This window comes from Micromonospora sp. WMMD1274 (genome assembly GCF_049179035.1).
GTDB lineage: Bacteria > Actinomycetota > Actinomycetes > Mycobacteriales > Micromonosporaceae > Micromonospora > Micromonospora tulbaghiae.
On sequence record NZ_JBMHMG010000001.1, the window covers coordinates 6,534,994 to 6,986,031 of the forward strand.

The following is a 451,038-nucleotide window of genomic DNA, read 5'->3' on the forward strand; positions in this document are numbered from 1 at the left end:
CGCCACCGCCGCGGCGGTGGCCACCACCGCCGTCGCCGTGCCCGCCCAGGCCGGCGCCAAGCAGCCGGGTACGCGGTCGCTGGCGGCAGTGCTCACCGCCGACAAGAGCGGCTTCGACCGCAACTCGCGGGACTTCGACGTCCTCACGAAGGCGGTCCTGACGGTGTTGCAGGCCAAGCCGGACTCGCCGGTGAAGGTGCTCACCGACGGCACCGTCGCGCTGACCGCGTTCGTGCCGAACGACTACGCGTTCCGCGAGCTGGTGCGGGACATCACCGCCGCGAGGAAGCTGCCCGGCGAGAAGGCCGCGTTCGACGCGGTCGCCGGCCTGGGCGTGGACACCGTGGAGGATGTCCTGCTCTACCACGTCGTGCCCGGCGCGACGATCGACCGGAAGGCGGCGCTGAAGGCCGACGGCGCGGACCTGACCACCGCGCTCGGCGCCACCGTCGAGGTGGACGTGAAGCGCTGCTGGTACGGCCGCGAGGTGCGCCTCGTCGACGCCGACACCAGCGACCGCAACGCCAAGGTGGTTCGGTACGACATCAACAAGGGCAACAAGCAGATCGCCCACGCGGTGGACCGGGTGCTGCGCCCGATCGACCTGCCCTGACCCACCCCCGCCACGGCGCCCGGCACCCCCTGCCGGGCGCCGTCGGCGTGCGCCGGACATTCGCCGCCTGACCTGCCTCTGGTGGGCGGCGCGAGCCGTGCCGTACGGTGCTCGCCGTGACCGCGCACGATCATGTCCCGCCCGGCCCCGTCGCCGTGCTCGCCAACCCGACCGCGGGCCGGGGGCGGCACCGCGGACTGCTGCCCGGGATCCTGGAGCGCCTCGCCGCGGCGGGCCGCCCGGTCGAGCTGCTGCGCGCGCGTACCCCCTCCGAGGCGGAGGCGGCGTGCCACGCCGCGGTCACCGGCGGCGCCGGGGCGCTCGTGGCGGTGGGCGGCGACGGCACGATGCACCGCGCGTTGCAGGCGGTCGCCGGCACCGACGTGCCGTTCGGGCCGGTCCCGGCGGGCACCGGTAACGACTTCGCGGTGGACACCGGCTTCCCGGCCGACCCGACGGCCGCCGTCGAGGTGATCACCGCGGCGCTCGCCGCCGGCCGCGCCCGGCCGGTGGACCTGGCGCGGCTGTCCCGGCCCGGCGAGGCCGACCGCTGGTTCGGCGCGGTGCTCGCGGCCGGTTTCGACGCGATCGTCAACGAACGCGCCAACCGGATGCGCTGGCCGCGCGGCCCCCGCCGGTACGACCTGGCGATAGTGGTGGAGCTGGCCCGGCTGCGGCCACGCCGCTACCGGCTGGTCCTCGACGGGGTGGCGCAGGAGGTGGACGCGGTGCTGGTCGCGGTCGGCAACACGGCCAGCTACGGCGGCGGCATGCGGATCTGCCCGGACGCCGACCCGCACGACGGCCTGCTGGACGTGGTGGTCGGCGGGCGCTTCGACAGGCGCACGCTGATGCGGGTCAAGCCGCAGATCTACCGGGGCACCCACGTCACGCACCCGCTGGCGCGCGTCTACCGGGCGCGGACGGTGGAGCTGGCCGCCGAGGGCATCACCACGTACGCCGACGGGGAACGCTCCCTCGACCTGCCGGTGACCGTCACCGCCGTGCCGGCGGCGCTGCGGCTGCTGCGCTGACCCCCGCCAGGTCCGCCTGAGACAGCTCGCCGGGAACGGCCGGCGGCGAAGGCGGAGGCGCGGCAGGAGGCGGCGCGGCGGCGCGGACCGCACCGGCGCTCGCGGCCACCACGAGCGCGATGGCGAGCACCTCGACCGGGCGCAACGCCTGGCCGAGCACCAGCCAGCCGGCCACCGCGGCGATCGCCGGGCCGAGACTCATCATCACCGCGAACGTCGCGGTCGGCAGCCGCCGCAGCGCGGCCAGTTCCAGGCTGTACGGCAGCACCGAGGCGAGCAGCGCCAGCCCGGTACCGAGCCCCAGCACCACCGGGTCGGCGAGGCGACCGCCGCCGTCGGCCAGCCCGAACGGCAGGGTGAGCAGCGCCGCGACGGTCAGGGCGAGGGCCAGCCCGTCTGCGCCGGGGAACCGCGCGCCGATCCGCGCCGAGCAGACGATGTACGCGGCCCACATGGCGCCCGCCGTCAGCGCCAGCGCGGCGCCGGCCGGGTCGAGCCGGTCGAACCCGCCCTGCCCGAGCAGGACCACCCCGGCCAGCGCCAGCGCAGCCCAGCACCAGGCAGCCACCCGGCGCGCGGCGATCACCGACAGCGCCAGTGGGCCGAGCACTTCCAGGGTGACGGCCGGGCCGAGCGGGATCCGCTCGATCGCCTGGTAGAAGATCGAGTTCATGCCGGCCAGGGCCAGCCCGAACGCCAGCACCGCCGCCCAGTCGCGGTGCCCGTACCCGCGTACCCGCGGCCGGCAGAACACGAGCATCAGCAGCGCGCCGATGGTCAGCCGCAGCGTCACCGCCCCGGCCACCCCGGTACGCGGGAACAGCAGCGCGGCCAGCGCGGAGCCGAACTGCACCGACAGCGCCCCGCCGAGCACCAGCGCGACCCCGCCGAGCCGTCCCGGCGCACGCGGCGGCAAGGGGTGGGCACCGGTCATGCCCCTGACGGTAGCCGGTGCGCCGCGACGGGTTCGCGCCGCTGGGGGGTGTGCGCTCAGGCGGCCCCGGCCAGGTCGAGCACCGCGCCGAGCCCGTTGGGGCGGCCGGCGTCGGCGCAGGGCAGCACCAGCACCCCGCACCCGGCCGCGACCGCGCCCGCGTCGGCCGGCGTGTCGCCCACCATGAGCGTGCGCTCCGGGTCGACGCCGAGCATCCCGCAGGCCCGCAGGAAGATGCCCGGGTCCGGCTTGCAGCGCCCCACCTCGTACGACAGGGCGTACGCGTCGACGAGCGCGTCGAGGTCCCAGGCGGCGAACAGCGGCCGCAGGTCGAAGCCGATGTTGCTGACCACCGCCACCTTCACCCCGGCGGAGCGCAGCGCTCCCAGCACGGGGGCGGTGTCCGGGTACGGCACCCAGCCCTCGGGCACCAGCACCCGCTCGTAGAGCGCGTCGGCGAACCCGTCGATGCCGGTGTCCACGGTCTCGGCCAGCCCGGTGTACGCGCCCCGGTGCGCGTGCGGGTAGAGATCGCGGTCGGCCCACAGCTCGGCCAGCCGGGGCGGCACCCGCGCCGGCAGCGGGCCGCCGGCACGCCCGGCGGTGAGCAGCCGGTCGGCCAGCGAGGTGGCCCGGATCCGGTCCAGCTCGACGCCGCAGGCGGACGCGGCGGCGAGCACCCAGGCCAGCGGCTCCTCCACCTGGGCGAGGGTGCCGTGGAAGTCGAAGAGCACCGCCTCCACCGGCCGGCGGGACGGGCCCGGGCGGACGGCGTCGTCGGCGCCGCTCGAGACGTGGGGCAGTTCGGTACGGTCCGGCACGTCGTGCACCCTACCGACCGCTCCGACCGTCCTGCCGGATGGCCTTGACCGGTACTCCTCGGCGGCACCGATTAATCTTGGATCCATGTCGAGCCCCGCCGAGCGGTACGCCGCGGCGCGCCGCCGGGCCGCGCAGGCCTCCGCCTTCCCGGCCCTGGACGAATTCTCGCTGGATCTCGGGTTCGATCTCGACGACTTCCAGCGCGAGGCGTGCGAGGCGCTGGAGCGGGGCAGCGGCGTGCTGGTCTGCGCTCCCACCGGCGCCGGCAAGACCGTGGTGGGTGAGTTCGCGGTGCACCTCGCGCTGCGCGGCCGGCCCGGCGGCGACGCGCCCGCCACCCGGCGCAAGTGCTTCTACACCACGCCGATCAAGGCGCTGTCCAACCAGAAGTACCACGACCTGGTGGACCGCTACGGCGCCGAGCACGTCGGCCTGCTCACCGGCGACAACGCGATCAACGGCGACGCGCCGGTGGTGGTGATGACCACCGAGGTGCTGCGCAACATGCTCTACGCCGGCTCGGCGACGCTGGAGGGCCTGGCGTACGTGGTGATGGACGAGGTCCACTACCTGGCCGACCGGTTCCGCGGCGGGGTCTGGGAAGAGGTGATCATCCACCTGCCCGAGTCGGTCACGCTCGTGTCGCTGTCGGCCACCGTCTCCAACGCCGAGGAGTTCGCCGACTGGCTGGTCACCGTGCGCGGCGAGACCGCGGTGGTGGTCTCCGAGCACCGGCCGGTGCCGCTGTGGCAGCACATGCTCGTCGGCAAGCGGATGTTCGACCTGTTCCACGACGCCGACGCGGCCCGCAAGCACGACGTGCACCCCGAGCTGCTGCGCTACACCCGGGACACGATGCGCCGGCTGGAGCTGGGCGAGGGCCGCAGCGCCGGTCCCGGCGGCGGGCGGCGCGGCCCCCGCTGGCGCGGCCCGATGCGCCCGGACATCGTCGACCGGCTCGACCGGGAGGGACTGCTCCCGGCGATCCTGTTCATCTTCAGCCGGGCCGGCTGCGACGCCGCCGTGCAGCAGTGCCTCGCCGCCGGGCTGCGCCTCACCTCCCCGGAGGAACGCGCCGAGATCCGCCGGGTGGTGGAGTCCCGGGTCACCGCCATCCCCGGCGAGGACCTGTCGGTGCTCGGCTACTGGGAGTGGCTCGACGGCCTGGAGCGCGGCCTGGCCGCCCACCACGCCGGCATGCTCCCGGCGTTCAAGGAGGTGGTAGAGGAGCTGTTCGTCCGCGGACTGGTCAAGGCCGTCTTCGCCACCGAGACGCTCGCGCTGGGCATCAACATGCCGGCCCGCTGCGTGGTGCTGGAACGCCTCGTCAAGTTCAACGGCGAGGCCCACGTCGACCTCACCCCCGGCGAGTACACCCAGCTCACCGGCCGGGCCGGCCGCAGGGGCATCGACGTGGAGGGCCACGCGGTGGTCGTCTGGTCGCCGGAGACCGACCCCCGGCACGTCGCCGGGCTCGCCTCCACCCGCACCTACCCGCTGCGTTCCAGCTTCCGGCCCTCGTACAACATGGCCGTCAACCTGGTCGGCAGCGTCGGCGCGGCGCCGGCCCGGGAACTGCTGGAGTCCTCGTTCGCGCAGTTCCAGGCCGACCGGTCGGTGGTGGGTCTGGCCCGTCAGGTGCAGCGCAACACCGAGACCATCGACGCGTACGGCGCGGAGGCCGCCTGCCACCACGGCGACTTCGACGAGTACTTCGCGCTGCGGGTGGCCATCGCCGACCGGGAACGCGCCATCGCCCGGCAGGGGCAGACCCAGCGCAAGGCGGCGGCCGTCGCCTCGCTGGAGCGGCTGCGGGTCGGTGACGTGATCCGGGTGCCGTCCGGTCGGCGGGCCGGACTGGCGGTGGTGCTGGACCCGGCCACCGGCGGGTTCGGCGAGCCCCGGCCGCTGGTCCTCACCCAGGACCGCTGGGCCGGACGCGTCACCCCCGGCGACTTCACCACCCCGGCCGAGGTGCTCACCCGCATCCGGGTGCCGAAGCACTTCAACCACCGATCGCCCGCGGCCCGGCGGGATCTGGCCGCCGCGGTCAGTGGCACCGGCCTGGACCGGCACGGCGGCCGGCGGGGCGGCCGGTCCCGTCAGGCGGCGGGGGAGGACCACCGGCTCAGCCAGCTCCGCGTCGAGCTGCGCGCCCACCCGTGTCACGCCTGCCCGGACCGGGAGGAGCACGCCCGCTGGGCGGAGCGGCGGCGCCGGCTGGAACGCGACACCGAGGAGCTGCGTGAGCGGGTGTCCGGGCGGACCGGCTCGCTGGCCCGTACCTTCGATCGGATCGTGGCGTTGCTGACGGCGCGCGGCTACCTGGCCGCCGACGGCGAGGTCACCGACGCCGGGCGGATGCTGGCCCGGATCTGGACCGAGGCGGACCTGCTGGTGGCCGAGTGCCTGCGCCGCCGGGTGTGGGACGGCCTGTCCCCGGCCGAGCTGGCCGCCGCCGTGTCGGTGGTGGTCTTCGAGGCCCGGCGGGACGTCGACGAGCGGGCGTCGCTGCCGCGCGGCGCGGTGGCCGACGCGGTCGACGAGACGCTCAAGCTGTGGGGCGACATCGAGACGGACGAGGCGGCGCGCGGCCTGGCCGTGACCCGGGAGCCCGATCTCGGCTTCGCCTGGCCGATCTACCGGTGGGCGCGCGGCGAGGCGCTGGCGAAGGTGCTGGCCAGCGGCCACCAGATCGACGGGGAGATGCCGGCCGGCGACTTCGTCCGCTGGGCGCGCCAGGTCGTCGACCTGCTCGGGCAGGTCGCCGACTCGGGCGGCGCCTCGGCCGAGCTGCGTTCCACCGCCCGGCAGGCCATCGCGGCGGTCAACCGTGGTGTGCTGGCCTACCACGCCTCCGCCTGACGGTCACTTTCGGTCAGCGATTACCGGAAATCGACGCACCTCTGCGTCACGGCGGCACCACCCCGCGAATTGGCGGGGGGTCGATGCATGCCCTGGTCAGGGCCTATCCCATCATTGCCCGGGGCGCCGTGGGTCGCGCTGAGCCGAGGATGAGGGAAGGGCGTCGTGGGCGAGATCAATCACTTCGAGTACGGGTGGATCACGCCCGCGCTCAGCTACGCGTTGTCGGTGCTCGGCTCGGCGCTCGGCCTGGTCTGCGCCGGGCGGATCCGGACCGCCACCAGCGCCGGCCAGCGGGCCTGGTGGGGCCTGCTCGCCGCGTGGGCGCTCGGCGGCACCGCCATCTGGGCCATGCACTTCATGGCGATGCTCGGGTTCGCCGTCGGCGGCACCCGGATCCGCTACGACGTGCCGCTGACGGCCGCCAGCACGGCGATCGCGGTGGCGGCGGTCGGCATCGGGCTGGCGATCGTGGGCACCGGCCGGCTCGCCGCGCCCCGGCTGATCGCCGGCGGGTTCTTCACCGGCGCCGGGGTGGCGGCCATGCACTACACCGGCATGGCCGCCATGCGCCTGGACGGCTCGCTCGGCTACGACCCGCTGCGGGTGACGCTGTCCGTGGTCATCGCGATCGTGGCCGCCACGGTGGCGCTCTGGCTGGCGATGACCGTCCGCCGGGGGATCGCCATCGCCGCGTCGGCGCTGGTCATGGGCATCGCGGTCAACGGCATGCACTTCACCGGCATGAGCGCGCTGTCGGTGCACCTGCACGAGAGCCGCGGCCCGGCCTCCGGCACCGAGGTGAGCGGGCTGCTGGTGCCGATCGTGCTGGCGGTGGTCTTCGGCGTGGTCGGGCTCGTCTACGCGCTGCTCGCCGCGCCGTCCGACGACGACCGGGCCGGGGCCGCGTACGTCAGCGCGCGGCTCGACGAGGGGCCGCAGACGGTGGCCGCCGAACCCGCGCCGGACCCGGTCGGCCTGCGGGCCCGGTCGACGCTGGCGCAGCCCGGCGCGCAGTTCCCGTCCCGGCGGAGCACCGACCGCCCATCGTGATCAACTGATCACGATCGGTCGCCGGCCAGTGCGTCGACGAGACGGCGGCACGAGCCGGCCAGGTTCCAGCGCTGCGCCAGCTCCAGCAGCCGGTCCGGGTCGGCGGGGGACGTGGGCAGTGCCGGGTCCAGCTCGGGCAGCGGCACGTCGGTGGCGACCCGGACCACCTTCGGCGCCACGGCCAGGTAGTCCCGGGCGGCGTCGAGCTTCGCCCGCAGCCCGGGCGCGAAACCGGAGCGGGGGTCGTCGAGCGCGGCCAGGATGCCGTCCAGCCCGCCGTAGCGGTCGATCAGCCGGGCGGCGGTCTTCTCGCCCACCCCGGCCACGCCGGGCAGCCCGTCGCTGGGGTCGCCGCGCAGCGCCGCGAAGTCGGCGTACCGGTCGGCGGGCACACCGTAGCGGGTGCGGACCGCCGCGTCGTCGCAGTCGTCCAGCTTGGCCACGCCCCGGCCGACGTAGAGCAGGCGTACCGGGTGGGCGTCGTCGACGAGCTGGAACAGGTCGCGGTCGCCGGAGACCACCTCGACCGGGCCCGGCTGGGTCACCGAGAGCGTGCCGAGCACGTCGTCGGCCTCGTAGCCGTCGGCGCCCACGGCCGGGATGCCGAGCGCGTCCAGCACCTCCAGGATCATCGGCACCTGCGGGGACAGCGTGTCCGGCACGACCTCGCCGCCCTCGGGCGCGACCCGGTGCGCCTTGTACGACGGCAGCAGCTCCACCCGCCACGCCGGCCGCCAGTCGTGGTCGAGCGCGCAGATCATCCGGTCGGGCCGGCGGGTGCGCACGAGCTGGGCGAGCATGTCGAGGAAGCCGCGGACGGCGTTGACCGGCTGGCCGTCGCCGGTCTTCGCGGCCGACTCGGGAATGCCGAAGTAGGCGCGGAAGTAGAGGCTGGGGGAGTCGATCAGGAGGATCGGCTGTCGTTGTGCCACGCGGACAAGCCTTCCACAGCCCTGTGACGACATGGGGGAGGCGACCGCCGGGCCGGAAACCCGGGCGCGCGCGGGGCGCGGCATGAGCAGACTGGCGGGGTGAGCTTCGTACCCGGCCTGACCCTGGCCCGCCGGTTCCACGACGAGGTGGTGGGTCCGCTGCTGGCGCGGCGGCTGCCCGGCCTGCCGTACTCCGCCGGTCTGCTCGACGGCGGCTCCGAGCTGCTCGGCCTCGACACGCCCCGCTCCACCGACCACGACTGGGGTCCGCGTACCCAGCTCTTCGTGGCGGCCGCGCACGACGTCGCGCCGGTCCGGGCGGCGCTGGACGCGGAGCTGCCGGCGCGGTTCCTCGGCTGGCCCACCCGCTACTCAGGCGGGCCGGAGGCGCGCCTCGGCACAGTCCGCGCCGACGGCGACCGGCACGGCGTGACGGTGGACGAACTCGGCGGATGGCTGCGGGAGCGGCTCGGCGCCGACCCGCGCACCGGACTGACGGCGGCGGACTGGCTGGCGACGCCGACGCAGCGGCTGGCCGAGCTGACCGGGGGAGCGGTGTTCCACGACGGGCTCGACGGCGCGCTCACCGACGTCCGCGCCCGGCTGGCCTGGTATCCGGACGACGTGTGGCGGTACGTGCTCGCCTCCGGGTGGCAGCGGGTCGCGCAGGCCGAGCACCTGGCCGGCCGGTGCGCCGAGGTCGGCGACGACCTGGGCAGCCGGGTCGTGGTCGCCGGACTGGCCCGGGACCTGATGCGCCTCGGCCTGCTGCTGCACCGGCGCTGGCCCCCGTACGCGAAATGGCTCGGCACGGTGTTCGCGACGCTGCCGGACGCGGCGCCGGTGGTGGACGGGCTCGCCGCCGCGCTCGGCCCGGGCGACTGGGCGGCCCGGGAGCCCGGCCTGGTCCGGGCGCTGGAGACGGTCGCCGGCTGGACCAACGACGCCGCGCCGGCGCCGCCGGTGGACCCGGCCGCCCGGCCGTTCCACGACCGGCCGTTCCTGGTGCTGCACGCCTGCCGGTTCGTCGAGACGCTGCGCGCCGCGATCACCGACCCGCAGCTGCGCGACCGGCCGCCGGTCGGCGCGGTGGACCAGTACGTGGACAGCGTGGACGTGCTGACCCACGCGGACCGTGCCCGCCGGGTGGCCGCGGCGGTTGTCGGCCCGCCGGCCGGGGCCTAGACTCCGATTCGAGTCGCATCGATCCGCGACTGTCTATCTCGTCTCCGAGGGTCCGGGCCGCCCGTCGCAGGCGCCTCGCCGGCGAGAACGCCGCGCCACGCGGCGTTCCCACCATCCGAGGAGAACGCATGCTGTCCAGAAGGAGCAGACTCCGGCTGCTCGGTGCGGCGCTGGCCGCGGCCGGGCTCGCCGTCGGGGCGGCGCTCGCCGTCCCCGGGCCGGCCTCGGCCGCCGCGCTGACCGAGGTGACGAACTTCGGCACCAACCCGAGCAACCTGCGGATGTACCTGTACGTCCCGGACACCGTCGCGGCCCGTCCCGGCCTGCTCGTGGTGAACCACTACTGCACCGGCAGCGGCCCGGCCATGTACTCCGGCACCCAGTTCGCGGCGCTCGCCGACCGGTACGGCTACATCGTGGTCTACCCGTCGGTGACGCGCAGCAGCAAGTGCTTCGACGTCTCCTCGCCCCAGGCGCTGCGCCGCGACGGCGGCAGCGACCCGGTGGGCATCAAGTCGATGGTGGACTACGTGCGGCAGCGCTACCCGGTGGACTCGCAGCGGATCTTCACCACCGGCACCTCGTCCGGCGCGATGATGACGAACGTGCTGCTCGGCGACTACCCGGACGTGTTCCGCGCCGGTGCCGCCTTCGCCGGTGTGCCGTTCGGCTGCTTCGCCACCACCAACGGCTCCGAGTGGAACAGCGAGTGCGCCAACGGCCAGGTGCTGAAGACCCCGCAGCAGTGGGGTGACCTGGTGCGCAACGCCTACCCCGGCTACACCGGCCCGCGCCCGCGGATGCAGATCTGGCACGGCACCAACGACGAGACGCTGCGCTACCCGAACTTCGGCGAGCAGATCGACCAGTGGACGAACGTGAACGGGCTGAGCCAGACGCCGGCGTACACGGACAGCCCGCAGGCCGGCTACACGCGTACCCGCTACGGCGGCACCGGCGGCACCGCGACCGTCGAGGCGATCAGCATGCAGGGCGTCACGCACAACCTGCCGGTGGACGCGGCGCAGGCCATCCGCTTCTTCGGCCTGGACTCCACCACGCCGCCGCCCACCACGCCTCCGCCGACCACGCCGCCGCCCACCACGCCTCCGCCGACCACGCCCCCGCCCACCACGGCACCGCCCACGACGCCGCCGCCGACCACGCCGCCGCCGTCGGGCGCCTGCCGGGTCGGGTACGTGGTGAACGCCTGGAACAACGGCCTGACCGCCGCCGTGACGATCACCAACACGTCCACCACGGCGATCAACGGGTGGAACCTCGCGTTCACACTGCCGGGCGGTCAGACGATCACCGGAGGCTGGAACGCCACGTACAGCCCGTCCAGCGGCGCGGTGACCGCCCGCAACGTGTCCTACAACGCGTCGATCCCGCCGGGCGGCTCGGTGGACATCGGCTTCCAGGCCACCCACACCGGCAACACCGGCAGGCCCGCCTCGTTCACGCTCAACGGGAGCACCTGCACGGCCGCCTGAGCGGGGCCGCAGCGGCATCCCGGCCGCGCCCGTCCCGACCGGGGCGGGCGCGGCCGGGCATGACCGCACCGGCGGCGGGTACCCGTGCCGGACGGACACCGGCGGGAACCGAAGGAGCGGATATGAAGGTCCGAAGCTCCCTGCGCGCGCTCAAGCGCAAGGCCGGCTCGATCGTGGTCCGGCGCCGGGGAAAGCTGTTCGTGCTCAACAAGGCCGACCGGCGGCAGAAGGCCCGGCAGGGCTGAGCCCGATGGCCGACATCCTGATCACCGGGGCCGGCAGCGGGCTCGGCCGGGGCACCGCGCTCGGGCTGGCCCGCGAGGGCCACCACGTGATCGCCGCCGCGCAGGTCTGGCCCCAGGTCCGCGAACTGCGCGCCGAGGCCGAGCGGGCGGGCGTAGCGCTGGACGCGATCAAGCTGGACGTCACCGACCCGGCCGACCGGGCCGCCGCGGCCCGGCACCGGGTGGACATCCTGGTGCTCAACGCGGGCGTGCAGGAGGCCGGCGCTCTGGTGGAGATCCCGATGGACCGGGTCCGCCGGTCGTTCGAGGTGAACGTGTTCGGCCACCTGCACCTGGCGCAGGACCTCGTGCCGCCGATGCTGGCCCGGGGCGCGGGAAAGGTGGTCTGGGTGTCCTCCGCGGTGGGCGTGCGGACCCGGCCCTTCATCGGCGTCTACGCCGCCACCAAACACGCGATCGAGGCGCTGGCCTGGGCCATGAAGGGCGAGCTGGAACCACGCGGGGTACGCGTCGCCGTGATCAACCCCGGCCCGTACCGGACCGGCTACAACGACACCGGCGTGGAGACCATGTCCCAGTGGTGGGACGAGTCCGCCGCCCTGCTGCCGCGGCCCGACTTCGGCGACTACCTCGGCCACCAGCGCGATCCGCAGGAGATGATCGACGAGATGGTCCGGGTGGTGCCGGCCGGGGAGCACCCGTACCGCACCGCGTACCCGCCGTCGCTGCGCGACCAGCTCAGGGAGTTCGAGTCGCAGGTGTGGGACGCGACGTCGTGACGGCGGCGGCCGGTACGGCGTCCACCTCGGAGCGCCCCGCCAGGCGGGCGACGGCGGAGGCGGCCAGCGGGCGGTAGATCCGCACCGAGTCGGCGAGCGCGGAGAAGTGCGAACCCGAGTTGTCGCCGTGGTAGTGGGTGGCGATGTCCACCTGCTCGACCGGCACCCCGGCGCGGACCAGTCGCAGCAGCACCGCCATCTCGTACTCGAAGCGGTCACCCGGCACGGTGGTGAGCCAGCCGAGCAGGGCGGCCGGGTAGGCGCGCAGCCCGGTCTGGGTGTCGCGCACGTCGAGGCCGGTCGTCAGCCGGAACGCCACCCGGGTCGCCGCGTTGCCGAACCGGCTGCGCGCCGGGACCTCACCGTCGAAGCGGCGTACGCCGAGCGTCGGCGCCCCGGTGACGCGCATCCGTTCCGCCACGCGGCACACGTCGGTCACGCCGTGCTGGCCGTCGGCGTCCACACACACCACGTCGCGTCCGGGACGGTGCGCCGAGGCGTACCGGAAGCCGGTGCGCAGCACCACGCCCTTGCCCCGGTTGACCCGGCGGCGCAGCACCGTCGCCCCCTCGGCGCGGGCCGCGCCCAGCACCCCGGCGGCGGCCGGGCCGCTGCCGTCGTCGACGACGAGCACGTCCGCGCCGGGCAGCGCCGCCCGCAGGTCGCCGACCAGCGGCGGAAGCCGGTCACCGGGCCGGTACACCGGCACGAGCACGATCACGGAACCTCCCGGGTGGACTCGCCCGCCGGCACGGCCCGCCGGGTCGATCGAGGACCGTCGTACCCCGCGCCCGCTCCGGCGAATCACCGCCGGGGCGTGAGGCGTCCGATCCGGTCGGCGGCGCGGGTCAGCGCGCGCTCGCGGCGCAGCGACGCCTCCGGGGTACGCACGCCGAGGAAGCCGATCCGGCTGAACGCGCGGGCGGCCCGCTCCCGCCGGACGGGCACCGGGTCGGGCGCGGTCACCGGCACGTCGGCCAGCGCCCGGCCGGACAGCCCGAGCACGCGCGCGGCGAGCAGCCGGACGCGGGGCAGGTGCCACGGGTGGGAGACCAGCCCGAGTGGCCGCTGGGCGGTGAACTCCGCCGCGCCGAGCAGCCCGTCCTGGACGGTGTGCGCCAGGTTCTGCACGGTCGTGCGGGAGCGGGTCTCGGCGGCCGAGCGGGCGTACGCGTCGAGCCCGGCGTCGCGCGCCAGCGCCCGCATCAGCTCCGCCTCCCGGTATCCGGCGGGCGGGGCGGGCGCGCCGGCCGGGCCGTGCGGCCAGCCGCCGGTGAACACCACCCGGGCGTCCGGCGCGCGGCGGAACGCCTCGGCGTGCGCGCGGACGTAGGCCACCGCGGCCTCGGTGCGCGCGACGCTCTCCGCGGTGAGCCGGTAGCCGTCGTCGCCGGCCACCACCCCGCGCCCGAAGACCAGCAGCACTGTGGCGGGAGGCGTCATCCCTTCACGGTACGGGCCGGATCACTCGTCGTCCGGCGGCCAGGGCGGCGTGCCGACGCCGGTGATGCGGACGCCGCCCCACGGGTCCACCTCGGCCAGCCGTGCCCGGGCGACCCGTTCGCCGATCCGGACCTCCACGTCCCGGCGGCCGGAGCGCAGCAGCCGCACCAGGCGCGGTTCCGGCTCGACCCGCCCGGCCCAGTGGTAGCGGCCGTCGACCGGCTCGAACCGTCCGCCCGCGTGCAGCCGTACCGGGGTGCCGGCGATCTCGGCCGTGCCCTGCCAGGTCACCTGTCGATCCGTTCGTGCGCGCGGGTCAGCTCCGGTGGCAGGTCGGCGCCCCGGCGGACCCCCTCGATGCCGCTCCACAGCAGCGTGGTCAGGTATTCGGTGAGCGCGGCCCGGTGGATCGGCTGCCCGTGCGTGGTCCACCAGTCGCCGACCGCCTGCACGAACCCGACCAGCCCGTACGCCCACGGCTCGGCCGGGCCGGCGTCGAGGCCGAGCGCGCGCAGCCGGTCGCCGATGACCCGGGCCAGCCCGGTCGCGACCTGCCGGCTGGTGCCGGTGACCACCTGCTGGATGCCGGGATGCCCGGACTCGTGCACGAGGAACCGGTAGAGCGACGGCTCGTACTCCACCACGCTCAGGTACGCGTCGATCGTCGCCTCGACCAGCGCCCGCTCCTCGCGTACCTGCTCCACCGCGGGCGCGATGGCGGCCACCACGCGCGCCGCGACCACCTCGCTGACCGCCAGCCAGAGCTGCGCCTTGTCGGCGAAGTAGCGGTAGAGCACCGGCTTGCTGACCCCGGCGGTGGCGGCGACCTGGTCCATGTCGACGCTCGGGCCGTGTCGCAGCAGCGCCTGCACGGCGGCCGCGATCAGTTCCTGCCGCCGCTGTTCGCGGTGGTCGGCCCAGCGGTCGCGCCGTCCGCCGGAACGGGGTGCGGCCGGCCCCGGTGGAGCGTCGGGGCCATTGACATCGGTGGTGGTCCGTCGCATGCTACCACTCGTAACAGTTACTCGAAGTTACGTCAATATGGAGGGGTCATGGAGCGGACGACGGCCGGATTCCCGCGCGAGGCGGTCGCCGATCGCCTGCTCTCCGCCTCGGTACGCACCAGCTACGACCCGATGGTCGACATCGACTGGTCGGCACCACCGGTGCCCGGCGCGTACTGGCTGCCGCCGACGCGCAGCAGCCTCTACGGCACGCCGCTGTGGGACGCCATGACCGAGGACCAGCGGGTCGAGCTGACCAAGCACGAGGTCGCCAGCGCTGCCAGCGCCGGGATCTGGTTCGAGACGATCCTCATGCAGATGCTGATCCGGCAGTACTACGACGCGGACCCGACCAGCCGGCACGCCCAGTACGCGCTCACCGAGGTCGCCGACGAGTGCCGGCACTCCATCATGTTCGGCCGGCTCATCGAGGCCGCGGGCGCGCCGGTCTACCGCGCCGAGCCGTTCGACCACCTGCTCGGGCGCTGGCTCAAGTCCACGGCGACCGGCCCGCAGATGTACGCGGCCATTCTGATCGCCGAGGAGATCCTCGACTCGTTCCAGCGCGAGATCATGGCCGACGAGTCGTTGCAGCCGCTGATCCGGATGGTGTCGCGCATCCACGTGGTGGAGGAGGCCCGGCACGTGCGTTTCGCCCGCGACGAGCTGACCCGGCAGGTGGAGGCGGCCGGGCCGGTGGCGCTGGCGTACGCGCGGCTGGTGATCGGCCGGGCCGCGTACTCGATCACGCGGCGCCTGGTGCACCCGCGGGCGTACGCGGCGGTCGGGATCGACCCGGCGGCCGGCCGGGCCGCGGCGCGGGCCAACCCGCACTGGCGGGCCACGCTGCGCTGGTCCGCGCAGCGGATCGCCGACCACCTGACCGAACTGGGCCTGGTCGCCGGGCCGGGCCGGGTGCTGTGGCGCCGGGCCGGGCTGGTGGAGGGCTGACCGGCGGCGACCCGAAGGGGAAAGGATCGCCGCCGGCCGCCCGGTCAGGAGGTGGGGAAGTTGTCAGCGGTGCGGATGCGCTCGCGCATGTACGCGCCGGACTCGGTGAGCACCGACGTCCCGCCGAACGAGCCGGACGCGCAGGTGCCCGGCCGCAGTGCCGCCGAGCCCTCGGGGGCGTCGGAGAGCGTCCAGTTCGCGTAGCTGATCTTCAACCGGTCGAGCAGGTCGAGCCAGGCGTTGCTGCTGGCGGTGTCGACAGCGCCGTCACCGGTGTACGTGACGGTGCCGAACTCGGTGACGAAAAGCGGGAGCCGGCTCGCCGCCCGCTGCACCTCGTTGCGGTAGTTGTCCTTGTGCGACGCGGCGTAGAAGTGGAACGTGTACATGATGTTCTGCGCCCGCACCGGGTTGTTCACGATCTCGTCGGAGTTGCCGCCCTCGGACACGCCGAGCGAGGACCAGCCCCGGGTGCCGACGATGACCACCGCGTCCGGGTCGTTGGCCCGGATCACCGGGATGACCTGCTCGGCGTAGTCACGGATGGTCGACCAGCTCACCCCGTTGGGCTCGTTGGTGACCTCGTAGATCACGTTCTTCTTCGCGGCGTTGCGCGCCGACACGTTGGCGAAGAACGTCTTGGCCCGGTCCAGGTTGTACATCGGGTCACCGGGCGTCAGCGTGTGGAAGTCGATGAGGGCGTACATGCCCCGGGCCTCGGCCTTGTCCACGAGCGTGTTCACCTGGTTGGTGAAGCCGGCCGGGTTGGTCTCGTAGCCCTGCTCCTGCACGTACATGGAGATGCGCAGCAGGTCGGACTGCCACTCGTTCGCGAGCACGTCCAGCGAGGCGTCGGTGTAGCAGTTGGCGAACCACTGCAACCCGTGCGTGCTCATGCCGCGTAGCTGGATCGGCCGCCCGTACTGGTTGCAGAGGTTGACGCCGCACACCTGGAGCTGGCCGTTGATCGCGACCGGCGTGGTGCCGGTCGGCGGCGGCGTGGTGGGCGGGGGAGTGGTCGGCGGTGGCGGGGTGCTCGGCGGGGGCGTGCTGGGCGGCGGTGTACTCGTGCCGCCGGTGCAGACGGTGCCGTTGAGCGAGAACGACGTCGGGTTCGGGTTCGACCCGGTCCACGAGCCGTTGAAGCCGACAGTGGTGCTCGCGCCGGTGCCGAGCGTGCCGTTGTAGTCGAGGCTGCGGGCGGTGACCGCCGAGCCGCTCTGCTGCCAGGTGGCCGACCAGCCCTGCACCACGCGCTGGCCGCCGTCGGGGAAGGTGAAGCCCAGCGTCCAGTTGCTCACCGGGTCGCCGAGGTTGCGCACCGCCACGTTCGCGGTGAAGCCGCCGGGCCAGGAGTTGGTGGTGTAGGTGACGGCGCAGCCGGTCGCCGCCATCGCGTCGGGCGAGGGCAGGACGGCCACCGCCGCCAGGGCGAGCGCGCCGACCGCGCCGCCGGCGAGCAGGTGCCGCCGGGACGGGCGGGGAATCGAGAACATGCGGGAAGGTCCCATCGTCTGGATGGTGATCGGACGGTGCCCGTCGTGAACCTGCCCGGAAAGCCCGACGCGGCGGCCTTAGGGAGCGCTCCCACGGCCGAGCGTAGAGGTGGTTGCCGATGCGTGCAACCGCCGCCGGTCAGCGGCCGCCGCGGCGCCCGCCGTAGAGCCGCAACGCGTTGCAGACGTCGTACACACCCGGCACGTCCCATGCCAGCTCGGCGGCGACCAGGCGCGTCTGCGGGTCGGCCACCAGGCCGGCGAGGATGACCACCCGGTTCTGCACGGTCACGGTGATCTGCTGCCGGCGGGTGGTCCAGTCGGCGCTGAGCCGCTGGGCGACGAGCGACGCGAGGCGGGTGTCCGCGTCGTCGGGCTCCGGCCCGCCGCCGGTGAACGGGAACTCGGGGTACGGCCAGGGCATCACCACGGGGAGGGCTCCTTCTGTTCGGTCAGGACCGGTCGCCGGGACGCGGGGCCCGGCGCCGGGACGCGGCCGTCGACGACTGTGAAGACGCCGTCGAGCCGCATGGTGTGCAGCACGGTGAGCACGAACCGCGAGGGGGACAGCAGGCCCAGCCGCCGGCCGTCGCGTCGGGCGTCCTGGTGCGCGCGCACCAGCAGGCTGAGCCCGGCGGAGTCGATCACCTCCAGGCCGGACAGGTCGACCAGCTCCATGTCGTCGCGCCGGAAGCGCTCGTCGAGGGCGCGGCGGACCGCCGTGGCCGGGTCGACGTCGTGGGCGGCCGGTGTGCCGCCCACCTGCTCCAGGTCCTCGGTGCCCAGGCCGTCGTCGGCGATGGCCGCCCGGGCGCTGCACCGGGGGCAGTGGTGCGGTCCGGACGCGAACGGCGAGCCGACCCAGTCGTGCTCGAACACGAGCGTCCACACCACCTCGGCGTCGGGCAGCGTGGCGCCCGCGCCGGTGACGCTGTCACCGCAGCCGTCGCAGATGAGCATCATCAGGTGATCCGCGGGTACGACAGTCACACCTCCTCCTTCCGCCGGCCGCCCGTGCCGGGAGGGGTCTGCCCCTGGGCCTCCGGCCGGCCCGCGGCGACCACCGCCAGCACGACCGCCACGGCGGCGAAGCCGGTCTGCACCATCAGCGGCAGCACTGGCGATCCGTCGGTGCGGTGGTCCACCAGCCCGACCACGATCGCGCCGAGCAGCGCGGCCGCGACGCCGAGCGCGAGTGTCAGCCACACCGGGACGGCCTTGCGCCCCGGCAGGACGAGGCGTCCCAGCCCGCCCACGGCCAGACCAACCACGAGCGCTCCGACGAGCGTGCTGCCGGTCACCACTCCTCCTCAGCGTGATGCGGACGCGACCCGGGCCCGGCCGCGCGCGGCCGGACGGGGCGTGTCGACGACGGGTACGGCACCGAGCCCGGAGTTCTCCAGGATGCGCCGGATCCGCGGATGCGGACTGCTCAGCGTGAGCAGACCGCCCTGGCGCGCCAGCCGGCGGTGCACGTCCAGCAGCAGCGCGACGGCGGCGGCGTCCACATGGCGGCACCCGGCGAGGTCGATCGTCAGCTCGCGGGGCCGGAGCGCGAGTATGCGGTCCATCACGTGGGCGACCTCGGGCAGCCCGGCGAGGTCCAGCTCGTCGGTGATGTCCACGCGCACGTGCGGCACCGCGGACTCCGGCGGGGACGGCAGGCTGGCAGGCATCGGGTCGCTTCCGTGACGGGATCGGGTCAGACCCCACTCTGCGCAGGGATCTTGGAGGTCACCGGACGGTTGTATGACGGTTCGATGACAAAAACCACGAACGGCCCACGCGATTGGGCGACCCGTGCCGCGCCGGTCATGATGCCCATATGACGGCCGTACTGGTGATCGAGGACGACGACCGCATCCGGCTCGCGCTGCAGCTCGCCCTGGAGGAGGAGGGCTACGAGGCGTACGGCGCCCCGACCGCGGAGGACGGTCTGCGCCGGCAGCGGGAGAAGCCGGCCGACTACGTGCTCGTCGACCTGATGCTGCCCGGCATGAACGGGTTCGACTGCATCCGCCAACTGCGCCGCGACGACGACGTGCCGGTCGTGGTGATCAGCGCCCGCGACGACACCCACGACATCGTCGCCGCGCTGGAGGCGGGCGCCGACGACTACGTGGTGAAGCCGGTCGCGATCAAGGAGCTGTCCGCCCGGCTGCGGGCGCTGCGCCGGCGCGTACGCACGGTGTCCGGGCCGGTGCCCGCCCAGTTCTTCGGCGACCTGGAGATCAGCGCGGAGGCCGGCGAGGTGCGGCGCTCGGGACAGCCGGTGCCGGTCACCCGCACCGAGTTCCGGCTGCTGTGCGAGCTGGCCGAGCACGCCGGCCGGGTGCTGTCGCGCCAGCAGCTGCTCAGCCGGGTCTGGGGTTACGAGACCGGCGACGAGCGGCTCGTCGACGTGCACGTGGGCCGGCTGCGGCAGAAGATCGAACCCGACCCGGCCAACCCGCGCCACCTGGTCACGCTGCGCGGCCTCGGCTACAAACTCCAGCGATGACCCGTCCCGGCCTGCGCGCCCGGGTCACCGCGGCGTTCGCCGTGGGGGCGTTGCTGCTGTCCGCGCTGATGGCCCTGTTCTCGTACGACCTGACCCGGCGCTCGCTGCTCGACGAGCGGGAGCGCACCGCGGTCCGGGCCGCCTACTACGACGCCGCCGTGGTCCGTTCCGGCCTGGACACCGGCACCCCGGACGTGGTGGCCGTGCTGCGCTCGCTCGACACCGGCAGCGCCCGCCGCCCGCTGCTGCACCTGCCCGACGGCTGGTACGCCCGTACCGCCGACGTGGGCGCCAGCTCCGTGCCGGTGGAGCTGCAGCGGATGGTGGCCGACGGCAAGCCCGCGGTGCAGCGCATCCGGCTCGACGGGCAGCCCGCGCTGCTGGTGGGCGTGCCGCTGCCCGGCGCGCTCGGCTACTACGAGCTGACCTCGCTGCGGGAGGTCGAGGAGACGTTCCAGGTGGTGGGCCTGGCGCTGATCGCGGTGGCGATCATGGTCGCCGGTGCGGGCGCGGCGCTCGGCTGGTACGCCACCCGGCACAGCCTGCGGCCGCTCACCGCGGTCGCCGACGCGGCGGAACGGATCGCGTCCGGCGACTTCGCCACCCGGCTCGACCCGACCACCGATCCCGACCTGACCCGCCTGTCCAGCTCGTTCAACGAGATGGTCGACAAGCTGGTGCACCGCATCGAGCGGGACCGGCGCTTCGCCGCCGACGTGAGCCACGAGCTGCGTTCGCCGTTGCAGACCCTGGCCGCCGCCGCGAGCGTGCTCAACCGCCGCCGGGAGCACCAGGACGAGCGCACCGCCACCGCGGCGGGCCTGGTCGCCGACGAGGTGACCCGGTTCCAGCGTCTGGTCGACGACCTCATCCAGCTGGCCCGCACCGAGCAGCCGGCACACCGCGAGACGGTCGACGTGGTGGAGCTGACCCGGGCCACCTGCCGGGAACGGTCGCTGCCGGAGAGCCTGGTGACAGTCGACGGCGACGCCCCGCGCCTGTGGTGGGTCGACCGGCGCCGGTTCGCCCAGACGCTGCTGAACCTGCTGGAGAACGCCGAGCGGTACGGCGGCGGGCCGGTCGCGATCCGCCTCGGCGGGCGCGACGGCGTGGGCGTGCTGGAGGTCGACGACGACGGTCCGGGCGTGCCGCCCGGCGACCGCGAGATCATCTTCGACCGGTTCGTCAGGGGCCGGGCGGCGCACGACCGGGCCGGCACCGACGGCACCGGCCTCGGGCTCGCGCTGGTGGCGCAGCACGCCGCCGCGCACGGCGGTACGGCCGCGGTGCTGGACCGCGTGCCCGGCGCCCGCTTCCGGGTCGAGCTGCCCGGAGCGCTGCGATGAGCCGCCGGCGGCTCCTGCCCGGCCTGCTGGCGGCCGTGCTGCTGGCCGGCTGCGGGGTGCCGGTGGACGACGAGCCCCGCGTGGTGCAGACGCCGCCCGGCGCGTTCCCGACCCCTGCAGTCTCGTCGACCGCCGACGGGGACGGGCGGGTGGACGAGCCGTTCTGCTTCGTCCGCGACGACGGGCTGGTCGTGGTCAAGCGCCGGGTGGACGGGCTGCCCGGGGTGGACTCGCACCTCCAGCACCTGCTGGCCGGGCCGGACGGCGGCGAGCGCCGTCAGGGGCTGGCCACGGCGCTGCCGGGCACGGTGGCGGTGGCCGGGGCGACGCTGACCGGCACGCTGGCCACCGTCGACGTGCGCCAGGCCGGGGAGGAGACCGGCCGCAACGACGAGGTGCTGGCCTTCGGGCAGATCGTGTGCAGCCTCACTCAGCGGCCCGACGTCTACAGCGTGGCGTTCCGCCGGGACGGGCAGCCGCTGGAGGTGCCACGCGCGGACGGAAGCCTCTCCGCGCTGCCGCTCACCGCCGCCGACTACCGGCCGCTGTTACCTCGCTGACACCCTTCCTCGCCGCTCTGTCCGGATATGAGCCTAAATCTCCATCGTCCGTTCGGTTGATTTGGCGGTGACCTTTGGTCTAGTGTGGCTGGCACGACCGGTGTGGGAGGCCACCCGTTCTCCGAGGACAGGAAGGGCAGCATGACCACGATGACCATGGCATCGACCGCGACCGAGGTGCAGCGCGCGCCGCAGACCGGTGAGGAGAGCCGCGCCAGTGAGCTGATCGCGGCGCTCGCCGCGCTGCCCGCCGACCACCCCCAGCGGCCCGCCCTGCGCAACCAGGTCATCGAGGCGTGGCTGCCGCTGGCGAACCACCTGGCCGCCCGCTACAGCGGACGCGGCGAGCCGGCCGGCGACCTGGCCCAGACCGCGGCGCTCGGCCTGATCAAGGCCGTCGACCGGTTCGACGCCTCGCGCGGCGTCGACTTCGCCGGCTTCGCCATCCCGACCATCCTCGGCGAGATCAAGCGGCACTTCCGCGACCGCACCTGGAACATCCGGGTTCCGCGTCGCCTCCAGGAGCTGCGGCTGCGCATCTCCGAGGCCAACAGCACGCTGACCCAGACGCTCAACCGGGCCCCGACCGTCGCCGACATCGCCGCCCACCTCGACGTCACCGAGGAAGAGGTGCTGGAGGGCCTGGAGGGCGCCCGCGCGTACAACGCGGTCTCGCTGTCCACCCCGATCGGCGACGGCGACAGCGCCACCGAGCTGGGCGACACGCTCGGCACCGAGGACAACGAGTACGAGCTGGCCGACCTGCGCGCCTCGCTCGGCCCGGCGCTCGCCACGCTCGACGAGCGGGAGCAGAAGATCCTCACGCTGCGCTTCTACGGCAACCTGACCCAGAGCGAGATCGCCGCCCGGGTCGGTGTCTCCCAGATGCACGTGTCCCGGCTGCTCGCCCGCGCCCTGACCAAGCTGCGCGGCCAGCTCACCGAGGCCTGAGCCACCCGTACCGCGACCCCCGCCGGCCCGGCCGGCGGGGGTCGCGTCGTGTCACCAGCGCGAGGGCGGAGGCGGCGGCACCACGGGCGGCCGGTCGTCGCAGGTGATGGTGTTCGGCAGCAGCCACGACGCCAGCCAGCCGCCGTCGTTGCCGCCGAGGTCGGTCAGGCCGAACTCCGACCCGGCCGGGGTGAAGTGGAACGATCCGCAGTTGTTCACGCCGACCGCGCCCACGTTGCGGGCGTCGACGTTCGCGAAGCTCGCCCCGCCCGCCGTACGCGCGCTGACCACCGACGTCCCGGTGCCGTCGACCCGGATGTCGCGGAAGCGGACGTTGTCGATGCGGACGCTGTCCTTCACGGGCCAGTCGCTGACCAGCATGATCGCGTTGTAGGTGCTGTCCAGGTACGCGTCACCGCGCACCTCGATGTCCGCCGCGTCGATGCTGCGGTCCAGCGCGTAGAACCAGATCGCGCCGAGGCCGATGTTCCAGTTCAGGTCGTACGTGCCGGCCCGGACCGTGGTGTTGCCGGTGATCCGCAGCCGGCCGGTGAACGGCTCGGCCCCGAACCGGGAGCCCACCTGGATCGCGCTGCCCTCGCGTACCGGGTCGGCGATGAGGTTGTGCGCCACGGTGAGGTCGGCGCCGCCGTACAGCGCGATGCCGTTGGCGAGCACCGGCGACTGCACGGTGTTGTACGCGAACGTGTTCGACGCGTTCGCCGTGCCCTCCGACCACATGGCCAGCGCGTCGTCGCCGCTGTTGCGGACCACCAAGTTCGTCACCGACGAGTGCGTGACGCCGGTGTGGAAGTTCAGCCCGTCGGCGATCTGGTCCGCGATCACCGTGTTCGTGACCCGCAGGCCGGTCATCGGCCCGTCGAACCACATGCCCACCTTGGTGTGGTGCAGGTAGAGGCCGTCGATCGTGCTGCGGTTGAGCGCCCCGCCGACGGCGTTGACCTGGTCGGTGTCGATCCGCTCCCGTACGTCGCCCTCGATCGCGAAGCCGGACAGGTGCACGTCGCTGCTGCCGCCGTCGGCGGCGTCGCGGCCGTAGAAGCCGACGCCGGTGTGGCGGGCGCCGTCGGGTGCCGGCGTCTCCAGCGCCACCTCGCGTCCCCGCACGACCGTGTACCAGCTGCCGGCCCCGGCGATCGTCACGTCGTCGACCACGACGTGCCGGTTGACCTGGTAGGTACCAGGCGGCAGGTAGAGCGGGCGGTCCACCCGGCGGGCGTACGCGATCGCGCGGTCGAACGCGTCGGCGGACTCCCGCCGGCCGGTCGGATCGGCGCCGAAGGACAGCGCGTTCACCGCGCGGGGGACCGTCCGGGGCGGTGCGACGAGGTGTGCGTCCACCAGGTCGATCACCGTCCACGCGGCGGCGGTGCCGCGCGGCGCGGTCAGCCGGACCACCTCACCGGCCCGGTGGGTACGGCCGAGCAGCATCCGCTGCTCGTCGTAGAAGTGGTGTGGCCGGAACGGCTTGGCGATCACCGGCGCGGGTGTGGTGGCGGCCGGGACGCAGGAGCACTCGGTGATCCACCAGTCCGGGTGCAGCAGGTCGGCGCCGGGGTCGTTGGTGAACGGGTACTGGTTGTAGAGCCAGGCGTACTGCGAGGTCAGCGTCATGATGCGCGCGGGCGCGTGCCCGACTGAGACCCGCAGCGGCGCGGTGATCCCGCCGCCGCCGGGCGCGTCCGGGATGCTGTAGCGCACGGTGAGCGCGTTCGTGGGCCGGGGGAGCGTCAGTTCGACGTACTGGCCGGGCAGCAGGCGCACCGCCCGGCGGCCGGACGCCTCACCGGCCAGTGTGTACGCCGACCGGTCCGGTCCGATCACGGTGCCGGTGGTGCGGCCGTGTTCCGCCTCCTGCTCGACGTAGTCCACAGTCGCACCGCGACCGGCGACGAGCGCGGGGTCGAGCCCGGCGCGGGTCACCACGGGGGCCGGTCCGCGCGGCGGGCCCGCCGCGGCGGCACCGGGTGGTGCGAGCAGGGCGGCGGCGACGACCAGCGCCGCGAGGATCCTCGGCACGCTCCGCGACATCGGAGCACCCACTTTCTCGGGGAGGGGTGGCCTCGGCGGCGCAGGCCATCGACAAGGTTCCTCATGTTATTCCGGCGTCCTGTTGCCTTTCAAGCATCAATCTGCTCGCATCTTTCGGACCGATTGCTCGCCCGGACGGCAAGACCTGACCGCTCCGGCTGTTCATTTCTTGCAAGAATCCGACGTACGATTGCCGCCGTGACGAAGCGCCTGACCGAGGTGGCCCGCAAGGCGGGTGTCAGCGAGGCCACAGTGAGCCGCGTGCTCAACGGCCGCGGCGGCGTGTCCGAGGCGACCCGGACCGCCGTGCTGACCGCCCTCGACGTGCTCGGCTACGAGCGCCCGACGAAGCTGCGCGGCGAGCGCGCCCGCCTGGTCGGCCTGGTGCTGCCGGAGTTGCAGAACCCGATCTTCCCGGCGCTGGCCGAGGTGGTCACCGGCTCGCTCGCGCAGCGCGGCTTCACCCCGGCGCTGTGCGCCCGCACCATCGGCGGCGTGCCGGAGTCCGGGTACGTGGAGATGCTGCTCGACCACCAGGTCAGCGGCGTCATCTTCGCCGGTGGCTCGTACGCCCTGGCCGACGCCTCGCACGAGCACTACCGGCGCCTGACCGACCGGGGCCTGCCGGTGGTGCTGGTGAACGCCGGTGTCGAGGAACTGGGCTTCCCGCGGGTGTCCACCGACGACGCGGTCGCCGTCGAGCAGGCGTACGGGCACCTGCGCTCCCTCGGCCACGAGCGGATCGGTATGGTGCTCGGCCCGGCCGACCACGTGCCCTCGCGCCGCAAGCTCGACGCCATGGTCCGGGCCGCCGGCTGGGGCGAGGACCGGTCCCTGGTGGAGCGGTCCAGCTTCTCCATGGAGGGCGCGCGGGTCGCCGCCACGAAACTGATCGAGCGCGGCGCCACCGGGATCGTCTGCGCCAGCGACGTGCTGGCGCTGGGCACCATCCGGGCCGCCCGCCGCCTGGGCTGCGCGGTACCGGCCGACGTGTCGGTGGTCGGGTTCGACGACTCGGCGTTCATGACCTGCACCGATCCGCCGCTGACCACCGTGCGGCAGCCGATCGAGACGATGGGCCAGGCCGCCGTGGACCTGCTGGTGACCCAGATCGACGGCGCCGGCGTACTGCACGACGAACTGCTGTTCGAGCCCGAGCTGGTGGTGCGCGGCTCCACCGCTCCCGCCCCTCGGCGCTGACCCGACCCTCTCCTGCCTCGCCCCGCGTCCATCCAGGACCCGGGGCCGGCCGTCGTTCCCCGAGGTGACACCGACTCCGCGATCTGCGTGACCAAGTCGTGTTCTTGCGTTCTTGAGTCGGCATCTTGCTGTCGATGGTTCACGTCGTTACAGTGACTCCACTCACACCTGACCCGGGGCGCGGTTTCCGGAGGCAGGGCGCGCGCCGGTTGCCGTTCCACCACCGAGGCAGCCGCGCGGTCACCGCACATCAGTGAAGGCCATGGATACACCCGTTCCCGAAGGGATGGACAGATGTCCGTACCGCAGTATCGGAAGGTCGCGGCGCTCGCGCTCGCGGCCGGCCTCGGGCTCAGCCTTGCGGCGTGCTCCACCAAGAGCGACGACAGCAGCGACGCCGGCGGCAAGGTCACCATCACGGTCGACTGCCAGCCGGTCGGCGCGCAGAAGGAACTGCTGAAGAACTGGAACGACGACGTCGCCGAGTTCCAGCGGCAGAACCCGGACATCGTCGTCAAGAGCGTCAGCGTCGGCGAGCAGTGCAACAACCCGCCGGACTTCACCGCCCGCCTGGCCGGCGGCACCGTCACCGACGTGTTCTACGGGTACATGACCGACCTCCAGCAGGTGCTGGACTCCGGCCAGGCGATGGACATCGGCCAGTACGCCACGAAGGACACCATCCCCACCTGGGACAGCGTCGACCCGGCGCTCAAGGACGTCTTCACCGACGGCGGCAAGCTCTACGCCGTACCGGTGAAGAACTACTCGATGGGCCTGATCTACAACAAGGCGCTGTTCCAGCGGGCCGGGCTCGACGTGAACAACCCGCCGAAGACCTGGCCCGAGGTGCGCGCCGCGGCCAAGAAGATCTCCGCGCTGGGCGACGGCATCGCCGGGTACGCCGAGTACAGCGCCGGCAACACCGGCGGCTGGCACTTCACCTCGCTGCTCTACTCCCAGGGCGGCCAGGTGCTCAGCGCCGACGGCAAGAAGGCCGACTTCAACAACGCGATGGGCAAGCAGGTCCTGCAGAACCTCAAGGACATGCGGTACGGCGACAACAGCATGGGCAGCCGGCAGCTGCTCCAGTGGGGTGACCTGCTCACCAACGCCGGCGCCGGCAAGGTCGGCATGTTCATCGGCGCGCCGGACGCGACCCAGGCGATCGTCAGCCAGTTCCAGGGCAAGTACCAGGACTGGGCGATGGGCCCGCTGCCCGGCCAGGACGGCCCGGCCAAGGCGACGCTCGGCGGCGGCGAGGGCTACTTCTTCAAGAAGGGCCTGAGCCCCGAGCAGGTCAAGGCCGGCCTGAAGTGGCTCGCCTACCAGAAGTTGACCCCGGGTAAGGGCCAGTTCGACTACGTGCGCGCCAAGCCGCAGAACTACCCGGTCGGCCTGCCCCAGCCGCTGCTGTTCGCGAACGGCAGCGACGCGCAGAAGCAGGAACTGGAGCTGCGCAAGGCCAACGCCAACGTGGACACCACCAACTTCGCGGTCTTCGAGGCCAACCCGGTGCCGATCAAGGGCGAGCCGCGCAACGCCCAGGCCATCTACGCGGTGCTCGACGCCGCGATGTCCGGGGTGCTGACCAACCCGAACGCGAACATCGACGCGCTGCTCAAGACCGCCGAGGACAAGGTCAACCAGCTGCTGGCCGCGCAGAGCTGACCCGACCGGAGGTGGGGCCGGCGCACCGGTCCCACCTCCCCGAGCACCGCAGGAGTCGCCTTGGCGCTCACCACCGCCCCCGGCGCCACCCGCCGTACCGGTCCCGTCGCGCCGCCGCCGTCGCGTACCGCCGGACGCCGCGCCGGTCTCGGCCGCAAGGTCCGGGACAACCTCACCGGGCACACCTTCCTCATCGGCGCGGTCGCGTGCTTCGCCGTCTTCTCCTGGTACCCGATGGTCCGCGGCGTCGTGATGAGCTTCCAGCGCACCCGCCGGGGCGAGACCACCTGGGTGGGCTGGGACAACTACAGCCGGATCATCGCCGATCCGAGCTTCTGGACCGCCTGGAAGAACACGTTCGTCTTCACCGGCCTGGCGCTGGTGCTCGGCTACCTGGTGCCGTTCTTCGTGGCGATCCTGCTCAACGAGCTGCGCCACGCCAAGGGCTACCTGCGGGTGCTGGTCTACCTGCCGGTGATGCTGCCGCCGGCGTCCGCGCTGTTCCTGTTCAAGTTCTACGCGTACGACCCGAGCGAGGCGGGACTGTTCAACGCGATCCTCACCGCGCTGGGACTGCCCACGTCGGAGTGGATGCAGTCGCCCACGATGACGATGCCGGCCATGGTGATCGCGTCGACCTGGATGAACATGGGCGGCGCGGTGCTGATCTACCTGGCCGCGTTGCAGAACATCCCCGGCGAGCTGTATGAGGCCGCCGAGATCGACGGCGCCGGGCTGTGGCGGCGCATCCTGCACGTCACGGTGCCGCAGACCCGGCTGATCCTGGCGCTGCTGGCGATGCTCCAGATCGTCGCCACCATGCAGCTGTTCATCGAGCCGCTGATCCTCGCCAACGGCGCCGGTACGCAGGACTCGGCGACCTCCGTGGCGTACCTGATCTACCAGCACGGGTTCTTCCAGAACGACCTCAACGGCGCCGCCGCGCTCGGCGTGATCATGCTGGTGGTGCTGGCCGGGTTCTCCGCCGTCTACCTGCGACTGACCGCGAGACAGGACTAGGACATGGCCGCCGACCTCACCACCCGCACCCTCGTCTCCCACGCCCAGCTGCGGCGCGGTCGTGGCCGCGTCCTCTACTGGATCGTGCTGTCCGTGGTCGTGGCCGGGTTCACGCTGGTGTTCCTCGGCCCGCTGTACTGGATGGTCACCGGCGCGCTGAAGTCCGGCCAGGAGATCGCCCAGACACCACCGACGCTGTTCCCGCAGGACCCGCAGCCGGGCAACTACGTCGACGCCTGGACCAACCTCGACCTGGCGAAACTGCTGTTCAACACGTTCTACTACGCCACCGGGGCGGTGCTGTTCCAGCTCGTCCTCGACACCGCCGCCGCGTACGCGCTGTCGAAGCTGCGCCCGGTGCTGGGCAAGCTGATCCTCGGCATGATGCTGGCGACGCTGATGATCCCGGCGATGGTGCTGATCGTCCCGCAGTACGTGACGGTGATCGACCTGCCGATCGTGCACGTCAACCTGCTCGACTCGCCGTTCGCGATCTGGCTGCCGCTGGTGGCGAACGCGTTCAACATCTTCCTGCTGAAACGGTTCTTCGACTCCATCCCGGAGGACCTGATGGCCGCCGCCGTGATGGACGGCGCCTCCCCGCTGCGCACGCTCTGGTCCATCGTCCTGCCGATGTCGCGTCCGATCCTCGGCGTGGTGGCGATCTTCGCGGTGACGGCGGTCTGGAAGGACTTCCTCTGGCCGAAGCTGGTCATGCCGTCACCGGAGACGCGGACCGTCAGCGTCGGCATCTACGCCTTCGCCGGCGGCACGCCGATGAACGTGGTCATCGCCGCGTCGGTGATCGCCGCGATCCCCACAGTCGTGCTGTTCCTGATCTTCCAGCGCAACATCATGTCCGGCCTGACCACCGGCGGCCTCAAGGGCTGACCCCGCGCCACCGCCCGCATCCGGGCCGCGAGCCCGCCGCAGCAGAACCGACCCGCAGAAAGCAGGTGCCCGTGTCCATGGCCGACAACAGCTCGTGGTGGCGCTCCGCGGTGATCTACCAGGTCTACCCGCGCAGCTTCGCCGACGGCGACGGGGACGGGATCGGCGACGTCGCCGGCATCCGGTCCCGCCTGGATCACCTCGCCGCGCTCGGCGTCGACGCGATCTGGTTCAGCCCCTGGTACCCGTCGCCGATGGCCGACGCCGGCTACGACGTGTCCGACTACCGCGACATCGACCCGGTCTTCGGCACGCTCGCCGAGGTGGAGGCGCTGATCGCCGAGGCGCACGCGCTCGGCATCCGCAGCATCGTCGACGTGGTGCCCAACCACTGCTCCGACGCGCACCCGTGGTTCCGGGCCGCGCTCGCCGGCGGGCCGGCCGCGCCCGAGCGGGAGCTGTTCTGGTTCCGCGCCGGGCGGGGACCGGGGGGTGACCTGCCGCCCACCGACTGGACCGGCGAGTTCGGCGGACCGACCTGGACCCGCACCACCGACCCGGACGGCACGCCCGGCGACTGGTACCTGCACCTGTTCGCCCCGCAGCAGCCCGACTTCAACTGGGACCACCCCCGGGTCCGCGCCGAGTTCGAGGACATCCTGCGCTTCTGGTTCGAGCGGGGCGTGGACGGCATCCGCATCGACTCGGCCGGTCTGCTCGTCAAGGACGGCACGCTGCCCGAGGTCCACCCCGACCGGCCGCACCCGTTCCGCGACCAGGACGGCGTGCACGACGTCTACCGCGCGTGGCGGCGCATCGCCGACTCGTACCCGGGCGGACGCGCGCTGGTCGGCGAGGTGTGGCTGCCCGACCGGCAGCGGTTCGCGAACTACCTGCGCCCGGACGAGCTGCACACCGCGTTCAACTTCGACTTCCTCGGCTGCGCCTGGGACGCCACAGCGCTGCGGGAGAGCATCGACGGCACGCTCGCCGCCCACGCCCCGGTCGGCGCACCGGCCACCTGGGTGCTGTCCAACCACGACGTCACCCGCCACGTCACCCGGTACGGCCGCGCCGACACCCGGTTCAGCTTCGCCGCCAAGCGCGAGGGCATCCCCACCGACCTGGAACTGGGCACCCGCCGGGCCCGCGCCGCCGCGCTGCTGTCGCTCGCGCTGCCCGGCGCCGCCTACGTCTACCAGGGCGAGGAGCTGGGCCTCTGGGAGGTCGAGGACATCCCGTACGAGCTGCGGCAGGACCCGATGTGGGAGCGGTCCGGGCGGGTCGACCCGGGCCGCGACGGCTGCCGGGTGCCGCTGCCCTGGCAGGGCGACACCCCGCCGTTCGGGTTCAGCCCCGACGGCGCGACCGCCGTGCCGTGGCTGCCGCAACCGGCCGACTGGAAGGACCGCACGGTCCGCGCCCAGGCCGGCGATCCGCACTCGATGCTGGAGCTGTACCGGGCCGCGCTCACGCTGCGCCGCGCCGAACCCGCGCTCGGCGACGGCACGCTCACCTGGCTGCCCGCACCGCACGGCGTGCTCGCGTTCGCCCGCGAACCCGGGTTCACCTGCCTGGTCAACCTCGGCGGCGCAGCCGTGCCGCTGCCCGCGCACGACCGGCTGCTGCTCGCCAGCGGCCCACTCGACGACGACCGGCTGCCACCGGACACCGCGGTCTGGCTGCGTACCCGGTCGGCCTGACCGCGGCGCAGGCGGCCCGTCCCGGCCGCCGCCACGCCGCCACCTGGGGAGGAGGAAGGAGAGGCAACGCCGCACGGGGGATCTGGCCACCGACGAAAGGGAGCACACCCCGCATGGCCGAGCACCGCACCGCGCACCGCCACCGCAGCACCGGCGTGGCCGCCCTCGCCGCCGCCGCGCTCGCCGCCTCGACACTCGTCGTCGTGGCGCTCACCACGACCGCCACCCCGGCGCACGCCGCCGGACTGTCCCCGTTCGACATCACCGGACGCGGCGCCACAGTGCCGTTCCGGGAGCAGGAGGCCGAACAGGCCGCCCACACCGGCACGAGGATCGGCCCCGACCGGCGCTACGGCACGCTGCCGTCCGAGGCGTCCGGCCGGGAGGCGGTCACGCTCGACGCCGTCGGCGAGTACGTCGAGTTCACGCTCACCGCCCCGGCGAACGCGGTCACGTTCCGGTACAGCCTGCCGGACAACGCCGCCGGCACCGGCCGCGACGCCACCATCGACCTGCGCGCCAACGGCACGCTGGTCAAGGCCGTGCCGGTCACCTCCCGGTACGGCTGGTACTACGGCGGCTACCCGTTCAACAACAACCCGGGCGACACCAACCCGCACCACTTCTACGACGAGACCCGCACCATGTTCGGCACCACCTACCCGTCCGGCACGAAGATCCGCCTCCAGGTCTCCTCGACCGCCCAGTCGCCCACGTTCACCATCGACCTGGCCGACTTCGAGCTGGTCGGGGCGCAGATCACCAAGCCGTCCGGCGTACTGGACGTGGTGACCGACTTCGGTGCCGACCCGACCGGCGCCACCGACTCGACGGCGAAGTTCCAGGCCGCCGTGGACGCCGGAAAGGCGCAGGGCCGGGCGGTGTGGATCCCGGCCGGCACGTTCACGCTCTGGGACCACGTGGTGGTCGACGGCGTGACGCTGCGCGGCGCCGGCCCCTGGTACTCGGTGCTCGGCGGCCGGCACCCCACCGACCGCAAGCGCGCCGCCGGCATCTACGGCAAGTACGTGCCGGGCGGCGGCTACTCCGGCGAGATCCGCCCGCACGAGGCCGGCGGACCCAGCCGCAACGTCACGCTGCGGGACTTCGCCGTCATCGGCGACATCCGGGAACGCGTCGACGAGGACCAGGTCAACGCCATCGGCGGCGCGATGACGAACTCGGTGGTGGACAACCTGTGGTTGCAGCACACCAAGGTCGGCGCCTGGATGGACGGTCCGATGGACAACTTCACCATCCGCAACAGCCGCATCCTCGACCAGACCGCCGACGGGGTGAACTTCCACTGGGGCGTCACCAACTCCACTGTGACCAACACGTTCGTCCGCAACACCGGTGACGACGCGCTGGCCATGTGGGCGCAGAGCGTGCCCAACGTCGGCAACTCCTTCACCCGCAACACCATCGGCGTGACGATCCTGGCCAACCACCTGGTCACGTACGGCGGGCGTGACATCACCATCGCCGACAACGTCACCGCCGACTCGGTCACCAACGGCGGCGGCATCCACGTGGCGAACCGCTATCCGGGCGTCACCGGGCCGACAGCGGTGGCCGGGACCATCACGGTGGCCCGCAACACGCTGATCCGCAACGGCAACTCCGACTACAACTGGCAGTTCGGCGTGGGCGCGATCTGGTTCTCCGCACTGAACGAACCGATCCAGGGCGCCACGATCGCCGTCACCGACACCGACATCCTGGACAGCTCGTACGCGGCGCTGCACTGGATCGAGGGCCAGACCAGCGGCATCTCGTTCGACAACGTGCGCATCGACGGCGCGGGCACGTACGCGCTCCAGGTGCAGGCGCCCAGCCAGGTCCGGTTCACAAACGTCCGGGCCACCGGCATCGCCCAGTCCAACCCGATCCACAACTGCGTCGGCAGCGGTTTCCAGATCACCCAGGGCACCGGCAACTCGGGCTGGTACACGCCCACCCCGTACTGCGGGCCGTGGCCGCAGCCGCAGTGGGGCAACGGCCCGTCCAGCCCGCCGCCCACCAGCCCGGCGCCGACCACGGCAGCGCCGACGACGGCAGCGCCGACCACCGCGCCGCCGACCACGCCGCCGCCGGCCGGCGGGAACCTGGCCCTGGGCCGGCCGGCCACAGCCACCAGCACCACCCAGACGTACGCCGCCGGCAACGCCGTCGACGGCAACCCGGCCAGCTACTGGGAGAGCGCCAACAACGCGTTCCCGCAGTCGCTCACCGTCGACCTCGGCGCGTCCCGCACCGTCGACCGGGTGGTGCTCAAGCTCCCGCCCGGCTGGGAACGGCGTACCCAGACGCTGTCCGTGCTCGGCTCCACCGACGGCTCCTCGTACACCACGCTGACCGCGTCGGCGGGCCGCGTCTTCGACCCGGTCGCAGGCAACAGCGTGTCGATCGCGCTGCCGTCCGGCGACCGGCGGTTCGTCCGGGTCACGGTCACCGGCAACACCGGCTGGCCGGCGGGCCAGCTCGCCGAACTGGAGGTGTACGGCGGCGGCGCCACCACGCCGACCACGCCGCCGCCCGCCACGACCCCGCCGCCCACCACCGCGCCGCCGGCCGGCAACCTCGCGGCGGGCCGTCCGGTTGCCGAGACCAGCCACGCCGACGTGTACGGCGCCGCCAACACCGTCGACGGCAACGCGAACACCTACTGGGAGAGCGCCAACAACGCCTTCCCCCAGTCGGTGACAGTCGACCTGGGCAGCGCCCGGCCGGTCGCCCGGGTGGTGCTGAAGCTGCCCCCCTCGGCAGCCTGGCAGACCCGCACCCAGACCGTGTCCGTGCTCGGCTCCACCGACGGCTCGTCGTTCTCGACGCTCAAGGCGGCGGCGGGCTACACGTTCGACCCGGCGGGCGGCAACAGCGTGTCGATCGCGCTGCCCGCCGGTGACCGCCGCTTCGTACGGCTGACCTTCACCGGCAACACCGGCTGGCCGGCCGGCCAGCTGTCCGAGTTCGAGGTGTACGCCTCCTGACCCGGCGCGGCGGGGGCCGCCCCGGTCCCCGCCGCGCCACCGCACCCCCACCCCCGAACGCCTCTCCACCTCCCCCGGGAAGAAGGTGTCCGTCCACCATGTCCAGACTCCGTACCGGAATCGTCGCGGTGCTCGCCGCGGTCGGCCTGGTCGTCACCGCGGCCCCGGCCCCACCGGCCCTCGCCGCCGGTGGCCCGAACCTCGCCGCCGGGCGCACCGCCACCGCCAGCAGCGTCAACGGCCCCTACGTCGCGGCCAACCTGACCGACGGCAACCAGGGCAGCTACTGGGAGAGCAGCGGCGCGCTGCCCCAGTGGGCGCAGGTCGACCTCGGCACCAGCCGCGCCGTGGACCAGGTCGTGCTGAAGCTCCCGGCCGCCTGGGAGTCGCGCAACCAGACGCTGTCCGTGCAGGCAAGCGCCGACGGCAGCGGCTTCACCACTGTCGTCGCGTCCGCCGCCCGGACGTTCAGCCCGGCCGCCGCCAACACCGTGACGCTCGGCTTCACCGCCACGAACGCCCGCTACCTGCGGGTCGTGATCACCGCGAACACCGGCTGGACCGCCGCCCAGCTCGCCGAGCTGGAGGTGTACGGCGCGGCCACCTCCTCGACCAACCTGGCGCTCGGCCGGACCATGACCGAGAGCGGCCACGCCGACGTGTACGGCGCCGCGAACGCCAACGACGGCAACGCGGCCACCTACTGGGAGAGCCCGAACAACGCGTTCCCGCAGTGGGTCCAGGCCGACCTGGGCTCCGCCACCAGCGTCAACCGGCTCGTGCTGCGGCTGCCGTCCGGCTGGGGCGCCCGCACCCAGACGCTGACCGTGCAGGGCAGCACGAACGGCTCCACGTTCGGCACGCTCGTCGCCTCCGCGTCGTACGCGTTCGACCCGGGCGGCGGCAACACGGTGACTGTCACGGTGCCCACCGCGTCCACCCGCTACCTGCGGCTGCTGTTCACCGCGAACAGCGCCTGGCCCGCCGGGCAGCTCGCCGAGCTGGAGATCTACGGCCCGGTCACCGGCGACACCCAGGCGCCGAGCGCGCCGGGCAACCTCGCGTTCACCGAGCCCGCCACCGACCAGGTGCGGCTGACCTGGACCGCGTCGACCGACAACGTGGGCGTCACCGGCTACGACGTGTACGCCAACGGTGTGCTGCGCACCAGCGTCGGCGGCACCACGCTCACGTACACCGACACCCAGCCGGCCGGGACCACCGTCTCCTACTACGTGCGGGCCCGCGACGCGGCCGGGAACGTGTCGGCGAACAGCAACACGGTCACCCGGACCGGCAACACCGGCGACACCGTCGCGCCCACCGCGCCCGGCAACCTGGCCTACACCCAGCCGGGGAGCGGGCAGATCCGGCTGACCTGGACCGCGTCGACCGACAACGTGGGCGTCACCGGCTACGAGGTGTACGCCAACGGCACGCTGCGCACCACAGTGAGCGGGTCCACGCTCACGTACACCGACAGCCAGCCGGACAGCGCCACCGTCTCGTACCACGTCCGGGCCCGCGACGCCGCCGGGAACGTGTCCGCGAACAGCAACACGGTCACCCGCACCGGCAGCACGTCCGGTGGCACCAACCTGGCGGTCGGCAAGCCCGCCACCGCGTCGTCGATGGTGCACGTGTTCGCCGCCGCCAACGCCGTCGACAACGACGTCTCCACGTACTGGGAGGGCGCGCCCGGCGCGTACCCGAGCACGTTGACGGTCGCGCTCGGCGCCAACGCGAGCATCAGCGCGGTCGTGGTGAAGCTCAACCCGGATCCGGCGTGGGGCGCGCGCACCCAGACGTTCCAGGTGCTCGGCCGGGAACAGTCCGCGTCCGGGTTCACCAGCCTGGCCGGCTCCGCCACGTACTCCTTCAACCCGAACAGCGCCAACACGGTGACCGTCCCGGTCTCCGCGACCGCCGCCGACGTGCGGCTCCAGTTCACCGCGAACTCCGGCTCCTCCAACGGGCAGGTCGCCGAACTCCAGGTCATCGGCGTCCCGGCGCCGAACCCGGACCTCACCGTCACCGCCGTCACCGCGTCGCCGTCCGCGCCGGTGGAGACCGACGCGATCACGCTGTCCGCCACCGTGCGCAACGCCGGCACCGCGGCCTCCGCCGCCACCGCCGTCACCCTCTACCTGGGTACGACGAAGGTCGGCACCGCCGCCGTCGGCGCGCTCGCCGCAGGCGCGTCGAGCACCGTCTCGGCCAACATCGGCGTACGCGACGCCGGCAGCTACCAGCTCACCGCGAAGGTCGACGAGTCGAACGCGGTGATCGAGCAGAACGAGGCGAACAACTCCTACACCAGCCCGACCGCGCTGACCGTCAGCCCGGTCGCCAGCTCCGACCTGGTCGCCTCCGCCGTCACCTGGTCACCCGGCACGCCGAGTGCCGGCGCCACCGTCTCCTTCGCGGTGACGCTGCGCAACCAGGGCACCATCGCGTCGGCCAGCGGCGCGCACGGCATCACGCTGACGGTGCGCGACCAGTCCGGCGCGGTGGTGCGCACGCTCACCGGCTCGTACAGCGGCACGATCGCCGCCGGGGCCACGGCCGGCCCGGTGTCGCTGGGCACCTGGACCGCCGCCAACGGCCGGTACACGGTGCGGGTGGTGCTCGCCGACGACGCCAACGAGCTGCCGGTGAAGCGGCAGAACAACACCAGCGACCGGTCGCTGTTCGTCGGCCGCGGCGCGAACCTGCCGTACGACGCCTACGAGGCCGAGGACGGCACGACCGGCGGCGGCGCGCAGGTGATCGGCCCGAACCGCACCATCGGGGACCTCGCCGGGGAGGCGTCCGGCCGCCGCGCGGTCACGCTCAACACCACCGGCGCGTACGTCGAGTGGACCACCCGATCGGCGGCCAACGCCCTGGTGGCCCGCTACTCCATCCCGGACGCGCCGGGCGGCGGCGGGATCGACTCGACGATCAACGTCTACGTCAACGGTGTGCTGCACAAGCCGATGAGCCTCACCTCCAAGCACATCTGGCTCTACGGCGCCGAGGCCGGGCCGAGCGACTCGCCGAGCGCCGGCGCGCCCCGGCACCTGTACGACGAGGCGAACGTGCTGCTCGACACCACGGTCCCGGCTGGTAGCCGGATCCGGCTCCAGAAGGACCCGGCGAACACCACCACGTACGCGATCGACTTCGTCGACACCGAACTGGTGTCGCCGCGCGCCAACCCCGACCCGGCCCGCTACAGGGTGCCGACCGGGTTCAGCCACGCCGACGTGCAGAACGCGCTCGACGCGGTACGGATGGACACCACCGGCACCCTGGTCGGCGTCTACCTGCCCGCCGGCACGTACGAGACGGCGCAGAAGTTCCAGGTGTACGGCAAGGCGGTGAAGGTCGTCGGCGCCGGCATGTGGTACACCCGCTTCCAGACGCCGCGCAACCAGCAGAACACCGACGCCGGTTTCCGGGTCGAGTCCTCGGCCAGCGGCTCCACGTTCGCCCACCTGGCGTTCTTCGGCAACTACACCAACCGGATCGACGGTCCCGGCAAGGTGTGGGGCGAACTGAAGGACGTGGACGACCTGACGCTGGACAGCGTCTGGGTGGAGCACACCGTCTGCGCGTACTGGGGGGTGAGCGTGGACGGGCTGACCATCCGGGACAGCCGGTTCCGCAACACCTTCGCCGACGCGGTGAACATGACCAACGGCAGTACGAACAACCTGGTCACCAACTCGGAGGGCCGCTCCAACGGCGACGACGCGTTCGCGCTGTTCTCCGCCACCGACCAGGGCGGCTCCGGCGGCAACCACGGCAACGTGTTCGAGAACCTGACCGCGACGCTGACCTGGCGGGCGGCCGGGCTCGCGGTGTACGGCGGCTACGACAACGTGTTCCGTAACCTCTACATCGCCGACCAGCTCACGTACTCGGGCATCACGATCAGCTCGCTGGACTTCGGCTACCCGTTCGTCGGGTTCGGCGCCAGCCCGCCCACCCGGTTCGAGAACATCTCGCTGATCCGCTCCGGCGGGCACTTCTGGGGCGCGCAGACGTTCCCGGCGATGTGGTTGTTCTCGGCGTCGAGGGAGTTCCGGGGCATCCGGGTGACCGACGTGGACATCGTCGATCCAACGTACTCGGGGATCATGTTCCAGACCAAGTACAACGGCAGCCAGCCGGAGAACCCGATCACCGACACGGTGCTGACGAACGTGTCGATCTCCGGTGCCAGGCGCAGCGGTGACGCGTTCGACGCGAAGTCCGGCTTCGGCATCTGGGTCAACGAGATGCCCGAGGCCGGTCAGGGCCCCGCGGTCGGCGCGGCGACGTTCACCAACCTCCGCCTGACCGACAACGCCCAGGACATCAAGAACACCACAACAACCTTCACCATCACCCGCAACTGACCCCCGCCCCCGCCCTCGCCCCCGCCCTCGCCCCGCCGCTCCGCTCCGCCCGCGATCTTGCACTTTCCGCCCCCGTGGTGCCGGATTACTCCCGCTATGCGGGGCACCAAACTGCAAGATCGCGGGCGTGGGGCGGGGTGGGCGGGGGTGTGGCGGAGGGGGGCGTCGATCTTGGAGTTGTGGCACCGTCGATAGTGGGGCGAAGCCGACATCCTGGGCGCCGCAAGTCCAAGATCGATGGCGGTGTCCGTCGCCGCGGTCAGTGGGGGAGGGTGGTGGACAGGCGGCGGATCGCCTCGTCCATCTGCTCGGGTGGGGCGGCGGCGTAAGTGAGGCGCAGGTGCGGGGCGGGGGGTTCGGCGGCGTACCAGGGGCGGCCGGGGAAGACGGTCACCCCCGCTGCCGCGGCCGCAGTGGTCACAGCTACGTCGTCCGTGTCGTCGGGCAGCCGTACCCACAGGTGCAGGCCACCGCGCGGGACGGCGCGCGGGGCCAGCGACGGCAGGTGCCGGTCCAGCGCGGCGAGCAGCGCCTCCCGGCGGGCCCGCAACTGTACGCGCAGCGTGCGGCGGTGCCGGTCCCAGGCCGGCGCGGTGAGGAACTCCACGGCGGCCTGTTGCAGCGGCCCGGCGACGAAGAGGTCGTCGAGCAGGCGGGCGGCGCGTAGCCGCGCCCCGGCCGGTCCGCGCGCGCCGATCGCGGCGATCCGCAGACCGGGCGCTGTGGACTTGGTCAGCGAGCGCAGGTAGACCACATGCCCGTCCGGGTCGTCGGCGGCCAGCGGAGGCGGGGCCTCGCCGTCGATGGTGAGGTCGCGGGCGTAGTCGTCCTCGACCAGGAACGCCCCGGCCTCGCGGACCGCGTCGGCGACCTGGGCGCGCCGGGCGGGGGAGAGCGTCGCGCCGTGCGGGTTGGCGTACAGCGGCTGGCAGTAGAACAGGCGGGCGCCGGTGCGGGCGAACGCGGCGGCGAGCTGGTCGGGGCTTACCCCGTCGGTGTCGGCGGGGACGGGCACCACCCGCAGCCCGGCGGCGCGCGCGGCGGCGAGCGCGCCCAGGTAGGTGGGGGACTCGACCAGCACCGTGTCGCCGGGTGTGGTGAGCGCCCGCAGCGTCGAGGAGAGGGCCGCCTGGCCGCCCGGGCAGATCACCATGTCCTCGGCGCGCAGGCCGCCGCCTGCCTCGCGGGCGAACCAGGCGCGCAGGTCGAGGCGCCCCTCGATCGGGCCGCGCTGCCAGGCGGCGGGCTGCCGGGCCGCGCGGGCGAGCGCCGCACCGAGCGCGGTAGCCGGCTGGAGGTCCGGGTCCAGATAGCCGCCGGTCAGCGGGATCGCGCCCGACGGCGGTAACGCCAGCAGCGACTGCATCTCCTCCTCACCGCCCCGCCGCGAGCCCAGTGCGACGGTCTGCCACGACAGGTCCGCCCGCGGCGGGTCGGCGCGCCGGGTGGCCACGTACGCGCCGCGACCCGGCCGGGTCTCCACCAGCCCGTCCGCGACGAGCCGCCGGGTCGCCTCGGCGACTGTCACGGGGGAGACGTGATGGTGGGCGGTCAGCTCCCGTACCGACGGCAGCCGCGTGCCGGGAGTGGCGTCAGCGGCCAGCGCACCCAGATGCCGGACCACACGGTCGATAGCGCTACCATCGTTCATGACGGCACAGAGTAGCGCTACTGCGCGCACGACGGTAACGGTGAGACCGGGCGCCGGGATCGCCCTCGGCGCGCTGGGTGTGCTGGCCTTCAGCATGTCGCTGCCGGCCACCCGCGTCGCGGTGCACACACTCGACCCGTGGTTCGTCGCGTTCGGACGGGCGGTCGGCGCGGCGCTGCTCGCGTGGGGCTACCTGCGGCTGACCGGCGCGCCGCGCCCCACCCGGGACCAGTGGCGACGGCTGTCGATCGTCGCGCTCGGCGTCGTGGTCGGCTTCCCGCTGTTCACCTCGCTGGCGCTCACCACGCAGACGTCCGCGCACGGCGCGGTGGTCGTCACGGTGCTGCCCGCCATGACCGCCGTGTTCGCGGTGTTGCGGGCCGGCGAACGGCCGCCGCCGCTGTTCTGGATCGCCAGCGCCGCCGGTCTGGCGCTGGTGCTCGCCTTCCTCGCCGCCGGCGGCTCGATACGCGGCGCGCTGTCCGCGGCCGACGTGTTCCTGCTCGCCGCCGTGGTGCTCTGCGGCCTCGGGTACGCCGAGGGCGGCAGACTGGCCCGCGAACTCGGCGGTGCCCGCACGATCTGCTGGGCGTTGCTGCTGTCGCTCCCGGTCACCGTGCCGGTCACGGCGGTGGCCGCTCTCGTCCACCCTCCGCAGGGCGGCGTCGCCAACTGGGCCGGGTTCGGCTACCTCACAGTGGTGTCGATGTTCCTCGGCTTCTTCGCCTGGTACGCCGGGCTGGCCCGGGGCGGCATCGCCAAGGTCGGCCAGATCCAGCTCGTCCAGCCGGTGCTCACGCTGATCTGGTCGGCAGTGCTGCTCGGTGAGGCGGTCACGCCCGGCGCGCTGGTGGTGGCGGGCGCGGTGCTCGCCTGCGTCGTGCTCATCCAGCGCACCCGGGGCGGCGCCACACCGGCGCGCGCCCCGGGCGGGCCGTCCTCAGCGGACCGGCCCGCCCCGGGCGGGGCGTCCTCAGCAGGGCGCGATGGTGCCGGTCACGCCGGAGACGTACGCGTGGCTGATGAAGTGTCCTGACGCGAGGCGGTTCCACTGGGTGGTGGTGCGGTACGGGCCGCTCACCGACTGGCCGACGACCGAGCACTCGATCGGCACGTTGGCGTAGGTGGCCGCCAGGCCGACGACGGGGTTGCTCGTGCCGGGGCCGGAGCGGATGTTGAGCGGGCCGCTGCCGATCCGGCCCCGGGTGCCGGTGCCGGTCCAGAGATAGGCGACGTCGACCCAGGCGTTGTCGGTCAGCAGCAGACCGTCCCAGAACGTGCCGTCGGCGAGGTCGATGCCGGCCGGGCTGCCCACCGTGCGCCCGAACTGGTCCCGGCCGCCGTTGTAGCCGCTCTGGTACGCGGCCTGCGCCTCGGGCCGGCCCTGCGGCAGGTCCTTCCACATCTCCCGGGTGCTGCTGGGGTTCCAGTAGTCGTCCCTGGTGTTCCACGGTCCGATGTCCCAGACCGGCGCGTACTCGCAGCGGCTGCGGGTGGTGGTGCAGACCCGGACGGTGTAGTCGCCGGTGTTCTTCGGCGCGAGGCCGCGGGCCGACGGCAGCGCGACGAAGTGGTCCCGCGAGACGATCACGTGCCCGTTGGCGGTGGTGCCGCCGACCAGGCCCTCCCGGGTGGCGTACACCCGGTAGGTGAGGCCCGGGGTGGCGGCCGTGACGGCGGCGACCGAGTCGGCGACGAGCCGGACCCCGCGCACGGTGGGCGCGGCGGACGGCCGTTCGGCGGTGAGCGCCACCCGGATCTGCACGCGGGTGACGGGCTGGTCGAAGACGGCCTCGCCGGACACGGACCGCCACTCGGTCCACGCGCCCGACCGCCAGCCGCGCGCCGCCACCTCGACGGCGCCGCCCCGGCCGGTTGTCGCGGCGATCTCGGCCCGGACCCGGTTGGCCGGCACGGCGAGCGGGTGGGGTGCGGTGACGAGCATGCCCTCGGCCGCCTGCCGGCGCTGGGCGGCCGGTCGGCTAGCCGCGCCGGCGAGGCGCAGTCCGGCGCCGGACCAGCGGACGTTGACGTCGTCGGAGTCGACGACCGTGAGGTCGGCGTTCCACGTGTTGCCGGTGACAGCCGGTTCCGCCAGGGGTGCGGCGGGCGCCGGCGAGACGGCCAGGACGGCGGCGATCGCGCCGGCGACCACCGCCACCGGGCGGCTCGTACGGGGGTGGGGCATGGGCGCTCCTCGTGAGGGCATGAGGTAGACGAACTTCGATCTCTGGGTGACGTGCAGGCAACCATCGATCACGCACCCCGTCAAGACGCCGCCCCGCGCGCCCGGACGCCCCGAACAGTGCAAAAAACCTGCAAACGCCAGCTCTTGCCTTCCTGGAAAGCGCTTTCATACGATTGCGTTACATCGATGTTTCATGTGCGATCCGGGCATCGCAGATGAACGACATTCGCCGGCGACGCGCCTGATCGCGTCGCGGCTCCTCATTATTCCCATTCGGTGACTGCCGCTGCTCGGCGGCAATTCCCGCATGCTCGAAAAAGGAATGAGGCGACATGAGAAGACCAGTCGCGCTGCGACTCCACGCGGCACTGGCCACGGCGGTCGTGGGAATCGCCGTCGCCGTGGTGCTGCCGTCCCCGCAGGCGTCGGCGGCGGCCGGCAGCGCCACCGGCTACGCCACCCAGAACGGCGGCACCACCGGCGGCGCGGGCGGGCAGACCGTACGCGCCACCACCGGCACCGCCATCCACGCCGCGCTGTGCGGCCGGGCCAGCAGCAGCACCCCGATCATCATCGAGGTGACCGGGACCATCAACCACGGCAACACCAGCAAGGTCTCCGGATCGAGCTGCAACACCGCCGACGGCGTGATCGAGCTGAAGCAGATCAGCAACGTCACCATCATCGGCGTGGGCAGCGGCGCCGTCTTCGACCAGCTCGGCATCCACATCCGCGACTCCCGCAACATCATCATCCGCAACGTGACGGTGCGGAACGTCAAGAAGTCCGGCTCGCCCACCTCCAACGGCGGCGACGCGATCGGCATGGAGAGCAGCGTCCGCAACGTGTGGGTCGACCACGTCACGCTGGAGGCGTCCGGCGGGGAGTCCGAGGGCTACGACGGCCTGTTCGACATGAAGGACGACACCCAGTACGTGACGCTGTCGTACAGCATCCTGCGCAACTCCGGCCGCGGCGGCCTCATCGGGTCCAGCGAGAGCGACCGCGGCAACGGCTACATCACGTTCGAGCACAACCTGTACGAGAACATCGACTCCCGTACGCCGCTGCTGCGCGGCGGCATCGCCCACATGTTCAACAACCACTACAACGGGCTGCACGAGTCGGGCATCAACTCCCGGGCCGGCGCGCGGGCCAAGGTGGACAACAACTACTTCCGCAACTCCAAGGACGTGCTCGGCACGTTCTACACCAGCGAGCGCGGCACCTGGCAGGTCAGCGGCAACATCTTCGACAACGTGACCTGGTCCTCGCCCGGCAGCGACAACTACCCGGCGGGTCCGAACGTGACCTCGACGACCACCGTGAGCGTCCCGTACTCGTACCGGCTCGACGCGGCGAGCTGCGTGCCGGACATCGTGCGGCAGACCGCGGGCGCCAACACCGGCCTGCGGGTGTCCGACGGCAACTGCACGCCGCAGTCCCCGGCGCCGACCACGCCGGGGCCGACCACGCCCGCACCCACCACGCCGCCGCCCGGGACGACCACCCCGCCGCCGTCCGGCGGGACCAACCTGAGCCTCGTCTCCGGCGCCGGCGCGGACGGGTCCAGCAAGGCCGACGGCACCAGCTACGGCAACGTGCGCGACGGCAACCTGAGCACGTACTGGTCGCCGTCCGGGTCGACCGGCACCGTCTCGATCAAGTGGGGCTCGGCCACCACCGTGTCCCGCGTGGTCATCCGCGAGCCGTCGGGCACCTCGGGTTCGATCGGGTCGTGGCAGCTCGTCAACAACGACACCGGCGCGGTGCTCGCCTCCGGCAGCGGGGCCGGCCAGATCACGTTCGGCGCGACCTCGCTGAAGAAGATCAACTTCAAGATCAACAGCTCCGGCGGTACGCCGAGAGTCGGCGAGTTCGAGACGTACGCCAGTTAGCAGTCACACACGAGCGGGGGCGGCCGATCCGGCCGCCCCCGCCCTCGTGCGTGTCCCCGGTCAGAGGGTGAGCACGACCGTGGAGATGCTCCGCGCGCCGACGTTCACAGTCACCTGGTTGCCGTTCACGCCCACCGGCTGGCTCGCCGCGCTGGCGTTCTGCGACGTGGCCACGTACTCCGCCCGGCTGACGTTCTGCGGCGCCTGGATGACCGCGTTGTTCACCGCGCTGGTCGACCGGTTGAGGATCACCAGCGTGACCTTCCCGTCGCCGGAGTAGGCGGTCACCTCCAGCGGCGACGCCTTCGAGCTCTTGGTCAGGGCGACCCGCTGGTAGCCGGGCCGCACGTACTTCGCGTACTGCGAGAACGCGTACCCCCGCTTGAGCGGCGCGCCCGCCACGGTGCCGTACGCGGACTCGCCGTCACCGATGAACGAGTAGTAGCGCTTGCCGTACCACCAGACGTACGCGCTCCAGTTCGACTCCATCGACTTGTGCACGGTGCGCATGATGTCGTCGAGCGTCTCGTTCCAGACCGTGGCGTTGGCCGGGTTGCCCCAGATGTTGGAGCCGCTGCCGTCGGCCTCGTGCAGGTTCCACTCGGTCATCCACACCGGCTTGTTGTACTGCTGCGCCAGCGTGTACGGCTTCAGCCGGCCGGACGCCTCGGTGCCGTACAGGTGACCGCCGATGTAGCCGATGTTGTTGCGGGCCGCCGCGTCGTTGAGCGTCGGGTCGGTGTAGCCGTAGTTCAGGTTCACCGCCTCGGCGACCATCAGCTTGGTGTTCTGCACCTTGGCACCCTGCTCCCGCACGAAGGTCTGCAGCTCGGTGCCGCTCCAGTCCATCGAGTCGTAGTCCGGGTGCCAGTCCGGCTCGTTCTGCACGGACGTGACGTCGATCGTCACGCCCTGGTTGCGCATGTACTGGACGTAGCTGTTGAGGTGGCCGGCGTAGTCGTCGTAGTAGTCGGTGCGCAGCTTGCCGCCGTTGATCCGGCTGTTGTTCGTCTTCCAGGCCGCCGGGGCGGTCCACGGCGACGCCATGATCTTCACGTTCGACCCGTACGACTTCGCCGTGCGCAGCGCGCTGACCTGGGTGCCCCACTCGCCGGACACCGGCGAGATGCCGGTACGCACGATGGACAGGCCGAGCTGGTTGGGGCCGAGCCCGACGAGCGTCTGCGTCTCCGCCGTCGACCACGCGCCGCCCCAGATCGACACCGCGGCGCCGAACCCGTCGATGGTCTGGTAGCGGCTGGCGGTGTTGACGGTGATGTCCGCCGCCCCGGTGGGCGGCGGGCTGCTGGGTGAGGTGGTCGGCGAACTCGTCGGCGACGTGGACGGCGACGTGGTCGGCGACGACGTCGGCGTCGTGCCGCCGGTGCAGGTCACCCCGTTGAGCGCGAAGCTGGTCGGTGCGGGGTTGCTGCTGGTCCAGGCACCGTTGAAGCCGAACGACGTGGTGCCGTTGGTGGGGATGGACCCGTTGTAGTCGACGTTGCGGGCGCTGACCGCCGCCCCGCTCTGCGTCACCGTGGCGTTCCACGCCTGGGTGACCGTCTGGCCGGCGGCGTAGGACCAGGTGAGCGTCCAGCCGTTGACCGGGTCACCGAGGTTGGTGACTGTGACGTTCGCGCCGAAGCCGCCCTGCCACTGCGACGACACGGCGTAGGTGACCGCGCAGCCGGCGGCCGCCGCCCCGGCCGGCAGCGCCGCGGCCATCGCCGTCGACGCCAGCAGGACGGCACCGGCCGACAACACCGCGGTACGGGTCGTCTGGTGTCTTCTCATCGGACCTCTCTCTCCTCGGTCGGCCGGATCAGCGCTGGAGGGTCAGGAGACCCGGTCGGTAGGGCAGGAGGCCGTAGTCGCCGCCGGAGTTGGGGGAGCGGCCCTGGTAGAGCAGTTGGAGGTTGCAGGGGTCGACGGTGAAGGTCTGGTCCGCTGTGGTGCGGATCAGTTCGCCGTGGCTGATGTCGTTGGTCCAGGTCGCGCCGCTGTTGACCTTGCCCGCGAACGGGTTGCTCTCGGTGGCGGCCTGCGGGGTCCACGAGCCGCCCAGGCTGGTGGCGGTGAACGAGCGGAAGTAGCGGCCCTGCGAGCCGATGGCCTCGACGATCATCAGGTAGCGGGTCTGGCCCTGCAGCTTGTAGACCTGCACGGCTTCGAACAGGTTGTTCGTCGAGTCCGACATGATGGTCGTGTAGTTGGAGCCGAAGCTGCCGGGGAAGTTGCTCAGCGGCATGCTGGAGCGGTAGATCTTGCCGTTGTCACCGGCGAAGAACAGGTACATGTTCTGGTCGTCGGCGATCAGCGTCTGATCGATCGGGCCGGTACCGGAACCGGAGATGCTGCCGGTGAACAGCGGCTGCGCCGACGACCACCCGTTCGGGTTCGTCGGATTCGTCGAGGTCCGGTACGAGAACGCGGTCGGTCCCCACTGGTAGGCCAGCACCCAGATGTTGCGCGGCGCGAAGTAGAACAACGTCGGCGCCACAGTCCCCGACGACATCGCGTTCTGCGACGCCGAAGCCATCTGCGACCAGTTCGAGAACAACCCGAAGTTCATCGACCCCCACGACGACCCGGTGTCGTGCGTGGTCGCGTACACCAGGTGCTGCCCGTTGTAGGGCACCACTGTGAAGTCCTTCAGCGACACCCAGCCCGAGCGCGGCTGCGCCAACGCGCCCGTCGACGACCACCGGTACGTCGACGGCAGGCTGCACGTGTTGCCCGGCGGTGGCGTCGTGGGCGGTGCGGTGGTCGGCGGCGCCGTGGTGGGTGGCGCGGTGGTGGGTGCGCCGGTCGGGCCGCTGGTCGGCGTGGTGGTGCCGCCGGTGCAGGTCACCCCGTTGAGCGCGAAGCTGGTCGGCACCGGGTTGCTGCTGGTCCAGGAGCCGTTGAAGCCGAACGACGTGGTGCCGTTCGTCGGGATCGACCCGTTGTAGTCGACGTTGCGCGCGGTGACCGCCGCTCCGCTCTGGGTCAGGCTCGTGTTCCACGACTGGGTCACCGTCTGCCCGGCGCCGAACGACCACGTCAGCGTCCAGCTCGACACCGGGTCGCCGAGGTTCGTGACGGTGACGTTGGCGCCGAAGCCGCCCTGCCACTGCGACGAGATCGCGTAGTTGACCGAGCAGCCCGCGGCGGCGGCCCCGGCGGGCAGCGCCACGGCGACCGACGCCGACGCGAGCAGCGCGGCACCGGCCGACGCCAATATGGCATTGACTGGCCTGGATCTGGACATGGATTGACCTCCTGCGGGGGCGGCGGCTCTGGCATTGGCGGTGGCGATTGTGTTGTGAGCGTTAACAGCCGCGTCAGGGATGTTACGGGAGCGCTCCCACGCACTCAACAACCCATTTCCGCACCCACCGCACCAGCCCTCACTGACCGCGCCCATCCCGCGCCCACCCCGCCCACCCGCGCGCCAGGGCACGCCCGTACCCGTTGATCATGAAGTTGACCGCACTCAATGCGGACAAATCCGCGGCCTAACTTCATGATCAACGGGGTGAAGCGGGGTCGGGGTGAGGCCGAGGGTGGGAAGAGTGGGGGTCAGGCGGGGGTGCAGGGGGTGTTCTCTGTGGTGCAGGCCGTGGGGGCGTTGTGTGAGGGGTCGGGGTCGCGGACGTCGAAGCGGATGGTGGCGGACTCGCCGCCCGGCAAGGCGCTCCCGGTGAACGTGACCACCGGGCCGTCCTGTGTGGCCTCGGCTCCGCTCACGCTGCCCACTGTGGCGCCGTCGTGCAGCGTCACCGTGACCGTCCAGGTCGGACGCGGTGCCGGGCCGGGATTGCGCAGCACCACCTCGCCCCGGTAGCCGAAGACCCGGTCGGTGACCGTCTCGTACGTGGCGCTCAGCGGCGCCACCACCACGGTCGAGGGCGTCGGGCTCGGCGTACGGCTGGGGGTGGGTGACGGCGTCGGCGAGGGCGACGCGCTGCGGCGGCTGGCACTGGGTGTGGGCCGCGCGGTCGTGGGCCGGACGGAGGGCGCGGCGCTGGACGGCATGACCAGCGACGTCGTGGGCGCCGGCGCGGCCGGTGCGGGCGGCTCTCCGGCGGTGGCCCACACCGTCGCCCCGGCCGCGGCGGCGATCAGCGTCACCGCCCCGGCCGCCAGCAGCACGCGGCGCCGCCCGGGCCGGCGCTGGTCGTCGCCGAGCAGCCGGACCACTGGTAGTTCGGCAGTCAGTCCTCCCTCGGCGCGGCGCAGGTCGACGTTCTGGAACGCCAGCCAGTCGAGGATCGCCGGCAGCCGTCCGGTCACGGCCTGCTCGTGCTGCTCGGCGCGGGCGTCGGCGTCCCAGTCGCCCTCCTCGAGCACCTCGCGCACGGACAGCCGGGTGCCGTGGGCGGTGGGGGTCAGGTCGCAGGCGAGGCGGGTGGCCCGGCCGGCCTCCCGGCAGCGGACGACCAGCCGGTCCGGCGCGCGCAGTTCGACGGTCTCCACCTCGGTGTCGCCGTCGTAGCCGGGGAGCGCGGCGGTGGCGAGGATCCACCGGTCGGACCCGGGCGCGCTGTCGGCGAACCACTTGGCCAGCAGCGCGCGTTCCGTGAGCGCCCGCCAGATCCGGGCGGGCGGGTGGAACAGGTCGACCTCGGTGACGATCTCGATCACGCGGAGACTCTAGGGCCTGTGTCAAGGCCGGTGTGGGGCACCGTCGCCGTCGTCGTGCCAGCGGGTCCGCCAGGCGGCCTCGCTCTCCTCGGCGCTGGCCTTCTCCTCGTGCATCAGCCGGCGCAACGCGACCCGGGAATCGGCGAAGATCACCAGCTCGGCCGCCACCAGGGCCACGCAGATCGCGGTGAGCAGTCCCAGCGCGCCGAGCGCCGGCAGGTGCCGGCCGACCGGCAGCGCCGCGGCGAGCAGGGCCAGGGCCCCGACCCGGGTCCAGGACAGCGTCCCCAGCGCGCGCCACTGGAACGCCATGTTGGCGGCGAGATAGACGAGCACGCCACCGAAGAGCAGTGGCACCGCCGGCCCGTGGCCGCGCTCCATCGCGCCGCCCGCCGGGTCGGTGACGATCCGGACCAGTTCCTCGGCACCGATCGCGAACAGGATCACCCCGGCGATCATCGGCAGGTAGAGGTAGGCGTACGCGTCGCGGGCCAGCGTCACCCGCGCGTGCCCCTGGGCGGCGTGCAGCGCGATCCGGGCGGCCGGGCCGATCATGTCGAAGTGCGCCCACCAGAGCGCCGCGGTGAACAGGATGCCGAAGATCGCCGCCGGGATCGCCGGCCACGTCACGGCCTGGCCGAGCAGGTTGCCGCCGACGCCGACGGAGATGACCGACTCGCCGAGCGCGATGATCAGGATGAGGTCGTACCGTTCGGTCCAGTGCTCGGCCGAGGTGATCTTCCAGCCGTCGGTGCCGGCCAGCAGGCCGCTGCTGTACTGGATGGCCACCACCGCGATCCACAGCCCGTCGCGCAGCCACGGGCCGACGTCCGGCGGTACGCGCGGCGGCAGCAGCGCCGCCACCAGCAGCAGGGTGGCGGTGACCAGCGCCTCGGGCAGGAACAGCCGCAGCTTGCGCCGGGCCGGCGGGTCGTCGCCGGTGGCGTACCAGTACAGCGCGGTGTGCACGACGCGGATCACCACGTAGCTGATCGTGACCAGGATCGGCCCGGCGCTGCCCTTGTCCAGGTCGCCGAACGTCTGCGGCAGCGCGAGCGCGAACGTGAACAGCGCGATCATGCCGACCACCATGAGGATCGGCACGAAGCCCTCGCCGAGGCGAAGCCGGGCGGCGACCGCGCTGTGCACCACCCAGCACCACCAGAGCACGGCGAGCACCAGCAGCGCGTGCAGCAGTTCCCGGGGGGTCACGTTCGCGGCGGTGGCGCGCGTGATGATGAAGAAGGACACCACGAAGACGAGGTCGAAGAAGATCTCGAACCGGTCGACCCGGGTGGCGGGGGCGACGCCGGTCGCCGGCCCGAGCCCCTTGCGCCACCGGTCGCCACCCACCGGGCGAGTGTGTCAGCCCAGGTCAGGCGGGGTGTCGCTTTCGCCGGCCATTTCACCGGTCCGACGGGGGAGCGGTGAGCCGGTGCCGGCTCAGCCCGCCGAAGGGGCGGCCAGGGCGAGCACGTCGCGCAGCACGTGGCGCAGCGACCGCCCCGGGTGCTCCAGCCACTCGTGCGCCGCGATCCGCAGGGACGCGAGGAACGTCGCGGCGACGATCCGGGCCCGCAGCGCCGCGTCGGGTCCGGTCAACCGGCGGGCCAGCTCCGCGGCCATCTCCCGCTCCAGGGCCGCGTACGCGCCGACCTGGTGGGCGGCCAGGCTCGGGTGGCCGTGCAGCCGGCGGCGCCGGTTGAGCCACGGCTCGGCCGGGTCGTCGTAGCCCTCCTCGGCCTGGACCAGGGCGGCCCGGGTCAGTGCCGCCCACGGCGACAACTCGGCCGGTTGTTCCGCGACGAGCGTGAGGAGCCGGCGCAGCCGCACCGTGTCGCCGTGGAAGAGGGCCTCCTCCTTGCCGCCGAAGTAGTTGGAGAACGTCCGCCGGGAGACGTTCGCGGCGTCGGCGATCGCCTCGACGGTGATCCGGTCGGGGCCGTGCTCGGCGGCGAGGGACAGGGCCGCCTCGTGCAGCGCCAGGCGGGTGGCCGCCTTCTTCCGCTCCCGCAGCCCGGTGCACTCGTCCATGTCAGCCAGCGTAGGTGACCCATTTCTCAATGGGCAAACTTGCCGACCGGGCAAGGTTTAGTGTTGATTGCTTGAGGCAACGAAGCGGCCACCCCCGTATCGACACACCTGGAGGACGCGCGCATGAGCGCACCCACCGTGACGGCTGAGGCCGCCCCCATGAGCAAGCGGAAGACGCTGGAGGCGCTCAGCGGTCTGCTGCTGGTGCTCTTCGTGGCCATGCTGAGCAGCACCGTGGTCTCGACGGCCCTGCCGAAGATCATCGGAGCGCTCAACGGCTCGCAGACGCAGTACACCTGGGTGGTCACCGCCACCCTGCTCACCGCCACCGCGACCACCCCGATCTGGGGCAAGCTGGCCGACCTGTTCAACAAGAAGCTGCTGATCCAGATCGCCATCGTGGTGTTCCTGGTCGGGTCCGTCGCGGCCGGCTTCGCGCAGAGCGCCGGGCAGCTCATCGCCGCCCGCGCGTTCCAGGGCATCGGCGTCGGCGGCCTGCAGGCGCTGGTCCAGGTCGCCATCGCGGCCATGATCCCGCCGCGTGAGCGGGGTCGCTACAACGGTTACCTGGGCGGCGTCATGGCGCTGGCCACCGTCGGCGGCCCGCTGCTGGGCGGCCTCATCGTCGACACCTCCTGGCTCGGCTGGCGCTGGTGCTTCTTCGTCGGCGTACCGGTCGCGGCCGTCGCGCTGTTCCTGCTCCAGATCACCCTGAACCTGCCCACCGTGCGCCGGGAGAACGTCAAGATCGACTACCTGGGCGCAACACTCATCGCCGCCGGCGTCAGCGTGCTGCTGATCTGGATCTCGTTCGTCGACGACTCGTTCGCCTGGGTCTCGTGGCAGACCGGCGCCATGGTCGGCGGCTCGGTGCTGCTGCTCGCGCTCGCCGTCTGGGTGGAGGCACGGGCCGCCGAGCCGGTGGTGCCGCTGCACATCGTCCGCGAGCGCACCACCGCCCTGGCGATCCTGGGCAGCCTCGCGGTCGGCATGGCGATGTTCGGCGGCGCGGTCTTCCTCGGCCAGTACTTCCAGATCGGCCGCGGCTACAGCCCGACCGAGGCCGGCCTGCTCACCATCCCGATGATGGCCGGCGTGCTGATCTCCTCGATCGTGGCCGGCCGGATGATCACCGCCACCGGGAAGATCAAGCCGTACATCGTGTTCGGGTCGGTCGTGCTGGTCATCGGGTTCGCCATGCTCGGCACCATCGACCACGAGACCTCGCTGGTCTTCGTCGGTCTCGCGATGTTCATCGTCGGCGTCGGCGTCGGCATGACCATGCAGAACCTGGTGCTCGCCGTGCAGAACACGGTCGCGCTCAAGGACATCGGCGCGGCCAGCGCCAGCGTCGCGTTCTTCCGCTCGCTCGGCGGCACCATCGGCGTGTCGGTGCTCGGCGCGGTGCTGGCCCGCCGGGTCACCGACCGGATCACACACGACCTCGCCGCGGCCGGCATCCCCACCTCCGGCGGAGGCGGCGGCAGCACGCTCAACCTCGACGCGCTGCCCGAGCCGGTCCGGCAGATCGTGCGGGCCGCGTACGGGGACGCAACGGGGCACATCTTCCTGATCTCGGCCGCCATCGCGGTGGTGGGTATCGTTGCGGCGCTGCTGCTGCGCCCGGTCACCCTGCGTTCCAGCCTCGACCTGCCGGACACCGGCCGTTCGGTGGCGGTGGGGGCGGACGCCGTCGACGGCGCGCCCGCCTTCGACGAGGTGAGCGTGGACTCGGCCGGCCGGGAGGAACGCGCCCGCCGCTGAGCCCGTACTCCCAGGGCCGTCGCCGACCCCGGCGGCGGCCCTGGTCCATGCGGGGACGAACCGAAGGAGGAGCCGTGGACGCCACGCGGACCGCGCCCGCCCGCCTCGCCACATGGCAGCGGGCCGCGCGCGAGCTGGCGCTCGTCGCCGTGCTCTTCCTGGCCTACAAGGCGGGCCGGCAGGTGGTCGCCGGGCACGCCGACGTGGCACTGGCCAACGGCGAGTGGGTCTGGCGGCTGGAGCGGCTGCTGCGCCTGCCCGACGAGACGCTCGTGCAGGGGCCGCTGCTGTCGCACGAACTGCTGGTGCGGCTGGCCAACTCCTACTACGCCTACGTGCACTTCCCGGCCACCGTGCTCTGCCTGGTCTGGCTCTGGCTGCGCCGCCCGGCCCACTACGTGCGGCTGCGGCGGGCCCTGGCGGCGCTCACAGCGGTGGCGCTCGTGCTGCACGTGTGCGTCCCGCTCGCGCCGCCGCGGCTGACCGAGCTCACCGGGATGGTCGACACCGGCACCCGGTTCGGCCCGAGCGTCTACGGGCCGCCCGACACCGACCAGCTCAGCAACCAGTACGCGGCCATGCCGTCGCTGCACGTGGGCTGGGCGCTGGCGATCGCGCTGGCCCTGATGGCGGTCACCGCCGGACGGCTGCGCCGGCTCTGGCTGCTCCATCCACTGGTGACCGCGCTCGTGGTGGTGGTCACCGGCAACCACTACTGGCTCGACGGCGTCGTCGCGGTGGCGCTGCTCGTGGCGATCCTGGCCGTGCTGCCGCGGCCCGTGCCGGACCCGCCCGTGCCGGTCTCGCCGGCCGGACCGGTGCGCCCGCACGTGGTGCCGGCGCCGCGCCGGGCCGGCCACCGCCGGAACCCGAAGGTCCCGGCGGCGGCCGACGTGCGGCTGCGGCCACCCGGCCGGGGCTGACCGCCGCTCAGCGCAGCGTGCAGACAGTGCCGTTGAGGCGGAACGCGCCCGGCGGCACGTTCGGCCCGCTGTACGCGCCGACGAAGCCCACTGTCGTGCTCCCGCCGCCGGCGGCGAGCCGCCGGTTGTCGTCGGTGGGTGTCACCCGCACGTCGCGGCCCTGCTGGTTCCAGGTGGCGCTCCACCCGCTGCTCACCTGCTGCCAGGCCGTCGGCCAGGTCCAGGTGAGCGTCCAGCCGTCGACGGCCTTCGCGCCCGTGTTGATCACCTCGACGTTCGCCACGTACCCGTTGCCCCAGTCGTTGTCGGCGTCGAACCGCACCGCGCAGGAACTCTCGGCCGGGCTGCCGGTGGCGAACGTCAACGGGGGGGACGACCACGAGACCCGCCCGGCGGTGTCCCGGGCGAGCACGTTGACCGTGTAGCGGGCGCCCGGTTCGAGGTTGCCGACTGTGAGCGACGTGCCGGCGGTCTCGCCGAGCTGCTCGCTCACCGCGCCGTGCTGGCGGTGCACCTCGTACTTGGCGATCGGCGCGGCACCGGGCGTGGCCGCCGGCCAGGAGATGGTCGCCGCGCGGTCGGTCACCGCGCTCGCCGCCGGCCGGCCGGGGGCGCCGGGCCGCCCGGCCGAGCTGCCGGCCGGTCGCAGCACGAGCGTGGTCAGCGAGTACGGCGGCAGCGTCCGCGCGGTCGCGTCGCCCGAGCGGGCGGTGCTGATCCCGGTCGCGCCGTTGGCGAACGTGTGCACTGTCGGCGCCTCGTCGGCCGGGGTGAACCCGGCGTAGTCGAGCGCCACCGGGTGGGCGGTGTCCGGGTCCTTGTTGAGCAGCAGGACCGCGACGCTGCCGTCCGGCCGGCGGACCGCGTGCGCGGCGACCAGCGGCTCGTCCGTCCCGGCGCGGACGAGCTGGTCACCGGGGCGGGCGAACAGGTTCATCATGGACAACGCGTGGTACGGCGCGAACGGGGTGTTGAACGCCGGCTGGCACACCTCGCCGTCGCTGGTGCAGTTGCCGCTGGACAGCAGCCCGAAGTCGCCGTAGTCGGTCTGCCCGGCCACCTCGGAGACGGTGCCGATGCCGTTGTGCACGTTCCACCACTGCACCGTGAACACGCCCTGCTCCAGCAGGCCGCTGTAGGCGTCGGCGAGGAACAGCGCGCCCGGTGCCGTGGTACGGCCGGCGTCCACGTTCAGCTCGGTGAAGCTGATCCCGATCCGGTCCGCGCCGGGGCCGGCGTACCGGGCGATCTGCTGGCGCAGCAGCCAGGCCGCGTCCGGCAGGTGGTTGGTGCGGGCCAGCGAGTCGGCCGCGCTGCCGCCCGGGTACCAGTGCACGTCCACGAAGTCGATCTTCGGACCGGCGAGGGAGAGCACCGTCTGGTTCCACGGTCCCGGGTCGGAGCCGGCGGTGATGCCGTCCGGCCAGTTGCCGGGCATGGTGAGCACCGCGCCGACCTTGATGCTCGGGTCGACCGCCTTCATCGCGTCGGCGTACTCGATCACCAGCCGCGCGTACTGGCTCGCGCTCTTGTCCGGGTGGTCGTCGGCCTCCCAGGCCGAGCCGTAGTGGCCGTTGCCGTAGTTCTCGTTGCCGACGGTCCACCACTTCGCGCCGTAGCCCTTGGTGACGTTGGCGTAGCGGACCCAGGCCGCCGCCTCGGCGGGCGTGCCGGTGCCGTAGTTCGCGATGATCATCGGCTCGGCGCCGACGCGGCGGGCGCCGGCCATGAACGTGTCGAAGTCGGTGTTCGGCGCGACGTAGCCGCCGGGCGCGGTGTGCGTCTCCCAGTGGTAGATGTCGGCGTACGAGCCGCCGGGGTAGCGCAGCATCTTCACGCCCGCGGTCTTGAGCAGGTCGGACGTCTCGGCGCTGCCGAGCTGCGCGTCCCAGATGGCGTGGTTGACGCCGAGCGCGGTGGCCGGGACGGTGGCCAGCCCGGCTCTGGTGTTCACGGTGACGGTGACCGGGTCCGTGGGGTCGGCGGCGGCGACCGGCCCGCCGGCGGTGCCGAGCGCGGTGGCGAGCAGCAGCAGGCCGGCCGCGAACGCAATGGGTCTTCTCATCCGGGGATGTCCTTCGGAGGGAGTGGGACGACGGGAGATGCCCGGTTCTGCGTCGTCCTCCCGGCGCCCTGACGGCGACGGGATGCCCACGAACGACGATCGGCTCCGCGCGGCGAGCCATCGATCAGGATCATACGCCCGGAGCTGGGCGTGCAGGGCTTAATTTATAGACAGGAGTCTTTACTGTTAAGAATGTTTAATTTATGTTCGTGACACCTTCCGATCCCCCCGAAGGAGTTGCCACCATGCGCCGAAGAATCACCCTCCCGCTGCTCACCGCCGGTGCGGTCACCGGCACGCTGGCGCTCGCCGCACCCGCGCAGGCCCACGGCTACGTCTCCTCGCCGCCCAGCCGCCAGGCGCTCTGCGCGCAGAACCGGGTGCCCGACTGCGGGCAGATCAAGTACGAGCCGCAGAGCGTCGAAGGCCCCAAGGGCCTGCGGAGCTGCCACGCCGGCATCGCCCAGTTCGCGGTGCTCAACGACGACAGCCGCAACTGGCCGGCCACCTCGGTCGGCAGCACCGTCACGTTCACCTGGGTCAACACCGCCCGGCACGCCACCGCCAACTGGGAGTACTGGATCGGCGGCACCCGGGTCGCGGTCGTCGACGGCGGCGGCCGCCAGCCCGGCGCGACCGTGTCGCACACCGTCAACCTCGGCGGCTTCTCCGGCCGGCAGAAGCTGCTCGCCATCTGGAACATCTCCGACACCGCCAACGCGTTCTACTCCTGCGTCGACCTCCAGATCGGCGGCGGAGGCGGCAACCCGACCCCGTCGCCCACCCCGACGGCTGCGCCCACCCCGACCGCGGCACCCACCACCCCCGCGCCCTCGCCCACGCCGACCCGGACCAGCACCCCGGCGCCGGGCGGCACCTGGACCGCCGGGCGGGCGTACCAGGTCGGTGACACGGTCACCTACGACGACCGCAGCTACCGCTGCCGCCAGGCGCACACCGCGATCGCCGGCTGGGAGCCGCCGAACGTACCGGCGCTGTGGCAGCAGATCTGAGCCGGCGTACCCGCGCGGCGGAGCCGGCCGGTCCCCGGCTCCGCCGCGCGTCCGCCGCCGCCCGGCCGGTCGCGGTGGTGCTCGCCCTGGTGCTGGCCCTGACCGGGTGCGGCGGGCCGCCGGCCGCCGATCCGCCCCCGCCGGTCCCGTCCGCCACGGCCGCGGTCCCGTCCGGCGCGGACGCCACGACCAGCGGTATCGACGCGCTGTTCCTGGCCATGATGGTGGCGCACACCGAGCAGACGCTGGAGATCGTCGCGCTCGGCCTCGACCGCGCCACCGACCCGCGGATCCGTACGCTGATCGCCGCCGTCCGGGCCACCGAGACCGACGAACTGGCCACCATGCGCGGATGGCTGCGCGACGCCGGCCCGTCGGCCGCCGCCGCGGCCGCCCGGCACGACCATTCCGGGCACAGCGACGCCGCCGCCGGACTGGCCCGGCTGCGGGCCGCCGCGCCCGCCGACGCCGACCGGGTGCTGCTCGACGTGCTCAGCCGGCACCAGCGCACCGCGGCCGACCTGGCCCGCGCCCAGGTCGCCGCCGGAACGAGCGAGCGGGTACGCGACCTCGCCCGCCGCATCGACCGTTCGCGTACCGCCGAGATCGACCTGATGGCCGGCCTGGGCTGAGCGGCCGGCCCCGCGAGGCGGCGGTGTGGGGCATGACCTTCGTCACGGTCGCGCCCACCGGCCACGCCCCGACAAGGCTGGCGAATCGGCGCGCACCAGCCCTTTCCGCGAGCCGCCGGACCGCTTGCGAGCCGGGTGCGGGGCCCGCTGCCGTGCCGCCGCGGCTCTCCCGTCGGCAAAACCGGCCGCGTCTCGTCCCAGGTCATGGCTACGCTGTCGCCCGGACGCCGCCCCGCCGCGCGTTCCGCCCGCGCTCCGCAGACGGCGCGCGGCGCCGCCACCGCCTCCCAGTGCCGTACCGGATCCAGGAGACCGTCAGTGACCCAGCAACCCGTAGCGACGTCGACGAAACTCGACGCCGCCGTACTCAAGGTGGCCGGCGTCGTCGTGCTCGGTGCGATCATGTCGATCCTCGACGTGACAGTCGTCAGCGTGGCGCTGCCGACGTTCCAGAGCGAGTTCGACGCCACGTACGCCCGCGTCGCGTGGACCATGACCGGTTACACGCTCGCGCTCGCCACGGTCATTCCGCTCAGCGGCTGGGCCGCCGACCGGTTCGGCACGAAACGCCTCTACATGGTGGCGTTGGCGCTGTTCACCATCGGCTCCGGGCTGTGCGCCACGGCCGACTCGATCGGCGAGCTGATCGCCTGGCGGGTCATCCAGGGCCTCGGCGGCGGCATGCTCATGCCGCTCGGCATGACGATCATGACCCGGGCCGCCGGCCCGCACCGCATCGGCCGCCTGATGGCCGTGCTCGGCATCCCGATGCTGCTCGGCCCGATCACCGGCCCGATCCTCGGCGGCTGGCTGATCGACGTCGCGAGCTGGCACTGGATCTTCCTGATCAACCTGCCGATCGGCGTGGTCGCCCTGGTCTACGCCCAGCTGGCGCTGCCCAAGGACAACGCCGAGCCGTCCGAGTCGTTCGACTTCCTCGGCATGCTCATGCTCTCGCCGGGTCTCGCGCTGTTCCTCTACGGCATCTCCACGCTGCCGGAGACCGGCACCGTCGCCGACACCAAGGTGTGGCTGCCGATGCTCGTCGGCGGCGCGCTCGTGGTCGCCTTCGTGCTCTACTCGTTCCGGCCCCGGCACCCGCTGCTGGACCTGCGGCTGTTCCGCAACCGCAACCTGACCATCGCCACCGTGACCATGTTCGTGTTCATCATCGCGTTCATGGGCGCGGGCCTGCTGTTCCCGAGCTACTTCCTCCAGGTGCGCGGCGAGACGACGCTGACCGCGGGCCTGCTGATCGCGCCGCAGGGCATCGGCGCGATGCTGACCATGCCGATCGCCGGCATGCTCGCCGACCGCGTGCCGGTCGGCCGGACGGTGCCGTTCGCGCTGGTGCTCATCGCGGCCGGGTTCTTCACCTTCACCCAGCTCGGCACCGACACGTCGTACTGGCTGCTCTGCGGCTCGCTGTTCGTGATGGGCCTCGGCATGGGCGGCACGATGATGCCGATCATGACCTCGGCGCTGAAGACGCTCAGCGCGGCGGAGGTGGCGCGCGGGTCCACGCTCGTCAACATCCTCCAGCAGATCGGCGGTTCGGTGGGCGCCGCGGTCATGTCGGTCATCCTCACCAGCGAGCTGAACGGCTCGCGGCCGATCCCCGGCGTCACCGACCCGGCCACCGGCGCGCCGCTGACCGAGGCCCAGCTCGCCATCGCCTCGCAGCAGCAGCCCGAGCTGATCCAGCAGTTCCCGGTGCCGCCGTCGCTGATCGAGCGCGGGCTCGACTTCGCGGCGAACTCCTTCTCCACCACGTTCTGGGTGGCCTTCGGTCTGGTGCTGCTGACCTTCATCCCCGCGGCGTTCCTGCCCCGCCGCCGGGAACCGTCGCACCTGCTCGACGGCGACGCGGGCGACGACAAGCGGCAGGTGCCGGTCCCGGTCCACTGACCGCCGCCGTGACCCGGGGCCGGACGCGTGTGCGTCCGGCCCCGGCTTCTCGATCCGCCACCCCGGCGACGGCCTGCGCCTAGGATCGGAGACGGAACCGGAGGAAGGCGGGCCAGCGTGAGCGCAGACGACGCGCAGCGGTCGGCGCGACGGCGGAACCGGCTGCTGCTGGCGGGCCTGCTCGCCGTCGTCGGGCTGATCCTGCTGCTGCTCGGTCTCACCGTCGCCACCGGCACCGTCGCCGGCGTCGAGGTGGTGCTGGCGCTGTTGCTGCTGGTGGCCAGCTACGCGATCCAGCGCGTGGCCCGCCGCGAGACCGTCTACCGCGACGAGCGGCGCTGACCGGCCCGGCGCCCCGGCCGGGCTAGGCTGCCGGTGTGGATCACGAAGACCGGATTGCGCTGTTCCTCGACTACGAGAACCTGGCCCTGGGCGTACGCGACCATCACGGCGGCCGGCCGTTCGACTTCCGGCCGATCGCCGACGCGCTCGCCGAGCGGGGACGCGTGGTGGTGCGCCGGGCGTACGCGGACTGGTCGTACTTCGACGAGGACCGGCGGATGCTCACCCGCTCACACGTCGAGCTGATCGAGATACCGCAGCGGATGGGCGCCTCGCGCAAGAACGCGGCCGACATCAAGATGGCGGTGGACGCGGTCGAGCTGGCGTTCGAGCGCGGCTACATCTCCACGTTCGTGATCTGCACCGGGGACAGCGACTTCACCCCGCTGGTGCACAAGCTGCGCGAACTCAACAAGCGGGTGATCGGCGTCGGGGTGGAGAAGTCCACCTCCGCGCTGCTGCCGCCGGCCTGCGACGAGTTCCTCTACTACGACCGCCTCGAAGGCGTCGACGTACCGCCACCGGCCGTCCGCCGGGCGCGCCCGGCCCGTCCCTCACCGGTGGAGCCGGCGCCCGAGCCGGCGGTGGAGACCGCGGCCGAGGAGGAGTCCGCGCGGGACGTCGACACGCTCGCCGTGCAGCTCGTGCAGACAGTCGCCGGCATGCAGGGCAGCTCCAGCGGCGACGTGACCGCCTCCGCGCTCAAGCGCGCGCTGCTGCGCAAGGACCCCACGTTCAGCGAGTCCGACTACGGCTTCCGTACCTTCGGGGAACTGCTGCGCCACCTCGCGGCGCACAACGTGGTCGAGTTGGCCGCCGGGCCCGCCAAGGGCGACCCGGAGGTGTCGCTTCCCGAGCAGGGCGACCGGGAGGTCGCGTTCGGGCTGCTCCGCTCCGTGGTGGTGGACCTCGCCGCGGACGGCGGCGCGGTGGCGTTGTCCGGCCTGAAGGACCAGCTCCGGCGCGCCCGACCCGACTTCAGCGAGAAGAAGCTCGGCTACCGCAGCTTCCTCCAGTTCTGCAAGGCCGCCGCGACCGGCGGCGCGGTGGAGCTGCGCTGGAGCCCCGAAGACGGCGACTACCTCCTGACCCCCCACACCCCCTGACACGCCGCCCCGCCCCTCGCCCCACCCCTAGCCCTCGCGATCTTGCACTTTCGGACCGCCGAAAGCGGGATGAATGCCTCACCGTCAGGGCCGAAAGTGCAAGATCGACGGTGGGTGTGCGGGGTGGCGGAGGGCGTGCCGAGGGCGGCATCGCGGGCAGTCAGGGGAGGTTGGTGTCTGCCTGGGCTGCCGCGCCGCGTCGGACGGCCAGGCCGAGCCGCAGGCCCACCAGGTCCAAGAGGGTCTGCGGCTCGGACGACGCGGTCGGGCTCGGCTCGCCCGTGGGACCGGGCTCTCCGGTCGTGTCCGGGTCGCCCGTCGGGCTCACGGTCGGCGCCGGGGTCACCGGATCGGCGGGTGGCGCGGACGGCTCGACAGGTGCCGACGGGCGGTCGCCGGGGTGCGCCGGCGGCGACCCGGCGACAGGTGGTGCGGTGGTGAGGACTCGGCCGCCCGACAGGGTGACCGGATCCGGGTGACGCTCCGGCCGCGGCGCGGACCGGGTAGGCCGGGGGATCGGGGGCGACGACGGGCCGGCCGGAGTCGCCGCGTACGGGGCCGGAGGAGGGGGAGCCGTGGCGGGTGCGGTCGCGGGGTGGGTCGCCGGTCCGCGCGCCGGATCGGTCTGCCCGGCGGTGGCCGTCCAGGTGCCGGCCGAGGTGACGCCCAGCAGGACGGCCACCGCCGCGACGCCCGCCGCTGCCAGCCGCTGGGGGAGTGCCCGCTCGGCCGGGGCGTCCCACGGGCCGAGCGGCCGGGGTGGGCGGGGCCGGGCGGCCCGGTGGGCGGACCGCAGCGCCTCGACGTCCTCGACGACCGCCTGCCGCGTGCCGGTGGCGTCGGCGTGGGCCAGGGCGAGGTAGAAGCGGGCGTTCGCCGCGCCCGGGGCCGGCGCACGCAGGCCCGCCGGTGTGCCGCCGTCGGCGTCGTGCAGCAGGGTGACCGGACGGTCCGGGTGATGTCCGAGGCCGCGTAGATCCCGCAGTAGCCAGTCCCGCCGGGCGTCGTGCCCGGCGAAGGCCACCCGCCGGTCGGTCACCACTGCGGCGCCGCTGTCGACCACGCGCAGTCCCGCCGGCAGCGGACCGTCGGCCGGGTGGAGACAGCCGGCGAGCGTGCGGCCCGGCGCCGGTAGCCCGGGCAGGTGCCGGGCCGTGGCCTCGACCAGGTCGACGGTGGGCAGGATGCGGTAGACGACCTCGCCGTCGTCCAGCGGCACCGGGAGCGCGGTGCCGGGCAGCGCACAGCCACGGAAGCCCGCCGCCTCCATCGACAGCCGGTCCAGGTGTTCGGCGCGGCGCCGCCAGATCCGGGCCGCGGCCTCGTACGCCTGGCGCCGGCGCTCGTTCTCGCGCCGTGCCCAGGCCAGCCGCCGCTGCGGATGAGCGCCGATCGCATCGGGTCGCCTCGCCGTCACACCTGGTACAACGCTCTCCGGAAAGCGCGGATACGTGAGCGCGGCTATCGTCCGGTTTGGCGGTGGTATGCCCGCGATTAGACTTCGGGCATGCCGCGGATCGTCCAGTTGCTGGCCTCGCCCGTGCACCGGTACGTGGGCCGCCCGGCGGACGGACCCGCCCCCGCGCCACCGGGCGAACTGGTCGACCGGGTGGAGCTACGAGCCGGGCTCGGCATCGTCGGTGACCGCTACTTCGGCCGCCCCGCGCACCGGCAGGCGAGCGTCACGCTGATCGCGCGGGAGTCGCTGCCGCCCGGCGCGGACCTCACCCAGCTGCGGCGCAACGTGCTGACCGAGGGCATCCCGGTGGACGAGCTGGTCGGCCGCGTACTCACGCTCGACTCCGGCGACGGCCCGGTCCGGCTGCGCGTGCACCGGGCCGCGCCGCCCTGCGCCTGGCTCGACGTGGTGGTCGCCCCCGGCACCTGGAAGACGATGCGCCGACGCGGCGGCGTCCGGTGCGCCCCGCTCACCGACGGCGTCCTGCGGGTCGGGCCGGTCACCGTGTCCGTAGACGATTGACCCGGTTCGGGAACTTTCCCCACCCGAGGGCCGACCAACCGGGGGCGACCGGCACTCCGGCGCCGGCAGGAGGGACGCCAGGAATGAACCGAGCGGGGCGCGCATCCGTACCGTCCGGCATGAGCAAGCCGGACCGGCGGGCCGGCCGCGGATGAGCCCGGACGCCGACGACGAGCAGGTGACCGGGTGGGCGCGCCGCGCCGCCCGGGGAGACCAGCTGGCCGCGGCCGCGTTCGTCCGGGCCCTCCAGGCACCGGTGTGGCGGTTCCTCGCCCACCTCGCCGGGCCCGCCGAGGCCGACGACCTCGCCCAGGAGACGTTCCTGCGCGCGCTGCGCAGCCTGCCCGGCTTCGCGGGCCGGTCGTCCGCGCGTACCTGGATCTTCACCATCGCCCGCCGGGTCGCGGTGGACCACGTGCGCGCGGCGACCGCCCGGCCCCGGGTGGCCGCGCTGCCGGACTGGCAGGCCGCCGCCGAGGCGGCCGGCGCGGTGACCGGCGGCGGGGACGACGGCGTCGTGCTGCGCGGCCTCATCGCCACGCTGGCACCGGACCGGCGGGAGGCGTTCGTGGCCACCCAGGTGCTCGGCCTGTCCTACGCCGAGGCGGCCGAGGTGTGCGGCTGCCCGGTGGGCACCATCCGCTCCCGCGTGGCCCGCGCCCGGGAGGACCTGGTCGCCGCCTGGTCCGGCGACGCCCGCGACCGCCGGGCCCGCTGAGACCGCGACCACCGGGACCACGGCGAGGCGCAGGTCCGCGGGGGACCGTCAGGCGGCCCGCCGGTCGCGGGCCTGTGCGGGGTACGGGCCGGGCGGCACCAGCCGCAGCGACGGCGCGGCCGGTTCCTCGGTCCGCAGCGCCCACCGGGATCCCTCCGACCGGCGCTGACCGGGCGGGGTGTCGCCGGGACGCCGGCCGAGGCGGGACAGCACCAGCATCACGGCCCAGCCGACCAGCAGGAAGCCGTGGCTGACCAGCCGGGTCATCGCCACCTGCCCGGTGATCAGGTCGTTCACCGACAGCAGGACGAGCGTGGCGACGAACGCGCTGAGCATCGGCAGCAGGCCGGACGGGGCGGACCGGCGCGCCGCCACGTAGAGGAACCCGGCGCCGACCGCCACGTTCCAGGCCGCCGACTCGTGCCACAGGTGCTGGCCGGAGGCGTGCGCGTGCGTGACGACCGCCTCCCGGCCGATCTGGGCCAGGCCGAGTACGAGCTGCACCGCGCCGAGCAGGCCGAGCGCCCCGCGCAGCCCGAGCGTGATCCGGTGGCGGCGGCTGGGCCGGGGCGGGGGAGCGGCCGCCAGGACCGCGTCGACCAGGTCGGGCACCCGCGGGGCGAGCTGCGTACGGGCCCGCCGGGTCACCGACGCGGCCGAGTCGAACCAGCCGCGGCAGCCGGCGCAGCCGGTCAGGTGCGCCTCGGCCGCCTCGATCTCCGACTCGGACGCCTCACCGTCCAGCTGTGCCGACAGGATCTCCCGCCACTGCTCACACACCATGTAGGGATAGTCGTCGGGACACCTCGCCTGGTTCCCGGCGGGGTGCGGGTCACGTCCGCGCGGCCGGTGACCGTTCCGCCCACGCGTGCAGCGCGTCCCGGTCGCCGGCGGAGTCGAGGTTCAGCGCCGCCTCGATGAGCGCCAGATGGGTGAACGCCTGCGGGAAGTTGCCCAGGGCGGTGCCGTCGGGCGCGCGTTCCTCCGGGTGCAGGCCGAGCGGCCCGGCCCGGCCGGCGAGCCGGTCGAAGATCTCCCGCGCCTCGCCGTGCCGGCCGGCCAGCACCAGCGCGGAGACCAGCTCGAAGGAGCAGAGCAGGAACGCGCCCTCGGTGCCGGGCAGCCCGTCGTCGACCCGGTAGCGCCGGATCAGGTCGGGCGCGACGGCGAGGTCGGCGCGGATCCGTTCGACGGTGGCGACCATCCGCGGGTCGTCGCCGGGCAGGAACCCGACGAGCGGCATCCGCAGCAGCGACGCGTCCGGCTCGGTGTCGCCGTACGCCGTGACGAAGCTGCCGGCGCGCTCGTCGTAGCCGCGGTCGAGCACCTCGGCGTGCAGCGCGTCACGTTCCCGGCGCCACCGGTCCACCGGGGCGGTCCGGTCACCGAGCAGCCCGGCGAGGCGGATGCCCCGGTCCAGGCAGACCCAGGTCATCACCTTCGAGTTGACGTAGTGCCGGCACGGGCCGCGGATCTCCCACACCCCGTGGTCCGGTTCCCGCCAGCGCTCCGCCATGGTCTCGACGTGACGCCGCAGCAGCGCCCACTGCGGGCCGGTCAGCTCACCGGTGAGCAGCTGGTAGGCCAGCGCCGCGTCGAGGATGTGCCCGTACGTGTCGAACTGGATCTGGTGGGCCGCCTCGTTGCCGACCCGCACCGGCGCCGAGCCGGCGTAGCCGGACAGGTGCGGCAGCTCGCGCTCCTCGGTGGGGTGGCCGTGGATGCCGACGAGCGGGGCGAGCGGATGCTGCCGGGCGCAGACGCCGAGCAGGAAACGCAGGTAGCGGCGGCCCTCCTCGGCGTGGCCCAGGCGGAACAGCGCGAGCAGCAGCAGCGCCGCGTCCCGGTGCCAGGTGAAGCGGTAGTCCCAGTTGCGTACCCCGCCGATCTCCTCGGGCAGCGACGTGGTCGGGGCGGCCAGCAGGGCGCCGGTCTCGTCGTAGGACAGGCCGCGCAGCACCAGCGCGCTGTGCCGGACCGCGCCGGCCGCGAAGCCGCTGTAGTCGCCGCGCGCCGACCACGCCCGCCAGGTGCCGGCGGTCCGCTCGGTCAGCTCGCCGGTGTCGGCGAGCGCGGGCACCGGGTCGGCGTACCCGAGCAGCAGCGTGGCGTCCTGCCCGGCGCGCAACTCCGCCTCGGCGACGAGCGTGCCGCCCTCGACGCTGACCGGCAGGTCGGTGTACAGCCGCAGCGGCGTGCCGTCGGCGTGCCAGCCGGTACCGGCGCGCCGCCAGCGCACCGGACGTGCCCCGTACCCGGGGCGGGGCGTCAGCTCGGCGCGGACCCGCAGCAGGCCGTCGGTGACCCGCAGCCGGCGCACCAGCACCCGCTCGGCGTGGATCGGCCGGTCGGCGGCACCGGGCCGGACCGCGAGCAGGTCCTCGCCGGCCGCCGTGCCGGACGGGCCGGCCCAGTCGTTCTCCAGCACCAGCGTGTCCGGCCGGTAGCGGCGCCGCGGCGCCGGGCAGCCGGCGACGGTGAGCGTGAACCGGCCGCCCGCGTCCCGGTCGAGCAGCCGGGCCGCGACCGCGTCGCCCGCCGCGTCCGGTACGCAGAACCACTCGACCGCCCCGTCCGGCGCGACGAGCGCCGTGGTGTGCGTGTCGGACAGGAACGCGTACGCGTCGATCGGCGGGAACGCCGGCGGCGACTCGGGCACGGCGGTGACTACCCGGGGCGGGCACGGGTAAGCGGCCCGGGGAGGGCCGCTGTGACACGCGAGTTCGTGAACTGGTCCGGCAGCCTCCGCTTCACGCCGGCGGAGCGGGCCGAGCCCGCCGACGAGGCGGAGGTGTGCGCGCTGGTACGCCGTGCCCGGGAGAGCGGCACCACCGTCCGGCCGGTCGGCTCCGGGCACTCGTCCAGCCCGCTGGTGCGTACCGACGGGATCCTGCTGAGCCTGGACCGGCTGTCCGGCGTGATCTCCGACGACGGGCGCCTCGCGACCGCGTGGGCCGGCACCAAGCTCAGGGCGCTCGGCGAAGGGCTCTACGACGCCGGGCTGGCCATGGACAACCTGGGTGACGTCGACTACCAGTCGATCGCCGGGGCGACCGCCACCGGCACCCACGGCACCGGCATCGGCTTCGGGAACCTGAGCACGCAGGTCACCGGCGTACGCCTGGTCACCGGCACCGGCGACGTGCTGGACGTGGACGCGCGCCGCAACCCGGACCTGCTGCCCGCCGTCCGTCTCTCCCTCGGCGCGCTGGGCGTGGTCACCCGGATCACGCTCGACGTGCAGCCGACCTATCAGCTGCACCGCCGCTCCTGGTGCGCGCACCTGGACTGGACCCTCGACCACCTCGCCGAGCTGCAGCACACCAACCGCAACATGGACTTCTACTGGTACCCGCGCAGCGATCGCACGCAGATCCGGGTGATCAACCGCATCGACACGGACGCCGCGCCGGAGCGGGCGGAGGTCCGGTTGCCGGACGGCGAGCCCCGGCAGAGCCAGGTCGGGCCGACCCACCGCACCATTCCCCGGGACCGGGAGCTGCGCTTCGAGGAGATCGAGTACATGCTGCCGTCGGAGGCGTTCCCGGCCTGCTTCGCCGAGGTGCGCCGCCGGGTGCGCGACCGGCACCGCCGGGTGGCCGCCTGGCGGGTCCTCGTGCGCACCATAGCCGCCGACGACATCTGGCTCAGCAACGCCTACGGCCGCCCCACCACCACGATCGCCTGCCTGCAGAACACCTCGCTGCCGTACGAGGAGTACTTCCGGGACGTGGAGGCGGTGTTCCGGCACTACGGCGGACGCCCGCACTGGGGCAAGAAGCACTGGCTCGGCGCACGGGACCTGCGTCCCCTCTTTCCCCGCTGGGACGACTTCCAGGCGGTGCGCCGCCGGCTCGACCCGGACGGGGTGTTCCTCACCCCGGACCTGGCCCGCCTGCTGGAGGAGCAGTGAACGGGCCGGTCGGCGCCCGGATCTGGGTGGTGCCCGGCGGGCACGTGCCGTTCCCCGCGCACGGCCCGGAACCGGCGTTCACCGCCTTCGACCAGCTCTGCGTGCTCAACGCCGGCGACGAGGACGCCGAGCTGGAGCTGGACTTCTACTACCAGGACGCCGAACCGGCCGGACCGTACCGGATACGGGTCGGTGCCCGACGCATCCGGCACGTACGGGTGAACGACCTGATCGACCCGGAGGCGGTGCGGCTGGACCGCCCGTACGGCTGCGTGCTGCGCTCCCCGGTCCCGGTGGTGGTGCAGTTCCTGCGCCAGGACACCCGGCTGCCCGGGGTGGTGGCGCTGACCGGCACGATGGCGTACCCCGGGTGAGGTTCGAGCGGGCGACCGCGGGTACCCGGGCGCATGCGGGATGCCGTCGACCGGGTACGCGACGCCGGGCGGTCGAGCCGCCGGAGGCTGCGCACGTACTTCCTCGTGGCGGTCCAGGCCGGCCTGGCCGCCGCGCTGGCCTGGACGGTGGCCCGCGAGGTGCTCGGCAACCCAGACCCGACGTTCGCGCCCGCCGCGGCGGTGAGCGTCATCGCCGCCTCGCTCGGCAACCGCACCCGGCGGACCGTGGAGCTGGTGGTCGGGGTGGTCCTCGGCATCGTCGTCGGCGACCTGCTGGTGCGTCTCTTCGGCACCGGCCCGTGGCAGACCGGCGTGATCGTGTTCCTGGCGGTCTCCGCGGCGGTGCTGGTCCGCGGCACCGGCGCGCTCGTCACCCAGGCCGGCGGTACGGCGGTCCTGGTCGCCACGCTGACCCCGGTGTCGCCCGACCTGGAGCTGCCTCGGACCGTCAACGCGCTCGTCGGCGGCGTCGTCGGCCTGCTCGTGGTGCTGGTGATCGCGCCGCTGAACCCGCTGCGCGCGGTCCGCCGCGTCGCCGACCCGGCGCTCGACACGTTCGCCCGCCAGATGACCGCGTCGGCGGAGGCGCTGGCCCACGCCGACGTACGCGCCGCCGACGAGGTGCTGGAGCGGATGCGCGCCGCCGAGACGGAACTGGACCGCATCGACGAGATGGTCGGCGCCGCCGCCGAGGTGGTCCGGTTCTCGCCGGTGCGCTGGCGGCGACGGCGGGCCCTGGCCGCGTACCGGCGCGGGGCCGAGCACCTGGACCGGGCGTTCCGCAACAGCCGGGGCATGGTCCGCCGGATCGGCACCGCGTTGCGGGACCGGGAGCCGGTGCCGCCGGAGCTGCCCGCCGCGCTGGAACACTTCAGCGAGGCGATCCGGCTGCTGCACCGGGCGTTCCTGGCCGCCGACGAGCCGGTCGCCGCCCGGGAACGGGTGCTGCGCGCGGTCCGCGCCGCGGGCGAGGCGTGCCGGCAGGACATCGGCTTCTCCGGCACCATCGTGGTGTCGCAGCTGCGGACCGTCGCCAACGACCTGCTGCGCGCCACGGGCGTACCCGCGGACGAGGCCCGCCGCCAGGTCCGCCGCGCGGCGGCGGCCCGCTGAACGGGCCGCTCACACCTCGGTCAGGCGGGACTTCTGCACCTTGCCCATCGCGTTGCGGGGCAGCGCGCCGACCAGCCGCACCTGCCGGGGGCGCTTGTGCGCGGACAGGTGCCGCGCCACGAAGTCGATCAGCTCCGCCTCGGCCACGCCGTCGCCGACCACGTACGCGGTCACCTGCTGCCCCAGGTCGGGGTGGGGCGTGCCGACCACCGCCGCCTCCCGCACCCCCGGGTGGGCCAGCAGCGCGTCCTCCACCTCGCCGGCCCCGATCCGGTACCCGCCGCTCTTGATCAGGTCGGTGGCGGCCCGGCCGACGATCCGGTGTGCGCCGTCCGGGCCGACAGTCGCGACGTCGCCGGTGCGGAACCAGCCGTCCGCCGTGCGGGTGGCCGCGTCGGCGTCCGGCCGGTTCAGGTAGCCGTCGAACAACGTGCCGCCGCGTACCTGGAGCTCACCCATCGCCTCGGCGGGCAGCGGGCCGCCGTGCTCGTCCACCACCCGCGTCAGCACGCCGGGCAGCGGCACGCCCACCGTGCCGGGCCGCCGGGGACCGTCCGCGCGGGCGCTCACCGTCACGAGCGTCTCGGTCATCCCGTACCGCTCCAGCGGCCGGTGCCCGGTCAGCCCGGCCAGCGCCGCGAAGACCGGCTCCGGCAGTGCGGCGCTGCCGGACACCAGCAGCCGGGCGCCGCGCAGCGCCCGCGCCGCCGCCGGTCGCGCCGCGATCCGCGACCAGATCGTGGGTACGCCGAAGTACATCGAGGCGCCCGCCGCCGCGTACCGCTCGGGGTGGGGCCGGCCGACGTGGCGCAGCCGGCTGCCGACGCGCAGCGGGCCGAGCACGCCGAGCACCAGTCCGTGTACGTGGAACAGCGGCAGGCCGTGTGCCAGCACGTCGTCCGGGGTCCACGCCCACGCGTCGGCGAGCCCGTCCAGGCAGGCGGCGATCGCGCGGCGGGACAGCACGGCGCCCTTCGGCGCGCCGGTGGTGCCGGAGGTGTAGAGGATCAGCGCGGTGGCCGCCGGGTCGGGCTCGGGGTGCCGGGTGTCCGAGCGCCGGGCCAGGTCCAGCGGCACGACCGGCGGCGAGCCGGCGTCGGCGTCCGGTGCGCCCGGCCCCGCCAGCAGCAGTTCCGCGCCGGAGTCGCGCAGGATGTGGTCGCGTTCCATCGGGCCGGCGTCCGGCGGCACCGGCACCACCGCCGCGCCTGCCAGCAGCCCGCCGACCACGCCGACCACCGTCTCCAGGCTCGCCGTCGCGGGCACCGCCACCCGGGCCGCGCCCCGCAGGTCGTCGGCGACGGCGGTGGCCGCCCGGCGCAGCTCCACCCAGGACAGCGACCGGTCTCCCACGCGCACCGCGCCCGGGCGGTCGTCGGCGGCCTCGGCGAGCCGGCTCAGCAGCGACACGGGCACCCCTCTCACCGGTACGTCCGCCCGGCGTGTCGGCGGACCCACCGTGACCGTAGCCGGGGCGGACACCCCGGCCCGGCGCGCCGTCAGGAATGTGTCATCGTGGTCGGCGGCGAGGGAGGGATGGGCATGTCGGGTCCGTTGCGCGGGGTGCTGGTCGCCGACTTCTCCCGCATCCTGGCCGGGCCGTACGCCACGATGCTGCTGGCCGACCTGGGCGCGGACGTGGTCAAGGTGGAGGCGCCCGGTGGCGACGACACCCGCGGCTGGCGGCCCCCGGTGCGCGACGACGTCTCCACCTACTACCTCGCGGTCAACCGCAACAAGCGTTCACTGGTGCTCGACCTGACCGACCCCGGCGACCGGACGCTGGCGCACCGGCTGGCCGACCGGGCCGACGTGCTGATCCAGAACTTCCGCCCGGGCGCGCTGCGCCGCTTCGGCCTCGACCACGACACGGTCACCGCCCGCAACGCCCGCCTGGTGTACGCCTCGATCAGCGGCTTCGGCGCCGCCGGGGGCGCCGACCTGCCCGGGTACGACCTCATGGTGCAGGCCGCGGCCGGGCTGATGAGCCTCACCGGGGACGCGGACGGCCCGCCCTACAAGGCCGGGGTGGCCGTGTTCGACGTGATCGCCGGGCTGCACGCGGCGGTCGGGATCCTGGCCGCGCTGCGGCACCGCGAGGAGACCGGGCGCGGGCAGCACGTCACAGTGGACCTGCTGTCCTCGGCGCTGTCCGGGCTGGTCAACCACACCGGCGCGCACGTCGCGGGGGGAGCTGCACCGCACCGGATGGGCAACGCCCATCCGAGCATCGTGCCGTACGAGCCGCTGCCCACCGCCGACGGCGAGCTGGTGGTGATCGCCGGGAACGACGGCCAGTTCCGTACCCTCTGCCGGGTGCTCGGCGTGCCGGAGCTGGCCGGCGACGCGCGGTTCCGCCGCAACGCCGACCGCACCGCGCACCGAGACGAACTGCGCCCGCTGCTGGTGGCGGCGCTGTCCCGGCGCGGCAGCGCGGAGTGGTTCGCCGAGCTGCGCGCCGCGGGCGTGCCGTGCAGCCCGATCAACTCGGTCGCCGAGGGGGTCGCGCTGGCGCAGGGGCTCGGCCTGGATCCGGTGGTGACGGCCGGCGGGGTGCCGGGCATCCGGAACCCCATCGGCCTGTCCGGCACCCCACCCCGGTACGAGCTGCCGCCGCCGGACCTGGACGAGCACGGTGCGGAGCTGCGCGCCTGGCTCGCCGCCGAATGAGCTCGGGCCGGCAACCCGTCAGAGCGTCTCGACCAGGCGGAAGCGTTCCAGCACGGCCGGGGTGTCGTCGTCCACCGTGAAACCGGGGTCGCCAAGCCAGCCGCGGTAGTCCTCGCCGTGCCAGAACCGCTCGTGGCCGGCCCGCCAGGCGGCGACCGTGTCGAACCCCTCGCCCTCGTCGCGCGCGTGGTCGAGATCGACGTCGCCGAGGCGGGCGACGCGGACCTCGACCAGCTCGATCACCGCCACCGGCCGGCCGTCGGAGTCGATCACCGCCGAGCGGGTGCCGACTGCGGGCAGCGGCTCGCCGTCGATCTCGTAGTCCTGGACCAGCCCGGTGGTGGTGGTCTTTCTCCCGTCGAGCACCGCGGCGACGAGCTGGTCGCGCAGCGGGCCCGGGAAGGCGAACTCGAACGTGGGCAGCTCGGCATCCATGCGCGGCAGCGTAGCGGTCAGCGGCGGCGCAGCGCCGGGTCGAGCAGCGCGGGCGGGGTGTCGTTCTTCTCCTGCGGGGCCAGGTCGACGCCGGGGGCGACGATCGCGTCGACGGCGTCCAGGACGTCGGCGGTGAGGACGGTGTCCGCGGCGGCGAGCTGGCTGTGCAGGTGCTCCGGCGTGCGCGGTCCGATGATCGCGCCGGTCACGGCGGGGTGCGCGGTGACGAAGCCGAGGGCGAGCTGGATCAGCGTGAGGCCCGCCTCGTCTGCGACCGTGGCCAGCCGTTCCACCGCATCGAGCCGGGCCCGGTTGGCCGGGACGGCGGGGTCGAAGCGCTGCGGCATGAACGTGGACCGGTGGGTGGTGATCTCGCGGCCGGCTCGGATCGCGCCGGAGAGCCAGCCCGAGGCCAGCGGGCTCCAGACCAGGACGCCGAGCCCGTACCGCTGCGTCACCGGCAGGACGTGCGCCTCGACGCCGCGTTGCAGGATCGAGTAGCTGGGCTGCTCGGTGACGTACCGGCCGAGGTGGTGCTCGCGGGCTGCCCACTGCGCCTCGACCAGGCGGTGGGCCGGGTAGGTGGAGGTGCCGAAGTAGCGGATCTTGCCGGCTTGCCGCAGGTCGGTCAGCGCGGACAACGTCTCCTCGTCGCTGGTGGCCGGATCCCAGCGGTGGATCTGGTAGAGGTCCACGTGGTCGACGCCGAGCCGGCGCAGGCTGTCCTCCAGCGCGGTGACCAGCCGCCGCCGGGAGCCGCCGCGGTGGTTGCGGTCCTCGCCCATGGGCAGGGCGGCCTTCGTCGCCAGCACCACGTCGTCGCGGCGGCCGGCGATCGCCCGGCCGACCATCTCCTCGGAGATGCCGTTGCCGTAGACGTCGGCGGTGTCGATCAGGTTGATCCCGGCGTCCAGGGCGGTGCCGACGAGCGCGGTGGCCTCGTCCTGGGTGGTACGCCCGATCGGGCCGAGGTTCATGGCGCCGAGCGCGAGCGTGCTGACCTGTACGCCGGTGCGGCCAAGGGTGCGGTACTGCATGGGTTCCCTCCGGTGGCCGCGCCGGGCGCGGCCTGACTCGGTGATCTCGCGTCCCGCCTGGCATCATGGCCATGCGGAACATTGCTCCGGTAACGATACGGAGCGTTGTTCCGTTTAACAAGCTCATGCCGGGAGAGGACGCCGAACGTGACCGACACCACCGGGCCGGGCCGCCGCCGGGCCGACGCGCAGCGCAACCAGCGCTCGCTGCTCGACGCCGCCGCCGCGGTCTTCGTCGCCTCCGGCGTCGAGGCGCCGGTACGTGACATCGCCGCCGCGGCAGGCGTCGGCGTCGGCACGGTCTACCGGCATTTCCCGACCCGGGCCGACCTCGTCGTAGCGGTCTACCGGCACCAGGTCGAGGCGTGCGCCGAAGCCGGGCCGGTCTGCCTGGCGCAGGCACCCACCCCGTACGCGGCGCTGACCCGGTGGATCGACCAGTTCGTCGATCTGCTGGTCACCAAGCACGGCCTCGCCGCGGCGCTGCGCGCGGACAGCGGGCAGTTCGACGCGCTGCACGGCTACTTCGTCGACCGGCTGGTGCCGGTCTGCGCCCGGCTGCTGGACGCCGCGGCCGAAGCCGGCGAGATCCGCGGGGACACCGACGCGTACCAACTTCTGCGCGGCGTCGGCAACCTGTGCATCGGCGCGGACAGCGATCCCCGCTACGACGCGCGCCGGCTGGTCGGCCTCCTGCTCGCCGGGCTGCGGCACCGGGACTGACGGCCGGGTCAGCCGACGGGCGGCAGCCGCCCGTCGAGCCAGTCGAGGAGCACCCGCTCGTACTGCGGGCTGACCCTGTCCAGGTCCTCGGCCCCGCCGAGCGTGGGGGCGTGGTCGCAGCCGGCCAGCCGGGCCACCGTCAGCTCGGCGTCGCGGGCGCTCCGCCGCCACACTGCGAGGCTCTCCTCGATCGGGATCCACGCGTCCGTCTCGCCGTGACAGAGCAGCACCGGGCCGGTCAGCCGCGCCAGGACCGGCGCCGGGTCGTAGTCCATGTCGGTCCAGGTGCCGGGCGTGGCGGGCAGCTCCTCGGGCAGGAACGCCAGCGGGAACCACTGGCGCCGCGCCGCCACGTCGATCGCCGCCTGCGCCACCGGGCGGGCCACGTCGCCGCGCAGGTAGTCCTCGACGAGCGCGCGCAACCGAGTCAGTTCAGCCACGTCGGCCGGGCCGTACCCGTTGCGGCGCAACTGCTCGGCGGTGCCGTAGCGCATCTGCCTCGCGGGGCTCACGCCGCTGCACCCCACCAGGACCAGGAAGTCGACCGGGCACCGGGTGGCGGTCAGCGCCGCCGCCCACGCGCCTTGGCTGAAGCCCCAGAGCCCGACCGGGACCGCCCCGACGTGCCGGCGCAGCTCGGTCACCGCGGCCGACGCGTCCGCGGCCTGGTCGGCCAGTGGCACGTCGTGCCCGTCCACGCGCGGACGGCGGTCGTAGCGCAGCACCGCGATCCCGGCCGCAGGTAGCAGCCGGGCCAGGTGCGCGTAGAGGAAGTACGAGCGCTGCCCCGCGTGCGAGCCGTGCAGCACCACCATGCCGCCGCGTACCGGCCCGGCCGGCAGGTCGACGACCGCCGGCAGTCCCGCCGCGCCGACCGTCGTCTCCATGCCGGGCAGTGAACCACGAGCCGTCCGCCCCCGGTGGTCCCGGCCGCCGTCCGGGACACCCGCGTGCGTACGCTGACCAGGTACGTCGCCGCGACCGTGGAGAACCGCCATGACCAGCCCCGCACCCCGTGCCGTCCGGGTCGCCCGCCCCGAGGACGTGGCCGCCCTCGTCGACCTGATCGAGTCGGCGTACCGGGGCGAGCGCAGCCGCCAGGGCTGGACCCACGAGGCGGACCTGCTGGCCGGGCAGCGCACCGACCCGGAGATGGTGGCCGCGGCGGTCACCGGCCCGGGCGGCGTGGTGCTGGTCGCCGAGCAGGACGGCGCCCTGGTGGCCTGCTGCCAGCTCGAACGCCGCGACGACCACGTCTACTTCGGCATGTTCGCGGTGGCCCCCGGCCGGCAGGGCGGCGGCCTGGGCCGGGAACTGCTGGCCGAGGCCGAGCGCTACGCGGCCGAGCAGTGGCACGCCGGCGAGATGCGGATGACGGTGATCGTCCAGCGCGACGACCTGATCGCCTGGTACGAGCGGCGCGGCTACGTGCGCACCGGCGAACTGAGCCCGTTCCCGTACGGCGACGAGCGGTTCGGCGTGCCGCTGCGGCCGGACCTGGCGTTCGAGACGCTGCGCAAGAAGCTCGGCTGACTCAGCCGGGCCGGTCGACGAGCGCGACCAGCTTCTTCGGGGCCAGCACGCAGTAGCTCTCGGTGAGCAGCTCGGCGACCTCGGTCCAGTCCGTGTCCGCGTCCAGCCGCAGCCCGACCACGTCGGCGGCCCAGTCCGGCTTGAAGAAGTGCGGCCCGGCCGCGAGCAGCCCGGCGATCTCGTCACCGGGGGAGCGGAACGTCATCACGCAGACCGGCTCGTCGGTCGCCGCGGCCCGCGCGTACGCCGCCTGGTGGCCCGGGTCGACGGTGAGCACGTGGGCGAACGTCCGGCCGCGGACGCGCCATCGCACGCCCACCCAGGCCGCTTCCTCGTAGGTCTCCGGCAGGCCGAGGCAGACCGGCCGCAGGCGGGCGAGGTGCTCGGGTGGGACGTCTCCGGGGCCGGTCATGCGCGCAGGCTAGCCGCAGCCTCCGACAATCCGGCCGCACCGGCGTGGCGGCCCGCCGCCGCGCGTCGGGGAGGGAAATGTCGTAGCCGGGGAGTACGACAGCGATGAGTTTCGGTGAGCCGCACGGTCATTGCGGGGAGAACCCCTCGGACGAGAGGACGAGACATGAGCGGCGTACGAGTACTTGTCGGCACGCGCAAGGGCGCGTTCATCCTGACCTCGGACGGCAGGCGCGACGACTGGACCGTCGACGGGCCGCACTTCGGCGGCTGGGAAATCTACCACCTGACGGGGTCACCCGTCGAACCGGACCGGCTGTACGCGTCCCAGTCCGGCGGCTGGTTCGGGCAGCTGATCCAGCGCTCGGACGACGGCGGCCGGACCTGGGCGACTGTCGGCAACGACTTCGCCTACAGCGGCGAGGTGGGGCAGCACCTCTGGTACGACGGCACCCCACGGCCGTGGGAGTTCAAGCGGATCTGGCACCTGGAGCCGTCCCGCCACGACCCCGACACCGTGTACGCGGGCGGCGAGGACGCCGCCCTCTACCTGTCCACCGACGGCGGTCAGAAGTGGTCCGAGCTGACCGCGCTGCGGCAGCACCCGACCGGCCCGTCCTGGCAGCCCGGCGCGGGCGGGATGTGCCTGCACACGATCATCCTCGACGCGGCCGACCGGGACCGGATCTACGTCGCGATCTCGGCGGCCGGCGCGTTCCGCAGCGACGACGGCGGCGCGAGCTGGCTGCCGATCAACAAGGGTCTGCGTTCCGGCGAGATCCCCGACACCGACTCCGAGGTCGGGCACTGCGTGCACCGTCTCGCCCAGCACCCGTCCCGGCCGGACACGCTGTTCATGCAGAAGCACTGGGACGTCATGCGCACCGACGACGCGGGCGCCAACTGGCGGGAGGTCAGCGGCGACCTGCCGACGGACTTCGGCTTCCCGATTGCGGTGCACGCGCACGAGCCGGAGACGGTCTACGTGGTGCCGATCACCAGCGACTCGCTGCACTACCCGCCGGAGGGCAAGCTGCGCGTCTACCGCAGCCGTACCGGCGGTGAGCACTGGGAACCGCTGACCGAGGGGCTGCCGCAGTCGCACTGTTACGTCAACGTGCTGCGCGGCGCGATGGCCGTCGACACGCTCGACCCGTGCGGCATCTACTTCGGCACCACCGGCGGTCAGGTCTACCACTCGGCCGACGGCGGCGACACGTGGGCGCCGATCGTGCGGGACCTGCCGGGCGTGCTCTCGGTCGAGGTCCAGGTGCTGCCGTGATCCGGGTGGTGCTGCCGGCGCACCTGAAGAACCTGGCGCACGTCACCGGCGAGGTACGCGTCGAGGTGGCCGGGCCGCCCACCCAGCGGGAGGTGCTCGACGCGCTGGAGGCCGCGTACCCGATGCTGCTCGGCACGATCCGTGACCGGCACAGCGGGAAGCGCCGGCCGTTCGTCCGCTTCTACGCCTGCGAGCTGGACCTCTCCAACGAGTCCCCGGACGACCCGCTGCCGGAGGAGGTGGTCGCCGGCAAGGAGCCGTTCATCGTGCTCGGCGCGATGGCGGGCGGTTGAGCGCCACGGCCGGCCGTTGAGCGGCACCACCGGCGGTTGAGCGGCACGACCGGGAACCGCGCTCGCCGGCGCCACGTCTGACCGGCATGACCCGTCACGGATACCGGACGCTCGGATGCACGCTGACCGTCACGCTGGCTCTCGCCGGCTGCACCGCGTCACCGCCGGCCGCCGACCCGCCACCCACCGGGCGGGTCGCACCGGCCGGCGGGCTGCGGCTGGTGGCGTTCGACGGCTGCGACGAGGCGCTGCGGCAGCTCCGCACGGCAGCGAAGGCGGCGGTCGGCCCGTGGGGATTCGGCGCGGACGACCTCCGGCAGTTCAGCGCGGAACGGGCGACGGCGCTCGGCGGCGTCGCCAAGGACGCGAGCGGGGCGTCCGCGGCGGGCTACTCCGGCACCAACGTGCACGAGGCCGGCGTGGACGAACCGGACCTGGTCAAGACCGACGGGAAGCGGATCGTCACGGTCACCCGGGGCGTGCTGTCAGTGGTCGACCCGGCGAGCCGTCGCGTGACCGGCCGGCTGGCGCTCGATCCCGACGCCGAGCGGTTCTCCGGCGGCGAGGCGAGCCTGCTGCTGCACGGCGACCGGGCGCTCGTGCTGCTGCGCGCCGGCCGGACCGTCAAGGGCCCCGTACCGGGCAGGCAGACGCGCCCGGGCACGACCCCGCAGGCCCGGCTGGTCCTGCTGGACCTCGCCGGACCGCCGCGCGTGGTCGGGGAGTACCGGATCGACGGCCTCCTGGTCGACGCCCGGCAGTCCGGCGCGACCGCCCGCGTGGTGATCCGGTCCGCGCCACGGCTCGACTTCCCCTACCGGTCCGATCGCAAGACGGACGCCCAGCGGATCGCCGCCAACCGCGCGGTCATCGACAAGGCCACGCTCGACGACTGGCTGCCCCGCTACGAGATCCGCGACGACGTGCGGACCGTCGGCACCGGACGGGTCGGCTGCGACCGGGTCAGCCGGCCGGCGGGCTTCTCCGGCGCGTCGATGGTGACGGTGCTCAGCTTCGACCTGGGCGCGTCCGCGCTCGGCGCCGGTGACCCGGTCACCGTGGCCGCCGACGGCGACACCGTCTACAGCAACGGCGCACGCCTCTACGTCGCCAACGACCAGCGCTGGCGGACGTGGCGTGGCGGGCCGTCCGCGGCACGCGACACCAACACCGAGATCTACCAGTTCGACACCGCGGCGGGCACACCCCGCTTCGTCGCCGCCGGGTCCGTGCCCGGCTGGCTGATCGACCAGTACGCGCTGTCCGAGTGGGACGGTCACCTGCGTGTGGCGACCACGACGGGTGACACCTGGGGCCGGCGGACCACCTCGCAGTCCGGCGTCTACGTGCTGCGCACCGACGGCGCCACGCTGACGCGGGTCGGCGCGGTCACCGGTCTGGGCAAGGGCGAGCGGATCTTCGCGGTGCGGTTCGTCGGCGGCACCGGATACGTGGTCACGTTCCGGCAGACCGACCCGCTGTACGGAGTGGACCTGCGTGACCCGGCCACGCCCCGGGTCACCGGCGAGTTGAAGATCAACGGGTATTCGTCGTACCTGCACCCGGCCGGCGACGGCCGCCTGATCGGGGTCGGGCAGGACGCGACCGACCGGGGCCGGGTGACGGGCACGCAGGTGTCGCTGTTCGACGTGGCCGACCCGGCCCGGCCGGCGCGGCTCGCCCAGCACCACGTCGCGGGCGGCTGGTCCGAGGCGGAGAACGACCCGCACGCGTTCCTGTACTGGGCGCCGGAGCGCCTGGTGGTGATCCCGGTGCAGCGTCCGGGCGTGGTCACCGACCGCGCCGACGGCGTCAAGGGCACCCCGTCCGGCGGTGTGCTGGCGCTGCGCGTCGGCGACAAGGGCTTCACCGTGGCCGGTGCGGTCGACCACCCCGGAGTCCTGGCCGACGACGGCAGGGAGTGGACCCCGATCCGCCGCTCGCTGATGGTCGACGGCGTGCTCTGGACGGTCTCCGACGCCGGCCTCAAGGCGACCGCCCTGTCCGGCATGACCACCCTGGCCTGGGTGCCGCTGACCTGACGCCGACGACCGGACCTCGCCGCGCCACGAGCGCGCGACGAGGTCCGGCACGTCACTGTTCCAGCGCCGCCTCGGCGGCCGCGACCTGCGGGCCGACCCGCAGCGCGTACGCGACGACGCCGCCGAGGAGGAACGTCGCGGCGGTGACCGCGGCGATCCGGTTGCCCGGTTCCTGCGCCATCCACAGCGCGACCTGCCGCCATTCCGGCCCACCCGGTGCGGCCAGGAACGCCCCCAGCGCGGCCCAGGCGGTCGGCACGTGCCAGGCGGCCCGCGCGCCGGCGAGCGCGGCTCCGAGCCCGACCAGCCCGATCAGCCCGGCCGTGTTGCGGGCCAGCGCGGCCGGCGGCCCGAAGTCCGCGCCGAGAACACGGGCGGCGGCCAGCATCCCGACCACCGCCGCGCCGTACGCGAGCAGGTGCCCGGCCCGGCGCGGCGGCCAGGACCACGCGGCGGTCCGCTCCAGCGCCGGGTCGGTGCCGGCGAGCGTCGGCCCGAGCGGCGCCACCGCCAGCGCGGTGGTGAGCACGGCGAGGCCGGCGGGCACCTCGGGGCGGTCGGTGAAGCCGGACCAGGCGGCGGCCATCACGGCGACCGCGACAGCGGATCCGGCCAGGGCGGCGGGTAGCCGGCGGGACCGCACGTACAGCGGCAGCCAGCGGCTCATGGCGCGGCCCGTCCGGTGAGCGCCCGCATCAGGTCCGGCTCGCACCGCGCGGCCGCGTCCCGCAGCGCGGTGACCCGCCGCATCTGCTCCGGCTCGGGCAGCGCGCGCAGTTGCCGCACCCCGGCCCGGATCTCCTCCTGCTGCTCGTCGGCGTACCGGTATCCGGTCCAGGAGTCCCACAGCCGTACGGTCTCGGTGTCCAGCAGCCAGGCCGCGACGATCGCCGGGGCGATGTCGTCGCCGCTGCGGCCGCAGCCGGACCACATGGTGCCGCCGCCCAGGGCGATGCGCTCGGCCACGTCCGCGGCCCGGCCGGTGTCCGGGTCGACCTCCAGGAGGAACTGGACGGTGCCGGGTGCGGGCTTGGGCCGGTGCCACTGCTCGCTGTCGTTGCTGCCGATGGTGTCCAGCCGCAACTCCGCCGCGCGGGTCGGTGCGTCCGGCAGCTTCGCCAGCGCGCGCAGCCCCCGGCGGGCCTCGGTGGTGACCTCGGGCAGCAGGTGCGCGTTGACGGCGGTGACGCACACCTGCGGCGTGCCGTCGGCGCAGACGTAGCGGCGCGCTCCCGGGTCGAGCTGCCAGATCCCGGCCGGGCCGGGCACGCCGATCAGCACGAGACCCGCCACGCCGCCGGCCAGGCCCGCGAGCGCGCCGGCCCGGGTCAGCCACGACCCGCCCGCCGCCAGGAGCAGGCCGGCGAGCACCAGCCCGGCCCCCAGCGCCAGCCGGCTCAGCAGCAGCCGGTCCGACAGCGTCTCCCAGGGCGTGTCCGGCGGCCAGTTGATCATGAGGGACACGTTCGACACCTTGCTGTCCGCACCCGCGAGCATGGACGTGCCCTCCTGCGCGACCAGCGCGGCGGCGGCCAGCAGCGGGGGCAGCAGCGGTGAGGACCACAGGCGCCCGACGGCCGTGCCGCACCAGGCCGCGCCGACGAGCACCAGCACGTCGACCAGGGGCCCGGCGAGCCCGCGTACGCCGACGTAGGCACCGCCGGTGGCGACCAGCGCCGCACCGCCGGCGAGCACGAGCAGGTGCGCGGCCGCGACGGCGACGCCGAGCGCGGTCATCGCCGGCAGCGTGCGCTGCCAGCGGGGCCGGCCGGTGCTGTTCATCAGCTCGTCGGCGCGGGTGCGCCGGTCCCGGCGGCCGAGCACCGCGCCGCCGGCCAGCGCCAGGGGCATCAGGAGGAACATGGCCGAGGAGTGCACGTAGCCCAGCCGCAGCCACTGTCCCTGCCAGAAGCTGTACATGCTGGCGACGCCGAGGATCCCGATGACGAGGAGCAGCACCGCCACGGCGGGCGCGTTCGAGCGGCGCAGTTCGATACGGACCTGTCGGATCATCACGCGCCCCGGTGCTGCTGGAGGAGGTACGAGTAGCCGCGCTCGGCGGCGCTGTCGCCGACGCCGCCGGTCTCGCCGTGGCGGACCAGGTCGGCGGGCAGGCCCTGGAACACGCGGGCGCCGTCGTCCATCAGGATGACGTCGGAGCAGGCCGCCACCACGTCCTCCACCAGGTGGGTCGAGACCAGCACGCAGGCGTCCGCGCCGAGTTCGCGGATCAGCTCGCGGAACTCGACCCGCTGCTCCGGGTCCAGGCCGACGGTCGGTTCGTCGAGCAGCAGCAGCTCCGGTTCGTTCACGATCGCCTGGGCGATGCCGGCCCGGCGCAGCATGCCGCCGGACAGCGACTTGAGCTTGGCGTCGGCCCGGTCGGTGAGGCGTACCCGGTCGATTGCCCGCTGGGCGGCGCCCGGCACCGCGGAGGCGGGCATCTCCCGCAGCCAGGCCACGTACTCGACGTACTCCCGGACCGTGAACCGGGGGTAGTAGCCGAACTGCTGCGGCAGGTAGCCGAGGCGGCGGCGCACCGGCCGCAGCTCACGGGACGCGGTGGCGTCCGCGCCGAGCAGCCGCAGCACGCCGGCGTGCGGCTTGACCACAGTGGCGAGCGCGCGCATCAGCGTGCTCTTGCCGGCGCCGTTCGGGCCGAGCAGCCCGTGCACGCCGGCACCGAGCGTCAGGCCCAGGTTGTCGACGGCCAGGTGCCGCCCGGCCTTCACCGACAGCCCCACCGCCTCGATCCGCCAGGCGTGCCGGGTCGGCGCCACCTCGTCGGCGCTCACTGCGCGTACCAATGTCTTCTCCTTCTTCGGGCAGGGTCGGTCGCGGCGCCGGACGGGCGCCGTGTCGTGGTGGTGCGGGTTTCCGGTCAGTGCCAGGCGGCGGGCCGCCGCAGGTGTTCGGCGCGCAGCGTGGTCAGGAGGGTGAGCACGGCGGCGGCCGCCGCCCAGGCGGGCATGGTGGCGGGCCGGAGCAGGGCCTCGGTCGCCGCGGCGGCGCGGGCCGCGTCGGCGTCGCCGGTGAACGACACGGCCGCGACCACGGTGAGCCAGCCACCGCCGAGGACGGCGGCGGCCAGCGGCACGCCGACGCGGCTGCCGAGCAGCAGCGTCGCGGCGGTGAACGTCAGGCAGGGCAGCAGCCACAGCGCGGGGTTGCGGCCGACCGCCAGCCCGGCCACCGCGAGCACCGGCGCGACCAGGAGCAGAACCGCGAGGGTACGGCGAAGCAGCAGTTCCAGCCCGGCGCGGGCGGTGCCGGCGACCACCTCCCAGTTCGGGTTGGCGCGTCGCGACCAGGCCACCGCGAGGCCGGCCAGCGGTGCCACCGGCGCCAGCAGCAGCACCGCCGAGGGCTGCTCCGGGTAGTTGCGGTCCAGCAGCACCGCGGCGAGGATCGCCGTGCACGTCATGGCCGCCCACGCCAGCAGCGACCAGTCGGTCCAGCGCAGCCACCACCGCCGCAGCGGGCGCCGGCGCACCGGCCGTGGCCCGGTGCGGGCCTGTTCCAGGATCGTCTCCCGGGCGTCGCCGAGCAGGGCGCGCAGTGGCGGGCCGGCCAGCTCGCCGAGCCGGTCGCGGCACTCGGCGCAACCCTCCAGGTGCACCTCGATCGTCCAGGTGGCGGCGTCGTCGGGGCTGCCCGCCGCGTACGCGGCCAATGCCGGCGGGGGAACGTGAGCGGTCATGCCAGTGCCTCCCGTAGCGCGTTGCGGGCACGCCGCGCCCGGCTCTTCACGGTGCCCTCGGGCACCCCCAGCAGGACGGAGGTCTCCCGGACGGTCAGCCCGTCCAGGACCATGGCGGCGAGCACCGCCCGCAGTTCCGGTGCGAGGGCGTCCAGCGCGGCGCCCACCTCGGAGCCGAACGACCCGGCGAGCGCTTCGTCCTCGGCGGCCGGCGCGCTGCGGACCGGAAGCACGTCGGTCGGCACCTCCTGCACCCGGGCGCGGCGGCGCAGCGCGTCGACCAGGCGCCGGGCCGCGATGGTCCAGATCCAGCCGGCGGCCGAGCCACCGGGCGCGTCCGCGCCGCCTGCGGGACGGAGCCCGCTGAACGAGCCGGCGGCCCGCCACACAGTCAGGTACGTGTCCTGGAGGACCTCGGCGACGATGCCGTCGTCCGCGCACCGCCGCCGCAGCCGGATCGCGAGCCACGGCGACGTACGCCGGTACAGCTCGTCGAACGCGTCCAGGTCGGCGCGCGCGACCCGCCGCAGCAGCCGCTCCTCGTCCTGTCGACTTCCTCCCACGCTCAGTTGGTCGTTCACGGCACCTCCGACGGATCACGGCGCGGCGTGACCTGGGTCACACCGCGCCGTGATGGGCCGTCAGTCATTCCGCTGCGGCGAACGGTCCCTTCGGGCCGAACGCCAGCGCGGCGAACCGCTCGCCGATGCGGCGGTCGGCGGCCGGGTCGGGGTGCAGCTCGTCGGGCAGCGGCAGTTCGGCGTAGTCGGCCTCGCCGTACAGCTCCAGCCCGTCGAGGTAGTGCAGGTTCGGGTCCGCGCCGGACCGGGACGCCACGATCCGGGCCAGCTCGGCGCGGATGACGCGCAGCGTGAGCCGGCCGGCGGCCACCTCGGCCGGGTCGCCGGTGGCCCGGAACCGGACCTTCCCGTCGACGAACTCGACCGCGCCCGGGCCGGGCGTGTCCTCCTGGATCGGGCACAGGACCGACGACACGACCAGCAGCGGCGTGTGCGGATGTCCCTCCCGGATGGTGTCCAGGAAGCCGTGCACGGCGGGGCCGAACGCGCGCAGCCGCATCAGGTCGCTGTTCACCAGGTTGATGCCGATCTTGACGCTGATCAGGTCGGCCGGGGTGTCGCGCATCGCGCGGGCGGTGAACGGGTCGAGCAGCGCGCTGCCGCTGAACCCCAGGTTGACCAGCTCCACGCCGGCGAGCGTGGCGGCCACGGCCGGCCAGGTGCCGGTGGGGCTCTCCGCGTCCGAGCCGTGGCTGATCGAGCTGCCGTGGTGCAGCCACACCCGGCGGCCACCCGTGTCGGCCGGCTCGACCGGCGCGTCCGTGCGCAGCGCCACCAGCTCGGTGATCTCCCGGTGCGGCAGCCAGATCACCACCTCCTTGTCAGTGGCGGGCAGGTCGGTGAAGCGCACCGTGCCGACCGGACCCGGCTCGACGCCGGACGTGCCGGCGGCCAGGTCGATGGTGAGCACCTTGCCGCCGTCGGCGGTGGCCTGACCGGCGAGACGGCCGTCGACGACCAGGTCGTAGCGGCCGTCGGGACGCGGCCCGGTGCCCCGGTAGACCATCTTCGTGGGCAGCACGTCCAGCTCCACGACTGTGGCGCGGGTACGGAACACCAGCCGTACGCCCGACGGCATCGCTTCGGCCATCGTCAGCTGCGGGTCGGTGTTCTGTGCCCGGGCCCACGCGGGCAGCCGGTGCGGCAACACCCCGTCCGCTGTCTGTTCCAGGTCGAGCGCGCCGCGCAGCAGGCCGGTGGTGATCGGGGTGGTGATGTGCGGGGATGGCATGATCCCGATCCTGCCCCCGGATCCCGGGGAGCGGCCACCTGATTTATCCGACAGACCGGACTCGTCACGCTGGGTCAGTCGGTGAGCACCCGCTCCACGTAGCGGGCGATCATGGTGGCGAGGACCCGGTCCGGGTCGGTGGCCCACACCTCGGCGTTGAAGATCTCCACCTCGATGTCACCGGTGTACCCGGCGGCCTCCACCGCGTGGCGCAGCGGCGGGAAGTCGATGTGCCCGTCGCCCATCATGCCGCGGCCCAGCAGCACGTCGGCCGGCAGCGGGGTGAGGAAGTCGCAGACCTGGAAGCTCGCGATCCGTGCCCCGGCGCGGGCGATCTGCCGCCACACGTCCGGATCCCACCAGACGTGGAACGTGTCCACCACGACGCCGACCTGCTCGGCCGGGAACGCCTCGGCCAGGTCGAGCGCCTGCCCGAGCGTGGACAGCACCGCCCGGTCGGCGCAGTACATGGGGTGCAGCGGCTCCAGCGCGAGGCGTACCCCCCGCTCGCGGGCGTACGGCGCAAGCTCGGCCAGCGCGTCGGCGACCCGCTGCCGGGCACCCGCCAGGTCGCGGGAGCCGGGTGGCAGGCCGCCGACGACCAGCACCAGGCAGGCGGCGTCCAGCGCGGCGGCCTCGTCGATCGCGCGCCGGTTGTCGGCGAGCGCCTCGACCCGGCCGGCGTCGTCGGCGGCGGTGAGGAACCCGCCCCGGCACAGCGACGACACCCGCAGCCCGGCATTCGCGACGAGCCGCGCGGCGGCCGGTACGCCGATCTCGGCCACCGGCTCGCGCCACAGCCCGATCGCCGGGATGCCGGCGCGTACGCAGCCGTCGACCGCCTCGGCCACCGACCAGCGCTGCGTGGTGCGCTGGTTGAGCGACAGCCGCGCCAGCCGGGCATCGGCGGTCATCCGGGCACGCCCGCGACGTCCAGGTACGCGCGCATCCGCCGCGCCGCCAGCTCCGGGTCGTGCAGCAGCCCGGCGGCGTCGGCCAGCCGGAACGCCTCGACCAGGTGCGGGACGCCGCGCCCGCCGTGCAGGCCGCCGACCATCGTGAAGCCCGGTTGCCGTCCGTTCAGCCAGGACAGGAACGCGATGCCGGTCTTGTAGTACGGCGTGGGCGGGGCGAACAGGTGCCGGGACAGCGGCACCGTCGGGTCGAGGATCGCCCGGAACCCGGCCGGATCGTCCGCGTCGAGCCGTCCCAGCGCGGCCGACGCGGCCGGGGCGATGGCCGCGAACGCTCCGAGCAGCGCGTGGCTGAACCGCTTACCGTCGCCCTCGATCAGCGCCGGGTAGTGGTAGTCGTCGCCGGTGTAGACCTTCACCGCGGGCGGTAGCAGCTCCCGCAGCCGCACCTCCCGGCCGGCGTCCAGCAGCGACACCTTCACCCCGTCGACCAGGTCGGCGTGGGCGTGCACCAGCGCGGCGAACGTGGCGGTGGCCTCGTCCAGGTCGGTCGAGCCCCAGTAGCCGGACAGTGCCGGGTCGAACATGTCGCCGAGCCAGTGCAGCACCACCGGCGTACCGGCCTCCCGCAGCACCCGTTCGTAGACGCGCAGGTAGTCCTCCGGGCCGGTGGCGAGCGCGGCGAGGTGCCGGCTGGCCATCAGGACCGGCGTGGCACCGCACTCCTGGACGACGGCGACCTGCTCGGCGTACGCGGCGACGACCTCGTCGAGCGTGCCGGGCACGCCGGTGAGCTGGTCGGTGCCCGCCCCGGCGACGATCCGCCCGCCGCACGCGGCGGCCTCGGCGGCGCTGCGCCGGATCAGCTCGCGGGTGGCCGACCAGTCCAGCCCCATCCCGCGCTGCGCGGTGTCCATCGCCTCGGCCACACCGAGGCCCCACGACCACAGGTCACGCCGCACCGCGAGCGTCGCGTCCCAGTCCAGCCCCGCCGGGCGGCCGGGGGAGTTGTCGGCGTACGGGTCGGCGACGACGTGCGCGGCCGCGTACGCGATCCGGGTTGCCGGTGGCCCGGACGGCCGTCGCCACGCGGGGGGTTCCCGCAACGTCAGCCGCTCGGTGCCGCCGCCCGGTGCGGGAAGCGTGATGTGCGTGCTCACCGGGGGATCTCCTCGATCGTCACCCGCCGCCCCTCGCGGGCCGAGCGCAGCCCGGCCTCGGCCAGTTGCACGCCGCGCGCACCGGCGAGGAAGTCCCACGGGAACGGCTCGTCGTCGACGACGTGGCGCAGGAAGGCCTCCCACTGCACCTTGAACGCGTTGTCGTGCTCGCCGTTGTCCGGCACTGTCTGCCACTGCGCGCGGAACGCCTCGGTGACCGGCAGGTCGGGGTTCCACACCGGCATCGGGGTGGCGCCCCGGGGCTGGATACGGCAGTCGCGCAGCCCGGCCACGGCGCTGCCGTGCGTGCCGTCGACCTGGAACTCGACCAGTTCGTCCCGGTGCACGCGGACCGCCCAGGATGAGTTGACCTGCGCGACGATGCCACCGGCCAGCTCGAAGATGCCGTACGCGGCGTCGTCGGCGGTGGCCCGGTAGCGGGTGCCGGTCTCGTCGACGCGCTCGGGGATGTGCGTGGCGGTGACAGCGGTGACGGCGGTGACCGGGGCGATGATCTGCTCCAGCACGTAGTGCCAGTGCGGGAACATGTCCAGCGTGATGCCGCCACCGTCCTCGGCGCGGTAGTTCCAGCTCGGGCGCTGCGCGGCCTGCCAGTCGCCCTCGAACACCCAGTAGCCGAACTCGCCGCGCACGGACAGGATCCGGCCGAAGAAGCCGCCGTCCACGAGTCGCTTGAGTTTGCGCAGGCCGGGCAGGAACAGCTTGTCCTGCACGACGCCGTTGCGGACGCCCTTGGCGGCGGCGAGCCGGGCCAGCTCCAGCGAGGCGAGGAACCCCTCGGCGAGCGGCTTCTCGGTGTAGACGTGCTTGCCGGCCTCGATCGCCGCCCGGATCGCCTTCTCCCGCTGGGTGGTCGCCTGCGCGTCGAAGTAGATCTGGTGGGCGTCGTCGGCGAGGGCCGCGTCCAGGTCGGTCGTGTACGCCGACAGCCCGTGCCGCCCGGCGATCTCGGCGAGCCGGTTCTCGTCGCGGCCCACGAGTGTCAGCTCGGGCCAGATCCGGCTGCCGTCGCGGGCCGGCACGCCGCCCTGTTCGCGGATGGCGAGCAGGGACCGGACGAGGTGCTGCCGGTAGCCCATCCGGCCGGTGACGCCGTTGAGGATGATGCCGACGGACGTGCGCTCCACTGTGCCTCCCGGCGGTGAATGCGCTTTCAGTAAGCGCTTTCAGGGTGCTACCGTAGCCACGCCGGAACACCGGGTCAAGACGTTCCGCAGGGAGACGCATCGATGTCGCACGTGACGCTGGAAGACGTGGCCAGGGCGGCCGACGTCTCACTGGCCACCGCCTCCCGGGCCCTCAACGGCAGGCGCGTCACCCCGCACCTGCACGACCGCGTCCTGGCCGCCGCCGCACGGCTCGCGTACACCCCGAACGCCCACGCCCGCGCGCTCGCCGGTGCGTCCCGCCGCAGCGTCGGCGTCGTCTGCCACGACGTCACCGACCCCTACTTCGCCGCCGTCGCCGGCGGCGTCATGCGCGTCGCCGCCGACAACGACCTGCTGGTCATGCTGGCCAGCACGTTCCGCGACCCGGAACGCGAGATCGCGTACGTGTCGATGCTGCGCGCCGAACGCGCCCCGGCGATCCTGCTCATCGGCTCCGGCTTCGAGGACCCCCGCTGGGAGCGGGCCATGGCCGCCGAGCTGGCGCCCTACCTCGACGGCGGTGGCCGGGTCGCGGTGGTCAGCCGGCACCGCACCCTGAAGGTCGACAGCGTCCTGCCGGAGAACCGGGCCGGCGCCGCCGAGCTGGCCCGCGCGCTGCTCGGCCTGGGGCACCGCCGCTTCGCGGTGCTCTCCGGCCCGCCCGAGCTGACCACAGTCGCCGACCGGCTCGCCGGGTTCCGCGACGAGCTGACCGCCGCCGGTGTCACGCTCGACCCGGGTGCCGTGGCCGAGGCGGCGTTCACCCGCGACGGCGGCTACCGGGCGATGACCGAGCTGCTCGACCGCGGCCTCGACGCCACCTGCGTCTTCGCGTGCACCGACGTGATGGCCGTCGGCGCGTACGCGGCGTTGCGCGACCGCGGGCTGTCGGTGCCCGGCGACGTCTCGATCGCCGGTTTCGACGACATCCCTGTCGTGCGTGACCTCACCCCGCCGCTGACCACAGTGGCGCTGCCGCTGCACCGGCTCGGCGAGGAGGCGATGAAGCTGGCCCTGACCGAGAACGCCGGTCGCCGCCGCCGGATCGTGCGCCTGCCCGGCGAGGTCGTGATGCGGGCCAGCACCGCCCCGGTCGCCTGATCCCGGCCGGTAGGGTGCCGTCATGATCGAGGACGCCCCGTGCCGCTGACGAACCCCTGGCTGACCGGTCCGACGCCGACGAGGAAGCTGGACCGGGACCGCCTGGAGGAGCGCATCCTCAACCTGCTGTCGTCGCAGAACATGTGCGTGCTCGCCACCGTCGGGCCGGACGGGCCGCTCGCTACGCCGGTGCGCTACTACCCACTCGACTTCACGCTGATGTTCACCGCCGCGCCGCGCTCGCCGAAGATGCGCAACATCGCCGCCGACCCGCGGGTGTCGGTCGGCGTCTTCGCGCCGCTGGTCGGGCTCGCCAGCAGCCGCGGCGCCCAGGTGTTCGGCACCGCCCGGGTGCTCGGCCCCGAGCACCCCGACCGGGCCCGCCACTGGGCCGCGTTCCGCTGGGAGAACGAACACGCCGAGCGGGGCCGGTCGCTGTCCGAGCCACCCGACGACCCGCTCGTGGTGATCGAGGCCGACCGGATCGTCTACACCGAACACTGGCTGCGCCGCGAGGGCTACGCCCCACGCCAGCACTGGCGTCGCTGACGCCGCTCGCCGTCCTTGCGGTGGTGTCGCGGCGGGCGTCGCCCGCGGCCCGCCACCTACGGCCGAGGCGCGCTACGGGCCGGCGGGGGAGCGGGTGGCGCGCAGCAGATTGCCGGCCAGGCGCAGGTCCGCGCCGCCCACCCGGGCGAGCACGTCGATCCGTTCGACAGCGACGTGCGTCCAGTCCGGCTCGGGGAAGGCCGCGCGCAGGGCGTCGGAGTCCACGCCCCAGCCGTCGCCCGCGTCCGGCGACACCGCCAGCACGAACACCGCACCGCCGGGCGCGGTCAGCCGTGGCAGCAGCGCCAGGTAGTCGCCTACGGCAGCGCCCCGCCGGTCCAGCGAGTGCAGCAGACCGGAGTCGAACACCGAGTCGTACGGCACCGGCGGCACCGGGATCGCCGTCGCGTCGCACACCTCGAAGCGCACCGGCAGGCCCGCCGCCGACGCCTTGGCCCGGGCCTGGTCGATCGCCGCCGGTGAGATGTCGACACCCGTCACGTCGTGTCCGCGGCGGGCCAGCGCGAGCGCCAGCTCACCGGTGCCGCAGCCGACGTCGAGCACGCGCGGGCCGCGTACCCCGGTGTCGAGGACCGCGGCGAGCGCCGGCTGCGGGCTGCCGATCTCCCACGGCGGGCGGTCGGTGGCCCGGTAGAGGCGGTCGTAGTGGACGTCGTCCGGCTCGTCGGTCATCGCGTACCCCCTCGGTCGGCGCGGCCACCCCCGAGCGTGTCACGTCCGGCGGCGGTCCGTGCCCTGCCGGGGTCAGAACCGCAGGCGGCGCAGGTAGCGGTAGCCGACGGCGGCGGTCTGCTGCGGCGTCACATCCGGGGTGTCGTTCTCCACGATGTACTCCATGACCTGGTGCCCCCGGAAGATTCGCGCGAAGTCGATCATCCCGGTGCCCAGGTCGGCCATGTCGCCGGTGGCCGGGGCGCGGTCCTTGACGTGGTACTGCAACACCCGCTGCGGCACCGAGCGGATCACGTCGAGCGTGAAGCCCTCCGGGTCGTCGACGCCCTCACCGGAGTTGATGCCGCCGGTGACCGCCCAGTAGATGTCGATCTCCAGGTGCACCAGGCGCGGGTCGAGTTCCTCGGTCAGCACGTCCCACGGCCGCCGGCCGTTGCCGAAGTCGATGGTGAACTCGTGCGCGTGGTTGTGGTAGCCGTACCGCAGGCCGGCCTTGCGCGCCGCGGCGGCCTCGACGTTCATCTGCTCCGCCCAGCGCTTCCAGTCGTCCTCGCGGTCGGAGTTCAGGTACGGCACCACCATGAACCGCTGGCCCAGCGTCCGGGCGTTCGCGATCTTCTCCTCCAGCGCGGCCGCGTCAGCGGCGATGCCGTCGTGGCTGGAACTGGCCTTGATGCCGATGCCGTCCAGGAACCGGCGCAGCTCCCGCGCGGTACGGCCGAAGTAGCCGAGTGCCAGCTCGACCCGCGGGTAGCCGATCCGGGCCAGGTGCGCCAGCGTCGCGTCGTAGCCGGGAGAGCCGTTCAGCGCGTCGCGGACGGTCCAGAGCTGGAGGCTGATCAGCTCCTTCGGCACCGGGCGCCGGCCGTGATGGTGCCCGCCGCCCGCCTGGGCCGCAGTCGCGCCGAGCCCGGTGGCGAGCCCGATCCCGGCGAGCGCGGCCAGGGAGCCGCGCAGCAGGTCGCGCCGGTCCAGCGACTGCCGCAGCGCGGCGTGTCCGTCGAATCCGTAGCACATGGTCGCACTCCTTCGTCGCCTGTGACCGACGCTACAAAAGGCATGTCGATATGTCTATGGCTTTCGGTGCTGTGAATAGAACTTTCGATTGGAGTGGCGGAAAGTCGGTGCTACGCGTTGTCGGTGCCGCGTGGCAGGCTCGGGACGTGGCCGCATACGACGTCGCTCTCGTCCTGCTCGTCGACCCGACCGGCGCGATCCTCATGCAGCACCGCGACGGCAACGCGCCGGTGTCGCCGTACCAGTGGAGCCTGCCCGGCGGCAGCATCGAGCCCGGCGAGACACCGGAGCAGGCCGCCCGCCGCGAGCTACGCGAGGAGACCGGCCTGACCGCCGGGGAACTGCACCTGCTGTGGAGCGGCCCCCGCCCGCACGAGGAGGGCTTCGCGCACGCCGTCACCGTGTACGTCTTTCGTGGCGCCACCGACGCCCGGCAGGAGGACGTGGTGCTCGGCGAAGGGCAGGCCATGGTCTTCGTGCCACGCGACGAGGTGCTCGACCGGGATCTGGCGGTGAGCGCCGCGAAGGTGCTGCCGCTGCACCTCGCGGAAACCGCCTAGCGCCCGGTCAACGCCCCGGCCAGCACACCGGCGAACCGGGGGAGCAGCTCGTCGTCGGGCAGGTGATCCGGGTTGATCTCGGTGACGGACAGCCCGGCGAACCGCGGGCTCGCCACCAGCTCCGCCAGCGTCGCCGCCGCCTCGCCGAGACTGAGCCCGAACGGCTCCGGCACGTCCGCCAGCGGCGCGTCCACGAAACTCAGCACGTCCACGTCGAAGTGCACCACGAACCGTTCGGCCGCGCCCTCGGCCACCGACCGGGCCCGGCGCGCCGCCGCCCGTGCGTCGGCGTGCACCTCGTCGGCCGGCACGTACGCCAGCCCCAGCTCCGCCACCAGCTCACGCTCGTGGTCACCGCGGGGCAGCGAGTCCCCGTACACCACCACGCGCTCCGGCGACAGCAGCGGCACATCCGGCCCGACACCCGCCACCTCGGGCAGCGTCCCCGGCAGGCCGAGCATGTGCGCCAACCCCATGGCGTCCAGGTTGCCGTTCGCGCGGGTCTCCGGCGTGTAGAGATCCGGCCCGCCGTCCACGTACACCAGCGCCGGTGACAATCCGGCCCGCGCGCAACCGGCGACCAGGCCGACAGTGACTGTGCAGTCGCCGCCGAGCACCAGCGGCGCGCGGCCCCGGCCCAGCGCCGCCGCGACCCGGTCGGCCACCGCCGAGGCGACGGCGGCCACCGCGCCCGCGTTCTGACCCCTCGGGTACGCCGGATCCGGCCGCCACCGGAAGCCCGGCACGTCACCGGCGTCCTCGACGTCGGCGCCCAGCAGGTCGAGCAGGCCAGCGGCGCGCAGGGCGGCGGGCGCGCGCTCGATGCCCGGGGTGTGGGCGCCGGCGCTCGACGGCGCCCCGACGACCATCCACTGACGATGATCCATCGCCCCACCCTAACTGCCGGCGGGTTTAACGCAGCACGAGCAGGTCCAGGGCATCGACGACCGGGCCGTCGTGGGTCCTTGCTGCCTCGCGTAGCCGCTGGACGCCGGCGGCGTACTCCGCGTCGGTGATGAGCTGAAGCGGCGTGTGCGCCTCCCGGCGCAGGCCGGCCGCCGCCTCCCGCAGCGACGGCGCGGTGACCTGCGGAACCTGCTCGACCGCCGCGGTGGCGAAACCGGCGGCGGCGAAGGCGTCCTCGACGTCGGCGATGCCCGGGTACGTGTCCAGCACGCGAACGGCCTCGGGGAAGTAGTCGAACAGCGTGATCGCCTCGGGCCGTCCGGCGAACGCGGACCGGATCAGCACCGGGGCGCCCGGTCGCAGCACACGGCGCAGCTCGCGCGCCGCGACGGCCAGGTCGGGCACGTGGTGAATGACCGTGGACAGCCACGCGCCGTCGACGCTGCCGCTCGCGAGTGGGATACGTTCGGCGTCACCAGCGATCAGCGGGGCGAACGCGCACCGGGCGCGCATCGCCGCCGACGGCTCGACGGCAACCACCTCGACGCCGGGGAACCAGTCGGTGAACGCGCGTGCCCAGCTGCCGGTCCCGGCGCCCAGGTCGAGCAGTCGCATGCCGGGATGCGGAGCGAGGTGGCGGGTGACGGCGGCCCGCCAGGCCGTGAGACCGTCGTCGGTGAGGTGCCGGGTCGCGGCGAACGCCTCGGCGTCGGCGTCGTGGTACGCGATGCGGGCCATACCCGACAGCCAACTCCCCGGCTGGCCGCCGAGGCAAGCACTGTGACGCGTTACCTGCTGGACCTCGGAGAGGGGTAGAGAGTGCGGTATCGGATCCACTTCGACGCCGAGCTACCTGCGGACGCCCTGCGCGCGTTCCTGTTGTTGGAGTACGGCGTCGTGCCGGAACGGACTACCCGAGCGTGCGTGCCCACCCCGTTGACCCGCAGCTCGACGGCGATCAGAAGGATCCATCAGCTGAGCATCTCCATGACCGTGGCCTCGATCTCTGCAGTGGCCGAATGGCCTGCGAGTGCGACTCGGATGCGTCGACGCAGGGTCACGAAGCTTCGCCCCTCCTCAAGGTCGAGTCCAGCCACGAACTGACACTGGTCCTGGCCGAGCTCGGAGAGGCGTCGGTGCGTCCGGTCTGCGTCGTCGTACCGGGGGATGGGTAGTTTCCACACGTGTTTGTCGATATGACGTTCGTCCTTGCTGTATGACATCAGCGGACGGGCGAGCGTGGTAAGAGCCGGGCTGTTCAGGATCGCGCTGAGATAGTGACCTTCCGCCCGGCTGTCGATCGTGCAGTAGTAGAGAGCATGCTCGATGATCGCGGCCTGGTCGTCGACGATGGCGGCGGCAACGTGCATCCCGGAGGCGGAGTAGGCCAACCGGAGAGGCGGCGCGGGAAGCTGCGCAGTCAGCTTGCGTCGGAAGTTGAGTTGCTCACCCAGAGTTAGACGGGCGCTGCTGCGATGCGCCTCCCAGGTGGCTTCCGCCTTCCGCCACCATTCGGCCAGACCGAAGTAGTAGTCGAGTCGAGAGCCGGACCCGGTCATCAGGATGGAACCGTCGAGCGGAAGCACCGCCTTCTTCGCGGGCAGGATCCGGTACGGCAGCAGCGTCTCGCCGAGCAGCACAGGGCGGATGAACTCGCTCTCCACGACGCCTTCGAGAGCGGGCAGATCCTTCCACGGAGGATTCTCCATGTTGCTGCGGGCCGAGCGAACGGCGTGGCGGCCGACGCCGAGGCCGAGCCGCCCGCCGGAATCTGCCTCGACGAAAAAGAGGATCTTGGGAAAGATGGTCGCACCGTTGTGCACGTGTGCCTTGTACGGTGACTCGGCGAGGTACGCCCCACTCAGGGGGACAAGTTCCCGGTTGATAGACGGCGCCGCCTGTTTCCATCTCCTGGCATCGGCGCCGAGGCGTCCCGTCCATCGCTCGGTGACCGAGGGAAGGCGGCGAGGGCTGCCCGTGGCCGCCTTATTGCCGAAGACGACACTGGCGCCCCGGGGAAATGGATGGGGACGCAGGCGGCGCAGGTCCCAGGAGCCGGTGAAGGCAACGTCTGTCGGCTCGATTTCGTCCGTGTACCGCCCGCTGCGGAAGGCCTCAAAGTGCTCGCGGTCGAGCACGGCGTTGGGCAGGACGAAGGCGAACGCGCCACCGTCGCGGAGATACTGCTGGATGGTTCTGACGACAAAAAGGGTGGAGAGGTCCTGCTGCGTCGCGAACTGACTACCACGCCACAGCCCGCGATCACTGCAGAGCTTCTTGAACATTGCCTGCATACCGGTAGGCATGTGACGGTACGAGAGCCACGGCGGGTTGCCGATGAGAACGTCCACCCGGTTGTCGTCCATCGCAAACCAGACGGGCCGGGCCAGGTTGCGCAGGTAGTAGCTCCAGATGTGGTCGCGGCCCTCGTCGTGCAGTCGGCACATCGCCTCGAAGGTGCCGCGAATCATCGGCTGGTCGTCAGCCCTGATCTGCAGGTGGTGGAAGAACGCCGCCAGCGACGGCGGGTTGTCCGGGTCTCGCGGTTTAGCCGCGATGCCGGCGAGTCCGGAGACGATCTGGTCAAAGCGGCTCGGCTCATCGAGCAGGGTCTTGGGGAAGCGGAGCCACTCCTCGACCGCGCTGGCGTTGTAGCCGGCACTGATTCGTACGTGCTGCTCCGTGAAGAGGTCACGGCGCTCCCGCCACTGCATGCTGTCGCCGAGATAGACCGGGATGGTGATGGCGCCTCGCTGGTCGGTCAGCCGCTGGTGGCCGATGGCGAGCAGGTAGGTCACGCGCGCGAGCGCCACGGCGACCGGGTGCAGGTCGACGCCGACCACGTGATGGGTGAGTTGCGTCAGCGCGGCATCGAGCGGAACGTCCGCCATCTCGGCAGCGGCGAGATACCGGCGGACCGCGTGGAAGAGAAAGGTACCGGAGCCGCAGGCGGGATCCAGCACACGTTGCCGCAGCGGATCGGTGACGACGGTATCGACGATGTGCTCGGCGAGCCAGTCGGGGGTGTAGTACTCACCCATCCGCTTGCGCGTCTCCGGGCCGATCATCGACTCGTAGAGCACCTTGAGGATGTCGTGGTCTGCCCGCAGCCAGTCGAACCGGGCCAGTCGCCGGGTGAGCCCCTGGATGAACTCGCGACCACCGGGCACCTCCGTGGTCCAGCCGAAGAAATCGTGCTCGACCACGCCTAGGATGCGGGCCTGGTCGAACCGTTGCCCGGTGATGAGGTCCTGCGGCTGCAACTCCAGGGCGTCGATGCCGACGACCAGGTGCGCGATGATGTAGGCGCTGTTCATCAGCAGGGTGTGCTCGACGAACAGGTCCGGATCGTCAACGAACTGGGTGCCCAGGGCGCTGTCGAGTAGCTCCGCCCACAGCTTCCGCTTCAGCTCCACGGTCGGCAGCCGTTCATGCTCGGCGTAGAGCGCGGCGAGCGTGGCACGATCCAGCTTGTGGGAGGTGCTCTGCGCGCCGAGGCGGCGAGCCACCTCGCCGGGAGCCGGCCGGACCCGCTGGCTCGTCGCCAACACACCTTCCAGCCAGTAGAAGAGAGCCAGACCGTCGGGGCGGGTGGCAGCGACCGTATGGGTGTCGACGAGAGTCAGCTCGTCGCCGGTCAGGTGATACGCCCGCCAGGTGGCGCCGTCGGTGAGGATGCCGACGTACCTCTGGCCACTCTCCATGCACCGCGACCACACGTAGCCAGCGAGCTGGCGCTCAGCATCCCGGAGTGGGCGACCGGTCTGGAGCCCTCGCTTAACCTCGATGATGGTGTAGCCGACCTCGATGTCGATGCGCCGGCCACCGCCGGCCGGGGCCTCGAGGTCGATGTCATCGAGGTGGCAGCCAGAGAGCCCGAAATCGCCAGCCAGCAGCAGCTGGCGGATGTCGGACTGCAGGGTCGCCTCGCTGCGGGCGGCACGCCGGTCGGCGATCCGCGCCAGCAAGGGCTGAAGTGACGGAGGGAAGCCGTCGGGCGCGCGTACCTGCGGCCGGAGTGCCGAGTGGCGGCTTTGGCTTACATCTGGCATACCGTCCGAGCGGGCCATACGCCAGTGTGGATATTGTGACTCGCTGAAGCCAAGCGATTACGAATGACTGTCGGATTAAGGACAGCGCGCATCAAGGCCTCTACAGAACCCGTGGCGGTTCAACCCGTTGAGGACGGGCCGTGTTGCGCGGGGTCGCGCGCGATATGACGCGCGGACACCGATCATCGTCGATCGAGGGTCAGCGTCGCGAGCGTGCGCCACGTAGGGTGGGCTTCGGACGTCTCCCGGTAATCGGAGTGCATCTTGAGCCTCAAGTACTACCTCTACCTGTCGCACCTCAAGATCGGGCTCCTGGCGGCGCAGGTCGCCTCCTCCGCGCAGCACGAGACCGAGCTCGCCGTGGACCTGAAGGTCGTCCGCTACAGCCGCAAGGCGGTGCTGCCCGAGCGCCACGACCTCGACAAGCTGGAGAAGGTGATCCGGCATCTGCAGGACGCCGACCAGATCGGCGCCGCGTACGAGGAACGCCCCTACGTCCAGGCCTGCCTGGAGATGCGCTGGCAGGTCTTCCCGACCGCCGGCATCGTGGTCTTCGCGGGGAGGCTCGACGACCAGGTCGTCGTCCTCGGCGGCTCGGCGTCGCACGTGGTCGGTGGCGGTGACGCCGAACCGGTCGGATCGGTCCCGCCGTACCTGTTCCGCAAGCTCCAGGAACTGCGCGCCGACCCGGGCGAGTTCGACGACGAGCGCTTCCACGAGTCGCTGGCGCAGATCGGCGCCGCGCTGCCGGGGCCGGCGCAACGGGTCGAGTTCGTCGCCAAGCGGCTGGCCGAGAAGCCGGGCCCGAACGGCACGCTGCTGGGCAGCCCGATCTACGTGGCGCTCGTCGACTAGGGCCGCGACGTGGACGCGGGGCAGGTCATCCGGTGGCAGCCGGGGGAGACCGTCCTCGACACGTTCCGCATCGAGGAGGTCGTCGAGACCGGCGGCACGGGGTTCGTCTACCGCGCCCATCACCTCGCCTGGGGCGTCGACCTGGCGGTGAAGACGCCGCGCCCCGACCTGGCCTCGGCGCCCGGGATCCTCGACCTGCTCGCGCAGGAGGCGCAGGCCTGGACCGATCTCGACCCGCACCCGAACGTGGTCGGCTGCAACTATGTGCAGCGCGTCGGGGCGTACCCGGTGGTCTTCGCCGAATGGGTCGCGGGCGGCGACCTGACCGCGGCGGTGCGGGACGGGCGGTGCCGCGATCTACCGCGGGCCCTGGACGTCGGGATCCAGATGCTGCGCGGCATCGGCCACGCGCACGCGGCAGGTCTGGTGCATCAGGACATCAAGCCCTCCAACGTCATGTACGACGGTGAGACCGCACGGGTGACCGACTTCGGAACGGCCAAGGCGAAAGCGTCCGTGTCGCACAGCGCAGCGGGTGGCGTCGAGACCTCGTACGCGACGCTCGGCGGATTCACCCCGCAGTACTGCTCCCCGGAACAGGTCGACCCGGACGGAAGGATCGGCCGGACCAGCGACATGTGGTCCTGGGCGCTGACCGTGATCGAGCTGCTGCACGGGCGCCGGCTCTGGAAGTGGGGACACGACGGTGCGGATGCGCTGGCGTCGCTACGCGGCGATCTCCCGCGACCGCTGCGCGACCTCCTGTCCGGATGCCTGGCGCGCGACCCCCGGTCGAGGATCGGCGACACCGCCGAGGCGGAGGCCGTCCTGCTGAGCGTCTACGCGGACTGCACATCGGGTCCCTACCCGCACCCCGACCGGGTGCCGCCGTCTCTCAAGGCCGACGGCCTGTCCAACAAGGCGCTGTCCCTGTGGGACCTCGGCGACCAACGCCGGGCCATCGAGATGTTCGAGCGGGCCAAGGCGATCGACCCGCACAACGTCCGCGCGGTCTACAACCACGGGCTCCTCAGATGGGCCGACGGCGTGGTCACCGACGAGACCCTCCTGTCGGAACTGCGCGCCACGGGCGACTCCTGGGAGGCGGACTACCTGGCCGCGATGGTGCACATGGAACGCGGTGACGGCGTCCTCGCGGCCCGGCACCTGGCTGAGGCGGACCGCAAGCATCCGGGTTCGCCGGAGATCGCGGCCGCGCGGGAGCGCTGTGCCCGACTGGAGCCGAGGGGCACGCTCGAGGTGTTCGGGCAGCTGTCCGGCCAGGTCGTCGCGATGGCCTGCGATCACGACGCGACGCACGTGGTGGTGGCCGAGAAATCAGGGCGGGTGCGGGTCTGGGACGCCTTCGCGGGCCGGGTGGTCGCGGAACTCGCCGCCTCCGGCCCGGCTCCCGTCGACGTCGCGATCGACCACGCCGGAGCGCGGATCCTCGTCTGCTACCAGGATTCCCGCGTCGAGCGATGGCGGCTCGCCGACGGCACGGCCCACCTCGAAGGCCGGCTGGACGGAGGAACAGCCGTGGCGCTCAGCCCCGAGGGTGGCTTCACGGCTGTGGGTACGGCCGACGGCCGCGTCCTCGTCTTCCGCACCGGCGCGTGGGAGCCGGTCGCCGGCATCCGGCCCCACGACGGCACAGTCACCCGGGTGATCCTCGGCCCGGACGCCGAGGTGTGCGTCTCCGCCTCGCTGGGCCGCCCCGGCTCCGCTGTCGACCACCGGGTGGAGCAGTGGTGGCCCCTGCGGGACACGAGGATGCGGGGCCTGCACATACCCGCCGACGAGATGGACGGCGACGGCCAGAAGGTCGCCCTGGCACCGGACGGGTCGACCGTCCTGAGGATCGGCTACCAGTCCCTGACAGTGGTGGACATGCGGGTCTGGGACGAACCGCGACGGTGGGAGATCCCCTGGCTGACCGGATACCGCATGCTCGGCGTCTCCGGCCGGGCCGGTTGGGCGCTGCTCGACCCCGGGACCGGCGACCTTCAAGTCCTCGAACTCGCCATCCGCCGATGCGTCCGCACCTTCCCGAAGGACTGGGCGCGGGGTTCACGTCGCGACGCGACAGCGTTCAGCGGGGACTGCGGCTACGCCGTCATCGCCGAGTCGCACGGCTACAGCGGCCAGACCTCGCTCTCCCGCCTTCCCATGCCGCTCAGTGGGCACCTCGCTCCCTGGTCGTACGCGCCGCCCCGCCCGGTCGGTGCCCTCGCGCGCGACGAGCGGGCGTTCGACCAGGTCATGGAACGCGTCGAGGCGATGATCGCGGCCGGAGAGGATCGGCGCGCGGCAGACGCGATCCGCGAGGCGCGTGCCGTTCCCGGCCACGAACGTCACCCGCGGCTACGCCGGGCCTCCGGGGCCCTGGGCCGGAACCTGCGGCGCACCGGGCTGACCGGCATCTGGCTGGAGCAGGAGCTGTCCGATGTCATGCTCGCCCGTGGCACCTTCGACGTCGGCGCCTCCGGCCGGTTGTTCGCCTTCCCGGCCAACGTCGACGAGGTCGAGATCTTCGACCTGGAGACGCTGGAGAAGGCAGGCGGGGTCACCGAGCGGCGGAACCCCGCCACCAGCCTGTCCTTCGCCAGGGGCGGCCGGGACGTGATCATCGGCTACTCGGACGGATCGGTGGCCTGCCACGACACCCGGACGTTCCAGCCCCGGTTCAAGGTGGCCGGCGCCCTGCCTCGCGACGACGGGAACACCACGCTCGACATCTCGGGCGACCTGCTGGCGGTCGGCTTCGGCCATGGATTGGCGACGGTGTGGTCGCTGGAGGCGGCCGCCTGCGTCGCGACGGTCCGCACCGGACCCGGCACGATCGTCGGCGTCACGGCCGACGAGGCGTCCCGCTCGATCGCCGTGCAGCTGCGAACCCACGACGCGGCCGCCGTGGAGGTCCGGTCGATGAACACCGGAAAGCCGGTGAAGACCTTTGCGGACGTCGACCCGCACACGGAGATCCGGTTCGCCTCCGGGATGCTGCTGCTGGCCGAGATGACCCGCCTGACCGCGTGGCGACCGGGTGACAGGCGCCCGTCGTACCGGCTCGACCGGGTCAAGCACAGCTCGTCGGCGGCGTTGGCCTTCACGGACTCCCGTCGGCTCGCCGTCATCGCCGGGCTGACCGGCTTCGTCGTGTGGGACGCCGCGAGCGGAGAGCTGGTGTTCGACGGGAGGGCTCTCGACGGCCCGGCCGGAAGCCTCTCCGGGGTCGAGGAGGTGGTGGTGTCGCCCGACGGGAGGTTCGCGGTGGCCGGAGACCCGGGAGAGCAGACCGTCGACGTGTGGGATCTGCGCGCCGGACGCCGGATCCGCTCCCTGCACGGTCACCACGTCCGGGTCAACGCGATACGCGCCGACGACGCGTTCGGCACCGTCGTCACCGGCGACCACCAGGGCAATGTCCGCATCTGGGGCCTCGATTGGGACTACGGAGAGTGATCCGATGACCGGACGCCGTCAGCACGAGGAACTGCGAGCCGCGTTCCTGGCCAACCGGGAGCGCGTCAGAACCTGGCTCGACGCCTGGGAGATCCCCGAAGTGGTGTGGACCGACGAGTTCAACGAGATCCCTCTGCCCTGGGTCGTGCGGGAGCAGGAAAGGCAGAGCTGGCTCAAGCGCCACGCACCCTTCCTCGACGCGTACGACTGGTTGTTCGTCGGACGGCCGCTGACCCCGGGGGTCCGCGAGGTGCGGGCACTGTGGCACTTCGGGCCGGCACACCGGTTCGCGGAACTCGATCTGACGATCACCAGCGTCTGTGACCCCGAGTACCTGGCCGAGAAGCTGACCCTCGCGGTTCACCACGCCGGCTTGAAGGGCTGGCGTGACGCAGACGCGCAGCCGCTCTATCAATGGCTCGTCGAGGGTGTGCACACCATGCCCCTCGACAACGGTGTGCGAGGCAGCAAACGTTCGGGGTTCGTCCTGTTGCGTTTCACCCGCTTTCCGACCTCCGACGGGGACGTGATCGTGCGTCTGACCGCAGCGGAGACCGACCGCGCCCTGGACGGCTCACCCCTCGACGACGACGGGGTGTCGGTTCCTGGCGCCTAGACCAGCGGCACTGTGCGGCATGGCCGTGATCGGCAACTGGGCTGGGCCGACCGCGTCCGCGCCCGGCGAGTCAGGTGACCAGGCCGGTGCGGTACGCGTACACCACCGCCTGCACCCGGTCCCGCAGGTCCAGCTTCGTGAGGATCCGCGACACGTACGTCTTCACCGTCTCCTGGCTGATCACCAGCCGCGCCGCGATCTCACTGTTCGACAGCCCGTCGGCGATCAGCCGCAGCACCTCCAGCTCACGCGGCGTCAGCCCGACGTCCGCAGGCGTCCCCTCGGCCGGGCGGATGCGCGCCGCGTACCGGCCGACGAGCTGCCGCGTCACCTCGGGCGCGAGCAGCGCGGCGCCGGAGGCGACGGTGCGGATGCCGTGCAGCAGCTGCGCCGGTGGGGCGTCCTTGAGCAGGAACCCGCTCGCGCCGGCGCGCAGCGCCTCGTAGACGTACTCGTCGAGGTTGAACGTCGTCACCACCAGCACCTTGACCGGGTGGGCGACGCCGGCGCCGGCCAGCAGGCGGGTCGCCTCGATGCCGTCGAGCACCGGCATGCGGACGTCCATCACCACCACGTCGGGCCGCAGGCGACCGGCGAGGTCGACAGCGGCGCGGCCGTCGCCGCACTCACCCACCGCCTCCATGTCCGGCTGCGCGCCGATGATGGTGGCGAATCCGGTACGGATGAGGGCCTGGTCGTCGCAGACGAGCACCCGGATCGGCGCGGTCACGACGCGCTCCCGGTGGGGATGCGCGCCCGCACGACGAAGCCGTCGCCCGCCCGGCGCCCGGCGTCGAACTCGCCGCCGAGCACCGTGACACGCTCGCGCAGCCCGGCCAGGCCGCGCCCGCTGCCGCCCGGACCCGCGGCGCGCGTGCCGGGACCGTCCGTGCTGATCTCCACAGTGATCTCCCTGTCGCCATGGTGTACGTGGACGGCGGTGGGGCGGCCGTGGGCGTACTTGAGCGCGTTCGTCAGCGCCTCCTGCACCACCCGGTACGCGGCCATCTCCGCGCCGCCGGTCACCTCCGCCGGGCTGCCCTCCTGCGTGAACTCCACCGGCTGCCCGGCCCGGCGGGTCTGCTCCACCAGGGCGTGCAGGTCGCCCACCGACGGGGCGCGTGCCTCCGTACCGTGGTCGGGGTTGAGCACGTCGAGCAGCACCCGCAGGTCGCCGATGGCGCGGCGGCCGGTGTCGGTGACGGCGGTCAGGGCGGCGTCGAGGCGGTCGGGCGCGGCGGTCAGGTAGCGGGCCGCCTCGGCCTGCACCACCATCGCCGTCACGTGGTGGGTCACCACGTCGTGCAGCTCGCCGGCGATGCGGGCGCGTTCGGCGGCGCGGGCGGTCTCGGCCACGTGCCGGCGGCGCTCGGCCTCGGCGGCGCGGTTCTGCCGCAGCCACGACCCGGTGCTCCAGGCGAGCGCCAGCAGCAGGTAGAACGTGGTGAAGCCGACCACCCCTTCGGTCGACCCCTGGCGGTCGAGGGCGACGGCCAGTCCGACGTACGCGAGGGAGCCGGCGAGCACCGTGGTACGGCGGCCCCGGTCCAGGTGGGCGCCCGCGCTCAGCAGCGCGACGGCGAGCGCGGCGCCCGCGAAGGTGTGGTACGCGCGCACCTGGTCGATGGCGAAGCCGAGTGACACGAGGGCGAGGGACAGCGCCGGACGGCTGCGGCGCAGCGCCAGCGGAAGGCACTCCAGCGCGATCACCACCACTGTGAGCGCGTCGAACGGCCGCGCGGGCAGGTCGCCGAGCTGCGTACCGATGCCACGCAGCGGTGGGGTCACGGCCGCGAGCGCGATCACCAGGGCGAGCGGGAGATCCCGGACCGTGACGGGCCAGTGCCGCCACGAGTCCGGGAGCATCCGTCGGGTGATCATCAGGAGACCGTAACGCTCTCCGCAGGGGCCTCGACCGCACGGCGGCGGCGCCGCACGATGTGGCCGCGGCGGTGGGCCAGCCGGGCAGGCTGCCGGCATGGCGACGGGTTTCGGCGGTGAGGTGGCGACCTACTACGCGCGGCATCGGCGCGGCTATCCGCCCGAGGTGCTCGACGCGCTGGCGGCAGCCTTCCGTCTCGGCGGCGACGACACGGTGGTCGACCTCGGCTGCGGCACCGGTCAGTTGAGCCTCCCGCTCGCCGATCGGGTGGCCGCGGTCATCGGCGTGGATCCGGAACCGGACATGCTGGCGATCGCCCGGCGTGCCGCCCTCGACCAGGGAATCGGCAACGCCACGTGGGTGCTCGGCAGCGACAGGGATGTGCCCGCGTTGTCCCGGCTGCTCGGCGAGCGGACGGTCGGTGCGCTGACCGTCGCCGTCGCCATTCACTTCATGGACCGCGACGCCCTGTTCGCGGCGGCCCGGTCGTTGCTGCGCCCCGGCGGTGGCATCGCCGTCGTCACCAACGGCGAACCCCTGTGGACGCAGGACACCGAGTGGTCGCGCGCGCTGCGCGAATGCCTGGAGCGGATGCTCGGCCACCCCGTCACGGCGAGATGCCAGACCGACGAGGACGGGCGCCGGCGCAGCCGCGAGGCGCTCGTGCGTGCCGGTTATCGGTACGAGGAGACGTCGGTGCGGTACGACGCGCCGCTCACGGTCGACGACATGGTCGGCGGCGTCTTCTCCGCCATGTCCGCCGAAAAGCTGCCGACTGACCAGCAACGCGAACGCTTCTCCGCCGAGCTTCGGGATGCGCTCGGCGGGAGGACCGAGGTGACCGAGACGGTGCGGGTCTGGTCGCAGTGTGGCGTGCGCGACGAAGGCTAGCTAACTCGCGAAGAGCATGCGTTGCGGGAAGTCGCCCCCGGCGCGCCAGGCGTTGACGATTTTCGCGGTGATCGCGCTGGCAGCGGCATTGAAGTCGCCGTCCTCGACTCGCGCCCGCAAGGTCTGCGGGTCGATGACGAGGATGCGGTCGAACCGGTCCTCGAACCCGAACTCGTAACGCACCTCGTCCGCCGGGGCCTCGACCCGGCGGGCGGCGACCATCATGCCCATGTCGCTCATTCTCCAAGTCTCGAATAGTCCTCGTACGTGGGGCCCGGGATCGAGTCTTCCCAATTCGCGATCCGGTTCGCAGCGAGATGAGCTTCCCGGTAGTCGGCGTGCGGGTTGTCAACGTAGTACCGCGACTCCGCCAACTCGTGCTCCAGGAGCTTCAAATCCTCCGGCAACGGATCACCGCGCCGCAGACGTAGCCATGCCTCGGCCATCGGCGCACTCGGGTCGTACCGTTGGCGAACGATCCCACCGGCATAGTCGTCCATCGGGTGCTCCTCGAAGAAGATGTGTCGACGGATCTGCTCGACCTCTGCAGGTGAGAAGCCCCGGGATCCGTCGAGGCGAGGGGCATCAGTGAGATTGCGTGCGACGGCTTCGGCATCCTCGTGTCGGCGGATCGCCTCATAGGCGTCCTTGGCCCAGTTCTCCTGCCGGTCGTAGTCGGACAGATTCCGCGGCCGGCTGGTATGGCCACCATGGATTCCGTCGACAGGTACGTGCGGACTCCCGGGGGTGGAACGGGTTAGCCGGCTCAGCGCCTCGCGGAGCTTGCCGATCAGGTCGCCGAGCCGGCGCATCTCCGGCATCAACCGCCGCAGACTCGCCAGCAGCCCCCGCAGCAACCGCCCGATCCGCGCCGCCCACGACGCCACGGTCGTCGTCACCTGCTCGACCACCAGCGGCGTCGCCAGCCCGGCCGTGGCGACCAGTTCGGCCGCGTACACGATCAGGCGGGACACGCAGGCGGCGATGGCGTCGCGGACCAGCAGCCGCACGGCCGCGACCAGGCCGGCGGCGCCCTCGGTGATCGCGGCCATCGCCTCGGCGCCCTGCGCCAGCCCGGTGACGGCCTGCTGCTGCTCGGCCGCCCAGCGGCGGTAGCCGGTGGCGGCGGCGCCGGTCCAGCCGGCGACCTCGGTACGCACGGCGTGCGACAGCTCGGCGGCGTCCTCGCGCAGCGACGCGGCGACGTTGCGCCAGGTCTGCGCGTGCGCGGTGATCTCGGCGGGGTCGCCGGCGAACCAGTCGAGGGCCTCGCTGAGCGGCTCGACGTGCTCGATGAGCCAGGCGATGCCGTACTGGAGGAGGAGCCCGGCGGGGTCGGACACGAGCGCGAGCGCGTCGAGGCCGGCGCTGACGACGCCGAGGCTGCCGTCGATCCAACTGCCGGTGCGGACGCCCTGAGCGATGAGTTCGATGTCCTCGCAGATCCATACGCCGGCCCAGGGACTCGGTCCGGAGTCCGCCGCGGCGGCGACCAGCGGGTTCGTGGTCACCGCCGCTGCCGTACCCGGTCGAGCAGGTCGGCGGCGTGCGCGTCGGACGCGCGGTAGCGCTCGGCGCTCGACCGCAGCCTCCCGGCGGTGTCCCGGACCGAGGCGGCGGCGGTGCCGATGCCGTCGGTCAGGGTCCGTTGGAGGCCGTCGAGCAGGACCGGCATGATCGCGCAGAGCTGCCCGTACGCGTCGGCGCTGAGCCGGACGTGCTGCCCGGCCTGCCGCGCGGTGTCGATGCTGTCGGCGCAGCGGCCGAGGTGGGCGGCGTGTGCGGTCAGGTCGTCCGGGTCGACCCGGAGGCCGTCACCGGCCGGCATCCGGCGTGCCCGGGTCGGGGTCGAGACGCCGCTGGTGGTTGTCGACGATGGCCCGCGCGGCCGGGTCGTCCGCGCCGAGGGCGTCGGTGGTCGCATCGGTGAGCCGCCGCAGCAGGTCGGCCCGGGCGTCCCGGGTGACCGTCAGGATCTGCCGGGCGGTGTGTGCGGCGGAGTGCTGCCGGACGCGCTCGTCCAGGCGCAGATCCGCCAGCAGCCCGTTCGCGTCGAGGGTGACATCGATCAACCCGTCGGCGGTGCGGGCGGTGCCGGTGAGCGCCTGTGTGCGGGCGGACAGGTCGCGGGCGCGTTCCGCCCGTTCGGCCAGCGACGACTCCCATTCGTCGAGCCGTCGTGCCGCCGCGTCCAGCGCGGCCTCGTCCGCCCACATGACGACCCTCCCCAGAGGACTGCGGTCACCGGCACGGTAGCAACCCGTCGCGCTGCGTGTGGGCCCCGTGACGTCACCGCGACAAGCGCGCTCCCCTGTGGAGGGACGTCCCGGCGAGCCGGGCGTTGCTAGGGTCTGGTTTGACCGTGACGGGGAGGCAACGGGATGACACAGGACGCCACGGCCGACGACTACGCGGCGCGCGTCTCCGGCTATCGCGAGGAGCTGGCGGCCCTGCGCGCCGGCGGGCCTGCCGCCGGCGTCACCGCCGAGGCGCACGGCCGCGCCGCCGACGGCCAGGTCGAGGTGACGGCGGAGGACGGGCGGCTGCGCTCGGTGGAGCTGGCGGCGCCGTTGATGCGGCTGTCCGAGGACGAGCTGGGCCGCCTGGTCGAGCAGGCGGTGAACGGCGCGCTGACCGCGTCGCGCAGCAGCCTGGCGAGCAGCGAACCCGCGCCCGACCTGCCCGCGCTGGCCGGAAGCCTCGGGGCCGTCCTCGCCGAGAGCGAGTCGGCGATGCGCCGTCTCCACGGCGCGATCGCCGAGGCCGTCGCCAAGGCCGGTCCGGCGACCGGGCTCGGCGGGGATCTCCCGGCGAACGGGCCGGCGGACCTCCTGCACCAGGTCATGGGCGTGCTGGGCGCGGCGACCGGCGCGACGGCCGACGACGGCGGGGCCGAGCGGTGGAGCGGGTCCGATGACGCCGGGACCGTCCGCGCGGAGGTCGACGGCACGGCCCGGCTGACCCGGCTGGAGGTCACCCGCCCGCCCCGCCGGCTGTCCTCGGCGGAGCTCGGCGAGTCGGTGGTGGTCGCGGTCAACCGCGCGCTGGAGCAGATCCCTCAGGCGGCGGCGCCGCAGGGGCTCGGCTCGGCCGCGCTCGACGCGCGGCTGCGCGAGCTGCAGGAGGCCAGCGTCCGCCAGATGTCCGCGCTCACCGGCGCGCTGACCGGCGTGATGCAGACCATCCGGGAACCGGGACGATGACCGACGGAGGGGAGCGCTGATGGCCCGCGAGATCGAGATCGATCCCGAGTCGATCATCGGTGCGGGTGACGACATCGTCGCCTCGGCGCAGCGTATGCGTACCGCACTGTCCGCGTTCGACGCCGAGCTGGCGGCCTTCGGCACGCCGTGGGGCAACGACGACCTCGGCTCGCTCATCGGGATGGTGTACGAGACGATCCGCGACCTGGCGCTGGAGAGCTACGACGCGAACCTCGTCGAGATCGAGGACATCGGCAAGCTGAGCCGGGTGATGGGCCTCAACTACCAGGAGACCGAACGCATGATCACCGAGAGCCTCGGCCGCTTCCGTGAGGTGCTCGGCTGACATGGGAATGACCCTGCCCGGAGAACTGGTGTCCCTGCTCGGCATGCTCGGCTACACCTGGCCGGAGGCGGACGAGACGAAGCTGCTGGAGATGGGCCAGGCGTGGCTCGCCTTCCCGGACCGGCTCCGTGCTCCGGTGGCCGACGCCGACCGGTCGGCGCAGCAGATGTGGACCCAGAACCGCGACGACGCCATCGAACGTTTCCAGACGAGCTGGCAGGCGGCCGACTCGGCGAAGACCAACCTGGACGACGGGGCCTCCGCGGCGGCGCTCATCGGGACCGGGCTCATGGTGTGCGCCGGGATCGTCCTGGCGTTGAAGATCAACGTGATTGTGCAGCTGACGCTCCTGGCCATCCAGATCGCACAGGCGGTCGCCACGGCGGTGGTCACCTTCGGTGCCTCACTGCTGGAGATCCCGATCTTCAAGCTCATCACCGGTGTCCTCATCGACCAGTTGCTGAACATGGCGACCGAAGCGGTGCTCGGTGGGTAGGCGGGGAAAGGCCGGTCTCTTCACGCCGGTGGAGAAGTGGCTCCGGGCCCGGATGCGGCACCGCCGCTACGCGCACATCTTCCGCGGTCACGTGAACACCAACGCCAATCCGCCCCGGGGTACCGGCTTCCACCACCGGTTCATGGGGGAGAACCCGCCGGGTGCCCGGGTCCGCGTCGACGCGGACGGCCGCGAGATGATCCTCGAACGGCACGCCGACGGCACGTACCGCGCCCGCGTCGACGTGCAGGACGACGGCGGCGTCTGGCGTCAGAAGCGCGGTTCGAGCACCTTCTTCCCGGACAACTGGACGCCGCAGCGGGTCGACGAGACGATCGAGGGCGCGTTCCGGTCCGGCGGCCCGCACCCGGACGACCCGAACAAGTGGCAGGGGAGGGCCAACGGGCTGCTCGTCGAGGGCTTCTACAATCCTGGTGGCACGACGTGGTACTCGGCTTGGCCGGTGGGGGGACGCTAGCTGTGGGTGACATCCAGTTCGGGCGCAATCAGAACGGCGCGCCCACCATGACCAGCGGCGACGCGCGTTTCCGCCCGTTCGCCTCCCAGCTCGTCAGCGACATCCAGACCTACGCCCCGGACTGCCTCGAGCTGCTGCAGTGCATCGACGACGTGATGTCCGGGCGCTCGGACTACGAGGAGTACGAGGGCAACTCCGCGGTGGTGCGCTGCACGCCGACCGGCGTCAACGTGGACAGCCTCGGACCGGTGCCGTCGGGGGCGTCGTACACGGTCGACGAGGCCCGCACGGTGATCCTCGCGTACTTCGACTTCCTCGCGCCTACGCCTGCGGAGAAGAAGCGCCACCTCGCCACCTGGGAGCGCGAGCACGGCGGCCCGTTCCCCGGGCGGCACCTGCTGCGTCTGCCCGGCTGACGCCGCTCAGCGGGCCAGCCGGGCGATCGCCGCCACCGACCGGTCCACGTCGGCCTCCGTCGTGGTCGCGTTCGACACCGAGATCCGCATCAGCCGCCGGCCCCGCCACGTCGTCCCGCCCGCCCAGCACGTCCCGTCGGCCTGCACGGCGGCCACCACCCGGTCGGTGCGCGCGTCGTCGCCGAACCCGACGAGCACCTGGTTGAGCACGACGTCGTTCGCCACCTCGAACCCGGCGGCGGTCAGCCCGTCGGCGAACCGCCGGGCCAGCGCGCAACACCGCTCGACAAGGGCGGCGACGCCGTCGCGGCCCAGCTCCCGCAGACCGGCCCAGACCGCGAACCCACGGGCGCGGCGGGAGGACTCCGCGGTCAGGTCCGCGCCCGCGGGCACCCCGCCGGAACCCACGAGGTACGCGGCCGTGTACGACATGGCCGCCGCGTGCACGTCGGGCCGGGCGCAGAACGCGAACGCGGTGTCGTACGGCACGTTCAGCCACTTGTGGCCGTCGCAGGCCCACGAGTCGGCCGCCTCCAGCCCGTCCACCAGGTGCAGGGTGGCCGGACTGGCGGCCGCCCACAGCCCGAACGCGCCGTCCACGTGCGCCCAGCCGCCGTACCGGTGGACCAGGTCGCAGGCGCGGCGCAGGTCGTCGCACGCGCCGGTGTTCACGTTGCCCGCCTGCAGGCAGACGATCGTCGGTCCGGGACCGGCGTCGCGCAGCGCCGCCGCCAGCGCGTGCGGGTCGATGGCGCCCTGCGGGCCGGTCGGCACCGGGCGCAGCGCGTCGGTGCCGAGGCCGAGCAGCCGCAGCGACCTGTCGATGGTGGCGTGCCGTTCGGCGCCGGCGAACACGCGGACCGCCGGTGCGCCGTGCAGCCCGCGTCGTTCCACGTCCCAGCCGGCGGCGGCGAGCACCTGGTGGCGGGCGGCGGCGAGTCCGGCGGTGTTCGCGGCCTGCCCGCCGGTGACGAACCCGGCCGACGCGGTCGCCGGGATGCCGAGCAGCTCCTTGAGCCAGGTGCCGGCGGCCGTCTCGGCGGCCACCGCGGCGGGGGAGGTGACGGCGTTGAACGCGTTCTGGTCCCACCCGGCGGCCAGCATGTCGGCGGCGGTGGCGGCCGGCGAGGCGCCGCCGATGACGAAGCCGAAGTAGCGCGGCCCGGCGGTGGCCACGAGTCCCGGTTCGGCGGCGGCCACCAGCTCCGCGAGCACCTGTTCGGGCGGGGTGGGCGCGTCCGGCAGCGGGCCGGCGAACGCCCGGGTCAGCGCGGCCTGGTCCACGGGTACGCCGACCGGCCGGTCCGGCAGTGACAGCCGGTAGCCGGCCGCGTGGTCGGCGGCGCGCCGGAACAGGTGCCTCAGCTCGTCCATCGCCGCACCCTAGCCGAGGACACGTTCCTTGCGAGCCGCCCTCATGAACCGTCCTGGCCGTCGGACACGCCGAGTGCGGCGTCGAGGCGGTCCAGGTGCGCGGCGACCGGCCCGGCGGTGAGCAGGCCGCTGCCGGCCCCGGTCAGCTCCGCCGCCGCCGGGGCGAGCGCGTCCCGCGCCTGGAGCATCGCGTTCCGATCACCCAGCGCTACGGCGGCGCGGCCGGTCAGGCACCACAGCGCCTCCAGCAGCAGGTCACGCGGTGGCGCCGGGGTGCGGCGCAACGCCGTGGCGGCCTCCTTCCGGCGGCCGTCGGCGAGCAGGAGCAGCGGGCGGGCCCAGGGCGCGTACGGGCCCCAGTCGGTGTCGTCGGGGAAGGCGGCGGGCAGGTCGTGCCACACCCGCAGGCAGAGCAGGGCCAGCGGCAGCAGCCCGCGTTCCACACCCGGCATTCCGCAGCCGGCCAGCGCGGTCGCCCACGACCGGTACGCGGCCTCCGCCTGCGGATACGCGGCGCCGGTGGCGGCGGTCCGCATGGCCCGGTAGCCGCCGGTGAACACGCCGACGAGCGGGCTCTCGTGCCGGGCGGCGAGCCGGTCCGCCGCGTCGGCGTGCGCGTCGGCGGCGGTGAAGTCGGCGAGCGCGCCGCGCGCCTGCACCCGGATCAGGTGCCCGAGGATCTCGGCTGTGGCCAGGCCGTGCCGGGCGGCGAGCGCGACCAGTTCGGCGCCGATCGCGTCCCGCTCGGCGGCCAGCCCGGCCCGGTGGAACGTCTGCATGTACACGCCGTTGAGCGCCTGCGCCAGCAGCGCCGGGTCGGCCACCCGGCGGGCGATCGCCTCCGCCTCCCGCGCCGCCTGCGCCGGTCCGGGCGACGCCGTACCGCGGGACTCGATGGCGACGGTGGCCAGCAGCCGGGCGCGGGTCGCCTCGGGCGCGTCCGGGCCCAGCCCGGCCAGCGCCCGCTGCGCCGCCGCGACCACCCGGGCGGCCTGCGCCGGGTCGTCCGAGCGGGTCCAGATCGCCGGTACGTCGTATCCGCCGATCACCCGCGCGGTGAACTCCGGGTCGCCCAGGTGCTCGGCCGCGGTGATGGCCGCCTCACGCTGGTCCCGGGCGGCCTCCAGTCCGCCCGGCCCGGTGACGGCGAGGCTGCGCAGCATTCCGACCGTCGACTCCAGCCGGGCCCGCGCGCCGGGCACCACACTGCGCTCGTACGCGGCGGCGGTCTCCGCCCAGACCCGCGCCGGACCGGTCGGTTCGGGTTCGGCCTGGCGCAGCAGGTCGGTCTCCAGCCGCCGCAGCCGCGGTCCCGGGTCGAGGCCGAGCTGGTCGCGCAGCAGTTCCCGGGCCCGGCGCAGCACGGCGAGCGCGTCGGCCTGCCGTCCGGCCCGGTAGAGCGCCGACGCCAGCAGCGCCCACCCCTCTTCCCGCCACGGGTACGCCGCGACGTGGGCGTCGAGATCGGGTACGGCGTCGGCGGCCCGGTCCAGCGCCAGCAGCGCTTCGGCCCGGCGCTCCACGGCGGTGAGCCGGATCTGGTCGAGCCGGGACCGTTCGGCGTGTGCCCACGGCTGGTCGAAGTCGGCGTACGCGGGTCCGCGCCACCAGCTCAGCGCCTCGTCGAGCCGGTCGAGCGCGGCCCGGGGCGGCGTGTCGGCCGCTGCGGTGACGGTGTCCTCGAACCGCCAGGCGTCGACGGTGTCCGGTTCGGCGCGCAGCGCGTACCCCGGTCCGTCGGTGACCAGCAGCCGGGCCGGCTCGCGTGGCGGACGGTGCGGTTCCAGGCGGCGGCGCAGCGCCGCGACGAACGTGCGGACGGCGCCCACCGCGCCGGCCGGCGGGTCGTCCCACAGGTCGTCGACGATCTGCCCGACCGGCACGGTCCGGCCCCGGGCGGCGACCAGCCGCGCCAGCACGGCCCGGTGCCGGGGCCCCTTGAGGTCGACCGGCGCACCGGCGTCGTCCCAGGCCGTCACCGGACCCAGCACACCGAAACCGACAGGCACCGACCCTCCTCGACCAGGGGTCACCGTATCGCGCTCATCGGTTGCTCATCCGGCGCCGCCACGCTGGACCGGTACGACGAGACGAAAGAGGGATCGAGATGAGCACCGCCATCGCGGGATTCGACTACCAGCGCGTTCCGGTCGCCGAGGGCGTGACGCTGAACGTGGCAGTGGGTGGCTCGGGCAGCCCGGTCGTGCTGCTGCACGGCTTCCCGCAGACCCACCTGATGTGGCGGCACGTCGCCGCCGACCTGGCCGGCGAGCACACGGTGATCTGCCCGGACCTGCGCGGCTACGGCGCCAGCGACAAGCCGGCCGCCGCCACCGAGGACACGTACAGCAAGCGGACCATGGCCGCCGACGTGGTGGCGGTGGCCCGCGCGCTCGGCCACGAGCGGTTCGCGCTCGCCGGGCACGACCGGGGCGCCCTGGTCGCGGTCCGGGCCGGTCTGGACCACCCGGACACCGTCACCCACCTGGCGTCGCTGGACGTGCTGCCCACCCTCGACATGTGGGACGTGCTGCACGGCGTGTCCGCGTCGGTGGCGTTCCACCTCTACCTGATGGCCCAGCCGCCCGGCCTGCCCGAGAGGATGATCGCGGGCAGCGCCGACGCGTTCTTCGGGCACTTCCTCGACGCCTGGGCCGGTGACCCGGCGGCCATGCCGGCCGAGGTGCGTGCCGAGTACCTGCGGGCCTCCCGGGAGGCGGTCGACTCGATCGTCGCGGACTACCGGGCGTCGGCCGGGATCGACGTGGCGCACGACCGGGCGGACCGGGACGCCGGGCGACGGCTGGCCATGCCGGTCACCGTCATCCAGCAGGACTGGGGCGCAGCGCTCGGCTACGACGCGGCGGCGGTGTGGCGGGCGTGGGCCCCGGACCTGGAGCACCGCACCACCACGGCCGGGCACTTCATGGCCGAGGAGGCGCCGGGCGAGATCGCCGAGGCGCTGCGTGCGCTGCTGAAGCGCTAGGTACGGCGGTCCGGGCGCGCGTGGCGCCCGGACCGTCCGCCCCCGTCCGCTCAGCCGGCCCGTCTCCGGACGTGCCACAGGCCGAACGCCGCCAGCAGACCGGCCGCGCCGAGGTGCAGCGCCAGCTCGATCCACTGGAACGCCCAGAACCGGCGGTTCGGCTGGTAGGCCAGGTCCACGTGCAGGTCGAGCTTGCCGAGGCAGACCGCCGTGTCGCCGAACGTGCCGCTGGCGCCGGTGCGCGGCGGGTCACGGAAACAGGTGCCGAACGCCTCGTCGGAGAGCTGCCGCCCGTCGGCGGTCCGCAGCGGGCTGATGTCGGTGACCCACGCGCCCGGCACGTCCAGCCCGCCGACGACCGGCGAGCCGGTGATGCTGCCCAGGTTGCAGGCCCGGTTGACCGCCTCCGCGGTCATCGGCACGGTGACCCGCTCCGGCGGCAGGTAGTGCGGGCGCAGCAGGTTCGGCACCGCGAGCTGCACCACGACCACGGCCAGGAACACTACTGCCATGGCCGGCAGGGTGCGGCGCAGCACCAGCCCGGCCACCACGCCGAGGACGAGGCCGAACACGGCGTACCCGACCGGCGCGATGCCGCGCGCGCCGAACAGCACGGTGCTGAACCGGTCGCCGGCGACCCGGTCGACGGGCGCGGCCGCCCAGGTCAGCAGCGCGCCGAGCACACCGGCGACGAGCGCGGCGGCCACCGACAGCACCGCCAGCTTGACCGCCAGCCAGCGGCGGCGCGGCACGCTCTGGTTCCACACCAGCCGGTGCGTGCCCTGCTCCAGTTCCCGGGCCACCAGCGGCGCGCCCCAGAACGCGCCGATCAGCGCGGGTACCAGCGCGAACCCGCCGGCGAGGAACAGCATCGTCTGCGCGTACCGGTCGGGCAGCCGGGCCGGATCGGGCACGGCCCGGATGTCCGCGCCGAGACGCAGCAGGTAGGCGCCGGCCAGCATCAGTGCGACGACGCCGACGAGCGCCGGAAGGCGGAACTGCCGCAGCGTCATCCGGATCATCGGGTCACCGCCGGGCGGGCGGCGGCCCGGGACAGGTACGCCAGGACCAGCTCCTCCAGCGTGACCGGCGTGCCGTCGCGTACCGCCGGGCCCCGGACCACGGCGCGGCCGGGCTCGGCCCAGACCACCTCGGCCCCGGCGGGCGCGGCGGCGGTCTTGCGGTGCGTGGCGAGCAGGTCCGGGACCGGGCCGGCCACCTGAACCCGGGCGGCGCAGAGCACGACCAGGTGGTCGCAGACCTGCGCCACGTCGCCGAGCAGGTGCGAGGAGAGCACCGCCCCGGCGCCGAGTTCCCGCACGAAGCCGGCCAGCCCGTGCATGAACTCGCGGCGCGCGAGGGGGTCCAGCGCGGCGGCCGGCTCGTCGAGGATCAGCAGTTCGGGGCGCTTCGCGGCGGCCAGCGCGAGGGCCAGTTGCGCGCGCTGGCCGCCGGAGAGCCGGCCCGCCTTCTGCGCCGGGTCGAGGCCGACCTCGTCGACGCGCCGCCGGGCCAGCGCCGCGTCCCAGGACGGGTTCAGCCAGGCGCCCATCCGCAGGTGCTCGGCCACGGTGAGGGAGGCGTACACCGGCGTGTCCTGGGCGACGAAGCCGACTCGGGCCAGGTGCGCGGCGTCGGCGGCCGGCGGCGAGCCGAGCACCGTCAGCGAACCCGAGGTGGGCGCGATCAGCCCGCAGGCCAGTTGCAGCAGCGTGGACTTTCCGGCGCCGTTGGGGCCGACCAGGCCGACCACGTGCCCGCGCGGAACGCTCAGGTCGCAGTCGGCAAGCGCGGTGCGGCGGCCGTACCGTTTGGTCAGCCGCTCGGCGTGCAGGGCGAGTGGTGGATGCATGCGGCTCATCCTGGGCACGCCGGGACCGGCGGGCATCGGTCCGGAGCAGGGTCCGGCGCGCGGCGGCCCCTACTTTCGGCCGGTCCGCTGCGGCCCGCGATCTCCTAGCGTGCTGGGCATGGCTACCGAACGGCTCACCCGGGTGGCGGCGACGGCGGGGCTCGCCGTGGTGCTGCTCGCCGCGATCGGCGTCCAGGCGGTCGCGATCGCCGCGAGCTGGGGACTGCGGTACTGGTTCGCCGGCGGCACGGCCGCCGTCGTGGTCGGCGCGCTCGCTCTGGTACGCCACCGGCAGCGCGTCGTCACGGCCGTCGCCGGACTCGTCGTCGCCGGGTCGGCAGTCGCCGCGGCCCGGCTGTTCGACCTGCCCACCGAGCCGGGGCCCGCGCTGGCGCTGGCGTCGGCCGTCCTGGTCGGATCGGCGGTACGCGCGCTGCCGCCGCCGCCCGCCGGGCTGATCGCCGCCGGTGGGCTCGTGGTGGCGGCCGGGGCGTGGCCGGCCGCCCGGCCGGGGGCGGGCGGGTCCGGGGTGGTGGCGCTCAACGCCCTGTGCTGGCTCGGCGGGGTCGCCGCCGGGCTCACGTTGCGGCTGCTCGACGAGCGGGCGAAGGTCACCGCCGAGCGGGTACGCCGCGACGAGCGGCTGGAGCTGGCCCGGGAACTGCACGACGTGGTGGCCCACCACGTCACCGGCATGGTGGTGCAGGCGCAGGCCGCCCACCTGGTCGGGCGCCGGGATCCGGCGCGCGCCACGGAGTCGCTGGCCGGCATCGAGGCGGCCGGCGGCGAGGCGATGCGGGCCATGCGCCGCCTGGTCGGGCTGCTGCGGGACACCGCTGACGCACCCCCGGCCTCGGCCGGCACGGAGCAGATCGAGGAACTGGTCGAGCGGTTCCGCCGGCAGGGCCCGCCGGTGCGGCTGCGGCTGCCGGAACAGACGGCCTGGCCGCCGGAGGTCACCAGCACCGTGCACCGGATCGTCCGGGAGGCGCTGACGAACGTGGCGCGCCACGCGCCGCACGCCGCCCAGGTCACTGTGGACGTGGCGCGGGAGCCGGACGCCGTGGTGGTCGAGGTGACCGACGACGCGTCCGGCGCGCCCGCCGGGTCCCGGGACGGATACGGCCTGATCGGCCTGCGTGAGCGGGTCGAGGCCCTCGGCGGCTCGCTGCGCGCCGGTCCCCGCCCGGACGGCGCCGGGTGGTCGGTGCGGGCGGTAGTGCCGAACGGGAGGGCGTGATGACGATCCGGGTGCTGCTCGCCGACGACCAGGCGATGGTCCGCGGCGGGCTGCGGCTGATCCTGGAGGACCAGCCGGACATCTCGGTGGTGGCCGAGGCGGCCGACGGCGTCGACGCGGTCGCCCAGGCCCGCCGGCTGCGCCCCGACGTCTGCCTGGTGGACATCCGGATGCCGCGGCTCGACGGTCTCCAGGTGACCCGGGCGCTCGCCGGGCCCGGGGTGGCCGACCCGCTGCGCGTCGTCGTGGTCACCACGTTCGACCTGGACGAGTACGTCTACGGCGCGCTGCGCGGGGGAGCGGCCGGGTTCCTGCTCAAGGACGCCGGACCGGCGCTGCTGGTGGAGGCGGTGCGGGCGGCGTACCAGGGCGACGCGCTCGTGTCCCCGTCGGTGACGGTCCGGCTGCTGCGTCACCTGACCCCGCCTGCGCCGCCGCGTGACGAGCACCGCCCGGCGCTGTCGGAGCGGGAGGTCGAGGTGGTACGCGAGATCGCCCGGGGCCGGACGAACCTGGAGATCGGCGCGGAGCTGTTCATCTCGCTGAGCACCGTCAAGAGCCACGTCTCCGCGGTGCAGACGAAGCTCGGCCTGCGCAACCGTACCGAGATCGCGGTCTGGGCGTGGGAGCACCGCATCGTCGACTGAAATCATTGGCGGACGCCCTACCGTACGTTGTACGTTAGTGCCCTCGTCGACGGAGGGGGCACAGACGTGGAACACGCGATCCTCGCGGAGGGCCTGCGCAAGCGGTACGGGGACACGGTCGCGCTGGACGGATTCGACCTGCGGGTGCCACCCGGCACCGTGTGCGGGCTGCTCGGCCCGAACGGCGCCGGCAAGACCACAGCCGTCCGCATCCTGGCCACGCTGCTGCGCTTCGACGCCGGGCGGGCCGAGGTCGCCGGCTTCGACGTGGCGGACCAGGCCGACCGGGTACGCCACCGCATCGGCCTGGTCGGGCAGCACCCGGCCGTGGACGAGGCACTGAGCGGGCGGGAGAACCTGGTCATCTTCGGCCGCCTGTTCCACCTGGACCGGGCCGGGGCGAGACGGCGCGCCGACGAACTGCTCGACCGGTTCGGGCTCGCCGACGCCGGCGGGCGGCCGGTACGCATGTACTCCGGTGGCATGCGCCGCCGGCTCGACCTGGCCGCCGGCATGATCCTCGCGCCGTCGGTGCTGTTCCTCGACGAGCCGACCACCGCGCTCGACCCGCGCGGGCGCAACGAGGTGTGGGAGGCGGTACGCGACCTGGTACGCGCCGGCACCACGGTGCTGCTCACCACGCAGTACCTGGACGAGGCCGACCAACTCGCCGACCGCGTCTGCGTGCTCGACGCCGGCCGGGTGATCGCCGAGGGCACCCCGGACGCACTGAAGTCCCGCCTCGGCGGCGACCGGATCGAACTGGTCGTCCGCGACGTCGCCGACCTCGCCACCGCCGCCGGACGGCTGCGCGCGGTCGCCCACGCCGAACCGGCGGTCGACCCGGACCGGCGGGCGGTCAGCGCCCAGGTCGGCGACCGGGCCGGCGCGCTGACCGAGGTGCTGCGCGCACTCGACGCCGACGGCGTCGGCGTGGCCGACGTGGCGCTGCGGCGACCCACACTGGACGAGGTGTTCCTCCAGCTCACCGGCGCGCCGTCCGCCGCCCGTACCGGCGTGGAGGTGACCGCGTGACCGCGACGGTGACCCCGGCCCGGCGCCCGTCCCTGGCCGGTGACGGCCTGACGCTCACCGGGCGCGCGCTGGCGCACTGGCGGCGCGAGCCCGGCCCGCTGATCGGCTCGCTGGGCTTCGACATCCTGATGGTGCTGATGTTCGCGTACCTGTTCGGCGGCGCGCTCCAGGTGCCCGGCGGCGGCAGCTACCGCGAGTTCCTGATGCCGGGCATGTTCGCCATGACCATGGTCTTCGGCATCAGCATGACCACCATGGCGGTCTCGGCGGACCTGGACCGCGGCGTCACCGACCGGCTGCGGTCCATGCCGGTGTCCCGGTTGGCCCCGCTGCTCGGCCGCGCGGCCGCCGACCTGATGTTCGCGGTGGTGACGCTCGCGGTCATGCTGGGTGTCGGCCTGGCGGTCGGGTGGCGGGCGCGCGGCGACCTCGGCGACACGCTCGGCGCGCTCGGGCTGATCCTGCTGCTGCGGTTCGCGCTGGTCTGGGTGGGCATCTTCCTCGGCCTGACCGTGAAGGGGCAGAGCGCGGTCACCGCCGTGCAGACGCTGGAGTTCCCGCTCGGCTTCCTGTCCAGCGCGTTCGTGGCGCCGTCCACCATGCCCGCATGGCTGGGCGCGGTCGCCGAGTGGAACCCGCTGTCCGCGACCGTCGGGGCCACCCGGGAGCTGTTCGGCAACCCCGGCTGGGGCGGCGACTCGTGGGTGGCCGCACACCACCCGCTGCTGGCGGTGCTGTGGCCGCTGGTGCTCGTCGCGGTGTTCCTGCCGCTGTCGCTGCGCCGCTACCGGGCGCTGAGCCGCTGAGCCGGACCCCGGGGGGCGGCAGCGTGCCGCCCCCCGGGGCGCCGGTCACGGCCCGGTGAGCACGACCAGCTCGCCGGTGGCCCGGGTCATCGCGACGTACCGGTCCACGGCCCCGGCGATCCCGTCGCCGAACGACTCCGGGTCGACCAGCACCACCAGGTCGAACTCCAGCCCCTTGGCGAGCACCGGGCTCAGCGACCGGACCCGGTCCGAGGCCGGGAACGCCGGATCGCCGATGACGCACGCGACGCCCTCGGCGTGGGCGGCGAGCCAGCCGTCCACCACCGCGCGCAGCTCGGCGCGGTCGCCGTACCGCACGGGGGCGCCGTCGCGGATGGACGTGGGCACGTTGGCGTCCGGGAGGACGGCCCGGATCACCGGCTCGGCCGCCGCCATCACCTGCGCCGGGGTGCGGTAGTTGACGGTCAGCGTCGCCACCTCGACCCGGTCGAACCCGGCCCGCGCCAGCCGCTCCGGCCACGACTCGGTGAACCCGTGCCGCGCCTGCGCCCGGTCACCGACCACCGTGAAACTGCGCGACGGACAGCGCGCCAGCAGCATCTGCCACTGCGCGTCGGTCAGCTCCTGCGCCTCGTCCACCACGACGTGCGCGAACGGCCCCGCCAGCAGGTCCGGATCCGCCGCGCTCAACGCGCTGGAGTCGACCAGGCTGGTCCGCATGTCCTCGCCGTACAGCATGGTCATCAGACCCTCGCCGTCGTCGTAGGCGTGCGACGCGATCAGCGCGTCGACCACCGTGTCCATCTCGACGCGCTGCGCGGCCAGCACCGCCTCGTCGCGGCGCCGCCGCAGCGACGCCTCCGGGTCACCGACCCGCCGCCGGGCCGCGTCCAGCCACGGCAGGTCCGCCACCGTCCACGCCCGGGCGTCGGCCCGCCGCAGCGTACGGATCTCCTCGACGCTCAGCCAGGGTGCGCACCGGCGCAGGTAGGCCGGCACCGACCACAGGTCGGCGACCACGTCGAGCGGGTCGAGCAGCGGCCACGCCCGGCCGAACGCGGTGGCCAGTTCGCGGTCGCGTCCCAGGGCCCGGCGCACCGCCTCCTCCGGCTCGTCGCCGCGGTACTTCTCCACCAGGATCGTGAGCAGTTCCTCCCACACGTCGTCACGGGCCTCGTTGTGCGGGACGCCCGGCCCGGCCGCCTCGAACGCCGTCCTCCAGTCGTCGGCGGTCAGCCCCAGCTCGGCGTCCCCGACACCGACAGTCGTCCCGGTCGTGGGTGGCTCCTCGTAGAAGCGGACCGCGGCGTCGACCGCCCGCACCGGGTCCGCGGACGCCTTCAGCCGGGCCACCTCCGGGTCGGTCTCCGGCGCCGCCGCCGCGCCCTCCGGCACCAGGTCGGCCAGGGTGCAGATCTGCACGTCCTCCTCGCCCAGGCTGGGCAGCACGTCGGAGACGTAGTTCAGGTACGGCTGGTGCGGCCCGACCACCAGCACCCCGCCCCGGCGCTCGCCCAGCCGCGGGTCGGCGTGCAGCAGGTACGCGGTGCGGTGCAGCGCCACCACCGTCTTGCCGGTGCCGGGACCGCCGTCGACCACCAGCGCGCCCCGGGAACCGGCCCGGATGATCGCGTCCTGGTCGGCCTGGATGGTGCCGAGCACGTCGCGCATCCGCGCCGACCGGGTCGCGCCCAGGCTGGCGATGAACGCCGACTGGTCGTCCAGCGCGGCGTGCCCGGCCAGACCGTCGGCGGTGAACACCTCGTCCCAGTAGTCGGTGATCCGGCCTCCGCTCCACCGGTACCGGCGGCGGCTGACCAGGCCCATCGGGTCGGCGTGGGTCGCGCCGAAGAACGGCTCGGCGGCGGGGGAGCGCCAGTCCAGCAGCAGCCGGCCGCCCGCACCGTCGGTCAGGCCGAGCCGGCCCACGTACACCGGGGCCGCGCCGTCCGCGCCGACCATCCGGCCCAGGCACAGGTCCAGGCCGTAACGGCGCAGCGTACGCAGGCGCGCGCTCAGCCGCCGGACCTCCTGGTCCCGGTCGACCGCCTGCCGGCCCCGGCCGCCCGCGGCCCGGCGCGTCGCGTCGAGCCGGTCGGTCAGGTCGGCGATCGAGCGGCGCAGACTGTCCGCGATGGCGGCGAAGTGCCGCTCGTCGGCGGCGATCAGGTCCGGGTCGGCCTTCGCCGACAGACGCTCAGGAAGATCGAAAACGCTTGTGGTGGGCAGATTCAACTCGTCTCCGATCACGGGCACGGCCGAGCCTCCGCTCTTCGCGGCTTTTCGAATGCCTCGGCAATGGGTTACGGCCGGCAATTGTGCGCCGTCACCCGGGTCTTGCGGCAAGACCGGGGGTGCGCTATATGTTGGTAGTGGCGGGAGAACCCGCCATTCTTTTTGCGCGGACAATTCTCGGGCTCCCCATTTCCGGCGTCCCGCCGGCGGCCGGTGCCCGGCGCGGCCGGTAGGATGACGGCACCATGTCGAAGGAGCGCCGGCGCAAGGCCGATCCCGCCCGCAGCCTGGCCCTTCTCTGGCGTACCCGGGAGCCGGCCAGCCGCGGCGCCGGTCCCGGCCTCAGCGTCGACCGGATCGTGCGCACCGCGATCGAGATCGCCGACGCCGAGGGCATCGACGCGCTCACCATGCGCCGGGTCAGCGAGGCGCTCGGCGTCGGCACCATGTCCGTCTACACGTACGTGCCGGGCAAGGCGGAACTGCTCGACGTCATGGTGGACACCGTCCTCGGTGACCTGCCGCGCCCGGCCGACGTGCCGGGCGGCTGGCGCGGCCGGCTGGAGCGCATCGCCCGGGACAACCTCGCGCTCTACCGGGCCCACCCGTGGCTGCTGCGCGCCGAGACGACCCGGCCGGTGCTCGGCCCGAACGTGCTCGCCAAGTACGACTACGAACTGCACGCGGTCGCAGACATCGGGCTCGACGACGTGGAGATGGACGCCGTTCTCACGCTCCTGCTGGGGCACGCCAAGAACGCGGCCCGGGGCGCGCTGGACGTGGCCGAGCTGGAACGTGAGACCGGGATGACCGACGACCAGTGGTGGCAGACGCACGGCCCCTGGCTGGAGAAGTTCATGACCGCCGGCAGTTTTCCGCTCGCCGCGCGGGTCGGCACCGCCGCCGGGATGGCGCACGGCGGGGCGTACGGACCGGACCACGCCTTCGAGTTCGGTCTCCAGCGGGTGCTCGACGGCATCTCGGTGGTGGTGGCCGCCCGCGCCGCCGACGAGCCGGAGCCCGGGAAGACCTTGTAATCCTACTAGTTAAGTAGGAAACTCTCACTGGGTCGATGATCCCCCGTCACCCGTCGCCTCCGGCTGCCCTCCGTCGCCCGCGCGTACCCGTAGGAGCCCCTCATGAGCAACGCGCCCACGCCACCCGAACCGCCCACCGCACGCACGTCCCGGCTCGCCTTCAGCGAGGACTGGGCCGCCACCGTCCTCGGCCTCGCGCTGCTGCTCCTGGTGCTGGCCGGTGCGATCCCCGCCGGGCTGGTGCCGTGATGGCCGCCGCCCCGGAACCCGCCGTCCGCAGCACCGCCGCCGGGCCGCCCGCGGCCTCCACCGCGGATGCCCCGGCCGCCGCGACCCCGGTGGACCGACCCGCCGGTACGCCCGCGGTCGCGCCACCCCGGGCCGACCTGCGCACCGGCGCGTTCTGGGCCTGGACCGGCCTGGGCCTGCTGGTGGTGCTGGGTCTCGCCGCGCTCACCCGGTACCTCGAACAGAACGTGCCGGTCTGGGCCGAGGGCAGCGCCATCGAGGACGTGGCCGGCGCGGTCGAGTACCCGGTCTACGCGATCCTGCTCGGCCTGCTCGGCAACCTGGTCGTCACGGTGACCGGGCTGCGGGACCGGATCTCCGCCGCGTTCCGTACCGAGTTCTTCATCAAGACCGGTCTGGTGCTGCTCGGCGCCTCGATCAACCTCGCCGTCATCGCGAGCGCCGCCGGGCCCGCCATCGCCCAGGCGCTGCTGCTGATCAGCGGCGTGTTCCTGTTCACCTGGTGGCTGGCCGGGCGGTTCGGCCTGGACGAGAAGCTGCGGGCACTGCTCGCCTCGGCGGTGTCGATCTGCGGAGTCAGCGCCGCCATCGCCGCCGCCGGTGCGGTACGGGCACGCCGCGAACAGCTCGCGTACACGGCCAGCCTGGTCATCGCGTTCGCGCTGCCGTCGATCTTCCTGCTGCCTTGGCTGGCCGACGTGCTCGGCCTCTCCGACGCGGTCGCCGGCGCGTGGATCGGCGGCAACATCGACACCACCGCCGCCGTCACCGCGGCCGGCGCGCTCGCCGGTGAGGACGCGCTCCAGATCGCCAGCATCGTCAAGGTCACCCAGAACGCGCTGATGGGCGTGGTCGCGGTGGCGCTCACCGCGTACTTCGCGCTGCGGGTGGAGCGCCGCCCGGACGCGCCGCGCCCCGGGCTGGGCGAGCTGTGGCGCCGGTTCCCGAAGTTCGTCCTCGGGTTCGTCGCCGCCTCGGTGATCGCCACCTGGTACCTCGACGCGGCCGGGTCGGACGGCAAGGCCACCATGGCGATCGTCACCGACCTGCGGGTCTGGTTCCTCATCCTGGCCTTCGTCAGCATCGGCCTGGAGGTCCGCGTGTCGTCGCTGCGCGAGGCCGGCTGGCGGCCGGTGACCGTGTTCGGCGCCGCCACCGTGTTCAACCTGGTGCTGGCCCTCGGACTGGCGTCGGTGCTGTTCCACGGCTTCACGGTCTGACCGCCGTCCGTCCCCGTACACCTTGGAGGAACGCCGTGCCCGAGCCCGCCGACACCCCGGTCGACGCCGACGCCGACGCGCTGCGGACGCTGCTGCGCCACCAGGCCAGCACAGTCACGGTGGTCACCGCCGCCGGACCGCCCGCGGCCGGGTTCACCGCCACCTCGTTCACCGCTGTGTCGCTGCGACCGCCGATCGTCTCGTTCTGCCTGGACCTGGGCTCGTCGAGCTGGCCGGTGGTGTCCCGGGCGCGGCACGTCGGTGTGCACCTGCTCGGGCACGGCCAGCACGAGGTGGCCCGGAGGTTCGCCACCAGCGGGATCGACCGGTTCGCCGAGCCGACCCGGTGGCGGCCCGGCCCGGAAGGGGTGCCGGTCCTCGACGACACGCTGGCCTGGCTGCTGTGCCGGGTGGTGGACCGGGTCGTCGTCGGGGACCACACCGTCGTGCTGGCCGAACCGGAACTGCTGCGGCACGCCGACGTCGGTTCGCCCCTGCTCTACCACCGGGGGCGGTACGCCGGGCTCGCCGACACGACCGACCCCGGCGACCGCCGCTCCGCGGCCTGAGCGCCCGGGGGCCGGGCGTCGCTATCGTGGCCGCGTGATCACCTGCGTCGTGCACTACACGATCGACCCCGCGCAGATCGAGGCGTTCGAGCGCTTCGCCCGCGCCTGGATGCGGCTGGTGGCACGGCACGGCGGCGTGCACCACGGCTACTTCCTGCCCGCCGAGGGCGCCAGCGACCGGGCCGAGGCGCTGTTCAGCTTCGAGAGCCTGGCGGCGTACGAGCAGTACCGTGCCCGGTTCGGGGTGGACCCGGAGTTCGTCGCCGCCGACCGGATCCGCGACGAGTCGGGCTGCGTCCTGCGGTACGAGCGCACGTTCATGCGTCCGCTCCTGCCCACCGACTGACACCCCGCCCGGCCCGGCTATCGAGGCGGGCCCGGGGGCTCCGCCGCTGCGGCGTAGCGGCGGGCCAGGCGGGCGAACGCCTCGCGCAGCTCCGGCGGCCCGACCACCTCGATGTCGGCGTCGTAGCGGCCGAGCACGGCGGCCAGCCCGGGCCACGACCAGGCGCCGAGCACCAGCCGGCAGCGGTCCGGGCCCAGTTCCTCGACGATCCCGTCGCGGGTCCACCCGGACACCACGCGGGCGGGCAGGTCGAGGATCACCTCGCCCCGGCAGGGCCAGTCACCCGGCCCGGTGGCGCCCTTGAACCGGCCGGCGACGTACGCGGCCACGTCCCCGCCGGGCAGCTCACGGGGCGTGAACCGGGGGCCGGTGGGCGTACGCGGGCTGATCCGGTCGACCCGGAACGTGCGCCAGTCGTCGCGGTCGAGGTCCCAGGCGACGAGGTACCAGCGCCCGCCCCAGGTGACCAGGTGGTGCGGCTGCACCCGACGTGGCGGCCGGTCCGGGTCCGGTGGTGCGGTGGACACCGGCTCGTAGTCGAAGCGCAGCTCCTCGCGGGCGTGCACGGCGGCGCTCAACGTCATCAGCAGCGCCGGTTCCACCCGGTGCCGGGCGGGCGTACCGGCGCGTTGCACGTCGACGACCCGCAGCGCGTCCACCCGGTGCCGCAGCCGCGCCGGCATCACCTGCCGCACCGTGGTCAGCGCCCGGGCGGCCGCCTCCTCGATGCCCGTCACGCCGCCGGCGGCGGTCTGCAACGCCACGGTGAGCGCGACCGCCTGCTCGTCGTCGAAGAGCAGCGGCGGCAGCGCGGAACCGGCGCCCAGCCGGTAGCCGCCGTCCGGCCCCTTGGCGCTCTCGATCGGATAGCCCAGCTCGCGCAGCCGGTCGACGTCGCGGCGCACGGTACGAGGGCTGACCCGCAGCCGTTCGGCGAGCAGCGACCCCGGCCAGTCCCGGCGCGCCTGCAACAGGGACAGCAGCGAGAGCAGTCGGGCGGAAGTCTTCGGCACGACACGCATTCTGCCGCGAGAAGAGGACACTTCCTGACCGCTACGCCTGCGAGGGTTGACCCGTACCCGATCAGGACCGGAAGGAACCGATGACGATGACCGGCACCACCACGACCCCCACCACCCTGGACGCCGAGCGGACCGACCTGCTGGCCGAGCTGACCGAGGCCCGGAACACGCTGATCAACACGGTGCGCGGCCTCACCGACGAGCAGGCCGGGCTGAAGCCGACCGCCAGCGCGCTGTGCCTGGGCGGCCTGATCAAGCACGTCGCGTCCACCGAGGAGGCGTGGCTGCGGTTCGTGGTCGACGGCCCGGCGGCGATGTCCTTCGCCATGCCCGAGGGCGTCACCTGGGAGGACTTCATGTCCGGCCGGGCCCGCGAGCTGCCGCAGTGGGCGATCGACCGGGGACGGGACTTCCAGATGCTGCCCGAGGACACGCTGCCGGCGATCCTGGACCGGTACGCCCGCATCGCCGCGCGTACCGAGGAGATCGTCGCCGGCGTCGAGGACCTGTCGGCGACCTGGCCGGTGCCCGACGCGCCGTGGAACGAGCCAGGTTCGGTCCGCAGCGTCCGGCGGGTGCTGATCCACGTCATCGCCGAGACCACGCAGCACGCCGGGCACGCGGACATCCTGCGCGAGAGCATCGACGGCCAGACCACCACCTGAGCCGGCCGGAGAACGAAGCCGTGACGGTGCTCGACCGGCGCGCGCTCAACCGGGCGACGCTCGCCCGGCAACTGCTGCTCGACCGCGCCGCCCTGCCGGTGGCCGGCGCGGTCGAGCACCTGTGCGGGTTGCAGGCCCAGGAGCCCCAGGAGCCGTACGTCGGGCTCTGGTCGCGGCTGCGGGCCTTCGACCCGGCGGTCCTGTCGGACCTGCTGGTGCGCCGCCGCCTGGTGCGTACCCACCTGATGCGCCGCACCGTGCACCTGCTCGCGGCGGACGACGTGCTGGCCTGGCGGTCCCGGCACGACGCGATGCTGCGCCAGCGGGTGCTGGGTGTCTACCGCGGCGAGTTCGACGGGGTCGACCTCGACGAACTCGCCGCGGCGGCCCGGGACGTCCTGGCCGACGGCGAGCCCCGCACCACCGCCGAGATCGTGGGGGCGCTCGCCGCGCGCTGGCCGGCGACCGACCGGCGGGCGCTCGGCGAGATCGTGCTCGCGCTGGTGCCGACGGTGCAGGCGCCGCCGCGCGGGCTGTGGCGCACCACCGCCGGTGTCCGTACCGTCGCTCTGGCCCGGTGGCTGGGCCGCGACGCCGACCCGCCCGGCTCCGGCGGCGACGACCCGGCCGGGCGGGCGCTGGTGCGGCGCTACCTGGCCGCGTTCGGGCCGGCCGCGTCGGCGGACCTGCGCGCCTGGTGCGGCCTCGCCGGGCTGCCCGCGGCGGTCGCCGCGGTCCGCGACGAGCTGGTGGCCTTCCGGGACGCGCGCGGCCGGACGCTGCTCGACCTGCCGGGCGCGCCGCGGCCCGAGCCGGACACCCCCGCGCCGGTACGGTTCCTGCCCGCCTTCGACAACGCCGTGCTCGGCTACCACGACCGCAGCCGGATCATCGACGACGCCCACCGCAACCTCTCCGTCGCCGGGGCCCGGTTCGTGCTCGTCGACGGCCGGGTCGCCGCCACCTGGACGGTCGACGCGGGCGTCGTGGTGATCACGCCGCTGCGCGCGTTCACCCGCGCCGAGCGCGCGGCCGCCGCCGAGGAGGGCGCCGCGCTGGCGTCGTTCCTGTCCGAGGGCGACAACCAGGGGGTACGCGTCGCCGCGCGCTGAGCCGCCGGGTAAGGCGCGCGGCGACGCCACCGGTGAGGCGTGCGTCAGGCGCGTACCGCGCGGCCCATCCGGGTGACCGCCTCGGTGAGCACGGCGGGGGAGGTGGCGAAGTTGAGCCGCACGAACCCGGCGCCGCCGGCGCCGAAGACGTGCCCGGAGCTGAGCGCCACCCGCGCCCGGTCGAGGAACATCCGCGCCGGACCGGCCAGGTCGCTCGCCACCCCCGGCCCGTCGCCCGCCTCGGTGGGCACGCCGAGGCGCCGGCAGTCCAGCCAGGCCAGGTACGTGCCCTCGGGCGGCCGCCACGACACAGTCGGCAGGTGTTCGGCCAGCAGCGACCCGAGCAGCGCCCGGTTCGCGTCCAGGCCGTCGAGCAGCCGGTCCAGCCACGGCCCACCGGCCCGGAACGCGGCGGTGTGCGCGAGCACTCCGAGGTGGCTGGGCCCGTGGCTGACCTCCTCCGGCATCCGGGCCAGGTCGTCCGCCGCGTCCGGCCCGGCGACCGCCAGCGCCGCCTTGAGCCCGGCCAGGTTCCACGCCTTCGACGCCGACACCAGCGCGAACGCGTTCTCGGCACCCGGCACCGTCAGGTACGGGGTGAACCGCACGCCGGGCAGCGCCAGCGGTGAGTGGATCTCGTCGGCGACCACCCGTACGCCGTGCCGGGCGGCCAGCTCGGCGACCGTGGCCAGCTCGTCGGGCCGGTGCACCACACCGGTCGGGTTGTGCGGGTTGCAGAGCAGGAACGCCGGCCGGTCGCCGATCGCGCGGGCCCGCCGGAACGCCTCCTCCAGCGCGGCCGGGTCGAGCCGCTGGTCCGCGCCGAGCGGCGCCTCGAGAACCTGCCGCCCGGCGCTTGTGACGAACGCGTAGAACGGCGGGTAGACCGGGGGAGTGACCACCACCGCGTCACCGGGGCCGGTGACCAGGCGCAGCACCTCGACCGTACCCATCATCACGTCCGGCACCAGCGTGGCCCGGCCGACCGGGAAGTCGGCCCAGCCCCACCGCTGGGCGGCGAACCCGCCGACCGCCTCGGCGTACGCGGTGCCGTACGAGTAGCCGGTGTCGCCCAGCTCGACCGCCCGGCGCAGCGCCTCGGCCACCGGCGGCGCCAGCGGCACGTCCTGCTCGGCGACCCACAGCGGCAGCACGTCCGGCGGGTACAGCCGCCACTTCACGCTGGTGCGCTGCCGGAGCTGGTCGAGCGTGAGCTGGGTGAGCGGGTTGCCGTCCTCGGCGGAAACGACCATGCGACCCACCCTAGGTTCCTCCTACGATCGCCCGATGACCCACCCGGCGTACCCGGTGCGCACGTCCCGGCTGCTGCTGCGCCCGGTCACCGTCGACGACCTCGACGACGTGCACGCCTGGCAGCGCCGCCCGGACGTGGTCCGCTGGATGGCGGGCGCCGCGCCGCGTACCCGGGCGGAGTCCCTGGCGTCGGTGACCGCGATGGCCGGCGAGGACGCGCTGCGCGCGGAGGGCGACTGCCTGACGCTCGCCGTGGTGCGCGACGGGCGGGTGATCGGTGCGGTCGAGCTGGTCTGGCGCAGCGCGGCGGACCGCACCGCCGAGCTGGGGTACGTCTTCCACCCCGACCACGGCGGCCGCGGGCTGGCCACGGAGGCGGCCGGCGCGCTGCTGGACTGGGGGTTCGCCGAGTTCGGGCTGCACCGGGTGGTGGCCCGCTGCCACGCGGACAACGAGCCGTCGGCGCGCCTGATGGCCCGGCTCGGGATGCGGCGGGAGGCGCGGCACGTGCGCAGCTACCGGTTCCGGGGCGGCTGGGCCGACCAGCTCGTCCACGCGATCCTGGCCGACGAGTGGCGTCGCCGCTGAGCCGCCGGATCAGGAGACGGCGACCGGGTCGCCGACCCGGATCTCGCCGGTGCTCAGCGGGACCAGGCGGACGCCGAACCAGGTCTTGCCGTCGTGACGCCGGTGCCGGGCCAGCGTGCGGATCGGCTCCTTCCCGCCGGCGAGGGTCTCCGGGTCGATGAGCGTCACCGAGCAGCGGTCGCAGCGTTCGGACACCCGGAAGTCCACGGCGCCGATGCGCACCCGCGTCCAGCCGTCCTCGGCGAACGGTTCGACCGGCCCGTCCAGCACCACAGTCGGCCGGAACCGGGCCATCGCCAGCGGCTCCGGCGCGGGCTCGCCGCGTTCCAGCGCGCCCTCGACGATCCAGTCCCGCAGCCGCCGCAGCGACGGCAGTGTGGCCACCAGCAGCGGTCCGGCGTCGGACAGGTTCAGCGGATCACCGGGGCCGCCGCCGTGCTCGGCCGACATCGGCCGGCGGCGCGGGTCGTCCAACCAGGCCAGCCGTACGGGCCGGCCCAGCCGCGCGGAGAGCCAGTCGTGGGCCTCGTCGGCGGCGAGCCGGACCGTGTCCAGCCGGGACACGTCGGTGGCGACCGGCGGCCCGTCCACCGGTTCGGCGACTGTCAGCGACGACCCGTCGCGGGCGGTGAGCGTGATCGACCCGGAGCCGGGGGCGGCGGTCAGGCCGAGCAGCGCGGGCAGGGCGGTCGAGCCCAGTTTGCCGCCGTCGGGGCGCAGCACCACCCAGCGGCGGTCGTGACGCAACCCCCACGGCTCGACGTCGGCCCGGTCGACGTCGACGCCGCCGAGGGACTTGACCGGGTACAGGTGCACCGAGGCGAGTCGCGTCACCACGCCCTCAGCCGATCTTCGGGGTGGCGCGGTCGATGATCGCTGCGAGGTCCAGCCCGCCCGGCAGCGTCCCGTACGCCTGACCGTGGTCGCCGTCGAGCCGGGAGGCGCAGAACGCGTCGGCGACCGCCGGGTGGCCGTGGCGCACCAGCAGCGCGCCCTGGAGCACCAGCGCCAGCCGCTCCACCACCCGCCGGGCGCGCAGCTCCAGGTCGGTGTGGTCGGCGAGTTCGTCGCGCACCCGGCGCACCGCGGCGTCCAGCCGGGCGTCCGCGCCGGCCGCGGCGGCCACCTCCGCCTCGTACGCGGCGAGCACCTGCGGTTCCCGGGTGAGCGCGCGCAGCACGTCCAGCGCGGCGACGTTGCCGGAGCCCTCCCAGATCGAGTTCAGCGGCGACTCGCGGAACAGCCGCGGCATGCCGGACTCCTCCACGTAGCCGTTGCCGCCCAGGCACTCCAGCGCCTCGGCGGCGTGCCCCGGCCACCGCTTGCACACCCAGTACTTGCCGACGGCGAGGGCGAGGCGCTTGAACGCGGTCTCGCCGTCGTCGCCGCGCGCCGACCGGTCGGTCGCCCCGGCCAGCCGCATCATCAGCACTGTGGCGGCCTCGGACTCGACGGCCAGGTCGGCCAGCACGTTGCGCATCAGCGGCTGGTCGGCGAGGTAGTCGCCGAACACCCGCCGGTGGGTGGCGTGGTGCACGGCGGTGGTGACACCGTGGCGCATCCCGGCCGCGGCGCCGATCACGCAGTCGAGCCGGGTCAGGTTGACCATGTCGATGATGGTGCGCACGCCCCGGCCCTCGTCGCCGACGCGCCACGCCACCGCGTGCTCGTACTCGACCTCGGCGGAGGCGTTGGAGCGGTTGCCGAGCTTGTCCTTGAGCCGCATCAGCCGCATCGGGTTGCGGCCGCCGTCGGGCAGCACCCGGGGGACCAGGAAGCAGGTGAGGCCGCCGGGCGCCTGCGCGAGGGTGAGGAACAGGTCGCACATGGGCGCCGAGGTGAACCACTTGTGCCCGACGAGGCGGTAGCTGCCGTCCGGCTCGGGCCGGGCCGTGGTGGTGTTGGCGCGGACGTCCGAGCCGCCCTGCTTCTCGGTCATCGACATGCCGGCGAGCAGGCCGCGCTTGGTCTGCGGCGGGCGCAGCCCGAAGTCGTACTCGCGGGTGGTGAGCAGCGGCTCGTAGCGGGCGGCCAGGTCCGGGCTGTGCCGCAGCGCGGGCACCGCCGCGTACGTCATCGAGATCGGGCAGCCGTGCCCGGCGTCGGGCCGCCACAGGTAGAAGCCGGCCGCGCGGGCCACGTGCGCGCCCGGCCGGTCGTCGGCCCACGGCGCGGCGTGCAGGCCGTGCCCGACGGCGGTCCGCATCAGCTCGTGCCAGGACGGGTGGAACTCCACCTCGTCGATCCGGTGGCCGTACCGGTCGTGGGTGCGCAGCACCGGCGGGTGCTCGTTGGCGAGCCGCCCGTGTTCGGCGGCCTCCTCACCACCGGCGAGCCGGCCCAGCTCGTGCAGCCCGGACAGCGCCCAGCCGGCGCCCTCGCGGGCCACGCCGTCGCGCAGGGCCGGGTCGTCGGCGGTGTCGTGGCCGACCATCGGGGGTACCTGGTTGACGACATCGTGCGTGGTCACGGCGGCAACTCCCAGGGCGGTGGCGGATCAGGTCGGGCCCGGATTGAACCACCGTTCACTCCGCACCGGCAAGCGGCGGCCGACCAGTCACTTTGGCGGCATTCGTTGACATCATCCCGCTCGGGGAGAAGACTCGCCGAAACTTTCTTTTGTCCGGGAAGTGGCTAGGGGGGCCTGTGTCCAGGAACAAGATCGGTGTGCTCGGCGCCGCGCTCGCACTGACCGTCGGCGTCCTGTCCGGATGCACCGGAGGCGAGGCGGTCGACGTCGGCGGCGGGGGGAACGCCGGCGGCGCCGGGGGAGTCCTCAACGCCGCGATCGGCGGCGAGCCGGACCAGCTCGACCCGCACAAGACCTCCGCGTACTACAGCTTCCAGGTGCTGGAGAACGTCTACGACACGCTCGTCGAGCCGGACGCCGACCTGAAGATGGTGCCGTCGCTGGCGACGAAGTGGACCACCAGCGCCGACCAGCTCACCTGGACGTTCACGCTGCGCGAGGGCGTGAAGTTCTCCGACGGGTCGCCGCTGACCTCCGAGGACGTCGTCTACTCCTTCGAGCGGATCATCAAGGAGAAGCTGAACAACGCGTACAAGTTCGCCACCGTCAAGTCGGTCACCGGGCCCGACCCGGCCACGGTGGTGGTGACGCTCAGCGCGCCCACGCCGAACCTGCTGGCGAACCTCGGCGGGTTCAAGGGCGTGGCGATCGTGGAGAAGTCCAACGTCGAGTCCGGCAAGGTGAAGACCGCACCGGTCGGCAGCGGCCCGTTCAAGGTGGCCGGCTACACCTCCGGCGACAGCGTGAAGCTGGTGCGCAACGACTCCTACTGGGGCGAGAAGCCGAAGCTGGACGGCGTCACGTTCACCTTCGTCAAGGACCCGACTGTGGCGTTGCAGAACCTGCGCAGCGGCCAGGTCCAGTGGACCGACAACCTGCCGCCCCAGCAGGTCGGCTCGCTCAAGGACGACGGCGACATCACGGTGAAGTCGGCGCCGTCGACCGACTACTGGTACGTGGCGCTCAACGAGGCCCGCAAGCCGTTCGACAACCCCGAGGTGCGGCGCGCGATCGGGTACGCGCTGGACCGCGAGGCGATCACCAAGGCGGCGAAGTTCGGGCTGGCCACCGTCAACCAGACCGCCATCCCGAAGGCGAGCGCGTTCTACTACGACTACGCGCCCTACAGCCACGACCCGGGCAAGGCGAAGCAGATGCTCGGCCAGGCCGGCGTGAGCAACCTGACCATGGACCTGATGGTCACCAGCGAGTACCCGGAGACGGTCACCGCCGCGCAGGTCATCGCCGCGCAGCTCAAGGCCGTCGGCATCACCGTCAAGATCCGTACGCTGGACTTCGCCCAATGGCTCGACGAGCAGGCGAAGGGCAACTTCGACGGGTTCATGCTCGGCTGGCTCGGCAACATCGACCCGGACGAGTTCTACTACGCCCAGCACCACAGCGGCGGCACGTTCAACTTCCACAAGTACAAGAACCCGGCGGTCGACAAGCTGCTGGACGACGCCCGCACCCAGACCGACCAGGGCGCCCGCAAGCAGGCGTACGAGCAGGCGGCGAAGCAGATCGTCGACGACGCCAGCTACCTCTACCTCTACAACCCGGACGTGGTGCAGGGCTGGTCGAAGAAGGTCTCCGGCTACGACGTGCGCACCGACCGGGCGATCCGGTTCCGGTCGGTCGCCCTGGCCAAGTGATGGCCCGCTTCGTCCTGCGGCGGGTCCTCCAGTCGGCGGTCGTGCTGGTCGGTGTGACCCTTGTGGTGTTCCTGCTGCTGCAACTGGTGCCGGGCGACCCGGTCCGGGTGGCGCTCGGCACCCGGTTCGACCCGCAGACGTACGAGGCGCTGCGGGAGCGCGCCGGCCTCGACCAGCCGCTGCCGGTGCAGTACGTCAGCTATCTCGGGCACGCGCTCACCGGTGACCTGGGGGTCAGCTTCCGCACCGGCCAGCCGGTGAGCGCGATCGTGCTGGAGCGGCTGCCGGCCACGCTGTCACTGGCCGTCACCGCCGTGGTGTTCGCGTTGCTCGTCGCGTTCCCGCTGGGCATCGTCGCGGCGGTACGCAGCGGCTCCGCGGTCGACCACGCGGCCCGCGTGTTCAGCCAGTTCGGCGTCTCCGTACCGGACTTCTGGATGGGCATCATGGGCATCCTGCTGTTCGCCGGGGTGCTCGGCTGGCTGCCCCCCTCGGGTTACGTGGCGCTCACCGACGACCCGGGTCGGTGGGCCACCCACGTGGCGCTGCCGGCGGTCACCGTCGGCCTGGTCACCGCCTCGATCCTCACCCGGTTCATCCGCTCCTCCGTGCTGGAGGTGCTCTCCGCCGACTACGTGCGCACCGCCGAGGCGAAGGGTCTGCGCAACCGGGTGGTGATCCTGCGGCACGTGCTGCGCAACGCGCTCATCCCGGTCGTCACCGTGGTCGCGGTGCAGCTCGCCAGCCTGCTCGGCGGCGTCATCGTGATCGAGGTGCTGTTCGCCTGGCCCGGCATCGGCCGGCTCACCTTCGACGCCGTGCAGGCCCGCGACTACCCCGTCCTGCAGGGCGCGGTGCTGCTCGTCGCGGCACTGTTCCTGCTGGTCAACCTGCTGGTGGACATCCTCTACGCCCGCCTCGACCCGAGGATCACGGTCAAGTGAGCGCCACGACCGAGAACACCGGACGCCGCGTCCTGGACGCGCTGCGCCGCGACCCGCTCGCCGTCGGCGGCACGATCGTGCTCGTGCTGCTGGTCGTGGTGGGCGTGGCCGGCCCGTGGCTGGCACCGGCCGGCGTCAACGACGTCGACGTGGACCAGATGCTGCGCCCACCCAGCGGCGCGCACCCGTTCGGCACCGACGAGCTGGGCCGCGACGTGCTCAGCCGGGTGCTCGTCGCCGCCCGCGTCTCGCTTCAGGTCGGTGCCGTCAGCGTCGGCATCGCGCTGGTTGCGGGCGTGACGCTCGGGCTGTTCGCCGGCTACTACCGGGGCTGGCTGGACAGCGTGCTCATGCGCTGCATGGACGTGCTGTTCGCGTTCCCGGTGCTGCTGCTGGCGGTGGCCATCGTGGCGGTGCTCGGCCCCGGCCTGCTCACCGCCATGGTCGCCATCGGTGTGGTCTACACGCCCATCTTCGCCCGGATCACCCGCGCCGGCGTGCTGTCCGTACGGGAGCAGGTGTTCGTCCGGGCCGCCGTCTCCATCGGCGCGTCCGACCTGCGCATCATGCGCCGGCACGTGCTGCCGAACATCGCCGCGCCGCTGATCGTGCAGACGTCGCTGTCGCTGGCGTTCGCGATCCTCTCCGAGGCCGCGCTGTCCTTCCTCGGCCTGGGCATCCAGCCGCCCGCGCCGGCCTGGGGGCGGATGCTGTTCGACGGGCGCGGCTTCGTCACCGACGCGTGGTGGCTGGGCGTGTTCCCCGGCGCGGCGATCTTCCTCACCGTGCTGGCGTTCAACCTGGTCGGCGACGCGCTGCGGGACGTGCTGGACCCGCGGCAGCTCACCCTGGGCGAGGCCCGCAGGAGCACCCCATGAGCCATTCGACAGTGCTGTCGGTGGACGACCTCACCGTCACCGTCGGCACCCGTCGCGGTCCGGTCCGCGCCGTCGCCGGGGTGTCCTGGCAGGTACGGCCGGGGGAGACGTTCGCCCTGGTCGGCGAGTCCGGCAGCGGCAAGAGCATGACCCTGCTCGCCGCCACCGGCCTCGCCCCACGCGCCGCCACCGTCACCGGCCGGGTCCGGCTGCTCGACACCGAGCTGACCGCGCTGCCCGACGACCGCCGCCGCAAGGTACGCGGCCGGCACGTCGGGTTCGTGTTCCAGGACCCGATGACCTCGCTCAACCCGGTGCTTCCGGTGGGCCGGCAGGTCACCGAGGCCGCCGAGGAACACCTCGGGCTGACCCGCCGCGCCGCCCGCGACCGGGCGGTGGAGCTGCTGGACCTGGTGGGCATCCCGTCGGCGGCACGGCGCGTCGACGCGTACCCGCACCAGTTCTCCGGCGGCATGCGCCAGCGCGTCGCCATCGCCATGGCGCTCGCCTGCGAGCCGGACCTGCTGATCGCCGACGAGCCGACCACCGCGCTCGACGTCACCACCCAGGCGCAGATCATCGAACTGGTCGCCGACCTCCAGGCGCGGCTGGGCACCGCCGTCGTCTGGGTCACCCACGACCTGGGCGTGGTGGCCGGCATCGCGGACACCGTCGCGGTCATGTACGGGGGCCGCATCGTCGAGCAGGGCCCGGTCGACGCGGTGTTCGACACGCCCACGCACCCGTACACCCGGGCGCTGCTGGCGGCCCGGCCGGACCCGTCCCGGCGCGGCGAGGACCTGGTGGCCATCCCCGGGTCGCCGCCGAGCCCGCTGGACCTGCCCCCGGGCTGCGCGTTCTGGCCACGCTGCCCGGTGCGCGCCGATCCCCGCTGCGAGCACGAACTGCCCCCGCTGACGCCGGTCGGCGACGGGCACACGGTCCGCACCTTCTACCGTGGAGAGGCCGGATGAGCGCCGACACCCCGGACGTGGTCGCCGAGCTGGATGACCTGAAGGTGCACTTCCCGACCCCGGCCGGAACGGTCCGCGCGGTCGACGGCGTCAGTCTCGCCGTACGCCGGGGTGAGACGCTCGGGCTGGTCGGCGAGTCGGGCAGCGGCAAGTCCACAGCCGGCCTGGCGCTGTTGCGGCTGGTCGACCCGACCGCCGGGCGGGTCCGGGTGGCGGGCGAGGACGTGACCCGCTGGTCGCGCCGCCGCCTGCGGGCGACGCGGCGCCACGTCGCGATGGTGTTCCAGGACCCGCAGGCGTCGCTGGATCCACGCCGGACGGTCGGTGACAGCATCGCCGAGCCGCTGATCGTGCACCGGCTCGCCGCGTCCGCCGCCGCCCGGCGGGCCCGGGTCGCGGAGCTGCTGGACCTGGTCGGCCTGCGCGCCGACACGGCGGGCCGCTACCCGCACGAGCTGTCCGGCGGCCAGCGCCAGCGTGTCGGCGTGGCCCGGGCCCTGGCCGGGGAGCCGGACCTGATCGTCCTGGACGAGCCGATCGCCTCGCTCGACCTGAGCGTGCAGGCGCAGATCATGAACCTGCTCCGGCACCTGCAACGCGACCTTCGGCTGACCTACCTGTTCATCGCGCACGACCTGGCCGCCGTCGAGCACATGAGCGACCGGATCGCGGTGATGTACCTGGGCCGCATCGTCGAGACCGGCCCACCCGAGCGGATCTACCGGCACCCGGCGCACCCCTACACGGCCGCGCTGCTGTCGGCGGTGCCGGTGGCCGATCCGCGCGTCGAACGGGAGCGCCGCCGGATCGTGCTCACCGGCGACATCCCCAGCCCGGTGGACCCGCCGAGCGGCTGCCGCTTCCGTACCCGATGCCCCCAGGCCCGACCCGCGTGCGCCGAGACCGATCCGGCGCTCGCCGAGGTCGGCCCCGGCCACCACGCGGCGTGCCTGTTCCCGCTCGACGGCGAGCGCGACGGCGGCCCGGGGGAGGAGGGCGCGACGACGCGCGCCGACACCGCCGGCGCGGCGTAGGCTCACCGCCGATGACGTTCACCACCCGGCCCACGCTGCGCGGCACGTTCGGCATGGTCTCGTCCACGCACTGGCTGGCCAGCCAGTCCGCGATGGGCGTGCTGGAACGCGGCGGCAACGCCTTCGACGCCGCTGTCGCCGCCGGGTTCGTGCTGCACGTCGTGGAACCGCACCTCAACGGCCCGGCCGGCGAGGTGCCCGCGATCCTCGCCACCGCGACCGACCCCACCCCGCGCGTGCTCTGCGGTCAGGGACCGGCCCCGGCCGCCGCCACCGTGGCGCACTTCCGCTCGCTCGGCCTGGACCTCGTGCCCGGCGCCGGCCCGCTCGCCGCCGTGGTGCCGGGCGCTGTCGACGCCTGGCTCCTGCTGCTGCGCGACCACGGCACCCGCACGCTCGCCGAGGTGCTGGAACCGGCCATCGGCTACGCCGCCGCCGGCCACCCGCTCGTCGGCGCCGCCGGGCAGACCGTGGCGCGGGTCCGGTCGCTGTTCACCGACCACTGGCCGACCTCCGCGCGCCTCTGGCTCCGCGACGGCCGCCCGCCCACGCCGGGGGAGATGGTCACCAACCCGGCGTACGCGGACACGCTGCGCCGCCTCGTCGACGCCGGACGGGCCGCCGGTACGGACCGCCAGGCGCAGATCGAGGCGGCCCGGCGCGCCTGGCGGGAGGGGTTCGTCGCCGAGGCGATCGACGCGTTCAGCCGGCTGCCGTTGCGCGACTCCAGCGGCCGCGCCCACGCCGGGCTGGTCACCGGCGACGACCTGGCCCGCTGGTCGGCCACCTGGGAGGAACCGGTCACGCTGGACTGGCACGGGCACACGATCGCCAAGACCGGCTTCTGGGGCCAGGGCCCGGTGCTGCTGCAGACGCTCTCGATCCTGGACGCGCTCGACGACCCGGCCGTCTACGACCCGTCCCGCCTGGACGGCATCCACGCGCAGGCCGAGGCGCTGAAGCTCGCGTTCGCCGACAGGGAGGCGTGGTACGGCGACACCGACGTGCCGGGCCCCGCGCTGCTGTCGGCCGGCTACGCCCGTTCGCGGGCCGCGCTGGTCGGTGACCGCGCCGACACGTCGCTGCGCCCCGGCAGCCCGGCGGGCGAGTCACCCCGGCTGCCGTCGCACCTGCGCGACCACGCCGCCGGGCGGGCCGTCCCGCAGGACCCGAGCACCGGCGAACCCACGGTACGCGCCGACGGAGTGACCCGCGGCGACACCTGCCACGTCGACGTGGTGGACCGGTGGGGCAACATCATCTCCGCCACGCCCAGCGGTGGCTGGCTGCAGAGTTCGCCCACCATCCCGGAGCTGGGCTTCCCGCTCGGCAGCCGGTTGCAGATGTGCTGGCTGGAGGAAGGGCTCGCCTCGACGCTGCGGCCGGGCCGGCGCCCGCGTACCACGCTCAGCCCGACGCTGGTGCTGCGCGACGGCGAGCCGGTGATGGCGTGCGGCACGCCGGGCGGCGACCAGCAGGACCAGTGGCAGCTGCTGTTCCTGCTGCGGCACCTGGCCGGCGGGCAGGAGTTGCAGGAGGCGATCGACGCCCCCACCTGGCACACGACGAGCTTCCCGGCCTCGTTCTACCCGCGCGAGGTCGAGCCCGGCGTGCTGGTGCTGGAGGACCGGATCGACGGGGACGTGCTGGCGGGCCTGCGCGCAAGGGGCCACACCGTACGCCTGTCCGACCCGTGGAGCCTGGGCCGCATGTGCGCCGTGACCCGCGACCCGCGTACCGGAGTCCTGTCCGCCGCGGCGAACCCTCGAGGCGCCCAGGGCTACGCCACAGGCCGCTGACCCGCCCCCACCACGTCCCCCGCCGCGCTGATCTTGCACTTGCCGCCCGGGTATTTCCGGCATAACGGGCGCGGGCCGGGCCGAGAGTGCAAGATCGACGCGGAGGGTCGGCAGGGTCAGTCGTTGATCCGGGTTATGTTGCGGATCTTGTTGGCGGCGTCCAGGGCCGCCACCTTGTACGCCTCGGCCAGGGTCGGGTAGTTGAAGACCGCGTCCAGCAGGTAGTCGACCGTGCCGCCGCAGCCCATCACCGCCTGCCCGATGTGGACGATCTCGGTGGCGCCGGTGCCGAACACGTGCACCCCGAGCAGCCGGCCGTCCTCGGGCGAGACGAGCAGTTTCAGCATCCCGTACGAGTCGCCGACGATCTGCCCCCGGGCCAACTCCCGGTAGCGGGCGATGCCCACCTCGAACGGGACGGACGCCTCGGTCAGCTCCTCCTCGGTCTTCCCGACGAAACTGATCTCCGGAATGGTGTAGATGCCGATGGGTTGCAGGTCCGACATGCCGCGCGCCGGTTCGCCGCAGGCGTGCTGGGCGGCCAGGCGGCCCTGTTCCATCGAGGTGGACGCCAGCGCGGGGAAGCCGATCACGTCGCCGACGGCGTAGATGTTGTCGACGGCGGTGCGGTAGTCGGCGTCGACGGTGATCCGGCCCCGGTGGTCGGCGGTGAGCCCGGCCGCCTCCAGCGCGAGGTCGTCGGTCTGCCCCTGGCGGCCGGCGGAGTACATCACCGTGTCCGCGACGATCTTCTTGCCGCTGCGCAGGATGCAGAGCGCGGCGCTGCGGTGCTTCTCCACGGCGGCCACCTCCTCGCCGAAGCGGAAGGTCACCGACAGGTCCCGCAGGTGGTACTTCAGCGATTCGACGATCTCCTCGTCGCAGAAGTCGAGCATCCGGGGGCGGCGCTCGACCACTGTCACCTTGGTGCCGAGCGCGGCGAACAGGGACGCGTACTCCATGCCGATCACCCCGGCGCCGACCACGACCATGCTGCCCGGGACGGCCTGGAGGTTGATCACGCCGTCGGAGTCGACGATGGTCCGGTCGTCGAAGTCGACGCTGTCCGGGCGGGCCGGGCGGGTGCCGGCGGCGACGACCGCCTTGTCGAAGCTGACCCGGGTCTCCCGGCCGGAGCCGGCGTCCACCCAGACGGAGTGGGCGTCGGCGAACCGGCCGGTGCCGGTGATCAGCGAGACCTTGTTGCGGGCCAGTTGGTTGCGGATGACGTCGGTCTGCCGGGTGATCACGTGCTGGGTGCGGGCGGCCAGGTCGGCGACGGTGATGTCCTCCTTGACCCGGTAGCTGCTGCCGTAGAGGTCGCGCTGGCTCAGGCCGGTCAGGTAGAGCACCGCCTCGCGCAGCGTCTTGGAGGGCACGGTCCCGGTGTTGATGCACACGCCGCCGAGCATGTCGCGGCGGTCCACTATCGCGACGCGGCGGCCCAGCTTGGCCGCGGCGATGGCCGCCTTCTGTCCACTCGGTCCGGAGCCCAGCACCAGCAGGTCGTAGTCATACACGAGCGCCAGCCTGGCAGGGTCTCGCAACCGGTGCCAGCCGAGACGCCCCCACGAAAGCTGATCACTGCCGTAGGGTGCGCTGATGCGCCGCCCCGTAACCCTGATCATGCTCCTCGGACCGCTGCTCGTCGCCGGGTGCACCACGACCCCCGCCGCCCCGGCCGCGACCCCCTCCGCCTCCACCCCGCCGAGCCCGACCGCGCCCGCCGTCGACTACGCCGCCTGGCAGGCGGGGCGGTCGACGCCGGTGGCCGACCCGGTCTATCCGGCCCGGGGCACCGACGCGCTGGACGTTCTGCACTACGACCTCGCGCTGGAGTGGGCGCCGTCGACCACCACCCTCACCGGCACCGCCACGCTGCGGATCCGGCCGGTGAAGGACGCGCCGAACCTGGTCCTCGACTTCATGCCCTACCAGGTCGACAGCGTCACACTGGACGGCGCGACGGTTCCCGGCGCGGTGGCGAAGGAGAAGCTGACCGTGTCCGCCCCAGTGGTGGCGGACGAGCCGGTCACCCTGGTGGTCACCTACCACGGCCGGCCGAAGACGACCCCGATGCCGTCGCACCGCAAGGACACCGAGGCCCTGGGCCTCACCGTCACCAAGGAGGGCGGCCTCTGGACCATGCAGGAGCCGTTCGGGGCGTTCACCTGGTACCCGGCGAACGACCAGCCGTCGGACGAGGCGCTCTACGACATCCGGGTGACGGTGCCGGCGGGCTGGTCCGCGATCGCCGGCGGCACGCCCGCCGGTCAGTCCGGCAACACGTTCAGCTACCGCAGCACCGACCCGGTCGCGACGTACCTGACCACGCTCGCGGTGGGGAAGTACCAGAAGCTGACCGCGGCGGGGCCGCGCGGCGTGCCGCTGACCTACTGGTACCGCAAGGGCACCGACGACAAGCTGCTGCCGTACCTGAAGAAGTCCCCGCAGTACCTGACCTGGCTGGAGAAGAAGTTCGGCCCGTACCCGTTCCCCTCCGGCGGCGTCGTGGTGGTGGACTCGGCGTCGGGCATGGAGACCCAGCAGATGATCACGATGGGCCGGAAGATCGAGAACACCGCGGCCCGCCGGGACCGCTGGGGCAGCGACCTGATGCACGAGTACGCCCACCAGTGGTTCGGCAACTCGGTCACGCCCACCACCTGGCGGGACCTGTGGCTGAACGAGGGCTGGGCGACGTACATCCAGGACCTGTACACCAAGGAGACGCAGAAGCTCAGCGAGGCCAGCCTGGACCGGTACCTGCGCGAGGGTGACGCCGTCCTGCGCAAGAAGCTGGGCCCGCCCGGCCGGCCCGACCCGAAGCGGTTCGCCGAGGGCAACGTCTACCTGTGCCCGGCGGCGATGCTGCGCGAGATCCACCGGACGGTCGGCGACAAGGCGTTCTTCGCGCTGGCCCGCGCCTGGGTCCAGGAGCAGCGCAACACGCCGCAGGACCGGGCCTCGTTCATCGCCTTCGTCAACAAGCAGACCGGCCGGGACTTCACCGTGCTGATCAACGCCTGGCTGGACTCGCCGACCACGCCGAAGAAGATCACCCCGAAGAAGATCGGCTGATCCGGCGCGGGGCCCCGCCCGTCCGGCGGGGCCCCGCGGCGCGTCTCAGCGGCCCTGGAGCGAGCGGACGTTGTCGGCGAACGTCCAGCCCTTCGACCCGTCCCAGTTGACCGACCAGGTCATCAGGCCCTTCAGGCGTCCCTGGTAGGTGTTCCAGGCCTGGGCCACCAGTGCCGGGCTCATGTAGCCGCCGCCGGCGCCGACCTGCGCGGGCAGCCCGGGGACCTGCCGGTCGAGCGGTACGCGGACGGTGGTGCCCTGCACGACCAGGCCGGCGTCGAGGCAGTTGGTCTGCGCGACGAAACCGGCCACCGTGCCGGCCGGGTACGAGTCACCGGCGCAGCCGTACATCGAGCCGTTGTAGTACTGCATGTTCAGCCACCACAGCCGCCCGTTGTCGGCGTACTTCTTGACGATCGGCAGGTACGCGCCCCAGATCGAGCCGTAGGTGACGCTGCCGCCGGTGACGTACGCGGTCTCCGGCGCCATGGTGAGCCCGAAGCCGGCCGGCATCTGGGCCAGCACCCCGTCGATGATCCGGATCAGGTTGGCCTGCGAGGGGGAGAGCTGGTTGATGTTCCCGCTGCCGGTCAGGCCGGTCTCGATGTCGATGTCGATGCCGTCGAAGTTGTGCCGCTTGAGGATCGGCACCACTGTGGCGACGAACCGGTCGGCGACCGCGCTGGAGCTGAGGTCGATCCCGGCGGTGGCGCCGCCGATGGACAGCAGCACTGTGAGCCCGGCGGCCTTGGCCTGGCACACCTGCGCGGGGGTGGGCACCTTGACGCCGGCGTCCATGCCGTCCTCCCAGAGCACTGTCCCGTCGGCGCGGATGACCGGGAACGCGGCGGTCACCACGTTGTAGCCGTGCCCGGTGATCCGGGAGTCGGTGATCGGGATCCAGCCGAGTCCGGGGTGCACGCCGTTCGCGGCTCCGTCCCAGTTCTCCCAGTAGCCCTGGAGCACCTTCCCGGCCGGCCGGGACCGCAGCGCGCAGGTGTCCCCGCCCGGCGTGGTCGGGCTGGACGACACGGTGGGCGTGGGGGTAGGCGTCCGCGTGGGGGAAGCCGTCGGGGAGGGGGAGGCGGACGGCGTGGGGGACGGCGGCCGGGTGGTGGGGCTCGGCGACGGCGTGCCGCCGGTGCAGGCGCCGAGGTCGGTCCAGAGCGCCGGTACGGCGGCCGGGGTCCAGCCCGCGCCGGCCGGCGGGGTGTGCGTGACGAGCGCCTGGTAGAGCCGGCCGCCGTAGGTCGCCCGGCTGCCGGCGGTCCAGGTGACGCCCTCGGCCCAGGCCGGCGCGTCGCAGGCGACGAGCGTGCCGACGGCGCCGGTCGGCGTGGCGGCGGTGGCGGGCAGGGCGGCGGCGGTGGCGGCGAGCAGCGCGACGCCACCGAGCAGAGCGGTCATCCCACGTCCGAGTCGCATGACATACCTCCTCATCGATGCGCCGGAGGTTATCAGTTAACTTTGTTAAGTGTAAATGCGGCGTACCCTGTCACCACCCCGCTCAGGGCGTGAAGCAGGAACGAAAGCCGCCCGCGGGCGGCCGGGAAGGACGGCGGCGGACGTGGACGCCAGACGCACCACGGTGCGCGACATGCGCCGGGCCAACCGCTCGGTCCTGCTGACCCGGATCTGGCTGGACGGCCCGCTCAGCCGGCACGAACTGGGCCAGTCCACCGCGCTGAGCCTGGCCAGCGTCAGCAACCTGGTCGGCGAGATGATCAACGAGGGCCTGGTCGAGGAGGCCGGTTCGGTCGAGTCCGACGGCGGCCGTCCCCGCGTGCTGCTGCGCGTCGCGCCCGGCTACGGCTACCTGGTCGGTGCCGACGTGGGCGAGACCCGCGTCCAGGTGGAGTTGTTCGACCTGAGCATGACCGCGCTGGCCAAGGCGGAGTACCCGATCGCCGCGGCCGATCCCGACCCCGAGCGGGTCGCCGCTCACCTGCGGCACGGCCTCGCCGCCGTCACCGAGCAGGCGGGCGTCGATCCGGCCGCGGTGCTCGGCTTCGGCGTCGCCGTCGCCGGCACCGTCGAGCGCACCGCCGACGCCGTGGTGCACGCCCAGACGCTCGGCTGGGACGGCGTCCCGCTCGGCGCGATGCTGCGCGCCGGCACCGACGTGCCGGTGCACGTGGACAACGGCGCGAAGACGCTCGGCCAGGCCGAGATGTGGTTCGGCGCCGGCCGCGGCGTCCGGCACGCGGTGGTCGCCCTGGTCGGCTCCGGCGTCGGCGCGAGCGTGGTCGCCGACGGCGTCGGCTACCGCGGCGCGCACAGCAGCGCCGGGGAGTGGGGCCACACCACCATCGTGTACGGGGGCCGCCGCTGCCGCTGCGGCAACCTCGGTTGTCTGGAGGCGTACGTGGGAGCGGAGGCGGTGCTGGACCGGTTCCGGCAGGCCAACCGGGGCCGCCCGGCGCCGGGCGCGGACGAGGAGACCGCCTTCGGTGAGCTGCTGCGCTCCACCGGCCGCACCGCCGCGAAGGTGATCGACGAGACGGTCGGCTACCTGGGCGCCGGGGTGGCCAACCTGGTGAACCTGTTCAACCCGGAGCGGGTGGTGCTCGGCGGCTGGGCCGGGCTGGCCCTGGGCGAACGGCACCTGCCCGCGATCCGCGAGGCGACCGCGCGGCACGCGCTGCGCCAGCCGTACGCGCAGACCTCGATCGAGCTGTGCCGGCTCGGACCGGACGCGGTCGCGATGGGCGCGGCCACCCTGCCGATGACCCGGCTGCTGCGCGACGGCGGCGTGCCCCGCGACCCGGCCGCCCGCCCGGGCCCGGCGTGGGGGCCGGGCCGCCGTCACTGACCGGCCCGGCCCCCACGCCGGCGTCAGCGCTGCCCGCGGACCCGCCGCACGGTGTCCCGGTACCACAGCGCGCTGCGCTTGGGGGTGCGGCGCTGCGTGTCGTAGTCCACCCGGACGATGCCGAACCGCTTGTCGTAGCCGTAGGCCCACTCGAAGTTGTCCAGCAGCGACCAGGCGAAGTAGCCGCGCACGTCCGCCCCGGCGGCCCGGGCGCGGGCCACCGCCCGCAGGTGCTCGGTGAGGAAGCCGACCCGGTCGTCGTCGTTCACGAACCCGTCGGCGTCCGGCTCGTCGTCGAACGCGGCGCCGTTCTCGGTGATCACCATGGGCGTGCCCGGGTAGTCGCGGTGCAGCCGCACCAGCAGGTCGGTGAAGGACTCCGGCACGATCTCCCAGTCCATCGCGGTACGCGGCAGGTCACGGCGGACCACCCGGCGCACCGGCTTGCCGTCGTCGTCGCGGTCGCGGCCCTGATCGTCCACCCCGGAGTGCAGCTGCCCGAAGTAGTAGTTGACCCCGAGCACGTCGATCGGGGTGGCGATGACCTCCAGGTCACCGTCCTGCACGGGGATCCGCACCCCCTCGGCGGCCAGGTCGGCCACCACGTCCTGCGGGTACTCCCCGCGCAGCACCGGGTCGAGGTAGAGCCGGTTGGCCAGCCCGTCGGCGGCCCGCGCCGCGTCCCGGTCCGCCGCGCTGCCGGTCTCCGGGTCCGCGGTGGACAGGTTCAGCGTCAGGCCCAGCTCGATCGGGGACCGGGCCGCCTCCCGCAGCCGCCGGGTCGCCAGCCCGTGCCCGAGCAGCAGGTGGTGCGCCGCGGCGATGCCGTCGCCCAGGTTCCGCCGGCCCGGGGCGTGGTCGCCGTAGGCGTATCCGAGCATCGCCGAGCACCACGGCTCGTTGAGCGTGGTCCAGGTGCGGACCCGGTCGCCGAGCGCGGCGAAGACCAGCTCCGCGTAGTCGGCGAACCGGTACGCGGTGTCCCGGTTCGGCCAGCCGCCCGCGTCCTCCAGCTCCTGCGGCAGATCCCAGTGGTAGAGCGTCACCCACGGCTCGACACCCCGGCCGAGCAGCTCGTCCACCAGCCGGTCGTAGAACGCCAGCCCGGCCACGTTCGCCGGACCGCGCCCGCCCGGCTGCACCCGCGGCCAGGCCACCGAGAACCGGTACGTGTCCAGTCCCAGGTCCGCGATGAGCGCGACGTCCTGCGGCATCCGGTGGTAGTGGTCGCACGCCACGTCGCCGTGGTCACCGTTGGCGACCGCACCCGGCACCCGGCAGAACGTGTCCCAGATCGACGGTGTGCGGCCGTCCTCGGCCACCGCGCCCTCGATCTGGTACGACGACGTCGCCACCCCCCACCGGAAGGTCGGCGGCAGCGTGTCGATCGGGTCCGGACCGGTGACTGACGACGGGCGGGTGAGGTCGGTGTCCATGGTTCTCCTCGCGGGTAGCGGGTGGTGGTGTCGGGCGGGTCAGCGGGACAGCGGCGCGACGGCCGGGTGCAGATGGCACGCGACGGCCCGCGTCGGATCGTCGACGCGTGGCGGTCCCAGCGCCGGCACCTGCTCGTCGCAGGGCTCGAACGCCTTCGGGCAGCGGGGGTGGAACGCGCAGCCGGACGGCATGGCGCGCAGGTCCGGCGGGGAGCCGGGGATGCCGGTCAGCTCGCGGCGGGGACCGTGCAGCGCCGGGAACGAGTGCAGCAACCCCTCGGTGTACGGGTGCAGCGGCTCGGCGTACAGCCGGGCGGCGGGCGCCTCCTCGACGATCCGGCCGCCGTACATGATCGCGATCCGGTCGGAGAACTCGACCAGCAGCGACAGGTCGTGCGTGATGAACAGCACCGCGAAGCCGAGGCGTTCGCGCAGCTCGGCGAGCTGGCCGAGGATCTGCCGCTGCATCACCACGTCCAGCGCGGTGGTCGGCTCGTCCATGATGACCACCTGCGGTTCCAGCGCCAGCGCCATCGCGATCATGACCCGTTGCCGCATGCCGCCGGAGAGCTGGTGCGGGTAGCTGTCCAGCCGGTCGGCGGAGATGCCGACCAGGCGCAGCAGCTCCTTCGCCCGGGCCAGCCGGCTCGCCGCCGTGCTCTTCGGCTCGTGGGCCCGGATCACGTCGAGCAGTTGGGTGGAGACCTTGTGCACCGGGTTGAGCGAGTTCATCGCGCCCTGGAACACGATCGACGTCTCCGCCCACCGGAACTCGCGCAGCTTCGCCGGGCTGAGCGTGAGCACGTCGACCGGTGGGCCGTCGGCCGGGTGGTAGATCACCTGGCCGCCGCTGACCACGCCGGGCGGGGGCAGCAGCCGGGTCAGCCCGTACGCCAGGGTGGACTTGCCGCTGCCGCTCTCCCCGGCCAGGCCGAGCACCTCGCCGCGGTGCAGCGTCAGGTCGACGTCGCGGACCGCGCGGACCGCGTCCGCGCCGACGCCGTAGTCGACGCACAGCCCGCGGATCTCCAGCACCTGGTCGCTCATGAGGTCGCGTCCTCTCGGATGGGGTCCGCCGGCCGCTGCATGGGGACCGGCGCCGGGTTCGGCGCGAGTACCGGGGTGAACCCGACGCGCATCGCGACGGTGCGACCGTCGGCGGTACGGATCCGGGTCCGGCCGCCGGTGCGCAGCCGGGGACTGACGAACTCGTCGATGCCGAAGTTGATCAACGCCAGCGCGGTGCCGAGCAGCGCGATGGCCAGCCCGGCCGGGACGAACCACCACCAGGCGCCCTGCGCCAGCGCCTGCTGCCCCTGCGCCCAGAACAGGATCGTGCCCCAGTTCCACGACGACACCGACGAGACGCCGATGAACGCCAGCGTGATCTCCGACATCACCGCGAAGATGACGGTGCCGACGAAGCCGGAGGCGATGATCGCGGTCAGGTTGGGCAGGATCTCGAACCCGATGATCCGCCAGGTCCGTTCGCCGGTGGCCCGTGCCGCCTCGACGTAGTCGCGGCGGCGCAGCGACAGCGTCTGGGCGCGCAGCACCCGGGCGCCCCACGCCCACGAGGTGAGGCCGATGATGAGCGCCACGAGCATGTCGCTGGCCTGCTCGACCAGGGACGTGACGATGATGATCAGCGGCAGCGCCGGGATCACCAGGAACACGTTCGACACCGCCGACAGGCCCTCGTCGGCCGCGCCGCCCAGGTAGCCGGCGGTCACGCCGATCAGGATGGACAGGATCGTGGCGAGCACGCCGGCGATCAGGCCCACCACCATCACGCTGCGCGCGCCGACCAGGATCTGGCTGAAGATGTCCTGCCCGAGGTGGGTGGTGCCGAACCAGTGCCGGGCCGAGGGCGCCTGGAGCACGTCGGCGCTGCGCGCGTCCGGGTCGTACGGCGCGATCCACGGCCCGATCACCGCGAGGAGCACGTACACCCCGAGGACGGCGAGGCCGGTCGCGGCCTTGGCGTTGGCGACGAAGCGGAACCGGCGGCGGCGGGCCCGGGCCGACGGCTGCGCCATCGCCCCCTGGCCGGGGATGACCTGCTCGATGCTGGACGGGGAGAGTGTCATCGCTCAGCTCTTTCGGGTCCGCGGGTCGAGGAGCAGGTACGCCACGTCGGCGAGCAGGTTCGCCACCAGCACCGAGATCGTGATGATCAGGAAGATGCCCTGCATCAGCGGGTAGTCCTTCGCGCCGACGGCCTGGAAGAGCTGGAACCCCAGACCCGGGTACGAGAAGACGATCTCCACGAGCAGCGTGCCGCCGACGATGAAGCCCAGCGACAGCGCGAACCCGGACACGTTGGGCAGCAGCGCGTTGCGGGCGGCGTAGCTGAGGGCCACCCGGCGCTCGGACAGCCCCTTGGCGTGCGCCACGGTGATGTAGTCCTCGCTGGCGACGGTGACCATCATGTTGCGCATGCTGAGGATCCAGCCGCTCATCGACGACACCAGGATGGTGGCGGCGGGCAGGATGCTGTGCTGGAGCGCGCTCGGGATGAAGTACGCGTCGAACGCCGGCACCAGGCCCGGCTCGTAGCCGCCGGAGGACGGGAAGAAGCTGCCCGGCCCGGCGAACAGCGCGATCGCGACCAGGCCCAGCCAGAAGTACGGGATCGAGGAGAGGAACGTGGTGGCCGGCAGCAGCCCGTCGATCCACGAGCCGCGCCGCCAGCCCGCGCCCACGCCGAGCGCGGTGCCGAGCAGGAAGCTGACGATCGTGGTGACGCCGACCAGGCCGACCGTCCACGGCAGGCTGCTCCCGATCACCTCCGAAACCGGGGCGGGGAAGAACGTGAACGACAGCCCCAGGTCGCCGCGCAGGAGCTGCCCCCAGTAGGCGACGTACTGCTCCCACAGCGAGCGGTCGGAGTCCAGCCCGAACAGCACCCGCAGCGACGCGACCGCGTCGGCGCTGATCCGGCCCTGGTTGCGGGAGATCAGCGACTGCACCGGATCGCCCGGCACCATCCGCGGGATGAAGAAGTTGAGCGTGATCGCCGCCCAGGCGGTGAACAGGTAGAAGGCCACCCGTTGCAGCAGGAACCTCATCGGGCCGCCTCCGTCCCGGCCGGCTCTGTCTTCTGCGCCTGCTCCACCTGCTCTGCCTGCTCCGCCTTCTGCTCGGCCTTCTGCTCGGCGACGGTGTCCGCGTCGTACAGCCAGCACGCCGCCCAGTGCCCGGGCGCGTCGTCGACCGGGATCGGCGGCGGCAGGTCGGTGGCGCAACGCGGCATCGCCGCCGGGCAGCGCGGGTGGAACCGGCAGCCGGCCGGCGGGCGGATCAGGCTGGGCGGCTCGCCGTGGCCCCGCTCGCCCGCCGCCGCGCCGTCGCCGCCCGCGCCGGTGATCCGCTCCGGGTCCGGCGCCGATTCGATCAACAACCGGGTGTACGGGTGAGCCGGGCGCTGGGTGACGGTCTCGCTGTCGCCGCCCTCGACCATCCGCCCGGCGTACATGACGATCGTCTCGTCGGCGAAGTAGCGGGCCGAGGCGATGTCGTGGGTGATGTAGAGGATCGCCAGGTCGAGCCGGTCCTTGAGGTCCTGGAGCAGGTTGAGCACGCCGAGGCGGATCGACACGTCGAGCATGGACACCGGCTCGTCGGCGAGCAGCACCTCGGGGTCGGCGCCGAGTGCCCGCGCGATCGCCACCCGCTGGCGCTGCCCGCCGGACAACTCGTGCGGGAACGCGTCGAGGTAGCGCTCCGGCGGGGTGAGCGCGACCCGGGTCAGCAGGTCGGCCAGCGCCCTGTCCAGCCCGTCCGGCCCGGTCCCGGCGTTGCCGTGGATGCGCAGCGACCGGGTCAGGTGGTAGCGGACCGTGTGCACCGGGTTCAGCGAGGCGAACGGGTCCTGGAGGATCAGCTGCACCCGGCGCACGTACGCCCGGAACCGGCGCCCGCCGCGTACCCGGGTCGATCGGCCGTGCAGCCGGATGTCGCCGGCGGTGCGCGGGTAGAGCTGGGCCAGCAGCCGGGCCACAGTGGACTTGCCCGAGCCGGACTCGCCGACCAGCGCTGTCACCCGGCCGCGGCGCAACGCGATCGATACGTCGTCGACGGCGTGCACCACCGCCGGGGTGCGGGAGAGGAGGTCACGCAGCCGCCGGCGGACGGGGAAGTGCTTGGTCAGGCCGACGGCCTCCAGCACCACCTCGTCGGCCGGCGCCGGTGCGCTCTCGGTCAACGTCATGCCGAATTCCTGTCTGGGGTTGCCGGTAGCGAGGGACGGGCGCCGCCGGCCCGGCCGGGCGATCGTGGCCGGGCCGGCGGCGCCGGGTCAGCCGTTGGCCGGCTTGAGGTGCAGCACCACGTCCACCGCGTTGGGCTGGGTGGGCTGGAGCGCGCCGTACGGGTTCGAGTCGTCCGGCCAGCCGGTCCAGTTCTTCGTGCTGTACGCGCCGCCGATGTTGTCCGCGCCCACCGGGATCATCGGCATCTGCTCGACGAAGATCTTCTGCAGGGTGCCCAGGGCGGTGGTGCGGGTGGCGTCGTCGGTGGCGTTGGCGTACGACACCAGCGCGTCGGTCGCCTCCTTGCTCTGGAACCGGCCGAAGTTACCGGCGGGCGAGGCGGTGCCGACCGGCTTGAGCACCCGGCCGTCCATGATGGTCCGGTAGATGTCGTACGGCGTGGCGCCGCTCTCGGTCCACCGGAACGTGGCCTCGAAGTTGCCCTGCTCGACGTTGCGGAACCAGGCGTCCTGGTTGGCCTTGTCGACGGTGGCCGCGATGCCGATCTTCGCCAGGTTGCCCTTCACGATCTCCAGGCTGGTCTGGTAGTCGGACCAGCCGGCCGGGTCGGTGAGCCGGATCGTGACCGGCTTGCCGGTGCGGTCCTTCAGCGTGTTGCCGTCGAGCTTGTAGCCGGCGCCGGTGAGCAGCGCCTTGGCGCCCTCGACGTCGACCTTGTGCTCCTGGCCCTTGTACTCGGGCGCGATGAACGAGTCACCGGCCGGGCTGGGCAGGCCGGTCACGCTCTTGACCTCGGGGTGGAAGTAGCCGGCCTCGGCGGTGGTGAAGATGTCCGCCCGGTCGATGACCATGTTCATCGCCTTGCGCAACGTCGGGTCGTCGAACGGCTTCTTCGTGGTGTTCAGGTAGAGGCCGTGGATGCCCAGCACCGGCGGTGCCCACATCTTGTGGTTCTTCTGGTCCTTGGCCACGAAAACGGTCTGGTAGTTCGGGATGAAGACGAAACTCCACTCCGACTCGCCGTTGGCCAGCGCGGTGGTCTGCGCGCTGTTGTCGGTGTACGAGGTGTACCGCAGCTCCTTGACCTTCGGCGCGTCCTGCCAGTAGCCGCTGTCGCGTACCGCGAGCGTCATGCTCGCAGGGGTGAACGACTTCAGCGTGTACGGGCCGCTGCCGACCGGCTGCTTCACCGGGTCGCTCGCCGGGTCGGCGATCTTCTCCCACAGGTGCTTGGGCACGATCGGCACCCGCCACAGCACCTTCTGCTGGTTGACGAACTGCGGGCTGGCCATCGAGATGGTGACCTCGTTGCCGCTCGCGGTCGCGTCCGTGTACGGCACGCCCTGGTCGTTGAGGGCCGGGAACTTCTTCACCAGGTTGTAGGTGAACGCGACGTCCTCGGCGGTGACCTTCTGCCCGTCGGACCAGGTGGCGTTCTCCCGGATCGTCACCTTGACCGTCTTGTAGTCCGACGACCACTCGGCCTTGGTGGCCAGCCACGGCTTGAACGGCTCGGCCGGCTTGACCGGGTTCCACATCATCAGCGGCTCGTAGATCTGCCACCGGTAGCCGAGCGACGCGGCGGCCGAGGTGGTGAGGAACGGGTTGTTGTTCTCCGCCTGCGGACCGTTGGGCATGCCGACGTTCAGCACTGTCGCGGCCTGGCCGCTCTTCTTGTTCGCGTTCGGGCTGTCGCCGCAGGCGGCGGCGCCGGTGACCATCGCGCCGGCCAGCGCGAGGGCGAGGACTTGCCGTCTTCTCATGGAGGTCTCCCTCGGTGGTCCCGCATTCCTCGGGCGGGATGTGGTGGATGGAGGGTGTGCGGTGGTGCCACCGGCGGGCGGGCCCGCCGGCGTGGTCGCCGGGTGCGGCGGGGTGGGTCAGGTGACGCGGGCGCCCGTCGGCTCCCGCGCGACTGTCGAGTCCGGTGCGGTCGGGTCGTCCGCGTTCGTCGGGTCGCCCGCGCCCGTCGAGTCGCGGGCGGTGAAGCCGGTCGGGATGACGGTCGGGGTGTCCGGCAGCGGGGTGCCGGTGAGGTGGCCGATGAGCAGGCGGGCCGCTGCCGTACCCATCTCCCGCAGGGGCTGGCGAACGGAGCTCAGCGGCGGGTGGGTGTGCCCGGCCAGCGGGAGGTCGTCGAAGCCGACCACCGCCACGTCCTGCGGGACGCGCCGCCCGGCGTCGCGCAGCGCCTGCAACGCCCCGGCGGCCGACAGGTCGTTGTGGGCGAAGACGGCGTCGAACGGTACGCCGTCGGCGAGCAGCCGCCGCACCGCCGCGCGCCCGCACTCGAAGGTGAAGTCGCCCTCCACCACCCGGTCCGGCTCGATCGGTACGCCCGCGTCGGCGTAGGCGCCGGCGAACCCGGCGAGCCGCTCCCGGGTGCAGCCGAACTGACGCAGGCCGGTGATGACGAGCGGCCGCCGCCGGCCGAGCGCCAGCAGGTGCGTGGCGGCGGCCCGCGCGCCCTCCTCGTTCGTGGTCCGCACCGACGGGAAGCCGGGCTGGTGGCCCCGGTCGTCGATGAGGATGACCGGCAGGCCGCGCCGGTGCAGCTCGGTGATGTAGTCCAGGGTCCCCTCGGGTTCGACCACGAGCAGGCCGTCGAACGACTTGGCCGAGACCTGGGAGGCGAACCGGCGCATCGACTCGTCGCCGTGGGTGCAGGTGAACAGCAACATGCCGTAGCCGGCCGCCTCGACCACGTCGGCCGCGCCCTGCAGGACCTCGCCCATCCAGGGCCAGGTCAGCGCCGGGACCAGCATCCCGACCACCCGGGTACGCCCCCGGGCCAGCCCGACCGCGCGGGCGCTCGGCACGTACCCGAGGTCGCTGATCACGGCGCGGACCCGGTCGGCGGTGCGCACGTGCACCTCGCCCTTGCCGTTGAGCACCCGGGAGACCGTCGTCTTGCTCACCCCGGCGCGGGTGGCGACGTCGGCGATGGTGATCGGCACGTGACGCTCCCGGGTCGCAGGGATGAGCGGGGTGTTTCGGAACCGGTTGCGGAAGCGGTTCCGTGGCAGTCAACCCAAGCGGCGCGGCTCACGTCAATCACAGACGGATAACGATGCACTCCTAAGTTCGAGCTTTGAAAAAAGTGCCCGGGCTGCGACTCCGCCGATCACGGCGATGAGCAGGGTCGATGGCTTCCGGTCCGGCCCGCATCTCTCCGAAGTGGAGGTTCAGGGGCGGGCGTACACGTCGCCGGAGTTGGCCTCGTCCGGCAGCGCGCCCAGGTACGCGGCCACCTCGGCGGCCGGGCGCCAGCCGGGCAGCGCGAACTCCATCTCGTCGCCGAGCGCCACCGTGAACCGGGTGAAGCCGAGCGCGGTGAGCCGGTCCAGGCAGCGGGCCGCCGCCACCCGGGCGATGGTGGTGAACTCGAACGACAACGCCGGGACCGGGCGGCTCAGCCCGGCCAGCACGGCGTCCTCGAAGCCCTCCACGTCGATCTTCACGAACGCCGGCACGCCGTACGCGGCCACGAGCGTGTCCAGCGTGGTGCCCGGCACCTCGATCTGCGCGTCCCAGGTCTCGCCCGCCCAGCCGGGTGCGCCGTCGGCGGCGCGGACGAACCCGGGGGAGGCGGTGGAGACCGTCGGGTTGGCCGAGTTGACGTGCAGTCGCACCGGCCCGGCGGTACGTCCGCACGCCGCCTCCACCACAGTCACCGCGTCGTCGCCCGCGTACATCTCGCGCAGCACCCGGGCGCACAGCGGCTGCGGCTCGACCGCCACCACAGTCGCGCCGAGCCGGCGGAAGCTGCCCAGCCGGTCGCCCACGTGCGCGCCGACGTCGAAGACCAGGTCACCGGCGCGGACCAGAGGGGCGTAGAACGCGTCGAGGGCGGCGGCCCGCGCCGGGTCGCCGTGGTAGAAGTCCAACGACCGGCGCAGGCCGGACATCGCCGGGTCCGCCTTGAGCGTCTCGATCACTCCGTCCCGCACGCCTCCGACGCTAGCCAGCGCCGCGTTGGCGTGAGCCGCATTCGCATCCTTCCCGTGGACTCAAGTAATCACCCCATCCTCCTAGGACGCCGTAGGGGTGGGGGAACCGCGCGAGATCTTGGTACGAAACGGCCCTCATAGGGGCCACTTCCTACCAAGATCTGCATGCCGTCTCGCGTCACAGGACACCGATCCCGGTTGCCGAGATCGTTCGAGTCGTCTTCGGCCGCGAACGTCAAGTCGCCGCGCAACCGTGGTGGGAGTGGAACGCCATGGGTGTCAAACAGGGCCGGAGACACCCATGGCGTTCCAGTGGCCGGGTGGGATCCCCGTGGCGGGGAGAGGTGGACGGCCGGGGCAGAGGGGATCGGCGGGCCGACAGTCGGTCCGTCAGCCGTGCCGATGCTGGCGGTCAGCCGGGGCGGCGAGGTGGGTGGCCCGCCGGTGCGGTTACGGCGTTTCGACGACCTCCTGGCCGAGCGGCCACAGCGCCGCCGGGACCAGCTTGAAGTTGGCCACCCCGAACGGGATGCCGATGATCGTCACGCAGAGCGCGATCCCGGCGAGGATGTGCGACAGGGCCAGCCACCAGCCGGCCAGCACCAGCCAGAGCACGTTCGCCAGTCCGGAGGGGAGCCCGGCGCCCGGCTTCGACACGAGGGTGCGGCCGAACGGCCACAGCGAGTACGAGGCGAGCCGCAGCGAGGCGACGCCGAAGGGGATGGTGACGACGAGGACGAAGCAGATCAGGGCGGCGATGCCGTAGCCGAGGGCCAGGACGAAGCCGCCGCCGAAGACGAGCCACAAGAGGTTCAGCAGAAAGCGGATCACCACCCCATGGTCGCTCGCGCGGGCAAACCCGCCAACGCCGCCCGTGCGCGGACAGCGACGGCACCGCCGAGACGACGCCGCCCGGTCCGCCAGCGCTGACGCCACTGGGGAGACACGCACCGTTCAGCAGCGCCCGCTACGTCGCGGACCGCCGCCGCTCCGCTCCGGCAGCGCCACCACCACGTAGACCGACGCCGCTCAGTCCGCCAGCAGCACCGCCGCCGCGTGCGCCGTCGCCGGATGGGTGGCGACCAGCACCGACGCCGGCCCGCCCGGTGGAGTGCCGTCGTCGCCGTCCGGCTGCCACTCGCCGGCGCAGCCGAGCAGCGCGGCCACCGCGTCGACCGTCTCCGGGTGGGCCACCAGCAGACCGTGTACCGGACCCGTCGCCGCGGCCGGTGCGGGTGCGCTGGACGGGGCGGGCCGGGCGGCCCACGGTGGTGTCCAGGAGTCAAGTGCCGGCAGCGTGGCGGGGAACGTGCGTTCCGCCTCGCGGACCAGCAGCGGCACCAGCTCCGGGCCGTGCTCGCGCAGCGTGGTGATCAGCGTCGGCAGCCAGGGCAGCAGCACCGGGTCGGGCAGTCCGGCGAACGCGGCGGACATGGTCTCGACCACGAACGGCGCGAGCCCGGGCACCGGTTCGAGCGCGTGCACGAAGCCGGACAGGTACTGCGGGAACGCGGGCACCACGAGCGGGTTGGCGAGCATCTCGGCGCACTGTTCGCGCAGCCGCGCCAGCGGCAGCAGGCCGAGCTGGTGGCGGGCGGCCCAGAGCAGCGCCAGCTTGGCGGGCGCCTCCGGGTGGGCCTGCCCGACCGCCAGTTCGAGCTGGGAACGGTCGCAGCCCAGCGACAGCGCGAGGCTCTCCATGCTGAACAGGAAGCCGAGCATCGCGCCGACCTGCCGGACGCCGGTGGCCTCGTCGACGAACGCGGTGGGCAGCAGCGTGCAGTAGTGGGCGTACCCGGTGGTGACGAACGCCCGGCACCAGGCGGGCAGCGCCGGTGCGGTGGTGCGGTGGTGGGCGAGCAGCCGGCGGATGCGGCGCAGCACCTCCGGCGCGTCGTCCACAGTGCGTTCGGCGGCGAGCAGCTCCACCGCCCGCGCGCCGAGTTCGTCGACCAGTCGAGGGCTGTCCAGCAGCCGGATGGCGTCCTCCACGGCGGCGAGCGCGCGGGCGGCGGTGGCGTCGGGGCCGCGTACCGCCCGGCGCAGCCGTTGCTCCAGCACCTGCTCGACCGTGACGCCCTCGTATCCGAGCTCGATGAGCGCGCGCTGGTTGCGGCCGAGCGCGAGATCCCAGCTCTCCTGCTCGGAGCGGTGACCGAGGCGGCGCTCACCCATGATCGGGCGGACCGCGTCGGCGGGCAGCAGGTGCCGCAGCATCCACAGCAGGTCGGAGCAGGGCGCCAGCGCCGGGTCGGCGCGCAGGTCGAGCAGCGCCCGCTGGACGGTGCGCCGTTCCAGGTCGAGGCCGAGCGGGCGGAGCCGGCCGAGGACGTCGCGGGCCAGCGGCGGCAGTGAGTCGTAGCCGACCTGGCCGACGCGGTCGCCGCCGAGCAGGATCTCGCAGAGCCGGCGGACGTCGCGCCGGCCGGGTACCACGTCCTTCTCGATGCAGGTGACGGCGGCGTCGGCGAAGTCGTACGGCGTGGGCCGGGCGCGGTTGCGCAGGTTCGCCAGCAGGATCGACGTCTCGAACACGGCGATCGCGTCGGCGGTGCTGGCGAGGTAGCCGTTGCGGCGGGCCAGCCGGACGATGTCGACGCACCAGCCGCGCAGCTCGGCCTCGTCCAGTTCGTCGAGGACGGGCGGGGCGGCGAGGAACCCGCTGAGCCGGTCGGTGGCCGGGCCCGCCGGGACCGGTGCGGCGGCGCGGGAGCGGCGGCCCTTCTTCTCGGTACGCTGCCCGGCCAGCCGGTACGGAGTGAGCCGGGTGCGGCTGACCGCCGCCGTCCAGTTGGCGGCGGCGATGGACACGGTGCCCGGGGCCAGGCCGAACTGCGCCTCGATGGCCGAGTGGCTGGACGGGATGAGGCCGTAGCGCCAGCGGGTGCCGGTGCGCGGGCTGATCGGGAAGTCCGGGGCGGTGGAGTCGAGGCCGAACTGTTCGACCCGGCTGGCGGCGTGGAAGGCGCCGCAGACGTAGAGGCAGTCGGCCGGGTCGGCGCCGCTTTCGGCGAGGTGCTGCCGGATCCGGGTCCACATGTACCGTTCGCGGTCCTCGTCGCGTTCGTCGCGGGCGGACCGGGACGGGCGCAGCCGCCGGAACAGGCTGCCGATCAGCACCATGACCTGCCGGTAGGTGTCGTGGTCGGCGTCGGCGAGCGGCCGTTCGACGTACTGGTCCCACCATTCCGACCAGTGGCGCACCTTGCCGTGGTGCAGCAGGTGGGCCTCCAGCTCGGCGAACCGGGGGCGCAGGTCGCCGATCTCCACGCCGACCGCGTCGCCGTGCAGTCCCGCGTCCTCGTCCGAGGACGGAGAGTCGGAGCCCCGCTCCGGGCCGGTGTCGTCGCGGTGCGTCCATTGGAAGACGTGGTCGGTGGAGCGGTCCACGAGCACCAGCTCCACGCCGGGGGTGTCCAGGGCGTACGCGATCGCCTGGTATTCGGCGGACGCCTCGGTGACCGGCGCGACAACGCTCAGTGGGCTCCACTCGGCGGGGAAGCCGTCGAGTTCGGTGGCGAACGCCTGCACCGCGACCGGCAGGCGGCAGTTGCGCAGCTCGTCGAGCAGTGGTCGCAGGTCCTCGCACAGCTCCAGGTAGATCACCTTGGGTGGCCGGGCGCGCAGCCGCCGCGCCATGGCCAGCGCCGAGGCGGGGGAGTGGTGGCAGACCGGGAAGATCTCCAGCCGTTCGCGGAGCGCCCGGTCGACGTCGTCGACCATCCCGGCGAGGATGCCGGCGAGCGCGTCCGGGGAGCCGGCGAACGCGGCGGCTGCTTCGGTGAGCTGCTCGCGCAGCGGCCCGAACAGTCCGGTGGGTGCGGGCGCGGTCATGACAGCGACGCGATCGCCTGGCGGCCGCCGTCGAGGAAGCCCTCCCAGTCGCCACCGTCGGCCTTGGCGCGGGGTTCGACCACGCCGTGCAGGTACTTGTTGAGGATGGCCAGGTCCTCCGGGGCGCGGCGGGCCAGTGAGCCCATCAGCGAACCGGCGAGCGTCTGGGCGCGCAGGGTGCGGTCGCCGAAGAACTGGCTGTGCAGGATCGCGTCCTCCAGCACGCCGATCTGCTCGGCGGTGGACAGCGCCGACTCCAGCTTCTCGTCGTCGCTGGTGGCGGCGGACGCGGCGGCGCGCAGGTCGGCGAAGCTCTGGAGCAGGATGTCGAGCAGGGTGGGCGGCACGTCGAGTTCGATGCGGTGCCGGCGTAGGAGTTCCTCGGTGCGGAAGCGGACGATCTCGGCTTCGCTGCGCTTGTTGGTGACCACCGGGATGCGGACGAAGTTGAACCGCCGCTTCAGCGCGGAGGAGAGGTCGTTGACGCCCCGGTCGCGGCTGTTGGCGGTGGCGATGATCGAGAAGCCGGGCTTGGCGAAGACGATGTTGTCGTGGTCCAGCTCGGGGATGGAGACGTACTTCTCGGACAGGATCGAGATGAGCGCGTCCTGGACGTCGCTGGTGGAGCGGGTCAGTTCCTCGAACCGGCCGATCACGCCCTGCTCCATCGCGGTCATGATGGGGGAGGGGATCATCGAGTCGCGGGACTGGCCGCGGGCGATGACCATGGAGACGTTCCACGAGTACTTGATGTGGTCCTCGGTGGTGCCGGCGGTGCCCTGCACGACGAGCGTGGAGTTGCGGCAGATCGCGGCGGCGAGCAGCTCGGCGAGCCAGCTCTTGCCGGTGCCCGGGTCGCCGATGAGCAGCAGGCCGCGGTCGGAGGCGAGGGTGACGATGCTGCGTTCGACGAAGCTGCGGTCGCCGAACCACTTCTGCGGGATCTCCCGGTCGAGGCCGTCGGCGCGTTCGGAGCCGAGCACGAACAGGCGGACCATGCGGGGGCTCAGCCGCCAGGAGAACGGCTTCGGCCCGGTGTCGACCGATTCCAGGTAGGCCAGCTCGTCGGCGTACTTGACCTCGGCCGGGGCGCGGAGCATGTCGGACATCAGGGGTGCTCTCCTAGGTGAGGAAGTTCTTCAGCTCGACGACGAGCTTGCGGATGTGGCCGGAGATGACGGGGGTGCCGAGGTCGGAGAAGCGTTGCCGGAACCAGGGGTTGACGCTCTGGTTGCCGGAGCTGTTGACCGAGCCGACGGGGATGAACTTCACCCCGGAGCGGTGTACGGCCTCGATGCCGTCGAACAGCGGCTGGGATCTGTCGAACTCGTAGAAGTCGGAGATCCAGACCATGACCGTGTTGCGCGGCTCGACGATCTTGGGGCGGGCCAGGGCCATGGCGACCGGGCCGTCGTTGCCGCCGCCGAGGTTGGTGCGCAGCAGCACCTCGAACGGGTCGTGCACCCACGGGGTGAGGTCCAGCGCCCGGGTGTCGTACGCGATCAGGTGTACGTCCACCTTGGGCAGGCCGGCGAAGATCGAGGCGAGGATGGTGCAGTTGACCATCGAGTCGACCATCGAGCCGGACTGGTCGACCACCACGATCAGCCGCGACGGTGTGGTCCGCCGGGCGGTCTGCCGGTAGTAGAGCCGGTCGACGTAGAGGCGCTCGTCGTCCGGGCTCCAGTTGGTGAGGTTCTGCCAGATGGTGCGGTTCAGGTCGAGGTTGCGGTAGACCCGCTTCGGCGGGATCGACCTGTCGACGGCGCCGACCGTGGCCTGCGCGACCTGGGTGCGCAGCACCTCGGCGACCTGGTCGACGTAGCGGCGGATCAGCGACTTGGCGTTTGCGAGCGCCACTCCGGACAGGTTGGACTTGTCCCGCAGGAGCTGCTCGATCAGCGACATGCTCGGGGTCAGCCGGGCGGCCAGCGCCGGGTCGGCGAGCACCTCGCGCAACCGCATCCGGGCGACGAGGTCGCCTTCCAGCCCGGCGAGCGTGGCGCCCAGGCCGGTGCCCTCGCGGCGCAGCTCACCGGCCTGCGCGCCGCACGCCTGCTCGAACCAGCCGGCGTCGGCCTGCCAGCGGGCGAGCTGCCCGGCGCTGACCTCGCCGCCGCCGGTGGCGAAGACGTTGAGCAGCAGCTTGGACGCCAGCGCCGCGCGGCGTACCTCGGTCTCGGCCGGCTGGAACGGCCCGGCGGCGGCGGTGTCGTCGCCGGGGGTGAGCAGGCCGCGCAGCTCGCCGGCCAGCGCCGGGAAGCGCTGGACGACGGTGTCGACGGAGACGGCCGGGTCGAGCAGCGCGGCGGGCAGGCCGAGGTCGTCGACGACGGCGACGCTCGCCGACTCCAGCCCGGGTTGCTCGTCGGGGCTGAACAGGCGGGCGAGCAGCCGCCAGTAGAGCACCTGGCGGCGGTTGGCGTGGGTCCGGTCGTCGGTCATCGGCGCAGCAACCGTCCCGCTCGTTCGCGCAGCACGGCCACGGCGTCGCCCGCCTTGGCCTCGGCCTTCGCCGTCTTCGGGTCGGTGACGCCGCACGCCCAGTCGCCGTTGTGCGCCTCGACGGTCTGCTTCCTGACGGTGGCCCGGACCGCGAGGGGTTGCAGCAGCCAGCGGCCGTCGTCCCAGCGGAGCAGGCCCAGGCAGGCGGTCGAGGCGGCGACGAGCGCCGGGGTGAGCGGACCGGCGGCGGGCAGCCGGCCGGTGGCCAGGCGCAGGGGCCGGCCGTCGAGGTCGAGCGCCGGGGCACCGTCGTCGTCGCGGACGGTGTAGCCCTCGACCAGGACCGGTTCGGCGATCGCGGCGGGGTGGCGCAGCAGCGGCGCTGTCGCCGCGGCGGTGGCGCCGGCGAGCAGCACCCGGGCGGTGGCGAACGGGTCGGCCGGCTCGCCGAGCGTGGCCCGCTCCTCGGCCCAGCGCAGGTCCGCGCCGTGGGCGGTCAGGTCGGTGACGGTGACCGCCCGCCGTTGGGCCAGGGCGGTGAGCAGGATCGGGTACGCCTCCAGCAGCCGCCAGCCGGCCGGGCCGACGATGGTGGCGACCTTCGCCGCGACCACTGTGACCCGGACCAGCCGGGCGGTGCCGCCGCCGGCCGGTTCGAGCAGCGCGTGCACCTGTGCCTGGAACGCGGTGTCGTGCTCGTGCACGTCGACGCCGAGAGGTAGCAGCCGTCCGGAGACCGGCTCGCCGGGCGCGGTCTCGCCGTGCGCGCCGTGGCTGAGCAGGACGGCGCGGGTCCACAGGTCGGCCCACCGGCGGGCGGGCACCTGCGGCAGGGCCGCCACCGGCAGCGCGGCGCGCAGTTCGGCGGCGAGGCCGTCGAGCAGCACCGCGAGGCGGCGCAGTGCCGGTTCGGCGAGCGCGGCTTCGACCGGCGCGGCGGCGCCGGAGAGCAGCTCGTGGTCGGCGCCGCGCCAGCCGGCGAGCGCCAGCTCGTGCAGCCAGGCTCGTGCGCCGGCCAGGGCGGGGAGGGACGCGGCCGGGGCGGCGGGCGTGGCGGCCCACGGGGCGCGGGACCGGCCGAGCGCCGTGTCGAGGCGGTCGAGCAGGGCGTCGTGTGCGGCGCCGAGCAGCGCGGAGCGGGCCCCGGCGAGGGCGGCCAGGTGGTCCTCGGTGAGCGCGCCGGTGCGTACCGCGCCGGCCGCCTCGGTGACGCGGGCGGCCAGCGGGGTGCCGCCGACCGCGCCGGCCAGTGCGGCCCAGGCGGCGGCGCCCGGCTCGTCGAGGCGGGCCAGGCCGGCGGTGAGCGTGTCGTCGGCGCCGTCGACGACGGCGAGCGTCTCGGCCAGCGCGGGGATCGCCCCGTCGTGGAGCTGCGTGAGCTGCGCGGCGAGCATCAGCTCACCCCCGCGGTGGCCGGGAACCAGTGCAGCTCGGGCACCGCTGCCGTGTCGGCCGGGACCTCGAGGTAGGCCAGGTGGCGCAGGAAGCGACTGAACACCACGGCGGCCGGGCCCGGCTCGTGCCGCGCGTCGGTGCGAGCCAGCAGGGCGGTGCCGCCGGCGACGCCGTCGCCCACGTCGACGCGCAGGTAACGGGCGACCTGCTCGACGCCGTACTGGAGGACCGCCTCGTCGGCGAGCGCGTGCAGGTGCTTGCAGAGCATGCTGCCGCGCAGGCCGCCGCAGGGCCGGTTGTTGTTCGTGCTGCAGTTGACCGCGTGCGTGCCGGCGGTCACCGAGGAGACGTAGACCCGCTCCACGTCGGAGCCGCTGGACACCACCCCCTGCAACCGCCCGTCGGCCAGCTCCACGAAGGGCACCTTGGCCAGCTTGCGGGCCCGCGCGGGCGGCGCCACCCGCAGCACGCTGCGCCGTCGCCACGAGGCGTCCGTCGCCTCCGTCATCTTCCCGACCTCCCCGCCGGCCGCGCGCCGCCGGGCACGCCGGAACGCCGTCGCCGGCCGTGATCCGTGCCGCTGTGACGACAAGGATCATGGACCACGGGTACGACAGGACCGCCGTCGCGGGCGGCGCCGGGAATACCGCGCTGCCCGGCGGGTAGAGGAGGGCGTGGTCGAGCCCGAGCCGTCGTGCCCGTGGCGCCCGGGCGGGCGGGTGGTGCCGTGACCCCCGCGGCTCCGGCGGCGCGCCGCGAGGTCCGGGAGGCGTACGAGCGGCTGCGCCGGTACTTCATCGTGGCTCTCCAGGCCGGTCTGGCCGCCGGTCTGGCCTGGTACGTGGCCAGCACGCTGCTCGACAATCCGCAGCCGCTGTTCGCGCCGGCGGCGGCGGTGGGCACCATCGCCGCGGCGATCGGCAACCGGATCCGGCGGACCGCCGAACTGCTGGGCGGCGTGATCCTCGGAGTGCTGGTCGGCGACCTGCTCATCAAGCTGATCGGTGCGGGTCCGGTGCAGACCGGCCTGGTGGTCGCGCTGGCGATCTCGCTGGCGGTGGTGATCCGGGGCAGCGGCGCCGTGATGGTGCAGGCCGGCAGCACCGCGGTCCTGCTGGGCACGGTGGAGCCCAACGCGCCGGACCTGGCCGTGCCGCGTACGGCGAACGCACTGGTGGGTGGCGGGGTGGCGGTGGTGGTGGCGTTGCTGGTGCTGCCGCTGAATCCGGTCCGGGTGGTGCACCGCGCGGCCGGGCCCACGCTGGACCTGTTCGCCAAGGAGCTGACGGCGACGGCGAACGCGCTCGCCGTCCGGGACGCCGGGGAGGCCGAGGCGGCGCTGGGCCGGCTGGAGGCGGCCGAGGTCGAGCGGGAGCAGACCACCGAGATCGTCGCGGCGGCCCGGGAGGTGACGTCGCTGTCGCCGTGGCGGTGGCGGCGCCGGGCCCAGTTGCGCCGCTACGAGAACGCCGCAGCCCATCTGGAGCTGGCGTACACGAACAGCCGCAACATGGTCCGCCGGGTGGTGGCGTTGCTGGAGGCCGGGGAGCCGGTTCCGCCGGCCCTGCCGGCCGCGGTGGAGGCGTTCGGGCAGTCGCTGCGGCTGCTGCACCGTGACTTCCTGGCCGGGCGGACGCCGGACATCGCCCGTACCCGGGCGCGGGACGCCGCGCGGGAGGCCGGCCGGGCGCGTGCCGCCGGTCTCGGTTTCTCCGGCACGATCGTGGTCTCGCAGCTGTTCATCGTGGTCGGCGAGTTGCTGCGGGCGTCCGGCATGACCAAGATCGAGGCGGACCGGATGGCCGGCGTCTCCGAGCATCGACCGGACTCCCGCCCAGACCCAAACGACCGTTAAGCTTCGGCTGTGGGAATCGAGGAACTGTACCCCGCCGGGCGACTGATCGCGGCCCAGCGCGCCACCGCCGCGGCGGGCCTGGACGCGCTGCTGCTCACCCCGGGTTCCGACCTGCGCTACCTGACCGGCTACGACGCCCGCGAGGGGGAGCGGCTGACCTGCCTGGTCCTGCCCGCCGAGGGCGAGCCGACGCTGATCGTGCCGGTGCTGGAACGGCCGGACGCCGAGGCCGCGCCCGGCACCGGGTACCGGATCGTCGACCACGCCGACGGCACCGACCCGTGGCCTCTGGTGCGCGCGGCGCTCCCCGGCCCGGTCCGCGCCGTCGGGCTGGCCGACCGGATGTGGGCGCAGCAGGTCCTCGCGCTGCGCGACGCGCTGCCCGGCGCGGCCCAGCGGCTTTCCTCCGACGTGCTGCGGGAGATGCGGATCCGCAAGTCGCCGGCCGAGGTGGCGGCGCTGGCCGAGGCGGGCGCCGCGATCGACGCGGTGCACCTGCGGATGGGGGAGTGGCTGCGTCCCGGCCGTACCGAGCGGGAGGTCGCGGCCGACCTCGCCGCCGCGATCCGGGCCGCCGGGCACGCCGCTGTCGACTTCGTCATCGTCGCCGCCGGCCCGAACGGCGCGAGCCCGCACCACGGCACTTCGGACCGCCCGATTGGCGTGGGCGAGCCGGTGGTGGTCGACATCGGCGGCACCATGCCGTCGGGCTACCGGTCCGACTGCACCCGCACGTACGTCGCCGGCGGTCCCGCCCCGGCGGAGTTCGTGGACTACTACGCGGTGCTGTGGGAGGCGCAGCGCGCCGCCGTGGCCGCCGTCGCGCCGGGCGTGACCGCCGAGGCCCTCGACGCGGTCGCCCGCGACGTCATCGGCGCCGCCGGATTCGGCGACGCCTTCCTGCACCGCACCGGTCACGGCATCGGCCTCGACGGCCACGAGGAGCCGTACGTGGTGACGGGCAACCCCCGGCCGCTTCAGGCCGGCATGGCTTTCTCGGTCGAACCCGGGATCTACCTCGCCGGGCGGCACGGCGCCCGGATCGAGGACATCGTCGTCTGCACGACGGACGGCGGGCAACGGCTCAACACCACCCCCACGGAGCTCATCGCGCTATGAACGTCGACCGGATCCTGCCCACCGACGAGGCCCACGACCTGCTGGACCTCGCCACCGAACTCGCCGACCGGGAGCTGGCCCCGGCCGCCGCCGGTTTCGAGGCCCGCGCCGAGTTCCCCCGGGAGGTGCTGCGCACCCTGGGCCGGGCCGGCCTGCTCGGCCTGCCGTACCCGGAGGAGCACGGCGGGGCCGCCCAGCCGTACGAGGTGTACCTCCAGGTGCTGGAGATCCTCGCCAGCCGGTGGCTCGCCGTGGCCGAGGCGGTCAGCGTGCACACGCTGTCCTGCTACCCGGTGGCCCAGTTCGGCACCGACGAGCAGCGCAAACTCCTGCCGGACATGATCGGCGGGGAGCTGCTCGGGGCGTACTGCCTCTCCGAGCCGCAGGGTGGCTCGGACGCGGCGGCCCTGACCACGCGGGCGGTGCGCGACGGCGACGCGTACGTCGTCACCGGCACCAAGGCGTGGATCACGCACGCCCGGGTGGCCGACTTCTACAACATCTTCTGCCGCACCGGCGGTCCCGGCCCGAAGGGCATCTCCTGCCTGCTGGCCGACCGGTCCACGCCGGGCATCCACCCGCAGGCCGCCGAGCGCACCATGGGCCTGCACGCCTCGCCGATCGCGCAGATCGCCTTCGACGACGCCCGGGTGCCGGCGGACCGGCTGATCGGCGGCGAGGGCGCCGGGTTCACCATCGCGATGTCCGCGCTGGACTCCGGCCGCCTGGGCATCGCCGCGTGCGCTGTGGGCCTGGCCCAGGGCGCGCTGGACTACGCGGTCGGCTACGCCCGGGAGCGCCGCCAGTTCGGCCGGGCGATCATCGACTTCCAGGGGCTCGGGTTCAACCTGGCCGACGCCGCCACGCAGATCTCGGCCGCGCGGGCGCTCACGCTCGCCGCCGCGCGGCTGCGCGACGCCGGACGCCCGTACTCGATCGAGGCGGCCAAGGCGAAGCTGTTCGCCACGGACGTGGCGATGCGGGTGACCACCGACGCGGTGCAGGTGCTCGGCGGCGCCGGGTACGTCGCCGACCACCCGGTCGAGCGGTACATGCGCGAGGCCAAGGTGCTCCAGATCGTCGAGGGCACCAACCAGATCCAGCGGCTGGTCATCTCCCGCGCGCTGGCGAAGGGCTAGCCTGTCGCGGTGACCTTCCCCCGGATCACCGTGGACCCCGACGTCATGGGGGGTGCGCCCTGCGTACGGCAGTCGCGCATCCCCGTGGCCACCCTGCTGGCCATGATGGCCGAGGGCATGTCCGTCACGGACATCCTCACCGACCTGCCGTTCCTGGACGAGGAGGACATGGCGGAGGTGCTGAACTTCGCCGCGGACGCGGTGCGCGACCGGACGGCGCGCTGAGCGTCACCGCGGCGGGCCGGGTGCGGCGTGGGAGCGCTTTTCCGGCTAGGGTGCAGCGCGTGGAGGAGATCGACCGTGCCATCGTCGCCGCGCTGACCGGGGACGGTCGGCTGTCGTACACGGATCTGGCCGAGCGGGTGGGTCTGTCGGTGTCGGCCGTGCACCAGCGGGTCCGCCGGCTGGAGCAGCGCGGGGTGATCAAGGGGTACGCCGCGCGGGTGTCGTTCGAGGCGCTGGACCTGCCGCTGACCGCGTTCGTGGCGATCCGGCCGTTCGACCCGTCGCAGCCGGACGACGCGCCGGAGCGGCTGGCGCACCTGTCCGAGATCGACTCGTGCTACTCGGTGGCGGGGGAGGACTTCTATCTCCTGCTGGTGCGGGTGGCCGGTCCGGCCGACCTGGAACGGGTGCTCCAGGAGATCCGTACCGCCGCGAACGTCACCACGCGCACGACTGTGGTGCTGTCCACGCCGTACGAGAACCGGCCGCCGAAGATCAATGGCGAGCTGACCGGTCGGGGGCGTCCCCGCCCGTCGGCGGAGCCGGCAGGTTCCACCGCCTGACCACCCGCCGGCCGTGCTCGTGACCGAGCACGCTGAGCGTGGCGGTGTCCAGCCGCAGCAGCGCGCCGGCCGAGGGCGGCAGCCCGATCCAGCGCGCCCCGAGCACCCGCAGGCTGTGCCCGTGCCCGACGAGCGCGACGTCGCCGTCCTCCAGCAGCGGCGCGACCCGGTCCAGGACGCGGTCGAGGCGGGCGCCGACCTGCTCCGGTGACTCCCCGCCGGGCCCGCCGTCGGTCCAGATCGTCCAGCCGGGCCGTTCGGCCTGGATGTCGGCGGTGGTGCGGCCCTCGTACTCGCCGTAGTGCCACTCGGCCAGGTCGGGCTCGATCGCGTCCACGGTGAGCCCGGCCAGGGCGGCGGTGCGGGTGGCGCGCTGCCGGGGGCTGGACAGCACCCGCACGAAACGCCGGACGGCGAGCAGCGGGGCCAGCGCGCGGGCCTGCCGCTCGCCGTCGGCTGTCAGCTCCAGGTCGGTGTACGAGGTGTGCCGGTGGGCGGCGCTCCACGTGGTCTCGCCGTGCCGGATCAGCAGGATCTCGCTCACCGGCCCAGTCAACCATGGTCGGGCGGCGTCGGCCGGGCGTCGAACCTTCAACCTATTGTCCTAGGACGCATTACGCGATGTGCACCGGTCAACGGCGTTTCACCCGACAGTCACCGGGCACGCGACAAGGGCAAGGCGTAGCCGGACGAGGGAGGGCGACATGAGCTTCACCGACAAGGCGAAGAACAAGGCCCAGGAGATGAGCGGCATGGCCAAGGAGCGCATCGGAGACGTGACCGACAACGAACGGTTGCGGGCCGAGGGTGCCTCCGAGCAGAGCACGGCGCGCGCCCGGCAGGCCGGGGAGCACGCCAAGCAGGCGGGCCGCGACGTCAAGGACGCCTTCAACAAGTGAGTACGCGAACGGCGGGCCACCTCATCGCAGAGGTGGCCCGCCGTTCGGGTGTCCGGGGTCAGTCGTCGCGGTGGGCGAGCCACCAGGCCTGGCCGGCCTCGGGCAGCGTGTCGATCGGGTCGTAGTAGGCGTAGCGCTTGTTCAGCGCCTCCAGGTCGGCCGACTCGATCGAGGTGCGGTAGTTCTTCGTCCAGTAGGAGATGCCGCGCTCACGGTCGTAGTCGGTGAGCATGTGCACCCAGCGCTTGCCGACGAACGGCACGTCGCAGACGATCCGCGGGGTGGCGTAGCCGGGCAGGTAGCCCATGATGTCGTGCTGGAGCTGCTGGGCGTGCCAGACCGGAACGCGCCAGTGCTCGGCGTTGGGGATCATGTCGCACATGTAGAAGTAGTACGGCAGGATGCCCGCCTCGCCCTGGAGCGCGAAGCAGAGGTCGAGCAGGTCGGCGCTGGTGGCGTTGACGCCGCGCATGAGCACGCCCTGGTTGCGGACGTCGCGTACGCCGACGTCGAGCGCGGTCTGGGCGGCCTTGGCGACCAGCGGGGTCAGCGACTGGGCGTGGTTGACGTGGGTGTGGATGGCCAGGTTGACGCCGCGGCGGGCGGCGGTGCGGGCGACCCGTTCGAGACCCTCGACCACGTCGGGCTGGAGCCAGTGCTGGGGCAGGCCCATGAGCGCCTTGGTGGCGAGCCGGATGTCGCGGATCGTCTCGATCTCCAGCAGGCGCATCAGGTACGACTCGAGGTTGCGCCACGGCACGTTGGCGACGTCGCCGCCGGAGACGACCACGTCGCGTACGCCGGGGTGGGCCTTGAGGTACGTGATGTGGGCGTCGTAGCGGTCGACCGGCTTGAGGGTGAGCTTGAGCTTGTCGACGGCGGGGGTGGAGTTGCCGACGAGGTCCATTCGGGTGCAGTGGCCGCAGTACTGCGGGCAGGTGGAGAGCAGCTCGGCGAGGACCTTGGTGGGGTAGCGGTGGGTGAGGCCCTCGGCGACCCACATGTCGTGTTCGTGGAGGCTGTCGCGGCTGGCGTACGGGTGGGACGGCCAGTCGGTGCGCCGGTCGGAGGCGACCGGGATCATGTAGCGGCGGATCGGGTCGGCGAGCAGCGCCTCGGTGCTCATCGTCTGATGCGGCACCATGGTGTTGAGCATCTGCGGCGGCACCAGCATGGACATGGTGGCCAGGGCCTTCTGGTCGGCCTCCAGGTCGGCGTAGAAGGTCTCGTCGACGGTGTCGCCGAGGACGGCGCGCAGCTGCTTGATGTTCTTGACGCAGTTGACCCGCTGCCACTGGGCGCTCTCCCACTGGTCGCGGGTGATGTGGCGCCAGCCGGGGAAGCGGGTCCAGTCGGGTTCGACGAGGGGCGCGCGGCGGTATTCGTAGGGCTGTCCGGCGGCCGGGACGGTGGCCGGCGCGTGGCGGGGCGTCGGGATGGTCTCCACCGGTTGGGTCTGGGTCACGGCCCCTCCTCGTCAGTGTGCGGGTTGATCAACGGTTGCGAAGGCTACTGGAAAATCTGCGGTGAAGAAATTAGTCTGCCGTAAGTTTTCCCGCGACGCGACCCCTGGCCGGGGGTTCGGGCGGCTGGACATAGGGGGTCGGCGTGACGTCACCGGTGGGTCTGCACCGAGTCGTGGAACCGGCGGGGGTGCTCCCGCAGGCGGCCTGGCGGTTGGACCCGGACCCGCGGATCGCGGCGAACGAGGTGCGGATCCGGGTCGAGCGGCTGAACCTGGACGCGGCGAGTTTCCGGCAGCTGGCGGAGAAGCACGGCGGCGACGGGGAGAAGGTCCGCGCCGAGGTGCTGGAGATCGTGTCGACCCGGGGGAAGATGCAGAACCCGGTGACCGGTTCGGGCGGCATGCTGATCGGCACCGTCGAGGAGGCGGGCCGCCGGTCGCCGCTGGGGCTGAAGGCGGGTGACCGGGTGGCGACGCTCGTGTCGCTGACGCTGACGCCGCTGACGATCCTCGACGGGCTGGCCCGCTGGGACGGGCGCAGCGAGCAGGTGCCGTGCGACGGGTACGCGATCCTGTTCGCCCGGTCGATCGCGGCGGTGCTGCCGCCGGACCTGCACCCCGAGTTGTCCCTGGCGGTGCTGGACGTGTGCGGGGCGCCGGCGTTGACGGCGCGGGTGGTGGCCGAGCAGGTGGCGCGGCGCTCGCGTGAGGGTGATCCGCGTCCGGTGTCGGTGGCGGTGATCGGCGGGGCCGGCAAGAGCGGGTCGTTGTCGCTCGCGGCGGCGCGGCGGGCGGGCGCCGCCCGTACCGTCGGGGTGGTTCCGGTGGCGTCGGAGCGGGACGCGCTGACGGCGGCCGGGCTGGCCGACGTGGTGGCGCTGGCCGACGCGCGGGATCCGGTGGGCTTGTCGACGGCGGTGACGACGGCGCTGGGTGTGCCGGCGGACGTGACAGTGGTGTGCGTGGACGTGCCGGGGTGTGAGCACGGCGCGGTGCTGGCCACGGCGGACGGCGGTACGGTGATCTTCTTCTCGATGGCGACGAGCTTCGCGGCGGCGGCGCTGGGCGCGGAGGGCCTGGCGGCGGACGTGACGATGCTGGTGGGCAACGGGTACGTGCCGGGGCACGCGGCGCTGGCGTTGGATCTGTTGCGGGCCGAGCCGGGGGTGCGCGGTCTGTTCGAGGCGCGTCTGGCGGCAGACTGAGGCCATGACGAACCCCTCGACGCTGTATCGCGGTGGAGTGCTGCACTGTCCGGCGGACCCGAGCGCGACGGCGCTGCTGGTGCGGGACGGGCGGATCGCCTGGTTGGGTACTGATGCGGACGCGCCGCGGGCGGACCGGGTGGTGGAGCTGGGCGGTGCGCTGGTGACGCCGGCGTTCGTGGACGCGCACGTGCACGCGACGGATACCGGGTTGGCGTTGTCGGGGCTGGATCTGTCGGCGGTGCGGTCGGCGGGTGGGCTGCTGGAGGCGGTGTCGGCGTTCGCGGCGGGCCTGCCGGGTGACGCGGTGGTGCTGGGGCACGGCTGGGACGAGTCGGGCTGGGCGGATCGGGCGTTGCCGGACGCGGCGGCGCTGGATCGGGCGGCCGGTGGGCGGCGGGTGTATCTGTCGCAGGCGTCGATCCATTCGGCGCTGGTGTCGGCGGCGTTGCTGGCGGCGTGCCCGGAGGTGGTGTCGGCGGCCGGGTACGAGGCGTCGGGGTGGTTGCGGCGCGACGCGCATCATGTGGTGCGGGCGGCGGCGTTCGCGTCGGTGTCGCGGGCGCAGCGGGTGGCGGCGCAGCGGCGGGCGCTGGAGCACGCGGCGTCGCTGGGTGTCGCGGCGGTGCACGAGTGCGGTGGTCCGGACATCTCCGACGAGGAGGACTTCACCGGGCTGCTGGCGATCTCGGGGGCCGGGGTGCCGGAGGTGTACGGGTACTGGGGTGAGCTGCTGGGTGCGGCGAAGGCCCGGGAGCTGGGTGCGGTGGGCGCGGGTGGTGACCTGTTCGCGGACGGGGCGCTGGGGTCGCGGACGGCCCACGTGTCGGCGGCGTACCTGGACGGTGAGGCGGGGGCGTGCGGGCACGGGTACGTGTCGGCGGAGCAGGTGCGTGATCATCTGCTGGACTGCGCGGCGCACGGGTTGCAGGGCGGGTTCCACGCGATCGGGGACGCGGCGATCGGGACGGTGCTGGAGGGCTTTGGTCTGGCGGCGCGGTCGCTGGGTGTGGACCGGTTGCGGGCGGCCCGGCACCGGGTGGAGCACGCGGAGATCATGAGCAAGGCGCTGATCGCCGGGTTCGTGGAGTACGGGATCGTGGCGTCGATGCAGCCGGCGTTCGACCGGTTGTGGGGTGGCGCGGGCCGGATGTACGAGTCGCGGCTGGGGTTGGCCCGGTCGTTGGAGTCGAATCCGATGGGTGCGATGCACGGGGTCGGTGTGGCGTTGGCGTTCGGGTCGGATTCGCCGGTGACCCCGTTGGATCCGTGGGGGTCGGTGCGGGCGGCGGCGGCGCACCACAACCCGGCGCAGCGGATGAGTGTGCGGGCGGCGTTCGCCGCGCACACCCGCGGCGGGTGGCGGGCGGTGCATCTGGACAACGAGGGTGTGCTGGCGTTGGGGGCGCCGGCGACGTTCGCGGTGTGGGACACCCCGGCGGGTGTGGAGCGGGGGCTGCCGGTGGTGCTGGCCGAGGATCCGGAGTTGCGGGGGGCGGACGATCCGACGCCGCTGCCGGTGTGCCGGGCCACCGTGTTGCGCGGTGACGTGATCTATGAGGAAGGGTCTTCGTGACAGGGAAGCTTGGGCTGGATCCGGCGCTGGTGGCGCGGGCGCGGGAGTTGGCGCGCCGGGCCGGGCAGCCGGTGGTGGATCTGGCGCGCAGCCACACCACGGTGTCGGTGGAGCGGGCGGTGCTGCGGCTGGCCGGGGTGACCGGCGCGGACCCGGACGGTATTCCGTGGGTGAACCGGCTCGTGGACGCGGTGGTCGCGGACGTGGGTCTGGGGCACGGGGTGGCGGCGCCGGTGTTCGACGCGCTGGCGCGTGAGGGCATCGCGGATGTGACGTTGCTGGCGCAGAAGGCGGCGGCCGGGTCGGTGCGGTTCGCGCAGCCGTCGGGGAAGGCGGCGACGGCTGCGCGGCGGGCGTCGCGTAAGGCGGTGGCGGCGGGGATCCGCGGCATCGATCGGCGGCGCGCGGAGCGGGATCGGCTGGTGAAGCGGTTCGGGGATCCGGAGCGGCGGCCGTGGATCTACCTGATCGTGGCGACGGGTGACATCTACGAGGACATTCCGCAGGCGCAGGCGGCGGCGCGGGCCGGCGCGGACGTGATCGCGGTGATCCGGTCGACGGGGCAGTCGCTGCTGGACTACGTGCCGGAGGGGGCGACCCGGGAGGGGTTCGCGGGCACGTACGCGACGCAGGAGAACTTCCGGCTGATGCGGGCGGCGCTGGACGAGACGTCGCGGGAGCTGGGCCGGTACGTGCGGCTGACGAACTACGCGTCGGGTCTGTGCATGCCGGAGATGGCGACGTTGGCCGGCCTGGAGCGGCTGGACATGATGCTCAACGACTCGATGTACGGGATCCTGTTCCGCGACATCAACCCGATCCGTACGTTCGTGGACCAGCGGTTCTCGCGTCAGGTGCACGCGCGGGCGGGGATCATCATCAACACCGGTGAGGACAACTACCTGACCACCGCTGACGCGGTGGACGAGGCGCACACGGTGACGGTGTCGCAGCTGCTCAACGAGTTCTTCGCGCACGAGGCGGGGCTGGCGGACTGGCAGCTGGGGCTGGGGCACGCGTTCGAGATCAACCCGGATGTGCCGGAGTCGTTGCGGTTGGAGCTGGCGCACGCGTTGCTGGCGCGGGAGTTGTTCCCGGACGCGCCGTTGAAGTGGATGCCGCCGACGAAGCACATGACCGGTGACGTGTTCCGGGGAAACCTGCTGGACGGGTTCTTCAACCTGGTGGGCACGATGACCGGGCAGGGGATCCTGCTGGTGGGGATGATGACCGAGGCGGTGGTGACGCCGTGGCTGTCGGACCGGGACATCGCCCTGCAGAACGTGCGGTACGTGCTGGGTGCGGCGGGCGGGTTGCACGAGGACTTCGTGCCGGCGCCGGGCGGGTTCATCCAGCAGCGGGCGCACCGGGTGCTCGGTGAGGCGGTGGATCTGCTGGAGCGTATCGGGGACCAGTCGTTGCTGACGGCGATCGCCGAGGGCACGTTCGGGATCATGAAGCGGCCGGCGGACCGGGGCAAGGGCCTGTCCGGGGTGGCGCGGCACGAGGCGGACTACTACAACCCGGCCACGGAGATCCTGGAGCAACCCTCATGAGTGAGAAGACGGTCGTGCGGCCGTACGGGGACACCACCGGTGACGGCATGGTGCAGGTGTCGTTCACGTTGCCGGTGCCGCACGACAAGCGGGCCGAGGGCGCGGCGGTGCAGCTGGCAAACAAGATGGGCATGGACCCGGCGATGCTGGTGCACGCCAAGCCGATCGGTGACGGGTTCACGTTCTTCGTGGTGTACGGGCGGGTGAACCACCTGGTGGACCTGGCGAAGGTGCAGGTGGTGGAGCGTGACTATCCGCTGCTGTCGGCCAAGGAGGTCAACGCGGTGGTGAAGCGGCAGCTGCGCCGCAAGCTGTCGGTGGTGGGCGCGTGCATCGGCACGGACGCGCACACCGTCGGCATCGACGCGATCCTCAACGTCAAGGGCATCGCCGGTGAGAAGGGCCTGGAGTACTACCGGGAGCTGAAGGTCACGAACCTGGGCGCGCAGGTCAGTGTGCCGGAGCTGGTCGAGGCGGCCCGGCGGGAACGCGCCGACGCGGTGCTGGTGTCGCAGGTGGTGACGCAGCGCGACGCGCACCTGCACAACACGCGGGAGATGTCCGCGGCGTTCCGGGAGGCGATGCCGGCCGGGCGCCGGCCGCTGCTGATCGTCGGCGGGCCGCGGTTCGACGAGACGATGACCGGCGAACTGGGCGTGGACCGGATCTTCGGCCGTGGCACCACTCCGGGTGAGGTCGCCAGTTACCTCGTCCACGCTTTGATCACCTCCAGGAAGGCGAACACCCCATGAGCGATCCGCGTGTCGGTCTCACAGTCGTCCACCGCCGGTACGTGCCGTACTCCCACGCCCACTACGCGGGCAACCTGGTCGACGGGGCGTACGCGCTGGGGTTGTTCGGTGACGTGGCCACCGAGGTGTGCATCCGCACCGACGGCGACGAGGGGTTGTTCGCCTCGTACGCCGATGTGCAGTTCCGGGCGCCGATGAAGGCCGGTGACGTGCTGGAGGTGACCGCGACGGTGACCCGGGTGGGCACCCGCAGCCGCACCATCGACTTCGCCGCCACTGTGGTGTGCCGGGGCCGTCCGGACAAGGGCGAGTCGGCCGCCGAGGTGCTCGACGAGCCGATCGTGGCGGTCACCGCGACCGGCACTGTGGTCGTACCACCGTCCCCGTGAGCGAGCCGATGTTGCGCGCCGTCGTCTGCGCCGACGTCGGGTCGACGTACACGAAGGCGGCGGTGGTGGACCTCGACGGCGGCCGGCTGGTCGCCGCGGCGTCCGCGCCCACCACCGTGGGCACTGACGTCCTCCACGGCCTGGACGCCGCTGTCGGTGCGGCCACCGCGTCGGCCGGGGTCGCTGAGGTGCCCTGGTACGTGTGTTCGTCGGCCGGTGGTGGGCTGCGCCTGGCGGTGGTGGGTTACGAGCCCCTCGTCACCGCTCAGGCGGGCCGGCGGGTCGGTCTGTCGGCGGGCGCGAACGTGGTGCACGTGGCGGCGGGGCGGCTGTCCGGGGCGGACGTGGCGGCGTTGCGGGCGGCCCGCCCGGACGTGGTGCTGCTGGTGGGCGGCACCGACGGCGGCGACGCGGACACGGTGACGCACAACGCGACGCGGCTGGCGAAGGCCCGGTTCCGGGTGCCGGTGGTCCTCGCCGGCAACGCCGACGTGCGCGACGACCTGCACGCGCTGCTGGCGGGCGCGGGGGTGCCGGTGACGGCAGCGGACAACGTGCTGCCCCGCATCGGGGTGCTGGAGCCGGCGTCGGCGCGGGCGGCGATCCGGGAGGTGTTCCTGCGGCACGTCATCGGCGGCAAGAAGCTGTCCCGGGGTGCCCGGTTCGCGCGGCTGGTCCGCGCCGCCACCCCGGACGCGGTGCTCACCGGCGTGGAGGTTCTCGCCGGCACGCTCGGCGGTGACCTCGCAGTGGTGGACGTGGGTGGGGCCACCACCGACGTGTACTCGGTGCTCACGCCCGACGAGCGGGACAGTGGGCCGAGTCAGGAGGTCGCCGGGACGCTGTGGCGGGCGCGCACCGTCGAGGGTGACCTGGGCATGCGGTGGAGCGCGCCGGGTGTGGTGCGCGCCGCGGTCGAGGAGCGGCTGCTCGACCCGGCCGAGGAGGCGGATCTGGCGGCCGCGGCGGCGGTCCGGGCGGCCGATCCGGGGTTCCTGCCCGCCGGTGACGGCGAGCGGGTCGTGGACCGGCGCATCGCGGCGCTGGCGGCGACCGTGGCGTTGCGGCGGCACGCGCGGGGCGCGGCGACGGGGGAGCGGGCCGGGCGGGACCTGCGGGAGGTGAAGCTGCTCGTCGGTTCCGGTGGGGTGCTGCGGCACGCCGAGCCGGGCGACGCGGCGGCGGTGCTCGACGCGGTGCTGACCGATCACGCGGGCGGGTGGGCGTTGCCGCGGGCGGCCCGGCCGGTCGTCGACGTGGACTACGTGCTGGCCGCCGCGGGGCTGCTCGCCGGCGACCATCCGGGTGCGGCGGCGGCGATGCTGCGGCACCACCTGAGCGCCTGAACCGCGCTCAGGAATCGAGACGCGCCGACGCGACACGCCGTGTCGCAACACACGACAGGCCCGGGTGGGTTGACAGCGGCGGGGGTCTACGCCGTACCGTCTTTGAGTCCTACCACGGGAAGCGGCTGTTGTTCGCTTCGTCCCTTCGTCCGCTGGCCGAGCGACCGGAAGGTTGCGGCGGCCAGGTCCAGCGGGCGGGGGTCGGCGGGGCGGCGCGAACCGGTCGCGGTTACCGGTGTACGGGCAGGGTGAGAGGCACGGCCAGTAGACAACGGCCAGGCGGGGGCAGCCAGTCCACGTCGGGTCGGTCCGAAGGTCGGCGCTGATCGTCTTCGCCCCACCGGCCGGGAAGGGCCTGGGAGCATCGGGGCGCGGCTTCGGCCGCGCCCCGATTTCATCCCCCCGATGTTCGCCGTGTCAGCGGCCGAGCCCTCTCAGCGGCCCAGCCGCCGGTAGCGGCGCACCGCCGCCGGCGCGGCCACCGCGATCAGCGCCAGCGGCCAGGCGACAGCCAGTTCCAGCGCGTGCCGGGCCGGCCACGAGTCCCCGCCCAGGCCCGGGTTGCCGAACAGGTCCCGGGCCGCCGCCACGGTGGCCGACAGCGGGTTCCACGCGGCGATCGCGCCCAGCCAGTCCGGCATCAGCTCCGGCGCGACGAACACGTTGGACAGGGCGGTCAGCGGGAACGCCAGCGGGAACACCACCACCGCGACCGTGTCCGGGTTCGGCACGAGCAGCCCGAACAGGATGCCCACCCAGGTCATCGCGACGCGCAGCAGCAGGATCAGCGCCACCGCCGCCAGCGCCGGGCCGACGCCCTCGCGCCACTGCCAGCCCACCAGCAGCCCGCACACCACCAGCGTGGTCATCTCCAGGCACGCCCGTACCAGATCGGCGCCGGCGCGGCCGGACAGCAGCGCCGAGCGGGCCATCGGCAGTGACCGGAACCGGTCCACCACACCCCGGCCGGCGTCCACCGCGATCGCCGACGCGGTCGCGCCGAGGCCGTAGAGCATCGTCATGACGAACACGCCCGGCAGCAGGAACTCCCGGTAGCTGCCGTCGCCCGGCACGGACATGCCGCTGCCGAACACGTAGCCGAACACCAGCACGAACATGATCGGCAGGCTGAAGTAGAGGATGATCTCCTCCGGTGCGCGGACCACGTGCCGCATGTTCCGTCCGGCCATCAGCCATCCGTCGGTCAGGGCCCTCACGACGCCACCCCCACCCGCTGCGTGTCGGCGTGGGCGCCGGTGAGCCGCAGGAACGCCTCGTCGAGCGTGGGCCGGCGGACCAGGACGTCCTCCACGGCGATCCCGGCGTCGTCGAGGGCCCGCAGCACGGCGGTGAGCACCGCGATCCGGTCGGCCACCGGCGCGTCCACACGCCGCAGGTCGGTGTCCACCGTCGCGGTCGCGCCGGTGGCGCGTTCCACGACGGCTGCCGCCGCGGGCACGTCCGCCGCGTCGTGGACCACCAGTTCCAGCCGGTCGGCGCCGATGCGGGCCTTCAGCCGCTCCGGGGTGCCCTCGGCCACGACCCGGCCGGTGTCGATGACGCAGACCCGGTCGGCGAGGTGGTCGGCCTCCTGCAGGTACTGGGTGGTCAGCAGCACGGTGGTGCCGTCGTCGACCAGTTCCCGCACCGCCGTCCACAGGCCGTTGCGGCTGCGCGGGTCCAGGCCGGTGGTCGGCTCGTCGAGGAACAGCACCCGCGGCGGCACCACCAGGCTGGCCGCCAGGTCCAGGCGGCGGCGCATCCCACCGGAGTAGGTGCCGGCCGACCGGTCGGCGGCCTCGGTCAGGCCGAACCGGTCCAGCAGTTCCTCGGCGCGGCGGCGGGCCCGGCGCGCGGACAGGCGGCGCAGCCGGCCGAACAGCACCAGGTTCTGCCGTCCGCTGAGCACCTCGTCGACGGCCGCGTACTGGCCGGTCAGGCTGATCGCGGCGCGGACCCGGTCCGGGTCGGAGGCGACGTCGTACCCGGCCACCCTGGCCCGGCCGGCGTCGAAACGCAGCAGCGTGGTGAGGATCCGCACCGCGGTGGTCTTGCCCGCCCCGTTGGGGCCGAGCACCCCGTACACGGTGCCGGCCGGCACGGCCAGGTCGAAGCCGTCCAGGGCGGTGGTGCGGCCGTACGTTTTTCGGATCCCGTCGGCCAGCACGGCCGTCGTGTCGTCGGTCATGGGTGTCAGCGTCACCGGTGGCGCTGACCGGGCGCGTACCGCGCGCGCACCGGGCGGCGACGGGCCGGTCAGCGGCCGTCGAGCAGCGCCAGCGCCCGCTGCCGGGGCAGGTTCGCGCCGCCGGCGTACGCGGTGGCGAACGCCGCCTGGCCCAGGCGTTCCCGCAGCGTGGCGGCGGTCGGTGTGCCGGCCGGGGCGTCGGCCGCGCCGGTGCCGGACAGCAGCGCCGCCGCCGCGCCCAGCAGGCGGGCCGCCGACTCGGGGTCGCCGTCGCGCAGCAGCGGTCCGGCCAGCCCGTCGGCTGCCGCGGCCACCACCGGCGCGTCCCACACCCCGGCGTCGGCGGTGACGACCTGCCGGTAGTGCGCGCGGGCGGTCGCCGGGTCGCCGGCGGCGTCGGCGAGCTGCCCGAGCGTCACCAGCGCCGCCAGTCGCACCACCTCGGCGCCGAACCAGCCCGACGGGCACTGCGCGACCGCCAGTTCGCACAGCGCCCGCGCCCGCTGCGGGTCGCCGTCGCGGCGGGCGATCTCGCCGAGCCCCAGATGCGCGGCGGCGACCAGCTCCGGCGCGCCGGCCGGCCCGGCGATGCGCCGCACCCGCCGGTAGTCCTCGGCCGCGCCGGCCAGGTCACCGGCGACCAGCCGCCCGTCGGCGCGGGTACGCAGCAGCTCCGCCAGGTCCAGGGTGGAGCCGAGCTGTTCGGCCAGGTCCAGCGCCTCCGCCATCGGCGCGGCCGCCGACGCGACGTCACCGGTGCGGTAGGCGGCCTCGGCGCGGGTGGACAGCGTCACGATCATGCCCCAGCGGTCTTCGAGGGCCCGGAAGCCGGCCAGCGCGGCGTCCAGCTCGGCGCGGGCCTGCTCGTGACGGGCGTGCAGCAGGCTGACCATCGCCGTGCCCAGCAGGCCCAGCGCCCGGCTCCACGGGTCGGTGCCGAGCAGCCGGTCCTGGACGGCCTGCTCGTGCAGCGCCGCCGCGTCCTGCGGTGACGGGGGGCCGCTGGCCATGCCGGACAGGTACAGCAGGAACGGATGCCGGGGCGGCCGGGCCAGGGTCCACAGGATCCGCGACGCGGTGTCCACCTCGCTGCGCTCGCCGCCGCCGGCGAGCGTGGCGACCAGCAGGCCCAGCGCGTACTCCTCGGCCAGGTCGCCGGGCGGGCCGTCGAGCCGGTCGACCAGCCGCCGGGCCAGCGCCGCGCCCTCCCCGCGCAGGCCCCGCAGCCACCAGTAGAACGCCAGCGCCGCGACCAGCCGCAACCCGGTGGCGGTGTCCGCGTGCCGCAGTGCCGCGTGCAGGTCGTCGCGCGCGGCGTCGAGGCGGCGCAGCCACCGGTCCTGGCCGCCGCCGCGCAGGCCCGCGTCGCCGGCCAGCGCCAGATCCAGGAAGTACGCGGCGTGCGCGTCCCGCACCCGTCCGGTCTCGCCGTGCTCGGCGAGCCGGGCCGCCGCGAACTCGCGGATCGTCTCCAGCATCCGGTAGCGCCCGCCGGTGGCCTCCACCAGCGACTTGTCCACCAGGCCGGTGAGCACGTCCACGACGTCCTCGGCGTCCGGCGCGCACACCGCCTGCACCGCGGCCAGGTCGGCGGCGCCGGCGAACACGCTCATCCGGGCGGCCAGGCGCCGCTCCGGGGCGTCGAGCAGGTCCCAGCTCCACCCCACGACCGCCTCCAGCGTGCGGTGCCGGGGCGCCGCGGTGCGGTCACCGCGGCGCAGCAGCCGGAACCGGTCGTCCAGACGCGCCGCGACCTGCGTCACCGGCAGGGCCCGCAGCCGCGCCGCGGCCAGCTCCAGGGCCAGCGGCAGCCCGTCGAGGGTACGGCAGATCCGCAGCACCGCCGGGGTGGTGGCGGCGTCGAGGGCGAACCCGGGCGACACGTCGGCGGCCCGGTCGGTGAACAGCCGCACCGCCGGGTACGCGGCTGCCGTCTGCGGCGTGGCGGGCCCGTCCGGGGCGGGCAGCCCACCGACCGGGCACAGCGCCTCGCCGGTGAGGCCCAGCGGTTCCCGGCTGGTGGCGAGCACCCGCAACCCGGGCGCGGCGGCGAGCAGCCGGCCGGTCAGCCGGGCCGCGTCGTCGACGACGTGCTCGCAGTTGTCCAGCACCAGCAGCAGCCGCCGGTCGGCCAGCGCGGCGACCAGCCGGTCGGTGAGGTCGGCCGGGCCGCCGGGTGTGCGCAGGCCGGCGTCGCGCAGGTCCAGCGCGGCCAGCACGGCCGGCGCGACCGGCGCCCCGGCCGCCACGGCGGCCAGCTCCACCAGGCACACCGGCCCGTCGTGGCCGGACGCGACGGTGGTGGCCAGCCGGGTCTTGCCGGCGCCGCCCGGGCCGTGCAGGGTGACCAGCCGCGCCGCGCCGAGCAGGTCGTGGACCCGCCGCAGTTCCGGTTCCCGGCCGACGAAGCTGGTGAGCGGGCTGGGCAGCCGGGCGGGCGGGACGGCGTCGTCACGCAGCAGCGCCGTGTGCAGCGCGACCAGCTCCGCCGACGGGTCGGTGCCCAGTTCCTCGGCCAGCACCCGGCGGGCGTCGGCGTAGACGGCAAGCGCCTCGGCGCGGCGGCCGGCTCCGTGCAGGGCCCGCATCAGCAGCCCGTGCAGCCGTTCCCGCAGCGGATGCGCCGCCACCAGGTCCCGCAGCTCGGCGATCAGCGGCGCGCCGGCCGGCGCCAGCGCCAGCTCCGCCTCGACGCGGTCCTCGACCGCGGCCAGCCGCGCGTCCCGCAGCCGGGCCGCCTCGGCGTCGGCGAACGGCGCGCCGGTCACGTCCGCGAGGGGTTCGCCGCGCCACAGGCCGAGCGCGTCGCGCAGCAGCACCACCGCGCCGGCCGGATCACCGGCGGTGAGCGCCGCCCGCCCGGCCGCCGCCAGGCCGGTGAAGCGGTGCACGTCGACGCGCTGCGGGTCCACGGCCAGCCGGTAGCCGGCCGGACCGAACTCGATGTGCGCGTCCGGCAGCAGCCGCCGCAGCCGCGACACCTGCGACTGCAGCGCGTTCGCGGCCTGCTCGGGTGGCCGGTCGCCGTACACGCCGTCGACGAGGCGCTGCGGCGCCACGGTGCGGTCGGCGTCGAGCAGCAGCAGCACCAGCAGCGCGCGCAGCCGCCCGCCGGCGACGGGCAGCACGCTGCCGTCGGCCGCGTACGCCTGGGTCGCGCCGAGCACACCGAACCGCATGCGCCCGATTGTCGCCTGTCGCCGGTGATGCCCACACTCCCCACCCGCCGGTCACAGATGGTGCCGGCGCCATTCGGACTGCTCCTGTTCGGCGGCGACCTGCTCGTCCAACGCGGTCCGGCGCACCTGACTTCGCCACGGGTCGGTCGACCGTAGGCCCAGCAGGACCATCGAGACGCCGGCCACCGCCACAATCGCCAGCGCGGCCACCGCCGGCAGCCGGCCGGCCCATGGCAGTCCCACAGCCATCGCGACCACCACGGCGGTGGGTACCGCCGAGATCCGGTGCGTCGCGCGCACCCCCAGTGCCAGCAGCCCCGACACGTAGATGACCAGCCCGGCGAACAGCACCCGGTTGTCCAGAGCGGCGGCGTGTGCCCGCCAGGGATCACCGTGCGGGTGGGAGATGACAGCGAGGTAACGCTTGAGGCCGAGGGCGAACAGGATGATCCCGGTGATCAGCGGCAGATGCAGGTAGGCGTAGGCGTCGCGGGCGAGGGCTGCCCGCGCGCGCACGTCGCGGGTGCGATGCAGGCGCTGCTCCAGCGCGGGCGCCAGGCTGTCGAAGTACAGCCACCACAGCGCCGCGATGATGGTGACGCCGAGCACCGACGCCACGATCACCGGCCACGTGGCCGGCAGGCCGGCGCTCAGCTTCGGCCCCAGCCCGAGCGAAATGATCGACTCGCCGAGCGCGATGAGCAGGATCAGGGCGTACCGCTCCGCCCAGTGGGCGGCGGACACGACTGTCAGCCCGGCGCTGGGGGCGAGGCCCCCGGAGGTGTACTCGATGCAGAGCGCGGCCAGCCACAACGCCAGCGGCAGCCACGTCGCCCAGGTCTGCCGGGGCGACTCGGGCAGGGCCGCGGTGGCGAGAATCAACGCCACGCTGATCAGCGGCGGCAGGCCGAGGCGCACGGCGGTCCGTCCGCGATGGCTGCTGCGGCTGAGGAACACCAGCACCTGGGCCGCCCGGATGACGAGATAGCAGCAGGCGAACAGGACCGCGGCGGGTGGCCCGGACTGCCGCTGCGCCGGCCCGTCGGCGAACGCCGCCGGCATGGCCAGGGTCAGGACGAACAGGGCCGCCACCGTCACCGCGCCGACGAGCGGCATCACCCCCTGGTCGGTACGGACGACGTTGCCCAGGGCGGCGAAGGACACCCAGCACCACCACAGCAGCAACAGCAACACCAGCCCGGCCAGCAACGACCTGCCGCTCAGGGTTTCGGAGAGCACGTTGGTGACGTTCAGGAACGCGAACACGAAGACGAGGTCGTAGAACAACTCGACCCGGGTGACGCGGAAGCCGGGCGCGGTCGGCAGGATGCGACCTCGTCCCCGCTCAGCGCTCATGCTGCCGAGCATGGCAGCGGGCTCCGCCCGCCGGGGCGCTGTTGTCCGATCGGCGGCGCAGGGGCGCGGGCCGACGACCGGTACGGGCGGGTAGCCTTCGGCCCGTGATCGTGGGGAGAAGCCGGTGACGACGCTGGACCGGGAACAGCCGCGTGCCACCGACGGGGCACCCGGCGACGGCGGCGCGCGTCCCCTGCCGCTGACGCTGGCCGTGCCGGCCGCCGTGCTCGCCGGGGTGGCGCTGCTGCTGGCTTTCCCGCCGTACGGGTGGTGGCCGCTGGCGCCGGTCGGCGTGGCGTTGCTGGCCGCCGCCGTGCACCGGCGGCGGCTGCGCGCCGGGGCCGGGCTGGGCTTCCTGACCGGGCTGGCGTTGTTCGCGCCGCTGCTGGAGTGGACGAACCTGCACACCGGCTACCTGCCGTGGGCGCTGCTGTCGCTGCTCCAGGCCGTCTACCTGGCGCTGCTGGGCGCCGCCACCGCCTGGGTGTCGCCGCTCGCCGACCGGCACCGGGCGGCGTGGCCGCTGCTCACCGGCGTGCTGTGGGTGGGGCAGGAGACGCTGCGTGACCGCACCCCGTTCGGCGGGTTCCCGTGGGGGCGGCTGGCGTTCAGCCAGGACACGTCGCCGCTGCTGAAGCTGGCCGCGCTCGGCGGCGCCCCGCTGGTCACGTTCGCCGTCGCGGTCGCCGGCGGGCTGCTGGTCACCGCCGCGTGGCGGGACTGGCGGCGCGCGCCCGGGCAGTGGCGGCCCGTCGCCGGGCTCACCGCCGCGCTGGTGGCGCTGCTCGCCGCGGGCACGGCCGTGCCGACCGGGGTACGCGGCGCGGGTGACACCGTCACCGTCGCGATCGTGCAGGGCAACGTGCCCCGGCTCGGGCTGGACTTCAACGCCCAGCGGCAGGCGGTGCTGAACAACCACGTCGACGCGACGCTGGACCTGGCGCGGCGGGTCGCCGAGGGCGGCCAGGAGCGGCCCGACGTGGTGGTGTGGCCGGAGAACTCCAGCGACATCGACCCGCTGCGCAACCCGGGCGCGGGGGAGCGGATCTCCCAGGCCGCCGACGCGATCGGCGCGCCGATCCTGGTCGGCGCGGTGCTGGTCGGGCCCGGGCCGGGGCAGGTGCGCAACGCGGGGCTGCTGTGGCGGCCGGGCACCGGGGCCGACCTGGACCAGGTGTACACGAAACGGCATCCCGTGCCGTTCGCCGAGTACGTGCCGCTGCGCTCCGTCGCCCGCAAGATCAGCTCCCAGGTCGACCGGGTCCGGTCCGATTTCGTGCCCGGTGACCGTCCCGGCGTGCTGGACACCGGCCCGGCGGTCCTCGGCGACGTGATCTGCTTCGAGGTCGCCTACGACGGCATCGTCCGGGACACCGTCACCGGCGGCGCGCAGCTGCTGGTGGTGCAGACGAACAACGCCACGTTCGACGTGGCCGAGGCCCGCCAGCAGCTGGCCATGGTGCGGCTGCGGGCGGTGGAGCACGGCCGGGCCGCGCTGATGGCCTCCACGGTCGGGGTGTCCGGGTTCGTTTCCCCGGACGGGCGGGTAGACGGTGCGACCGGGTTCAACACCGCCGCGGTGGTGGTGCGGCAGATGGAACTCGGCGACGGGCGTACCCCGGCGACCACGGCCGGGGCGTGGCCGGAGGTGGCGCTGACGGCGCTGGCGGTCGCGGCCCTGGCCGGCGCGGCCGTGCTGCGCCGCCGCCGGGAGGTCGCTCCCGGCTGAGCCGACGAGCGGGAGGCGGTGCGACGGTGGGCGTGGCAGCCGGCAGGCGGACGGTCGGCCATCCCGGGGTGGGGCGGGTCCTGGTGGTCATCCCCACCTACAACGAGGCCGACAACGTCGGGCGCATCGTCGCCCGGGTACGCGCGGCGGCGCCGGCGGTGGACGTGCTCGTCGCCGACGACAACAGCCCCGACGGCACCGGCGCGATCGCCGACACGCTCGCCGGGAACGACCCGCGGGTGCACGTGCTGCACCGGGAGGGCAAGGAAGGGCTCGGCGCGGCCTACCTGGCCGGTTTCGCCTGGGCCCGCGCCCACGGCTACGACGCGGTGGTGGAGATGGACGCCGACGGCTCGCACGCCCCGGAGGACCTGCCGGCGCTGCTGCACGCCGCCCGCGACGCCGACGTGGTGATCGGCTCCCGGTGGACCCGCGGGGCGCGGGTGCTGAACTGGCCGTGGCGGCGGCTGCTGCTGTCCCGGGTGGGCAACCTGTACGCGCGGCTGGCGCTGCGCATGCCGGTCAGCGACGCCACCGGCGGGTACCGGGTGTACCGGTCGAGCGCGCTGGACGCGATCGACCTGGACTCGGTGCGTTCCCAGGGGTACGCGTTCCAGGTGGAGCTGTCGCGGCTGGCGCACCGCGCCGGGGTGCGGATCGTGGAGGTGCCGATCACGTTCGCCGAGCGGGAACACGGCGACAGCAAGATGAGCCCGCTGATCGTGGCCGAGGCGCTGTGGCGGGTCACCCGCTGGGGGGTGCGGGACCGCCTGTCGACCGTGTCCGCCCGCCCGGATGCGCTCGCGCGCTGGCCTTGAGCGAGGGCGTGTCATGCTTGAGGGGCGTGATGACCCCGGGCTGATGAGGTGAGATGCGCCGAGGACTGAAGTACGTACCACCGGCCCTGCTGCTGCTCGCGCTGCTGGAGCTGACCGTTTTCGTGCTGGTCGGCCGGGCCGTCGGGTTCGGCGCGGCAGTGCTGCTGGTGTTCGGGGCGTCCCTGCTGGGTCTGGTGCTGCTGCGCCGCGAGGGCATGCGGGCGTGGCGGAGTTTCCGGGCCGCCGCCCAGGCGGGCCGTCCGCCGGGGCCGGAGGTGACCGACGGGCTGGTCGGTCTGCTGGGTGCGCTGCTGCTGGCGATGCCGGGCCTGGTCAGCGGCGTGGTGGGCCTGCTGTTGCTGGTGCCGCCGCTGCGCCGGCTGGCCGGTGGCGGGGTGCGCCGGGCGACCGAGCGGCGGGTGTCGTCGATGGTCGCCGGTGACCTGTTCGGGCCGCGCCGGGTACGCGTGTACCGGGGTGCGCCGCAGCCGGCCCCGGAGCCCGCACCGTCGCCTGGTCCTGCTCCCTCGCCGCAGCCGGTCACCGACCCGGGCAAGGCCATCGAGGGCGAGATCGTCGACCGCTGACGCCCGCCCGCCGCGCCATCGGCTTGATCAACTCCACTTCGCCGAGGTGGCGGCATCAAACCGCGCCCGACCCCACCACCTCCCCGAACTGGCGGCCCGGCGCCTGATTAGGCACGGCGAGCCCGTGCCGGGTGGCCTGCTCGCGTGATCGACGCCAGCTCGGCGAGGTGGTGGCATCACGGCGGCCCGGACACACCCACATCCCCGAGGTGGTGCCCATTCACCGGCCGGGCGGGGCGAATGGACGCGACGCGCGCGGGATAAGCCGCCCACGGCCTCCCCGCCCGCCCCATGATCGGACACCACTTCGGGGAAGTGGCGGCATCAAGGCACGCGCGTTACCGCTACCTCCTCGAAATGGCGGGCCGACATCGATCTGGCACGCGGATCAGGCGCCAGGGCGAGCCCCGCCCTCACCCTCACCCGCCCGACCTCGTGATCAACACCAGCTCGGCGAAGCGGTGGCATCATCGACGCCCGGATACACCCAGCTCCCCGAACTGGTGGCCGACCACGAACGGCGGATGAAGCGGCGCTGCTCTACCCGGTTCGTGATCAACACCGGGTCGGGGGAATGGTGGCATCACCGTTGCCCGGATACGGCGACCTCCCCGAAGTGGCGGCCGGCCCTTCCCGGTCCGGGCAACGGAAACGCCCCCGGGTGATCCCGGGGGCGTTTCGGCGCTTTACGGACGGTCAGGCACGACCGCGGCGGGTCCGGACCTCCTGGAGCCGCTCGGCGAGGATGTCCTCCAGCTCGGCGATCGAACGCCGCTCCAGCAGCATGTCCCAGTGGGTACGCGGCGGCTTGGCCTTCTTCTGCTCCGGCTCGGTGCCGTCGACCAGGCGGGCGACGCTGCCGTCGAACTTGCACTCCCAGGTCGTCGGGACCTCGGCGTCGACGGCGAACGGCACCTCGAACTGGTGGCCCTTGGCGCAGAGGTACTCGCGGGTCTGGCGCGGCGCGAGCTCCGTGTTGCGGTCGGATTCGTAGCTGACCGCGCCCAGCCGGCTACCGCGCAGCATGCGCTCGCCCATGATCGACTTCCCCTCGTTCGTGGTGCTGGTCTTCAGGTGTAACGACCGGTCACCGCTCGCCCATTCCCCGGCCCACGGCGGCAGGGCCGTACGCGGGTCGGGAGTGTCAAGGGTAACCGGCCATGACAGCTGCCCGGCGGGGTCGTCCCCGGCCGGGCCGAATCGGTGGAGTGTTTCGCCTGTCAACGGGGATGTTACCCACCTGTTTGCGTGCCGGAGGTGACGATGAGCAGTGACGCGCCGGTCGGGGCCCGACCGCCAGCCGGGAAGACCTTCTTCGGTCACCCGCGCGCGCTGTCCACGCTCTTCCTCACCGAGATGTGGGAGCGGTTCAGCTTCTACGGCATGCGGGCGATCCTCGTGCTGTACCTGACCGCGGCGGTCGCCGACGGCGGGCTGGACCTCGGCGAGTCCAGCGCGAACGCCGTGTACGGCACGTACAACGCGATGGTCTACCTGATGGCGTTGCCCGGCGGCTGGGTCGCCGACCGGCTGATCGGCGCGCGGCGCAGCGTGCTGTGGGGCGGCGTGGTGATCGCCGCCGGCCACTACGTGATGGCGATCCCCACCGGGTGGAGCGTGTTCGCCGGCATGGCGTTGATCGTGCTCGGCACCGGCCTGCTCAAACCGAACATCTCCACCATGGTCGGTGACCTGTACGAGCGCGACTCACCCCGGCGCGACGCCGGGTTCTCGATCTTCTACATGGGCATCAACCTGGGCGCGTTCATCGCGCCGCTGATCACCGGATTCCTCGGTGAGAGGATCAACTGGCATCTGGGGTTCGGCGCGGCCGCGGTCGGCATGACCTTCGGCGTGCTCCAGTACGTGCTGGGCCGGCGCAACCTCGGCGACGCGGGCGCCCGCCCGGCGGACCCGCTGCTCGGCGCCGACCGGCGGCGGGCACTGACCCGCATCGGCGTGGCGACCGTCGTGCTGCTCGCCGTCCTGCTGGTGCTGCTGGTGGCCGGCTGGTTCACCGTCGACACGGTGGTCAACCTGCTGACCGTGGTGACGGTGCTGGTGACTGTCGGCTACTTCGCGCGGATCCTCACCGACCGGGAGATCAGCGGCACCGAACGCAGCCGGATGAAGGCGTACGTGTGGCTGTTCCTGTTCGCCGCCTCGTTCTGGCTCATCTACGACCAGGCCGGGTCGGTGCTGAACATTTTCGCCGCCGACCGGACCGACCGCTCGCTGGGCGGGTTCACGTTCCCGGCGTCTTGGCTGCAGTCGGTGAACCCGATCCTCATCATCATCGGCGCACCGCTGGCCGCCGCGCTGTGGCTCAAACTCGGGCACCGGGTGTCCACGCCCACGAAGTTCGCCGTCGGCCTGGTGCTCAACGGCCTGTCGTTCGTGCTGATGGCCGCCGCCGCGCAGGCCGCCGTCGGCGGCGACCTGGTCTCACCGCTGTGGCTCGTCGCGGTGTACGCGATCCAGGTCGCCGGTGAGCTGTCGCTGAGCCCGGTCGGCCTGTCGGCCACCACGAAACTCGCCCCGGTCAAGTACGCCAGCCAGATGCTGGGCCTGTGGTTCCTCGCCACCGCCGTCGGCGACGCCATCGGCGGCCAGGTGGCCCGGCTGGCCGACACCTGGTCCCAGCCGGTGTACTTCCTGACCTTCGGGCTGGCCTCGGTGGTGCTGGGCCTGGCCGCGGTGATGTTCACCCGCCAGATCCGGCACCTGATGGCCGGCATCCACTGACCGCGCTCACACCGCCGGCGTGGGCGGCAGCGGCAACGGCAGGCCGGGCAGCCCGTCGATGCTCGTGGCCACGTGGTCCTTGCCCGCGAAGTACGCGCTCAGCGACGCGTCGTCCTCCCGGGCGAACCGCCGCTCGTGCAGGTCGCGGTCGGCGTCGTAGGTCATGAACGGCACCGCGTAGCCGCAGGTGTCGCGGATCAGCTCGGCGTGCACCACGATGACCGCCCGCAGCCCGTGCGGACCCGGGTCGATGTCGGGGAAGTGGGTCAGCAGGCCGGGCCAGCGCGGATCGTCGCGGAACACCGGCTCGCCGCGCCCGTGCACCCGCACGATGTTGGGCGGGCCCGCGAACGCGCACCACATCAGCGTGACCCGGCCGTTCTCCCGCAGGTGGGCGATGGTCTCGGCGTTGCTGCCGGCGAAGTCGAGGTATGCCACCGTGTGCTCGTCGAGCACCGCCAGGCATCCGCGCAGCCCTTTCGGGGAGAGGTTGACGGTGCCGTCACCGGACAGCGGGGCGGTGGCGACGAAGAACATCGGCTGCGCCTCGATGAAGTCCCGCAGTCGGCCGTCGATGCGCTCGTATGTCTTTCCCATGCCCCGATCCTCGCCGCCGGCCGGGGTGTGGCGCTGCCCCGTTCCCAGCCCGTGGCCGCCTCAGCCGGTCCGCGTGCCCAGCCGCGCCAGCGCCGTCGCCAGATCGCTGACCTGGTCGGCGAGCTGCCCGGCGCGGCGCTGCGCGGCGTCCCGGTCGGCCTCGATCACCGCCGTCCGCGCGGCCAGGTCGGTTGCCCGGGCCTCCGCGGCGCTCACGGCCCGCCGCGCGTCGGCCAGCTCCGCGGCCAGCGCGTCCCGTTCGGCGGTACGAGCGGCAGCCTGCTCCACCGCGGCGGCCACGTCCGCACGGGCCCGCTCGACCGAAGCGGCAGCCTCGGCGCGCACGCGCTCCAGTGCCGCCTCGGTGTCGACACGTGCCGCGTCGGCGCGGTCCCGCTCGGCCCGAGCCTGCCGGGCGGCGGCCGCCTGCGCGTCGGCCTGCTCGGTCGCGACCCGGGCCGCGCGTTCCGCCTCGGCGGCCCGGCCCTGGGCGTCCTGCGCCTCGGCGCGCGCCCGGTCGGCGTCGGCGCGGGACTGTTCGGCCCGGTCCAGGGCCTCGGTGGCGGAGCGGGTGGCCCGCTCGGCGTCGGCCCGGGCGGTGTCCCGTTCGGCGGTCAGCTCGGCCGCCCGGCGGCGTTCGGCGTCGCGTTCGGTGCGTACCGTGCGCAGTTCGTGCCGCGCGGCGTCGCGGTCGCGTTCGGCCTGCACCCGCAGCGCCTGCGCGGCGCCCGCCTCGGCGCGTGCGGCGTCGCGGGCGTCCTCGGCGGCGGTGGCCCGTTCGGCGGCGGCGGACGCGGTGGCCTGTGCCCGCTCGGCGTCCTCGGCGGCGGCGTCGCGTTCGGCGTACGCGGCGCGGGCCTGCTGCCGCTCGCGGGCCGCCGCCGCGGTGGCGTCCTCGGCCTCGCGGCGGGCCTCGTCGCGTTCGGCGTGCGCCGCCGCGACCTGCGCGGACGTCTCCGCGCGCAGCTCGGCGAGCTGCCGTTCCACACCGGCCGGTGACAGTTCGGCGTGCAGCGCCTCGGTGAGCGTCTCCACGATCTGGTCGAGCCGGTCCACCGCCTCCCAGGTGCGGGCCACCTGCCCGGGCAGGCCGGGGGAGTTGCGGTGGCGCATCCGCGAGTTGCGGGCGGCCCGCTGGCAGGCGCCGTCGTTGTCCCGGCAGTAGCGGAACGGACGGCCCGCGCCGGCGCGTTGCGGCACGTCGCGTCCGCAGTGGGCGCAGGGGCGGATGTCGGTGGCGGGCTCGGCGTCCATCGGGGGCGAAGTCTATCCGGCGGCGTCGGCCCGGGCCGCGCCGTCGAGGGTGTAGCGGCGTTGCAGCAGCACCGCGACCACCATCACGGCGGCGGGCAGCAGCCCGAAGCCGTAGCGCAGCGCGTCGAGCGCGGCCGGGGACTGGGTCACGCTCTGCCCGGCGGTCGAGGCCACGAACCCGCCGGCGGCGAGGCACAGCGCGTACGCGTAGGGGCCCAGCGCGGCGCCGGTGGCCTCGGTGGCGGTCCACACCCCGGTGTACGTGCCGGCCCGCTCGGTGCCGCCGGCCGCGCGGATCACGTCGGGCAGCATCGAGAACGGCAGCAGTTGCATGCCGGCGAACGCCACCCCGAGCACCGCCACGGCGGCGACCAGCACCGGCAGCCCGGCGGGACGGCCGACCGCCAGCACCAGCGACCCGGCGGCGAACGCGACCTGCCCGGCGAGCAGGGCTCGTTGCTTGCCGATCCGCCGTGCCACCGCCAGCCAGCCGGGGGTGACCAGCAGCGCGGGCGCGACGAACGCGGCCACCAGCACGGTGGTGAGCCCGGGGCGGCCCAGTTCGTACTCGGCGTAGTAGGGCACACCGGCCAGCACCAGGTGGGTGGTGGTGGACATGGCCAGGTACGCGCCGACCAGCCAGCGGAACTGCCGGTCGCGCAGGCTCGCCGCCAGCGCCCGCCACCCGCCCGGGCCGTGCGGCGGGGCCGTGTCGGCGGCGGTGCGGCGCAACCGGCCGATCCCGGCGACGCCGACGAGCATCGCGGCGAGCATGCCGGCCGCCAGCACGACGCCCATCCGCAGGTAACCGTCGCGGGTGGCGTCGTCGCCACCGGCCAGCAGCGGCGCGAGCAGCCCGGAGACCAGGATGCCGAGCGTCAGCACCACCATCCGGAACGCCATCAGCCGGGTCCGCTCGTGGTAGCCGATCCGCAGGTCCGCCGGGGTCGCCAGGTAGGGCACCTGGTACGCGGCGAACAGCAGGTTGCCGGCGACGAAGAACACCGCCACCCAGCCCGCGGCGGCGGCGCCGGTGAGGTCGCCGGGCACCGCGAACAGCGCGGCGAACGCCAGCGGCAGCACGCATCCGGCCAGCAGCAGCCGGCGGCGGTGGCCCCGGCGGGCCTGCTCGACGTCGCAGCGGTGCCCGATCCACGGGTGCAGCAGCACGTCGGCGATCTTCGGCAGCAGCAGGGTGAGCCCGGCCAGCCACGGCGCGACCGCCAGCACGTCGGTCAGGAAGTAGAGCAGCAGCAGCCCGGGCACGGTGACCCAGACGCCCATGCCGAGCGAGCCGGTGGCGAACCCGACGAGCGGGCCGCGCGGCAGGGTGACCGCGTCGGAGCGCTGATCCAGCCCGGTCATGGCGGTCTCCTGTCCTCGGGGCACGCCGCCCCCAATCCAACGGTTGCTGGATTGTAGGGGGAACAATGGCCGGATGACCATGCCTCGCCGCCGGCCGGGCCGGCCCCGCCGCGACGACCAGCGGCCGACCCGTGACCTGGTGCTCGCCGCCGCGACCGCGTTGTTCGCCGAACGGGGCTTCGACGCGGTGAGCGTCCGCGACGTCGCCGCCGCCGCGGGCGTGGACGCGGCCACCGTCGTGCACCACACCGGCACCAAGGCGCAGCTCTACGACGCCTGCTTCGCCCGGGTGTTCAGCGCCGAGCGGGAGGTCATCGAGGCGGCCGGGGAACGCGCCCGGGCGGCCCTGTCGGCCGGGCCGCCCGACGCGCTGCGGGCGCTGCACGACCTGGTGGACGTGTTCGTCGACTTCCTGGAGGACCGGCCGGAGACGACGGCGCTGTGGCTGCGCCGCTGGCTAGAGCCGCAGCGGCACGGCGAGCTGGACCGCCGTTACGCCGCGCCGCTGTACGGGCTGGTCGAGGAGCTGCTGGTGGCCGCGGCCGGGGCCGGCGCGCTGACCGAGCCGACCCCGCACGTGACGGTGCGTTCCCTGGTCTGGGCGGTGCACGGGCACGTGGTGGCGCTGGCCGCCGGGACCGGCTCGGGCGCGCGGGAGCGGCGCGAGTTCCGGGCGTTCGTGCACCGGTTCCTCGACGCGCTGTACGTCGGCGGCCCGGGAGGCACCCGCCCTTGACGCCGGCCCCCGCTCCGGGGATTATCCATCGGTCGTTGGATTAAGGAGGCGGGCATGGCCGTACCGAGGGTCGCCGTCGTCGGCGCCGGAGCCGCCGGGCTGGCCACACTCAAGGCGCTCGCCGACGCCGGTGTTCCGGCGATCGCGTTCGAGGCGGCCGACACGCTCGGCGGCCTCTGGGTGTACGGCGCACCCGGCTCGCCCGGGTACCGGACGCTGCACCTGAACACCAGCAAGGGGCGCACCGAGTTCGCCGACCACCCGATGCCGGCCGACTGGCCCGACTACCCCGACCACACCCGCGTCGCCGGCTACCTCGGCGACTACGCCGACCGGTTCGGGCTGCGCGAGGCGGTACGGCTGCGGCACACCGTCGAGCGGGTCACCCGCACCGGTGACGGCTGGCGGGTGTGGGCCACCGGCCCGGACGGCCCGGTCGAGGTCGACGTCGAGGCGGTGGTGGTCGCCAACGGGCACAACCGGGTGCCGAAGCGACCCGAGCCGTACCCGGGTGAGTGCACGGCCGAGCAGATGCACAGCCACGACTACCGCGGCCCGGAGCAGCTCGCCGGGCGCCGAGTGCTCGTGGTCGGCGGCGGCAACTCCGCCATGGACATCGCGGTCGACGCCTCGTACGCCGCCGAACGCACGCTGCTGTCGCTGCGCCGCGGCGTGTGGGTGGTGCCCAAGTACCTGCTGGGCCGCCCGTCGGACACGCTCAACGGCGCGCTCGCCCGCCGGCTGCCCTGGCGGTTGCGGCAGCGGATCAGCCAGACCATGATCACCACCGCCGTCGGGCCGCCCACCCGGTACGGGCTGCCCGCACCGGCGCACGGCTTCCTCCAGGACCACCCGACGCTGTCCGACGCGCTGCTGTCCCGGCTCACCCACGGCGACATCCAGGCCCGGCCCGGCATCGCCCGCTTCGACGGCGACCGGGTCGAGTTCACCGACGGCCGCCACGACGAGGTCGAACTGGTCGTCTGGTGCACCGGCTACCGGGTGGAGATGCCGTTCCTCGACCCGGCGCTGCTCGGCGACGGCGCGGACCGGCTGCCCCTGTACCGGCACGTGTTCCACCTGGACGCGCCCGGGCTGGCGTTCGTCGGGCTCATGCAGTCCACCGGCGCGGCGTTCCCCCTGGTCGAGGCGCAGGCCCGGCTGGTGGCCGCGCGCCTGGCCGGCACCTGGGCGCCACCGGACCCGGCCCGGCAGGCCGCCGCCTGCCGCGAGGAGCTGCGTGCCGCCACCGCCCGGTGGGGGCAGCGCCGCCCGCACATGCGCGTCGACTTCGACGTCTACCTGGCCGAGCTGGGCCGCGAACTGGCCGTCGGCCGTCGCCGCGCCGGAGCGGCACGATGAGCGCGCCGGGCCGGACCAGCGGGCTGGCCGGGCGGCGGGTGCTGGTCACCGGCGCCCGGGGCACGTTCGGGCAGCACCTGGGCGCGGCGCTCACCGCCGCCGGCGCGCACGTGGTCGGGCTGGACCTGCACGCCGACCCCGACGCCAGACCGCCGGTCCTCGGCGTCGACCTGACCGACCCGGCCGCGACGCCACCGGCGGTGGCCGCCGCCGTCGACCGGCTCGGCGGGCTGGACCTGCTGATCAACAACGCGGGTGTGGGCGGCCCCGCGCCCGCCGAGCTGCCGCCGGACGAGGTGGTCCGCCGCCAGATCGAGGTGAACCTGCTCGCCGCCTGGCGGACCACCGCCGCCGCCATGCCGGCCCTGGAGGCCGCCCGCGGCCGGGTGATCTTCGTGGCCAGCCGGATGGCCGTGCTGCCGCTGCCGCTGGCCGCCGCGTACGGGGTCAGCAAGCGGGCGCTCGTCGCGTACGCCGACGCGCTGCGCCACGAGGTCGGCACGCACGTCGGCGTCAGCGTCGTCTACCCCAGCATGGTCGCCTCCCCGATCCACGACAGCACGGTGGCGGCCGGGCTGTCGCTGAGCGGGGTGTCGCGGCCGGAGCCGGTCGAGGGCGTGGTCGCGGCGATCCTGCGCGCCGCCACCGCCCGGCGCGCGCCACGGGACGTGGCCACCACCCGGCGCGGCCGGATCGAGATGGCGCTGGCCCGGCACGCTCCGGCGCTCGCCGACCGGATGGTGCGCCGTACCGTCGCCGGGCGGCTGGCCGCCGGTGACCTGGACGGCGCGGCGCTGGCCGAGGGCATGGTCCGGCGGCACGGGCAGGCCCGCCGGTAGCCTGCTCGCCATGGCCGTCTCGCCCTACATCGCCCGGCTGCGCCGCCACGTCGGCCACGACCTGCTGATGCTGTACGGCGTCAGCGGCGTGGTCACCGACGACGCGGGGCGGGTGCTGCTGGCCCGCCGTGGCGACAACGGCCGATGGTCCGTTCCGGCGGGCACCGTGGACCCGGGCGAGCAGCCCGCCGACGCGCTGGTGCGGGAGGTCCACGAGGAGACGGGCGTGGCGGTGACGATCGACCGGCTGGCAGGTGTCGCCACCCATCCGGTGGTCTACCCCAACGGCGACGCCTGCGAATACCTGAATGTCTGGTTCCGCTGCCGGGCGATCGGTGGAGCGCCGACGGCCGACGGCGACGAGTCGCTCGCGGTGGCCTGGTTCGCCCCGGACGCGCTGCCGGACCTGGACGACTGGGCGCGGCTGCGGATCGGCACCGCGCTGACCGACGACGCCCCGCCCTGGTACGCCGCTCCGGGGGAGAGCCACCCGGCGCTGCACCAGCCCGACAACATCTAGCCGAACACCACCTCGCACGGCCGGTCCGGGGTCAGCTCCACCGCACGGTGGCCGCCCGGCGCGTGCACGACCACGCGCTGCGCCACCGGGGACACCAGCCGCGCCCGCACCCGGCCCGGCGCCCAGGTCAGCTCCTCGACGGTGACCCGGCCCCGGCAGGTGATGCCGCGCAGCGTGCCGGCGGGCAGGCCGGGCGGCGGCGCGGGCAGCAGCCGCAGCGTCCCCGGGCGCGACTGGACCAGCGACTCGATCAGCACCGCCGGCAGCGCGTGCGCGGCGTCGGCGTTGTACGTGGTCCGGCCCGGGTTGTGGGCGCTCATCAGCGACCGGAAGAACATGTCCGCGCCGAGGATCTTGCGCAGGTTCGCCGCGACCAGTTCGCCGTCGCGCAGCCGGGCCGCCGCCAGCGCCCGGTGCAGGCTGCCGTGCGCCGACCGGTTCTCGTCGCCGCGCAGCGTCAGCGCCCGGTGCGCGGCGGCGGCCAGTTCCGGGGTGTCGTCCGGGTTGATCTCGTCGAGCGGCCACACCGGATACAGGTGGCTGACGTGCCTGTGGTCCTCGTCGCCGGTGCTGCCGGGCCACGCCCACTCGGCCAGCGCACCGCGCCCGTCGACCAGGTAGTCCGGCGCCCGCACCCCGGCCCACCGGTCGGCGCCGGTCACCTCGGCGGCCAGCCGCAACGCGTGCCGGGCCGCGGCGACGTCCATGGTGGCGTTGACCGCGACGGGCGCGGTCCGGCCGGTGTCGTCGTACGGGCCGGTCTCCGGCGAGTACGACGGCACCAGCGCGGGACGGCCGTCCACGACGGTCAGCACGTCGGCGAAGAAGTCCGCCACCTCGGCCAGCCAGCCGGCCACCTCGCCCAGCGGCTCACCGGTGACCAGGTGGTGCTCGTGCAGCGGGTGCAGCAGCCAGTCCGCGCCAGCCAGCCACGCGGTGAACGGCCACTCCGGGTGGACGTGGAACAGGTGCCCGTGCTCGCCGTCGGTGCGGCTGGGTGCCAGCAGCCCGCGTGCCCCGTACACCGCGCGGGCGTTGGCGCGCCAGTGGTCCACCTGCGCGGCGACCAGCCGGGCGTGCGCCGCTGTGACTTCCGGCAGCGCGCCCACGTTCGCGCCCGCGAGCTGGAGGTTCAGGTTCGCGTCGGTGGTGAAGTCGCCGGCCCACGCGGCGTCCCAGGAACCCAGCCACAGCCCGGTCAGCCGGGGCGGCAGTACCCCGCTGGCGCTGAACAGCAGGTACCGGCCGGAGTGGAACAGCCGTTCCAGCAGCGCCGGGTCCAGCCGGTCCGGCGCGGCGGCCTGCCGGGCCAGCAGCTCACCGACTGGCAGCGCCCGGTCGGCGGCGGGCACGCCGAGGTCCAGGCCGACCCGGGCGTACGGGCCGCGATGGCGGGGCACGTGCCGGGCCAGCAGCTCCTCGTAGTCCCCGGCGAGCGCGGCGAGCCGCCGTTCCGAGGCCCGGGTCCGCCAGGGCGGCTCCTCGGGCCGGTCGACGAGCGTGGTGAGCAGCGCCGGTCCGCGTACCCGCACCCGGTCGCCGTCGACGCTCACATCGCCGCGCAGCAGCGTCAGCCCTTCGAACCCGTACGCGCCACCGGCGTCCGGGTAGCGGGCGCGTACCCGCAGGAACACCAGTCCGTCGCGGCGGTACGCGGCCTGCTCGTACACCACGTCGGCCGGTCTGCCGGGCAGCTCACCCGTCACCGCGACCACGCAGTCGCCCTGGTCGAGGTGGAGCACCGCGACACCGTCGGCGCGGGACGCGAAGCAGCGCCGCCGCCCGCCCGGCCACTCGACGGTCACCTCCCCGGTGGTGAAGTCGGTGTCACGCCGGTAGCCGCGTACCGGTCCGGGCGCCGCGTCGACGGTGAGCGCGAACCCGGGGTGGAACGACTGGGTCCACTCCAGCTCCCGGCCGCCGGTGAGCAGCCGGGCCGCCTCGGCCCGTCGCCCGGCGAGCACCAGCGCGCGGATGTGCGGCATCCGGCCGGCCAGCTCGGGTGCGCGGGCGTGCCGGGTGCCGTTGGGCAGGACGAGCCGGTGGTGGTTCACCACGATCCGCTCCGCGTGCGGCCGTCCGGGGACCATCAGGCCCAGCTCGCCGTTGCCGGTGAGGAACGCGTCGGTCCAGGCGTCGGCCGGCGCGATGTCGTGGATGCGGTGCGCCGTCACCGTCCGGTCCCGGCGCTGGTGTCCCGCACGGTGAGGTGCGGTTCCAGCAACGTCACCTCCGGCACCGGCTCGCCGCTCAACCGCCGCATCAGCAACGCCACCGCCTGCCGGCCGACCTCCTCGGCGGGCACCGGCACGCAGGTGAGCCCCGACTGTTCGGCCAGCTCGTCCGGGCAGATCGCGACGACCGACACGTCGCGGGGCACCCGGCGGCCCAGCAGCGGCAACGTGGCGAGCACCGGGCCGACCGCCGACTCGTTCTGCACCACCAGTCCGGTGACGTCCGGGTGGTCGGAGAGCAGCGCCTCCAGGTCGCGGCGTACCGCCGCCGGTCCCTCCTCGCAGGGCCGGGTCACCGCGTCGACGCCGAGCCGCTGCGCGGCGGCGCGTACCCCGGCGCGGGTGCGGTGGGCGAACCCGGTGCCCCGGTCGTAGACCGCGGCGGGCGCGCCGAGCAGCGCGACGCGCCGGTGCCCGGCGGCGGCGAGGTGTTCCACGCACAGCTCCCCGGCGCGCCGGAAGTCGAGGTCCACGCAGGCCAGTCCGGTGCTGTCGGCGGGGTGCCCGATCAGGACGCCGGGTAGCGCCAGCTCGCGCAGCAGCGGTACCCGGGAGTCCTCCAGCTCCACGTCCATCAGCAGCACGCCGTCGACGAGCGCGCTGCCGGCGATGCGGTGCAGTCCGGCCGGTCCCTCGTCGGCGGTGACCAGCAGCACGTCGTGGTCGTGGCGGCGGGCGGTGGTGACCACGGCGGTGGCGAAGCGCATCACCACTGGCACCTGCATGCCGGTACGCAGCGGCAGCACCAGCGCGATCACGTTGGCCCTGCGGCTGGCGAGCGCGCGGGCCCCGGCGTGCGGGTGGTAGCCGAGTGCGCGGACGCTGGCGAGCACCCGGCTGCGGGTGGTGGCCGAGATGGTGCGTTTGCCGCTGAGCACGTACGACACGGTGCTGGCGGCCACCCCGGCGTGGCGGGCCACGTCGGCGATGGTGACCTGCTCGCCAGGGGTTCGGCCGGTCACCGGGCCGTCCCGAAGCTGGTGCCCGCCGGCTCGGCCGTGGCGTCGCCGCCGGTGACGGTGAGCGGGCCGACGAGCCGGATGTCGCGCGCGGACCGGCCGACCAGCACCGAGTGGACGGCGTCCTCCACCACCATCGCGGCGCGGGTCTCGTCCCACCAGGCCAGTTCGGCGGTACGAAGCCGCATCGTGACGCGGGCGGTGCAGCCCGGGTCGAGCGTGACGCGGGCGAAGTCGCGCAACTGCCGCAGCGGCTGCTTGACCCGGGAGCGCCGCTGCCGGGTGTAGAGCTGCACGACCTCGGTGCCCGGGCGGCGGCCCGTGTTGGTGACCTCGACGCTCACCTCGACCTCCTCGCCGGCGCGCGCCGTGGCGGTGCTCAACCGGAGGTCAGCGTAGTCGAACTCGGCGTAGCTGAGCCCGTGTCCGAACGGGTACAGCGGCTCGCCCCGGTGGTAGAGGTAGGTGGCGTCGGCGCCGATGACGTCGTAGTCGAGCAGGTCGGGCAGTTCGGCGGCGTCGGCGTACCAGGTCTGGGTGAGCCGCCCGCCCGGGTCGGCGGTGCCGAGCAGCACGTCGGCCAGCCCGTTGCCGTGTTCCTGTCCGCCGTGGGCGCTCCACAGCACCGCCGGCAGGTGCTCCTGCGCCCAGCCGGCCGCGTACGGGTAGCTGCTGGTCAGCGCCAGCACGGTACGCGGGTTCGCGGCGTGTACGGCCCGCAGCAGCTCCGCCTGGCCGGTCGGCAGCGCCAGGTCGGCCCGGTCCTCGGTCTCCCGGCCGTTGACCATCGGGTGGTTGCCGAGCACCACCACCGCCACGTCGGCGGCGGCCGCCAGCGCGGCGGCCTCGGCGGCCCCGTCCACGAGCAGCGTCACTGTGAACCCGGCCGGGTCGCCGGTGGCGACGCTCAGCCGCCCGTCCGGTGCGACGCCGACGTGCCGGCCGGTGGCCAGGTGATGCAGTAACGCGGTGCCGTCGGGCCGGTGGTGCAGGCGGAACGTCTCGCGTACCACCCAGCCGCCCGGTCCGTCGCGGTCGGCCACGAGGGCCCCGGTGTCGTCGGCGCCGACGTACCGGCCGGTGCCGACGGCACGCAGCGCCACCACGTCGCGCCCCCAGTCGACCACGTCGAACTCGGCCGGGCTGTCGCCGAGCGCCAGCGGGCCGTCGCCGTCGTCGCGTACCGCCCGGTCGCCGACGTGCAGCGTGATCCGGTCCGCGCCGGGGTGGGTGGTCACCTCGGGCAGGCGTCCGAGCAGGCCGGCGTACGCGCTGATGGCGTACGGCGGGGTGCCGCTGTACCAGTCGGTGAGCACGGTGTCGGCGAGCGGGCCGAGCACGGCGACGCGGGTGCCGGGGCGCAGCGGCAGCAGGCCGTCGTTGCGCAGCAGCACGACCGACTGGCGGGCGGCCTCGCGGGCGAGTTCCCGGTGGGCGAGGCTGTCGAGCGTGTGGGGCGGCACGTCGTCGTGGGGATCGGGGTCGAGGTCGCCCAGCCGCGACCGGACGGACAGGATCCGCCGCACCGCCCGGTCCACGTGGGAGACGTCGACGAGCCCGCGCGCCAGCGCCTCGGTGAGACGTTCCACTGTGGGGGTGCTGTCCTCGTCGTCCTCGGTGAAGCTGTCGATGCCGGCGCGCAGCGCGGCGGCGAACCCGGCCACGTGGTCGGGCAGGTACTCCTGCACGCCGGCGATGTTGCCGACCGCCCCGGCGTCGCCGACCACCATGATCTCGTCGTCGGCGTAGCCGCGCAGCTCGCCCTCGATGAGCGGGCTGAGGTGCGCCGGCACGCCGTCGACCAGGTTGTACGACGCCATCACCGCCACCGCCGCGCCTGCGGCGAGGGGGGCGCGGAACGCCGGCAGCTCGTACTCGTGCAGCACCCGGGGCGGCAGGTCGCTGGAGGTGGTGGCCCGGTCGGTCTCGTTGTTGTAGCCGAGGAAGTGCTTGAGTGTCGGCGCGGTCCGCAGCCGGATCGGGTGGTCGCCGCGCAACCCGAGCGCGTACGCGGTGGCGAGCCGGCCGGTCAGCCACGGGTCCTCGGACCAGCCTTCCTCGTTGCGTCCCCACCGGGGGTCGCGCAGCGGGTTGACCACCGGCGCCCACACGTTGAGGCCGACGCGGTCGGGGTCGGCCCGGTGCTTGACGCGTATCTCGTCGCCGACGGCGGCGCCGACCGCCCGGATCAGGTCCGGGTTCCAGCTCGCGGCCAGGCCGATCGCCTGCGGGAAGACGGTGGCCGTGCCGAGCCACGCGACGCCGTGCAGCGCCTCGGTGCCGGTGCGGAACGCGCGCAGGCCGAGCCGGGGCACCGGCGCCTGCCACTGGTGCAGCAGGCCGAGCTTCTCCGGCAGCGTGAGCCGGGCCAGCAGGTCGTCGAGACGGTGGGGGACGGGGTCGGTCATGGTGGGCGCCTCCGGTCGGCGTACGTGTTGCCACTCGTCCGTCGAAGCGCTTCGACGGACGAGCCGGTGATGCGGCGTCGCGTACGCGAAAAGGGGTGGTGGGGGTGCGGCGGTGTCGGCCCGGAGCGGTGGTGAAGCGCTTCGACAACCGCCGAAAAACACGCCGCTTCGCAGGTTGCCCGGTCCCGGAACGCGGCGCTACCGAGGTTGGCACCTTCCGGCCGGTGCGGTCAAGGGGTCATCCGGCGGGCAGGCGCCCGGCCTCCACTGCGGCCAGTGCGGCGGTGGCCCCGCCCAGTGCCCCGGCCGCGGACCCGAGCGTGCTGGCCTCCAGCCGCACGCCGGGCGGGACCGGTGTGCGGGCGGCGAGTTCGGCGTGGGCGGCCGGCAGCAGCCACGGCGCGAGCGCCGCCAGGTGCCCGCCGACCACCACCACCTCCGGGTCGAGCAGCCCGGACAGCACCGACGCCGCCTGCCCGAGCAGCCGGCCGATCTCGGTGAGCCCGGTCCGTACCGGCTCGTCCCCGGCGCGGGCCAGGGCCTGGATCCGTTCGACCTCCGGCAGGTGGTCGGTGACCGGTCCGGCGTCGGGCAGCAGGCGGCGGATCACCGCGTCCACGCCGAGCAGCGCGGTGAGGCAGCCGCGCCGCCCGCAGTCGCAGGACGGTCCGTCCGCGGCCAGGGGCAGGTGCCCGACGTCGCCGGCGAAGCCCCGCCCGCCGCGCAACAGTCGGCCGCCGCTGATCAGGCCCGCGCCGATCGCCGGGCCGCCGGTGAGGTGCACCAGGTCGGTCGTGGCGGCGTACGGGCCGTGCCGCCGCTCGGCCAGCACCGCCAGGTTGGCCTCGGTGTCGACGGCGACGGGGAAACCCCTGTCGCGCAGCGCGCGACGCACCGACGCGGCCAGCGGCACGCCGCGCCAGCCCAGCGCGGGTGCGGCCGGCACGTCGCCGTCGGGGTCCACCAGCCCGGGCACGGCCACTGTGAGGCCGAGCACGGTGCGGTCGGTGCCGATCCGGGTGATGGCACGGCGGACCAGCGCGACGAGCGCCTTCACCGTCTCCTCGGGACCGGCGGTGGCGGCGGGGAACGCGCGCCGCCAGGTGAGCACCGGGTCGCCGCCCAGCCCGGCGGCGACCGCGACCAGTTCGTCGGCGCCGACGCGCAGGCCGAGGCCGGCGTAGCGGGAGCCGTCGAGGACGAGCATGGTGGCCGGGCGGCCCACCCGGTTCTCGGTCAGCCCGGTCTCCCGCAGCAGGCCGTGCTCGATCAGCTCGGCGACCAGGCTGGAGACGGTGGCCTTGTTCAGCCCGGTGTGCGCGGCGACGTCGGCCCGGGAGCAGGGGGCGTGGCGGCGGACGTGCCGGAGCACCGCGGCCCGGTTGGTCACCCGCACGTCGCCGAGGTCGGCCGTCGGCCGGTCGATGCTGATCACGTACTGCCCGCCTCCTGCGCCCGGCCCGAGTTCGGCTACAGCTTAAACTAAATGGGCGAGATTCCGGCCGGCCGGTCCCGGCCGCCGAACCACGGCGCGAACGGCGTCACCGGCATCGGCTCGCCGTCGAGCACCACCCGGCGCGGCGGGTCCGTCCCGACCACGCTGACCGCCCGGACGTCCAGCGGCCCGTCCACGCGTACGCGGAGCGTGTCGCCGTCACGTACCGCGGTGACGGTGGTGTCGCCGTCGGGATCCCGCACCACGCTCACGCCGTCGACGCCACCCCAGGCCACGAGCGTGACATCCCGGAACGGGCCGGTCCCGACCGTCGCCGCGGGTGCCACGGTGGGGATCAGCGCGCCGTGCCGCACGTACAGCGGCAGCCGGTCCAGCGGCACGCGTACCCGCAGGTGCCGGCCGCCGGGGTGCCGCTGCCCGGTGTACGCGTCGAGCCAGTCGTCGCCCGCCGGCAGGTAGACGGCGCGTTCGCCGGACGGGTCGAGCACCGGCGCCACCAGCAGATCCGTGCCGAGGCGGTACTGGAGGTCGGCGGTCCAGGCGGCCGGGTCGTCCGGGGTGTCGACGAGCAGCGCCCGCAGCATCGGGCCGCCGGTACGGGCGCTCGCCACCGCCGCCGACCAGAGGTACGGCAGCAGCCGGTAGCGCAGCCGCAGCGCGTCCACCGCGTGCCGTTCCGCCTCGGGCGGGAACTCCCACGGCAGCCGGCTCGTGGTGCCGTGCAGCCGTACCAGCGGGGAGAGCGCGCCGAACTGGGTCCAGCGCACGTACAGGTCCGGCTCGGGGGTGCCGTGGAAGCCGCCGGTGTCGTGGCTCCAGAACGGCACCCCGGACAGCCCGTGGGACATGCCGCCGCGCAGCGTGCTGGCCATGCCCGGCCAGGTGGCGTTGACGTCGCCGCTCCACTGCGCGCTGTGCCGCTGCCCGCCCAGGTACGACGAGCGCGCCCACACGGTGCGGTGCCCGGCCACCTCCTCGGTGACGTCGGCTACCGCGTCGTTGAACAGCAGCGCGTACACGTTGTGCAGTTCGACGCCGGTCATGCCGTTGTGTGCGACCGCGTCGGCGGGCACGCCCTCGGCGAAGTCGGTCTTGAACACGGCGACGCCCTGCGCCAGCAGTGGCCGCAGCAGGCCCTGGAACCAGCGCACCGCGGCCGGGTCGGTCAGGTCCACGATGGCGCATTCGGGGTAGCTGCCGTGCCAGGTGTCGGCGACGTACGTGCTCCCGTCCGGGCGGCGCAGGAGGTACCCGGCGGCCTCGGCCTCGGCGTAGAGCGGGCTGCCGGTCATCAGGTACGGGTTCATCCACAGGCACACCCGGAAGCCCTGCTCGGTGAGGTCCTTGAGCATGCCGTCCGGGTCGGGGAAGGCGTCGGCGTCCCAGCGCAGGTCCGACCAGTGTCCGGCGACCTGCCAGTAGCAGTCCAGGTGCAGCACGTCGCAGGGGATGTCCCGCTCGCGGATGCGCCGGGCCCGTTCCAGCACGCGCTGCTGGCTGTCCGGGAAGAAGCCGGACGAGATCCACGCGCCGAACGCCCACCTCGGCGGCAGGTACGGTCGTCCGGTCAGCGCGTCGAGCCGGTCGAGCACCTGCGCCGGGGCGGGTCCGGCCAGCACGTAGTAGTCGAGCAGGTCGTCCGGGACGAGGATCTGCACGCTGCTGTGCGTGCTCGCGCACACGTCGAACTGCACCGGCAGCCCGCTGTCGACCAGGACGCCGTAACCCCTGTCGGACAGGTAGAACGGCACGTTCTTGTGCGAGCGGTCGGACTCGCCGCCGAAGGCGTCGAAGTTCCACATCAGCGGGCGCTGGCCGCGCTTGTCCAGCGGGGTGAACTTCTCGCCGAAGCCGACGAACCGTTCCTCGCCGGGCGCGACGAAGCTCTCGTGCCAGGCGACCGGCTCGCCGTCGAACGTGGAGCGGCCGAGCGGCAGCGTGCGGCGGCGACCGCTGATGTCCCGGGTACCGCCGTCGGAGGCCAGCAGCAGCCGCCCGTCGGGAGTGAGGAACCGCAGCCCCCACGGGTCCAGGCGCAGCTCGGCGACCACGCCACCGGCGCCGACCCGGACGTGTCCGTCGGTGACTGTCACGGCGGCGGGGTGCGGCTGCGGGTGGACCAGTGTCAGCGCGGCCGCGGACCGGCTGCGGACCGAGAGGTCGTCGGCGAGGCGTACCCGGATGATCCCGTCGCCGGCGGCCTCGACCCGCGCGATCAGCATGCGGCCGGACGCGCAGGTCGCGGCGAGGGTGACCCCGTGCGCGTCGATCGCGGCCACCTCGGCCCGCAGCACGTCGTCGGCACCCTCCTCGCCGGGGGCGCGGACCGGCAGGTCGGGCGGGTCGGCCACGAACGTCTCGTACGGGACCAGCGGCGGGCGGTACGGCATGGGCGTCTCCTCGCGGCGTCCACGGGCGGTCCCGCCAGTTTCTTTGGAAGCCCAACTAACTGTCAATGATCGACGGCATTGACTTTCCTTCTCAGCTGTTCCTATTTTGGCCGGGATGACAACTAAAGCGCCGTGGGACGACGGCCGTCTCTGCTACGGCGGCGACTGGAACCCGGAGCAGTGGCCGCCGCGGGTGTGGCGCGAGGACGTCGCCCTGATGCGCGCCGCCGGGGTCAACCTGGTCACCGTCGGCGTGTTCGCCTGGTCCCGGCTGGAACCCGAGGCCGGCCGGTACACGCTCGACTGGCTCGACGACGTGCTGGACCTGCTGCACGCGGGCGGCATCCGCGCCGCCCTGTCCACCCCCACCGCGTCGCCGCCGCCGTGGTTCTCGCTGCGCCACCCGGACGCGCTGCCGGTCACCGCCGACGGCGTACGCCTGACCCACGGCAGCCGGGACACCTACTGCGCCGCCGCGCCCGCGTACCGCGACGCCGCCCGCGGCATCGCCGGGGTCCTCGCCGCCCGCTACGCACACCACCCGGCGCTGGCGCTGTGGCACGTGCACAACGAGTACGGCACCACCTGCCACTGCCCGCACGCCGAGGCGGCGTTCCGCCGCTGGCTCACCACCCGGTACGGCGACCTCGACGCGCTCAACGACGCCTGGGTCACCAGCTTCTGGAGCCAGCACTACTCCGACTGGGCGCAGGTCGGCACGCCCCGCGCCACCCAGTACCTCGCCAACCCCGGCCAGCTGCTCGACTTCCGCCGCTTCTGGTCCGACACGATGCTGGCCGCGTACACCGAGCAGCGGGACCTGCTGCGCGCGGCGAACCCGGCCGTGCCGGTCACCACCAACTCCGTGCTCGGCGACTGGGTGCCGGTCGATCACGCCCGCTGGGCGCGCGAGGTCGACCTGGTGGCGATCGACCACTACCCGTCCACGACCGACGCGGGCGCGGAGGAACAGACCGCGCTCGCCGCCGACCTCGCCCGCGGCTGGGCCCGCCACGGCGCCGGACGGCCGGTGCCGTGGCTGCTCATGGAGAGCGCGCCCAGCCAGATCCACACCGCCGGGCGGATGCACACCAAGGAACCCGGCCGGATGACCCGGCACAGCCTCGCCCACGTCGCACGCGGCTCCGCCGGAGTGATGTTCTTCCAGTGGCGCGCCCCGGCCGGCGGCGCGGAACGCTTCCACTCCGCAGTGGTGTCGCACGCCGGGGCGGACACCCGCGTGTTCCGCGAGGCCACCGACCTGGGCACCGCGCTGGGCCGGCTCGCCGGGACCGCGCCGGGCCGCGTCCAGGCGGCCGTGGCCGTCGCGTACGACGCGGCGAGCGGCTGGGCGCTGCGGCACCCGGGGATGCCCCGCGACGGACTCGACCACCCCGGCGAGGTGGCCGCCGCGCACCGGGCGCTGTGGCACGCGGGCGTCACCGCCGACGTCGTGCCGCCCGGCAGCCCGCTCGACGGCGCCCGGCTGCTCGTGCTCCCCGCCCTCTACCTCGCCTCGGACGCCACAGCCGACTGGGTACGCCGGCACGTCCACGGCGGCGGGCACCTGCTGGTGACGTGGCTCAGCGGCGTGGCCGACGAGCACGCCCGGGTGCGCCTGGGCGGCTACCCCGGGGCGTACCGGGACCTGCTCGGCGTGCGGGTGGAGGAGTTCCACCCCCTCGCCGACGACGAACAGGTGCCGCTGACCGGCGGCGGGACCGGCCGGATCTGGTCGGAGACGGTGCACCCGGCCGGCGCCGAGACCATCAGCGCGTACGCCGGGGGAGTGCTGGACGGCCGGCCCGCTGTCACCCGCAACCGGGTCGGCGACGCGTACGCCTGGTACGTCTCGACCCGCCCCGACGACGACACCTTCCGGCGGCTGCTCACCGAGGCGGCCCGGCTCGCCGGTGTGACCCCGACCTGTCCCGGCGCACCCTCGGGCGTGGAGGCGGTACGCCGGCACGACGCCGACGGAAGCCTGCTCTACCTGCTCAACCACACCGACCAGCCGCAGCGGGTGCCGGTCACCGGGCTCGACCTGCTGACCGGCGCGACGGTCGACGGCTCCCTGACGCTGGAGCCGGGCGGAGTGGCGGTGCTACGCGAGGCAGCGCGCTGATGCGCGTACCCCTGGTCAGGGGGTGGCGACGGCGGCGCGGGAGCGGTCGGCGGCGATCCGCACCGCGAGCGCCGCCAGCACCGTGCCCATCACGTACCGCTGCAGGCGCGCCCAGCCCGGCCGGCGGGTGAGGAACGCCGACACCGAGCCGGCACTGAGCACGATGAGCGCGTTCACGGTGAGCGCCACGACGATCTGGGTCAGGCCGAGCAGCAGACTCTGCACCGCCACGTGCCCGCGCGCCGGGTCGACGAACTGCGGCAGCAGCGACACGTACAGGATGGCGATCTTCGGGTTGAGCAGGTTGGTGACCAGGCCCATGGTGAACAGGCGCCGGGGCCGGTCGGGCGGCAGCGGCGTCGGGGTGAACGCCGACGTGCCACCGGGGCGCAGCGTCCGCCAGGCCAGCCACAGCAGGTACGCCGCGCCGGCCAGCTTCACCGCCGTGTACAGCGGCGGGACCAGCACGAACACGGTGGCGATACCGGCCACCGCGGCGGCCAGGTAGACCAGGAAGCCGGCCGCCACGCCGAGCAGCGACACCAGCCCGGCCCGCCGCCCCTGCGTCACCGACCGCGACACCAGGTAGACCATGTTCGGCCCGGGCGTCAGCACCAGACCGAGCGCCACCAGGCCGATTCCCATCACCGCACCGACAGTGACCACGACGCCTCCCCGTTTGCCGCCCTTCCCCGGACCCTACGCCCACTCACCCTCCACTTCCGCCCCTCTGCTCCGGCGATCATGAGGTTGGCCGCCGTTGGCGTCCGATTTGTCACCGCCAACCTCATGATCGCGGGAGCAGAGGGGCGGTGGTGCCGGTGTGGCGGCGGTGATACTTGCGGCATGTCGATCGTGCTGTCCGCGCCGGCCACCCCGACCGCGCCCGCCCTGCTGCTGCGTCCGTGGCGCGACGGTGACGCCGGCGCGCTGATCGAGGCGTACCGGGATCCGGTGCTGCGCGCCTGGACCAGTCATCCGGTGACCGGCCCGGCGCAGGCGCAGGTGTTCCTGCGCCGCAGCCACCAGGGCTGGGCCGCCGGGCACCGGTTCATGTTCGCGGTGCTGGAGGGGGAACAGGTGGTGGCCTGCGTGGTGCTCAAGGACGTCCGCCCGGGACGCCCGGCCGCCGAGGTCGGCTACTGGACGGCCGCGCCGGCCCGGGGCCGGGGCGTCGCGCCGCGCGCGGTCGAGGCGGTCACCGCGTGGGCGTTCGCCCGGTTCGCCGCCACCGGGCTGACCCACCTGGAGCTGCTGCACCAGGTCGACAACCCGGCGTCCTGCCGGGTGGCGGAGAAGAGCGGGTACGCGTTCGCCGAGGTGCTGCCGGCCCGCCCGCCGTTCCCCCGGGACGGCCACCGCCACGTCCGCCACCGGCCGGTCTCATGACGAAGAAGTGACAGTGCCGCCGATCAGGCGCAGCAGCAGCCGCGGCTCGCCCGGCCACGCGTCGAGCAGCACCTGCCGGGGCATCTGCCGGGCGGCGTAGCGCAACGCGAGCGCCACCACCACGATGTCGTCGAGCGGGCCGATCACCGGCAGGAACTCCGGGATCAGGTCGATCGGGCTGGCCACCCAGAGCCCGGCGACCACGATCGCGACCCGGGCGCGGCGGGGCACCCGCGGGTCACGGCGCAGCCGTCGCACGGCGGTCACGCAGTCGGGTACGAACGCGGCCAGATCGCGCAGGATCCCCGGCGGCAGGCGCCGGGCCAGCAGCACCAGCACCGCCCAGCTCGCGACCAGGCAGGCCGTCGCCACAGCGAGTCCGATGAGCCAGTCGCGCACGCCGTCACCCCTTTCCGTTTCCGGTGGCACGCTACGCGGCGTCCCCGCCCGGGCGCGCGGGAACAGTCCGGCCACGCACGACGCTGAGTCTTGTCGGACGGCGGCGGATACCGTGGGTACGGGAGGTGACGGCGGTGACGACAGGCTGGGAGGCCGCGGTCGAGGCGCAGATCCGCTCGGCCCAGGAACGCGGCGAGTTCGACAACCTGCCGGGTGCCGGCAAGCCCATCCCGGGGCGCGACATGCCCTACGACGAGGGCTGGTGGATCCGCAGCTTCATGGAGCGCGAGCAGATCCCGTCCGACCTGCTGCTGCCCACGCCGCTCCAGTTGCGCCGCCGCATCGAACAGCTCCCGGCCGAGCTGCGCGACCTGCCCACCGAGGAGGCCGTCCGCTCGTACGTGGCGGCGCTCAACACCGAGGTGGTGGCCTGGCTGCGTACCCCGACCGGGCCACGCGTGGTGGTCCGCCCGGTGAACGTCGAGGAGGCGGTGCGCCGCTGGCGTGCCGATCGGGACCGCGGCGCGCCGGCCGTCACGGCACCGGAGCCGCCCCGCGCCGACCCGGCCCGCCCGCGCCGCCGCTGGCGCTGGTGGCGTCGCTGAGAACGCTCAGCGAAGCGCCGCCTGCCAGGTCCACGCGGTACGCCGCGGCCGGTCGCCGAGCGGCGCACGGCCGGTCAGCCACAGCAGCACCGGCGCCGGCTCGCCGTCCGGTGCGTCGGGGAACAGCCGGTGCACCACCCCGGCACACAGCCCGGCGGGTGGCGACCAGTCCAGGCCGAGCCCGCGGGCCAGGTCGCCTGTGTGCAGCAGGATCTCGGCCACGCCCATCGCGGCGAACCCGCCCGGATCGCACGGGCCGAAGTGCCACGCCCGGTCGTCCGGGCTCGCGGCGTCGATGGTGGCGGCGAGCATCCCCGCCGCGGCCGCCGCGACAGTGAGCACCTCGGCGGGCGCGGCGTCGGCCCGTACCCGCAGGTCGAACGGCAGATAGCCACCGTCGGGCCGGCCCGAGACCTGACCGGTGTACGCGACCAGGTCGTGCGCGATGTGCGCGGCGGTGGTCCAGCAGGACCAGTCCAGGTCTCCGGCGCGTACCGTCCAGTCCCGGCCGGCGGCGGGCCGCAGCACGGCGGCCATCGCGGCGGCGGCGGACCGGACGTCCGCGCCGGTCATCGTCCTCACAACCGGCGTACGCGCAGCACGCAGGTCAGCATCGGAAGCGTGAACTCACCGTCGGCCGTCTCCGGCCGGCTCGCCAGGTACGCGCGGATGCGGTCGAGCGTCTCCGTGCGTTCCTGTTCCGGCATGACCAGCATCCCGGCCCGGGTGGCGAGCGTCGCCACGAGCGAGTCGGCGGTACGGCGCTGCCCGTGCGGGAACTCCGCCTGCTCGGGCGAGCCGAACCGGGCCTCGCCCGTCTTCGGCAGGTGCATGCCGGCCGTGGCGGCGCGCCAGCTCGCGGGCGTGTCCCGGGGACCGATGGCGGCGCTGCCACTGACCGCCGCGAGCCCTGCCACCCAGTCGACCCGGTCGTCCACCACGTTCCACAGTCCGGCCAGGACACCGCCGGGGGAGAGGACGCGGGCGATCTCCGGCCCGGCCACCGCCATGTCGAACCAGTGCATGGCGTTGCCGGCGACCACCGCGTCGACGGAGGCGTCCGGCACCGGGATCGCCTCCGCCCTGCCGGACAGCGCCCGTACGTCCGGCAGGGTGCGGCGCAGTTCGGCGAGCATCGCCGGGTCCGGCTCGACCGCGGTCACGGCGTCGCTCACCTCGGCCAGCGTGGCGGTGAGCTTGCCGGTGCCCGCGCCGAGGTCGAGCACCCGCGCGCCGGGTGCGGGTTCGAGCGCCCACCGCAGGGCGGCTCGCGCATAGTCCGGGCGGTGTTCGGCGTACGCGGTCGCCGCCGCGCCGAACGACGAGGAGTGCCGGCGTCGTGCGTCTTCGTCCATCCGGTCACCCTATCGACGGCCCGGCTCCCTTGACGTGCGAACAGTGCTTCGTGAATACTGGATCGTAGTTCGAGGGGGAGTACCCGACGATCCACGCACCGCCGTCAGTACGGGCCCGGCCCATCCGGCTCCCGGCGATGCAGTCACCGTCAGAGGTGGCCCGGGGAGACCCTCGTCCAGCAGCGCCGGCGCACCTCGCATGTGCCGGCCCGGGCGAGAGGTCTTCCCGTCGTCATGTCGGTGTCCTGGTGGATCTGGGCCGTACTCATGCTCGCGATCGCGGCGATGCTCGCCGTCGACCTGTTCCTGCACCGCGACAACCACGTCGTCGGCTTCCGTGAGGCAGCGGCCTGGTCCGGCATCTGGATCGCCGCCGGCCTGCTCTTCGGCGTCGTCCTCTGGGCCTGGCAGGGCGGTGACGTCGCCGGCACCTACTACGCCGGCTACCTGATCGAGAAGGCGCTGTCGATCGACAACGTCTTCGTCTTCGCGCTGATCTTCACCTACTTCGCCGTGCCCGCCGCGTTCCAGCACAAGGTGCTGTTCTGGGGTGTCATCGGCGCCCTGGCCTTCCGGCTGGTCTTCATCTTCGTCGGCGCCGAGCTGCTCGAGACGTTCTTCTGGACCGCGTACGTCTTCGGCGCGTTCCTCGTCTGGACCGGCTACAAGATGGCGTTCCGCCACGACCAGCCGACCCCGCCGGACCGCAACCCCGTCGTCCGGCTGGTCCGCAGGGTCGTTCCGACCGACCCGGCCTTCCACGGTGACAGGTTCTTCGCCCGGGTCGACGGCAGACGGGTCGCGACGCTGCTGTTCGTGGTCCTGATCGCGGTCGAGGCCACCGATCTGATCTTCGCCATCGACAGCGTCGCCGCGATCCTGGCCATCACCACCAGCACGTTCATCGTCTGGACCGCCAACGCCTTCGCCGTCCTCGGCCTGCGCAGCCTCTACTTCTGCCTCGCCGGGCTGCTACGCCGCTTCGTACACCTGCACTACGGTCTCGCCGTCCTGCTCGCCTTCGCCGGCGTGAAGTTGATCCTCTCGGAGACGCCGGTCGGCAAGCTGCCCATCCCGGTCACCCTCGGCGTGATCGTGGTGACGATCGCGGTGTCGATCGGGTGGAGCCTGCGCAGCACCACTCCGGACACCGAAGCACGTGACGCCGACGCCGGCTCCTCGCCGGGCACGGCGCGCTGATGATCAGCGGCTCGTCGGCGCACTACCATCCGTCCATGGGCTCCAGCGGGGCATCCGTCGAAGCCACCTTCTTCGGCACCACGACCGTCCACCTGTCCGACGGGACGTCGGGAATCCTGATCGACGGCTTCCTGAGCAGGCCTTCCCTGCTCCGGGTCGCGCTCGGCCGCGTCGCCCCCGACCTCGGGCGGATCACCCGCGCCCTGACCCGGGCCGGTGTGACAGCTCTCGACGCGCTCTTCGTCACCCATTCCCACTACGACCACGCCATGGACGCCCCCGAGATCGTCAAGCTGCTCGGCGGACGACTGTTCGGCTCCGAGTCGACTCTTCACGTGGGGCGCGGCTCGGGCCTCGGTGAGGAGTCGATGACGCGGATCGCCGACAGCGACGAGCACACGATCGGCGCGTTCACCGTGCGCGTGCTCGCCGGCGTCCACAGCCCCGGCAACAGGTTCCCGGGCACGATCGAGCAGCCGCTCGTTCCGCCGGTCAGGGCGAGCAGATACCGCGACGGCGGATGCTTCTCCTTCTTCATCACCCACCCCGGCGGCTCGCTGCTGATCCATCCGAGCGCCAACTTCGTCCCGGGCAGGTTCGACGGGCTCGACGCCGACGTCCTGTATCTCGCCGTCGGCGCGCTGGGGGTGCAGCCGCAGCAGTTCCAGAGCGACTACTGGCGGCACGTGGTGGAGGCGACGCGTCCGGACCTGATCGTGCCGATCCACTGGGACGACTTCTTCGTCTCGCTGGATCGCAGGCTGCGCCCGCTGCCGGCCGTCTTCGACAGGTTCGCCGTGACGAAGGCGTTTCTCGACCGCAAGAGCGCGGAGAGCGGCATCCCGGTGCGGTTCCCCGAGCCGTTCGAGATGATCAGGCCGTTCGCGCGCTAGGACAGGGGCCGGAGCACGTGCCGGTCTCAGCGGAACCGGTCGACGGTGACAGGGATCATCCCCTGCTGGCGCACCTGCGTCGTCAGACCGTGCAGCAGCACACCGACCGCCTCGTCGCGATCCCCGAGAAGATCGCAGGTCACGTCCAGACCCCAGGCGGCACCCGCAGCGACCCTGCGCAGATCCCAGCGAAAGGCGTCGCCCGAGACCTGACGGCGCACCGCACCCAGCGTGCGCACCTCGGGATCCGCCAGGTCGCCGGTGATCGGCATCTGCCAGGCCTCACCGAGTGCCGCAAGTCCGTCCGCGCTCAAGTCGCCGGCGAACAGGATCCGGTAGACGCGCGTCTCGCGGAACCCCGGCCGGGGCTCGGAACCACCCAACCGCAAGGGGGACGAGGGCTGAGACGGAGGGGCACCGAAGCACTCCCGCAGAGCGTCCTCGTCCGGCAGGTCCGCACCGCAGAGGTCCCGATAGAGCGTCGCCGCCGCGGAGCGGCCGACGGGGGTCACTCGCTTGCGCAACACAGGGTCCACGCGTAGGCGCCGGCTGGTGGCCGACGCCTCGTACCAGCGCCCCTCCGGCCGGCTCCAGCCACCGCTCGCCAGCCCGACGGAGGAGTGGTCCGCCGCGAGCAGGAACTCCTCAGCCAGCAGCCCTTCCAGCGCGCCGGCAGCGTCGTACACCAGGTAGTAGTGCAGTGGGGGTGGTGAGCCCGCTGCCTGTCGCGTGCGAGAAGGCGTCGTCATGCGTTGATTTTCGAGCCGGGCGGGACGCGCCGCCTTCCGGCGCGCCGAGGGCTCTGCCGACGCGGAAGAGAACCTGCCCCAAGTCCGCCGCCGTCATGGTCAATTATCGGATTACCGGTAACAGCAATCATCTAATTCATACGGTCAAAAAGGACGAATCGGTGGCGCACCATAATGACAGTTATGTGCGCGCAGGCGGTGCGGGACCGCCTCGGCCCCGCACCGCCGACTACGGTGAGGCGGACGTATCCGAGAGGAGGCCGATGGCGATGCGGATCGCGGTCGCGGGAGCGACGGGCCGGATCGGGGCGCTGACCGTCACCGCGTTGGAGCGGCAGGGCCACGACGTCGTACGCATCAGCCGCTCGCTGGGCGTGGATCTGACGACGGGCGACGGGCTGGACGAGGCGCTCACCGGCGTCGAGTCAGTGGTCGACACGACCAATGTGGCGGCAGGCGATCGTTCCGAGACGGTGGCGTACCTGGGTGGACTGACGCGAAACCTGCTGGCAGCCGAGCAGCGCGCGGGCGTACGGCACCACGTGCTGCTGTCGATCGTCGGCATCCACCGGGTCGACGACAACGCCCACTACGCGGGCAAGCGGGAACAGGAGCGACTGGTCGAAGGTGGGCCGGTCCCGTGGACGATCGTCCCGGCCACCCAGTTCCACGACTTCGCCGCCATGGTCACCGGCTGGACCGAACGCGACGGCGTCGCCACCGTCGCGCCGCTGCTGGTGCAGCCGATCGCACCCCGGGACGTCGCCGACATCCTCGCCGAGGTCGCCGCCGGCGAACCGCAGGGACACCACGCCGACATCGCCGGACCCGCGACGGAGGATCTCGTCGACATGGCCCGGCGTACCAACGAGGCGCGGGGCCGCCGGGTCAGGCTGGTGCCTACGTGGTCGGGCGTGTTCGGCACGTCGATGTCCGGCAACGTGCTGCTGCCCGGCGACGGCGCGCGCATCGCGCCGACCAGCTTCGACGACTGGCTAGCCGCGGGTGCCCGTTGACGGGGTGACGGCGGCGACGACCAGGTCGACGATGCCGTCGGCGTAGTCGTCGGTCAGCGGGCCGTTGCGCAGCAGCCAGCGGTGGTAGAGCGGGCCGAACAGCAACTCCACCACCTGGTCCAGCGCCGCGTCGGGGCGGACCTGGCCGGCCTCGCGGGCGGCCTCCAGGCGTACGCGGACCGCGTTCAGCTGGGGGCGGAGCAGCCGGTCGCGTGCCTGGCCGCCCAGGTCCTCGTCGGCCAGTGTCTCGATGGTGATGGCGCGGGTGGTGGCGGACAGCCGCGGATCGGCGAACTCAGCGACGGTGGCCCGGAGGACCTGACGCAGGTCGGCCCGCAGGTCGCCGGTGTCGGGCAGGGCGATGACCTCCGGCATGTCGTCGGCCAGCGCGTCCAGGATGACCGCGCCCTTGCCGCGCCACCAGCGGTAGATGGTCTGCTTGCCGACACCGGCGCGGGCGGCGATCGCCTCGACGGTCAGGGCCGGGTATCCGGTCTCGGTGAGCAGTTCCAGGGCGGCGGCGAGGATCGCGCGGCGGGACTGCTCGTTGCGGCGGGCGGGCTGCGGGGTCACACCACGAGCCTACAACGAGACGAGACGTATCGTCTTGACGGGTGCAGCCGCGCCGTGCTCTGCTTGGACACGCGAGACGGGACGTCTCGTCTCAGCAGAGATCAGGAGATCACTTGCCGCACATCGCCATGGTCAGCATCCCGTTCCACGGGCACGTCAACCCGAGCCTGGAGATCATCCGTACCCTCGTGCGGCGCGGTCACCGGGTCACGTACGCCAACGATCCCGCCTTCGCCGAGGTCATCCGGCGCACCGGCGCGGAGCTGAAGCCGTACGCCTCGGCCCTGCCCGCCGACGGCGGCGCCGGCATCGACGACCCGATCGAGCAGCTCACGCTCTTCCTCGACGATGCCGTCGCCATGCTGCCGCAGCTGCGGGCCGCCTACGCCGACGACCGGCCGGACCTGTTCCTCTACGACATCGCCGGCGCGCCGGCCCGGCTGCTCGGCGAGCAGTGGGGGATCCCAGCCGTCCAGCTCTCCTCGACGTTCGTGGCCTGGGACGGCTACGAGCAGGACATGGCGCCCGCCGTGGAGGCGATGCGGGCCGATCCGCGCGGCGCCGACTACCACCGGCGGTTCACGGCGTGGCTGACCGCGGAGGGTTCGTCGGTCACCGACAGCATGGCGTTCCAGGGGCGGCCGGTCCGCAGCCTCGTCCTGCCGCCGGAGGCGCTCCAGCCGAACGCCGACCGGGTGGACCGGTCGGTCTACAGCTTCGTCGGCCCGGTCCTGGGGGACCGCTCCGACCAGGGTTCCTGGGTACGACCGCAGCGCGCCGGGAAGGTGCTGCTCGTCTCGCTCGGCTCCGCCTTCACCCGGCAGCCCGAGTTCTACCGCCGCTGCGTCGCCGCGTTCGGTGACCTGCCCGGCTGGCACACCGTCCTGCAGATCGGCGAGCACGTCGATCCCGCCGAACTCGGTCCCGTCCCGGACAGCGTCGAGGTCCACCGGTGGGTGCCGCAGCTGGCCGTACTGGAGCAGGCGGACGCCTTCGTCACCCACGCCGGCATGGGCGGCAGCAGCGAGGGTCTCTACTGCGGGACGCCGATGATCGCCGTACCGCAGGCGGCCGACCAGTTCGCGAACGCCGAGCAGTTGGCCGCCCTGGGCGTCGCCCGGGTCGTCGACTCGGCCACCGTCACCGCCGCGGAGCTTCGGGAGACGCTGCTCGCCCTCACCTCGGATCCCGCCGTGGTGGCCCGTAGCGCCGAGTTGAAGCGGCAGGCCCGCGCCGCCGGCGGCGCCGACCGCGCCGCCGACCTGATCGAGGCCGAACTCGGCACGGCGAGCGGCGGGTGAAGCGCGGCGTGGTCGCGGCGGCTGGTGCCGCCGCGACCACGCCCTGGTCAGTCCTCCGCCAGCACGGTGAAGGTGAAGGCGGAGCTCGTCGGACGCTTCAGCGGGATGTCGCACTTGACCCGGCGCAGCACCTCGGACCGGGTGAGGCCGAACCGGTGTGCGATGAGCCGGTCCGGGCGTACCGGCACCGGGTCGTCGAACGTGACGTTCACCTGGACCGGCCACCCGTCGAGCGGCACGACGGGCGCGTCCAGGCGCCATGCGCCGGTCCAGTCCAGGGTGAAGCGGCAGCGTCGGGCGAACGCCGGGTCCAGCAGTGTGGCCGCCACCAGGTCGGGATCGTTGAGGTGGTGGCCGTGCAGATCGACTGGGTCGAACGAGCCGACCGTCGCCCGCTCGCGGACGGTGAGCTTGACGGTCCGGTCGCAGGACACGCAGTGCACCAGCAGCCACACGTCCAGCAGCTTGCCGTTGGCGTTGACGCGGAACCGTCCCCGGGCGGCGGTGGCCGACTCCGCCCGGCAGGTGACGCAGCGCAGCGACAGCAGCGGAAGGCGGGTCCGGCGCACGACCCAGGGCAGCACGATATGAGGTTGGGAAGACATGAGACCTGATCTCTGAAGACCTGACGCGAGGCCGATTACGCGCGGCCTCGGACGCTGTGGCCGGGCGCCCGTGGGCAGCCCGGCGAGCCGGCGCGCAGGCGTCGGCTACAGGCGTGGGGAACGTGTCAGGTTCTAGAGAGCAGGAGGGGTCACGCGGAATCGTCCTTCTTCGCTGCGACGACAGGTGCAGGGACCGTACGGCAGCGCCGGAACCGCGCTCAACCCGTTTTCCGGGCGCAGCTGCGTCCCGCATCACTTCACTGACTAAAAGTTTGCACTCCCTGCAAGATCGCTCGTAGAGTCGCGGCGTGACCTCGGATCAGGGCCGCCCCGGCCTGCGTGACCGCAAGAAGCGGCAGACCCGCGCCGCCCTCAGCGCGGCAGCGCTGCGCCTGGTCGCCGAGCGTGGCCTGGACCAGGTGACGGTGGAGGAGATCAGCGAGGCCGCCGACGTGTCGGCCCGCACCTTCTTCAACTACTTCCCCAGCAAGGACGAGGCGCTGCTCGGCGACCAGCCGACGGACCGCGAGGTGCTGGCCGCCCGCATCGTCGCCGCACCACCGGAGGTGTCCGCGTTCGACGCGCTGCGGCTGGCCTTCGACGACGTGGTCGAGGCCGTCGAGGCCGATCGGGAGGTGTGGCTGCTGCGCCTGCGGGTCATCGCGGCGAACCCGTCGCTGCTACCGCGCCTGATCAGCGGCAACGCCGAGACCGAGCAGGTGATCGTCGCGGCGGTGGCCGACCGGCTGGGGCTCGACCCGTGCCACGGGCATCCGACGCTCGTCACCACTGTGGCCGGCGCGGTGTTCCGCACGGCCCTGATGCAGTGGGTCGAGCGACCCGACACGACGACGCTGCGCGAGCTGACCGCCGGGGCGTTCGCCGCCGTCGCCGCCGGCCTGCCCGATCCGCACTGACCCCTCCCATCCGTACCGGCCGCCGTCCTCGCGCGCGGCCACTCGCACGTGCACACGACAAGGAGTTCGATGACCACCGCCACTGTTCCGCCCGTCGAGACGGGTACGCGGATGTCGCGCCGGGAGGTCCTCCAGGCGTTGTCCGGCCTGATGGTCGGCATGTTCGTGGCGATCCTCGCCTCGACGGTGGTGGCGAACGCGCTGCCCCGGATCATCGCCGACCTGGACGGCAGCCAGACCGTCTACACCTGGATCGTCACCAGCGAGCTGCTCGCCATGACCGCGACGGTGCCGCTGTGGGGCAAGATGGCCGACCTCTACAGCAAGAAACTGCTGATCCAGTTGTCCCTCGGCCTGTTCGTGGCCGGTTCCCTCGTCGCCGGTTTCACCCCGAACGTCGAGGTGCTGTTGCTCAGCCGGGTCATCCAGGGCATCGGCGCGGGCGGTATGACGGCACTCGCCACGATCGTCATGGCGGCCATGATCCCGCCGCGTGAGCTGGGCCGGTACGCCGGCATCTTCGGCGCCGTCTTCGGTGTCGGCACCATCGCCGGCCCGCTGATCGGCGGCGTCCTGGTCGACACGTCCTGGCTCGGCTGGCGCTGGTGCTTCCTGATCGGTGTGCCGTTCAGCCTGCTGTCCATCGCGCTGCTGCAGAAGACGCTGCACCTGCCGGTGGTGCGCCGCAAGGTCCGCATCGACTGGCTCGGCGCCCTGCTGATCACCTCGGGCGTGTCCACGCTGCTGATCTGGTCGTCGCTGGCCGGCAACAAGTTCGACTGGGCCTCCGGCTGGACGGCGTTGCTGGTCGGCGGCGGTCTGGCGCTGCTCGCGCTCGCCGTGTTCGTCGAGGCCCGCACCGAGGAGCCGATCATCCCGCTCGGGATCTTCCGCAACCGCACGGTCAGCCTCACCACAGTGGCCAGCATCCTGGTCGGCGTGGCGATGTTCGGCGGCACCGTGTTCCTGTCGCAGTACTTCCAGACCTCGCTCGGCAAGTCGCCGACAGCCGCCGGTCTGATGAGCCTGCCGATGGTCCTCGGTCTGCTGGTCTCCTCGACGGTGGCGGGCCAGCTGATCACCAAGTACGGCCGGTGGAAGATGTTCCTGGTCGCCGGCGCCGCGGTGATGACGGTCGGCATGCTGCTGCTGAGCACCATCGACGCGACCACGAGCGTGCCGGTGCTTTCGGTGTACATGGCGGTGCTGGGCGTCGGTGTGGGCATGCTCCTGCAGAACCTGGTGCTGGCCGCGCAGAACGACGTGCCGGCCGCTGAACTCGGCGCGGCCACCTCGGTGCTGACGTTCTTCCGCAGCATGGGCGGCGCGGTCGGCGTCAGCGCGCTCGGTGCCGTCCTGGCGAACCGGGTGACCTCACTGACCGTCGAACGGCTGGGACCGATCGCGGCCGGCGGCGGATCGGCCGAGGTGCCCGACCTGTCCGCCCTGCCGGAGCCGGTGCTGCGGGTCGTGCAGGACGTCTACGGCATCGCCACGTCGGAGATGTTCCTCATCGGTGCGCCCTTCGCGCTGCTCGCCCTGATCGTCGTGCTGTTCATCAAGGAGAAGCCGCTGAACACGCTCAGCGGTGACGAGCGCCGGGCCCGCGAGGAGGCGGCTGCCGCCGCCGGCATGCACTGACCGCGTCCGACCGAGCGTGGGGCCGCCCCCGGGAGCACCGGGGGCGGCCCCTTCGTGCGTACGGTCAGCGTTCGGTGCGGTCGTTGATCTCGGTGCCGGACTCGCCGGGCATGGCGCCGATCGACTCCTCGGCGGCCCGGCCGCCGGTGCTCTCGTCGCCCTGCGTCAGCGAGCTGCGGGGCAGCCCGGCCAGGTGTGCCGGGTCCTCGATCGGCTGGGGCGGCCACTGGTCCTGCGTACCGTCGGTCACCCCGGCGCGGCGCAGCGCCTCGACCAGCTGGTCCGGCGACAGGCGGTCGACCTCCTGTATGCCGGCCCCGCGCGCAATCGCCTGCAGTGTCTTCAGGTCTTCGCTCACGAATGTCTCGGCCATGCCCGAGCCTTCCCGGCCCGCAAGACAAGGAAACCGGCTCGCGCCGGCGGCCTGCCCGCCCCGAGCGGTCGATCATGAAGTTGGACCGGGCAAACCGGACACGGAACGCCGTCAACCTCATGATCGGCGCGAAATGAGAGGTTCGGTCAGCGGCGGGCGGGTTTGCGGTCGGGGCGCGGGCGATCCCGTTCCGGGTCGACACCCACCTGCACGGCGAAGGCCGGGTCGACGGCCAGCAGTGGCCGGGGGCCGAACAGCGCCATCCCGGTCAGCAGCGTGTCGGTGTCGCGGCCCTGCCAGACCGGGCGGCGCTCCGGGTCCAGGTCGGCGTGCTCGCGGCGCAGCCGCCGCAGCAGCCGGCGGGCGGCGGCGCCGGTCTCCGGCACCTCGGTCAGCCACCAGGCGCCCAGCGCGGTGGCCAGGCAGCACAGCAGCAGCCCGGCGACCGAGGCCGGACCGCCGGCGGAACGCCCCTCGACCGCGCTGTCCACGAGCCGGGTCAGCCCGACCGCGGCCACCGCGAACAGCGGCACCGTGCCCAGCGCGATCCGCCGCCGCTGCGCGCGGGTGAGCAGCCATCCGTCGCGGACCAGCCGCCCGACGGTACGGCGCAGCGCCCGGCCCACTGCGGGATCGGCGAGCACCGCCGCCCAGGTCTGCGGGCGGCGCACCGCGGTGTGCAGGGCGCGCACCAGCGCGGGTGATCCGGGCGGCGGCGGCCCCTGCGCGTGCAGGGTGGCGAGTTCGCCGACGTCGACCCCGCCCGCGCGGCGCAGCGCCGCCACCCCGACCTGGCAGGCCAGCAGTGCCCGGTCGGTCAGGTACGCCAGCTCGACCCGGTCGGGTGTCGCACCCCGGGTACGGTGGCCGGTCAGTTCGCGTACCGCCAGGGCGATCACGACTGCCACGGCGACCGCGCCGAGGTAGTCGAGGAGGAAGACCGGCCCGCTGACTCCCCAGAGCATGGCGGCAAGTATCTCAGGAGCCGTGGCGTACCTCGGTGTCCCAGATCTGTGACCACGGACGCCGCAGTCCCCGCGCGACGAAGATCGGCTCGCCGTTCTCGTCGTTGTCGACGTCGACCCGCTGGTCGACCCGGCCCGCCTCGGTGACCTCGGTGAACCAGGCACGCAGCGGCTCCGGGCGGGACCAGCCGACGACGATCACCACGTCGGCGTCGTCCGGCGGCCGGCCGAACGTGGCCATGCTGTTGTGCCCGGAGTACGCGCGCGGCAGTGCCCGGGCCGGCCCGTACCGGGCCAGTGCGCCGGCCTCGCCGTAGTTGCCGGTCAGCACCACCGCCCGGTCGCGCTCGGCCGGGGGCAGCGCGCGGTGCACGGCGGCCACCGAGTCGGCGAACTCGGGCCAGCCGATGGTCTCGCCCGCGTCGTAGTTGGCCGCGACCACGAACCCGGGCAGCCGGTCGGCCGGCAGCGTGGGCAGCAGCAGCACCGCGCTGCTCGCGGCCATCAGCACGACGGCGGTGACCAGTAGCGCCTGCCGGGCCCGGGCCGCACCGCGCCGCGCCCACTCGACGGCCGGCACCACCCCGGCGGCGGTGAGCACCAGCAGCAGCGGCGCGTCGTAGTAGCCCTTGCCGCCGGCCACCACCACGATCGCGACCACCACCAGCCACGCCCAGGCCAGCGACCGGTACGCCGCCCAGGACGGCCGGCGCAGCAGCGCGACCAGCCCGGTGATCCACACCGGAACCGCGAACGGGCTGATGATCAGGAACTGGAGCACCACCGCGTCGATCCGGCCGCTGTAGGAGCTGTCGCCGTCGGCGATCGACGCGGCGACGTCGAGCTGCGGGAAGCCGTGCGCTGCCTGCCACGCCGCGTACGGCACGGCGAGCAGCAGGGCGACGCCCGCTCCGGCGAGCACCCACCGGTCGCGCAGCAGCCGGCGCGGCCCGGCGATCAGCACACCGGCGGCCAGGCCCACGCCGAGCAGGGCGGGCAGCGGCTTGTTGAGCAGGCCGATGCCGAGCGCCAGCCCGGCACCGAGCGCCCACCGGGTGTCGCCGGTGCGCAGCATCCGTACCACGTAGAGCGCGGCGGCCAGCCACACCAGCAGGTCGACGCTCGTGGTGCTGAGCAGGTGGCCCCCGGCCAGGACGATGCCCGAGGCGGCGGCGAGCACCGCCGCGGCCGTCTGGGCGACGCGGCCGGCGCCGAACTGCCGGGCGATCGCGGCGACCAGGACCACCGCCGCGCCGCCGATGAACGCCGACGGGGTACGCAGCACCACCAGGTTGCCCGGCGCGATCGTGTCGGTCAGCCGTGCCAGCGCCGGCACGAGCGGCCCCTGGTCGACGTAGCCCCAGTCGAGGTGCCGCCCGCACAGCAGGAAGTACAGCTCGTCGCGGTGGTAGCCGTAGCGGCCGGCGAGCGACAGCAGCACGGCGGTGAGGACCGCGCCGACCGCCAGGGGCACTGCGGTACGCGGACCGGCGGGCGGCGGGCCACCGGGCGCGGCGGCCTCGCTCCGATCGATGTCGGCGACTGATTCGGCCACCTGTCCATGATGGCCCCGGCCGGTGGTCCGCCGATGCCCCGCCGCCCTCGGCCGGGTGGACGGAAACCGGTGGCCGGACGGCCGGGGCGGCGGCTAGCGTGCGCGCCGATGCTGATTCGTGACTACACCGACGCCGACTGGGACCAGGTCGGGCCGATCCTCGCCGACGTCGTCACCGCCGCCGACACGTTCCCGTACGACCCGGACTGGCCGCCGGAGACGTTGCGGGAGGTGTGGGTGGAGCGCCCGCCGGGGCGTACCTCGGTCGCGGTGGGCCACGACGGCGCGGTGCGCGGCACCGCGAAGATGGGCCCGAACCGGCCCGGGCCGGGGTCGCACGTGGCGACGGCCAGTTTCATGGTCGCGGCGCACGCCCGCGGCCGGGGTGTGGGCCGGGCGCTGTGCGAGGAGGCGCTGGACTGGGCCCGCCGGCAGGGTTTCGCCGCGATGCAGTTCAACGCCGTGGTGGAGACCAACACGGCGGCCGTGGAGCTGTACCGGCGGCTCGGCTTCAGCGTGATCGGCACCGTGCCGGAGTCGTTCGCGCACCCGGCGCGGGGACGGGTGGGGCTGCACGTCATGCACCGGCGGCTGTGAGCGCGAACCGGAACTGTCGGGGGCCGGGGCTAGGTTGACCTGGACCGTCACCACCCGAGGAGCCGCCATGACCACGCTCACCGACCGCCCGCGCACCGCGCTGCTCGTCGTCGACGTGCAGAACGGCGTGGTGCGCGGCGCCCACGACCGCGACCGGGTCGTCGCCACCATCGCCGGCCTGGTCGACCGGGCCCGCGCCGCCGACGTTCCGGTGGTGTGGGTGCAGCACCGCAGCGACGACCTGCCGGTTGACAGCGAGCAGTGGCGGATCGTGCCCGAGTTGACGCCACGCGACGACGAGCCGCTGGTGCACAAGGCCTACGGCGACTCCTTCGAGGACACCGACCTGGAGCCGGTGCTCGCCACCGCGCGGGTGGGCCGGCTGGTCGTGACCGGCGCGCAGACCGACGCGTGTATCAGGTCGACGCTGCACGGGGCGTTCACCCGCGGCTACGACGCCACGCTCGTCGCCGACGCGCACACCACCGAGGACCTGTCCGCCTACGGCGCGCCGCCGCCCGCGCAGGTGATCGCCCACACCAACCTCTACTGGCGTTTCCAGACCGCGCCGGGGCGTACCGCCGGCACCGTCGACGCCGCCGACGTGGACTTCGCCGCCTGACCCACCTGACCCGCCTGACCCACCTGACCTGCGGGCTCGCCGGTCGGCGTCGGAGCCCGCGCGGGCCGGCGCCGCGAACCGCACGGCCGTCGGCGCGGGCCGGGCGCGGCACGAAAACGCCTGGCCGGATCCGGCGGGTTGCTGACAGGCTGCCCGCCATGACCGCTCATGCCCTCGCCGGGGCGCTCGCCGACGAGCGCCGCCGGACCGTGTTCGCCGCGATCGTGCTCGGCGCCCGGGACGTGCCGGCCGTGGTGGCCCGCACCGGCCTGCCCGCCCGCGACGCCGCAGTGGCCGTCCGCCGTCTCATCGACGCCGGGGTGCTCGCCGACGACGAGGGCGGGCTGCGGGTCGACGCCGAGCGGCTGCGCGAGTTCGCCCGGGCCGGTGCGGCGTCCCCGGCGGTCCCGGCCGGGAACCCGCGCGAGGCGATCCTGCGCACGTTCCTGCGCGACGGCGCGCTGACCCGGCTGCCCGCGCAGCGGGGGCGCCGCCGGGTGCTGCTGGAACACATCACCGAACGCAGCTTCGAACCCGGGCGGCGCTACCCGGAGCGGGAGGTGAACGACGCGCTGCGCCGATGGTGCGAGGGCGGCGAGGCAGACCACGTGACGCTGCGCCGCTACCTGATCGACGACATGCTGCTCACCCGCGAGCAGGGCGTCTACTGGCGGACCGGGCCGTGACCGGCTGGAGCACGCGGGCCGCGCGCCCGGACGAGCCGGACGCGACGCTGATGTTGCGCGAGTACATGGCGGAGATGGTGCGCCGCTGGTACGGCCGTCCGGAGCGGCCCGGTGAGGTGGACGCCGCGCTGGCCGAGGACCCGAGCGACGACCTGGCCCCGCCGACCGGGCTGCTGGTGCTGGCCCGCCGCGACGGCCGGCTCGCCGGGTGCGCCGGGCTCAGGTGGCAGCCGGGCTGGGCCGAACTGACCCGGGTGTACGTGCGCCCGGAGCACCGGGGCGCCGGGGGCGGTGCGGCGCTGATCGCGGCGATCGAGGCGTACGCGGCCGGCGGCGGGGCGACGCGGATCCGGCTGGACACCCGCTCCGACCTGGTCGAGGCGCGTGCCCTGTACGCCCGGCACGGCTACCGGGAGATCCCCGCCTTCAGCAGCGGTCCGTACGCGCAGCACTGGTTCGAGAAGGCGCTCGCGGGCCGGGTTGACGACGCGGCGGAGGCGCGCTAAAACAGAACCAGGAACTTGAGTCACCCGGACTCAACTTGAGACCTTGGGCCAGGAGAACCGAGGAGGCAAGAGCCATGTTGATGCGTACCGACCCGTTCCGCGAGATCGACCGGATCGCCGAGCAGTTCTTCGGCACCACCGCCCGGCCCGCCGTGATGCACCTGGACGCGTACCGCGACGGTGACCACTTCTACGCGGCGTTCGACCTGCCCGGCGTGGACCCGGACAGCATCGACTGCACCGTCGAGCGCAACGTGCTGACCGTCCGCGCCGAGCGCCGCCGTCCCACCGGTGAGAACGTCGAGCTGGTCGCCGCCGAGCGTCCGATGGGCACGTTCACCCGGCAGCTGTTCCTGGGCGACACGCTCGACACCGACCGGCTGGAGGCCGGCTACGACAACGGGGTGCTGACGCTGCGCATCCCGATCGCCGAGCGCGCCAAGCCGCGCCGGATCACCGTGAGCACGCCCGCCGAGGGCAACGGCCGGCGTCAGCTCACCACCGCCTGAGCACGTCACACCGACACGCGGGGGAGGCCGGGCCACCGGCCGACCCCGCTTCGTCGTACCGGCGGATCAGCGCGCCTCGTCGCCAAACCCCCCGCCGGCTGAGAACCTTTCTCACATGCTTCGCCCCGAGGTGCTGCCCCGCGCCCGCCCCGCCGCCCTGCCCGCCGGCCCGGCCGACGTCACCGAGGCGTGGCTGCGCAACCGGCGGCTGTCCGAGCACACCCGCGACGCGTACCGCCGCGACGTCACCGGCTGGTTGACCTGGTGCGCCGAGCACGCCGTCGACCCGCTGCGGGCCACCTTCCTCGACGTCAACACCTACGGCCGCGAACTGGAGTCCACACCCCGCGGCCGCGCCAGCCGCCCGCTCACCCCGGCCACCGTCGCGCGCCGGCTGTCCGCGCTGTCGAGCTGGTACGACTTCCTCGTCAAGCTGGGCGCGGTGCCCGCCAACCCGGTGTCGGCGGCGGACCGGCCGCGCGTCGACCGGGACCACTCCGCCACCGTCGGCCTCACTCCCGACGAGGTCGACGCGCTGATCGCCGCCGCCGAGGCCGACACCGGCCCGGCCGCCGCCCGCAACCAGGCCGCCGTCGCGCTGCTGGCCGACCTGGGGCTGCGGGTCGGGGAACTGGTCGCGCTCGACGTGTCCGACCTGGGCACGGAACGCGGTCACCGCAGCGTCCGCTTCGTCGGCAAGGGCGGCAAGGTACGCCGGCGCGCGCTCACCCCGGGCACCGCGTACGCGGTCGACGCCTACCTGGCCGCCCGGGCCGCCGCGCAGGGTGTCACCGTGCCGGAGCTGACCGGTCCACTGCTGATCACCGCCACCGGCGGCCGGATGGACCGGCACGCCGTGTTCCGGCTGGTGCGCCGCCTCGCGCAGCGGGCCGGGATCGCCGCGTGGGCGAAGTTGTCGCCGCACTCGCTGCGCCACGCGTTCGCCACCACGGCGCGCTCGGAGGGGGTGCCGCTGGAGGACGTACAGGACGCGATGGGGCACGCCGATCCGCGTACCACCCGCCGCTACGACCGGGACCGGCACAACCTGGACCGCGATCCGGCGTACGCGATCTGGGCGGCCCGGGCCCGCCGCCGCGGCTGACCGCCACCAGCCGCGCAGCGGGCCGCGGAGCACTGCGGCCCGCTGCGCCGACCGGTCAGCCCTGGGGGCGGGGGCAGAGGCAGAACGGCTGCCCGATCGGGTCGATCAGCACGGTCCACCGCTCGCCGCCGGGCTGGAAGTCGGGCCGGGTCGCGCCGGCCGCCACCAGGTCCTTCTCCGCGACCGCCACGTCGTCGACGTAGAGGTCGAGGTGGTAACGCTTGTTGCCGCTCTCGTCCGGCCATGCCGGCGGCGTGTACCCGGGCACCAGGCCGAACCCGATCGCCGGACCGTCCTTGACGATCATGGCGTACTCGGCCTCGCTGTGGGTTATCTCCCACCCCAGCGCCTTGGCGTAGAAGGCGGCGTGCGCGGCCGGGTCGGAGCTGTCGATACTGATCATGGCGATGTCGGCGTGAGCTGTCATGCGGACAGTCTGCCGCCGATGCCCGCCATTTGCTGTCCGGTACGAGCGCGCGTCGCAACCGGCTGCGCGTCACCGTCCGGTTGCCTACCGTCGACAGTGATGGGCAGGCAGCGGGAGTGGCACCACACGGCCCGGCGTCGCCGGCCGCTACGCGCGGGCGTGCTGATCGCCGGTCTCGGCGTGGGCACCTGCCTGATCGGGGTGGCCGGGCTGGCGGCGTGGAACGCGCAGGTGGTGCTCCAGGCCGACGGGCCCGTGCGGGAGACCGCCGACGGGTTCTTCCGCGACGTCGCAGCCGGCGACACCGACGCGGCGTACGAGCGGCTGTGCGCCGAGGCCCGCGGCAAGTGGAGCCGTACCGGCTTCGGGAGCTGGGTGCGGACCCCGCCCCAGGTGAGCGGCTACGAGATCGTCGACGTGTCGGTGGCGACCCGGTCCGGCAAGCCGACGGGGACGGTGATCGTGCGGATCAACCGCGACGGCGGTGGCAGCGAGGAACGTGAGTTGCCGGTCGTGCCGGAGGGCGGGTCGTGGCGGGTGTGCGGGGATCCCTTCTGAGGCTCAAGCACGCGGGCCGAGGTCGCCCGAGCGGTAGTGGCGCCGGCACAGCACCTGGTAGCGCACGTCGGCGGTGTCCACGGTGTCGCCGATGACCACCTGCGCGCCCTCGCGGACCACCCGGCCGCCGACCACACGGGCGTTGAGCAGCCCTTCCCGGCCGCACCAGCACAGCACCTCGACCTGGATGCGGGCCACCTCGTCGGCCAGCTCGAACAGCCGCTGCGCGGCCGGGAACAGGCAGGAGCGGAAGTCGGTGGCCAGGCCGAAGGCGTAGACGTCGACGTCGAACCGGTCGACCAGCTCGGCCATCTGCTCGATGTGTTCGAGGTTGTAGAACGAGGCCTCGTCGCAGATCAGGTAGTCCACCCGTACCCCCTCGGCCCACGCGTCGCGGACCAGGACGCGCAGGTCGAGGTCGTCGGTGACCTCGACGGCCTCGTGGGCCAGGCCGATGCGGGTGGTGACCTGCGGGCCCAGCGAGCGGTCGATGCGGGTGGTGACCAGGCCGCGGCGGCCCTGCCGGGCGTGGTTGTGGTTCATCTGCAACGCCATGGTGGACTTGCCGCAGTCCATCGGCCCCCAGAAGAACTTGAGCGCGGCGGCGTGCAGCGGCCGGCCGTCGACGCCGCGGGCGGCGGCGCAGCCGGAGGCTCGGTCGTCGCCGGGCCCCGGCAGGGGGCGGGCCAGGCAGGTCGGGGCGGCGTCGTCGGTCACGTCGGGGCAGCCTAGTCCATCGACGCCGCCTGATCCGGCCCGCGATGATCCACAGGTCGGGGCGCGGGGGTCAGAGCACCCGGGGCGGGGTGTTGCCGGCGGCGATGATGGCCCGGCGCATCGGCACGGCGGCCAGCAGCGCGAAGCCGACCACGAAGAAGATCAGCAGCGACACCAGGCCGACCCGGTACGACGAGGTCAGCTGGAAGACCAGGCCGAACGCCAGCGGGCCGAGCCAACTGGTGCCCTTGTCGCTGATCTCGTAGAAGCCGTAGTACTCGCCCTCCTTGCCGGCGGGGATGAGCTGGCTGAACAGCGACCGGCTCAGCGCCTGGCTGCCGCCGAGGACCAGGCCGATGCAGCCGCCGAGGATCATGAACGGCACGGGTGCCTCGGCCGGCAGCCGGAACGCGGCGATGATCACACCGGTCCAGAGCACCAGGGACAGCAGCACGGTCTTCCAGGCGCCGATGCGCTTGGCGAGCGCGCCGAGGGCGAGCGCGCCGCCGAAGGCGAGGAACTGCACCAGCAGGATGGTCACGATCAGCGTGCTCTGCTCCAGCCGCAGTTCCTCGGTGCCGTACTGGCTGGCCAGGGTGATGACGGTCTGGATGCCGTCGTTGAAGACCAGGAACGCGAGCAGGAAGTACAGCGTCAGCGGGTACGCCTTGATTTCGCGCAGGGTGCGCCCGAGCTGCCGGAACCCGTCGGTGAGCACGTTGCCGCCCGCCTGCAGGGCCGCGGCGGTGGGGTGTTCGCGCAGCCAGCGCAGCGGGACCAGGGTGAACGCGGCCCACCACACGCCGGCCGACACGATCGACCAGCGGGCCAGGTCCAGCGTGCGCTGGGCGTTGCCCTCCTCGCTGAGCATGGTGACCGCGACCAGGTTCAGCGCGAGCAGCAGGCCGCCGCCGAGGTAGCCGATGGCCCAGCCGCGGCTGGAGATGCCGTCGCGTTCGTCCGGGCCGCCGAGTTGCGGCAGGAACGAGTTGTAGACGACCACGGCGGCGCCGAAGGAGATGTTCGCGATCAGGAACAGCGCGCCGCCGAGCAGGTAGCGCTCGCCGGTGACGAACGCGAACGCGATGGTCGCGCCGGCGCCGGTGAACGCGGCGCCGGCCAGCAGCCGCTTCTTGTGCGCCGACCGGTCGGCGATCGCGCCGATCACCGGCAGCACGAACACGGTGAGGAAGACCGACAGCGAGATCAGGTACGGGTAGAACGACCCGGCGGCGACCTTGACGCCCAGCGGGTACACGGCCCCGTTGCAGCTGTCCGCGCCCAGTTCGCAGCCGGCGGCGAGTTCGGTGACGGTGGTCAGGAACGGCCCGAGGAAGACCGTGATGACTGTGGTCTGGAACGCGGAGTTCGCCCAGTCGTAGAAGTACCAGCCGGTGCGCTCGCGGCGGGTGCTGCCCGGTCCGGCGGGGTCGGCGACGGCGGGGGTGACCGTATCGGCCATCGGGGGTCGTCCTCGGGGGCTCAGGCGGCCCAGTGGCCGCGACTGCGATAGACGTCACGGAGCACGCTGACGTGATCGGTCATGATGCCATCCACACCAAGATCAAGTAAGTGGTGCATCTGGGCGGGTTCGTCGATCGTCCAGACGTGCACCTGCAACCCGATCCGGTGGCAGTACGCGAGGAACCGCCGGTCCACCACCGGCACCCGGCCGAAGGAGACCGGCACCTGTGCGGCGACCACGGACGGGGGCAGCCGCAGCGGCCGTCCGTGCAGCGAGGCCAGCCGTAGCCGGGCCACGCCGCGCATGCCGAGGCTGGTGGCGGCCTTCGGCCCGGCCAGTGCCCGCAGCCGGGCCAGCCGGGCGTCGCTGAACGAGGCGAGCAGCACCCGCTCGCCCGCGCCCGCCCGGGTGACAGTGGCGACTGTGGGTTCCACGCCGCCGTCGGACTTCACGTCGATGTTGAACCGCACCTGCGGCCAGGCGCCGAGCACCTCGTCCAGGCGGGGGACCAGCGCGGCGCCGCCGACGCGTACCGAGGACAGGTCGGCCCACCGCAGGTCCGCGATGCGGCCCGGCTCGCCGGTGACCCGGCGCAGCGTCGGGTCGTGGAAGACCACCGGTACCCCGTCGGCGGTGGCGTGCACGTCGGTCTCCACGTACCGGTAGCCGAGGGCGACGGCACGGGCGAACGCGGCGGCGGTGTTCTCGTCGCCGTCGGCCGCGCCGCCGCGGTGGGCGAACGCCAGCGGCGCGGGCGCGTCGAGGTAGCCGTGACGGGGCTGCACGCGGGCAGTATGCCCGGCGTGGGTGGCGCGCACACGGCCGGGCGGCGAAATTACCTATCGTTCCCTTAGATGGCTAGGATAGGGTGCGATGAGTAACGACATGTACTCGGTGGAGCAGGTTGCGGACCTGCTCGGCCTGCACGTGCGCACCGTGCGCGGCTACATCCGCTCCGGCCGGCTGCGGGCCACGCGGATCGGCAAGCAGTACCGGATCGCCCGCGCGGACCTGGACGCGCTGACCGGCCGGTCCGCGTCGCCCTCGGCACCGGGGGCGGAGGTGTCGAGCGTCGTGCGCCTCGACGGCGTCGACCGGGCCGCCGCCGACCGGCTCGGCACGCTGGTGCTGGCCGGTGTGAACACCCACCACGACCCGGACCGTCCGCTGCGCGTGCAGACGGTCCACGACGAGGAGCGGCACCGCATGACCATCGTGATCCTGGGCGACCTGACCGCCACCGCCGACCTGCTGCGCCTGCTCGACGGGGTGCTCGACGGCGGCAACGGCCTGCTCGGCGGGGAGCGCGGCCGTGGCTGACCTGATGCAGGAGCGCGCCGGCGTGCCGGTGCTGGTCTGCGACCCGGACGGCCCGCCGATCGCCACCGAACGCGACGCGCTGGACCTGATCGGCGCGGCGTTCCTCGGCGCGACAGTGGTGGCGGTGCCGGCCGACCGGCTCGATCCCGACTTCTTCACGCTCGGCACCCGCTTCGCCGGTGAGGTGATGCAGAAGTTCGTCAACTACCGGCTGCGCCTGGCGATCGTCGGCGACATCTCCGCGCATCTGGAGCGCAGCGGCGCGCTGCGCGCCCTGGTGGCCGAGTCCAACCGGCACGACCAGGTGTGGTTCGTCCCGGACCTGACCGCCCTCGACGACCGCCTGCGCGCCACCCCCTGACCCACCCCCGCCCCGTCCCGCCCCCGCGCTCGCCTCGCCTCGTCGATCTTGCGGTTGCGGCCCTCGTCGGGGGCGGTTGGCCGGGTTCGCCCGGGCACCAACTGCAAGATCGACGGCGGTGCGCGCAGGCGGCCAGCGCGGCCGGGGTCGGGGCCGGGTCAGCCGGGCTGGGTGCTGGGGCCGACGCCCGCGTCGCGGGTTCCGGGCGGCGGGTAGGGCCGCTCCGCGAGCAGCCGGGCCAGGTGGGCGCTGTTGAGCGCCAGCGCGGCGGTGGTGCGGCCGGTCGTGTCGGGTTTGGGGCGGGCGTAGACGTAGTCGGTCTTGTGCAGCGCCTCCCCGACCCAGTACGTGGCCCCGGCGGCCGGGCAGGTGAACCCCACCTCGTTGAGCGCCTGCTGCACCTCGGCGATGGTGTGGTGCGCGCCGTCCTCGTTGCCGACCACGGCCACCCCGCCGACCTTGCCGTAGGTGCGCAGGCGGCCCTGCTCGTCGATCTCGGACAGCTCGGCGTCCAACCGTTCGAGGACCATCTTGGTCACCGACGAGGGCTGACCGAGCCAGATCGGCGTGGCGATGATCAGGATCTGGGCGGCGAGCAGCTTGGCGCGGATGTCGGGCCAGCCGTCGCCGTCGCCCTCGTCGACGGACACCCCGAAGCGCACGTCGTGGTCGACCACCCGGACGATCTCGCCGTCGACACCCTGATCGGCCAGCGCGTCGAGCACCTCCTGGCCGAGCACCTGCGAACTGGACGTGGCCGGGGAGCGCTTCAGGGTGCAGTTGAGAACGAGTGCTCGAACAGCGGTCATGGCCGGGTCCTCTCCGCGTACGGGATGCGCGGCTTGATACCCGCGACCGGGCCCGGGATGCGTCAGCCGGTACGGCGGCGGTGCGCGCGACTGTCGTCCACCGGGCGGCCGGGGTCGACGTGCCGGGGCCGATCGGGCTCGTCGGGGCGCAGCGGCACGAGGTCCTCGGTGATCGCGTCGATGATCCGGTCGGTGGCCCGCCGGGCCGCGCCGGGGGAGTCCGACCGCAGGTCGTCCAGCGGCACCGGGGCGCCGAAGTGCACCCGGATGACGGGCCGGCGGGCGACCGCCCGCGCCACCGCGCCCAGCATTCCCCTGGGCGCCCGGTAGGGCAGCACCTCGTGCGAGCCCCACTGGGCCACCGGTACGACGGCGGCGCCGCTGGCGAACGCGAGCCGGGCCGCGCCGGTCTTGCCCCGCTCGGGCCACATGCCCGGGTCGAGCCCGATGCGTCCCTCCGGGTAGACCAGCACCACCGAACCGCCGGCCACGGCCCGGGCGGCGACCTCCAGCGAGCGGTGCACCGCGGCGGTGCCGCGGTCGACGCGGATGTGCCCGGCGCGGCGCATCAGCGCCCCGATCACCGGGGCGCGGAACAGCCCGCCGGTCGCCATGATCCGGGGCGCGACGCGCCGGACCCGGCAGGCGGCGGCGAGCACCACCGGGTCGAACGGGCTGATGTGGTTGGCGGCCAGGACCAGCGGGCCGTGGCGCAGCGCGTCGGGCACGTCGCCGGTGACCTCCAGCCGGCAGACCAGCCCGACGACCGCGCGGGCGAGCGTCTGCGCGCCCCGCCACAGCAGCGGCGCGCGCCAGGGGGTGCTGTTCATCAGTGCTGGATCGTCGCACGAGCCGGGGCGACCCCGGTGCCCGGCACGGGTGAGCCCGGGACCGTAGGTCCTCCGGCAAGGGTGATCAGGGTCATTGGTCCCGGGCCGGGTGGGGCCCTGCGGCCCTGCTGCTTTCTCTACGACGACGAGTAGTATCTACTACGTCTCGTAGTATGCACAGCTGGGGGTTTTCTGGTGGACGCGTTGGACGTCGCCCGCTGGCAGTTCGGTGTCACCACCGTCTACCACTTCTTGTTCGTGCCGTTGACCATCGGCCTCTCCGTGCTGGTGGCGATCCTCCAGACCATGTGGCACCGCACCGGCAACGAGCGGTACCTCAAACTCACCAAGTTCTACGGCAAGCTCTTCCTGATCAACTTCGCGATGGGTGTGGTCACCGGCATCGTGCAGGAGTTCCAGTTCGGCATGAACTGGAGCGACTACTCCCGCTTCGTCGGCGACATCTTCGGCGCGCCGCTGGCCATCGAGGCACTGGTCGCGTTCTTCCTCGAATCCACCTTCATCGGCCTGTGGATCTTCGGCTGGGACCGGCTGCCCAAGCGCCTGCACCTGGCCGCGATCTGGGCCGCCGCGATCGGCACCAACCTGTCGGCGTACTTCATCCTCGCCGCGAACTCGTTCATGCAGAACCCGGTCGGCTTCCGGATCAACCCGGAGAGCGGCCGCGCCGAGCTGACCGACTTCGTCGCCGTGCTCACCAACAAGGTCGCCCTGGTCACCTTCCCGCACACCCTGGCCGGCGCGTTCCTGGTCGCCGGGTCGCTGATGGTGACCGTCGGCCTGTGGCACGTGATGCGCAACCGCGACAGCGCCGACACCGGCGCGTACCGCTTCGCCACCAAGCTCGGCTCCTGGGTCGTCCTGTTCTCCTCGGCGCTGGTCGTCCTCACCGGCGACATCCAGGGCAAGATCATGACCGACGTGCAGCCGATGAAGATGGCCGCCGCCGAGGGCCTCTACACCACCGAGAGCCCCGCCTCGTTCTCCGTGCTCACGGTCGGCAGCCTCGACGGCAGCCGCGAGCTGTTCGCCATCAAGATCCCGTACCTGCTGTCGTTCCTCGGCACCGGCGACCCCAACGGCACCGTCCAGGGCATCAACGACCTCCAGGCCCAGTACGCCAGCCAGTACGGCCCCGGCAACTACGCCCCGATCATCCCGGTCACCTACTGGAGCTTCCGGTTCATGATCGCCTTCGGGCTGGCCGCCGCCGCGATCGCGCTGCTGGTGCTGTGGAGCCAGCGCAAGGGCCGCACCCCCACCAGCAAGTGGCTGCTGCGCGCCGGCCTGGTCATGCCCGTGCTGCCGCTGCTGGCCAACTCCTTCGGCTGGATCTTCACCGAGATGGGCCGCCAGCCGTGGATCGTCTTCGGCGAGATGCTCACCCGTGACGGCGTGTCCCGCAGCGTCTCCCTGACCGAGGTGCTCACCTCCTTCACCGCGTTCACACTCATCTACGCCGTCCTCGCGGTGGTCGAGTTCAAGCTGCTGGTCCGCTACGCCCGCGCCGGCGTACCGGACGTCACCCCGCAGACCGACGACGACGACACCGACGACGCCGAGCGCCCGCTGGCGTTCGCCTACTGACACCCCGGAGCCCAACCGTGGAACTGACGACCGTCTGGTTTCTCCTCGTAGCAGTGCTCTTCACCGGCTACTTCATCCTCGAAGGCTTCGACTTCGGCGTCGGGATGCTGCTGCCGGTGCTCGGCCGCGACGACCGGCAGCGCCGCGTCCTGATCAACACCATCGGCCCGGTCTGGGACGGCAACGAGGTGTGGCTGATCACCGCCGGCGGCGCCATGTTCGCCGCCTTCCCCGAGTGGTACGCCACCCTGTTCTCCGGCTTCTACCTGCCGCTGCTGCTCATCCTGCTGGCCCTGATCGCCCGCGGCGTCGCCTTCGAGTACCGCCACAAGCGGCCCGAGGCGTCCTGGAAGCGCCGCTGGGACCAGGCCATCTTCTGGGGCTCGGCGATCCCGGCCGTGCTGTGGGGCGTGGCGTTCGCCAACATCTTCCGCGGCGTGCCGCTGGACGCCGACCACGAGTACGTCGGCGGCCTGTTCGACCTGCTCAACCCGTACGCGCTGCTCGGCGGCCTGACCACGCTGGGGCTGTTCCTCACCCACGGCGCGGTGTTCCTGGCGCTGAAGACCACCGGTGACATCCGCGAGCGCGCCGGCGCACTCGCCGTCAAGCTCGGCGTCGGCACCGCCGTGGCCGCTGTGGCGTTCCTGAGCTGGACGCTGACCATCCGTTCCAGCGCCGCCGCCGTCGTGCTCGCCGTCGGCGCCGCCCTCGCCCTGCTCGGCGGTCTGGCCGCGGCCAGGGTACGCCGGGAGGGCTGGGCGTTCACCGGTACGGCGGTGGCCATCGCGCTGGCCGTGGCGACGCTGTTCGCCGCGCTGTTCCCGAACGTGATGCCGTCCACCCTGGACGCGGCCGGCACGCTGACGGCCACCAACGCCGCGTCCACCCCGTACACCTTGAAGATCATGACCTGGGTCGCAGTGGTGTTCACGCCGATCGTGCTGGCGTACCAGGGTTGGACGTACTGGGTGTTCCGCCGCCGGATCGGGGTACAGAACATTCCGCAACACTGATCGACCTGTGGGCGCAGGGGACGCGGGGCCGGTGCGAGGGGGTCGCACCGGCCCCGCGGGGCGTCACGGGGTCAGCGCGCCTCGCGCAGCTCCGCCAGCCGCGCCTCGATCTCAGCCAGCTCGGCGCGCAGCTTCTCCGCCTGCTGCTCGGCCTCGGCCCGCTCGGCGGCCAGGATCTGCTCCACCGCCTCCTGCACGCCGGGCACGTCGACCAGCGCCACCATCCGCAGCGCCTCGGCCGGCTTCACCACGTACGGCCGGGCCAGCGCCTTCGTGCCCTGCTGCGCGGCCACCGTCCACTCGCCCTCGGCGTAGGCGAGCGTCACGGTCAGCCCCGGCGGGGTCTTCGGCTTGGCGGCCTTCACCGCTCGCTTCGCCGGCTTCGGCTCCGCCGGCGGCTGCTCGGTCTTCGGCTCCTCCCGTCGCGGCGCGGGCACCCGCCGCGTGTCCAGCACGAACGCGGGCTCCGGCGGCGCGGCCGGCGCCTGCTCCGGTTCCGGCTTCGCCTCGGCCGCCGGACGCCGCCCGGCGCCCTTGGGGGCGATCGCCACGTCGGCGGGGGAGAAGGGCAGCTCGTCGCGGCCGAACCGCACCACCACGAACTCCTCCGACGCCGCCGGGTCGGTCAGCTCCACCACCTGCCCGAGCTGCCCGGCCATCTGCCCGGCCGCCTCGGTGAACACCACCCGGGGCTTGCGGCCAGCCGCAAGAGCCTCCCGGATTCCCTGAACCTCGTCAGTGGACAAACCCTGACCCGCCATCACGCCCTCTTCCGTACACCTGTTTGACGCAGCCTTGATACCAGCCGGCTGCGACACCGCGATGATCAGCCCCCGAGAGCCCGCAGCGCCGCGTCGGCGTGCTCGTTCATGCTCAGCTCGCTGTGCACCACGGCGAGCACCCGCCGGTCGGTGCCGATCACGAACGTCATCCGCCGGGTGCTCAGCGCGCCCAGCGGCAGCCGCCGCCGCACCCCGAACGCCCGCGCCACCTCGCCGTCGGCGTCGGACAACAGCGGATAGCCGAGCCCGTGCCGGCGGGAGAACTCCGCCTGCCGCTGCACCGGATCCCGGCTGATCCCCACCCGCTGCGCGCCCACCGCCGCGAACTCCGCCGCCAGGTCCCGGAAGTGGCAGCTCTCCGCCGTGCAGCCCCGCGTCATCGCCGCCGGGTAGAAGAACAGCACCACCGGACCGGCGGCCAGGAACTCCGACAGGCGCCGTGGCGTGCCCGTCTCGTCCGGCAGCGTGAAATCCTCGACCAGGTCACCGACACCCACCGCGTCACTCATGACGCGAGGATATGTAGACATCGGCGATCCCGCTCCGTCGTACCGGGCGAGCGGCGGGGAGACACCGCCGCACGACGCGAAGGACAGACAGTGAAGTACGTGATCATGATCCACTCCAACCCGGAGCCGTGGGGCCACCCCACCTCCGAATACCTCGCCGCCCACCAGGAGCTGCCCGCCGAGGTACGCGACCGGCTCAACGCCGACTTCGAGCAGATGATGACCGAGCTGCACGCCAACGGTGAGCTGGTCGTCGGCGAGGCGCTCGCCGACCCCCGAACCGCGCGGCTCTACCGGTGGGCCGACGGCGCACCGCTGGCGACCGACGGCCCGTACTCCGAGGCCAAGGAACACCTCGCCGGCTTCTTCCTCATCGACGTCGAGGACCAGGCCCGCGCCGAAGCCGTCGCCGCGAAGTTCGCCGGCCCCGGGGAGACCGTCGAGCTGCGGCCCTCGATGTGGCCGGGCGGGTCCGATCAGTAACGCCACGCCCCTCGCGGACGTGTGGCGCCGGGAGGCGCCGCACGTCCGCGCCGCGCTGCTGCGCCGATACGGGCAACCCGACGCCTGCGAGGACGCCGTCCAGGACGCGGCGGAGGCCGCAGCCGCCCGGTGGCCGCTCACCGGCGTCCCCGACGAACCCCGCGCCTGGCTCATCCAGGTCGCCGCACGGCGGCTGATCGACCGGATGCGCGCCGAGGCGGCCCGGACCCGCCGCGAGCGGCTCGACGCGGTCCGGGAACCGGGCGCCGGCGTCGTACCGCCCGTCGACGACGACACGCCCGTGACCGGCGCCGACGACACGTTGCGGCTGCTGTTCCTGTGCTGCCACCCGGCGCTGAGCCGCCCCTCGCAGGTCGCGCTGACCCTGCGCGCGGTCGCGGGGCTGCGGGTGGAGCAGATCGCCGCCGCCTACCTGGTGCCGGCCCGGACCATGACCCAACGGCTGAGCCGGGCCCGCGCGACGCTGCGCGAGGCGGGTGCCCGGTTCACGATGCCGCCACCGGACGCGCTGCCCGCCCGGGTGGCCGCCGTGCTCGACGTGTGCCACCTGGTGTTCAGCGAGGGCTACACCCGCACCTCCGGTGACCAGCTCGTCGACGTGGAACTCGCCGAGGAGGCGATCCGCCTCACCCGGCAGGTCCACGCGGCGCTGCCCGACCACCACGAGGTCACCGGTGCGCTGGCGTTGATGCTGCTCACCCACGCCCGGTCGCCCACCCGTACCGACGCCGCCGGTGACCTCGTGCCGCTGGCCGACCAGGACCGCTCCCGCTGGCGACGCGACCTCATCGACGAGGGCGTCGCGCTGCTCGGCCGGGCTCTGCCCCACGGCCCGGTGGGCCGCTACCAGCTCCAGGCGGCCATCGCCGCCGTGCACGCCGAGGCGCCGGCCTTCGGCGACACCGACTGGCTGCAGATCAGCGTCCTCTACGACATGCTGAGCCGGGTCGCCCCCAGCCCGTTCGTCACGCTCAACCAGGCCGTCGCCGTGGCCATGGCGCACGGCCCCGACGTCGGGCTGGCGCTGCTCGACCCGCTGCTGGCCGACCCGGCGATGCGCCGCCACCACCGGCTGCACGCCGTCCGCGCCCACCTGCTCGAACTCGACGGCGACGCGCAGGGCGCCGCCGAGCACTACAAGCTGGCCGCCCGCCTCACCGGCAGCCTGCCCGAACAGCGCTACCTCAACCGGCGGCTGGCGCGCCTGACCAGCGACTCCTGATCCGTCCAGCGGCTGCGGTCACCGCCACACCCCGGCCACCTCGCCGGCCACCGCCTCGGCCTGCGCGAACCCGGCCCGCGCCGACGCCGCCCGCCGCGCCGGGTCGAGCACGTTGCGGCCGATCGCCGTGCGCGCCGCCCGGTCCGGCGACACCACAGCCACCCGCGCACCCGCCTCCCGCAACGCCGCCACCTGCGCCGACAGCCGCGGCATCGGCCCCACCGCCGCGCGCGTCGGCGCCAGGACCACCACCCGATCGCAGCCGGCCGCCAGATCCGCGTTCACCGGCGAGCGGACCCCGCCGTCGACGAAGCGCCGGCCGCCGACGGTGACCGGCGGCCACACCCCCGGCACCGCGCAGCTGGCGCCGACCGCGTCCACCAGCGGCACCCCGCTGTCCGCGTCGAACACCACGAACTCGCCGGAGGCCGCGTCCACGGCGGTGACCAGCAGCCGCGCCGCCGGCCAGTCCGGCGACGGCAGCCGGGCCGCGATCACCGCCCGCCGCGACTGCTCCGACGGGGTACGCGCCGACAACGCCATCGCGCCGATACGCGCCCGGGCCCGCGCCGCATCCCGGCCCCGACCGCCCGCCCACGCCCAGCGCAACAGCACCCCCGTCCCGAGCCGGGCCGGCACCTCGTCGCGGGGCGGCCGCAACTGCGCCTCGTACAACTGCGCCGGCGGCGTACCCGAGCGCACCTGCGCCCCGACCACCGACCCGGCCGACGTGCCCACCACCAGGTCCGCCTCGTCCAGCCGCAGGCCGTTCCCGGCCAGCCCGGCCAGCAGACCCAGCTCCCAGGCCACCCCGGTCACCCCGCCACCACCCAGCACCAACGCCCGCCCCATGTGACAGTCCTCTCCACCCCGGATGGTCCCGCCCACGGTAACGTCGCCCCCACCGCACAGGGGAGAAGGGCATTGACCTCCGTCACCATCATCACCGGGGGAGGGCGCGGCATCGGCGCGGCCACCGCCCGCCGGCTCGCCACCGAGGGCCACGACCTGGTCATCGGCTACCGCGCCGACCACAACGCCGCCGAGGCGGTGGCCGCCGACGTGCGCGCCGCCGGCCGCCGCGCGGTCACCGTCGCCGCCGACACCACCGACCCCGACGAGGTACGCCGGATCTTCGACGCCGCCGACCGGCTCGGCCCGCTCACCGGCCTGGTCAACAACGCCGGCGTCACCAGCCCGATCGGCCCGTTCACCGACCTGCGCGTCGACGACCTGCGCGAGGTCGTCGACGTCAACCTCATCGGGTACGTCCTGTGCGCACAGCAGGCGGCGCGGAGGCTCACCCGCGGCGGCGCCATCGTCAACGTCTCCTCCGTGGCCGCGACGCTCGGCTCACCCGGGGAGTACATCCACTACGCCGCCGTCAAGGCCGCCACCGACACCCTCACCGTCGGGCTCGCGAAGGAACTGGCGCCGCACGGCATCCGCGTCAACGCCGTCGCCCCTGGCATCATCCGCACCACGATCCACGCCCGCTCCGGCGTGCCCGACCGTCCCGACACCGCCGCCGGGCGGATCCCGATGGGCCGCGCGGGGGAACCCGAGGAGGTCGCCGGCGCGATCGCGCACCTGCTCGGCGCGGACGCCTCGTACACCACTGGCGCCGTCCTGCGCGTCGGCGGCGGTCTCTGACCTGACGGCGGCCGGGGGGTTGCCGCCCCCGGGCCGCCGCGTCGCGTCTCCTACTGGGTGAACAGCTTCGCCGCCGTGATCACGGTCTGCACCACGCCGTAGCCCAGCAGCGCCGACACCACCAGCCACGACACCACCAGGCGAACCAGCTGCCCGCCGCCGCTGTGCTCGTTCACGATCCGCTCCTCTCCGTCGCCCCCGGCTGTCCCTGCTCCGTCTCGCCCCGCCCGGACGCGGGCTCGTGGTAACGCTGCGGCACCGGCCGTACCAGCAGGTTCGCCACCAGCCCCACCGCCAGCAGGCCGACCATCGTGAACAGCGCCGGCCGGTACGCCGCCGCGGTCAACGTGCCCGGCTCGCCCTGCGCGTCGAGGAACCCGTTGACGATCAGCGGTCCGGCCACGCCCGCCGCCGACCACGCGGTCAACAGCCGGCCGTGGATCGCGCCCACCTCGAACGTGCCGAACAGGTCCCGCAGGTACGCCGGAATGGTCGCGAACCCGCCACCGTAGAACGACAGGATCACGGACGCCAGCAGCACGAACAACGCCGTCGAGGTCTGCCCCACCAGCGCCAGCACCAGGTACAGCACCATGCCCACGCCCAGGTACACCACGTAGATCGGCTTGCGGCCGATCACATCCGACGTGGACGACCACACGAACCGGCCCGCCATGTTGAACAGCGACAGCAGTCCCACGAACCCGCCGGCCGCCGCCACCGACACCGCCGACGTGCCGCCGTCGCGGAAGAAGTCCTGGATCATCGGGCTGGCCTGCTCCAGGATGCCGATCCCCGCCGTCACGTTGCAGAACAGCACCACCCACAGCAGCCAGAACGACCGTGTCCTGACCGCGTTGGCCGCCGACACGTTCGCGGTGGTCACCAGCGGCTTCTCGGCCACCTGGGCCGGGTCGAACCCGGCCGGGCGCCAGCCCGGCGCCGGCACCCGCACGTTGAACACCCCGAACATCATGATCACGAAGTAGCCGACGCCGAGCGTCACGAACAACCACACCAGCGCCGACCCCGACGCGGTGGAACCACTGTCGGACGGGTCGTAACCGGCGTCGTAGAACGACAGCAGCTGCCGGGACAGGGGAGAGGCAACCATCGCCCCACCACCGAACCCCATGATCGCCAACCCGGTCGCCAGACCCGGGCGGTCCGGGAACCACTTGATCAACGTGGAGACGGGGGAGATGTACCCGATCCCCAGACCGATGCCGCCCAGCACCCCGTACCCCAGATACAGCAGCCACAACTGCCCGGTCGCGATGCCCAGCGCCCCGACCAGGAACCCCGCCGCCCAGAAACACGCCGAGACGAACATCGCCTTACGCGGCCCGTTCGCCTCCACCCACGTACCGGCCACCGCGGCCGACAACCCCAGCATCACGATCGCGATGCTGAAGATCACCCCGATCGCCGTCTGCCCCGTGTCGAAGTGCGCGATCAGGGAGTTCTTGTACACGCTCGTGGCGTACACCTGCCCGATGCACAGATGGATCGCCAGCGCCGCCGGAGGGATCAGCCAGCGGCTGTACCCCGGCGGCGCGACGGTGTGCCGACGATCGAGTGCGGAAAGCATCGTTGCTTCCTCCGTCCAGATGGCGAGAACACCCGCGTTCATGCCCCCACCGCACGCTGCGCCCAAACCCGCCCCGCGCCCGGCGGTCGAAACGCTGAGCCGAACGGTCACCGCCGCAGCCACCCGTCATCACGCCACCACCACCCGTCACACCCGGCCCGGGATGCGACCATGAGCAGGTGAAGATCCTGTCCATCCAGTCGTCGGTCGCCTACGGCCACGTCGGCAACTCCGCCGCCGTGTTCCCACTGCAACGCCTCCGACACGAGGTCTGGCCGGTCCTGACCGTGCACTTCTCCAACCACACCGGCTACGGCGCCTGGCGCGGCCCGCTGCTCGCCCCCACCGACGTCGCCGACGTCATCGCCGGGATCGAGGACCGCGGCGTGCTCGGCACCGCCGACGCCGTCCTCTCCGGCTACCAGGGCGACCCCGCCGTCGGCGCGGTCATCCTCGACGCCGTCGCACGCGTCAAGGCCGCCAACCCGGCCGCCCTGTACTGCTGCGACCCGGTCATGGGCGACGTCGGCCGCGGCATGTTCGTCCGCCCCGGCATCCCCGAATACCTGCGCGACACCGTCGTCCCCCGCGCCGACATCGTCACCCCCAACCAGTTCGAGCTGGAGTTCCTCGCCGGCCGCACCACCGACACCCTCGACGACCTGCTCGCCGCCGTCGACGCCGTCCGCGCCACCGGCCCCCGGCACGTCCTGGTCACCAGCGTCCTGCACGGCGACCTGCCCGCCGGCCACCTGGAGGTCGTCGCCGTCTCCGACGACGGCGCCTGGGCCGTCACCACCCCGCTGCTGCCGATCGCCCCCAACGGCGGCGGCGACGTCACCGCCGCCCTCTACCTCGCCCACCTCGCCACCACCGGCTCACCGCAGACCGCGCTGGAACGCACCACCAACTCGATCTACGCGGTACTCGAGGCGACCCTCGAAGCCGGCACCCGCGAACTGCAACTCGTCGCCACCCAGGACGCCATCGCCGACCCACCCACCCGCTTCACCGCCCGCCGGCTGCGCTGACCGCCGCCGGGTGCGCCCGGGCCGCGGGTGCACCCGGCGGCGACTCGCCGCTCGAACAGGTGGACGACACCACCGCCCAGCAGGCAAGATGCGGACGTGCCACCGCACCCGGCCAACGACGACCCCGCATTCGCCCAACGACTGCGCGACCTGACCCGGCTGCGCCGCGTCCGCGACCGCATCGACCGCGAGTACGCCAAACCCCTCGACGTCGAAGCCCTCGCCCGCGGCGAGCACATGTCCGCCGGCCACCTCAGCCGCCAGTTCCGCCAGACCTACGGCGAGTCCCCGTACGCGTACCTGATGACCCGCCGCATCGAACGCGCCATGGCCCTGCTGCGCCGCGGTGACCTCAGCGTCACCGATGTCTGCTTCGCCGTCGGCTGCCAGTCCCTGGGCACCTTCAGCACCCGATTCACCGAACTCGTCGGCGAACCACCCAGCGCCTACCGCGCCCGCCACGCACCCGACACCGCCGAACCGCCCCCGTGCCTGACCAAACAGGCGACCCGACCGGTCAGGAATCGAGAAGCCCGCACCGGCCGGCCACCACTAGCGTGACCACCATGACGATCACCATTCACTACGCGTTCCTGCCCCACACCGACGCCGACGCCGCGCTCGCCTTCTACCGCGACACCCTCGGCTTCGAACTGCGCAACGACGTCGGCTACCAGGACATGCGCTGGCTCACCGTCGGCCCGCCGAACCAGCCCGAGACCGGCATCGTCCTGCACCCGCCGGCCGCCGACCCCGGCATCACCGACGACGAACGCCGCACCATCCTCGAACTCATCGCCAAGGGCAGCTACGGCGCGCTCACCCTCGCCACCGACGACCTCGACGGCCTGTTCGACCGCCTCCAGGCCAGCGGCGCCGACGTCGTCCAGGAACCCACCGAACAGCCCTACGGCGTACGCGACTGCGCCTTCCGCGACCCCACCGGCAACCTGATCCGCATCAACGAGCGGCGCTGACCGCACCCATGACCGACGCGCCCCGCACCCGCGCCCGCCGCCGCCACGACACCACCCACCGCCTCCACCACGACGTCGACTGCTGGGTCGCCACCGCCGACCCCGACGGCACCCCGTACCTCGTGCCCCTGTCCTTCGACTGGGACGGCCACACGCTGCTCGTCGCCACGCCGGCCGGCAGCCCCACCGGCCGCAACCTCGCCACCGGCCGCGCCCGCGTCGGCCTCGGCCCCACCCGCGACGTCACCATGATCGACGGCGACGTGGAGAGCCTCGCCATCGACGCCCTGCCCACCGACCGCGGGGACCGCTTCGCCACCCGAACCGGCTTCGACCCCCGTACCCTGACCACGCCCTACCGCTGGTACCGCATCACGCCACGCCGCATCCAGGCCTGGCGCGAAGCCGACGAGCTGCCCGGCCGCACCCTGATGCGCGACGGCAGCTGGCTCGACTGACACCCGCAACACCGGACGGAGACACCATGAGCAAGGCCACCACCGGCCTGCACCACGCCGACAGCCACGACATCATCCGCGTCCACGGCGCCCGCGAGAACAACCTGCGCAACGTCGACGTCGAGATACCCAAACGCCGCCTCACCGTCTTCACCGGCGTCTCCGGCTCCGGCAAGAGCTCACTGGTGTTCGGCACCATCGCCGCCGAGTCCCAGCGCCTCATCAACGAGACCTACAGCGCCTTCGTCCAGGGCTTCATGCCCACCCTGTCCCGCCCCGAGGTCGACATCCTCGAAGGCCTCACCACGGCCATCATCGTCGACCAGGAACGCATGGGCGCCGACCCCCGCTCCACCGTCGGCACCGCCACCGACGTCAACGCCATGCTGCGCATCCTGTTCAGCCGCCTCGGTGACCCCCACATCGGCCCACCCAACGCCTACTCCTTCAACGTGCCCTCCGTACGCGCCGCCGGCGCCATCACCGTCGACCGCGGCCCCGGCAAGACCCAGACCAAGAAGGGCACCTTCAACCGCCTCGGCGGCATGTGCCCCCGCTGCGAGGGCCGCGGCGCCGTCACCGACTTCGACCTCACCGTCCTCTACGACGAGAAGCTGTCCCTCAACGAGGGCGCCATCACCATCCCCGGCTACACCATGGACGGCTGGTACGGCCGCATCTTCCGCTCCAGCGGCCTGTTCGACCCCGACAAGCCCATCCGCGACTACACGAAGCGGGAACTGGACGACCTGCTCCACAAGGAGCCCACCAAGGTCAAGGTCGACGGCATCAACGTCACCTACACCGGCCTCATCCCGGCCATCCAGAAGTCGATGCTCGCCAAGGACGTCGACGCCATGCAGCCGCACATCCGCAACTTCGTCGAACGCGCCGTCACGTTCACCACCTGCCCCGACTGCGACGGCACCCGGCTGGCCCCCGAAGCGCGCTCCTCGAAGATCAACGGCATCAACATCGCCGACGCCTGCGCCATGCAGATCAGCGACCTCGCCACCTGGGTACGCGACCTGCGCGAACCCTCCGTCGGCCCGCTGCTCAAGGCCCTGGGGGACACCCTCGACTCGTTCGTCGAGATCGGCCTCGGCTACCTCAGCCTCGACCGGCCCGCCGGCACCCTCTCCGGCGGCGAGGCCCAGCGCACCAAGATGATCCGCCACCTCGGTTCGTCCCTCACCGACGTGACCTACGTCTTCGACGAACCCACCATCGGCCTGCACCCGCACGACATCGCCCGCATGAACAACCTCCTGCTGCAGCTGCGCGACAAGGGCAACACCGTCCTGGTCGTCGAACACAAACCCGAGACCATCGCCATCGCCGACCACGTCGTCGACCTCGGTCCCGGCGCCGGCACCGCCGGCGGCACCATCTGCTACGAGGGCACGGTCGCCGGCCTGCGCGCCAGCGACACCACCACCGGCCGCCACCTCGACGACCGCGCCACCCTCAAGGACAAGCCGCGTACGCCCACCGGCGCCCTGCCCATCCGCGGCGCCCGCACCCACAACCTGCGCGACGTCGACGTGGACATCCCCCTCGGCGTCCTGGTCGTCGTCACCGGCGTCGCCGGCTCCGGCAAGAGCAGCCTCATCCACGGCTCCCTGGCCGGACGCGAGGACGTCGTCAGCGTCGACCAGACCGCCATCCGCGGCTCCCGCCGCAGCAACCCGGCCACCTACACCGGCCTGCTCGACCCCATCCGCAAGGCCTTCGCCAAGGCCAACGGCGTCAAACCCGCCCTGTTCAGCGCCAACTCCGAAGGCGCCTGCCCGACCTGCAACGGCGCCGGCGTCATCTACACCGACCTCGGCATGATGGCCGGCGTCGCCAGCACCTGCGAGGACTGCGAAGGCAAGCGGTTCCAGCCGGCCGTCCTCGACTACCACCTCGGCGGCCGCGACATCAGCGAGGTCCTCGCCATGTCCGTCGACGAGGCCGAGACGTTCTTCAGCGAAGGCGAGGCCCGCACCCCGGCCGCCCACACCATCCTCGACCGGCTCGCCGACGTCGGCCTCGGCTACCTCACGCTCGGTCAGCCCCTCACCACTTTGTCCGGAGGGGAGCGGCAGCGGCTCAAGCTCGCCACCCGGATGGGGGACAAGGGCGGCGTGTACGTCCTGGACGAACCGACCACCGGCCTGCACCTGGCCGACGTCGCCCAGCTGCTCGGACTGCTCGACCGGCTCGTCGACGCCGGGAAGTCCGTCATCGTGATCGAGCACCACCAGGCCGTCATGGCGCACGCCGACTGGATCATCGACCTCGGCCCGGGCGCCGGTCACGACGGCGGCCGGATCGTCTACGAGGGCACCCCGGCCGACCTCGTGGCCGCCCGGTCCACACTCACCGGCGAACACCTCGCCGACTACGTCGGCGCCTGACCGCCGTACCCCGCTGAGGCCCCCGGCCGCGCCACGGGCCTCAGCGGGACAGGCCGGCCATCCGGGCCGGCGGCGCCGTGCCGGGTTCCACCAGGCCGCACTGGTACGCGGCCACCACCGCATGCGTCCGGTCACGCATCCCCAGCTTCGTCAGGACCCGGCTGACGTGGGTCTTGACCGTCGCGTCGCCGAGCACGAGGTGCTCGGCGATCTCCCGGTTCGACATCCCGTACGCCATGAGCACCAGGACCTCGCGTTCCCTCGGGGTGAGCCCGCGCATCTGGACCGGTGTGGGCAGCCCCGGGTCGGGCCGGGAGGCGAGATCGTCGAGCAGCCGCCGGGCGACGGCGGGATCCAGCCACGCCTCCCCGGCGGCCACCGCGCGGATGGCCGACACCAGTTCCTCGGGCGCGGCGTCCTTGAGCACGAAACCGGAGGCGCCCGCCCGCAGCGCGGCGTGCACCGCCTCGTCCACGTGGTACGTGGTCAGCATGATGATCCGCACCGGCCGGTCGGCGTCGTCGATGAGCTTCTCCTCGGCCATCGACCTGGTGGCGGCCAGACCGTCGGTGCCGGGCATCCGCACGTCCATGAGCACCACGTCCGGGCGCAGGCGGCGACCGAGTTCCACGGCCTGCGCCCCGTCGTCGGCCTCGCCGACGACCTCGATGTCCGGCTCGTTCGTCAGGAGCATCGCGAGTCCCGCCCGTACGAGCGGCTGGTCGTCGGCGAGCAGCACCCGGATCATGAAGGCTCCCGTCCTCGGCGGCCGTGACCGCGGCCCCACCACATGATCATCGGTGCCGGCGTCGGCGGCTAGCCGGATGTCGCACAGCGGACACGCGTTCACCCGACAGCGGACACCTCGCCGTCACCCGGCGCCGCCACGAGATCGCCGCGCTGCGCGACCGGCAGCGTCGCGCTCACCCGGAACCCGCCCTCCGGACGCGGCCCGGCGACCAGGCGACCACCCACGCGTTCCAGCCGCTCGGCCAGACTGGCCAGCCCGTTGCCGGTCGACAGTCCCGCCGCCGTACCGCCCGGGTCGCGGCCCGTGCCGTCGTCGTCGACACGCAGCAACACCACCCGCTCCTGCCACGCGAAATGCACAGTCGCACAGGCACGCCGCCCGACGTGCTTCAGCGTGTTCGTCAGGCTCTCCTGCACCGTCCGGTACGCCGCCAGCTCGATACTCGGATCCAGCGGCCGGGGGCTGCCGGACACGGACATCGTCACCGTCAGCCCCGCGCACCGCATCGACGTCAGGAGCACCTCGATGTCGTCCAGCCGCGGCTGCGGGCCCGGCTCACCGCCGGCCGCCGGACCCGACTCGGCCCGCATCACCGCCAGCAGCCGGCGCAGCTCCGCCATCGCCTGCTGCCCGGCCTGCTGGATGTGCAGCAGCGCCTCCCGGGTCCGCTCCGGGTCGGAGGCGCTGATCCGGGCGGCACCGGCGGCCTGCAGAACCATCACGGTCACCGAGTGGGACACCACGTCGTGCAGTTCGGCGGCGATCCGGCGACGCTCCAACGCCACCGCCTCGGCCCGGGCCAGCCGCCGCTCCCGTTCCAGCTGGGCCACCCGCCGCCGGTGCCGCCGCACCACCGAACCGGCTGCCCACGCGGCGGCGTAGATGAGCGCGAACATCAACGCGGTGACCGCGAACTCCCCGGCCCGCGCGCCCGGGTTCGGTTCCACCCGGAACGAGTCGAGCGCGCTGAGCAGGCTACGCGCGCACGCCGCCGCGTACGCCACCGCCGACACCACGAACGGCCGCAACGCCGCCACCGTGTACAGGGCGACGATCAGGCCCACCCACGGCCGGTAGTCGTGCACCAGGAACCACATCGCCACGCCGTGGGCGCACTCGAACACGAAGACGGCGACCGGCGCGCGGGCCCGCCACCACAGGGCGCCGATCGACAGCACCGCGGCGAGCACCTGCAGCCACTGCCGGGCCGGGCCGACCGGCTCGCTCTGGATCACCACCGACGAGGCCGTGAACAGGTCGAGCAGGCACAGCACCGGCAGCAGCAGAAGATCGCGACGCCACCATCTCGCAGCCCGCGCCGGGCCGGACGGCGCCACCGCACCGGTCACCGTGGTCATCGGCGGCTAGGAGTCTTCGGCCGGGCAGCCGATCCCGAACAACCGGCAGGTCCAGGACAGCGGGGAGCCGTCGTCGTCACCGCCGCCGTCACCGTCCGGCGGCGTCGCCGCGCTCACCCGGTGCGTTGTCACCGGCGCCGCCGGACGGCCCGGCACACCCGGCCGGCCCGCCCCCACCAGCACCACCGACGGTACGACGGCACCGGCGGCGTCCGCGGCCACCCGCCACCGCCGGTCCGTGTCGTCGGCGAGCAGCGCCAACACCCGGCGCACCGCCGACGCGTCGGTGCCGTACCCACCGGGAACCGCCTCGCCGGCGATCGACACCATCAGCAGGTCCGCCGGGTCACGGTGCAGCACCGACACCTCGGCGACAGTGAGCGGTCGCACCTCCGCGCCGCTGACCCCGACCAGACGCACCGCGTCACCGGACCGCGGCCGCCCGGCACCCACCGTCCTCAGCAGACAACGCCGGCCGTCCAACGCGACCCCACGCGCGACTGTCACCCACCCGGCCGGCCGCTGCGCCTGCAGGAGCACAACCGTCGGCGGCGACTGGACCTCGGTCTTCATCACGGACCTCCAGAGAACAGGAAAGGGCGGGCGCACAGCCCGCGTACGCGACGAATTCTGGCCGACACCAGGCCCGGCGGACGTCCCCGTACCGGGTGACATCCGGTGTCACCTTCCAGACGGACCCCCGGCGCCCGGCACCGGGCCGGGGAGGACCCCGAACCTCGCCCCACGGCCGGACGCCAGGACCGGCCGGCTACGACCACGATGGAACCAGTCCGGACGACGGCAGCGACACACCGAACGCCCCGGACACCCATCCCATCCGTCACGGCCGCGAGGTTTGCCATGCCCACGCCCGGTGCGTTCCTGATCGCCGACCCGGTCCACGTCGACTCACCGGCGTACGTCGCCGACGCGGCGAGCCGGTTCCCGCTGGCCGACCAGACCCCGCCCACCGGCTGGCGCGTCGCCGAGCACGGCGGCTGGGTCATGTGGCACCCCACCCAGGCGCAGCTGCCGCAACAGGGCTGGAAGGTGCACGTGTCAGTGGGCCTCGACGACGCCGCCGACGTGCTCGACCTGGTACGCGACCACTGCGTACGCCACCGCGTCGCCTTCAAGTTCCAGCGCAGCCGCCGCCTCGCCCTGGTCAACAACGAGAAGTACGCCCACCGGGCCGGCAGCGGCAAACTCGCCGCCCTGTACCCGGTCGACGACACCGTCCTGCGCCGCATCCTCGACGACCTCGGCGCCCGGCTCGCCGGCTACCGCGGCCCGTACGTCCTCAGCGACCTGCGCTGGCACGACGGCCCGCTCTACCTGCGCTACGGCGGATTCGCCGAACTCTGGTGCGTCGACGGCGACGAACCCGTCCCCGCCGTCGTACGCCCCGACGGAGCCCTCGTCCCCGACCGGCGCGAACCCGTCTTCACCGTGCCCGACTGGGCCCCCGTACCCGACTTCGTCGCCGAACGCATCGCGGCGGTGGCCGCCGAAACCGACGACGACCCGCCCTACCGCATCGACGAGGCCCTGCACCACTCCAACGCCGGCGGCGTCTACCGCGCCACCGACCTGCGCGACGGCCGCACCGTCGTCCTCCGCGAGGCCCGGCCACTGGCCGGGCTCGACGGAGCCGGCACAGACGCGCTCACCCGCCTGCGCCGCGAGGAGGACATGCTGCGGCGCCTCGCCGGCCTCGACTGCGTACCACGACTGCTCGACCGCCTCACCTGGTGGGAACACGAATTCCTGGTCGAGGAGTTCGTCGAGGGGGACACCCTGCAACACCACCTCGCCATGCGACACCCCCTGATCCACCCCGACCCCACCGACCAGGACCTGGCCGACTACACCGCCTGGGCGCTCGACGTCATCGACCGGGTCGAGACCGCACTGTCCCAGGTACACGCCAGGGGAGTGGTCTTCGGCGACCTGCACACCGCCAACGTCATGATCCGACCCGACGGCCGGATCGTCCTCGTCGACTTCGAACAGGCGTACCTGGTCGACGAGGACTTCACCCCGTCACTGGGCGACCCCGGCTTCGCCACCCCGCGGATACGCCGCGGCCCGGCCGTCGACAGGTACGCGCTGGCCTGCCTCCGGCTCGCCGTCTTCCTACCGATCACCCAGCTCACCGCCCTGACCGACGAGAAGTTCCACGACCTGACGACCGCGGCCCGACGGTTCCCCCTGCCGGCCGGCTACCTCCAGCGCATCCGGGACGACCTGCACACCGCACGCACCGCGCCCACCACCGACGGCGCCGCCGCCACGGCACCCGACCGCAGCCGCGTCACCCGCTTCCCCTGGCCCACCGCCCAGACCGCCGACCACACCCCGCTGCTCGAATCACTCGCCGCCGGAATCCGCGCCACCGCCACACCGCACCGCACCGACCGGCTCTTCCCCGGCGACCCCGGACAGTTCCCGCACGGCGGCGCCACCCTCGCGCACGGCGCCGCCGGCGTCATCTGGGCCCTCGTCACCACCGGCGCCGACTACCCCGAACGCGACGAACACCTCGACTGGCTCGTCCGCGCCGCACGGCACCTACCCACCACGCACCTCGGCCTCTACGACGGCCTCGCCGGCATCGCCGCGCTGCTGGACCGCACCGGACGCCACGACGACGCCGCGGAACTGCTCGACCGATGTCGCACCGGCCTCCACGACCGGTACGGCCCCGGCCTGCACAGCGGCCTCGCCGGCATCGGACTCGCCCTGCTCCGCACCGGCCGGCCCGTCCCCGACGACGCCCTGCGCATCGGCGACCGGCTCGCCCGCACCCTCACCGGCGACACGAAACAGCCCGTACCCGAACCCGCCCGCCCCGGACTGCTGCGCGGCTGGTCCGGCCCGGCCGTCCTCCTCACCCGGCTCCACGAAGCCACCGGCGACCCCGCCTGGCTGCGCGCCGCCCGCACCGCCGTCCGCCGCGACCTCGAACACACCGTCCGCGACGACAAGGGCAACCTGCACGTACGCGACGGCGCACGACGACTGTTCTACCTCGACGAAGGCAGCGCCGGCATCGCCGTCGCCGCACACACGCTGCTCCACCACGGCGAACGCCCCTGGCTGCGCGACGTCGTCACCACCGTCCGCCGGACCGTCGACGTCGAGTTCGTCCTGCTGCCCGGCCTCTTCCACGGCCGCGCCGGACTGCTCGCCACCGCCGCCCTGCTCGCCGACGACCCACCACCGCACCGGCCGCGCGCCACGCGCCCCGTCGCCCTCGTCCGCGACGGCGCGGCCCGCCACCACCCGGCACACCTGACCCGGCTCGCCTGGCACGCGTACGCCCTCGACGGCCGCCTCGCGTTCCCCGGCGACACCCTGCTGCGGATCTCGACCGACCTGGCCGCCGGCGGCGCCGGAATCCTGTCCGCGATGCACGCCGCGCTGCACCGCACCGGAGTCACCCTGCCCTTCCTCGACGCGCCCACCCACGTCGCGTCCACCGACCACCTCCTCGCCGCGAGCTGAACCAGCCGGCACCCACAGACCCCGTCGGACCCACCGACGGCCCTCCGGCCGACACCGGAGGCCCGACCACCACACCCACGAGGGAGGTGAACCCCCATGACGAAGCTCCTCAACCTGCAGGCCATGGCCACGCAGAACGGCACCCGCCACGCGGTCCCGCCGCAGTCCAGCAGCATCAGCATCGCCTGCTGCAACGGCTGAGACGGCAGTGGCGACAGGGCCACCGGCCCCGGCCACACCTGATCCGCCTGGCGACCCGGGCGGGCGGCCCCCCGCCCGCCCGGGTCCGTCGTCAACCCGCCCCACAGCCGGTGGAGCCGACCTCCCGCCCGCCACCACGCCAACGGAGCCCCCATGCCGCCCACCGGCCTGCGACACAACCGCGACTTCCTCCTGATCACCGTCGCCCGGACCGCCTCCAAACTCGGCACCCAGGTCACCGCCGTCGCCACACCGCTGCTCGTCCTGATGATGACCGGCTCCGCCACCGACGCCGGCCTCGTCGCCTTCGCCGAGGGCATGGCCCTCGTCCTCGTACTCCTGCCCGCCGGCCTGCTCGCCGACCGCCGCGACCGGCGCATCCTCATGCTCTGCTGCGACGGCGGCGCCCTGCTCGCCGTCACCGGCGTCATCGTCCTCGCCCTCGTCGGAGACGCACCAGTCCTGCTGCTCGCCGTCCTCGCCGCCGCCACCGCCGGTCTCGGCGCCGCGCTGCAACCCGCCGCCGCGGCGGCGACCCGCGCCGTCGTCCCGGCCCGCGACCTGCGTACGGCGACCGTGTTCAACGAGACCCGCAACGGCGTCGTACACCTGGCCGGCCCACCGCTCGGCGGCTTCCTGTTCGGCCTCGCCCCGGCACTGCCGTTCCTCGTCGACGCGATCTCCTACGCCGTCTCCCTCGTCGCCGTCGCTCTGCTGCGCGGCCCGCTCGGCCGGTCCCTGACCGAGCCGGGGGAGTCCCTGCCCCGGCAGGCGGTCGCCGGTGTCCGCTTCCTGTGGCGCCACCCCTCACTGCGGTTCACGCTGCTCAGCGGCGCCGTCCTGAACTTCGCGTTCGCCGGCGTGCTGCTGGCGATCATCGTCGTGCCGGTCCGCAACGGCGCCTCCGGCCTGTCCGCCGGAACCGTCATGGCGTGCGTCGGGCTCGGCGCCGTCGCCGGGTCACTCGTCGCGTCCTGGCTGACCGCCCGGATACCCACCCGCTGGCTGATCCTCGCCGTCATCTGGGCCTGCGGCGTCCTGACCGCCGCCATGGCCACCACCGACAACGGACTGCTCCTCGGCGCGCTGGCCGGCGCCTGCGTCCTCGTCGTACCGGCGGCCAACATCAGCATGCTGACCCTCCAGACGCTACTGACCCCCGGCGACCTCCAGGGCAGGGCGAACGCCGCCACCAGCTTCATCGCGCTGATCGTCGCGCCGTTCGGCCCGGCGCTGTCCGGTCTGCTGATCGACCGGGTACCGACCCCGATGGTGTTCGGCAGCTTCGCAGCCGTCATGCTGGCGCTCGCCGTCGTCGCCGCCCTCGCGCCCGCCGTGCGCGCCATGCCCGATCTGCGGTCCGTCGAGGAGGACGACCGGGAGGCGGGCGACGCCGAGCACCGCGACCCGCAGCCGGTCTGAGCCGACCGTCGCGCCGGCCGACGCGGGGGAGAGGCGCCGGTTGACGGCCCCGCTCCGCATGGCCGCGTCCCAACTCCACCCGGAAGTGCTTCGAGGGTTCTGATGTGGTCAGGTGGGAGGTCACCGCGTTTGTACTGGGCGCGTCGCCTGCTGACCCAGGCGCCAAGCCTGAGCCTCCCTCGGTGACGCGGGAGACTCAGACGGCTGACCGGTTTCCTCGCCGGTCACCCTGTCCTAGGAGCCGACGGACGGGGCCGTGCCGTCGCGGAGGTCGTGGGCGGCACCGGGCACGGCGAACTCCAGCAGCCGGGCGCCTTCGGCCTCGATCTCGGCGCGCTCGATGGCGGTCAGCGGCCGGAACGGGTCGATCTCCAGAGTCGCTGACGCCTTGCCTGGACGGAGCTTCCAGGCGCCCGTCACCTGCCCGTCCACGAGGAAGGTGGCGCGCATCCCGTTGCGCGTCATGACCCGTTTGCGGGCCTCCTCTGAGATCACACGGGTGCGGTCGGTATGGGAGGCCAGGAGGTTGTCGTATTCGGGCAGGAAGCGAACCGGCGCGCGGGCGTCGGCGTCGGGGCGTGGCGCATCCGGGAGGTCGAACAGCTCCACCCCGTGCTCGTTGCGGAAGACCGCCAGCCGTGGCCGCAGCCTCTCCAGGACGGGCCGCAGCCGGGTTCGGCCGGCCCACGTCTGCACGTCGGCGACCGACGCCGGGCCGAACGCGGCCAGGTAGCGCAGCACGATGTGTTCGGAGTCGGCGGCGGAGGCGGGCTCGGCTCCGGTCCAGCAGGCCGCCGTCGCGTACCGGGTGGTGCCGCCGACGCCCCAGACGGCGCGTGGCGGCACCTGCACCAGCGGTACCAGGTTCCGCACCACGGTGGCGAGTGCGCGGGGCTCGCGATCGGGCCACCACTCGTGCAGCGCCGCGCCGAGTTCCTTCGGGGTGAGGTGTCGTGCGCCGAGCAGTGCCCGGCCCGACTCCGCCACGGCCGCACGGTCCAGACCGGTCAGGATCGTCTTGAACGCGGTGTCCAGCTCACGGTCGAGCGCGGGCTGCGCCCATGGCCGCAACGAGCGGTAGTCCGCCGTGGTGACCAGGTGGACGGTGCTGCGCATCAGCGCGACCCGCACCAGGCGGCGCTTGGTCAGCGCGTCCGTCAGGTCGGCAGTGCCGAACTTCCGCAACCTGCTCCAGAGCCCGAAGTAGGGCGCGTAGGGCGCCTGCGCCTGCATGCCGACCAGCCGGGTGACCGCCTCCTCGGCGGTCGCATCGGCCCGTTCCAGCAGCATCTGACGGGCCAGCAGGGCTCGTCCCAGCTCCCGTCGCCGCAGCACCTGTGCCACCGTGCCGTCCTCTCCATCGTGTGGCAGGGGCGGCGGATGCCGCCCCTGCCTCGTCGATCAGCCGCCGAAGTCGGCCCGGTGATCCGCGGCCCACCGAGCGTAGGTACGCGCGGGGTGCCCGGTGATCTGCTCGATGACGTCGTTGACCGGCGCGGGCCTGCCGACCGCCTGCGCCATGAGACCGAACAGCGCCGCCACGAACTCGGGGTCCATGAACTGGCTCATCTGCTCCAGCACGGGCTCCGGGTCGAGGTCCTCGACGGTGAGCGGGCGCCCCAACGTCTCGCCGAGGATGCGGACCTGCTGCGCCTGGGTCAGCGACTCGGGGCCGGTCAGGTCGTAGGCCCGCCCCGCTTGGCCGCCGCCGGTCAGGATCCGCGCGGCCACCTCGGCGACGTCCCTCTCGTGCACGGCGCTGAACGCGGCTTCGGCGTACGGCGCGCGAATGACGTCACCGCCCTGGAGCTGCATCCCGAACGCCAACGAGTTGATGGCGGGGAAGAGAAGCCGCAGGAACGTCCACTCGATCCCAGACGCCTCGATGGCCTGCTCGACGTCACGGTGGTACTGGGCGATTACGTCGGGCTGCCGCTCGGCGCCCGGGACGATCGCCCCCGAGGACAGGAACACCAGCCGCCGCACCCCGGCCCGCACCGCAGCCGCCAGTAGCGGAGCGACATCCATCCCGTACTGCAGAACCAGGAAGGCGGCTTCGACGCCGGCCAGCGCCGCTGGCAGCGTCTCGGGCTTGGTCAGATCGCCCTGGACGACGTCGACTTCCGCCGGGAGCCCGGCCTGTTCCGGGGTACGGGTCAGCGCCCGCACCGGCGCACCCGCGGCGACCAGCTCTTCTACTGCCTGACGTCCAAACTGAGCCGTGGCACCAATGACGAGATACATGAGGGTTTCCGTTCGTGTGAAGACTGGGGGGTCTGATGGGGTCCGCCTACAACCGGCGGCGGATCAGCGAACCTTGCGGAAGAACTGCTGGATGTCGTGGACGAGCAGATCGGGCGCGTCGTGGGCGGCGAAGTGGCTGCCCCGGTCGTAGACGTTCCAGGAGACGATGTTTTCGTGGTCGCGGTCGGCGAACGTCCGGATCGACTGGTAGTCCCAGGCGAAGTTGGCCAGGCCGAGGGGCACGGTGGTCGGTTCCGGCACGGTGGTGCCCCGGCCGTTCGACTTCTGCTGTACGGGGGCCGCCGCCGCGTCCTCGTAGTAGAACCGGGCGGCTGAGGCGGCTGTGTTGGTCAGCCAGTAGATCATCACGTTCGTGAGCACGTAATCCGGGTCGAGCGAAGCGCCGAGCAGCTGCGCGTTCCAGCCCAGCAGGCCGGCCGGGGAGTCGGCGAGAGCGTGCGCCAGATTCTGCGGCTCGGTGGACTGGAGCTTGTCGTACGCTCCCCGGTTCTGGTTGAACCACTCGGCGAACGCGAGCTTGCCGCGCTCCTCCTCGGAGAGGCCGGCCAGTTCGGCGGGGTCGCCCGACGGGAACGAGAAGACCTGTGTCACGTGCACGCCGCAGACGTGCTCAGGATCGACCCGGCCCACCTCGGGCGAGATCAGCGATCCGCCGTCGTTGCCGGCCGCGCCGTACCGGTCGTAGCCGAGCCGCTGCATCAGCTCGGCCCAGGCCCGGGCCACCCGGTACCGGTCCCAGCCGCGCTCCCGGGTCGACCCGGAGAAGCCGAAACCCGGCACCGACGGAATGACCAGGTGGAACGCGTCCGCCGGGTCGCCGCCGTGCGCTCGTGGCTCGGTGAGCGGGCCGATCACATCCAGCCACTCGACCACCGAGGTCGGCCAACCGTGGGTCAGTATCAGCGGCGTCGCGTCCGGCTCCGGCGACCGCACGTGCAGGAAGTGGATGTTCTGGCCGTCGATCTCGGTGGTGAACTGCGGGTACGCGTTCAGCCTCGCCTCCCAGGCCCGCCAGTCGTACCCGGTGCGCCACCGCTCGACCAGCTGCCTCACGTAGCCCACCGGGACGCCGTACTCCCAACCGGGCGGCACCGGACCAGCCGGCGCCGACTCGTCCGCGGGCAGTTCCTCCGCCCACCGGGTGCGGGCCAGCCGCTGCTGGAGATCGTCGAGCTCGGCCTGGGGGATGTCGATCCGGAACGGTGCGATCGTGCTGTCGTTCGTCATGGTCATCAGCGTAGGAGGGAATTAGGCAAGGTCCGTTCCTAATAAACTGGCATACTGCGAAGAATGTTGGAAACCGCGGCGCGGCTGCTGCGCCTGCTCTCGCTACTCCAGACACCCCGCGAGTGGACCGGCGCCGAACTGGCCGAACGGCTGTCGGTCAGCACCCGGACCGTTCGCAACGACGTGGACCGCCTGCGGAACCTCGGCTATCCGGTGCACGGCAGCCGGGGCGCGGTGGGCGGCTACCGACTCGGCGCCGGGGCCACGCTGCCGCCGCTGCTGCTCGACGACGAGGAAGCGGTCGCGGTGGCGATCGGGCTGCGCACTGCCGCCGGGGGCACGATCACCGGGGTCGAGGAGACCTCGTTGCGCGCGCTGGCCAAGCTGGAGCAGGTGCTGCCGGCGCGACTCCAGCGTCGCGTTGACGCCCTCAAGCGGTACGCCGTCGTGGTGCCGCGGGACGACCTGGGCCCGCGGGTGGACGCGGACAGGCTGAGTGTCCTGGCCGCAGCCTGCCGGGACCACGAGCGCCTGCGATTCGGCTACCGAAGCCACGACGGCTCCGAGAGCCGGCGCGAGGTGGAACCGTACCGGCTGGTCAACTGGGGACGACGGTGGTATCTCGTCGGGTTCGACGTCGAGCGGGCCGACTGGCGAACGTTCCGGGTGGACCGGCTCCACCCACGTACCCCGACGGGCCCCCGATTCATCCCCCGCGATCTCCCCGAGGAAGCCGTCGACCAGGTACGCCGGGGCGTGTCGTCGGCCGCATGGCGGTACCGGGCCCAGGTCGTCGTACACGCACCGGCCGAACAGCTCATCGAGCAAATCAACGCCGCCATCGGCACCATCACCCCGGTCGACGACACCCACTGTCTGCTGGACACCGGCGCGGACAGCATCGAGGCGCTCGCCGTCCACCTGGGCCTGCTCGGCGTCGACTTCACCGTGACGGAACCCGCGGAACTCGTCGAACTCGTGCGCACGCTCGCCGGCCGCTACCACCGCGCCACCACCGAACCGCGTCCGCAGGACACCTAGGCCAGGGTGCCTCGGACCGCCCGGCACGACCCAGCCGCGTCGGTCGGCATGGTCAGGTTGACTGCGCGGGGACGTCTCGCCCCCTGAGACACCTCGAAATCTCTGGAGAACCGTCCCACTTGAGCTGGTGAATGAGGTCAGTGCCCTCGGGCACGGCGTCGACCGGCGTGGCGAGCATCGGCGCGACCGGCCGGCGCAGCACAGGTCGGCTGTGGCCCCTGCCCGGCGCGGGGCCGGGCTCACCGCCCGGGCCGGCTGTGAACGCTCCTCGCCTTCTCCATCGTGGGGGAGAGAGAGGCGGGGCAGGGGCGAAGATCCGCGACAACGAATGGCCCGGCGGGAGCTGCTTTTCAGGGTGGCGCGCCCTCGCCTACCTCGCCTGTTGCCACGAGGCGCAGCGAGGCGGGCAGGTTCCCGATCCACGGGCGATCGCCGGGGAGTGATGGACAAAGACCGGATGTCGGACGCGCTCGGCGCGGAGGACATAAAGCCTGCCTGAGCACCCCGTCGCCAGATTCGATAATGCACATTATGTCAAGTAAACCGGAGACGGACCTCCCCGAGCGCCCGCGCGAGCAGGTGACCGCTTCGGCAGACCTTCGGGTGCCGGCGGGTCAAGCAGCCACCCCTGCCGGACCGCGCGCTCGACCTGGCGAGGTTGGCACCGACAGCGAGCTCGCCGTCCGCCGCCAGCCGCCTCGCACCGACAGACACGACGTCGCCGGCGTTGCCCGCAGGCAGGCACCAATCGCCTGAACCCCACCTCGCTCCACCCACGCGTCCGCCGATCATGAAGTTGGCGGCGACAAATTGGACAGCACTCCCGGGCAAAACCTCGTGATCGCCCGGAGCTGCCGCCAGTTCGCCGAGGTGGCTGCATCGGAGGGCTGCGGATACCGCCGTCTCGGCGAGATGGAGTTGATCATCGCCTTGATCGCCCGCGCTCCCCCGAAGCGGGCCTCCTGGCGGGAACGCGAAAATCATGCATAATATCCCTTATGCATGACAAACCGGACGAAACGGTGAGGGCTCTCATCGAGGAGTTTCTGACCGCCCGGGCCACCCGTAAGCCCTCACCGCACACCCTGGCCGCGTATCGGAGGGATCTGACCACAGTGGCCGAGCTGGTGGCGGCGGACGGTGACGCCACTCCCCTCCCCCTGGACCGGCTGGCGGTCAGCGCCCTCTCCCCCCGCGTGATGCGCGCGGCGTTCGCGCGGTTCGCCGCTCCCCGCGCCGCCGCGTCGGTCCATCGCGCCTGGTCGACGTGGAACAGTTTCTTCACGTTCCTGGTCGCCGAGGGCGTCGTACCGGGAAATCCGATGCCCGCGGTGGGCCGGCCCCGCACGCCTCTCCCCCGGCCCAAGCCGCTGCGGGGCGAGGACACCCCGGAGGAACTGCTGGCGGCGGTGGCGCGCGCGGAGGGCCGGCAGCGTGATCCGTGGCCGGAGCGCGACCTGGCGGTGCTGGCGCTGGCGTTGTGCGCGGGGTTGCGGCTGTCGGAGCTGCTGGCGCTGCGGGTGTCGTCGGTGGCCGGGCGCGCCGGCGAGCGGCGGGTGGACATGGCGGGTAAGGGCGGGCGGCCGCGTACGGTGCCGATCGAGGACGCCGTGGACCGGGTGCTGGCCGGTTATCTGGACAGCCGGCGGCACCGGTTCGGGTCGCGCAGCGTGCGGCCGGACGCGCCGTTCCTGGTGGACCGTCAGGGTGAGCCGTTGCGGCGGGGTGGTCTGCAGTACCTGGTGGAGTCGTGTTACCGGCGGGCGGGCATCGGTGACCGGGTGCCTCGGGGCGCCCGGTTGCACGCGTTGCGGCACACGTTCGCGACGCGGCTGGCGGAGGACGGGGCGAGCGCGGCGGAGATCATGCGGTTGCTGGGGCACGCGTCGTTGGCGTCGTCGCAGACGTACATCGAGGTGACGGCGGGTCAGCAGCGGGCGGCGGTGGCGGCGAACCGCACCAACCGGGCGTTGTCGGGGTTGACGCCGCCGCGGTGACGGGCGCGCGGCGGTCCGATCTGCTGGCAGGATCGGCGGGATGCGAGTCGGTGCGGCGCGGGCGGTGGCGGTCGGGTGGGTACGCGAGCGGATGCGCGTCGATCCGTTGATCGAGGGGGCGTTCTTCAGCGGGTCGACTGTGGGGTTGCCGGACGACGCGGTGCTGCCGGTGTCGTCGGACGTGGACGTGTTGCTGGTGCGCCGTGAGCCCGGCGCGAAGGTGGGCAAGTTCGTGCACCGGGGGGTGCTGCTGGAGGTCAGCACGATCACGTGGGAGGAGTTGGGTGGCCCGGAGGACGTGCTGGGGTCGTGGGTGTTCGCGCCGATGTTCCGTACCGATGGGGTGATCGCGGATCCGTCGGGCCGGCTGGGCGCGGTGCGGGAGCGGGTGGCGGCGGGGTTCGCGGATCCGGTGTGGGTGCGGGCGCGGTGCGCGGGGGTGCGGCGGCGGATCGAGGCCGGTCTGCGGGCGGTCGACGCCGAACCGCCAACCGCGGAGCAGGTGCTGGCGTGGGTGTTTCCGACGTCGTTGCTGGCGGTGTGGCCGGCGGTGGCGGGGTTGGTGGATCCGACGGTGCGGCGGCGGTACGTGCGGGCGGAGGGGGTGTTGTCGCGGTTCGGGTTCGCGGATCGGTATCCGGGGCTGCTGGACACGCTCGACGGCGGCGGGGCGGGTGTGGACGCGGCGCGGGTGCGGGAGCATCTGGCCGGGCTGGCGGTGGTGTTCGACGAGGTGGCGCGGTTGCCGCGGGAGGGGTACGCGTTCGGGGCGGATCTGGGTGCGGCGGGGCGTCCGGTGGTGTTCGACGGTGCGGCTGAGCTGATCGAGGCGGGCCGGCATCGGGAGGCGATGTTCTGGGTGCTGGTGACGTACGCGCGGTGTCATGTGGTGTCGGGTCCGGTGGCGCCGGAGCGGGAGCGGGCGTTCGGGGCGGTGCTGGCGGATCTGGGGGTGGCGTCGGCGGCGGATCGGCGGCGGCGGGCGGACGGTCTGCTGGCGGCGTTGCCGGGGTGGCAGGCGGTGGTGGATGCGGTGGCGGCGGCTGTGGCAGGCTGAGGGGGAACGCGACTGGCGGCACGGGGATGGGTGAACCATCGGGGAGCTCGTCGTGGGGGTCGACCGCCTGGGCCTCCGCGGGCGAGGTGTCGTATGTCTTCTGCGCGGTTGTTGCCGGGTGGTCCGGTGGCGGAACGGGTGTTGTCGGAGGTCGCCGCGTCGGTGGCGGAGCTGCGTGCGGCGGGGGTGACGCCGGCGCTGGCGACGGTGCTGGTGGGTGACGACGACGCGAGCGCGGGTTATATCCGGATCAAGCAACGGCAGGCGGCGGAGCTGGGTTTCGTGTCGCCGCACGTGCATCTGCCGGCGTCGGCTTCGCAGGCGGATCTGCACGCGGTGCTGGCGGATTTCAACGCGGACACCACGGTGCACGGGGTGCTGGTGCAGTACCCGATTCCGGGTCACCTGGATTACGACCGGGCGTTGGCGGTGCTGGATCCGGACAAAGACGTGGACGGGATGCATCCGGTGAACATGGGCCGGCTGGCGTTGGGGCTGCCGGGTCCGTTGCCGTGTACGCCGGCGGGGATCGAGGCGTTGCTGGCGTTCCACGGTGTGCCGGTGGCGGGCCGTGAGGTGGTGATTCTGGGCCGGGGTGCGACGTTGGGCCGGCCGTTGGCGATGTTGCTGGCGCAGAAGCGGCCGACGGCGAACGCGGCGGTGACTGTGGTGCACACGGGGGTGGCGGACTGGCCGCGGTACACGCGGCGGGCGGAGATCCTGATCGCGGCGGCGGGGGTGCCGGGGATCGTGCGGCCGGAGCATGTGCGTCCGGGTGCGGCGGTGGTCGGTGGTGGTGTCCGGTACGAGGGGCGGCGGTTGCTGCCGGACGTGGACGAGTCGTGTGCGGAGGTGGCGGGTGCGATCACGCCGCGTGTGGGCGGGGTGGGTCCGACGACCGTGGCGATGTTGTTCCGCAACGCGGTGGAGGCGGCGCGGCGGCAGAGCGGTCTGGGGTGAGCGTCAGCCGAGGTCGACGACGAGGGGCCGGTGGTCGGAGATGGTGGCCAGCGGGGTGTGGACGGCGGTGACGGGTGGGAGCCGGTCGAGGCCGTGCCGGTCGGCGAGGATGTGGTCGAGTTGGACGCGGGGTTGCCCGGCCGGGTAGGTGGGGCGGCGGGCCAGGGGCTGCCAGCGGGTGAGCGCGGCGGCGGGTCCGGCGGGCAGGTTGAGGTCGCCGAGCAGGATCCGGGGCGCGGGCAGGGTGCGCAGGACGCGGACGACGCGGCGTAGTTGCCAGACGTTCCAGCCGGGGACGAAGGACAGGTGGGTGGCGGCGACGGTGAGGGGGCCGTGGGGGGTGTCGAGGACGGCGGCGAGCACGACGCGGGGTTCGTCGCGGAGCAGGACGAGTCCGCCGCCGGGGCCGGGTGCGTAGATGGGTGAGCGGACGGGTGCGGCGCGCAGGCGGGTGACCTGCCAGGAGCGGACGGGGTGGCGGCTGATCAGGCCGATGCCGTAGAGGGGTTCGCCGTGGCCGTCGTCGTCGTGGGTGAGGGGGCGGAACTGTTCGCCGGGGGTGCCGACGACGGCGGCGGCGAAGCGGTGGTGGTCGGCGTGCAGGGCGCGGGCGGCGACCGCGGTGAGGTCGAGTTTGCCGCTGCGGGTCTGGTCGCGGTCGACTTCCTGGAGGGCGAGGACGTCGGCGTCGAGGTCGGTGACGGCGGCGGTGAGCCGGTCGGGGTCGACGAGCCCGTCGGTGAGGGAGCGGCCGTGCAGCAGGTTGAAGGTGGCCAGGCGCACCTGGACACCCTACGTCGTCGTGGGAGTCTTGCCGGGTGCTGAAACTGTTGTGCTGTTCGATGCTGGTGTTCGTGGCGGTGGGGTCGGTCGGGGTGTGGTTGCGGCGTCGCCGGGGGCGGTGAGGCTGGCCACAGGGGGCCTCGCCGCTGGTGGCGGCGTGGGCAGAATGCGGCGGTGGATGCGCTGTCGTTGACGACGTTGCTGACCGCTGCCCTTCTGGCCGGGTGGGTGGACGCGGTGGTGGGTGGCGGCGGTCTGTTGTTGTTGCCGGCGTTGCTGGTGGCGGCGCCGGGTGTGCCGGTGGCGACGGCGTTGGGCACGAACAAGCTGGCGGCGATCTTCGGTACGTCGACGGCGGCGGTGACGTACGCGCGGCGGACGAAGCTGGACTGGGCGGTGGCGGGTCCGGCGGCCGGGTTGGCGGTGCTGACGGCGGGGTTGGGTGCGGCGTTGGCGGGTGCGGTGCCGGGTAGCGCGTACCGGCCGGTGGTGCTGGTGGTGCTGGTGGCGGTGGCGGTGTTCGTGCTGGCGCGGCCGTCGCTGGGTGTGGTGGCGTCGCCGCAGCGGCGGACTCCGGCGCGGGTGGTGGTGGCGGTGGCGGTGGCCGGTCTGGGTATCGCCCTGTACGACGGGTTGATCGGGCCGGGTACGGGCACGTTCCTGGTGCTGGCGTTCACGGCGATTCTGGGTTCGGATTTCGTGCACGCGTCGGCGATGGCGAAGGTCGTGAACGCGGGCACGAATCTGGGTGCGCTGGTGGTGTTCGGGTTGACCGGGCACGTGTGGTGGGCGCTCGGTGCGGCGATGGCGGTGTGCAACGTGGTGGGGGCTGCGGTGGGCGCGCGGATGGCGTTGCGGCGGGGTGCGGGGTTCGTGCGGGTGGTGCTGTTGGTGGTGGTGCTGGCGCTGGTGGCCCGGTTGGGTTACGACCAGTGGATGGCTGGCTGATCGCGGTGGCGGTGCGGGCGGAGCACGACCGGGCGGTGCTGGCGGGTCTGCTGGGCCGGGATCCGGTGTTGCACGCGTACCAGTTGGGTGATCTGGACGATTTCTTCTGGCCGTACACGTCGTGGTTCCGGCGTGGCGACCAGGTGGTGTTGCTGTATCACGGGGTGGAGTTGCCGACGTTGCTGGCGTTCGCGGCGCCGGATCGGGTGGCGGATCTGGCCGAGTTGGTGGCGGAGGCGGTGCCGGTGTTGCCGGCGCGGATGTGGGCGCACCTGTCCCCCGGTCTGGAGGCGGTGGTGTCGCGCTGGTTCGTGGTGTCGGAGGCGGCGGCGCATCACCGGATGGCGTTGACGGATCCGGGCCGGCTGGCGGCGGTGCCGGCGGTGGGTGAGCCGTTGGGGCCGGCGGACGCGGCGGAGCTTTCCGGGTTGTACGCGGTGGCGTATCCGGGGAACTGGTTCGACGCGCGGATGCTGGAGACGGGCCAGTACGTGGGGGTTCGGGAGCGTGGCCGGCTGGTGGCGGTGGCGGGGGTGCACGTGTTCTCGCCGCGGTGGCGGGTGGCGGCGCTGGGGAACGTGACGACGCATCCGGACGTGCGGGGGCGGGGTCTGGGTGCGGGTGTGGTGGCGGCGTTGTGCGCCCGGCTGCGCGCGTCGGTGGATCACGTGACGTTGAACGTGCGGGCGGACAACGCCGCGGCGGTGCGGTTGTACGAGCGGCTGGGGTTCTCCCGGGTGGCCGGGTTCACCGAGTGCGCGTTGACGTCAGCGGCCGCGGCTGGGTGAGTCGAACCGGCCGGCGCGGATCTCGCGCAGGGCGCGGCGGCGGGTGTCGCCGCGCAGCGTGTCGACGTAGAGGCGGCCGCGCAGGTGGTCGGTCTCGTGTTGCAGGGCGCGGGCGAGGAAGCCGCTGCCGGTGATGGTGAGCGGTTCGCCGTGCTGGTCGTAGCCGTGTGCGGTGGCGTGCATGGCGCGGGGGGTCGGGAAGTACAGGCCGGGGATGGACAGGCAGCCTTCCTCGTCGTCCTGGAGTTCGTCGGACACCTCCAGGGTGGGGTTGACCATGTGGCCGCGGTGGCCGTCGGCGTCGTAGACGAACACCTGGGCGTTGACGCCGATCTGGGGTGCGGCGACGCCGGCGCGGCCGGGTGCGCCGAGCAGCGTGTCCATCAGGTCGGTGACGAGGGCGCGCAGTTCGGCGTCGAAGCTGGTGACGGGTTCGCTGGGGGTGCGCAGCACGGGGTCGCCGATGATCCGGATGGGGCGCATAGTCATGTCCGGAAGGCTATCCGTTGCTTACCGTTCGCGGGTGTCCGGTGGGGTGTCCAGCAGGCCGGTGTCGGCGATGCGGTCGCGCAGGGGCCGGCGGCGCAGGGCGGCGAGGACCGCGTACAGCTCGTCGGCGAGTGGTACCGGCAGTTCGCTGTCGAGGTGGCGTACGGCGGTGGTGGTGGCGGCCCATTCGGCTTCGACGGCGGGCAGCAGGGCGCGGGCGCGGTCGGTGAGGGTGACGATGCGGTGGCGGGCGTCGGCGCCGGGGCTCAGGTCGACGAGGCCGGCGCGGCGCATCTGGGCGACGGTCTGGCTGGCGGCGGAGTGGGTGACGCCGACGCGGGCGGCGAGGTCGCGGATGGGCAGTGGGCCGTCGGCGACGAGCGCGCGGACGACCGGTGAGTAGCGGGGCCGGTAGTCGGTGAGGCCGAGCCGCTGGTGGACGGCGGCGACGTCGCCGTCGAGGACGTCCAGGACGTGGCGTAGCAGGGTGCCGAGGGCGTCGCGGTGGGGGGCGGTCACGTCCACTAATGTAACAGCGCTGTTGTATCTGACTCGGGGAGGCCGCACATGTATCCACCGATCGAGCCGTACGCCCACGGCATGCTGGATGCCGGGGACGGGCAGCGCGTGTACTGGGAGACGTGCGGCAACCCGGACGGCCTGCCGGCGCTCGTGGTGCACGGTGGACCCGGGTCGGGCGCGGGCGCGTCCTGGCGGCGGCTGTTCGACCCGGCCGCGTACCGGATCGTGCTGTTCGACCAGCGTGGCTGCGGGCGCAGCACTCCCCCGGCGTCGGATCCGGCGACCGACCTGTCGGTGAACACCACCGGGCATCTGCTGGCCGACATGGAGGCGCTGCGCGCGCACCTGGGGATCGACAGGTGGCTGCTGTGCGGCGCGTCGTGGGGGTCGTCGCTTGCCCTGGCGTACGCGCAACGGCACCCGGCTCGGGTGAGCGCGCTGGTGCTGTTCAGCGTGGTCGCCAACACCAGCCGCGAGATCGAGTGGCTGACCCGGGACATGGGCCGGGTCTTCCCGCAGGAGTGGGCGCGGTTCCGCGACGGGGTGCCCGAGGCCGACCGCGACGGTGACCTGTCGGCCGCGTACGCCCGGCTGGTCGCCGACCCGGACCCGGCGGTGCGGGACAAGGCGGCGCGGGACTGGTGCGACTGGGAGGACGTGCACGTGTCCCTGGCCGGCGGGTACGCGCCGAGTCCCCGGTACGCCGACCCGGTGTTCCGGTACGGGTTCACCCGGCTGGTGACGCACTACTTCGCCAACCGGGGTTTCCTGCCCGACGGGCAGCTGCTGCGCGACGCGGGCCGCCTCGCCGGCATTCCGGGGGTCCTGGTGCAGGGCCGGCTGGACGTCAGCGGCCCGCCGGACATCGCCTGGCAGCTGACCCGGGACTGGCCGGACGCGCGGCTGGAGATCGTGGAGTCCGGCGGCCACGGCAGCGGGCACGGCATCGGCGAGCGGGTGGTCGCCGCCCTGGACGAGTTCGCCGCCGGCTGAGGCGTCGCGCGGGCCTTCGCCGCGCGAGCTGCCGGGCCGCCGGGGCCGGGCCGGCGGAGAGCGTGTCAGCCGGCGAGCAGGGCGCGGATCGGGGCGGCCTTGGCGGCTGCCTCCGCGACCTCCGCGGCCGGATCGCTGTCCCAGGTGATGCCGCCCCCGGCCCACAGGTGCAGCAGGTCCCCGTCGGCGGCGGCGGTGCGGATGGTCAGGCCCAGGTCGAGCCGGTCGGGCCCGACCCAGCCGAGCGCGCCCATGCCCGCGCCGCGTCCGACCGGCTCCAGCGCGGCGATGCGCGCCAGGGCGGCGTGTTTGGGCGCGCCGGTGACCGACCCGCCGGGGCACACCGCGCGCAGCAGGTCGGCCAGGCCCAGACCGTCGGCGGGCGCCGCCGACACGGTGGACTCTGCCTGCCACAGGTCACACCAGCGGCGTACGGCGAACAGCTCGTCGACGCGCACCGAGCCGGTGCGGGCGACCCGGGCCAGGTCGTTGCGTTCCAGGTCGACGATCATGACGTGTTCGGCGCGTTCCTTGGCCGAGGCGAGCAGGTCGCGGCGTCCGGCAGGGGTGGCCGGCCGGGTGCCCTTGATCGGGCGGGTGACCAGCCGGCCGCGCTCGACGGCGATGAGGGTCTCCGGGGAGGCGCAGCCCAGCGCCCAGCCGGGGCCGTGCAGGGTGCCGCCGTAGCGGGCGCCGGGTAGCGCGGCGAGGCGGGCCAGCGCGGGCACCGGATCACCGGCGTACGGGGCGGCGGCGTGGCCGACGACGTTGACCTGGTAGACGTCGCCACGGGCGATGGCCTCGCGGACCGCGCCGACGGCGGCGGCGTGCGCGGCCGGGGTCCAGCTGTCCCGCCAGCCTCCGAGCCGCCACGGCGCGGGGGCCGGTGGCCGGGGCGCCGCCGGGCGGTCGGTGTGGTGGTAGACGACCACCACCAGGTCGGGCAGCGCCGGCGCGGGGCTCGGCGCGCCGGGCGACACGCCGATGGCGTACGCGCCGGCGGCGGCGGACAGGTACAGCGCGGCCCCGCACACCCCGGCGCCGGGGTCGTGGCGGCCGGGGCGCGACAGGTCGTCGCGGGTGATGCCGTGCGCGGCGAGGAAGCGTTGTGCAAGGTCGGCGGGGTCGCCGCCGTCGCCGATCGACCAGTGCAGGCGGGCGGTCTCGACGAGCCGGCGGCGGCATCCGGGCGGCGCGCCGGGAACATCGACCTCCACCTGTGGGAGCGCTTCCACGACGTCCGGGCCGTTACGGGTCATCCGTTCAGCCCATTCTGGGTGAACATGACGCATCCTTGCTCGTTGCCGCTCAGTTTTCCTTGGTACTGTGCGTCACTGGTCATGTGAACCATGACACAGTGCCCCCACAGTCCGGAGAACCCGATGTGTCAGCACCAGCCCACCTGCCCCTCCGCCGACGCGACCGACCGCGAGGCCGCCCGCGTCCTTGCCTGCTTCCCTGAGCAGGGCTGGAGCCTGCTCTGCAACGGTGTCATCGTCTTCGAGGACACCGGTGAGCTGCTCCCCGACGGGCGCACCATCGCCCCGCACCGGGGTCCGGCCCGCCACGCCCTCGTCGCCTGAGCGATCACGCAGCGTCAGTGAGCGTACGCGCCGGTCATGACCGTCCGGCGCACCGGCCGGGGCGGCGACAGCCCACCGCCCCGGCGTCAGCCGCTCAGTCCTCGAACGCCTCCGGCGCGGGGCACGAGCACACCAGGTTCCGGTCGCCGTACGCGCCGTCGATGCGCCGCACCGGAGGCCAGTACCGGCCCGCCCGGTCCACACCCGCCGGGTAGGCGCCCACCGACCGCGGGTACGGGTGCGGCCACTCGTCGGCGGACACCATCGCCGCGGTGTGCGGCGCGTTGGACAGCGGGTTGTCCCCCGCCGGCCACTCCCCCGAGCCGACCTTGTCGATCTCCGCCCGGATCGCGATCATCGCGTCGCAGAAGCGGTCCAGCTCGGCCAGGTCCTCGCTCTCGGTCGGCTCCACCATCAGCGTCCCGGCCACCGGGAACGACATCGTCGGCGCGTGGAAGCCGTAGTCGATCAGCCGCTTCGCCACGTCGTCCACGCTCACACCGGTGGCCTTGGTCAGCGGCCGCAGGTCCAGGATGCACTCGTGCGCGACCAGGCCCTTGTTGCCGGCGTACAGCACCGGGAAGTGGTTGCGCAGCCGCGCCGCCACGTAGTTCGCCGCCAGCACCGCCACGCCGGTGGCGCGGGCCAGCCCGTCGGCGCCCATCATCCGCAGGTACGCCCACGGGATCGGCAGGATCCCCGCCGACCCGTGGTTCGCCGCCGAGATCGCCGGCCGCCCGTCGGCGCGCGCACCGAGGGGGTCACCGGGCAGGAACGGCGCCAGGTGTGAGCGCACCGCCACCGGGCCCACACCCGGGCCGCCGCCGCCGTGCGGAATGCAGAACGTCTTGTGCAGGTTCAGGTGCGACACGTCCGCCCCGAACCGGCCCGGCTTGGCGAACCCGACCAGCGCGTTGAGGTTCGCGCCGTCGACGTACACCTGACCGCCCGCGTCGTGGACCTTCGCGCACAACTGGGCGATGCCGGTCTCGTAGACGCCGTGCGTCGACGGGTACGTCACCATGATCGCGGCGAGCGCGTCCCGGTGCTTGTCGATCTTCGCGTCGAGGTCGACCAGGTCGACGTTGCCGTCGGCGTCGCAGCCGACCACCACCACCCGCATGCCGGCCATCACCGCCGACGCGGCGTTGGTGCCGTGCGCCGACGACGGGATCAGGCACACGTCACGGTGACCCTCGCCGCGCTCCCGGTGGTAGGCGCGGATCGCCAGCAGCCCGGCCAGCTCACCCTGCGACCCGGCGTTGGGCTGCACGCTGACCGCGTCGTAGCCGGTCACCTCGGCCAGCCAGCCCTCCAGTTGCGCGATCAGCTCCCGGTACCCGGCGGTCTGCTCGTCCGGCGCGAACGGGTGCAGGTGCGCGAACTCCGGCCAGGTGATCGGCTCCATCTCGGTGGTGGCGTTGAGCTTCATGGTGCACGACCCCAGCGGGATCATGCCGCGGTCCAGCGCGTAGTCGAAGTCGGCCAGGCGGCGCAGGTACCGCAGCATCGCCGTCTCCGAGTGGTGGGTGTGGAACACCGGGTGGGTGAGGAACCCCGACGTGCGGGCCAGCCCGTCCGGCAGGCCCGCGTCGGCGTCGCCGTCGAACCCGTCGACGCCGAACGCCGCCCACACCGCGTGCAGGTGCGCGGGCGTGGTGGTCTCGTCGCAGGAGACGCCGACCCGGTCGGCGTCGACCAGCCGCAGGTTCACGTTGCGCGCCGCCGCCGCGGCCACCACGTCGGCGGCGCGGCCCGGCACGATCGCGGTGACGGTGTCGAAGAACGCGACGTCCGCGACCTCGACGCCGCCGGCGCGCAGCCCGGCCGCGAGCCGCGCCGCCGCCTCGTGGGTACGCCGGGCGATGGCCCGCAGGCCGTCCGGGCCGTGGTAGACGGCGTACATGCCGGCCATCACCGCGAGCAGCACCTGCGCGGTGCAGATGTTGCTCGTCGCCTTCTCCCGCCGGATGTGCTGCTCGCGGGTCTGCAACGCCAGCCGGTACGCCGGGTTGCCGTCGGCGTCGCGGGACACCCCGACCAGCCGGCCCGGCAGCATCCGCTCCAGGCCCGAACGCACCGCCAGGTAACCGGCGTGCGGCCCGCCGAAGCCCATCGGTACGCCGAAGCGCTGCGTGGTGCCCGCGGCGATGTCGGCGCCGATCTCACCCGGCGGGCGCAGCAGCGTCAACGCCAGCAGATCCGCCGCCACCGTCACCAGCGCGCCCACCCCGTGCGCCGCCTCGACCAGGGCGCGGTGGTCCCGGACCGCGCCGGACGCGCCCGGGTACTGCAGGTGCAGGCCGAAGAACTCCGCCGGCAGCTCGTCGCGCTCGACGTCGACCACGCGCACCTCGATGCCGAGCGGCTCGGCGCGGCTGGCGATCACCGCGACGGTCTGCGGCAGCGCGTCGGCGTCGACCACGTACACCGGGCTCTTGCTCCTGGACGCGCGGCGGGCGAGCGTCATCGCCTCGGCCGCGGCGGTGCCCTCGTCGAGCATCGAGGCGTTCGCGGTGACCAGACCGGTCAGGTCGGTGACCATGGTCTGGAAGTTCAGCAGCGCCTCCAGCCGGCCCTGGCTGATCTCCGGCTGGTACGGCGTGTACGCGGTGTACCAGGCCGGGTTCTCCAGCACGTTGCGGCGGATCACCGCCGGGGTGTGCGTGCCGTGGTAGCCCAGGCCGATCATGGACACGGCGACTGTGTTACGCGACGCCAGGGCGCGCAGCTCGGCGATCGCCTCCCGCTCGCTCGCCGGGGCGGGCAGGTCCAGGGTGCCGTGCCAGCGGATCACCTCGGGGATCGCGGCGTCCATCAGCTCGTCGACGGAGCCGTAACCGACGGTGTCCAGCATCCGGCGCTCGTCGTCGCGGCCGGGACCGATGTGCCGGTCGGCGAACTGCTCTGCGGTCATGCGCTGCGCTCCTTGGTGGGGCGAGGTCGACGGGTCGGCCTCCCCCTGAGTCGCGCTGACGCGCTCCACAGCGCCTGCCCACGTGGTCCTTTTGCCTGAGAGGTTCCGGGGAGAATCTGCCCCTTCGGCGCCGTCGGGTAGACGGTCTCTCCCACGTGGGTGGTACCGGCACCCCCAACGCTACCAGCGGGCGTGTTTCCGGCTCATGTCCCGGGGGTTGATCACACCGGCGCCGGCGCCGCCGCCACCCGGTCGGCCAGCGCGCACAGGGTGGCGCCCAGCGGGGCGTCCAGCCGCAGCGCCGCGTAGGTGTCACCGCGGGTGACGCCCCGGTTGACGATCGCCACCGGGATGCCGTGGCGGGCCGCCCGCAGCACGAACCGCCGCCCCGACATCACCGTCAACGACGACCCGAGCACCAGCAGCGCCCGGGCCCGCTCGACGAGCGCGAAACAGTCCGCGACCCGCGGGGCGGGGACCGTCTCACCGAAGAACACCACGTCCGGTTTCAGCATGCCGGCGCCGCAGAGGCCGCAGTCGACGGTGCGGAACCCGGTCACCGCGTCGTCGGGCAGGTCCACGTCGCCGTCGGGGTTGACGCGCGCCACCCGCGCGTCGAAGCCCGGGTTCGCCTCCGACAGGCGCCGGTGCAGCTCGTCGCGGCCGGTGGCGTTGCCGCAGTCCAGGCACGTCACCTCGTCGAGACGGCCGTGCAGCTCGATCACGCCGGTGGCGCCGGCGGCGGTGTGCAGCCCGTCGACGTTCTGGGTGATGATCCCGCCGAGCAGCCCGGCCGCCTGCAACCGGGCCACCGCCCGGTGCCCGTCGTTGGGCGCCGCCCGGGCGATCATCTGCCAGCCCAGGTGGCTGCGCGCCCAGTACCGCCGCCGCGCCAGCGGATCCCGGGTGAACTCCTGGTACGTCATCGGGGTGTGCCGGCGCGCCGCGCCGCTGGGCCCCCGGTAGTCCGGAATGCCCGACTCGGTGGACAGGCCCGCGCCGCTGAGCACCACCACGTCCCCGGCGGCCACCAGCCGTGCCAGTTCCTCGAACGCCTCACTCACCCGTCCATCGTCCCTCGCCGCGCCGCTGACCGCCCCTCCCGCCCGCCCTAGCCCCGTTGATCATGGAGTTGGCGGTGGTGCGGCACGGCGTGTCGTACCGCCAACCTCATGATCGACGAGGCCGGTCGCCCGGCGGGGGCCGGTGTGGCGGGCTAGGTTGAGCGCATGCGCGTCGTCATCGCCGGAGGGCACGGAAAGATCGCCAAACTGCTGGAGCGGGAACTGGCCGGACGCGGAGACACCGCGCTCGGACTGATCCGCAACCCCGACCACGCCGCCGCCCTGCGCGCCGGCGGCGCCGAACCCGTCGTGTGCGACCTGGAACACACCGACGTCGACACCCTCGCCGCCCACCTCGCCGGCGCCGACGCGGTCGTGTTCGCCGCCGGCGCCGGACCCGGCAGCGGCGCCGCCCGCAAGGACACCGTCGACCGGGGCGCCGCCGTGCTCCTCGCCGACGCCGCCGTCCAGGCCGGGGTACGCCGCTACCTGCTGGTTTCCTCCATGGGCGTGGACGCCGCGCCCGCCGACGGCACCGACGACGTGTGGGCGGCGTACCTGCGGGCCAAGAAGGCCGCCGAGGACGACGTCACCGCACGGGACCTCGACGTGACGGTGCTGCGGCCCGGCCGCCTCACCGACGACGAACCCGCGGGCCGGATCACCCTGGCCCGGCACGCCGAACCCGGCGCGATCAGCCGCGCCGACGTGGCCCGGGTCCTGCTCGCCCTGCTGTACGCCCCGGCCACCGCCGGGCACACCCTGGAACTCGTCGGCGGAGACAGCCCCATCGCCGAGGCGATCGACGCCGTCACCGCCTGACCCACCGCGTACGTCCCGGCCCGCCCGCCGCGGCGGACCGGGACGCCGGTCAACGCTGGTGGCGGGACAACGCCGGCTGCGGCGGGCCCCCGCCGCCCTGCGGCAGCTCCCGGGCGATCCGCTCCATCGTGCGCGACAACTGCTCACTGCCGTCGTCGAGGTGCCGGGCCGCCGCCTGCATGTGCGAGATCATCATCTCGCCGAAGATCCGCAACGCCTCGCGCGTGGCCACCGAGTCGTCGAAGCCGCTCCCGGCCGCGCTGCGGTACTCCGTCACCGCCCGCTCGGCCTCCCGCTTCGCCTCCTCCGCCGCCGCCCGCATGTAACTCTCGTACTGGGTACGGGCGTACTCGGCGACCCGGCGCGCGTAGTCGTGGGCCTGCGCGATGATCTGCTCGGCCTCCCGCTGCGCCGCCGACAACAGGTTGACCTCCTTCGCCGCCGGCGTCACCGCCTCGGTACTCGGGATCACCCCGTGCCGGTGCAGCTCCAGATGGTCGTTGAGCCGCTCGTTCTCCGCCCGCAGGTTCGCCACCTGCGCCGCCAGCAGATCCAGCTCGTCGGCCACCTGCAACCGGAACCGGTCCACATCGGTCTGGTCGTAGCCGCGCCGGGTGAACGCCGCCGACCCGAACTCCCACCGCCGGACCCGGTCCGAGGTCAACCGCACCTGCACCGGACCGGACACCTGCTGCGCGTCGTAACTGCTGATCGGACCCGCGCTCACCGGCCCACCTCCGTTGCTTGCAGCCCGTCCGCGCCGGTCATCGTCCGCCACGCCGGGCCGTACCAGTGCTTGCCGTAACCCTCGTGATGCACCTGACCCGGCTGGTAACCGGCACCGGTCAACGCCGCCACCGACTGACCCACCATCTCGTCGGAGCCGCACACGTACACGTGCCGCGACCGCCAGTCCCCGTCGGCCAGCACCCGGTCGACGATGCGCACCGACTCGCCCGGCCGGGCCGGATCCGCACCGGCCACGTACGACACCCGCAGCCACGGATGCGTCGCCGCCAACTTGTCGATCGCCTCGCTGTCGTAGAACTCCGTCCGCGAACGGGCCCCCACGTACAGGTCCACCCGCCGGCCCGAACCCTCCGCCGCGACCTGCTCCACGAGCGCCTTCACCGGCGCCCAGCCGGTCCCACCGGCCAGCAGCAGCAGATCCGACGACCCGGCCTGCCACAACGTCAACCGGTCACCCACCGGCGACGCCAGATGGATCTGGTCACCGGCCGCGCACCCGTACACCAGACGCGACGACACCACACCACCCGGCGCGGCCCGCACGTGCAACTCCACAGTGCCGTCCGGACGCGGCGCGTTCGCCGGCGAGTAGTACCGCCACGACCGCACCGCCGGATGCGACACCCCGATCGACTGACCGGGCGCGAACGGCAACAGATACTGCGGGCGTACCGTCAGCACCGCCACGTCGAACGTGCGCTGCTCGTGCGTCAGCACCTCCGCCACCCACCACGGCGGCGACTGCGCCTCCGCGGCCTGCGCGCCCTCGATCATCACCTGCGCCACGAGCCCGTACGCCGCGGCCCAGTCCGCGGCCAGCTCCTCGGTCCACGCCTCACCGCAGAAGTGCCGCAACGTCGCCAGCAGCGCCTCACCGACCGCCGGGTAGTGCTCGGCGCGCACCGCGAACTTCCGGTGATCCGCGCCGAGATCCCGCAGGAACCCGACCAGCCGGTCCACCTGGTCCACGTGGGACACCACATGCCCCAGCGCCGCCACCAGACGGTCCCGCTGCCCGGCCATGTTCGTGGGGAACATCTGCCGGGTCTCCGGATGCGCCAGGAACAGCGTCGAATAGAAGTAGAGCGGCACCTGGTCGCCGTGCGCGGCGACCAGGGACCAGCTCTGCTTGAGCCGTGCGACGTCCACGCTCAGGCGTCCCCCGCCGACACGACCTGCTCCCGCACCTGCCCGAGCACGACCTGCACGTCGGCGATCACGTCCGCCGGCACACCCAGCTCGACGAGCGTCGCCGTCAGGTGCTCACCGACCTTCGCGTAGTGCCCACCGGTGATGTTCAGCGGCTGATGCGCCTCGGCCAGCCCACGACCCGCGTACTCGTTCGGGCCACCGAGCACCACCGCCAGCATCAGCGCCAGGTGCCGCCGCTGCTCCACCATGTCCACGTCGGCGAAGTAGCCGGCCAGATCCGGATCGGCCAGCACCTTGTCGTAGAACAGCTCCACCGCGGCCTTCACCGCGGCCGCGCCGCCGATGCGCTCGTAGTGGGAGATCGGGGTGGCCTCGCTCGTCACCGTCATGCTCGGTCCTTCCAGCAGGGGTCCGCGGGCAGCGCCGCGGCAGGGGCTCGCCGTCCGGCGCGGCGTCACACAGCGTTCCGCCGTGACGTCGACACGCCGACGACCGGAACGGACCATAGCGCGCCCGCCACGACACTTCACGCCGCCCCTGTCCGGATCCCGAGAACTGTCGATCACGGACAGTCAGCAACCCGGCCGGAGAAGGTGGACGCACCGCAACCGGTCACACACAAGCCGTCAAGCCGCCCGACGTACCGTCCTTTTCGGACATCACGCGCACACGTGCCGTGACCTGCGACGACTCTCACCCGGCCCGGTCCACACCGGCCACCCGCCTCAACCACCAGGCGGAGACCACACCCCGTCACCAAAACACGAATCGCGCCGCACCCTTTTTCGGGCGCGGCGCGATCCCGTCAACGAGACGCGACGCAGGTCACCCCGCCCGGCGCCGGGCCCGGCGCGCCGCCAGCTCGTCACCCACCGACTCCGCCTCCGGCTCCACCGCCGGCACGGCCGGCTCCTGCCCACCCACCGGCTCCGCCGGCAGATGCGACAACGAACCCTGGATCTCCTTGAACGCGCCACCGATCGCGATGCCGAACACCCCCTGGCCGCCCTGCAACAGGTCGACCACCTCCTCCGGCGACCGGCACTCGTACACGGTCGTCCCGTCGGAGATCAACGTGATGCCCGCCAGATCGTCCACCCCACGCGACCGCAACGCCTCGATCGCCTTACGGATGTTCTGCAACGACACCCCGGCGTCCAGCAGCCGCTTCACGACCTTCAACACCACCAGGTCGCGGAACGAGTACAACCGCGACGTCCCCGAACCCGACGCGTCACGCACACTCGGCACCACCAGCGCCGTACGCGCCCAGTAGTCCAACTGCCGGTAACTGATCCCCACCGCCGAACACGCGGTCACACCCCGGTAACCGACCTCGCCGTCACCGGCCGGATCGGCCCCCACACCCGCCTGCTGTTCCGCACCCGGACCAGGATCCCGCGGCTCGTGCATCCGGACCAACCTCCCCGCGCCCGTGGCGGTGCCGCGCCGACTCCCCGTACGCGCACCCCTCGACACGGCAACCCTAACGCCGCCCCCCGGACTTCACCCGCAGGAGACACCGCGACACGCCGCGCCGGCCACCGCCACGCCGACCCCGGCCACCCGGCCGGGACACCTCAACCCGCGAAGTCCTCCGGACGCACCTGCTCCAGGAACTCCCGGAACTTCTCCACCTCGTCCTCCTGCTCGTCCGGGATCACGATCCCCGCCTCGCTGAGGACCTGCTCCGCACAACGAATCGGAGCACCCACCCGCAACGCCAACGCGATGGAGTCACTCGGCCGCGCCGACACCCGCACACCGTCACCGAGGAGAAGATCCGCGTAGAACACGTTCTCCTTCAACTCGGTGATCTCCACCGCCCGCAACGGCGCCTGCAACGCCGCCAGCACATCCCGGAGAAGATCGTGCGTCAACGGCCGGGCCGGCTTGACCCCCTGCTGCTCGTAAGCGATCGCCGTCGCCTCGACCGCACCGATCCAGATCGGCAGATAGCGGTCCCCCTCGACCTCCCGCAGCAGGACGATCGGCTGGTTGCTGGGCAACTCCACCCGAACTCCGACCACGCTCAGCTCGCGCACCGCCGCCTCCGTGTCGTCGTCACCTTGCACCGCGCCCTTCCCTGCACGGTACACGGACCAGGACACGGGAGTCCCACGCGCTACGTGCACCACGCCTCGCCGGACGGGCATACCCCGGCAAGCCTACGACACGCTCCACCGACCAGATCTTTGTGCGCCCACCCACGCGGAAGGGCCGGGCGCACACCGCACCCGGCCCCTCCCACGACCTCACCGGCCCAACGTCGACCGCAGCCCCACCCGCACCAACGCCGCGTGCAACCGCTGCGACAACGCCACCAACTCCCGCGCCGTCTCCGCCGCCCGCGCCCGCGCCGCCGGATCACTCTGCCGCGCCAACGGCGCCACCAACTGCGCGAACAACCCGACCTCACGATCCGCCGACAACCGGTACGCCCGCAGATGCCGAGGCTCCAGCCCGTACGCCGCCAGACCCGCCACCGCACTCGCGATGATCAACGCATCCGCGTCGTACCACCCCGGCGGATCCGACACCAGCACACCCAGCCGCTCCAACTCCGCGAGCGTCGACTCGTCCACACCACTACGAGCGATCAGACCCGCCCGGTCCAGCCGCACCTCCGACGACTCGACCGACTCCACCGGCTCCCGGCCCGGAACCTCACCACCCGGACCCACAGCCACCAGATTCGGCCGCCCCCGCCCCGGCGACGGACCAGACCCGTCCCACTGGGCCAACTGCTCCCGGATCACCCGCAACGGCAGGTACTGATCCCGCTGCGCGGTCAACACGAACCGCAACCGCGCCACATCGTCCCAGCCGTACTTCCGATAACCCGCCGGCGTCCGCTGCGGCTCCACCAGGCCCTCGGCCTCCAGGAACCGCAACTTCGAGATCGTGACGTCCGGAAACTCCGGCCGCAACTGCGCCAGCACCTCGCCGATACTCATCAGCGCAGGCGCCCGCGCCGCCCCGGACGGCGTCGAAGCCGCAGGCTCGTTCACCCCCGGCCGGCCTCCTCCTCCGGGCGCGGACCGGCGATGAACACCACCCGGAACTTGCCGATCTGCACCTCGTCACCGTTGCTCAGCGTCGCCGCCTCGACCCGCTCACGATTCACGTACGTGCCGTTCAGGCTGCCCACATCCCGCACCGTGAACGTCCCACCGTCACGGTGGAACTCCGCGTGCCGACGCGACACAGTCACGTCGTCCAGGAAGATGTCACTGTCCGGGTGCCGCCCACTCGTCGTCACATCGTGGTCCAACAGGAACCGGGCACCCGCATTCGGACCCCGGCGAACCACCAGCAACGCCATACCCGGCGGCAACGAGCCGGACATGCGGCTCGGCACCACATCGGTGTCCGGCCCCTCCAGCACTTCGTCGAGCGAACCGAGATTGAGCGTCGAAGTGACGTCGAGCGGGGGGAACTCGTCGTCTGGGCGCGTCATGGGACCACCTCACGGATCTGTTCGGTCGGCGTCAGGGAATGGCGGGTCTGGCCGCCGGGCAACACCACACCCGGCGGCTGGCTCCCCGTGCCCGGGAAGGCGCATTCCGCAACGCTCAAACTATTGGTTCTCGGTCGACTGGGCGAGCCTAGCCAGCGCCGAAATGCAGGGCAACCGGACGCGCGGAACCTCGCCGCCGCCCGGAACAGCACGAACTCAGCTCTCGGTGAGCTCGCGGTACGCATCGGCGGTCAGCAGACCCTCGACCGCCGCCGGATCGTCCGGAGTGATCTCCACCAACCACCCCGCACCGTACGGATCCGTGTTGATCACCTCAGGGGTGTCGGCCAACGCCTCGTTGCGCGCCGCCACCGTACCGCTCAACGGCGCGTAGATCTCCGACACGCTCTTCGTCGACTCGATCTCGCCCAGCGACTCGCCCGCCGCCACCACCGCACCGGGCTCCGGCAGCTGCACGAACACGATGTCACCCAGGGCGTCCTGCGCGAAGTGCGTGATACCGACGCGGACGGCACCACCGTCACCACCGACCACCCACTCGTGCTCGGCGGTGTACCGCAGATCCTCAGGAATCACCAACTGCGTCCTTCGTCATCGGTGCACCGGAGAAACCGGCGCGGCCGCGACCGGTCACGAGACCGGCCGGGCGTGGTCCAGCTTGATCGGCGCGTGCAGCTGCGAAACCTCCACAACCTCACGATCCTCGGAGGTCACGTTACCGCCGCCGTCCCGCACCGATGCGACCACCCCGCCGGGAATGTTCAACGCCGTACGCATCGTCGCCGGATCACCGATCACCATGATCGTGAACGGACCCGTCAACCGCCGCCCGTCCACCACCAGCGCACCGTCCGGCCCGTCCACGAAATACGTCGACGCGATGATCCGCGCCGCCGTACCGTCCGTGCCCTGGATCTGCATCGCCTCCGCGCCCGCACCCCGCAGCTCCTGCACCGCGTCCAGGATCCGCGTCGACGACACCGCCTTCGCCGGCCCCGAGAACCGCACCTCAAGACCCGGACCCACAGCCGGCAACGTACCCGCCAGGATGCCCAGCTCGTCCGCCCGCCGCGTCGCCTCCTCCAGCGCCGCCTGCCGGCCCTGCTCACCCGAGCGCAGCTGCCGCTGGCTCTCCTCCAGCAACTCGATCTCCTGGCGCAGCCGCCGCTCCCGCGAATCCAGATCCGACGAGATCCGCACCAGGTCCTCCTCCCGCGTCGCCGCGAGCGTCGGATCCGTCGACGTCGTCTTGAACTGCACCACCAGCGTGAAACCCAGCAACGCCAGCAACACCGCGATCATCGCACCCGCCGACGAGAACCGCCGCGCCGCCGACGGCGCCCCCGCACCGGCCGCCGCACCCGGCTCCGGCTCGGACTCCGGCACCGCCTCCCGCTCCGCGGGCTCCGCCTCGTCCGGCACCGGCTCCACCGGCGCCAACGGGCTCAACTCGTCCGGATCGGGCGCGTCCGGGCGCGGATCCGGCTCACCCGCCGGACCCGACGGCCGCGCCGGCTCCCCCGGCCGCGGCCACCCGGTACCCGTCTCCCTGTGTTCCTCGCTCATCGCCACAAACCTACGCCCGGAACAGGTGCCGGCGGATCGCCGCCACATTTCCGAAGATGCGCACCCCGAGCACGACCACCACACCGGTGGACAACTGACCGCCCACGCCCAACTGGTCACCCAGGTACACGATCAGAGCCGCGACCAGCACGTTCGAGATGAACGACACCACGAACTGCTTGTCGTCGAAGATCCGGTCCAGCTTCGCCCGCACCCCACCGAACACCGCGTCCAACGCGGCCACCACCGCGATCGGCAGATACGGCTGCAACGCCGCCGGCACCGTGGGGTCCAGATACACCCCGAGCACCACACCGGCGAGCAACGCCAGCACCGCGATCATCGGCCACCTCCCGAGGGGCTGGAAGAACCACCCGGGCCGGACGACCCGGGACTCGACGAACCCGCGCCACCCGAGCCCGACGGGCGCGCACTCGGACTCACCGAAGGCTCGGCGTAGCGTAGCCGCGGCTGCGGCGCCGCCGGCAACGTGAGGTCCTCGACCCGCTTCACCCCGAACGACAGACCCGTCGTCCGCGCCACCTCACGCATCAACGCCGCCGCCCGGCTCTCGTCGAACCGGTCCCGCATCGACCGCGGTCCGATCGCCTGCACCTCGTACGGACCCGTCACCGGCCGGTAGTCCACCAGGATCGCCTCACCCGCCGACCGGATCGTCGACGTCGCCGTCAACCGCTGGCCGTTCACCGCCACCGCCTCGGCGCCCGCCGCCCACAACGCGTTCGCGACCTTTTGCAGATCCGAATACAGCACCCGGGACGGGCCCGCGTCCCCGCCGGTCACCCCGTCCTGGTCCGCCGCCGCGTCGGCCAGCCGCACCACCACGCCGTCCCCACGCACCCGGGCCAGGCCGGTCCCCGCCTCCAGCGTGCGCAACCGGGACGCCTGCGAACCGCTCAACGTCGCGTCCCGCTGCCGGCCGACCTCCTCACGCAACTGCTCGGCGCGCTCGGTCAACCGGTCGGTCTCCGCCTCCCGCCCCTTGATCTCGGCGACCAGACCCGCCCGCGCCGTCGCGCGGCTCGGCTCCTCCGCCATCGTCTCCCGGTACGCCACCGCGAACAGGAAACCGATCAGCGCCAGCACCACCAGGCTCACCGGCCGGCCCAGCACCTGCCGCACCCGCGACATCGAGCCCGTCGCCCGGCGCGCCGCCGCGTCCCCGTACCCCGGATCCAGCGGATTGCGGAACAGCTCGGTCAGGAAGTCCGGCGCGTACACCCGGTTCGACGGGTCGCGCTCCTTCTCCCCGTCCCGCGGCGGCGACGTGGTCATGCCGCCGCCTCGGTACGCCGCGCCCGCATCGCCCGCACGAGGCGGCTCGCCTGCACCACGTACATCGCGCCGGCCACCCAGTAGAGGACCAGGCCCCACCAGGCCAGCCCCCAGCCGATCGCGCCGGCGGCGGTGCCGATGTCCGGCACCGCGTCGGCGAGCAGCAGGATCGGGAACGCCGCCAGCAGCAGGAACGTCGCGGTCTTGCCCACGTAGTGCACCGGCGGCGGGCCGTAGCCGTAGCGGCGCAGCACCCCGAGGGACACCAGCAGCAGCACTTCCCGGGCCAGCAGCGCGCCGGTGAACTGCCAGGGCACCACCTCGCGGGCGGTGAACGCCAGCAGCGTGGCGAGGATGTAGAGGCGGTCGGCCAGCGGGTCGAGCAGTTCCCCGAGCCGGCTCACCTGGCCCAGGCGGCGGGCGATCCAGCCGTCCACCCAGTCGCTGGTGCCGCCGACGGCGAGCACCGCGATGGCGGCGACGTCGGCCCGGACCACGAGGAACAGGTAGAGGAAGATCGGCACGCCGACGAGCCGGACGAAGCTGATCAGGTTGGGCAGCGTGAGGACGCGGTCTCCCACGACCGTGGCGGTCCCGGAATCCGGTTGCTCCGCTGGAGCCGGCCGACGCGACACCGAACCCTCCCTTCGCAGCACGGTCCGGCAGCCGGATGAACGGCCGCTGGAGGGACGTGCGCGTTGCCGGCCGGTCAGACGCCGGCGCCCTCTGTGATCCCGGGCTGGGACCTCCCCGACGCGGCCAGTGATCACGGGCCGCCCAGTTGCGCTGCCACTATATCGGGCTCGCCGTTCTCCCCCGGGTGCCCGCTGCGTCGTTGCTCAGTGGTGTCACGGTGGTGACCGTCACAACCGCTAAGGCATCCTAGGACACTAGTCGAGCGGTCGACGGCCAGGCGGACATGGGTGTACGGCGTCAGGCGGTACGGGCGGTCGAATCCGAGCCGGCCTGCGGGGCGGTCGCCGTCGCGGCCTGGCTGAACGCCACCAGCGCCAGCAGCAGCTCGTGCTGCACCCGGTTGGGCATCCGGTCGAGCACGGCCTGCACCGCCCGGTGCCGCCTGTCCTGGAGGTCGCGCAGCAGCGTCTCCGCCGCCGCGGTGGGGATCAGCCGCACCTCCCGCCGGTCGCGCGGGTCCGCCACCCGGCGCAGCAGGCCGACCGCCTCCAGGCGGTCGCACAGCCGGCTCGCCGACGACGGGACCACGTCCAGCAGCTCGGCCAGCCGGTTCACGTTGGTGTCCGGATGCGACACGATCAACGACAGCACCCGCAGCTGCGTGGGCGAGACGCTGACCGTGTGCCGGGACGTCGCGGAGTCGAGCACACCGATGAGCGCCTCCGCAGCCGATTCGATGGCCGCGGCAAGATTCGGAGGTCGCTCCACTCGCTGTCCCCTGCGATCGTCCCGCTCGTGTCCGCTCCGCCGCCCCCGTCACTGCCCCGTCACGTCGTCGGACCGGCTGGAGCCGCGCCAGTCCAGGCAGACGACGACCGCGTCGTCACGGAGATCCGCGTCGGCATGGTACGCATGCAGTTCGCGCATCACCGTACCAACTGCCTCGGTCGCCGGCTGCAGCCGAGTCGACCGCATCGCGCGCGCCATCGCCCGGACGCCGTACGGCTCCTGCTCGTCGGGCTCCGCCGCGTACACCCCGTCGCTGACGACGAAGAGGCGATCGCCCGGCTCCAGAGTGAACTCCTGCACGTCGTAGCGCGTCTCGGCGAACATGCCCAGCGGCAGTTGCTGCTCCAGCGCGATCGGCGTGACCCGGCCTCCGCGCAGCCGCAGCAGTTGGGGTGAGCCGGCGTCCACCGCCCGCATCACGCCCCGGCGGCTGTCCAGCTCCAGCAGCAGCGTGGCCACGTGCCGGCTGCCCCGGTGCTGGTAGTAGATGGTGTCCGAGGCGAGCTCCGCCTGCTCCACCAGGCTGCCGCCGGAACGCCGGGCGTTGCGCATGGCGTTCACCGTCATCGCCGTGAGCATCGACGCGGCCAGGCCGCTGCCGGTGCCGTTGAGCACGGTGAGGGTGAGCCGGTCCCCGTCCACCGACCAGTCGAAGTGGTCACCGCCCACCGTGTACGCCGGTTCGAGCTGACCGGCGAGCAGCGCGTCACCGAGCCGTACGCTGCGCCCCGGCAGCAGGTCCCACTGCATCTCGGCGGCCATGCTCAGCCGCTCGCGCCGCCGGGCACGCCGGTACCGGTCGGTCTCCCGGTCGGCCGCCCGGATCGCGACGGCCAGTTCCCCGGCGGCGTCCCGGGCGGCTTCCACAGTGGCCGCGTCCGGGTCGCCGGGCAGCTCCACCATCAGCACACCGAGCCGCTCCCCCCACACCGACAGTGGCAGGTAGGCGCGGCAGCGGCCGTCCTCGACGACGTCCAGCACCGGCTCCTGGCTGCTGAAACAGCGCTGCGCGACGGTGTGGGCCAGCAGCGGGCCGCCGTCGGGCACGTCCGGGTCGAGCACCGGCCAGAGTCCGCTGGCGCGGTAGTCGGCGACGAACACCTCCGCCCGCGCGGCCCCGAGCGTCTGGCGCAGCACCGCGTCCGCGGTCTCCGCCAGCTGGTCGGGTGGCGCCGTGCGCAGGGCACGTGACACCGATCCGGACGCCTCCGGCATGCTCATCCTCCGATGACGACTATTGCTACAGGGCAAACATCATACGAAGGCCGCCCGACGGCGAACGCCCCGCCTCGGCCGGGCGTGACGGGACCGGCTCAGGCGGCCGGTCGGAGCGCCAGCGCGCCGTGGAACGCGTCCGGCACCGGCTCGGCCTCACCCGCCGGCCGCCACCGCGCCACCGGCACGATGCCGTCGTCGGTCGGCTGCCAGCGGCCCAGCAGCGGCGCGAACCGCTCGGGCGCCCGCATCCGGAACGCCGGGCCCATCATGGCCAGCGCCTCGGGGTGCCCGGCCAGTTCCTCGGTGTCGAAGTCGATCGCCAGCCGGCTGCCGGGCGCCGCCGCCTGGTACAGCTCGTCGAGCGTACGGGCGAGCGTGTCGTCGTCCAGGAACGCCGCCAGCCCGAGGAAGACCACACCCACCGGCCGTCTCCCCCAGCCCGGCACGAACCGGTGCAACTGCGCCCGGTCGACCGTCCCGATGTCGGTGGCGTCGCCGTAGCCGTACCCGGCCCGGTCGCTGCCGGCGAGCAGGCTGCGGCCCAGCCGGACCGTCTCCGGGTCCACGTCGGTGTAGAGCACCGTCGCCTCCGGCGCGACCTCGTGCACGTTTCCGCAGGTGGGCACGCCCGCGCCGAAGACCAGGAACCCGTCGATCCCGTCGGCCGCCATGGCCCGCACGGTGCGGCCGAGAAAAGCGCGCAGCGACCGGAAGATCGCCGCGCAGGGTCCGTACGCCGCCTCGAACGCGGCGGCCGCGGCGACGTCCACCGGGCGGTGGTGCCGGCCGCCGAGCCAGTAGTCGATCATGCGGGCGGTGCTCGGTCCGTCCGGCTGATCCATCGACGGGGCTCCCTCCCCTGGGTGCTGCACGCCAGCGTACCCACCGGGCGACACCGGCGGTATCGCCCCGGGCCGCCCACCCGGGCCGCGATACTGGCCGCGGGAGCGCCGGCCACGAGGAGGTACTGGTGAACTCGGCGAACGGGGCCGCGGTGGTGGTCGGGGTGGACGGCTCCGAACCCGCGACGCGGGCGGTGCGCCTGGCGGCCCGGGAGGCGCGGCGGCGCAACCGCCCGCTGCGGGTCGTACACGGTTTCATCTGGCCGCTGCTGCGCGTACCGGTCTCCGCGCCGGCCGGGTCACCGCCCGGCGCCGGGCTGCGCAACCAGGCCGAGCAACTGGTCACCGACGCCGTCGCGGTGGCCGAGGCGGAGGCACCCGGGCTGCGCATCACCGGCGAGATCATCGACGGGGAGGCCGCAGCGGTGCTGCTCGGCGAGTCCCCCACCGCCGCCGTGATCGTGCTCGGCGACCGGGGACTGGGCGGGTTCACAGCGCTCGTGGTCGGGTCGGTGGCGGTGCAGGTCGCCTCGTACGCCGACTGCCCGGTGCTGATCGCGCGCGGCACCGACCGCGTGGACGGCCCGGTCGTGGTCGGGGTGGACGGCTCCACGCTGTCGCGCGCCGCCGTCGAGTTCGCCGCCGAGACCGCGTCCGCGCGCGGCGCCCCGCTGCACGTGGTGCACGCCCGCCCGGCCCCGCGCGGGCGGGACGACCGGGCCGAGGAGGACGAGCGGGTGCTCACCGAGGCGGTGGCCGGGATCGGCGAACGGTGGCCGGACCTCACGGTGCACGCCGAGGCGGTACGCGCCAAACCGGTCGCGGCGCTGACCACGGCGTCGGCCGGGGCCCAGCTCGTCGTGGTGGGCCGGCAGGGCCGGGGCGAGCTGGGCGGGCTGCTGCTCGGCTCGGTGAGCCAGGGAATCCTGCACCGCTCCGCCTGCCCGGTAGCCGTGGTCCGGGCCCCGGACTGAGCGCCGGCCCGGGCGCCCGGCGCGGCGGGGATCGCCCCGGCAACGGTTGGTCCCGGCCCGGGCGGGTAGACGCCTACGTCAGCCGACAGCGATCCGGAGGAGGCAGAGATGCCAGGACCACGGCCGGGCAGCAACGCGTACGACAAGCAGCGGGCACGCCTTCGCGACCTCGTCGAGCAGTCCGGACGGGCGGCCGACAAGGAGGCGAACCAGGTCGCCAACCGGATCCTCCAGGACGACCGGGGGCAACGGGGTGTGGTCCGGGGCGAACGGACCTACGGCCCCAAGGGCAACCGGGAACCGGGTGACCCGAAGTGAGGACGGCAGCGGTTGTCGACGGCGCCATCGCGGGCGCCGTCGGCAGCGCCGTCCTCAACGCGGTCTCGTACCTGGACATGGCGTTGCGGGCCCGGCCGGCCAGCAGCACCCCGGAATCGGTCGCCGGACGGCTGGCCGACGTGACGCACGTCGACCTGGGCCCCGGCGTCGAGGCGGCGAACCGCCGCTCCGGTCTGGGGCCGTTCCTGGGGTACGCCATGGGCATCGCCGCCGGGGCCGGGTTCGGCGTGCTCGCCGCGCGCCGGCGGATTCCGATGCCGCTGGCCACGGTGCTGCTCGGCGGCGGCGTGATGGCCACCTCCGACGGCTCGATGACCGCGCTCGGCGTGACCGACCCGCGTACCTGGCGCCGCAGCGACTGGGTCTCCGACCTGATCCCGCACCTGGCGTACGGGCTGTCGGCCGCAGCCACCTGGCGGCGACTGCGGCCGACGTCGGCTCGCGGTTAGCTGTCGCTCTCGTCGTCGGCCACCGGCTCACCGGCCGGGCCGTACGGCGACACCTGCCCCTTCGGGACGGGCCGTCCCGCGTCGGCGTTCGACGTGCCCCCGCCCCGCGAACGGCTGCCCGCCTGGGTGGCCGTCTTGCGGCTGTCCTGGCTGGTGGCGCCGAGATCGTTCCGGCGCAGTTCCTCCTGCTGCGGCTTGACCACGGGTCTCTCCTTCCCGGTGGAGCGCACGGCCGTCGGCCGCGCACCCGACCGGCGTACCCGTCGCCGCCCGGCGCATTCCGGATCGGCCCGGGGGTCTGGCCGGGGCCGGGGCGGGTAAGCCGGATGGATGCCAGACGATCGCAACGTCGCGCGTGCCCTGCTGGACCGGCAGTCCCGCACGTACGCGGAGGAGGCCGGCATCGCCCTCGCGGACCGGCCCGGCCCGCTCTACCAGTTGCTGGTGCTCACCACGCTGCTGAGCACCCGGATCCGGGCCTCGGTGGCGGTGGCCGCCGCCCGGGAGCTGTTCGCGGCCGGCTACCGCACCCCGCAGGCGATGGAGGCGGCGAGCTGGCAGGACCGGGTCGACGCGCTGGGCCGGGGCCACTACCGGCGCTACGACGAGCGGACCGCCACCATGCTCGGCACCGGCGCCCGGCTCTGCCTGGACCGCTGGCACGGCGACCTGCGCCGGCTGCACAAGGAGGCCGGCTCCGAACCGGCCGTGCTGCGCCGGCTGCTCACCGAGTTCCCCGGCATCGGCCCCACCGGTGCGGACATCTTCCTGCGGGAGGCGCAGTCGGTGTGGCCGGACGTGCGCCCGTACGCCGACCGGCGCACGCTCGCCGGGGCGCGGCGGCTGGGCCTGCCGGCGAGCCCGGGCGCGCTGGTCGGGCTGGTCGGCGAGGCCGACTTCGGCCGGCTGGCGTCGGCGCTGGTACGGGTGGCCCTGGGCGAGGAGTCGGCGGGCGAGGTGAGCCGCAGCGCCGCGACGGCACACTGAGCCGGGCGGCTACTTCGCCGGGCCGGGCTTGGTCAGGTTCCAGGCCAGCAGCGAGGCGAGCAGCGCCAGCAGCACCACGCCGCCGGAGACGCCGCCCTCCCCGCCGCTGTCGCGGCTTCCGGTGAAGCCGAAGTAGATCACAGCCAGCCCGGCCAGCACGGTGACGAACGTACGCATTCCTCGGTCCTTCACGCCCGCACCGTACGACCGGCGGCGCGGGCCGGGGCGGGGATCGGGCGGCTGTCCCCCGTCCGGGTGTCAGTCCGGCGTGCGGCCCACAGCGGGACCGCGCAGCCGGACCCGGCGGATCGCCCGTCCCGCCACCTCGACCACCTCGACGGTGAGGCCGGGCAGCCGGACCCGCTCCCCCGGCCCCTCGGGCAGCCGGCCCAGGCCGGCCAGCACCAGCCCGGCCACAGTGGTGTACTCGCGCGACAGCGGGAACGTCACGCGCACGCCCACGTCGGGCAGGTCGTGCAGCGGGAAGTCTCCGGGCAGCAGCAGCGCCCCGTCGGGTTCCCGGACGGCGCGGCGCACGTCCCGGTCGGTCTCGTCGTACAGCTCGCCGACCACCTCCTCGAGCAGGTCCTCCATGGTGACCAGGCCGTCCACGCCGCCGTACTCGTCGACCACCAGGGCGAGCTGCTCGTGCCGCTGGCGCAGCTGCCGCATCGCGTCGGCCACCGGCAGCGTGCCCGGCAGCAGCACCGGCGGTCGGGCGCGGTCGCCGACGCGCGCGCCGTCGGCGTCCACCAGGTCGCGGATGTGCACGGTGCCGCACACGTCGTCGAGCCCGCCGGGGCCGATCACCGGCGCCCGGGACCGGCCGGTGGCCGCGAGCCGGCGCATCGCCTCGGCCGCGGGCAGGTCGGCGGGCAGCGTGGTCACGTCGCGGCGCGCGACGATGATCTCCCGCAGCGTACGGCCGGCGATGTCGAACGCCCCGGCGAGGATCTCCCGCTGCTGGGCGGACAGGCCGCGCTGGCTGACCAGCATCTCCCGCAGCTCCTCCTCGGTCACCTCCTGCCGGCTGGCGCGCGGGTCGCCGCCGGCGAGCCGGACCAGCAGGTCGGTGGAGCGGCCCAGCAGCCACACCGCCGGCCGGGACAGCCGGGCCAGCAGGTCCAGCGGCCCGGCGCTGATCAGCGCCCACCGCTCCGCCGTCTGCATGGCCAGCCGTTTGGGTGCCAGCTCCCCCACCACGAGCGTGAGGAACGTCAGCAGCAGCGTCACCAGGAACACCGCCACCGCGCGGGCGGCCCCGCCGAGGAAGCCCAGCGGGCCGACCAGCGGCTCGGCCAGCGTCACCGCAGCGGCGGCCGAGGCGAGGAACCCGGCGAGCGTGATGCCGAGCTGGATGGTGGCCAGGTATCGGTTCGGTTCGCGGGTGAGGCGGCTCAGCCGCGCCCCGGCCCGCCCGGAGCGCGCCAGCCGCCGCAGCTGTCCCTCCCGCAGGCTCACCAGCGCCATCTCGCTGCCGGACAGCGCGGCGTTGACCAGGATCAGCACCAGCACCAGCGCGACCTGCACGCCCATCAGTCGGTCTCCAGGTCGTCCAGTGAGATCGCGTGGGTCATCAGCCAGCGGGCCAGCGCGGCCATCCCGAACAGCCACAGCGGCGCCGACTCGGTGGGGCCGTTCGTGGCGAAGATGGCGAAGCGCAGGTCCGGCGCCCGGTACGCCTCGATCCGCCACTTGTGGTTCTTGTCCCGCCAGACCGCGGAAGGGTCCATGGCGTCACGGTAGGTGACCGGGACGGGCGGGCGGCGCCGGTTGGCTCAGCCCGGCGGGCGGACCACCTCGCGGGCGTCGTCGGGCAGCCGGCGGGTGGCGCCGCGCCGGTCCAGCAGCTCCAGCAGCGGCACCGCCACCCGGCGGGTGGTGCCGAGCGCCTGCCGGGCGGCGCTGAGCGTGAACGGCTGCGGCAGCCCGGCGAGCACGCGCACCGCGTCGTCCGGGGCGCCGGGCAGCAGCACCACGTTCTCGGCCAGCTTCAGCAGCGCGCCGGCCCGTACGGCGGCGCCGATCTCGCGGGGGCCCAGGCCGAGGTCGGCCAGGTGGTGCGCCTCGGGGGCCTGGAAGGGGCGGTCGCCGTACTCGGCCCGGACCCGGTCCACCGCCCGGGCCACCGGGTCCGGCAGTGTCCCCTGCCCGACGGCGGTGACCAGGCCGTCGCGCAGCCGCAGCGGCGGGCGCAGCAACGCCGTGACCAGGGCACGGTCGGGCAGGTCGAGCCGGTGGCGCAGCACGTCGACGGGTACGCCCGCGGCGAGCGGATGTTCGGCGGCGTACCGGGTCACCTCGTCGGTGAGGCGGCGGCCCAGGTCCCGCCAGTGCTCCGGGTCGGCCAGCCACTGCCCGGCCACCGGTGTCGCGGTCGGCGGCACGCCCATCCGGGTCAGGTCACCGGCCCGGATCAGCCGTCGCCGGCGCAGTTCGCCGGCCAGGTCCGGCCGCCCGTCCAGTCCGGCCAGCACCGCCGCGCGGGCGGCCGCCGCGCCCCGGCGGCGCAGCGGCGGCGGGTCCACGTCCAGCACCGTCACGCCGCCCGCGACGTGGTGCCGGCCGGGGTCGCGCAGCAGCGCCCGGTCCCCGATCAGCAGCGGCAGCGGGCGGGCCAGGCGCAGCCGTACCGTGTCCGGGCCCAGCGGCCGGACCCGGGCGGGCACCGCCGCCGAGCCCACGTGCAGCGTGAGCGTGGCCGGCAGGTCGGCGGCCGGGTCGCCGGCCAGCCGCACGTCGAGCAGGTCGGTACGCCCGAACCGGCCGGGTGTGAGCAGCGCGTCGCCGCGCCCGACCCGGTCCCGGGGCAGCCCGCGCAGGTTCACCGCGACCCGGGCCACGGCCTCGACCTCGGCACGGGCGACGCCGAGGGAGTGCAGTCCGCGTACCCGCACCGCCTCACCGGTGGCGGCCAGCTCCAGCTCGTCGCCGACGCGCAGCCGGCCGCCGCCGAGCGTGCCGGTGACCACGGTGCCGCTGCCGCGCACGGTGAACGCGCGGTCCGCCCAGAGCCGCACCGGCGCGTCAGCGGCCGGGGCGGGCAGCCGGGCGGTCAGGCGGTCCAGCGCGGCGCGCAGCTCGGGGAGACCGGCACCGGTGACCGCGGAGACCGGCACCGCCTCCACAGCGCCCAGCGACGTCGCGGCGATCTCCGCGCGGGCGCGCGCCGTCGCGGGCCCGGGATCGGCCAGGTCCGCGCGCGTGACCGCGAGCAGCCCGTACGACACACCCAGCGCGTCCAGCGCGGCCAGATGCTCGGCGGACTGCGGCATCCAGCCCTCGTCGGCGGCCACGACGATCAGCGCGGCCGGGACCGGGCCGACACCGGCGAGCATGTTCGGCACGAACCGCTCGTGCCCGGGTACGTCGACGAAGGCGATGGTGCCGCCCGACGGCAGTGTGGTCCAGGCGAAGCCGAGGTCGATGGTCATGCCGCGGCGGCGTTCCTCCGCCCACCGGTCCGGTTCCATCCCGGTCAGCGCCCGCACCAGCGTGGACTTGCCGTGGTCCACGTGCCCGGCGGTCGCCACCACCCACATGCCGGTCAGTCCCCCACGCTCAGCACGGCCGCGCGGACCCGGTCGTCGGCGTCCTCCGGCACGGCGCGCAGGTCCAGCAGGAGCCGGCCGTGCAGCACCCGGCCGAGGACCGCCGGGTCGCCGGTGCGCAGCGGCTCGGCGTACCGCTCGGGCAGGCTCAGCGCCCACGAGTCCAGCTCCACGCCGGGCGCCCCGCCGCCACCGACGACCGCAGCCGACGGCACCACCTCGGCCTTGCAGCCGTCCTCGCCGAGCCGGTCCCGCAGCCGTTCCAGCCGCTCCCGCAGCCGGGCCGGGTCGGCGTGCAGCGCGTCGCGGGTGGGCGTGGTCGGCGCGTACAGGGTGGCGGCGAGCGCGGCGAGGGTGAGCTTGTCGACCCGCAGCGCCCGCGCCAGCGGGTGCCGGCGCAGCCGCTGCACCAGGTCGGCGTCGCCGAGCAGCAGACCGGCCTGCGGGCCGCCGAGCAGCTTGTCGCCGCTGGCGGTGACCAGGTGCGCGCCCGCGCGCAGCGTGGTGGCCGCGTCCGGTTCGGCCGGCAGCAGCGGATCCGGCGCGAGCAGCCCCGACCCGATGTCGGCCACCACCGGTACGCCGAGCGTGGCCAGCTCGGCCACCGGCACCGCCGAGGTGAAGCCGGTGACCACGAAGTTCGACGGGTGCACCTTCAGCACGAACCCGGTCTGGTCGCCGATCGCGGCTTCGTAGTCGGCGCGGGTGGTGCGGTTGGTGGTGCCCACCTCGCGCAGCCGCGCGCCGGTGCTGGCCAGCAGGTCGGGCAGGCGGAACCCGTCGCCGATCTCGACCAGCTCACCGCGGCTCACCACGATCTCCCGGCCGGCGGCCAGCGCGGTCGCGGCCAGCACCAGCGCGGCGGCGCCGTTGTTCACCACGTGCACCGCCCCGGCGTCGGGCACGGCCGCGGCGAGTGCGTCGAGCGCCTCCCGGCCGCGCCGGGCCCGCCGCCCGGTCCGCAGGTCCAGTTCCACGTCGGTGTGCCCGGCGGCGGCGACGAGCGCGTCCACGGCGGACGGGGCGAGCGGGGCGCGGCCCAGGTTGGTGTGCAGCACGACACCGGTGGCGTTGAGCACCGCACGTGGCGTCCGGCCGGGCAGGTCCGCCAGCGCCGCGTCGCGTACCTGATCGGGGGTCAGCTCGCCGCGGCGGGCGCGGTCCTGGGCGCGGACGATCGCGGCCTTGACCCGGTCGCGGCCCAGCGTGCCGGCGGCGGCGGCCAGCGCGGGATCGGCGAGCAGCGCGTCGGTGCGCGGCACCCGCCGTCGCGGGTCGACCTCACGCATCGCGCACTCCCGGGAACGGTTTGGCGGAGACGGACGGGAATCGAACCCGCCTGGCCCGGGTCCCGGACCACACCGGTTTTGAAGACCGGGAGGGGCACCAGCCGCCTGAACGCCTCCACGCAGCAGTCAACCACAGCGGACGGAAGGCCGCCCGGGGAGGTGTCAGACCTGGTCGGCGGCCCGCCGGTCGGCGCGTTCGCGCTGCGGCACGACCGTGTACCGCGGATCGCGCGCCGAGGCGACCCCGCCGTGGAAGATGCCGAACCGGGTGCACACCGACGCGGCGATCAGCGCGCCGCCGGAGAGCGCGGACAGCACCCGGCTGCGCCGGCCGACCAGCGCGCCGACCACACCGGCGGCGGTCAGCGCCCGGCCCGCGCGCAGCAGCCTCCCCGGCGTGCCCTGCGTGTAGGGCTCGCTGAGCAGTCCGAGCCGGTTCTCCACCCGGTGCGAACCCCACAGCTCCATCGCCGCGCCCGCGACCGCGAGGCGCCGCGCCGGGCCGGCCTGGGCGCAGGGCGCGGCCACCAGCCCGACACCGGCGCCGCTGGCCAGGGCGCTGCCCGCGAAGATGGCCGGCAGTTCCGGGTACGCCTCGTGCCACGACGGCACCGCCGTGTCCGCCAGCAGCACCCCGGTGTACGTGGCCAGCGCCGGCGCGGTGACGGCGGCTACCACACCGGCGGCGTGCCCGGCCGGGGGCAGCAGCCGGCGGCCGAGCCCCAGCACGCCGCGCTCGGGCAGCAGCGGGGCCGCCTCGGCGACCGCGGCGACCCCGGCGGCCGGGCCGAACACGCTGAGGATCCAGGTGCCCACGGACATCGGCGAGGTCACCTTCGCCACCCGCAGCATGTGGTGGAAGCGGGACGGCCGGCCCAGGTCGTTGACCAGGAAGTACGTGCTGGCGCCGACGCCCGCGAGCGCGGCGACCCGGCCGGCGCGGCGCAGCGCGGGACGGCCGGTGAGCTGCCCGCCCGCTGCGAGCAGCGACGAGCCGGCGGCGAGACCGCCGGTGAACAGGTACGCGGCGATGTCCCACCGCCACACCGGCGGCTTGAGGACGGGCCGGCCGTAGTAGGAGGTGAACTCGGCCGGCGGGACGTTGAGCTGCTGCTCCCCCCCGCCCTTGCCGCCCCTGCGGCGGCGCGGTACCGCGTCGCGGGGCGGGTGCGGGGCCAGCCCGGCGTCGCGGGAGCCCGCGTCGGTCCGTCCCACGCCGGGACCGGCCGCGGTGGCGCGGCTGCCGTTCTCGCGTTCGGCGGCGCTGCGGCGTTCGGTGGCGCTGCCGTTCTCCCGTTCCGCGGACAGGCGCTCGCGGAAGCGGCGGAACAGGTCACCGACCGGGCGGTCCGGGCTCACGACGATCCTCCGACGAACGCGGCGACGGCAGCCGCCGCCATGGCCAGCGCGGCCAGCCCGGCCCGCTTCCACATCTTCGGCAGGTCCCGGGTGGTGACCACCGGGTCCGGCGGCAGCCCGTACACCTCCGGCTCGTCCAGCAGCAGGAAGAACGCGCCGTCGCCGCCGACACCGTCGGTCGGGTCGTGGCCGTACAGCCGCGCCTCCGGCACGCCGTGCTCGTGCAGCGCGGTGACCCGCCGGGCGGCCCGTTCCCGCAGCTCGTCGAGCGGGCCGTACTGGATCGACTCGGTCGGGCACGCCTGCGCGCAGGCGGGCGTCATGCCGGCCCCCATCCGGTCGTAGCACAGCGTGCACTTCCACGCCCGGCCGTCGCCCTTGCGCTGGTCGATCACGCCGTACGGGCAGGCGGAGATGCAGTAGCCGCAGCCGTTGCAGATGTCCTCCTGCACCACCACGGTGCCGAACTCGGTGCGGAACAGCGAACCGGTCGGGCACACGTCCAGGCAGGCCGCGTGCGTGCAGTGCTTGCACACGTCGGACATCATCAGCCAGCGGAAGTCGGTACGGGACTCCACGCCGGTGGCCCGCCCGGGCGGCTGGACGCCGGGCATGCCGAGGAACTCCGGACCGGCGGCCATCCGCGCCGCCGCCTCCGGCCGCCCCGGCGGCAGGCCGGGATTCGTACCCGTGTCGGGTGCGGTGACCGCGCCGACCGCCGCGGACTCCGGGCTGGTCGCCGGGCCGGTCGGGTCACCGGCGAACGGCGGCGTGCCGTGCCCGGCCGGGCGGGGCTGCTCGATGAACGCGACGTGCCGCCACGAGTTCGCGGTGAGCGCGCCGGTGTTGTCGTACGACATGCCGAGCAGGTCGAAACCCGAGTCGGGGACGCCGTTCCACTCCTTGCAGGCCACCTCGCACGCCTTGCAGCCGATGCAGACGCTGGTGTCGGTGAAGAAGCCCATCCGGGGCGGCGCGTCCACCCAGCCCGCGTCCGGGGCCGGGTCGAGCGGGCCGTACAGGCTGTTGGCGTCAGGCATCCCGATCCCCGTCCTGGTGCGCGGCGGCCGACTGCTCGTCGGTGCTGCCGGCGGCGTCGTCCCCGCCGGCCGCGTCGGTGGTCACCAGGGGCACCTTGCGGTCCGGTGTCATGCCGGCCCGCCGCTGGTAGTCGCCGACCAGGTCGAGCAGCGGCGGGCCGGTGGGCCGCCGCCCGGGCCGGATGTCGCAGGTGCCGACCTTGCTCTCCTGGATGAGGACGTTCGGGTCCAGCGTGATGCCGAACAGGTCGTTCGCCGAGTCGCCGGTGACCAGGCCCTCGGTGCCGAAGTGGTACGGCAGCCAGACCTGGTGGATGATCCGGCCGTCCACCCGCAGCGGGGTGAGCCGGTCGGTGACCAGCACCCGCGCCTCGATCACCGCACGGCCACTGATCAGGTGCGCCCAGCCCAGGTGCGCCAGCCCGATCTCGCCGGCCAGTTCCGGGGACACCTCGACGAACATCTCCGGTTGCAGCTCCGCCAGGCGCGGCACGGTACGGCTCATCCCACCGGCGGTGTGGTGCTCGGTGAGGCGGCTGACCGTGAACACGTACGGGAAGACCTGGCTGTGCGGCTCCGGCGGGCTCGGGTTCATCCGATTGATCGGGTGCTCGTAGATCTTGCGGGTCGGGTTGGCCTGCTGACCGTAGAGCGGGTTGCGCATCGGCGACTCAGCCGGCTCGTAGTGCGTCGGCAGCGGGCCGTCGAGCACGCCGCTCGGCGCGTACAGCCACGCCTTACCGTCGCCCTGCATGACGAACGGGTCGTCACCGGCGAGCCCGGCCGGGCCGGAGGCGCCCTCGGGCGGCCGGTACGACGGCGGCTTCGTCTTCTCGAAGTCCGGCACGTCGTACCCGGTCCACTCGCCGGCGTCCGGATCCCACCACACGTACTTCTTGCGCTCGCTCCACGGCCGGCCGTCCGGGTCGGCGGAGGCGCGGTTGTAGAGCGTGCGCCGGTTCGCCGGCCACGCCCAGCCCCACTCGGCCGCCACCCAGTCCTGCTCGTGCCGGGACCGGCGGCGGGCCGCCTGGTTCACCCCGTCGGCGTAGACGCCGGAGTAGATCCAGCAGCCGATCGCCGTGGAGCCGTCGTCGCGGGCCTCGCCGAACGCGTTGAGCGGGCGGCCGGTGGCCACCTCGTACCCGTTGATCTCCTTGAGCACCGCCTCGGCGCTCGGCTCGGCGTGCGGACCGTGCGTGGGGTAGTCCCAGGCCAGGTCCAGCAGCGCCCGGTCGCGGCGCTCGCTGGAGGCGGCCAGCTTCTCCCGCAGCACCCGGCCGAGGTGGTAGAAGAACCACAGCTCGGAGCGGGCGTCGCCCGGCGGGTCGACGGCCTTCTCCCGCCACTGCAGCAGCCGCTGGGTCTGGGTGAACGTGCCCTCCTTCTCCACGTGCGAGGCCGCCGGCAGGAAGAACACCTCGGTGCGGCACTCCTCCGGCACGATCTCGCCGGTGGCGACCTCCGGGCTGTTCTTCCAGAACGTGGCGCTCTCGATCATGAACAGGTCGCGGACCACGAGCCAGTCCAGGTTGGCCATGCCCAGGCGCTGGGCCCGGCCGTGCGCGGAGCCGACCGCCGGGTTCTGGCCGAGCAGGAAGTAGCCCTTCACCCTGCCGTCGATCATGTTCAGGACCTGCTGGTACGTGCCGTGGTCGCCGGTCATCCGGGGCATGTAGCCGTAGCAGAAGTCGTTCTCCGGCGTCGCCGCGTCACCCCAGTACGCCTTGAGCAGGCTCGCCGCGAAGGCCCGCGAGTTGCCCCAGAAGCCCTTCTGGCCCGGGTGCCGGATGCTGTCCACCCACTCGTCGAACGTCGGGTGGTCGGCGTGGTGCGGCATCGGCAGGTAGCCGGGCAGCAGGTTGAACAGCGTCGGGATGTCGGTGGAGCCCTGGATGCTGGCGTGCCCGCGCAGCGCCAGGATGCCACCGCCCGGCCGGCCCATGTTGCCCAGCAGCGTCTGGATGATCGAGCCGGTGCGGATGTACTGCACGCCGACGCTGTGCTGCGTCCAGCCGACCGAGTAGACCAGCGCGCCGGTGCGCTCCCGGCCCGAGTTCTCCGTCCAGGCGCGCGCCAGTTCGAGGAACTTCTCCTCCGGGATGCCGCACACGCGGGCCACCATCTCCGGGGTGTAGCGGGCGAAGTGGCGCTTCAGGATCTGGTAGACGCAGCGCGGGTGCTGCAACGTCTCGTCCCGAGGTGCCTGCGGCGGTACCGGCTCGCCGTGCGACTCGTGTTCCAGCCCGGAGGCCGAGTCGCGTTCCTTGCCGGTGCCGCGGATCTTGGCGTTGTCCTCCTGGCCCTCGTACTGCCAGCTCGCGTGGTCGTACGAGCCGGTGTCCGGGTTGTAGCCGGAGAACAAGCCGTCCAGGTCCTCGGTGTCGGCGAACCGCTCGCTGACGATGTTGGCCGCGTTGGTGTACGCCAGCACGTACTCCCGGAAGTCGAGCTCGTTCTCCAGGATGTAGCGCACCACGCCGCCGAGCAGCGCGATGTCCGTGCCCGCGCGGATCGGCAGGTACGTGTCGGCGAGCGCGCTGGTACGCGTGAACCGCGGGTCGACGTGGAAGACCTTCGCGCCGCGCTTCTTCGCCTCCATCACCCACTGGAAGCCCACCGGGTGGGCCTCGGCCATGTTCGAGCCCTGGATGACGATGACGTCAGCGTTGGCGAGGTCCTGCTGGAAGTCCGTGGCGCCGCCGCGACCGAAGCTGGTCCCCAGACCGGGGACGGTGGCGGAGTGTCAAATACGGGCCTGGTTCTCGATCTGGAGTGCCCCCATCGCGGTGAACAGCTTCTTGATGAGGTAGTTCTCCTCGTTGTCCAGCGTCGCGCCGCCGAGGCTGGAGATGCCGAGCGTGCGGTTCAGCGGGCGGCCCTCGTCGTCGACGTCCTCCCAGGTCTCCGCGCGGGCGGTGAGGATCCGGTCGGCGATCATGTCGAGCGCGACGTCGAGGTCCAGGTCCTCCCACTCGGTCGCGTACGGCCGGCGGTAGCGGACCTTGGTCTGGCGCAGCGGGCTGGTCACCAGGCTCTTGCTGGCCGAGCCCTTCGGGCAGAGCCGGCCGCGCGAGATCGGGCTGTCCGGGTCGCCCTCGATCTGGGTTACCTTGCCGCCGGAGTGGAAGACGCGCTGCCCGCAGCCGACCGCGCAGTAGGGGCAGACCGAGCGGGCCATGCCGTCGGCGGACTCGGTGCGGGGAGCCAGCTCGGCGGAGCGCGCCGACTGGGCGGCGGCGCCGCGACCGAGCGGGTCGGTGCCGGTGAGTTGCCGGTAGACCGGCCACCCCTGGATGAACGTCTTGAAACCCATCCGGGCACACCCCCTCTCCGTCGAGAACGGCTCACCTCTGCCTGTAACCCTAGGCCAGCGGCCCGGGGCGTGCGACTCGAGCCCACAGACAGAGCCGCCCCGGCCGGATGGCCGGGGCGGCTCTGGGCGTCGGTGTGCATGTCGCCTCTCGGCGAGTGGCGCGACGCGGCTCCAGCCGAACGGTATTCCGCGAAGGCAATTTAGGTGAGGCCCGGGGACACTGGACACACCGACGCTCTGCACAACGGTACCGGGGTCACGGTTCTTCCGCTCGTTCGTCGTGACCCCGGTCACCGCCGGGTCAGCTGTTCCAGTGCTCGGCCACCAGGTCGGCGGCCTGCTGCTCCCACTGGGCGTAGTGGTCGGGGTAGGCGCTCACCTGGACGGTCTGGGCGGCGACGGTCAGCGGCATGTCCTGCCAGCCGTCGACCTGCTTCAGACCCTTCAGGAACGCCGTCGTCGAGTACTCGGGGTCGGTGATCTGCTCGACCGTGCCCCAACCGGAGGACGGGCGCTGCTGGAACAGGCCCTGCGAGTCGTGGTCGTTACGGTCACCGAGGTGGCCGAGGTTCTCCAGCTTCGACTCCTGCAACGCCGTCGCGATCGACACCACCGCGGCACGCTCGTCCATGCCGGCCTTCTTCGTCGCCGCGATGATCGCCTTCACGTTCTTGGTCTGCTCGTCGTTCAGGTCGATACGGGACTGGGCGCCCTGCACACCGTGCGGGATCAGGGTGTTGCTGTCGAGCTTCGCGGCCTGGGTGGTGGTGACGGCCGTGTCCCGCACCGCAGGGGCGCCGGTGTCGTGGTTGAGGGGGCCGGCGGCCAGGCCACCGGCGACGGTCAGACCGGCGATACCGAGGATGCTCTTACGCAGGATGCTGTTCATGGTGGGCTCCGTTCGGGGGTCGACGCACACCCGGGGGGCGGGGTGCGTGGGCACCGTCAGGCGCTCAGGGAAATGTTCGGGGGATCCGGCGTCTGCTCTCGCGGCCCGCGGACGCCGGGGGTGGCGTGCGGGGCGCACTGGTCGCGCCGGAGACATGTCCAACGACCGCCGGCCCGGGATCATTCCCGGACGCCGCCGTCCGCGTTCTCGGGGTGCGGGGGGCGCTGCTGCGGTCGTTCACCAGGTATAACGCCCCGACCCCGCCGGCGATTCCGCCGCACGGGTGTCCCCGACCACCCCGAAACCGGACACCCGACGCACCCCGGACCCGCCCCGCTCCCCCACTCCCGCCCGGCCGCCCCTGCCGCGTCGATCATGAGGTTGACAGCACATCGCGCCCGATTCGCCCCCGTCAACCTCATGATCAACGGGGAGGTCGGGGCCGCCGACGGCAAGACCCGCCCGCGAAGCAGGCCCCGAGCGGATGTCGCCGGTCTCGGCGGGAGGGCCGTGCGGGAGATCTTGGTACGGAACGGCCCCCGGAAGGGCGGGCACGTACCAAGATCTCCATCCGCCGACAGCGGAGGCATCGCCGCGGGGCGAACCTCACCAGGTCCGGCGCACCGGCCACCACGGAGATCTTGGAAGGAAAGGGCCCTCATAGGGGCCGAAATCCTCCAAGATCTCTGGCTGAGTGCCGCGCGAGGTGAACAAGCCGAGCAATCGCGACGGGCGATCATGAAGTTGGCGGCACGAGCTGACCGGTTTGTCCGGTCTAACCTCATGATCGACGGGGCGAGGCGAGGCGGGGCGACCGCGCGGCGGGGCGCGGCAGGACGGGGCGGGGCGGGTGCTGTGGGGGTGCTGCGCGGGACGGATGGGGGGGGAAAGGCGCCGGGTTGGGGTTACCCTGATGCCATGTCGGTCACCGCGCACGCGTACCTCGCCCGCCCCGGGCGACCCGCCGTGGTGGCGCGCACCCTGGACGAGCTGACCGGTCCCACCACCGGCATCGTCGAGCTGCCGGTACGCCTGATGTGGAGCAGCGAACGCGCCTTCGACCTGGGCGACCCGGACGAGTTGCTCTGGATGTACGAGAACGTGCTGCGTGAGACGACCCGGGTGGAGGATCTGCGCGAGCTGATCCACGCGGGCACGCTGCGCCGGTTGTGGCCGCTGCTCAACCTGCCCCGGGGCGTACGCCTGGCCTGGGAGGGCCGGCACCGGAGCCTGCGCCCGGCGTGACCCACCCGCACGACTTCTACCGGCAGGTGGCCCGGGTGGCGCTTGCCGCCGCCGGCCCGCATCGGTTCGTGCTCGGCGGCGGGGTGGCGTGGGCGGTGCACGGCCTGGTCACCCGCCCCACCGAGGACGTCGACCTGTTCGCCGACGTGGAGGGCGCCGCCGCGGCGGCGGCCGACGGGGTACGCGCGGCGCTGGAACGGGCCGGTTACCGGGTGGCCGAGGTGGACCCGGGCGGGCTGGGCGAGGTGTTCGACGGCTTCGACCGGGACCTGCGGGACTTCGTGGTGAGCCGGGACGGCCGGCAGATCCGGCTCAGCCTGGCCCGCCTGGACCGGCACCGCAGCCCGGTGGTGATGGACCTCGGCCCGGTCATGGACGTCCGCGACCTGATCGCCAACAAGACCGCCGCGCTGGTGAACCGGCGGGAGGTACGCGACTACATCGACGTGTCCGCCGCGCTGGACCGGTACGCGGTCGCGGAGCTGCTGGAGCTGGCCCGGCAGGTCGACCCGGCACTCGACGACGAGGACGTGCGCGCGGCGGGCCGTTACCTCGACGGGCTGGCCGACCGCCGGTTCACCCGGTACGGCCTGGACGCGCCGCGGATCGCCGAGGTCCGCCGCCGGATGGCCGCCTGGCCCCGCTGACGGGGTGCGCCCGAGAGCCGGAGGAACCCGGCCACGCCGACCGGGGTCGTCCACGAGTCGGAACGACCCCGGCAGGCGGCGGGGACCAGACGGACGGCGGCCGGACGGGAAGGGACCAGCAGGGACCGGAGGGGCCGTCACTTCGTCGGGCGGCCACCCGTGACGCCGAGGATCTCGCCGGTGACGTAGCTGGACTCCTGCGAGGCGAAGTAGACGTACGCGGGCGCCAGCTCGGCCGGCTGACCGGGACGGCCAAGCGGCGTGTCGGTGCCGAACTGCTTGACCTTCTCCTTCGGCATGGTGGCCGGGATCAGCGGCGTCCAGATCGGGCCGGGCGCGACCGCGTTGACCCGGATGCCGCGCTCGGCCAGGTTCTGGGCGAGCGCCTTGGTGAAGTTGGCGATGGCGGCCTTGGTGGTGGCGTAGTCGAGCAGCTGCGGCGACGGGTCGAACGCCTGGATCGACGACGTGTTGATGATCGTCGAGCCTTCCTTCATGTGCGGCACGGCGAACTTGCAGAGCCAGAACATGGCGTACACGTTGGTCTTGAAGACGCGGTCGAACTGCTCGGTGGTGATGTCGAGCAGGCCGTTGTCCTGCGACATCTGGAACGCCGCGTTGTTGACCAGGATGTCGACGCCGCCGAGGTCGCGTACCGCCTGGTCGACGAGTGCGCGGCAGTTGGCCTCCTCGCGCAGGTCGCACTGGACGGCGACGCCCTTGCGGCCGGCCTGCTCGATCTGGCTGACGGTCTCCCGGGCGTCCTTCTCCTCCTCGTCGCCGAGGTAGGTGACGAGCACGTCGGCGCCCTCGCGGGCGAAGGCGATCGCGACGGCCCGGCCGATGCCGGAGTCGCCGCCGGTGATGACCGCCCGCTTGCCGGTGAGCCGGTCGCTGCCCCGGTACGACTCCTCGCCGTGGTCGGGCTTCGGCCCCATCTCCTGTTCGCTGCCGGGCGGCGTCTGCTGCTGCGCCGGCTGTCCCTCGCTCTGTCCGTACTGCTCGGCCGGGTGCTGCTGGGTGAACTGGTCCTCGCTCATGGATCCGCCCCTACCCCGGTGACCGGCGCGAAAACAGCAGCCTGTGACCGGAGGGGAAACAATTCGGGCCGGTGTGGCGCACGTGACATGTGGTGGTTATGGTGCGCAACGGCGCCCACGAGGCGCGTACCCCCATTCGGAAAGGCACCTCATGACCTCCTCCTCCGGCGCCTCCCGGCGCCAGGTGCTGGCCGTCGCGGCCGCCGCCGCGACCGCTCCCCTGCTGGCCGGCGCGCCCGCCGAGGCGAAGCCGAAGCCGAAGACCTGGGACCTGACGATCCTCGGCACGTCGGACACCCACGGCAACGTCTACAACTGGGACTACTACAAGGACGCCGAGTTCGACGACAGCAAGCACAACGACGTCGGCGTCGCGAAGCTCGCCACCCTGGTCAACCAGATCCGCGCCGAGCGCAAGGGCCGGGCCACGCTGGTCCTGGACGCCGGTGACACGATCCAGGGCACGCCGCTGGCCACCTACTACGCCAAGCAGGAACCGATCACCAGCACCGGTGAGACGCACCCGATGGCCCGCGCCATGAACGTCCTCAGGTACGACGCGGTGACGCTCGGCAACCACGAGTTCAACTACGGCCTGCCGCTGCTGGCGACCTGGATCGAGCAGCTCGGCTTCCCGGCCCTCGCCGCGAACGCGCTCAACGCGAAGACCGGCAAGCCGGCGTTCCTCCCGTACGTGATCAAGGAGGTCAAGCTCGGCGGGCACGGCGCGCCGAAGCTGCGCGTGGGCATCCTCGGCCTGACCAACCCCGGCGTGGCCATCTGGGACAAGGGCAACGTCGAGGGCCGCCTCGTCTTCGCCGACATGGTGGCCACCGCCGCGAAGTGGGTGCCGGAGATGCGCCGCCGCGGCGCCGACCTGGTCGTCATCTCCGCCCACGGCGGGGACAGCGGCACCTCCAGCTACGGCCCGGAGCTGCCGAACGAGAACCCGACCGCGCTGATCGCCGAGCAGGTGCCCGGCATCGACGCCATCCTGTTCGGCCACGCGCACAACGAGGTGCCGGAGAAGTTCGTCACGAACCTCACCACCGGCGAGCGGGTGCTCACCTCGGAGCCGTCGAAGTGGGGCCAGCGACTGACCCGGATGGACTTCACGCTGACCCGGGACAAGGGCCGCTGGACGGTCACCGCCAAGTCGGCCACCACGCTGAACACCAACACCGTGGTCGAGGACCCGGCGGTGCTCGCGGCCGTGCGCGGCCAGCACACCAAGACCGTCGAGTACGTCAACCGGGTCGTCGCGCAGTCCAGCGTGGAGCTGTCCGCCACCGAGTCGCGGTACAAGGACACGCCGATCCTCGACTTCATCAACCACGTCCAGACCGAGGTGGTCACCGAGGCGCTCGCCGGCGGCGAGTACGCGGGCCTGCCGGTGCTGTCCATCGCCGCGCCGTTCAGCCGTACCGCGGTGTTCCCGCAGGGCGACGTGCGGATCCGCGACGTGGCGGGCCTCTACGTGTACGACAACACGCTGGAGGCGGTCGTGCTGACCGGCGCCGAGGTGAAGGCGTACCTGGAGTACTCGGCGAAGTACTTCAAGACCTTCCCGGCCGGCACCACCGTGGACGTGGAGAACATCAACGACACCACCGTGCCGGACTACAACTACGACGTGTTCTCCGGCGTCGACTACGACATCGACATCGCCAGGCCGGTCGGCGAGCGGATCACCCGCCTGGTGCTGGCCGGCACCGACACCCCGGTCGCGGCGGACGCCCGGTTCGTGGTGGCGGTGAACAACTACCGGCGCAGCGGCGGCGGCAACTTCCCGGGCATCGTGAAGACCCAGGTCTACAACGCCCAGCAGGAGATCCGCCAGCTGCTCATCGACTGGGCGCAGGCCAAGGGCGTCATCGACCCGGCCGACTTCTTCGTGCCCAACTGGAAGCTGGTCCGCGAGGGCGTGCCGGTCTTCTGACAGTGGGGCGACGGGGTCCGGACGCCTGTCCGGGCCCCGTCAGCCGCCCGCGCGCAGGTGCCACTCCGACTCCCCGCCGACCGGATCCGGGCGGTCCGGCGGGAACTCGGTCTCGGCGGCCTCGATCCGCTCCTCCGGGCGTACCCGGGCCGGCAGTTCGCCGAAGCGGACGTGCCGCAGGAACGCGTACTGCTCGTCGGTGAACGACTCGGCGGATTCGCTCATGACCGCATTGTGCGCCTGCCCGTCCCGTCTCCGCATCAACCGCCTCGGCACGGGTATGCCGCCGCGTCGACCGTCGGCGACGAGGTGGAGGAGACATGCGCGCAGTACGGATGACCGCACCCGGTGTGCTGGAGCACACGGAGGTGCCCACGCCGCAGGCCGGCCCCGGTGAGGTGCTGCTGCGCGTCGGCGCGGTCGGTGCCTGTCACTCCGACCTGCACATCCTCGACGCGCCGGCGGGCGTGTTCCCGATCCCGATGACGCTCGGGCACGAGATCGCCGGCACCGTCGACACGGTCGGCGCCGGGGTGGACGGCTGGTCGCCGGGCGACCGGGCCGCGGTCTACGGCATCATCGGCTGCGGCCGGTGCCGGGCCTGCCTGCGCGGCGAGGAGAACCGCTGCCGGGTCATCCCGGTCGGCGGCATCGGGCTCAGCCGCGACGGCGGGCTGGCCGAGTACGTGGTGGTGCCCGCGTCCCGGCTGCTGCCGGTGGGCGACATGGACCTGACCCAGGCGGCGCCGCTGACCGACGCCGGGCTGACCCCGTACCACGCGGTGGACCTGGCGCGGCCCCGGCTGCGGCCCGGCACCTCCTGCGTGGTGATCGGCATCGGCGGGCTGGGGCACATGGGGTTGCAGATCCTGCTCGCCACCACAGCGGTACGGATCATCGCGGTGGACACGAACACCGCCGCGCTGGACCTGGCCGACCGCCTCGGCGCCCACCACACGGTGCAGGCCGGACCGGACGCGGTGGACAAGATCCGCGAGCTGGTCGGGCCGGCGCCGGACGGCGCGGACGTGGTGCTCGACTTCGTCGGCGCGCAGCCCACGCTGGACACCGCCCGGCAGGTGGTCGCCACCGGCGGTCAGATCCTGCTGGTGGGCCTGGCCGGCGGCACGCTGCCGGTGCGGCCGGTCGCCGACGAGCCGCCCCCGGTGCCGCTGGAGACCGGGGTGGTGGTGCCGTTCTGGGGCACCCGGGCCGAACTGCACGAGGTGATCGCGCTGGCCCGCGACGGCCGGCTGCACGCCGACGTGCACACGTTCCCCCTCGCCGAGGCGCCGCAGGCGTACGAGGCGCTGCGCCGGGGCGAGGTGCGGGGGCGGGCGGTCATCGTCCCCTGAGCGGGGGCAGCCGGTCGAGCAGCGCCAGCCCGGCCCGCACCGGCCGCCGGTCGAGCACCTCGGCGAAGCTCGCCCGGCCCTGGCAGAACCGGACGAACATCCGCCAGCCGGGCGGGCTGGCCAGCATCGCGTGGAACACGTCGGGCCGCCGCTCGAACACCTCCAGCAGCCGGTGCCCGGCACGCATCTCCGGCGTCAGCCGCCGGTCGACCTCCCGGGCGTACGCGTCGAGGTCACCGGCGGCCACCGCCTCCCCGGCCAGCCGGCCGGAGCGCAGCGCGTAGCTGATCCCCTCGCGGCTCCACGGTTCCAGCAGCCCGGCGGCGTCCCCGGCGACCAGCACCCGGCCGTGCCGCAGCGGGGAGTCCCCGGTGCGGCATCGGGTCAGGTGGCCGGAGTCGTGCTCCGGGGTCACCCCGGACAGGCCGAGCCGGTCGGTGAAGTCGCGCAGGTAGGCGCGGGTGCGGTCGCCGTCGCCCCGGGCGGCTATGACACCGACTGTCAGCCGGTCGCCCTTGGGGAAGACCCACGCGTAGGAGCCGGGCAGCGGCCCCCAGTCGAGCAGCACCCGGCCGCGCCAGCGGTCCCGCTCGGCGGCGTCCACCGGCAGTTCCAGTTCCAGTCCGAGGTCGACCTGGCGGAAGCGCACCCCGACGTGCCGCGCCGTCACGCCGGACGAGCCGTCCGCGCCGATGACGGTACGGGCGCGTACCGTCTCACCGCCGGCCAGGCGCAGGCGTACCTCGTCGGGGTCCTGCTCGATCGCGCGGACCGCGACGCCCTCGCGGACCTGCGCCCCGGCGGCGACGGCGGCGGCGCGCAGCCGGTCGTCGAACTCCTCCCGGCGGATCATGGCGACCAGCGGCGCCGGGTGCCGGCGGGTGAACGCGCGTCGCCCGTCCCGGGTGAACGTGACCCGGTCGACCCGGTCGTGGGCGGGCACCTCGACGCGGTCGCCGACCTCGGCGAGCGAGGTGCCGATCAGGCCGCCGCCGCACGTCTTGTACCGGGGGTGGGTGGCCCGTTCCACCACGAGCGTGCGGACGCCGGCCCGGGCCGCGGCGTGCGCGGCGGAGAGTCCGGCGGGCCCGCCGCCGACCACGACGAGATCCATGATCACGGGTGCAGCCTAGGGCACCGCCGTGCCGCGCCGCCCGGTACGACAGTCGAACGGGTGAGCATCATCGCGGCCCGTCCGGGTAACCGCCGGTCGACGGCCGTCCGCGGGTCGGGCGGTCCACGCCGAGGAGGGAAGCGATGCCTCAGGTCCAGCTGTCTGCGGTCGAGGAACGGGTCTACCAGGCGGTTTCCGCGCTGGAGGTGCAGGGGCACGTCCCCTACCCGGACCTGATCGCCCAGGAGACCGGGATGACCGAGGAGGAGCTGCGCGAGCCGCTGCACTCGCTCACCGAGCGGGGGCTGCTGCACCGCGAGGACTCCCCGATGTCCGGCCTGGACTTCGGACCCCGGTGGTGCGCGCGCCAGACGGCGTGATCGGGTCGTTTGCCCCACCGGGCACCGGGTAGCGATCGGAATCGGGTGATCGACGGTCAGTGGGGGGGCACGATGAGCGAGGACCGGTCGTCGACGCCGGTGCAGGACACCGGGTACGACGGCCGGCGCCGCTGGCGTGCGCTGAGCGTCGGCCTGATCGCGGCGTTCATGACGCTGCTGGACGTCAGCATCGTCAACGTCGCGGTGCCCTCGATCGACCGGGCGTTGCAGGCCACGCCGAGCGACCTGCAGTGGGTGCTGTCCGGGTACGCGCTGACGTTCGGCCTGGTGCTCGTGCCGGCCGGGCGGTTCGGCGACGCGCGCGGGCGGCGTACCGCGTTCGTGGTCGGGGTGGGCCTGTTCACGCTCACCAGCGCGCTGGCCGGGCTGGCCCGTTCCCCGGAGTGGCTGGTCGTCGCCCGGCTCGTCCAGGGCGCTGCCGCCGGTGTGGTGAATCCTCAGGTCAGCGGCATGATCCAGGAGTTGTTCCGGGGCGCGGACCGGGGCCGGGCGTTCGGGCTGCTGGGCGCGACGATCGGCATCTCCACCGCCGTGGGTCCGCTGCTCGGCGGGTTGCTCATCGAACTGGGCGGCGCCGAGCACGGGTGGCGGTGGGTGTTCTTCGTCAACATCCCGGTCGGGATCGTGGCGATGCTGCTCGGCTGGCGGCTGATGCCGGCCCGGCCGACAAACCCCGCCGGGCGGGGCCGGCTCGACCCGCTCGGCGTGCTGCTGCTCGGCGCCGGGGTGACGGTGATCCTGCTGCCGCTGGTGCAGCGGGAGCAGTGGCGGGGCCCGGGCAAGTGGCTGCTGATCCCCGTCGGCCTGCTGCTGCTCGCCGGGTTCGCGCTCTGGGAGCACCGGTACGCCCGGCGCGCCCAGCCGTTGTTCGACCTGCGGTTGTTCACGGTCCGCTCGTACACGCTCGGCGCGCTGATCGGCCTGATCTACTTCGCCGGGTTCACCGCGATCTTCTTCATCTTCACGCTCTATCTCCAGATGGGGCTCGGCTACAGCGCGCTCGTGGCCGGCCTCGCGATCACCCCGTTCGCGCTCGGTTCGGCGCTCGCCTCCGCGCTGGGCGGCCGGGTGGTCACCCGGTACGGCCGTCCGCTCGTCGCGATCGGGCTGCTGGCGGTGGTGGCCGGCCTGGTCGCGACCGACCTGGTGCTGGCCGGTGGGCCGCACGAGAACGTGCCGTTGCGGACCGCGCTGCCGTTGCTCGTCGCCGGGCTGGGCAGCGGCCTGGTGATCGCGCCGAACCAGACGCTCACGCTGTCCGAGGTGCCGGTGCCGATGGCCGGCAGCGGCGCCGGGATGCTCCAGACCGGGCAGCGCATCGGGTCGGCTGCCGGCATCGCCGCGGTGGGCGCGCTGTTCTTCTCGACGCTCGCCGCCGACCGCGGCGACTGGAGTACGGCGTTCCGCCACTCACTGCTGCTCGCCGCCGGGATCATCGTGCTGGCGCTCGGCGCCGCCGTGGCGGACATCGTGCTCGGTCACCGGCGCTCCGCGGGCCGCTCCTGATCGGCGGCGGGCAGCAGGACGGTGGTGAGCAGCCGGCGGGTGCGGCCGGGGCCGGGGCCGAGCGCCGCGTACTCGGCGAACAGGTCGCGGAACCGGGTGACGAACTCGGCGGTCTCGGCGTCGGTGGCGTGGAACGCGTTCTGCCGGTAGCCGGCCACATCGCGGGCCAGGTCGGTGTCACCGCGGTCGAGGTAGCCGTCGAAGTCGGCGAGCAGGCCCGCGACGAAGGTGAGGAACGCCTGGCGGTGCCGCTGCGGGCTCATGGCCCGGGCCTCGTCCGGGTCCACCGACGCGGCGGCCTCGTGGAGCCGGTAGCTGCGCTCGACGGCGCCGCGGGCCCGCCGCTCCCCCACCGTGTGCAGCACGCCGTGGTCGGCGAGCGTGGCGACCTGCCGGTAGAGCGTGGCCGGTGGCACGTCGCTCAGCGCTGCGCGCAGGTCGGTGGTGGTGAGCGTGCGGCCGCCCAGGAACGCCTGGACGATGCGCAGCCGGATCGGGTGCAGCAGCAGCTCCACGGTGTCGAGTGCCACAGGGGCTCCCCTTTTTATTATCGCCTCCGGTAATGTTCTCACTGACGATAACAGAACTGAGGAGTTCGCCGATGGCCACCATCGACATCACCGCCGACCGCATCGACGTCCGTCTCACCACCGCCGAGAAGATCTGGGCCCTGCGCGGCGACCTGTCGTTCCCCCGCTCCGCCGTCAGCGGCGCCGTCGTCGTACCGGACGGCGCCCGCGCCACCCGCGGCATCCGGGCGCCCGGACTCGGCGTGCCCCGCACGCGCAACGTCGGCACCTGGCGCGGCAGGGCCGGCAAGGAGTTCGTCAGCGTCCGCGGCGGCCAGCCGGCCGTCCGCATCACCCTCACCGGCCAGGCGTACGACTCCCTGCTCATCGGCACCGACGACGCCCCGGCCCTGGCCGCGGCGGTGCTGCGGTGACCGTCGACCGCGCGCTCGCCGTCGACACGGGCGGGCAGCGGTTGTCCGGCACACTCACGCTGCCCGACGGCGCCGGGCCGCATCCGGTGGCGCTGCTGCTGCCCGGCTCCGGGCCGATCGACCGCGACGGCGACCACCGCCGCCTGCCCCTGGGCATCCAGCGGCACCTGGCCGTCGCGCTGGCCGGCGCCGGGTTCGCTGTCGCCCGGTACGACCGGCGGGGCGTCGGCGAGAGCAGCGGCGAGTTCCTGCGTACCGGCTTCCACGACAACGTCGACGACGCGGCCGCCGTGCTCGCGGCGCTGCGTGCCGACCCGGCCGTGGACGGCGGGCGGCTGTTCCTGGTCGGGCACAGCGAGGGCGCGCTCACCGCTGTCGCGCTCGCCGCGCGCGGCGTACCGGTGGCCGGCCTGGTCCTGCTCTCCGCGCCCGGGCGCACCGGCGCCGAGGTGCTGCGCCGGCAGGCCGCGCGGCTGCTGCCCACCCTGCCCGCGCCGGTACGCCTCGTGCTCCGGCTCACCCGCACCGACCTGGTGGCGAAGGTGGCCCGCAACCACGAGAAGATCCTCGCCACCGACAAGGACGTGGCGTGGATCGGCGGGCAGCGGCTCAACGCCCGCTGGTTCCGGGAGTTCCTGCGCTACGACCCCCGGCCGGACCTGGCCCGCGTCGACGCGCCGATCCTCGCGCTCACCGGCGACAAGGACCTCCAGACCGACCCGGCCGACCTGCCGGTCATCGCGGCGCACGCGGGCGGACCGGTGCAGACCCGGGTCCTGCCGGACGTCACCCACGTGCTGCGCCGCCAGCCCGGGCCGCCGTCGCTGCGGGCGTACCGGGACGAGGCGAAGCAGCCGCTGGACCCGTCGGTGGTCGAGCCGGTGCTGTCGTGGCTCGCCGCGCACAGCGGCTGAGGGCACGCGAAAGGCCGGCACCCCAGCCGGATGCCGGCCTCTCGTCAGGTCTTACTTGTTCCAGTGCTCGGCGACGATCTCGGCGGCCTGCTTCTCCCACTGCGCGTACGCGTCGGGGTAGGCGCTGACCTGCACGGTCTGCGCGGCCTCGGTCAGCGGCATGTCCTGCCAGCCGTCGACCTGCTTGAGGCCCTTGAGGAACGCCAGCGTCGAGTACTCGGGGTCGGTGATCTGCTCCGGCGTGCCCCAGCCGCTGGACGGCCGCTGCTGGAACAGGCCCAGCGAGTCGTGGTCGTTGCGGTCACCCAGGTGACCCAGGTTCTCCAGCTTCGACTCCTGCAGCGCGGTGGCGATCGAGATGACCGCGGCGCGCTCCGGCAGGCCCGCCTTCTTGGTGGCCGCGATGATGGCCTTGGCGTTGGCGAGCTGCTCGTCGTTCAGGTCCACGTGCGACTGCGCGCCCTGCGGGCTCACGCCCTGGACCGCGACGGCGGCCGGCGTGGTGGTCTCCGCCGCGTGGGCGGCGACCGGACCGGCGAACACGCCACCGGTGAAGGCGAGACCGGCGATACCGAGGATGCTCTTGCGCAGGATCGTGTTCATGATGGGCTCCGTTCGGGGGTCGACGCATCCGGGGGTGGATGCGTGGGCACCGTCAGGCGCTCAAGGGAATCTCGGGGGTCCGGCAGCGCGGGGCGTGCCGGGTGCATCTGCAACGACCGGCGGCCCGGGGTTGTTCCCGCCGGGGGCGCTCGGCGGCGCCGCTCCGGTCGCGCACCGGGTTACAACGCCACCCGCACGCCCCCGATTCCGCCGCCGGGGTGCCGCCCACCACACCGCAACCGGACATCGCGCCCAGCCGCCGTCCTCCCCCGTCGATCTTGGAGTCGTGGCGCCCAGGATGTCCGGGTTCACGAGGTCTGCGAGGTGCCACAGCTCCAAGATCGACGGGATCGGCTACCACGCGAGAACGGCCGGCCCCGGAGGGGCCGGCCGTTCGTCACGGGTGTGGTTTACCAGACCTGCTGGACGATGTCCGCCGCCTGCTCCTCCCACTGCGCGTACGCGTACGGGTAGGCGGACACCTGGACCGTCTGCGCGGCCGTGGTCAGCGGCAGCTCGTGCCAGCCGCCGACGTTCTTCAGCGCGTTGAAGAACGCCTTGCTGGAGTACTCCGGGTCGGTGATCTGCTCGGACGTGCCCCAACCGGACGACGGGCGCTGCTGGAACAGGCCCTCCGAGTCGTGGTCGTTGTACGCGCCGAGGTGACCCAGGTTGTACAGCTTCGACTCCTGGAGCGAGGTCGCGACGCCGATCACGGCGCCCCGCTCCCCCACGCCGGTCTCCTTGGCCGCCTCGACGATTGCCTTGGCGTTGTCGAGCTGCGCGTCGTCGAGCGGGATGCGCGACTGCGCGCCCTCGACGCCGTGCGGCACGAGCTTCTCCTTGGCCGGCCGGTCGGCCCTGGTCGGCACCTTGTCCAGGCCGGTGGTCTGGCCGGGCTTCACGGACTCGGTGGAGGTCTTCTTGCCGGTGGCCAGGTCGATGGCGGCCTTGGCACCGGCATGCGGCCCGCTGGTGACCGGCGCGGCCACGGCGACGGGGCCGACGGCCAGTCCGCCCAGTACGGCCACCCCCGCCACGCTCAGCGCGGCACGGCGGTTACGGGAGACGGCGGCGGTCTTCGCGACGGCGGTCTTCGCGATGGCGGGGAGCCATCGAGTGAAGTGCTGCTTCACGATGGTTGCCCTTTCGATCGTTACGACGCGCTCCGGGGTGAGCGCCCCTCGAGGGACTACCGCCGGGTAGGTGTTTGGGTTCCGGCGGTACGGGGGACACAACGAGGCCGCCCTGTCGGTCATTCCGGAAATGCCGGGCAGGACCGAGGCTGCGGTCCAGGTCACCCGGAATTCCGGGCAGCGGGGCCGCGGCCACCGCAGACCGGGACGATCAGGCCGGAACGCCGAACCGGACCAGCACGTGCCAGAGCTGCTTGAGGTGCTGGAGCGTCACCTCGGCCGGTCCCCGGTCGGCCCAGCGCTGCGGCTCGCGTACCACCGAGGCGGCGGCGCGGCCGACGAGCGCCGCGTGCAGCGGCTCCCCCGGGCGGGCGAACTCGGCGTGCACGCGCGCGGCGAGCGGCGGGATGTCGGGGCCGCGGAACTCGGCGTCCACGCCGTCGACCGGCAGTACGAAGCCGGGATGGAAGCGCAGCGCCAGGCCGTGCCGCCCGGCGATCCCCTCCAGGCGCCGTCCCACGTCGGTGCCGCGAAACGACGGGTCGACCACGAGCGCCTCCACGTCGCGGGCGAGGCTGACCTCGCCGTGCACCTGCGCCTCGATGTAGTCGTCCAGCGCCCGGCCGACCCGCCCGGACTCCCGTTCCCGCCGCCGCAGCAGCGTCCGCAGCAGCGTCCCGGTGTCCGTGCCGGCCACGCCCAGGGCCACGCCGGTCCCGGCGGTGGCGGTCAGCAGCGCCGCGAACACCGGCTCGAAGACGTCGACGGTGCCGAACTCGGTGGGCTCGACGTGGCTGTCACCGAAGCTGAACGTGGCCCGGGCCAGCGCCTCCGGGCGCAGCCGCAGGTGGCAGGACCCGAACCGGGGGCACGCGCCGTCGGCGTGGTCGAGCAGGTTCAGGCCGCCGTACTTCGGGCGCTCCGCGGGGAGCACGCCGGGACGCTGGTACGCGCCGCCGAACATCGCCTGCTCCCAGACGTCCCGGTCGCCGCCCGGGTACGCGGTCAGGCCGCCGTTGGAGACGCCGGTCTCGAACTGGCTGCGGTAGACGCCCTCCTCGTCCAGCGCCTCGACCACTGTGCGGCCGTCGCGCAGCACCCGGTCGGGGTGGAAGTTGAGCGTCAGCCGCCCGTTCCCGGTGATCGCGGCGACGACCTCCTCGTACCGGTAGGTCGTGCCGGAGGCCGCGAGGTGGCGGGCGATGACGGCGAGCGCCGCCGGGCGGTCGCGCAGCGCGACGTCGCGGACGTGGCGCAGCGCGGCGGACTGGGCGTCGGTGAGGACGGCGACGGGCACGGGCCCGAGTATCACCGGACCGGACGTCGCGCGGCCACGCGGTTTCCGCGCCGGCGACAGGCCCGGCCCCGACGCGCGAGCGGGCCCGGACCGGACTGCTCCGGCCGGGCCCGCGCGGGTGTGTCGTCCTCAGTGACCCCGGGCGATCCACTCGTCCAGGTGCGGCGCCTCGGCCCCGATGGTGGTGTCGTCGCCGTGCCCGGTGTGCACCACCGTCTCCGGCGGCAGCGTGAGCAGCCGGGTACGGATCGACTCGACGATGGTGCCGAAGTCGCTGTACGACCGCCCGGTCGCGCCCGGTCCACCGGCGAACAGCGTGTCGCCGGTGAAGACCGCGCCCAGGTCGGGGGCGTAGAGGCTGCACGCGCCGGGGCTGTGACCGGGCGTGTGCAGCACCCGCAGCGTGGTCCCGCCGACGGTGAACGTCTGCCCGTCGGTCAGCTCGCCGTCCGGCGGCGTGTCCGGGTGCACCATGTCCCACAGCACCCGGTCGGCCGGGTGCAGCAACACCGGCGCGCCGGTGGCCCGGGCCAGTTCGGGCGCGACCCGGACGTGGTCGTCGTGGGCGTGGGTGGCGATGATCGCCAGCACCCGCCGGTCACCGATCACCTCGCGGACGGCCGCCACGTCGTGCGGCGCGTCGAGGACGACGCACTCGGCGTCGTCACCGATCACCCAGACGTTGTTGTCCACGTCGAACGTCTGGCCGTCGAGCGAGAACGTGCCGGAGGTGACGGCGTGGTCGACGCGGGCGGTCACGGGAAGACCACCACCGAGCGCAGCACGTCGCCGTGGTGCATCCGGGCGAACGCCTCCTCGACCTGGTCGAGGGCGATCTCCTCGGTGACGAACGCGTCCAGGTCCAGCCGGCCCTGCCGGTACAGCTCGGTCAGCATCGGGAAGTCGCGGCTGGGCAGGCAGTCGCCGTACCAGCTGGACTTGAGCGCGCCGCCGCGGCCGAAGACGTCGGCGAGCGGCAGGTCGACGGTCATCTCCGGGGTCGGCACGCCGACCAGCACGACGGTGCCGGCCAGGTCACGCGCGTAGAACGCCTGCTTCCACGTCTCCGGACGCCCGACCGCGTCGATCACCACGTCGGCGCCGAAGCCGCCGGTGGCCGCGCGGATGGCCTCCACCGCGTCGTCCTCGGAGGCGTTGACGGTGTGGGTGGCGCCGAACTTGCGCGCCCAGTCGAGCTTGCGGGAGTCGGTGTCCACCGCGATGATCGTGGTCGCGCCAGCCAGGGCCGCGCCGGCCACCGCCGCGTCGCCGACGCCGCCGCAGCCGATCACCGCGACCGAGTCGCCCCGGGTCACGTTGCCGGTGTTCATGGCCGCGCCGAGACCGGCCATCACGCCACAGCCCAGCAGGCCGACCGCCGCCGGCCGGGCCGACGGGTCCACCTTCGTGCACTGTCCGGCGTGCACGAGCGTCTTCTCGGCGAACGCGCCGATGCCGAGCGCCGGGGTCAGCTCGGTGCCGTCGGTGAGCGTCATCTTCTGCGTCGCGTTGTGGGTGGCGAAGCAGTACCAGGGGCGGCCGCGCCGGCAGGCCCGGCACTGCCCGCAGACCGCGCGCCAGTTGAGCACCACGAAGTCGCCGGGCGCCACGTCGGTGACGCCGTCGCCGACCTGCTCCACGATGCCGGCGGCCTCGTGGCCGAGCAGGAACGGGTAGTCGTCGTTGATGCCGCCCTCGCGGTAGTGCAGGTCGGTGTGGCAGACGCCGCACGACTGGATGCGGACCACCGCCTCGCCCGGCCCCGGGTCCGGCACCACGATGGTGGTGACCTCCACGGGCGCGCCCTTGCGCCGCGACACGACTCCCCGGACTTCCTGGCTCACGGTGCCTCCTTCGTTACGTGCGTCTGCACCCAGAACCTACCGCTGATCATGACCCGCGAACCAATGAAGCCCGGCGGATTGTCCTGGTCATGACCGGGTACCCGGTGTGCCGGTTCTACCAGGTGGGACGGGAGTGATCATGAGGCTGTCGCATGCGCCGCTGCGGGTCGCCATCGGCGCGTACATCCTGAACTCGGGGCTGGGCAAGCGGGGCCTGGAGGGTGAGGCCGCCGCGGGCATGCACGGCATGGCGGCCGGCGCGATGCCGCAGCTGCGGCAGATTCCGCCGGACCGGTTCGCCGTGCTGCTGTCGCGCGGCGAGGTCGCGCTCGGCGCGGCGCTGCTCGCCCCGTTCGTCCCGTCGCTGCTGGCCGGGGCCGCGCTCACCGCGTTCGGCGCGGGCCTGGTGCAGCTCTACCTGAAGACGCCGGGCATGCGCGAGGGCACCAGCCTGCGGCCGAGCCAGGCGGGCATCGGCCTGGCCAAGGACGTGTGGCTGGTCGGTGCGGGGCTGACCCTGGTGCTCGACTCGCTGGTCCGGCACGGGCGCTGATCCGCCCGAGCCGAAGCCGCGCCGGGCCGCCCGCACATCGCCGGGCCGCCCGCGTACTCAGGCGGGTGCCGCGACCGTCGCGGCGGCCCGCTCGTCGGCGAGCCGGCGGCGCGCGGCGTTGCGGTAGCGCAGCACCTGCGCCGCGCCGAGCGCCCAGAGCAGGAACTGGACGGCGAACGCCCACCGGAACGCGGACAGCGGCGGCGCGTCGTGCCCGGCGGGGGTGGCCAGGTCGAGCACCACGCCGACGGCCAGGATCAGCACGATCGAGGCGGCGAAACCGCCGACGTTGACGATGCCGGTGGCGCTGCCGATGCGGTGCACCGGGTTGAACGAGCGGGCGTAGTCGAACCCGATCATCGACCCGGGACCGTTCACCGCGAGCACCACCACGAGCGCCACCAGCAGCGCGTGCGGAGCCCGGCCGGGCCAGGCGAGCACCACCGCCCACATCCCGGCGGTGGCGGCGGTGATCGCGAAGACCAGCACCGAGCGGTGGAACGGGTAGCGGGCGCACAGGTGCGCGAGCACCGGCCCGCACACGAGCGTCACCATCGTCATCACGGTGAGCAGCCCGGCCGCCGCGGTGGGCGAGAAGCCCTGTCCCTGCACCAGGAACGGGTAGCCCCACAGCAACGCGAACACGGAGCCGGAGAACTGGGTGACGAAGTGCGTCCACAGGCCCAGCCGGGTGCCCGGCTGGGCCCACGCCTCGGCGAGCCGGCGGCGCACGGTGGCCAGGTCGGGCGCGAGCGTGGTGGCATGCTCGGCGTGCGGGGTGTCACGAACCGCGACGAGCACCAGCAGCACCACTGTCGCGCCGAGCGCCGCGGCGGTCAGGAACGCCGGCGTCCAGCCCGCGCGGTGCAGCAGCAGCACCAGGGGTACGGCGCCGAGCACCGCGCCGAGCTGGCCGACGGTGCCGGTGAGCTGCACCAGCAGCGGATTGCGCCGGCCGGGGAACCAGAACGCGACGATGCGCAGCACGCTGATGAACGTCATCGCGTCACCGAGGCCGACGAGCACCCGGGCGGCGACCGCGAGCGGCACGTCCCCGGCGACGGCGAACATGACCTGCCCGGCCACCATCAGCGCGCCACCGGCCAGCAGCAGCCGGCGCGAGCCGTAGCGGTCCAGCAGCACCCCGACCGGGACCTGCATGACGGCGTAGACGGCGAGCTGGGCGACGGAGAACGTGGCGAGCGCGGCGGCGTTGATGTGGAAGCGGTCCGCCGCGTCGACCCCGGTGACGCCGAGCGAGCTGCGGTGGAACACGGCGGTCAGGTACGCGGTCAGCGCCACCGCGTACACCAGGGCGGCGGGCCGGCGAGCCGCGCTCACCGCAGCGTTCCGAGCATCCGCGCGGCGGTGTCGATGTGCGCGGCGACCGCGTCGTGCCACGCCTGCGGGTCGTCGCCGTCGAGCGCGGCGAGCTGCCCGGCGTGCTCGGTGAGGGCGACCTCGGCCCAGCCGGGCGAGAGCCGGAAGCTCGCCTCGCCCATGCGCAGCTGCCGGTCGCGCAGCCGGTGGTACAGCTCGGCCAGGATCTCGTTGCCGGCCGCCTCGACCACGGCGGCGTGGAACGAGCGGTCGGCGGCCATCAAGGCGGTGAGGTCACCGGCGGCGTGCGCGCGGCGCATCTCGTCCAGCCGGCGGGCCAGGTCGGCGCGCAGCTCGGCGCGGCGCGGCCAGACCCGGTCGGCGGCGTGCAGCTCGACCAGGCGGCGGGCCTCGATGACGTCGGCGATCTCCCGGGCCGACACCGGCCGGATCAGCGCGCCGCGCTTCGGGTAGAGCCTGACCAGGCCTTCGGTCTCCAGCCGCAGCAGCGCCTCCCGGACCGGGGTGCGGGACACGCCCGTCGCCTCGGCGATCTCGCCCTCGCTGACGAGCTGGCCGCCCGGGTAGACCTGTTCCAGGATGGCCTGCTTGAGGTGCCGGTACGCCCGCTCGGCGGCGGACGGCGCGACCCGGCTGGGATGCGTCATGTATCTAAGCTTGCTCCCCGGGCCGTCCGGACGGTCCGGCGCGGGCCGGGACAGTGGCGAAGGCCACGGTCAGGCCCACAGCTTGCGCAGCAGCGCCTCCACCTCGGCGGTCCGCTCGATCTGCGGCATGTGCCCGGTGTCGCGGAACAGGTGGCTGCGCGCGTTCGGCAGCCGCGTGCGGGCGTACGCCAGATGCGCGGCGGGCAGGACCAGGTCGCGCTCGCCCCAGACGAGCAGCGTGGGCAGGTCGAGCGCGGCAACCGCGTCGAGCAGGTCGGCGCGCCACTGCGGGCGTACGCCGCGCCAGGTGCCCAGGTCGCGGACCAGCTCCAGCATCACCCGGGCGGCGTGCGGCTGACCGGCCGCGGCCAGCGCGGTGGCGATCCGCTCGTCGGTGACGTACGCCGGGTCGTGGAAGATCGCCCGCTCGGTGCGCCGGGCGATCCTCGGGTGCGGGCGCAGCAGCAGCCGGGCCAGCGGGCGTACCGCCAGCAGCCGCAGCGCCACTGTCACCTCGCGGCCGAAGCCGGCGCTGTTGAGCAGCGCCAGGCTGGCGACGCGCCGCGGCGCGTCGGCGGCCAGGCGCATGGCCACCGCCCCGCCGAGGGAGTTGCCGACCAGGTGCGCCGGGCCGGTCACCCCGGCCGCGTCCAGGAAGCGGGCCACCGCGGCGGCCAGGGCCGGAAGCGTGTGCGGCCCGTCCAGCGGCGCGGAGCCACCGTGCCCGGGCAGGTCCACCGCGAGCACCAGGTGGTCGCGGGCCAGCGCGGTGTGCAGGGCGGTGAAGTCGTCGAGGGTACGGCCGATGCCGTGCAGCAGCACCACGGGCGGCCCGTCGCCGCTGATCCGGCAGCGGGTACGCCGTCCGTCGACGGTGCGCTCGTCGGCCGGGGGCAGGGCGAGCGTCACGCCTGGCGTCCGGGTTCCGCCGCGGCCTCCTCGCCGGACCGCGGAGACGGAACCGGCACTGTGGCGTCGGTCGCGACGGTGGGTGCCTCGGCGGGCGGGACGGCGGGCGGAGCTGTGGGCGCGGCGCCGGGCCGGGCCGGGGGCTGGCGCATGCCCAGGGCCAGCACCCTGCCGTAACCGGCCGGGGCGACGCGGGCGAGCAGGTCGGGCAGTTTCGCCGACCAGCCGATCAGCACCCGGCCGCGGCGTCGCTGCACGCCGCGCAGGATCACCTCGGCGGCGGTCGCCGGGTCGATGGTGAGCAGCTTCTCGAACTGCTTGCGCCCGGCCTCGTACTCGTCGAGGGCCACGCCGCTGCCGACGCGGGCGCTGGCGGCGATCCGGGTGCGGATGCCGCCCGGGTGCACCGAGGTGACGCCGATGCCGTCGTCGACGAGTTCGTGGCGCAGCGCCTCGGTGAAGCCGCGCACGGCGAACTTGCTCGCCGAGTACGCGGCCTGCCCGGCGGGCGCGATCAGCCCGAACAGGCTGGACACGTTCACCAGGTGGGCGCCGGGCTCGGCCTTGAGCGCGGGCAGCAGCGCGTGGGTCAGGCGGACCACCGCCCGGAAGTTGATCTCGATGACCCAGAGGAACTCCTCCAGGGTGACCTGGTCGAAGCGCCCGCCCAGCGCCACGCCGGCGTTGTTGATCAGCAGCCGGATCCGGGGGTGCGCGCGGTGGATCTCGGCGGCGACCCGGTCGGTGGCGTCGGCGTCGGCCAGGTCCACCACGTGGGTCTGGACCCGCCGGTCCGGGTACGCGGCCCGGATCGCGGCGACGGTGGCGGCCAGGCCGTCGGCGTCCCGGTCGAGCAGCACCAGGTCGGCGCCGCGCCGGGCCAGCCCGTGGGCCAGCGCCGCGCCGATGCCGCTCGCGGCGCCGGTGAGCACCGCCGTGCCGCCGGGGAAGACGAGGTCACGCATCGGTTCCTCCGGAGCTGGTCGTGGCGGCCGGGGCGGTGGCGGGCGCGCCGGCGCGGGTGAACCGGACGCCGTCGGTGAGCGGGCCGTGCCGCATCAGGCGTACGTCGCGGGGATAGTTCTGGTGCAGCCGCCACGGCGCCTGCGGTCCCTGCTTGGGGAGCTGGTCGACGGCGCGCAGCACGTACCCGGACTGGAGGTCGATGATCGGCACCAGGTCGTCGGTGTCCGGGGCGAGCGGCGTGACGATCTGCCGGCCGGTGTCGTCGAGGTGGCGCAGCAGCCGGCAGACGTACGTGGCGACGAGGTCGGCCTTGAGCGTCCAGGAGGCGTTCGTGTAGCCGATGGTCATGGCGAAGTTCGGCACGCCGGAGAGCATCATGCCCTTGTAGGCCACAGTCGAGGCGAGGTCGACCTCGGCGCCGTCGACACTCAGGGTCATGCCGCCGAGCGCGAGCAGGTTGAGGCCGGTGGCGGTGACCACGACGTCGGCGGGCAGCTCCTCGCCGGAGGCGAGCCGGATACCCCGCTCGGTGAACGTGTCGATGGTGTCGGTGACCACCGACGCGCGGCCGGCGCTCAGCGCGGCGAACAGGTCGCCGTCCGGCACCACGCAGAGCCGCTGGTCCCAGGGGTTGTAGCGGGGCGAGAAGTGCCTGTCGACGTCGTACCCGGACGGGAGCCGGCCCTTCGCGGCGCGGCGCAGGAACCGCTTCACCACGCCGGGGGCGCGGCGGCTGAGCTGGAAGTTGGCCACGCCGAGCGTGACGTTCTTCCACCGGGCCACCGCGTACGCGGCCTTCGGGGGCAGCCAGCGCCGCGCGGCGTCGGCGAACGGGTCGCGCGAGGGCAGCGCGATGACGTACGTGGGTGAGCGCTGGAGCATGGTGACGTGGGCGGCTCGCTCGGCCATGGCCGGGACCAGGGTGACGGCTGTGGCGCCGCTGCCGATCACCACGACCCGCTTGCCGGTGTAGTCCAGGTGCTCGGGCCAGTGCTGCGGGTGCACGAGCGTGCCGGCGTACCTCTCGACGCCGGGGAACCGCGGCGTGTAGCCCTCGTCGTAGCGGTAGTAGCCGGAGTTGGTGAACAGGAACCCGCAGGTGAGGGTGACGTCCTCGCCGGTGTCGTCGCGGTGGGCGTGCACGGTCCAGCGCGCGGTGGCGCTGTCCCACTCGGCGCGTACGGCCCGGTGGTGGAAGCGGATGTGCCGCTCCACGTCGTACTCGCGGGCGGTCTGGCGCACGTACGCCCGGATGGAGTCGCCGTCGGCGATCGCCTTCGGATCGGTCCACGGCTTGAACGAGTAGCCGAGGGTGTACATGTCGGAGTCGGAGCGGATGCCCGGGTAGCGGAACAGGTCCCAGGTGCCGCCGATGGCGCCCCGGGCCTCCAGCACCGCGTAGGTCTTGCCGGGGCATTCGCGTCCGAGGTGGACGGCGGCGCCGATGCCGGACAGGCCGGCCCCGACGATGAGGACGTCGACGTGGTCTGCGGCCATCGCTTCTCCCGTTCGCACCGGCGGTGGACCGGACACTATCCATCGCCGTCGACCGCAGTCAACACCGTGTCGAGTCGAATCGACACTGTGTCGAGCGGGTGTAGCATCAGCCGACATGACGACCGCCCGTACGCCGACCGGCGCCGCGCCGACGCGCGGGCGGCGGGCCGGCCGGTCCACCGGCGACGAGCGGGAGACCGCGATCCTGGCCACGGCCGAGCGGTTGCTGACCCAGCGCCCGTTTGCCGACATCTCCATCGACGACCTGGCCCGCGGCGCCGGGATCTCCCGGCCCACGTTCTACTTCTACTTCCCGTCCAAGAACGCGGTGCTGCTCACGCTGCTCGACCGCGTCACCGAGGAGGCCGACGCCGCCGCCGGGGGCGTGTTCGAGCGGCTCGCCGAGGATCCGCGCGCCCACTGGCGGGAGCTGATCGCCCGGTTCCACGCCACGTTCGGCGGGCACCGCGACGTGGTGCTGGCCTGCGCCCAGGTGCGCGGCACCAACGCCGAGGTGCGGCGGCTCTGGGCCGAGGTGCTGGAACGCTGGGTCCGCGCGGTGCAGGCCGCGATCGAGGCCGAACGCGCCCGCGGCGCGGCCCCGGACGGGCTGCCCGCCCGGGACCTCGCCATCGCGCTGAACTCGATGAACGAACGCGTCTGGTACGCCACGTTCGCCGGGGACGGCCCGGCGGTGGCCGAGCGGGACGTGGTCGACGTGCTGCTCGACGTGTGGCTGACCGCGATCTACCGGACCACCACGCCGCCGGTCACGCCGCCGCTCACGCCGTCCGGCGGAACTGCATGACCCAGTTGGTCTCCCAGGTGCGCTCGCCGTCGGTGGAGAACGCCTGTTCCCACCGGCAGGAGACCGGGGTGATCGCCGACCAGAGGAACCGGCAGCGCACCGGCCGCCCCTCGTCGGTGTCGTCGGCGTGGAACGCACCGACGCCGTCGGTGAACCGGCCCACCACCGGCGGCTGCTCCAGCACGCCCCGCGCGCTGTGCATCCAGTAGATCGACCACAGCCCGGTCCCCGGGTTCAGGACGCGCACCGAGGAGCCGGCGAAACCCCGGCTCGGGCAGCGCATCTCGTCGAAGCTGCCCGCGCCGTCGAAGAACGAGCGCGCCTCGCTGACACCGGCGAACTCGTCCCAGTCGTCGCCGCCGACGTGGCGCTGCCGCAGACGCCGGTTGGTCACGTCCCAGGTGCCGACGAGGAAGTCGAAGTCGCCCATCAGAACCCCACCGGCCCTTCGGCCCGGGTGTCGGCCAGGTAGCCGGCCAGGTCCGGCCGGTCCGGCGCGAGCACGTGCCGGATCCAGGCGGCGCGCTCGTGTTCCAGCACGCCCAGTTCCCAGACGCATCCGACGCCGGGCCGGGTCAGGTCGACGAAGTGCGCCGGGTCGTCGTCCGGGCAGTCCAGCGCGGGCTGCCCGGCGATCGCGATGCGGCACTCGACCACGTTGTCGAAGAACCAGCTGTACGCCAGCAGGTACGCCCCGGTGTCCGCGCCCCGGTGCAGCACCACCCAGCTCGCCGGCGGGGTGGCGCCGTCCGGGCCGGGCAGCAGCCTCGGAAGGTACGCGTACGCGGCGTCGACCACCCGCGGTTCGAGGCGGCGGTCCGGCTGGTCCATGTGGTAGCGCTTGACGTGCCGGCCGCCGGCCTCGACGGTCCCCGGCACGGTCAGCTCCTTGTCGTGAAAAGCCATGCGAGCACGCTAGGACCGCTTCCCTGACAGCTAGTGTCAGTGGAGTGCGGGCCAGTCGACTCCTGTCCATCCTGCTGCTGCTCCAGGCGCACGGCCGGCTCACCGCCGCCGACCTGGCCGACCGCCTCCAGGTGTCGGCGCGCACCGTCTACCGGGACGTGGAGGCGCTGCACGCCGCCGGCATTCCGCTGTACGGCGAGGCCGGACACGACGGCGGCTACCGGCTCGTGGAGGGCTGGCGGACCCGGCTGACCGGGCTGACCGCGGAGGAGGCCGACCGGCTGCTCTTCGCCGGGCTCCCCGGACCGGCCGCCGAGCTGGGCTACCAGTCGGTCGTCGCCGCCGTGCAGCTCAAGCTGCGGGCCGCGCTGCCCGCGCCGCTGGCCGACCGGGCGGCCCGGCTGGAGCAGCGGTTCCACCTGGACACGCCGGGCTGGTACTCCGACGGCGACCCGTCGCCGCACCTGGCCGAGGCCGCCGAGGCGGTGTGGCGGCAGCACCGGGTCCGGGTGCGCTACCGGGGCTGGCGGGGCGAGACGACCCGGGTCCTCGAACCGTACGGGCTGGTGCTCAAGGGCGGACGCTGGTATCTGGTCGCCGCCCGGCCGGACCGCGCCGACCCGGCCACCTACCGGGTCAACCAGATCCTCGACCTGACCCCGTTGGACGAGCCGTTCGAGCGGCCGGAGTTCGACCTGCCGGCCTGGTGGCGCGCGCACGTGGTGGAGTTCCGGGCCGGTCTGCACCGCGACGAGGCGCGCATCCGGCTGTCGCCGCGCGGGTTCGCCCGGCTGCGCGAGGTCGGCAGCGACGTGGTGGTGGCCGCCGCCGAGGCGAGCGCCGGCCCGCCCGACGCCGGCGGCTGGGTGCACGCGGTCATCCCGATCGAGTCGCTCACCCACGCCCACGGCGACCTGCTCCGGCTCGGCGCCGAGGTGGAGGTCCTCTCCCCCGCCCCGCTGCGCGCCCGCCTGGCCGAGACCGCCGCCGCCCTGGCCGCCCTCTACCCCCCGCTCCCGCCCCTGCCCACCCCGCCTCTCCCCGGTTGATCAAGGAGTTTGTGTCCTTGCCGGAGATCGACTCGGACACGAACTCCTTGATCAGCCGGGCAGGGCGCGGTGTGCGTCGGCCACCGTCGCGAGGGCTCGGTCGATCTCGGACGGTGGGGTGGCCGCATACCCGAGGACCAGGCCGGATGGCTGCGGGCGCTGGCCGTGCCAGGACAGCGGATGGGCCTTGACGCCCCGGCGCAGCGCCGCCGCCGCCAACGCCCGGTCGTCGACGTCGCCGGGGAGCGTGACCATCAGGTGCAGCCCGGCCGCCGCACCGTGCACCACCGCCCCGGGCAGGTACGCGCGGACCGCCCGGATCATCGCGTCCCGGCGGCGTACGTGCCGGTGGCGCAGCAGCCGCAGGTGCCGTTCCAGCGCGCCGGACTCCATCAGCTCGGCCAGCACGAGCTGCGGCAACGCCGCGTTGCCGAGGTCGGCCGCCCGCTTCGCGGCCACCACGTCGGCGTGCAGCGCGGGCGGCACCAGCATCCAGCCGATCCGCAGCGCCGGCGCGAGCAGCTTGGAGATGCTGCCCACGTAGCAGACCCGATCCGGCGCCATGGCCCGCAGCGCCGGCACCGGCGGACGGTCGTAGCGGTGCTCGGCGTCGTAGTCGTCCTCCACCACCAGGCCGCCGTCGCATGCCCACCGCAGCAGCCGCCGACGCCGGTCGCCGTCGAGCACCACACCGGTCGGGAACTGGTGCGCCGGGGTGAGCAGCACGGCCGGCGCGCCGCAGCGCTCCAGCTCGCCGACGCACAGTCCCCGGTCGTCCACCGGCACCGGCGGTGTCGCCAGCCCGGAGTAGACCAGGTGCTGCCGCACGCCGAGGGAGCCGGGATCCTCCACCGCCACGGTGTGCGTACCCCGGTCGTGCAGCACCCGCGCGAGCAGGCCGAGCGCCTGGGACACCCCGGCCACGATCACCACCTCGGCCGGGTCCGCGCGGACGCCCCGGTTGCGGGCCAGCCAGTTCGCGACCGCCAGTCGCAGCGCGGGCGTGCCGGTCGGGTCGCCGTAGCCGAGCGCGGCGGGCGTCATCCGGTGCAGCACGGCCCGCTCGGCCCGCAGCCAAGCCGCGCGGGGAAAGGCCGCCAGATCGGGTACGCCGGGAGTCAGGTCCACCTGCGCGGGTACGGCGCGCAACTCGTCGAAGGCGTCGAAGCCGGGCCGGGTGGCGAACACGTCCGGTGCTCGCCTCGGCTCGGGTGGCCGGGTGACCACGGCGGCCGGCGTGGCGACCACCACCGTTCCGGCCCGGCCGCGTCCCGCCACCTGCCCGTCCTCGGCCAGCCGCTGGTACGCCTCGGTCACCACGCCACGGGAGACGCCCAGCTCGGCGGCGAGCACCCGGCTGGCCGGCAGGCGGGTGCCCACCGGCGCCCGGCCGTCGGCGATCGCGGACCGCAGCCGGGCGGCCAGCCAGTCCGCGCGGCCACCGGGTGGCGCCTCGCCGACGTCGAGCTGGAGGAAGTCCGCACCGGCCGCTTTGGACTCCTCGGGAACGACGACTTTGGCCCTGTCCATCGGACCATTATGGTCACAGGCTGGACCGCATGACAGTCGCCTTCCTGCTGACCTCGCTCGTCGTCGCGATCACTCCGGGCACCGGGGTGATGCACACGCTCGCCACCGCCGTGACCGGCGGACGCCGGGCCGGCCTGGCCGCTGCCGCCGGCGGCACGCTCAGCCTCGTCCCGCACGTGATCGCCGCGGTGACCGGCCTGGCCGCCCTGCTGCGTGCCGCCACCCCGGCGTTCCGCGTGGTGACCTGGCTGGGTGTGGCGTACCTGCTCTGGATGGCCTGGTCGGCGCTGCGCGACCGGGGCACGTTCGCCCTCGACGGTGACCGGCCTCCGCGTCCGGCGGCGGCCGTGTTCCGGGACGGGGTGCTGCTGAACCTGCTGAACCCGAAGGTGACGGTGTTCTTCGTGGCGTTCCTGCCGCAGTTCGTGCCCCCGGACGCACCCGCCGCCACAGCGCGCATGCTCGCCTGCGGCCTGGTGTTCATGGCCGTCACGCTGCTGGTGTTCGCCGGGTACGCGCTCCTGGCCGGCGCGTTGCGCCGCCGCGTGCTGTCCCGGCCCCGGCTGACCGGGCTGCTGCGGCACGCCTTCGCCGGCAGCTTCCTCGTCCTGGGCCTCGGCCTCGCGTTCACCGCCTGACCCGCCCTCACCGCTCAGAAGGAGACTTCCCGTGCGTTTCCGCCACTCCCCCGAGATCTGGTCGGCCTTCCCCGAACTGACCTGCGGCGTCCTGCACGCCACGGGCGTCACGCCCGACGTCGACGTGACGCCGCGGCCGGCCAGGTATCTGGGCACCGCCCGGGACCGGCTCGCCGCCGGGCCGGAGGGTGGCTTCCCGGAGATCCAGGCGTGGCGTCGCGCGTTCACCCGGATGGGCTGCCCGCCGACCCGCTACCGCTGCGCGGCCGAGTCGCTGCTGCGCCGGTTGCGGCGGGACGGGGACCTGCCCCGGCTGCATCCGCTCGTGGACCTCGGCAACGCGCTGTCCACCCGGTACGCGGTGCCGGTCGCCGTGCTCGACCTGGCCCGGATCGACGGCGACCTGACCGTGCGACCGGCCGACGGCACGGAGCACTACCTGGGGCTCGGCGGGGAGAGCGAACACCCCGCGCCCGGCGAGGTGATCTTCGCCGACCAGGGTGGACACGCGCACGCCCGGCGCTGGTGCCACCGGCAGAGCGGCGCGTCGGCGGTACGAGACGACACCACCGACGTGCTCGTGGTGATCGAGGCGATGCACGAGGGCGCGGCGCCGGCCGTACACCGGATGATGGACGAACTGGCGGCGGCGCTGGACGAACTGTGGCGCGTGCCGTCGCGGACGGCGCTGCTCACCGCGGCGGCGCCGGAGTTCGCCGTGCCGGTCCGGACGGGCTGACCCCGCCGGCGTGATGGCTGCCGGTCGCGCGGCGTGGTCGCCGACGCGCAGGTTTCGGGCGCACGGCGACGGCGCTGGTAGCCGACCGCCTCGTGGTCAGGCGTCGGGGTCGGTGCGGTCGCGCGCCATCAGCTCGTCGAACTCGGCCGGGGTGATCTCGCCGGTGCGCAGCCGGCGGGCGTTGGCGGCGAACCGGGCGATCGCCGCGCCGCGCGGGTCCGGCTCGGTGAGCAGGCCGGCGTCGGCGGTCAGAGCGCTCGCGGCACCCGCCACGTCGTGCGGATCGGCCAGGTCGACCGGCTCGCCGTGCAGCTCCCGCAGGGCGTCGGCGAGTCGCGCGTCGGCGGCGTCGCCGGTGCCCCACCAGCGCCGGGCCAGGTCGACGGTGCGGCCGAGCGAATCCTCCCCCACCCGTTCGGCACCTATCTCGGCACGCATCATGCGCAGGAAGCGGAATGTCACGGCATCGGAGTCATCGGCGATCACGCCCGTACCATAGCGAGCGGGTCCGACGACACCGCCGGGCGAGCCGGGGTCGTCCGGCCGGTTGAGGTGGCCGCCCGCGGGTAGTGCGCGGACATGCCCGAACGATACGAGGACTACGACCGGCTCGCGATCGTCACCGGCGCCGACTCCGGCATCGGCAAGGCGTGCGCGGTGGCGCTCGCCGAAGCCGGTTACGACATCGGCATCACCTGGTACGGCGACGCGGTGGGCGCCGACCGCACCGCCACCGAGGTACGTGCCACCGGCCGCCGCTGCGAGATCGCCGAGCTGGACCTGACCCGGCTCCCCGAAGCGGCGGCGGTGGTCGACGAGCTGGCCGACCGGCTCGGCGGCCTGGGCGTGCTCGTCAACAACGCCGGCACCGGCCTGTCCGAGCCCTTCGTGGACGTGAGCTGGGAGAAGTGGCGGGAGGTGCTGGCGGTGGACCTGGACGGGCCGTTCCTGTGCTCGCAGCGGGCCGCCCGGCGGATGCGCGCGGCCGGGCGGGGCGGCCGGATCATCAGCATCACCAGCGTGCACGAGCACGCGCCCCGGGTCGGCTCGTCGGCGTACTGCGCGGCCAAGGGCGGCCTCGGCCTGCTCACCAAGGTGATGGCGCAGGAACTGGCCGCCGACGGGATCACCGTCAACGCGGTCGCCCCGGGTGAGATCGCCACGCCGATGACCGGGCAGGAGGACGTCGACCCGTTCACGCAGGAGCGTCCCGGTGTGCCGGTGGGACGGCCCGGTGACGCCCGCGAGGTGGCGGCGGTGGTGGCGATGCTCGCCTCACCGGCTGCGGCGTACGTGACGGGGGCGTCGTGGGCGGTGGACGGGGGGATGCTGTTGATGGGTCCGCAGGCTTCTGCTCTCTCCTCCCACTCGTGGCGTTCTGCCTAGCCTGTGGTCGCTGTTGAGGGCCGGGGGCGACCGTGCCCGGCTCCGGGCGGTCAGGCTTGATCCCTGCGCCGGGCACGGTCGCCCCCGGCCCCGTCGTGGGTCAGGTGCGTTCGTTGCTGCCGGGTTCGAGGGTGGCTCCCACCGCCACATCGTCCGGGGAGCTTGTGGGCTCGTTCTCGGGGTAGTGGCAGGCGGTTTGCTGTGCGCCGTCGTCGCGGGTGGTCAGGGTGGGTTCTTCGGTGGCGCAGTGGTCGGTGGCTTTCCAGCAGCGGGTGCGGAAGCGGCAGCCCGACGGTGGGTTGAGTGGGGTGGGCACGTCGCCGGTGAGGCGGATGCGTCCGGCGGGTCCGAGGGCGGTGACGTCGGGGATGGCGGAGAGCAGGGCTCGGGTGTAGGGGTGCTGGGGGCGGGTGTAGATGGTGTCGCGGTCACCGATCTCGACGATCTTGCCGAGGTACATGACGGCGACGCGGTGGCAGAAGTGCCGCACGACGGCGAGGTCGTGGGCGATGAACACGAACGCCAGGTCGAGGTCGCGTTGCAGGTCGCGTAGCAGGTTGATGACCTGCGCCTGGATCGACACGTCCAGCGCCGAGACCGGTTCGTCGGCCACGATCAGTTTGGGTTTCAGCGCGAGGGCGCGGGCGATGCCGATGCGCTGGCGTTGCCCGCCGGAGAACTCGTGCGGATACCTGTTGTAGTGCTCCGGGTTCAACCCGACGAGTTCGAGCAGTTCCTGCACCCGTTTCTTCACCCCGCCCGGCGGGGTGATCCGGTTGACCTGCAACGGCATCGCCACGATCCGCCCGACCGTGTGGCGGGGGTTCAACGACGCGTACGGGTCCTGGAAGATGATCTGCAGGTCCTGCCGCAGCGCCCGCAACTCACGACGCCCACCGTGGGTGATGTCCCGACCCGCGAACTCGATCGACCCGGCGGTGGGTTCCAGCAGACGCACCAGCATCCGCCCGGTCGTGGTCTTCCCACACCCCGACTCCCCGACGAGTCCGAGGGTCTCGCCGGGCCGTACGTCGAAGTCCAGGCCGTCGACCGCCCGCACCGCACCCCGCGCACGCAGACCCTGCCGGACGGGGAAGTGCTTCGTCAGGCCCCGCACCGACAGCAACGGCTCGGTCTCGGTGCTCATCGGGCCACTCCCACCTGGGCGATGTCGTCGCGGTAGATCCGCTCCCGCGCGGCGACCGGCAGGTGACAGGCCACCAGGTGACCCGCCGCCCCCGCCGGAACCAGCTCGGGAACCTCGGTGCGGGACCGGTCACCGTTCACCCCGGCCCACCGGCAACGCGGATGAAACGCGCACCCCGACGGCAGGTTGATCAGACTGGGCGGGTTACCGGGGATCGGCACCAGGTCCGCATCCGCGTCGCCGTGCAACGACGGCACACTCGACAACAACCCCCACGTGTACGGATGCTGCGGCGCCCGCAACACCCGCTCCACACTCCCGTGCTCCACCGCCCGACCCGCATACATCACCAACACGTCATCAGCCACCTGACTGACCACACCCAAGTCATGGGTGATCAACACGATCGCCGACCGGAACTCCTCCTGCAGATCACTGAGCAGATCCAGAATCTGCGCCTGCACCGTCACATCCAACGCCGTCGTCGGCTCATCCGCGATCAGCAGATCCGGATCGTTCACCAACGCCATCGCGATCATCGCCCGCTGCCGCATCCCACCCGAGAACTCATGCGGATACTGATCAAACCGCTTCCCCGGCTGCGGAATCCCCACCCGGCCCAACATCTCCACCGCCCGCGTGCGCGCCTCCCGCCGACCCGCCCTCGGGTGATGCACCCGATACGCCTCCGCGATCTGCCGACCCACCGAGTAATACGGATGCAACGCCGACAACGGATCCTGGAAAACCATCGCCATGTCCCGGCCCCGCAGCCGCCGCACCTCCTCCTCACCCAACCCCACGAGCTGACGCCCACCCACCCAGATCTCCCCCGAGATGGCCGTCCGCTTCGCGTTGTGCAGACCCAGGACCGCCAGCGACGTCACGCTCTTACCCGACCCGGACTCCCCCACGATCCCCAGCGTGCGACCCCGCTCCACCGCGAACGACACCCCGTCCACGGCCCGCACCACACCGTCCTCGGTGTCGAACCGCACCCGCAGATCCTCGACCCGCAGGTACGGGCCCTCGCCGCGACGCGGCGCCGGAAGCTCCACCATGTCCGATCCCTCCCCTCAGCTCAGCCGGACCCGCGGGTCGATCACCGCGTACAGCACGTCGACGACGATGTTGGCGACCACGATGAACACCGCTGCCAGCAGCACCGTCGCCATCACCACCGGCAGGTTGAGGAACTGCACCGCCTCCACTGTCGCCTTGCCGAGACCCTGGAGGCCGAAGATGGTCTCGGTGATGAACGTGCCGCCGAGGCTGGTGCCGATGTCCAGCCCGGCGATCGTGACGATCGGCGTGATCGCCGCCCGCAACGCGTGCCGCGTGTGCACCTTCCGGGCGGGCAGCCCCTTCGCCCGGGCGGTACGGACGAAGTCCTCCGACAACGTCTCCAGCATCTGCGCCCGGGCCAGCCGGGCGTACAGCGCGGAGTTGAGGAACCCCAGCGTCATCCACGGCAGCAGCAGCCCGGCCGCCCAGCGCAGCGGGCTCTCGGTCAGCGGGGTGTAGCTGGGGAACGGCAGCAGGCCGGTGGAGTAGACGAGCAGGTAGAGCAGGATCAGCCCGAAGAAGTAGACCTGCATCGACGCCCCGGCCAGCGTGACGCCGATCGCGGCGCGGTCGAACGCCGTACCCCGGCGTAGCGCCGACACCATGCCCAGCGAGACGCCGAGGCCGAGCCACAGCACGGCGCCGCCGAGGACGATGCTGAACGTCACCGGGGCGCGCTGCGCGACGATCTCGGTGACCGGCTGGTTGTTGCGGAACGAGTAGCCGAGGCAGGGCGCCGGGCAGTCCTGCCGGAAGTCACCTTCGCCGTAGGTGCGGCCGGCGAAGACGCCGCCCACGAAGTCGGCGTACTGCCGGGGCAGCGGCTGGTCGATGCCGAGCCGGCGCTCGACCTGGGCGATGTCCTCGGCCGTGCAGTTCTTGCCGCACATCACCTTCGCCGGGCTGCTCGGCACCGCGAAGAAGAGACCGAACGTGACCAGGCTGATGACGACCAGGGTCAGGGCGGCGACGAGCAGCCGCCGTACGACGAAACGGAGCACGGGAGCACCTCCCCCGAGGTCGGCGCGGGGACGGCCGCCGTGGCCGCCGCCCCCGCGCGGCTGTCACTTCTTCACGTAGATGCCGTTGAGCGAGATGATCCCGAACGCGTCGCTGAGGAAGGCGTTGCCGACCTTCGAGCCGTGCAGCTCGTAGGTGGCGTCGTAGTAGCAGGGCACCACCGGGGCGTACTTCTCCATGATCATGCGGTCGAGCGCCATCCAGCCGGCGTCCTGCTCCGCGGCCGGCAGGTCGCGGACCCGGTCGATCTCCGCGCTGACCGACGGTTCGTCGAGGTACGACAGGTTCTGGTTGCCCTCGGCCACGATCTCCCGTCCGTCGTAGACCGGCGGGATGACAGTGGAGCCGGTGGGCCAGTCCGAGCCCCAGCCGGTGAGGTAGAGGTCGTACGGGTTGTCCTTGCGGCCGACCTCGTCGTAGTAGCTGCTGTTGTCGATCGGCTTCATCACGATCTCGAAGCCCATGTCGGTGAGGTTCTTGCGCAGCGCCTCGGCCTGCTGGGTGCGCAGTTCCAGGTTGGAGTGGGCGAGCACCAGCTTGGGTCGCTTGCCGGCGAGCAGCTCGGCGGTCTTGGCCTTGTCGCCGGTGACCGGGGCGTTGAACAGGTCGTACGGGACGAAACCGGCGGTGGTGGGCGACATGAGCGTGGTCGCCGGTGAGCCGGCGGCCTGCCCGCCGAGCACCTTGAGCAGGGCGTCCTTGTCGACCGCGTAGTTCAGCGCGCGCCGTACGCCCAGGTCGGTGACCCGCTGGGTGTTGATGCTCAGCACCCAGTTGTACTGCGTCGGTCCGCGGACCACCCGGTCGGAGACGCCCGCGCCGGTCGTGCGGGGCAGCACCGACGGCGGCACGTCCGACCAGCTCAGCGCCGCCTGGTCGGCCGGCCCGTCGGCGACCAGGCGCTCGGCGATCTGCGCCTGCTCTAGGCCGAACGTCATCCGGATCGCGTCCGGGTACGCGTTGCGGATCGGGTCGGTCGCCGGATCCCAGTTCGGGTTGCGTTCCAGCTCCAGCGACACGTCGCGCTGGTAGGACTTCACCCGGTACGGCCCGGACGAGAACGGCCGCAGGTCGTAGTTGGCGCGGGTGTCCTTCGCCGCTGGCGCGGGAGCGCTGGTGGGCAGCGCCGCGGCGTACGGCAGGTCGCAGTGCGGCTGCGGGAAGGTGAACCGGATGGTCCGGTCGTCGGGCGTGGCTACGCCGTCGGGCACCGGCTTGCCACCGTCGTACGGTCCCTTGTAGGTGGCGTTGTACGCCCCGCCCGGGTAGAGCCACTGCTGGATGTAATGCGGGCCCTCGTTGAGGTTCGCGGCGAACGACCGGGCGATGCCGTGGGCGACGTCCTTGCTGGACACCGGCGTGCCGTCCTCGTACTTCACGCCGTCGCGCAGGGTGAACTCCCAGACCTTGCAGTCGCCGTTCACGTCCTTGCCGGGGTTCGTGGCCAGGTCCCCGACGAGCAGCAGCTTGCCGCTGCCGTCCTCCTTGTAGCCGTTGAGCGCGCGGTAGAGCAGCCCTCCGGCGACCTGCTGCACGTTGACGTAGTTGCGGGCCGGGTCGAGGTGCTCGAAGTCGGCCGGCTGCATGACGGTGAGGGTGCCGCCGCGGGTCGCCCCGTCGACGTCCTTCGCCGGGCCCTGGTTGTCGGCGGCCTCGTACGAGATCGAGCCGCTCTGGGTCTTGGTCTTCTGGTCGCCGTCGCCACCGCCGTCGGTGGTGGGGCTGCAACCGGCGGCGGCCAGCGCCGCCGCGGCGAGGACACCTGTCAGTGTCCGGGTCCGTGCGCGCACGGTGTGCTCCTTCCTGCCCGGCGGCCCCCGCCGGCCGGGCACTGATGGCCGTGGGGACTACCGGGTGGAGCGGGGATCCAGCGAGTCGCGCAGCGCGTCACCGAGCAGGTTGAACGCCAGGACCAGCAGGAAGACCGTCAACCCGGGGAACAGGGTGTACCAGGGGTCGCTCGCGACGTAGCCGATGCTGTTGAAGATCATGCGGCCAAGGTCGGGCGTGGGTTCGGTGACGCCGATGTTGACGAACGCCAGCGCCGCCTCGATGGCGATGAACTGCGGCACCATCAGCGAGACGGTGACCAGGATCGGCGCCCAGATGTTCGGCAGCAGCTGCCGCAGCAGGATGTGCCGCGTGCCGGCGCCCGCGGCCCGGGCCGCGTCGACGAACTCCCGTTCCCGCAGCGAGATCACCTGTCCCCGGACCAGCCGCGCGGTGTACGTCCAGCTGAACAGGCCGAAGGTGGCGACGATCAGGGCCACCCGGAAGGCCGGCGACGGCGCCTCCCGGTCGGAGTAGAAGCGGTCCTGGAGGATCGGGATGACCGCGAGCGCGAAGATGAGGAACGGGAACGCCAGCGTGAGGTCGATCAGCCAGTTGACGACGCTGTCCAGCCAGCCTCTGGCCCATCCGGCCAGCACACCGACCGCGACGCCGATTCCGCAGGCCAGCAACGCCGAGGTGAACGCGATGAACAGGGACGTCCGCAGGCCGTAGACCAGTTGCATCAGGATGTCCCGGCCGCTGCCGGGTTCGAGCCCCAGCCAATGGTCGGCGCTGATTCCGCCGGCGTACCCGATCGGCATTCCGAAATCGTTGAGCCGGTCCACGAACTTGTCGGTCGGGTCGATTCCGGTGAGCCGTCCCAGCAGTGGCGCGCCGAGCGCGACCAGGGCGGCGACGGCGAGCGTGACGGCGCTGGCCTTGGCCGTACGGTCGCGTTTGAGCCGCAGCCAGGCGAGCTGGCCGGGTGACCGGCCGACGAATTCACCGGGCCGGCCCGCTGGTGCGGGAACGGGCTCGACGTCGGGGCCGGGAGCGGCCGGTGGGTGCGACAGTTCGCTCATGAGCAGTCCTCCCGATGGGGACGAAAACGTCCTGCCACCCGACGGTAATGCGCTTCCGAGCACCGGAAAGAATCGTTCCGGTAACGGCCGTTCCGGTTGTCGCGCATTGACAACGATCCGGCGTACGGAATGCATCGGCGCAATAACGAAGCGATTCGGTTGTCAGCCTTTCAGGTAGCCGTCCCGCAAATTCGGAATGCGTTGCCGCGAGGCATTGAAGCGGTTGTCAGCCGTTCGGGCATTCCCGCACGCCGATGTCACACCGGGCGGTCGGTGCGGCCGGCCGGTGTAACACTTCGTGACTCTTCGCGTTCACACCGTCCACCTAGGGTTCTCGGCGGTCCGGTTCGCACGACGTGCCGGGCCACCCACCGGCCCTCACCCGGGGCCCCGACGGAAGGACCACCCATGCCCTTCGCCCGACGTACCGCCGCCCTGGCCCTGGCCGCCGCGCTCGGCGGCCTCGCCGTGCCGGCCTCCCCCGCGGACGCCGCGCCGCGCCCCGGCCCGCAGACCCCCTCGGTGCTGCTGCTCACTGTCGACGACGGCTCCGGCGTACGCGCCACGGTGCTGACCTGCGGCCCCACCGGCGGCCTGCACCCCGACCCGATCACCGCCTGCCGGCTCGTCGCCCGCGTCGACGGCGACCTGGACGCGCTCGACGTGGACGGCGCGCCGTGCACCTCCCAGTACGCCCCGGTCGTCGCGCGTGCCGTGGGCTTCTGGCAGGACCGCCCGGTCTCCTACACGCGGACGTTCACCAACCCCTGCCTGATGCAGCGCACCACAGCCGCCCTCTTCACCTTCTGACCCTCTTCTCCCCCGCCTCTTCTCGCTGATCATGAGGTTGGCGGCGATTCCGGTCCGATTTGTCGCCGTCAACCTCATGATCGACGGGGTGGGGTGGGGAGGTTGCAGGGTGAGGTGGGGAGAATGGGCGGGGTATCGGGAGGGGGAACGGTGGGACCGGGGTCGGGCGCGGTGGGTGGCGGGCGGGAGTTGCGGGCGGACTGTTCGCGCTGCGCCGGGGTCTGCTGCGTCGCGCCCGCGTTCACCGCGTCGGCCGACTTCGCCGTCGACAAGCCCGCCGGGCGGCCCTGCCCGAACCTGGGCGCCGACTTCCGCTGCGGCATCCACACCGAGCTGCGGCAACGCGGCTTCCCCGGATGCACCGTGTTCGACTGCTTCGGCGCCGGTCAGCACCTCACCCAGAACACGTTCGCCGGCCGCGACTGGCGCGCCGACCCCGCCACCGCGCAACGGATGTTCGACAGCTTCGCGGTGCTGCGGCCACTGCACGAGCTGCTCTGGTACCTGACCGAGGCGGTACGCCTCACCCCGGCCGGACCGCTGCGCGACGAGCTGACCGCCGCGCTCGACGAGACCGGCCGGCTCACCGACGGCACCCCCGAGGAACTGCTCGCCCTCGACGTCGACGCGCACCGGAACCGCGCCAACCGCCTGCTGTCCCGCGCCGCCGAACAGGCCCGCGCCGGGAAGGCCGGGCCGGACCGCCGGGGCGCGATGCTGATCGGGGTGGACCTGCGCCGTACCCCGCTGGCCGGGGCGAACCTGCGCGGCGCCTGCCTGATCGGCGCCGACCTGCGGGGCGTACGCCTCGGCGCCGCCGACCTGACCGGCGCGGACCTGCGCGGAGCCGACCTGCGCGGCGCGGACCTGGGCGAGTGCCTGTTCGCGCACCAGTCGCAGCTCGACGCCGCGCGCGGCGACCACCGAACGGTGCTGCCGCCGGGGCTACGCCGCCCGGCCCACTGGTCGCTGACGCTGACCCCGACGCGTCCCCGCCCGCGCCAGCGCCGCCGCTGACCCCGTCGACGCTCCCCTGCCCGCCCGCGCCCGCCCGCCCGCGCCCGCCGCCACCGGCCACCGGCCCGCGCCTCGCACCGGCCGACCGGCACTGACACCCGCACCGACCCGTCAGCACCGGCACCGGCACCGGCACCGGCACCGGCACCGGACAGCGTTGATCAAGGAGTTTGTGTCCCCGTCAGCCCTGTCCCAAGCCACAAACTCCTTGATCACCGCGGCTGAGGGCCCACCGGAGGGACCTCGGGGGTGATCAAGGAGTTTGGGGCGGGTTCGAGGGCGGAACGGGACACGAAGTCCTTGATCAACCGCGAGACGGGAGGGAGGGAGGGGCCGGGGTGGGAGGACGGGCGGGCGCGGGAGGGGCGTGGGTTTGGTGGGGGTGGGGTCGGGTAGGCGGCGCGGACGACTGTCGACCGACGGGAGGCCACCGGTGGGGTATCGGGCACGCGACGGTGAGGAGCCGGTCGACCCGGCGCACGCCGAGGACGAGGCCGGGCAGGTTCCGCTGGTGCAGACCGCGGCGGACACCGACGTGCCTGCGCCCGCTCCCGGCGCGCCGAAGCCGGACGAGGTGACCGAGGACGACGGGTCCGGCATGGCGGGCGGGGCGTCCGGCAGCAGCTCGGGCGGCTCCTCGATGCCGACCCATCCGGACGCGGCCCGCGGCCCGGACGCGGCCGGCTGAAACGGGCGCGCGCCACGGAACGGCCACCGAGCCGAGCCCGATGCAGGTCACGGAACGGGCGCAGGCCACCGGACCGACGCAAGGCACAGGCCGACCGAACCGACCGGGCCCACCACCGAGCCGACCAGGCCACCGAACGGACACGGGCCACCGCCCCGGGCACAGGCCACCGGACGGACACGGGCCGCCGAACCGACGCAGGTCACCGGCCGGGCAAGGGCCGCTCAACGTTTGCCGTCAACCGCTGCGGGCAGGAGTGCGACATGACCAGTGAACAGTCCTTCGGCCGCGCGGCCGGCGACGAACCCGACGGCGCGACCGCGTACGAGGCGTCCCTGCGCCCGCCGGGCGAGTCCCTGCACACGACCGACGACACCGGTGACGACTTCGCCGACCTGCCCGCCGAGGACCGGCGGTCGGCGCGGGAGGTCAGCCGCGCCGGTTACGACGTGGAGGCCGTCTCCGGCACCGGCGACCCGTCCGAGGAGCCGGAGGAGATCGAGGAGGGCCGGCCGCTTCGGTGAGCCGTACGCGGGGCGGCGGCAGCGCCGCTCCGCGCCTCGGTCATGCCCCGGTTCGCCAGCGCGTCGGCGCGCTCGTTCTCCGGGTGGCCGTTGTGGCCCTTCACCCACAGCCACGTCACGTCGTGCCGGGCGCAGGCCGCCTCCAGCGCCTGCCACAGGTCGGCGTTCTTCACCGGCTGCTTCGCGGCGGTCAGCCAGCCGTTTCGCTTCCACGCGTTCAGCCAGCCGGTGATGCCGTTGCGCACGTAGGTGCTGTCGGTGTGCAGCCGTACCGTGACCGGACGGGTCAGGCTCTCCAACGCCCGGATCGCGGCGGTCAGCTCCATCCGGTTGTTCGTGGTCGGGGTGGCCTCGCCGCCGCACAGCTCCCGCTCGTGCCCGCCCCAGCGCAGCACCGCGCCCCAGCCGCCGGGCCCGGGATTGCCGCTGCACGCGCCGTCGGTCCAGATCTCCACGACCCGGCCGGTCTCCGCCTCCACCATGCCCGGCAACCTACCGGGTACGCGGGCGCGCGGGACCACCCGACCCGCCGCGCCCGGCTAGCGTGCGGGCATGACCACTCCCCCGGACTTCGCCACGCTCTGCAACTTCCGTGACCTCGGCGGCTGGCGGACCGGCGACGGCCGCACCGTCGCCCGGGGCCGGCTCTACCGCTCGGACTCGCTGGCCAAGCTCGCCGGTGACGATCTGGAACGGTTCGCCGCGCTGGGCGTGCGCACCGTGATCGACCTGCGGTACCCGTGGGAGATCGCCGACCGGGGCCGGGCCCCGGAGAGCCTCGGCGTGACCTGGCACAACCTGAGCATCGAGCACCGCCCGTACGTGCAGGCGGACATCGACCCCGACGTGGACCCGTGGCGATACCTGGCCGACCGGTACGCCGAGGTGGCCGAGGACGGCGTCGCCGAGCTGCGCCGGGCTCTCGAGGTGATCGCGGACGGCGAGCATCCGCTGGTGTTCCACTGCGCCTCCGGCAAGGACCGCACCGGGCTGCTCGCCGCGCTGGTGCTGTCCCTGCTCGGCGTGGACGACGACCAGATCGCTGCGGACTTCGCGCTCACCGAGCACGCCACCGACCTGCTGGTGGCGGAGTGGCGTGATCGCAACGGCGGGGCGACACCGGGCTGGCCGGCGTACGGGCGGGCGCCGGCCGAGGTCATCCGGCTGGTGCTGGCCGACCTGAGGGCCGCCCACGGTTCCGTGCACGGCTACGTGACCGGCCGGCTCGGCGTCGACGCGCAGACGGTCGACGCGCTGCGCGCCCGGCTGCTCACCGACGACACGCACATGCTGCCCACCCAGGGCACCACCGGCAGCACGCCGACGACACTCGCCCGCTGAGCGCCGCCGCCCCGCCGAGCACGCAGCGACGGAGAACCGGCGGCCGAAAAGCAGACGACGCCGGCACGGCGGTCTGGCACGCTGCGGGATCGTGGACACGCGGTGGGACGGCCTGCGGGCCGAGGTACGGGCGACGATCGGCGAACTGGTCTCCTCCGGCCGGGAGGCCGGTGTGCAGGTGGCCGCGTACCTGGACGGGGTCGCGATCGTCTCCGAACAGGCCGGCCTGGCCGACACCACGACGGGCCGGCCGATGACCGCCGACACGCCCGTGCACGCGGTCTCCACGGGCAAGGGACTCACCGCCACCGTGGTGCACGTGCTGGCCGAGCGGGGACGGCTCGACTACGACCTGCCGATCGCCCGGGTGTGGCCGGAGTTCGCCCGGCACGGCAAGGACGGCATCACGCTGCGGCACGTGCTCACCCACACCGCCGGCCTGCCCGCGCTGCCCGCCGACGTCACGCCGGAGGACTTCACCGACTGGGCGGGCATGTGCGCGCTGCTGGCCGACGCACGGCCGCTGTGGGCACCGGGCGAGCGATTGGCGTACCACGCGTGGACGTGGGGCTGGCTGCTCGGCGAGGTCATCCGGCGGGTCACCGGCGCGCCCGTGTCGCGGGTGCTCGCCGAGGAGGTGTCCGAGCCGCTCGGCGTGGACCGGGAGCTGTTCCTCGGCGTACCGGAGGCGGACCTGCCCCGGCTGGCGCGTCTGGAGGACGCCGGCCTGTCCGCGCTGATGACCTGGGCCGGGGCCAACCTGCCGCACTTCGACGCGGTCGCCCCGCCCGCGGTACGCCCGGACACCGTCATCGGTTCCCGCCCCGACGTGCTGCGCGCCGACGTGCCGTCGGTCGGCACGCTGAGCGCCCGGGCGGTGGCCCGGATGTACGCGGCGCTGCTCGGCCCGGTCGACGGGGTGCGGCTGATCTCCGCCGAGCGGATGCGGGAGGTGTCCGCCCCGGCGGTACGCGCCCAGGAGTGGGTGTTCGGGCAGGCGAGCACATTCGGGCTGGGGTACGCGGTCGACGACGACGGGTCGTTCGGCACCGCCGGCAGCGGCGGCAGCCTCGCGTTCGCGTACCCCGAACTGGGGTTGACGGTGGCGGCGGTGCGCAACCGGCTCGGCGCCGGTGACGGTGATCCGATGGAGCAGTTGCGGACGCTCGTGCGCGACCGCGTCGCCGCAGCGACCGGCCACCGAGGCTAGCGGCGCAGGCGGGCGCGCAGCCGGCCGGCCGCGTCGCCGAGCACCGCGCCGGTCATCGGCAGCAGCGGGCTGGACCGCATCACCGCCAGGTCCTCGGCCGGGCTGGTCACGCCGTCGAGGAACCGCAGCACCCGCTCCGGCGGGTTGCGGTCGAACAGCCGCTCGAAGAACTCCACCCCGCCGACGTGCCCCCGGTCCAGCGCGCGCAGCGCCACCGCGTCCATCCACAGGTGCCGGCCCGGGTACGCGGGCGCGGGCACCGGCGGACGACCGGCGGCGAGCGCCCGGGCCACCTGGTCGGCCTGGCGCAGCATCGCGGAGAACGTGAAGCCGGTGGACGGGCGGGTCGCCCCACCCGCGGTGCCCAGCCGCACCACCCGCGGGCTGGGGCGGGACTCGAACGGGCCGTCGGTCATCGGGATCACGCCATCCTCGACCTCCCGCACCCGCAGCGCGGTCAGGTCCAGCCCGAGCAGATCCGCATAGCCGCGCAGCGCCCTGTCGTAGCCGGCGTCGTCGAGCAGCTCCGGCCCGAACTCGGTGTACTCGACGAGCGCGAACCGGTCGTCGACCGGCAGCACGTACCCGAAGGAGACTCCGCGCGCCGGCTGCGGAGTGCGGAAGTCCATCAGCACCGCCCGCTCCGGGTCGAACGTGGGCCGGTCGGCGGCCAGCCACCAGCCGCGGAAGTGCTGCAACCAGCTGGTCCGCCCCGGCCGCTTCGGCCGGCGGGGCCGCGAGTCGAGCACCCACCCGGCCCGCACCAGGTCCCGCCCGTCCGGGTCGCGGACCGTGACCCGCTGACCGTCGTCGTGCAGGTCCCCCGCCTGGGCGCTGATCCGGACCGCGTCCAGCCGCCGCTCGGCCGCGGCAGCCCGGTCGTAGACCGGGGCGGAGCGGAGCATGCCGTACCGCAGGGGGTCGAGCGTGAGGACGCGGCGGCCGGCGGGCGTGACCACGTCGACCTGCGACCAGCTAGCGCTCAGCAGCGGGTCCAGGTCGTCGCCGGGCAGGCCCCAGAACGCCCAGGTGCGGTCCTGGCCGCGCTTGTGCACCGGGTCGACCACCGCGACCCGCAGCCCGGTCACGTCGTGCCGGTCCAGCGCGGCCAGGACCAGGGACGCGGCGCCGCCACCGCCGACCAGCGCGAGGTCGACGTCGGCCGGGAAGGATGCGTGCATCCGGCCACGCTGCCACACCGGCGGGAACCGCCACCGGCCGACCCGCGCTCAGGCCACCGGGGCGGGCTTCTGCGGGGCCGGCTCGGCGTAGGCGGCGGCCACCGTCGCCCGGTCGAAGACCCGCCACGTCGCGGCGATCACCGCGACCGCCACCACGAAACCCACCCAGTACGGCGCGGTGATGCCGAACCGGGCGGCGACCACGCCGCCGAGCAGCGCGCCGACGCAGTTGCCACCCGCGGCGACGAACAACGTGGTGCTGCCGACCCGGCCCATCAACGCCGGCGGGGTGAGGCGCTGCCGCAGCGAGTTCGCCACGATGTTCCACAGCGCGCTGTGCGCCCCGAACGCGAACAGCGCGAACCCGACCACGGCCGCGCTGCGGGACGCGGCGAGCGCCAGGTGCAGTCCCGCCTCGACCAGCAGCCCGGTCCGCACCGTCCAGGTGGGTGTGATGGCGGCGATCAGCCGGTCCCCCACCAGCGAGCCGAGCACCCCGCCGACCGCCATGCAGGTGAACAACGCGCCGTAGCCGACCGAGCCGAGACCGAGCCGCTCGGTGGCGAGCAGAACCAGCACCGCCACGGCCGCGGTGAGCGTGACGTTCAGCAGGCCGATCAGCACCGTCATGGTGCGCAGCAGCCGCTGCCCCCACAGCCAGCGGAATCCCTCGGCGACCTCCGCCCGCACCGAGCGCCGCTCCTCCGGCGCCGGCCCGCCCCGGTACGTCCCGGCGAGCAACCCCACCAGGACGGCGCTGAGCGCGTACGTGCCGGCGTTGAGGGCGAACGGCAGCGACGCCGCCAGCACGAACAGGAACCCGCCGAGCGGGCCGGCGATCATGTTCTGCATCACCTGGGTGCCGCCGCCGAGCCAGCCGTTTGCGCGTTCCAGCAGGGAGCGCGGCACCACCGCCGGCAGCACCGCCTGCGCGGCGGTCCGGAACACCACCTCGCCGGTGTTCACCACGAACAGCACCGCGTAGAGCAGCGCGATCCCGGCCCGGTCGGCCAGCATCGCCACCGCGAGCGCGGCGAGCGCGGCGACGCGTACCCAGTCGATGAGCACCATCAGCCGCCGCCGGTCCACCCGGTCCGCGAGCACTCCGCCGGGCAGCGCGAACAGCAGCCACGGCAGCCACGACACCGCCGCCCCGGCCGACACCACCAGCGGATCGTCGGTGATCGACGCCACGTACAGCGGCGCGGCCACCGTCGCCGTCCCGCTACCCAGCGCGGACAGCGTGCTCGCCGTCCACAGTCGGGCGAAGCGCCCGCCGAGCCGTTCCCCCGTCACGGCGAGGCAACCTACCAGCGGCGACGCGCGCCGCCGACCGGTTTATCCGGGGCGGCGGGTGTTGAGGCGGGCCGCCTGCCGGTTCAGGTGGTCGCGTTCGGCCAGGCTGGACGCGCGGCGGGCCGCCTCCGCGTACAGCCGGGCCGCCCGGTCCGGGTCGCCGTCGCGTTCGTGCAGGTACGCGGCCACCGCCGTGTACCGGGGCAGCGAGTCGTCGAGCGCCGCGAGCGCCGCCAGCCCGGCGCGCGGGCCGTCCGCCTCGCCGACCGCCACCGCCCGGTTGAGCCGGGCGATCGGGCTGCCGGTCAGGCGGACGAGTTCGTCGTACCACTCGACGATCTGCACCCAGTCGGTCTCGGCCGCCGTACGCGCGTCGGCGTGCAGCGCCGCGACGGCGGCCTGGGCCTGGAACTCGCCCAGCCGGTCGCGGGACAGGGCGGTCTGGAGGATGCTCACGCCCTCGGCTATCAGCGTGGTGTCCCACCGGCCGCGGTCCTGCTCAGCCAGCGGCACCAGGCTGCCGTCCGGCGCGGTCCGCCCGGCCCGGCGGGCGTGGTGCAGCAGCATGAGCGCGAGCAGCCCGGCCACCTCGGGGTGGTCGATCGCGGCGGCGAGCTGCCGGGTGAGCCGGATCGCCTCGGCGGCCAGGTCCACGTCGCCGGAGTAGCCCTCGTTGAACACCAGGTACAGCACGCGCAGCACGGTGGCGACGTCACCGGGCTGATCGAACCGCACCCCGGACACGGTGCGCTTGGCCCGGCTGATCCGCTGCGCCATGGTGGCCTCCGGCACCAGGTACGCCTGCGCGATCTGCCGGGTGGTGAGCCCGCCGACGGCGCGCAGCGTCAACGCGACGGCCGACGACGGGCTCAGCGACGGATGCGCGCAGAGGAAGTAGAGCCGCAGCGTGTCGTCGACCGCCGGCACCGGGCCGGGCGGCGGTTCCTCGTCCACGAGGTCCTCGCGCCGGCGCCGGGCGGCGTCGGCGCGCACCACGTCCAGGAACCGCCGCCAGGCCACGGTCACCAGCCAGCCCCGCGGATCGCGGGGCTGGTCGGCCGGCCAGACGCGCAGCGCCTCGATGAGCGCGTCCTGCACGGCGTCCTCGGCCGCCGCGAAGTCGGCTCCGCGGCGGACGAGGACACCGAGCACGCCCGGGATGAGGCTGCGGAGCGCGACCTCGTCCATCGGACGGATCACTCGGTGATGGTCGGCGGCGCGGTCAGGAACGGGCGCAGCTCCAGCCACTCGTGGATCGGCTTGCCGCCCTGCCCCGGCGCGGCCGACAGCTCGGCGGCCAGTTCGAGCGCGCGCTCGTAGCTGTCCACGTCGATCACCATCCAGCCGGCGATGAGGTCCTTCGTCTCGGCGAACGGGCCGTCGGTGACAGGCGGGCGTCCCTCGCCGTCGTAGCGGACGAACGTGCCCTCCGGGGCGAGCGCCTGGCCGTCGACGTACTCGCCGCTCTCCTGCAGCTTCGCCGCGAACTCCTGCATGTAGCGCACGTGCGCGGAGATCTCCTCCGGCGTCCACTTGTCGATCATCGACATGTCGGACACCGGGGTCGGGCCGCCGCGGTAATGCTTCAGGAGCAGGTACTTCATGAGTGTCTCCTCGTGGAGGGTGCGACCCATTCTGGCCGCGTTCACTCCGGGGACGAAGCCGGCGTTGCGTTCTCGACATCGGTGGCGGAGGAATTTCGGCGTCACATCGCGAAAGCCATCCTAGGAGGCTAGTTCTGGTGGTCCGGGCCGCCTGCCCCCGTCGCGGCGGTCCGGACCCGTCAGCGGATCGCCCGGCCGTCAGCGGGCGGCGGTCCGACGCAGGCCGGTGATCAGCACCGCGCCCGCGACCAGGTGCAACGCCACCAGCGTCAGCGTCGCCGCACCCCCCACTCCCCCGCCCAGCGGCCCGAGCAGGGACACCAGCAGCACGAGGCCCGCGACCACCGTCCAGACGGTCCGGGCACGGCCGGTGAGCCGTTCCAGCAGGGCCAGCAGCGCCCAGCCGGCCAGCCCGGCGAGCAGCGTGCTCACCACCACGGCCACCGGCGTCACCCGCTGGTCCGTAGAGCCGCTGCGCGCGATCAGCTCCACCCCCGCGACCGGTACCGCGACCACCCAGCCCAGCAGCGCGGCGGCGGTCGCCGCGAACACCGTGAGCAGGCGGTCCCGGCGGCGGTTCGGGCGGGCGGTGACTGTCGGGATCGTGGTCTCCATCGGTGACTCCTCCACATCGGGACGACTGCCGGAAACGCTAGGTCCGGCGGGCCGCCGCGCGGATCGGGCCGCGGAGCGGTTCCCGGCTCCGTCGCCCGAACGACCACCCGCCCGGATCTCCGTCTGGCGACCGATGAGAAGCGGTGGACCGGCGGCCTAGCATCCGGACATGAGGTGCGCGTCCCGGTCCCGGTTCCTGCTGCTGCTCGACGGCGGCATCGCCACCGCGAGCATCGCCGTGTGCCTGCTCGCGCTGCTGGCCTCCGACGCCGGCCCGGACACGCCCGGCGCGACCGCCGTCGCGGTCGGCCTCGCCGTGGCGCAGGCGAGCTGTCTGCTGTGGATCCGGCGCCACCCGGGGTACGCCCTCACCGTCGCCGCGCTGGCAGGCGTCGGCCTGGAGGCGCTCTGCCCGCAGCTCGGCTGGCTCGGCCTGGTCGCGGTGCCGCTGGCGTACGTGGCCCGGCTGCGCCCACCCCGGTACTCGCTCGTCGCGCTCGGGCTGCTGCTGGCGCCCACGCCGTGGAAGCTGGTCACCGGCGGCTGGCGGGACCTGCTGCTGGCGGTGACCGCGCTGGGCCTGAGCTGGACGCTGGGCGAGTTGCAGCGGGGCCAGGCGCAACGGCGCTGCGCCTGGGAACGGCACGTACTCGCGACCGAACGGGAACGCATCTCCCGGGAACTGCACGACGTGGTGGCGCACCACGTCGCGGTCATCGCCGTACAGGCCGCCGCAGCCGAGGACGTGTTCGACACGCAACCGGCCCAGGCGCGGGCGGCGCTCGGCGCGATCGACGCGGCGGCCCGGTCGGCGCTCACCGAACTACGATCCATGCTGCACGCGCTCGCCCTCCACGGCGGATCCGAGCCGGACGGGCCGCAGCCGGGTCTGGCGCAGCTCGACGCGCTCGCCGACGCAGTACGGGCGGTCGGGCTGCCGGTGACGCTGCACCGCGACGGCGACGGCGACGCGCTGCCGGGCGGGGTGCAACTGTCGGCGTACCGGATCGTGCAGGAGTCACTGACGAACGCGCTGCGCCACGGGCACGCCACACGCGCCGACGTCGACGTCCGCTACCGCGACGGCTTACTGCGGCTGGAGGTCGTCAACGACGGCCCGGCACCCGCCCGCCGGTCCGGTACGCCCACCGGGCGCGGCATCGTCGGGATGCGGGAGCGGGCCCGGCTGCTCGGCGGCACGCTCGACGCCGGCCCGCTGCCGGCCGGCGGGTTCCGGGTCCACGCGCGGCTGCCGGTCGGAGCGGACCGGTGACCGTGCGGGTGGTGGTCGCCGACGACCAGGAGCTGATCCGCGCCGGGCTGCGCACAGTCCTCGACGCGCGACCCGACCTGAGCGTGGTCGGCGAGGCGGCCGACGGCGTCGAGGCGGTCGCGGTGGCGACGCGTACGAGGCCGGACGTGGTGCTGATGGACGTCCGGATGCCCCGGCGCGACGGCATCGCCGCCACCCGCGACCTGGTGGCCGCCGGCAACCCGGCCCGGGTGGTCATGCTGACCACGTTCGACCTGGACGAGCACGTCTACGCCGCGTTGCGCGCCGGGGCGAGCGCGTTCCTGCTCAAGGACACCCGCCCGGCCGACCTCGCCGAGGCGGTACGCGTGGTGGCCCGGGGTGAGGCCCTGCTCGCGCCCACAGTGACCCGGCGGCTGCTGGACCGGTACGCCGACCGGCTGCCCGGGCGCACGCCCACCGCCGACGCGCTCGCCGTGCTGACCGCCCGCGAGCGGGAGGTGCTGACGCTCACCGCGCGGGCACTGTCCAATGCGGAGATCGCCGCCCGGCTGCACCTGAGCACCGCCACCGTGAAGACCCACGTCTCGGCGATCCTCACCAAGCTGGGCCTGCGCGACCGGATCCAGGCGGTGGTGCTCGCGTACGACACCGGCCTGGTCCGGCCGGAGCCGCCGGTCCGGTAGGCGCCGAACCGGACACCGGACCCAGACGTGCCGAAGCCGGACGGTTCGCCGTCCGGCCTGGCCCGGCATGTCCGCCGTCTCGTGGCGGCAGGGAGCACACCGGACGGCAACGAAGATTTCTCAATTACCCCCAGTGACCGCCGCAACCCTCCTAGTGTTGGCCACACCGGTGCTCGTCACGGAGTTGGCCACCCGAACGACGTCCCACGCCTACAGCGGACGAAAAGTGAGGGAAGACGCGGATGAAGGCACAGTCATTTCTCGGATCGGCGGCGTTCGGCGTGGGCCTCGGCGCACTGCTGCTCCCGGCCGCCGCGCTGGCGGACACCAGAGTCTCACCCGCCACCACCCCGGTCGGCGGCACCGTCGTGCTGACCACCACGTGCAACCCGAACGCCGGTGACGCGATCTTCCGGGTCACCGGCCCGGACCGGGACCAGAACGTCCGGTCCACCACGGCCGCCGCGGGCGGTGGCCTGAGCGCCGAACTGTTCACCGCCGGGTTCACGCTCGGCACGTACACGGTGGCCACCACCTGCGGCGACGGCAGTGACGGCGGCAGCGCCACGTTCACCGTCACCCCGATCGGCGGCGCGCAGGCCGGTGGCGGCGGGCGCGACGGCGACACCGGGGTGCTGATCGCCGGTGGCGTCCTGGCCGCCGGGGCGCTCGCCGGAGGCGCGTACGCGGTGATCCGCCGGCGCCGCGCGGGCGCCGTCGCCTGACCGGCTCGTCGGGCGGTCCGCCCGCGCCGGAGCATCCGGCGCGGGCGCCGCGTCCCTGTCGGACGGAGGTGCGATGCTGTCGGAGTCGCAGCGCCGGTCGCGCCTGCACGCCGCCGTCGTGGTCACCGCCGTCACCGTGGCCGCCGCCACCGGCGCCGGGCTGGTCTCGGCCGGGCTCGGCACCACGTCGGCGTCACCACCGCAGCCCGGCGCCTCCGCCGCGCCGGCGACCGAACGACCGGGTACGGCCGGCCCGGCGCTCCCCCGCGCCACACCGGTGCGGGTCACCATCCCGCGCATCGGCGTGGACGCCGAGATCGTCCCGGTCGCCACCGACGCCGACGGCGCGCTGGAGGTGCCGCCGCTGGAACGCCCCGAGGTGACCGGCTGGTACCACCCCGGTCCGGCGCCCGGCCAGGCCGGCAACGCGGTGCTCGTCGGGCACGTCGACTCGCAGCACGGCCCGGCGGTCTTCTTCGACCTCGGGCGGCTGCGCGGCGGCGACACGATCCGGGTGCTGCGGGCCGACGGGCGGACCGCGACGTTCACAGTCGACGGCGTCGGGGCGTACCCGAAGGAGCGCTTCCCCACCGCGCGGGTCTACGGCGGCGACGCGGCGGCGCGGCTGCGGCTGATCACGTGTGGCGGCCGGTTCGACCCGCGCACCGGCAGCTACCCGGACAACATCGTCGTCTTCGCCACCGCGACCCGGTGAGGCTCAGCCGGCCAGGTCGGCGAGTTCGGCGCCGAGCAGGTCCGCCAGCAGCGCCACCCGGCCCGGGTCGTTGTCGGCGGTGATGTTCCGGCTGGGCATCTCGACAGTCATCAGCAGGTAGAGATACAGCCGGTAGAGCCCGAGCCGCCGCCGCGCCCCGGCGTCCAGCGGAAACGGCGCCGCCTCGCGGTAGGCGCGCACCAGCGGGTCGTCCGGCTCGTCCTCCGCGCGGCGGAACAGCAGCGGCGACACCAGGTCCATCAGCGGGTCGCCCCACAGGTACCGCTCGCCGTCGACCAGACCGGTGAGCCGAGGGGTGCCGTCCGGCCCGTCCACGGCCAGCACGTTCCCGGCCCAGCCGTCGAAGTGCAGCAGCGCCGGACGGTCGACCACGTCGAGCACCGCCGCGTGCCGGGCCACCAGTTCCCGGATCCGGGACGCGGGCACCGGCAGCGGCACCGCCCAGTCCGCGGCGTCGGCAAGCATGTCGTCCACCATGACCGTGTAGGCGTCCCGCCACGTCGCGCCGGAGGCCCGGTCGCCGTCGTAGCCGTACCGCTCGCCGGTGACCGTGTGCAACGCGGCGAGCGCGCGGCCGAACTCCGCGCGCAGCGGCCCGACGTCCGCGCCGCCCTGGGTCAGGTCCCAGAGGGTACGACCTGGTAGCCGCGCCATCAGCAGCCAGTCACCGAGGCCGGGGTGGGTGCCGTGGTGCAGCAGCGCGGGCGTGGGCACCTCCGGTGCGCGGCCGGCCACCAGGCGCAGGTAGTGCGCCTCCGCGCCGATCATGTCGCGTTCGTAGCGCAGCAGCGGCACGTGTGGCGGCGGACCGACCTTGAGCACCACCTCGCGGCCGTCGGTGAGGCGTACCCACCAGACGGCGGCGAAGCCGCCACCGGTCAGCGGCCCGCAGTCGGCCACCTCGGCGTCGGATCCGAGCGAGGCGGTCAGGTAGCGGCGGACCTGATCCGGGTCGAGGACACGCTGAGTCGGACTCACGCTCATGGTGCGGGGATCGTACTGGCCGCGGCTGCGTTTGTGGGCGCACCGATTGCGAAGACGCGCGGCACCGGCCGGCGGCGCGACCGCTTCAGGCAAGAACCTCCCGCAGGGCCTCCAGCTCGGCCTCGGTGGCGCCGGCAGCCTGGAGATAGGCGGAGACCGAGCCGTGGTGGCTGCGGATCCAGACCATGGCATGAAGCAGGTGCGCTGCGGTCACCGGGCGGGTGCCGTGTCCGATCGTCGCCCCGGCCGGCGATCCGGTGAGGTCCAGCGCGGTGTTCGAACGCAGGAAGTCCTGGGTGACCTCCGCATCGGAGGCGTTCAGGAGGGTCTGGATGACGGCGACGACGACTCCGGTGCGGTCCTTGCCGGAGGCGCAGTGGACCAGGGCAGGTAGCGCGCCGGGGGTGATGAGCTGCCGGATGATCGCGACGGTGGCACGACCGGCCTGCTCAGCCATGTACGGGTACAGCGCCACCTGGTCGTCCGGCCAGCTCTGCTCGGTGAACACCGGAAAGTGCCGGTGCGCGACGTCGAGACCCGCACACCGGTCCGGCCGGTCGGCCACCTCTCGGTTGCTGCGGAGGTCGATGACCGTGCGTAGCCCGAGAGCCTCCAGCTCCCGGGCACCCTCGGGCGTCAGGAGATGCAGGGCGCCGGAGCGATACAGGATCCCACGGCGCAACGATCCGACGCCGCCTGCGTCGCGGAGGTTCCGGACGCCGGAACCTCCGGTGGTGGCGTCGGCCGTGGCCCCACGAGTGATCATGGAGGCGACTATACGACTGTCCCGTCCGGGATTCCCCGGCCTACCGGCGGCGAGGGCGGTCCTGGTGTGGGAGAGAATCGCCGGGTGGCGAGACGGAAGGCGCGCGAGGGCGCCGGTGCACGTCCGGCGGCCTGCCCGTGCGGCACCGGCCGGCCGTACGCGGACTGCTGCGGTCCGGTCCACCGGGGCGAGGCGACGGCGGCGAGCGCGGAGGCGCTGATGCGGTCCCGGTTCAGCGCGTTCGCGCTCGGCGACGCCGCGTACCTGCGGCACAGCTGGCACTCCAGCACCCGCCCCGACCGCCTGGAGCTGGACCGGGGCACCCGCTGGACCCGGCTGGAGATCGTGGAGGCCGCGCAGGGCGGCCTGTTCGACAGCGCCGGGACGGTCCGGTTCCGGGCGCACTACCGCGAGGGCGGCCGGGCGGGCGTACTGGCCGAGCACAGCCGCTTCGCCCGCGAGGACGGCCGCTGGGTCTACCTGGACGCGCTGCCCGAGTGACGGTCAGGGCGGGCGCGGTCAGGCCGGGCGCGGGGTGGGCTGGGCCAGCTCGGCGATCTCGCGCGGCAGCTGGGACAACGCCCGGTTGAACTGGGCCGGTCCGACCACCCGGTGCAGCGCCTGCAACACCGCCCGGGCGCCGCGCTCGGCGTCGGACGGTGTCGCGCCGGAGCGCTCGGCGATCCGGCGCAGGAACTCGTCGTACCCGAAGACCTCGGGATCCTCGACCCGGGCGCGGGCCAGCAGCGGACGAAGCTCGTGCGCGACGTGCGCGGACAGGTCGTCGGCCTCGCCGCCGCTGATGCGTTCGGCGAGCGTGCGCAGCGTCGCCTGGGTCAGCGCGCGGGCCGTCTCCACCGGCACGCCGGCGCGGGCGGAGACCCGCGCGTAGAACTCCGGTTCGGCCATCGTCGGTCCTCCCGTCGCAACGGCAGCGTGGCTACCCGCCGCCGGCCGCGGCAAACACCGCCGCGCCGCCGGCCCCGGCGGGTACGGGCTCAGGCCAGGGCCCGCGCCGCCGAGACGATCGCGCCCACACCGATGCCGGCCCGGTCGAGCTGCTGGGCGGGGGTGCCGGAGCCGGGCAGCCCGCGTACCGCCAGGTGGTTGACCCGGGCCGGTTCGCCCAGGTCGGCGAGCGCCTCCAGCACGGCCGAGCCCAGCCCACCCTCCGGGTAGTGGTCCTCGACCACGACGAGCCGCCCGCCGGTCTCCACGACGGTCTCGGCCAGGCGCTGCCGGTCCACCGGCTTGATCGAGTACAGGTCGATCACCCGGGCGTCGATGCCCTCGCGGGTCAGCTCCTCGGCGGCGGCGAGGCACAGGTGCACCGTCACGCCGGTGCCCAGCAGCGCCACGTCTCCGCCGTCGCGCACCATCAGGCTGCCGCCGATCGGGAACGGCTCGGCGTCGTCGTAGAGCACCGGGTACTTGCCGCGCGTGGTGCGCAGGTAGCTCACCCCCGGGTGGTCGGGCATCTGGGCGACGAGGGCCGCGCAGGAGACCGCGTCGGCCGGGCACAGCACCGTGGAGCCGGGCACCGCGCGCAGCGCGGCGATGTCCTCCAGCCCCATCTGGGACGGGCCGTCCGGGCCGATCTCCACCCCGGCGTGCGAGCCGACAAGCGCGATGTCGGCGCGGGACACGCCCGCCATCCGGATGAAGTCGTACGCCCGGGACCAGAACGCGGCGAACGTCGCCGCGAACGGCCGGTAGCCGCGCACCGCCAGGCCCACCGCCGCGGCGGCGAGCTGCTGTTCGGCGATGAACATCTGAAAGAACCGGTCCGGGTACGCGGCGGCGAAGTGCTCCGCCCGGGTGGAGTCGCTGACCTCGCCGTCGAGCGCGACCACGTCGGGCCGGGCGGCGCCGAGGGCGCGCAGCGCGTCACCGTACGCGTCCCGGGTGGCGACCTTCGCGCCGCGCTCGTAGGTCGGCAGTTCCGGTTGCCGGATCTGCGGCGCGGCGGCCCGGGGCGCGGGTGGTGGTTTCGGTCCGGCGACCCGGATGCGCCGGGGGCCGCCGAGCGCCCGCACGGCGCGCTCGGCCAGCTCCGGGTCGAACGGCTTGCCGTGCCAGGCCGGGTCGTTCTCCACCTCGGGCACGCCCTTGCCCTTGACCGTGCGGGCCAGCACCACTGTCGGCCCGGTGGCCTCGCGCGCCTGCCCGTACGCCTCGTCGATCGCGCCCAGGTCGTGGCCGTCGACCACGATCGCCCGGCAGCCGAACGCCTCGACGCGCCGCCGGTAGGTGTCCAGGTCCCACTCCAGCTCGGTGGGGCCGCGCTGGCCGAACCGGTTGACGTCCACGATCGTGGTGAGGTTGCGCAGCCCGTAGTGGCCGGCCTTGTCCAGCGCCTCCCACACCGAGCCCTCGGCGGTCTCGCTGTCTCCGCAGAGCACCCAGACGTGCGCGGGCGACCGGTCCAGGTACTGGGCGGCCAGCGCCACCCCGACGCCGACCGGCAGGCCCTGCCCGAGCGAGCCGGTGGCCACGTCCACCCAGGGCAGCACCGGCGTGGGGTGGCCCTGGAGGCGCGACCCGGACCGCCGGTACGTCTCCAGCAGCTCCTGCTCGCTGATCGCGCCGGTGGCGCGGAACACCGCGTACAGCAGTGGGGAGGCGTGCCCCTTGGAGAAGATCAGGTGGTCGTTGCCGGGGTTGCCCGGATAGGACCAGTCGTAGCGCAGGTGCCGGGCGACGAGCACGGCGAGCAGGTCGGCGGCGGACAGGCTGGACGTGGGGTGCCCGGAGCCGGCCGCCGTGCTGCACCGGATCGCGTCCACCCGTAGCTGGGCGGCCAGGTCCGCCAGCCCGGACAGCTCCTCGTCGCGCAACGTGCGCTCTGCTTCCAACGTCACCGCGATCGTCTCCCGGGGTCGCCGATTTCCGCACTCACGCTAGGCCGCGAACGCGACCATTGGTCCCCTTTCTGCCGATTCACGCCCGACCGGTGAGCAGCCAGAGCGCCACCAGCAGGTACGGCAGCACCGCGACCGCGAAGGCCGCCGGGTTGCCCACCGCACCGGCGAGCAGCCCGTACCCGCCGTAGAAGGCGACGACGGTCAGGTCGGTGGCCATCCCGGCCAGCGACGTGACGGTGGCCCGGGCCGGCCCGGCGATCCGGGCCTGGAGCCGCACGTCGGCGAGCACGGTGGCGAGCTGGAACGCGGCGAACGCCGCCGCCAGCAGCAGGAACCCGCCCGGGTGCCGCAGCAGCGCCCCGGCCGCCGTCGCTCCCGCCGCGAACACCAGCAGACCGGCGTACCCCCGGTGGGACAGCCGCTCACCCAGCGGTGCCAGCAGCCCGCCCACTGTCATCCCGGCCCAGACCAGCAGGAGCAGCAGCGGTACGCCCACCTCGGCCGTGCCGGTGTCGGCGGCCAGCAGCCCGGTGTACTCGTCCAGCCCACCCCAGATCGCGGTGACGGCCGCGACCAGCAGCACGGCGGCACGGACGCGGCGGTCGGCCCGCACCTCCCGCAGGCCCAGGCGCAGGCTGTCCAGCCAGCCGGGCTCGTCGTCACCCTGCTCCTCCCCCGGCTCGTCGCCCCCGCTCGGCCCGTCCGGTGCGGCGCTCGCGGTCGGCGGTGGGCGGTGCTCCGGGAAGCGGGCCGCGACGGCCGCCGCCAGCAGGCACGTCGCCACGCTCGCCGCGCCGACCGCGAGGTAGCCGCCGAGTGCGAACACCGGCCCGGCGAGCACCCCGGAGCCGACCGCGCCGAGCACCTCGGCGGTGCGGGTCCGGCCGATCAGCCGGGCGTACCGGTCGGCCGCGCCGAGGCGTTCCAGCTCGGTGAAGACGAGCGCCTCCAGCGCGCCGGACCGCAGCGCGCCACCGGCGCCCCAGAGCAGGAAGCCAACGGCGAACGCCGGATAGGACGGCAGCAGCACCCAGAGCGCGAACCCGCCCGCGGCCAGCAGCGGCGCCAGGCAGAGCAGCAGGCGACGCGACACCGCGTCGGCCCATACGCCGGAGGGCACCTCCAGCACGATGCCGGCGGCCGCCCAGAGCACGAACAGCGAGGAGATCTGCCCGACCGACAACCCCGTGTCGGCGAACAGCAGCACATAGAGCGGGTAGAGCAGGACGAGGTCGGTGAGGAACGCGTACCCGTAGAGCGTCGCCGCCAGACGGCGGGTCGCGGGCACGCGGGCAGGAGCGACGAGCATGGAACCTTCCCACGGGACGTGACGGACACCGGTCGGAATGCACGGTGTCCGCGGCGGCCCGCGGCCTCGTCGCTCAGGAAGGCATCAACATCGCCAGGTCATGCCGGGATCCTATCCGCCGCGAGGCGCCCGGGTGGTCCCCCGGCGGGCACGCGATCGGGGCGGGACCGTGCGGTCCCGCCCCGATCGGTCGCCCCGCTGTCGGGTCAGCGGCGGAACTTGTCCACGTCGGCCTGCGGAATGACCATGGTGGCCTCGCTGTCCGCGGCCTGCTCGGCCGTCGGCTGGCGCGGCGTGGTCGGCTGGGTGCGCTCGGAGTCCGCGTACGCCGGGATGTGCTGCGTGGCCTCCACGCCCGCCTGCGACGGCACCGGCTCGGTGGCGTCCGCGGCGGCGGCCGGCTGGGTGCCCGGGTAGGCCGGGACCGGCTGGGTGCGGTCCGCCTCGGCGTCGCGGCTCACCGGCTGGGTCAGCTCGGAATCCGCGTACGGGCCGGTGGCGGCCAGGCGGGCCTCGACGTCACGCCGACCGGCCTGGTACGCCCGGGCATGCGTGGCGATGGTGCGCGACTCCTCCTCGGCCCGGGTCAGCCAGTTCTCCCAGCGGCTCTGCATCGGCCGGACCAGCCCGCCGCCGACACCGACGACCAGGATGCCGCCGACGGTGGCGAGCACCGCGATCAGCACCGGGGTGGTGACGGTGGTGGCGACGCCGATCTGGTTGAGCGCGGCGATGACACCGAGGCCCAGGATGAACACCGACGCGAGGTTGGCCAGCACCCGGCCGTACGAGAGGCCGCCGAGCGCGCTGGAGATGATGTCCTTCACCGCGCGGGCGATGGCCGCGGCGACCACCACGATGACGATGGCGACGAACGCCCGGGGCAGCCAGGCGATCACACCCGCGATCAGGTCGGAGATGGGGTTCGGGCCCCAGATGCCGAACGCGAGCTGGAGCGTGACCAGCAGCACGCCGTAGTAGGCCAGCTTCGCGACGATGTCGCTGGCGTCGTACTTCGAGCGGGCCAGCGCGGTCTTGATCCCGCCGCGCTCGACGGCCCGGTCGAAGTGGACCCGCTCCAGCACCTTGTCGACGAGCTTCAGCACGGCCTTGGCGATCAGCCAGCCGACGACCAGGATCGCGACGAACGCGACCGCCTTGGGCAGGAACAGCATCACCGAACGGAACGCGTCGCCCACCGCGTCCCCGAAGTTGTCTCTCATCGAAGGGCCTCCACGTACGTGGTCCAGGTCTGTTCGGGTGGGGCTACCCGGACGCGAGCGCGGGGAAACGCGGTCAGCCTCCGGGGCAGCGGTAGACGACGCGCGTGCTGGCCTGCGCCGTCGTCGGTTCGATGATGTTGACGGTGGCGATGCCGGTGGTCGTCCCGACCCCGGTGAACGTCCACTTGAGCGTGAGCGCCGTGGTGTGCTGCCCGCTGCCGACCCGTTCGGTGAGCACGGCGCCGGGCGGCGCGTCCGAGCGGAACCACTGGTAGCGGATCGTCCCGCCGCGCCCGTTGGTGCGCACGGTGGCCACCACGTCGACTGTCACGTCGCAGGCCACACCGGCCGGCCGGGGCACCGCGACGGTGACCCCCTCGACCTCCAGCGGGCGCAGCCGCTGCCACAGGTAGAGGCCGACCGCCAGCAGCAGCACCACGGTGAGCAGCGTGGACAGCACCGAGACGACGCGACGCCAGACCGGACGCGGGCGGATCGGAGGCGCGGTGGGCCAGGGCGGCGCGGGCGGCGGCGTGGCCGGTACGCCCGGCCCGAAGCGCAGCTCGCCGCCGGGGCCGGGCCATGGTGCGCCGCTCACCGCCCGCGCGTGGCCGATCCGATCCGGGTACGCCCCGGCGCCCGTCGCCGCCGTACCGGTGGCGTAATGCTGGGGTGGGACGCCGGTGGGCTGCCAGGAGGCGGTGGGCTGCCACGATGCGGTCGGTTCCGCGCCCGGGCGGTTCGTCGGCCCCGGTGTCTGAACGGTCGCCTCACCCACGTCGTCTGCCCGGCCCGGCCTCACGTGCGCGGTCGGCTCGGCAGCCGGCGGTGCCGCCGTGGCCGAGACGGCGAAGTCCACGGTGCGGTCGTCCGCGCCGGGGATCGCGGCCAGGTGGACCGTGGGTTCGGCGGTAGGCGGCAGATCGGCCGCCACCCCGGGGAGGTGGACGGTGGGCTCCGGCCTGCCGGTCGTCGCCGGGGTGTCGACGGCGAGCCGGACCGTCGGCTCCGTGCGATCGAGGACGAGCGCCGTCGTCGGCTCGGCACTGTCGGCAGCCGGCTCCGCCCGCCCGAGGGTGAGCGGCACGGTCGGCTCCGCTTTCTCGGAGGCCGGGTCCGCCTGCGTGACGGTGAGCGGCACCGTCGAGTCGGCGTCGGCTCGGGGGCGGACCAGGTGGACGGTGGGTTCGGCGGTGTCCGCGTCGCCGGTGATCGGCAGGGCGCGGGTGGGCAGCGCCTCGGTGGGCTCGTCGGGGCGGGTCACGCCGACCGTCCCCGGGACGGGCTGCGGTGCGGGGCAGCGGGCACTGTCGTACTCCTAGCCGGGGGTGCAGTCGTGGTAGAGCGTCACGTACACCGGTGACGCCGAGGTGGTCGTGTTGCCGGCGGCGTCGGCGGCGGTGACCCGGACGGGGATGCGGGCGCTGCGCCTGGGCGTGGACAGCGGGCCGAGCGTGCCGGTGAACACGCCGCGCCCGGCGGCGGCCATCCGGATCGTGCCGGTGGCGCCGTCGAGGGTGTAGCCGAACGTGACGGTGAGCGCGGCCGGGCCGCTGCTGTCGTCGGTGACGGTGGCGGTGACGGTGCTGGTCTTGGCGCCGTAGGGGCAGCCCTTCGGGTCCAGCTCGCCCGGGTCGGCGCGGACGCCGTCCACTACCGGCGCTGTCACGTCCGGTGGCGGCGGGCTGGTGGTGCGCGACGCGCTGGGGGTGGGCGTGCCGGTACGGGTCGGCGTCCCGGTCGGGTCGGGGGTGGCCGACGGCGCGGGGGGTGGTGGTGCGGCGGACGCGGTGGACGGGCCGGGCGTCGGCGACGGGCTCGGCGACTCGACGCCGGTCGGGTCCGGTACGGGTGCGCCGGTGGTGGCGGGACCGGCGCTCGCCGGGCCGGCCGGGCCGGCGGCGGGCGTGCCGTCGTGGGCGGCGTAGCTGTAGCCGGCGCCCCCGGCCAGGACGGCGGCGACCAGGGCGCCGGCGGCGAGCGCGGTACGGGTGCGGCCACTGCGGAACCGTCCGCCCCGGCCGGTGGTGGCGCCCAGCGCGGTGTGTGCCACCGCGGTGGCGCCCTCGGCCCGGTCCGGGAACGGCCACAGCGCGGCGAGCAGCGCCGCCCGCCGGGCCAGCTCCCGCAGCCCTCGTTCCTCCCAGCCGCTGTCGTAGCCGCTGCCGGCGACCTGTTCCAGCAGGTCCAGGAACGCCTCGGCGGACGGCGGGCGGTCGTCGGGGCGTTTGGCCATGCCGTGGCGCAGCAGCTCGTGCACCGGCGGGGGTGCCGCCTCGGTGGGGATCGGCGCGCTGGCGTGCTGGTCGCGCAGGGAGAGCAGGTCCGGTCCCTGGTACGGGGGCCGGCCGGTGAGGCACTCGAAGAACGTGGCGGTGGCGGCGTAGACGTCGCACGCCGGGCTCGCCGGGGCGCCGGTCCACTGCTCGGGGGCCATGTAGCGGGGCGTGCCGGACACCGTGGTGTCGGAGCCCTGGCCGATCGGCATGGCGATGCCGAAGTCGGCGAGCTTGCTCAGCCCGGCGCCGGTGACCAGCACGTTCTCCGGTTTGTAGTCGCGGTGCACGACACCGTGGGCATGCGCGGCGGCCAGGCCGGCGAGCGAGCCCTTGAGGACGCAGAGCGCGGCCTCGGGCGTGGTCGGGCCGTGTTCGCGCAGCATCTGGCGCAGCGAGACGCCGTCGACCAGTTCCATCACGATGGCCGCGCCGTGCGGGCTCTCCACGTACTCGTAGAGGCGGCTGACGTGCGGGTCGTCGATCTCGCCGAGCAGCCGCGCCTCGGTGCGGAACGCGGTCCGGAACGCCGAGTCCTCACCCAGGTCGCGGATCAGGTACTTGATCGCGACCGGGGTGCCGGTCGGGTCGTGGGTGGCGAGCACGACGCTGCCCGACGCGCCCGCGCCGAGCCGGCGGACCGGCGTGTATCCGGACAGTTCCCAGCCGCTCATGCGACAGACTCCACGGCGTCCCACGGGCGGGTGTCGGACGCCGCCTCGCTCGTCATTCTGACCGTGGCGCGGCCGTCGGCCATCGCCGCAACGGCTGCTTCCGGACGCCGGTCGGCGACCGGTTCCCCGGACGGCGCGGCGCCGCCCGGCAGGTGGTCGGTATGGGACACACCGCCACGAGTACCAGACCTCGGCAACCGTCCCCGACCTCGTCGATCATGAAGTTGACGGGGACAGAAGGGACCGAGACGGCCGCCAACTTCATGATCGACGAAAGGGAGCACGGCGGGTGAGAGGGCGCGGGTCAGCGGCGGCGGGGTGAGGGGATTCCCGCCGGTGGAGGGGTGCGGAGCAGCCAGAGGGGGTTGCTCGCGCCCACGATCTCGCCGTCGCGGTCGCGGACCTGGGTGCGGACGTACGTGCCGGCGCCGACGCGCACCGGCAGGTCGTGCCAGCCCGGCCGCAACTGCCGCCAGGGGACCTGCCCGACCCGGACCGCCGGTGTCGGGTCCGCGACACCGGCCCGGTCGACCTCGCCGGTGACCGTCTCCAGTGTGGCCCCGGCGGGCAGGTCGGTGGCGCGCAGCCGCACCGTGACGGTGTCCTCGGCGAGCACGGCGAGCGCGCCCATGGCGCCGCGGCCACCCAGTTCCAGATCCAGCGCGCCCCGGTAGCCGGCCAGGTCGGCGAACCACGCCTGCCCGGCGCGCAGCGCCGCGACCAGGTCGTCCCGGCCGGTCGAGGCCGCCCACACCGAGGTGATGTTCCGGTCCCGGCCCGCGCGCCAGTCGGTGCCGTCGTGGTCGTCGGTGACCCCCACGGCGGTCAGCGGGATCGCGTTGCGGGCAGCCACGTCGTACGCCCAGAGGTGGTCCTCGACCGGCCGGCGTCCGATCTCGATCAGGTCGACGCCGAGCGCGTCGCGGCTGACCAGCAGGCGGGCCAGGGATTCGCGGCGCTCGGTGTCCAGCGGGTGGTTCCAGCACACCACCCCGCCGTGCGAGTGCAGGAACCGCACCATCGCCTCGGTGGCGTCCACGTCGTTGTCCCGGTACGGCGGGGACGGGAAGCGCGGCAGCGTGCCGTCGCCGCCGAACCAGTTGAGGTGCCGGACCATCGACACCTCGTACGCGCGGTGGTGGGTGACGCCCTCGTACGCCCCGGCGTAGCCGCGCAGCACCTCGGCGCGCAACTCCTCGCCCGCCTGGCCCGCGCGGCGGGCGCGGTCGAAGACGAGCCGGTCCACCAGGTACGCGCCGCGCGCGCCACCGGACACGGTCACGCCGAGACGCAGCCCGCGCAGCGAGTTGTCCCCGGCGACCAGGCCGGGCCAGAGCCGCCGCACGTCGGCGAGCAGGTCGAACGTGTGCCGCCGCCAGACGCCGGCCGGGGCGGGCAGCTCGACGGTGCCGTGGCGGCCGTCCACTGTGTGCCGGACCGCGTCAACGCCGCCGAGGCGGTAGCGCAGCACGAGCTGCCCGGCGGGGCGGCCGGGTCCGGCCGGGTGGTGCGACAGCGCGACCTCCACGGTGAGCGTGGCGTCCCGGCCCGCCGCTTCGGGGCGTACGTCGAGGTGCAGTTTCGTGTCGGAGATGTTGGCGGTGTGCGTCCAGTTCCAGGCCTTGCCCGCGTACCAGTGGGTGCCGGCACCGGCGGCGGTGAGGCGCAGCGCGCGGCCCGGGCCGTCGGGGGCGTCCGGCGCGTCCACGAAGTCGGCGGCCGAGGCGCGCAGGCGGCCCTCGGTGGCCGGCTGCCAGGTCCAGGTCAGGCCGCCCTCGCGTTCCTCCGGGCCGTCGAAGTGGACGACCCGGCGGTGGTCGTGGGCGGCGACCCGGAAGTCGTGGTCGGTCCACCAGAGCACGTCGACGCCGTTGCGGCGGGCCTGGTCGAGGTGGGCGGCGTAGCTGGCCACGCCCTCGCTGAACGAGGCGTGCAGGTGCATCGCCATGCTGATCGGCCGCCGGCCGCGCGGCGGGGGCGGCGGCCGGTCGTTCGTGGCGGCGAGCCCGACCGGCACGCCGATCCCCGCCACCGCCAGCCCGCCCGCGGCGACGAGCACGCTGCGCCGGTCCAGCCGTCCGCGACCCGCCATGCCACTCCCCCGTTCCGCCGGGGTCAGCGTACGGGCGGGCGGTCAGCGCGGGGGTACCGCCACCCGGGCGGCGAGCGGGCGCCCGGCCAGCCGCCGGATCGCCAGGTACGCCTCGCAGCCGAGGCAGAGCCCGAACGCGGCGTTGAGAAACGCGGCGGCCAGCGCGGCGCCGGTGGCGGCCAGGCCGAGCGCGGGCAGCCCGGCGAACCAGCCGGCCGCGCCGACGGCGCTGAAGGCCAGGCCGACGACCTGGGCGAAGCGCACCGGCGCGACCGGCTCCAGCTCCGCCGGCGGATCCAGCCGGGGCGCCACCAGGGCGCGGAACAGCAGGCCGTACGGGCCGAGGCGCGGGTTGACGGCGGTGAGCGCGAACACCACGGCCTGGGCGAGCAGGAGCAGCCCGGAGCCGGTGACGAGGACGATCGCGAGGACGACTGTGGTGAGGACGGCGGCGAAGCGCGGTCCCCGGGGGTCGAGCAGCATGGGGTGGGTCCGTTCGTGCGGGGGCGGTCGGTCAGGCGGGACGCGCCACCGCACAGAGGCTCGTGGCGAGCCGGCCGTGGTCCACCACCCGGCGGCGGGTCAGCCGTACGCCGGTCATCGCCCCGCCCCGGCCGTGAGCGCGGCGATCAGGTCGTCGCGGTCGGGCACGCCCGCGGCCCGGCGCACCACGCGGCCCGCCGCGTCCACCACCAGCACGGTCGGGGTGCGCCACACGTCCAGCTCCCGGGCCGCGTCGAGGTGCTCGTCCACGCCCACCTCCCGCACCGCGACCCCGTCGAGGCAGGCGGCGACGTCGGCGAGCACCCGGCGGGCGGCCCGGCAGGGCGCGCAGACCGGTGCGGAGAACTGCACCAGCGTGACCTCGCCGGGGCGTACCCCGAGGGCGGTGAGGGTGGCGAGGTGCGGCGCGTCGGCGGCCGATGGGCGCTTCCGGACGGCGCGCAGCCGCCCGTCGTGGCGGCGGCGCCACCAGCCGAACGCGGTGGCGACCGCGAGCACCGCGACGAGCACGAGGATCCCGGTCAGGCTGGGCGACTGCACCGGCCCAGGCTGCCACGGCGGGTCGCGGAAGGCCATGGTCCGTCCCGGTCAGCGGACGTGAGATCGCCTACTCCGGCGGTAGGAACGGCAGGCGCACCGGCCGGCGAACGTCGCTTTTGTCCTCTGGCGCACCGCGCGAGCTTGGCAATATTCTCCACCACGCGCGCAGTCGTTGCAGTTCCTTTACATCGCCCGGCGCCGTTCGGGCCATCGAGGAGGCGAGATGCACTTCGACCACCCCGAGCTGGACCGCCGTACGCTGCTGCGGGCCGGCCTCGGCGCCGCGGCGGTCGCGGTCGTCGGCAGCAAGCTCGCCCGGCCGGCCGCCGCGCACGCCGCACCGGGCGCGGACCTCGACTGGATCATCAGCTGCGACGAGTGGGCCGCCCGCCCGCCGGCCGACCCGCTGTCGGTCAGCGCGATCCCGACCAACAAGATCATCGTGCACCACATGGCGTTCCCGAACGTCACGGACTACTCCGAGGAGCACGCCAAGCAGCTCGCCCGCGACTGCCAGGACCTGCACATGGACGGCAACGGCTGGTCCGACACCGGGCAGCACTTCACGGTGAGCCGCGGCGGTCACGTCCTGGAGGGACGCCACGGCAGCCTGGACCGGCTGCTCGCCGGCGACCGGCAGATGATCGCCGCGCACTGCCCGGGCGAGAACGGGCGGGCCATCGGCATCGAGAACGAGGGCACCTACGTCACCGAGACGCCGCCGGAGGAACTGCTCGACGGGCTGGTCCGGCTGTGCACCGCGATCTGCCGGCAGTACGGGCTGCACGCCCACGACATCTTCGGCCACTGGGACTTCCGCGCCACGCTCTGCCCGGGCGCGATGTTCTACCGGGAGTTCCCGGCGCTGCGCCGCGCCGTGTTCGAGAACCTGGGCACCGACCTGGGCGACGTGCCGGCCCGCCGCTGGCCGGACATCTGGCGCTTCGTCGGCGGCCCGGTGGTCCGCGTCGCGCAGTACCTGCTGACGTTCCACGGCTACACAGTGCCGGTGACCGGCGTGTTCGACGCGGCGACGGTCGCGGCGGTGCAGGACTGGCAGGCCCGCAACGGCATCCCGGTCGACGTCGACGCCACGCTCACGGCGCCGACCTGGGAGACCCTGGCCCCGGAGCTGGACCAGAAGTCGTCCGGCGTCCCGGTGGCCGCCGCGCAGTTCATGCTCGCCTCCAAGGGCTACGCCGAGGTCACCGCGACCGGTGAGTACGACCACGCCACCCGCACGGCGGTGAAGGACCTCCAGCGCCTGCACGGACTACCGCCCAACGGCAAGATCAGCACCACTACCTGGTGCGCGCTGGTGGGGGGTGTGGTGCGCCAGTCGTTCCACAAGCACTGACGGCGCACCGGCGGGGAGAGCGGTGGGGGTGGCAACGGCGCCACCCCCACCGCGTCGTTGCGGGACGGATCGCGACGAAACGTCGGCATTGACGACTGGTGAACGACGGCTATCCCGGACGGCAGTGGTGCGCCGATCATTGCCCGCAGATAGATATGAGTCATTCTCACCTCCGGGCAGGACGCCCGGGCACGGAGGCCGAGACGCCGTCAGCCGGGCGTACCGAACGGCCCTGCTCCGCGTCCCCGGAGGATCGCCATGCCATTACCCGCCATCCGTGCCCGCCTCGCGGCGCTCACCGCCGCCGCCCTCACCGCGAGCGTCCTGACGGTCACCCCGCCGTCGCCGGCGCTCGCCGCCACCACGTTCACCCCCGACGACTACTGCCTCGGCCAGTGCGCCGACATCCTGCCCCCCGGGCAGAACGGCAACGCCACGCTCGCCGGCATCCTGGCCCACCAGGCGCTCGGCACCCGCCCCGCGCACTCCAGCGACCAGCTCGACGAGTACGCCAACCTGGTCTACAACTACGCCGGGCTGACCGACGAGCAGATCGCCCACTTCTACAACGACGCCTCGTTCGGCGTCCCCGACGCGCAGGTCGAGAGCAGGATCTCGCCGCGTTCGGACGTCACCATCGTGCGGGACAAGGCCACCGGCGTCCCGCACGTCACCGGCACCACCCGCGCCGGCACCATGTTCGGCGCCGGGTACGCCGGCGCCCAGGACCGGCTCTGGGTGATGGACCTGCTGCGGCACGTCGGCCGCGGCAACGTCACCTCGTTCGCCGGCGGCGCCCCCGGCAACCGGGAACTGGAGCAGAGCGTCTGGGCCAACTCGCCCTACACCGAGGCGGACCTCCAGGCCCAGGTGGACGCGCTGCGCCTCAAGGGCACCCGGGGCCAGCAGCTCTACACCGACGTGGCCGACTACATCGCCGGCATCAACGCCTACATCGACAAGTCAATCGCCGACGACAACTACCCCGGCGAGTACGTGCTCACCGGGGCCGGCAAGCCGAAGCACTTCACCATGACCGACCTGATCGCCACCGCCGGTGTCATCGGCGGGCTGTTCGGCGGGGGCGGCGGCAGCGAGGTGCAGTCCGCGCTGGTCCGGGTGGCCGCCCGGGCCAAGTACGGCCCCACCGAGGGCGACCGGGTCTGGACCGCGTTCCGCTCGCAGAACGACCCGGAGACCGTACTGACGCTGCACGACGGGCAGAGCTTCCCGTACGGCGCGACGCCGTCCGGCGCCACCAGCGCGGTGCTGCCCGACGCCGGCACCGTGGTCGCCGAGCCGCTCGCGTACGACGCCACCGGCGGGGCCGCCGCCCGCACCGGCACCAGCGCCGCCACCAAGGACCTGCTCGGCGGCCTGTCCACCCTGCGTACGCACGGCATGTCCAACGCGGTCGTGGTCTCCGGCCGGCACACCACCACCGGCAACCCGGTGGCCGTGTTCGGCCCGCAGACCGGCTACTTCGCCCCGCAACTGCTCATGCTCCAGGAACTCCAGGGGCCGGGGATCAGCGCGCGCGGCGCCGCCTTCGCCGGGCTGAACCTCTACGTGCTGCTCGGCCGCGGCCAGGACTACGCGTGGAGCGCCACCTCCGCCTCGCAGGACCTGACCGACACGTACGCGGTGCCGCTGTGCACCACCGACGGCAGCGCGCCGACGCTGCGCTCCAACCGCTACCTCTACCGCGGCCAGTGCGTGGCCATGGAGGTGCTGGAGAAGCGCAACTCCTGGTCGCCGACGCTCGCCGACTCCACCCCGGCCGGCGCGTACACGCTGCGCGCGCTGCGCACCAAGTACGGGCTGGTGTCCTACCGAGGGCTGGTCAACGGGCAGCCCACCGCGTTCACCAAGCTGCGCTCCACCTACCGGCACGAGGCCGACTCGGCGATCGGCTTCCAGGCGTACAACGACCCGGCGGCGATGGGCAGCGCGGCGGCGTTCCAGGCGTCCGCGGCCAGCGTCGGGTACGCGTTCAACTGGTTCTACGTCAACTCGACCGAGGCGGCGTACTTCAACTCCGGCTCGAACCCGGTGCGCTCGTCCACCTCCGACCCGAACCTGCCGATGAAGGCGGAGCCGGCGTACGAGTGGGCCGGCTGGAACCCGGACACCAACGACGCCACGTACGCCCCGGCGTCGGCCCACCCCCAGTCGGTCAACCAGGACTACTACGTCAGCTGGAACAACAAGCAGGCGCGTGACTTCGGCGCGGCCGACGGCAACTTCAGCTACGGCGCGGTGCACCGGGGTCAGCTGCTCGACGGTCCGGTGAAGGCGGCCATCGCCCAGCGCAAGGTCGGCCGCGCCGACATCGTCCGGATCACCGCCGAGGCGGCCGTGACCGACCTGCGCGGCCAGCAGGTGCTCGGCGAGCTGCTGCGGGTGCTCGACAGCACGCCCGTCACCGACCCGGCGCTCGCCGCCGCGGTGACCAAGCTGCGGGCCTGGCAGCAGGCCGGGTCGCGGCGGGTGGAGACGTCACCCGGGTCGAAGGTCTACCAGCACGCCGACGCCATCCGGATCTTCGACGCGTGGTGGCCGCTGCTGGCCTCGGCGCAGTTCCGTCCCGGCCTCGGCCCCGACCTGTACGCCGCGCTCGTCGACGCGCTCGAAGTCAACGAGGCGCCCTCGGGCGGCCAGAACGGCGCCCGCGACGGCACCGTCAACTGGGCGTCGCAGGGGCAGGCGCACAAGGGCTCGGCCTTCCAGTACGGCTGGTGGGGTTACGTCGACAAGGACCTGCGGGCCGTGCTCGGCGACCCGGTGGCCGGCGGGCTCGGGCGCACGTACTGCGGCAACGGCAACCTCGGCGCGTGCCGGCAGGCGCTGCTGGACACGCTCGGCCAGGCCGCGGCGGCGCCCGCGACCACCGTCTACCCGGGCGACTCCTCGTGCGGCGCGGGCGACCAGTGGTGCGCCGACTCGATCGCCCAGTCCGGGCTCGGCGGCATCACCCACCCGCTGATCGCCTGGCAGAACCGGCCCACCTACCAGCAGGTCGTCTCGTTCCCGGCGCGCCGGGGCGACGCGGTGACCAACCTGGCGCAGGGCCGCACCGCCACCGCGTCCAGCACCCAGTTCCTGACCAGCAACACCCCGGCCAAGGCGGTCGACGGCAGTCTGGGCAGCCGGTGGGCCAGCAGCTACAACGACAACCAGTGGCTGCGGGTGGACCTCGGCTCGGCCCAGACCATCAGCCGGGCGGTGCTGCGGTGGGAGGCCGCGTACGCCACCGGCTACCGGATCGAGGTCTCCGCTGACGGCAACTCCTGGCAGCCGGTGTTCAGCACCACCACCGGCAACGGCGGCGTCGACAACGTGACGTTCGCCCCGGTCACCGCGCGATACGTGCGGATGTACGGCGTCACCCGGGCCACCTCGTACGGCTTCTCGCTCTACGAGTTCGAGGTCTACGGACGGTGACCGCACGCGACCGGCCGGCGGGCGCTCCCGCCGGCCGGTCGCCTGTGTCGGGGCAGGTCAGCCACGCCTGTTCGAACATCTGTGCGAAGATGACCGGGTGTCGAGCGAGGCCACCATCCTGCACGCCGACCTGGACGCGTTCTACGCCTCGGTCGAGCAGCGCGACGACCCCCGGCTGCGCGGCCGGCCGGTGATCGTCGGCGGCGGCGTGGTGCTCGCGTGCAGCTACGAGGCCAAGGCCCGGGGCGTGCGCAGCGCGATGGGCGGCCGGCAGGCTCGGCGGCTCTGCCCCGACGCGCTGGTGGTGCCGCCCCGGATGGCCGCGTACACGGCCGCCAGCCGGGCGGTGTTCGAGATCTTCCGGCACACCACCCCGCTCGTCGAAGGGCTCAGCATCGACGAGGCGTTCCTCGACGTGGGTGGGCTGCGGCGGCTCGCCGGAGCGCCGGCCGCCGTCGCGGCCACGCTGCGGGAACGGGTACGCCGCGAGGTCGGCCTGCCGATCACCGTCGGCGTGGCCCGGACGAAGTTCCTCGCGAAGGTGGCCAGCGGGGTGGCCAAACCGGACGGGCTGCTGGTGGTGGAGCCGGAGCGGGAACTCGCGTTCCTGCACCCCCTGCCGGTCGAGCGGCTGTGGGGCGTCGGCCCGGTCACCGCCGCCCGGCTGCGCGAACGCGGCATCCGTACCGTCGGGCAGGTGGCCCGGCTGGACGAGCCGGCGCTGGTGTCGCTGCTCGGCGCGGGCGCCGGGCGGCACCTGCACGCCCTGGCGCACAACCGCGACCCCCGGGCGGTGCAGGTGGGCCGCCGCCGTTCCTCGATGGGCGCGCAGCACGCGCTGGGACGCGGGCCGCACTCCCCCGCCGACCTGGACGCGGTGCTGGCCGGGCTGGTCGACCGGGTCACCGGCCGGATGCGCGCCGCCCGCCGCACCGGCCGCACGGTGACGCTGCGGCTGCGTTTCGCCGACTACACCCGCGCCACCCGGTCGCACACGCTCGACGAACCGACCGCGCAGACCGGGCCGTTGCGGGCCGCCGCCCGTGACCTGCTGCGGGCCGCGCTGCCGCAGATCGCGGAACGGGGCGTCACGCTGCTCGGCGTGTCGGTGGGCAACCTCGGCGGCGGGCACACCCAGCTCGCCCTGCCGTTCACCGCCGACCCCGGGCCGGCGCTGGACGCCGCCGTCGACGCGGTGCGGGACCGCTTCGGCTCACGGGCGCTGACCCGTGGCGTGCTGCTCGGCCGCGACCCGGGCGTCGAGATGCCCCGGCTGCCGGACTGACCGGCCGGCCTCCTCCCCCGGTAGGAGACACGCTCCGACCCGTGGCCGCGAGTGCGGCCCGCGGGCGGGCGCGACCGGCCCGGCCCGTCACGAGCATCTACAGGCATGACTACCCTGCGGAACCGGGCGGCCGGATGGCACCGCCCCCTGATGCTCCTCGTGTCCGCGATGGCGGTGCTCACCGTCGTCGCCGCGGTCGGCGTCGTGGCCGACCCGCGCGTGCTGACCGGCGTGCCCATCTGGCTCAAGCCGCTGAAGTTCGCGATCTCGTTCGTGCTCTACGGCGTCACCCTGGCCTGGATGCTGTCCCTGCTGCCCCGCCGCAGCCGGGCCGCCGAGCGGGCGGCCACAGTGATCGTGGCCATGTCCGTGCTGGAGATGGTCGTCATCGTGGGTCAGGTGCTCCGCGGCACCACCAGCCACTTCAACGGCACCACGACGCTGAACGCGGTGCTGTTCGACGTCATGGGCGTGGCGATCACCGTGCTGTTCGCGGCCCAGTTCGTACTGGCGGTCGTGCTGGCCCGCCGGTCCCTTCCGGACCGGGCCGGCGGATACGCGGTCCGGCTCGGCCTCGCCGTGTCCCTGCTCGGCATGCTCGTCGCGTTCCCGATGGTGGCGCAGAGCCCGGCCGGCGCGCCCGCCGGGATCAGCGGTGCGCACAGCGTCGGGGTGCCCGACGGCGGCCCGGGGCTGCCGCTGCTCGGCTGGAGCACCACCGGCGGCGACCTGCGCGTCGGGCACTTCGTCGGGATGCACGCGTTGCAGGCGCTGCCGCTGCTGGCGATCCTGCTCGACCGGTTCTTCGGCGCGCGGCTGGACGAGCTGACCCGGGCCCGGCTGGTGCTCGTCGGCGGGGCCGCGTACGCGGCACTGACGCTGCTGCTGACCGGGCAGGCGCTGCGCGGGCAGTCGCTGCTCGCGCCGGACGCGCTCACGCTCGCCGCGGCGGGGGTGCTGGTGGCGGCCACCGCGGCGGCCACCACGCTGGTGCTGGCCCGCCGGACCCGGCGTACCGGTGTGGTGCTGGTCGGATGAGCGCCGTCGTGTTCGGCCCGGTGGTCCACCCCGGACCGCCGGGCCGGCGGCCGGCGAACGCGGTGGCCTCCGGCCGCTCCGGTTGCCTAGGCTGACGCGGTGAGCTGGGTCGGTCGGCTGTTCGACGCGCGCGACACGCTCGCGCGGATCCTGCTGCTGGATCTCAGCGGCGTCGGCTACCTGGTCTTCGGACCGCACGCGGGCCAGGCCGCCACCGGTACGCAGTGGGCGCTGGCGGTCCCGGCGTTCGCGCTGGCACTGCTGTGCCACCGCCGCCCTCTGGTGAACCTGCTGATCCAGTCGGCCCTGCTGGTCGCCGCGCTCGTGCTGGTCGACGACGTGATGATCAACCAGGTCGGTGCGAGCTGGGCGCTGCTGGAGCTGACCATGCGGGCCACCCGGCCGCGCACGGTCTGGCTGGGCGCCGGACTGCTCGCCGCCATCGATCTGTCCGGCCAGATCGGCGAACCGGTCCGTGCGGCGCTCACCGGCCTGTTCGGGCTGGCCGTCACAGTCGGCCTGCCGCTGCTGCTCGGGCTGGTGGTGCGGACCACCCGGGAACTCGGGCGGCAGGCCGAGGTGCGGGCAGAGGCGGAGCGGCGCCGGCGCGAGTCGGAGAGCCGGGCGGCCCGCGCCGACGAGCGCGGCGCCATCGCCCGGGAACTGCACGACGTGCTCGCGCACCACGTCGCGTCGATGGTGCTGCGGGTCGGCGTGGCCCGGCACGTGCTGCCCGACCTGGACCCCCGGGTCGGCGAGGTGTTCGACGACGTGCACGCCACCGGCACGGCCGCGCTGACCGACCTGCGGCGGCTGGTGGCGGTGCTGCGTGACCCGGACGGTGTCCGCGGCGACGCCGCCCTGACCGCGATCGAGCCGTCGGCGCTGCCGGCCGCGCTCGGCGCGGCTGTCGACCGGGCCCGGCAGGCGGGCGTCGTGGTGGAGGCCGACGTCGACCCGGCGGTCGGCAGGCTCGACGCGGTACGCGGCCAGGCGGTGCTGCGACTGACCCAGGAGGCGTTGACGAACGTGGCGAAACACGCGGGCGCGGCGGCCCGCGCACACCTGACCGTGTCGGTCGAGGACGGCGCGGTGCACTGGGCGGTGACCGACGACGGGCGCGGCGCCGCGCCGGCCGGGGTGCCCTCCGGCGGCGGGCACGGCCTCGTCGGGATGCGGGAACGGGTCGAGGTGCTCGGCGGGCGGCTGGAGGCCGGGCCCACCGGTTCCGGCTGGCGGGTCCGGACCGTGCTGCCCCCGCCCGGGCCGGCCCACCAGGCGCCCCGGCCCCGCGCGGGCACGCCGGAGCCGGCGTGATCCGGGTGCTGCTGGTCGACGACCAGCACCTCATCCGGGCCGGCCTGCGGATGCTCTGCGACGCCCAGCCCGACCTCGAGGTCGTCGGCGAGGCCGACAACGGCCGGGACGCGGTCACCCTGGCCGCCCGGCTACGCCCCGACGTGGTGGTGATGGACCTGCGGATGCCCGGCGTCGACGGGATCACCGCGACCAGCCGGATCCTCGCCGACCGGCCGGCCACCCGGATCATGGCGCTCACCACGTTCGGCGACGACGACCACCTCTACCCGGCGCTGACCGCCGGCGCCTGCGGGTTCCTGCTCAAGGACGCGCCCCCGGCCGACCTGCTCGACGGCGTCCGCCGCGCCGCCGCCGGCGACAGCCCGTTCAGCCCGGACGTCCTGCGCCGGCTGGTCGAACGCGCGGTGCACGCCCGCGCCGGCGCGCCCCGGCGTGCGGCCGAGCTGACCGCCCGCGAGCGGGACGTGCTGGACCTGGTCGCCGACGGGCTGTCGAACACCGAGATCGCCGACCGCCTGCACATCGGGGTGACCACTGTGAAGACGCACATCACCAGCCTGATGACCAAGACCGGCAGCGCCAACCGGGTCCGCCTGGCGCTGTGGGCGCGCGGCGGCTGACCGGGTCACTCCTCGATCGCGCCGCCCACCGCCCGCAGGTGCGCCCGGAACGTCAGCGCCGGGTCCGCCTCCCGGGCCGCCAGGTACGCGCCGAACCCGACCTGCGCGCGCAGCGACTCCCCGGCCCGGATCCGGTCGGCCTGCCGCCGCTCGGTGTCCCGGATGGACCCGGCCAGGTCGAACAGCTCCCCGGCCCGGTCGGCGGGTACGAACAGCACGCCGTCGTCGTCGGCCAGCGCCAGATCCTGCGGGCCGACGGTGAACGGCCCGACCCGGGCGTGCTCCAGCGCCCCGGCCGGGCGCGGGTCCAGCTCCAGCGGCCCGCTCGGGGTGGCGCCGAGGCTGAACACCGGCAGTCCGACCGCGACCAGGTCCGCGGTGTCGCGGTGCGCGCCCCACACCACCAGCCCGGCCAGGCCGGCGGCCCGCGCCTCCAGTACCACCAGGTCCCCGACGCACGCCCGGTCGGTGCGGCCGGCGTCGTCGACGACGAGCACGTCCCCGTCGGCGGCCAGCTCGATCGCCTCCAGGAAGACGTCCACGCTGCCGGCGTGCCGGGCCGGTCGGACCCGGCCGGCCAGGCGCCGCCCCGGCAACACCGGGACGACAGCGGCCGGGGCGCAGCGGACGGGCACGCCGGCGCGCAGGCAGGCGTCGGCGACGTGGGCGGTGGTCAGAGCGGCGAATCGCGCGGCCGGCGCGTCCTGACTGATGTCCATGCGCCGACGCTAACCAGCCGGGCCGCCCCGGGCAGGTGCCAGTCGACGCCCGGTGGCCTGCGGCCGGCAACCCGGCCGGGCGACGACGGGCAGCCGGACCGGCCGGAGGCGGGCGGCCGGGCCGGACGACGACGGCCGGACGACGACGGGCGGCCGGGCCGGGTCAGGCGACGCGGGTCGGTGGGCGGAACATGTCCGGACGCCGCCCCGGCGCGCCCCGGGCAGCGGGCCGGCGCCGGACCGGCCGGCTCATCCGGGCCCGGACCGGCGGGCGCGCCTCCGCCTCCCCCGCACCGGCGGCCCGGCGCACGGTGCCGTTGGCGTCCTCGGGCCGGCAGCCGGTGGCCCGCAGCAGCTCGCTCTGCCCGGTCCGCAGATCGCTGATCATCGCCTCGCCGTAGGCGCGCACACCCTGCGACCACGCGCGCCCGGCCAGCTCGGCGCCCTGCCGTACCAGCTCCCGGGTGCGGTCCAGGTCCTCCCCGGACCTGCAGGCCCGCTTCAGCTCCCGCACCGCGTCGCCGAGGCGGGCCACCGCGTCGGGCAGCGCGGGCGGGACCGGCTCGTCGTACTGCAACGCGGTGGCGGAGCGGCGGGCGATCGAGCGGGCGTACAGGACCAGCCGTTCGAGGTGCTGGGTCGCGTCGGCGTACCGGTGGAACCGGGCCCGGCGGTGCCAGCGGGCCGGGGCGATGGTGACCACCTCCTCGGCCCCGCTGAGCGCCTCGTTGAGCCGCCCGATGTCCGGTTCGATCCCGCGCAGATCGTCCAGGGCGCGCTGCGCCGCGTCGGCGTCGCGGCGGGTCAGCGCGTGGGCGACGGCGTCGAGCTGTTCGGTGAGCCGGGCGACCACCGGCTCCACCGCCCGGTCCAGCACGCGGATCGGGTTGACCGGCAGCAGCAGCGCCACCACGAACAGGCCGACCAGGCCGCCGACCAGCGCGTCGAAGATGCGGGGCAGTTCCAGGCCGGGCTGCACCGGCGCGAGCGTGGCGATCAGCACCGCTGTACCGCCGGCCTGGCCCACGAGCGCGCCGCCGCGTCCGGCCACCAGCAGCGCGGTGGCGATGGCGAGCGTGACCACCAGGCCGGTCTGCCAGGATCCGCTGCCGAGCAGCGCGCGCAGCAGGTCACCGACCACGATGCCGAGGCCGACGCCGACGAGCAGCTCGAACGTGCGGCGGGCGCGCTGGCCGATGGCGGTGGCGATGGTGCCGACCGCGGCGGCGGGGGCGAAGACGTGCGCGCCGGAGCCGAGCAGCATCTGGGCGAGCAGCGCGGCGAGCGCCGCGGCCAGCCCGGCCTGCGCGGAGATCACCACGGTGATCTCCAGTTGGCGCAGCCGGTTCCGGCCGGCCGCGCCGCCCTGGTCACGGACCCGGGAGAGCGCGAGACCGCCCCGCTCGACCGCCCGGTCCAGGGGCGAGCGGACGGTGTCGTCGGCGCGGCGGTCGGTCATGACGGCGGTTACCCGGCTCCGGGCCGGTGAATCGTCGGCCGTGTCCCCGCGCGCCCTTCGGAGTCAGCGGCGGTACGTGCGGTCGAGCAGGTCGAACAGCGCCGTCCAGTGCCGCCGCGTGGCCTGCTCGTCGTACATCGGGGTGTCCGACTGGGTGTAGCCGTGGCGGGCGCCGGCGTACACCTCGGAACGGTAGGTCACCCCGGCGGCGTCCAGCGTCTTCTCCAGCGTGGCGATCTGCTCGGCGGTCATCGACGGGTCGGCGTCGGCGTGCCCGAAGTAGAGCTCGCCGGTCACCGCGCCGACGGCCAGGTGCGGGCTGTCCGGGGCGTCGGTGACCACCCGCCCGGCGTGGAACGCGGCCACCGCGGCGATCCGGTCCGGGAGCGCCTCGATCGCGCGCAGCGCGTTCGTGCCGCCCATGCAGTAGCCGGTGATCGCCGCCGGGCCCGGCGCGACGTCCGGGCGGGCGGCGAGGAAGTCCAGGTAGGCGGCCGTGTCGCGGGCCACCGCGTCCGGCGTAAACGCGGCCATCATCGGCCCGATGCTCTCGAACAGGGCGGCCCGGCGGCTGTCGTCGGCGAGCGCGCCGAGGTCGATCAGCGGGGCGCGCCCGGCGCGGTGGAACAGGTTGGGGGCGAGCACCACGTACCCGCGGTCGGCGATCGTGGCGGCCATCTCCGCGACCCGGGGCCGCAGCCCGAACGCGTCCATGAACAGCAGGACGGCCGGGAAGTGCCCGCCGGACCCCGGCGTGGCCAGGTAGGCGTCGGCCGTTCCGTCGGGGGTCGGCACGTCCACGATCGTCGGCTGCACTGCCGGGGCCTCCTCGCTGCGGGTTCCGGCCTGCACGCTACCCCCGGTCCGGCGGCTCCGGCTCCTCGGGCTCACGCCCCGTTTGCCGAGGTCCAGCGTGGGAATCCGGCAATCCCAGCGGAGGAAGGCGGCGAGATGGACCAGGATCAGTTCGTCGGCGCGGTGGCCGAACGGTGCGGCGCGTCCACGGAGCAGGCCACCGCGATCACCCGGGCGACGTTGACCACGCTGGCCGAGCGCATCGACGGCGGAGAGGCCCGCGACCTCGCCGACCGGCTGCCGGAGGCGCTGCGGGCGTACGCGTTCGGCCCGGCCGAGGACGCCGAGCCGTTCGGGCTCGACGTGTTCGTGGAGCGGGTGAGCGGACGCGCCGACGTCGACGTGGACGCCGCGCGGGACGGGATCACGGCGGTGTTCGACGTGCTGCGCGACGCGGTCGACCCGGCCGCCTACGCGCAGGTCGTCGGGCAGCTTCCGGCCGAGTACGGCGACGTGGCCGACCAGAGCGCGCCGTACGTGCGGCGCACGGCGTGACGGGGGCGCGCCCGATGAGCGAGGACGCGCTGCGCCGCCCGCCCGAGGCCGACGCGCAGGAACAGCGGCAGGACGAGACACTCGTCGGACCGCCCGGCACGGTCGGCACGGCGGTGCCCGAGGCGAGCGAGGCGGACCTGGCCGAGCAGGGCGTGCTGCGCCCGCCGAGCGACCGGGCGGGCCTGGGTGAGTCGGTGCGCGACGACCTGACCGCCGCCGACGCGGTGGAGCAGAACACGGAGATCCCACTGCCCGACGAGGAGCACTGGGCCTGACCGGTCAGTGATCCGGGCTGTCGGCGCGGGCCATCAGCCGCAACGCGTTCGGGTCCAGGCCGATGCGTACCGGCGTCTGCCCGTACGGCTCGCCGTCGACCTCGATGCGGGCCGGCCGGTCGGTGTCCAGCCACAGCTGGCGTACCGCCAGGAACGGCTCGTCGCCGAGCGTGCGGCGGTGGCCGGCCGCCGCGTTGCGCGCCGTCTCGCGCAGCAGCCCGCGCCGGGTCGGCCCACCCACCGGATACGCGACCAGCAGCCGGTCGTCGGCGGTGGCGTCGGCGGTGATGGGCCGGCCGGCGTGGAAGCCGCCGTTGGCCACGTACACCTGGTGGGTGGTGAACGTGTGCTCGCGGCCCTCGGCGCGGACCGTCACGGCCAGCGGCCGGTGCCGGGCCAGCAGCCCCAGCCCGGTCATCGGGTACGCGAGCCGCCCGACGACCCGCTTCAGCCTCGGCGGCGCGGCCTGCATGATGTCGGCGGACAACCCGATCCCGACGTGGTTGGTGAACCGGGTGTCGCCGATCAGGCCCAGGTCGACGTCGATGACCTTGCCGTCGGTGAGCACCGCGACGGCGGCGTCCAGGTCGAGCGGGACGCCGACGGTGCGGGCGAAGTTGTTCGTGGTGCCCAGCGGCAGCAGGCCCATCGCGATGTCCCGGTGGGCGAGCAGCCGGGCGGCCGCGCCGACGGTGCCGTCGCCGCCGCCGGTGACCAGCAGGTCCGGCCCGAGGTCGGCGGCCTCGGCGAGCACCCGGTCCAGCTCGCCGGGCCGGTCCACCGGGTACGCGCCGAGCAGCGCGAAGCCGGCCGCCCGCAGGCGTGCGTGGACGGTGTCGTAGAGCCGCCGGCCACGGCGGGAGTGGGCGTTGACCACGAGCGCCGCCCGCCGTCGTTCCCGGATCGCCGTCGACAGCTCCTGCTTGGTCCGCACGGTTGCGACCCTAGCCGCCCCCGCGCCGACGTGGGCCGGTGGCGCTGCCGGTTTTGACCGGGTCGGCTATCGTCGCGGCGGCCGTGATCGTCGATCTTCGAGGGTGGATGTCCCGATGAACCAGCCGGCAGCACCGCAGGCGACAGCGTCAGTGCCCCCGCTCACGCCGCCGAACCGTCCGGGGAGGGCCCTGATCGGGCTGGCCCTGGTCGTCCCGGCGGTGATCGCCTGGATCTGGTCGTACGTCCTGCCGACGCTGTCCACAGTGGCTCGCAGCTTCCAGGGTGACGGGCCGCGCGGCTCGGGCGAGTCGGTCGGCACGGCGAACTACGAGGCCGCCCTCACCTCCGGATTCGTCGGGCAGGTCGGGCTCGCGGTGCTGCTAAGCCTGATCCCGCTGGCGGTGGCGCTGCTCGCCGCGCCGCTGCTCGCGATCGTCGCCGACCGGGCCGGCCGGGTGGCCCGCCTGGTCACCCGGGGCGTGCTGGCGCTGCCGCTCGCCGCGTACGCGCCGGTCGCGGTGTTCCTCGGCCGGCGCGCCGAGAGCATCGAGAACGGCACCTTCACCCAGGAACTGCAGTCTCCCCGGACGCTCCTCGTCTCGGCGCTGGCACAGGTGACGTTCGGGCTGGTCGTCGCGGTGGCCGCGACGCTGTACCTGAGCGCCCTGCGCCGCCGCGAGCCCGACCAGCGGCCCGCGCCCGCCATGCTGGCCGTCGGTGGGCTGCTCGGCCTGAGCGTTCTCGCCGCCGCCCTGCAGACCTACACCGCCCCGTACATCCTGACCGGCGGCGGGCCGGGCGGCGACGACACGGCGACGCCGGTGTTCACCGCCGCGCAGACCTCGTTCCGGACGATGCGCCTGGGCGCCGGATCGGCCACGTCGACGCTGCTGCTGGTGCTGCTCGGGCTGCTCGGACTGGCCGCGGTGGCGCTCATCCTGGCCACCCGGCTGCGCATCGAGTTCGACGGCTGGCGGGACGGCCCGGCCGTACGGGAGGCGGAGTCCTACTCCGGCCGCCGGCCGCTGCTCGTCGGGCTGACCGCTGTCGCGCTCGTCGTCGTCCTCGGCGTGACCGTCTGGGCGTCGCTGCCGTGGCTGCGGAACCTCTCCGCCGACACCGGGCCCCTGCCCCGGGGGGTCGAGACCTCGAACCTGTTCGCCAACACCTGGGTGCCGCCGCTGCTGTCCACACTCGTCGCGGTGGCGCTCGCCGCGCTGGCCGGGTTCGGGATCGGCGCGCTGCGCCCGCTCGGGCGCTACAGCGAACTGCTGCTGGTGCCGTTCGCGCCGTGGTTGTTCGTCGGCGTCGGCCCGCTGGCCATCGCCGGTTTCGAGCGCACCAGGGAACTCGACCAGCTCGGCCTGTTCCTCGGCCTGGTGCCGCCGACCTGGCTGTCGGTGCCCGCGCTGTTCGCGTTCACGCTGCTGTTCCGAGGCCAGCACGAGCGGTGGCGCTCCGGCGGCGGCGTCGGCCGTACCCTGCTGCTGCCGGCGCTGCCGATGCTGGCCGTGACCACGTTGGCGACCTGGCTGGCGCACGTCCAGTCGCCGCTGTGGGGGATGCTGGTGGGCCGCGGCCCGGACAGCCTGACCGCTCCCGCGCTGGTGACGATGATCGCCGGCCGCGCCTTCGGCGCCGGCGGCGAGCTTCCGCTGGGCCTGATCCTGCCGCTGCCCATGCTGCTCCTGTTCGTGCTGCTGTTCGTCGCGCTCATGGTCGGCTACGTGGATCGGCTCGCCATCCGGGTGGGACGGCGCAGCGGCGCGGACGCGCCGCCGGCCAGGGCCGGCGAGCCCGTCGGCAAGGTCACCGCATAGGGAAACCCCCGATTACGGCCGGTGACGGCGCGCCTAGCGTCGAGCCATGGCAACTGACGCGCTCACACCGGCCCGGACCGCCCGTGCCCGCCGCGACGGCGGGCTCCCGCGAGGGCTGATCCTGCCCCTGCTGCTGCTCGCCCTGCTCGCGCCGGCCGGGTGCGACTCCGGCGACGGGATCGTCGACGGCGGGCCGGCCGGCTCCGCGGCGGGCGAGGACGGCGGCGACGTGGACGCGGGCGCGGTGGACGACGTCCGGCCCCCGTGCCCGTTCACCGCCGCCCAGGTCTCCGAACTGGTCGACCGCAAGCTGCGCGACGAGGGGAACTGCTCGTTCGGCGACGGCATCGCCCAGCTGGCGGTCACCACCGCCTCCGCCACCGCCGGCAAGGCCACCTACGACTACCAGTACGACCAGGCCGGCCAGCAGTACGAGAAGGTCGTCGACCTGGACCGGGGCGAGCGGGGCTACCTCGCGGTCAAGGACATCCGCGGCGAGGCGGTGCTGATCGAGGGCAAGGGCACGTACACGGTGACCATCAGCAGCTTCGGCGGCGGCACCGCGGGCAACGAACAGATCCTGCGCCGTACGCTCGACGCGATCCCGGCCTGAGCGGGGCCGGCATGCGAAGCCGCCGACTGGTCGCGCTCGCGCTGACCGCGACCCTGCTCACCGCGCCCGCCGGCTGCGGCGACGACGAACCGCCGGCCGCCGGCGGCGCTCCGCCCGGTGCGAGCGCGCCGGTCGCCGAGCCGACCGGGGAGGCACCGGCCGAGCCGAGCGCCGGACCGGTGGACGACGCCGCCCCACAGGCGTGCACGCTGGTGTCGAAGGCCGACGCGGAACGCCTCGCCGGCACGGCGCTGGACGAACCGGTGGTGGCCGGGCAGTCGTGCACCTACACCGGGCCGGTGACCGGGCCGACCGCCCAGGTCGAGGTGTTCGTGGGCGAGGGCGCCAAGAAGTACCTCGACATCGAACGGCAGCTCGGGCACGAGATCCGTGAGCTGGCCGGGACGGCCGACGAGGCGCTGCTCACCGCGGAGGCGTTCTTCCTGCGCAAGGGCGAGCTGTGGGTCGCGGTGCGGCTGGTGCGGCTCAACGACCCGCAGGAGAACCGGGCGCCGCTGGAACGGCTCGCCCGTACCGTCGCCGGCCGGATGTGAGGCGGCCGGTGCGCGGCCGACGGCTGCTCGCGGCCGGCCTGGCGGCGCTGCTCCTGGTGACCGGCTGCGGCGGGCCCACGCCCGGCCCGGCGGATGGGGGCGACGGCGGGCAGCCCCGGTACGGGCAGGCCCCGGCGCCGGGGAAGGACGTCACGCTGCAACCGGACGTGGTGCTGGTCGGCGGCGGCAGCCGGACCGTGCGGTCGGTGAGCCCGGACGGGCTGACCTGGCGGCTCGACCCCGGAGCGCGCGACGCGGACCGGCTCGCGCCCGGCCGGGTCATGTTCCTCACCGGACGCGGCGTGGGCCGGGTGCTCGAACTGGCCGAGGAAGGCGGTGACCTGGTCGTCACGATCGGACCGGTCACGCTCACCGAGGTGATCCGCGACGGCACGTTCGGCGGCGACGACGTCGCCCTCGACCGCCCGACCGTCTACGTGGCGGGTGAACCCTCGTGGACCCGGGAGGTCGCGGCGGCCGGCGGCACGCTGGGCCGGTCGCGTCCGCTCGCCGTCGCGCCCGCGCAGCCGCCACCGGCGCCGGGCGGGCAGGCGGGCGCCACCGCCCACGGCTACCGGGTGCGGACGTTCTGCTGCGCCGGTGGCGTCGGCACGCACTTCACGTACGACGACGGCGGGCTCCGGCTGGCCGGCACCGTCACGCTCACCGTCGGACGGCCCACCGCGTCGTTCCACCTGGCGGTCGGCGCGGGCAAGGTGACCCGGGCCGAGCTGGAGATCGGCGGCGGCTTCGGCATCAAGGTGGACTTCACCGCCGGCATCGACGGCGGGCAGAACCACCGCCGCACGTTCCCGGTCCCGGTCGACATCGCGTTCCCGATCGGGCTGGTCGCCGGCCTGCCGCTGTCCTTCACGGTGAGCCAGACGCTGGAGGTGGCCACCGCGTTCGGCGCCCGCCGGGGCACGTTCCGCGGCGCCGGTGAGTACGCGCTGGCCGGCAGGCTCGGGTTCGGTTACGCGAACGGCCAGGTGGGCTCGCGCGTGACGGAGGGGTTCGCGCGCCGGGTGAGCCTGCTCGACTCGCTCACCGGCGTGCCGGTCGGCGTGATGGGCCTGGTCGTCCGGCACGGCGTGCGGTTCACCATGGGGATCAGCGCGTTCCTGTTCACCGCCGGCATCTGGTTCGAGCTGATCGCCTCGTACGGCGCCACCATCGGTTCCGCGCTCGGCGCGCCGTACGCGCTGTGCCGGGGCGTCGGGCTCGGTGTGCATGCGCGGTTCGGGATCGGCTACCGGATCCTGGAACCCGTCGTCCAGGTGATCAACAAGTTCCTCAGCCTGCTCAGCCCGTCCCGGGCGCCCCGGATCCCGCCGATCGTGGCGTCGGGCGGGCCGAGCTGGAGCGCCGCCGTCTACCGCAACCAGGAGGTGATCCCGCCCGTCTCGATATGCGGACAGCTTCCGGGCTAGGCCGCGCCGACGCTGGGTTCGCGGGCGCGGCTGTGCCACCATCCCGCCATGGACGCCGCACTGGTCGGCCGCGACGCGGTCGTCGAGCGGGTGTGGCGTGCCCTGACCTCTGGTACGCCGGTGCTGCTCGACGGTCCCAGCGGCATCGGCAAGACCGCGCTCTGGCGAGCAGTGGTCGCCCACGCCGGGCGGACCGGCTGGCGGGTGCTGTCCGCCGCGCCCACCGAGGCCGAGACCGCGCTGCCGTACGCGGCTCTGGCCGACGTGCTGCGCCCGCTCGCCGACGCGCTGCCGGGGCTGCCCGCGCCGCAACGGGTGGCCGCCGACATGGTGCTGCTGACCGGTGAGCACGACGGCGCGGTGGACGAGCGGGCGGTGGGCGCGGCCACCCGCACGCTGCTCGACGCGGCGGTCACCGGCGCGCCCCGGGTCCTGCTCGCGGTCGACGATCCGCAGTGGCTGGACCCGCCGAGCGCCCGGGCGCTGCGGTTCGCGCTGCGCCGGCTGACCCGGTGGCCCGCCGTCCTGGCCACCCACCGCACCGGGGACAGCCCGCCGGCGCCGGTGCCGCTGGGGCTGGACGACGACCCGACCGGCCGGCATCCGCTGCTGCGCGCCGACGTACCCCCGCTCACCCCGCCGGACCTGCACCGCGTCCTGGCGGCCCGGCTCGGCGGCACGCTCAGCCGTCCGCTCACCGACCGGCTGGCCCGCGACGCCGACGGCAATCCGCTGCTCGCGATCGAACTGGCCCGGGCGGTGCTGCGGCTGCCCCGCCCGCCCGCGCACGACGAGGACCTGCCCGTACCGTCGTCGCTGCGCCTGCTGCTCGCGGAGACGCTGCGGGCGCTGCCCGGCCCGAGCCGGGACGCGGTGCGGCTGGCCGCGCTGCTGACCGTGCCGACGCTGCGGGACCTGGCGGCGGCGGGTGTGCCGGCCGGGGCACTGGACGCGGCCGAGGACGCCGGGCTGGTCGTGGTCACCCCGAGCCGGGTCGACTTCGCGCACCCCCGGTACGCGGCGGCGGTGCGCGAGAGCATCCCGCCGGGGGCCCGGCGGCGGATGCACGCGCTGCTCGCCGGCACGGTCGCCGACCCGGACGAGCGGGCCCGGCACCTGTCCCGGTGCACCGTGGCGCCGGACGCCGCCGTCGCCGCCGACCTGGCCGCCGCGGCGGCCCGGCAGCGGATGCGTGGCGCCTCAGCGCTCGCCGCCGACTGGTACGCCCGGGCGGCCGAGCTGACCCCGTCGTCCGCCGCCGCCGACCGGAACCGGCGCCGCCTCGACGCGGTGCAGTGCCGCATCGACGGCGGCGACTACGCGGCGGCCGGGCGGGCCGCCGAGGCGGCGGCCGGGGAGCTGACCGGCGCCGAGCGGGGCGAGGCTCTGCTGCTGCGCGCGCTCGTCGCGTGGTGCGCCGACGACCTGGTCACGGCCGTCCGCGTCGCCGAGCAGGCGCTCGCCGCCGCCGGGCCGGACGGGGATCTGGCCGGGCGGATCCACACCCACCTGACCATGTTCCACGACCAGCCGGAGCCCGCCCGCCGGCACGCGCGGGCCGCGATCGCCCGCCTGTCCGACCGGGACGAGCACCGCCCGCTGCTCACCGCCGCGCTGCTGCTGCTGTTCTTCCACGAGGTACGCGCCGGCGGCCCGGCGCCCACCGATCTGCTGGACCGGGCCCTGTCGCTGGAGGCGGGTGAACCGTCCTTCCTGGCCGGTTCGGTGCCGGCGATCTGGTGGAAGTCGGTCGACGACCACGACCGGGCGCGGTCCCGGCTGCACCTGATGCTGGACCTGGCGGTGGCGCGCGGCGACGACCCGCTGCGGCACGAGGTGCTGACCCACCTCGGCGAGACGGAACTGCTGGCGGGGCGCTTCGCCGAGGCCGGTACGCACATCGCCGCCGCCCGTGACCTGGGTGAGCAGCTGGGCACCGGGCTGGTGGGCGAGAGCTGGCTGGCCGGTGTGCTCGACGCGCACCGGGGGCGGCTGGCGCGGGCGGGCGCCGCGGCCGCCGGGCTGCGCCGCGACGACGACCTCGGCGACGCGTGGAGCCGGCGACTGCACCACCAGCTCACCGGGCTGGTGGCGCTGGCCTCCGGGGAGTGGGTCACCGCCGCGGCGGCGTACGGCGCGCTCGCCGCCGATCTGGACGGGTCGGGCATCGCCGAACCGCTGGGGCAGCGTTTCGAGCCGGACTGGATCGAGGCGTGCGTGGGCGCCGGTGACCTGGACACCGCGCGCGCCGCGCTGGACCGGCTGGCCGGGCGCCACCGCCGGCTGCCGCGCCCGTGGACGACGCTCGGGCTGGCCCGCAGCCGGGTGCTGCTGGCCGGCGCGACCGGGGCGGATCCGGGCGCGGCGCTGGACGCGCTGACGCAGGCCCGGGCCGCGGTGCCGGAGGGGGTGCTGCCACTGGACCGGGCCCGCTGCCTGCTCGCCGCCGGCCGCACGTACCGGCGGGTGCGGCGACGTCGGGAGGCGCGGGCGGCGCTCGACGCGGCGGCGGCCGAGTTCGACGCGCTCGGCGCGTCCGCGTTCGCCGACCGGGCGCGGGCGGAGCTGGGCCGCATCGGCGCCCGCACCCCGGCCCCGACCACGCTCACCGCCACCGAGGAGCGGGTCGCCCGGCTCGCCGCCCGGGGTCAGACCAACCGGCTCATCGCCGACGCGCTCTACATCAGCCCGAAGACGGTGGAGGCCAACCTGGCCCGGGTCTACCGCAAGCTGGGCATCGCCAGCCGCGCCGAGCTGGGCGCGGCGATGGGCCGGCCGCCGGGCGACTGAGTCGCTCAGGACGCGACCAGCGTGTCCAGGTGCGCGCCGAGCAGCTCCCGGGCGCGCGCGGGCGGCATCCGCTCGGGATACAGCAGCGCGTGCAGCGCGAGCCCGTCGAGCAGGGCGTGCAACCGGGCGACCGCCTCGGGGCCGGCGGCCGGTTGCCCGGTGAGCAGCGCGACGGCGAACTCGGCGGCGCGGCGGATGCCGTCGTCCGCGTCGGCCATCCGGGTTCGCGCCGCCGGGTCGGTCTGGGCGCGCGCGGCGAGCAGCAGCCACACCTCGGCCTCGCGGACGCGCTGGCGGTCCAGTGGCAGCAGTTGTTCCAGGATCCGCTGGGCGACCTCGCGCGGGCTGCCGGTGCGGTCGTCGGCGGCGATCCGCTCGGCCGCCTCGGCCTGCACGTGCTCCATGGCGAACACCAGCAGCTCGGTCTGGGTGGCGAAGTAGTGCCGCAGCGCGCTCGGTGACCAGCCCGCCTCGGCCGCGATGCTGCGGACGGTGGCGGCGCCGACGCCGTCGCGGTAGACGACCCGCCACATCGCCCGCGCCAACTCGGCACGGCGCGCGTCGTGGTCGACGATCTTGGGCACGGGCCCCTCCGGAACCTGGTTGACGGCCGCTGATACGGTTATCGCACAGCGTACTAAAAAAGGAGTCCGCATGCTCGTGGCAGTGATCGTCGGGTGCGAGGTGGCGTTCTGGGTGGTGCTGCTCGCCGGGCTGATCGCCCGGTACCCGCTGCGGCGGCCCCGCCTCGGCGCCGCCCTGCTGATCGCCGTGCCGGTGGTCGACCTCGTCCTGCTCGCCGCCACGATGATCGACCTGCGCCGGGGCGCCACCGCCACGTTCGCCCACGGCCTGGCCGCCGCGTACCTCGGGTTCTCGGTGGCGTTCGGGCACAGCATGGTGCGCTGGGCCGACCAGCGGTTCGCGCACCGGTTCGCCGGCGGCCCTCCCCCGCGCCGGGCCCCCCGGTACGGGATGGCGCGGGCCCGGCACGAGTGGCGCGAGTGGGGCAAGGGCATGATCGGCTGGGCGGTCGCCTGCGCCGTGCTGCTCGCCGGCATCGCCCTGGTCGGCGACGGCGAGCGCACCGCCGAGCTGTGGGCGTGGACCGGCCGGCTCACCGTGGTGATGGCGGGCTGGCTGGTGTTCTGGCCGGTCGCGTACACCGTCTTCCCGAAGCGGGCGCCGCGCGGCGCGTGAGGGTCACCCGCCACGCCCGCTGATCCGGCCTCAGACCGGTTGAGGCGCACCGGTTGCCGTCGGCCGCCCGGCGGCGGACGGCTCACCGAGCCGATCGACGGCGATCGCGACCAGCAGCAGCCCGGCCAGCGCGGCCAGCGCCAGCGGTGGCGGCATTACCGTCCCGAGCGCGCCCAGCGGCAGCGCCGCCCCGGCGACGGCCAGCCGGGCCGCTCCCACCGGCTGCCCGGTCAGCCGCCGGAACAGCAGCCGTCCGGCCAGGTAGACGGCCGCGCCGCCGAACAGCGCCACCGCCGCCGAGGGGTTCAGCCGGGGCCCGGCCTCCGGGTCGGCGACGTGCTCCAGCACCTGTTCGACGCCGAGCGCCAGGTAGATGACGCCGGCGACGAGCAGCAGATGGGTCTGGCTGTAGGCGTCCGCGGCCATCCGGTCCCGCTGCGCCGCCGGTGCGGCGGCGAGCGCCCGGGCCGCCGCCGGGGACGTGCGGTGGAAGTAGAGCCACCAGAGGCAGACGGTCACCACGAAGGCGACGAGCGCCACGGCGAGGACCGGCGGCTCGGTGACCGCCGAGGCCGCGCCCACCCCCGCGGCCACCACCGACTCCCCCAGCGAGATGATCAGCACCAGGCCGTACCGCTCGGCGAAGTGCGTCGGGCTGCGCAGCGGCCAGGCGCCCCGGCGGGCGTACGACAGCCGCTGACCGGCCACCTCGACGGCGAAGCCCAGCACCCACAGCGCCGCGTGCGCGGCACCGTCCAGCAGCGCGCCGAGCAGCAGCGGCACCCAGCCGACGGCGCTGACGAACGCGAAGAACCGGATCCGGGCGCGCAGTTCCGGGTCACCCGCCGCGGCCCAGTGGAACAACGTCAGGTGCACCACGCGCAGCACCACGTAGGCCAGCACGACGATCAGCGGCCCGTCCAGCCCCGGGCCCGGCGTCCACGCCTGCGGCATGGCGAGCGCGGCCAGGAACAACGCGGCCATCGCGACCAGGAACCCGCCGCGCACCACCCCGACGTCGGCGGGCGTGTGGTTGCCCAACCAGGTGTACGACAGCCACGCCACCCAGAGCAGCACGAGCAGGAGCAGGCCCTTGGCCATCCCGGCCGGGGTCGGGTGCGGCTCGATCAGCGCCATGATCCGGGTGAGCGCGAAGACGAAGACCAGGTCGAAGAAGATCTCGAACGGGGTGACCCGGCGCTGGTCCGGCCCCGGCCGGGGCGCACGCAGCCGCCGTCGCACCCGTTCGCGTCCCACGTCCGCCGCCCTCCGCCGGTCCACCTCCTGCGCCGACGGTAGGCGGCCCCGGACGGTTGAATCGGGTGATTCCCGCGATCACGCCCCGCCCGGCCCACCGGACCGCTGCCCGCCGGGCAGTACGACGAGGCGGCGCGGCTGGGCTGTCAGGCAGGGCGACGGGCAGGGCGGCGGTGGGCAGCTCAGCCGGCGTCGGCGTCCGGCCAGGCGGCACGCACCAGCGCGGGCAGCACCTCGCCGGCCGGGCCGCGCAGGTTCACCGCGCAGATCGCGTCCAGCGGCGTCGGCACCGGGTTCACCTGCACCACGGGCGCGCCGAGACGGGCCGCCACGAGCGGGATCTCGGCGGCCGGGTGCACGAGCGCCGAGGTGCCCACCGTCAGCAGCAGGTCGCAGCCGGTCGCCGCCTCGACCGCCGCGTCCAGCGCGGCCGACGGCAGCGCCTCGCCGAACCACACCACCCCGGGCCGCACGGGCGCGCCGCATCCGGCGCACGCGGGCGGGGTCAGCGGTCCGTCCTGCGGTTCCGGCGCATGCGACACGGGCCCGCCGGGCGGTTCCGCCTCGTCGCGCGCCTCCGGAGCGCCGGGCACCGGCGCGTCGGAGGGCGGCGGCAGGTCGGACGGCAGCGGCGCGGGCCGGGCGCAGGCCGAGCAGCGGGGCGCGAACAGGCTGCCGTGCAGGCGTACCGGTGCGGGCACGCCGCCGCGCTCGTGCAGGTCGTCGACGTTCTGGGTGATCACCACCGTCTCCGGGAGGCGGGCCTGGATCGCCGCCACCGCCCGGTGCCCCGGATTCGGCAGCGCCCGCCGCACCCCACGCCGGCGTGCCTCGTACCAGCCCCAGACCAGCGCCGGGTCGGCCCGGAACGCCGCCGGGGTCGCCAGCTCCTGCGGGTCGTACCGCTGCCAGAGCCCGGTCTGCGCGTCGCGGAACGTCGGCACGCCGCTCTCGGCCGACATGCCCGCCCCGGTGAAGACCACCGGCCGCCGCGCGGCGGCGAGCAGCCGGCCCGCCTCGGCCAGCTCCGGCCGGGTCACACGTCCACCGTCAGCCGCACGTCGACCCGGTCGCCCAGCTCGATGCCCTCCGCCCGGCGCGCCGCGACCCGCAGCGGCACCACGTACCGGCCGTCCTTGGGCCACAGCGACGTCCGCCAGTCGGTGTCACCGATGCGGACCGTCACCGGGATCATGCCCCAGCCGTAGGTCACCGACGCCGAGGCGGCCTCGATCGCCGCGCTCTGCTCGTCGGGCACCGTGACGAAGTGGTACGGCGCCGGGCCGCGCCAGAACCACACCTCGCCGCTGAACGCCAGCTCCATCCGGTCAGGATAGGGGCCGGGACCGACACGACCACAGCAGCCGGAGCCCGGCCGCCGTCACCCAGGCGAACAGCGGGAACACGGCGACGCGTTCCATGCCGCCCACGCCGATGCCGGCGTCCACCCGGGACAGGAACAGCACGGTGCCGGCGAGCCCGAGCAGGCCCAGGAGCACGCTGACGGTCCGCAGCTCGCGCAGCAGCGGCGACCGGCGGGCGAGCGCGGCGGCGAGCAGCGCGGCGTTGCCGGGCGCGAAGACCAGCAGCGCGCCGAGCACGTGCAGGTTCTCGTCCACGTCCGCCGGGTGGAGGCCGGCCAGCACGTACCCGGACCCGGCGGCCACGATCGACGCGACGGCGACGGCCGCGGCGCGGCCCGGGCGCAGCGCGCGGTGTGCGAGCAGCGCGCCCAGCGCGAGCAGCAGCCCGGTGCCGACGAATACGGCGTCATGGCCGGGTGCCACGGCGAGCAGACCGGGCGGGGCCGGCTGCTGTCCCACACGCCGCAGGTGACGTTGCCGAGGTCGCTGATGTTGTGCTCGGCCCAGCTGAACCGGGGCTGGTCCCAGGCCAGGCCGACGATGACGTTGGCGGCCAGGAACGACGCGGTGGCGAGCAGCCAGCAGGCGCCCGCGAGGCGGTTTCTCATCCGCCGAGTGCACCGTCCCGGGGCGGCCCGGCGCACGGGGCGTGGCGGGCCGGTTCGGGGTAGGGCCAGACCTACCCGGAGAGCGGGGTCCAACCGGCTGGGCCGGGCGGCGTGGTCTGGCTAGCGTCGGGACATGACAGTTGATCACGGGCTGGCCGTCGCGTTGCGCCGCCGCCGCTACCTGCTCTCCGCGTGGCCGTGGCGGGCCCTGGCGTACGCCGTCACGACCCTGCCCCTGGCCGGCGCGGCGGCGCTCGGCGCGGCGGTCGTGGCCGCGCCGCTGCTGCTGGTGGCCGCCGCGCTGCGGCGGGGCCGCCCGGTCGACGCCGGGGCGCTGGCGGCGCTGGCCGTGGTGGCGCTGGCGGTGGTGGCGCTCGCCCCGCTGGCCGGCGCGCCGGTGGCCGCGTTCGAGCGGTGGCGCCTCGGCCTGGTCGACGACCGCCCGGTGACCGCGCCGAGGTGGCGCGGGCTCGCCGCCTGTTTCACCACCGCCACCGGGTGGCGGGAGGGCGCGTACCTGGCCGTGCTGGGTGCGGCGGTGCCGTTGGCGTACGGGATGTTCGGCCTGCTCGTGCTGCTGGACGCGGCGCTCGTCGCCGGTCCCTGGCTGGCCGGCGGCGAGGACCGGATCGTGCTGGTCTGGGCCACTGTCGACTCCCCGGCCGAGGCGGTGCCGTACGCCTTCGCCGGCCTGCTGGCGGCCCCGGCACTGGTCTACCTGGCCGGCCTGCTCGTCGCGGTGCAGGCGGCGGTGACCCGCCTGCTGCTCGACGACGCGCCCGCCGGGACGGCCCTGCGCGAGGTGACCCGGTCCCGTGCCCGCCTGGTGAGCGCCTACGAGGCGGAGCGGCGCCGCATCGAGCGGGACGTGCACGACGGCGTGCAGCCACGCCTGACCAGTCTCACCCTCCAGCTCGGGCTGGCCCGCCTGGACGTGCCGGACGACTCCCCGGTGGCGAAGCCGCTCGCGGCGGCGCACGAGCAGGCCAAGGAGCTGATGGTGACGTTGCGCGGCATAGTGCAGGGCATCCGCCCGCCACAGCTCACCGAACTCGGTCTGGCCGCCGCCGTCGGCGACCTGGCCGCCCGGTCGGTCGTCCCGGTCACCGTGCACGCCGACCTGACCCGCCCGGTGCCCGACCTGGTGGAGACCACCGCCTGGTACGTGGTCTCGGAGACGCTCGGCAACGTCGCCCGGCACGCCGGGGCCACCCGGGCGCAGGTGCGGCTGACCCGTACCGACCGCCTGCTGGTGGTGGAGGTACGCGACGACGGCCGGGGCGGCGCCGACCCGGCGCGCGGCACCGGCCTGACCGGGCTCGCGGACCGGGTGGCCGCGGCGGACGGGCGGCTGCTGCTGTCCAGCCCGCCCGGTGGGCCTACCCTCGTGCGGGTGGAGCTGCCGTGCCGTCCGTGACCCGGGTCGTCCTGGCCGAGGACGAGGTGCTGCTCCGGGAGGGCCTGGTGGGCCTGCTGACCCGGTTCGGCTTCGCGGTGGACGCCGCGGTCGGCTCCGCCCCGGAGCTGCTCGACGCGGTGCGCACGCACCGGCCCGACCTCCTGGTGACCGACATCCGGATGCCGCCGCAGCATCGCGACGACGGCCTGCGCGCGGCCGTCACGCTGCGTGCCGAACGCCCGGACCTCGCCGTGGTGGTGCTCAGCCAGCACGTGCAGAGCGGGTACGCCGCCGCGCTGCTCGACAGCGGCGACGGCAACCGGGTCGGCTACCTGCTCAAGGACCGGGTGGCCGACGTCGCGGAGTTCGCCGCGACGCTGCGCCGGGTGGCGGCCGGCGGCACCGCCGTCGACCCGGACGTGGTGCGGCACCTGCTGCGGCGTCCGCGCGACCCGCTCGGCACGCTGTCCCCCCGTGAGCGGGAGGTGCTGGGCCTGGTCGCCGAGGGCCACTCCAACGCGGCCATCGCGGCCCGGCTGTACGTCACCGAGGCGGCGGTCGGCAAGCACGTGGGCAACATCCTGGCCAAACTCGGCCTGCCGCCGGACGAGGACACCAACCGGCGGGTGCTCGCCGTGCTCGCCTACCTGCGCGCGGCGGGCTGACCGGGCGTCACAGGTTCATCGGCACGGGGTCGGTGGCCAGCGCCCGGAACCGCTCGCGCGGGTCGGCCACGAGCCGCCGCCCGGTGAGGTCGAGCAGCCCGCCGACGCCGGTCACCGAGGCGACCGGGGTGCCGTCGGCACGGGTGAACTCCTGGCCGATCCGGAACGTCTTGCCCTCGCCCCAGTGGAACTCGCAGGTCACGTCGACCTCGTCGCCGCCGCGCAGCTCCCGCAGGTAGCGCACCGTCACCTCCAGCGCGACCGGCCCGACGCCGCCGGCGAGCAGCCGGTCCTGGCCGATGCCGGACGCGCGCAGGCACTCCCAGCGGGCGTGCTCGGCGTACTGGAGGTAGACCGCCTGGTTGAGGTGCCCCTGCGTGTCGAGTTCGTAGCCGCGCACGGTGACGCGCACCCGGAACGGATCTGCCATGCCGGCAGCCTAGCCACCGGCGCCGACAAAACGGCGTGCGGTCCGGGCCACGCGGCTCTAGCCTGCCCGGCGTGACAGTGGAGATCGTGACCCTGGCGCAGCGGCCCGACCTGGCGCCGCTGCTGGACGCCGACTTCGACGGCGCCTGGCCGCCGTTCATGCTCTGGGACCCGATGGGCGCGATCTACTACGGCGTCGCGCACGAGACGTACCCCGAGTTCGTCTTCGCCGCCGTCGACCCGGCCGAGCCGGGCCGGGCGGTGGCCCGGGGGTACGCGGTGCCGCTGCGCTGGACCGAGGACGAGCTGCCCGACGGCGGCTGGGACCGGGTGATCCAGCGGGCCACGCTGGGCCGGCTCACCGGGTCCACTCCGAACCTGGTGTCGGCGCTGGAGATCTGCGTGCGCCCGGACCGGCGCGGCGGCGGGCTGTCCGGGCTGATGCTCGCGGCCATGCGCGCGGCGGTGGCCAGCGCGGGCTTCGACACGCTGGTGGCGCCGGTGCGCCCGAACGGCAAGGCCGCCGTCCCGGACGTGCCGATGACCGAGTACGTGGCCCGGCGCGGCCCGGACGGGCTGCCGGCCGACCCGTGGCTGCGGGTGCACGTGCGGGCGGGCGGGGTCGTCGAGCGAATCGCGCCCCGGTCGATGACGGTGACCGGCACGCTCGCCGACTGGCGGCGCTGGACCGGGCTGCCGTTCGACACCTCCGGCCCGGTACGCGTGCCGGGCGCGCTGACGCCGGTGCTCGTCGACGTCGACCACGACCACGCCGCGTACGTCGAGCCCAACGTGTGGGTGCGCCACCGGCTCTGACGGCTCAGGCCGGCCAGGCGTGACCGATCCCGTCGAGCAGCAGGACCACGCCCTCGGTGGCCGCCTCCCGGTCCCGGGAGATCTCCCGGTACTCCGGCGAGGTGGACCAGCGCTCGAAGTCCTCGCGGTTGTCGAACGACAGCAGTACCGCCTTCTGGTGCGGCCAGTCGCCCTCGACCACGCGGGGGGCGGTGTCGGCGGCGAGCAGCTTCCCGCCGTAGCGGGCCAGCACCGGCGGGAAGGCGGCGGCATACCTGTCGTAGCGCGCCCGGTCGTGGATGGTGAGCTGTGCGAGGGCGTAGACGGTCACCGGCTCAGGCTACCGACCGCCCGAGCGCCGCGGTGTCGTCCGTCAGGTCGGCGCCACCGCCGCCGCGACCCGGCCGACTGTCCGTTGTGCGCTAGCCATTATGCCTCTGACCTGCGAATACTGGTGGCAGGCTCGCGCGCGCCCCGCGCCGGGTGGGGGGAAAGAGGTGGGGCACGATGATCGGACAGGAGACCCAGCCGGAGGCCATACCCGGTCCGCGGAACGCGCCGGAGGACCGGCTGGTCCGGCCCGCCGCGCCGGTTCCCGGCGCGGTGTGGCAGGTCCGCGTCCGGACCAAACTCGACGACCTGTACCAGCAGCTCGCGGTGCTGTCCGCGCGCGACCCGGAGCGGGCCGGGGCGCTGCGCGCGCAGCTGTCCGGGGTCGAGGGGGTGCTCGGACGCAGCGGCGTGGTCGAGTGGTTGCGCGGCGGCAACCTGGAGTACGCGTGGCAGACGATCCACTCGGTGGAGCGGGGGATGGTGGCGCTGCGCAGCCCGGACGAGCTGACCGGGCTGCTGCCGGCGTACCGGAGCGCGGCGGCGCAGGTGCTGCCGGCCGACGACAAGGTGCTCACCGATCTCGACCCGTCGGCCGGCACCCCCTCCGACGCGCTGCTGCGCGCCCGGGTGCAGGCACTGCTGCTGCGCTACCACTCCGCGTCCGACGAGTTCCACGAGTCGGCCCGCCGGCTGCGCAACCGGATGCTGGGGCTGTCGGTGTTCGCGCTGGTGGCGGAGATCCTGGTGGTGCTGGTGCAGTGGCGCAGCCACGACGTACGGCTGCTGGAGGCGCCGACCGACGCCGGTGGCGTGCCGGCCTGGCGGCTGCTGTTCTTCGTGCTGATCGCCGGGGCGCTCGGCGCGTTCCTCAGCGCGCTGCCCTCGATGATCACCTCACGGTCCGGCGGGCTGCCCTACAAGCTGCCGTTCCAGCAGGGGCTGCTGAAGCTCGCGATCGGCCCGCTGGTGGCGGTGGTCGGCATCATGCTGGTCATCGGCGGCCTGGTGGAGACCAGCGTGAGCAGCACGGCCGCGCTGCTGGGCCTGGCGATCGTGTTCGGCGCCGGGCAGCAGGCGGTCACCGCGTTCGCCGACCGGCGGGCGGCCGAACTGCTCGGGCCGGCGGCCAAGAGCTGATGCCGCACGGCGGCCTGTCCGGCCTGGGTAGCCTGATCCCATGATCTTCATTACCGCGAAGTTCCGGGTCCGTCCGGAGGACGCCGACAACTGGCCGCAGATCGCCGCCGACTTCACCGCCGCGACCCGGGCCGAGCCCGGCTGCCTGTGGTTCGACTGGTCCCGCAGCCTGGACGACCCGACCGAGTACGTGCTGGTCGAGGCGTTCCGCGACGACGAGGCGGGCGCGGCGCACGTGCAGTCGGAGCACTTCCGGACCGCCCAGCGCACGCTGCCGCCGCACCTGGCCGAGACGCCCAGGATCGTCAACGTTACGGTGCCGCAGCAGGACTGGTCGCGCCTGGGCGAGATGGCCGTGCCCGGCGACGCCGCGAGCTGAAGATTTCCCACGGTTTACCGCTCAGGCATTGAAGCTTGTTTTCACCTCCCGCTACCCTCGGCGGAAAGGTCCACCATCCACCGTGGAGGAGCTGAAGCATGCGCAAGCTGATGGCGGCGCTCGGCGCCGGGGCGATGACGGCCGCGGGCCTGCTCGCGGTCGCGACACCGGCCCAGGCCGCGGCCTGCACCCTGGTGCAGTCGGAGGTCTACAACGGGGCGAACCTGATCGCCTGGTCGCGCGGCCTGGACGGCTGCTCGGGCGACGTCTACTGGGAGATCCAGTCCGGTGACGGCGGCACGTGGCAGGTGACCGACAGCGGCACCACGCACTACGACGACCAGGTCGTCAGCTACTACGGTGACGTGGACCTGCCGTGCTACCTGCGGGTGTACGCGGCGTTCGGGGACCAGGAGCGGCTGACCCGGCCGGTGCGCAACAACAACTGCGCGGGCTGACCACCGGCCGGGGCGCGTCGGGCGCCCCGGCCGCACCGCCGGTCACGGGATGGTCAGGCCGTACGCGGCGAGGATCTCCAGGATCGGCTGGTAGTAGCTGGTGCCGCCGCTCGTGCAGTTGCCGCTGCCGCCGGAGAGGACGCCGATGACGGTGCCGGTCGCGGCCACGTAGAGCGGTCCGCCGCTGTCGCCCGGCTCGGCGCAGATGTTCGTGCGGATGAGCCCGGTGACGCTGCCCTCGGCGTAGTTGACAGTCGCGTTCAGCCCGGTGACGGTGCCGCACCGCACGCCCGTGGTGGCGCCGCTGCGGCAGACCGCCTGCCCGACGTACGCGCTGCCGGCGGCGGTGACTGTGACCTGCCCGGGGTAGGTGTGGACCGCGCTCGGGTGGGCGACGGTCCCGGTGTACCGGACCACGCCGTAGTCGTTGCCGGGGAAGCTGCTGCCGGTCCGGCTGCCGAGCACCGTGGTGCGGGCGCTGTCGGCGTACCAGGTGGCGGCGAGGCGGGTGCAGTGCCCGGCGGTCACGAAGTACCAGGTGGTGCCGCTGCGCACGTTCGCGCCCAGGGAGCAGCGCCCACCGCCGCCGTAGATCGCCTGGCCGCCGGCGATGAGCGTGCGCAGCCGGCCGGGTTCGTGGCGCAGCACCGCACCGGCCCGGTCGGCGGCGCGCCGCAACGCGGCCAGCTCGCGCCCGCGTACCGTGTCGTCGGCGGTGACCTTGAGCCGGCCGGTGGCCGGGTCGTGCTCCCAGGCGGTGCCGGGCGTGCGGATCCCGGCGAGCGCGGCGGGGTCGGGCGGCGGTGCGGCGGCGCCGGCCCGGGCGACCGCCGGGGTGCCGGCGAGCAGGGCGGCGAGGACGAGTACGACGAGCGCGGGTCGGCGCATGCTCCGGCACCTCTTCCATCGTCTACGGTCGATTCACCAAGCATCGGTCCGCAGGCTCGATCGACTCAACCGGCAGAACCGGCGACCCCCGAAACTTCCGGAGCCACGGCGGGCGGCACGGGCGCGCCCGCAGGCCGTGCCCACACGCGGATCCCGCCCGCCCACCCGGCACCGCGGGCCCCGATGTCGACATATCGAGGTGATTAAGTTTTCGGAACGCTTCCGGTAGGCTCCGGGCAGAGATTCGCTTCGATCCACTCACGATGTGCCGGGGAGTCACTCCCCCACCTGGCGCGGCCACCGGGCGGCCGCGCGGAGCCGACGTCGTGGCGGGCGGTGGCCGAGGCGAGCCGATCCCATTGACAGGCTAGAGAGGCGTTCAGATGGACAAGGTGCTCGCCCGCGGCAGCGGGAGCGCGGCAGCCCGGTCACGCCCGCGAACCGCTGTGGTCGCGATGGTGGCGGGGGCCGCGATGGTCGCCGCCACGATAGCGGTGGCGACCAGTGCCAGCGCCGGCACGACGCTCGGCGCGTCGGCGGCGGAGCAGGGCCGGTACTTCGGCACGGCGGTGGCGGTGAACAAGTTGTCCGACAGCACGTACGTCGGCATCCTGAACCGCGAGTTCAACATGGTCACCGCCGAGAACGAGATGAAGTGGGACGCCACCGAGCCGTCCCGGAACCAGTTCAACTTCAGCGCCGGCGACCGGCTCGTCGCGCACGCCCAGGCCAACGGCATGCGGGTACGCGGCCACGCGCTGCTCTGGCACCAGCAGCAGCCCGGGTGGACGGGAAGCCTGTCCGGCAGCGCGTTGCGCGAGGCGATGATCAACCACGTCACCCAGGTCGCCACCCACTACCGGGGCAAGATCCACTCCTGGGACGTGGTGAACGAGGCGTTCGACGACGGCAACAACGGCGCCCGCCGCAACTCGAACCTCCAGCAGACCGGCAACGACTGGATCGAGGCCGCGTTCCGTGCCGCCCGCGCCGCCGACCCCGGCGCCAAGCTCTGCTACAACGACTACAACACCGACAACTGGTCGTGGGCCAAGACCCAGGCCGTCTACAACATGGTCCGGGACTTCAAGGCCCGGGGCGTGCCGATCGACTGCGTCGGGCTCCAGTCGCACTTCAACAGCGGGTCGCCGTACCCGAGCAACTACCGAACCACGCTGCAGAACTTCGCCGCGCTCGGCGTCGACGTGCAGATCACCGAGCTGGACATCGAGGGCTCGGGCAGCAGCCAGGCCACTTCGTACGGCAACGTGACCCGGGACTGCCTGGCCGTGCCGCGCTGCAACGGCATCACCGTCTGGGGCATCCGCGACACCGACTCCTGGCGGGCCAGCGGCACCCCGCTGCTGTTCGACGGCAGCGGCAACAAGAAGCAGGCGTACACCGCCGTGCTGAACGCGCTCAACGAGGGCGGCACCCCGCCGCCCACCACCGCGCCGCCGACCAGCACCCCGCCCACCTCGACGCCGCCGACCAGCGCGCCGCCGACGACTCCCCCGCCGACCGGCGCCTGCACGGCGACGTTCACCACCAACCAGTGGCCGGGCGGCTTCGTCACCAACGTCCGGATCACCGCGGGCTCCAGTGGGCTCAACGGGTGGGCCGTGTCGCTCACCGTGCCCTCGGGCTCGGCGATCACGAACACCTGGAGCGCCCAGGCCAGCGGCACCACCGGTGCGGTGACGTTCCGCAACGTGGACTACAACCGTCAGGTCGGTGCCGGTGGCACCACCGAGTTCGGATTCCAGGGCACCGGTACCGCGCCCTCCGGCACGCCGGCCTGCGCGGCCGGCTGACCGTCGGCGCGACCCGGCACGGGACCACCGTGCCGGGTCGCGTCCCCGGCGGGCAACGGCCGCCGACCGTACAGTGGGGTGGGTCCTGTTCCACCGTTTCGCCGGAAGGACCACAGTGAACCGACGCATCAGGACCGCCCTCGGCGTCGCCCTGACCGCCGCCCTCGTCACCACCGCCGCCCCGGCCCCCGCCACCGCCCACGACCGCCGCCCGAGCGTCATCGCGCTGCCCGACGGCTTCCAGCCGGAAGGCGTCGCCGCCGCCGGCCGGTACGCCTGGTTCGGGTCGCGAGCCACCGGCGAGATCTACCGCGCCGACCTGATCACCGGAGCGGGCAAGCAGGTCAGCCCCGCCACCGGCACCCCCTCGCTCGGCCTGAAGATCGACCCGCGGGGCCGGCTCTTCGTCGCCGGCGGCACCGCCGGTGACGCCCGGGTGATCGACACCCGCACCGGCGCCGTGCTCGCCCGTTACCGGTTCGCCGAGGCGCCGACGTTCGTCAACGACGTGACGCTCACCCGCGACGCCGCCTGGTTCACCGACTCGAACCGGCCGGTGCTCTACCGCCTGCCGCTGGGACGCGGCGGCAAGCTGCCCTCCGCCGACGCCTTCACCACGCTGCCGCTGACCGGCGACTTCCAGCAGACCGGCACCGGCGTCAACCTCAACGGCATCGTGCCCACCCCGGACGGGCGGGCGCTGATCGTCGTGCAGTCGAACACCGGCACGCTGTTCCGGGTGGACCCGGCCACCGGCGCCACCACAGCCGTCGACGTGCCGGGCGCCACGTTCCTCAACGGCGACGGCCTGCTGCTGCTCGGCCGCACGCTGTACGTGGTGCAGAACCGGCTCAACCAGGTCGCCGTGGTCGAGCTGAACCGCGCCGGCACCACGGGCACGCTGCGCCGGGTCATCACCGACCTGGGCTTCGACGTGCCGACCACCGTCGCCGCCGCGCTCGGGCGGCTCTACCTGCCGAACGGCCGGTTCACCACCCCGCCGACGCCGACCACCCCGTACACGGTGGTCGCTGTCGACCCGCGCTGAGCCACGCCGGCCGCCGCCCCTGCCGGTGGCGGCCGGCCCGGCTCACTCCTCCATCTCCGGCCCGAGCAGCCGGATCTCCTCGATGTCGATGGCCGCCTGGAGCTGCCGCAGCACCACGTCGTCGATCTGCCTGGTGTTGCGCAGCCGGGTGATCTCCTGCCGCTTGTGGTCGAGCACCCGCAGCCGCAGCCGGCGGGCCATCTCCCGTTCCCCGTCCGCCTCCTCGGCGTCCGGGTCGCGGGCCGCGGCCAGGTGCTCCTCGTAGTCGGCGCGCAGCCGGTCCACCGTGTCCTGCGTGGCGCCCACGTCGTCGGCGGCCCGGGGCAGCGCCTCCAGGGCGGCCTCGGTGGCCCGGATCCGGGCCCAGCGCACCTCGTCGTCGCGTTCCCTGTCCCCCGTCAGGCCGGCCCAGCTCACGACCGCGGGCAGCGTGGTGCCCTGCACCAGCATGATCAGCACGATCACCACCACGGTGACGAAGATGATCAGATCCCGTTCGCGCACGGTGCTGCCGTCGTGCATGGTGACCGGCACGGCGAGCGCGGCGGCGAGCGAGACGGCGCCGCGGAACCCGGCCCAGCCCACCGCGGTACGCATCCGGGCGTCGAAGTGCCGCGCCCGGCTCGACTCGCGCCGGTCCACCCGCTGCAGCACCGACACCGACAGGTGCACCCAGACCAGCCGGATCACCACCACGACCAACGCGACGAGCGCCGCGATGCCGAGCGACGCGGCCGGCGAGTGGCTGGTGATGCTGCGCAGCGAACGCGGCACCTGCGTACCGAGCAGCACGAAGAGACCACCGTTGACCATGAACGTGGAGAGGTCCCAGAACGCGAACGCGGTGACCCGGGAACGGGCCCGGATCACCCGGGGCGCGGCGTAGGACAGCAACAGCCCGGACACGACCACCGCGAGCACGCCGCTGGCGTGCACCGCGTCGGCGAGCAGGAACGCGACGAACGGGGTGAGGATGCTCAGCCCGCCCTCGCGCATCGGGTCGTCCACGTGCTTGCGGATCAGCACCACGACCGCGCCGACGAGCAGGCCGGCGGCCACCCCGCCGAGCGACTTGCCGACGAACTCGCCGGTGAGCGTCAGCGCACCGGGCACCGTCCCGCCCGCGACCACGCCGGCCGCCACGGCGAACAGCACGAGCGCCGTACCGTCGTTGACCAGGCTCTCCGCACGCAGCGTGGTGAGGATGCCGCGCGGCATCCGCTTGGCCAGGCCGGCCACGGCGGCCGCGTCGGTCGGGGCCAGGACCGCGCCGAGCACCCACGCCGCGGCCGGCTGCACGCCGAGGGCCTGCGCGGTGAACGCGACGGCGGCCATCGTGACGATCACCAGCACGACGGCGAGGCCGATGATCACCACCAGGTTGGCCCGGATCTCGCGCAGGCTGATGACCAGGCTCTCCCGGTAGAGGATCGCCGGGAGGAACAGCACCAGCACGACCTCGGGTTCGAGGACCAGGTTGTCGAACGGCGGCAGCAGGCCGATCAACGCACCCATGGCGATCAGCAGGACCGGCGGCGCGACGCTGTAGCGACCGCCGATCGTGGTGCCGACGAGCACTGTGGCACCCAGCACGGTGATCAGCACGAGTGCTTCCACGCCGTACCCCCGTCACCGTCCGCCGGGAATCACGGTGCCCTACGACGGCGGCCCGGCGCGGCGGAACGGGTGATCGTTACTCGAAGCGGGACGGGTCTCCGGCCCCGCGGCGCAGGATCTCCGGCTCGGGGCCGGACAGGTCTACCACTGTGGTGGGCTCCAGCCCGCAGTCCCCGGCGTCGACCACGGCGTCGACCAGGTGGTCGAGCCGTTCCTTGATCTCCCAGCCCTGGGTCATCGGCTCGTCCTCGCCGGGCAGCAGCAGCGTGCTGGTCAGCAGCGGCTCGCCGAGTTCGGCGAGCAGCGCCTGGGTCACCGTGTGCCGGGGTACGCGTGCCCCGACCACCCGCCGCCGCGGGTCCTGCAACCGGCGGGGCACCTCGGCGGTGGCCGGCAGCAGGAACGTGTAGCTGCCCGGGATGACGGACTTCACCTGCCGGAAGACCGCGTTGCTGAGCTTGACGAACTGGCCGAGCTGGGCGAAGTCGGCGCACATCAGCGTGAACGGGTGCCGGTCGTCGAGCCGCCGGATCTCCCGGATCCGCTCCACGCCGTCGCGGTTGCCGATCCGGCAGCCGAGCGCGTAACAGGAGTCGGTCGGGTAGGCGATCACCCCGTCGGCGCGCAGCAGGTCCACCACCTGCCGGATCACGCGGGGCTGGGGGTTGTCCGGATGCAGGTCGTAGTACCTCGCCACGCCGGTCAGCCTATGTCCGCGTTGCGGCGGGCGCAGGTTTGGCCCGGGCGGTTTCCGGAAACAGGTGGGGGCCGTTCACGACAGGGGGACCGAATCATGTCCGAAGCCAGCACAGACCGCGTCGCCGACCGCCCCGCGGAGGTGACCGATCCGCTGCTGTGGGACCTGGCCGCCGCGGTGGCCGACGCGCACCAGCCGGACGCGGAGCGCGTCTGCGCCAGCCCGAGCTGCGCCGGGGCGGCGTGGCCGTGCGCCGCCTGGAACAACGCGCAGGCGGGGCTGAGCGCCGCCCGGACGCCGCGACAGTCCGCCGCGCCGCGGCAGCCGGGCGCCTCGACGCAGTCCGCCTCGCCGCGGCCCGTCGCCGCCGGGCAGCCGGGCGACGGGCAGCCGGGCGCCGCTCAGGCCGGTGCCGCGGGTGAGCCGGGCACTGGCGCGGCGCGGACCGGCGCACGGAGCCTCGCGGCCACCGCCGCCTGACTCAGCGTAGGCACACGGCTCCTCGCGCCGCCCCCGGCCGCCTCGGCCCGGGGCGGCGCTTTCGCGTCCCGTCGCGGCTGGTCAGCGCGCTTCGCGGCAGGGCCGGAGGGTACGCCGCGAGCGCGGGAGAGCGCTCTCTTTGGTAACAAGACATTGACGGATCCGTAACCCGAACCTTAATGTCCCTTCCCAAGAGAGCGCTCTCACGACTGCCGGACCACCACTCCGTACCCCCGCCTTCTCCTCGTGAAGGGGACCTCCATGACCCACCTGCGGGACTTCTCCCCCGACCCCGTACCCCCGACCGCGCCCGCCCCGTCCCCGGCCCGCCGGCGCGGTCTGCGGGCGACCGCCCTCGTCGCCGCGTCAGTGCTCGCCGCCGGCCTGCTGGGCGTCGTGGTCGCCGGTGGCGGCACGGCCACCGCCGGCGCCGTCGGCGCGGGCAGCTACACCGAGACGCGGCCGGCCGGCGCCCTGCTGCCCAAGGGCTGCGGCGCGATCAGCACCAACCCGCGCGTCTTCACCACCGCCGACGCGCCCGCCGGCGCCGTCCCCACCAACGACTGGTGGTCGTCGCTGATCTGGAAGCGCAACAACTGCACGGGCAGCGAGGTCCTGCACGCCCACCCGCTGGCGGCCAAGGCCGAGAACAACGGGCTCGGGCTGTCGTACACCACCACGCCGGCGGTCAGCGGCACCGCGACCGGCGTCGGCGAGTTCCACTACCCGTACACCGAGGACGTCCGCGTCGGGATGCCCGGACTGTCCGCGCCGGTGGTCAAGGCCGCCGGGTGGACCGACTGGACGGTCACCGCCGACTGGAGCGACGGCAGCCGCACCATGCGCGCCACCATCGGCCACGGCCTGCCCTTCAGCTACTACACGGTCAGCGGCGGCACCGCCCAGCTCACCACCGCCGGGACGCCCACCGTCTGGCGCAACTCCGGCGCCACCATCGGCTTCACCGTCCGCGGCCACGACTACGTCGCGTACGCCCCGACCGGCGCCACCTGGACCGTCAGCGGCACCGGCATCAGCTCGACGCTGGCCGGCAAGGGGTACTTCTCGGTCGCGGTGCTGCCCGGCGGCGGCGACCGGGCCGCCCTAGCCGACACCTACGCCCGGTACGCCCACGCCCACGTCACCGGCACCCGGATGAGCTACTCGTACGACCAGTCCGCCGGCACGGTACGCACCACGTACGCGTTCACCACCACGCCCCGCGAGGGCAGCGAGACGAAGACCGTGGTGGCGCTCTACCCGCACCAGTGGCGCAGCCTCACCGGCGCCACCCCGATCGGGCAGACGTACGTCTCGGCGCGCGGCGCCATGCGGGTGCTCACCGGCGTGCCGTCGTTCACCACCACGATGCGCTTCACCGGCGTCCTGCCCGAGGTGCCCGCCGTCGGCGACTCCAGCGGCGCGGACCTGTCCACCGTCACCGGATACCTGAACGCCGAGCAGGGCAACCCCGAGGGCGTCAGCGGCCCGGACACCTACTGGGCCGGCAAGGGACTCGGCCGGGCCGCCCGCATCGCCGAGATCGCCGACCAGCTCGGGCAGACCTCGGTCCGCGACGCGGCGCTGACCGCCATGCGGAACCGGCTGACCAACTGGCTCACCGCCGGCTCCGGCGAGAGCGGCCAGCTGTTCTACTACGACCGCAACTGGGGCACGCTGATCGGCTACCCCGCGTCGTACGGCTCCGACGAAGATCTCAACGACCACCACTTCCACTACGGCTACTTCATCGCCGCCGCCGCCACGCTGGCCAAGTTCGACCCGGGCTGGGCCGACGACAGCCGCTACGGCGGCATGGTCGACCTGCTCATCCGCGACGCCAACAACTACGACCGCGCCGACAGCCGCTTCCCCTACCTGCGGGACTTCGACATCTACGCCGGCCACGACTGGGCCTCCGGCCTGGCGCCGTTCTTCGCCGGCAACAACCAGGAGTCCTCCTCGGAGGGGATGAACTTCGCCAACGCGCTGATCCAGTGGGGCCAGGCCACCGGCGACACCGCCGTCCGCGACGCCGGGGTCTACCTGTGGACCACCCAGTCCGCGGCCATCTCCGAGTACTGGTTCGACGTGTACGACCAGAACTTCCCGGCCGCGTTCGGGCACAAGACCGTCGGCATGGTGTGGGGCGACGGCGGGTCGTACTCGACCTGGTTCTCCGCGGCGCCGGAGATGATCCAGGGCATCAACATGCTGCCGATCACCGGCGGTCACCTCTACCTGGGCGACTTCCCGGAGTACGTCAAGGCCAACTACGCCGAGCTGGTCACCAACAAGGGCGGCCCGCCCACGGTGTGGCAGGACATCATCTGGGAGTTCCTGGCCCTCGGCGACGGTGAGCAGGCGCTGCGCAACTTCCGCGCCAACAGCGGGTTCACCAGCGAGGAGGGTGAGAGCAAGGCGCACACGTTCCACTGGATCCGCAACCTGGCCGCGCTCGGCACGGTGGATACCTCCGTCACCGCGAACCACCCGCTGGCGAAGGTGTTCGTCAAGAACGGCGCCCGCACCTACGTGGCGTCGAACATCAGCGCCCGGTCGCTGACTGTCACGTTCTCCAACGGCACCACCCTCGTCGTGCCGGCCGGGAAGACGGCCACGTCCGGGGCGTACACGTGGAGCGGCGGCAACGCCACCGGCGGCGGAACCGTGCCGACCGGCAGCCCGTCGACGTCGGGGCCCAGCCCCACCCCGACCACCGCGAGCCCGACGCCGACCTCCGCGAGCCCCAGCCCGACGGGTACGGGCAGCCCGCTGAAGCCGGTCCGGTACCTGCGCTCGGGCGGCGGGCTGGACGGCACCGCCGGCACCGCCGGCACGGTGAACGTGGCGGCGGCGAACGGCAACCACGACGGCACGCCGACCAACCCGCAGGTGTTCACCGCCACCGGGCTGACCGGCACGTACACCGGCGGGGCGACCGCCTTCGACCTGGCCGTCGACGCGGGCACCGCGGTCGGCAACGGCGTCCAGATCCGCGTCTCCTACGACCTGACCGGCAACGGCAGCGTCGAGCGGGTGGAGACGTACCGGTACTTCGCCACCGATCCGGTCCCGGGTGCGGAGCGCTACCGGCAGACCCAGGGTCTGCTCTCGTCCACCGGCACGCTGGGCAACCTGGCCGGCGGCACGGTACGCGTCGAGGTGTGGAACGCCATCGGCGGCGCGCCCACGATCCTCGGCGTCGGCAACGGCTCGACTGTCACCCTGCCGTACGGTTCCTGACCCGCGGTTCCGGCGCCCCGGCCCCAGTGGCCGGGGCGCCGGTTCGCGACCGGGTCACGGCCAGCGGGTGGCGGTGGACTCGAACAGCGCGCTGTCGCTCGCCACCGGGATGACGCAGAGCAGGTGCCCGCCCGGCGCGCGCAGCACGTGGCAGTCGAGCCAGCGGGAGACCGGTGCGGCGCCGAGTCCGCACAGCCGCTCGACCTCGGCGGCCACGTCGTCGGTCTCGATGTCGAGGTGGTAGCGGGGCGCGTCGCCGACCGACTGCACGGCTGTGACCAGCCCGGGCACCACGTCGGCCAGGCCGGTGAACTCCGGTTCGGCTGGTTCGGTGCGCAGCTCCGAGCCGAGCGCGGCGGACCAGAACGCGGCCGCCTCCCCCGCCTCGTCCCGCGGCGCGTCGATGATCAGGGCGTACAACCTCGATCGATGCATCGCCCGAGCCTAACCACGACCGCCCTCACCGGCAGCCCCGCGCGGTCAGGCGGTCACGTGCGCGCTGTCGCCGGCCGTCGCGGCGAACGACGTGCCGCTGACCATCCGGGCCGCGTCCGAGGCGAGGAACACCACGAGCGGCGCGACGTCCTCCGGTTCCACCCACGGCACGCCCAGCGGCGTCTTCGACCGCAGCGCCGCAATCGCGGCGTCCTCCACCTCGGCGAGGTCACCGGAGGCCGGCTTCCCCGCCTCGACGAGCGCCTGCACGTAGCGGTCCCGGTGCCGGGTCAGCGCGGTGTCGACCAGGCCCGGGATCACCGCGTTCACCGTCACGCCGTGCGGCCCGAGTTCCAGCGCGGCGGACTTGACCAGCCCGATCAGTCCCCACTTGGACGCCGAGTACGCGGACCCGTTCGTGGTGCCGTGCTGCCCCTGGGTGGACGACGTCACGACGATCCGGCCGCCGCCGCGGCGTACCAGCAGCGGCGCGAAGACCCGCAGCACGTTGGCGGCGCCGGTGAGGTTCACGTCGATCTGGTCGTGCCAGTGCTGGTCGGTCATCTCCAGCAGCGGCGCGAACGCCTGGATGCCGGCGTTGGCGAACAGCACGTCCACGCCGCCGTGCTCCCGTTGCACCGCCTCGGCGACCGCGCGTACCGCGCCGATGTCGCGCTGGTCGGCCACGTGCGCCGACCAGCGGGCGCCCGCCGCCGTCACCCGGCGTCCGGTCTCGGCCAGGTCCTCCGGCGTGGCGGGCGGAAGGTCCAGGATCGGGCTGACCGGCCCGGCGACGTCCATCCCGGCCACGTCCGCGCCGGCCTCGGCCAGCGCCACCGCCGCGGCCCGGCCGATCCCCCGCGCCGCGCCGGTGACCACAGCGACCCGCCCCGACAGCATCCCGGCCGACATCGTTCCCCCTCCGCGGGCGCCGTCCGCGACGCCCCTCTGGCACGGTATGCCCGCCGGGCCGTCCCGTGCCGGGATTCGCCCGGTCCGGCCCGGAGCCCGGGGTTCGCCGGTCAGGCTCCGAGCCGGGCCCGCAACCACGCCGGGTCGGGATTGACCACCGCCCCGTCCGGCAGCACCACAGTGGGAACCGTCTCGTCGCCGCCGGTCACCGCCCGGACGGCGGCGGCGGCCTCCGGGTCGCGCCAGATGTCCACCCAGTACGCCCGCCGGGCCCGCCCGCCCAACCGAAGGCGCAGCCGCAGGCAGTACGTGCAGCCGGGCCGCCAGTAGATGACCGGCCGGCCGTCGTCCGCGCTGCGCCGACGCGCCTGCGCCGCGGTCAGCGACCGGGGGAACGCCAGCGGCGAGAAGACCGCCGCCAGCGCGACGAACGCCAGGAACGCCACCGTCGCCGACACCGGCGTGTCCTGGCCGGCGGCCACCGCCACGCCGACGACCAGCATCAGCGCCGCGAATCGCCAGCTGCGCATCACGCGGTCACCTCGGCCAGCAGCTCCAGCAGGTGCCGGTACGGCTGCCCGGTGGCCCGCGCCAGCCCGATCTCGCAGGTCCGGTTCACCGAGGCGTACCCGTCGAAGGGGCGCGTCGCGACGGCGGCGGCCTCGGCCCGGGTGGCCGACGCGGTCAGCTCCGGGTGCAGCAGTCCCCGGTCACCGGCGAAGCCGCAGCACTGCCAGCCCTCCGGGACCGCCACCTCGTCGGCGACCGCGCGGGCCACTGTGAGCAGCGCGTCGTCCAGGCCGAGCCGGACCGACGAGCAGGTCGGGTGCAGCGCGAGCGAGCCGATCCGGCGGCGCACCGTGAGCCGGGGCAGCAGCGTGCCGGCGGTGTACGCGACCGCGTCGACGACCCGCACGTCCCCGGCGCCGTCGACCAGCCGCTCGAAGCCCTCGGTGCAGGACGCGGCGTCGCTGACCACGGGCAGTGCGCCGTCGCGGCTCGCGGCGCGCAGCACCGGGGGCACGCGGTCGCGCACCGCCCGGTAGCCGTCGACGAGGCCCTTGGAGGACCAGGGCGTGCCGCAGCACAGGTCACCGACGCCGTCCGGCACGAGCAGGCGTACGCCGGCCCGCTCGGCGAGCGTGAGCAGCGCGGCGGCGACGCCGGTCCCGCCCTGCGCCGGGGCGAACAGCGTGCCCAGGCAGGACGGCACGAACACCGCGTCCGGGTCGTCGGCCGGGTGCGGGCGGCGTGGGGTGCCGCCGCGCGGCAGGTCCCGCTGCCACCGCGGTACCCGGTCGGCGCCGAGCACCGCGCGGGCGGCCCGGGTGGCGGCCTCGGGCAGCGCGGGCGGCAGCGCCCCGGCCAGGTCGAGCCCACGCGCCATGCCCCGGGCGGTGGCGCCCCAGCGGCGGGCCGCGCCGCGCCAGGCGGACCCGGCCGCCCGGCCGTGCTCCTGCGCGCGCAGCCGCTTGACCAGGTCACCGGTGTTGATCAGCACCGGGCAGGCGGTGGCGCACATGCCGTCGACCGCGCAGGTCTGCACCGCGTCGTAGTCGTAGTCGTCGGTCAGCTCCCGGACCAGCGCGGTGTCGCCGGCGGCCTGGGCGGCGGCGATCTCCCGGCGCAGCACGATGCGCTGCCGGGGCGTGGTGGTGAGGTCGCGGCTGGGGCAGACCGGCTCGCAGTAGCCGCACTCGACGCAGCGGTCCACCTCCTCCTCCACCGTCGGCACGGTCTTGAGGTGCCGCATGTGGATCTCCGGGTCGTCGCTGAGCAGCACACCCGGGTTGAGCACGCCGCCGGGGTCGCAGAGCGTCTTCAGCTCGCGCATCACCTCGTACAGCTCGTCGCCGAACTGGCGTCGCACGTACGGGGCCATCACCCGGCCGGTGCCGTGCTCGGCCTTGAGCGTGCCGCCGTGGCCGAGCACCAGGTCGACCATCTCCTCGGTGAAGTCGGCGTAGCGCGCCGGGGCCGCACCGCCGTCGAACCGCTCGTTGAGCATGAAGTGCAGGTTGCCGTCCTTGGCGTGGCCGAAGATGACGCTGTCGGCGTACCGGTGCCGGTCGAACAGGTCGGCGAGCGCCGCGCACGTGCCGGCCAGCGCCTCGACCGGCACGGCGATGTCCTCCAGCAGCGCGGTGGTGCCGGACGGGCGGGCACCCGCGACCGCCGCGTACAGGCCCTTGCGGATGTGCCACAGCGCGGCGCGGGCGGCCGGTTCGCCGCTGAGCCGGGCCGGTGCGCTCAGCGGCAGGCCGGCCAGCACCGGCTCGGCGGCGGCGACCCGGTCGGCGAGCGCCTCCGGGTCGGACTCCTGCCACTCGGCGAGCAGCGCGGCGTGCCCGCGCACGGCGAGGCCGCGCAGCGCGGCGTCCGCCTTCGGGTCACGCTGGGCCACCCGCAGGGCGGCGGCGTCGAGCAACTCGACCGCCGCCGGCCCGGCGGCCACCAGCGCCGGCATGGCGGCCATCGCCGCGCCCAGGGACTCGAAGACCAGCAGGCCGGTCGCGGCGTGCCGGTGCACGGGTACGGTGCGGAACGTCGCCGAGGCGACGAACGCGAGCGTGCCCTCGCTGCCCACCACGAGCCGGGTGAGCAGGTCGGCCGGGTCGTCGTGGTCGAGGAACGCGTTCACGCCGTAGCCCATGGTGTTCTTCATGGCGTACTGGGCGCGGATGCGGCGCACCGACTCGGGGTTGCCGCGTACCCGGTCGCGCAGCCGCAGCAGCCCGGCGTGCAGCTCCGGTTCGGCGGCGCGCAGGCGGGCGTCGGCGTCCGGGGCGCCGGTGTCCAGCACGGTGCCGCTGGGCAGCGCGAGGACCAGCGACTCCAGTGTCCGGTAGGTGTTGAACTCGGTTCCGCACGTCATGCCGCTGGAGTTGTTGGCGACCACACCGCCGACCGTGCACGCGGACTCGCTGGCCGGGTCGGGGCCGAGCTTGCGGCCGTACGGCGCGAGCCGCGCGTTCACCTGCCGCAGCACCACCCCCGGCTGCACCCGTACCCGCCGCCCGTCGTCGAGCACCGTCAGATCGCGGAAGTGCCGCCGCACGTCGACCAGCAGCCGGTCGGTGACCGCCTGGCCGCTGAGGCTGGTGCCGCCGGAGCGGAACGTCAGCGCGGTGCCGGTGCGGCGGCCGTACGCCAGCAGCGCGGCGACCTGACCGGCGTCGGACGGTGTGACCACCGCGCCGGGATGCAGCAGGTAGTGCGAGGCGTCGTGGGCCATCCGCAGCCGGTCCGCGGCCCGGGTCGCCACGCCGCCGGGCACCACCGACTCCAGCCCGGCCCGCGCGGACGCGCTCAGCTCAGTCATGATCACCGCACCTCCCCCGGCCCACAGTAGTCACGCACGGCAGGGCTCAGTCCGCGGTGATCCGGTCCAGCACCCGCCGCTGGAACGCGCGGGCGGCCGGACCGGACGGCGGCGTACCGCCCCGGCGGGCCTCGATCGAGGCCCGGATCAGCGCGGCGTCCGGGTCGTCGGCGGCGACCCGCAGCCCGGCGTCGACCTTGCCCAGCCAGACACCGTCGCGGTAGCGCACCAGCGTCCGGCAGGCCCCGAGCACCGCGTCCTCCGCGCCGGGGGCCGGTTCGTCGCCGGGCGGCGTGGGCAGCGCCAGCCACCAGCGCAGCGCGTCGGCCAGCAGCGCCCGCAGCGCCTCGGGTGACGGGTCGGCGAACACCTCGGCGGCGGGCGGGCCGAGCAGGGCCAGGCCGGACTGGCGCAGGATGCTGCGGTCCAGCGCGTACCAGAACCGCCCGTCGGCGGCGGGCCGGTCGGCCGGGTCGTAGGTGGCCCGGAACGGCATCGTGGCGCCGGTGTTCAGCTCGACCTCGAAGCCCGGCTCCGGGGTGCCGGAGGCGGCCACGTCGCGGCGGTAGACGACGAGTTCCAGGCCGCGTGCCGGGCAGGGCAGCGACCCGTGCCGCAGCCGGTCCACGAGCAGGCGCTTGTCCGGCTCCGGCATCGGCCCGGCGGCCACCAGCGCCACGTCCACGTCGCTGCGGCCCGGCTGGTACGCGCCCAGCCCGACCGAGCCGGCCGCGTACGCGCCGACGAGGTCGTCACCGAGCACGTCCCGGGAACGGCGGACCACTTCGGCCAGGTAGTCGCGGATGTCGTCACGCATTCCGGCATCCTGCCCCGGCCCGGTCGCGGTCAGTCCGCCGGGTCGGGACAGCACACGGTCAGCGCCCCCGGGACCACCTTGACCTTGAGCCGCTTCGCCTTGCCCCGGGCGCCGCCGTCCAGCTCGTACGTCTTCGGCGCGTCGAACCTCACCTTGATCTTGCGCCCGCGGGTGATCCGGACGAACGGCGACTCGTCGGAGCGCCCGGCGGCCATCCGGCCCAGCGTGCGCGCCCAGTCCACGGCGCCGCTGGCGGTGGACACGCCGACTTCGAGGGCCCCGTCGTCGGGGCGGGCGTCGTCGAAGGCCGGGATGCCGCCGGTGATGGTGCCGACGTTGCCGAACAGCACACAGCTCGCCTCGTCGTCGAACCAGTCGGCGCCGTCGACCCGGATCCGGGTCCGTACGCACTCCCCGCGCACGTGCCGCAGCCCGGTCCAGACGTACGCGATCCGGCCGAACCGGCCCTTGAGCTGCCGGTCGGCGTCGCGGATCAGGTCGCCGTCGAACCCCGCGCCCGCCATCACCGCGAAGTGCTCGCCATTGATCCGGCCCAGGTCCAGCTCGCGCCGGCGGCCGTGCAGCGCGATCCGTACCGCCTCGGGCAGGTCGACCGGGATGCCGAGGTTGACCGCGAACAGGTTGGCGGTGCCGGCGGGCAGGATGCCCATCGGCACGCCGCTGCCCGCCAGCGCGTCGGCGCACCGCTGCACCATGCCGTCGCCGCCCCACACCAGCACCAGCTCGGCGCCGGAGTCCAGCGCCGCACGCACCCGCTTGGGTGCCTTGCGGCTCTTCGGCACCTCGTACCAGAGCAGCCGCCCGACCCCGGCGGCCACGAGCCGGGAACGCAGTTCGTCGAGCCCACCCCCGAACGTCTTCTTCCGGTGGGCGACGACAGCGACCACGCCGGCCGGGGGCGCGGCGGAAGCGGGGGCGGTGTCCGGGCGTTCGGCAGTGCGCGTGTCCATGGCCCGGCTGGTACCCGGACAGCGCGGATCCCACGCCTGCGCCCGGCGCGACGCGCCCGATTCGGATCAACGGCGTACTGTGCCCGGCCCGCCACGTTCGGTACAGTGCGGGTCGTCGATCCGTGCCGCCGGGCGCGGGTTCCGAAGGGTGCGGGATGTCGGTACGGACCGGGTGGATGGCGCGCGGCACGCTGCGCCTCGGCCTGCTGCTCGGCGCCGTGGCCGTCGTCTGGGGCGCCCACGAGGCCGCATCCGGCTCGGCCGCCCACGCCGCCGACCGGGAGCCGTCCGGTCCGCTCACCGCCACCGTCGGGGTGCTCACGCACACGCTCGGGACGGTGCTCGGCCTGCCCGTGTCCGGAACCGACGACGGCGGCGCCTCCCCGTCCGGGTCCGGCGACGCAGCGGCGGAGCCGGCCGCACCGGCCGCACCCGCACCTGCTCCCGACTCCGCCGCGCCGCCCGCCGCGACCTCGCCGACGCGGGCTGCCACCTCGCCGACGCGGGGCCCGGCCGAACCGGCAGCGCCGGACAAGGCCGAACCGGCGATGCCGGACACGGCCCCGGCCGCGCCTCCCGAGCCGGTGCCGCGTCGCCCGGCCGTCACGGCACCGGTCACCGGCCAAGTGGTCGAGGCGGTGGTGACGCCGGTCCGGGACCACGTGCTCACGCCCGTCACCGACGGCCTGCGTCCGGTCACCGACCCGCTGCGCGACCACCTGCTCGCGCCCGTCGCCGACGGTCTGCGCCCGGTCACCGACCCGGTGACGGTGGGCGTGCTCGACCCGGTGGCGGACCTGCTGTCCCCGGTCGTGGAACCGTTGCGCCCGATCCTCGGCCCGGTCTGGCGGGGCCTGGCACCGGTGCTCGACCCGCTGGAACCGGTGCTCGACCCGCTCAGCCCGGTGACCGATCTGCTCGACCCGCCGGCCACGCCGGACCCCGGATCGCCGGCGCCCGGCGAGCCCGTGCCCGGGCCGTCCGATCCGAGCGTCCCGGTCGTTCCGGCCGACCCGGCCGCGACGCCGGCACCGGCCCCCGGGCGTGCGCACGACGCGCCGCCCCGCGCCGCCGGGCCGGTCCTCGCCGCACCGGCGGCGCGCACCCTCACCGTCGTCGGCACCCGGTGGGTCGACGCCGTACGCAGCCGGGCACCGGCGGCCGTCGGCCCGGCGGCGCACGTCACCACCACGCCCGCACTGCCGCTGCCGCTCGACGGCGTCACCCACGGCGGCGGCGCCGTGCACAGCGAGCCGGCCGACGCGGACGCGAACCGCTTGCGGCTGCCGGCGCTGACCCACCGGTACGCGCGGCCGGCGGCCGACCCGCTGCCGCCGTCCCGCACGTCGCGCCCCGGCACCAGACCCGCCTGAGCGGACTCCGCAGGCACCATCTCCGATCCGGAGCACGGGCGTCCCGCCCGACTGCCGCATGCCGCGGCGGCGCCGCCGACTGTCGTCCGGCGCCCGCAACCGACCCGATCACGCCTGGAATACAGGAGTCCGTTCATGAGCACAGCCCTGCCCGTCGTCCGCGCCCGGTGGTGCGACATCGGCCGGATCGCCGATCTCGTCGCCGAGGCCCTCGCGCCCACCGCGCTGGCCGCCTGGCTCGTCCCTGACACGTCCCGCCGCCTGCCGGTCCTCGCCGCCGTGGCGCGGATCTGGACCGAACACGCGTTGCTGTTCGGCGACGCGTTCCTGCTGCCCGACGGCAGCGCCGCCACCGTCTGGTTCCACCGCTACCGCCCGATCCCCTCCCCCCACCGGTACGCCGACCGTCTCGCCGGCGCCGCCGGACCGGACGGGGACCGGTTCCGCCGCCTCGGTGCCGAGCTGGCGGCACGCCGACCGGCCGAGCCGCACAACAATCTGGCGCTGCTGGCCGCGCCCCGGGGTGGCGCGACGCAGGCGTTGTCCGCGGCGCAGCGCCGGATGGACACGTTGAGCCTGCCCACGTACGCGCACCCGTGCGCCGGTGCGCAGGAGGAGGAGCTGCTGCGGCGGCTCGGCTACGCCGAACGGGAGACGTTCGCCGCCCCGGACGGCACGCCGGTGCGGTCGCTGTGGCGGTCGGCGCCGTTCCACGCGGGCGGCAGCGACAGGTGGCGTTCCCGCCGAGCCGCCCGCCGGGAACGCGACGACCGGGCCGCCGGGTGGGCGGCGCGCTGACCGGCTGAGCGCCGGGCCGGGGCGGACGATCGCCGCTCCGGCCCGGACCGGCGCCACACCGTCCGGGTTCGTCGGCCGGTGCGGTCGGCGCAGCTCGGTTAGCCTGCGAGCCGGGCACGACTCAGCCGAGCAGTCGGAGGTAACGCGTGCGGAACAGCGGATCCACCCCGGAACCGGGCGGCGCGGCTCAGGTGCGCCCCAGGCGCAAGCGGCGGCGTCTGCTGGTCGTCCTCGCGGTCTGCACGCTGCTGGCCGGCTGCGGGCTGGTGGCCGGCGGCTACTACTTCGACAGCGTGCCGACGCCCAGCGACCTGAAGCTGCCCGAGTCCACCACCGTCTACTACGCCGACGGGCGCACGCCGATGGCGAAGCTGGGCGCGCAGAACCGCACCATCGTGCCGTACGACCAGATGAACGACTCGGCGAAGCAGGCGATCGTGGCGGCCGAGGACCGTACGTTCTGGACGAACCAGGGCATCGACTTCAAGGGTGTGCTGCGGGCGGCCTGGGCCAACGTGAGCGGCGGGCAGCGGCAGGGCGCGTCCACCCTCACCCAGCAGTACGCGCGCATCGCCGCCGACCTGCGCGGGGTCACCTACTCCCGCAAGCTGCGCGAGGCGGTGATCGCGTGGAAGCTCGACGACGCGTACTCCAAGGAGGAGATCCTCGGCTTCTATCTGAACACCGTGCCGTTCGGGCGGGGCGCGTACGGCATCGAGGCGGCCGCGCAGACGTACTTCGGCAAGACGGTGCGTCGGGACGCACCCGCCGCGCGGCAGCTCACGCCGGCCGAGGCGATGGTGCTCTGCGCGATGGTGAAGCAGCCGGAGGCGGACCCGGCCGACCCCGAGGGCTCGCCCGGCTACGACCCGCGCCGCAACGCGCTGGCCCGGCAGAACTCGATCGACAGGTGGAACTACATCCGCGACGGCATGGTCAAGCTCGGCTACCTGACGCCGCAGCAGGCGGCGGATCTCGCGTACCCGGACACGGTCCGGCCGATCGACAAGGACGCGGGCCGGTCCGACCTGGACCGGCCGACCGGCCTGGTGGTCAACCACGTGCTCGCCGAGCTGCGCGAGACCGACCCGTTCCGCGGCAAGCCCGACGAGGTGATCCGCGACGGCGGCTACCGGATCGTCACCACCATCGACAAACGCGTGCAGGACGCGGCCGAGGCGGCGGCGGACATCCGCCGCGACACCGCGCCGCAGGCGGTACGCGGCCAGCCGCGCAACTGGCAGGCGGCGCTGGTGGCGGTGGAGCCGGGCACCGGCCGGGTGCTCGGCTACTACGGCGGCGACAAGGGCTCGGGCGCGGACTACGCCGGCTGGTACTACGACGAGAACGGCGAGACCCGCGGGTTCGGCCAGCATCCGCCGGGGTCGTCGTTCAAGGTGTACGACCTGGCGGCGGCCGTGCGCGACGGGATCTCGGTGAAGCAGCGATTCGACTCGCCGGACACCAAGGAGTTCCCCGCCTCGGGGCGCACCAGGGGGAGCGCGGCCGGGCCGATCCGCAACGCCGAGCGCGCGCCCTGCCAGCCGGACTGCGCGCTCTGGGAGGCCACAGTCGCCTCGCTGAACGTGACCTACTTCGAGCTGACCGAGAAGCTCGGCACCGACAAGGTGATCGAGATGGCCCGGCAGGCGGGCGTGGAGTCGATGTGGGAGACGGTCCGCGGCAATCCCCGGCCGCAGCGCGTCGACCTGCGCAGTGATCCCGCCGACGAGGTGGCGAAGCGGTTCTCCACCGAGGTCGGGATCGGGCAGTACGGGATCACCGTGCAGGACCACGCGAACGGGATGGCGACGTTCGCGGCCGGCGGCAAGCGCGCCGACGCGCACTTCGTCCGGTCGGTGACCAAGGACGACGAGGAGGTGTGGACCGAGCAGCTGCGGACGACGGACCTGGGCCTGGACCGGGAGGCGATCGACCAGCTCGACTGGACGCTGCGCCGGGTGCGGGCCGCCGAGCTGGGCAACGGCTGGGACTCCGCCGGCAAGACCGGCACGTGGCAGGCGGGGCAGAGCACCACGCAGAACGTGCACACCTGGATGGTCGGCTGGACCGGCGCGCTCGCCTCGGCCGTCTGGCTGGGCACCACCGACGGCAAGCCGCTGCGGACGAAGGGCGGCAGCTACGAGGTGTACGGCTCGACCGGCGCCGCGCCGATCTGGCGGCAGTTCATGAACCGGGCCACCGCGGCCATGAAGCTCGACCCGGGCAAGTACCGCTTCGGTGAGCCGACGTTCCCCGGCGAGACCCCGGAGCCGACCCGGTCGGTGCCACCGCCGCCGACCACCGCCGTGCCGACGCCCTCGGAGTCGCCGAGCCCGAGCCCTTCCTCGTCGAGCCCGAGCCCGGGCCCGACCGGTCGGCCGACGTCGCGGCCGACGCTGACGCCGTCGCTTCCACCGCTGCCCACCGTGTCGCCGACGCGTACCCGCGGCCCGCGCTGACCCGGCCGGGCGGCGGCCGAGCCGCCGCCCGGCCGCGCGCACGGCGGCCTCGCGTCTATGCGCGCCATTCGCACACAGCGGCAACGTCCGCAATTTGCAAGCCCGCCCATCCACAGTCGGCGATGTTCGCCCTGATCAGGGCCTATTGAAGATCATGGTTGCCTGAATCGACGCGCGCGGCGACACGCCCGACTGTCAGCCGTTGCCCAGGTCACCCATTGCTCCGGGCTCGGGCGGCGTGTGATTGTGCACCAGCGAGCCGCCGACCCCCGGCGACTCACGACGGTCGATCTGTCGACCCGGAGCCACGCCGGCAGCTCCGGTGACCGGCCGTCACCCTGCCTCGCACCACCGCGCCGCCCGTCCCCACCGGGCTCCGTGCGGCGCGCCTGTAGAACAGGAGCAAACCCCCGTGAAACTCTCACCTCGCTTCGCCGCGCTCACCGGCGCGGCCGCGGCCGGCATCCTCGCTGCCGGCACCGCCGCGGCCGTGCAGGCCGCGCCACCCGGGCCCGCCGCCCCGGACCCGGCCCAGGCCCGCGCGACCGCCGCCGACTCGGCCCGTGCCCTGGTCGCGAACCGTCCCGCCTACCTGCAGGCCGGCTCCGACGACGCGTTCGTCCAGAAGCCGGTCATCTCCTCCGAGGGCACCCAGTACGTGCCCTACGAGCGCACCTACAAGGGCCTGCCGGTGGTCGGCGGCGACTTCGTGCTCGCCACGGACGCGGCCGGCAACCTGAAGTACGCCTCGGTCGCGCAGCAGCGGCCCATCGGCGCCCTTGCCACCACGCCCGCGCTGACCCGGGACGCCGCCGCGAAGACGGCGCGCGCCCAGCTCACGACCGTGAACGCGGTCGAGGGCACCACGCTCGTGGTCTACACGCTCGGCGCCGCACCGGCGCTGGCCTGGGAGACCACGGTACGCGGCACCGGCGCGGACGGCCCCAGCCGGCTCACCGTCGACGTCGACGCCCGCACCGGCGCGGTCCTGCGCAAGCAGGAGCACGTGGTGCGCGGCACCGGCACCGGCGCCTGGAACGGGCCCAGCCCGCTGACGCTCAACACGACCCAGTCGGGCTCGACGTACACCATGAAGGACCCGACGGTCACGAACCTGAGCTGCCAGGACGCGGCGAACAACACCACGTTCAGCGGCTCCGACGACGTCTGGGGCAACGGTACCGCCACCAACAAGGAGACCGGCTGCGTGGACGCGCTGTTCTCCGCGCAGACCGAGCACAAGATGCTCGCCCAGTGGCTGGGCCGCAACGGTGCCAACGGCAACGGCGGCTACTGGCCGATCCGAGTGGGCCTCAACGACCAGAACGCCTACTACGACGGCAGCCAGGTGCAGATCGGCAAGAACACCGCCGGTCAGTGGATCAGCTCGCTGGACGTGGTGGCGCACGAGATCGGCCACGGCATCGACGACAACACCCCCGGCGGCATCTCCGGCGGCGGCACGCAGGAGTTCGTGGCTGATACGTTCGGCGCGGCCACCGAGTGGTTCGCCAACGAGCCGTCCAGCTACGACGCGCCGGACTTCCTGGTCGGCGAGAAGATCAACCTGGTCGGCTCCGGCCCGATCCGCAACATGTACAACCCGTCGGCGCTCGGCGACCCGAACTGCTACTCCAGCAGCATCCCGTCGACCGAGGTGCACGCCGCGGCCGGCCCGGGCAACCACTGGTTCTACCTGCTGGCCAACGGCAGCAGCCCGACCAACGGGCAGCCCTCCAGCTCCACCTGCAACGGCAGCAGCGTGACCGGCCTGGGCATCCAGAAGGCCATGAAGATCATGTACAACGCGATGCTGCTGAAGACGTCGTCCTCGTCCTACCTGAAGTACCGCGTGTGGACGTTGCAGGCGGCGAAGAACCTCTACCCGAGCGGCTGCACGGAGTTCAACGCGGTGAAGGCGGCGTGGACCGCGGTCAGCGTACCGGCCCAGTCGGGCGAGCCGACCTGTGCCGGCGGCACCCCGACGCCCACGCCGAGCACCACGACCACTCCGCCGTCGGGCGGCTGCTCCGGCAACAAGCTCGCCAACCCGGGCTTCGAGTCGGGCAACGTGAGCTGGAGCGCCTCGTCCGGCGTCATCACCACCGACAGCGGCCAGGCCGCACACGGCGGCTCGTACAAGGCGTGGCTGGACGGGTACGGCTCGTCGCACACCGACACGCTCAGCCAGTCGGTGACGATCCCGGCCGGATGCCGGGCGACGTTGAGCTTCTGGCTGCACGTCGACAGCGCGGAGTCGACCACCAGCACCGCGTACGACAAGCTCACCGTCAAGGCGGGCAGCACCACGCTGGCCACCTACTCCAACCTGAACAAGGCCACCGGCTACGTGCAGCGGTCCTTCGACATCTCGTCGCTCGCGGGCACCACGGCGACCATCTCGTTCAGCGGCGTGGAGGACAGCTCGTTGCAGACGTCCTTCGTCGTCGACGACACCGCGGTCACCCTGAGCTGACCGTGGCGTAGCGCGGCCGGTCGTCGTCCTCCCGGCGACCGGCCGCCTCGTCGTGCCAGAGCCTCGCCGTGCCGGGCGTCGCGGGGTCGCGGGGTCGCGGCGCCACGCCGGCCGTCGAATCAGGCCGGGCGCCCGGCCCGGGACGGGGTGCCGCGGTCGCGGTGGATCCGCGCGGCCGCCTCGTGCATCGCGCGGCCGAACAGCTCGGCCTGGTCGCCCATGGTGCCGAGCCGGGCGGCGAGCGCGTCGGCGTCGGCCCGCGCCGACGCGCTGACCTGGGCGTCCAGCTCGGACAACGCGGCGTTGGCGGCGGTGACGAGGTGTCCGCAGAGGACGTCGAGGGGCTCGCCGGCCAGCTCCGGGTCGACCGTCACGGAATCCAGCCGGCCACCCTGGACGGCGACCGCGCGAACCCGCCCGCCGGCGGCCGTGCCCTCGGCGCGGAGCAGGTCGCCCGGCTCGCCGTCGGCGTGCGCCGAGGCCCGGGAGCGCATCGCGGTGAGCGCCTGCTGCGTGCGGGTCAGCATCTCGTCGAGGCTCGCGGCCGCCGAGAACGGGTCGTTGGTCATTTCCGCGCTTTCTTCACGTCTTAGCCGAGCACCGTGACCCTAGCAACCGGCTCCGACGAATCGCGGTCACCGGCTGTCGCGGGCCGCGCCCCGGCGCCGCGAGCAGGCCGGACACCGGCGACGCGGCGTGTCGCGGACGGGTGAACGCCCGGCCGGACGGACCGGCCGGGCGTTCTCCGGACCGCTGTCAGCGCAGGCGCAGCCGCTGACCGGGGAAGATCAGGCCCGGGTCGTCGCCGACCACCGCCCGGTTGCGCTCGTGCAGGGCACGCCAGCCGCCGTCGACGCGCTGCGCCACGGCGATCTCCGACAGCGTGTCCCCGCGCCGGACCACGTACGTCCCGGCACCGCTCGCGGGCTGCGGCGCGGCCTTCGTCGCGGGCCGCTCCGGGGCGGCCTTGCGCGGGGCCGGCCGCTCCGGGGCGGCCTTGCGCGGAGTGGCCTTCGTGGTGGCCCGCTCGCCGGCCGCGGCCGACCCGGCGTTCGCCGAGCCGCCCTTCCTGCCGCAGACCGGCCACGCGCCGATGCCCTGACCGCGCAGCACCTTCTCGGCGACGGCGATCTGCTCGGAGCGGCTGGCCAGGTCGGCGCGGGCGGCGTACTTCTTGCCGCCGTAGCCGTTCCAGGTGGCGCGGGAGAACTGGAGCCCGCCGTAGTAGCCGTTGCCGGTGTTGATCTTCCAGTTGCCGCCTGACTCGCAGCGCGCGACCGCGTCCCAGTTGACGCCCGCGCTGGCCGGGGCGGCCGGGCCGAAGAGGGTCGCGGCGCCGACGGCGGCGCCGGCCAGAACCGCCCCGAGAGCGGTACGGCGGCTTCGGGCTGAGTATTCAGTTGCCATGTGGATTCCTCCACGCCGACGAGGTGAGCTGTCGGGTTCGGGCCGAGGAGCCCGGCCGCCGGTGGCGGCTTCACCCCGAGGTGACGATGCACCGTGGAACGTGTGGTTCCCCCGCTCCCGCGCGAGGTTCGGTTACCGGGGACGGCGGCGGGATTTGGCGTTTCCGGCCCGCGGTGTCCGCGTCTGCGAACGAAACCGACGCTAGGAGCGTTTTGCGACGATCGTCCACTTCTTGTGATGCTCTTCACCCGGCCGGGCTACCGGCGGCGGCGCTACGGTGGCAGGGCCAGGCAAGATCACGGGAGGGCGGGACGGATGACCGATCACGGACACGAGCTGACCTTCGGCGGCTTCATCACCCCCGCCGCCGGGCAGCCCGACCAGGTGGTGGCGCTCGCCCGGCTCTGCGAGCAGGTCGGGCTGGACCTGGTCACCTTCCAGGACCACCCGTACCAGCCGGGCTTCCTGGACACCTGGACGCTGATGTCCTACGTGGGCGCCGCCACCGAGCGCATCCGCCTGGCCGGCAACGTACTCAACCTGCCGCTGCGCCAGCCGGTGGTGCTGGCCCGCAGCATCGCCAGCCTGGACCTGCTCACCGGCGGCCGGGTCGAGCTGGGGCTCGGCGCGGGCGCGTTCTGGGACGCGATCGAGGCGACCGGCGGGCGGCGCCTGTCCCCCGGCGCCGCCGTCGAAGCCCTGGACGAGGCGATCCGGGTGATCCGCGAGGTCTGGGACACCGACCGGCGCGGCATGATCCGGGTCGACGGCGAGCACTACCGGGTGGTCGGTGCCAAGCGCGGGCCGGCGCCGGCGCACCCGGTGGGCATCTGGGTCGGCGCGTACAAGCCGCGCATGCTGCGCCTGGTCGGCCGCGCCGCGGACGGCTGGCTGCCGTCGCTGTCGTACCTGCCGAAGGGCCCCGACGAGCTGCCCGCCCTGAACGCGCTCGTCGACGAGGGCGCCCGGGCCGCCGGGCGCGACCCGGCCGCGATCCGCCGCATGCTCAACGTGACCGGCACGTTCGCCCGCTCGTCGGCCGGTTTCCTGGCCGGGCCGCCGGACCAGTGGGTGGAGGAACTGGCCGGGCTCACGCTGGAGCACGGCATCACCACGTTCATCCTCGGCAGCGACGAGCCGCGCGCGATCCAGATATTCGGCCAGGAGGTCGCGCCCGCCGTGCGGGAGCTGGTCGCCGCCGAGCGCGCCACGCCCGTCGGCGGCACCCGCGCGGCCGCCGAGGAGCAGGCCGCCGCCGGCGGCCCGAGCACGCTGGGTGTCACCCCCACCCCCGACCCGGGGGTACGCCTGAGCGCGCGCCGCCCCTGGGACGAGTCCACCCGCCCGACCGCCCCGCCGCCACCGGCCGGGCACACCTACCCGGCCCGGGGACAGGCCGCCGGGCAGCACCTGGTGGACGTGCACGACCACCTGCGGCAGGAGCTGGCCCAGGTGCGCGACCTGCTGGAACAGGTCAAGCAGGGCTCGGTCACGCCGGGCCGGGCGCGGGCCGCGCTGAACGAGATGACCATGCGGCAGAACAACTGGACGCTCGGGGCGTACTGCGCGGCCTACTGCACGATGGTCACCCAGCACCACGGGCTGGAGGACGCCTCGATCTTCCCGCACCTGCGCCGATCCGAGGCCGGGCTGGCCGCCGTGCTGGACCGCCTGGAGGAGGAGCACGTGGTGATCCACGGCGTGGTGGAGAGCGTGGACCGGGCACTCGTGGAGCTGGTCCGCCGGCCCGGCGACTTCACCGGACTCCAGGAGGCGGTGGACCTGCTCACCGACACGTTGCTGTCGCACCTGTCGTACGAGGAGCACCAGATCGTCGAGCCGCTGGCCCGGCACGGTTTCTTCCCCGGCCAGCTGTGAGGTAGCTGACTTTTGGTTCCCTAAGTCAGGAGGTACCGTCGACGCCATGACGGACCTCCTCGCCCAGCGTGACTCCTGGTCCACCGCCAACTGCTCGATCGCCCGGGCGCTCGAGGTGGTCGGCAACCGCACCACGCTGCTCCTGCTGCGGGAAGCGTCGTTCGGCACCCGCCGCTTCGACGACTTCGCCCGGCGGGTCGGCGTCAGCGAGCCGGTGGCCGCCGCACGCCTCAAGCAGCTCGTCGCCGACGGGCTGCTCGACCGGCGTCCCTACCGCGAGCCCGGGCAGCGCACCCGCGACGAGTACGTGCTCACTGCCAAGGGAAGCGACCTGATCCCGGTGCTCGTCGCGCTGCGGCAGTGGGGCGACGCGTACGCCGCCGACGAGGCCGGCCCGGCGGTCCGGGTTGCCCACCACGAGTGCGGCGCGCCGGTGCACGCGCGGCTGCGCTGCGACGCCGGGCACGACGTACCGCCCGGCGAGCTGGCCGTCCTGCCCGGTCCGGGCCTGCTGTCCGCCTGACCTCCCTTCGCCACCACACCTCGGAGCGAGACCATGAAGATCGCTGGAAGCACCGCCCTGGTCACCGGCGCCAACCGCGGCTTCGGCCGGCACCTGGCCGCCGAACTCGTCGCGCGCGGCGCCACCGTCTGGGCCGGCGCCCGCAACCCGGACACCGTGGACCTGCCCGGCGTCACCCCGGTACGCCTCGACATCACCGACCCGGCGTCGGTGGCCGCCGCCGCCGAGCGGGCCGGTGACGTGACGCTGCTGGTCAACAACGCCGGCGTGAGCACCGGCACCGACCTGCTCGACGGCGACCTCGCGCAGATCCGGCTGGAGCTGGAGACGCACTACCTCGGCACGCTGTCGGTGGTACGGGCGTTCGCGCCCCGGATCGCGGCCAACGGCGGCGGCACGATCCTGAACGTGCTGTCGGCGCTGTCCTGGTTCACGTTCCCCGGCGTCGGCGCGTACGGCGCGGCGAAGGCCGCCGAGTGGTCGATGACGAACGCCCTGCGCGTCGAGCTGGCCGGCCGGGGCGTCCGCGTCGCGGGCCTGCACGTGGGCTACATGGACACCGAGATGGCCGCCGCCGTCCCCGGCCCGAAGGCCGACCCGGCCGACGTCGCCCGGCTCGCCGCGGACGGCATCGAGTCCGACAGCTACGAGATCCTCGCCGACGAGGTCGCCCGGCGGGTCCAGGCCGGACTGTCCGGCGGCGTGGCCGCGCTCTACCCCGCACTCCCCTGAGCCGACCCGTCTTCGCCGAGGTGGCGGCGCCACCTCGGCAAGACGGTTCCGCTGCCACAACTACCGCCCGAGGTCCCTCCATCTGGGACCAGCCTCCCCCACTCTGGGACACCCCAGCGTGATCAACACCAGCTCGCCGAGGTGGCCGGGTCAGAGCCCGTGGGATGCCGCCACTTCGGCGCAGTGGTGTCGATCACGCGGCTGCCACGACTACCGCCCGGGCACAGTCGATCAACAGCCGGTGCCCCCCCGCGCGGCGCTCCGCCCCATCCACACCGACCCACCCCTGGCACCCGGGCAGCCCTGCCGACGCGGGCGGAAGCCCTCACCGCCCCGGGCATCCCTCCAGGTGGGATCGATCTTCCCCCACCCTGGGACACCCCAGCGTGATCAACACCAGTTCGGCGAAGTGGCGGGGTCAGAGCCCGTCCGATACCACCACCTCGGCGAGCTGGAGTCGATCACGCAACTGGCCCGACGACCGCCCGACCATCGGCGTCATGGAGTCGATCACGCCGGCCCGCCGGGGCGGGTCGGGCGAACCGGGTCGGGGTGGGGCTACAGGCCGCGGGCCAGGCGGTCGGCGAGGATGCGGGTGAACCGGGCCGGGTCGGCCAGCTCGCCGCCCTCGGCCAGCAACGCCATGCCGTACAGCAGCTCGGCGGTCTCGGTCAGCGCGGCGGTGTCGCCGCCCTCCCCGTGTGCCTTACGCAGCCCGGTGACCAGCGGGTGGGCCGGGTTCAGCTCCAGGATCCGCTTGACCTGCGGCACCTCCTGGCCCATTGCCCGGTACATCTTCTCCAGCGTCGGCGTCATGTCGTGCGCGTCGCCCACCACGCAGGCCGGCGACGTGGTCAGCCGGGTGGACAGACGCACCTCCTTGACGCTGTCGGCGAGCGCGCCGCCGAGGAACGCGAGCAGGTCGGCGTACTCCTGGCGCTCCGCCTCGGCCTTCTCCTTCTCCTCCTCGGTCTCCAGGTCGACCTGCCCCTTGGCGACCGAGCGCAGCGTCTTCCCGTCGTACGCGCCGACGCGCTCGACCCACACCTCGTCCACCGGGTCGGTGAGGATCAGCACCTCGTAGCCCTTGGCGCGGAACGCCTCCAGGTGCGGCGAGTTCTCGATGGTGGCCCGGTTCTCGCCGGTGGCGTAGTAGATCTCGGTCTGGCCGTCCTTCATCCGCTCCACGTACGCGCGCAGCGTGGTGGGCTCGGCCGGGTCGTGGGTGCTGGCGGCCCGGACCAGCTCCAGCAGCGTCTCGGTGTTGTCCGGGTCCTCCAGCAGACCCTCCTTGACCACCGCGCCGAACTCGGTCCAGAACGTGCGGTACGACTCGGCGGACATGTCCTTGAGCGTGGCGAGCACCTTCTTGACCAGCCGGCGGCGCACCGCGCGGATCTGCCGGTCCTGCTGGAGGATCTCCCGGGAGATGTTCAGCGACAGGTCGTGCGCGTCCACCACGCCCTTGACGAAGCGCAGGTAGTTGGGCATCAGCGCGTCGCAGTCGTCCATGATGAACACGCGCTTGACGTAGAGCTGCACACCGCGGCGGCCCTGCGGGGAGAACAGGTCGAGCGGGGCGTGCGAGGGCAGGAACAGCAGTGCCTCGTACTCGAACGTGCCCTCGCCGCGCATGTGGACGGTTTCCAGCGGGTCGGCCCAGTCGTGCGCGACGTGCCGGTAGAACTCCTTGTACTCGGCCTCGTCGACCTCGTCCCGCGAGCGCGCCCAGAGCGCCTTCATCGAGTTGAGCGTCTGCTCCTCGCGGGTGGTGGCGCCGTCCTCGCCGGGCTTGTCGACAGTCATCCGGATCGGCCACGAGATGAAGTCGGAGTAGCGCTTGACGATCTCGCGGATCGTCCACTCGGCGGTGTAGTCGTGCAGGTTGTCCTCGGTGTCGACCGGCTTGAGGTGCAGCGTGACCGAGGTGCCCTGGGGGGCGTCCCCGACCTCCTCGATCGAGTACGTGCCCTCGCCGGTGGACTCCCAGCGGGTGCCGCCGGACTGCCCGGCGCGGCGGGTCAGCAGCGTCACCCTGTCGGCGACCATGAACGTGGCGTAGAAACCGACTCCGAACTGGCCGATCAGCTCCTGCGAGGCGGCGGCGTCGGAGGACTCGCGCAGCTTGCGCAGCAGTTCGGCGGTGCCGGACTTGGCGATGGTGCCGATCAGGCGGACCACCTCGTCGCGGGTCATGCCGATGCCGTTGTCCCGCACGGTGAGCGTACGGGCGTCCTTGTCGACCTCGATCTCGATGTGCAGGTCGGAGGTGTCGGCCGACAGTTCCTTGTCGACGAGCGACTCCAGCCGCAGCTTGTCCAGCGCGTCGGACGCGTTCGAGATCAGTTCGCGCAGGAAGACGTCCTTGTTCGAGTAGATCGAGTGCACCATCAGCTGCAACAGCTGACGGGCCTCGGCCTGGAACTCCAACGTCTCGACCCCGTCGCTCACACCGGCTCCCTTCCCTCTGGCGGCCTACCGCGGAAAGGATACGAGGGGTGACCGGAACGGCACGCACCGGCCGCCCCGAAATTCACTGGTACAACCAGTTGACGGGTTGATGTGTTCGGGGCCACACTGCTGCGCATGACCTTCGATCCCGCGCCCCGCGTGTCGGTCTCCGACCACGTCTTCGGCCGGCTGCGCGACGCGATCGTGTCCGGTCGCTACGCGCCGGACGAGACGCTGCCCGGCGAGCGGGAGCTGGCCGGCGCGTTCGCCGTCAACCGGCACGCGGTCCGGGAGGCGCTGCGCCGCCTGCAACAGCTCGGCCTGGTCCGGGTCAGCCAGGGCGGCGCGACCCGGGTGCTGGACTGGCGGGTCCACGCCGGGCTGGACCTGGCGCTGTCGCTGGCCCGCTCCGGTGACGTACTCCCGGTCGAGACGCTGGTGCGCGACATGCTGGAGATGCGGGCCTGCGTCGGGGTCGATGCGGCCCGGCTCTGCGCCGAGCGCGCGGACCCGGCGGTCGTCGCCGCCCTGGTCCGGGCCGCTGAGGAGTACGGCGACCTGGCCCCCGACCTGGACCTGATGAACGAGGCCAACATCGCCATCTGGCGGCTGGTCGTGCGCGGCAGCGGCAACACCGCCTACCAGCTCGCGTTCAACAGCCTGGTGGCCGGCACGTTCGCGGTCGGCGACGTCCCCCCGGACGCCCGCGCGGCCGAACTGCTCGACGTGGCCGGTCACCGTCGTCTCGCCGCGTCGGTCGCCTCCGGTCAGGGCGCGGCGGCGGCCCGGCACGCCCGGGCGCTGCTCACCGCGCCGGTCACCACCCCCACCACCCCCACCTCCGGAAGGGAAGCGCGCGCATGATCCCCGCCGTGCTGTACGCCGTCCCGGCGTTCCTGCTCCTGATCGTCGTCGAGGCGGTCTCCTACCGCTTCCTGCCCGACGACGACGAACGCGGCTACGAGCTGCGCGACACCACCACCAGCCTGTCGATGGGGCTGGGCAGCCAGATCATCGGCTTCCCGTGGAAGCTGCTCACCGTCGGCCTGTTCGCGGCGCTGTGGACCGTGGCGCCGGTGCACCTGTCCCCCGGCGACTGGTGGACCTGGGTGATCCTGTTCTTCGCCGACGACCTGGCCTACTACTGGTTCCACCGCTCGCACCACGAGGTACGCGTGCTCTGGGCGAGCCACGTCGTGCACCACAGCAGCGTCTACTACAACTTCTCCACCGCGTTGCGGCAGAGCTGGACGCCGATGACGTCGCTGCCGTTCTGGCTGGCGCTGGCGCTGCTCGGCATCCCGCCGTGGATGATCTTCCTCCAGCAGTCGGTCAGCCTGCTCTACCAGTTCTTCCTGCACACCGAGCGGATCAAGGTGCTGCCCCGGCCGATCGAGTGGATCTTCAACACGCCGTCGCATCACCGGGTGCACCACGGCTCGAACACCGAGTACCTGGACCGCAACTACGGCGGCATCCTGATCATCTGGGACCGGCTGTTCGGCACGTTCGAGCCGGAGCGGGCCACCGCGCGCTACGGCCTCACCAAGAACATCGGCACCTACAACCCGCTGCGGGTGGCCACCCACGAGTTCGCCGCGATCTGGTCCGACGTACGCCGGGCCGACTGCTGGCGGCACCGGCTGGGCTACCTGTTCGGCCGTCCCGGCTGGCAGCCGGCCCGATGAGGCGCTCCTGGCTGCTGCCCCTGTTCGGGCTGATCGCCGCCGTCGAACTCGTCGGGGTCGCGCTGGACTCGACCGTGCTCCAGTGGCTGGCCAAGCCGCTGCTCGCGCCGGTGCTGCTGGCGTACCTCTGGGCGCACCGGCGCCGGGTCGACGCGGTGGCGGTCGGCCTGGTCGCCGCCACCGCCGGCGACGTCGCGCTGCTCCTGCCCGGAGACACCGCGTTCCTGGCCGGCATGGGCTTCTTCCTGGTCACCCAGCTCGCGTTCATCACCGCCTTCGTCCGGCACCGGCGTGCGCGGGCCGTGGCTTGGGCGGGCTACCTGGTCGCCTGGGCGGGCGCGAACGCGCTGCTGTGGGGCATGCTCGGGCCGCTGCGGCTGCCGGTGCTCGGCTACAGCCTGGCGCTGTGCCTGATGGCCGCCGCCGCGACCGGGGTGTCCGCGCGGGTCGCCGCCGGCGGGGCGTTGTTCCTCGTCTCCGACCTGCTCATCGGCGTGGGCGCGGCCGGCGTGGAGCTGCCCGGGCGGGGTCTGCTGGTGATGACCACCTACTGCGCCGCGCTGCTGCTCATCACCACCGGCTGGGTGGCCGCGACGCGACCGGCGACCGGCCCGCAACCGTCCCCGGCGGGTACCCTGCTGGCGTGGCCAGGGAGAACGGGCGCAAGCTGATCGCCTCGAACAAGAAGGCGCGGCACGACTACGACATCCTCAAGACGTACGAGGCGGGCATCGTGCTGGCCGGCACGGAGGTGAAGTCGCTGCGCGAGGGGCGGGTGTCGCTGGTCGACGCGTTCGCCCAGGAGCGCGACGGCGAGATCATGCTGTACGGCCTGCACATCGCCGAGTACGGCTTCGGCACCTGGACCAACCACGCGCCCCGGCGCACCCGCAAACTGCTGCTGCACCGGGTGGAGATCGCCCGGATCCTGGAGAAGCTGCGCGACGGCGGCATCACGCTGGTGCCGCTGTCGATGTACTTCGCCGACGGCTGGGCCAAGGTGGAGCTGGGCCTGGCCCGGGGCCGCCGGTCGTACGACAAGCGCCAGGCGCTCGCCGAGCGGGACGCCAGGCGGGAGATCGCGCGGGAGATGGGCCGCCGGCTCAAGGGCCGGACGGCGACGCGGCGGGGCTGAGCGCGCCGTTTCTGTCCCAGGCCGGTGGCACGCTGGCCCACATGACCGATCTGACCTGGAACCCACTGCTCCGCGAGCAGCTCACCTGGCACTGGACCTACCAGTTGCGCGACCGCCTCGCCGGGCTCACCGACGCCGAATACCTCTGGGAGCCGGTCCCCGGCTGCTGGAGCCTGCGCCCGCGCGGCGACGGCGGCACTCCGGCGATCGACTTCTCGGTGCCGCAGCCGGACCCGCCGCCGTTCACCACCATCGCCTGGCGGCTCGCCCACGTCATCGTCGGCGTGCTGGCCATGCGCAACGCGTCGCACTTCGGCCGCGCGTCCACCGACTACGGCTCGTTCCCCTACTCCCCGACCGCGGCCGGCGCGCTGGCCCAGCTCGACGAGGAGTACGCGGCCTGGACGGCCGGGGTCGAGGCGCTCGGCGAGGAGGCCCTGGCCCGCCCCTGCGGCCCGGCCGAGGGGCCGTTCGCCGACGTCCCGATGGCCACGCTCGTGCTGCACATAAACCGGGAGGTGATCCACCACCTGAGCGAGGTGTGCCTGCTGCGCGACCTGTACCGCCACACGCCGGAGACGGTCCGATAAATACAAGGGTTCTTGTACATCATCTCTTGTAGGTTTAGCCTGACGGCATGACGGACGGAACCGGCAACCGGCGCGTGAGCGACCCGCGAGCCATGCGGGCACTGGCCCACCCCACCCGGCTGCGGCTGCTCGGCGAGCTGCGCCTGCGCGGCCCGCAGACGGTCGGCATGCTCAGCGAGCGCACCGGCGAGGCGGTGGGCTCGGTCAGCTACCACGTCGGCAAGCTGGCCGAGCACGGCTTCGTGGCCGAGGCCCCCGACCTGGCCCGCGACCGGCGCGAGCGGTGGTGGCGGGCCGCGCACGCCACCACTGACTGGGATCCGCTCGAACTGCTCGACGACCCGGAGCGCCGGCTCGCCGGCAACCTGCTGCGCCAGGCCGCCATGCAGCGCTACGTGGACCGCTACCAGGCGTACCTGGACTCCGAGGCGAGCCTCGACCCGGCCTGGGTACGCGGCACCACCAGCAGCGACATCGTGCTGCGCCTGACGCCGGAGGAACTGGTCGAGCTGCGCGACGAGCTGTCCGCGCTGGGCCGGCGCTGGCAGGAACGCGGCGCACCCGGCCGGGCCGGCGCCGAGATGGTCACACTGATCTGGCAGGCGTACCGGGGGCCGCAGTGAACCGCAACCGCCGACCGTTGGCCGGACTGCTGATCGGGCACGCCGTCTCGCTGACCGGCAACGTGCTCACGCTCATCGCGCTGCCGCTCTACGTGCTCGCCGAGACCGGCTCGCCGGCGGCCACCGGGCTGGCCGGCGCGTTCGCCACCGCGCCGGTGGTGCTCGGCGGCGCGTTCGGCGGCGTGCTCGTCGACCGGATCGGCTACCGGCGGTCCAGCGTGCTCGCCGACGTGGTCTCCGGCGTGACGATCGCCGCCGTACCCCTGTTGCACTCCACCGTCGGCCTGCCGTTCCCGGCGCTGCTGGCCCTCGTCTTCGTCAGCGGCCTGCTGGACACGCCGGGGCAGACCGCGCGCACCGCGCTGCTGCCGGAGGCCGCGGCGGCGGCCGGGGTGCCGATCGAGCGGGCGGCCGGGTGGGAGGACGCGACCTCGCGCGGCGCCCGGATGATCGGCGCACCCTTGGCCGGCCTGCTGGTCGGCGTGTTCGGGGCGGTGCCGGTGCTGGCGCTGGACGCGGTGACGTTCGCCGTGTCGGCGCTCGTGGTGACGCTGCTGGTCCCGCGTGGCCTGCGACCGTCCGACGACGGCAGCGAGCCGGAGACCGGAGGCTACTGGCGGCAGTTCGCCGCCGGGCTGCGCTTCCTGGTCCGCGAGCCGCTGCTGCGCGCCATGGTCCTGCTGGTGCTGGTGACCAACCTGTTCGACGCGGCCAAGAGCCAGGTGCTGCTGCCGGTGGTCGCCGAACGGGAACTCGGCGGGCCGGCCGCGTTCGGCCTGCTGGTCGGCGTCATGGGTGGCGGGGCGCTGGTCGGCTCGCTGGTGTTCAGCGCGATCGGTCACCGGCTGCCCCGCCGGGCCACGTTCGTCACCGCGTACGCGCTGTGCGGCGCCCCACCACTGTGGGCGCTCGCCGCCGCGCCGTCGCTGCCGGTGGTGGCCGCCGTGGTGGCGGTGGCCGGGCTGGCCGCCGGCGCGCTCAATCCGCTGATGGGCGCGGTCCAGTTGGAGCGGGTGCCGCCGGCCATGCGGGCCCGGGTCTACGGCGTGATCGGCGCGGGCGCGTGGGCGGCCATGCCGGCCGGCGCGGTCGGCGCGGGATTCGCCGCGGACCGGTTCGGCGCCACGTCCACGCTCGTCGTGATGGGCGCGTGCTACCTGCTGGTGGTGTTGACGCCACTGCTGGGCGGTCCGTGGCGGGACATGCGCCGGCCCGCCGTGGTGCGGCAGCGTGAGCCGGAGCCCACGTCGGAGCGCCGGCGGGAAACGCTCTCTTGACATCGACCGACTTCGTTCATACCTTCATCGAAGTCTATTTGTATGGTTTGTTAACCGTTGGGCGGGGCCGGCCGCCGTGACGGAGAACGGCCACCACTCCCGCAGGAGGCGCCCCGTGCGCACCATCCGTACCCTCGCCGCACTGGCGGCGACGGCGGTCGGCCTCACCGCCGCCCTCGCCCTCGTCCCCCACTCCCCCGCGATCGCCGCCCCCGGCGCGGTCACCTGGTCCGACGACTTCAACGGCCCGGCCGGCGCCGCCCCCGACGCGAGCAAGTGGCGCTACGACATCGGTGGCGGCGGCTGGGGCAACAACGAGCTGCAGTACTACACCAACAGCACCCGCAACGCCGCGCTCGACGGTAACGGCAACCTGGTCATCACCGCCCGAAGGGAGAACCCGTCCGGCTACTCGTGCTGGTACGGAAGCTGCCAGTACACCTCGGCGCGGCTGCTCACCAACGGCACGTTCGCGCAGGCGTACGGGCGGTTCGAGGCGCGCATCAAGGTCCCGCGCGGGCAAGGGCTCTGGCCGGCGTTCTGGATGCTCGGCAACGACATCGGCACGAACCCGTGGCCCGGCAGCGGCGAGATCGACATCATGGAGAACGTCGGCTACGCGCCGTCGACCGTCTGGGGCACGCTGCACGGCCCCGGCTACTCCGGCGGCGGCGTCGGCGCGTCCACCTCGCTCCCCGGCGGCCAGGCGCTCGCCGACGCCTTCCACACGTTCACGGTGGACTGGGCACCGGACTCGATCACCTGGTACCTCGACGGCGTGGCGTACTCGCGCAAGACGCCCGCCGACATCGGCGGCAACCGCTGGGTCTTCGACCACCCGTTCTTCATGATCGTGAACGTGGCGGTGGGCGGCAACTGGCCCGGCTCGCCGGACGGCAGCACCACGTTCCCGCAGACCATGACCATCGACTACGTCCGGGTCCAGGCGTGGGACAACGGCGGCGGAGGCACCGGCGGGCAGATCGTCGGGTACGGCGACAAGTGCGTCGACGTGGCCAGCGCCAACACCGCCAACGGCACCCCGGTGCAGCTCTGGACCTGCAACGGCACCGCCGCCCAGCGCTGGACCTGGAACCCCGACGGCTCGGTACGCGCGCTCGGCAAGTGCCTCGACGTGGCCGCCGGGTCCACCGCGAGCGGCGCCAAGGTGCAGCTCTACGACTGCAACGGCACCGGCGCGCAGAAGTGGGTGTTCAGCGCGGCCGGAGACATCGTGAACCCCCAGGCGAACAAGTGCCTGGACGCCACCGGTCCCAGCTCGGCCGACGGCACCCGGCTGCAGATCTGGGACTGCACCGGCGCCGCCAACCAGAAATGGCGCCGCTGACCGGCGTCCCCGCCACCCCTCCCCCGCGATCTTGCACTTTCGGCCCGAGCGGTGACGCGAATGCCCCATTCGCCCGGGCACAAACTGCAAGATCGCGAGGGGTGGCGCCTCGCCGGGGGCACGAATGGCGTTGCGGGCTGGGATACCGTGAGGTCCGTTTCGCTCCCGCGAGACCAGGTCATCGATCCCCTGGAAGCGCCATCATGGATGAACCGACCGGCGCGCTGCCGTCGACGAGCGGGTTCACGCCGGAGCCCGTCTCCACCGCACGGCTTGACCTGCTGCCCCTGGCCGTCGAGCACGCCCAGGAGATGGCCGCCGTCCTCGCCGATTCGGCGCTGCACACGTTCATCGGCGGCGAGCCCGCTTCCCCCGCGGCGCTGCGAGCCCGCTACGAACGGCTGGTCGCCGGCTCGCCCGACCCGGCCGAGTCGTGGTGCAACTGGGTCATCCGGCTCCGGGACGACGGCCGGCTGGCCGGCTTCGTCCAGGCCACGGTCACCGAGCCACACGAACCGGTGGCGGACACCGCCACGGCGGGTGCGCGCGCGGTCGGGCACCGGCACCTCGACGAGGCGACACCGGCCGCCGCGGGACCGGTCGCGGAGATCGCCTGGGTGGTGGGAACACAGTGGCAGGGGCGCGGGATCGCCACCGAGGCCGCCCGTGGAATGGCCGGCTGGCTGGGGCGACGCGGTGTGCGTACCCTCGTGGCCCACGTCCATCCCGACCACCGCGCGTCGGCGGCGGTGGCCACGGCCTGCGGCCTGGCCCCCACCGACGTGTGGCAGGACGGCGAGGTCCGCTGGACCGGACCGGCCGCCCCGCCTCCCCCGCCTGCCCGGGGTTGACCAAGGAGTTCGTGTCGGATACGGCGGGGATCAGAAGGGGGCGTCCACGGACAGGCGGCGGACCTGGGTGAGGTAGGGGTCCAGTTCGCCCACCTCGAACCGGCACGTGCCGATGACGTGCCAGAACTGGCCGCCCGGGTCGCCGTCCAGCTTGTACCGGCCGTCCGGGCTCACCGCCGCCCATCCGTCCGGCAGACCGATGAGCGTGGTCCGCAACTGGGCGTGCTCCGGGTCGGCCACGTCCCACAGCCGTACCGTGCCGTCGTCGCCGGCGCTGGCGAGCAGGCTGCTGTCCGGGCTGAAGTGCACCGACCAGACGCGCCGGGTGTGCGCGGCCAGGGTGCCGTGCAGACGGCCGGTGACCGGATCCCAGAGCCGGATCACCAGGTCGTCGCCGGCGGTGGCGAGCAGGTTGCCGTCCGGGCTGAACGCGCAGGACCAGAGCCGGCCGTCGTGTTCGGTGAGCACCAGGCGCCGCTCGCCGGTGACCGCGTCCCAGACCACCGCCGTGCCGTCGTTGCCGGCGCTGGCCAGCAGCGTGCCCTCGCTGTTGAAGCCGACCGAGTAGACCCGGTCGGTGTGGTGTTCGAGGGTGAGCCGGCAGGTGGCGGTGGCGGCGTCCCAGAGCCGTACCGTCTGGTCGTCGCAGCCGGTGGCGATGGTCTCGCCGTCGGGGCTGAACGCGACGGTGCGCACGCGCCCCCGGTGCGGGGTGAGCGTGGCGAAGTGCCGGCCGGTACGGCGGTACCAGAGGCGTACCGTGTCGTCGTCGTTCGCGGTGGCGAGGGCGTCGCCGTCGGGGCTGAACGCGACCGCCCAGACGTGGTCGGTGTCCACGTTGAGTTCGCGCTCGTCGGCGCCGGTGTCGGTGTTCCACAGGTGCACGCCGCCGTCGCCGCTGGGCGTGGCCACGAGCGGCTCCTCGGGGCAGAACACCACCGACAGCAGCCGGTCGGCCGGGCTGGCGAGCTGCCGCAGCAGGCGGCCCGTGCGCGGCTCCCAGAGCCGGATCACGCCGTCGTTGCCGCAGGCGGCCAGCACCTCACCGTCGTCGCGGAAGGACAGCGCGGTGACGCGGCGGCCGTGCCCGCGCAGCGTGTGCTGGAGCTGCCCGCTGCGGACGTCCCACAGCCGGGTCGTGCCGTCGTTGCTGCTGGTGGCCACCTGGTTCTGGTCCGGCCGCCAGACCACCGGCCAGACCGAGCCGCGGTGCCGGGTCAGCTCGTGCCGCACCTGCCCGTCGTCGGTGTCCCAGAGCTGGATCGCGCCGTCGCTGGCGGCGGTGGCGAGCAGGCTGCCGTCGCCGTTGAACCGGACGCTGTAGATCGCGCCGCGCTGCCGGCCGAGCACCCGTACCGGACGGCCCGTCTCGGTCTCCCACAGCCGCAGCGCGCCGTGCGTGTCGCCGGTGGCCATCAGCGTGCCGTCGGGGTGGATGTCGAGGGCGTACACGTCGGCCTCGTGGCCGCGCGGCGCGCGCAGCAGCTCGCCGTCGATGGCCCGGCGGATCCAGATCCGGCCGTGCTGCCCGACGGCGGCCAGCAGCCGGCCGTCCGGCGAGTGCACGACCCGGTAGACCACCTCCGGCTCCTGCACCTCGAACGCCAGCTTGCCGGTGGGGATGTCCCAGCCGCGAACCGTGCCGGCGCTGTCGGCCACCACGACCCGCCGCCCGTCCGGGCTGAACGAGGTGCCCCAGATCGGCGCGGAGTGGCCGGGCCACTCGTGGCGCAGCCGGGCGCCGCGGGTGTCGTACAGCCGCACCACGCCCGCGGCGTCGCCGACCACCAGGCGGCCCCGGCGGCCGTCGGTGAGCAGCGGCCACACCCAGCCGGCGAAGACGTCCTCGATGACGTGCCGCACGTCGCCGTGGTCGGCGTCCCACAGCCGTACGGTGAGGTCGGCCGAGCCGGTGACGAGCTGGTGGGAGGCGGCGTCGTAGCGGACCGCATACACCCGGGACCGGTGTCCCTGGAGCGTGCGCACCGGCAGCCCGGTGGCGGTGTCGCAGAGCAGCACACCACCGTCGTCGCTGCCGACCGCGAGGACCGCGCCGTCCGGGCTGTACGCCACCGGCACCGGCAGCCGGCCCACCTCGAAGCCGTAGCCGACGCCCACGGCGGGCGGGGCCAGGCCCGGCGCGACCGGCCGGCCCGGCGCGACGACGGCGCCGCGCAGTTCCGGGGCGCGCAGCAGCGCCGGGTCGGCGCTGACGTCGATCAACGCGGTGCGGTGCCAGCTGCTGCCGGCGACGCGCGCGCCGCGCAGGTCGGTACGGAACAGGCGCGCGCCGGCCATCTCCGCGTCGCGCAGGTCCGCCCCGGCGAGGCGGGCCTGGTCGAGGCGGGCGCCGCGCAGCCGGGCGTGTTCCAGCCGCGCCTCGGTCAGGTTGGTGGCGACCAGCCGCGCGTCGGTCAGGTCGGCGCCGGTCAGGTCGGCCCCGGCGAGTTCGCGGTGCGACAGGTCCTCGCCGCGCAGCACCGCGCCGCGCAGGTCGGCCCGGTCGGGCAGGCGCAGCCGGGCGGACAACCGCAGCGCGTTGGCGCGCAGCGTCTCGCCCGCGGACTCGTCGCCGAGCACCCGCGCGGTCCACGCGGTACAGCGGGCCGGGTCGGCGAGGTCGCCGAGGAACTCCACCGCCAGCGCGGACAGCGACCGTACCGCCAGCGCGGACGGTTCCTCGCCCCTGTTGATCTGCTCGGCCACCCCCTCGGCCACCAGCCACTCCATCACCGAGGTGTGGATGAACCCGAACAGCCCGTCGTCGGTGCGGACCAGCAGGCTGCCCGCGCCGACCGCGTGCGCCGCCTGCGGGCCGGACAGCCGGGAGTCGGCCCGCCCGGCGAGCTGGCCGGTGGACTCGGCCAGCTCGGCCAGGCGAAGGTACGCCTCGCCGCTCTCCCAGAGCTGGAACGCCAGCCGGCTCACCGCCTGCCACAGCTCGGGGCGGCGCAGGCTCACCGGCGCGCCCGGGATGCCCTGGGTTCGGCGTTCCTCGAAGTCCAGCCAGGACTCCAGGATCTCCCGGTACAGCGCGGCGGCGCTGAACGTGCCGCCCGCCCCGGCGACGGCGGCGAGCCGCCCCTCGTCGAGGTTGGCGATGAAGCCGAGCATGCGCGGGTTGCGGGAGAGCCCGAGCAGGTCCTTCACGCCGGCGAGCAGGTCCATCCGCTCGCGGGCGGCCCGCTCGTCGCCGCCGTACCGGTTGCGCAGGAACGCCTCGATCTGCCCGGGGGTGAAGTCCTCCACCGCGAGTACGCGCCGGTGCGGCAGCAGGCCGACCCGCTCGCCGAGCGCGGTCAGCACCTGCGAGTTGGTCTTGAAGTGCTGGGTGCGGCTGCTCACCACGATCTTCGCGTTGCCCTCGGCGGCCTGCAGCAACGTCTCCAGGTGGTCGGCCGCCCGGTCGTACGTCACCCGGGCCACCAGCTCGTCGAACCCGTCGAACAGCAGCACGATGCGGCCCTGGCGCAGCATGTAGCGGAACGCCTTGAGGTCGATCACCTGCTCGCCGTGGTTGGCCAGGTGCGCGGCGACCAGGCCGTCCACGGAGTGCGCCTTGTCCAGCGCGCGCAGCTCCACCAGGATCGGGATCAGGTCCGGTGCGGCGGTGGGCAGCCGCCGGGCCACCTCCCGCAACGCGAACGTCTTGCCCCGGCCGAAGTCGCCGAGCACCAGCACGAAGCGGCCGTCCGGCGCGGAGACGGTCTCCAGCAGCTCGTCCACCACGTCGTCGCGGACGCGCTGGTCGGCGCCGACGAGGTGGCGGTAGCGCTGCGGCACGTACTGCCCGGGCGGGTAGAGCCGGTCGGCCTGGAGCCGGGCGGTCTGCGCGGCGACGTACTCACGCAGGTCGAGCAGGCCCTGGAACTCGGTCAGGTGCAGCACGCGTACGCCACGGCGCTGCGCCTCCTCGGCCAGCCCGCGCGGCACCCGGTCGCCGTCGTAGACCAGCTCCGAGGCGATGTCCGGGTCGGTGGCGTGCACCCGCCGGGCGAAGACGTCCACGTCGGCGGCGGTGGGGGTGCCGACGTGCGCGCCGACGCGCTGCTGGCGGACCACCCCGTCGGAGCGGTAGCTGATGTACAGGTGCGGCGGGTCGGTGTCGACGCGGCGCACCACCACCCGGTCGTAGCGGGCCTCGCAGACCTCGGCGAGCCGGTCCAGCAGCCGCTGCACCGGGGCGACCGGCGCGGCGGCCGCCGCCACGCCCTGGGTGGCCCCCTCGACGGCGACCGGGCGGCGCGGGTCGGGCACCTGCGCCGGGCCGGACGCGCCGAAGGTGGCTTCCGCGTGCGGCCAGGACACGGCGGTCGCCGTGCCGCCGTCGAGCCGGTCGTCGCGGCCGAGCACCCAGCGGGTCATCCCGTCCACGCCCAGCCGCAGCACCTGCGCCCGGCCGTCGCGGGGCGCGGCGGCCAGCGGCACCACCGGGTCCACCCGGGCCGACGGTGCGGCGTCGGCCAGCAGCAGGTTGAGCATCGGGCCGACCAGCCGGTTGACCGAGCCGCGGTCGCGCAGGGACACCGGGTCCGGCGGCACCTCGTCGGCGTACGGGCTGCGCGCCCCCGGGGCGTGCGCCATCGCGCCCAGCCGCAGCCAGCCGGACTGCTGGTAGTGGCGCAGCCGCTGGGCGAACCAGCTGGACTGCGCCTCGCCGAGGAAGCCGTACCGGTCCTCCTCGCGGTGGGTGATGGCGATGGTGGAGTTCAGCCCGGCCACCACCACGCGCAGGTCCGGTACCGGGAACAGCGTCCAGGGCTGCTCGCTGTCGAAGATCCGGTCGTCGAGGCCCTGGTAGAGGTCGTCGAACAGGCGCGCGTAGTGCCGCCACTTCGGCCAGTACGGCGGCTGCGGGTCGACGTCGTCGGCCTCGCAGGTGGCGAAGTACGCGCGGCACGCGGCCATCGTCACGTCGCGCGGGCCGGGCACCACGACCAGCCGGTGCGGTTCCAGCCCGAGCAGCACCCGCAGGCCGGTGAGGAAGCTCAGCGCGTCGGAGAACTCGCGCGGGCTGCCCGACTCGGTGAGGTTGCCGGCGACGACGAGCAGGTCCGGCCGGGGCACACCGTCGTTCATCAGCAGCGTGAGGTCGCCCATCAGGTGTTCCTGCACCTCGCCCGGGGTGACCGGCGCGCCGGGGGTGATCACGCCCCGGCCGAAGCGCGGCCCGGCGACCTGGAGCACGGTGACGGTGTCCCGGGCGGTCGGTGGCGCCACCGCGGCCGGCGGGAACGGCGGCGGGTTGATCGGGGTACGCCGGGCGCGGCGGGGCGCGGGCGCTCCGGCGGCGGGCGTGGCGAGCACCCCGTGCGGGTCGGCCGGGTGGTGCGGGAAGGCCGGCTGCCGCATCGGCTTGGCCCGGCCGTTCAGCGCCTCCCGGATGCGGTCGAGCACCCGGTTGCGGGCCTGCACCGGGTCGTCCACGCCGACCAGGTCCACGTAGGTGATGGTGGCGAGCAGGCCGTCGATCGGGCAGTCCTCGACGCGTACCGTGACGAGCTTGTTGCCGGTGCCGTCCGGGTCGGCGCGCAGCGCGGCCTGCCACTCCAGCTTGCCGTACGTCGAGTGCAGGTAGCGCTCGGACAGCACCGCCACCACCACCTCGGCCTCACGGACGCCGCGGTCCATGAAGTCGATGAAGTTGGTGCCCGCCACGAAGTCCCACGCCTGCAACAGCGTGCGATAGCCGGCCGCCTCGAACTCCCACGCCAGCCACGTGGCCCAGCGTTCGTCCGCGGGCGAGTAGCTGATGAAGAAATCGATGGGGCGGTCGGACCGGGTGGGGTGCGCGCCTACAACCACATGGTCATTATGACCACCGACGGTCAACAGATCGACACCCTCGGCAGCTCGGATCGCGCCCGCGTCGGGCTCCTCCGGCCGCGCCGGCGTGTGCGAGGATCATCCCTCGTGGAGACCCCCGGCGATCCGCCGAACGCCGTGCCCGACCGTTCCCGCTGGGGCCGCCTGCACGTGCTGGACTGGATCGCGATCGGGCTCGCGGTGCTCGGGGTGGTGTGCGTGCTCACCGGGCTGCTGCCCCGCGCCGACGCCGAGGGCACGATGCGGCGGATCGTGCCGATCCTGATCTTCCTCGGCACGGTGGTGGTGCTGGCCGAGCTGACCGCTGTGGCCGGTGTGTTCGACGCGCTGGCGACCCGGGTGGCGGTGACCGCGCGGGGCAGCTTCCGGGCCCTGTTCTGGCTCTGCGTCGGTTTCGCCTCGATCACCACGATCGCGCTCAACCTGGACACCACGGCGGTCCTGCTCACGCCGGTGATGATCGCGCTGGCCCGGGCGCTGAACGTGCCGCCGACGCCGCTGGCGATGACCACCGTGTGGCTGGCCAACACGGCCAGCCTGCTGCTGCCGGTGTCCAACCTGACGAACATCCTGGCCAGCGACCGGGTCGACCTGGACCCGGTGCCGTGGGCGGCCCGGATGTGGTGGCCGCAGCTGGTCGCCGTCGCGGTGACCGCGCTGCTGCTGTGGTGGTGGTACTGGCGTCCGGCGCGCGCCGGGGCCGACCCGTTCGTCGCGCCGCCGCCGTACGTGCCGCCGGACCGGGTGCTCTACCGCACCGCGCTCGCCGCCTGCCTGCTGTTCGTCGCCGGGATCCTCGCCGGGGTGGAGATCGGCGTCGCCTCCGGGGTGGCCGCGGCGATCCTGGTCGCGGGCTTCGCGGTGCGGGCCCGGCACCGGCTGCGGCTCGCGCTGGTGCCGTGGCGGCTGCTGGTGTTCGTGACCGGGCTGTTCCTGGTGGTGCAGACCATCGGCCGGTTCGGCCTGGACACGGTGATGGGCACGCTCATCGGCGCCGACCCGGGCGCGGAGGGGGCACTGCGGGCGGGCGCGGTCGGCGCGCTGTTCAGCAACGTGGTCAACAACCTGCCCGCGTACCTGGCCGGCGAGGCGGTGATCGCGGCCGACCGGCACACCCAGTTGCTGGCGCTGCTGATCGGCACGAACGTCGGCCCGCTGGCCACGCCGTGGGCGTCGCTGGCCACACTGATCTGGTACGAGCGCTGCCGGGCCGCCGGGGTGGCCGTGCCGCTGGGCCGGTTCGTGGCCACCAGCGCCGCGCTCGCCGTGCTCGCCACCACCGCCACCGTCACGGCGCTTCTTGTCGGACCCGGCGCCTAGCATCGCGACCATGAGCAGCACGCCCGAGATCGTCCGCCGCTACTTCGCGCTCGCCGGCCAGGCCGACAAGGAGCCCTACCTCGCGCTGTTCGCCGACGACGCGGTGGTCGAGGACGAGGGACGCACCCACCGCGGGATCGACGAGATCCGCGCCTGGCGCAGCGGCACGCCGCTGGTGTCGTACGAGATCACCGACGTCGAGCAGACCCCGGCCGGGACGGTGGTGACCGCCACGATCAGCGGCGACTTCCCCGGCAGCCCGTTCGCCGGGCTGCGGTTCCGGTTCGAGGAGTACGACGACACGCGCATCCGCCGGCTGCGCATCGCCCCCTGAGCCGGGGCGGGAAAACCGCTACGGCGCGGTCCCGGCCGCTGGCTACCGTGGCCCGCATGACCGCCGCGCCGACGCTGCACTTCTGCACCGACCCGGGCGAGTTCCTCGCCGCCGCCGAGGCGTACCTGGCCGCCGATCCGGTGGTCAACACCGTCGTCGCCACCGTCGCGCGCCGGATGGCGGCCCGCCGCGCCGAGGGCGTCGCGCTGCCCGAGGACGACTGGTGGCTCGTGGTCCGGGACGCCTCCGGGGCGGTGGTGGGCGCCGCGATGCGTGCCGCGCCGTTCCCGCCTCGACCGCCGTTCCTGCTGCCCATGCCACCGGCGGCCGCCGTGGCGCTGGCCCGGGATTGGCACCGGCGCGGCGAGCGGGTGCGCGCGGTGAACGGCGCGCTGCCCGGCGTGCGCGTCTGCGCCGACGAGGTGGCCCGCCTCGACGGGCGGCGGGTCGAGGTCGCCCAGCACACCCGGCTGCACCTGCTCGGCCACCTCACGCCGCCCGCACCGGTGCCCGGCGCCCTGCGGGCGGCCACCGGGCACGACGTCGACCTGGTCGCCGCGTGGTTCGGCGCGTTCATGGCCGACGCCGACGAGCAGGCGGGCCGCCCGCGCGGGACGAGCGCCCACGAGGCGCCCGACCACGCCGAGCTGCTGCGCCGGATCCGGGACGGGCGGGTCTGGTTCTGGACCGACGGGTCGGGCGCTCCGGTGCACCTGACGGCCGCCAACCCGACGTCGTTCGGCGTGGCCCGCGTCGGACCGGTCTACACGCCACCCGGGCAGCGCGGACGCGGCTGGGCCGGAAACGCGGTCGCCGAGGTGTGCCGGCTGCTCACCGCCGAGGGGGCGCGGGTGTGCCTGTTCACCGACCAGGCCAACCCGGTGTCGAACCGGCTCTACGCCCGGCTCGGCTTCCGCCCGGTGGTCGACATGGCCAACCTGACTCTGGGCGACTGAGACGAGTCGGCGGCTCCGGTCAGCCGGCGAGGCCGAGCGCGGCCAGCCGGTGCGGGTCGGCGATCACGTCCACGGCGGCGATCCGGCCGCCGGTGACGGTGAACGCCATCACCGACAGCGGGCGGTCGCCGGCGGTCACCAGCACCCCGGCGGCGCCGTTGACGAGCACCGGCCGGGCGTGCGGGAACAGCCGGCCGAACGTGGTGGCCTGCGCCGCCACAGTCGCCGCGCCGGTCAGCACGACCGTGTGGCGGGCGTGGGCGCTCCCGGCGTCGGAGCGCAGCACCACGTCCGGGTGCAGCACGGCGATCAGCGCGTCGAGGTCGCCGCCGCGGGCGGCGGCGAGGAAGGCGTCGACCACCGCTCGCTGCCGGGTCAGGTCGGGATCGGGCGTGGGCGCCTGCCCGCGTACCCGGCGGCGGGCCCGGCTGGCGAGCTGCCGGGCCGCCGCCGGTGAGCGGTCGACGAGCGGGCCGATCTCGTCGAACGGCACGCCGAACATGTCGTGCAGCACGAACGCGAGCCGCTCGGCCGGGGTCAGCGTGTCCAGCACCACGAGCAGCGCCAGGCCCACCGAGTCGGCGAGCACCGCGGCCTGCGCCGGGTCGCCCGCGCCGGCGTCCACCACCGGGTCGGGCAGGCGTACGTCCAGCGGGTCCTCCCGGCGTGCGGCGCGGGACCGCAACGTGTTCAGGCTGACCCGGGCGACCACAGTGGTGAGCCAGGCGTCCAGGTTGTCCACCGAGGCCGCGTCGGCGCGGGACAACCGCAGCCAGGTCTCCTGCACCGCGTCCTCGGCGTCGGTGAGCGACCCGAGCAGCCGGTACGCCACCGCCCGCAGCCGCGGCCGCTCCCGCTCGAACCGCTCCGCCAGCCCGGCGTCCATCACCTGAGCCTCCCCTCCCGCACACCGTCTCGACCCGCCGGGGAGCGCCGACGTGACCGGACGTGACGGCGCTCACACCTGTCACACCGGCGGGCCGGCCCGGGTCGACGTGGCAGCACCGACAACGGGAGGACGACGATGAGCGCACCCATTCTGGTCACCGGCGGCACCGGCACGATCGGCCGGCACGTCGTACCGCTGCTACGCGCCGCCGGGCACCCGGTGCGCGTGCTCAGCCGGCGCGGCGGACTTCCCGGCGACGGCGTCACCCACGTGACCGCCGACCTGCTCACCGGCGCGGACCTCGACCACGCCCTGCGCGGGGTGTCCACGGTGCTGCACCTGGCCGGCGGCGCGAAGGGCGACGACCGCGCCGCCGCCGACCTGGCCCGGGCGGCGCGCCGGGCCGCTGTGACGCACCTGGTGCACATCTCGGTGACCGGCGCCGACCGGGTGCCGCTGGCCTGGACGCGGTCCAAGCTCGGCGCCGAACGCGCGGTGGCGGACTCCGGCGTGCCCTGGACGGTGCTGCGTGCCGCGCAGGTTCACGACCTGGTGCTGTCCATGCTGGCGGCGATGACGAGGCTGCCGGTGGTGCCGGTGCCGGGCGGGCTGCGGTTGCAGCCGGTCGACGCGGCCGAGGTGGCGGCCCGGCTGGCCGAACTGACGCTGGGCGCGCCGGCCGGGCTGGTCCCGGACCTGGCCGGGCCGGACACGTACGGCATCGGCGATCTGCTGACCGGATACCTGGCGGCCACCGGGAAGCGCCGGGCGCGGCTCCCGGTGCGCATCCCCGGGCGGGCCGGCCGGGCGTACCGGGACGGCGCGAACCTCGCTCGGCCCGGCGCGGCGAGGGGTGTGCGGACCTGGGCCGGCTTCCTGGCCGACCGACTGCCGGCGCGGCGGGCCGCCTGACCCGCCGCGGCGACCCTCGCCGCCGGTCAGGCGCCGGCGCGCGCCGGCGGGTGGAACTGCTCGAACATGACCTCGTAACCGTCCGGGTCGAGCCCGTAGAAGATCCGCGCCCACCCCACGTCCTCCGGCTCCAGCGTCACCGGCAGCCCCTCGTCGCGCCACAGCGTGTGCGTGGCGTCCAGGTCCGCGGTGGGCACGGTGAGCACGACACCGAGCCCCGGCGGCCCGGCCTTGACCTCGCGTTCCCGCGCCGCGTTGTGGTGCCCGTGGCGGTGCAGGTCGGACAGGATCAGCCAGGTGTGGCCGAACGTGAGGTAGCGCAGGTTCGGCTGATCCGCGTTCGGGATCTCCTTGAAGCCGAGTCGCAGGTAGAGCCGGTGGGAACGGTCCAGGTCACGGACCCGGAGCCCGAGCTTGAGCTGTCTGGCGGCCATCCGGCCGAGGCTAGCGGACTTCGGCTCACCAGCCGACCGAGCCGAGGCCGACCGGGGTGAGCCGGCGCACCTGCGGCTCGATCCACTGTGCCGCGGTGACCAGTTTGACCAGCCGGTCGATGGTCTCCGGCGGCCCGGCCACGAAGCTGCGCCGGTCGGCGGGGCAGCCGTACCGGTCGTCGAACGTGCCGCCGTCGAGCGCGCGTACCGCCATGCCGGCCTCGACGGCGAGCAGCATCCCGGCGGGCAGGTCGACCGCCTCGGGGCGGTAGCCGACGATGCCGTCGATGTCGCCGCGGGCCAGCATCACCCAGGACAGCAGCGGCGCCCACAGTTGCAGCACCCGGCGCGCGCTGGTGTCCAGCACCACCTTCAGCGCCCGGGCGGTGCTGTCGTCCCGGCGTACCTCGTGCCCCTGGGTCCAGGCCAGCACGGGCGCGGACGGCACCGGGCGGCGCGCGGCCCGCAGCGGCCGCGCGGCCGGGCCGGACGCGTGCACGAACGCGCCCCGGCCGCGCACCGCCGACCAGGTACGGCCCGCGACCGGGTCGTGCACCACGCCGAGCACCGGCGAGCCGCTGTCGCACAGGGCGATCCCGACGACGTACGCGGGCAGCCCGATCGCCACGTTGTTGGTGCCGTCGAGCGGGTCGACGAGCCACGCCCAGGTGGTGTCCGGGGCGTACTCGCCGCCCTCCTCGGCGATCACGCCGTGCTCGGGCCAGCGGGCCCGGATCCGGTCGACGATCAGCCGCTCGGCGGCCAGGTCGAGGTCGGTCACCAGGTCACCGGTGTCGTTCTTGGCCCGGGCGTGCACCTCCCCCCGGGTGCCCCGGCGCAGCAGGCGGCCCGCCGCCTGGGCGGCCTCCACCGCGAAGCGGTGCGCGTCGCGCAGGTCGGGCCCGCCTCTGCTCGGCTCCACGTCCATGGCTCCTCCAGCCAGTCAGCCCCGTGCCACCAGTCGCGCGATCTCCCGCGCCATCCGCGCGGTCTCCGCCGCGTCGCAGCGGTCCCGGCGTACCCGGTGGCTGCGCCCGTCCACCGCGCCGAGGCTCAGGTCGCACGCGCCGGGAGTGGTCCGGCCGAGCGCCACTGTCACCGCCGGCTCACCGGCGTCGACCTCCGAGGTGTGGAAACCGCCGGCGCGCAGCGCGTACGAGTCGCCGGCGGAGTGCGTCTCCACCGCCGCGGTCATCGCGGTGACCAGCCGGTCGGTGGCGGCCATCTCGTCCACCTCGCCGAGGCTGTGCACCTCGTAGATCCGCCAGGACGGGTCGGCCGGCGCGTCGTCGACCTCGATCAGCTCGTTGCGGACCGTGCCGTGCAGCACGTGGCTGAGCAGGTCCCAGCTGTGCGAGTGCATCGTGGAGGTGGTCGGGCGCACCGGCGGCGGGTCGGCCGGCCAGGCGTGCACGCAGATGCCGTCCGGGCCGTCGCGTTCCACTGGCAGGCAGGTGAAGCCGAGCGGGTGCCGGACCGCGCGCAGCGGCCGCCGCCCGTCGGCCACGTCGCCGAGCACGTCCAGCACCCAGCCGCGGAGCACCTCCGGCCGGGTGCCCCGGTCGATCTCCCGTTCGAGGTCGGCGTAACTGGTCATGAGTAGGGGTTCCTCGCCTGGACGGCCTTGCCGATGATGTCGGCGACCTCGCGGTCGCCGAAGGACCGGGGCAGCGTCAGGCCGAGGGCGGTGAACAACCGCCGTACCTGCTCGACCGACGGCTCGTCGTCGAGCTTGACCTGGGCCGCCGCCTCGATCGGCACGCGCCGGCTCTGCCGGCGGCTGTAGTCCAGCTCGATGTTGAAACGGTTGTAGTAGACCTCGCCGCGGTCGATGCGCAGCGCGGGCGTCTGCGGGTTCTCCTGGGTGATGACGACGCAGGAGGAGGAGAGGTCGTAGCGGAACGTGGTCATCTGCGCGGAGAGCCGGACGTCGACGGTGAGCAGGCCGGAGCGTTGCAGGTGCCAGCAGGCGGCCAGCACCGTCGCGTACGACTCCTTGCGGGTGCGGTCGACGGTCCACGGCTCGCCCGGCGCGTCCGGGTCGAGGCTGCGCCGGAAACGCGCGTACCGCTCGCAGACCTCCTCGTCGGTCGGGTCGATGATCTCGATCGCGACGGTGAGCGTGGCGTTGCGCCGCCGGGCGTGTTCCAGGCAGTCGGGCAGCGTGACCGCGCGCAGGAAGGTGCCGGTGCCGCCCTTGAAGCTCCACTGGTCGGTGTGCCGCCGCGCCTCGGCGAGCGCCTGCCCGACCTCGCTGCCGTGCAGCACGCGCACCATGGAGACACTGTCGATGGCCTCGCGGGCCCGGTTCAGCGCGCCCTCCGGCCCGGTGATCTCCTGCATCTGCGGCACCAGGTCGGTCAGCCGGTCACGGGTGTCCGAGATGACCTGGCGGACCTCCCGCTCGGTGGTGCGCCGGCGCAGCCGGTCCCGCAGCATCGCCTGCGCGAGCAGGCCCAGGACCAGCAGGATCGCGCTGTTGACGACCTCCTGGTCGACCGCGTTGGTGAGGCCGAGCACGGACACCGTGAGCGCCAGGACGAGGCCGATGAACGCGTCGAGATTGGTCACGACCCAGGCGAGCAGGCGCGTCATGACATCCCCCGGTCGACGACGGAACCTCCATGATAGCCCGCTGTCAATGTCGCCATCACGCCCTGTTCCGCGGCGGTGGCGGTGCGCCGTGCCGGCGGGCGGCGCAGATCAGCGAACCACCGAGCCCCGGCGCGGCGCGGGCCAGCCGCCGCGAGGCCACCCACCGGCCGCCCGGCAGCCGCCAGCCGACCTCGTTGGACCGCAGCGCCACCGGCGTGAACCCGGCCCGGCGCAGCGTCCGGCGCAGCAGCGAGGCGGTGAACGGGCGGATGTGCAGCCACAGGTACGGGTGCAGCGGGTCGACCTGCCGCGGCGCCCGGCCGGCGAGGAACGCCAGCCGGTCCTGCACCGGCGCCAGGTTCGGGGTGGTGAGCACCAGCAGGCCGTCCACGGCCAGCACCCGGTGACACTCCCGCAGCAGCGTCAGCGGGTCGTACACGTGCTCGATCAGCTCCCCGGCGAGCAGCCCGGCGAAGCTGCCGGCTCGGAACGGCAGCCCGCGGGTGGCGTCCAGCCGGACCGGCAGCGCCCGCCCGCCGGCCGCCGCGCGGGCGGTGCGCAGCGCCGTCTCGGCCATGTCCGCGAGCACCACCGGGCCGGGCAGCGCGGCCGGGTCGAGCATGCCGCGCGGCCCGCAGCCCAGTTCCAGCACCGGCCCGCGCCGGGTCACCCCCTCGGCCATCAGCCGGGCCGCGACCGCGCGGCGCACCCGGTGGTACGGGTCGTCGACGTACCCGTCGACCTCGGCGCCGTCGTGGTAGCGGTGATGGTTGGCGTGCCTGCCGTGCACCTGCGCACGGTGCGACGACGTCCCGGTCGGCGGCTCGGCCATCACCCCTCCACAGCGGACGCCGGCCCCTTCGGCGGCGTCCAGCCCCAAGCCTCGCACCGCTTCCGCCTTCCAGGGTGTACATCCGCCCGGGGTACGCCGACGCGGCGGCCGGTCGTCCGGCCGCCGCGTCGATCGGGTGCGTCAGACGGCCGGCGCCCAGTCGAGCCGCATGCTGTCGTCGTACTCGTCGCCCGGGATCCACCACGGCTCGCCGAAGCCGCTGGTGAAGACGATGATGTTGCCGCCGTCGGGCTCCGGGTTGCTGTCCGGGACGGACAGCGCGGCGCAGTAGCGCCCGTCCGGGGAGAACACCGGCGAGATGATGAACCGCGGTTCGTCGGTGAGCAACTTCAGCCCGGTGCCGCCGAGCCGGACCGACGCCAGCGACTGGTTGCGGCGTTCCTGGTCCAGATACCACCGGTTGGTGCTGAACACGATCCGCTGGGAGTCGGGCGTGAAGACCGCGTGATCCGCGAACTCGCCCGGCACGCGCTGGTAGACCAGTCGCGCCTTTCCGGTGGCCAGCTCCAGCACGCGCAACTGCCCACCGTCGGACCGGCTGAACCACTCCGTGACGATCATCGAGCCGTCCCGGGACCAGTTCGGACGCGCCATGTGGTGCCCCTCGACGAGGACCCGGCGGGCGCCGGTGTCCACGTTCACCGCCACCAGGCGGGAGTCGCCGATCACCATGGCCACCTCGGTGCTGTCCGGCGACCAGGTCGGCCACTCGTAGTGGACGCCGAACGGGTCGGTGATCAAGGTGCGGCTCTCCCCGGTGACCCGGTCGTACAGGTCGAGAGTGGGGTCGAAGGCGGGGCCGGGCTTCTGGCCGATCACGGCCAGGTAACGCCCGTCCGGCGAGGCGGCCGCGTCGGCGCCCGGGGGCAGCAGCACCTGCGGGGTGGTGCGACCCGGGTTGATCTGCAGCACGCCGGGGCTGCCGGTGACGATCCACGGCCCGTTGACGCCCGCGGCAGCCGAGGCGGCCGGCCCGCCGGCCAGCCCGGTCGCGGCGGCGGCGCCGGTGAGCGCTGCGGCGCGCAACAGCGTACGGCGGTTCATCGTGGTCATGCCGGCACCTCCGTGGAGATCGCCGCGGCCCAGTCCAGCCGGGTGCTGTCGTCGTACTCGTCCCCGGGGATCCACCACTGCTCGCCGAAGCCGCTGGTGGACACGATGATGTTGCCGCCGTCGGGGTACTCGTTCTCCGGCGGGATCGACAGCGCGGCGCAGTAGCGGCCGTCCGGGGAGAACACCGGCGACAGATAGAACCGGGGCTCGTCGGTGAGCTTCTTCAGCCCGGCGCCCCCGATCCGCACGGACGCCAGCGAGTGGTTGCTGGACTCCAGTTCGGGATACCAGCGGTCGGTGCGGAACACCACGCGCCCGGAGTCGGGCGTGAAGACCGGCGAGCCGAACAGCTCACCCGGCGCGCCGGGCGTGTAGAGCCGCCGCGCCGTGCCGGTCGCCAGTTCGAGCACACGCAGTTGCGGACCCTCCGAACGGCTGTGCCACCGCAGGACGATCATGGAGCCGTCCCGCGACCAGTCCGGGTCGGCCATGGAGTGACCCTGGACCAGCACCCGGGTGCCGCCGGTCGCGACGTCGACAGCGATCAGCCGGTCGTTGTTCTCCCCGGTGACCAGGGCGATCTCCGAACCGTCCGGCGACCAGGTCGGCGCGCCGTAGCGGACACCGAACGGGTCGGCGAGCAGCGTGCGCTTCTGGCCGGTGATCCGGTCGTACACCGCCACGAACGGCTCCAGCGTGCCGTCGCCCGAGCGGGCCGTGTTGACCCAGGCCACGTACCGGCCGTCCGGCGACGCCTTCGCGTGGTCCCCGTTGGGCAGCAGCTCCCGCGGCGTGGTCCGGCCCGGGTCGACCTGGAGCACACCCCAGCCGACGCTGACCAGCCACGACCCGTTCACCGCGTCGGCGGCGGACACCGGAGCGGCGGACGCGGCGGAGGGCGCGGCGGCCAGCCCGGTCGCGGCGGCCAGGCCGGTCAGCGCCGCGGTGCGCAGCAGGGCACGACGATTCATTGCGGTCATTCGACAACCCCCGTGATAGACGTGGCCCCCACCCTCGCGAGTGGATCGACGCACCGGAATCGGGCGAGTGGCCGCTTCACGTTCGGCTGCTCGTCTATCACCGCCGGTGAGCCCGCAGCGGCCCGGTACGCTCGCCCCGATGACCTCCGACGCGCTGCGCCGCGCCCTCACCGAACCGGGCGACCCGCCGCTGCTCCCGCTGCCCGGCGTGGCGGTCGAGCTGCTGGACGCCCTGGCCGCCCCACCGCGCCTGGGCGCGCACCTGCGGCTCGTGCACGACGTCGCCTGGCACCTGACCGCCGCGTTCGCCGACCGGTTCGCCGCGGTGCCGTTCGACAGGCAGGCGGTGCTGTTCGGCGCCGCCGTGCACGACCTCGGCAAGGTCGAGCATCCCGGCGAGCTGACCGGCCCCGGATCGGCGCACGAGGAGGCGGGCTACCAGTTGCTGCTGCGCTTCGGCGTACCGGAGGAGCGGGCCCGCTTCGCGGTCACCCACGCCGCCTGGCACTCCCCCGGCGTGCAGCTGGAGGACCTGATGGTCAGCCTCGCCGACAAGGTGTGGAAGGGCCGTCGGGTCACCGACCTGGAGCAACTCGTGGTCGACCGGCTGGCCGGCATCACCGGCCGGGAGCGCTGGCAGACGTTCCTGGACCTCGACGACGTGCTCGCCGAGCTGGCCGCCGGCGCGGACCGGCGGCTGGCGTTCCAGGCCGAGCATCCGGTGTACGGCTGACGCCGCACCGACGCGGCGATGAGTCCGGCGCCGGCCGGCGGTCTTCCCTGGGTCCGTGTTCTCCGAATCTCCGGGAGGAAACATGAGCACCAGCGAAGCGCGAGGCCGGGTACGGGCGTTCGTCACCGTCTCCCTGGACGGGTACGTCACCGGCCCGGACGACCACGCGGGCCAGGGGCTCGGCGTCGGCGGCGAGCGGCTGCACCACTGGGTGATGGGCGGTCCCTGGACGTACGACTCGCCGCGCGAGCCCGGCGCCGGCATGACCGGTGAGGACCGCGCGTACTTCGACGAGATGCTGGCGGGCACCGGTGCCGCGTTGTGCGGCCGGGGCATGTATGACAGCGCCGGCGCGTGGGGCGGCCGGAACCCGTTCCAGGCGCCCCTCGTCGTGCTCACCCACCGCACCGCCGACCAGCCCGACCCGAGCGCCGGCTTCCTCATGGTCGACGGGTTCGACGAGGCGCTGGCGGCGGCCCGGCGTACGGCCGGTGACGGCGCGGTGGTCATCGGCGGGGGTGCCGACGTGATCCGGCAGGCGCTCGCGGCGGGCGTGGTCGACGAGCTGGGCCTGTCCACCGCGCCGGTGATCCTCGGTGCCGGGAAGCGGCTGTTCGAGGGCTTCGACCGCGACGTCGACCTGGAGATCCGTGCGGTGCACCACTCGCGGTACGCCGTGCACGTCCGGTACGCCGTCGGCCGCCGCGCGAGCGATACCGATTGACTTTCGATAGGTTGCGCGCGATAGTCGATGCATGTTGACGGCGCAACGCGCGGTGACGCCACTCCGCGCATTCCTGGTCCTGCTGTTCGCGATCCTGGTGCTGTTCCAGACCATGTCGCTGCCCGGGCAGTTCGCCCACATGGCGCGCGAGAACCCGGACATGGCGTACCTGCGGTGGCCCGCCACCGCGGTGACGATCTTCTGGGTGCTGTGCGTGCAGGTGGTGATCGTCTGCACCTGGCACCTGCTCACCCTGGTCAAGAACGACCGCATCTTCACCGAGGCGTCCCTGGGCTGGGTCGACGGGATCGTCTGGGCGGTCGCCGCCGCCTGGGTGGTGCTGGTCGGCGTGTTCGGCTACGTCGGCTTCAACGCCGACGACCCGGGCCTGCCGCTGCTGCTGTTCCTGCTGGTCACCGGCGTCAGCGTGCTGGGGCTGCTGATGGTCGTCCTGCGCGCGCTGCTGCGCCAGGCCACCACGCTGCGCACCGACATGGAAGCGGTGATCTGATGCCGATCGTCGTGCGCATCGACGTCGAACTGGCCAAGCGCAAGATGAGCGTCGGCGAGTTCGCCGAGCGCGTGGGGCTCACCCCGGCGAACGTCGCCGTGCTCAAGAACGGCCGTGCCAAGGCCGTCCGGTTCAGCACGCTGGAGGCCATGTGCCGGGTGCTCGACTGCCAGCCCGGCGACCTGCTCGAATGGGTCGCCGACGAGGAGGAACGATGAGATACCTGGCCGCCGCCGTAGCCCTGCTCGCCGTCGCGCTCGGCGTCGCCGGCTTCGTGTACGGGGAGGCCGACGACTCCCCCGGCCTCCAGCTCCTGTCCGCGCTGCTCGTCATCGGCGCGGTCGCCATCGGCGTACGCGTCGCCCGGCGTACCCGATAGGGCCGGCGCCCCCTCGACGCCGGCCCTGTCGCTCAGCCCTTCACGCAGACGACCTGCTTGAGGTGGGCGACCACCTCGACCAGGTCCTCCTGCTGGGCCATCACCTCGGTGATGTCCTTGTACGCGCCGGGGATCTCGTCGACCACACCGGCGTCCTTGCGGCACTCCACCCCGGCGGTCTGGGCGGCCAGATCCGCGGTGCTGTACGTCCGCTTCGCCTGCCCCCGCGACATCCGCCGCCCGGCACCGTGCGACGCCGAGCAGTACGCGTCGAGGTTGCCCTTGCCGCGCACGATGTACGAGCCGGTGCCCATCGAGCCGGGGATGATGCCCAGGTCCCCCTTCCCGGCCCGGATGGCGCCCTTGCGGGTCACCAGCACGTCCACCCCGTCGTAGGTCTCCTCCGCCACGTAGTTGTGGTGGCAGGAGATCGGCTCGTCGTAGCCGACGTGCGGGAACGCGTCCCGGACCACCTGGCAGAGCAGCGCGAGCATTACCGCCCGGTTGCGGCGGGCGTACTCCTGCGCCCACCACAGGTCCCGCCGGTACGCCTCCATCTCCGGCGTGCCGGCGAGGAACACCGCCAGATCCCGGTCCGGCAGGCCGGTGTTGTGCGGCAGGCCGCGCGCCACCGCCATGTGCCGCTCGGCCAGCTCCTTGCCGATGTTGCGGGAACCGGAGTGCAGCATCAGCCAGACCCGGCCGTCGTCCGCGCCGCCCTGCTCCAGGCAGACCTCGATGAAGTGGTTGCCGCCGCCGAGCGTGCCGAGCTGCCGCTGCGCCCGCGTCTGGAGCTGGGCCACCTTCCGGTCCAGCGTCGCGAACCGCCGCCAGAATTCGTCCCAGCCGGCCTGCTCCAGCCCCCGGACCCGGCGCGGATCGACCGCGTCGTCACGCATCGCGAAGCCGACCGGGATGGTCGCCTCGATCGCCGAACGCAGAGGCGCGAGGTCGCCGGGCAGGTCGGCGGCGGTCAGCGAGGTCCGCACCGCGGACATGCCGCAACCGATGTCCACGCCGACCGCGGCCGGCGACACGGCCTGCCGCATCGCGATCACCGAGCCGACTGTGGCGCCCTTGCCGAAGTGCACGTCCGGCATCACCGCGACACCCTGCACCCAGGGCAGCGCGCCGATGTTGCGCAGCTGCCGGGCCGCCTGCGCCTCGATCGCGTACGGGTCGGTCCAGACCCGGACCGGTGCCCGGGTACCGGCCAGCGGGGTGAAACCCATCGTCGTCTCCTTGCTCATCTCCGTCTGACGTAGGCCGTACGGGACTCGAACCCGTAGCCTCCCGGGTGAGAACCGGGTGAGCTGCCAATTGCTCCAACGGCCCTCCGGCGGCGTGACGCCGTCGGCGGATCCACCCCGGACACGGAGAACCGCCCGGCTCCGGTCTGGGGGCGGGCGGTTCGCGCGGATCGTCGCGCCGGCGCTAGACGCGCCACCACCCTGGTTGCCACTGCCGTCGCCGGCCCGTGCCCGATTCGGGCAGCAGGACACCGGCGCGCGGCGCTTGCCGCTCGGCGCGGGTGCGGTTCTGCTGCGACACGGCAGGCTCCTCTGGTGGATCAGATCGACGTTGCCCGCTCACGGTACGGCCGTCCTGCGCGAGCGGGCAACAGGGTTAACCGAGCAGGACTCACACCAGATCTTGCGCTCGAATGCGGTCCAGGATGATCCGGGCCAGCGCGGTGAGCCGCGTCCGCAGCTCGTCGTCGGCACGCGCACCGAGGTCGTCCTCGAGGTACGCGGCCAGGGCGATGACGGCCGGTAGCAGGTCGTCGAGTGGGCTGCCCTGGTATCCCACCACGTAGAGACCGTGCGTGCCCGCCTCGGCAGGGAGAGTGCCGTCGAGAATCCGCTCGCACGTGTCGGCCGCGATCAGCGCGACCGCCGTCGGCAGGCCCGGCTCCGGGAGACCGAGTTCGGCGACGACCGCCGCCAGACGCCGATTCGCCTCGTGCGTCGCCAGAGTCCGGGCCGGCTCGGCTGCGAGCACCGTCACGGCCTCACTGTCGACGCCGGCCGCCAGGAGGTCGCAGGCGAGCATCA

General features: G+C 73.8%; 431 protein-coding genes, 2 tRNA genes and 3 riboswitches (2 of these 436 cut by a window edge). Of the genes, 210 read left to right on the plus strand and 223 right to left on the minus strand.

The genetic code is table 11. From position 1 onward, the window contains the following. Both ACN27D_RS30895 and ACN27D_RS30900 read left to right on the plus strand, forming a co-directional pair. Positions 1–613, plus strand: partial view of a fasciclin domain-containing protein gene (locus ACN27D_RS30895; protein ID WP_350816953.1) — the 3' portion only. 38 nt of this gene lie to the left of the window's left edge; the window shows 613 of its 651 coding nt (coding positions 39–651); its start codon lies off the left edge, out of view; it ends in the stop codon at positions 611–613. Between the two features lie 107 nt (positions 614–720). After that, positions 721–1,647: a diacylglycerol kinase family protein gene (locus ACN27D_RS30900; protein ID WP_350816954.1), complete on the plus strand. Its 927-nt coding sequence runs from the start codon at positions 721–723 to the stop codon at positions 1,645–1,647. On the opposite strand, the gene ACN27D_RS30905 is transcribed toward ACN27D_RS30900, so the two are convergent. Both ACN27D_RS30905 and ACN27D_RS30910 read right to left on the minus strand, forming a co-directional pair. Beyond that, the gene (locus ACN27D_RS30905; RefSeq protein WP_358176005.1) at positions 1,610–2,581 is read right to left on the minus strand and encodes an EamA family transporter; all 972 of its coding nucleotides are present in this window, start codon (positions 2,579–2,581) and stop codon (positions 1,610–1,612) included. The genes ACN27D_RS30900 and ACN27D_RS30905 overlap by 38 nt on opposite strands. Positions 2,582–2,637: 56 nt before the next feature. Then, the gene (locus tag ACN27D_RS30910) at positions 2,638–3,402 is read right to left on the minus strand and encodes an HAD family hydrolase (protein ID WP_120573798.1); all 765 of its coding nucleotides are present in this window, start codon (positions 3,400–3,402) and stop codon (positions 2,638–2,640) included. A gap of 85 nt (positions 3,403–3,487) precedes the next feature. On the opposite strand from ACN27D_RS30910, the gene ACN27D_RS30915 reads away from it, so the two are divergent. Continuing rightward, positions 3,488–6,268 (plus strand): DEAD/DEAH box helicase, encoded by a 2,781-nt coding sequence (locus ACN27D_RS30915; RefSeq protein ID WP_421500673.1) that lies wholly within the window; start codon positions 3,488–3,490, stop codon positions 6,266–6,268. A 165-nt stretch (positions 6,269–6,433) separates the two neighbouring features. After that, positions 6,434–7,321 (plus strand): MHYT domain-containing protein, encoded by an 888-nt coding sequence (locus ACN27D_RS30920; protein ID WP_091428121.1) that lies wholly within the window; start codon positions 6,434–6,436, stop codon positions 7,319–7,321. An 8-nt stretch (positions 7,322–7,329) separates the two neighbouring features. Here ACN27D_RS30920 and ACN27D_RS30925 read toward each other — a convergent pair whose 3' ends face one another. Continuing rightward, on the minus strand, positions 7,330–8,286 hold the full coding sequence (locus tag ACN27D_RS30925; protein ID WP_357895592.1) for a 5'-3' exonuclease: 957 nt from the start codon (positions 8,284–8,286) through the stop codon (positions 7,330–7,332). 66 nt (positions 8,287–8,352) lie between these two features. On the opposite strand from ACN27D_RS30925, the gene ACN27D_RS30930 reads away from it, so the two are divergent. The 4 genes from ACN27D_RS30930 (at position 8,353) to ACN27D_RS30945 (ending at position 11,958) form a co-directional block, all read left to right on the plus strand. Further along, positions 8,353–9,438: a DUF4037 domain-containing protein gene (locus tag ACN27D_RS30930; protein ID WP_120570063.1), complete on the plus strand. Its 1,086-nt coding sequence runs from the start codon at positions 8,353–8,355 to the stop codon at positions 9,436–9,438. Between the two features lie 128 nt (positions 9,439–9,566). Beyond that, on the plus strand, positions 9,567–10,934 hold the full coding sequence (locus ACN27D_RS30935; protein WP_421500674.1) for a PHB depolymerase family esterase: 1,368 nt from the start codon (positions 9,567–9,569) through the stop codon (positions 10,932–10,934). Between the two features lie 122 nt (positions 10,935–11,056). Further along, on the plus strand, positions 11,057–11,179 hold the full coding sequence (locus ACN27D_RS30940) for a ribosomal protein bL36 (RefSeq protein WP_091428126.1): 123 nt from the start codon (positions 11,057–11,059) through the stop codon (positions 11,177–11,179). 5 nt (positions 11,180–11,184) lie between these two features. Beyond that, the gene (locus ACN27D_RS30945; RefSeq protein ID WP_421500675.1) at positions 11,185–11,958 is read left to right on the plus strand and encodes an SDR family oxidoreductase; all 774 of its coding nucleotides are present in this window, start codon (positions 11,185–11,187) and stop codon (positions 11,956–11,958) included. On the opposite strand, the gene ACN27D_RS30950 is transcribed toward ACN27D_RS30945, so the two are convergent. The 4 genes from ACN27D_RS30950 to ACN27D_RS30965 form a co-directional block, all read right to left on the minus strand. Next, a complete protein-coding gene (locus ACN27D_RS30950; RefSeq protein ID WP_421500676.1) occupies positions 11,918–12,679 on the minus strand; it encodes a glycosyltransferase family 2 protein in 762 nt (253 codons plus the stop codon). The two genes, ACN27D_RS30945 and ACN27D_RS30950, sit on opposite strands and share 41 nt — an antisense overlap. Positions 12,680–12,762: 83 nt before the next feature. Beyond that, positions 12,763–13,401, minus strand: coding sequence for a YdcF family protein (locus ACN27D_RS30955; protein WP_120570059.1), 639 nt, complete (start codon positions 13,399–13,401; stop codon positions 12,763–12,765). Between the two features lie 21 nt (positions 13,402–13,422). After that, a complete protein-coding gene (locus tag ACN27D_RS30960; RefSeq protein ID WP_120570058.1) occupies positions 13,423–13,692 on the minus strand; it encodes a DUF4873 domain-containing protein in 270 nt (89 codons plus the stop codon). Further along, positions 13,689–14,405 carry a TetR family transcriptional regulator gene (locus ACN27D_RS30965; protein WP_421500677.1) on the minus strand — a complete coding sequence of 239 codons (717 nt, stop codon included), beginning with the start codon at positions 14,403–14,405 and terminating at the stop codon, positions 13,689–13,691. The genes ACN27D_RS30960 and ACN27D_RS30965 overlap by 4 nt, the downstream gene beginning before the upstream one ends. Positions 14,406–14,453: 48 nt before the next feature. On the opposite strand from ACN27D_RS30965, the gene ACN27D_RS30970 reads away from it, so the two are divergent. Then, positions 14,454–15,356 (plus strand): AurF N-oxygenase family protein, encoded by a 903-nt coding sequence (locus ACN27D_RS30970; protein ID WP_120570056.1) that lies wholly within the window; start codon positions 14,454–14,456, stop codon positions 15,354–15,356. A 44-nt stretch (positions 15,357–15,400) separates the two neighbouring features. Here ACN27D_RS30970 and ACN27D_RS30975 read toward each other — a convergent pair whose 3' ends face one another. From ACN27D_RS30975 to ACN27D_RS30995, 5 genes are all read right to left on the minus strand, one after another. Further along, entirely contained in the window at positions 15,401–16,852 is a 1,452-nt protein-coding gene (locus ACN27D_RS30975; RefSeq protein WP_421501219.1) for a cellulase family glycosylhydrolase, read from the minus strand. A 139-nt stretch (positions 16,853–16,991) separates the two neighbouring features. After that, positions 16,992–17,282, minus strand: coding sequence for a BON domain-containing protein (locus ACN27D_RS30980; RefSeq protein ID WP_091428140.1), 291 nt, complete (start codon positions 17,280–17,282; stop codon positions 16,992–16,994). Continuing rightward, a complete protein-coding gene (locus ACN27D_RS30985) occupies positions 17,276–17,842 on the minus strand; it encodes an STAS domain-containing protein (RefSeq protein ID WP_421500678.1) in 567 nt (188 codons plus the stop codon). The genes ACN27D_RS30980 and ACN27D_RS30985 overlap by 7 nt, the downstream gene beginning before the upstream one ends. Beyond that, the gene (locus ACN27D_RS30990) at positions 17,839–18,153 is read right to left on the minus strand and encodes a hypothetical protein (RefSeq protein WP_120573797.1); all 315 of its coding nucleotides are present in this window, start codon (positions 18,151–18,153) and stop codon (positions 17,839–17,841) included. Before ACN27D_RS30990 ends, ACN27D_RS30985 begins: the two co-directional genes overlap by 4 nt. 9 nt (positions 18,154–18,162) lie before the next feature. Continuing rightward, a complete protein-coding gene (locus tag ACN27D_RS30995; protein WP_091428145.1) occupies positions 18,163–18,528 on the minus strand; it encodes an STAS domain-containing protein in 366 nt (121 codons plus the stop codon). Between the two features lie 149 nt (positions 18,529–18,677). On the opposite strand from ACN27D_RS30995, the gene ACN27D_RS31000 reads away from it, so the two are divergent. The 4 genes from ACN27D_RS31000 to ACN27D_RS31015 all read left to right on the plus strand — a co-directional run bounded on the left by ACN27D_RS31000 (position 18,678) and on the right by ACN27D_RS31015 (position 22,209). After that, positions 18,678–19,352: a response regulator transcription factor gene (locus ACN27D_RS31000; protein ID WP_091428148.1), complete on the plus strand. Its 675-nt coding sequence runs from the start codon at positions 18,678–18,680 to the stop codon at positions 19,350–19,352. Continuing rightward, positions 19,349–20,698 (plus strand): sensor histidine kinase, encoded by a 1,350-nt coding sequence (locus tag ACN27D_RS31005; protein ID WP_421500679.1) that lies wholly within the window; start codon positions 19,349–19,351, stop codon positions 20,696–20,698. Before ACN27D_RS31000 ends, ACN27D_RS31005 begins: the two co-directional genes overlap by 4 nt. Then, positions 20,695–21,258: a GerMN domain-containing protein gene (locus tag ACN27D_RS31010; RefSeq protein WP_120570052.1), complete on the plus strand. Its 564-nt coding sequence runs from the start codon at positions 20,695–20,697 to the stop codon at positions 21,256–21,258. Before ACN27D_RS31005 ends, ACN27D_RS31010 begins: the two co-directional genes overlap by 4 nt. Positions 21,259–21,399: 141 nt before the next feature. After that, positions 21,400–22,209, plus strand: a complete 810-nt coding sequence (locus tag ACN27D_RS31015) for a SigB/SigF/SigG family RNA polymerase sigma factor (RefSeq protein WP_358175987.1) — start codon at positions 21,400–21,402, stop codon at positions 22,207–22,209. Positions 22,210–22,260: 51 nt separating this feature from the next. Here the strand turns inward: ACN27D_RS31015 and ACN27D_RS31020 are convergent, their stop codons facing one another. Next, positions 22,261–24,261, minus strand: coding sequence for a glycosyl hydrolase family 28-related protein (locus ACN27D_RS31020; RefSeq protein WP_421500680.1), 2,001 nt, complete (start codon positions 24,259–24,261; stop codon positions 22,261–22,263). Positions 24,262–24,459: 198 nt separating this feature from the next. Between ACN27D_RS31020 and ACN27D_RS31025 the strand changes: the two genes are divergently transcribed. The 7 genes from ACN27D_RS31025 (at position 24,460) to ACN27D_RS31055 (ending at position 38,124) form a co-directional block, all read left to right on the plus strand. Further along, on the plus strand, positions 24,460–25,461 hold the full coding sequence (locus ACN27D_RS31025; protein ID WP_091428158.1) for a LacI family DNA-binding transcriptional regulator: 1,002 nt from the start codon (positions 24,460–24,462) through the stop codon (positions 25,459–25,461). 294 nt (positions 25,462–25,755) lie between these two features. Then, positions 25,756–27,132 carry an ABC transporter substrate-binding protein gene (locus ACN27D_RS31030; RefSeq protein WP_091428160.1) on the plus strand — a complete coding sequence of 459 codons (1,377 nt, stop codon included), beginning with the start codon at positions 25,756–25,758 and terminating at the stop codon, positions 27,130–27,132. A gap of 60 nt (positions 27,133–27,192) precedes the next feature. Then, a complete protein-coding gene (locus tag ACN27D_RS31035; RefSeq protein WP_120570048.1) occupies positions 27,193–28,152 on the plus strand; it encodes a carbohydrate ABC transporter permease in 960 nt (319 codons plus the stop codon). Between the two features lie 3 nt (positions 28,153–28,155). Further along, the gene (locus ACN27D_RS31040; protein ID WP_120570047.1) at positions 28,156–29,043 is read left to right on the plus strand and encodes a carbohydrate ABC transporter permease; all 888 of its coding nucleotides are present in this window, start codon (positions 28,156–28,158) and stop codon (positions 29,041–29,043) included. Between the two features lie 77 nt (positions 29,044–29,120). Beyond that, positions 29,121–30,746, plus strand: coding sequence for a glycoside hydrolase family 13 protein (locus ACN27D_RS31045; RefSeq protein WP_421500681.1), 1,626 nt, complete (start codon positions 29,121–29,123; stop codon positions 30,744–30,746). A 113-nt stretch (positions 30,747–30,859) separates the two neighbouring features. Beyond that, complete coding sequence (locus ACN27D_RS31050) at positions 30,860–33,739, plus strand: discoidin domain-containing protein (RefSeq protein WP_421500682.1); 2,880 nt, start codon at positions 30,860–30,862, stop codon at positions 33,737–33,739. 98 nt (positions 33,740–33,837) lie between these two features. Then, a complete protein-coding gene (locus ACN27D_RS31055) occupies positions 33,838–38,124 on the plus strand; it encodes a discoidin domain-containing protein (protein ID WP_421500683.1) in 4,287 nt (1,428 codons plus the stop codon). Between the two features lie 259 nt (positions 38,125–38,383). Here ACN27D_RS31055 and ACN27D_RS31060 read toward each other — a convergent pair whose 3' ends face one another. Continuing rightward, positions 38,384–39,775 carry a PLP-dependent aminotransferase family protein gene (locus tag ACN27D_RS31060; RefSeq protein WP_421500684.1) on the minus strand — a complete coding sequence of 464 codons (1,392 nt, stop codon included), beginning with the start codon at positions 39,773–39,775 and terminating at the stop codon, positions 38,384–38,386. Between the two features lie 40 nt (positions 39,776–39,815). Between ACN27D_RS31060 and ACN27D_RS31065 the strand changes: the two genes are divergently transcribed. Further along, complete coding sequence (locus ACN27D_RS31065; protein WP_357895567.1) at positions 39,816–40,811, plus strand: DMT family transporter; 996 nt, start codon at positions 39,816–39,818, stop codon at positions 40,809–40,811. On the opposite strand, the gene ACN27D_RS31070 is transcribed toward ACN27D_RS31065, so the two are convergent. Then, positions 40,749–41,963, minus strand: a complete 1,215-nt coding sequence (locus tag ACN27D_RS31070) for a hypothetical protein (protein WP_421500685.1) — start codon at positions 41,961–41,963, stop codon at positions 40,749–40,751. The two genes, ACN27D_RS31065 and ACN27D_RS31070, sit on opposite strands and share 63 nt — an antisense overlap. 332 nt (positions 41,964–42,295) lie before the next feature. Here ACN27D_RS31070 and ACN27D_RS31075 point away from each other — a divergent pair, with 332 nt between their 5' ends. Next, the gene (locus ACN27D_RS31075; protein ID WP_030275171.1) at positions 42,296–43,861 is read left to right on the plus strand and encodes a pectate lyase family protein; all 1,566 of its coding nucleotides are present in this window, start codon (positions 42,296–42,298) and stop codon (positions 43,859–43,861) included. Positions 43,862–43,921: 60 nt separating this feature from the next. On the opposite strand, the gene ACN27D_RS31080 is transcribed toward ACN27D_RS31075, so the two are convergent. The 5 genes from ACN27D_RS31080 to ACN27D_RS31100 all read right to left on the minus strand — a co-directional run bounded on the left by ACN27D_RS31080 (position 43,922) and on the right by ACN27D_RS31100 (position 50,521). Further along, positions 43,922–45,655, minus strand: coding sequence for a cellulose binding domain-containing protein (locus tag ACN27D_RS31080; protein WP_421500686.1), 1,734 nt, complete (start codon positions 45,653–45,655; stop codon positions 43,922–43,924). Between the two features lie 28 nt (positions 45,656–45,683). Further along, positions 45,684–47,111, minus strand: a complete 1,428-nt coding sequence (locus ACN27D_RS31085; RefSeq protein ID WP_421500687.1) for a non-reducing end alpha-L-arabinofuranosidase family hydrolase — start codon at positions 47,109–47,111, stop codon at positions 45,684–45,686. Positions 47,112–47,422: 311 nt separating this feature from the next. Next, positions 47,423–48,487 (minus strand): SRPBCC domain-containing protein, encoded by a 1,065-nt coding sequence (locus ACN27D_RS31090; protein ID WP_350816584.1) that lies wholly within the window; start codon positions 48,485–48,487, stop codon positions 47,423–47,425. Positions 48,488–48,508: 21 nt separating this feature from the next. Beyond that, the gene (locus ACN27D_RS31095; RefSeq protein WP_120570037.1) at positions 48,509–49,840 is read right to left on the minus strand and encodes a low temperature requirement protein A; all 1,332 of its coding nucleotides are present in this window, start codon (positions 49,838–49,840) and stop codon (positions 48,509–48,511) included. A gap of 90 nt (positions 49,841–49,930) precedes the next feature. Next, the gene (locus tag ACN27D_RS31100; RefSeq protein WP_121686370.1) at positions 49,931–50,521 is read right to left on the minus strand and encodes a TetR/AcrR family transcriptional regulator; all 591 of its coding nucleotides are present in this window, start codon (positions 50,519–50,521) and stop codon (positions 49,931–49,933) included. A gap of 123 nt (positions 50,522–50,644) precedes the next feature. On the opposite strand from ACN27D_RS31100, the gene ACN27D_RS31105 reads away from it, so the two are divergent. Together ACN27D_RS31105 and ACN27D_RS31110 are read left to right on the plus strand one after the other, a co-directional pair. Then, positions 50,645–52,285 carry an MDR family MFS transporter gene (locus ACN27D_RS31105; protein WP_120570035.1) on the plus strand — a complete coding sequence of 547 codons (1,641 nt, stop codon included), beginning with the start codon at positions 50,645–50,647 and terminating at the stop codon, positions 52,283–52,285. 74 nt (positions 52,286–52,359) lie between these two features. Then, on the plus strand, positions 52,360–53,208 hold the full coding sequence (locus ACN27D_RS31110) for a phosphatase PAP2 family protein (protein ID WP_421500688.1): 849 nt from the start codon (positions 52,360–52,362) through the stop codon (positions 53,206–53,208). Between the two features lie 7 nt (positions 53,209–53,215). On the opposite strand, the gene ACN27D_RS31115 is transcribed toward ACN27D_RS31110, so the two are convergent. Next, positions 53,216–55,273, minus strand: a complete 2,058-nt coding sequence (locus ACN27D_RS31115) for a cellulose binding domain-containing protein (protein ID WP_421500689.1) — start codon at positions 55,271–55,273, stop codon at positions 53,216–53,218. A gap of 245 nt (positions 55,274–55,518) precedes the next feature. On the opposite strand from ACN27D_RS31115, the gene ACN27D_RS31120 reads away from it, so the two are divergent. The 5 genes from ACN27D_RS31120 (at position 55,519) to ACN27D_RS31140 (ending at position 60,274) form a co-directional block, all read left to right on the plus strand. Then, positions 55,519–56,286: a lytic polysaccharide monooxygenase gene (locus tag ACN27D_RS31120; protein ID WP_421500690.1), complete on the plus strand. Its 768-nt coding sequence runs from the start codon at positions 55,519–55,521 to the stop codon at positions 56,284–56,286. After that, entirely contained in the window at positions 56,271–56,918 is a 648-nt protein-coding gene (locus ACN27D_RS31125; protein ID WP_120570031.1) for a DUF305 domain-containing protein, read from the plus strand. The genes ACN27D_RS31120 and ACN27D_RS31125 overlap by 16 nt, the downstream gene beginning before the upstream one ends. 318 nt (positions 56,919–57,236) lie before the next feature. After that, positions 57,237–58,826 (plus strand): DHA2 family efflux MFS transporter permease subunit, encoded by a 1,590-nt coding sequence (locus tag ACN27D_RS31130; RefSeq protein ID WP_421500691.1) that lies wholly within the window; start codon positions 57,237–57,239, stop codon positions 58,824–58,826. Positions 58,827–58,943: 117 nt separating this feature from the next. Beyond that, positions 58,944–59,168, plus strand: a complete 225-nt coding sequence (locus ACN27D_RS31135) for a hypothetical protein (protein WP_120570029.1) — start codon at positions 58,944–58,946, stop codon at positions 59,166–59,168. A 35-nt stretch (positions 59,169–59,203) separates the two neighbouring features. After that, complete coding sequence (locus ACN27D_RS31140; RefSeq protein ID WP_358177000.1) at positions 59,204–60,274, plus strand: PIN domain-containing protein; 1,071 nt, start codon at positions 59,204–59,206, stop codon at positions 60,272–60,274. 160 nt (positions 60,275–60,434) lie between these two features. Here ACN27D_RS31140 and ACN27D_RS31145 read toward each other — a convergent pair whose 3' ends face one another. Beyond that, positions 60,435–61,691: a hypothetical protein gene (locus ACN27D_RS31145; RefSeq protein WP_421500692.1), complete on the minus strand. Its 1,257-nt coding sequence runs from the start codon at positions 61,689–61,691 to the stop codon at positions 60,435–60,437. Positions 61,692–61,781: 90 nt separating this feature from the next. Between ACN27D_RS31145 and ACN27D_RS31150 the strand changes: the two genes are divergently transcribed. Together ACN27D_RS31150 and ACN27D_RS31155 are read left to right on the plus strand one after the other, a co-directional pair. Then, positions 61,782–62,255: a molybdenum cofactor biosysynthesis protein gene (locus ACN27D_RS31150; RefSeq protein ID WP_421500693.1), complete on the plus strand. Its 474-nt coding sequence runs from the start codon at positions 61,782–61,784 to the stop codon at positions 62,253–62,255. Positions 62,256–62,406: 151 nt separating this feature from the next. Continuing rightward, positions 62,407–62,973, plus strand: a complete 567-nt coding sequence (locus tag ACN27D_RS31155) for a sigma-70 family RNA polymerase sigma factor (protein WP_120570026.1) — start codon at positions 62,407–62,409, stop codon at positions 62,971–62,973. Between the two features lie 48 nt (positions 62,974–63,021). Here ACN27D_RS31155 and ACN27D_RS31160 read toward each other — a convergent pair whose 3' ends face one another. Both ACN27D_RS31160 and ACN27D_RS31165 read right to left on the minus strand, forming a co-directional pair. Beyond that, positions 63,022–63,756: a zf-HC2 domain-containing protein gene (locus tag ACN27D_RS31160; protein ID WP_350816595.1), complete on the minus strand. Its 735-nt coding sequence runs from the start codon at positions 63,754–63,756 to the stop codon at positions 63,022–63,024. Between the two features lie 49 nt (positions 63,757–63,805). Then, positions 63,806–65,632: a glycoside hydrolase family 15 protein gene (locus ACN27D_RS31165; protein ID WP_421500694.1), complete on the minus strand. Its 1,827-nt coding sequence runs from the start codon at positions 65,630–65,632 to the stop codon at positions 63,806–63,808. A 51-nt stretch (positions 65,633–65,683) separates the two neighbouring features. Here ACN27D_RS31165 and ACN27D_RS31170 point away from each other — a divergent pair, with 51 nt between their 5' ends. Genes ACN27D_RS31170 through ACN27D_RS31180 form a run of 3 tightly spaced genes read left to right on the plus strand, consistent with a single transcriptional unit; the run spans position 65,684 to position 68,394 of the window. Further along, a complete protein-coding gene (locus ACN27D_RS31170) occupies positions 65,684–66,886 on the plus strand; it encodes a D-arabinono-1,4-lactone oxidase (protein ID WP_120570024.1) in 1,203 nt (400 codons plus the stop codon). Continuing rightward, a complete protein-coding gene (locus ACN27D_RS31175; protein WP_120570023.1) occupies positions 66,883–67,260 on the plus strand; it encodes a sensory rhodopsin transducer in 378 nt (125 codons plus the stop codon). Before ACN27D_RS31170 ends, ACN27D_RS31175 begins: the two co-directional genes overlap by 4 nt. Before the next feature lie 33 nt (positions 67,261–67,293). After that, on the plus strand, positions 67,294–68,394 hold the full coding sequence (locus ACN27D_RS31180; RefSeq protein ID WP_421500695.1) for an FUSC family protein: 1,101 nt from the start codon (positions 67,294–67,296) through the stop codon (positions 68,392–68,394). A 9-nt stretch (positions 68,395–68,403) separates the two neighbouring features. Here ACN27D_RS31180 and ACN27D_RS31185 read toward each other — a convergent pair whose 3' ends face one another. Next, positions 68,404–69,804 carry an acyl-CoA synthetase gene (locus tag ACN27D_RS31185; protein WP_421501220.1) on the minus strand — a complete coding sequence of 467 codons (1,401 nt, stop codon included), beginning with the start codon at positions 69,802–69,804 and terminating at the stop codon, positions 68,404–68,406. 132 nt (positions 69,805–69,936) lie between these two features. Between ACN27D_RS31185 and ACN27D_RS31190 the strand changes: the two genes are divergently transcribed. Continuing rightward, a complete protein-coding gene (locus ACN27D_RS31190) occupies positions 69,937–71,064 on the plus strand; it encodes a CaiB/BaiF CoA transferase family protein (RefSeq protein WP_393379460.1) in 1,128 nt (375 codons plus the stop codon). An 18-nt stretch (positions 71,065–71,082) separates the two neighbouring features. Here the strand turns inward: ACN27D_RS31190 and ACN27D_RS31195 are convergent, their stop codons facing one another. Further along, positions 71,083–71,499, minus strand: a complete 417-nt coding sequence (locus ACN27D_RS31195; protein ID WP_393379462.1) for an ASCH domain-containing protein — start codon at positions 71,497–71,499, stop codon at positions 71,083–71,085. A gap of 17 nt (positions 71,500–71,516) precedes the next feature. Beyond that, positions 71,517–72,536 (minus strand): aldo/keto reductase, encoded by a 1,020-nt coding sequence (locus ACN27D_RS31200; protein ID WP_421500696.1) that lies wholly within the window; start codon positions 72,534–72,536, stop codon positions 71,517–71,519. Positions 72,537–72,683: 147 nt separating this feature from the next. Here ACN27D_RS31200 and ACN27D_RS31205 point away from each other — a divergent pair, with 147 nt between their 5' ends. Continuing rightward, positions 72,684–73,259, plus strand: coding sequence for a TetR/AcrR family transcriptional regulator (locus tag ACN27D_RS31205; RefSeq protein ID WP_358176983.1), 576 nt, complete (start codon positions 72,684–72,686; stop codon positions 73,257–73,259). Positions 73,260–73,267: 8 nt separating this feature from the next. Here the strand turns inward: ACN27D_RS31205 and ACN27D_RS31210 are convergent, their stop codons facing one another. Then, positions 73,268–74,146 (minus strand): alpha/beta hydrolase family protein, encoded by an 879-nt coding sequence (locus tag ACN27D_RS31210; protein WP_421500697.1) that lies wholly within the window; start codon positions 74,144–74,146, stop codon positions 73,268–73,270. Positions 74,147–74,255: 109 nt separating this feature from the next. On the opposite strand from ACN27D_RS31210, the gene ACN27D_RS31215 reads away from it, so the two are divergent. Continuing rightward, entirely contained in the window at positions 74,256–74,792 is a 537-nt protein-coding gene (locus ACN27D_RS31215) for a GNAT family N-acetyltransferase (RefSeq protein ID WP_358176977.1), read from the plus strand. 1 nt (position 74,793) lies between these two features. Here the strand turns inward: ACN27D_RS31215 and ACN27D_RS31220 are convergent, their stop codons facing one another. Continuing rightward, positions 74,794–75,204, minus strand: a complete 411-nt coding sequence (locus tag ACN27D_RS31220; protein ID WP_349877237.1) for an MmcQ/YjbR family DNA-binding protein — start codon at positions 75,202–75,204, stop codon at positions 74,794–74,796. 165 nt (positions 75,205–75,369) lie between these two features. On the opposite strand from ACN27D_RS31220, the gene ACN27D_RS31225 reads away from it, so the two are divergent. The 3 genes from ACN27D_RS31225 (at position 75,370) to ACN27D_RS31235 (ending at position 78,820) form a co-directional block, all read left to right on the plus strand. After that, complete coding sequence (locus tag ACN27D_RS31225) at positions 75,370–76,485, plus strand: WD40/YVTN/BNR-like repeat-containing protein (protein WP_421500698.1); 1,116 nt, start codon at positions 75,370–75,372, stop codon at positions 76,483–76,485. Continuing rightward, on the plus strand, positions 76,482–76,778 hold the full coding sequence (locus ACN27D_RS31230; RefSeq protein ID WP_018784437.1) for a MoaD/ThiS family protein: 297 nt from the start codon (positions 76,482–76,484) through the stop codon (positions 76,776–76,778). Before ACN27D_RS31225 ends, ACN27D_RS31230 begins: the two co-directional genes overlap by 4 nt. A gap of 86 nt (positions 76,779–76,864) precedes the next feature. Further along, on the plus strand, positions 76,865–78,820 hold the full coding sequence (locus ACN27D_RS31235) for a beta-propeller domain-containing protein (RefSeq protein ID WP_421500699.1): 1,956 nt from the start codon (positions 76,865–76,867) through the stop codon (positions 78,818–78,820). Positions 78,821–78,872: 52 nt separating this feature from the next. On the opposite strand, the gene ACN27D_RS31240 is transcribed toward ACN27D_RS31235, so the two are convergent. From ACN27D_RS31240 to ACN27D_RS31280, 9 genes are all read right to left on the minus strand, one after another. Beyond that, complete coding sequence (locus ACN27D_RS31240) at positions 78,873–79,487, minus strand: hypothetical protein (protein ID WP_421500700.1); 615 nt, start codon at positions 79,485–79,487, stop codon at positions 78,873–78,875. After that, the gene (locus ACN27D_RS31245) at positions 79,484–80,833 is read right to left on the minus strand and encodes a hypothetical protein (RefSeq protein WP_421501221.1); all 1,350 of its coding nucleotides are present in this window, start codon (positions 80,831–80,833) and stop codon (positions 79,484–79,486) included. Before ACN27D_RS31245 ends, ACN27D_RS31240 begins: the two co-directional genes overlap by 4 nt. After that, positions 80,833–81,627, minus strand: coding sequence for an ABC transporter ATP-binding protein (locus tag ACN27D_RS31250; protein WP_421500701.1), 795 nt, complete (start codon positions 81,625–81,627; stop codon positions 80,833–80,835). Before ACN27D_RS31250 ends, ACN27D_RS31245 begins: the two co-directional genes overlap by 1 nt. Before the next feature lie 74 nt (positions 81,628–81,701). Further along, the gene (locus tag ACN27D_RS31255) at positions 81,702–82,520 is read right to left on the minus strand and encodes a zf-HC2 domain-containing protein (RefSeq protein WP_421500702.1); all 819 of its coding nucleotides are present in this window, start codon (positions 82,518–82,520) and stop codon (positions 81,702–81,704) included. Then, positions 82,517–83,101, minus strand: coding sequence for an RNA polymerase sigma factor (locus tag ACN27D_RS31260; RefSeq protein ID WP_152748237.1), 585 nt, complete (start codon positions 83,099–83,101; stop codon positions 82,517–82,519). The genes ACN27D_RS31255 and ACN27D_RS31260 overlap by 4 nt, the downstream gene beginning before the upstream one ends. A 64-nt stretch (positions 83,102–83,165) precedes the next feature. Further along, positions 83,166–84,332 carry an SGNH/GDSL hydrolase family protein gene (locus tag ACN27D_RS31265; RefSeq protein WP_421500703.1) on the minus strand — a complete coding sequence of 389 codons (1,167 nt, stop codon included), beginning with the start codon at positions 84,330–84,332 and terminating at the stop codon, positions 83,166–83,168. A 74-nt stretch (positions 84,333–84,406) separates the two neighbouring features. Continuing rightward, complete coding sequence (locus tag ACN27D_RS31270) at positions 84,407–85,246, minus strand: sugar phosphate isomerase/epimerase family protein (protein ID WP_114920335.1); 840 nt, start codon at positions 85,244–85,246, stop codon at positions 84,407–84,409. Continuing rightward, the gene (locus ACN27D_RS31275) at positions 85,243–86,406 is read right to left on the minus strand and encodes a dihydrodipicolinate synthase family protein (protein ID WP_421500704.1); all 1,164 of its coding nucleotides are present in this window, start codon (positions 86,404–86,406) and stop codon (positions 85,243–85,245) included. Before ACN27D_RS31275 ends, ACN27D_RS31270 begins: the two co-directional genes overlap by 4 nt. Next, positions 86,403–87,554 (minus strand): Gfo/Idh/MocA family protein, encoded by a 1,152-nt coding sequence (locus ACN27D_RS31280; RefSeq protein ID WP_421500705.1) that lies wholly within the window; start codon positions 87,552–87,554, stop codon positions 86,403–86,405. Before ACN27D_RS31280 ends, ACN27D_RS31275 begins: the two co-directional genes overlap by 4 nt. Positions 87,555–87,656: 102 nt before the next feature. Between ACN27D_RS31280 and ACN27D_RS31285 the strand changes: the two genes are divergently transcribed. Next, positions 87,657–88,676, plus strand: coding sequence for a LacI family DNA-binding transcriptional regulator (locus ACN27D_RS31285; RefSeq protein WP_151011892.1), 1,020 nt, complete (start codon positions 87,657–87,659; stop codon positions 88,674–88,676). A gap of 39 nt (positions 88,677–88,715) precedes the next feature. After that, positions 88,716–89,225 (plus strand): pyridoxamine 5'-phosphate oxidase family protein, encoded by a 510-nt coding sequence (locus ACN27D_RS31290; RefSeq protein WP_421500706.1) that lies wholly within the window; start codon positions 88,716–88,718, stop codon positions 89,223–89,225. A 72-nt stretch (positions 89,226–89,297) separates the two neighbouring features. Here the strand turns inward: ACN27D_RS31290 and ACN27D_RS31295 are convergent, their stop codons facing one another. Next, the gene (locus ACN27D_RS31295) at positions 89,298–89,918 is read right to left on the minus strand and encodes a class I SAM-dependent methyltransferase (RefSeq protein ID WP_421500707.1); all 621 of its coding nucleotides are present in this window, start codon (positions 89,916–89,918) and stop codon (positions 89,298–89,300) included. Positions 89,919–89,990: 72 nt separating this feature from the next. Continuing rightward, a complete protein-coding gene (locus ACN27D_RS31300) occupies positions 89,991–90,935 on the minus strand; it encodes a sugar phosphate isomerase/epimerase family protein (RefSeq protein WP_421500708.1) in 945 nt (314 codons plus the stop codon). Between the two features lie 146 nt (positions 90,936–91,081). On the opposite strand from ACN27D_RS31300, the gene ACN27D_RS31305 reads away from it, so the two are divergent. Then, positions 91,082–91,495: an NUDIX hydrolase gene (locus ACN27D_RS31305; protein WP_374535488.1), complete on the plus strand. Its 414-nt coding sequence runs from the start codon at positions 91,082–91,084 to the stop codon at positions 91,493–91,495. Here the strand turns inward: ACN27D_RS31305 and ACN27D_RS31310 are convergent. The 3 genes from ACN27D_RS31310 to ACN27D_RS31320 form a co-directional block, all read right to left on the minus strand. Then, positions 91,492–92,382, minus strand: coding sequence for an arginase family protein (locus tag ACN27D_RS31310; protein ID WP_421500709.1), 891 nt, complete (start codon positions 92,380–92,382; stop codon positions 91,492–91,494). The genes ACN27D_RS31305 and ACN27D_RS31310 overlap by 4 nt on opposite strands. A 25-nt stretch (positions 92,383–92,407) precedes the next feature. Continuing rightward, positions 92,408–93,139: a class I SAM-dependent methyltransferase gene (locus ACN27D_RS31315; protein ID WP_421500710.1), complete on the minus strand. Its 732-nt coding sequence runs from the start codon at positions 93,137–93,139 to the stop codon at positions 92,408–92,410. Positions 93,140–93,372: 233 nt separating this feature from the next. Further along, positions 93,373–96,369, minus strand: coding sequence for an N-6 DNA methylase (locus ACN27D_RS31320; protein ID WP_421500711.1), 2,997 nt, complete (start codon positions 96,367–96,369; stop codon positions 93,373–93,375). A gap of 348 nt (positions 96,370–96,717) precedes the next feature. Between ACN27D_RS31320 and ACN27D_RS31325 the strand changes: the two genes are divergently transcribed. From ACN27D_RS31325 to ACN27D_RS31335, 3 genes are read left to right on the plus strand one after another with little or no spacing between them, the layout of a single operon-like run. Then, positions 96,718–97,308 (plus strand): DUF7019 family protein, encoded by a 591-nt coding sequence (locus tag ACN27D_RS31325; protein ID WP_421500712.1) that lies wholly within the window; start codon positions 96,718–96,720, stop codon positions 97,306–97,308. 9 nt (positions 97,309–97,317) lie between these two features. After that, on the plus strand, positions 97,318–100,773 hold the full coding sequence (locus ACN27D_RS31330) for a protein kinase domain-containing protein (RefSeq protein ID WP_421500713.1): 3,456 nt from the start codon (positions 97,318–97,320) through the stop codon (positions 100,771–100,773). 4 nt (positions 100,774–100,777) lie between these two features. Further along, a complete protein-coding gene (locus ACN27D_RS31335; RefSeq protein ID WP_120569999.1) occupies positions 100,778–101,389 on the plus strand; it encodes a hypothetical protein in 612 nt (203 codons plus the stop codon). 70 nt (positions 101,390–101,459) lie between these two features. Here ACN27D_RS31335 and ACN27D_RS31340 read toward each other — a convergent pair whose 3' ends face one another. Both ACN27D_RS31340 and ACN27D_RS31345 read right to left on the minus strand, forming a co-directional pair. Continuing rightward, on the minus strand, positions 101,460–102,119 hold the full coding sequence (locus ACN27D_RS31340; RefSeq protein ID WP_319616949.1) for a response regulator transcription factor: 660 nt from the start codon (positions 102,117–102,119) through the stop codon (positions 101,460–101,462). After that, a complete protein-coding gene (locus ACN27D_RS31345; RefSeq protein ID WP_421500714.1) occupies positions 102,116–103,270 on the minus strand; it encodes a sensor histidine kinase in 1,155 nt (384 codons plus the stop codon). Before ACN27D_RS31345 ends, ACN27D_RS31340 begins: the two co-directional genes overlap by 4 nt. Positions 103,271–103,367: 97 nt before the next feature. Between ACN27D_RS31345 and ACN27D_RS31350 the strand changes: the two genes are divergently transcribed. Next, a complete protein-coding gene (locus ACN27D_RS31350) occupies positions 103,368–104,162 on the plus strand; it encodes a class I SAM-dependent methyltransferase (RefSeq protein WP_421500715.1) in 795 nt (264 codons plus the stop codon). Here the strand turns inward: ACN27D_RS31350 and ACN27D_RS31355 are convergent, their stop codons facing one another. Genes ACN27D_RS31355 through ACN27D_RS31370 form a run of 4 tightly spaced genes read right to left on the minus strand, consistent with a single transcriptional unit; the run spans position 104,163 to position 106,378 of the window. Further along, a complete protein-coding gene (locus ACN27D_RS31355; RefSeq protein ID WP_358176902.1) occupies positions 104,163–104,402 on the minus strand; it encodes a hypothetical protein in 240 nt (79 codons plus the stop codon). Then, positions 104,399–105,673, minus strand: a complete 1,275-nt coding sequence (locus ACN27D_RS31360) for a WXG100 family type VII secretion target (protein WP_421500716.1) — start codon at positions 105,671–105,673, stop codon at positions 104,399–104,401. The genes ACN27D_RS31355 and ACN27D_RS31360 overlap by 4 nt, the downstream gene beginning before the upstream one ends. Continuing rightward, on the minus strand, positions 105,670–105,990 hold the full coding sequence (locus ACN27D_RS31365) for a type VII secretion target (protein ID WP_252452692.1): 321 nt from the start codon (positions 105,988–105,990) through the stop codon (positions 105,670–105,672). The genes ACN27D_RS31360 and ACN27D_RS31365 overlap by 4 nt, the downstream gene beginning before the upstream one ends. Beyond that, on the minus strand, positions 105,977–106,378 hold the full coding sequence (locus ACN27D_RS31370; protein WP_421500717.1) for a YbaB/EbfC family DNA-binding protein: 402 nt from the start codon (positions 106,376–106,378) through the stop codon (positions 105,977–105,979). Before ACN27D_RS31370 ends, ACN27D_RS31365 begins: the two co-directional genes overlap by 14 nt. 165 nt (positions 106,379–106,543) lie before the next feature. Between ACN27D_RS31370 and ACN27D_RS31375 the strand changes: the two genes are divergently transcribed. From ACN27D_RS31375 to ACN27D_RS31395, 5 genes are read left to right on the plus strand one after another with little or no spacing between them, the layout of a single operon-like run. Further along, entirely contained in the window at positions 106,544–107,365 is an 822-nt protein-coding gene (locus ACN27D_RS31375) for a hypothetical protein (protein ID WP_334463342.1), read from the plus strand. A 19-nt stretch (positions 107,366–107,384) separates the two neighbouring features. Next, entirely contained in the window at positions 107,385–107,711 is a 327-nt protein-coding gene (locus ACN27D_RS31380) for a hypothetical protein (RefSeq protein ID WP_334463343.1), read from the plus strand. 1 nt (position 107,712) lies between these two features. Further along, entirely contained in the window at positions 107,713–108,207 is a 495-nt protein-coding gene (locus ACN27D_RS31385) for a hypothetical protein (protein ID WP_120569992.1), read from the plus strand. Between the two features lie 28 nt (positions 108,208–108,235). After that, positions 108,236–108,685: an EndoU domain-containing protein gene (locus tag ACN27D_RS31390; RefSeq protein ID WP_120569991.1), complete on the plus strand. Its 450-nt coding sequence runs from the start codon at positions 108,236–108,238 to the stop codon at positions 108,683–108,685. A 2-nt stretch (positions 108,686–108,687) separates the two neighbouring features. Then, positions 108,688–109,101 carry a hypothetical protein gene (locus tag ACN27D_RS31395; protein WP_334463350.1) on the plus strand — a complete coding sequence of 138 codons (414 nt, stop codon included), beginning with the start codon at positions 108,688–108,690 and terminating at the stop codon, positions 109,099–109,101. Positions 109,102–109,107: 6 nt separating this feature from the next. Here the strand turns inward: ACN27D_RS31395 and ACN27D_RS31400 are convergent, their stop codons facing one another. Together ACN27D_RS31400 and ACN27D_RS31405 are read right to left on the minus strand one after the other, a co-directional pair. Continuing rightward, entirely contained in the window at positions 109,108–110,475 is a 1,368-nt protein-coding gene (locus ACN27D_RS31400; protein ID WP_421500718.1) for a pyridoxal phosphate-dependent decarboxylase family protein, read from the minus strand. 41 nt (positions 110,476–110,516) lie between these two features. Then, positions 110,517–112,484, minus strand: coding sequence for an AfsR/SARP family transcriptional regulator (locus ACN27D_RS31405; RefSeq protein ID WP_421500719.1), 1,968 nt, complete (start codon positions 112,482–112,484; stop codon positions 110,517–110,519). Positions 112,485–112,582: 98 nt separating this feature from the next. Between ACN27D_RS31405 and ACN27D_RS31410 the strand changes: the two genes are divergently transcribed. Next, on the plus strand, positions 112,583–113,461 hold the full coding sequence (locus ACN27D_RS31410) for an alpha/beta fold hydrolase (RefSeq protein WP_364814107.1): 879 nt from the start codon (positions 112,583–112,585) through the stop codon (positions 113,459–113,461). Between the two features lie 50 nt (positions 113,462–113,511). Here the strand turns inward: ACN27D_RS31410 and ACN27D_RS31415 are convergent, their stop codons facing one another. Further along, positions 113,512–114,483 (minus strand): ABC transporter permease subunit, encoded by a 972-nt coding sequence (locus ACN27D_RS31415; protein WP_421500720.1) that lies wholly within the window; start codon positions 114,481–114,483, stop codon positions 113,512–113,514. Beyond that, positions 114,480–115,313 (minus strand): ABC transporter ATP-binding protein, encoded by an 834-nt coding sequence (locus ACN27D_RS31420; protein WP_421500721.1) that lies wholly within the window; start codon positions 115,311–115,313, stop codon positions 114,480–114,482. Before ACN27D_RS31420 ends, ACN27D_RS31415 begins: the two co-directional genes overlap by 4 nt. A gap of 118 nt (positions 115,314–115,431) precedes the next feature. Between ACN27D_RS31420 and ACN27D_RS31425 the strand changes: the two genes are divergently transcribed. The 4 genes from ACN27D_RS31425 (at position 115,432) to ACN27D_RS31440 (ending at position 119,041) form a co-directional block, all read left to right on the plus strand. Continuing rightward, on the plus strand, positions 115,432–116,553 hold the full coding sequence (locus tag ACN27D_RS31425; RefSeq protein ID WP_421500722.1) for a sensor histidine kinase: 1,122 nt from the start codon (positions 115,432–115,434) through the stop codon (positions 116,551–116,553). Next, a complete protein-coding gene (locus ACN27D_RS31430) occupies positions 116,553–117,200 on the plus strand; it encodes a response regulator (RefSeq protein ID WP_421500723.1) in 648 nt (215 codons plus the stop codon). Before ACN27D_RS31425 ends, ACN27D_RS31430 begins: the two co-directional genes overlap by 1 nt. A gap of 66 nt (positions 117,201–117,266) precedes the next feature. Continuing rightward, positions 117,267–118,235: an ATP-binding cassette domain-containing protein gene (locus tag ACN27D_RS31435; RefSeq protein WP_421500724.1), complete on the plus strand. Its 969-nt coding sequence runs from the start codon at positions 117,267–117,269 to the stop codon at positions 118,233–118,235. Continuing rightward, entirely contained in the window at positions 118,232–119,041 is an 810-nt protein-coding gene (locus ACN27D_RS31440; RefSeq protein ID WP_421500725.1) for an ABC transporter permease, read from the plus strand. The genes ACN27D_RS31435 and ACN27D_RS31440 overlap by 4 nt, the downstream gene beginning before the upstream one ends. 45 nt (positions 119,042–119,086) lie before the next feature. Here the strand turns inward: ACN27D_RS31440 and helR are convergent, their stop codons facing one another. Continuing rightward, the gene (helR, locus tag ACN27D_RS31445; RefSeq protein WP_421500726.1) at positions 119,087–121,258 is read right to left on the minus strand and encodes an RNA polymerase recycling motor ATPase HelR; all 2,172 of its coding nucleotides are present in this window, start codon (positions 121,256–121,258) and stop codon (positions 119,087–119,089) included. 224 nt (positions 121,259–121,482) lie between these two features. Here helR and ACN27D_RS31450 point away from each other — a divergent pair, with 224 nt between their 5' ends. The 5 genes from ACN27D_RS31450 to ACN27D_RS31470 all read left to right on the plus strand — a co-directional run bounded on the left by ACN27D_RS31450 (position 121,483) and on the right by ACN27D_RS31470 (position 124,658). Next, entirely contained in the window at positions 121,483–122,274 is a 792-nt protein-coding gene (locus ACN27D_RS31450) for a TetR/AcrR family transcriptional regulator (RefSeq protein WP_120569981.1), read from the plus strand. Positions 122,275–122,376: 102 nt separating this feature from the next. Beyond that, complete coding sequence (locus ACN27D_RS31455; RefSeq protein ID WP_350816573.1) at positions 122,377–122,523, plus strand: hypothetical protein; 147 nt, start codon at positions 122,377–122,379, stop codon at positions 122,521–122,523. Further along, complete coding sequence (locus ACN27D_RS31460; RefSeq protein WP_184976507.1) at positions 122,523–123,743, plus strand: YeiH family protein; 1,221 nt, start codon at positions 122,523–122,525, stop codon at positions 123,741–123,743. The genes ACN27D_RS31455 and ACN27D_RS31460 overlap by 1 nt, the downstream gene beginning before the upstream one ends. 35 nt (positions 123,744–123,778) lie before the next feature. Further along, positions 123,779–124,312, plus strand: coding sequence for a flavin reductase family protein (locus tag ACN27D_RS31465; RefSeq protein ID WP_421500727.1), 534 nt, complete (start codon positions 123,779–123,781; stop codon positions 124,310–124,312). 34 nt (positions 124,313–124,346) lie between these two features. Then, positions 124,347–124,658, plus strand: coding sequence for an NIPSNAP family protein (locus ACN27D_RS31470; protein WP_184976505.1), 312 nt, complete (start codon positions 124,347–124,349; stop codon positions 124,656–124,658). A gap of 17 nt (positions 124,659–124,675) precedes the next feature. On the opposite strand, the gene ACN27D_RS31475 is transcribed toward ACN27D_RS31470, so the two are convergent. Next, positions 124,676–125,680: a helix-turn-helix transcriptional regulator gene (locus tag ACN27D_RS31475; protein ID WP_358176860.1), complete on the minus strand. Its 1,005-nt coding sequence runs from the start codon at positions 125,678–125,680 to the stop codon at positions 124,676–124,678. An 86-nt stretch (positions 125,681–125,766) separates the two neighbouring features. On the opposite strand from ACN27D_RS31475, the gene ACN27D_RS31480 reads away from it, so the two are divergent. Next, on the plus strand, positions 125,767–126,345 hold the full coding sequence (locus ACN27D_RS31480) for a DinB family protein (RefSeq protein WP_421500728.1): 579 nt from the start codon (positions 125,767–125,769) through the stop codon (positions 126,343–126,345). 20 nt (positions 126,346–126,365) lie between these two features. Further along, a complete protein-coding gene (locus ACN27D_RS31485) occupies positions 126,366–127,457 on the plus strand; it encodes a winged helix DNA-binding domain-containing protein (protein ID WP_421500729.1) in 1,092 nt (363 codons plus the stop codon). 44 nt (positions 127,458–127,501) lie between these two features. Here ACN27D_RS31485 and ACN27D_RS31490 read toward each other — a convergent pair whose 3' ends face one another. Further along, on the minus strand, positions 127,502–128,710 hold the full coding sequence (locus tag ACN27D_RS31490) for a MalY/PatB family protein (RefSeq protein WP_421500730.1): 1,209 nt from the start codon (positions 128,708–128,710) through the stop codon (positions 127,502–127,504). A 34-nt stretch (positions 128,711–128,744) separates the two neighbouring features. Here ACN27D_RS31490 and ACN27D_RS31495 point away from each other — a divergent pair, with 34 nt between their 5' ends. Then, on the plus strand, positions 128,745–129,299 hold the full coding sequence (locus ACN27D_RS31495; protein ID WP_334463388.1) for a GNAT family N-acetyltransferase: 555 nt from the start codon (positions 128,745–128,747) through the stop codon (positions 129,297–129,299). A 9-nt stretch (positions 129,300–129,308) separates the two neighbouring features. On the opposite strand, the gene ACN27D_RS31500 is transcribed toward ACN27D_RS31495, so the two are convergent. Both ACN27D_RS31500 and ACN27D_RS31505 read right to left on the minus strand, forming a co-directional pair. Further along, on the minus strand, positions 129,309–130,136 hold the full coding sequence (locus tag ACN27D_RS31500; protein WP_421500731.1) for an MOSC domain-containing protein: 828 nt from the start codon (positions 130,134–130,136) through the stop codon (positions 129,309–129,311). Between the two features lie 4 nt (positions 130,137–130,140). Next, the gene (locus ACN27D_RS31505; RefSeq protein WP_421500732.1) at positions 130,141–131,769 is read right to left on the minus strand and encodes an isovaleryl-CoA dehydrogenase; all 1,629 of its coding nucleotides are present in this window, start codon (positions 131,767–131,769) and stop codon (positions 130,141–130,143) included. A gap of 176 nt (positions 131,770–131,945) precedes the next feature. Here ACN27D_RS31505 and ACN27D_RS31510 point away from each other — a divergent pair, with 176 nt between their 5' ends. The 6 genes from ACN27D_RS31510 to ACN27D_RS31535 are packed head-to-tail and all read left to right on the plus strand — an operon-like array spanning position 131,946 to position 139,113. After that, positions 131,946–133,484 (plus strand): ABC transporter substrate-binding protein, encoded by a 1,539-nt coding sequence (locus tag ACN27D_RS31510; protein WP_421500733.1) that lies wholly within the window; start codon positions 131,946–131,948, stop codon positions 133,482–133,484. Continuing rightward, complete coding sequence (locus ACN27D_RS31515; RefSeq protein ID WP_120569970.1) at positions 133,484–134,428, plus strand: ABC transporter permease; 945 nt, start codon at positions 133,484–133,486, stop codon at positions 134,426–134,428. The genes ACN27D_RS31510 and ACN27D_RS31515 overlap by 1 nt, the downstream gene beginning before the upstream one ends. After that, positions 134,425–135,306, plus strand: coding sequence for an ABC transporter permease (locus ACN27D_RS31520; protein ID WP_421500734.1), 882 nt, complete (start codon positions 134,425–134,427; stop codon positions 135,304–135,306). The genes ACN27D_RS31515 and ACN27D_RS31520 overlap by 4 nt, the downstream gene beginning before the upstream one ends. Beyond that, positions 135,303–136,280 (plus strand): ABC transporter ATP-binding protein, encoded by a 978-nt coding sequence (locus ACN27D_RS31525; protein WP_120569969.1) that lies wholly within the window; start codon positions 135,303–135,305, stop codon positions 136,278–136,280. The genes ACN27D_RS31520 and ACN27D_RS31525 overlap by 4 nt, the downstream gene beginning before the upstream one ends. Continuing rightward, entirely contained in the window at positions 136,277–137,314 is a 1,038-nt protein-coding gene (locus ACN27D_RS31530; RefSeq protein WP_421500735.1) for an ABC transporter ATP-binding protein, read from the plus strand. The genes ACN27D_RS31525 and ACN27D_RS31530 overlap by 4 nt, the downstream gene beginning before the upstream one ends. Positions 137,315–137,325: 11 nt before the next feature. Beyond that, a complete protein-coding gene (locus tag ACN27D_RS31535) occupies positions 137,326–139,113 on the plus strand; it encodes a gamma-glutamyltransferase family protein (protein WP_421500736.1) in 1,788 nt (595 codons plus the stop codon). A gap of 116 nt (positions 139,114–139,229) precedes the next feature. On the opposite strand, the gene sthA is transcribed toward ACN27D_RS31535, so the two are convergent. After that, entirely contained in the window at positions 139,230–140,633 is a 1,404-nt protein-coding gene (sthA, locus tag ACN27D_RS31540; RefSeq protein ID WP_334463408.1) for a Si-specific NAD(P)(+) transhydrogenase, read from the minus strand. Between the two features lie 82 nt (positions 140,634–140,715). On the opposite strand from sthA, the gene ACN27D_RS31545 reads away from it, so the two are divergent. Continuing rightward, positions 140,716–142,194 carry a M1 family metallopeptidase gene (locus tag ACN27D_RS31545; RefSeq protein WP_421500737.1) on the plus strand — a complete coding sequence of 493 codons (1,479 nt, stop codon included), beginning with the start codon at positions 140,716–140,718 and terminating at the stop codon, positions 142,192–142,194. Between the two features lie 45 nt (positions 142,195–142,239). Here the strand turns inward: ACN27D_RS31545 and ACN27D_RS31550 are convergent, their stop codons facing one another. Further along, positions 142,240–143,619 (minus strand): glycosyl hydrolase family 18 protein, encoded by a 1,380-nt coding sequence (locus ACN27D_RS31550; RefSeq protein ID WP_421500738.1) that lies wholly within the window; start codon positions 143,617–143,619, stop codon positions 142,240–142,242. Positions 143,620–143,761: 142 nt separating this feature from the next. On the opposite strand from ACN27D_RS31550, the gene ACN27D_RS31555 reads away from it, so the two are divergent. Then, positions 143,762–145,006, plus strand: a complete 1,245-nt coding sequence (locus ACN27D_RS31555; RefSeq protein ID WP_358176827.1) for an ROK family transcriptional regulator — start codon at positions 143,762–143,764, stop codon at positions 145,004–145,006. 23 nt (positions 145,007–145,029) lie between these two features. Here ACN27D_RS31555 and ACN27D_RS31560 read toward each other — a convergent pair whose 3' ends face one another. The 14 genes from ACN27D_RS31560 to ACN27D_RS31625 all read right to left on the minus strand — a co-directional run bounded on the left by ACN27D_RS31560 (position 145,030) and on the right by ACN27D_RS31625 (position 162,749). Beyond that, complete coding sequence (locus ACN27D_RS31560) at positions 145,030–146,442, minus strand: GH1 family beta-glucosidase (protein ID WP_421500739.1); 1,413 nt, start codon at positions 146,440–146,442, stop codon at positions 145,030–145,032. A 39-nt stretch (positions 146,443–146,481) separates the two neighbouring features. Beyond that, on the minus strand, positions 146,482–147,489 hold the full coding sequence (locus ACN27D_RS31565) for an ABC transporter ATP-binding protein (protein WP_120569961.1): 1,008 nt from the start codon (positions 147,487–147,489) through the stop codon (positions 146,482–146,484). Next, positions 147,486–148,532 (minus strand): ABC transporter permease, encoded by a 1,047-nt coding sequence (locus tag ACN27D_RS31570; protein ID WP_358176824.1) that lies wholly within the window; start codon positions 148,530–148,532, stop codon positions 147,486–147,488. The genes ACN27D_RS31565 and ACN27D_RS31570 overlap by 4 nt, the downstream gene beginning before the upstream one ends. A 3-nt stretch (positions 148,533–148,535) precedes the next feature. Beyond that, positions 148,536–149,513 carry an ABC transporter permease gene (locus tag ACN27D_RS31575; protein WP_013476848.1) on the minus strand — a complete coding sequence of 326 codons (978 nt, stop codon included), beginning with the start codon at positions 149,511–149,513 and terminating at the stop codon, positions 148,536–148,538. Then, positions 149,510–150,655: an ABC transporter ATP-binding protein gene (locus ACN27D_RS31580; protein WP_358176821.1), complete on the minus strand. Its 1,146-nt coding sequence runs from the start codon at positions 150,653–150,655 to the stop codon at positions 149,510–149,512. The genes ACN27D_RS31575 and ACN27D_RS31580 overlap by 4 nt, the downstream gene beginning before the upstream one ends. Before the next feature lie 87 nt (positions 150,656–150,742). Next, on the minus strand, positions 150,743–152,419 hold the full coding sequence (locus ACN27D_RS31585) for an ABC transporter substrate-binding protein (protein ID WP_421500740.1): 1,677 nt from the start codon (positions 152,417–152,419) through the stop codon (positions 150,743–150,745). A 117-nt stretch (positions 152,420–152,536) separates the two neighbouring features. Continuing rightward, positions 152,537–153,613, minus strand: coding sequence for a LacI family DNA-binding transcriptional regulator (locus tag ACN27D_RS31590; protein WP_120569958.1), 1,077 nt, complete (start codon positions 153,611–153,613; stop codon positions 152,537–152,539). Between the two features lie 228 nt (positions 153,614–153,841). Further along, the gene (locus tag ACN27D_RS31595; protein ID WP_421501222.1) at positions 153,842–154,564 is read right to left on the minus strand and encodes an FkbM family methyltransferase; all 723 of its coding nucleotides are present in this window, start codon (positions 154,562–154,564) and stop codon (positions 153,842–153,844) included. Between the two features lie 492 nt (positions 154,565–155,056). Continuing rightward, a complete protein-coding gene (locus ACN27D_RS31600) occupies positions 155,057–155,437 on the minus strand; it encodes a YccF domain-containing protein (RefSeq protein WP_175438877.1) in 381 nt (126 codons plus the stop codon). 198 nt (positions 155,438–155,635) lie between these two features. After that, complete coding sequence (locus ACN27D_RS31605) at positions 155,636–158,440, minus strand: hypothetical protein (RefSeq protein ID WP_421500741.1); 2,805 nt, start codon at positions 158,438–158,440, stop codon at positions 155,636–155,638. Then, complete coding sequence (locus ACN27D_RS31610) at positions 158,437–159,549, minus strand: ATP-binding protein (RefSeq protein ID WP_120569954.1); 1,113 nt, start codon at positions 159,547–159,549, stop codon at positions 158,437–158,439. The genes ACN27D_RS31605 and ACN27D_RS31610 overlap by 4 nt, the downstream gene beginning before the upstream one ends. A gap of 13 nt (positions 159,550–159,562) precedes the next feature. Further along, positions 159,563–160,885 carry a VWA domain-containing protein gene (locus ACN27D_RS31615; RefSeq protein WP_421500742.1) on the minus strand — a complete coding sequence of 441 codons (1,323 nt, stop codon included), beginning with the start codon at positions 160,883–160,885 and terminating at the stop codon, positions 159,563–159,565. Beyond that, on the minus strand, positions 160,882–162,279 hold the full coding sequence (locus ACN27D_RS31620) for a hypothetical protein (RefSeq protein ID WP_421500743.1): 1,398 nt from the start codon (positions 162,277–162,279) through the stop codon (positions 160,882–160,884). The genes ACN27D_RS31615 and ACN27D_RS31620 overlap by 4 nt, the downstream gene beginning before the upstream one ends. Continuing rightward, the gene (locus ACN27D_RS31625; protein ID WP_199733130.1) at positions 162,279–162,749 is read right to left on the minus strand and encodes a hypothetical protein; all 471 of its coding nucleotides are present in this window, start codon (positions 162,747–162,749) and stop codon (positions 162,279–162,281) included. The genes ACN27D_RS31620 and ACN27D_RS31625 overlap by 1 nt, the downstream gene beginning before the upstream one ends. A gap of 258 nt (positions 162,750–163,007) precedes the next feature. On the opposite strand from ACN27D_RS31625, the gene ACN27D_RS31630 reads away from it, so the two are divergent. From ACN27D_RS31630 to ACN27D_RS31650, 5 genes are read left to right on the plus strand one after another with little or no spacing between them, the layout of a single operon-like run. Then, entirely contained in the window at positions 163,008–164,135 is a 1,128-nt protein-coding gene (locus tag ACN27D_RS31630; RefSeq protein WP_421500744.1) for an FUSC family protein, read from the plus strand. A 9-nt stretch (positions 164,136–164,144) separates the two neighbouring features. Continuing rightward, on the plus strand, positions 164,145–165,254 hold the full coding sequence (locus tag ACN27D_RS31635) for a M24 family metallopeptidase (RefSeq protein WP_421500745.1): 1,110 nt from the start codon (positions 164,145–164,147) through the stop codon (positions 165,252–165,254). Further along, on the plus strand, positions 165,251–166,393 hold the full coding sequence (locus ACN27D_RS31640) for an acyl-CoA dehydrogenase family protein (RefSeq protein ID WP_121684164.1): 1,143 nt from the start codon (positions 165,251–165,253) through the stop codon (positions 166,391–166,393). Before ACN27D_RS31635 ends, ACN27D_RS31640 begins: the two co-directional genes overlap by 4 nt. Before the next feature lie 9 nt (positions 166,394–166,402). Then, entirely contained in the window at positions 166,403–166,618 is a 216-nt protein-coding gene (locus tag ACN27D_RS31645) for a DUF433 domain-containing protein (protein ID WP_091426971.1), read from the plus strand. Positions 166,619–166,677: 59 nt separating this feature from the next. Further along, a complete protein-coding gene (locus ACN27D_RS31650) occupies positions 166,678–167,181 on the plus strand; it encodes an Lrp/AsnC family transcriptional regulator (protein WP_120569948.1) in 504 nt (167 codons plus the stop codon). Here the strand turns inward: ACN27D_RS31650 and ACN27D_RS31655 are convergent. Next, the gene (locus tag ACN27D_RS31655; protein WP_357895339.1) at positions 167,114–167,725 is read right to left on the minus strand and encodes a histidine phosphatase family protein; all 612 of its coding nucleotides are present in this window, start codon (positions 167,723–167,725) and stop codon (positions 167,114–167,116) included. The two genes, ACN27D_RS31650 and ACN27D_RS31655, sit on opposite strands and share 68 nt — an antisense overlap. A 160-nt stretch (positions 167,726–167,885) precedes the next feature. On the opposite strand from ACN27D_RS31655, the gene ACN27D_RS31660 reads away from it, so the two are divergent. Further along, positions 167,886–168,080, plus strand: coding sequence for a CsbD family protein (locus tag ACN27D_RS31660; protein WP_073829538.1), 195 nt, complete (start codon positions 167,886–167,888; stop codon positions 168,078–168,080). A gap of 58 nt (positions 168,081–168,138) precedes the next feature. On the opposite strand, the gene ACN27D_RS31665 is transcribed toward ACN27D_RS31660, so the two are convergent. Beyond that, entirely contained in the window at positions 168,139–169,545 is a 1,407-nt protein-coding gene (locus ACN27D_RS31665; protein ID WP_120569946.1) for a KamA family radical SAM protein, read from the minus strand. 143 nt (positions 169,546–169,688) lie between these two features. Here ACN27D_RS31665 and ACN27D_RS31670 point away from each other — a divergent pair, with 143 nt between their 5' ends. The 6 genes from ACN27D_RS31670 to ACN27D_RS31695 are packed head-to-tail and all read left to right on the plus strand — an operon-like array spanning position 169,689 to position 176,369. Beyond that, on the plus strand, positions 169,689–170,750 hold the full coding sequence (locus ACN27D_RS31670; RefSeq protein WP_121684162.1) for a zinc-binding alcohol dehydrogenase: 1,062 nt from the start codon (positions 169,689–169,691) through the stop codon (positions 170,748–170,750). Positions 170,751–170,754: 4 nt separating this feature from the next. Further along, positions 170,755–172,326 carry an amidohydrolase gene (locus ACN27D_RS31675; RefSeq protein WP_350816547.1) on the plus strand — a complete coding sequence of 524 codons (1,572 nt, stop codon included), beginning with the start codon at positions 170,755–170,757 and terminating at the stop codon, positions 172,324–172,326. Beyond that, complete coding sequence (locus tag ACN27D_RS31680) at positions 172,323–173,882, plus strand: lysine 5,6-aminomutase subunit alpha (protein WP_421500746.1); 1,560 nt, start codon at positions 172,323–172,325, stop codon at positions 173,880–173,882. The genes ACN27D_RS31675 and ACN27D_RS31680 overlap by 4 nt, the downstream gene beginning before the upstream one ends. Beyond that, complete coding sequence (locus tag ACN27D_RS31685; RefSeq protein ID WP_252452793.1) at positions 173,879–174,634, plus strand: OAM dimerization domain-containing protein; 756 nt, start codon at positions 173,879–173,881, stop codon at positions 174,632–174,634. The genes ACN27D_RS31680 and ACN27D_RS31685 overlap by 4 nt, the downstream gene beginning before the upstream one ends. Next, a complete protein-coding gene (locus ACN27D_RS31690) occupies positions 174,631–175,023 on the plus strand; it encodes a hotdog domain-containing protein (RefSeq protein WP_120569941.1) in 393 nt (130 codons plus the stop codon). Before ACN27D_RS31685 ends, ACN27D_RS31690 begins: the two co-directional genes overlap by 4 nt. Before the next feature lie 11 nt (positions 175,024–175,034). Next, entirely contained in the window at positions 175,035–176,369 is a 1,335-nt protein-coding gene (locus ACN27D_RS31695) for a glutamate mutase L (protein WP_421501223.1), read from the plus strand. A gap of 434 nt (positions 176,370–176,803) precedes the next feature. Here ACN27D_RS31695 and ACN27D_RS31700 read toward each other — a convergent pair whose 3' ends face one another. The 4 genes from ACN27D_RS31700 to ACN27D_RS31715 form a co-directional block, all read right to left on the minus strand. Continuing rightward, complete coding sequence (locus tag ACN27D_RS31700; protein WP_421500747.1) at positions 176,804–177,586, minus strand: ABC transporter permease; 783 nt, start codon at positions 177,584–177,586, stop codon at positions 176,804–176,806. After that, a complete protein-coding gene (locus ACN27D_RS31705) occupies positions 177,583–178,557 on the minus strand; it encodes an ATP-binding cassette domain-containing protein (RefSeq protein ID WP_421500748.1) in 975 nt (324 codons plus the stop codon). The genes ACN27D_RS31700 and ACN27D_RS31705 overlap by 4 nt, the downstream gene beginning before the upstream one ends. Before the next feature lie 68 nt (positions 178,558–178,625). Further along, positions 178,626–181,736, minus strand: a complete 3,111-nt coding sequence (locus ACN27D_RS31710) for an ATP-binding protein (RefSeq protein WP_421500749.1) — start codon at positions 181,734–181,736, stop codon at positions 178,626–178,628. A 51-nt stretch (positions 181,737–181,787) separates the two neighbouring features. Continuing rightward, positions 181,788–183,092, minus strand: coding sequence for a low temperature requirement protein A (locus ACN27D_RS31715; RefSeq protein ID WP_421500750.1), 1,305 nt, complete (start codon positions 183,090–183,092; stop codon positions 181,788–181,790). Positions 183,093–183,225: 133 nt separating this feature from the next. Here ACN27D_RS31715 and lnt point away from each other — a divergent pair, with 133 nt between their 5' ends. Genes lnt through ACN27D_RS31730 form a run of 3 tightly spaced genes read left to right on the plus strand, consistent with a single transcriptional unit; the run spans position 183,226 to position 186,226 of the window. Beyond that, positions 183,226–184,821, plus strand: a complete 1,596-nt coding sequence (gene lnt, locus ACN27D_RS31720) for an apolipoprotein N-acyltransferase (RefSeq protein WP_421501224.1) — start codon at positions 183,226–183,228, stop codon at positions 184,819–184,821. Between the two features lie 26 nt (positions 184,822–184,847). Beyond that, on the plus strand, positions 184,848–185,639 hold the full coding sequence (locus ACN27D_RS31725) for a polyprenol monophosphomannose synthase (protein ID WP_358176778.1): 792 nt from the start codon (positions 184,848–184,850) through the stop codon (positions 185,637–185,639). Between the two features lie 53 nt (positions 185,640–185,692). Next, entirely contained in the window at positions 185,693–186,226 is a 534-nt protein-coding gene (locus ACN27D_RS31730) for an FxsA family protein (RefSeq protein WP_357895316.1), read from the plus strand. Between the two features lie 696 nt (positions 186,227–186,922). On the opposite strand, the gene ACN27D_RS31735 is transcribed toward ACN27D_RS31730, so the two are convergent. Then, the gene (locus ACN27D_RS31735; RefSeq protein ID WP_007070998.1) at positions 186,923–187,264 is read right to left on the minus strand and encodes an RNA polymerase-binding protein RbpA; all 342 of its coding nucleotides are present in this window, start codon (positions 187,262–187,264) and stop codon (positions 186,923–186,925) included. Between the two features lie 225 nt (positions 187,265–187,489). Here ACN27D_RS31735 and ACN27D_RS31740 point away from each other — a divergent pair, with 225 nt between their 5' ends. Beyond that, complete coding sequence (locus ACN27D_RS31740; RefSeq protein WP_357895313.1) at positions 187,490–188,971, plus strand: peptide MFS transporter; 1,482 nt, start codon at positions 187,490–187,492, stop codon at positions 188,969–188,971. Positions 188,972–188,977: 6 nt separating this feature from the next. Here the strand turns inward: ACN27D_RS31740 and ACN27D_RS31745 are convergent, their stop codons facing one another. From ACN27D_RS31745 to ACN27D_RS31755, 3 genes are read right to left on the minus strand one after another with little or no spacing between them, the layout of a single operon-like run. After that, on the minus strand, positions 188,978–189,568 hold the full coding sequence (locus ACN27D_RS31745) for a pyridoxamine 5'-phosphate oxidase family protein (RefSeq protein ID WP_120569933.1): 591 nt from the start codon (positions 189,566–189,568) through the stop codon (positions 188,978–188,980). 60 nt (positions 189,569–189,628) lie between these two features. Continuing rightward, positions 189,629–190,822: a hypothetical protein gene (locus ACN27D_RS31750; RefSeq protein WP_421500751.1), complete on the minus strand. Its 1,194-nt coding sequence runs from the start codon at positions 190,820–190,822 to the stop codon at positions 189,629–189,631. A gap of 12 nt (positions 190,823–190,834) precedes the next feature. Next, positions 190,835–192,187 (minus strand): MFS transporter, encoded by a 1,353-nt coding sequence (locus tag ACN27D_RS31755; RefSeq protein WP_120569931.1) that lies wholly within the window; start codon positions 192,185–192,187, stop codon positions 190,835–190,837. Positions 192,188–192,260: 73 nt separating this feature from the next. Between ACN27D_RS31755 and ACN27D_RS31760 the strand changes: the two genes are divergently transcribed. From ACN27D_RS31760 to ACN27D_RS31775, 4 genes are read left to right on the plus strand one after another with little or no spacing between them, the layout of a single operon-like run. Then, positions 192,261–192,923 (plus strand): TetR/AcrR family transcriptional regulator, encoded by a 663-nt coding sequence (locus tag ACN27D_RS31760; protein WP_244933351.1) that lies wholly within the window; start codon positions 192,261–192,263, stop codon positions 192,921–192,923. 54 nt (positions 192,924–192,977) lie between these two features. Then, positions 192,978–194,285, plus strand: a complete 1,308-nt coding sequence (locus tag ACN27D_RS31765; protein ID WP_421500752.1) for a flavin-containing monooxygenase — start codon at positions 192,978–192,980, stop codon at positions 194,283–194,285. Beyond that, positions 194,282–195,124: an SDR family NAD(P)-dependent oxidoreductase gene (locus ACN27D_RS31770; RefSeq protein ID WP_358176767.1), complete on the plus strand. Its 843-nt coding sequence runs from the start codon at positions 194,282–194,284 to the stop codon at positions 195,122–195,124. The genes ACN27D_RS31765 and ACN27D_RS31770 overlap by 4 nt, the downstream gene beginning before the upstream one ends. Before the next feature lie 10 nt (positions 195,125–195,134). Further along, the gene (locus ACN27D_RS31775; protein WP_358176764.1) at positions 195,135–195,644 is read left to right on the plus strand and encodes an NUDIX hydrolase; all 510 of its coding nucleotides are present in this window, start codon (positions 195,135–195,137) and stop codon (positions 195,642–195,644) included. On the opposite strand, the gene ACN27D_RS31780 is transcribed toward ACN27D_RS31775, so the two are convergent. From ACN27D_RS31780 to ACN27D_RS31800, 5 genes are all read right to left on the minus strand, one after another. Beyond that, the gene (locus tag ACN27D_RS31780) at positions 195,641–197,818 is read right to left on the minus strand and encodes a glycosyl hydrolase family 95 catalytic domain-containing protein (RefSeq protein ID WP_421500753.1); all 2,178 of its coding nucleotides are present in this window, start codon (positions 197,816–197,818) and stop codon (positions 195,641–195,643) included. The genes ACN27D_RS31775 and ACN27D_RS31780 overlap by 4 nt on opposite strands. Continuing rightward, the gene (locus ACN27D_RS31785; RefSeq protein ID WP_120569927.1) at positions 197,815–198,840 is read right to left on the minus strand and encodes a LacI family DNA-binding transcriptional regulator; all 1,026 of its coding nucleotides are present in this window, start codon (positions 198,838–198,840) and stop codon (positions 197,815–197,817) included. The genes ACN27D_RS31780 and ACN27D_RS31785 overlap by 4 nt, the downstream gene beginning before the upstream one ends. Beyond that, positions 198,837–201,245: a beta-glucosidase family protein gene (locus ACN27D_RS31790; RefSeq protein ID WP_421500754.1), complete on the minus strand. Its 2,409-nt coding sequence runs from the start codon at positions 201,243–201,245 to the stop codon at positions 198,837–198,839. Before ACN27D_RS31790 ends, ACN27D_RS31785 begins: the two co-directional genes overlap by 4 nt. A 238-nt stretch (positions 201,246–201,483) precedes the next feature. Next, positions 201,484–202,680 (minus strand): ROK family transcriptional regulator, encoded by a 1,197-nt coding sequence (locus ACN27D_RS31795; protein WP_421500755.1) that lies wholly within the window; start codon positions 202,678–202,680, stop codon positions 201,484–201,486. A gap of 47 nt (positions 202,681–202,727) precedes the next feature. Further along, positions 202,728–205,091, minus strand: a complete 2,364-nt coding sequence (locus ACN27D_RS31800; RefSeq protein WP_421500756.1) for a TIM-barrel domain-containing protein — start codon at positions 205,089–205,091, stop codon at positions 202,728–202,730. Between the two features lie 115 nt (positions 205,092–205,206). On the opposite strand from ACN27D_RS31800, the gene ACN27D_RS31805 reads away from it, so the two are divergent. Further along, the gene (locus ACN27D_RS31805) at positions 205,207–207,216 is read left to right on the plus strand and encodes a beta-galactosidase (RefSeq protein WP_421500757.1); all 2,010 of its coding nucleotides are present in this window, start codon (positions 205,207–205,209) and stop codon (positions 207,214–207,216) included. Positions 207,217–207,231: 15 nt separating this feature from the next. On the opposite strand, the gene ACN27D_RS31810 is transcribed toward ACN27D_RS31805, so the two are convergent. Further along, positions 207,232–207,882 (minus strand): LysE family translocator, encoded by a 651-nt coding sequence (locus ACN27D_RS31810; RefSeq protein ID WP_358176744.1) that lies wholly within the window; start codon positions 207,880–207,882, stop codon positions 207,232–207,234. A 180-nt stretch (positions 207,883–208,062) separates the two neighbouring features. On the opposite strand from ACN27D_RS31810, the gene ACN27D_RS31815 reads away from it, so the two are divergent. Next, a complete protein-coding gene (locus ACN27D_RS31815; RefSeq protein WP_421500758.1) occupies positions 208,063–208,605 on the plus strand; it encodes a GNAT family N-acetyltransferase in 543 nt (180 codons plus the stop codon). Here the strand turns inward: ACN27D_RS31815 and ACN27D_RS31820 are convergent. Beyond that, the gene (locus ACN27D_RS31820) at positions 208,600–209,004 is read right to left on the minus strand and encodes a YkvA family protein (RefSeq protein ID WP_120569920.1); all 405 of its coding nucleotides are present in this window, start codon (positions 209,002–209,004) and stop codon (positions 208,600–208,602) included. The genes ACN27D_RS31815 and ACN27D_RS31820 overlap by 6 nt on opposite strands. Before the next feature lie 134 nt (positions 209,005–209,138). Here ACN27D_RS31820 and ACN27D_RS31825 point away from each other — a divergent pair, with 134 nt between their 5' ends. Continuing rightward, positions 209,139–209,609, plus strand: coding sequence for a DUF1992 domain-containing protein (locus ACN27D_RS31825; RefSeq protein ID WP_120573781.1), 471 nt, complete (start codon positions 209,139–209,141; stop codon positions 209,607–209,609). A gap of 6 nt (positions 209,610–209,615) precedes the next feature. Here ACN27D_RS31825 and ACN27D_RS31830 read toward each other — a convergent pair whose 3' ends face one another. Then, positions 209,616–210,182, minus strand: a complete 567-nt coding sequence (locus tag ACN27D_RS31830; protein ID WP_421500759.1) for a maleylpyruvate isomerase N-terminal domain-containing protein — start codon at positions 210,180–210,182, stop codon at positions 209,616–209,618. Positions 210,183–210,187: 5 nt separating this feature from the next. After that, entirely contained in the window at positions 210,188–210,964 is a 777-nt protein-coding gene (locus tag ACN27D_RS31835; RefSeq protein WP_421500760.1) for a class I SAM-dependent methyltransferase, read from the minus strand. Between the two features lie 234 nt (positions 210,965–211,198). Between ACN27D_RS31835 and ACN27D_RS31840 the strand changes: the two genes are divergently transcribed. Together ACN27D_RS31840 and ACN27D_RS31845 are read left to right on the plus strand one after the other, a co-directional pair. Continuing rightward, positions 211,199–212,164: a TerC family protein gene (locus tag ACN27D_RS31840; RefSeq protein WP_421500761.1), complete on the plus strand. Its 966-nt coding sequence runs from the start codon at positions 211,199–211,201 to the stop codon at positions 212,162–212,164. Between the two features lie 35 nt (positions 212,165–212,199). Continuing rightward, positions 212,200–213,057, plus strand: a complete 858-nt coding sequence (locus tag ACN27D_RS31845; protein WP_421500762.1) for an MBL fold metallo-hydrolase — start codon at positions 212,200–212,202, stop codon at positions 213,055–213,057. Between the two features lie 26 nt (positions 213,058–213,083). On the opposite strand, the gene ACN27D_RS31850 is transcribed toward ACN27D_RS31845, so the two are convergent. After that, positions 213,084–213,743 carry a hypothetical protein gene (locus tag ACN27D_RS31850; RefSeq protein WP_421500763.1) on the minus strand — a complete coding sequence of 220 codons (660 nt, stop codon included), beginning with the start codon at positions 213,741–213,743 and terminating at the stop codon, positions 213,084–213,086. A 332-nt stretch (positions 213,744–214,075) separates the two neighbouring features. Here ACN27D_RS31850 and ACN27D_RS31855 point away from each other — a divergent pair, with 332 nt between their 5' ends. After that, positions 214,076–214,822, plus strand: a complete 747-nt coding sequence (locus ACN27D_RS31855) for an SDR family oxidoreductase (RefSeq protein WP_421501225.1) — start codon at positions 214,076–214,078, stop codon at positions 214,820–214,822. Here ACN27D_RS31855 and ACN27D_RS31860 read toward each other — a convergent pair. Further along, entirely contained in the window at positions 214,802–215,395 is a 594-nt protein-coding gene (locus tag ACN27D_RS31860) for a TetR/AcrR family transcriptional regulator (RefSeq protein WP_421500764.1), read from the minus strand. The two genes, ACN27D_RS31855 and ACN27D_RS31860, sit on opposite strands and share 21 nt — an antisense overlap. Positions 215,396–215,523: 128 nt before the next feature. Here ACN27D_RS31860 and ACN27D_RS31865 point away from each other — a divergent pair, with 128 nt between their 5' ends. Continuing rightward, complete coding sequence (locus tag ACN27D_RS31865) at positions 215,524–216,696, plus strand: macrolide family glycosyltransferase (protein ID WP_421501226.1); 1,173 nt, start codon at positions 215,524–215,526, stop codon at positions 216,694–216,696. A 47-nt stretch (positions 216,697–216,743) separates the two neighbouring features. Here the strand turns inward: ACN27D_RS31865 and ACN27D_RS31870 are convergent, their stop codons facing one another. After that, entirely contained in the window at positions 216,744–217,280 is a 537-nt protein-coding gene (locus ACN27D_RS31870; RefSeq protein ID WP_233585529.1) for a DUF1062 domain-containing protein, read from the minus strand. 329 nt (positions 217,281–217,609) lie between these two features. On the opposite strand from ACN27D_RS31870, the gene ACN27D_RS31875 reads away from it, so the two are divergent. Together ACN27D_RS31875 and ACN27D_RS31880 are read left to right on the plus strand one after the other, a co-directional pair. After that, positions 217,610–218,218, plus strand: a complete 609-nt coding sequence (locus tag ACN27D_RS31875) for a TetR family transcriptional regulator (protein ID WP_421500765.1) — start codon at positions 217,610–217,612, stop codon at positions 218,216–218,218. A 69-nt stretch (positions 218,219–218,287) separates the two neighbouring features. Beyond that, positions 218,288–219,859, plus strand: coding sequence for an MDR family MFS transporter (locus ACN27D_RS31880; RefSeq protein WP_421500766.1), 1,572 nt, complete (start codon positions 218,288–218,290; stop codon positions 219,857–219,859). 64 nt (positions 219,860–219,923) lie between these two features. On the opposite strand, the gene ACN27D_RS31885 is transcribed toward ACN27D_RS31880, so the two are convergent. The 3 genes from ACN27D_RS31885 to ACN27D_RS31895 all read right to left on the minus strand — a co-directional run bounded on the left by ACN27D_RS31885 (position 219,924) and on the right by ACN27D_RS31895 (position 222,752). Beyond that, on the minus strand, positions 219,924–220,232 hold the full coding sequence (locus ACN27D_RS31885; protein ID WP_121683769.1) for a hypothetical protein: 309 nt from the start codon (positions 220,230–220,232) through the stop codon (positions 219,924–219,926). Between the two features lie 146 nt (positions 220,233–220,378). Continuing rightward, positions 220,379–221,197 (minus strand): TIGR04222 domain-containing membrane protein, encoded by an 819-nt coding sequence (locus ACN27D_RS31890; RefSeq protein WP_421500767.1) that lies wholly within the window; start codon positions 221,195–221,197, stop codon positions 220,379–220,381. 13 nt (positions 221,198–221,210) lie between these two features. Continuing rightward, positions 221,211–222,752 carry an ArnT family glycosyltransferase gene (locus ACN27D_RS31895; protein ID WP_421500768.1) on the minus strand — a complete coding sequence of 514 codons (1,542 nt, stop codon included), beginning with the start codon at positions 222,750–222,752 and terminating at the stop codon, positions 221,211–221,213. 108 nt (positions 222,753–222,860) lie between these two features. Between ACN27D_RS31895 and ACN27D_RS31900 the strand changes: the two genes are divergently transcribed. The 6 genes from ACN27D_RS31900 to ACN27D_RS31925 all read left to right on the plus strand — a co-directional run bounded on the left by ACN27D_RS31900 (position 222,861) and on the right by ACN27D_RS31925 (position 226,777). Then, on the plus strand, positions 222,861–223,349 hold the full coding sequence (locus tag ACN27D_RS31900; RefSeq protein WP_421500769.1) for a GNAT family N-acetyltransferase: 489 nt from the start codon (positions 222,861–222,863) through the stop codon (positions 223,347–223,349). 67 nt (positions 223,350–223,416) lie between these two features. After that, positions 223,417–223,971 (plus strand): isochorismatase family protein, encoded by a 555-nt coding sequence (locus ACN27D_RS31905; protein ID WP_421500770.1) that lies wholly within the window; start codon positions 223,417–223,419, stop codon positions 223,969–223,971. Positions 223,972–224,129: 158 nt separating this feature from the next. After that, positions 224,130–224,657 carry a DUF2087 domain-containing protein gene (locus ACN27D_RS31910; protein WP_421500771.1) on the plus strand — a complete coding sequence of 176 codons (528 nt, stop codon included), beginning with the start codon at positions 224,130–224,132 and terminating at the stop codon, positions 224,655–224,657. Next, positions 224,654–225,163 (plus strand): GNAT family N-acetyltransferase, encoded by a 510-nt coding sequence (locus tag ACN27D_RS31915; RefSeq protein WP_421500772.1) that lies wholly within the window; start codon positions 224,654–224,656, stop codon positions 225,161–225,163. Before ACN27D_RS31910 ends, ACN27D_RS31915 begins: the two co-directional genes overlap by 4 nt. 74 nt (positions 225,164–225,237) lie before the next feature. Next, positions 225,238–225,672, plus strand: coding sequence for an Hsp20/alpha crystallin family protein (locus ACN27D_RS31920; RefSeq protein WP_121683763.1), 435 nt, complete (start codon positions 225,238–225,240; stop codon positions 225,670–225,672). Positions 225,673–225,787: 115 nt separating this feature from the next. Then, the gene (locus ACN27D_RS31925) at positions 225,788–226,777 is read left to right on the plus strand and encodes a tyrosine-type recombinase/integrase (protein ID WP_421500773.1); all 990 of its coding nucleotides are present in this window, start codon (positions 225,788–225,790) and stop codon (positions 226,775–226,777) included. 55 nt (positions 226,778–226,832) lie between these two features. Here the strand turns inward: ACN27D_RS31925 and ACN27D_RS31930 are convergent, their stop codons facing one another. Then, entirely contained in the window at positions 226,833–227,204 is a 372-nt protein-coding gene (locus ACN27D_RS31930) for a VOC family protein (RefSeq protein WP_355511704.1), read from the minus strand. Between the two features lie 99 nt (positions 227,205–227,303). On the opposite strand from ACN27D_RS31930, the gene ACN27D_RS31935 reads away from it, so the two are divergent. Then, positions 227,304–227,762, plus strand: coding sequence for a hypothetical protein (locus tag ACN27D_RS31935; protein ID WP_120569903.1), 459 nt, complete (start codon positions 227,304–227,306; stop codon positions 227,760–227,762). Between the two features lie 3 nt (positions 227,763–227,765). Here ACN27D_RS31935 and ACN27D_RS31940 read toward each other — a convergent pair whose 3' ends face one another. The 3 genes from ACN27D_RS31940 to ACN27D_RS31950 form a co-directional block, all read right to left on the minus strand. Then, the gene (locus ACN27D_RS31940; protein ID WP_374669042.1) at positions 227,766–228,452 is read right to left on the minus strand and encodes a thymidine kinase; all 687 of its coding nucleotides are present in this window, start codon (positions 228,450–228,452) and stop codon (positions 227,766–227,768) included. A 97-nt stretch (positions 228,453–228,549) separates the two neighbouring features. Continuing rightward, positions 228,550–229,941: an MFS transporter gene (locus ACN27D_RS31945; protein ID WP_421500774.1), complete on the minus strand. Its 1,392-nt coding sequence runs from the start codon at positions 229,939–229,941 to the stop codon at positions 228,550–228,552. Positions 229,942–229,961: 20 nt separating this feature from the next. After that, complete coding sequence (locus tag ACN27D_RS31950) at positions 229,962–230,729, minus strand: glycerophosphodiester phosphodiesterase family protein (protein ID WP_120569900.1); 768 nt, start codon at positions 230,727–230,729, stop codon at positions 229,962–229,964. A gap of 88 nt (positions 230,730–230,817) precedes the next feature. Between ACN27D_RS31950 and ACN27D_RS31955 the strand changes: the two genes are divergently transcribed. Next, positions 230,818–231,264, plus strand: coding sequence for a helix-turn-helix domain-containing protein (locus ACN27D_RS31955; protein ID WP_421500775.1), 447 nt, complete (start codon positions 230,818–230,820; stop codon positions 231,262–231,264). Continuing rightward, positions 231,257–231,625 carry a DUF4180 domain-containing protein gene (locus tag ACN27D_RS31960; RefSeq protein WP_252453289.1) on the plus strand — a complete coding sequence of 123 codons (369 nt, stop codon included), beginning with the start codon at positions 231,257–231,259 and terminating at the stop codon, positions 231,623–231,625. Before ACN27D_RS31955 ends, ACN27D_RS31960 begins: the two co-directional genes overlap by 8 nt. Positions 231,626–231,783: 158 nt before the next feature. Here ACN27D_RS31960 and ACN27D_RS31965 read toward each other — a convergent pair whose 3' ends face one another. Further along, a complete protein-coding gene (locus tag ACN27D_RS31965; RefSeq protein ID WP_421500776.1) occupies positions 231,784–232,434 on the minus strand; it encodes a flavodoxin family protein in 651 nt (216 codons plus the stop codon). 62 nt (positions 232,435–232,496) lie between these two features. After that, entirely contained in the window at positions 232,497–233,264 is a 768-nt protein-coding gene (locus ACN27D_RS31970; protein ID WP_421500777.1) for a lysophospholipid acyltransferase family protein, read from the minus strand. Positions 233,265–233,459: 195 nt separating this feature from the next. On the opposite strand from ACN27D_RS31970, the gene ACN27D_RS31975 reads away from it, so the two are divergent. Both ACN27D_RS31975 and cydB read left to right on the plus strand, forming a co-directional pair. After that, a complete protein-coding gene (locus ACN27D_RS31975) occupies positions 233,460–234,872 on the plus strand; it encodes a cytochrome ubiquinol oxidase subunit I (protein WP_252453295.1) in 1,413 nt (470 codons plus the stop codon). Between the two features lie 17 nt (positions 234,873–234,889). Continuing rightward, a complete protein-coding gene (gene cydB, locus ACN27D_RS31980; RefSeq protein WP_121684271.1) occupies positions 234,890–235,888 on the plus strand; it encodes a cytochrome d ubiquinol oxidase subunit II in 999 nt (332 codons plus the stop codon). 71 nt (positions 235,889–235,959) lie between these two features. On the opposite strand, the gene ACN27D_RS31985 is transcribed toward cydB, so the two are convergent. Together ACN27D_RS31985 and ACN27D_RS31990 are read right to left on the minus strand one after the other, a co-directional pair. Continuing rightward, the gene (locus ACN27D_RS31985) at positions 235,960–236,649 is read right to left on the minus strand and encodes a hypothetical protein (RefSeq protein ID WP_421500778.1); all 690 of its coding nucleotides are present in this window, start codon (positions 236,647–236,649) and stop codon (positions 235,960–235,962) included. 65 nt (positions 236,650–236,714) lie between these two features. After that, on the minus strand, positions 236,715–237,179 hold the full coding sequence (locus tag ACN27D_RS31990; RefSeq protein WP_256487405.1) for a peroxiredoxin: 465 nt from the start codon (positions 237,177–237,179) through the stop codon (positions 236,715–236,717). A gap of 90 nt (positions 237,180–237,269) precedes the next feature. Here ACN27D_RS31990 and ACN27D_RS31995 point away from each other — a divergent pair, with 90 nt between their 5' ends. Both ACN27D_RS31995 and ACN27D_RS32000 read left to right on the plus strand, forming a co-directional pair. Continuing rightward, entirely contained in the window at positions 237,270–237,662 is a 393-nt protein-coding gene (locus ACN27D_RS31995; protein WP_421500779.1) for a YciI family protein, read from the plus strand. 19 nt (positions 237,663–237,681) lie between these two features. After that, the gene (locus ACN27D_RS32000) at positions 237,682–238,905 is read left to right on the plus strand and encodes an RNA polymerase sigma factor (protein ID WP_421500780.1); all 1,224 of its coding nucleotides are present in this window, start codon (positions 237,682–237,684) and stop codon (positions 238,903–238,905) included. An 18-nt stretch (positions 238,906–238,923) separates the two neighbouring features. Here the strand turns inward: ACN27D_RS32000 and ACN27D_RS32005 are convergent, their stop codons facing one another. Continuing rightward, positions 238,924–239,757 (minus strand): patatin-like phospholipase family protein, encoded by an 834-nt coding sequence (locus tag ACN27D_RS32005; protein WP_421500781.1) that lies wholly within the window; start codon positions 239,755–239,757, stop codon positions 238,924–238,926. A gap of 72 nt (positions 239,758–239,829) precedes the next feature. Between ACN27D_RS32005 and ACN27D_RS32010 the strand changes: the two genes are divergently transcribed. Then, complete coding sequence (locus tag ACN27D_RS32010; protein ID WP_393379608.1) at positions 239,830–240,558, plus strand: SDR family NAD(P)-dependent oxidoreductase; 729 nt, start codon at positions 239,830–239,832, stop codon at positions 240,556–240,558. 50 nt (positions 240,559–240,608) lie between these two features. On the opposite strand, the gene ACN27D_RS32015 is transcribed toward ACN27D_RS32010, so the two are convergent. Both ACN27D_RS32015 and ACN27D_RS32020 read right to left on the minus strand, forming a co-directional pair. After that, positions 240,609–240,734, minus strand: a complete 126-nt coding sequence (locus ACN27D_RS32015) for an MFS transporter small subunit (RefSeq protein WP_255419521.1) — start codon at positions 240,732–240,734, stop codon at positions 240,609–240,611. Next, the gene (locus ACN27D_RS32020; RefSeq protein ID WP_120569887.1) at positions 240,731–242,149 is read right to left on the minus strand and encodes an OFA family MFS transporter; all 1,419 of its coding nucleotides are present in this window, start codon (positions 242,147–242,149) and stop codon (positions 240,731–240,733) included. The genes ACN27D_RS32015 and ACN27D_RS32020 overlap by 4 nt, the downstream gene beginning before the upstream one ends. A gap of 179 nt (positions 242,150–242,328) precedes the next feature. Between ACN27D_RS32020 and pdxY the strand changes: the two genes are divergently transcribed. From pdxY to ACN27D_RS32045, 5 genes are all read left to right on the plus strand, one after another. Then, a complete protein-coding gene (gene pdxY / locus ACN27D_RS32025) occupies positions 242,329–243,180 on the plus strand; it encodes a pyridoxal kinase PdxY (RefSeq protein ID WP_120569886.1) in 852 nt (283 codons plus the stop codon). A gap of 96 nt (positions 243,181–243,276) precedes the next feature. Next, on the plus strand, positions 243,277–243,741 hold the full coding sequence (locus ACN27D_RS32030; protein ID WP_121684696.1) for a helix-turn-helix transcriptional regulator: 465 nt from the start codon (positions 243,277–243,279) through the stop codon (positions 243,739–243,741). A gap of 5 nt (positions 243,742–243,746) precedes the next feature. Beyond that, positions 243,747–244,157 carry a VOC family protein gene (locus tag ACN27D_RS32035; protein WP_120573776.1) on the plus strand — a complete coding sequence of 137 codons (411 nt, stop codon included), beginning with the start codon at positions 243,747–243,749 and terminating at the stop codon, positions 244,155–244,157. Between the two features lie 8 nt (positions 244,158–244,165). Continuing rightward, positions 244,166–244,615 carry a pyridoxamine 5'-phosphate oxidase family protein gene (locus ACN27D_RS32040; protein ID WP_350816853.1) on the plus strand — a complete coding sequence of 150 codons (450 nt, stop codon included), beginning with the start codon at positions 244,166–244,168 and terminating at the stop codon, positions 244,613–244,615. Between the two features lie 26 nt (positions 244,616–244,641). Then, positions 244,642–247,017: an ATP-binding cassette domain-containing protein gene (locus ACN27D_RS32045; protein WP_421500782.1), complete on the plus strand. Its 2,376-nt coding sequence runs from the start codon at positions 244,642–244,644 to the stop codon at positions 247,015–247,017. 40 nt (positions 247,018–247,057) lie between these two features. On the opposite strand, the gene ACN27D_RS32050 is transcribed toward ACN27D_RS32045, so the two are convergent. The 3 genes from ACN27D_RS32050 to ACN27D_RS32060 all read right to left on the minus strand — a co-directional run bounded on the left by ACN27D_RS32050 (position 247,058) and on the right by ACN27D_RS32060 (position 249,546). After that, positions 247,058–247,765, minus strand: coding sequence for a response regulator (locus ACN27D_RS32050; RefSeq protein ID WP_302906530.1), 708 nt, complete (start codon positions 247,763–247,765; stop codon positions 247,058–247,060). Between the two features lie 98 nt (positions 247,766–247,863). Then, a complete protein-coding gene (locus ACN27D_RS32055) occupies positions 247,864–249,126 on the minus strand; it encodes a sensor histidine kinase (RefSeq protein ID WP_421500783.1) in 1,263 nt (420 codons plus the stop codon). A gap of 6 nt (positions 249,127–249,132) precedes the next feature. Next, positions 249,133–249,546 (minus strand): hypothetical protein, encoded by a 414-nt coding sequence (locus tag ACN27D_RS32060; protein WP_358177368.1) that lies wholly within the window; start codon positions 249,544–249,546, stop codon positions 249,133–249,135. Between the two features lie 441 nt (positions 249,547–249,987). Here ACN27D_RS32060 and lanKC point away from each other — a divergent pair, with 441 nt between their 5' ends. Continuing rightward, on the plus strand, positions 249,988–252,633 hold the full coding sequence (gene lanKC / locus ACN27D_RS32065) for a class III lanthionine synthetase LanKC (RefSeq protein WP_421500784.1): 2,646 nt from the start codon (positions 249,988–249,990) through the stop codon (positions 252,631–252,633). Positions 252,634–252,987: 354 nt separating this feature from the next. After that, positions 252,988–254,256, plus strand: a complete 1,269-nt coding sequence (locus tag ACN27D_RS32070; RefSeq protein WP_421500785.1) for an MFS transporter — start codon at positions 252,988–252,990, stop codon at positions 254,254–254,256. A 234-nt stretch (positions 254,257–254,490) separates the two neighbouring features. Here ACN27D_RS32070 and ACN27D_RS32075 read toward each other — a convergent pair whose 3' ends face one another. The 3 genes from ACN27D_RS32075 to ACN27D_RS32085 all read right to left on the minus strand — a co-directional run bounded on the left by ACN27D_RS32075 (position 254,491) and on the right by ACN27D_RS32085 (position 257,748). Next, complete coding sequence (locus tag ACN27D_RS32075) at positions 254,491–255,600, minus strand: winged helix DNA-binding domain-containing protein (protein WP_421500786.1); 1,110 nt, start codon at positions 255,598–255,600, stop codon at positions 254,491–254,493. 57 nt (positions 255,601–255,657) lie between these two features. Continuing rightward, positions 255,658–256,500 carry an NAD(P)H-binding protein gene (locus tag ACN27D_RS32080; protein WP_421500787.1) on the minus strand — a complete coding sequence of 281 codons (843 nt, stop codon included), beginning with the start codon at positions 256,498–256,500 and terminating at the stop codon, positions 255,658–255,660. Between the two features lie 63 nt (positions 256,501–256,563). Then, positions 256,564–257,748, minus strand: coding sequence for an epoxide hydrolase family protein (locus ACN27D_RS32085; RefSeq protein ID WP_421500788.1), 1,185 nt, complete (start codon positions 257,746–257,748; stop codon positions 256,564–256,566). 63 nt (positions 257,749–257,811) lie between these two features. Here ACN27D_RS32085 and ACN27D_RS32090 point away from each other — a divergent pair, with 63 nt between their 5' ends. From ACN27D_RS32090 to ACN27D_RS32105, 4 genes are all read left to right on the plus strand, one after another. Continuing rightward, positions 257,812–258,789, plus strand: coding sequence for a helix-turn-helix transcriptional regulator (locus ACN27D_RS32090; RefSeq protein ID WP_121686689.1), 978 nt, complete (start codon positions 257,812–257,814; stop codon positions 258,787–258,789). A 998-nt stretch (positions 258,790–259,787) separates the two neighbouring features. Then, entirely contained in the window at positions 259,788–260,786 is a 999-nt protein-coding gene (locus tag ACN27D_RS32095; protein ID WP_421500789.1) for a tyrosine-type recombinase/integrase, read from the plus strand. A 40-nt stretch (positions 260,787–260,826) separates the two neighbouring features. Then, complete coding sequence (locus tag ACN27D_RS32100) at positions 260,827–261,843, plus strand: hypothetical protein (protein ID WP_421500790.1); 1,017 nt, start codon at positions 260,827–260,829, stop codon at positions 261,841–261,843. Continuing rightward, a riboswitch (ZMP/ZTP riboswitch) is annotated at positions 261,842–261,923 on the plus strand. (Overlaps the previous gene by 2 nt.) A gap of 13 nt (positions 261,924–261,936) precedes the next feature. Continuing rightward, positions 261,937–262,803: a bifunctional 5,10-methylenetetrahydrofolate dehydrogenase/5,10-methenyltetrahydrofolate cyclohydrolase gene (locus ACN27D_RS32105; protein ID WP_421500791.1), complete on the plus strand. Its 867-nt coding sequence runs from the start codon at positions 261,937–261,939 to the stop codon at positions 262,801–262,803. Positions 262,804–262,806: 3 nt separating this feature from the next. Here the strand turns inward: ACN27D_RS32105 and ACN27D_RS32110 are convergent, their stop codons facing one another. Then, positions 262,807–263,586, minus strand: coding sequence for an endonuclease/exonuclease/phosphatase family protein (locus ACN27D_RS32110; protein ID WP_120569873.1), 780 nt, complete (start codon positions 263,584–263,586; stop codon positions 262,807–262,809). Between the two features lie 174 nt (positions 263,587–263,760). Between ACN27D_RS32110 and ACN27D_RS32115 the strand changes: the two genes are divergently transcribed. Then, entirely contained in the window at positions 263,761–264,534 is a 774-nt protein-coding gene (locus ACN27D_RS32115; RefSeq protein ID WP_308212782.1) for a sulfite exporter TauE/SafE family protein, read from the plus strand. Continuing rightward, complete coding sequence (locus ACN27D_RS32120; RefSeq protein WP_421500792.1) at positions 264,519–265,322, plus strand: GNAT family N-acetyltransferase; 804 nt, start codon at positions 264,519–264,521, stop codon at positions 265,320–265,322. The genes ACN27D_RS32115 and ACN27D_RS32120 overlap by 16 nt, the downstream gene beginning before the upstream one ends. Here ACN27D_RS32120 and def read toward each other — a convergent pair. Both def and ACN27D_RS32130 read right to left on the minus strand, forming a co-directional pair. Then, a complete protein-coding gene (def, locus tag ACN27D_RS32125; protein WP_120569871.1) occupies positions 265,302–265,811 on the minus strand; it encodes a peptide deformylase in 510 nt (169 codons plus the stop codon). The two genes, ACN27D_RS32120 and def, sit on opposite strands and share 21 nt — an antisense overlap. Before the next feature lie 21 nt (positions 265,812–265,832). Next, the gene (locus tag ACN27D_RS32130) at positions 265,833–266,330 is read right to left on the minus strand and encodes a MarR family winged helix-turn-helix transcriptional regulator (protein WP_421500793.1); all 498 of its coding nucleotides are present in this window, start codon (positions 266,328–266,330) and stop codon (positions 265,833–265,835) included. Positions 266,331–266,378: 48 nt separating this feature from the next. Here ACN27D_RS32130 and pip point away from each other — a divergent pair, with 48 nt between their 5' ends. Further along, the gene (gene pip, locus ACN27D_RS32135; RefSeq protein ID WP_421500794.1) at positions 266,379–267,326 is read left to right on the plus strand and encodes a prolyl aminopeptidase; all 948 of its coding nucleotides are present in this window, start codon (positions 266,379–266,381) and stop codon (positions 267,324–267,326) included. 65 nt (positions 267,327–267,391) lie between these two features. Here pip and ACN27D_RS32140 read toward each other — a convergent pair whose 3' ends face one another. After that, complete coding sequence (locus ACN27D_RS32140) at positions 267,392–268,585, minus strand: chorismate-binding protein (protein WP_421500795.1); 1,194 nt, start codon at positions 268,583–268,585, stop codon at positions 267,392–267,394. Positions 268,586–268,708: 123 nt separating this feature from the next. On the opposite strand from ACN27D_RS32140, the gene ACN27D_RS32145 reads away from it, so the two are divergent. After that, complete coding sequence (locus ACN27D_RS32145; RefSeq protein WP_013286363.1) at positions 268,709–268,909, plus strand: DUF5999 family protein; 201 nt, start codon at positions 268,709–268,711, stop codon at positions 268,907–268,909. Between the two features lie 94 nt (positions 268,910–269,003). Here the strand turns inward: ACN27D_RS32145 and gcvP are convergent, their stop codons facing one another. Together gcvP and ACN27D_RS32155 are read right to left on the minus strand one after the other, a co-directional pair. Next, positions 269,004–271,826 carry an aminomethyl-transferring glycine dehydrogenase gene (gene gcvP, locus ACN27D_RS32150; protein ID WP_421500796.1) on the minus strand — a complete coding sequence of 941 codons (2,823 nt, stop codon included), beginning with the start codon at positions 271,824–271,826 and terminating at the stop codon, positions 269,004–269,006. Between the two features lie 73 nt (positions 271,827–271,899). Then, positions 271,900–271,990: riboswitch (glycine riboswitch) on the minus strand. 57 nt (positions 271,991–272,047) lie between these two features. Further along, positions 272,048–272,890, minus strand: coding sequence for an NAD-dependent protein deacetylase (locus tag ACN27D_RS32155; RefSeq protein WP_421500797.1), 843 nt, complete (start codon positions 272,888–272,890; stop codon positions 272,048–272,050). Between the two features lie 165 nt (positions 272,891–273,055). Between ACN27D_RS32155 and ACN27D_RS32160 the strand changes: the two genes are divergently transcribed. Next, on the plus strand, positions 273,056–273,712 hold the full coding sequence (locus ACN27D_RS32160) for an NAD(P)H-binding protein (protein WP_421500798.1): 657 nt from the start codon (positions 273,056–273,058) through the stop codon (positions 273,710–273,712). 49 nt (positions 273,713–273,761) lie between these two features. Here ACN27D_RS32160 and ACN27D_RS32165 read toward each other — a convergent pair whose 3' ends face one another. The 15 genes from ACN27D_RS32165 to ACN27D_RS32235 all read right to left on the minus strand — a co-directional run bounded on the left by ACN27D_RS32165 (position 273,762) and on the right by ACN27D_RS32235 (position 285,442). Beyond that, complete coding sequence (locus ACN27D_RS32165; RefSeq protein WP_421500799.1) at positions 273,762–274,439, minus strand: DivIVA domain-containing protein; 678 nt, start codon at positions 274,437–274,439, stop codon at positions 273,762–273,764. Beyond that, a complete protein-coding gene (locus tag ACN27D_RS32170; RefSeq protein WP_421500800.1) occupies positions 274,436–275,611 on the minus strand; it encodes a globin domain-containing protein in 1,176 nt (391 codons plus the stop codon). Before ACN27D_RS32170 ends, ACN27D_RS32165 begins: the two co-directional genes overlap by 4 nt. Positions 275,612–275,613: 2 nt before the next feature. Beyond that, complete coding sequence (locus ACN27D_RS32175; RefSeq protein WP_421500801.1) at positions 275,614–276,003, minus strand: group I truncated hemoglobin; 390 nt, start codon at positions 276,001–276,003, stop codon at positions 275,614–275,616. A 436-nt stretch (positions 276,004–276,439) separates the two neighbouring features. Continuing rightward, a complete protein-coding gene (locus tag ACN27D_RS32180; RefSeq protein WP_233585654.1) occupies positions 276,440–277,027 on the minus strand; it encodes a MerR family transcriptional regulator in 588 nt (195 codons plus the stop codon). A gap of 167 nt (positions 277,028–277,194) precedes the next feature. Beyond that, entirely contained in the window at positions 277,195–277,659 is a 465-nt protein-coding gene (locus ACN27D_RS32185; RefSeq protein WP_088647333.1) for a bifunctional nuclease family protein, read from the minus strand. A gap of 210 nt (positions 277,660–277,869) precedes the next feature. Then, positions 277,870–278,571, minus strand: a complete 702-nt coding sequence (locus ACN27D_RS32190; RefSeq protein ID WP_199733138.1) for a MerR family transcriptional regulator — start codon at positions 278,569–278,571, stop codon at positions 277,870–277,872. Between the two features lie 50 nt (positions 278,572–278,621). Then, on the minus strand, positions 278,622–279,074 hold the full coding sequence (gene odhI / locus ACN27D_RS32195) for an oxoglutarate dehydrogenase inhibitor Odhl (protein WP_007071101.1): 453 nt from the start codon (positions 279,072–279,074) through the stop codon (positions 278,622–278,624). A gap of 216 nt (positions 279,075–279,290) precedes the next feature. Next, positions 279,291–279,671: a glycine cleavage system protein GcvH gene (gene gcvH, locus ACN27D_RS32200; RefSeq protein WP_421500802.1), complete on the minus strand. Its 381-nt coding sequence runs from the start codon at positions 279,669–279,671 to the stop codon at positions 279,291–279,293. A 54-nt stretch (positions 279,672–279,725) separates the two neighbouring features. After that, positions 279,726–280,661: a DUF881 domain-containing protein gene (locus ACN27D_RS32205; RefSeq protein ID WP_121684238.1), complete on the minus strand. Its 936-nt coding sequence runs from the start codon at positions 280,659–280,661 to the stop codon at positions 279,726–279,728. A 10-nt stretch (positions 280,662–280,671) separates the two neighbouring features. Further along, positions 280,672–281,004 (minus strand): small basic family protein, encoded by a 333-nt coding sequence (locus ACN27D_RS32210; protein WP_091426880.1) that lies wholly within the window; start codon positions 281,002–281,004, stop codon positions 280,672–280,674. Further along, on the minus strand, positions 281,001–281,957 hold the full coding sequence (locus ACN27D_RS32215; protein WP_120569859.1) for a DUF881 domain-containing protein: 957 nt from the start codon (positions 281,955–281,957) through the stop codon (positions 281,001–281,003). The genes ACN27D_RS32210 and ACN27D_RS32215 overlap by 4 nt, the downstream gene beginning before the upstream one ends. Further along, entirely contained in the window at positions 281,954–282,592 is a 639-nt protein-coding gene (locus tag ACN27D_RS32220) for a CDP-alcohol phosphatidyltransferase family protein (RefSeq protein ID WP_120569858.1), read from the minus strand. The genes ACN27D_RS32215 and ACN27D_RS32220 overlap by 4 nt, the downstream gene beginning before the upstream one ends. A 298-nt stretch (positions 282,593–282,890) precedes the next feature. Beyond that, a complete protein-coding gene (locus tag ACN27D_RS32225) occupies positions 282,891–283,361 on the minus strand; it encodes a MarR family transcriptional regulator (RefSeq protein WP_121684237.1) in 471 nt (156 codons plus the stop codon). Positions 283,362–283,409: 48 nt separating this feature from the next. Beyond that, positions 283,410–284,597, minus strand: a complete 1,188-nt coding sequence (locus ACN27D_RS32230) for a PP2C family protein-serine/threonine phosphatase (protein WP_121684236.1) — start codon at positions 284,595–284,597, stop codon at positions 283,410–283,412. A gap of 98 nt (positions 284,598–284,695) precedes the next feature. Continuing rightward, entirely contained in the window at positions 284,696–285,442 is a 747-nt protein-coding gene (locus tag ACN27D_RS32235) for an SAM-dependent methyltransferase (RefSeq protein ID WP_421500803.1), read from the minus strand. A gap of 128 nt (positions 285,443–285,570) precedes the next feature. Between ACN27D_RS32235 and ACN27D_RS32240 the strand changes: the two genes are divergently transcribed. From ACN27D_RS32240 to ACN27D_RS32250, 3 genes are all read left to right on the plus strand, one after another. Next, the gene (locus tag ACN27D_RS32240) at positions 285,571–286,416 is read left to right on the plus strand and encodes a universal stress protein (RefSeq protein ID WP_421500804.1); all 846 of its coding nucleotides are present in this window, start codon (positions 285,571–285,573) and stop codon (positions 286,414–286,416) included. Positions 286,417–286,524: 108 nt separating this feature from the next. Beyond that, positions 286,525–286,734 carry a phosphatidylethanolamine-binding protein gene (locus ACN27D_RS32245; RefSeq protein ID WP_120569853.1) on the plus strand — a complete coding sequence of 70 codons (210 nt, stop codon included), beginning with the start codon at positions 286,525–286,527 and terminating at the stop codon, positions 286,732–286,734. After that, positions 286,731–287,204 carry a hypothetical protein gene (locus ACN27D_RS32250; protein WP_121684234.1) on the plus strand — a complete coding sequence of 158 codons (474 nt, stop codon included), beginning with the start codon at positions 286,731–286,733 and terminating at the stop codon, positions 287,202–287,204. Before ACN27D_RS32245 ends, ACN27D_RS32250 begins: the two co-directional genes overlap by 4 nt. Here ACN27D_RS32250 and ACN27D_RS32255 read toward each other — a convergent pair. Next, positions 287,201–287,407 carry a hypothetical protein gene (locus ACN27D_RS32255; protein WP_091426872.1) on the minus strand — a complete coding sequence of 69 codons (207 nt, stop codon included), beginning with the start codon at positions 287,405–287,407 and terminating at the stop codon, positions 287,201–287,203. The genes ACN27D_RS32250 and ACN27D_RS32255 overlap by 4 nt on opposite strands. Before the next feature lie 127 nt (positions 287,408–287,534). On the opposite strand from ACN27D_RS32255, the gene ACN27D_RS32260 reads away from it, so the two are divergent. Then, positions 287,535–288,191 carry a hypothetical protein gene (locus ACN27D_RS32260; RefSeq protein WP_120569851.1) on the plus strand — a complete coding sequence of 219 codons (657 nt, stop codon included), beginning with the start codon at positions 287,535–287,537 and terminating at the stop codon, positions 288,189–288,191. Positions 288,192–288,200: 9 nt separating this feature from the next. On the opposite strand, the gene ACN27D_RS32265 is transcribed toward ACN27D_RS32260, so the two are convergent. From ACN27D_RS32265 to ACN27D_RS32310, 10 genes are all read right to left on the minus strand, one after another. Beyond that, complete coding sequence (locus tag ACN27D_RS32265) at positions 288,201–288,383, minus strand: hypothetical protein (RefSeq protein WP_120569850.1); 183 nt, start codon at positions 288,381–288,383, stop codon at positions 288,201–288,203. Positions 288,384–288,449: 66 nt separating this feature from the next. Then, positions 288,450–289,727, minus strand: a complete 1,278-nt coding sequence (locus ACN27D_RS32270; protein WP_357895167.1) for a hemolysin family protein — start codon at positions 289,725–289,727, stop codon at positions 288,450–288,452. Next, complete coding sequence (locus ACN27D_RS32275; RefSeq protein WP_013286387.1) at positions 289,727–289,924, minus strand: hypothetical protein; 198 nt, start codon at positions 289,922–289,924, stop codon at positions 289,727–289,729. Before ACN27D_RS32275 ends, ACN27D_RS32270 begins: the two co-directional genes overlap by 1 nt. Positions 289,925–289,969: 45 nt before the next feature. Beyond that, on the minus strand, positions 289,970–291,733 hold the full coding sequence (selB, locus tag ACN27D_RS32280) for a selenocysteine-specific translation elongation factor (RefSeq protein ID WP_421500805.1): 1,764 nt from the start codon (positions 291,731–291,733) through the stop codon (positions 289,970–289,972). A gap of 5 nt (positions 291,734–291,738) precedes the next feature. Beyond that, positions 291,739–293,031, minus strand: a complete 1,293-nt coding sequence (gene selA, locus ACN27D_RS32285) for an L-seryl-tRNA(Sec) selenium transferase (protein WP_121684231.1) — start codon at positions 293,029–293,031, stop codon at positions 291,739–291,741. 21 nt (positions 293,032–293,052) lie between these two features. Continuing rightward, positions 293,053–293,148 (minus strand) — tRNA-Sec (locus ACN27D_RS32290). Positions 293,149–293,193: 45 nt separating this feature from the next. Then, positions 293,194–294,390 (minus strand): NrfD/PsrC family molybdoenzyme membrane anchor subunit, encoded by a 1,197-nt coding sequence (nrfD, locus tag ACN27D_RS32295; RefSeq protein WP_421500806.1) that lies wholly within the window; start codon positions 294,388–294,390, stop codon positions 293,194–293,196. Beyond that, positions 294,387–295,430, minus strand: a complete 1,044-nt coding sequence (locus tag ACN27D_RS32300) for a 4Fe-4S dicluster domain-containing protein (protein WP_121684229.1) — start codon at positions 295,428–295,430, stop codon at positions 294,387–294,389. The genes nrfD and ACN27D_RS32300 overlap by 4 nt, the downstream gene beginning before the upstream one ends. Then, positions 295,423–298,746 carry a formate dehydrogenase gene (gene fdh, locus ACN27D_RS32305; RefSeq protein WP_421500807.1) on the minus strand — a complete coding sequence of 1,108 codons (3,324 nt, stop codon included), beginning with the start codon at positions 298,744–298,746 and terminating at the stop codon, positions 295,423–295,425. The genes ACN27D_RS32300 and fdh overlap by 8 nt, the downstream gene beginning before the upstream one ends. Positions 298,747–299,047: 301 nt before the next feature. Next, positions 299,048–299,635, minus strand: a complete 588-nt coding sequence (locus ACN27D_RS32310; RefSeq protein ID WP_421500808.1) for a hypothetical protein — start codon at positions 299,633–299,635, stop codon at positions 299,048–299,050. A gap of 918 nt (positions 299,636–300,553) precedes the next feature. On the opposite strand from ACN27D_RS32310, the gene ACN27D_RS32315 reads away from it, so the two are divergent. Together ACN27D_RS32315 and ACN27D_RS32320 are read left to right on the plus strand one after the other, a co-directional pair. Then, entirely contained in the window at positions 300,554–300,880 is a 327-nt protein-coding gene (locus tag ACN27D_RS32315) for a hypothetical protein (protein WP_120569841.1), read from the plus strand. Continuing rightward, positions 300,877–301,527, plus strand: a complete 651-nt coding sequence (locus tag ACN27D_RS32320) for a nucleotidyl transferase AbiEii/AbiGii toxin family protein (protein ID WP_091327688.1) — start codon at positions 300,877–300,879, stop codon at positions 301,525–301,527. Before ACN27D_RS32315 ends, ACN27D_RS32320 begins: the two co-directional genes overlap by 4 nt. A 137-nt stretch (positions 301,528–301,664) precedes the next feature. Here ACN27D_RS32320 and ACN27D_RS32325 read toward each other — a convergent pair whose 3' ends face one another. Continuing rightward, complete coding sequence (locus ACN27D_RS32325) at positions 301,665–302,567, minus strand: SDR family oxidoreductase (protein ID WP_358177453.1); 903 nt, start codon at positions 302,565–302,567, stop codon at positions 301,665–301,667. Between the two features lie 151 nt (positions 302,568–302,718). Between ACN27D_RS32325 and ACN27D_RS32330 the strand changes: the two genes are divergently transcribed. Then, positions 302,719–304,506: a bifunctional metallophosphatase/5'-nucleotidase gene (locus tag ACN27D_RS32330; RefSeq protein ID WP_421500809.1), complete on the plus strand. Its 1,788-nt coding sequence runs from the start codon at positions 302,719–302,721 to the stop codon at positions 304,504–304,506. Between the two features lie 39 nt (positions 304,507–304,545). On the opposite strand, the gene ACN27D_RS32335 is transcribed toward ACN27D_RS32330, so the two are convergent. After that, positions 304,546–304,731 carry a hypothetical protein gene (locus ACN27D_RS32335; RefSeq protein ID WP_244933343.1) on the minus strand — a complete coding sequence of 62 codons (186 nt, stop codon included), beginning with the start codon at positions 304,729–304,731 and terminating at the stop codon, positions 304,546–304,548. A 95-nt stretch (positions 304,732–304,826) separates the two neighbouring features. Between ACN27D_RS32335 and ACN27D_RS32340 the strand changes: the two genes are divergently transcribed. Next, positions 304,827–305,861 (plus strand): NAD(P)-dependent alcohol dehydrogenase, encoded by a 1,035-nt coding sequence (locus ACN27D_RS32340; RefSeq protein ID WP_421500810.1) that lies wholly within the window; start codon positions 304,827–304,829, stop codon positions 305,859–305,861. Here the strand turns inward: ACN27D_RS32340 and ACN27D_RS32345 are convergent. Next, entirely contained in the window at positions 305,848–306,975 is a 1,128-nt protein-coding gene (locus ACN27D_RS32345; RefSeq protein WP_421501227.1) for a geranylgeranyl reductase family protein, read from the minus strand. The two genes, ACN27D_RS32340 and ACN27D_RS32345, sit on opposite strands and share 14 nt — an antisense overlap. Before the next feature lie 143 nt (positions 306,976–307,118). Here ACN27D_RS32345 and ACN27D_RS32350 point away from each other — a divergent pair, with 143 nt between their 5' ends. Further along, the gene (locus ACN27D_RS32350; RefSeq protein WP_120569832.1) at positions 307,119–307,355 is read left to right on the plus strand and encodes a hypothetical protein; all 237 of its coding nucleotides are present in this window, start codon (positions 307,119–307,121) and stop codon (positions 307,353–307,355) included. A gap of 72 nt (positions 307,356–307,427) precedes the next feature. Continuing rightward, on the plus strand, positions 307,428–308,882 hold the full coding sequence (locus tag ACN27D_RS32355) for an MFS transporter (RefSeq protein WP_358177460.1): 1,455 nt from the start codon (positions 307,428–307,430) through the stop codon (positions 308,880–308,882). Here the strand turns inward: ACN27D_RS32355 and ACN27D_RS32360 are convergent. Then, positions 308,855–309,412 (minus strand): helix-turn-helix domain-containing protein, encoded by a 558-nt coding sequence (locus ACN27D_RS32360; protein ID WP_421500811.1) that lies wholly within the window; start codon positions 309,410–309,412, stop codon positions 308,855–308,857. The genes ACN27D_RS32355 and ACN27D_RS32360 overlap by 28 nt on opposite strands. Before the next feature lie 71 nt (positions 309,413–309,483). On the opposite strand from ACN27D_RS32360, the gene ACN27D_RS32365 reads away from it, so the two are divergent. Next, the gene (locus tag ACN27D_RS32365; RefSeq protein WP_121686421.1) at positions 309,484–309,825 is read left to right on the plus strand and encodes a hypothetical protein; all 342 of its coding nucleotides are present in this window, start codon (positions 309,484–309,486) and stop codon (positions 309,823–309,825) included. Beyond that, positions 309,822–310,739, plus strand: a complete 918-nt coding sequence (locus ACN27D_RS32370; RefSeq protein ID WP_421500812.1) for an alpha/beta hydrolase family protein — start codon at positions 309,822–309,824, stop codon at positions 310,737–310,739. Before ACN27D_RS32365 ends, ACN27D_RS32370 begins: the two co-directional genes overlap by 4 nt. A 51-nt stretch (positions 310,740–310,790) precedes the next feature. Here ACN27D_RS32370 and ACN27D_RS32375 read toward each other — a convergent pair whose 3' ends face one another. The 5 genes from ACN27D_RS32375 to ACN27D_RS32395 all read right to left on the minus strand — a co-directional run bounded on the left by ACN27D_RS32375 (position 310,791) and on the right by ACN27D_RS32395 (position 315,619). Continuing rightward, the gene (locus tag ACN27D_RS32375) at positions 310,791–311,342 is read right to left on the minus strand and encodes a hypothetical protein (RefSeq protein WP_121686419.1); all 552 of its coding nucleotides are present in this window, start codon (positions 311,340–311,342) and stop codon (positions 310,791–310,793) included. A gap of 410 nt (positions 311,343–311,752) precedes the next feature. Continuing rightward, positions 311,753–312,478, minus strand: a complete 726-nt coding sequence (locus ACN27D_RS32380) for a hypothetical protein (RefSeq protein WP_120569828.1) — start codon at positions 312,476–312,478, stop codon at positions 311,753–311,755. 211 nt (positions 312,479–312,689) lie between these two features. Then, positions 312,690–313,790: a DUF3626 domain-containing protein gene (locus ACN27D_RS32385; RefSeq protein ID WP_421500813.1), complete on the minus strand. Its 1,101-nt coding sequence runs from the start codon at positions 313,788–313,790 to the stop codon at positions 312,690–312,692. A gap of 114 nt (positions 313,791–313,904) precedes the next feature. Next, a complete protein-coding gene (locus ACN27D_RS32390; protein ID WP_120569826.1) occupies positions 313,905–314,534 on the minus strand; it encodes an MBL fold metallo-hydrolase in 630 nt (209 codons plus the stop codon). Next, entirely contained in the window at positions 314,531–315,619 is a 1,089-nt protein-coding gene (locus tag ACN27D_RS32395; protein ID WP_421500814.1) for an S-(hydroxymethyl)mycothiol dehydrogenase, read from the minus strand. Before ACN27D_RS32395 ends, ACN27D_RS32390 begins: the two co-directional genes overlap by 4 nt. 139 nt (positions 315,620–315,758) lie before the next feature. On the opposite strand from ACN27D_RS32395, the gene ACN27D_RS32400 reads away from it, so the two are divergent. Next, positions 315,759–316,172, plus strand: a complete 414-nt coding sequence (locus ACN27D_RS32400) for a hypothetical protein (protein WP_121686242.1) — start codon at positions 315,759–315,761, stop codon at positions 316,170–316,172. 57 nt (positions 316,173–316,229) lie between these two features. Here ACN27D_RS32400 and ACN27D_RS32405 read toward each other — a convergent pair whose 3' ends face one another. The 5 genes from ACN27D_RS32405 to ACN27D_RS32425 form a co-directional block, all read right to left on the minus strand. Then, the gene (locus ACN27D_RS32405) at positions 316,230–317,513 is read right to left on the minus strand and encodes an MFS transporter (RefSeq protein WP_358177469.1); all 1,284 of its coding nucleotides are present in this window, start codon (positions 317,511–317,513) and stop codon (positions 316,230–316,232) included. Continuing rightward, a complete protein-coding gene (locus ACN27D_RS32410; RefSeq protein ID WP_120569823.1) occupies positions 317,510–318,160 on the minus strand; it encodes a GntR family transcriptional regulator in 651 nt (216 codons plus the stop codon). Before ACN27D_RS32410 ends, ACN27D_RS32405 begins: the two co-directional genes overlap by 4 nt. A 69-nt stretch (positions 318,161–318,229) precedes the next feature. Next, positions 318,230–319,069 (minus strand): alpha/beta fold hydrolase, encoded by an 840-nt coding sequence (locus tag ACN27D_RS32415; RefSeq protein ID WP_421500815.1) that lies wholly within the window; start codon positions 319,067–319,069, stop codon positions 318,230–318,232. After that, on the minus strand, positions 319,066–320,034 hold the full coding sequence (locus ACN27D_RS32420; protein ID WP_421500816.1) for an SDR family NAD(P)-dependent oxidoreductase: 969 nt from the start codon (positions 320,032–320,034) through the stop codon (positions 319,066–319,068). The genes ACN27D_RS32415 and ACN27D_RS32420 overlap by 4 nt, the downstream gene beginning before the upstream one ends. Then, a complete protein-coding gene (locus tag ACN27D_RS32425) occupies positions 320,027–321,532 on the minus strand; it encodes a flavin-containing monooxygenase (protein ID WP_421500817.1) in 1,506 nt (501 codons plus the stop codon). The genes ACN27D_RS32420 and ACN27D_RS32425 overlap by 8 nt, the downstream gene beginning before the upstream one ends. Positions 321,533–321,647: 115 nt before the next feature. Between ACN27D_RS32425 and ACN27D_RS32430 the strand changes: the two genes are divergently transcribed. Next, complete coding sequence (locus ACN27D_RS32430) at positions 321,648–322,340, plus strand: TetR/AcrR family transcriptional regulator (protein ID WP_120569819.1); 693 nt, start codon at positions 321,648–321,650, stop codon at positions 322,338–322,340. On the opposite strand, the gene ACN27D_RS32435 is transcribed toward ACN27D_RS32430, so the two are convergent. Further along, positions 322,315–322,770 (minus strand): hypothetical protein, encoded by a 456-nt coding sequence (locus ACN27D_RS32435; protein ID WP_421500818.1) that lies wholly within the window; start codon positions 322,768–322,770, stop codon positions 322,315–322,317. The genes ACN27D_RS32430 and ACN27D_RS32435 overlap by 26 nt on opposite strands. Continuing rightward, positions 322,770–323,246, minus strand: coding sequence for a hypothetical protein (locus ACN27D_RS32440; protein WP_421500819.1), 477 nt, complete (start codon positions 323,244–323,246; stop codon positions 322,770–322,772). The genes ACN27D_RS32435 and ACN27D_RS32440 overlap by 1 nt, the downstream gene beginning before the upstream one ends. A gap of 44 nt (positions 323,247–323,290) precedes the next feature. Between ACN27D_RS32440 and ACN27D_RS32445 the strand changes: the two genes are divergently transcribed. Then, complete coding sequence (locus ACN27D_RS32445) at positions 323,291–324,295, plus strand: helix-turn-helix transcriptional regulator (protein WP_421500820.1); 1,005 nt, start codon at positions 323,291–323,293, stop codon at positions 324,293–324,295. Between the two features lie 51 nt (positions 324,296–324,346). Here ACN27D_RS32445 and ACN27D_RS32450 read toward each other — a convergent pair whose 3' ends face one another. After that, positions 324,347–325,825 carry a PLP-dependent aminotransferase family protein gene (locus ACN27D_RS32450; RefSeq protein ID WP_421500821.1) on the minus strand — a complete coding sequence of 493 codons (1,479 nt, stop codon included), beginning with the start codon at positions 325,823–325,825 and terminating at the stop codon, positions 324,347–324,349. A 29-nt stretch (positions 325,826–325,854) separates the two neighbouring features. Here ACN27D_RS32450 and ACN27D_RS32455 point away from each other — a divergent pair, with 29 nt between their 5' ends. Together ACN27D_RS32455 and ACN27D_RS32460 are read left to right on the plus strand one after the other, a co-directional pair. Continuing rightward, positions 325,855–326,463, plus strand: a complete 609-nt coding sequence (locus ACN27D_RS32455) for a LysE family translocator (protein ID WP_421500822.1) — start codon at positions 325,855–325,857, stop codon at positions 326,461–326,463. Positions 326,464–326,494: 31 nt separating this feature from the next. Further along, positions 326,495–327,202 (plus strand): B3/4 domain-containing protein, encoded by a 708-nt coding sequence (locus tag ACN27D_RS32460; RefSeq protein ID WP_421500823.1) that lies wholly within the window; start codon positions 326,495–326,497, stop codon positions 327,200–327,202. Positions 327,203–327,298: 96 nt separating this feature from the next. Here the strand turns inward: ACN27D_RS32460 and ACN27D_RS32465 are convergent, their stop codons facing one another. Continuing rightward, a complete protein-coding gene (locus ACN27D_RS32465) occupies positions 327,299–327,688 on the minus strand; it encodes a hypothetical protein (protein WP_350817319.1) in 390 nt (129 codons plus the stop codon). A gap of 93 nt (positions 327,689–327,781) precedes the next feature. Between ACN27D_RS32465 and ACN27D_RS32470 the strand changes: the two genes are divergently transcribed. After that, complete coding sequence (locus tag ACN27D_RS32470; RefSeq protein WP_421500824.1) at positions 327,782–328,588, plus strand: SDR family oxidoreductase; 807 nt, start codon at positions 327,782–327,784, stop codon at positions 328,586–328,588. 100 nt (positions 328,589–328,688) lie between these two features. Here ACN27D_RS32470 and ACN27D_RS32475 read toward each other — a convergent pair whose 3' ends face one another. The 5 genes from ACN27D_RS32475 to ACN27D_RS32495 form a co-directional block, all read right to left on the minus strand. Continuing rightward, a complete protein-coding gene (locus ACN27D_RS32475; protein ID WP_421500825.1) occupies positions 328,689–329,735 on the minus strand; it encodes an ABC transporter ATP-binding protein in 1,047 nt (348 codons plus the stop codon). Further along, entirely contained in the window at positions 329,732–330,796 is a 1,065-nt protein-coding gene (locus ACN27D_RS32480) for an ABC transporter ATP-binding protein (protein WP_421500826.1), read from the minus strand. Before ACN27D_RS32480 ends, ACN27D_RS32475 begins: the two co-directional genes overlap by 4 nt. Positions 330,797–330,811: 15 nt before the next feature. Next, positions 330,812–331,801 carry an ABC transporter permease gene (locus ACN27D_RS32485; protein ID WP_120569808.1) on the minus strand — a complete coding sequence of 330 codons (990 nt, stop codon included), beginning with the start codon at positions 331,799–331,801 and terminating at the stop codon, positions 330,812–330,814. Positions 331,802–331,864: 63 nt separating this feature from the next. After that, positions 331,865–333,610, minus strand: a complete 1,746-nt coding sequence (locus tag ACN27D_RS32490; protein ID WP_421500827.1) for an ABC transporter substrate-binding protein — start codon at positions 333,608–333,610, stop codon at positions 331,865–331,867. A 57-nt stretch (positions 333,611–333,667) separates the two neighbouring features. Next, on the minus strand, positions 333,668–334,675 hold the full coding sequence (locus ACN27D_RS32495) for an ABC transporter permease (RefSeq protein WP_121686375.1): 1,008 nt from the start codon (positions 334,673–334,675) through the stop codon (positions 333,668–333,670). Between the two features lie 408 nt (positions 334,676–335,083). Here ACN27D_RS32495 and ACN27D_RS32500 point away from each other — a divergent pair, with 408 nt between their 5' ends. The 4 genes from ACN27D_RS32500 to ACN27D_RS32515 all read left to right on the plus strand — a co-directional run bounded on the left by ACN27D_RS32500 (position 335,084) and on the right by ACN27D_RS32515 (position 337,714). Beyond that, positions 335,084–335,485, plus strand: a complete 402-nt coding sequence (locus tag ACN27D_RS32500) for an SSI family serine proteinase inhibitor (protein ID WP_421500828.1) — start codon at positions 335,084–335,086, stop codon at positions 335,483–335,485. 123 nt (positions 335,486–335,608) lie between these two features. Further along, positions 335,609–336,502, plus strand: a complete 894-nt coding sequence (locus tag ACN27D_RS32505; protein WP_421500829.1) for a pentapeptide repeat-containing protein — start codon at positions 335,609–335,611, stop codon at positions 336,500–336,502. 433 nt (positions 336,503–336,935) lie between these two features. Beyond that, on the plus strand, positions 336,936–337,190 hold the full coding sequence (locus ACN27D_RS32510) for a preprotein translocase YidC (RefSeq protein ID WP_120569803.1): 255 nt from the start codon (positions 336,936–336,938) through the stop codon (positions 337,188–337,190). Between the two features lie 263 nt (positions 337,191–337,453). Then, positions 337,454–337,714 carry a hypothetical protein gene (locus tag ACN27D_RS32515; protein WP_120569802.1) on the plus strand — a complete coding sequence of 87 codons (261 nt, stop codon included), beginning with the start codon at positions 337,454–337,456 and terminating at the stop codon, positions 337,712–337,714. Here the strand turns inward: ACN27D_RS32515 and rnhA are convergent. After that, on the minus strand, positions 337,633–338,196 hold the full coding sequence (gene rnhA / locus ACN27D_RS32520; protein WP_421500830.1) for a ribonuclease HI: 564 nt from the start codon (positions 338,194–338,196) through the stop codon (positions 337,633–337,635). The genes ACN27D_RS32515 and rnhA overlap by 82 nt on opposite strands. 70 nt (positions 338,197–338,266) lie before the next feature. Here rnhA and ACN27D_RS32525 point away from each other — a divergent pair, with 70 nt between their 5' ends. Together ACN27D_RS32525 and ACN27D_RS32530 are read left to right on the plus strand one after the other, a co-directional pair. Next, a complete protein-coding gene (locus ACN27D_RS32525; RefSeq protein ID WP_421500831.1) occupies positions 338,267–339,055 on the plus strand; it encodes a tyrosine-protein phosphatase in 789 nt (262 codons plus the stop codon). Between the two features lie 91 nt (positions 339,056–339,146). After that, the gene (locus tag ACN27D_RS32530; RefSeq protein WP_421500832.1) at positions 339,147–340,265 is read left to right on the plus strand and encodes a serine hydrolase domain-containing protein; all 1,119 of its coding nucleotides are present in this window, start codon (positions 339,147–339,149) and stop codon (positions 340,263–340,265) included. Here ACN27D_RS32530 and ACN27D_RS32535 read toward each other — a convergent pair. From ACN27D_RS32535 to ACN27D_RS32555, 5 genes are all read right to left on the minus strand, one after another. After that, positions 340,262–341,446: a lycopene cyclase family protein gene (locus tag ACN27D_RS32535; protein ID WP_421500833.1), complete on the minus strand. Its 1,185-nt coding sequence runs from the start codon at positions 341,444–341,446 to the stop codon at positions 340,262–340,264. The two genes, ACN27D_RS32530 and ACN27D_RS32535, sit on opposite strands and share 4 nt — an antisense overlap. A 48-nt stretch (positions 341,447–341,494) precedes the next feature. Continuing rightward, positions 341,495–342,742, minus strand: coding sequence for an MFS transporter (locus tag ACN27D_RS32540; RefSeq protein ID WP_421500834.1), 1,248 nt, complete (start codon positions 342,740–342,742; stop codon positions 341,495–341,497). A 42-nt stretch (positions 342,743–342,784) separates the two neighbouring features. Next, positions 342,785–343,930 (minus strand): RNA polymerase sigma factor, encoded by a 1,146-nt coding sequence (locus ACN27D_RS32545; RefSeq protein ID WP_047893375.1) that lies wholly within the window; start codon positions 343,928–343,930, stop codon positions 342,785–342,787. Between the two features lie 8 nt (positions 343,931–343,938). Beyond that, positions 343,939–344,376, minus strand: a complete 438-nt coding sequence (locus ACN27D_RS32550) for a YciI family protein (protein WP_421500835.1) — start codon at positions 344,374–344,376, stop codon at positions 343,939–343,941. Between the two features lie 168 nt (positions 344,377–344,544). After that, positions 344,545–344,961 carry a DUF6069 family protein gene (locus tag ACN27D_RS32555; RefSeq protein ID WP_114920452.1) on the minus strand — a complete coding sequence of 139 codons (417 nt, stop codon included), beginning with the start codon at positions 344,959–344,961 and terminating at the stop codon, positions 344,545–344,547. Positions 344,962–345,130: 169 nt separating this feature from the next. Here ACN27D_RS32555 and ACN27D_RS32560 point away from each other — a divergent pair, with 169 nt between their 5' ends. The 4 genes from ACN27D_RS32560 to ACN27D_RS32575 all read left to right on the plus strand — a co-directional run bounded on the left by ACN27D_RS32560 (position 345,131) and on the right by ACN27D_RS32575 (position 348,339). Further along, on the plus strand, positions 345,131–346,234 hold the full coding sequence (locus ACN27D_RS32560; protein WP_421500836.1) for a sensor histidine kinase: 1,104 nt from the start codon (positions 345,131–345,133) through the stop codon (positions 346,232–346,234). Continuing rightward, positions 346,231–346,899 carry a response regulator gene (locus ACN27D_RS32565; RefSeq protein WP_393379922.1) on the plus strand — a complete coding sequence of 223 codons (669 nt, stop codon included), beginning with the start codon at positions 346,231–346,233 and terminating at the stop codon, positions 346,897–346,899. The genes ACN27D_RS32560 and ACN27D_RS32565 overlap by 4 nt, the downstream gene beginning before the upstream one ends. Positions 346,900–347,141: 242 nt before the next feature. Further along, complete coding sequence (locus tag ACN27D_RS32570) at positions 347,142–347,624, plus strand: hypothetical protein (RefSeq protein ID WP_073829387.1); 483 nt, start codon at positions 347,142–347,144, stop codon at positions 347,622–347,624. A gap of 73 nt (positions 347,625–347,697) precedes the next feature. Continuing rightward, positions 347,698–348,339 carry a class F sortase gene (locus ACN27D_RS32575; protein ID WP_121684652.1) on the plus strand — a complete coding sequence of 214 codons (642 nt, stop codon included), beginning with the start codon at positions 347,698–347,700 and terminating at the stop codon, positions 348,337–348,339. A 3-nt stretch (positions 348,340–348,342) separates the two neighbouring features. Here ACN27D_RS32575 and ACN27D_RS32580 read toward each other — a convergent pair whose 3' ends face one another. Further along, entirely contained in the window at positions 348,343–349,344 is a 1,002-nt protein-coding gene (locus ACN27D_RS32580; RefSeq protein ID WP_421500837.1) for a phosphotransferase family protein, read from the minus strand. An 85-nt stretch (positions 349,345–349,429) separates the two neighbouring features. Beyond that, positions 349,430–350,110, minus strand: coding sequence for a tyrosine-protein phosphatase (locus ACN27D_RS32585; RefSeq protein ID WP_421500838.1), 681 nt, complete (start codon positions 350,108–350,110; stop codon positions 349,430–349,432). 84 nt (positions 350,111–350,194) lie between these two features. Here ACN27D_RS32585 and ACN27D_RS32590 point away from each other — a divergent pair, with 84 nt between their 5' ends. Further along, a complete protein-coding gene (locus ACN27D_RS32590) occupies positions 350,195–350,611 on the plus strand; it encodes a YchJ family protein (protein WP_421500839.1) in 417 nt (138 codons plus the stop codon). An 18-nt stretch (positions 350,612–350,629) separates the two neighbouring features. Here ACN27D_RS32590 and ACN27D_RS32595 read toward each other — a convergent pair whose 3' ends face one another. From ACN27D_RS32595 to ACN27D_RS32635, 9 genes are all read right to left on the minus strand, one after another. Beyond that, positions 350,630–351,019 carry a DUF2267 domain-containing protein gene (locus ACN27D_RS32595; RefSeq protein WP_120569789.1) on the minus strand — a complete coding sequence of 130 codons (390 nt, stop codon included), beginning with the start codon at positions 351,017–351,019 and terminating at the stop codon, positions 350,630–350,632. Between the two features lie 89 nt (positions 351,020–351,108). Next, positions 351,109–352,971: a transketolase gene (locus ACN27D_RS32600; RefSeq protein ID WP_421500840.1), complete on the minus strand. Its 1,863-nt coding sequence runs from the start codon at positions 352,969–352,971 to the stop codon at positions 351,109–351,111. 79 nt (positions 352,972–353,050) lie between these two features. Next, a complete protein-coding gene (locus ACN27D_RS32605; RefSeq protein WP_421500841.1) occupies positions 353,051–354,283 on the minus strand; it encodes an MFS transporter in 1,233 nt (410 codons plus the stop codon). Between the two features lie 206 nt (positions 354,284–354,489). Next, positions 354,490–355,506, minus strand: coding sequence for a mechanosensitive ion channel family protein (locus ACN27D_RS32610; RefSeq protein ID WP_357895054.1), 1,017 nt, complete (start codon positions 355,504–355,506; stop codon positions 354,490–354,492). 73 nt (positions 355,507–355,579) lie between these two features. After that, on the minus strand, positions 355,580–356,770 hold the full coding sequence (locus tag ACN27D_RS32615; protein ID WP_421500842.1) for a hypothetical protein: 1,191 nt from the start codon (positions 356,768–356,770) through the stop codon (positions 355,580–355,582). Between the two features lie 54 nt (positions 356,771–356,824). Then, the gene (locus tag ACN27D_RS32620) at positions 356,825–358,456 is read right to left on the minus strand and encodes a serine/threonine-protein kinase (RefSeq protein WP_421500843.1); all 1,632 of its coding nucleotides are present in this window, start codon (positions 358,454–358,456) and stop codon (positions 356,825–356,827) included. Between the two features lie 304 nt (positions 358,457–358,760). Beyond that, on the minus strand, positions 358,761–360,548 hold the full coding sequence (locus ACN27D_RS32625) for a hypothetical protein (RefSeq protein ID WP_421500844.1): 1,788 nt from the start codon (positions 360,546–360,548) through the stop codon (positions 358,761–358,763). A gap of 42 nt (positions 360,549–360,590) precedes the next feature. Next, positions 360,591–361,031: a DUF4395 domain-containing protein gene (locus ACN27D_RS32630; RefSeq protein WP_120569782.1), complete on the minus strand. Its 441-nt coding sequence runs from the start codon at positions 361,029–361,031 to the stop codon at positions 360,591–360,593. A 114-nt stretch (positions 361,032–361,145) separates the two neighbouring features. Beyond that, a complete protein-coding gene (locus ACN27D_RS32635) occupies positions 361,146–361,592 on the minus strand; it encodes a thioredoxin family protein (RefSeq protein ID WP_421500845.1) in 447 nt (148 codons plus the stop codon). 223 nt (positions 361,593–361,815) lie between these two features. On the opposite strand from ACN27D_RS32635, the gene ACN27D_RS32640 reads away from it, so the two are divergent. From ACN27D_RS32640 to ACN27D_RS32665, 6 genes are all read left to right on the plus strand, one after another. Then, a complete protein-coding gene (locus ACN27D_RS32640; RefSeq protein WP_421500846.1) occupies positions 361,816–362,949 on the plus strand; it encodes an N-acetylmuramoyl-L-alanine amidase in 1,134 nt (377 codons plus the stop codon). A 258-nt stretch (positions 362,950–363,207) separates the two neighbouring features. Next, complete coding sequence (locus ACN27D_RS32645) at positions 363,208–366,393, plus strand: penicillin acylase family protein (protein WP_421500847.1); 3,186 nt, start codon at positions 363,208–363,210, stop codon at positions 366,391–366,393. Between the two features lie 97 nt (positions 366,394–366,490). Beyond that, on the plus strand, positions 366,491–367,678 hold the full coding sequence (gene dinB, locus ACN27D_RS32650; RefSeq protein WP_350816238.1) for a DNA polymerase IV: 1,188 nt from the start codon (positions 366,491–366,493) through the stop codon (positions 367,676–367,678). A gap of 105 nt (positions 367,679–367,783) precedes the next feature. Continuing rightward, positions 367,784–368,716, plus strand: coding sequence for a hypothetical protein (locus ACN27D_RS32655; RefSeq protein ID WP_358172126.1), 933 nt, complete (start codon positions 367,784–367,786; stop codon positions 368,714–368,716). Positions 368,717–368,815: 99 nt separating this feature from the next. After that, a complete protein-coding gene (locus tag ACN27D_RS32660; RefSeq protein ID WP_421500848.1) occupies positions 368,816–370,033 on the plus strand; it encodes a sensor histidine kinase in 1,218 nt (405 codons plus the stop codon). Continuing rightward, the gene (locus ACN27D_RS32665) at positions 370,030–370,656 is read left to right on the plus strand and encodes a response regulator (RefSeq protein WP_421500849.1); all 627 of its coding nucleotides are present in this window, start codon (positions 370,030–370,032) and stop codon (positions 370,654–370,656) included. The genes ACN27D_RS32660 and ACN27D_RS32665 overlap by 4 nt, the downstream gene beginning before the upstream one ends. Before the next feature lie 5 nt (positions 370,657–370,661). Here the strand turns inward: ACN27D_RS32665 and ACN27D_RS32670 are convergent, their stop codons facing one another. The 3 genes from ACN27D_RS32670 to ACN27D_RS32680 form a co-directional block, all read right to left on the minus strand. After that, entirely contained in the window at positions 370,662–371,375 is a 714-nt protein-coding gene (locus ACN27D_RS32670) for an RraA family protein (RefSeq protein WP_358172122.1), read from the minus strand. A 163-nt stretch (positions 371,376–371,538) separates the two neighbouring features. Beyond that, positions 371,539–372,834, minus strand: a complete 1,296-nt coding sequence (locus tag ACN27D_RS32675; RefSeq protein ID WP_421500850.1) for an FUSC family protein — start codon at positions 372,832–372,834, stop codon at positions 371,539–371,541. A gap of 63 nt (positions 372,835–372,897) precedes the next feature. After that, positions 372,898–373,650: a dienelactone hydrolase family protein gene (locus ACN27D_RS32680; RefSeq protein WP_421500851.1), complete on the minus strand. Its 753-nt coding sequence runs from the start codon at positions 373,648–373,650 to the stop codon at positions 372,898–372,900. 135 nt (positions 373,651–373,785) lie between these two features. Here ACN27D_RS32680 and ACN27D_RS32685 point away from each other — a divergent pair, with 135 nt between their 5' ends. Beyond that, positions 373,786–374,184: a DUF2267 domain-containing protein gene (locus ACN27D_RS32685; protein WP_120569772.1), complete on the plus strand. Its 399-nt coding sequence runs from the start codon at positions 373,786–373,788 to the stop codon at positions 374,182–374,184. A gap of 14 nt (positions 374,185–374,198) precedes the next feature. Continuing rightward, the gene (locus tag ACN27D_RS32690; RefSeq protein WP_421500852.1) at positions 374,199–374,459 is read left to right on the plus strand and encodes a hypothetical protein; all 261 of its coding nucleotides are present in this window, start codon (positions 374,199–374,201) and stop codon (positions 374,457–374,459) included. Positions 374,460–374,463: 4 nt separating this feature from the next. On the opposite strand, the gene ACN27D_RS32695 is transcribed toward ACN27D_RS32690, so the two are convergent. Continuing rightward, the gene (locus tag ACN27D_RS32695; RefSeq protein WP_121684672.1) at positions 374,464–375,393 is read right to left on the minus strand and encodes a diacylglycerol/lipid kinase family protein; all 930 of its coding nucleotides are present in this window, start codon (positions 375,391–375,393) and stop codon (positions 374,464–374,466) included. Between the two features lie 115 nt (positions 375,394–375,508). Here ACN27D_RS32695 and ACN27D_RS32700 point away from each other — a divergent pair, with 115 nt between their 5' ends. From ACN27D_RS32700 to ACN27D_RS32720, 5 genes are read left to right on the plus strand one after another with little or no spacing between them, the layout of a single operon-like run. Continuing rightward, a complete protein-coding gene (locus ACN27D_RS32700) occupies positions 375,509–377,215 on the plus strand; it encodes a sugar ABC transporter permease (RefSeq protein WP_421500853.1) in 1,707 nt (568 codons plus the stop codon). Positions 377,216–377,261: 46 nt separating this feature from the next. Next, positions 377,262–377,828, plus strand: coding sequence for a hypothetical protein (locus ACN27D_RS32705; protein ID WP_252449048.1), 567 nt, complete (start codon positions 377,262–377,264; stop codon positions 377,826–377,828). Between the two features lie 11 nt (positions 377,829–377,839). Further along, positions 377,840–378,382, plus strand: a complete 543-nt coding sequence (locus ACN27D_RS32710; protein ID WP_421500854.1) for a hypothetical protein — start codon at positions 377,840–377,842, stop codon at positions 378,380–378,382. A gap of 8 nt (positions 378,383–378,390) precedes the next feature. After that, complete coding sequence (locus tag ACN27D_RS32715; RefSeq protein ID WP_421500855.1) at positions 378,391–379,812, plus strand: hypothetical protein; 1,422 nt, start codon at positions 378,391–378,393, stop codon at positions 379,810–379,812. A gap of 48 nt (positions 379,813–379,860) precedes the next feature. Next, entirely contained in the window at positions 379,861–382,602 is a 2,742-nt protein-coding gene (locus ACN27D_RS32720; RefSeq protein WP_421500856.1) for an ATP-binding protein, read from the plus strand. Between the two features lie 5 nt (positions 382,603–382,607). On the opposite strand, the gene ACN27D_RS32725 is transcribed toward ACN27D_RS32720, so the two are convergent. Further along, the gene (locus tag ACN27D_RS32725; protein WP_120569765.1) at positions 382,608–383,186 is read right to left on the minus strand and encodes a TetR/AcrR family transcriptional regulator; all 579 of its coding nucleotides are present in this window, start codon (positions 383,184–383,186) and stop codon (positions 382,608–382,610) included. Between the two features lie 70 nt (positions 383,187–383,256). Between ACN27D_RS32725 and ACN27D_RS32730 the strand changes: the two genes are divergently transcribed. Further along, positions 383,257–383,802: a hypothetical protein gene (locus ACN27D_RS32730; RefSeq protein WP_252449052.1), complete on the plus strand. Its 546-nt coding sequence runs from the start codon at positions 383,257–383,259 to the stop codon at positions 383,800–383,802. 30 nt (positions 383,803–383,832) lie between these two features. On the opposite strand, the gene ACN27D_RS32735 is transcribed toward ACN27D_RS32730, so the two are convergent. The 4 genes from ACN27D_RS32735 to ACN27D_RS32750 all read right to left on the minus strand — a co-directional run bounded on the left by ACN27D_RS32735 (position 383,833) and on the right by ACN27D_RS32750 (position 386,882). Further along, positions 383,833–385,059, minus strand: a complete 1,227-nt coding sequence (locus ACN27D_RS32735) for a low temperature requirement protein A (protein ID WP_421500857.1) — start codon at positions 385,057–385,059, stop codon at positions 383,833–383,835. 182 nt (positions 385,060–385,241) lie between these two features. Beyond that, positions 385,242–386,099, minus strand: coding sequence for an SIR2 family NAD-dependent protein deacylase (locus tag ACN27D_RS32740; protein WP_421500858.1), 858 nt, complete (start codon positions 386,097–386,099; stop codon positions 385,242–385,244). Continuing rightward, the gene (locus ACN27D_RS32745; protein ID WP_120569760.1) at positions 386,096–386,383 is read right to left on the minus strand and encodes a DUF1905 domain-containing protein; all 288 of its coding nucleotides are present in this window, start codon (positions 386,381–386,383) and stop codon (positions 386,096–386,098) included. The genes ACN27D_RS32740 and ACN27D_RS32745 overlap by 4 nt, the downstream gene beginning before the upstream one ends. Positions 386,384–386,387: 4 nt before the next feature. Next, a complete protein-coding gene (locus ACN27D_RS32750) occupies positions 386,388–386,882 on the minus strand; it encodes a DUF998 domain-containing protein (protein WP_421500859.1) in 495 nt (164 codons plus the stop codon). Between the two features lie 282 nt (positions 386,883–387,164). Between ACN27D_RS32750 and ACN27D_RS32755 the strand changes: the two genes are divergently transcribed. Further along, positions 387,165–388,448, plus strand: coding sequence for a histidine kinase (locus tag ACN27D_RS32755; protein ID WP_421500860.1), 1,284 nt, complete (start codon positions 387,165–387,167; stop codon positions 388,446–388,448). Then, the gene (locus ACN27D_RS32760; RefSeq protein ID WP_334458468.1) at positions 388,436–389,095 is read left to right on the plus strand and encodes a response regulator transcription factor; all 660 of its coding nucleotides are present in this window, start codon (positions 388,436–388,438) and stop codon (positions 389,093–389,095) included. The genes ACN27D_RS32755 and ACN27D_RS32760 overlap by 13 nt, the downstream gene beginning before the upstream one ends. 7 nt (positions 389,096–389,102) lie before the next feature. On the opposite strand, the gene ACN27D_RS32765 is transcribed toward ACN27D_RS32760, so the two are convergent. Then, positions 389,103–389,525, minus strand: a complete 423-nt coding sequence (locus ACN27D_RS32765) for an acyl-CoA thioesterase (RefSeq protein WP_121684684.1) — start codon at positions 389,523–389,525, stop codon at positions 389,103–389,105. A gap of 71 nt (positions 389,526–389,596) precedes the next feature. Here ACN27D_RS32765 and ACN27D_RS32770 point away from each other — a divergent pair, with 71 nt between their 5' ends. Next, on the plus strand, positions 389,597–390,340 hold the full coding sequence (locus tag ACN27D_RS32770) for an N-acetyltransferase (protein ID WP_358172099.1): 744 nt from the start codon (positions 389,597–389,599) through the stop codon (positions 390,338–390,340). A 4-nt stretch (positions 390,341–390,344) separates the two neighbouring features. Here the strand turns inward: ACN27D_RS32770 and ACN27D_RS32775 are convergent, their stop codons facing one another. Beyond that, positions 390,345–390,650 carry a DUF1330 domain-containing protein gene (locus ACN27D_RS32775; protein WP_121684686.1) on the minus strand — a complete coding sequence of 102 codons (306 nt, stop codon included), beginning with the start codon at positions 390,648–390,650 and terminating at the stop codon, positions 390,345–390,347. A 176-nt stretch (positions 390,651–390,826) separates the two neighbouring features. Between ACN27D_RS32775 and ACN27D_RS32780 the strand changes: the two genes are divergently transcribed. From ACN27D_RS32780 to ACN27D_RS32790, 3 genes are all read left to right on the plus strand, one after another. Then, positions 390,827–391,789, plus strand: a complete 963-nt coding sequence (locus tag ACN27D_RS32780; protein ID WP_393379888.1) for a hypothetical protein — start codon at positions 390,827–390,829, stop codon at positions 391,787–391,789. Between the two features lie 40 nt (positions 391,790–391,829). Beyond that, entirely contained in the window at positions 391,830–392,168 is a 339-nt protein-coding gene (locus ACN27D_RS32785) for a putative quinol monooxygenase (protein ID WP_194799377.1), read from the plus strand. A 98-nt stretch (positions 392,169–392,266) separates the two neighbouring features. Next, entirely contained in the window at positions 392,267–392,626 is a 360-nt protein-coding gene (locus ACN27D_RS32790; RefSeq protein ID WP_252449063.1) for a hypothetical protein, read from the plus strand. Positions 392,627–392,668: 42 nt separating this feature from the next. Here the strand turns inward: ACN27D_RS32790 and ACN27D_RS32795 are convergent, their stop codons facing one another. Further along, the gene (locus ACN27D_RS32795; RefSeq protein ID WP_421500861.1) at positions 392,669–393,514 is read right to left on the minus strand and encodes a S1 family peptidase; all 846 of its coding nucleotides are present in this window, start codon (positions 393,512–393,514) and stop codon (positions 392,669–392,671) included. Between the two features lie 383 nt (positions 393,515–393,897). On the opposite strand from ACN27D_RS32795, the gene ACN27D_RS32800 reads away from it, so the two are divergent. Further along, positions 393,898–395,328, plus strand: coding sequence for an endo-1,4-beta-xylanase (locus ACN27D_RS32800; protein WP_421500862.1), 1,431 nt, complete (start codon positions 393,898–393,900; stop codon positions 395,326–395,328). A 115-nt stretch (positions 395,329–395,443) separates the two neighbouring features. Next, a complete protein-coding gene (locus tag ACN27D_RS32805) occupies positions 395,444–396,376 on the plus strand; it encodes a superoxide dismutase (protein WP_421500863.1) in 933 nt (310 codons plus the stop codon). A 42-nt stretch (positions 396,377–396,418) separates the two neighbouring features. Here ACN27D_RS32805 and ACN27D_RS32810 read toward each other — a convergent pair whose 3' ends face one another. Both ACN27D_RS32810 and ACN27D_RS32815 read right to left on the minus strand, forming a co-directional pair. After that, the gene (locus tag ACN27D_RS32810; protein WP_421500864.1) at positions 396,419–397,993 is read right to left on the minus strand and encodes a Na+/H+ antiporter; all 1,575 of its coding nucleotides are present in this window, start codon (positions 397,991–397,993) and stop codon (positions 396,419–396,421) included. Between the two features lie 76 nt (positions 397,994–398,069). Beyond that, complete coding sequence (locus ACN27D_RS32815; RefSeq protein ID WP_091418190.1) at positions 398,070–398,690, minus strand: L-threonylcarbamoyladenylate synthase; 621 nt, start codon at positions 398,688–398,690, stop codon at positions 398,070–398,072. A gap of 96 nt (positions 398,691–398,786) precedes the next feature. On the opposite strand from ACN27D_RS32815, the gene ACN27D_RS32820 reads away from it, so the two are divergent. Together ACN27D_RS32820 and ACN27D_RS32825 are read left to right on the plus strand one after the other, a co-directional pair. Further along, complete coding sequence (locus tag ACN27D_RS32820; RefSeq protein WP_358172090.1) at positions 398,787–399,170, plus strand: hypothetical protein; 384 nt, start codon at positions 398,787–398,789, stop codon at positions 399,168–399,170. Positions 399,171–399,431: 261 nt separating this feature from the next. Further along, entirely contained in the window at positions 399,432–402,416 is a 2,985-nt protein-coding gene (locus ACN27D_RS32825) for a glycosyl hydrolase (protein WP_421500865.1), read from the plus strand. 54 nt (positions 402,417–402,470) lie between these two features. Here ACN27D_RS32825 and ACN27D_RS32830 read toward each other — a convergent pair whose 3' ends face one another. The 6 genes from ACN27D_RS32830 to ACN27D_RS32855 all read right to left on the minus strand — a co-directional run bounded on the left by ACN27D_RS32830 (position 402,471) and on the right by ACN27D_RS32855 (position 408,873). Next, entirely contained in the window at positions 402,471–402,851 is a 381-nt protein-coding gene (locus ACN27D_RS32830; protein WP_121682901.1) for a VOC family protein, read from the minus strand. 45 nt (positions 402,852–402,896) lie between these two features. Next, positions 402,897–403,763, minus strand: coding sequence for an SDR family NAD(P)-dependent oxidoreductase (locus ACN27D_RS32835; protein WP_358172086.1), 867 nt, complete (start codon positions 403,761–403,763; stop codon positions 402,897–402,899). Positions 403,764–403,873: 110 nt separating this feature from the next. Continuing rightward, entirely contained in the window at positions 403,874–404,293 is a 420-nt protein-coding gene (locus ACN27D_RS32840; protein ID WP_350816258.1) for a glutaredoxin domain-containing protein, read from the minus strand. Beyond that, positions 404,293–407,085, minus strand: coding sequence for an FAD-binding and (Fe-S)-binding domain-containing protein (locus ACN27D_RS32845; protein ID WP_421500866.1), 2,793 nt, complete (start codon positions 407,083–407,085; stop codon positions 404,293–404,295). The genes ACN27D_RS32840 and ACN27D_RS32845 overlap by 1 nt, the downstream gene beginning before the upstream one ends. A gap of 46 nt (positions 407,086–407,131) precedes the next feature. Then, positions 407,132–407,902 (minus strand): nucleotidyltransferase domain-containing protein, encoded by a 771-nt coding sequence (locus ACN27D_RS32850; RefSeq protein WP_121685772.1) that lies wholly within the window; start codon positions 407,900–407,902, stop codon positions 407,132–407,134. 29 nt (positions 407,903–407,931) lie between these two features. Next, on the minus strand, positions 407,932–408,873 hold the full coding sequence (locus ACN27D_RS32855) for a diacylglycerol/lipid kinase family protein (RefSeq protein ID WP_350816261.1): 942 nt from the start codon (positions 408,871–408,873) through the stop codon (positions 407,932–407,934). Between the two features lie 155 nt (positions 408,874–409,028). On the opposite strand from ACN27D_RS32855, the gene ACN27D_RS32860 reads away from it, so the two are divergent. The 4 genes from ACN27D_RS32860 to ACN27D_RS32875 all read left to right on the plus strand — a co-directional run bounded on the left by ACN27D_RS32860 (position 409,029) and on the right by ACN27D_RS32875 (position 415,982). After that, on the plus strand, positions 409,029–410,246 hold the full coding sequence (locus ACN27D_RS32860; RefSeq protein ID WP_357894976.1) for a hypothetical protein: 1,218 nt from the start codon (positions 409,029–409,031) through the stop codon (positions 410,244–410,246). 135 nt (positions 410,247–410,381) lie between these two features. Continuing rightward, positions 410,382–411,044 (plus strand): hypothetical protein, encoded by a 663-nt coding sequence (locus tag ACN27D_RS32865; RefSeq protein ID WP_120569741.1) that lies wholly within the window; start codon positions 410,382–410,384, stop codon positions 411,042–411,044. Between the two features lie 146 nt (positions 411,045–411,190). Next, complete coding sequence (locus tag ACN27D_RS32870; RefSeq protein ID WP_421500867.1) at positions 411,191–413,506, plus strand: transglycosylase domain-containing protein; 2,316 nt, start codon at positions 411,191–411,193, stop codon at positions 413,504–413,506. Positions 413,507–413,918: 412 nt separating this feature from the next. Next, positions 413,919–415,982, plus strand: a complete 2,064-nt coding sequence (locus ACN27D_RS32875) for a M4 family metallopeptidase (protein ID WP_121685769.1) — start codon at positions 413,919–413,921, stop codon at positions 415,980–415,982. A gap of 119 nt (positions 415,983–416,101) precedes the next feature. Here the strand turns inward: ACN27D_RS32875 and ACN27D_RS32880 are convergent, their stop codons facing one another. Together ACN27D_RS32880 and ACN27D_RS32885 are read right to left on the minus strand one after the other, a co-directional pair. Beyond that, entirely contained in the window at positions 416,102–416,551 is a 450-nt protein-coding gene (locus ACN27D_RS32880) for a YbaB/EbfC family nucleoid-associated protein (protein WP_120569738.1), read from the minus strand. Between the two features lie 187 nt (positions 416,552–416,738). Further along, on the minus strand, positions 416,739–417,389 hold the full coding sequence (locus ACN27D_RS32885) for a transglycosylase family protein (RefSeq protein ID WP_120569737.1): 651 nt from the start codon (positions 417,387–417,389) through the stop codon (positions 416,739–416,741). Further along, positions 417,388–417,533: riboswitch (cyclic di-AMP (ydaO/yuaA leader) on the minus strand. It overlaps the preceding gene by 2 nt. 171 nt (positions 417,534–417,704) lie before the next feature. Here ACN27D_RS32885 and ACN27D_RS32890 point away from each other — a divergent pair. Genes ACN27D_RS32890 through ACN27D_RS32900 form a run of 3 tightly spaced genes read left to right on the plus strand, consistent with a single transcriptional unit; the run spans position 417,705 to position 420,522 of the window. After that, positions 417,705–419,267: an LLM class flavin-dependent oxidoreductase gene (locus tag ACN27D_RS32890; protein WP_421500868.1), complete on the plus strand. Its 1,563-nt coding sequence runs from the start codon at positions 417,705–417,707 to the stop codon at positions 419,265–419,267. Positions 419,268–419,313: 46 nt separating this feature from the next. Further along, on the plus strand, positions 419,314–419,790 hold the full coding sequence (locus ACN27D_RS32895; RefSeq protein ID WP_393158869.1) for a winged helix-turn-helix transcriptional regulator: 477 nt from the start codon (positions 419,314–419,316) through the stop codon (positions 419,788–419,790). Positions 419,791–419,823: 33 nt separating this feature from the next. Next, positions 419,824–420,522 (plus strand): SDR family oxidoreductase, encoded by a 699-nt coding sequence (locus tag ACN27D_RS32900; protein WP_421500869.1) that lies wholly within the window; start codon positions 419,824–419,826, stop codon positions 420,520–420,522. Between the two features lie 558 nt (positions 420,523–421,080). Here ACN27D_RS32900 and htpG read toward each other — a convergent pair. Next, complete coding sequence (gene htpG / locus ACN27D_RS32905; protein WP_421500870.1) at positions 421,081–422,973, minus strand: molecular chaperone HtpG; 1,893 nt, start codon at positions 422,971–422,973, stop codon at positions 421,081–421,083. Positions 422,974–423,108: 135 nt separating this feature from the next. Between htpG and ACN27D_RS32910 the strand changes: the two genes are divergently transcribed. The 9 genes from ACN27D_RS32910 (at position 423,109) to ACN27D_RS32950 (ending at position 430,485) form a co-directional block, all read left to right on the plus strand. After that, the gene (locus tag ACN27D_RS32910; RefSeq protein WP_252449086.1) at positions 423,109–423,837 is read left to right on the plus strand and encodes a FadR/GntR family transcriptional regulator; all 729 of its coding nucleotides are present in this window, start codon (positions 423,109–423,111) and stop codon (positions 423,835–423,837) included. Then, positions 423,834–424,661, plus strand: coding sequence for a sterol desaturase family protein (locus ACN27D_RS32915; RefSeq protein ID WP_121685764.1), 828 nt, complete (start codon positions 423,834–423,836; stop codon positions 424,659–424,661). Before ACN27D_RS32910 ends, ACN27D_RS32915 begins: the two co-directional genes overlap by 4 nt. Next, positions 424,658–425,332, plus strand: a complete 675-nt coding sequence (locus ACN27D_RS32920) for a lysoplasmalogenase (RefSeq protein ID WP_421500871.1) — start codon at positions 424,658–424,660, stop codon at positions 425,330–425,332. The genes ACN27D_RS32915 and ACN27D_RS32920 overlap by 4 nt, the downstream gene beginning before the upstream one ends. Further along, complete coding sequence (gene smpB / locus ACN27D_RS32925) at positions 425,305–425,796, plus strand: SsrA-binding protein SmpB (RefSeq protein ID WP_421500872.1); 492 nt, start codon at positions 425,305–425,307, stop codon at positions 425,794–425,796. The genes ACN27D_RS32920 and smpB overlap by 28 nt, the downstream gene beginning before the upstream one ends. 41 nt (positions 425,797–425,837) lie before the next feature. Next, positions 425,838–426,386: a DinB family protein gene (locus ACN27D_RS32930; protein WP_421500873.1), complete on the plus strand. Its 549-nt coding sequence runs from the start codon at positions 425,838–425,840 to the stop codon at positions 426,384–426,386. 47 nt (positions 426,387–426,433) lie between these two features. Further along, positions 426,434–427,009: a helix-turn-helix domain-containing protein gene (locus ACN27D_RS32935; protein ID WP_252449091.1), complete on the plus strand. Its 576-nt coding sequence runs from the start codon at positions 426,434–426,436 to the stop codon at positions 427,007–427,009. Between the two features lie 17 nt (positions 427,010–427,026). Further along, on the plus strand, positions 427,027–428,286 hold the full coding sequence (locus ACN27D_RS32940) for an MFS transporter (RefSeq protein WP_421500874.1): 1,260 nt from the start codon (positions 427,027–427,029) through the stop codon (positions 428,284–428,286). Between the two features lie 115 nt (positions 428,287–428,401). After that, positions 428,402–429,634 carry a ricin-type beta-trefoil lectin domain protein gene (locus ACN27D_RS32945; RefSeq protein WP_421500875.1) on the plus strand — a complete coding sequence of 411 codons (1,233 nt, stop codon included), beginning with the start codon at positions 428,402–428,404 and terminating at the stop codon, positions 429,632–429,634. A 203-nt stretch (positions 429,635–429,837) separates the two neighbouring features. Next, positions 429,838–430,485, plus strand: a complete 648-nt coding sequence (locus ACN27D_RS32950; RefSeq protein WP_421500876.1) for a GNAT family N-acetyltransferase — start codon at positions 429,838–429,840, stop codon at positions 430,483–430,485. Between the two features lie 30 nt (positions 430,486–430,515). Here ACN27D_RS32950 and ACN27D_RS32955 read toward each other — a convergent pair whose 3' ends face one another. Continuing rightward, entirely contained in the window at positions 430,516–436,290 is a 5,775-nt protein-coding gene (locus tag ACN27D_RS32955; protein WP_421500877.1) for a TIR domain-containing protein, read from the minus strand. 108 nt (positions 436,291–436,398) lie between these two features. On the opposite strand from ACN27D_RS32955, the gene ACN27D_RS32960 reads away from it, so the two are divergent. The 3 genes from ACN27D_RS32960 to ACN27D_RS32970 are packed head-to-tail and all read left to right on the plus strand — an operon-like array spanning position 436,399 to position 438,921. Beyond that, a complete protein-coding gene (locus tag ACN27D_RS32960) occupies positions 436,399–437,631 on the plus strand; it encodes an SLC13 family permease (protein ID WP_358172035.1) in 1,233 nt (410 codons plus the stop codon). Between the two features lie 10 nt (positions 437,632–437,641). Continuing rightward, positions 437,642–437,965 (plus strand): nuclear transport factor 2 family protein, encoded by a 324-nt coding sequence (locus ACN27D_RS32965; protein ID WP_252449097.1) that lies wholly within the window; start codon positions 437,642–437,644, stop codon positions 437,963–437,965. A gap of 56 nt (positions 437,966–438,021) precedes the next feature. Continuing rightward, positions 438,022–438,921, plus strand: coding sequence for a GNAT family N-acetyltransferase (locus ACN27D_RS32970; protein WP_421500878.1), 900 nt, complete (start codon positions 438,022–438,024; stop codon positions 438,919–438,921). 19 nt (positions 438,922–438,940) lie between these two features. Here the strand turns inward: ACN27D_RS32970 and sigJ are convergent, their stop codons facing one another. Next, positions 438,941–439,807: an RNA polymerase sigma factor SigJ gene (gene sigJ, locus ACN27D_RS32975; RefSeq protein ID WP_421500879.1), complete on the minus strand. Its 867-nt coding sequence runs from the start codon at positions 439,805–439,807 to the stop codon at positions 438,941–438,943. 138 nt (positions 439,808–439,945) lie between these two features. Here sigJ and ACN27D_RS32980 point away from each other — a divergent pair, with 138 nt between their 5' ends. Then, entirely contained in the window at positions 439,946–440,722 is a 777-nt protein-coding gene (locus tag ACN27D_RS32980) for an SDR family oxidoreductase (protein ID WP_421500880.1), read from the plus strand. 26 nt (positions 440,723–440,748) lie between these two features. Here ACN27D_RS32980 and ACN27D_RS32985 read toward each other — a convergent pair whose 3' ends face one another. The 7 genes from ACN27D_RS32985 to ACN27D_RS33015 all read right to left on the minus strand — a co-directional run bounded on the left by ACN27D_RS32985 (position 440,749) and on the right by ACN27D_RS33015 (position 446,628). After that, positions 440,749–441,156: a VOC family protein gene (locus ACN27D_RS32985; RefSeq protein WP_421500881.1), complete on the minus strand. Its 408-nt coding sequence runs from the start codon at positions 441,154–441,156 to the stop codon at positions 440,749–440,751. 25 nt (positions 441,157–441,181) lie between these two features. Beyond that, positions 441,182–442,084, minus strand: coding sequence for an inositol monophosphatase family protein (locus tag ACN27D_RS32990; protein WP_120569719.1), 903 nt, complete (start codon positions 442,082–442,084; stop codon positions 441,182–441,184). Positions 442,085–442,099: 15 nt separating this feature from the next. Continuing rightward, a complete protein-coding gene (locus ACN27D_RS32995) occupies positions 442,100–442,753 on the minus strand; it encodes a hypothetical protein (protein WP_421500882.1) in 654 nt (217 codons plus the stop codon). Further along, on the minus strand, positions 442,750–443,751 hold the full coding sequence (locus ACN27D_RS33000) for a hypothetical protein (RefSeq protein ID WP_091418084.1): 1,002 nt from the start codon (positions 443,749–443,751) through the stop codon (positions 442,750–442,752). The genes ACN27D_RS32995 and ACN27D_RS33000 overlap by 4 nt, the downstream gene beginning before the upstream one ends. Positions 443,752–443,806: 55 nt before the next feature. Then, entirely contained in the window at positions 443,807–444,583 is a 777-nt protein-coding gene (locus ACN27D_RS33005; protein ID WP_357894925.1) for a class I SAM-dependent methyltransferase, read from the minus strand. Between the two features lie 141 nt (positions 444,584–444,724). Continuing rightward, on the minus strand, positions 444,725–445,657 hold the full coding sequence (locus ACN27D_RS33010) for a TolB family protein (RefSeq protein WP_421500883.1): 933 nt from the start codon (positions 445,655–445,657) through the stop codon (positions 444,725–444,727). Then, the gene (locus tag ACN27D_RS33015) at positions 445,654–446,628 is read right to left on the minus strand and encodes a TolB family protein (RefSeq protein WP_421500884.1); all 975 of its coding nucleotides are present in this window, start codon (positions 446,626–446,628) and stop codon (positions 445,654–445,656) included. The genes ACN27D_RS33010 and ACN27D_RS33015 overlap by 4 nt, the downstream gene beginning before the upstream one ends. A 148-nt stretch (positions 446,629–446,776) precedes the next feature. Here ACN27D_RS33015 and ACN27D_RS33020 point away from each other — a divergent pair, with 148 nt between their 5' ends. The 5 genes from ACN27D_RS33020 (at position 446,777) to ACN27D_RS33040 (ending at position 448,984) form a co-directional block, all read left to right on the plus strand. Then, complete coding sequence (locus ACN27D_RS33020; protein WP_421500885.1) at positions 446,777–447,370, plus strand: HD domain-containing protein; 594 nt, start codon at positions 446,777–446,779, stop codon at positions 447,368–447,370. 82 nt (positions 447,371–447,452) lie between these two features. Next, entirely contained in the window at positions 447,453–448,094 is a 642-nt protein-coding gene (locus tag ACN27D_RS33025) for a dihydrofolate reductase family protein (RefSeq protein ID WP_421500886.1), read from the plus strand. Positions 448,095–448,125: 31 nt separating this feature from the next. Then, positions 448,126–448,605 (plus strand): DUF2975 domain-containing protein, encoded by a 480-nt coding sequence (locus ACN27D_RS33030; protein ID WP_334458522.1) that lies wholly within the window; start codon positions 448,126–448,128, stop codon positions 448,603–448,605. Then, positions 448,605–448,823, plus strand: a complete 219-nt coding sequence (locus ACN27D_RS33035; protein ID WP_013476639.1) for a helix-turn-helix domain-containing protein — start codon at positions 448,605–448,607, stop codon at positions 448,821–448,823. The genes ACN27D_RS33030 and ACN27D_RS33035 overlap by 1 nt, the downstream gene beginning before the upstream one ends. After that, complete coding sequence (locus ACN27D_RS33040; protein ID WP_174536834.1) at positions 448,820–448,984, plus strand: hypothetical protein; 165 nt, start codon at positions 448,820–448,822, stop codon at positions 448,982–448,984. The genes ACN27D_RS33035 and ACN27D_RS33040 overlap by 4 nt, the downstream gene beginning before the upstream one ends. 32 nt (positions 448,985–449,016) lie before the next feature. Here the strand turns inward: ACN27D_RS33040 and ACN27D_RS33045 are convergent, their stop codons facing one another. The 3 genes from ACN27D_RS33045 to ACN27D_RS33055 all read right to left on the minus strand — a co-directional run. After that, positions 449,017–450,216, minus strand: coding sequence for an RtcB family protein (locus ACN27D_RS33045; RefSeq protein WP_421500887.1), 1,200 nt, complete (start codon positions 450,214–450,216; stop codon positions 449,017–449,019). A 30-nt stretch (positions 450,217–450,246) separates the two neighbouring features. Then, positions 450,247–450,319: transfer RNA gene (locus ACN27D_RS33050), tRNA-Glu, on the minus strand. A gap of 306 nt (positions 450,320–450,625) precedes the next feature. Next, positions 450,626–451,038, minus strand: partial view of a hypothetical protein gene (locus ACN27D_RS33055; RefSeq protein WP_358172005.1) — the 3' portion only. 79 nt of this gene lie beyond the right edge of the window; 413 of the gene's 492 nt are visible here — the last part of the coding sequence; its start codon lies off the right edge, out of view; it ends in the stop codon at positions 450,626–450,628.

Bases quoted from the DNA above. Each gene is read 5' to 3' on its own strand.
- ACN27D_RS32840 (WP_350816258.1), bottom strand. From the start codon at position 404,293: ATGCGCAGCTGGCGATTCGCGGCGCTGATGCTGGTCGTCGGCGTGGCG.
- ACN27D_RS32980 (WP_421500880.1), top strand. From the start codon at position 439,946: ATGAGCGCACCCATTCTGGTCACCGGCGGCACCGGCACGATCGGCCGG.
- ACN27D_RS31015 (WP_358175987.1), top strand. From the start codon at position 21,400: ATGACCACGATGACCATGGCATCGACCGCGACCGAGGTGCAGCGCGCG.
- ACN27D_RS32045 (WP_421500782.1), top strand. From the start codon at position 244,642: ATGAGCAAGGCCACCACCGGCCTGCACCACGCCGACAGCCACGACATC.
- ACN27D_RS32100 (WP_421500790.1), top strand. From the start codon at position 260,827: ATGCGAGTCGGTGCGGCGCGGGCGGTGGCGGTCGGGTGGGTACGCGAG.
- ACN27D_RS30975 (WP_421501219.1), bottom strand. From the start codon at position 16,852: ATGTTCTCGATTCCCCGCCCGTCCCGGCGGCACCTGCTCGCCGGCGGC.
- ACN27D_RS33005 (WP_357894925.1), bottom strand. From the start codon at position 444,583: ATGGCCGAGCCGCCGACCGGGACGTCGTCGCACCGTGCGCAGGTGCAC.
- ACN27D_RS33015 (WP_421500884.1), bottom strand. From the start codon at position 446,628: ATGAATCGTCGTGCCCTGCTGCGCACCGCGGCGCTGACCGGCCTGGCC.
- ACN27D_RS31380 (WP_334463343.1), top strand. From the start codon at position 107,385: ATGGCCCGCGAGATCGAGATCGATCCCGAGTCGATCATCGGTGCGGGT.
- ACN27D_RS31620 (WP_421500743.1), bottom strand. From the start codon at position 162,279: ATGCTCGCCGCGCAGCTCACGCAGCTCCACGACGGGGCGATCCCCGCG.
- odhI (WP_007071101.1), bottom strand. From the start codon at position 279,074: ATGACGCGCCCAGACGACGAGTTCCCCCCGCTCGACGTCACTTCGACG.
- ACN27D_RS31480 (WP_421500728.1), top strand. From the start codon at position 125,767: ATGACCGGCACCACCACGACCCCCACCACCCTGGACGCCGAGCGGACC.
- ACN27D_RS31900 (WP_421500769.1), top strand. From the start codon at position 222,861: ATGCTGATTCGTGACTACACCGACGCCGACTGGGACCAGGTCGGGCCG.
- ACN27D_RS31425 (WP_421500722.1), top strand. From the start codon at position 115,432: ATGGCTACCGAACGGCTCACCCGGGTGGCGGCGACGGCGGGGCTCGCC.
- rnhA (WP_421500830.1), bottom strand. From the start codon at position 338,196: ATGGTGGAGGCGGAGACCGGCCGGGTCGTGGAGATCTGGACCGACGGC.
- ACN27D_RS32340 (WP_421500810.1), top strand. From the start codon at position 304,827: ATGCGCGCAGTACGGATGACCGCACCCGGTGTGCTGGAGCACACGGAG.
- ACN27D_RS32085 (WP_421500788.1), bottom strand. From the start codon at position 257,748: ATGACGAACGACAGCACGATCGCACCGTTCCGGATCGACATCCCCCAG.
- ACN27D_RS32325 (WP_358177453.1), bottom strand. From the start codon at position 302,567: ATGAGCGAGGACCAGTTCACCCAGCAGCACCCGGCCGAGCAGTACGGA.
- ACN27D_RS30915 (WP_421500673.1), top strand. From the start codon at position 3,488: ATGTCGAGCCCCGCCGAGCGGTACGCCGCGGCGCGCCGCCGGGCCGCG.
- ACN27D_RS31150 (WP_421500693.1), top strand. From the start codon at position 61,782: ATGCCGCGGATCGTCCAGTTGCTGGCCTCGCCCGTGCACCGGTACGTG.
- ACN27D_RS31245 (WP_421501221.1), bottom strand. From the start codon at position 80,833: ATGATCCGACAGGTCCGTATCGAACTGCGCCGCTCGAACGCGCCCGCC.
- ACN27D_RS31550 (WP_421500738.1), bottom strand. From the start codon at position 143,619: ATGCGACTCGGACGTGGGATGACCGCTCTGCTCGGTGGCGTCGCGCTG.
- ACN27D_RS32450 (WP_421500821.1), bottom strand. From the start codon at position 325,825: ATGGACAGGGCCAAAGTCGTCGTTCCCGAGGAGTCCAAAGCGGCCGGT.
- gcvP (WP_421500796.1), bottom strand. From the start codon at position 271,826: ATGACCGCAGAGCAGTTCGCCGACCGGCACATCGGTCCCGGCCGCGAC.
- ACN27D_RS31660 (WP_073829538.1), top strand. From the start codon at position 167,886: ATGAGCTTCACCGACAAGGCGAAGAACAAGGCCCAGGAGATGAGCGGC.
- ACN27D_RS31345 (WP_421500714.1), bottom strand. From the start codon at position 103,270: ATGATCACCCGACGGATGCTCCCGGACTCGTGGCGGCACTGGCCCGTC.
- ACN27D_RS32745 (WP_120569760.1), bottom strand. From the start codon at position 386,383: ATGGAGCTGGCGTTCAGCGGCGAGGTGTGGTTCTGGCGCGGCCCGGCG.
- ACN27D_RS31715 (WP_421500750.1), bottom strand. From the start codon at position 183,092: ATGAGCGCTGAGCGGGGACGAGGTCGCATCCTGCCGACCGCGCCCGGC.
- ACN27D_RS31675 (WP_350816547.1), top strand. From the start codon at position 170,755: ATGACGAACCCCTCGACGCTGTATCGCGGTGGAGTGCTGCACTGTCCG.
- ACN27D_RS31370 (WP_421500717.1), bottom strand. From the start codon at position 106,378: ATGTGGGCGGACGAGGCCGCGCTGGACGCGGCGGCACGACGGCTCGAC.
- ACN27D_RS32605 (WP_421500841.1), bottom strand. From the start codon at position 354,283: ATGCTCGTCGCTCCTGCCCGCGTGCCCGCGACCCGCCGTCTGGCGGCG.
- ACN27D_RS32480 (WP_421500826.1), bottom strand. From the start codon at position 330,796: ATGGTGGAGCTTCCGGCGCCGCGTCGCGGCGAGGGCCCGTACCTGCGG.
- ACN27D_RS30905 (WP_358176005.1), bottom strand. From the start codon at position 2,581: ATGACCGGTGCCCACCCCTTGCCGCCGCGTGCGCCGGGACGGCTCGGC.
- ACN27D_RS32350 (WP_120569832.1), top strand. From the start codon at position 307,119: ATGCCTCAGGTCCAGCTGTCTGCGGTCGAGGAACGGGTCTACCAGGCG.
- ACN27D_RS32965 (WP_252449097.1), top strand. From the start codon at position 437,642: ATGAGCAGCACGCCCGAGATCGTCCGCCGCTACTTCGCGCTCGCCGGC.
- ACN27D_RS32620 (WP_421500843.1), bottom strand. From the start codon at position 358,456: ATGAGCGGCTGGGAACTGTCCGGATACACGCCGGTCCGCCGGCTCGGC.
- ACN27D_RS31965 (WP_421500776.1), bottom strand. From the start codon at position 232,434: ATGACCGCTGTTCGAGCACTCGTTCTCAACTGCACCCTGAAGCGCTCC.
- ACN27D_RS32795 (WP_421500861.1), bottom strand. From the start codon at position 393,514: ATGCGCCGACCCGCGCTCGTCGTACTCGTCCTCGCCGCCCTGCTCGCC.
- ACN27D_RS32330 (WP_421500809.1), top strand. From the start codon at position 302,719: ATGACCTCCTCCTCCGGCGCCTCCCGGCGCCAGGTGCTGGCCGTCGCG.
- ACN27D_RS31880 (WP_421500766.1), top strand. From the start codon at position 218,288: ATGACCACCGCCACTGTTCCGCCCGTCGAGACGGGTACGCGGATGTCG.
- ACN27D_RS32755 (WP_421500860.1), top strand. From the start codon at position 387,165: ATGACAGTTGATCACGGGCTGGCCGTCGCGTTGCGCCGCCGCCGCTAC.
- ACN27D_RS32885 (WP_120569737.1), bottom strand. From the start codon at position 417,389: ATGGCAACTGAATACTCAGCCCGAAGCCGCCGTACCGCTCTCGGGGCG.
- ACN27D_RS32880 (WP_120569738.1), bottom strand. From the start codon at position 416,551: ATGACCAACGACCCGTTCTCGGCGGCCGCGAGCCTCGACGAGATGCTG.
- ACN27D_RS31070 (WP_421500685.1), bottom strand. From the start codon at position 41,963: ATGCCCCACCCCCGTACGAGCCGCCCGGTGGCGGTGGTCGCCGGCGCG.
- ACN27D_RS31885 (WP_121683769.1), bottom strand. From the start codon at position 220,232: ATGGCCGAGACATTCGTGAGCGAAGACCTGAAGACACTGCAGGCGATT.
- lanKC (WP_421500784.1), top strand. From the start codon at position 249,988: ATGCCCACGCCCGGTGCGTTCCTGATCGCCGACCCGGTCCACGTCGAC.
- ACN27D_RS31775 (WP_358176764.1), top strand. From the start codon at position 195,135: ATGGCCGTCTCGCCCTACATCGCCCGGCTGCGCCGCCACGTCGGCCAC.
- ACN27D_RS32550 (WP_421500835.1), bottom strand. From the start codon at position 344,376: ATGGGTCGCACCCTCCACGAGGAGACACTCATGAAGTACCTGCTCCTG.
- ACN27D_RS31255 (WP_421500702.1), bottom strand. From the start codon at position 82,520: ATGACCGCTCACGTTCCCCCGCCGGCATTGGCCGCGTACGCGGCGGGC.
- ACN27D_RS31610 (WP_120569954.1), bottom strand. From the start codon at position 159,549: ATGTCCGACATGCTCCGCGCCCCGGCCGAGGTCAAGTACGCCGACGAG.
- ACN27D_RS31640 (WP_121684164.1), top strand. From the start codon at position 165,251: ATGAACGTCGACCGGATCCTGCCCACCGACGAGGCCCACGACCTGCTG.
- ACN27D_RS31100 (WP_121686370.1), bottom strand. From the start codon at position 50,521: ATGGACGAGTGCACCGGGCTGCGGGAGCGGAAGAAGGCGGCCACCCGC.
- ACN27D_RS30995 (WP_091428145.1), bottom strand. From the start codon at position 18,528: ATGCCTGCCAGCCTGCCGTCCCCGCCGGAGTCCGCGGTGCCGCACGTG.
- ACN27D_RS32990 (WP_120569719.1), bottom strand. From the start codon at position 442,084: ATGGACGTGGAGCCGAGCAGAGGCGGGCCCGACCTGCGCGACGCGCAC.
- ACN27D_RS32545 (WP_047893375.1), bottom strand. From the start codon at position 343,930: ATGGACGAGGTCGCGCTCCGCAGCCTCATCCCGGGCGTGCTCGGTGTC.
- ACN27D_RS31985 (WP_421500778.1), bottom strand. From the start codon at position 236,649: ATGGCGGGTCAGGGTTTGTCCACTGACGAGGTTCAGGGAATCCGGGAG.
- ACN27D_RS32555 (WP_114920452.1), bottom strand. From the start codon at position 344,961: ATGGAGACCACGATCCCGACAGTCACCGCCCGCCCGAACCGCCGCCGG.
- ACN27D_RS31335 (WP_120569999.1), top strand. From the start codon at position 100,778: ATGACCGGACGCCGTCAGCACGAGGAACTGCGAGCCGCGTTCCTGGCC.
- ACN27D_RS31040 (WP_120570047.1), top strand. From the start codon at position 28,156: ATGGCCGCCGACCTCACCACCCGCACCCTCGTCTCCCACGCCCAGCTG.
- ACN27D_RS32780 (WP_393379888.1), top strand. From the start codon at position 390,827: ATGATCGGACAGGAGACCCAGCCGGAGGCCATACCCGGTCCGCGGAAC.
- ACN27D_RS31060 (WP_421500684.1), bottom strand. From the start codon at position 39,775: ATGAACGATGGTAGCGCTATCGACCGTGTGGTCCGGCATCTGGGTGCG.
- ACN27D_RS32210 (WP_091426880.1), bottom strand. From the start codon at position 281,004: ATGATCGCGGTGCTGGCGTTGCTCGCCGGTGTGGTGCTCGGGGTGTAT.
- ACN27D_RS31560 (WP_421500739.1), bottom strand. From the start codon at position 146,442: ATGGACACCGACCTCACCCGCCCGTCGTCAGTCACCGGTCCGGACCCG.
- ACN27D_RS32425 (WP_421500817.1), bottom strand. From the start codon at position 321,532: ATGGCCGCAGACCACGTCGACGTCCTCATCGTCGGGGCCGGCCTGTCC.
- ACN27D_RS32245 (WP_120569853.1), top strand. From the start codon at position 286,525: ATGCCAGGACCACGGCCGGGCAGCAACGCGTACGACAAGCAGCGGGCA.
- ACN27D_RS33035 (WP_013476639.1), top strand. From the start codon at position 448,605: ATGCCGATCGTCGTGCGCATCGACGTCGAACTGGCCAAGCGCAAGATG.
- ACN27D_RS32230 (WP_121684236.1), bottom strand. From the start codon at position 284,597: ATGCCGGAGGCGTCCGGATCGGTGTCACGTGCCCTGCGCACGGCGCCA.
- ACN27D_RS32535 (WP_421500833.1), bottom strand. From the start codon at position 341,446: ATGCACGCATCCTTCCCGGCCGACGTCGACCTCGCGCTGGTCGGCGGT.
- ACN27D_RS33010 (WP_421500883.1), bottom strand. From the start codon at position 445,657: ATGACCACGATGAACCGCCGTACGCTGTTGCGCGCCGCAGCGCTCACC.
- ACN27D_RS31615 (WP_421500742.1), bottom strand. From the start codon at position 160,885: ATGACCGACGACCGGACCCACGCCAACCGCCGCCAGGTGCTCTACTGG.
- ACN27D_RS32595 (WP_120569789.1), bottom strand. From the start codon at position 351,019: ATGGCCGAACCGGAGTTCTACGCGCGGGTCTCCGCCCGCGCCGGCGTG.
- ACN27D_RS32205 (WP_121684238.1), bottom strand. From the start codon at position 280,661: ATGAGCGAGGAACACAGGGAGACGGGTACCGGGTGGCCGCGGCCGGGG.
- ACN27D_RS32700 (WP_421500853.1), top strand. From the start codon at position 375,509: ATGAACCAGCCGGCAGCACCGCAGGCGACAGCGTCAGTGCCCCCGCTC.
- ACN27D_RS32410 (WP_120569823.1), bottom strand. From the start codon at position 318,160: ATGACGCATCCCAGCCGGGTCGCGCCGTCCGCCGCCGAGCGGGCGTAC.
- ACN27D_RS31570 (WP_358176824.1), bottom strand. From the start codon at position 148,532: ATGACACTCTCCCCGTCCAGCATCGAGCAGGTCATCCCCGGCCAGGGG.
- ACN27D_RS31270 (WP_114920335.1), bottom strand. From the start codon at position 85,246: ATGACCGCCGATGCCCGGCTGGCGCGGCTGTCGCTCAACCAGCGCACC.
- selA (WP_121684231.1), bottom strand. From the start codon at position 293,031: ATGCGTGAGGTCGACCCGCGACGGCGGGTGCCGCGCACCGACGCGCTG.
- ACN27D_RS31285 (WP_151011892.1), top strand. From the start codon at position 87,657: ATGTCGCACGTGACGCTGGAAGACGTGGCCAGGGCGGCCGACGTCTCA.
- ACN27D_RS32275 (WP_013286387.1), bottom strand. From the start codon at position 289,924: ATGGACCCTTCCGCGGTCTGGCGGGACAAGAACCACAAGTGGCGGATC.
- ACN27D_RS32105 (WP_421500791.1), top strand. From the start codon at position 261,937: ATGTCTTCTGCGCGGTTGTTGCCGGGTGGTCCGGTGGCGGAACGGGTG.
- ACN27D_RS31455 (WP_350816573.1), top strand. From the start codon at position 122,377: ATGAGCAACGCGCCCACGCCACCCGAACCGCCCACCGCACGCACGTCC.
- ACN27D_RS31905 (WP_421500770.1), top strand. From the start codon at position 223,417: ATGACCACGCTCACCGACCGCCCGCGCACCGCGCTGCTCGTCGTCGAC.
- ACN27D_RS31865 (WP_421501226.1), top strand. From the start codon at position 215,524: ATGGTCAGCATCCCGTTCCACGGGCACGTCAACCCGAGCCTGGAGATC.
- ACN27D_RS31105 (WP_120570035.1), top strand. From the start codon at position 50,645: ATGAGCGCACCCACCGTGACGGCTGAGGCCGCCCCCATGAGCAAGCGG.
- ACN27D_RS32570 (WP_073829387.1), top strand. From the start codon at position 347,142: ATGAAGGCACAGTCATTTCTCGGATCGGCGGCGTTCGGCGTGGGCCTC.
- ACN27D_RS31410 (WP_364814107.1), top strand. From the start codon at position 112,583: ATGAGCACCGCCATCGCGGGATTCGACTACCAGCGCGTTCCGGTCGCC.
- ACN27D_RS32690 (WP_421500852.1), top strand. From the start codon at position 374,199: ATGAGCGAGGACGCGCTGCGCCGCCCGCCCGAGGCCGACGCGCAGGAA.
- ACN27D_RS32825 (WP_421500865.1), top strand. From the start codon at position 399,432: ATGACCCACCTGCGGGACTTCTCCCCCGACCCCGTACCCCCGACCGCG.
- ACN27D_RS31155 (WP_120570026.1), top strand. From the start codon at position 62,407: ATGAGCCCGGACGCCGACGACGAGCAGGTGACCGGGTGGGCGCGCCGC.
- ACN27D_RS31580 (WP_358176821.1), bottom strand. From the start codon at position 150,655: ATGACGTTGACCGAGAGCGCACCGGCGCCGGCCGACGAGGTGGTGCTG.
- ACN27D_RS31710 (WP_421500749.1), bottom strand. From the start codon at position 181,736: ATGCGGTTCGGTGTGCTCGGCGCGACCCAGGCGTACGCGGCCGACGGC.
- ACN27D_RS31970 (WP_421500777.1), bottom strand. From the start codon at position 233,264: ATGAACAGCACCCCCTGGCGCGCGCCGCTGCTGTGGCGGGGCGCGCAG.
- ACN27D_RS32730 (WP_252449052.1), top strand. From the start codon at position 383,257: ATGCTCGTGGCAGTGATCGTCGGGTGCGAGGTGGCGTTCTGGGTGGTG.
- ACN27D_RS31295 (WP_421500707.1), bottom strand. From the start codon at position 89,918: ATGACCGACGAGCCGGACGACGTCCACTACGACCGCCTCTACCGGGCC.
- ACN27D_RS32270 (WP_357895167.1), bottom strand. From the start codon at position 289,727: ATGGGCGTGCAGGTCGCGCTGGTGCTGGTGCTGATCCTGGTCAACGCC.
- ACN27D_RS31020 (WP_421500680.1), bottom strand. From the start codon at position 24,261: ATGTCGCGGAGCGTGCCGAGGATCCTCGCGGCGCTGGTCGTCGCCGCC.
- ACN27D_RS33025 (WP_421500886.1), top strand. From the start codon at position 447,453: ATGAGCACCAGCGAAGCGCGAGGCCGGGTACGGGCGTTCGTCACCGTC.
- ACN27D_RS32315 (WP_120569841.1), top strand. From the start codon at position 300,554: ATGTCGGTCACCGCGCACGCGTACCTCGCCCGCCCCGGGCGACCCGCC.
- ACN27D_RS32625 (WP_421500844.1), bottom strand. From the start codon at position 360,548: ATGGCGGGTCGCGGACGGCTGGACCGGCGCAGCGTGCTCGTCGCCGCG.
- ACN27D_RS32610 (WP_357895054.1), bottom strand. From the start codon at position 355,506: ATGAGAGACAACTTCGGGGACGCGGTGGGCGACGCGTTCCGTTCGGTG.
- ACN27D_RS32260 (WP_120569851.1), top strand. From the start codon at position 287,535: ATGCCAGACGATCGCAACGTCGCGCGTGCCCTGCTGGACCGGCAGTCC.
- ACN27D_RS32820 (WP_358172090.1), top strand. From the start codon at position 398,787: ATGTCCGAAGCCAGCACAGACCGCGTCGCCGACCGCCCCGCGGAGGTG.
- ACN27D_RS32685 (WP_120569772.1), top strand. From the start codon at position 373,786: ATGGACCAGGATCAGTTCGTCGGCGCGGTGGCCGAACGGTGCGGCGCG.
- ACN27D_RS32785 (WP_194799377.1), top strand. From the start codon at position 391,830: ATGATCTTCATTACCGCGAAGTTCCGGGTCCGTCCGGAGGACGCCGAC.
- ACN27D_RS32705 (WP_252449048.1), top strand. From the start codon at position 377,262: ATGGCAACTGACGCGCTCACACCGGCCCGGACCGCCCGTGCCCGCCGC.
- ACN27D_RS31450 (WP_120569981.1), top strand. From the start codon at position 121,483: ATGTCGAAGGAGCGCCGGCGCAAGGCCGATCCCGCCCGCAGCCTGGCC.
- ACN27D_RS32190 (WP_199733138.1), bottom strand. From the start codon at position 278,571: ATGAGTATCGGCGAGGTGCTGGCGCAGTTGCGGCCGGAGTTTCCGGAC.
- ACN27D_RS31835 (WP_421500760.1), bottom strand. From the start codon at position 210,964: ATGGACGAAGACGCACGACGCCGGCACTCCTCGTCGTTCGGCGCGGCG.
- ACN27D_RS32895 (WP_393158869.1), top strand. From the start codon at position 419,314: ATGACGGACCTCCTCGCCCAGCGTGACTCCTGGTCCACCGCCAACTGC.
- ACN27D_RS32050 (WP_302906530.1), bottom strand. From the start codon at position 247,765: ATGATCCGGGTGCTGCTCGCCGACGACCAGCCGCTCGTACGGGCGGGA.
- ACN27D_RS31990 (WP_256487405.1), bottom strand. From the start codon at position 237,179: ATGAGTGACGCGGTGGGTGTCGGTGACCTGGTCGAGGATTTCACGCTG.
- ACN27D_RS31840 (WP_421500761.1), top strand. From the start codon at position 211,199: ATGTCGGTGTCCTGGTGGATCTGGGCCGTACTCATGCTCGCGATCGCG.
- ACN27D_RS32400 (WP_121686242.1), top strand. From the start codon at position 315,759: ATGAGGCTGTCGCATGCGCCGCTGCGGGTCGCCATCGGCGCGTACATC.
- ACN27D_RS31750 (WP_421500751.1), bottom strand. From the start codon at position 190,822: ATGGACGCCGAGCCCGCCACCGACATCCGCCCCTGCGCCCACTGCGGA.
- ACN27D_RS32055 (WP_421500783.1), bottom strand. From the start codon at position 249,126: ATGACCACGGTGACCGGTGCGGTGGCGCCGTCCGGCCCGGCGCGGGCT.
- ACN27D_RS32095 (WP_421500789.1), top strand. From the start codon at position 259,788: ATGCATGACAAACCGGACGAAACGGTGAGGGCTCTCATCGAGGAGTTT.
- ACN27D_RS31745 (WP_120569933.1), bottom strand. From the start codon at position 189,568: ATGGGAAAGACATACGAGCGCATCGACGGCCGACTGCGGGACTTCATC.
- ACN27D_RS31315 (WP_421500710.1), bottom strand. From the start codon at position 93,139: ATGGCCCGCATCGCGTACCACGACGCCGACGCCGAGGCGTTCGCCGCG.
- ACN27D_RS32970 (WP_421500878.1), top strand. From the start codon at position 438,022: ATGACCGCCGCGCCGACGCTGCACTTCTGCACCGACCCGGGCGAGTTC.
- ACN27D_RS31075 (WP_030275171.1), top strand. From the start codon at position 42,296: ATGAGAAGACCAGTCGCGCTGCGACTCCACGCGGCACTGGCCACGGCG.
- ACN27D_RS32495 (WP_121686375.1), bottom strand. From the start codon at position 334,675: ATGAGCGAACTGTCGCACCCACCGGCCGCTCCCGGCCCCGACGTCGAG.
- ACN27D_RS32720 (WP_421500856.1), top strand. From the start codon at position 379,861: ATGGACGCCGCACTGGTCGGCCGCGACGCGGTCGTCGAGCGGGTGTGG.
- ACN27D_RS32310 (WP_421500808.1), bottom strand. From the start codon at position 299,635: ATGAACAGCATCCTGCGTAAGAGCATCCTCGGTATCGCCGGTCTGACC.
- ACN27D_RS31240 (WP_421500700.1), bottom strand. From the start codon at position 79,487: ATGAGCCGCTGGCTGCCGCTGTACGTGCGGTCCCGCCGGCTACCCGCC.
- ACN27D_RS31300 (WP_421500708.1), bottom strand. From the start codon at position 90,935: ATGTGCTACGGATTCGACGGACACGCCGCGCTGCGGCAGTCGCTGGAC.
- ACN27D_RS32580 (WP_421500837.1), bottom strand. From the start codon at position 349,344: ATGAGCGTGAGTCCGACTCAGCGTGTCCTCGACCCGGATCAGGTCCGC.
- ACN27D_RS32670 (WP_358172122.1), bottom strand. From the start codon at position 371,375: ATGGACATCAGTCAGGACGCGCCGGCCGCGCGATTCGCCGCTCTGACC.
- ACN27D_RS32645 (WP_421500847.1), top strand. From the start codon at position 363,208: ATGCCATTACCCGCCATCCGTGCCCGCCTCGCGGCGCTCACCGCCGCC.
- ACN27D_RS32900 (WP_421500869.1), top strand. From the start codon at position 419,824: ATGAAGATCGCTGGAAGCACCGCCCTGGTCACCGGCGCCAACCGCGGC.
- sigJ (WP_421500879.1), bottom strand. From the start codon at position 439,807: ATGGACGCCGGGCTGGCGGAGCGGTTCGAGCGGGAGCGGCCGCGGCTG.
- ACN27D_RS32930 (WP_421500873.1), top strand. From the start codon at position 425,838: ATGACCGATCTGACCTGGAACCCACTGCTCCGCGAGCAGCTCACCTGG.
- ACN27D_RS32070 (WP_421500785.1), top strand. From the start codon at position 252,988: ATGCCGCCCACCGGCCTGCGACACAACCGCGACTTCCTCCTGATCACC.
- ACN27D_RS32160 (WP_421500798.1), top strand. From the start codon at position 273,056: ATGCGCGTCGTCATCGCCGGAGGGCACGGAAAGATCGCCAAACTGCTG.
- ACN27D_RS31705 (WP_421500748.1), bottom strand. From the start codon at position 178,557: ATGACCGACGACACGACGGCCGTGCTGGCCGACGGGATCCGAAAAACG.
- ACN27D_RS32020 (WP_120569887.1), bottom strand. From the start codon at position 242,149: ATGCTTTCCGCACTCGATCGTCGGCACACCGTCGCGCCGCCGGGGTAC.
- ACN27D_RS31190 (WP_393379460.1), top strand. From the start codon at position 69,937: ATGTCGGGTCCGTTGCGCGGGGTGCTGGTCGCCGACTTCTCCCGCATC.
- ACN27D_RS31005 (WP_421500679.1), top strand. From the start codon at position 19,349: ATGACCCGTCCCGGCCTGCGCGCCCGGGTCACCGCGGCGTTCGCCGTG.
- ACN27D_RS32420 (WP_421500816.1), bottom strand. From the start codon at position 320,034: ATGCGTGACCTCGTCTTCCCCGGCGGCACGGCGGTGCTCACCGGCGCC.
- ACN27D_RS33020 (WP_421500885.1), top strand. From the start codon at position 446,777: ATGACCTCCGACGCGCTGCGCCGCGCCCTCACCGAACCGGGCGACCCG.
- ACN27D_RS31935 (WP_120569903.1), top strand. From the start codon at position 227,304: ATGGGCAGGCAGCGGGAGTGGCACCACACGGCCCGGCGTCGCCGGCCG.
- ACN27D_RS32515 (WP_120569802.1), top strand. From the start codon at position 337,454: ATGACCAGTGAACAGTCCTTCGGCCGCGCGGCCGGCGACGAACCCGAC.
- ACN27D_RS31235 (WP_421500699.1), top strand. From the start codon at position 76,865: ATGACCCGTCACGGATACCGGACGCTCGGATGCACGCTGACCGTCACG.
- ACN27D_RS33045 (WP_421500887.1), bottom strand. From the start codon at position 450,216: ATGGGTTTCACCCCGCTGGCCGGTACCCGGGCACCGGTCCGGGTCTGG.
- ACN27D_RS30965 (WP_421500677.1), bottom strand. From the start codon at position 14,405: ATGCGACGGACCACCACCGATGTCAATGGCCCCGACGCTCCACCGGGG.
- ACN27D_RS32630 (WP_120569782.1), bottom strand. From the start codon at position 361,031: ATGCTGCTCGACCCCCGGGGACCGCGCTTCGCCGCCGTCCTCACCACA.
- ACN27D_RS31565 (WP_120569961.1), bottom strand. From the start codon at position 147,489: ATGAGCGACCAGGTGCTGGAGATCCGCGGGCTGTGCGTCGACTACGGC.
- ACN27D_RS31955 (WP_421500775.1), top strand. From the start codon at position 230,818: ATGAGTAACGACATGTACTCGGTGGAGCAGGTTGCGGACCTGCTCGGC.
- ACN27D_RS32845 (WP_421500866.1), bottom strand. From the start codon at position 407,085: ATGACTGAGCTGAGCGCGTCCGCGCGGGCCGGGCTGGAGTCGGTGGTG.
- ACN27D_RS32300 (WP_121684229.1), bottom strand. From the start codon at position 295,430: ATGCCTGACGCCAACAGCCTGTACGGCCCGCTCGACCCGGCCCCGGAC.
- ACN27D_RS32435 (WP_421500818.1), bottom strand. From the start codon at position 322,770: ATGGGCGACTTCGACTTCCTCGTCGGCACCTGGGACGTGACCAACCGG.
- ACN27D_RS31220 (WP_349877237.1), bottom strand. From the start codon at position 75,204: ATGACCGGCCCCGGAGACGTCCCACCCGAGCACCTCGCCCGCCTGCGG.
- ACN27D_RS31045 (WP_421500681.1), top strand. From the start codon at position 29,121: ATGGCCGACAACAGCTCGTGGTGGCGCTCCGCGGTGATCTACCAGGTC.
- ACN27D_RS30970 (WP_120570056.1), top strand. From the start codon at position 14,454: ATGGAGCGGACGACGGCCGGATTCCCGCGCGAGGCGGTCGCCGATCGC.
- ACN27D_RS31080 (WP_421500686.1), bottom strand. From the start codon at position 45,655: ATGAGAAGACACCAGACGACCCGTACCGCGGTGTTGTCGGCCGGTGCC.
- ACN27D_RS32765 (WP_121684684.1), bottom strand. From the start codon at position 389,525: ATGGCAGATCCGTTCCGGGTGCGCGTCACCGTGCGCGGCTACGAACTC.
- selB (WP_421500805.1), bottom strand. From the start codon at position 291,733: ATGTGGGTGGTGGCGACCGCCGGGCACGTGGACCACGGCAAGTCCACG.
- ACN27D_RS32790 (WP_252449063.1), top strand. From the start codon at position 392,267: ATGCGCAAGCTGATGGCGGCGCTCGGCGCCGGGGCGATGACGGCCGCG.
- ACN27D_RS31770 (WP_358176767.1), top strand. From the start codon at position 194,282: ATGAGCGCGCCGGGCCGGACCAGCGGGCTGGCCGGGCGGCGGGTGCTG.
- ACN27D_RS31030 (WP_091428160.1), top strand. From the start codon at position 25,756: ATGTCCGTACCGCAGTATCGGAAGGTCGCGGCGCTCGCGCTCGCGGCC.
- ACN27D_RS32430 (WP_120569819.1), top strand. From the start codon at position 321,648: ATGACGACCGCCCGTACGCCGACCGGCGCCGCGCCGACGCGCGGGCGG.
- ACN27D_RS31925 (WP_421500773.1), top strand. From the start codon at position 225,788: ATGCTTCGCCCCGAGGTGCTGCCCCGCGCCCGCCCCGCCGCCCTGCCC.
- ACN27D_RS30955 (WP_120570059.1), bottom strand. From the start codon at position 13,401: ATGACGCCTCCCGCCACAGTGCTGCTGGTCTTCGGGCGCGGGGTGGTG.
- def (WP_120569871.1), bottom strand. From the start codon at position 265,811: ATGACTATGCGCCCCATCCGGATCATCGGCGACCCCGTGCTGCGCACC.
- ACN27D_RS31180 (WP_421500695.1), top strand. From the start codon at position 67,294: ATGCGGGATGCCGTCGACCGGGTACGCGACGCCGGGCGGTCGAGCCGC.
- ACN27D_RS31585 (WP_421500740.1), bottom strand. From the start codon at position 152,419: ATGAGAAGACGGCAAGTCCTCGCCCTCGCGCTGGCCGGCGCGATGGTC.
- ACN27D_RS32655 (WP_358172126.1), top strand. From the start codon at position 367,784: ATGACTACCCTGCGGAACCGGGCGGCCGGATGGCACCGCCCCCTGATG.
- ACN27D_RS31515 (WP_120569970.1), top strand. From the start codon at position 133,484: ATGGCCCGCTTCGTCCTGCGGCGGGTCCTCCAGTCGGCGGTCGTGCTG.
- ACN27D_RS31490 (WP_421500730.1), bottom strand. From the start codon at position 128,710: ATGGTCGTTTCCGCCGAGGACGGCAACCCGCTCACCCAGCTCACGCTC.
- ACN27D_RS31910 (WP_421500771.1), top strand. From the start codon at position 224,130: ATGACCGCTCATGCCCTCGCCGGGGCGCTCGCCGACGAGCGCCGCCGG.
- ACN27D_RS31055 (WP_421500683.1), top strand. From the start codon at position 33,838: ATGTCCAGACTCCGTACCGGAATCGTCGCGGTGCTCGCCGCGGTCGGC.
- ACN27D_RS32835 (WP_358172086.1), bottom strand. From the start codon at position 403,763: ATGTCGGCCGGGATGCTGTCGGGGCGGGTCGCTGTGGTCACCGGCGCG.
- pip (WP_421500794.1), top strand. From the start codon at position 266,379: ATGTATCCACCGATCGAGCCGTACGCCCACGGCATGCTGGATGCCGGG.
- ACN27D_RS31930 (WP_355511704.1), bottom strand. From the start codon at position 227,204: ATGACAGCTCACGCCGACATCGCCATGATCAGTATCGACAGCTCCGAC.
- ACN27D_RS31890 (WP_421500767.1), bottom strand. From the start codon at position 221,197: ATGCTCTGGGGAGTCAGCGGGCCGGTCTTCCTCCTCGACTACCTCGGC.
- ACN27D_RS31815 (WP_421500758.1), top strand. From the start codon at position 208,063: ATGTCGATCGTGCTGTCCGCGCCGGCCACCCCGACCGCGCCCGCCCTG.
- ACN27D_RS31000 (WP_091428148.1), top strand. From the start codon at position 18,678: ATGACGGCCGTACTGGTGATCGAGGACGACGACCGCATCCGGCTCGCG.
- ACN27D_RS32850 (WP_121685772.1), bottom strand. From the start codon at position 407,902: ATGCGTGACGACATCCGCGACTACCTGGCCGAAGTGGTCCGCCGTTCC.
- ACN27D_RS32470 (WP_421500824.1), top strand. From the start codon at position 327,782: ATGCCCGAACGATACGAGGACTACGACCGGCTCGCGATCGTCACCGGC.
- ACN27D_RS32215 (WP_120569859.1), bottom strand. From the start codon at position 281,957: ATGACCACGTCGCCGCCGCGGGACGGGGAGAAGGAGCGCGACCCGTCG.
- ACN27D_RS31595 (WP_421501222.1), bottom strand. From the start codon at position 154,564: ATGTCCGGCCTGCGCCGGTCGTTGGACTTCTACCACGGCGACCCGGCG.
- ACN27D_RS32890 (WP_421500868.1), top strand. From the start codon at position 417,705: ATGACCGATCACGGACACGAGCTGACCTTCGGCGGCTTCATCACCCCC.
- ACN27D_RS32985 (WP_421500881.1), bottom strand. From the start codon at position 441,156: ATGGCCGCCAGACAGCTCAAGCTCGGGCTCCGGGTCCGTGACCTGGAC.
- ACN27D_RS31525 (WP_120569969.1), top strand. From the start codon at position 135,303: ATGAGCCATTCGACAGTGCTGTCGGTGGACGACCTCACCGTCACCGTC.
- ACN27D_RS31195 (WP_393379462.1), bottom strand. From the start codon at position 71,499: ATGGATGCCGAGCTGCCCACGTTCGAGTTCGCCTTCCCGGGCCCGCTG.
- ACN27D_RS32475 (WP_421500825.1), bottom strand. From the start codon at position 329,735: ATGAGCACCGAGACCGAGCCGTTGCTGTCGGTGCGGGGCCTGACGAAG.
- ACN27D_RS32585 (WP_421500838.1), bottom strand. From the start codon at position 350,110: ATGATCACTCGTGGGGCCACGGCCGACGCCACCACCGGAGGTTCCGGC.
- ACN27D_RS30935 (WP_421500674.1), top strand. From the start codon at position 9,567: ATGCTGTCCAGAAGGAGCAGACTCCGGCTGCTCGGTGCGGCGCTGGCC.
- ACN27D_RS31475 (WP_358176860.1), bottom strand. From the start codon at position 125,680: ATGCGTGTCGTGCCGAAGACTTCCGCCCGACTGCTCTCGCTGCTGTCC.
- ACN27D_RS31855 (WP_421501225.1), top strand. From the start codon at position 214,076: ATGCGGATCGCGGTCGCGGGAGCGACGGGCCGGATCGGGGCGCTGACC.
- ACN27D_RS30940 (WP_091428126.1), top strand. From the start codon at position 11,057: ATGAAGGTCCGAAGCTCCCTGCGCGCGCTCAAGCGCAAGGCCGGCTCG.
- ACN27D_RS31160 (WP_350816595.1), bottom strand. From the start codon at position 63,756: ATGGTGTGTGAGCAGTGGCGGGAGATCCTGTCGGCACAGCTGGACGGT.
- ACN27D_RS31115 (WP_421500689.1), bottom strand. From the start codon at position 55,273: ATGAGAAGACCCATTGCGTTCGCGGCCGGCCTGCTGCTGCTCGCCACC.
- ACN27D_RS31575 (WP_013476848.1), bottom strand. From the start codon at position 149,513: ATGAGGTTCCTGCTGCAACGGGTGGCCTTCTACCTGTTCACCGCCTGG.
- ACN27D_RS31730 (WP_357895316.1), top strand. From the start codon at position 185,693: ATGCGCCGAGGACTGAAGTACGTACCACCGGCCCTGCTGCTGCTCGCG.
- ACN27D_RS31120 (WP_421500690.1), top strand. From the start codon at position 55,519: ATGCGCCGAAGAATCACCCTCCCGCTGCTCACCGCCGGTGCGGTCACC.
- ACN27D_RS31685 (WP_252452793.1), top strand. From the start codon at position 173,879: ATGAGTGAGAAGACGGTCGTGCGGCCGTACGGGGACACCACCGGTGAC.
- ACN27D_RS32525 (WP_421500831.1), top strand. From the start codon at position 338,267: ATGACCACTCCCCCGGACTTCGCCACGCTCTGCAACTTCCGTGACCTC.
- ACN27D_RS31535 (WP_421500736.1), top strand. From the start codon at position 137,326: ATGACGTTCACCACCCGGCCCACGCTGCGCGGCACGTTCGGCATGGTC.
- ACN27D_RS31800 (WP_421500756.1), bottom strand. From the start codon at position 205,091: ATGCCGTACCGCCCGCCGCTGGTCCCGTACGAGACGTTCGTGGCCGAC.
- ACN27D_RS32440 (WP_421500819.1), bottom strand. From the start codon at position 323,246: ATGGCTTTTCACGACAAGGAGCTGACCGTGCCGGGGACCGTCGAGGCC.
- ACN27D_RS31050 (WP_421500682.1), top strand. From the start codon at position 30,860: ATGGCCGAGCACCGCACCGCGCACCGCCACCGCAGCACCGGCGTGGCC.
- ACN27D_RS31790 (WP_421500754.1), bottom strand. From the start codon at position 201,245: ATGACCGACCCCGTCCCCCACCGTCTCGACGACCTGCTGGCCCGGCTC.
- ACN27D_RS31375 (WP_334463342.1), top strand. From the start codon at position 106,544: ATGACACAGGACGCCACGGCCGACGACTACGCGGCGCGCGTCTCCGGC.
- ACN27D_RS32040 (WP_350816853.1), top strand. From the start codon at position 244,166: ATGACCGACGCGCCCCGCACCCGCGCCCGCCGCCGCCACGACACCACC.
- ACN27D_RS31225 (WP_421500698.1), top strand. From the start codon at position 75,370: ATGAGCGGCGTACGAGTACTTGTCGGCACGCGCAAGGGCGCGTTCATC.
- ACN27D_RS32080 (WP_421500787.1), bottom strand. From the start codon at position 256,500: ATGTATCTCGTCATTGGTGCCACGGCTCAGTTTGGACGTCAGGCAGTA.
- ACN27D_RS32995 (WP_421500882.1), bottom strand. From the start codon at position 442,753: ATGACCAGTTACGCCGACCTCGAACGGGAGATCGACCGGGGCACCCGG.
- ACN27D_RS32855 (WP_350816261.1), bottom strand. From the start codon at position 408,873: ATGGACACGCGCACTGCCGAACGCCCGGACACCGCCCCCGCTTCCGCC.
- ACN27D_RS31740 (WP_357895313.1), top strand. From the start codon at position 187,490: ATGAGCAGTGACGCGCCGGTCGGGGCCCGACCGCCAGCCGGGAAGACC.
- ACN27D_RS32500 (WP_421500828.1), top strand. From the start codon at position 335,084: ATGCCCTTCGCCCGACGTACCGCCGCCCTGGCCCTGGCCGCCGCGCTC.
- ACN27D_RS32235 (WP_421500803.1), bottom strand. From the start codon at position 285,442: ATGGATCAGCCGGACGGACCGAGCACCGCCCGCATGATCGACTACTGG.
- ACN27D_RS31830 (WP_421500759.1), bottom strand. From the start codon at position 210,182: ATGACCGGCGCGGACGTCCGGTCCGCCGCCGCCGCGATGGCCGCCGTG.
- ACN27D_RS32455 (WP_421500822.1), top strand. From the start codon at position 325,855: ATGACAGTCGCCTTCCTGCTGACCTCGCTCGTCGTCGCGATCACTCCG.
- ACN27D_RS32345 (WP_421501227.1), bottom strand. From the start codon at position 306,975: ATGGATCTCGTCGTGGTCGGCGGCGGGCCCGCCGGACTCTCCGCCGCG.
- ACN27D_RS31755 (WP_120569931.1), bottom strand. From the start codon at position 192,187: ATGACCGGGCTGGATCAGCGCTCCGACGCGGTCACCCTGCCGCGCGGC.
- ACN27D_RS31010 (WP_120570052.1), top strand. From the start codon at position 20,695: ATGAGCCGCCGGCGGCTCCTGCCCGGCCTGCTGGCGGCCGTGCTGCTG.
- ACN27D_RS31200 (WP_421500696.1), bottom strand. From the start codon at position 72,536: ATGCAGTACCGCACCCTTGGCCGCACCGGCGTACAGGTCAGCACGCTC.
- ACN27D_RS32675 (WP_421500850.1), bottom strand. From the start codon at position 372,834: ATGACCGACCGCCGCGCCGACGACACCGTCCGCTCGCCCCTGGACCGG.
- ACN27D_RS31765 (WP_421500752.1), top strand. From the start codon at position 192,978: ATGGCCGTACCGAGGGTCGCCGTCGTCGGCGCCGGAGCCGCCGGGCTG.
- ACN27D_RS32830 (WP_121682901.1), bottom strand. From the start codon at position 402,851: ATGCATCGATCGAGGTTGTACGCCCTGATCATCGACGCGCCGCGGGAC.
- ACN27D_RS32950 (WP_421500876.1), top strand. From the start codon at position 429,838: ATGGATGAACCGACCGGCGCGCTGCCGTCGACGAGCGGGTTCACGCCG.
- ACN27D_RS32365 (WP_121686421.1), top strand. From the start codon at position 309,484: ATGGCCACCATCGACATCACCGCCGACCGCATCGACGTCCGTCTCACC.
- ACN27D_RS32180 (WP_233585654.1), bottom strand. From the start codon at position 277,027: ATGCACGAGCCGCGGGATCCTGGTCCGGGTGCGGAACAGCAGGCGGGT.
- ACN27D_RS32140 (WP_421500795.1), bottom strand. From the start codon at position 268,585: ATGACCCGTAACGGCCCGGACGTCGTGGAAGCGCTCCCACAGGTGGAG.
- ACN27D_RS31385 (WP_120569992.1), top strand. From the start codon at position 107,713: ATGGGAATGACCCTGCCCGGAGAACTGGTGTCCCTGCTCGGCATGCTC.
- ACN27D_RS31215 (WP_358176977.1), top strand. From the start codon at position 74,256: ATGACCAGCCCCGCACCCCGTGCCGTCCGGGTCGCCCGCCCCGAGGAC.
- ACN27D_RS31430 (WP_421500723.1), top strand. From the start codon at position 116,553: ATGACGATCCGGGTGCTGCTCGCCGACGACCAGGCGATGGTCCGCGGC.
- ACN27D_RS32800 (WP_421500862.1), top strand. From the start codon at position 393,898: ATGGACAAGGTGCTCGCCCGCGGCAGCGGGAGCGCGGCAGCCCGGTCA.
- ACN27D_RS32575 (WP_121684652.1), top strand. From the start codon at position 347,698: ATGCTGTCGGAGTCGCAGCGCCGGTCGCGCCTGCACGCCGCCGTCGTG.
- ACN27D_RS30945 (WP_421500675.1), top strand. From the start codon at position 11,185: ATGGCCGACATCCTGATCACCGGGGCCGGCAGCGGGCTCGGCCGGGGC.
- ACN27D_RS32710 (WP_421500854.1), top strand. From the start codon at position 377,840: ATGCGAAGCCGCCGACTGGTCGCGCTCGCGCTGACCGCGACCCTGCTC.
- ACN27D_RS32640 (WP_421500846.1), top strand. From the start codon at position 361,816: ATGCACTTCGACCACCCCGAGCTGGACCGCCGTACGCTGCTGCGGGCC.
- ACN27D_RS32910 (WP_252449086.1), top strand. From the start codon at position 423,109: ATGACCTTCGATCCCGCGCCCCGCGTGTCGGTCTCCGACCACGTCTTC.
- ACN27D_RS31265 (WP_421500703.1), bottom strand. From the start codon at position 84,332: ATGCCATCCCCGCACATCACCACCCCGATCACCACCGGCCTGCTGCGC.
- ACN27D_RS31210 (WP_421500697.1), bottom strand. From the start codon at position 74,146: ATGGAGACGACGGTCGGCGCGGCGGGACTGCCGGCGGTCGTCGACCTG.
- ACN27D_RS32915 (WP_121685764.1), top strand. From the start codon at position 423,834: ATGATCCCCGCCGTGCTGTACGCCGTCCCGGCGTTCCTGCTCCTGATC.
- ACN27D_RS31415 (WP_421500720.1), bottom strand. From the start codon at position 114,483: ATGATCCGGATGACGCTGCGGCAGTTCCGCCTTCCGGCGCTCGTCGGC.
- ACN27D_RS31350 (WP_421500715.1), top strand. From the start codon at position 103,368: ATGGCGACGGGTTTCGGCGGTGAGGTGGCGACCTACTACGCGCGGCAT.
- ACN27D_RS31530 (WP_421500735.1), top strand. From the start codon at position 136,277: ATGAGCGCCGACACCCCGGACGTGGTCGCCGAGCTGGATGACCTGAAG.
- ACN27D_RS31735 (WP_007070998.1), bottom strand. From the start codon at position 187,264: ATGGGCGAGCGCATGCTGCGCGGTAGCCGGCTGGGCGCGGTCAGCTAC.
- ACN27D_RS31845 (WP_421500762.1), top strand. From the start codon at position 212,200: ATGGGCTCCAGCGGGGCATCCGTCGAAGCCACCTTCTTCGGCACCACG.
- ACN27D_RS32860 (WP_357894976.1), top strand. From the start codon at position 409,029: ATGTCGGTACGGACCGGGTGGATGGCGCGCGGCACGCTGCGCCTCGGC.
- ACN27D_RS32335 (WP_244933343.1), bottom strand. From the start codon at position 304,731: ATGAGCGAATCCGCCGAGTCGTTCACCGACGAGCAGTACGCGTTCCTG.
- ACN27D_RS31400 (WP_421500718.1), bottom strand. From the start codon at position 110,475: ATGGACGAGCTGAGGCACCTGTTCCGGCGCGCCGCCGACCACGCGGCC.
- ACN27D_RS32005 (WP_421500781.1), bottom strand. From the start codon at position 239,757: ATGGGGCGGGCGTTGGTGCTGGGTGGTGGCGGGGTGACCGGGGTGGCC.
- ACN27D_RS31355 (WP_358176902.1), bottom strand. From the start codon at position 104,402: ATGAGCGACATGGGCATGATGGTCGCCGCCCGCCGGGTCGAGGCCCCG.
- ACN27D_RS32355 (WP_358177460.1), top strand. From the start codon at position 307,428: ATGAGCGAGGACCGGTCGTCGACGCCGGTGCAGGACACCGGGTACGAC.
- ACN27D_RS31605 (WP_421500741.1), bottom strand. From the start codon at position 158,440: ATGACCGCGCCCGCACCCACCGGACTGTTCGGGCCGCTGCGCGAGCAG.
- ACN27D_RS31760 (WP_244933351.1), top strand. From the start codon at position 192,261: ATGACCATGCCTCGCCGCCGGCCGGGCCGGCCCCGCCGCGACGACCAG.
- ACN27D_RS33040 (WP_174536834.1), top strand. From the start codon at position 448,820: ATGAGATACCTGGCCGCCGCCGTAGCCCTGCTCGCCGTCGCGCTCGGC.
- ACN27D_RS31365 (WP_252452692.1), bottom strand. From the start codon at position 105,990: ATGCCGGCCGGTGACGGCCTCCGGGTCGACCCGGACGACCTGACCGCA.
- ACN27D_RS31945 (WP_421500774.1), bottom strand. From the start codon at position 229,941: ATGGCCGATACGGTCACCCCCGCCGTCGCCGACCCCGCCGGACCGGGC.
- ACN27D_RS32175 (WP_421500801.1), bottom strand. From the start codon at position 276,003: ATGACGGTGACGAGCGAGGCCACCCCGATCTCCCACTACGAGCGCATC.
- ACN27D_RS32505 (WP_421500829.1), top strand. From the start codon at position 335,609: ATGGGCGGGGTATCGGGAGGGGGAACGGTGGGACCGGGGTCGGGCGCG.
- ACN27D_RS31545 (WP_421500737.1), top strand. From the start codon at position 140,716: ATGCGCCGCCCCGTAACCCTGATCATGCTCCTCGGACCGCTGCTCGTC.
- ACN27D_RS32560 (WP_421500836.1), top strand. From the start codon at position 345,131: ATGAGGTGCGCGTCCCGGTCCCGGTTCCTGCTGCTGCTCGACGGCGGC.
- ACN27D_RS31690 (WP_120569941.1), top strand. From the start codon at position 174,631: ATGAGCGATCCGCGTGTCGGTCTCACAGTCGTCCACCGCCGGTACGTG.
- ACN27D_RS32865 (WP_120569741.1), top strand. From the start codon at position 410,382: ATGAGCACAGCCCTGCCCGTCGTCCGCGCCCGGTGGTGCGACATCGGC.
- ACN27D_RS32935 (WP_252449091.1), top strand. From the start codon at position 426,434: ATGACGGACGGAACCGGCAACCGGCGCGTGAGCGACCCGCGAGCCATG.
- ACN27D_RS31460 (WP_184976507.1), top strand. From the start codon at position 122,523: ATGGCCGCCGCCCCGGAACCCGCCGTCCGCAGCACCGCCGCCGGGCCG.
- ACN27D_RS32035 (WP_120573776.1), top strand. From the start codon at position 243,747: ATGACGATCACCATTCACTACGCGTTCCTGCCCCACACCGACGCCGAC.
- ACN27D_RS31920 (WP_121683763.1), top strand. From the start codon at position 225,238: ATGTTGATGCGTACCGACCCGTTCCGCGAGATCGACCGGATCGCCGAG.
- ACN27D_RS31805 (WP_421500757.1), top strand. From the start codon at position 205,207: ATGACAACTAAAGCGCCGTGGGACGACGGCCGTCTCTGCTACGGCGGC.
- ACN27D_RS31495 (WP_334463388.1), top strand. From the start codon at position 128,745: ATGACCCACCCGGCGTACCCGGTGCGCACGTCCCGGCTGCTGCTGCGC.
- ACN27D_RS31420 (WP_421500721.1), bottom strand. From the start codon at position 115,313: ATGCATCCACCACTCGCCCTGCACGCCGAGCGGCTGACCAAACGGTAC.
- ACN27D_RS32920 (WP_421500871.1), top strand. From the start codon at position 424,658: ATGAGGCGCTCCTGGCTGCTGCCCCTGTTCGGGCTGATCGCCGCCGTC.
- ACN27D_RS30925 (WP_357895592.1), bottom strand. From the start codon at position 8,286: ATGTCGTCACAGGGCTGTGGAAGGCTTGTCCGCGTGGCACAACGACAG.
- ACN27D_RS32090 (WP_121686689.1), top strand. From the start codon at position 257,812: ATGTTGGAAACCGCGGCGCGGCTGCTGCGCCTGCTCTCGCTACTCCAG.
- ACN27D_RS31310 (WP_421500709.1), bottom strand. From the start codon at position 92,382: ATGGATCATCGTCAGTGGATGGTCGTCGGGGCGCCGTCGAGCGCCGGC.
- ACN27D_RS32145 (WP_013286363.1), top strand. From the start codon at position 268,709: ATGTGTCAGCACCAGCCCACCTGCCCCTCCGCCGACGCGACCGACCGC.
- ACN27D_RS31085 (WP_421500687.1), bottom strand. From the start codon at position 47,111: ATGTCCAGATCCAGGCCAGTCAATGCCATATTGGCGTCGGCCGGTGCC.
- ACN27D_RS33030 (WP_334458522.1), top strand. From the start codon at position 448,126: ATGTTGACGGCGCAACGCGCGGTGACGCCACTCCGCGCATTCCTGGTC.
- ACN27D_RS33000 (WP_091418084.1), bottom strand. From the start codon at position 443,751: ATGACGCGCCTGCTCGCCTGGGTCGTGACCAATCTCGACGCGTTCATC.
- ACN27D_RS32375 (WP_121686419.1), bottom strand. From the start codon at position 311,342: ATGAACACGATCCTGCGCAAGAGCATCCTCGGTATCGCCGGTCTCGCC.